Here is a 461373-nt window from a genome sequence, read left to right on the forward strand (position 1 = left end):
TTGTCATTTCTAGCTACCCGCACAATTGCTGCAGTCATGTCCGATTACGCCGCTACGCGGCTAATCGAACTTACACCGGATTGTCGATATCGATAAAGGTCACATCCAGCCCCTGCACGGTCGCCAGCCACTCTCCCAGCGCCTTGATGCCGTAACGCTCGGTGGCATGGTGCCCGGCCGCATAGAAGTGCATGCCCATCTCGCGGGCGGTGTGGATGGTCTGCTCGGAGGCTTCGCCGGAGATGAAGGCATCGATCCCCTGCTCCGCCGCCAGATTGATATAGCTCTGGCCACCGCCAGTGCACCAGGCTACGGAGCGGATAAGCTCGGGGCCTGTGTCACCACAATAAAGGGGTTCACGACCGAGCCGTTCGGCGATGAGCGTTGCAAAATCGCGACCGCTCATCGGCTCTTCCAGCTTGCCCACCATGGCGACGCTCTTGCTGTTCCACGGCTCCAGACCGCGGCGCACCTTGATGCCAAGCAGCTTGGCGAGCTGGGCGTTGTTGCCCACCTCGGGATGCACATCCAGCGGTAGATGATAGGCAAACAGGTTGATGTCGTGAGTGAGCAGGGTCTTGAGGCGACGCTGCTTCATGCCGGTGATCTGGGCCGGCTCGCCGCTCCAGAAGTAACCGTGATGGACCAGAATGGCATCGGCGTCGAGGGCCACGGCCGCGTCGATCAGCGCCTGACTGGCGGTGACACCGGTCACCACCTTGCGAATGCGTGCGCGCCCTTCCACCTGCAACCCATTGGGGCAGTAATCCTTGATGGCGTGGGGTTCAAGTAGATGGTTGAGTACGGTTTCGAGTTTTCGATGAGAGATCATAGGGGTCCCTTATAAAGGCTCGGTCCCCTGCATCAACGATACAGCAGGGGCCAGGCTCAAACGCCAAGGACCCCATGATAATCGAGCAAAGCCGCCAAGACCATGACAGTTCCCTGGCAGGGCATGCCCGCCCAGTACTCAGGCGGGCAGATCGATCCCCGCCTCTCGCATCTGGGCAAGCTTGTAGCGCAGGGTGCGCGGGCTGATGCCGAGCCGGTCGGCCACCGCCTTGCGGCTGCCGTTACAGTCTTGCAAGGTATCGAGGATGATCTGGTGCTCCTGCTGCTTGAGCTCGCTGCCCAGATGCTCGCTCCCGCAGCTGCGATCGCCGCCGGTGAAGCGGATCGCTTCCTCGTCCACCTCTTCCAGGATCAGGTGCTCGCAGCCGATGAGTCCATCCGGGCTCAGGATCAGGGCACGCTGCACCACGTTGTCCAGCTCCCGCACATTGCCGGGCCAGGGGTGAGCCAACAGGCGTTCGCGCGCTTCATCTGCCAGCTGCGGCGTCGGCAACCCTTGCTGACAGGCATGCAGCGCCAGCAGGTGTTCCGCCAGCGGCAATATGTCGCCGGGCCGCTCCCAGAGCGAGGTCCAACGCAAGGGGAAGACGTTGAGACGGTAGTAGAGATCCTCGCGGAACAGGCCGTCCTGTACCGCCTTCTTGAGATCCCGGTTGCTGGTGGCGATGACCCGCACATCGAGGGGGATCATCTTGCGGCTGCCGAGTCGCTCCACCTCTTTCTCCTGCAAGACCCGCAGCAGCTTGGCCTGCAGCCCCAGATCCATCTCGGTGATCTCATCAAGCAACAAGGTGCCGCCCTGGGCCTGTTCGAACTTGCCCGGGCACCCCTGCACGGCGCCGGTAAAGGCCCCCTTCTCGTAACCGAACAGGGTTGCCTCCAGCATGTTTTCCGGGATGGCGGCGCAGTTGATGGCGACGAAGGTCTGTTCGGCGCGGCTGGAGTTGTCATGGATGTAGCGGGCCAGCACCTCTTTCCCCGTTCCGCTCGGGCCTGTCACCATGACAGTGGCTTCGCTGCGCGCTACCCGGGTCGCCAGCTGGAACAGCTCGGCGGTCTTGGGATCCCCGTACACCACGGCGCGCTTCTCCACCTTCTGGGCCGGCACATAACGGCTGACCTGGTTGAGCAGCACCTCGGGCGAAAACGGCTTGGCGAGATAGTCGATGGCGCCTTCGCGCATGGCGCGCACGGCACCGTCTATGTTGGCGTAGGCGGTCATCAAGAGCACCGGCACCTGGGGATATTGCTGGCGAATGTTAGCCAGCAGGGTCAGGCCATCCATGCCCCCCATCTGGATATCAGAGATCACCATGTCAAAGCTCTGGCGCGACAACGCCAGCAGGGCGCGCTCGCCGCTGTCTGCTTCACGGCACTCATAGCCGCCGAGCAACAGGGTATCCACCAGCGCTTCGCGCAGGCCATTGTCATCTTCCACGACCAGAATACGAGCCTGAGTCATGCGACACCTCCAAGCTGCACCGCTTGCTGATGCAGGGGGAACGACAGGGTAAAGCAAGTGCCTTCAGCAGGCACTGAGGCCACACTGACCTCCCCCTGATGGGCACGTACCACGGATTGCACCACAGCGAGACCCAGGCCTGTGCCCTGGGAGCGGGTGGTGAAGAAGGGTTCGAAAATCTGGTTGAGCAGGTGGGCGGGCATCCCTTTGCCATTGTCGAGGATACGCATCTCCACCCGGGTGCCGCTGCGCACCGCGCTCACCAACAGCGAGGTGGCACCCGCCTGCTGGGCGTTGGCGATCAGGTTGTTGATGGCCCCCGCCAGCGCATTGCTGTTAGCGAGCAGGCAGAGATCCGGCTCGGGCGCGTCTATATGCAGCTCACAGCCCTGCTGGTTGCAAAATGCCTCGGCGCCGGCCTGCACCTCGGCCAGTAATCCCTGGACCGAAATGGGTGTCACCACCTGATTGTCACCGTTGCGGGCGAACAGCAGTATGTCGTTGATCTGTTTTTCCAGGTCTTGCAACCTGGCCATCAGCTTTTGTTGGAACTGGCTGCGCGACTCGGGCTTGAGGGTGCGGTTGGCCAGATTGGCCGCATAGAGCATGGCGGCGGAGAGCGGTGTGCGGATCTGGTGTGCCAGCGAGGCGGCCATGTTGCCCAAGGCAGACAGCCGCTTCATGTGGTTGACTCTGTCCTGCAGTTTGCGGGTTTCGGTCAGATCCGTGATGAACACCAACTGGCCGGGTTGATCCGGCAGCGGCTGGGTCGAGAGCTGCACCCGACGCCCATCGCGCAGGGAGATCTCGTGACCGTCATCCTCACGGGGCTGGAAGCAGCGAGCGATGATCTGGCGCCAGGCCTTACCCTCCAGCGGCTCCCCCAGCAGCGCCAAGGCGGCGGGGTTGGCACGGGTGATGCGACCCTCGCCATCGAGCAGCAATACACCGGTCGGCAGTGCCGTGAAGATGGCGTAGAGCTGGCTCACCTCGTGAGACTGGAGTGGGTTGTCTTGCTGCTGGGCTGTCATAAAGCTGACCTCAAACTGGCTATTGGGTCAGGTTATTCAATTTCCATGCCACTAAAATTATGATTAAAAATCAACTCGTTGAACAAAGGCGTCAAGGCTTTGACCCTTATGCTTCCTTGCTCATCCCGTATTTTTTCATCTTCTCCACCAGGGTGGTACGACGCATGCTGAGCAAGTCAGCGGCGCGGGCCACCACCCCATCCTGGGACTCCAGGGCCTGACGGATCAGCTCTACCTCGAGGTCGGCCAGCATCTCCTTGAGATTGACCCCCTCCTCTGGCAGCTGCATGGCACGGGAGTGACTTGCACTGAGATCCAGCGCCAGGGGATCCTGGAACACGGCGGCCAATGCGTCGCGCTCGTCCATCTCGGTCAGCCGCTCATCCCTTGGCTCGCACGGTAGCAGGCGATAGCGGCTCGGCAAATCGGCCACATCGACTATCTGCTGCGGGTAGAGGATCAGCAGTCGCTCCAGCAGGTTGGAGAGCTCGCGCACATTGCCGGGCCAGGGGTACTGCATCAGGGACTCCAGCGCCCGCTGGGTCAGGCGAATCATACCCTGATGCTGCTCGGTATGACGGTTGAGCAGCTCCTGCAGCAACAAGGGAATGTCATCGACCCGATCCCGCAGCGGTGGTGTCTCTATGGGGAAGACATTAAGGCGATAGTAGAGATCTTCCCGAAAGCCCTGGGTGCGGATCATGGCCTCCAGATCCCGGTGGGTGGCCGCAATGATGCGCACGTCCGCCTGAATGGGCTTACCGCCACCCACCCGATCGAACAGCCGCTCCTGCAACACCCGCAATAACTTGACCTGCATCGGCAAGGGCATGTCGCCGATCTCGTCAAGGAAGAGCGTGCCGCCCTGAGCCAGCTCGAAACGGCCCCGGCGGGCGGCGATGGCGCCGGTGAAGGCGCCTTTCTCATGGCCAAACAGCTCGCTTTCCAGCAATTCGGCCGGGATGGCGCCACAGTTGATGGGCACGAAGGGGCCCCCACTGCGGGGAGAAAGTTCGTGAATGGCGCGGGCTACCACCTCCTTGCCGGTCCCGGATTCCCCCAGGATCAACACGTTGGCTTCGGTCTCTGCCACCTGGCTGATGAGACGGCGCACTTCCTGAATGCCTCGCCCCTTGCCCACCAGCAGACGCAGCAGCGCCTGGCCCTTGTCGTGAGTCTGCTGACGGGGATGCAGGGAGACAAACGCCTGACAGAAGTGCAGATGGCGAGTGAGGGATTCGTAGGTGAAGGGGGCCTCGGCGACACCGATGAAATTGCTGTTGGGGAAATCAGCCTCTACCAGGGACAGGAAGGGCACGCGAAGGAAGCTGGCCAGCAGCTCATCCAGCGAACGGCTGGTCAAGGCTCCCGCCAGCACCCCTTGCAGCGGACCGGACGACTCGATGGCAACATCCAGCTCGCTCTCGACTATCTCCTGCCACGGGATCCCCATGAACGAAAGCACTGTGCCCAACTGTTGACGCCGCTGCGCATCGGCATCAACAATCAATACTCCCATCGCCATCATATGAATCCCTCTTATTAACGACGTAACTTATTGTTTTATTGTGCTTCTGTGGTCTAGCCACGCACTTTATGCAGGAAGAACAAAGTGCCAAAATTCCGACGTATTGTCAAAAATTGTCGCATTTAACCTCAGTTAATCGACATCACTGCGCAATAAGATAAATTTTGTCGCCTCTTTTTTGATTGGAGGCACAAACAAGATAAAGAGACGGGACTATCGACTACCCGTTCCCGGCCCCATGACAGGGTCGGGAACGACGACAGGGTCAGTGACGGGCGTTCGTGTGGGGCGTGGCGTAGCGGCACTCGGGGAAGCGACTGCAAGCCATGAACAGGCGTCCGGCATGAGGCCCTTTTTTGGCCTCCCGTTCGACCAGCGGGGCATCGCAGCGAGGGCAATGAGGTGCCTGGTGCGAGTGATCCTCTTCTTCGTCATCCACCTCGGCAAACAGGTTGTCCACCAACTCGCTGTCTGTGGCAGAGACCAGGGCACTCCTGACCGGGGCCGTAACGGTCGACATGCTCGAGAAACTGGAAGACGAGCGTCCACCATGACGGGTCTCTTCCGTGTCGACGCCATCGAGCAACAGGGGGCTGAAGGTCGGCTCGCGGCGCTCGCCCGGCATCAGATCATCGGCCAGCGGTGCGGTCGTCTTGTTCAGCAGCGGCAGGATCAGATCCCGCACCGCTTCTACCTCATAGTGGCTGCTTGCCGGGATCTGCAGCAGCGGCAAACCGGCGCTGTCGCACGCGGCCTTGAGGAAGCTGTCCCTGGCTCTGCGCTTCTGCTGGCGGTGGGAACTGTCATCGAGTTCGATGGCGCAAATAAAGGAGAGATCAGCCGGATGGCAGAGCAGGTACTCCAGATGCTTGGCGCTGATCTTGTTGAACGCCTGCTGCCACTTGCTCTTGCCCATGCCCGCCTCCGGGGTCAGTACATCGGCCACCCGCACCTTGGCAAACACCCGGGCCTTGTCACCGACCGCGAGATCCAGCACGCCGAGGAAGGCGCGCTCGGCCGGACTGAACAGGGTCTCCTGCACATCATAGGGCAACGGCTTGCCTTTCTTGCCTCGGGTCCAGAAGACCACCAGCAGGAGCAGCACCAACAACACCAATCCCGATACGACAAGGGTATTCATGAGCGCACTATCCAGTTCACAAAACAAAAGAGGGGTATCACTCTACCACAGGGGCCCAGTGGCAGGCAGCGCTGAAACATAGCCCCCTCCCGAATCTGCGTTTTTCACCCTGTTTACGCCGGGCAGGGCTTCATATGGCCTGTCACAGCAGGCACAATGCTACAGAAACCCAATTCCAAGGAGAGCAGGATGCAAAAGCAATTGGTCGTGACCGTGATCGGCACAGACAAACCCGGCATAGTCGAAAGTCTGGCGGATGTCATCACTCGGCAGCAGGGGAACTGGCTGGGCAGCGCCATGAGCGAGCTGGCGGGACAGTTTGCCGGTATCCTCCATGTGACCGTGCCCGAGGAGCACTACCGCAGCCTGTGCGAAGCGCTGGCCCTGCTGCCCGGCCTCACCATCAGCTTTGCCGAAGGGACACCCACCGCCGAACCGTCCCATCAGGTGATGATGACGGTGACCGGCAACGACCGCCCCGGTATCGTCCGTGAAATGGCCAGCATATTGCGCCAGCTCAACATCAACGTGTCCGACCTCACCACGGGTTGCGAACCGGCTCCCCACTCCGGCGCCCCGCTCTTCTATGCCCATGCCCTGGTGGCCCTGCCGCCCCAGCTCGAACTCGACGATCTGATCACCGCGCTGGAGTCGCTCTCCGACGATCTGATGGTCGACATAGACCAGGCGTTCGCCGACTGAGCGGATGGTCATCACCCTGTCATATTTTCACGCCATTACTGCCGCGCAGACGCGACCTGACCACGGAGGCATCACATGAGCACCGACAAGCAGTATGAAGAGAAAGAGCTGAGCTGGCTCTCATTCAATGAACGGGTGTTGCAAGAGGCAATGGACAAGACGGTGCCCCTCATAGAGCGGGTCCGTTTCTTGGGGATCTTCTCCTCCAATCAGGATGAGTTCTTCAAGGTACGGGTGTCGGACGTCAAGCGCCGCATCCTGATCAACGAAGTGCACGGCGGCGAGGACGATGCCAAGGTGTTGCTACGCGCCATCCAGCAGAAAGTGATGGCGCTCGGCGAAGCGTTCGACAACACCTACAAGGAGCTGTTGATAGCGCTCGCCCGTCACAACATCTTTCTGGTCAACGAGAGCCAGATCTCCGAGTCTATCCAACAGTGGCTGCGGGTCTTTTTCAGGGAGAAGGTGCTGCGCCACATCATCCCGATCCTGCTCAACAAGGAGGTCAACCCGGTCAAGTTCCTCAAGGACGAGCACACCTATCTGGCCATAGAAATGAAGAAGAATGGCCAGGTGATCCAGTACGCCCTGGTGGAAGTACCGACCGACGATCTGCCCCGCTTCTTCCAGCTGCCGCCGGAAGGCACTCGCCGCAAGAAGCAGATCATCATACTGGACAACGTCATCCGCTTCTGTCTCGACGAGATCTTCAAGGGCTTCTTCGACTACGACGAGATAGCTGCCTATGCGGTCAAACTGACCCGGGATGCCGAATATGATCTCTCCGACCAGCTGGACCTCAGTCTGGTGGACAAGATGAGTGACGGTTTGAAGCAGCGCCTCACCGCCATGCCGGTACGCTTCGTCTACGAGCGGGAGATGCCCGCCGCCATGATAAGCTTCCTCAAGCTCAAACTGCAGATCAGCTCCTACGACGCCATCATGCCGGGCGGGCGCTATCACAACTTCAAGGATTTCATCGGCTTCCCCAACGTAGGCCGAGATTATCTGGAAAACCCCAAGCTACCTGCCCTCGATTGCCGCGATTTTGACGGTTTCGTCAACGCCTTCGATGCGATTACCAAGCAGGATATTCTGCTCTACTACCCGTATCACAAGTTCCACCACTTCACCGAGCTGGTGCGTCAGGCGGCGTTCGATCCGGCAGTGAGCGCCATTCGCATCAATATCTACCGGGTCGCCAAGAAGTCGCGCATCATCCACTCCCTCATCGATGCCGCCAACAACGGCAAGAAGGTGACCGTCGTCGTCGAGCTGCGCGCCCGTTTCGACGAGGCGGCCAACATCGACTGGGCCAACATTCTCACCGATGCCGGAGTCAAGGTGGTGTTCGGGGTGCCGAGCCTCAAGATCCACTCCAAGCTCTGCCTCATCACTCGCCACGAACATGGCGAGGCGGTGCGCTACGCCCATATCGGTACCGGCAACTTCAACGAGAAGACGGCGAAGATCTACACCGACTTCTCCCTGCTGACCCGCCACCCGGACATCACCGCCGAGGTGGAGGGCGTGTTCGAATACATCGAGTACCCCTATCGGCGCTACAAGTTCAACCACCTGCTGGTCTCCCCCATCAACAGCCGCCGTCAGCTCTATCGACTCATCGATAACGAGCTCTCCAACGCCAAGGCGGGCCAACCCAGCGGCATCACCCTCAAGATCAACAATCTGGTGGACAAGGATCTCATCAACCGGCTCTATGCCGCCGGCCAGGCCGGGGTGCCGATCCAGATGATCATCCGTGGTATGTGCGCCCTGCGCCCGGGTGTGCCGGGCCTCAGTGACAACATCAAGGTGATAAGCATCATAGACCGCTTCCTCGAGCACCCCCGGGTCATGGTGTTCCACAACAAGGGCAACCCCCAGCTCTATATCTCCAGCGCCGACTGGATGAGCCGCAACATCGACGGCCGGATCGAGGTGGGAACCCCCATCTATGATGAGCGCCTCAAGCAGCGCATCATGGACATTCTCGAACTACAACTGAGTGATACCTGCAAGGCACGGGTGATCGATGCCGACCAGCAGAATGCGTATGTGAAGCGGGGCAACCGCCGCAAGATCCGCTCTCAGGTGGCGATTTACGACTATCTCAAACGTATCGAGTCAAACAATGGACAATAGTCTCTATGCCGCCGTGGATCTCGGCTCCAACAGTTTTCACATGGTGATCGCCCACCTGAGCGAAGGACGCTTTCGCATCGTCGATCGCATCAAGGAGCGGGTCCGTCTGGCCGAGGGGATGGATGAGCAGAAGCGGATGAGCCCAGAGGCGATGGCCCGCGGCCTTACCTGCCTGTCGCTGTTTGCCGAGCGCCTCACCAATATCAGGCCGGATCAGATCCGCATTGCCGGTACCTATACCCTGCGCCGCGCCAGCAACGCCCGCGAATTCGTGAGCGAGGCAGCCAAGGTGCTCAACCACCCCATCGAAATTATCAGTGGTCAGGAAGAGGCGCGCCTCATCTATCAGGGCGTTGCCCATACCCAGCATATCGAAGGCCAGGTGCTGGTGGTGGATATCGGCGGTGGCAGCACTGAGCTCATCATAGGGGAAGGCTTCGATCACAAGGCCCTCACCAGCCGCAAGATGGGCTGTGTCAGCTTGACCCAGCGCTTCTTTGCCAACGGCAAGCTGAACGAAAAGGCCTTCCACAGCGCCGTGCTGGAGACCCAGCATCAGCTCGCCCCCATCATCAACCAGTATCGCAAGCTGGGCTGGCAGAGTTGCCTTGGCAGCTCCGGCTCGATTCGAGCCGTGCGCGACGTGCTGCAAGGAGAAGGCTGGACCGATGGCGCCATCACGCTGGCGGGGCTGGAGCGGCTAAAGCAGGAGATGCTCGACCACAAGCGGGCCGATCAGTTGAAGCTCGCTGGCCTGACCGAGGAGCGCAAGGGGGTGTTTGCCGCCGCGGTGACCATACTGCTTGGGCTTTTTACCTCCCTGCCCATTGAACGGATGGAGTATTCGGACGGTGCCCTGCGCGAAGGGCTGCTGTATGAATTCGAGGAGCGCTTGCAGCACCACGACATTCGCGAGCGTACCGCGCTGGCCCTCTCCACCCACTATCACATCGACAAGCGCCAGGCCAACCGGGTCGAGCAGAGTGTGTTGGCCCTGTTCGATGCCCTTAGCGGCCCCTGGCAAATGCCGGAGGAGCCCTATCGCGCGATCCTCGGCTGGGCGGCGCGACTGCACGAGATTGGGCTGGTCATCAACTACAGCGGCATCCAGCGCCACTCCGCCTATATATTGCAGAACACGGATTTGCCCGGCTTCACCCAGGACGATCAGGCCCTGCTGGCAGCCCTGGTAAGGTTTCAGCGCAAGGGGCTCAAGCTCTCCGAGCTCCCTCCCCTGCCCAACCATGACACGCAAACTGTGCTGCGTTGCATTCGTATCCTGCGCCTCGCCGTGGCGGCGCACCACAGGCGTCAGGACAATTTGTTGCCAAAATGGAACGTGCAAGCAGCCGAAGATCAGCTGGTGGTCACCCTGCCGATCGATTGGTGCGACGAGAACCGCCTGCTGATGCAGAACCTGGAGAAAGAGCACCGTTATTGCCAGGAGCAAGGCTGGCCGCTGCTGTTTCAGCTGAGCTGACCCGCCTCTTTGGCAGGCAGACAGGCAAAAAGGCAGCCCAGGCTGCCTTTTTGCTATTTGACTCATCCGCGTCAGGTGCGGGTTACTGCAACTCGGGCAGCAACCACTTGGCCATCTCGAAGTAGATGATGAGACCGGTACCATCCACCAGGGTGGCGATGAAGGGGGCGGACACCACTGCAGGGTCGATGCCAAAGCGGCGCAGCACCATGGGGATAATGGATGCAACTGTGGCGCTCCACAGCACGATGGCGATGATGGTAAAGGTCACCACCATGCCAATCTCGGGGCCGACGCCCAGACTCCATGCCCGCACCCAGGCCGCCATGGCAATGGCCCCCGAGATAAGCAGACCGGTGGAGAGCTCCTTTTTCAGCACAGTGCCAAGGTTGCGCAGACTCACCTCACCGACTGCCATGGCGCGCACTATGGTGGTGGTGATCTGGGTGCCACTGTTACCGCCAGTACCGATGAGCAACGGGATAAAGAAGGCCAACGCGATGGCGGCTTCCAGCTGCTCTTCGAACGCCCGCAGCACTGTGCCGGTATAGGCCTCCGCCACAAACAGGATGAGCAGCCAGCCCACCCGTTTACGCCACAGTTGCCAGGGGGTCGCCTGCAGATAGGGAGTATCGAGCGGCGAGGAACCACCCTGCATCTCGGCATCCTCTGTGGATTCAAGCTCCAGGATGTCGGCGGCATCATCCACATGGAAGATACCCACCAGCTTGCCCTGCTCCTCCACCGGCAAGGTCGAGATGTCACGGTCGATCAGCAGGCGTGCCGCCAGCTCCTGATCCGCCCGGGCGTTGATGCGCACCGTATCCCTGTCCATCAGCTCGCTGACCGGCAGCAGAGGATCCGCTATCAACAAGGATTTGAGCGCTATGCTGCCGAGCAGACGATGCTCGGTGTTGACCACGTAGAGGTGCTGGAATAACTGGGCGTTGTCCCAGGCATCGTGGATCAGCTGCTTGGCACTGCCCACCGTATCCTGATCGCCGATGGCCAAAAATTCATGGCGCATATTGGCTCCAACCGATTCGGTCGGCCAGTCGAGCAGTGAGTAGAAGGTGGACTGCACCGGCTCCGGAAAGCGGGAGAGCAGCATGGTGCGATCGCTACTACCGAGCCGACGCAGTATGTCCAGCATGTCGCGCCGGGGCATGGCCCCTTGCAACAGACCGACTATGCTGGCGTGCAACCGCATCAGCAGACGTCCGGCACACTCGGCCGACAACGAGTTGAGTAGCGCCACCCCCTCGACAATGGGCAGGGTATCGAAGATGCAGTTGAGCTCTTCCGGACGCAGGGTCAGCAGTTGATCGGCACGCTGAACCGGATCCAGATTATTCTCCAGCCAGCCCTGCAGGGCGGCCAGATCGAGCAGTTGATGACGATTGAGTAGAGTCTGTGTTTTCTTCATCACAAATGATCTCATGTGATTTCAGGCAGGGCCTGAGCGCGATCGGATATCCGGTCGCTGTCTGAAAGAAAACAGCAATTTGATTGACGAGTAATAGGCAGGAAATGACGCCGTCCGGCGTGTCATCATCCCCACGTACCAGCTTTAGCACTGTATAACGTATCCGGCATGCCGGAAGCCACTTGGGTTTACACCTTAATCCGATGAAAACTGTCCTGAGCTTGGGCGTCTCTCGACGTCGTGAGATCAGTGGCCTTTGTTTATACAGGAGCCTCGCCTAACGAGATGCTGCAAAAAAATCAGCACAACCCTCTGTTGTGCGGGCCGCATGATTATCGAATGCGCAGTGTGAGTCAACCCGACAGTGAGGGTTAAATAGCCCATTGCAACAGCTTGTTACAATTGGAGAAAAAAGAGGATTTAAACGAGGATATATCATGGCTGGGCAAACAAGATCTGGATGCCCCCTGTTCATCGCGTCCCGAAATGCGCTGAACAGGGGGAAAATATCAACGAATATAGTCAAACAGGGTCAGCTTGCTTATTTTGCTGAAGGAGAGCTGGGAGGCACTCAAGGCTGCATCCTCTTTGGACAATGCAGCAATGACCTCATACAAGTCAGCCTCGGAAACCTTGGCCCTGACCTGCTGATTGAGGGTACTCAGACCCTCGTTCGAACCCAGTACCTGCTCCAGGCTGTTCAGCCTGCCGCCAATTTCACCCAGCCCCTTATCGACATTCAGTCGGGCATTTTTCATGTGGGCAGTGGCATCCGCTACCTTCACCTGAAAATCGTCTGCCGACATAGTGGGATCACGCAAAGCCGTAATGAAATCGGACATACCATCCAGAATGTTGTTGTTCTGGGGCGAGTCCAGCACAAAGTTTTGCGCGGCGCCCCCTGCGGGCAGATCCAGGGTCAACTCCAGACCATTGAAGGGGATCTGGTTACCTGCCACATAGTCACCGCTTTGCAGCAGGGCGCCGCCGCTATCCCTTATCTCATAGGTATCAGGAGCCCCCGCCGCTGTGGTCACCGTGTATTGGTTGCTGGCCAGGGCGGGGTCAAAGTTGATGCGATGAAAGTTGTCGAAGTTACCCTGATCGGCCACTCTGACCTGAATATTGGCGCTGCCCGCACTGCCGGTCCTGCGGGTTGGCACCATTTCAAACAGATTGAAGCCGGAATCATTGGCCGCGATTTGCACCGTCGGAGAGACTTGGATATTGCGCTGGCCTGTATCCCCCTGAAAGACGTAATTGCCGCTGGCATCCTTGATGAAGGGCTGGGTCTTGCTCTGGTTGCCACCAAAAATGAATTCGCCCTGGGAGTTCTTGCTGTTCATCAGATCGAACATCTGCTTTTGCAAGCCTTCCAGCTCGCTGGCGATCGCCTTGCGATCATCTGACTCCACCGCCGAGTTGTTGGCCTTCTGGATCAGAGTCTGGGCACTGGTCATGGCGTTATTGAGCGCGGTCAGCACTGTCTCTGCATGGCCCAGGCTGTTCTCAAGCAAGCTGCCATTCACGCCATACTGCTTGAACAGATCTATCTCCTTGGTCAGCGCCATCTTCTGGCTCATGCCGGAGGGATCTTCTCCCGACGTCTTGAATTTATCTCCACTCTGCAGCTGTTCATAAGCCGTGCTCAATCTTTCATTGGCGTTGTTCAGGGAGGAGATATTCCGGTTATAAACCATGTTGGTGGTAATACGCATGAACTTACCTCACTGATGACAACAGGGTGTCGAAGATGGTCTTGGCCGTACTGACCACCTGGGCCGATGCCGCATAAGACTGCTGGAAGCGGATCAGATTGGCCGCCTCTTCCTCGAGGCTCACACCGGAGACGCTCTCGAAAATATTGGTACTCTGGGTCAATTTTGCCTCGTTGGCCTTGAGCAGCGTCTTGGCCTGGCTGGTGCTGATACCCACCCCGGTCACCAGACCGGAATAGGCCTCGTTGAAGGTCATCTTGTCATTGCTGGTGCCGGTATTGGTGCTCTTGCGCACCAGATCCTTGTTCTGCAGCTCAGCCAGCGCCAGGCCATTGGCGTTATCGGCAAAACCATTTTTGTTATAGCTCAGGGTGAAGCTGTCGTTGGCGGCTACCGTGCCGGTAATGCTGAACTCGTAGCCAGGTGTCTGGGTCGGATCGGCATAGACCTTGGGACCTGGCAGCGGGTTCTCGATGGCAGCCATCAAATTCTGGCCCTTGCTGGAAGCTGGCGCGACCCCGAGGAGGTTGTTGTTCCCGTCATAGACCTTGTAGTTACCGCTGTCGTCGACTTTCACCACCTGGGGTGCCGTCGGATCCAGGGTGTTGGTACCAAAACCCGAACCCGTGCTGGTGTTGAAGATGCCGTTGAACTTGATCTCGGCAGAGCCGTTGTTGCTCTTGTTCTTGTCCGCCTTGAGGGGGGATGCCAGCGCCAGATCCTCGGGACGGGTGACAAGCTGCCCCAAGCTGGCGGCGGCCCGCTTGGTCGGCTGCAGCAGGATGCGATCCCCTGCCGCTGGCGTGCCGGACAGATCAATCTCGATACCATGGCCCGGGAGCTGAAACTTGGCCGGGGGCGTGGTACCGGTCGCCAGCGAGGTACGATTGCCATCCTTGTCGAGGGAGAACACCTCATAACCTGTGGCGCTGCTGAACTGTATCTCGTAATCGAAGGTGGTCACTTCACTACCCTTACCAGGCACGAAATTGACCTTGGCAGCACCTGTACCTGTGTTTTTTTCATAAGGCAGGCCATCGCTGACACCAAGGGAGAAGAGATCCCCCCCCAACTCGTTATCCAGATCCATGCCCAGCTGGTTCTGCTGGTTCATGGCATCGGCCATGGCCGCGGCCAACTGACCCAGTTCGCGCTTGGCCGGCTCCAGATCACCACGAGCGGAGAACAAGCCCCCCACGCCGCCACCAATGCTGCTCTCGTTAATGCGGGTCTTGTTGGTCCCCGCGATCAGCTGCAGCTCGGATTCGCGGGGATCAGGATCACCCGGCACGACGCTGAACTGGGCCACCCCGCTATTGAGCACCAGGGAGTGACCCGTGCTCATATTGATCAGCACGCTGCCATTGGCCTGGGGCATGGTGCGGATCTCCATCTTCTCGGAAAGCTGGCGGATGGCTTCATCCCGCTGATCGGACAGCATCAGGTTCTCTTCCGGCGAGCCCTGAGTACGGATGATGGCCTGGTTCAGATCGTTGATGCTGTTGATGAGGCCATTCACCCGCTGGGTCTCGTCACCTATGGTGGTGTTAATGGTGTCGGTCTGCTTGTCCAGCTGGGACGACAGGGTATGAAAGCGGTTAACCATGCCGCTGAGCTCGCTCAGGGTGATCTTGCGGCCGGCAATATCGGCCGGCGCCTCGTTGGCGGTATGAAACGCCTTGAAATAGGAGGTGATGGCCGTCCCGACGCTGTTGCTGGTGTCCCCCAGCAGGGTATCGGTATTGGAGAGCTGCTCGTAGCGGGTCGCCGAGGCAAAATAGGCGGAGGTGTCGCGCCGCACTTCGCCCTGGGCATAGGCATTGATGACCCGCTCGGTCAGCATGTCGCCCGTGCCCAGACCGACGGAACTGGTATAGATCAGGGTTCGTTCACGCACATAGCCCTGGCTATTGACGTTCACTATGTTGTTACTGGTGGTCTGCAGCAGTCGCTGCTGGGCCATCACACCCGAGGTACCAATTCCAAGCAGATCGCTTGCCATGACTTACAGCTCCATTTCTGTGTGGTTGGTAGCGGAGTAGCCGGCAATGGCATCACTGCGCAATACCTGTTTCAGTTTCCTGGCGTACTGGGGATCCGTCGCATATCCGGCCTGTTGCAAGGCCTCGAAGTAACGGTCCGGGCTGTCCACTTTGGTCAGGGCACCCTTGTAACGAGACCCCGAGGTCAGGAAATCGACATAGTCGTTGAAGCTCTCCTCGAACGACTCGTAAGAGCGAAACGATGCCTTCTGGCGCGAGGCCACCCCTTGCTCATATTCCAGGGTGTTGACCACCGCCTTGGGGCCTTCCCAACGCGGATCGGCCTTGATGCCGAACAGATTGTGGGTCACCTGCCCTTCCCCGTTCTTGATCACCCGTTTACCCCAGCCGCTTTCCAGCGCCGCCTGGGCCACCAGCACCGCCGGGCTCAGCCCCAGCTTGTCCGCCGCCTTCTTGGCAAGTGGCATCAGGCGATTAACGAACTCTTCCGGGGTTTCAAACACTTGCGCTGTCCTGTCCAGCGCCTTGGCCCCCTGCGCGGGCCCCATGGGGGGAATCGTGCGACGGGGGCGATGCGGCACAGCCAGCGGCTGAGCATCGGCACGCATCTCTTTGTTAGCAAAATCTTTGCCAACTTTTGAGGCGGAGATGAGATCGTTTGGGCCAGAGGTGGGGGGCTGGTAGGGTTTGTAGACCCGTTCGGTACGCTGTGGCATCTTGAGCACACGTCCATCGTGACGGGTAAAGGTCTCGGGTGAGAGTTGCTTGGCCACCATCTCGGCCAGCCCCATGCCTCCCTTGCTGGTCATGTCGGCGACCCGCTGTTCATCCAGCATGCCCTCGTAGAACTGGGTGTAGCTGCTGTTCATGGGGTTGTCCTGAGTCAAGGCCTGGTTGGCCTGACGCATGCCCTGAAACAGGGTTTGGGTGAAGATGGACTCGAACTGGCGAGAGGCGGCCATGAGCGCCTCGGCCTTGCCCTCTTTGCTCTGGCTCAGCTGGCGCAGGCGGTCCAGGTTCTTGATATCCTGCACCATCCCCATATTCACGCCGCTGTTGGTGTCAAATTCTGCCATTTTGCTTACCTCATTGCCGCCCGTGGCAACCCCTTGCCGCTTGTTACAGTATGACCAGCTGACCTTCGATAGCGCCCGCCTGTTGCAACGCCTCCAGGATCGCCATCAGATCGCCGGGCGCCACCCCGACCTGATTCACTGCTCGCACCAGATCATCCAGGGTCGCGCCGGTATCGAGCTTGAACATGCGTCCCTGCTCCTGCTGCACATTGATGGTGGAGTTGTTGGTCACCACCGTCTGGCCGTCAGAGAGCGGGTTGGGCTGTGACACCTGCTGATTCTCGGCTATGGTCACCGTCAGCCCGCCGTGGCTGATGGCCGCCGGTTTGAGCCGCACCTGGCTGCCAATGACAATGGTGCCGGTACGGGAGTTGACGATGATCTTGGCGGCCTCGCTGGCCGGGTCTACTTCCAGATTTTCGATGGTGGCGAGGTAGGAGACTCGCTGCCCCGGATCCCGCGGTGCATAGACCTTGACCGAGGTCGCATCGAGCGCCTGCGCCGTGTTGGGGCCCACCAGATCGTTGACCACGTCCGCCAGCCGGCGGGCCGTGGTGAAATCGGGGCGATTGAGGTTAAAGGTGATGGTATCCCCCTGACTAAAGGAGTTCGGTACCTCCCGCTCCACAGTCGCGCCGTTGGCGATACGCCCCACCGTCGGCGTATTGATCACCACCTTGGAGCCATCGGCCCCTTCAGCGCCCAGCCCCCCTACCACCAGACTGCCTTGCGCCACCGCATAGACACGCCCGTCCAGCCCCTTCATGAAGCTTTGCAGCAGGGTGCCACCCCGCAGGCTCTTGGCCTCGCCGATGGCCGATACCGTCACGTCTATGGTCTGGCCAGGCTTGGCGAACGGAGGCAACTCTGCATGAATAGCCACAGGCGCCACGTCCTTGATCTTGGGCCTGATGTTGTCCGGCACCTTGATACCGAAGTTGTTGAGCATGGTGCGGAAGGTCTGCTCGGTGAAGGCGCTGTTCCTCTCGCCGGTACCGGGCAAGCCAACGACCAGACCGTAGCCAATCAGCTGGTTGTTACGTACCCCTTCCACCGAGCTGATGTCCTTGATACGGGAGGCGTGGGCCATTCCCAAGGGCATCAGGCAGCAGATCAGGGTCACAAGACGGAGTGACTTCATAACATCTCCTAGAGCGGCCACCAGGGGCCATTGAAAAAGCTGGTAAGCCACCCCTGCTCCTGACTGTTGGCCAGATCGCCGGTACCGCCGTAATGGATGCGGGCATTGGCGACCCGCTGTGACGACACGCTGTTCTCGGCCGTCACATCTTCGGGGCGGATCATGCCGGTGATCCGGATATATTCGTTGCCATTGTTGAGCATGATCCACTTCTCGCCACGCACGAGCAGGTTGCCATTGGGCAACACCTTGGCCACGCTGACCGAGATATTGCCCTGCAGGCTGTTGCTCTGATCCGCCTTGGCCTGCCCCTTGAAAGCGCTGTTCTGGCCCAGAGATGCCGACAGATCATAAGCGCCAGCCGTGACCGGGACACCGCCCAGGATGACAGGCTCCATGTTCAGCTTATTGTCCTTGCCGCTCTGGGTATTGGCCTTCTTGGAGGCCGAGGTCGACTCGGCCAGCTCTATGGTGATGATGTCACCCACCCTGTGCGCCTTGATGTCCGAATAGATGCTGTTGGCCTGATCCGGTTGAAAAATGGCACCGGTCGGCCTGACGGAGACAGACTCCGATTCCCCGTATACAGGGGAAAACTCGGGGTCATCCGGCTTGGCTGTGTTGAGGGTACTGCTGCAGCCACCCAGCGCCACCAGCCCCAGCATCCATATGGTTTTCATCATGCACCTCCTACCGATGTGCGCGAGACCAAACATGAGTTCATGGTGTCCACCACCCACTTACGTACGCTGGATCAGGAAGGACATCATGCCGTCCACCGCCGAGAGAACCTTGGAGTTCATCTCGTAGACCCGCTGGGCCTGGATCAGGTTGACCAGCTCTTCGGTCACGTTGACGTTGGACGTTTCCAGCATGCCCTGCTTGATGACGCCGAGCCCGTCCGCTCCGGCAGTTCCTTGAATGGGAGCACCACTGGACTGGGTCTCGACAAACATGTTTTCACCCATGGGTTGCAGGCCGGAGGCGTTGACGAAGTCAGAGGTGTTGATCTGGCCCACCACCTGGGATGCGCCATCCCCCTTGAGCTTGACGGATACCTGACCATCCTCTCCCACTGTCACACTCTCGCTGTTCTCGGGGATCTGGATTTCGGGTTGCAGCGGGTAGCCATTGCCCGGGGTGACGATAGTCCCTTCATCATTGAGGGTGAACTGACCGTTGCGGGTATAGGCGGCGCTGCCATCGGGCAACTGGATTTCGAAGTAGCCGCGGCCGCTGATCATCAGGTCCAGCGAGTTGTCCGTGGTCTGTACGTTGCCCTGGCTATGGTTTTTCTGGGTGGCAACAACCTTGGCACCGGCACCCAGCATCAAGCCGGAAGGGAGCTCGGTATCCGCCGACGAACGGCCACCCGGTTGGTTGATATTTTGGTAAAGCAGATCCTCGAAGATGGCCCGTGACTTTTTGAAGCCCACGGTGCTGGCGTTCGCCAGGTTGTTCGAGGTGACCGCAATGTTGGTCTGCTGTGCATCCAAGCCTGTCTTGCTGATCCAGAGTGCAGGGTTCATTTAAAACTCCTTGATTAGCTGATACGCAGCAGCTGGGTTTGAGCTTCGTCGTTCTCTTCCGCGGTCTTCATTATTTTGACCTGGGTTTCGAACTGACGTTGCAACCGGATAAGGTTGGTCATCTCATCGACCACGTTGACGTTGCTGCCCTCGAGCGAGCCGGCGATGAGGCCGACATTGGCCGAGGCGGCTTCATTCTGGCCATCCTTGCGACGAAATAAACCATCCTGCCCCTTCTCCACCGCATCGGCGGCAGGCTTTACCAACTTGATACGCTGGAAATCTTCGGGCAAGTTGGCCGCGGCACCTTCGGGACGACCGCTAATGGTGCCATCCCGATTGATCTCGATCTTTTCCATCGGTAACTGCAGCACGATAGGCTGGCCATCATCGTCCACGACATTGAGACCGGTAGAGGTCTGCAGGTTGCCGGTCGCACTCAGCTGCAAGTTGCCCATCCGGGTATAGGCTTCACCCCCATTGGGATCCTGCACCGCGATCCAGCCCTGACCGTCAACGGCCACGTCAAGATCCCGCCCCGTGGTCATCAGCATGCCATGCTGCAGGTTCTGACCCGGCCGCTCCGTCATGGCGAACACCCGGGATGGCAGCCCTTCGCCAAACGCCTGCATGCTGCGCGCCTGCTCGAAGTCAGACTTGAAGCCGATAGTGTTGGCATTGGCCAGGTTGTTGCCACGCACAGCCAGGCTGTGCATGTTCTCCTTGGCCCCGGACATGGCGATGTAAAGCAGGTGATCCATGGGATCCTCCGTCAAACTGATGACTCTGGAGAGATAACTGCAATTTGAGTGCCAACACCGGTTCATGAATACAAGGGGGGAGATAAAACAGGAGGGAAACGCTCGAAAAAAGGGCGCCGAGGCGCCCTTGTCATCATGAAGTCACTTAACGGATCTGCAGTATGGTCTGCTGCAATGAACTGTTCACTTCCAGCGAGCGGGAGTTGGCCTGGAAGTTACGCTGGGCCGTGATGAGGTTCACCAGCTGGGTGGTCAAGTCCACGTTGGATTGCTCCACCGCTGAAGACTTGATACTGCCCAAGGTACCCGAATTAGGCGTGCCGGGCAGCGCATCACCGGAAAGCAGAGACTGGCGCCAGGAGGTATCGCCGACCTGAGTCAGTCCTTGCGAGTTGGCAAACTTTGCCAGCGCAACCATGGCGACTTTTAACGTCGTCGCATTGCTGTAGGTGGCAGAAACAACACCGTCCGGCGTAATCTCCACCTTGGTCAGATGACCAACAGTAGCGCCATCCTGGGTCAGTTTAGTAACATCGAAAGGGGAGTTGAATTGGGTAACGGTACCGAGACGAATTTCCATTGATTGATCGGGATCCGCACCGTTGGTAATAATCCCGGCCCCCGGGGGCCCTCCTAACACTTCGGTTTTGATCGGAGCAACCGGGGTGGTCGTATCCAATTTGCCACCGTTGGTAAACACCATCTTAATGCCAGTGGGAATGGTACCTCCGGGGCTTACCCCACCCGTAATGTTGATAGGCTTGTCACCCTCATATGCGAACATGCTCCAGGTGCCCGGGTTTAGTGGCTGCCCCTGATTAGCCGGGTCCTCATGGCGAACAAAATATTTGGTGATCACATGGGGGGCGCCGAGCGAATCATAGATCGTCACGGATGTTGAGTTTGCAAAGGTTGTTGAGTCCGTGGGTTTAAAATCGGCGGGGTTTGTTGGCTTGGTTTTCGCTTCAATGCTCAAGTTAAAACTTGCTTCCACCAGCGAGGTCATTTTAGGCTGACCCGCCCGATCCGGTATTTGAATTGGCTTGGTGGCGTTGATGCTGACCGCCTTGGGCGTACCATCCGCGTTAATTTCATAGCCTTGCAGATAGTGGCCCTGATTGTTGACCATATAGCTGTTTTCATTGAGCTTGAAGGCCCCAGCCCGAGTATAGGTACGGTCAAGATTGGTCAGGCCGTCAGAGGTGACGAAAAAACCATTGCCCTGGATCGCCAGGTCCAGGGCGTTGTTGGTAAATTGCAACGCCCCCTGATGAAACTGCTGCGCCACCGCCCCCGTTGCCACCCCGTTGCCGACCTGTGTTTTGGCATTGACAAAAATCGAGTTGGCGTACACATCCGCAAACTCGGCACGGGACTCTTTAAAGCCCATGGTATTGACGTTTGCAACGTTGTTGGCGGTAACGTTCAGATCTTTTTGTGCCGCGTTGACACCGCTCAAGGCATTGTTAAATGACATATCCAGCTCCTTAGATCGATGCTGTAGGCTTGGTCGTTGGTGGTGTGGTCTGGTTGGAATTGGTACCGGCAATCTCCAGGATATCCCCCAGAGAAATGGCCCCAAGTCCTTTCAATTTAACCAGGGTGGGAGAGGTGCCATTACCCAGGGTGACGCTTTCTACTCGCCCATAGGTCAAGGCCGAAATGCTCTCTGATATGCCGGCCACAGTGCCGGTTGCTTTAATCTGGTACTTGCCCTCTTTGACGGGCTTACCGTCCTGGTCGGTCCCATCCCAGCTGAAGGACACGTTACCCTTATGTTCTCCCTCAAGGGAGAAGGACTTGATAACCTGCCCTTTTTCATCTTCAACTGTGATTTTCACGTTCGACATTGTCTTGTCGCCGACAGCGACCACCCCGGAAATCTCGCCATCTTTTTCCAGATAGCCGGTATTGGAGGGGATCAGTACATTCTGCCCCACCAGAGCAGAGGCCTGCAGCGCCTGGCTGGAGGTCATCAAGGTATTCAGATTGCCCATCTGGGTCGACAGACTCGATATCCCTTCCGAGGTCGACATCGATGTCATCTGGGACAGCATCTGGGCATTGTCCACCGGCTTGAACGGATCCTGATAAGAGAGCTGCATGGTCAGCAGCTTCAGAAACGACGCCTGATCCAGCTCTTTCTTTGGCGTTGTCGCATTGTTGGTACTAGAGGTTGGGCCGCCTGCATTACTAGAGGGGTTCCAATAAAGATTATTTATGTCAGACATAATAAAGGCCCTCTATTTACCCTTTGCCAAGCTGAAGCGTCTGCTGCAGCATCTTCTTGGCAGAATCGGCAACCTGCACATTGGTCTGATAACTGCGTGAGGCGTTGATCATGTCTGCCATCTCTTCCACCATGTTGACGTTGGGCTTGAAAATAAAGCCATCCTTGTCAGCCATGGGGTGGCCCGGGTTGTACTCCTTGAGCAAGGGCGCCTCGCTCTCGACAATCCCCTTCACCTCGACCCCGACGGATGCCTGCTTGTCTGACATGGCCCGATCCAGCTGAGCGGCAAAAATTGGCCGCCTGGCATGGTAAGTATTTTCCACACTGGAGCTGACGCTGTCGGCGTTGGCCATGTTGCTGGCCACCGTGTTGAGTCGAACAGACTGTGCACTCATGGCCGAGCCTGCAATGTCAAAGACCTTGAACAAACTCATTACTGTTCTCCTTTCAGCGCCTTCAGCAGGCCACTGATCTTGCTATTCATAAACTCAAGGGAGGTCTGGTACTCAAGGCTGTTACGCAAAAACTCGCTGCGCTCCTGCTGCACATCTACCGTGTTGCCATCACCGGTGTCGGGCTGCAGGGGATTGCGGTACTGCGTCAGGCCTGGGGCATCCGACTGCAAGGCGAAGTGCTTCTCACTGGTCGTCGCCAGGCCGAACCCCTGCCGATGCTGGGCCCCTTCCAGTGCCTGTGAGAAGTTGATATCCCTGGCCTTGAAACCCGGGGTATCCGCATTGGCAATGTTGCTGGACAACACCTCTGCACGCTTGGAGCGAACGCTCAGCGCGTATTGATGAATACCAAATGCCTTGTCGAATGAAATTGCCATAGCACACCTCCTGCTTGATAAATTATTAGCAAGAGGCGTGCCAAAGGGGATTTAGGCGGGGATTATTTGACTTTGTAGATGATACCGGGATTGCAGCGGACCATTTCGAACTTGTCGGTCAGACCGGCCAGTGACTCGGAAGCCCCCAGCATCAGATAACCACCGGGATTGAGACTGCCGGCGAACTGGTTGAGGATCTTGGACTTCACTTCCGGTGCAAAATAGATGAGTACGTTGCGGCAGAAGATGATGTCGAACTTGCCGAGCAGGCTGTAGCTCTCCAGCAGATTCAGTGGCCGGAAGGTGGTCAATTTTCTGACACGCTCCACCACCCGCATCTTGTTGTCACCATAAGGTTCGAAGAACAGCTTCTTGCGCTCCGGCGACAGGCCTCGGGCCAGCGCCAGGCTGTCGTACACCCCTTCCTTGCACTGGTTTAGCATAGTGCTGGAAATATCTGTGCCCACGATCTGCACGCCACCGGGCAAGGTACCCGGCTTCTTGACCTGCTGCTCCAATGCCGTCATGGCGATGGAATAGGGCTCCTGACCGGATGAGGACGCGGCCGACCAGATTTTGATCGGACGGCCGCTCTTGCCAAGCTCAGGAAAAATCTTGTCCGTCAGCAACTGAAATGGATAAGTATCCCGAAACCACAGGGTTTCGTTGGTAGTCATGGCATCAACCACTGCCATTTTCAGGTCGCGCTCACGCACACTCATCGCTCGCGTAACCAGATCAGACAAACTCTCAATACCAAACTGAGTCATCAAGGGCGAAAGCCGACTCTTGACCAGATACTGTTTGTTGTCACCCAGCACGATCCCGCTCTGTACTGCCAGAAAGTTGCTGAATTGTTTGTATAAGTCGTCCGAAAGTGTCTTCATGCAGTTTGTTCTTCTTGATTAGAGTGCGCCTTGTACGGCCTTGGCCAATTCATCCGGCTGGAATTTGGCAATGAAATTGTTCGCACCGACTTTCTGCACCATGGCCTGATTGAACACCCCACTGAGGGATGTGTGCAGAATAACATGTAAGTCCTTGAGATTGGGATTGTTGCGGATCTCGGCGGTAAAAGTATAACCGTCCATTTCCGGCATCTCGATGTCCGAGATCACCAGGGCAATTTGATCCTTGATGGGGCCATTCTTGGCCATCTCCAGCAACATGTTGAGCGCCTCGCGCCCATCCTTGGCCAGCACGCACTGTACACCGATAGCCTCGAGGGCCCGCTGGACCTGTTTGCGAGCAACAGAAGAGTCATCTGCCACCAGCACGGGACGACCATGGGTATTGTGCTCGATACTGGCATCCACCAGCTCGGCACTCACCTCGGTCGACACCGGAGATATCTCGTTGAGGATACGTTCAACGTCCAGGATCTCCACCAGCTCGCCATCTACCTCGGTGACCGCCGTCATGTAGTTGATGCGACCAGCCCCTTTTGGGGGGGGCAGAATGGATTCCCAGTTCATGTTGATGATGCGCTCGACCGAGTGCACCAAAAAGCCCTGCACGGAACGGTTGTACTCGGAAATGATGATAAAGCACTTGCTCAGATCCTCGATGGGACGCTTGCCCACCGCCATGCTGAGATCGATCACCGAAATGGTCTGGCCACGGATATGGGCAACCCCGCGAATGCAGGAGTTCAACTTGGGCATGACGGTCAATAAGGGACATTGCAACACTTCACGCACTTTGAATACGTTGATGCCAAATCTTTGACGTCCATTGAGACGAAACAACAACAACTCCAACCTGTTTTGTCCCACCAGCTGGGTACGTTGGTTGACCGAGTCCAGAATACTGGCCATAAACACTCCCTAAAAACGCTTGGCACTAATCATGCATGCGTGTTGGCTTACGTCAGACTATCAATGTCACTACAAACGAATTCTGAAGCAAGCATAGTTAAATGTGGTGATACGCGTGAACAACTTATCGGCCTGCGAGCGAAAATGATTAGTAGACTTTTCCTCATCTTACTGCTGTTTTGCGGCATATCTCACACCACGGCTTCCGAGGTGACCAGCTATCTGCAAGAAATGGCGCAAGAGTTTGTGCTAGGCCAGCTCGATATTCCGCTCGACGCCCAGGCGCAGGTGCTAGCAGCCTCCATCGATGACCGTCTGCCTCTGAGCCGCTGCGAAGAGCATCTGACCATCAGTTTTCCCGCCAGGATGGAGGTGCGTCGCAACACCACTGTCTACCTCAAATGCGAGGAGGATAAACCTTGGGATCTCTATCTGCCGGTTCGGGTCAGCATACAAAAGCCCTATGTGACCGTCTCAGCGCCGGTGGCCAAGGGCGACATCCTCAGCGAAAGCATGCTGACACTAGCCTATCAGGATCAGACGCTGATCCGGGGTGACTATCTCAGCGATCCGACCCCCCTGATAGGCGTGCGTAGCAAGCGGGAGCTCAAACCGGGTCAGCCCATACGGCTCACCCAGGTCTGCGTGGTGTGCAAAGGCGATCAAGTCACACTCAGTGCAGAAAATAGCAGCATGCAAATCAAAACCATGGCCCGAGCCTTGCAAGATGGTAGCTTCGGAGACATGATCAAACTCGTCAATATTCGTTCAGGAAAAACGGTGCAGGGAAAAGTCAGCGCAGTCGGTACCGTGGTGGTCACTTTCTGAATGTTTTAGGCCACTTTTTTCTAAAGTTCTGACGACCGTCACCGATAAACAGGTAAGCGAACAGCAAAGCAGACGAAGGTAAATAACATGGCTATCAACAATATCAATAACCTAGCGAACAATCGGTTGCAAAACACCGGTAGCAGCCTGGGTGCCAATACCAAACCAGCGACCTCATCCCCCGACAACCGTGCGGCTACCGTCAGGACCGACTCCGTCTCCTTGACCAATGAGGCGCAGCAATTGCAACAGGTGCAGAAAAACCTCAACTCAGCCTCTACTACCGGCAATGAAAGCCGGGTCGAGAGCTTGAAGAAAGCCGTGGCCAATGGTGAATATCAGGTCAACAGTGAAGCTGTGGCCAAGAAGATGTTCAGCTTTGAATCCAATCTGGACAAGCTGCTGGGATGATGGATTTACCTTCGCTGCTGCATACCCAAGACGAATACCTCTCCCAGATGCAAGGTTTGCTGGGGGAGGAATTTAACCTGCTCAAACAGCACCAGGCACTGGCGCTGCCTGAGCTGGCAGAGCGCAAGCAGAAACTGCTTGCCGATATTGAAGTGCTGGATCAGACCCTGGCCCAGCTGCCCGATCTGCAACAACAGCTGAACGCTTTTCCCGAGAAGATGCATCTCCTGCGTGAAAAACTCGATGCCTGCCAGGAACAAAATGACCTCAATGGCCGCCTGCTCGAACTCAGCATCGTATCCAACCGACGCCTGGCAAGCTTCCTGAGCAAGTTGCGTGATCGCAACTCCCTGACCTATGACGCCAAGGGCAATACCCGCTCAGGTACTCGCTCATTCGGCATAAAGGCCTGACTTCTCTCTTCTCACTTTCAGTTTCCCCTTACAGCCGTCCCTAATCTGCACCCTCGCCACACACCTTACAAGTTCAGACGCAGCAAGGCCTCGCTATCCGCACAGGCATGGATGCCCAATACACCGTCTTCATAGCGGCCATAGGTTGCCGCCAGCTCTGCACGTGGAAAACAGATGGATCCCGGATTCATCAGCACCAGCTCCCCTTCTCGCTGCAACACGGGCATATGGGTATGACCGCTGATAAACAAGCTGCCTGCCGGCAGCGGCACCGCCTCCGGGCGATAGAGATGACCATGGCTGACAAACCAGCGTCGGCCATCCACCAGCAACTGGTTGTAGGGGGCCATCATGGGGAAATCCAGCAGCATCTGATCCACTTCCGAGTCGCAATTACCACGCACCGCCATGATTTGCGGCGCCAGCTGATTAAGCCGCTCGGCCACAGCCGCGGGGGCATAACCCGGCGGTACCGGATTGCGCGGGCCGTGGTTGAGCACGTCGCCGAGCAACAGATAGTGATCAGGCTGCCAGGTGGAAAGCTGGTCAAGCACCAGCTCCAGGGCACTCAGGCTGCCGTGCAGGTCCGACATAATGGCAATCTTCATCGCTCGTTCCTCACGGCTGACTGAAATAGAGATCCTTGGTGGCGATCGCCCCCTTGAGATTCTGAACGGGCAAGCCACGCAGGGTGGGATCCACCAACCGCATCTGGTTGTAGTGATAGATGGGAATGGCGGGCATCTCATCCATCAGCAACTGTTCGGCCTGTTGGTAGAGCCCGACCCTGACGTTACCATTCAGGGTATCCGAGGCCTGCTGCAACAAGCCGTCAAAGGCCGGATTGCAGTAGCCACTCTCGTTCTGGGGATCTTGGCAACGGAAGCTGTTGAGCATGGATGAAGGCTCCACGTAATCCCCGAACAGGAAGGAGCGAGCCAGCATGAAGTCCCCGCTGTCTTTGGCCACCTGATAGGCGTTCCACTCCATGTTATTGAGCACGACTTCCACCCCCAGCGGCTTCCACATAGCGGCCACCGCCAACGCCAGCTTCTTGTGATTTTCCGAGGTGTTGTAAGTCAGCGTCAGCTTGAGGGGATGAGCGCTGTTGTAACCCGCCTGCGCAAGCAGCGCGGTCGCCTCTGCAAGCCGGGTTGGCTGATCCTGCAAGGCCAGCGGTGAGCTCAGCGCCTCATAGCCCGGCATGGTGGGCAGCAGTGACCAGGCAGCTTGTTCACCCTGACCGCTGACCTTCTCGGTCAGCACATGTCGGTCTATGGTCATCGCCAGCGCCTGGCGCACCCGCACATCCTGCAACTCGGGGCGACGCAGGTTGAAGGTATAAAGATAGGTGCCGAGCAGCGGCAGGCTCCAGATCCGCTCGGGGGTCGCTTCCTTGGTCTTCTGGTAATACTCCTGTGCCACCTTGTTGGTGAGCTGGATCTCGCCCGCCTCATAGTGCAGCCGCTCGGCGTGTTGGGAGGCAAGCGGCAGATAGGTGACCCGCTGGATCCGGGTATGGGCATCATCCCAATACTGGGCGTTGCGCTCTGCCTCGATGCGCTCGTTGGGCACCCAGTTCACCAGCTTGTAGGCGCCGTTGCTGACCAGCTTGCCCGGCTGGGTCCACTGCTTGCCAAACTGGTTGATAGCCTTCTCGTTAACCGGTACGAAGGGACGCTGACTGACCAGCTGCAAGAAGTAGGGCACCGGCCGCTCCAGAGTCACTTTCAGGATCTGCTCGCTCTCGGCCTCCACCCCCAGGGTATTGAGATCCAGCGCCCCTGCGTAGATGGACTGGGCATTGTTGATACCGGTCGCCAGCAACAGCCCGGCGGAAGGTGAGCCCTGCGCCGGATCCAGCAGTCGCCGCCAGGCATAGACAAAGTCCTGCGCGCCGAGCGGCTCACCGTTGGACCACGTGAGCTGCGGGCGCAGGAAGAAGCGCCAGACCAGCCCATCGTCACTGCTCTCCCAGCGCTGGGCCTGAGCCGGCACTATCTTGCCCTGACCATCTTCGCTCACCAGCCCCTCGAACAAGTCCACCAGCACGACCTCACCCGGAAAACCGGATCGGATCTGGGCCGGGTCGAGGGATTCCGGCTCGGCGCCATTGCCCTTGACCAGGGTCTGGCGGTCCGACAACACGGGCTCTTGGGACACAGTGGTGGCCTGCAATGAAGGGGCCATCAACAGGCCCAGCAGCAAGGGAGAGAGCCAGCGGCGGGCGGGCCGGGAAGCGGGGCACAAAACCATGACATACACCTCGTTCAATTCACTTTATTTCAAGAAGGGGGAAGGCCGGCAGCGCGCCTGAATACGAATGCATGATGCTGCGCTTGTTATCCCCAAAGACGCCCCGTATTGTATCGGGCTTGCTCAAGAGATGGAGTCTTGCGGGCGATTTTTTTCCGTAGTTTTTATGAGGTGCGAGTGGCTGTCGCCGGTAACGGCCTGATGCGTCTTTCATCTGGCTACATTTTCAGGAGTTGTTATGGGGTATGAGTGGCTGGCGCTGGCAGCGGCCAGTTTGTGGGCAGTGGCGGCCCTGATCTCCGTCAAACCGGCCCGTCACCTGGGGGCTTTTGCCTACAGCCGCTGGCGCATGTTTCTGGTCAGCCTGATGCTGGGCTCCGTCAGCCTCGCCACCGGCGGCTGGCAATCTCTCACCGAGAGCGCCCTGCCCCTGCTGGCATTGTCGGGCCTTATCGGCATCTTCGTCGGCGATACCGCCCTGTTTGCCTGCATGAACCGGTTGGGCCCCAGGCGCAGCGGCTTGCTGTTCTCCTGCCATGCTCTCTTCTCCGCCCTGCTCGGCCTCTGGTTGTTTGGCGAGCAGCTCGGTGGCTGGCGACTGGTGGGGGCCTTGCTGGTGTTTGCCGGCGTCATGCTCGCCATTTTGTTCGGCCGGCGTGGCGGCAATGAACACAACGAGTGGGAACAGGTGCGCGGGCATCTCGCCATAGGCATAGGTCTGGGTCTGACGGCCGCCTTCTGTCAGAGTCTGGGCGCCATCATCGCCAAGCCAGTGATGATGAGTGGCAGCGTGGATGCAGTGAGCGCTTCCGGCATCCGCATGGGCAGCGCCCTGTTGGCCCACTGCACCTTGCGGGCGCTGCGGGTACCGCTGTCACTGCCGCACAACCCCATTAACCGTCAGGTACTGGGGATGATTGGTATCAACGGCTTCCTGGCGATGGCCATGGGGATGACGCTCATCCTGGTCGCCTTGCGTCAGGGAGACGTCGGCATGGTGGCGATCCTCTCCTCCACTACGCCTGTCATTCTGCTGCCCCTGCTGTGGTGGCACTCGGGCCAGCGCCCCTCCCTCACGGCCTGGGCGGGCGCCCTGCTGGCCACACTGGGTACGACCATGGTGCTGGGGGCGGGCTAACGCGGCTTAACGTCAGCGCCGGGGTTAACACCCCAAGCCGCATGTACTTCGCTATTCGCACCCTCGACCAGAGGTGAGCTGCAGCGTCGATTAGCCCCGTCGCAGCATCACCGGACTTTCGTTGCCGAGTCGGGTGACTAGAACTGGGCGATTTCCTCGGCCGTCAGCTCGCGGTACTCGCCCGGTGCCAGCGCGTCATCCAACGTCAGTGCGCCGATCCGCTCCCGATGCAACTCCACTACCTTGTTGCCGATGGAGGCAAACATCCGCTTCACCTGATGATACTTGCCTTCATGGATGGTGAGGCGTGCCTCGCACTCCCCCAGAATGTCCAGCTGGGCGGGACGGGTCTTCTCGGATTCGTTGCGCAGGAAGACACCATCGGCAAACAGGGAGATGGCATCCTGATGCACCGGGTCGGCCAGCCAGACATGGTAGGTCTTGGCACACTCATGGCGCGGCGAGGTGATGCGGTGGGACCATTTGCCATCGTCGGTGACCAGCACCAGACCCGTGGTGTCAAGATCGAGTCGGCCAACCACGTGCAACTTGCCCATGGCGGGCTCGTCCATCAGGAAGAAGACGGTTGGATGATCCGGATCCTCGTTGGAGCAGACGTACCCTTCCGGTTTGTGCAGCATGAAGTAGCGATTGCGCTGATCCAGCGTCAGCATGACGCCGTCGAATTCGACCTGGCTCTGCTCGTTGATGTGGAAAGCGGGTTGTTTGACCACTATGCCGTCCACCGTGACCTCTCCCTGCCGGATCAGCTTGCCCGCCAGGGACCGGGTCAAATCGGAACAATCGCAAAGAAATTTATCGAGCCGCATGCACAACCTCAGAGTCCATCAATAAAGGGGCGTCATTATATAGGCCGAGGGCAACAACTCCAGCACTAAGCGGTAGTGATGCAGACCATGTCGTCATGACGAAGCCCGGCGCGGGTGTTAGACTGCCTGCAGAGGGCCTAATGTTACGCATAATAATAAAGTCAGGAAGCCGAATGAAGTCGCACACTCCTCATCCAGTCATTCCCGTCAACCAGCTGCAAGCCGGCATGTACGTGATCGCCATCATCAGCCAGACAGGTGGCATGGAGATCGCCCAGATGGGGCTGGTGACCACCCGTCAGCAGATCGATGACCTGGTCCGGCGCGGTGTGCTAACGGTGCGCGTGGATCTCGCCCGCAGCAAGCTGGCTGGCATAGAGCAGATAATCTCCCCCGACCCGGCTACCTTGTCAGCGTCATCCCAACGCACGGCAGGCAGTGCCAACGGCGAGGGCCGCGAACTCAAGATCCGCCGTCTCTACCAGGAAGCCCGCGAACTGCAAGGCAAGTTCATCCGCCAGCTCAAGGCGGGTGAACCCATCGACATCACCCCGCTGGCCGCAGTGGCCGAAGATATGGTGGACACCATGTTCACCCACGGCGATGCCATGCTCTGTCTGGCCCGCATTCGTGCCAAGGATGCCTACCTGATGGAGCACTCCATGAACGTGGCCATTCTGCTCGCCAACTTCGGCCGCTATCTGGGGTTGGAACGCAGTGTGCTCAAAGAGCTGACCCTGGGGGGCCTGCTGCACGATGTGGGCAAAATCATGACCCCGGATGAAGTGCTCAACAAACCGGGCAAGCTGACCGATGAAGAGTTCACCATCATGCGCCAGCATGTAGTACACAGTTACGACATCCTCAGCCAAACCCCCGGCATCACGGCCACCATGCTGGAAGTCGCCGCCAATCACCACGAGCGGCTCGATGGCACGGGTTATCCCAGCCACCTCAAGGGAGATCAACTCTCTCTTCATACCCGCATGAGCGGCATCGTCGATGTCTACGACGCCGTGACGGCAGATCGGGTCTACAAACAGGGGATGCAGCCGACCCAGGCATTCCGGATCCTGCTCAAGGGGGCCGACCATCATTTCGATCGGGGGCTGGTGACCAAGTTCATCAAGTGCATGGGGGTTTATCCGGTGGGGACGCTGGTACAGCTCTCCAACCAGCGGTTGGCTATCGTGATGCAGCGCAACGAGCAGCAGCCGCTCAAGCCGGTGGTCAAGGTGATCTATCACGCCACCCAACGCCACTATCTCGATGTACAGTGGCTGGATCTGGCGAAATCCGGAGTACAGGAGAGCATAGAAAGCACGGTCGATCCCAAGGAGTTTGGCATCAGCCTCGCCCACTTCGTCTAGTTGGTCCCCTCCTCCCGGGACCGCTCGACGCAATGCAGGATAAGAAACTCCTCATCCAGCGGTGACAGGTCAAAGCGGATACAGGCCTCTTCGATGGCCCGGATGTCGTGTTGACGGTGCTCGCTGAGCCAGCGCACAGCGCGACGCAGATCTTCACCATGGGGCAGTAGGGGATGGTCGCTCATGAGGCACCTCCGGTAAGCCATCGACATCAGCCCGTCAAACCGGGCTGTCCTCTATAGCTTAGTCCGCCAGCCGCACCACCTCTATGTTCCCTCAATCAGACCTCTCACCTCAGGCAAAAGCCCGCTGCCAATCTTGGTCAAACTTCGCCAATGCCGCATCCACCGCAGGTACAGTCAGCAACTGTTCGGCCACATCGAGCGGCAGGGTGATGGATTGGCAACCGGCCAGCAGGCAGTCAAGCGCCTGACGGGGAGTACGGAATGACGCCGCCAGCACCTTGCTGTTCGGTGCGTGCAGCTCAAGCAGCTGTTGCAGCTCCTGCACGGTGGCGATGCCATCGCCGCCCTGAGCGTCCAGCCGGTTAACGTAGGGAGCGACATATTCCGCCCCCGCCACCGCCGCCAGCCAGCCTTGCAGCGGGGTATAGACCGCGGTACCCAGGGTCGGCACGCCGCTGGCGGTCAGGCTCTTGATGGCCGCCAATCCCTCTGCACATACCGGGATCTTGATCACCAGATCCGGGTCCAGCTCACGCAGGGCGAACGCCTCGCGCACCATCTCGGTTTCGGTTTTGGCCATCACCTGGGCAAACAACCGAGCCTTGGGCCCCAGCACGTCGCGCAGAGCGGGCAGCAGCTCTCTCAGCGGCAATCCCCCGGCGGCGGTAATGGAAGGGTTGGTGGTGACACCGGCCAACGGCAGGATCCGTGACCAGCGACGCACTGCCGCCACATCGGCGGTATCGAGATACAGCTCCATCTCTAACTCCTTAACGGGATGTTCAATATGTCGCCATTCTAGCGACAAAACATCTGCGAATTGCTTGATCAAAATCAAATCAACTTTCGAATGAAAGCAAATAGAATGAAAAACAAAAGGAGGCGGTATGATTTTCGACCTGCAACGATATTCAACTCACGATGGCCCCGGCATTCGCACCCTGGTGTTTCTCAAGGGGTGTTCGCTGGCCTGCCTGTGGTGTCAGAACCCGGAAAGCCGCTCTCCCCAGCCGGACATCTTGCTCGACCGGCGTCAATGCATCGAGGGATGCCAGCTCTGCAGCCAGGCCTGTCCGGCAATCTTGCATGACAGCGAAGGCATTCAGCTCACCCGCTCTGCCCTCAGTGCACAGGATAGGGAACGGCTGCGTGGCCTCTGCCCCAGCGAAGCGCTGCAGGTGTGTGGCCGGGATGAAACGCTGGACATCCTGATGGACACCATACTGCGGGATCGCCCCTTCTTCGAGCGCAGCGGCGGTGGTGTCACCCTCTCCGGTGGCGAGCCGTTTATGCAGCCCGACTTTGCCGCCGCCCTGCTGGCCCGTTGCAAGGCAGAAGGGCTGCACACGGCGGTCGAGAGCTGCCTGCATGTGCCCTGGCACCAGATTGAGCCAAGCCTCCCCTCACTGGATCTGGTGCTGGCGGATCTCAAACACGTGGATAAAGCGCGTTTCTTCAACTGGACCCGCGGCAAGGTGGAGCTGCCCATCGCAAACCTCAAACGCCTCGCCGAGCACGGCGTGCCGATGCAGATCCGGGTGCCGCTCATTCCCGGCTTCAATGCCGACCGCGCATCGATCACCGCCATCACCGACACCGCCGCCAGTCTCGGCACTGTGCAGGAGATCCACTTCCTCCCCTACCACACCCTGGGGATGGGCAAATATGCCCTGCTGGATCTGCCCTATCAGGCGCCGGAGACACCACTCGACGACCCCGATTTACTCAGCTTTGCCCACGCATACGCCCAACGTCAGGGGCTGACCCCTGTGACCAGAGGATAAGATCATGACCCAGCTCGACCTCAATACCCTCAGCCCGCGGATCCGCGCCCACAAAGAGAGCCTGATCCACATCGTTCAGCCACCGGTCTGCACCGAGCGTGCCCGCCACTACACGCAGGCCTATCAGGCTCATCTCGCCCGGCCGCTGCCGGTGCGCCGCGCCCTGGCGCTGGCCCATCACCTCAAGGAGCGCACCATCTGGATCAAGCACGACGAGCTTATCGTCGGCAATCAGGCCAGTCAGGTACGGGCAGCGCCGCTCTTTCCCGAGTACACGGTGAGCTGGATTGAGAAGGAAATAGACGAGCTGGCAGACAGACCTGGCGCCGGTTTTGCGGTCAGCGAAACCGACAAGGAGATCATCCACGCCCTCACCCCCTTCTGGCGTGGCCAGACAGTGCAGGATCGCTGCTTCGGCCTCTTTACCGACGAGCAGAAAGCACTGCTGGAGAGCGGTATCATCAAGGCCGAGGGCAACATGACCTCGGGGGATGCCCACCTTGCGGTCAACTATGAGGAGCTGCTCACGCTGGGTCTCGATGGCTTCAAGGCCAAGGTGGCCGAGCGGCGCAGTCGGCTGGATCTGGCGGATTGGGCCGATCTGCAACGTGAGCAGTTCCTGCACGCCGTCGCCATCACCCTGGATGCGGTCAGCGATCACATCGCGCGCTACGCCACTCTTGCCCACGAGATGGCCAGCGACATGGCTGCGCAAGAACCGCGCCCCGAGCGCCGAAGCGAGCTTGAGACCATAGCGCTCAACTGCGCCCACATCGCCCACCAGCCCCCCGAAACTTTCTGGCAGGCGCTGCAACTCTGCTACTTTATCCAGCTCATCCTGCAGATCGAATCCAACGGCCACTCGGTGTCGTTTGGCCGGATGGATCAATACCTCTACCCCTGGTATCGCCGCGAGGTGGAGCTGTCAGAATCCCTGTCACGCCCCCGCGCCATCGAGATGCTGCAAGGGTGCTGGCTGAAACTGCTGGAGGTGAACAAGATCCGCTCCGGCACCCACTCCAAGGCCTCTGCCGGCAGCCCCCTCTATCAAAACGTCACCATTGGCGGCCAGAACTGGCGCGATGGCGCGGCCCATGACGCGGTCAACGGCCTCTCCTACGCGATTCTGGAGTCCTGCGGCCAATTGCGCTCGACCCAGCCCAACCTCTCGGTGCGCTACCACGCCGGGATGAGCGAGGATTTCCTCGACGCCTGCATTCAGGTGATCCGCTGCGGCTTTGGCATGCCCGCCTTCAACAACGACGAGGTGGTGATCCCCGAGTTCATCAAGCTCGGGGTGAGCGTGGAGGATGCCCACCACTACGCCGCCATCGGCTGCATCGAGACCGCCGTGCCCGGCAAGTGGGGCTACCGCTGCACCGGCATGAGCTTTATCAACTTCGCCCGCATCCTGCTGGCCTCCCTCGATGGTGGCCGCGATGCCACCACAGGCCAGGTATTCCTGCCCCAAACCCAATCGCTGCGAGACGGGAGCTTTGGCAACTTTGACGAGGTGATGGCACGTTGGGATGAGCAGGTGCGCTACTTCACCCGCAAATCCATCGAGATCGACTGCGTGGTCGACAGCGTGCTGGAGGCGCAGGCCCACGACATCCTCTGCAGCACCTTGGTGGATGACTGCATCGAGCGCGGCAAGACCATCAAGGAGGGGGGCGCCGTCTATGACTGGGTATCCGGTCTGCAGGTGGGGATTGCCAACCTCGGCAACAGTCTGGCGGCCCTGAAGAAACTGGTGTTCGAACAGGGTGTGGTGGGGCAGCAAGAGCTGGCTGCCGCGCTGGAGCAAGACTTTGCCGGGCTGGCGGGGGAGCAGTTGCGCCAGCGCCTCACCAATGCCGCCCCCAAATATGGCAACGATCTGGACGAGGTAGATCTGCTGCTGGTGCAGGCTTACCAGAGCTACATCGACGAGCTCAAGGGGCTGCACAACACCCGCTTCGGGCGCGGCCCCATCGGCGGCACCTACTACGCCGGCACCTCCTCCATCTCCGCCAACGTGCCGTTCGGTGCGGCCACCCTGGCCACCCCGGATGGTCGCCACGCCCGCACCCCGCTGGCGGAAGGGGCCAGCCCCTCGTCAGGCTCCGATCGTCTCGGCCCGACGGCAGTGTTCAACTCCATCGGCAAGCTGCCCACGGCGGCTATCCTCGGCGGGGTGCTGCTCAATCAGAAGCTGAGCCCGGCGAGCCTTGAGAACGAGCGGGACAAAACCAAGCTGATGAGCCTGCTGCGCACCTTCTTCGAGGTGCACAAGGGGTGGCACGTGCAGTACAACATCGTCTCGCGCGAAACCCTGCTGGCTGCCAAGGCCAATCCGGATCAGTACCGGGATCTGGTGGTGCGGGTGGCGGGCTATTCGGCCTTCTTCACCGCCTTATCCCCGGATGCACAAGATGATATCATCGCCCGCACCGAGCACAGTCTCTGACGGGGCGCACCCCATGGCGCCTGTGACGTCATATGATTGGCAAGCCACCCTCGGGTGGCTTGCCGCTATCCACCACCTTGCATGCGAGCGCACCATGAATCCACGCCACCAACTGATCCTCACGCTGGTCCATCAGGCTCGCAAGATGAGCGTGAGTGAGCTCTCCCAACACACAGGCGTGTCAGAGGTGACTGTGCGCAACGACCTCACCGCACTGGAGAAACAGGGACTGCTCAGACGGGTACACGGCTCGGCCATGGCACTGGAGACCGATGACCCGGATGCCCGGATGAACATCAACTACCTGCTCAAGGAGCGCCTCGCCGAGCGGGCCGCCCAGCTGGTGGACGATGGCGAGACGGTCTTTATCGAAGGGGGCAGCGCCAACGCCATGCTGGCCCGCCATCTGGCCCTGCACAAACGGGTCACCATCATCACTATCAGTAGCTATATCGCCCATCTGCTCAAGGACACCCCGGCTCAGGTGGTGCTGCTCGGCGGGCTGTTCCAGCATCAGAGCGAAAGCGTGGTGGGGCCGCTGACGCGCCTGTGTATCGAGCAGGTGCACTTCTCCAAGGCCTTTATCGGGGTCGACGGTTTTCACCCCGAGGTGGGCTTTACCGGCCGCGACATGATGCGGGCAGACGTGGTCAATAGCGTGCTGGCCAAGGGGATGACCAATGTGGTGATCACCGACAGCAGCAAATTTGGCGCCATCCACCCGAGCCAGCTCGGCGCGCCGGGCCAGATCACCGTGCTGGTCACCGACGATGCCCTGCCCGCCCCCATGCGTGCGGCCATCGCGGCCAAGGGGATCACCCTGCACTGCGTTGCGGCCTGATCTGCCCTGACCTTGCCACCAGGATCCGCCACCGGCCCCTCTACCAGTAACTCCCAAACGGGTCTTTCACCTTGACACTCACCACATGCCCAAGGGTATGCTCCCCCCCTTGCCGATAACTGCGGACCGCCAGTCGCCGCCCCTCTGATGACAAGGATTTCAACCATGCAAACCAAGGACAAGTGTCTGGCCGCCCTGGTCATCCTCTGCTGGGGGCTCAACTTCGTCGCCATCAAGTGGGGGCTGGATGGCATTCCCCCCCTGCTGCTGGGTGCGCTGCGCTTTATCGGCGTGGTCTTTCCCGCCATCTTGCTGGTGCCCAAACCCACCATACCCTGGCGCTGGCTGCTGGCCTATGGCGGTGCCATCAGTCTGGGCCAGTTCGCGTTTCTCTTCAGTGCCATGAAGTTCGGTATGCCCGCGGGCATGGCCTCGCTGGTGCTGCAATCCCAGGTGGTGTTCACCCTGCTGTTTGCCATGATCTGGCTGGGGGAGCGCTGGCAGCCTCACCACTGGGTAGCACTGCCTTTGGCGGGGTTCGGCCTCTATCTCATCGCCACAAACGGCGAGGGCAACCTCACCCTGCTCGGCTTCGTCTTGACACTGTGCGCCGCTGCCTGCTGGGGTCTTGGCAACGTCATCAATCGCCAGATCGGTCTGCGTTATCACACCTCCCTACCCAGCCTCATCGCCTGGGCTGGTCTGGTGCCGATATTGCCATTTTTCGCCCTCTCCTGGCTGTTCGAGGGGCCGGAGCGCATTGCCAGCAGCTTGCTCAATTTCAGCTGGCAAGGATTACTGTGCGTGCTCTATCTCTCTTATGTTGCTACCTGGCTTGGCTACGGCCTGTGGGGACGGCTACTGATGCGCTATCCGGTAGCGCAGGTAGCACCGCTCTCCCTGCTGATCCCCTGTGTCGGCCTGGTGGCGGCCGCTATCCTGCTTGATGAACACCCGACCGCCTTGCAGTGGCTGGGCGCTGGCCTGGTACTGCTCGGCTTTGTGGTCCATCTGCTGGGTGGCCGACTGCGCTGGTTCAAACCACAGAGCGCAACTTGATAACCACCCGCTTATTTACGTCATCCCATTGACCTGACAGGATTAAATTTTCATGATGAGCCAGTCCCCCATCGGGACTGGCGTCACCAAAGCGTGACCTGCAGGAAGCAGACCATCAGGAGAGAGCAAGGATATGCCATCGACCATCACCGCCGGGGGGCGTTGCCTCCCCCACTTCATACGCGCCACCGCCATCACCCTGACGCTGTGCTGGAGCCCGTTTGGCTGGAGTGCCACACTGCCCGCTGACTTGAAATGGGAGAGCAACAACACGGATCCGGTCTATGCCGATCCGGCCGCCAAGCGCGGCGGCACGTTTCGCACCTTTATGACCAGCTTTCCCCTGACCCTGCGCAAATTTGGCCCCGACTCCAACGGCGGGTTTGCCGGCTACGTGCGGGAGACCAACCTGCCACTGCTGAGCACCCATCCGGTGACCGGCAACCCCATGCCCATGCTGGCAAGCGAATGGGCCTTCGGTGCCGACAACAAGACCCTCTATTTTCGCATCAATCCCAAGGCACGCTGGTCAGACGGCCAGCCAGTCACCGCCGATGACTGGCTCTTTACCCTCAAGATGATGCGTAGCAAAGCGATCAACGACCCCTGGTACAACAACTACTACAGCACCCAGATAACCGACATCACCAAGTTTGACGATCACACCCTGGCCATCACCAGCGGTACCGAAAAGAGCCGCCAGGACCTGCTGGAGTCGCTGCCCATCAGCCCGGAGCCGAGCCACGCCATCAAGCTCACCGACAACTGGGTCAAGGAGTACAACTGGAAGGTGCTGCCGGTCACCGGCCCCTATCAGATCGACCAGCTGAAAAAAGGCAAGTCGGTCACCTTCAAGCGAATTGAAAACTGGTGGGGGGATGACGAGCGCTATTTCCAGCATCGCTTCAATCCGGAGCGGATCGAGATCAAGGTGCTCAGGGATCAGAACATCGCCTGGCAACACTTCCTGCGCGGCGATCTCGACACCTTCCCGCTGAACATGCCCAACTGGTGGCACGACAAGACCAAAACAGCGGCGTTCGAGAAGGGTTATATCGAGCGGGCCTGGTTCTACAACCAGACCCCGCAATCGCCAATGGGGCTCTATCTCAACACCGCCGATCCACTGCTGAGCAATCTCGATGTGCGACTCGGCATCCAGCATGCCCTCAATATCGACAAGATGCTCACCACCCTGCTGCGGGGGGATTACCAGCGCCTCAACAGCTATGGATCGGGTCAGGGGGCGTTTACCAACAGCGAGCTTAAGGCCCGTCCGTTCGACCCCAAACTGGCACGGGAATACTTTGCCAAAGCCGGTTTCAACAAGGTGGGGCCGCAGGGGATTTTGCAAAATGACAAAGGGCAATCACTGACCCTCTCCATCACCTACACCACCGCAGAACATGCCCAGCGGCTCACCTTGCTGCGAGAAGAGGCGAAGAAGGCAGGGCTTAATCTGGAGCTCAATCTGATGGATGCCTCGGCCGGTTTCAAATCGATGCTGGAGAAGAAACACCAGAGCGCCTGGATGGCCTGGAGCGGCGGCCGCTACCCCGCCTATTGGGAGTTCTTCCACAAGATCAACGCCAACAAGCCGCAAACCAACAACATCATGAACATCGATGACGACGCCATCACGGCGCTGGTGGAGCAGTACGACAAGGAGTTCGATTTTGCCAAAAAGGCGGCCCTTTCACGGCAGATCCAGCAGCGGCTCTATGAGCTCGCCAGCTTCGTGCCAGCCTATCAGGTGCCCTACACCCGGGAAGGAGCCTGGCGCTGGATCAAACTGCCCAAGGTGCCGGCGCCCCCCAAGAGCGAGCAGCTCTACTGGCCACTCGACGGCGGAAATAGCGGCTACAGCTATGGTGGCCTGTTCTGGATTGACGAGCAGGCGAAAGCGGAAACCAGGGCAGCCATCAAGAGCGGCAAGACCTTCCCCGCCGTCACCCTGACCGACACCCGCTACCAGCAGCACTAAGGCTGCTCACCCAGTCATGGGGCTCGCCCCCAAAAAGACGCAGCCCATAGAGCCGAAAACAAAAGACCCCGCACGTTGGCGGGGTCTTTTTATTGCAACCAGGGTTGCAAGGGAAGCTCAGGAGCGATTAAGCGCGCTTGGCCTGCTTCTCGGCAATGGCGTCGGCCACGTCGGCCGGCTCCAGCACTATACCTTCCTGATCCGGAGTCGGGAACACGGCAACACACAGCTCGTCTTGCTCCATACCGTCGACCCAGCGCTCCAGCCACACCTTGAGGGTAATGGACTGCGGCTTGCACTCGGCCCACTCACCCTCGGCCCACGCCTGGGCGTACTCGGGGTGCGGCCATACCGGAATGCAATCTTCATCGTCGGTGGTCAGCATCATGACACCGTGCTCGTCGGTCAGGACGAACAGCTCTTCGTGCTCGACCAGCTTGCTGATGAAGTGCTCGTAGCGGTAGTCAGCGTTCAGTTGCAGCGCAGCATTGCGCTCGGTTTCGCTCAATTCATAGCTCATTGGCCAAGTCTCTCTTTCAATAAAGGGCGCCATGTTCACATCTTGCTGACAGCTTGTCCAGTATGAGAGATCGGTCACCTATTTTTCGGCGATGTCAGCCCAGTTCAGGCGTTACCAGGGTGATCTCCACCGTCTCGCAGCAACGCTGGCGCAACCAGTAGGCAGACTCCACCTCGACGAAGCAGAGTTGATCCCGCCCTGCCTGCACGCCCTGCATGATCTGCTCGAACCGCAATTGCTGTTGCTGCTCCCAGGCGCTGGCCAGTCTGCTGCCATGGGCCTCGTCCACCACCTCGCGGCGCAGCTCGAACAGATTATCGGTGATCGGGCTGTTTATCTTGGCCGGGCTATGCCAGTACATCAGCAGGTTGTCCATCATCTCGGTGTCATAGTTGGCAAGGGCATCCAGCTCGGGGGTCGCCCCGACATCGCTGGCAGCAAAGTCACACCAGCCCGCAGTCAGCGGCGCCAGGGTTTGCGCAGCCGCCCCCTTGCCATGCCGACGCAAGGAGGCCACATCCGATCCCTTGATTGCAGGCAGCCAGACATCGCCCTGATGCTGGTCAAGCAGCGGCAGCAACAGAGAGGTGGGATAGACAGGGAAACGGGGGCCGAGAGAGTGAAGCAGTGATACTAGCGTGATCTTAACCATGAGGGACGCCTTGAACTGGAAGGCCGATCAACTGTGTTCGGCCAGAAAGACAAAGGAGGCCCTTATCCTATCATGTTTGACTGCTAGCGAGCGGACTCACATTTTCACGGCTCAAATCGGAGGGCAATGCCCAAAAAAACAGCGTTCAGGCAGGGGGGCGCCAGAGAAAGCCCAATAGTTTGAACCAGCGCCCACTAAAGTGGATCCGGGAATGCTAGTTTGCATACATCTTTAGCGTAAGGAGTGCATTCATGATTGGGATCGACCAGATTTCTAACGACTTTATAAACGACTTGAAAATACTGGCATGCTTTGATCCGGCCAACATGAGCCTGGGGATCAAGTTGCGCAGTGACATGTCTGACGAGCTGTGCCAGGCGGCTGTACGCCTGCATCAGCAAGGTCTCATCAGCGCAGAAGATGGCGGCTACCTGACTCCTTTTGGCATGACCATGGTTGAGCATCTGCAGCATCTGATCGTCGCACTCAAACCGCTTTGATCGCCTGCGGGGCCCAGAGTGAAAAGTTGAGCAACTCCCAGCGTGAGCCCTGCCGCAACAGACAGGCAAACAACAAAGGACCTTCGGGTCCTTTTATTTTGCCATCGACCATCCATTCACCTTCCCGTTTCGGCAAAGGCTGAGCCTTGATCTCATCGGGTATGCTCATGCTTCCCAGGCGAACTTGTACAAATTGCTGACACACGGCTTTCGCTTCGGTGGCAAACGCATTCTGTGCCTCAGTGTCGACGGACATGAGCAGGCTGGCGGCCAGTAGAAGCGATGGGATCATGGTGAGAGAGGGCGGTGAAAGTGAGGTCGATACAAGCCTAAAAAACCCCTATAAACAAAAAGCCGTGGAACCAGAGGCACCACGGCTTTCTTAAATTCTGTAAGAATTACAGAGCAGTTACGTTCTCAGCCTGCGGGCCTTTCTGACCTTGGGTCACAGAGAACTGTACGCGCTGACCTTCAGCCAGGGTACGGAAACCGTTACCGCTGATAGCGCTGAAGTGAACGAAAACGTCCGGGCCGTTTTCTTGCTGGATGAAGCCAAAACCTTTGGTTTCGTTGAAAAACTTAACGGTACCGGTGATCATGTTAGACATATCTATAACCTGTATTCAAATAATTACTTATGCTTTTCAGCGGATAAAGCTCAAAAACGGGATTAACTTATGAACAACAGGAAAAGATGTAAAACATCATATTCATTGACATAACTTTCGCCCTTTCAAGCTGATTTAGATTATACGTGGCTTTGGGGATTACGCAAACAAATTTGTGCCCTGCCGACGGCAGGGCACAAGGGTTTATAGCGCGGGAGCTTCCAGTGCCTGAACCAGGATCTTGAGGAAGCGTGCAGCCTCACCGCCAGTGCAAGCTCTGTGGTCAAACGTCATCGACAATGGCAGTGCCCTGACCGGACGAGCCTCACCGTGGATGAACACCACCTTCTCGAACAACTTGCCGGCGCCAATGATGGCGACCTGAGGTGGCGTCACTATGGGGCTGGCATAGCGACCGGCGATAGCACCGAAGTTGGTGAGGGTGATGGTCGCTCCCTGCAGCATCTCCCGCGGCACGGCACGCGCTTTCACATCGGCGATCATGCGATCCAGCCCCTGCCGGATGTCCGCCCCCTCCCGCTCTGCCACGTTCTCCATCACTGGCACATAGAGCCCATGCCGGGAGTCCACCGCGATGGCGACGTTGACCTCGCTGAACAGCCGCCTTGAGAGGGTATCGCCGTCAAACCAGGCGTTCATGGAGGGCTCAGCACGACAGGCAACGCCAATGGCCTTGATGAGGCGTACCGTCACATCCTCATCCGGCCGCCAGTGACGCAGATCTACCTCGTCGGTAATGCTGACCGGCACCACTGTCTGATGGGAGAGTTCCATCGCCTTGGCCATGGCCCGGCGCGAGCCCTTGAGAAATTCGTTGCCGCTGCTCTGCAGCGCTTCGAAGGCGCTCTGCACGTCCTGCTCTGTCACCATACCGGCGCTGCCACTGCCCTTGATCCGGTCGATATCCAGTCCCAACTTTTGCGCCAGCAGGCGCACGGCAGGCATGGCTTGTACCAGGCTGCCACCTGGGGCTATGGCACCCACCACGAAGTGGTCCTCAATATGCTGTTGATGAGCACTGACCTTGCCAACCACAGTGCCGTCATCCTCGCCACCTTCGAACTCCACCAGCGGCGCACCGATGTGGAGTATGTCGCCCTCCTGCCCGCACAACCTGGCGATCACCCCCGCCACCGGCGAGGGCACATCCACCAGTGCCTTGGCGGTTTCTACCGACAACAGCACCTGATCGACACTCACTGTATCGCCGGCACTCACCTTCCATTCGACTATCTCGGCCTCGGCCAAGCCTTCGCCCAGATCCGGTAATTTGAAAAATTTCATAGCCACTTCTCCATCAGCTGATGAGCCGCGTCCGCGATATCCTGCTCGGTGATGAGGTAATACTCTTCGTTGCGGTAGTAGGGCACGGCGGCATCCACCCCGGTAAGGCGCCTTGGCGGTGCCTTGAGAGAGGTCAACGCCTCCTCGGTGACCCGCGCCACTATCTCTGCGCCCACGCCGAAGCTGCCGCACGCCTCATGCACCACCAGCAGACGCCCCGTCTTGCGCACCGAGGCCAGAATGCTCTCCATGTCGAGGGGTTTGATGGTGGCGAGATCCAGCACTTCACACTGGATATCCTGTTCCGCCAGCAGGCTCGCTGCTCGCATCACCTCCTGGATGCAGGCTCCCCACGCAACCATGGTGATATCCCGTCCCGGCCGCAGGGTGAAGCAGACGTCCAGCGGCAGGCCGACACCGTCATCCACCACATCCGACTTCATGGAGCGATAGATACGATCAGGCTCGAAGAACATCACGGGATCCGGGTCGCGAATGGCCGACAGCAGCAAGCCATAGGCCCGCCTCGGACTGGAGGGGATCACGACCCGCAGCCCCGGAATATGGGCAAACAGGGCTTCGACGCTCTCGCTGTGATGCTCCGGCGAGTGGATACCGGCGCCATAAGGAGAGCGGTAAACGATGGGACAGGAGAGGCGGCCACGGGTGCGGTTACGCATCCGCGCCGCCTGGCAGATGATCTGCTCCATGCCGGGAAAGATGAAGCCCTGAAACTGGAACTCGGCCACCGGCTTGAGCCCCTGGGTCGCCATGCCGACGGCCACCCCGGCGATCAGCCCCTCGGCGAGCGGCGTATCGATCACCCGCTTGAAACCAAACTTGTCGCGCAGGCCGACGGTGGCGCGAAACACCCCGCCGTTGACCCCCACGTCCTCACCGAGCACCACCACATCGGGGTCATGCTCCATCTCGTGATGCAGCGCCAGATTGATCGCCTCGAGCAGTGTCATTTCACTCATGCTGCCTCCCCATTCCCATTGCGTGCCATGTCGCCACACCACGCCGGCTTGATGGCATCCTGCAGTCCCATCTCATCGATCATGAGTGTTCCCCCCCAGCGTGGCGCTGCATGCCCTTGGCAATGATGCGCTGGCGCTGCCCGCGATAATCCTTGGGTAACTCGGCAAATTGATAGTCGAGCAGGGTTTCCGGCGCCTGCGGGGCCGTACCTTCATAGGCAGCCACGGCGCGATCAACCTCCCGGCTCGCCTCGGCCAGCAGCGCCTGCTCCTGATGCTCATCCCACCAGCCCTGCTCGGCCATGAACTGGCGCAGCCGCTTGACCGGCTCCTTGGCCCAGGCGGCCTCGACTTCGGCGGCATCGCGATAGCGGGTCGCATCGTCGGCCGTGGTGTGATCCCCCAGCCGATAGCTGATTGCCTCTATGAGGGTCGGGCCCTTGCCGGCGCGCGCACGCTCCACGGCAATGCGGGTGGCATCATAGACGGCCACCACATCATTGCCGTCAACCTGAATGCTGCGCACCCCGGCCCCCATCCCTTTCTGGGCCAGGGTGGGGGCGCTCGACTGCAACTTGCGCGGCACAGAAATGGCCCACTGGTTGTTGTTGATGATCATCACCATGGGCAGATGCCAAACTCCAGCGCAGTTGAGTCCCTCCAGGAAGTCACCCTTGGAGGTGCCGCCGTCACCTATGGTGACCACGGCAACGCGAGGCTGGTTGCGCAACTTGAAGGCCGCCGCTATGCCGGCAGCATGGGTGATCTGGGTAGCGATGGGCACGCAGATGGGTAGGTCCTCCGACAGCTCGCCATCGGCCTTGTAAAAGACACAACCCCGTTCGTCCCCGCCCCAATATTGCAGGTTTTTCTCCATGGGCACGCCCCGCACGTAGAGGGTGGGCATGTCCCGGTAGTAAGGCACGTAGACATCCTGCTCCTGCATGGCGAGACCGACGCCTATCCCGACCGCTTCGGCTCCCAAATGGGAGGGAAACGTGCCGAGTTTGCCGGTTCGCTGCAGCGCTATCGCTTTCTTGTCATAGCTGCGCACCATCACCATGTTGCGGTAGAAGGTGTGCAGTATCGCCTTGTCCAGCCAGGTCGGCAGTGTCGCGACCGGGCGCCCTTCCTCATCGAGGTAACGAAGGAAAGGGATGTCGACATGGGTCATAACTGGCTCCTTGCCGTTGTTAACGTCACCACCATGAGGTGACCCTGAGAATGTAAATAATATGTTAATCAAAGAGCAACATAATTTAACCAGGTAAGACCAGTAGAAACTTCTTTAATTTCAGAAAGACACTGAACTTTTCGGCTGAGCAGAGACGAGAAAGGGAGCCGCTTTGGGCTCCCTTTTCGGGCTGGTACGGGATCAATCCCACAGAATGGATGCCGCCGGCCCCACGGTACGCAGGTGGCGGGCGCAGGAAAGGATCAGTTCACTCCCACAAGCGGGTCGGTACCACCAGCAGCACGGTGCGCTGACCTATGGCCACATTGGCGTTGGGGAAGACCACTGCCTCCCGCGTCTTTTCTACCGTGTAGCGCAGCGCCCCATCCTCAGCCAGCACAAATCCCTGGGGAAACTCGGTGAAATTGTCCACATCGCTGGCAAACAGGAAACGAAACTGGGCCGATTGCTTGTTGATCACCCGGTCGATGGCAAAAAGGGTGAAGTCATCCGCGCGCCAAGGCTCGAGCACCACCTCATCCTGAGTCACCAGCTCCTGCAAGGCCTGACGGGTCTCGATGAAGCGGGTCATGTCGTTCTCGCCAAACGGGCGCACCTTGCCCAGCTCCACCGTGAAGGCATGGGCACCATGCTGGTGCGAGCTGTAATAGCTGAAGGTGGTGGTGGGGCCGCTGGAGAGCAGTATGGTGCGCACCCCGCAAGCACCGAGGAACTGCACCTGCTCCCTGCTGTGCGGCCGCTCATGAGGGAAGGGGTAGACAGCAAACTTCTCGTGGCGTGAACCCCGAATGGCGGTGTGCAGATCGTAGTGATAACGGGGCCGGGCCGGATCGGCAAAGAAGCGGCTCACATACTGCTCGAGGCGCATGGCGCGAATGCGCTCCTGATTGCACAGCCCCTCCCCCTTGCTGTGGGCACCGGAAAAGAGCCGGTTCATGTTCTCCTCCACCTCCCGCAGTCCCAGGTTCATGGCGGCCGGGTTGCCAAACAGGAACAGCACACGATGACGGGCGCTGAGCTCACCGCTGAGCAGCCGGGTCAGCAACTGGTTGCAGATCTCGATGGGGGCGGTTTCGTTGCCGTGAATGCCGCAAGAGAGCACTATGTCCTTGCGCCCCCCCGGCTGCCCATCACCCCCTTTCGCAGGCTCCAGACAGAGCACTCCTGTATCCCACACGCTCACCCGGGTGCCACCAGGCAGGTCAAATGTGAAGGGCTCAAGCTGCCACTCATGGCGACGAGTCAGGGCCAAAAAGTCATGCTGGGGAATCATCCATCTCACCCTTTTGTCAAGAACGCTATGGGCGGATTATACGCAAGGCGTGAGGGCTTAAAATCAGTTTTTAAACAAATTCAAACAGTAAGGATACAAATATGGCGACAGATAACGACAAGTCGGCAAGGCATGGGGTAAACGAGGGAACGGCAAAAGAGGAGATCAAGCGACAGGGACGAGAAAATATCAGGCAGGTAGCCATTCACACACCGGCGTCAGGCCGGTAGACAGAGGAAGATCAGGATCAGCAGAAAAACGAGGCATCCATGCCCGGCTGATCAACCACGCCAAAACGGCTTGGTGGTCTCTTGATAGCGATCGGAATCGTTCAGGCCTATATCCTTGAGCAGGTACTCGGGCAACTCGGAGAGCTGGCGACGGCTGCGGCTGCGTTCCAGCCAGGTCAGCACTGTCATTTTGACGCGGGCAACCAGATTCGATTGGCTGGAATGCTGGTAACCTACCTCGGTATAAGCCATGTTGGCCATGATGTGGCTCCTCTTGATGATGTCTGCGCGGGGTGCGAATTTGTTGCGCAAAGCTTAGTCAGGAGGAACGGGCGACTCAATTGACGAATTTTGATACAACACATTAGTAAAGCTAATAGTGAATATCGTCAGCCTAAAAAACATAAGATATTGATTTTAAAATATTAAATAACCATTTTATTCCACCTGAAAGCGCAACAGCATATTCTCCTGTATGGCATGTCTCTAACTATGCAGTTTCTTGTCTTGCCTATGCAGTCACGGGCTCCCGAGGCGAGGAAGGCAACCTGGGGTTTACATCCAGTCGTTAATCAAGAGATCTTTTATTGATCCTTATTTAACAAGTAGATACAAAAAAACACTCTCAAACGGCTATCGCTTTTCGCCCTCGCCAAGCACACCGCTAAGGAGACGCTTGGCGCACTTCCGGCATGCTGGTATGGTTATTTATACAGTAGTTCAGCCAACCCCCTGCCAACTCTCTTTAGAGGATGTGACAGGGGCGACCACAGGACATGCCGATGGACACATTTACGCCGACTGCCGCCCTGCGTCAACAGATGGACGCACTCGAAGAGGCGCTGGCCCACCTGGCCCGACAACTGGAGCAGCTCCCCTTGCTGGAGGCCCACGTCTATCCCCTTCCTGCCGTACCCCAAGGGCAGGAGCACGAGCCCATCGAGCAGATAGACGTGGGCTATCTGGGCGGAGAGGAAGCGCTGGCGGCCACCCTGGTGGCCTACCGGGATCACAGCGCTCGCCCCGGCTGCTCCACCAAGGCTACCCACCGCCTGCCGGGCTGGCTGCGCTTCTCTGCCGCCAGTGCCAGCCAGCTGCGCCCACTGCTCGAGGAGATCAACGCCCGCAAACTCGCTTTCAAGACATTGGTGCAACAGGCCGGCGGGCGCGATGAGAAGTTCGAGCTGGTACACAGGGCCCTGCCCGGGGTGATCACCCTGCAGGTCTACCGCAAGCTGACCCTGCTGGAGGGAGAGCTGCATTCTCTCGGCTTTACCTGGGCCGACAAGCAGAGCATCAATCGCCTCAGCCGGGAGCAGGTGCTGGAGATGCTGGAGCGCAGCCGCCGCTACATACCGGCGCTCTCCAACAACGAGGAGTGGAGCAAGATGGTGGATCAGGAGGTCTATGACCTTCGCCGCCTGCCTGCCGATGCCGAGCTCAGGATCCGGCGACCGGTCAAGACCCACCCCATGATCAACCTGCTCTGGCAGGACCGGGAACCCCGCAAGCAGCAGCTCAAGGCGAGCCTGCCCCTGCTGCTCTGCTCGGACACCCAGCCCGGCGTCACCCACCTTGGCCACTACCCGCCCAAGCTGCGGCAAGCGCGGCGGGATCGCAAGATTGGCGGTGAGCCCATCATAGAGCGGCTGCATCTCTACCTCTATCAGGGGTAGCCGTGGGTCAGCAGACTCCCCTTGCCCAGCCTCTCCAGATGGCGCAGCAAGATGCCAATTCATCGCCGCCGCTGGCCTGGCCTCTTTGACGGGCACGCCTGCACAGGCACAGCCATAAACGAAGGGGGGATCGCCTGCTGGCGATCCCCCCTTCTATGTGCACAACATCAGCCTGATCAGCCCATCAGCAAAGCGCGCAGACTCTCCACATCCAGCCCGCGCACTTCGGACTGGCCGCTCAGCAGGCCATCGGCCAGCGCCCGCTTCTCGTCGTGCAGGGCGACGATCTTCTCCTCCACCGTCTGCTCGCACACCAGCCGATAGACAGTGACCGGCTGGGTCTGCCCCATGCGGTGGGCCCGATCGCTCGCCTGATCTTCCACCGCCGGGTTCCACCAGGGATCCAGGTGCAGCACGGTATCGGCCTGGGTCAGGTTGAGGCCGGTGCCCCCCGCCTTGAGGCTGATGAGGAACAGCGGCACCGGCTCGTGCCGGAAGCGCAGGATGGACTCCTGGCGGGACTTGGCTGAGCAGCCGCCATCCAGATAGCAGTAATCCCATTTCTTCTGTTCAATGCGCCCGCGCAGCAGGCTCAGCAGATCGACGAACTGGCTGAACACCAACACCCGATGACCATTGCCGATCGCTTCGTCCAGCAAGGCCATCGCCTCGTCCAGCTTGCTGCTGGTCTGGGACCACTCGGGCATCACCAGTTCGGGGGAGCAGCAGAGCCGGCGCAGCCGGGTCAGGCCGCTCAGCACGTGCATAAGAGCGCGGCCATCGGCACTTTGCACCTGCTGCACCACCTCGCGCCGGGTTGCCTCATACAGCTGGCGTTCCTCGGGAGAGAGGCTGATGTGATGAATGATCTCTGTCTTGTCCGGCAACTCGGTCAGCACCTGCTGCTTGAGACGGCGCAGGATGAAGGGGCTGATCACCGCCCGCAGCAGCGCCATGTGCTGGGGATCCTTCACCGCCTTGCCGAAGCGGCGCTTGAACTCGCCCAGGCTGCCGAGCAGACCCGGGTTGATAAAGGTAAACAGGCTCCACAGCTCCCCAAGGTGGTTCTCGATGGGCGTGCCGGAGAGAGCAAGGCGAAAATCCCCTTCGAGCTGGAACAGCAGCTTGGCGCGCTGGGTGCCGGCATTCTTGATCTGCTGCGCCTCATCCAGCACCATGCTCGACCAGCGGCGGGACTTGAGCGCCTCCGCCAGGCTGCCGAGCATGCCGTAGTTGATCAGGATAATCTGGCCGGCCTTGGCATCGCGGATCACCCCTTCTCGCTCGGAGGGGTTTTCGAACACCACCACCTCGAGTTCGGGGGCGAAGCGCACCACCTCTTCCTGCCAGTTGGTGACCACTGACTTTGGCACCACCACCAGCGCCGGCCCCAGGTGCTGACGCATGCGCAGCACGATGAGCGCCTGCAGGGTCTTGCCCAGACCCATATCATCGGCCAGACAGGCGCCAAAGCCATGATGCGCCAGGGTCGCCAGCCAGCGAACCCCATCCTTCTGATAATCCCGCAGCGGGGTCAACAGTTCGGCCGGACACTCCACCTCCTGCAACCACTCCTGTTGCAGGGAGTGCCAGGCGTCATCCCCCTCAGTGGTGATGACGGAGAGCAAGCGGGTGAGCGGATAGGCCAGCTTGTTGTTGATGCGTTGCTCTTCATCCAGCATGGCGCCCAGCATGGTGAGCCGCTCCACCAGCTTGTCGCTCAGCATCAGGCTGGTCTTCTCGTCGAGCTGGACGGTGCGCTGACCCGGCGTCATCTGGCGCAGGATGAGACGCAGGTCGAGGATCTGGTGCTCATCAAGGGCCAGCGCCCCCTCCACCTGGAACCAGTCCTGGCGCCGCTCGATGCGCAGGCTCAGGGCCGCTTCATCCAGACTCTTGAGGCGGGCGCTGTCCTGATGCCAGTGAATGACCACACCGGCATCCACCAGCTCGGGCAAGGCATTGACCAGTGCCAGCGCCTGCTCCCCCTGAAGTAGCCACTCACTGCCGGGCAGCCCTATGGGCAACGAATGGCGCAGCTGCTGGGCCTGCCCCTTCTCGGCGGCAAGGTCCCGCTGCCAGTAGTGATAATCCTTGATCCCCTGCCGTACTATGGCCTCCCCCTTGCCAAGGGGCAGTGGCGGCAACTCGCCCTGGCGGGTCACCAGCCTGACCGCCAGCTGGCCATCCTGCCAATCCAGCTGAACCGAGGGAACACCGGGCCAGGGAGCCAGTTCGGCATTGCCTGTCAGGCCAGCCACCTGGCTGTGCCAGGGCAGATCCGGGATGGCATCCAGGGTACGTTGCAGCTCACCTACGCCCTCTTTCGACAAGGGAGGAATGGATTCCAGCGCGGGCAGCCGATCGAGCAGCGCCTGGGGGGTGAGGATAAGCTGCCACAAGTCCTGCGCCAGCGGCAGTATATGGGCCCCGCGCGCGGCGGCGGCCGGGCTCAGCACGGCGCCCATGCCCTGCTCAAGGGTGACAATCTGCAGCAGAGGGGCACTGATGGCCAATTGCAGCTTTTGTCCCTTGGCATTGAACAGACGCGGATGATTGGCCAGCGGCACCCAGGCATCTCGCGGCAAGTGGCCCATGACCCTGGGCAGTGTGCGCACCAGCGCCCAGTCCTCTTCGTCAAGCAGGGCGGCATACTGGGTGGAGAGCAGCGCAGGATCGACCCGACGGCCGGCGGTCCACTCCCCCTTGGTGCTCTGCTTCTGGATCTTGCACTCCAGCTCGGGCCCTTCGGCATGCAGCAGCCAGACCAGCCGCTCCTGCGCCTTGCGCACGCCGCTGGAGCGTCCCAACCCCTGCAACCAGTTGAGCCAACTGGCAGAGGCGGGTGTCTTGTCCTCCCCGTCCTGTTCGTTTGTCTCTTCCTCCCCGTTGGCGGCACGCAGCTGTTGCAGCGGTGCACGCTGCGCCCCCAGCCCCAGCAAGAGCCGCAGCAGATCCTGACAGAAGGCCATCAGCCTGTGATGGGGATCGGCCTCCAGCACGTGGGAGAGATCCCACTTGTGCAGGATGGCAACCTGGGGGCTCTGCTCACCGTGCCGGGCAAGGGCGCAGAGATCGAGCCAGAGGTACCCCCAGTGCAACTCCTCCAGCGGCAGTTGCAGGGTATCGAACAGACCGACCGCCTGGCCGTGGCGATCGCCGGCCCACTGGCCCAGCAGATCCGCCAGCAGCGGAAACTGGTTACCCAGGCTGCGCTGCCATTTTTTGCGCTGCTCGCTAGCAATCACGGGGTCGGCTTGTTGCAACCAGCCGAGCCAGAGCAGGCCGCCGAACATCAGTGGCCACTGGCCCTGATCGCCTTGCGCCTGCCACTGCCCCAGAGCACCGAGCAGCCGCTCGGCAAGGGGTTGTTCTGCCCCCTGCTCCGCCAACTGCTGCAAGGCGGGCCAGTGAGTGGTTACCTCACCGGCAAGGTCGCCACAGAGCCATTGCCACTCGGATGCAAACCCTTCACTCACGCGGGTCAGCTCGGGGGCACAGGCGCAGGCGACCGATGTCAGCGGCCACTGCTCGCCCGGTTCAGCATCGAGCAAGGTTTGCAGGGAGAAGTGCATCAGCATCAGTTGCTGCCATTGCGGGCTGGAGCCCGGCAGCAGGCGATGGGCCTCGGGCACGTCGAGCAGACTCAGCAGATCGGCCGCGAGGTAGTAGGTCGGCACCTGACCCGCCTCCCCAAGGCAGAGCTCGCGCACCAGCGCCTGGGCCATCTCCTGACCGGTCACCGAGGGCACCCGTGCCCAGTTCGGCATGGGGCAGGCTCCCGAGCGCACCGCCAGGATCAGCGCCAGGGTTCCCTCTGCCGTCAGACTCCACTGCTGCTCCCCGCGCAGCCGCACCAGCCCCTGCAACTGCAACTGGCTCAGCTTGTCGGTCAAAACCCGCCCGATCGGCTGCTGTGCTTGCAGTTGTTCTTGCAAATAGCGGGTACTGGCGGTGCGCTGCAACTGCAGCTCACTGAGCAGGGCATAACAATCGGAAGAGAGGGTGAACGCAGACATCAAGACTCACGGGCAGGTGCAAAAGCGGAATTTTAACGGGAAAGCGGCGGCGGCTCGACCCTTAACCGTGAAATAACTCAAAAAAAGCCGACTGGCTCATAGAACGCAGCGCTCAGGGCTGAGCGCCAAGGGATGGCAAGAGGCGGAAACCTCGGCGAAATGGCAATAAAAAAGGCGCCTCAGCGCCTCTTTAGGGGGAAACGTGCCGACGTATCAGCCTTCCAGCTGCGCCAGACGGGCTTCCAGCGCCTGTAACTGGGCCTTGAGGGTTTCGACCTCCGCCTCCAGCGCGCTCAATCTGTCCACCGCCGGGGAGGCATAGCTGCTGGCAGGGGATGCCTCGGCCAGCGCCTGCAGATCCACCTCGCCACTGAACAGGTGGGCATAGCGAGATTCACGCTTGCCCGGTTCGCGGGGCAACTTGACCACATAGGGCCCCTGCTCAATCAGGGCAGCCAGCGCCGCATCCACCTGAGTGACATCATCGAAGCTGCACAGGCGGTTGGTGCGAGAGCGCAACTCACCGGGTGTCTGCGGGCCGCGCAGCAGCAGCTCACAGACGATACCGAGCTCCTGCGCGCTGAATTTGAGGGTGCCGAACTCGGTATTGCAGAAACGATGCTGGTAACGGGGCACCCGGGCATTGAAACCGGCGGTGTTGACCACCAGACGCTTGCGGATCAGCTCATCCACCACGGCGCGGATCTCCAGCTCACAGAGCTCCAGGACCGGCTCGCGGTTGCTCTTCTGGTTGCAGGCATTGACCAGGGCATTGAGGGAGAGGGGGTATTGATCCGGCGTGCAGATCTCTTTCTCGATCAGAGCACCGATCACTCGGGCTTCCAATGGGCCTAGCACTAACTCCATTTCATACTCCCTTTCTAAAACAAGATGTTGAGGCCACTATCTTAGCCATGACGCCCGGGCCGTCCAGCATAGGCAACCATTTTTGCGAAGCGGTGAGGCGGTTGATGAAACATCACCCAACCTGGCCGCCCCGCGTTGCACCGCCCCCCAACATCAGGAGGAGGGCTTGCGCTCCAGCGCCGTGGCCACGGATGTAGCGGCCGAGCCGGTTAGCAAGGGATCACCCGGATAGAGCATCAGGGCCTGCGCGCGCAGTGCCTGCGCCTCCTCTTGGCGCCCCAGCGCGCCGAGCGCGATCACCATGTTCGCGTAAATATTAGCTCTGGGCGTGTGACGTACAAAGGCCTGGCCCCAGTCAAGATAGGCTTCAAGCTCCCCCTTGTTATCGGCCTGCAAGCCCACCATGAGTCGCACCGAGTTCACGTCAAACTCCACCCGGGTCAACCAGGCCATGGGATTGACGATGTCGAGCAACAGGGTCGGCTCCTTGTAGCCACCACGCTCATACTTGGTCACCACCCAGGCAGTATGAATGGCGGTGAGCATGAAGGGCACGACCAGCAGAGGAATGGTGATGGCCACGAAACGCAGCAACAGCCAGGGGCGATAGACATACTCGCGCCAGCTGGCACGGCCCGAGGCTTGCAGCCCCTCCTCCACCTCCGCATCCAGCACATGGATCAGCAGCAGCAGGGCCCACCACAGGGCAATGGCATGATAGAGCGGATACTCGGTCTGGGTGTGCAGCAGTATGGGGATCACCAGCGCCAGCAGCGCCGCCCCCTTGACCCAACCGGCCCGACTCAGCCGCCATAGCAGGGCGCCCACCATCAGCACCATGCCAATCATGGGGGCCAGCCCCCCTTCCACCGCCCAGTAGAGAAACTCGTTGTGGGGGTGATCGAGGTTGTATTCAATCTGCACCATGGCCGGGTTCAGCGCCTTGTCGGCCATGTAGTGATGCAGGAAGGTGGTCTCAAAGCTGCCGTAGCCCCAGCCAGCCAAGGGGGATTGCGCAATCAACCTGGCGGCATAGGGCCAGTAGACGGAGCGCATGCCACCGGATTGATACACCTCAAGCCCGCGCTTGACGCCACTGATGCCGTATTGTGACACCAGCCCCAGCACAATGCCGAGCGCAACCAGGCCAAGCATACGGGCCAGTTGATGCTGATGACGCAACTGCGGTGCGAGCAGGATCAGGGCCAGTAGGCCACCCAGTTGCCCCACCCGGGATTGCAACACCACCAACAACAGGCTGGCCGCCAGGATCACCCCATAGCGCAACACGCGTAGCCAGAGATTGGCGTTACCGCGTAGCTCCAACCAGATGGCAAGAGCAAGTCCGGTCGCCATAAAGGTCGCCATCACATTGGGCTGCTGAAAAATACCGTAAGGGCGATTGGCAAGGGTGTCATAACCGAGCCAGTTGCCGGGGGTCAGCAGGTAGTACTGCACCAAGCCCAGCAGCGCCTCGATGGCCACAGCCCCCAACAACAGATAGAGCAGCTTGTCACGGGCCTGACGAGCCAGCTGCCATTGATAAAGACAAAACAGAAACAGCAGACCGGCAAACAGCCCCAGCAGCCGGGGAATGGCGTAGTCCTTGAGCTCGAAGCCGGGATAGGCCATCGGCAGCAACAGCAAGCCTCCACCGAGCCATAACCAGGCCTGCAATGGCGAGAACACCAGCCGCTGTTGCAGCGTCACCTGCCACAACCCAAGGCCAATGACGAGGCTGGCGAAGATCCAGCCCCAGGCATTGAATGGCAAATAGAGCCCGGCCCCACCAGGGTTGTGCATGAAGAAATGCATGGCCAGCAACCAGTACAGAGCGCTGACGGCAGCAAAGAGACCCGTATTGGTCATCTTCCTTGATCCCCTTTATGTTGTTGAGCAATGTTCATACGTCGGTGGCGCTGATGCAAACATCAAAAAGGGGGGCCATAGCCCCCCGTTTCTTATTTCATTTTGTCATCATACCTGTTCTGGCCGGCGAAAAGCATGACGCATCAATACAATACCGACACCTAATATGGCGCCAAGTAGTGTGGCTAGCGCTACGACCAAGGGACGCTTGGGCTTGTCACGACTCAATGGTTCATTTGGAGAGGACAGATAGGAAAAAGACTGGAACGGCAGATCCTGAAGCTTGATAGCCTGAAGGCTACCCAATTGTAGACGTAGGCCACTCAGCGTCGGGTTCAAGAATTCGGGGTTTTTGATCTCCTTAAGCACTTTGAGTTTCTCGGCCAAGGCACGAGCTCCGAGATCAATGGCGAGACTACCCTGATCCTGCAGATTCTGTATTGGTGCCTCCAGCCCTGCAGCACGACTTATTCGCAGACTGTATTCGGTACGCAGGATATCGTCCTGCAACATTTTGAGGGTATCAACCTTGACACTATCGAACTGGGTCTGCAAAGTCTTGATACGGTTTTGCCAGATAGTGTTGAGCTCATTGCCCTTAGCCGATGACTCCTGCTGCTGAATAAAAGTTATATATTGCTCCAAGAGTAACTTGGCATCCTCTGCCGTTTCGGCAGCAAAAGAAAGGGTGATGTCCTCACGCAACTTATCTGAGGCCTTGGCATTGATCCCCTCAACCATCGCCTTGAGCAACATCCGTTTTCCTTTCGAGTCGGTGATCCCGCTCTTAGTGGCCTTGGCATCCAGATAACCCCTTTCAACCAAAAATTGGCGTTTGTTATTGAAGCTATTGAAGTTGTCGACGAAGTCAACATAGAGCGCCTTTTTGTCAAAGGAAGTGAAAGCCGTTGCAGGCACCTGAGCATTCATCAACTGGTTAATATGGAGCTCAAGTGACCCCACCTCTTTGAGGGTGGGCAACTTAATCTCAGCCTGACTGACCCAAACCTGAGGAGCTAGCAGGGCATAAGCAATGCCTGCCCCGGCAAATATTCCTGATACTAATAGGATGAGGACTTTCTGGCGCCATAGTACCAACACCAGCTCGCGTAGATCTATCTCATCTGACACGGGGGCTTGTACCCACTGATTAGGAATGACTGGCGTTTTTTCGTTCATCTTCTCTCTCTTGATTATCAGTATTAACATACGGTATATAAGGGGGGCCACTAAGGCAAGCCGACCAACTAAGGCACCAAGTATTCTTAAACAAATACCACCAAAATAAAATAGTCAGATAATAGCTAATCTATTGGCTTGTATGGGGCTATTCCAACGGAAGCATCCTTCATTACCCAGCTGATAATAATATATATTTATAAAAAGCATCAGCACTATTTCTGGGAGAATAAAAAACGTGGAAAAACTCCCGATAGTTCTACAACAGCTCACTCGATTGCGTATCCAGAATATCGTCCACCCAATGACTATACAATGTTTATGTATCCATCACCGCTAAACAGACATACCACTTAATGCAATGGTTGATGACCCTCTGAATTAAGAAAATCAATGTCCTCGACTACACTCAGGCTCGGTTCATGCGACAAAGTATTTTTTGCCTGCCACACGAGATCGCAGATCCCGTTGGTAGGATTAAAACCGGTCGGCATACTTAACAGCAGGCTACGGATCTGTTCATGATCAAAGCGGAAACACGCGCTATCCAGCTCAGCCAAAAACACCCGTAATTGTGACCATGGCAACATCAACTCAGAGGCTTTCATGATCCGGGGATGCGCAGTGCCCTCAACCTGCTCGCCAATTAGCAGCTCTTCAAACAGCTTCTCACCGGGGCGCAAGCCGGTGATCTTCACCTCAATATCGCCAGCGGGGTGCTTGTCGCTCTTCAGCTTTAGGCCACTCAAGCGGATCATCCGGTGCGCCAAGTCAATGATCTTGACCGGCTCGCCCATGTCCAACACAAACACATCCCCACCCTGCCCCATGGCACCCGCCTGGATCACCAACTGCGACGCCTCAGGAATGGTCATGAAATAACGAATGATGTCGGGGTGAGTCAAGGTTAAGGGGCCACCATTTCGGATCTGCTTGCGAAATAGCGGTACCACAGAACCAGAAGAGCCCAACACATTACCAAAGCGCACCATGCAAAAACGGGTTTGCTGCTGCGCAGCTGCCAACGATTGCAACACCAGTTCAGCCAATCGTTTAGTGGTGCCCATAGTGTTAGTGGGGCGAACTGCTTTATCAGTTGAAATCAACACAAAGGTTTCAACTTGAGCTCTGATGGCTGCCTGCGCGCAATAAAGGGTGCCAAAAACATTATTGCGCACCCCCTCAACTACGTTGTATTCAACCAAAGGTACATGCTTATAGGCGGCAGCATGATAAACCGTCTGGATCTGGAAAGTGCTCATCACCGCTTGCAAACGATGCTGCCGCTGCACCGACCCCAGCAATGGCACTATCTCAACCTGCAACCCTTCTTGCTGGCCGATTTCTTGCAGGTCTTTATCTATGGCATACAAGCCATATTCAGACAGCTCAAACAACACCAGTTGCGAGGGCTTGCAACGGATGATCTGGCGACACAATTCAGAACCGATAGAACCGCCCGCCCCCGTCACCATCACCCGCTTGCCAGAGATATTGGCATTGATCAGCTCAGGGATTGGGGAAACCGCATCACGCCCTAACAGATCTTCAATACTGACCTCTTTAAGCTCATCGATATGAGCGTGTCCTTCCACCAAATCCGCCATACCAGGGATAGAGAGCACTTCACAAGGGCACTGTTCCAGTCGATTGATCACCGCTTGCCTGACGCTGCGCGATGCACTCGGCATGGCCAACAGGATCTTTTTAATATCAAAACGCTCGATCAACGACTCGATAGCGTCGGTACTGTAAACGTTAACTCCTTGGATTACGGCTTTCACCAAAGCGGGATCATCATCGACAAAAGCCACCGGCAGATACTCCTGCCCTTGATTCAACGCCAACTGCAACTGCCGCCCGGAAGATCCGGCCCCGTAGATCAGCACCGCAACCCGTTGTTGACCACTGCGCTGTACCAGCGCCCGGAAAAAAAGCCGCACACCACCGACCAGCAACACTGAAAAAGCAAAATAGATGAGCGATACAGTTCTAGGAAGTGGCACTTCCATAAAAAACGCCAGCATTACCAAAGACATGGTGGAAAGGAGTACGCCGAGTGACACAGTCCACAACACCTTGAAACCGACATAGCGTAATACCGCGCGATACAGCCCCAATCGCATAAAGATTACGATGGTGATCGGCAGCAACAATGCAAGCATTTGCCAGTGCAGCACACTCTGCAATGGAATATTGGCATCCAGCCGCACCCAATAGCCGCCCCAGAATGCCAAGGTTAGCAATAGCAGATCAGCACAAACGCTAATCCCCCGTTTATAAACACGGGGGATAGCCAAGAAAGAGGTCAACATAATGGCACCATCTCGTTAATAACGGTGAGGAAGATAAGGTGAAGCAACTCGGCGCAATACTATTTCGATCCAACCGCATCGCCAGTGCCACTGCCGGTTGCCGTCATGATGATATAACGAAAGTAGTTAGTTAAGGTGAGGGTATCGATCATCTGCCGATCTATTTTGGCAAGCAAAGCCGGGGTCGACATATCGATATTTTGTACCTGTGCCAACCCTGTAATCCCAGGTAACACCTCATAAACCCCCAAGGCATCACGCTCTTTTATCAGTTCTGCCTGATTAAAAAGATTAGGCCGCGGCCCCACAAGACTCATTTCCCCCTTAAGCACATTAATCAGCTGTGGCAGCTCATCTATTTTTGTCTTGCGTAAAAAAGCACCTAACTTAGTGATTGAGGCACTATTCGCCAAGTGACTTGCAACAGATTTTGTCTCTACTGACATCGTTCTTAACTTTATCAGTTTAAAGGATTTTTTGTTTTTCCCCATTCTCTCTTGTATAAAAACAGGTGAACCGGTATCAAACATTCCAATAATTATAAAAATTAAGATTACAGGCCATAAAATTAAAACACCCAATAATGAAGCAAAAATATCAAGCAGTCTAATCACTCTATCTAATCCTTATTAAAATATGACAATGCTTGTGTCATTGTTAATGGTGCTTGCCAATTTAAAATATCTTTACAATTAGAGTTATCAACCTCTAGATTCCCTAAAAGCTGTTCAACCATCGTTGATTTACCAATAATCTTTGCACAGGCAGAAATAAAACTAGCAGGTATTGGAAGTTGGAATATTGGCTTATTAAGTCCTCTAGCTATAGCATTTGTAAAATCTTTAGTTGATACGGCATACCCATCTGATGCTAGAAAAATATTACCCGCAGCATCAGGATGTTTAGCACATACAACCAACAGGTCAGCCAAGTTTTGAACAGATATGAAGTCTCGCTTATTATCAATTAGCCCAAAAGGCAATAGTGGAAATAACTTCACTAAGCGTACCAACAATGAAAAATTACCCGGTGCATTTATACCATAAACTAATGTAGGTCGTATGATAACAATCTCGAGTTTTTTTTCACACTCTATAGCTTTTAACCCTATTTCTGCATCTAATTTTGACTTGGCATAACTATTGTGTGGAGCTGGTTTATCATTTGGTAAAAACCGTTCCTGATTAGTGCTTAATCCATTAACTCCAATTGAACTAACAAACACAAACCGCTTAACATTAGCTTTCACAGCTTCTTGAGCAAGATGCAATGTTAGATTCGTGTTAAAGACACTATAGTCAATGCAAGATATTGACTTACTGTGTGCTATACCAGCCAAATGGATTATTACATCTACTCCCGCAAGATCTTTGGCTGAAACATCGAATAAATTAGAGAAAACCTTACAGTTAAACGCTGAATCTTCACTGCGTGAAATAGACAATAACTCAAAATTCTCCGCAGCATGTTTAAGAAACTCTTTACCAATAAAACCACTTCCCCCTGTAATAGCAACCTTCATTTCACCTCACCTGTTTCCAAAAACTTGGAGTTTCCTCTAATTGCCAAAATCAAAAACAAAATAATACAAAAGACTTTATCGGAATATTTTCTTCTCAATTTAAAGCTAATCAATACAAGTTTAAATAAACCAACCCGTCCCTGATATAGATATGAAATAGGAAGGCAGTGTTTTTGACCAATAAATTCAGCTTGCTGAACTACATAATTTAGTCCCCTACCATCGCACATAATATTAATACGTTTCAAAAAAGAAAGAATGCCTGAGTTTGCACCAACTTCGTTAGTGGAATGCTGCCTGTAGCGCATTAACGGTCTAGGATCTATGACCCATTTGTAACCACTAAACCTAGCCAAAGAATAACAAAACCAGTCATGAAGCCATAGCTTATGAATATAATCGTAATTTCGTATTACGCTATCTTGTATTTTTTTATATAAAGTTTTTGTAAAAACAAAAGTACATCCTGGACCAGGGGATTCAAATAAATAATCATATTCAACCTGAGGAGAAGACTTATTTATCAGCCTCTCACTTCCATTCTCCCAAAATGCAGTAACGTTAGATGAATACCCATCAGAACGGCTATTTGATAATAAAATTATTGCCTCTCTTATTTTTGTTGATTCCCATATATCATCTTGATCAGCAAAAGCTATATAGTCATAATCATCAACACTAACTGACTTGATTAAATGGAAAAAATTTCTACCTGCAGAACCGAATTTATGCCCATACTCTAGGAGAATAATATTCTCATTAGCAGTAGCAAATTCAGTCAGCATAGATAGACTATTATCTGAACTTTTATCTAGTGAAACATATATTGTCACGTCAACATCAAGCTGGCAGAGAATAGAGTCTATTTGCTCTTTGAGATATTTTTCACCATTATATGATGCAAGTAACACACAGATTTTTTTCATTTTTTATGACGATTCCCAAAATCCATATCATCCAATAATAATAAATATCCGAGTTATAAAATCACGAAATTTATCAGACTTATAGGGATATCTATTACAAGCAGCATGAATACGTTGAATAACACTTCTTTTATTAAAAGCGCTAAAGAACGTCATTCTCTTACGCCCACTAGAATTTATTTTGTCTATTTCAGATTGTGATAGTTCGTTATAAAAGAAATTAAGTTGATTTATTGCCCGATGAAAGTTTACCCACGATTTTTTAATTTTTTTATAAAATCCACCAAAACCATTATCGAGAGTAGCGCCAACAGCATTATTATCATGCTGCCGATACTTAACAAGCGGCTCATTAATTACTAGTACATTACTATGAATAGCAGCGAACATTAAAGCCCACCAATCATGCATCACGATATTTTTATCATCAAGAGGATTTATTCTATCTACACATTTTCTGTTTAATAACATTGCACATCCTGGTGCAACATTTTGAAAGAAAAGATTTGATATCTCCCCCCCCCAATCAAATGAAATTTTTTCATTTTCAAAAAAATTACGGCCTAATGGGTTCAAATCTTTGTCAACAAGTGTTAGGTTTGAATAGATAACCCCCGGATGATGGATATCAAGCAGCTTTGATTTTTCATAAAATTTTAATAATTTGTCCTTGCACCAAACATCGTCTTGATCAGAAAACATGACAAATTGAGCCGTTGAAATACTTAAGCCATGAGAAAAGTTTCCCACAGGTCCTTTATTAAAGGTATTTGTCACCACTTCAATTTTCGAATCATTCAATTCATGGACAATTTTAGTTGTATCATCAACGGAACAATCATCACTAACGATAACCCTATTAATAAGATCGCTGTAGCCATCACTATTTCGAATTGAGTCAAGTTGTTCTTTTATAAAAGAAGCACCATTATAGCTAGCCAATACAATATCTATACAATTTTTATACATCAACAGTCCATCCCCCAAACCTTATTTAGGTTTATTCTCATTAGATAAAACCTTAAAACTAGAGCTAAACTTTAAAAAAACCATAGCAAGATAGATAAAAACAAATATAATAATAGAAGAATAGGCCATTGACAACAACAATAATATATCTGTATATATATATGTTATATTTAAAAAAATCCCGATAAATATAAGCACACCAAATAACCCGAATATTTTTATCAAGATATAGATGTTATTTCTAATATAGAAAAATATAACCCCAAATATTAATGCCAGCACATATTTTACGTACGGTGACACAAGCGAGAGTACAATAGGCAATTGACCATTAGGACCAAAACTAACTAAATCCTCACCTGTAACTGCAGACACTAATTGCGAGCCAAGTGGGTATTCTTGTTCGATTATTCTAAACATAGCGAGTAGTGGAGATAACAAATAAATAAGCAAGTTTATAGATTCTATTTTTCTCTCTAAGTCATATTGATACCAGAAAAAAAATGCGTCTCCAAACGCTATCATTCGGATCATAAGTAATTTTAGTATTTGATCAAGTCCAGCTTGGTTTGACACAATGAAAAGGACCACACCAACAAATAAAAATGCACCAACCATAATTATACGTGATAATAGTCTAATGCGTTTTGCATTCCTGTTATTTATATCTAGATTACCTACAAGAGCAAATACAAATACTACTGGCAATAAGGAAGCCTTTGAACCAACGGATAGCATCACTATAATTGAAAAGCATGTAATTATAACTAAGGTTAGCTTTCTGAAAACATTGTTTTTTAAATACGTCAAACAATACACAGAAAAAAATATACAAAATAGTGGTGTGACAAAATGAATATATCTTACAACACCAAAGCCACCTTCATAGTATTCTGATTTAGCTCTGTCTGGATTTTCGGAGAGTATTGGGATACCTCTCGTTAACCATAAAATTAGCGTGGAGAGGAACAATATAATGAATATTGTATAGAACACTTGAAAGTCAAATCTCATAGTGTTTTTCAGTATTACATTATGTAATTTACGTGAATTAAATTTATTAAAAAACAACGCAGGCAAGAGAAAACAAAGATTAAATACAGTCAAATCAATGAAATATGAATAGTTATTATTTATTTTACTAACCATTAGAACTGTAGCCCAAGAAAAGCCATTAAAAAAAATAAACAATAGTAAAGGATCGAAAATACTATATATGTGTTTCTTGACTAAGATAAACTGCACTAAAAAAAATAAAAATGCAAAAAACAAATAAAATGAGATGTGATTTTCTATAATTAATAGCGCAAACTCAACAAGTAGCCCCACTATATATCCCCTAGAATAGTGATTATCTATCGTAGAACATTGCCATCATTAGCACATCACTCTGCTAGATACGCGCCATGCTCATAGATATATCTTAATATTAGTGGTATTTAAAGATTCGTTTATCGAGACTGTTGAATATTTCTAGATAAACACTTAGCGGACCATGCAATAGAATGAACGATTATAAATTTCAAAAAAATATATATTAATCTCTCACCAATAATATATGAAATAAATATTAATTCAGTCTTTTATAGCAAGAAAAACAATTGCTTATTGTCAAAAAAATATTTCTATATACAAGACTGATAAATTGCTCTGGATATCTCCAAGAATTCATCCACTTTTCTCTTCCGCTCATGACCTTAAAAAAAACTATTCTTCTCTTTTCAAGAAAAGTGAGCTCCGGACGAGCTAAAATTTTTTCGTACAATTTAGAGAAATCCTGCTTAAGGATTGAATTCCCCCCCCCTTTAGCACTAATACCTAACGTTCCATATTTAATAACTTTTCTTTGGTAGAGACTTATATTTATACCCTGCGATAATGCTTTAATATAAAAGGGATAATCTTCCAAAAGACGATAGGATTTATCAAAGGGACCAACAATATTAAATACCTCTCGATGATAATATGTTGATGCACCAGAAATAATATTTTCGTTAATTAATAAGTATTTAAGTAGCTTATTGGGATGATAAAAAAGATTAATTTTATTGTTGTCAGGGCATGGCTTTAGCATTTTATTATTTAATACAGGCACTCTAAGTCCGGATATAATATATGAGCCGGTTTTTGTAAATTCTTTAATAATATCACCCACAACATACTCATCATAAAACTCATCATCCGCAGATAACGGTATTATTATCTCGCCATTTGACAAATCTATAGCATTATTAAAGGATTGGACCGTACCTAGATTATTCTCATTAATTATCAAACGGTAATTAACACCACTATTATCCAGAAGTGATGTCACCCATTCAACATCAAAATCGTCCGTACCATCGTCAACGACTAAATACTCAACTTGGTACTTATCCTCTATTAACTGACTAGCTACAGATTTTATTGCTTTACTCAAAATCCGCCAGTTTTTATACGTAAGTGTGATGATTGATATTTTATTAAAGTACATTACTTAGCAAACCTTTTAACGGCAAAAAAAACCACAATAAAATAGATAATATAATTTATCGTATAGGCAATATTTGCCCCCACAACCCCATTTTGTTGAACTAAAGCATAAGTTAGTGCAACAAAACTCATAGTGAACACTATTTCAGTGCTCATAAACCATTTCGTAGCACCACGTGAGAGCATGGGATAAGCATACAGCCAAGCCAAGATTTTAATTACATCACCAGTTAATTGAATAGCAAACAGGTCACGAGCGCTGCGAAATGCTTCAGTGAACAGCAGTGAAATCGCTACATCACGCAGTAAATAAACACCTAACGCCATTATGGCGACAACTGGAATTATTACACGCGCGGTTCTATGGATTTCACTGATAATAGCATCGACACCGGTTAATGAGGCCAGACGCGGCAAATAATAAGTGCCAAGCGCCATGGTGATCACCCCTAAATAGACTTCAGATATTTTATACACTGCTTGCCATTGACCTGTAGCATCCCAGCCTACTTGGTCAATTAAAATATTACGTACCAAGATTAACGATACTGGTACGGTTAGCGCACTGGTTATAGCCATAAGCATATATTTGCCAATATCTTTGCGTGCTTGAGGCCCCACCGCCCCCCACCAGTAGCGCAGCTTAAACCAGGGCTGGCGCAAGTTGGCAATAAACATCACCACTCCAATCAAGGCGGCTTGCACCGCGGCGGCTAATAATGCGCCCTCGATCTTGTGCAACGCAATCATCACCAGCATCACACCGCCAGAAATCAGCGCAGAGAGCATGCCAAGGCTGACATAACGGCGATATAATTGCTGTCCGTTAATCACCGAATTGCACAAGGTGCCAATTGCAGCAAAAGGTAACACGCATACGGTCGCCATCACTACCCAAGCAAGGTTTACATCTTTAAATAAACCGCTTGCAATCGGCTTGGCTAGTAATAACCCAACCGGAATAACAATGGCTGAAATAATCAATACCCATTGCAGCGCAGCTCGCCACCAAGATGCGCAAGCATCAAACCCTTGCTCCTTATATTCGGCGGTAAAGCGCACTACACCGCTACCAGCAGGCGCATTAATAATGCCATTTAAACTGCCGACCATGCTTTGCACCTGGCCGAGCATTGCCATACCGGTGGGGCCGGTATAAATGGCCACCACCTTGGCAATCACAAAACCCATCGCCATGCGTAGCAAGGTTAATAACCCCGTCATGGCGGTGACTTTGAGTAAACGCTTCATCCAACAAACTCATTGATAGCAGCTATCACTTGCTTAACCGCGACATCACTCATAGTTGAGTCAAGCGGAATAGAGAGCACTTGCTGGTGAATTTGTTCGGTTAGCGGAAACTGCATATCGGCATATCGTTGATATGCCTGCTGCTTGTGCGGCGGAATCGGATAATGAATTAAGGTTTGAATTTCTTTTTCAGCTAAGTGCTGTTGCAGTGCTTCGCGCTGTTCACACCGCACAACAAACAGGTGCCAAACATGTTGCTTGTAATGTTGGATGGCGAATGTAGCAGCATCGAGTGGTAATACGATGCGCGGGTTGCTGATCCCCTCACAATACATAGCGGCAATCTGTTGGCGGCGGGCAGTTTCGGCCTCTAAATGGCGTAACTTGACTCGCAGCATGGCGGCTTGTATTTCATCGAGACGGCTATTTACACCTTGATAGAGGTTCTCATATTTTTTATGGGAGCCATAGTTGCGCAGGGCTTTGAGGGTGTGTGCCAGTTCATCGTTATTGGTGGTGATGGCACCGGCATCGCCAAGGGCACCGAGGTTTTTCCCCGGATAAAAGCTAAAGCCTGCCGCATCGCCCCAATTACCAGCTCGTTGGCCATTAATCTCGGCACCATGTGCCTGAGCACAATCTTCCAGCACCAATAAATTATGCTGTTTGGCTATGGCCATAATTTCTGGCATCGGCGACAACTGGCCATATAAATGAACCGGCAAAATGGCTTTAGTCTTCGGGGTAATGGCGGCGGAAACCGTGGCTGGATTCAGATTATAGCTGAGTGGATTTGGCTCAACCAACACCGGAACCAAATCATTTTCGGTGATGGCTAACACGGAGGCAATATAGGTATTAGCTTGGACAATCACCTCGTCACCGGTCTGCAGTTTGCCCAGTTCTTTCCAAGCACGTAAGGTCAGGATTAACGCATCCAGTCCATTAGCCACACCGATGGCGTGCTTGGTACCACAATAAGCGGCAAATTCGATTTCAAATTGGGTTAGCTCATTGCCCATGATATACCAGCCTGAATCAATGATTCGGGCACAAGCATCTTTCAGTTCTTGTTGGTATTGATTGTTGATGGCTTTTAAATCGAGGAAGTTGATCATTTTATTACTCTGGAATATAAATTTCGGCGGTGCCAGTAATAACTTTTGACTTACCAACCTTACAGTAGGTATCAAAAAAAACACGTCTTCTTTCAAGGTCTACTGATGTGACCTCAATAGTCGCTGTTACTGTGTCACCAATATATACTGGTTTGCGAAACTTTAAATTTTGGCCGACATATACACAGCCTCGCCCAGGAAGTTGGGTACCAAATAAAGCCGAGAAAAAGCTTGAACTTAACATGCCATGTGCAATACGTCGCTCGAACCTTGACTCTTTGGCATATACCTCATCCATGTGCACAGGATTTTTGTCACCAGATATGCCAGCAAAATCTTTTATATCTGCATCAGTGATGGTTTGCGAGTATGACGCTGTCATTCCAGCTTCAATTTCTTCTATTTTATACATTTTCTGAAAACTCTTTTATCCATTCTTGAACTATGTGTTCTGGGTAACCTCGAGTGAAGTGTTTCCTCCACGGGTAAGCAGGCCTGCGTGTTCCATCTTTTAGTTTTAATTTTGATGTACAACCAATGGCTTTAGCTGGTGAACCAGCATAAATAGTATTTTTTTCTGTTTTCCCAGATAAACAGGAATGTGCACCAATTAGGCAGCCTTCAGAAATATGAGCTCCTGGCAAAATAACTGACATAGTTGCAATTACAGCAAAGTTATCGACTACAACACCCTGCATTACATTACTTGGTGGAGTTGGATCATTTGTGAGAACAACATATGGAAAGATCCATACAAAATCACCAATTTTAGAATGTTGACCTATATGAACATTACTATGGGTTCGAACATAATCACCAATCTCACAATGCCCTTGTATATCGGACAATGTACCAATTTGAAAATTTTTTCCCGCTTTTGTTTTTTCACGCACGGTGACCCGGTGGCCTGTAACAAGTGATGAATCGAATTTGGAACCCTCATAAAAAATACTGTGTGAGCGAATGTGTGCATTTTCACCAAGAATCAAAATATTGCCTTCCGATAATGAATTAGCAACTCCAATCTCACAAAAAGATTCAATAACCGAACCATCACCTATATCAACATTATCATAGATTACTGTATAAGCACCAATAGTTACATTTTTACCGATTTTAGCCTTGCCTGATATTATTGCTGTAGGGTGTATGTTCATCTAGCCTCCTTCAAAAAACAATCATAATCCCTAATGTAATCCGATTCATCATAGAGTTGATCAGCTAACACCATCAGAACACAATCTTCGGAAAAGTCGTACATTTCACGCCACATAAAGGATTCAATTAACAAACCTTGGGCTGGGTTATCAAGTAAAACTTCGACCCTCTCACTCCCATCATCCAAGACAAAACGGCATGAACCACGTACGACTATAGCGACTTGTTTGAGCGTCTTATGGGCGTGGTAACCACGCCGAACCCCATCTTTAGTATTGAAAAGGTAGTACACTCTCTTAACAGGAAAAGGTATATTTTCCCCTTCCTCTAATGCAATTAATGAACCTCGTTCATCACCATGCGTTTGTAATGGGATAATTTTTATTTCCATTTTTAAGTCGCCAAGCTATATTCTAAAAATGTTTTTGCAACTTGATCTTTCTCTGATAAAAAGGCGCCATCAATAGGCCAGCTAATATTAATATCAGGGTCATTCCAGCAGATAGAACCTTCACTCTCACGATGATAATAATCTGTCGTTTTATATAAAAAGTCAGCGCTATCGCTCAGTGTTACGAAACCATGTGCAAATCCTTCCGGGATCCACAACTGTCGCTTGCTTTCTCCGGACAGGCGTACTCCAACCCATTGTCCAAAGGTCGGTGAGCTTTTTCGGATATCTACCGCCACATCAAACACTTCACCAGCTACACAACGCACCAACTTGCCCTGGGCATGAGGCGGCAACTGATAGTGCAAGCCGCGCAATACCCCTTTTGAAGATTTCGAGTGATTATCCTGCACAAAGTTAACCGGATATCCTACCGCCTCTTCAAACAACTTGTGATTGAAACTCTCAAAGAAAAAACCACGCTCATCACCAAATACTTTTGGCTCAAAAATAAGCACGTCAGGGATTGCTGTCTTGATTACATTCATCTGTCTATCCACATGTAATTCAATATTTATGTGGGGAGCATATTCCCTCCCCACATATCAAATCAGGCTTTGGCCACCATTTTTAACAAATATTGGCCATACGCATTCTTTGCCAACGGTGCAGCAAGTTCACGGACCTGGTCGGCATTGATAAACTTTTGGCGATAGGCGATCTCTTCCGGGCAAGCAACTTTCAACCCCTGACGGGTCTCGATGGTCTGAATAAAGTTGCTCGCTTCAATCAGGCTTTCATGGGTACCGGTATCCAACCAAGCATAGCCACGGCCCATCATCGCCACCGACAGATTGCCTTGTTCCAGGTAGATACGGTTCACATCGGTGATTTCCAGCTCACCACGCGGCGATGGCTTCAGGCTCTTGGCGATCTCCACCACACTGTTGTCGTAGAAATAGAGGCCGGTGACCGCATAGTTGCTCTTGGGCTCCAACGGCTTCTCTTCCAGAGATATCGCGGTTCCCTCTTTATCAAATTCCACGACCCCATAGCGCTCGGGGTCGTGCACGTGGTAGGCAAAGACAGTGGCGCCACTCTCTTTGGCCGCAGCCGCCTCCAGTTGCTTCTGCAAGTCGTGGCCGTAGAAGATGTTGTCCCCCAGCACCAGCGCACAGGGGTCTGACCCGATGAACTCTTCACCCAGAATAAAGGCTTGTGCCAACCCGTCCGGGCTTGGCTGGACCTTGTATTGCAGGTTCAGCCCCCACTGGCTCCCATCCCCAAGCAATTGCTCAAAGCGAGGAGTATCTTGCGGGGTGCTGATGATCAAAATATCGCGAATACCGGCCAGCATCAGGGTGCTGAGCGGATAGTAGATCATCGGCTTGTCATAGATGGGCAACAGCTGCTTGCTCACTGCCATGGTGACTGGATAGAGCCGGGTGCCTGAACCACCGGCCAGAATAATGCCTTTACGTTTAGTCATGATGCTTGTTTCTTATTTTTAAATTGCAAAAGAAAAGGGTGGTTTGCGGCCACACCTTTCTGTTTTATCCCTGCCAGCCAGGGATGCATTCAATACATCCCTGGCCAGTAATTTACTTGCCGAGGATCTCGGTCAACATCCGCTCCACACCGACCGTCCAGTCCGGCAGCACCAGATCGAAGGTGCGCTGGAATTTGCCGGTATCAAGGCGGGAGTTATGGGGACGTTTGGCCGGGGTCGGGAAGGCGCTGGTCGGCACCGCATTGAGTTGCGTGACCGCCAGTTCAACGCCTGCCTCTCTGGCTTTGGCAAACACCAGCTGGGCGTAGTCAAACCAGGTGGTGGTACCGGAGGCTATCAGATGGTACAGCCCGGCGACCTCGGGTTTGCTCTGCGCCACGCGGATCGCATGGGCGGTGCAATCGGCCAGCAACTCGGCACCGGTCGGGGCGCCGAACTGGTCATTGATGATTGACATCTCGCTACGCTCTTTGCCAAAACGCAGCATGGTCTTGGCAAAGTTGGCGCCACGGGCGGCGTAGACCCAGCTGGTGCGCAAAATCAGGTGACGTGAGCAGAGGGCGGCGACTTGTTCCCCTACCAGCTTGGTTTCACCGTAGACGTTGAGCGGGGCGGTCGCATCGGTTTCCACCCAGGGGCGCTCACCGCTGCCATCGAACACATAGTCGGTAGAGTAATGCACCAACCAGGCACCCAATGCTTCAGCTTCTTTGGCAATCGCCGTCACACTGGTCGCATTGAGCAGCTCGGCAAACTCCCGTTCGCTCTCTGCCTTGTCGACCGCCGTATGGGCAGAAGCATTGACAATCACATCCGGCTTGACCAGCCGCACTGTCTCGGCAACGCCAGCCGGGTTGCTGAAATCGCCACAATAGTCGGCAGAGTCAAAATCGACGGCGGTGATGCGGCCCAGCGGGGCCAGTGCACGTTGCAGCTCCCAGCCTACCTGACCGTTTTTGCCAAACAGCAGAATATGCATCAGGCACGCTCCCCATAATTCTTCTCAATCCAGGACTGGTAGGTGCCGCTCTTGACGTTGTTCACCCACTGCTGGTTATCCAGATACCACTGCACGGTTTTGCGAATACCCGACTCGAAAGTCTCCTCTGGCTGCCAATCCAGCTCTGCGCTCATCTTGCTCGCATCGATGGCATAGCGGCGATCGTGGCCGGGGCGATCCGCCACATAGGTGATTTGATCGCGGTAAGAGCCCGCTTTTGGCACCATCTCGTCAAGCAGATCACACACGGTATGTACCACGTCCAAATTCTGCTTCTCGTTGTGACCGCCAATGTTGTAAGTCTCGCCGACCAAGCCAGTAGTCACCACCTTGTAGAGCGCGCGCGCGTGATCTTCCACATAGAGCCAGTCACGGATCTGGTCGCCCTTGCCATAGACCGGCAGCGGCTTGCCATCCAGCGCATTGAGTATCACCAGCGGGATCAGCTTCTCGGGGAAGTGATACGGGCCGTAGTTGTTGGAGCAGTTGGTGACGATAGTAGGCAGGCCGTAGGTACGGCGCCAGGCGCGCACCAGATGATCGCTGGAGGCCTTGGAGGCAGAATAGGGGCTGCTGGGTGCGTAGGGGGTGGTTTCGGTAAAGAGCGGCAATGGCTTATTCCACAAGGGATGACCGGCAGCTACTTCATCCGGATGGGGCAGATCGCCATACACCTCGTCGGTGGAGATATGGTGGAAGCGGAAGGCAGCCTTGCGCACCTCGTCCAACCCGTTCCAGTAGGCACGAGCAGCCTCCAGCAGCATGTAGGTACCGACGATATTGGTCTCGATGAAGTCGGCGGGGCCGGTGATGGAGCGATCAACATGGCTCTCCGCCGCCAGGTGCATGACTGCATCCGGTTGATGCAGGGCAAACACTCGATCCACCTCGGCGCGGTTGCAGATATCCACCTGCTCAAAGGCATAACGTTCACTGTTTGCGACACTGGCCAAGGATTCCAGGTTGCCCGCATAGGTGAGTTTATCGAGGTTGATAACTGAGTCGTTGGTATCCCGGATGATATGACGAACAACCGCCGAACCGATAAAGCCAGCGCCACCAGTGACAAGGATTTTCATAGGTATACTCTTGAAAATTAATAGAAAAATTTAATTCTTTTCGGCTAACGAAAAACGAATGGAGGAAAAATTGAGTGTGTCTGACAGGCTGATATCTCACGCTAATCAGGAAGTTTCGATAAGCTACCGCCCCTGAGTTACAGCTCCCAGTATGCTGCTTTTAACCAGAATGTGTGTGCTGTTGGCCATCATGTCCTCCAGCTTGTGAGGTCGCGGTCACTGTTCTTGCCGACTACGTTGCTAAATAACTGTTCGATAAGACAGTGATGCTCGAACCTATCTTATTGAGCTATCCCAATTCAACAACAGCGGTGGATTCTAACGCCTTTAGCAACCTGTTGCACCGTCAGATTTGCCCATGTTGCGGGGAAAACGTCGGCCCAGCTCACCTTCTTTCCCTTCCCGCTCTTTGCTTATATAAGGCGAGAGCAATTTGCGGCCAACCTTTCACTTGTTAGATTGCCATTTCTTTGATTTTAAATGCAAAAATAAACTTTTTACTCACCAAGTCTGGTGACAAGCCCCAAGATGAACAGCTCCATAAGGAGTCGAAGGTTGAGGGCAGTGCAACGGCTATCTTGACGTACCGCCATCCGTTCAGGTATGACGCAATGTCGTTGAAAGCAGGGGCTAGGGCCTGTACTCGATAGAACACGACGCATTATGTCATTGTGGTGCCATATGTATATGATCTTGCACAAAAAAAAAGCGAACCTTATGGTTCGCCCTGCTGCGTTAGGATAACCCAAAATAGGAAGTGATCGCTACTGCTGGTGCTCGCTTGTCTTGCCGGTGTTGGGCATTTACCGCCCACCTGCAATGGCCTTGTAGAGTGCCGCCTGATTGGTCAGCTGGACCAAACGGGTGCGGATCAGGCTCTGCTTGGCATTGAACAACAAGCGCTGGGCGTCGAGCCGGGTCATGTAGCTGTTCACGCCTTGCTCATCGCGGAACTACGCCAGCTAGAAGTCGGTCTGGAGAGCTTGCGAAGATACCGACTGCGGGTTACGCCATCTACTGGCACTTCAAGAACAAGGAGGCGCTGTGCCAACCGCACTCCCATCAGCTCAACGCCTGAATCGCCGAACAGGAGCCGGCTTCCCTCGACAAGCTGCACAGCTTTCTCAAGGTGGTGCTGGTACAAATCAGTGCCAATCCTGCCCACCAGCAATAGCCTTGGACCCGGAGCTGGCCAGCGCTCCTTGCTCCCCCACACCATCACTGACCCGCTCTCCTGCCAGGCAGTGCTGGTTTGCAGCACGACTCTTTGGTAGCCCGCCGCCAAATTTGCTAGAGTAGCGCCCCCGAAAGAAGGTGCCTGCCATGTCCATATTGCCACTGCCCCATCATGATGCCCCCCCCAGTCTGCCATCTGTGGCGGATCCAGACACCCTGTCAGCCCGTCAGCGCTTTCTGATGTTGTTGGCAAGCGGGGCTCATCTGCTGGAAGCGGGCTGCGGCGCGGGTGAGGATCTGCTCTTTTTCCGGCAACAAGGTCTCATGGTCACCGCCTTGGATGCCAGTCTGGCCCAGGCCAGGCTGGCATCGCGCCGCGGTGGCCAGCCGGTGCGGGTCTGTCGCCTCGAGCAGATGCACAGCGCCTTGCCTTTTGACGGCATCTGGGCCTGCGGCTCGCTGCCCTGCCTGGCCGAGAGAGAGCTTGCCCCCGCCCTGATGCATCTCGCCGGCCTGCTCAAACCCCAGGCGCCGCTCTACTGCTCCTTCCCTTATGACGAGGGCGAGCACCGCTGCGCCGTGGCTCCCTCACAGGATGAATACCCGCTGCAGACCCGCCTCGATGAGACCCGCCTGCAACAACTGATCGCCCCCCTGCCATTTGGCCTGCATCAGATCTGGTGCAGCGAGGATACCGAGCACGGCCGCTGGTTACATGCCCTGCTGATCCGCCTCCCCGATCTCGCCCCCACCAGGAATCAATATCGCCGCCGTCGCTTCAAGGGGCCCATCCCCCGTGATCCATCATCCAGATAACAATATTTAACTCTAAGTTAACCAGCTGATGGCAGACAAGATACGGCGTTTGTGTTAAAAAGCGGCATTAAAATCAAAATCAAATAACAAATCAGACACTAACACCTGGATTTACTTATGAAACTTGTCCTCAAACTGGTTGCCGGCATCCTGGCCGGTCTCTTGCTAGGTCTCTACGCCCCTGAATGGGTCGCACGCGTGCTGTTTACGGCCAAGATAGTCATAGGTCAGCTGATCACCTTCACCATTCCGCTCATCATCCTGTTTTTCATCATGAGCGGCATCGCCAGCCTGCCAAAAAACTCCGGTAAGCTACTGGGTAAAACCGTGGCACTCTCCTACTGCTCCACGATTCTGGCGGGGCTGTTTGCCTTTACCGTGGCGAGCCACTTGATCCCGCAACTGACCAGCGCTGCCGAGCCCACCTCGGCCGAGGCGATCAAACTCGCCTCCTACATCAATTTGGAGATCCCGCCGCTGTTTAGCGTGATGTCTGCCCTGGCCGCCGCCTTTATCTTTGGCATCGGCGTCAGCGCTACCCAGGCCACCGATATGCGCCGCGTCGCCGATCAGGGCCGTGACATCATCGACCGCCTGCTGGCCAAGGTGATCATCCCGCTGCTGCCGTTCTACATCGCCGGTGTCTTTGTCGAGATGACAGTGGAAGGAACCGTCTTCGCCACCCTGAAGACCTTTGGCGTGGTGTTGGTGATGGCCATCGTCATGCACTGGCTCTGGCTCTCGGTGCTGTTCGTTGGCACGGGTCTGGCGCTGGGTCGCTCACCCGCCATGCTCATCAAGAACATGCTCCCCGCCTACTTCACCGCCCTGGGCACCATGTCCAGCGCCGCTACCATTCCGGTTGCCCTGCAAGCCAGCAAGAACAACGGCGTGAGCGATGGCATCGCCAACTTCACCGTGCCCCTGTGCGCCACCATCCACCTGTGTGGCTCCACCATCACGCTGGTGACCTGTGCCACCGCCGTCATGTTCCTCTCCGAGCACCTGGCCATTCCGGGCGTAGACACCATGCTGCCCTTCATCATGATGCTGGGCGTCATCATGATAGCCGCGCCGGGTGCACCGGGTGGCGGCGTCATGTCGGCGCTGGGCCTGCTCACCTCCATGCTCGGCTTCGGTGAAGCCTCCATCGCCCTGATGATCGCCCTCTATTTGGCGCAGGACAGCTTCGGCACCGCCTGCAACGTCACCGGTGATGGCGTCATTGCCCTGTGGGCCAACCGTTTCGCCCAGAACGGGGAAACCATGCCCAGCACCGAGCAGGACGCAGCCTGATACGGCAAGCAAACACATAAAAAACGGGAGCCATCGGCTCCCGTTTTTTATGGCTGATATGTGAGGTCAACCGCGCCGACGGATCACCCCCTCCTGCGCCGTGCTCGCCACCAGCATCCCCTCGCGGGTGAAGAACTGGCCGCGCACCAGACCGCGACCGGCACTGGCGCTCGGGCTGTCCACCACGTAGAGCAGCCAGTCATCCAGCCGGAAATCCCGGTGGAACCACATGGAGTGATCGATGGTGGCTACCTGCATGTCCGGCTCCCAGTACGAGACGCCATGGGGCTGCAGGGCGGTAAACAGGAAGTGGAAATCGGAGGCATAGGCCAGCAAATACTTGTGGACCCGTTGATCGTCCGGCATCTGGCCATTGGCCCTGAACCAGACGTGGCGCAGCGGCTCGTGTACATCCGGCCGGATCGGATCGACCAGGGTCACAGGGCGAATTTCGATGGGCTTCTCGCACATGATCTTGTCACGCAGGATCGGCGGGATCTGCTGCTCGTAGGGACGCACCAGCTCCAACTCGCTCTTGAGCTGCTCGGGCGGGGTGATCCCCGCCGGCATGCTGATCTGATGCTCGAACCCCTCGGCCTCGACCTGGAAGGAGGCGTTGAGATAGAAGATCGGCTTGCCGCCCTGAATGGCCTTGACCCGGCGGGTAGAGACGGTCTGGCCGTCACGGATATTCTCCACGTCATAGATGATGGGACGATTGGCATCACCGGGGCGCAGGAAGTAAGAGTGGAAACTGTGCACCTGACGATCGGCGGCCACCGTCTGCTTGGCGGCTGACAAGGCCTGCCCCATTACCTGTCCGCCAAACACGGCCCGCAGACCGAGATCCTGACTCTGGCCCCGAAACAGGCCCTCCTCGATTTTCTCGAGCGCCAGCAGTGCCAGCAGCTCATCAAGTACCTTGCTCATTATTATCTCCTGTATCTGTGCCACAAAGGCTAACAAGCCCGCAGTGGCAGAGCAACCTTGCCCCTCCCCCGCAGCGGATCTGCCGGGCAATTTCATTCAGCAAAGGAGCCATTGGAATACTCAGCAGCAAACTGCAGCAACAAAAAGCCCGCCAAAGAGGCGGGCCTTTTCTTGGGCGAACCCATGAGAGCCATCACAACGCTTACTTGCTGCCGGTACCCGAGTTGCGGGTGGAGGAAGTCGGCTTGCGGCGGGCCGTGGTGCTGCGTGCACGCGGCTCCATGCCCTGCATATCCTTGTGACGTTTGACGGCGCGGCGGATCTGGGCGGCCTGCTTGTGACGGGTGCTCTTGCCATCTTGCTGCAGATCGACCTTGGATTCGGTCTCCGGCGGCATGTTCACCAGACCACGCAGGTAGTTCACATCCGGCAGTTTCAGCTCCTGCCAGCCACCACGGGGGATACCACGATCCAGGGTGACGTCGCCGTAGCGCACCCGCATCAGACGACTCACCTGCACTTCCTGGGATTCCCACAGGCGGCGCACTTCACGGTTGCGGCCCTCGGTCAGGGTGACGTTGAACCACTGGTTCAGGCCCTCACCGCCGGCCGGTTTGATCTTGTTGAACTTGGCCATGCCATCTTCCAGTTGCACACCTTTGCGCAGGCGCTGCAGCATGGCTTCGGTGATCTCGCCAAACACACGCACCGCGTATTCGCGCTCCACTTCGTGGCTCGGGTGCATCAGGCGGTTAGCCAGCTCACCGTCTGTGGTGAACAGCAACAAGCCGGAGGTGTTGACGTCGAGACGGCCTACCGCGATCCAGCGGGCGCTTTCCAGCTTGGGCAGACGATCGAACACGGTGGGACGACCTTCCGGATCGTGACGGGTACACATCTCCCCTTCGGGCTTGTGATACGCCAGCACGCGGCAGATCATCTCTTCCTCGGCACGGGTCTTGACCGTATGGCCATCGACACGGATCACGGCGTTCACTTCGACGCGATCTCCCAGTGTGGCGACCTTGCCATCCACACTGACCCGACCTGCGGTGATCAGGGCCTCCATCTCACGACGGGAGCCGTGACCCGCGCGGGCCAACACTTTTTGCAGTTTTTCACTCATCGGGGTTACCTGATTGTTGATCGCTGCCCGCCAGCATAACGGGCAACGGTTATTACTGTGTCGCACCCCGTACGGGCAATCCGACACGCTTCAATACTCAAAAGAGCTGGTCAGCTGGCACATGCCAGCACAGTGGACCAGCTCTCGCGGCCCTCCCCCGGCATGCCGGGCAAGGGGATGGCGATGCAGGATCCCGTATAGGTCATCCAACACGCCCTCCTGTTCAAGAGGCCCGGTCAGCTGGCACAGGCCAGCGACCCGGACTAGGTCTCGCTCCCCTCGACCGGCAGCGCGGGCAAGGGGGATTGCAGTTCAGGATCCAGCTCAGGGAGCTGCTCCAGGCTCTGCAGATTAAAATAATCCAGAAATTCCCGGGTGGTGGCGAGCAGCTCGGGGCGACCCACCACCTCCTTGTGTCCGACGCTGCGCACCCAGCCACGCTCTTTCAGGGTATTGACTATCTGGCTCGACACCGCCACCCCGCGGATCGCTTCTATCTCGGCCCGGGTGATGGGCTGCCGATACGCAATCAGGGTCAGCGTCTCCATCACGGCGCGGGAATAACGGGGCGCCCGCTCGCTCCAGAGCCTGGAGAGCTCCTCGGCATACTCCTGGCGCGCCTGAAAGCGCCAGCCGGAGGCGACCTCTTTGAGCTCCACCCCCCGCTCGCTGTAATCTTGTCGCAGTTCCGCCAGCAAGAGTTGCACATAGCGGCCGGTGACGGGGTAATCCGCCAGCACACCGCTTTTCAGCTCGCTCACGGTTAACGGGCGCCCGGCCACGAAGATCGCGGCCTCGATCAGTGTCTTGAGTCGTTCAGCGGGCAGCGCCACGGTTGCCCTCCCCGCGCATGGCATCAGGCTGGCGTGCCAACGGGAGATGCACACACACCCCGGCAGACTGGCAGCAAGCTCGGGATAAAGAAAACAACTCAGTGTGCATGTTCACGCTCCCCGCTTTCATCTTGACTCGCCAGGGCAAAATGGATCGGCCCCAGCGGCTCGGCCTGCAGGATCCAGATCAGGGACTCCTTGCACAGCTCCAGCAGGGCCAGAAACGTCACCAGCACCCCCATGCGCCCCTCTTCGGCTCTGAGCACCTGTTCCAGCCGCAACGTCTGGCCCAGCGAGAGCATGGCGAGGATCTCCGCCATGCGCACCCGGGTCGGGATCTGCTCGCGACGGATCTGATGATGTTCGAAATGAGTCGCGCGTTTTACCACACTTTGCATGTAAAGGGCGAGCTCAACCAGCGAAACATCCGGGGTCAATGGCTTGAGAGAGCCAAAATCCGGCGGCAGGGCGGCGGCGATATAAATCTCCCGCTCCACCCGTGGCAAGGCATTGAGGCGCTCGCCGCCCACTTTGAAGCGCTCATATTCCTGCAGTCGACGAATAAGCGTGACGCGGGGATCTTCTCCCTCCTCTTCGTCTGCCAGCTCGGGGGCCTTGGGCAGCAAAAGGCGGGATTTGATCTCCGCCAGCCAGGCCGCCATCAGCAGGTATTCCGCTGCCAGCTCCAGATTGAGCCCCTGCATCAGCTCCACGTACTCCATGTACTGGGCGGTGATCTGCAAGATCGGCAGGTTCAGGATATCCAGCTGCTGGCGCCGGATGAGGTACAGCAGCAGATCGAGGGGGCCCTCGAAGGTATCGAGGAAGACTTCCAGCGCATCGGGCGGGATGAACAAGTCCTGGGGCAACTCATTGTAGGGCTGCCCCAGCACGCGCGCGATGGGGGATGGGATGGCCTGGGGGGGGACTCCCTCCCCCGTTGCGCCCAAAATAGGCGGAGCCATCACAGGCGCTGGGTCGGCAGACTCACTCAAACGGGGTCGGGTCTCCGGCGCCACGACGACGCAGCACCGGCTCGTCATCGGAGAAATCCACGACCGTGGTGGGCTGCTCGCCCAGATAGCCACCGTTGACCACCAGATCCAGCTGCTTGCCCAGTTTGTCGAAGATCTCTTCCGGGTCAAACTCCGTCATCTCTGAACCCGGCAGGATCAGGGAGGTAGAGAGCAGCGGCTCACCGAGCGCTTCCAGCAGGGCCAGCGCTATGTTGTTGGCTGGCACCCGGATACCGATGGTCTTCTTCTTCTCGTTCATCAGGCGGCGCGGCACATCCTTGGTCGCCTTGAAGATGAAGGTGTAAGGCCCGGGCGTGTTGCCCTTGACCAGGCGGAACGCCGTGTTGTCCACCTTGGCGTAGGTGGAAATCTCGGAAAGATCCCGGCACACCAGGGTGAAGTCGTGGGTGGGATCAATGCGACGGATGCGGCAGATGCGCTCCAGCGCCCCCTTGTCACCCATCTGGCAACCGAGCGCATAGCCGGAATCGGTCGGATAGACGATGACGCCACCGTTCTGGATGATCTGTACCGCCTGGCCGATCAGACGGGCCTGGGGGTTTTCCGGATGTACGTAAAAATGCTGACTCATATGCTCTTCTCGCGATAGGGGCACGCGCGGTGCCCGCTTCATGGTCACGGGTTCCAGACCCATGACGCTACCTTAACCTGTTTGACGCCGGTTTACCCTCCCATACAGCGGGGGTCCACCGGCCGACCCTCTGCTAGCGACTGGCCAGCAGGGCGGTATGCTGCTCGGTGGTAAGGCCGAAGTGGCCCGGATAGGCCAGCCAGACCGGCATGCCCTCCTTGGGCAGCCAGAGGTGGCGGCCCAGCTCGGTCCAGTTGGAGGGAAAGTGAAAATCAGACCCCACCGAAATATAGAGGTCGTGATCCTTGGCCCACTGGCCCAGGTTGGCTCGCTCCTGCGGGCTCTGCTGGGGCAGTGACACCTCCATGGCATCGCCACCGGCCGCCTTGAAGGCCACCAGTAACCGCTTGATCCACTTGGCGGTGAGATCGTAACGGCTGGGATGGGCCAGCACCGCCAGCCCACCGGCGGCGTGAATGGCAATGATGGCCTCGCTCATCTCGGGCCACTCGGCCGGGGCATAACCCTTGTTGCCACGGCTCAGGTACTTTTTGAATACCTTCTGCATGTTGTCGGCCACCCCGCGTGCCACCAGCACCCGGGCAAAATGGGCGCGGGTCACGGCAGCATCACCGGCCAATGCCTTGGCCTCTTCATAGGTGCCGGGGATAAGGCACTTCTCCAGACGGCGCCCAATTTCCAGTGCGCGCGCCTCGCGGCGAGCCCGTTGGCCCGCCAAAAATGCCACCAGCTGCGGATTTTTTTCATCCACCCCCAGCGCCACGATATGAATTTCGTGGTGCTCCCAGCCAGTGGAGATCTCGACCCCGCTCACCAGTCGCAGCGGCAGCTGCTCGGCCTCGATGGTGCGACGCACCTCATCAAGTCCGTCAAGGGTATCGTGGTCAGTAACCGCTAACACCTCGACCTGTTTTTTGGCAGCGCGGCGCACCAGTTCGGCCGGGCTCAGCACACCGTCGGAGGCAGTGGTATGACAGTGAAGATCGAATCTCATCAGGTTATTCCGCTCTCATGATCAGGTCACCATCGGTGAAAGAAGGCTAAAAAGCGACTTGACTTGGCCGCGGCTTTATCGTTTTCTGTAGGCACTTCATTGCAAACCTCTTTTTACAGGACTTTATCATGCAAACGACTTCCATCCTGACCATCTGGTGGTGGCACACTCCCTGACATGCGGGCGTGTGGTCGTTGCTGTACCTGTAATCTGACAGCAAATTAAGAACCCAAAGAAAAAGCCCGCTGACCCCAGCGGGCTTTTTTATTATCCGGCAAATGGACCTGTGATGAAACCAAGAATTCAGACAAGCGCAATGACCTGGCGATGGCGACCCTACTGAAACCGCCCAAACCAACTTAAATTCCAAGGCATTTTTTCAAGGTATGCAACGTCATGAACATCGGTAAAACACATCACACGCAAGGGAACGCACTATGACCGTCAATACGACTCGCTTGCCCCTGGGTGAATTCGATACCCTCAAGCTCAACGCCCCCTATGTGGCCGACCCGCTGGCGCTCTACACCCGGCTCTGTGAGGGCCGCCCCAACAACCTGCTGCTGGAATCGGTCGAGATCGACTCCAAAGCGGGCAAACAGAGCCTGCTGCTGGTGGATGCTTGCCTGCGCATCGAGTGCCGTGGTCGCACCGTGCGGGTGCGCACCCTGAACGACAATGGTGCCCAGTTGCAGAGCCTGCTGACCGAGCGCCTGCCCGCAGTCATCAGCCAGATTCTGGTGGATGGCGAGTTGCAGCTCGACTTCCCGGCATCCGATCGGGAGCAGGATGAAGACAGCCGCCTCAAGGGGAGCAGCGTGCTGGACGTGCTGCGCACCCTGCAACAGGAGCTGCAGTGCCAACTGGGTAAAGAAGCACTGTTCATGGCGGGCAGCTTCGCCTATGACCTGATCGCCTCCTTTGAGGATCTGCCAGAGGTGCCGGAGGGGAGCAACAGCTGCCCCGATTACTGCTTCTATGTGGCCGAAACCCTGATCACCATCGACCATATCGAGCGCTCTACCCAACTGCTCGCCTGCATCTTCGGCGGCGACAGCGACGAGAGCCAGGTGGATGACAGATATACCCGCCTGAGCGAACGGCTCACCGACTTCAAACAGCTTTGCCAGCAACCCCTCTGCGCCGAGCTGGCCACGGCGGCCCTCACCGGCGGTATGAGCGTGGACAAGAGCGACAAGCAGTTCTGCGCCGAGGTGGAGAAGCTCAAGGGCTTTATCCGCCGGGGTGACATCTTTCAGGTGGTGCCGTCCCGCTGCTTCTCCCTGCCCTGCCCGAACCCGCTGGCCGCCTATCGCCGCCTCAAGCAGACCAACCCCAGCCCCTACATGTTCTACCTGCAGGATGAAAACTTCACCCTGTTTGGCGCTTCACCGGAGAGCGCGGTGAAATTCTGCGCCGCCAGCCGCGACGTCGAGATGTACCCCATCGCCGGTACCCGTCGCCGGGGGTTGAACCCGGATGGCAGCATCAACCGGGATCTGGATGGCCGCATCGAGCTGGAGCTGCGTCAGGATGAAAAAGAGGTCGCCGAACACCTGATGCTGGTGGATCTGGGCCGCAACGACATCGCCCGTATCTCGGCGCCCGGTACCCGCTACGTCAAGGAGCTGCTCAAGGTGGATCGCTACAGCCACGTGATGCATCTGGTCTCCAAGGTGGTCGGCACCTTGCGCGCCGACCTTGACGCCCTGCACGCCTATCAGGCCTGCATGAACATGGGCACCCTCACCGGCGCCCCCAAGATCCGCGCCAGCGAGCTTATTCGCATGGTGGAAGGCAAGCGCCGTGGCAGCTACGGCGGCGCCGTCGGCTACATCAACGGCGCGGGGGAGATGGATACCTGCATCGTCATTCGCTCGGCGTTTGTCAAAGATGGCGTGGCCCATGTGCAAGCCGGTGCCGGTGTGGTCTATGACTCCAAACCCCAGGCCGAAGCGGATGAAACCCGCGCCAAGGCGGCCGCCGTGCTGGCCGCCATCGCCGCCAGCCATGGCACCTCACTGCAAGCCCTGAGCGCCCAGCAGGAGCAACATAAGGACGTGAGCCATGACTAACATTTTCCTGCTCGATAACTTCGACTCCTTTACCTACAACCTCGTCGACCAGTTCCGCTCCCTCGGTTATCCGGTGCGGATCTACCGCAACAGCCTGCCAGCGAGCCGCATCATGAGCGAAATCGCCGCCTGCGAAGGGGATGCGGTGCTGGTGCTCTCGCCGGGGCCGGGCGCCCCCCATGAAGCGGGTTGCCTGATTGATCTTATCAAGCTGGCCCGTGGTCAGGTGCCCATCCTCGGTATCTGCCTCGGCCATCAGGCCCTGTGCGAAGCCTACGGCGGCACCGTCGGCGCGGCGGGTGAAATCGTCCACGGCAAGCGCTCCCTGATTGAGCACAACGGCCACGGCGCCTTCGCCGGTCTGCCGAGCCCGCTGCCGGTGGCCCGCTACCACTCGCTGGTCGCCACCTATGTACCGGAGGAGCTGACGGTGATTGCCCACTATCAGGGCATGCCTATGGCCATCGAGCAGCAGGATGAACGGGTGCTGGGCTTCCAGTTCCACCCGGAATCCATCATGACCTCGGAAGGGGCCCGCCTGCTGACTCAGGCGCTCGCCCATATCACCCGTCCAGTTAGCAGTGTGCGGTAAGGAAGACCCTATGCATCATCATCTCAACACCCTCTACCAGGGTCAGTCTCTGAGCCGTGAAAGTACCCGCGACGCCTTCGGGCAAGTGGTGCGTGGCGAAGTGGATCCCATAGTGCTCGCAAGTCTGCTGACCGCCCTCAAGATCAAGGGGGAGACCCCGGAGGAGATCACCGGTGCCGCCGAGGCCCTGCTGGCGGAGGCGCGCGACTTCCCGCATCCGGACTACGAGTTCTGCGACATCGTCGGCACCGGTGGCGATGGCCTCAACACCATCAACGTCTCCACCACCTCGGCACTGGTCGCCGCCGCCTGCGGCCTGAAAGTGGCCAAGCACGGCAACCGCTCGGTATCGAGCAAGTCCGGCTCCAGCGATCTGCTCGACAAGATGGGCATCAAGCTCGACATGAGCCCGGCGCAGGCGCGCCATTGTCTTGACGAGCTCGGCATCTGCTTCCTGTTCGCCCCCCAGTACCACGCTGGCGTGCGCCACGCCATGCCGGTGCGTCAGGCCCTCAAGACCCGCACCCTGTTCAATGTGCTGGGGCCGCTCATCAATCCGGCCCGCCCCACCTATCAGCTGATGGGGGTCTATGCCCCCGAGCTGGTGCGCCCCATCGCCGAAACCCTGCTGGCGCTGGGTCTGAAAACCGGTATGGTGGTGCACGGCGCCGGGCTCGACGAGATTGCCATCCACGGCCCGACCCAGGTGGCCCAGATCCGTGACGGCGAGATCCGCGAATTCATGATCACCCCGGCTGATTTTGGCCTCGAGACCTATCCTGTCAGTGCCATTCAGGGGGGGGAACCCGAAGAGAACCGCGCCATCACCGCCGCCATTCTGGCAGGGAAAGGCACCCCGGCCCACAACGCCGCCATCGCCGCCAACGTGGCCCCGCTGCTGCTGATGGCGGGCAAGGCGGCGGATCTCAAGAGCGCGGCGGCACAGGTGCTGGCGGTGCTGGCCAGCGGCAAGGCAGCAGAGCTGGCCACCCAACTGGCAACCCTGAGTCATCAGGAGGCATGATGTCCACCACATCGCACAGCAGTCATTCAGAACGCCCTCTGGGCAAGAGCCAGCTTCGCAAGGATAACGAGATGTCAGACCTTATTGCCCCCCATGCCTTTCTGAATATGGCCTCCATCAACCAGACCATTCTCGGCAAAATTGTGGCGGCCAAACAGGCGTGGGTCGCCGCCCGCAAGCTGGCCCAGCCGCTGGAGAGCTTCCAGAGCGCGCTGACCCCAAGCGATCGGGATTTCGTCGGCGCCCTCAAGGCAGGCTCTACCTGCTTTATTCTGGAGTGCAAGAAGGCCTCCCCCTCCAAGGGGCTGATCCGCAATGATTTCAGCCCGGAGGCCATCGCCGACATCTATGGCAAATACGCCACCGCCATCTCGGTGCTGACTGACGAGAAGTTCTTTCAGGGGGATTTAGCCTTTTTGCCGCGCGTGCGCGCCCGCGTTAAGCAGCCGGTGCTGTGCAAGGATTTCATGATTGACCCCTATCAGGTCTATCTGGCTCGCCACTATCAGGCGGACGCCATCCTCTTGATGCTCTCTGTGCTCACCGACGAGGGCTATCGCGCCCTGTTCGCGGTGGCCAAAGCGCTCGGCCTCGGGGTGCTGACCGAGGTGAGCAACGAAGAGGAGCTGACCCGTGCCATTGCGCTCGGCGCCCCCGTGATTGGCATCAATAACCGGGATCTGCGCGATTTGAGCGTGGATCTCAACCGCACCAAACTGCTGGCCAACATCTTGTCACAAAAAGCTCCGAGCGATCGGGTGGTGATCAGCGAATCCGGGATCAATCACCGTGCCCAGGTGGCCGACCTTCGCCAGCACGCCAAGGGCTTTCTGGTGGGATCCTCTCTGATGGCAGAACCGGATCTGGAGGCCGCGGTACGCAAGCTGGTACTGGGCCAGAACAAGGTGTGCGGCCTGACCCGCGCTGACGATGCCGCCGCCGCCCATCAGGCAGGTGCGGTGTTTGGCGGCCTCATCTTTGTGGCCAAAAGCCCGCGCTATGTGGATATTCCCACCGCCCGCGCCGTGATGGCGGGTGCGCCGCTCTGTTACGTCGGGGTATTTCGCAACGCCATGCCCGCCACCATAGTCCAGACGGTGGAAGCTCTGGGACTGGCAGCCGTGCAGCTGCACGGGGATGAAGACGCCGCCTATATCGACAACCTGCGCCCGCTGCTGCCGGCGGGCTGCCAGATCTGGAAAGCCGTTGGAATCACAAGCGGCGAGCCGCTGCCCGCCCTCGACTATCCGGCGGATCGCCTGCTGCTGGATACAAAAGTGGGCAGCCAGAGCGGCGGCACAGGTCAGGCGTTCGACTGGAGCCTGCTGGCCACTCTCGACAAGAGCAAACTGATGCTGGCGGGCGGGCTAAATCCCGACAATGCCCTGCAGGCGGCAGAGGTCGGCTGCCTCGGCCTTGATTTCAACTCCGGGGTAGAGAGTGCCCCGGGCCAGAAAGATGGCCACAAACTCGCCGCCGCCTTCGCCGCCCTGCGCGCGCTCTAAGGCGGCCACTGGATCTCTGTATCGTTTTTGATGTTCCGTTTTTGACTCAAGGTATAAGGAATAAACCATGACCCTGCTCAACCCGTTTTTTGGTGAATTTGGCGGCATGTATGTGCCCCAAATCCTCATCCCCGCCCTGCTTCAGCTGGAAAAAGCCTTCGTCGATGCCAAGGAGGATCCGGCCTTTATCGCCGAATTTCAGGAGCTGCTGACCGAGTATGCTGGTCGCCCGACCCCGCTCACCCTGACCCGCAATTTGACCAAGGGCACCAGGACCCGCCTCTATCTGAAGCGTGAAGACTTGCTGCACGGCGGCGCCCACAAGACCAACCAGGTACTGGGTCAGGCGCTGCTGGCCAAGCGGATGGGCAAAACCGAGATCATCGCCGAGACCGGCGCCGGTCAACACGGCGTCGCCACCGCACTGGCCTGTGCCCTGCTCGGCCTCAAGTGCCGGGTCTATATGGGTGCCAAGGATTGCGAGCGCCAGAAGCCCAACGTATTTCGCATGAAGTTGATGGGGGCCACCGTGATCCCGGTGCACTCCGGCTCCTCCACCCTGAAAGATGCCTGCAACGAGGCGCTGCGTGACTGGGCTGCCAACTACGACTCCGCCCACTACCTGCTGGGCACCGCCGCCGGTCCGCACCCCTTCCCCACTATCGTGCGGGAGTTCCAGAAGATGATCGGCGAAGAGGCCAAGGCCCAGTGCTTCAAGAAAGAGGAGCGCCTGCCCGATGCGGTGATCGCCTGTGTCGGCGGCGGCTCTAACGCCATCGGCATGTTTGCCGACTTTATCGACAACAAAGAGGTGCGTCTGATCGGGGTCGAGCCGGGTGGCCACGGCATCGAGAGTGGCGAGCACGGTGCGCCGCTGGGTCACGGCAGCAAGGGGGTCTTCTTTGGCATGCACTCCTACCTGATGCAGGACAAGCAGGGCCAGATCCAGGAGTCCTACTCCGTCTCGGCAGGGCTCGACTTCCCCTCCGTCGGCCCGCAGCACGCCCATCTGGCCTCCATCGGCCGCGCCGAGTATGTCTCCATCACAGACCGGGAGGCGCTGGACGCCTTCCAGGAGCTGGCCAAATCCGAGGGGATCATCCCGGCGCTGGAGTCCTCCCACGCGCTGGCCCACGCCCTCAAGATGGCCCGCAGTGAACCGGAAAAAGAGCAGGTGCTCATCGTCAACCTCTCCGGCCGTGGCGACAAAGATATCTTCACCGTCGCTGACATTTTCGAGAAAGAAGGAACCTTGTCATGAACCGTTACGCACAACTCTTCTCCCGCCTGGATGCGGTCAATCAGGGCGCCTTTGTGCCGTTCGTGATGCTGGGTGACCCCACCCCCGAACTCTCCCTGGCCATCGTCGATGCGCTGGTCGCAGGGGGCGCCGATGCCCTCGAACTCGGCATTCCCTTCTCCGATCCGGTAGCGGACGGCCCCACCATTCAGGGCGCCGCCCTTCGCGCCTTCGAGAGCCACACCACCCCGGACGACTGCTTCGAGCTGCTTGGCCGCATCCGCGCCAAGTACCCGCAGCTGCCCATTGGCCTGCTGGTTTACGCCAACCTGGTCTATGTGCGCCAGATCGACGGTTTTTATGAGAAGTGCCAGCAGGCGGGCGTGGATTCGGTGCTGGTCGCCGACGTGCCGGTGCAGATGTGCGCCCCCTACAAGGCGGCCGCCGACAAGTTCGGCATCGACAGCATCTTTATCGCCCCGCCCAATGGCGACGCCGAAACCCTGAAACAGGTGGCGGAGCTCGGCAGTGGTTACACCTATCTGGTGAGCCGCGCTGGCGTGACCGGTGCCGAGACCAAGGCCGGCATGCCGGTAGATGGCCTGATCAATACCCTGCGCGAGTTCAAGGCGCCCCCCGCCCTGCTCGGCTTTGGCATCAGCGAACCAGCTCAGGTACGTGAAGCCATTGCCGCTGGCGCCGCCGGTGCCATCTCCGGCTCCGCCGTGGTGAAGATCATCGAGACCCACCATCAGAATCCGGAACACATGCTGACCCGCCTGAAAGAGTTTGTGGAAGGGATGAAGGCGGCGACCAATCGATAAGGGGCGGCATTGGTCAAATGCCATTGGCCGTGAGGGGCCGCGTGTCCACATCACGCATAGCGGCAATCACTGCATCGTTGCATCGCCACATCAAAGGGAGCCTGACCGGCTCCCTTTCTTTTTATCGCATCTCCCCGCTTGCAGCGCTGGGCATGTTGGCCCTCTCCCTCTGGGAGAGGGCTGGGGTGAGGGGATGGTGCATTTCCAGCCAAGTATGCGGCTCACTCAGCGCACGTCTAAATGACTAATTTATTGATCCAACATAGATTCCCGCCAAAACACGCTTCTCAACGCGCCCCCCTCCCCCTTAAGATAGCCAAACGACAATCAACCTCTCGGAAACACGCCATGATTGCGATTGTTGCTATCTCGCAGGTTAAAAGCAGCGAACTGGGGGCTGTAACTCAGGGGCGGTAGCGTGGTTTTTTGTAGGTTGACGCAGCGTGTAGCAAAGCCCAACAGGCGAGCATTATTGCGCCAACCAGTTAGGGATAAAACATGGATGTGGCAGATCCGTAAAACAGATTTAAAGATATATTTCACGGTAAACGTTGGGCTTCACTTCCTTCAGCACCAATCTATGATCTTTAGCCCAACATACGAGATAACAAACTGTTCAAGAGTGATTCGCAACGCTTGGCATTTTTGCTATGCGTTGCGTTTTGTGTTTAAAGTGGTGTGCATGAGCTTCGATACTGCGTTGCTCACCCCTTAACAGGGCGTTATACACAAGGAAGATCATGAAGTATTTCCATAGAGTCATGTTTTATTCACTCTTAGTTTTATCATTAGTTTGGACTTGCTTTGCCCTAAAGACCAACCCGTTTTTGCTTTTATATGATTGTGAGTTTATTGAGTTAGTTAAATTTACATATATACTAGGCGGGATAACTATATTTTGGCCGATGTTCTATGTCGAAATAATAGACTACCTAATTTCTGCCTCTGGACGGAATGGCAAGCTGTATAAAACTTATGCTAGCAGCATACAAAAAGACATTGTTGTAAGTTTTATTGCTGCATTAACACTTGGAAGTATCTACTGGTTAGACCTCGTTAAATACAATTTCTCTGGAATTGATCTTGGGTACGTAGGATTTCCATTTCTAATTTATTCAATTTATACACTATTTCAAATCATGAGAATTAAAGTGGCAGGAAAGCCTGTTAGAAAATCACCAATAATTGTCATGCTTGTTGTTGTAGCTATATTTACCATTTTGGCTTATTCAACTTTGGTCAAGAACTCTTCGGGGGAATATGAGGCATATCAAGCTATATGGTTTCAGTTAACAATCTTGTTTGCATCTTTCTTTATCTTTACTAGCGTAAGCTTTCAAAAGCATTCATTAGAAAAAGGTAAGGTTGAACTATCCAAATTCAAAAAGTACTTTTTTAGTCAGGTGATAAGGTCGAAAAATCGACTATATGAGAGTCTTGGAGAGCCTTTAAACACGATGAATAAAAATACACTTCAGGCAAAAGCAAAATACTCTTCATCGCTTAGAAAGAAAGGTAAAAAGTGAGTACGTGTATAACAAATCAATTAACTACGCCCCCTGCGGGATCGGACGCAGCAAAGCTGCGCCAGTTATTGAGGCGTTATGTTTTGGCTAAAGCTATAGGTTTTAAATGAAATATTGTATGAATTTTGTTGAAAAAGAGAAGATAAAACTAGATAAAGGTCAGTTTGAACTCAACCGACGAAGATTGAATTGGAGGCTGATAACAAAGCCAAAAACATTAGAATTCTGTCGCTCTTTTGCCGTAAGAGCAAATACTCAAGAGTACCCATATCGTTTATTTTGCTTCGAGGGTTCGAAAGACAAAAATGCTGAAACAATTCAGTTTGGAATTGGCATTAACTTTACGGGTATAGAAAAGAAAGAAGGTCAGCATCTTGAGGACGGTAGCATTCGAGAGAAGAAAACAAACATTCTTGAAAAGGGTAGTGCGTTAGTTTTTTCTCAGGGACCTGCTGGGGAAATCATGGTTCTGCTTTACCCATATAAATCAGAAGTACATGAAAGGAGTGAGGATTACATTATATTGCATCGTGGTCTATTACCTGAGGAATTGACCGATAGCTTAATTTTAAAATCATTAAGAAAGTCTCTTTATTATGCAAGAATTAGTAGCCTCAATGGTATTGCTTATGGTTATACGTTTACTGACAGGTTTTCATTACTAAAAATGCAATATTTTGACGTGAGGTCACAAGCAAAGCGTAGGGAAGCATTGTTTAATCTAACAAGTGAATGGTGGAAAGTAATTATTGCTGCTCTATTAGCGCTGGCGGCAGCACTTCTGGCTCAAAACTTAGCCAAGTAAAGCATAACAAAGCATTTGAGGCGGATTCGCAACGCTCGGCATTTTTAGTTTGCGTTGAATTTAGTGGTTACCGCACAATACTTTAAACATCGTTGGGGAATTAGGACACCCGTTGGGGAATTAGGACACCCACCTTTCTGAGCACAACCCTATATAGCCAACACCCAAAAAGGTGGGTGTCCCAGTGTTGCCGTTTAGCCCAACATACGCGATGAACCCTGAAATGCCAATCCTATATCATTTACCAAGGGGGCCGATCAGGCTCCCTTTTCTATACCCCCTTCTAGTCTTCGTGAGCCTACTCTCGTCAGGGTGTAAGAAATATGTGATATGTTACTACGCAATGTTTGAATTATGCCAATGAGGTGTACATGCCTGTATATAGCCACTTTGATGAACATGAGTTTTTTGGTGAGTTTTTCCCTGATAAAGATAACTTCTCCCATAGATTTCCTGCAAAAGTAACTTATTCACCAAGTGAAGGGCTAAACCTAGAGTACTTAATATCAGATAACGGCATTAAAATGCACCATGAATTTCTTCACGGGGTATTAAACACAGGTGAAGTTTGCACATTAATAGGCCCTTTCAATTTTGTTTATTCAACTAATAGAAGTGGGCCTGTAATATACACAAAATCTGGACGGAAGCCATTTAAACTATTTATTATTGGCGATTGCACATATCCAAACTCTAGATATAAAAAATGTTCTTTTACAATTTCTGGCATGCAAGAATTTTTCTATTCTCAAGGGTTCATGTCTGACTTGAAATATTCTGAAAAACCGATTAAAAGTATAAATTTAGGTTGGGCATCACTTGATATTGTGACCGCAGCATCCTTTAGTCTTATTGATAGAAAAATTATAAACCTAATACACTCCCATAACAGCGATGCATTAAAAGAGCTATCCAATGCTTTCAAACTTGTAAAGGAAAAATATCAAGATGCATACTTTAGCCTTCGAGAGGAGATGAGTTTTTCATTTTACTTAGATAGTAAATACGAAAAAACCATCAATGAAATATCTATGTTCTCATATGATATGTCATCTCTCTTTTCAATACTAAATAACAGGCCTGCGTTCCCTGAAACCATAACAATTTTATACGATAATGACACTTTCAATGTAATGAGCATTCAAGTATTGACAAGCATGCGCCTTGAGCAAAGAACTATTAACATGGCAAAGGAAACAAGTGAACATAGACACATGCCGATAAATGATAAAAATGTGTCATTAGACAAAATAATTCCAATCTGGCTATCTAATACTGATCGATTCAATGTCATAGCTACACTTTATCAATATGAAACCGGATTCATGACTCTCAGTTCTGTTTATGGCCTTATCATTCTGCTTTGCACGCACCTTGAAGATATTAATGCATACATCTGTGATGGTAAGATAGATAAAAAAATGAAATACTCACTTCCAATTAAACACTATGGATCAAACAACCTGATTAGATGTATTTCTGAAACATTCAACTCTTCGATAGAAAATATTGGCGCTAACATTTCTGATTTAAGAAACGAGCTTGCTCACTCAGATAGAGAAAAAATACTGATGGATAAGTTAGATATAAATCATTACATCGTAATATGTGAAGCGCTGAAACTAATTGTTGTAACTCATGTTTTTCACCTTATTGGCATTGACTTGAAAACAGCACATAGATATCAAGATGAGTTTCTGTTATGTATTGAAAGGTGAACTATGACTAAGTTGCCATGGGATAATGCAATTTAGGGCACCCGCCTTTCTGAGCAAGGCGTAGTATAGCCAACATTCGAAAAGATGGGTGTCCCAGCTCTGCTGCATCTCAGCCCCATAAGTAAACGTTGGAATACTTGAGAAGTTGCATGACAGAAATCAGCCGAAAAACAAAACAACTGGCCACCCTCTGCTTTTCCCTATTTCTGTTAAGACTCGGATTTCGCGCCTTTGGCTATGACCTGCTTTATCACAATCCAAATGACCCCTCTGGCATATCAGATTTGATTGAAGGGGTGTTAGCCATCATTTATCTGGCCAGTCTGGGTCTTTGCATACTGCATGCCCTGTGGATCTTACTCCGGCACTGGGATCAAGGTGCCTTGGGAGCCTCAGCCCTACTCGCTCTCTGTGCCATACAGTGGCACAGTTATGACTATCTTCATCACTTGGCCGCCAGTCTCAGCATCCCCTAGGGCCCCTGTACCACACCCGCCACCCCATCAATCCCAGCATCACTACAACCCCCGGCAGCCAGACCCAGTAGAGCTCGGAGAGGATCACCGCCTCCCCTCGGGCGGTGAGATAGGCTTCCAGCTTGAAGGGGGCGACCCGGATCACCTGCCAGGGGGCGAAGAAGCGCTCGTCACGCCACGGCCAGAGCCAGCCAACCCCCTTGCCCCCGGTGGTGAGGGAATCGAGCAGGCTGTGGGAGAGCAGAGAGACCAGCAAAAACGACCAGACAGTGGCGGCGCTGGCCCGAAATTGGCGGTGAAACAACATGGCCAGCGTGGGCAGGGCAAAGGCGAATAGCAATGAGTGGGTAAAGCCGCGGTGGCCAAAGACATGGCCGTAGGCGACCCCCAGTTTGAAGGCCAGCACGTCGGCATCGGGCAGCATGGCGATGGCAACCCCTGCCAGTAGCAGACGCGGCGGAATGATCCGGCTGCCAAGCCCGAGTCCAAGGCAGAGCGGTACGGCGGCGTGGGTGACTATGGTCGGCATATCGAAAAGCTCCAACTGAAAACTGGTGCTTACCCTACCCCCGCTCGGTGAAGTGAACGTGAAGAATAAAAATGATGATACTCACCTTTCCCCTTAAGCGGGCGTTATGCGATTAGAGGAACAATCAATGAGAGCACCATTTCAAGTATTAGTATTTCCGTATCAAATCCTCAATGAACAACCTTGTTACTTAATCGGACAACGAAGTGACAATGGGGCTTGGCAAGCTATTTCAGGCGGTGGTGAAGATAACGAATCCATTCTTGAGGCGGCAAAACGGGAGCTTAAAGAAGAAACCTGTTTAATTGGCTGTGATTGGCAGCAGCTTGACTCAATGTGTATGCTTCCCAAGGTGTACTATGCTGGTCATGAAAATTGGACTAATCATCAGTTTGTAGTACCTGAATATTCTTTCTCAGTTCGGGTGTCTGCTGAGCCACAACTATCAAATGAGCATACAACATTTCGTTGGTGTAGCTTCCAAGAGGCTAGTGAATGTTTGAAATATGACTCAAACAAAATAGCCTTATGGGAGCTTAATCAAAGGCTTCAGAGTACGCTTTGAAAAAACGCGTAACAGACACCTCAAGAGGGACTGTCAACGCGTGGCGTTTCCAATCCCATTGAACTGAAGTGGTTACGGTTGTTATATTTGAGTTTAGTGGTATTGCGTTGCCAGCTCCTTGAGCAGGCGTTATGCGACTTGTTCGAGCTACAATAAAGGATCGAAATATTATGTATAAAGTGGGCATTGTTCTGTTTGATGATTTTACAGATGTAGATTTCTTTCTTATGTATGACTTGCTTGGTCGAACCACTGATAGCTGGGATGTGAAAATATTAGGCACTAAGGCAGAGCATAACTCGCAACTCGGAATTTCAGTGAAGACCGAAGGCCATATCTCTGAGGTTAATAAGCAAGATGTTGTTTTGATCACGAGTGGTTACCGAGGGATCCCAGCTGCACTGAAAGACAAAAACTTCATGTCCGCTTTACAGCTTGACCCTAAAAAGCAACTCATCGGCTCTATATGCGCAGGGTCTTTTATTTTACACGAACTTGGTTTGCTGAACGGGAAGAAGTTAACGACAAATCCACACGCTAAGGCTGCTCTAGAAAGCATGGGAGGGGACGTTCAGGATCTACCTCTCGTTATCGAAGGTAATATAGCTACTGCCGGTGGCTGTCTTTCATTAATGTACCTAGTTGGTTGGTTAGCAGAAAGGTTGTTTGACTCAAATAAACGAAAAAGCATACAAAATCAGTTAATTCCAGCGGGACAGTTAGAGCTATTTGAAGAGATTATTTCTACAACCATTGAATCTGCGGAATTAGCCAATTTTCATAACAACCGCCTCAAGAGGGACTCTCAACGCATGGCGTTGTCAGTCCCATTGAGCCGCGGTGGTTAAGGTTGTTGTCTTTGAGTTTAGTGGTAATGCGTTGTCAGCCCCTTAGGCGGGCGTTAGCTGTCACGTGGAAATATCAGTGACAGCATAACAATTAGCTGTTTACAAACATATGGTTAGCTTTGGTTACGCCTCTATCGTAAGTACAGAATGTGTCTGTAGCGGCTTCAGTTTTGCTATGAATTTTAATGTTGGTAATCACCTCTACAGCGCCAGCATCATAACAAGCTTGTTGTGCATCTTTCACAATTTCAAGTAATTGGTTTAGCTCACCTTTCAAGGTGGTTTCCATTGCGCTCACTTGGAATGGAACACCAGAGGCCTTAACAACTTCAATTGCTTTATCAACGACCTCAAAGTTATTCCCTTCTTTAACTCTTGGGATAATTTGGAAAGCTAGCATTACTTCATCTAATAGTGGTTTCTGAGCTGACATCACCAATTTCTCATTGATTTTTGTTAGTATCGAATGGCGTATAGTAACATCAACTCAAAGGGAAGGTGTAAACAAGTCATATGGCACAAAAGCGCTACTTTATAACCCATTGATATTGAGGCTTAGAGGTGAACGAAAATTAGGACACCCCTCTTTCTATGCAAGACGCTGCATAGCCAACACACTAAGGTGTGAGTGTCCCTGTCCTGTTTTTTAAATCGGTCGAAGTGGTCAGACAGGCTCCCTTCTCTCTTGCCCCACCCGCAAAGGGCTGAGGCTCATTATCCTTTGCGCGGCTTGCCCCCACTGCCGACGGCTCGCTGTAGGGAAAAACGTTACGAACACGCTGGGCGACCGGCTATCAAACAGGGTGCCACGCCGCAGCTTGAGCAACCACCAGATCAGGGCAATCGCCACAATTAATGATAACCATGCTATTCGCTCTACTCCTTTAAGCGTTTGATATTCAACAGTATAAGCGGCCGCCAAGCCGATTTTTTGGCCAAGCTCACAACGCCGCACGCCCATTGTTCTCATTTGTGGCCACGCTATGCAAAAACAGGCATCTATCTTGCTTCCTTTAAGGACGACTACCCATTCGACCTTTTTTTGACGGGATCCCGCCATGGCAGCACACCAGTTCACCCCCAGGTTTTATGAATTATTTCAATGCATTGGAGATCGATGTGAAGATAACTGCTGCCACGACTGGGCTATCACGATCGACAAAAAAACCTACCAGCGCTACGTCACCCACCCCGATCAACTGATCCAGAGTACGGCCAAGACCAGGATCAAGAGGACCAGAAAGGCCGAGAATAACTGGGCGGTGATAACCCTCGATGAAACGGGAAAATGCCCGTTTCTGACTGAGGGGCTATGCCAAATCCACACTCGGGCCGGGCCGCAAGCGTTGAGCCATACCTGTCAGAACTACCCCAGAGTGATCAGCCGTTTTGCCAACAACCAGCGCTTGAGCCTGACTCTCTCCTGCCCGGAGGCGTGCCGTCAGGTGCTGCTAAACCCCGATGCCCTGTTGATAGGGGTCTCGCCACTTGCCGGATACCATCCGCTACAACCGCTCTCCCCGGCGACCTTGCAACTGCATCAGTATTCGCTCGATATTCTGCTGACCGAAGGGCTCAGTGTAGAGGAGAAGCTGTGGCTGATCGGCTTGTTGATCCATCGCGATAGCAGCGCCCTCTCCAACGAGGCTTTCCTCGGCCAGATTAGCCAGCTGATTGAGGATCGGCAGCTGACTGCAGTGTTTTCACAACTGCCGTTTATCAGTCAGGTTCAGTGGAAAGCGCTGCGCAATCTCACCTATCTGCAAGTCTTGAATGCCCAGACCGGGTCGCAACGTGGGCAGCCCACCATGCAGCGCTGTCTGGAGCAGATCCAGCAGTTGCTAGCCGGGGAGTTCAATACCGATCGCCTTGGTAAATTACACGAAACCTGGCACCGCGAGGTGGCCCCCTTTCTGGCGGCGCGTCCCCATATCTTGCAGAACTATCTGGTCTATTACGTCTACCACCACCACTTTCCCCATCAGCCGCCCAAGAGCCCGCAGCAGTGCTACCGGCTGCTGATCGCCGACTACTTTCTGCTACGCAGTTACCTTTGCCTGCTGGCCATGGAGGGCAAGCTGACCGAGCAGGATGTGGTGAACCTGTTCTACAGCTACCACAGCCTGCGCCAGCATAATCGGGATTTTGAGGATGCCATTGACAAGGTGCTGACCGAGCACGGCGAGAACATGGACCTCACCCTCTACGCCCTGCTACAAACCGCCGTTGCCCCCTGAATGGGCATGGATAGATCAATTGAATAAATGACATTGGAAATGACATTGGGACACCCACCCTTCTGAGCAAGACGCTGTATAGTCAGCACACAAAAAGGTGGGTGTCCCAGTTTTGGTATCAAACCAGATGCCTTTGGAGAAAAGATGAAGTTTTACCGTGCTGAGCAATATCAAGCGTCTTGTGAAGATCTGTTTCTTAGATACGAGCGCGAAGTAAAAAACTTGCTCCCGAACGCAAGAGTTGAGCACGTAGGTGCCTCTTCCATTCCGCTGGCAATATCGAAAGGCAACCTTGATATTTTTATCGGCGTGGAAAGTGACGAACTCGAAGCTGCCGTCCAGATCCTGACGACATTGGGCTTTAAAGAAAAAGTCGATACCTTGAGAACATCGGAACTGTGTATGTTGGAGTCAAGGTCCAGTGATGACGTTGCTTTTCAGCTGGTGGCCAATGGTTCTGAATTTGAATTTTTTCTGATTTTTCGTGATAAATTGCGCGCCGACCCTTCACTGGTTCAGCAATACAATGAACTCAAAATGTCTTGTGAAGGCCTGTCGCAAGATGACTATCGTCGAAAAAAATCTGATTTTATAAATCACGTTTTAACGGGAGCATAATCAGCCCACAAGCAGGTGAATGTCTCCGTTTGGTTTTTTTAAAATAAACACAAGGTGCCGCTCTACAAGCGGCATCAGCCTATCCCTCACCCCCTTTGTGGTGAACAAAGTGGGCCTCTCTACACTTTGTTTCGTGATAACCATGGCAGACGCTCAGTGGCAAACCGGCCCGAAAGAGCTGGATCCCGCCGCACTGGGGCTGACGATACGCGAGAGACGCAAGGCCGCCAAGATGACCCAAGAGATGACGGCATCACTGGGTGGCATCGCCAAGAAGACCTTGTTCAAGATGGAAGGGAGGGAATATCTACCTCTCGTGTACTGGGTCGTGGGCAAGGCAGTGGCCATTGTATGACCTGTCCGATTATCTGTTATGCCATTGATTATTGATTTTAAAAAATTCAGTAGTACCCAGGAGGAGCCAAAGTCGGATAGCTTGTCTATCCGACTTTTCTATTTGTCTGTGGCCGATAGAACAGCAGTTAATAAAAATCTCTTATCGGGACTGCAGACTAGCGATGTTTTTACACCGGATAACGTAATATTGCGTTGAGATCGGCACCGGATGGTAGATCTTCGCTCCGTACTGCCAATACCCTTGCTCCGGTAGCAATCGCCCGTTTGGCAATCTCATCGACAATACTGTAACTGACTTCATCACCGCTGCCGCTGAAGGAGATCAAACCTTCGTTATCAATGGTCCCATTGATACTGCTGTCGATATTAATCAGCAGTAGATCGATGGCACCAAAGGTGGCCGCACGAGCCGCATCGGACAAGTCCTGAGTCACCCGCCGTTCACCTGAGCGGGCTTCAAAGCGTGATTTCAGAGCATTTAACTGCGCCTGATAATAGTTTTCCAACAGTGGCCGAACCTGGGTAACCAGCTCAGATGCCCCCAAATGCTCGGCATTACAGAAAAGTGTTTCATCGGTAAGATTCGGTAACGAGTTGGTTGCACGATAAATAGAAGCTAACGGCTCAGCCGTGACCAAAATAAGCGGATAATCATGACTCGCAAATATTGCTCGCAAGGCTTGGTCTATTTTACGGGTGTATTGCGCCAAACGTACCTTATAGTGAACCGCACCATGATGATGATCGTTTAATGCAGCCTCCCCCATGGCATCATGTTTGCGAGACGGCATATTCTGCACCGCAACTTCCACCGGCGGTACATCGGCAAAAAATTCGATCAGGCGCGCCTGATTCTCAGACAACGCCAGCACATAAGCTGAATGTGGGAATGTCAGTGCCCGCAGTAAAGGTTTGAGGTAAAAACGCTCGCTGACTTTAAGCTGGTTGGGCAATTTGTTTGCCAAACGGTAAGTCGTAATACTGTCCGGCGTAGCTAAAATGGCCAGGCTGCGGGCATGCAGATCCCAAAAATCCTCATCTTCCAGCACCGAATAAAGTTCTTCCTCCAACAGGGCCAAGCGGCGTTTATCCAAACCTTGTTCCGCAACCTGCTGCAATGCCTCTTTAATGAAGTTGCCCAATTGAATTTGGCTGGCGTCTAATTTTTGGTGCAACGGCGACGTTTCAAGGTAGATGGAAATACAGGCATCAGAGCGGACATCAGATAAACGGGAGAACTCTTCACGGCTTGGGATATCAACATATAACATGGACCACCTCGCGAATTTACAGTTTAGTTGGGTTGTGTGATGTTATTCAGTTCGTCCCCACTGGAATAGCGATAATCTTATCGACCAGCACTATGCCACATAGGCTGACTGGGCCTTTAGTATAGTCGGCTCATGCACAGGACCTTAAGAAAGTGCATTATTTAAAATGCGTTTCAACGTATTGTTTTGTATCGATTTTTTCTGCTTGGTCAACCAGGCGTTTTTAGCCAAACAAACTGAAGCCCACGCCAGCCGTTCACTGATCTCACCCATAGTACGATGCATCACAGCTGCTAATATCGGGAACCACCCCGTCTGCAATGGCTGTCCGGCCTGTCACGCAACCCTTGAGCCGGCTGTGCCATGCCGACTCCTTAAACAGCAGCACCGATACAGACTCATGAAAAGTGAGGACACCCACCGTTCTGAGCAAGCTGCTGCATCGCCAGCACACAAAAGTAGGTGTCTCAGTTTTGATAGGCATTGCCTACCGCCCCACTATTTATCTGCCTTAGGTTAGAGAGATGAGCGACAACAAACCCGCACTGCCCGACCGTCTGGCGGCCAACCTGCGCAGCCCGTACCATGTGGCTGCCTGCTTCGAGCACGAGATCGACATTCGCCTCAACGGCAAGGAGCGCAACAATGTCGAGGAGTACTGCATCAGCGAAGGCTGGGTGAAAATCCCCTCCCCCAAGGCCAAGGATCGCTATGGCAACCCCATGCTGATCACCGTCGAGGCCTTCTACGCCTAAGCTGCCTATGGCAACGATGCCCCGAGCAGGGGCGCGACCTTGCTATCCCAGAACACCGGCCTAGTGCCGGTGTTCTGCTTTTCAGGTGCCAGCGCCTGTTCAGGGGTGCGGCTTGCCCGCCTGCCAGCGTTGCAGTCCGGCACCGGCCAGCACCAGCAGGGTGCCGAGCAGATCGCTCCCCTCCAGCCGTCCGGCCAAGGCATCGAGCAACACGCCTCCCGCCAACTGGCCCGCGACGATGAGCAAGGCGCAGACCAGGGCCCCAACCCGGCCTATGGCCCAGCTGCTGATGGCAACGAACAGCGCCCCCAGCACGCCGCCGAGCAGCAGCCAGGGATCGAGCCCGGCCAGATTCCCCCAGGGTGCCCCCTTGAGGATGAGCAGGGCGCCGAGTAGCACGAAGCCGAGCAGGTGGTTGGCGAGGGAGGCCGTCATGGCGCCCCGGGCGCTGGCGAGGCGGCCATTGAGGGTACGCGACAGACTAACCGCCACGCCGTTGAGCAGTCCCAGCAGGATCAAGAGGGTCATGGTTCTCTCCTAACGCAGCACGATCAGCAGGGCGCCGATCATCACCAGCAGGGCGGCGAGCACGTCCTTCCCTGATGGGTGGCGGCGAACCAGCCCGAACCAGCCTCTGGCGTCGCACAGGGCGCCAAACAGCAACTGGCCCAGCAACAGCAGGGCGAGGGTGCCCGCCATGCCCAGCGGCGAGTTGAGACACAGGGCCGCCAGCACCACAGTGAGCGCCCCCGGCAGGCCGCCAAGCCACGCCCAGGGCGGAGCAGACTGCGGCCCCTGGGGCCGTGGGGCCAGCCACCACAAGAGCGCGGCCACCAGGCTGCCGACCCCGTGGGCGAGCCAGCTCGCGAGCCAGGGATCGGTGGCGCGGGCCAAGGCACCGTTCTGGGCGATCATCAGCGCCAGCAGCAGGCCAGCGGCGAAGGCGGCCAGGGCGCCGATTGTCTGGAGGCGTCCTGGGCGGCGGTCAATAAGAGGGGGGATCATGGGGTCACTCCTTGGTTGAACAGAGGAGCAGGGTAAATTGTTTTCGATATGGGGATAATCTACCATTTAGGAACAACATTGTTTCCATATTGAGAACAACCTGAACCAGGATGCCTTCGCCCTGCTCCCCGCCTTCGTCGCTGTGGTGGAGGCAGGCACTTTCTCCGGCGCCGCCCGCCAGCTCGGCCTCAGCAAGTCGGTACTGAGCAAGAAGGTGAGCCAGCTTGAGCAGCAGCTCGGTTGCCAGCTCATCTACCGCACCACCCGCTCCCTCACCCTGACAGAGGCAGGGGAGCGCTACTTCGAGACGGTACACCATGCGGTGCGTCTGGCCCGCGACGGGGAAGATGCCATCGGCGCCCTGCAGTCGGCGCCGCGCGGCCTGCTGCGAGTGACGGTGCCCATGGTCTATGGCCGGCGCCACATAGCCCCCCTTATCCCCGAATTTCTCGCCCTCTATCCCGAGCTGCAGTTGCAGCTGGAGATGAGCGATGCCCAGCTGGATCTGGTGGCCGAGGGGTTCGACGTGGCGGTGCGCATAGGCGAGCTGGAAGATTCGAGCCTGGTCGCCCGCCGCCTAGCCCCCTGTCACAGCACCCTGTGCGCCGCCCCCACCTACCTGGCGCGGGCCGGCACGCCCCGTACCCCGGCCGATCTCGAGGCCCACAACTGCCTCTGCTACTCCCTGTTTCGCGGCGGCACCCAGTGGCGCCTACAAGGCCCGGAGGGAGAGGTTGCCATCACCCCGCGGGGCAACTTCGAGGTCAACAACAGCGACGCCATCCACACCGCGCTGCTGGCAGGGCTCGGCATTGGCAACATGCCGGACTTTATCGTGGAGCGGGATCTCGCCACCGGCCGGCTGGTGCCCCTGCTGCCAGACCATGCCCTGCCCGAGCACGGCATCTGGTGTCTCTACCCCCGCCGTCGCCACCTGCCCGCCAAGGTGGAGGCCTGGCTGGCGTTTCTTCACGAACGCCTGGCTCTGCGCTAGGGGGGCACGGGGATAACCGAAGCGGTTCACGTTTTTTTCATCTGGAAAGGAGTAGAGTAGGCCATTACCAAGCGCCTGTTTTAATTGAAAAAGGCTCCAGAGGGGCATGCCATGGCATCGCACCTCTCACCCTAGGTGGAACCCCATGATGAAGAAAACTGCGATTGCCCTGACCCTGGCCAGCCTGTTGGCCCTGCCAGTGTTTGTCTCCACTCATGCCTGGGCTGCTCCGGTGCGCTCCCTGCAAAAGGAGCAAAACTACGACCAGTACATCAGCAAGCGCCAGGTGGTGGATCAGCTGCTGGCGGATGCCTGGCAGATCTTCAAGTCACCGGCTCGCATCTCCACCGCGGGCTTCACCGCCAAGATGCCGAGCAACATGGAGCAGGTCACCGCACTGCTGCTGCAGGCCTATCAGCTCGAACCCTACCGCACCGACCTGCTCATCTCGGCAGCCAACGCCCAGATCTACAACGGCAACGTGGACAAGGCCATCCGCCTGTTCGAGCAGGCGCTCAACACGGCGCCGGACGACATAGATCTGCTCACTTACCTGGCCACCTGGCAGACCTTCAAGCAAAACCCCAGTGCCGCCCAGGCATACCAGAGCAAACTGGCGACACTCAACCCCGGCCGCGCCGCCGATCTGCAGCGCATCCTGGAGACGGTGGCCCGCGTCAACGCCACCCCACTCAAGGAGCAGGGGGAGAGTTCACCCAAGCCGGGCAACCGGGCCATCGTCACCCTGGGCTATGCCCTCAACCCCGATGGCAGCATGCACGATATCCTGCTGGGCCGGCTGGAGACCACCCGCACCCTGGCCCAGGCCAACCCGACTGCGCTCATCATACTGACCGGCGGCGTGCCCCAAAACCGCCAGACCGAGGGCAAGCTGATGGCGAACTGGCTGGTGAAGAAGGGCATAGATCGCTCGCGCATCATAGAGGAGAACTACGCCACCAGTACGGTGGAGAACGCCCTCTACAGCAGCTACGCCCTCGCCCGCCACCAGATCCAGCACGCCACGCTGGTGAGCTCGGCCAGCCATGTCCGCCGGGGTCAGACCCTGCTGGAGATCGCCAGCTGGCAGAGCGGCCCAGCCGGGATCCAGATAGACAGCGTCAGCTACCCGGACAAGCCGCTCTCGGCCCTGGCCAAGGTGAGCGACAGCGAGCTGCTCGGCATCTACCGCGATGCACTGCGCACCTACGGCCTGTGGAGCTATCGCTCGGCCCCGCTGATCGAGCGCTGATCCACATTGCGCCAGATTGGCGGGCAGTTTGTTGATGGCAACGCATCAGGCGGCTATCAGCCGCTCCAGATCGCTGCGTGTGAGGTGCTTGGTATCCACCTTCACATAGAGTGAATGCTCGGCAGGCGCCAGCAGCACATCGCTCACCCCGTCACAGGCGCGGATCCGCTGCTCCAGCGCAGGGCTCGCCGCCACCCCTGCCGGCAGCACAATGCGCAGGCTGCTCACATAAGGGGGCTCCTGCATGGTGAGGCTGACCCCCAGCCAGGCCAGCGCCAGCAGGGCGCAACTGCCAAACACCAGCACGCCGCCGCCCAGGCTGTAGAGCAAGCCCCCCAGGCTGCCGCCGATGGCGACCCCGATGAACTGGCTGGTGGAGTAGACCCCCATGGCGGTGCCCTTGTAACCCGGTGGCGACTCCTTGCTGATGAGCGACGGCAGCAGCGCCTCCATCACGTTGAAGCCGATGAAGAAGAGCTGCAACCCGGCGAGCAGGCCCCACAACTGCAGCCCGGCCTGCCACAGCACCACTTCGGCGATGAGCATCACCAACACGCAAATCTGGAATACCCGCTTCATCTGGCGGCGCTTTTCGGCGTAGATGATGAAGGGCACCACGCTGACAAAGGCGACCAGCATGGTAACCAGATAGGCCTGCCACTGGCTGTCACGGGGCAGACCAGCTTGTTCGAGCAGCGACGGTAGCGCCACGAAGCTCGACATCAGCAGAGTGTGTACGCAGAGGATACCGAGGTTGAGTTTGAGCAGGCGCGGGTTGGTGAGCACGGTGCGCATCCCGCCCCTGACCATGCTGGACTCGCGATTGAGCAGGTGACCGGTCGGGGTCGGCACCAGCCAGAGGGTGATGGCGATGCCCCCCAGCGCCAGTAGGGCGATGAGCCAGAACAGGCCGGAGAGCCCCAGCGCATGGGTGATGAGGGGGCCCGTCACCATGGCGATGGCGAAGGTGATGCCAAAGCTCACCCCGATGAAAGCCATCGCCTTGGTGCGGTTCTGCTCGCGGGTGAGATCCGAGAGCAGGGCCATCACGGCGGCGGAGATGGCACCGCTGCCCTGCAGGGCGCGGCCGAGAATGACACCCCAGATGGAGTGGGTCAGCGCTGCGACCACGCTGCCGAGCGCAAACATCAGCAGACCGCCGACGATCAAGGGCTTTCTACCGATGCGATCGGAGAGCAAGCCGAACGGGATCTGGAACAGCGCCTGGGTCAGGCCATAGATACCGATGGCCAGGCCGATCAGGGCTTCGGAGGCGCCCGCCAGGGACATGCCGTAGGTGGTCAACACCGGCAGTACCATAAACATGCCGAGCATGCGCAAGGAGAAGACGGAGCCGAGCGCCCAGGTCGCGCGGCGCTCGCCCCTCGTCATGGTGAAATCATTCATGAAGGCCTCGATAGGTCAAAGAGAAAAGAGATGCAAGGGGTGGATGACGCAAGGCGCGCCACACCCGAACAACGGGAAACGTGCCCCGCAGGGCGGGCCCCATAATAACAGAGCCGGGAAGGTTCCCGGCTCTGGATTTCATGTATTCAGAGGCGCAGCTCTGACTATCGGCACAGTCTGCTCACCCATACCGGCATCGCATCCGGCTGGCAATCCACCGACATCATCACGTTCAGGCAGGTAATGGTGACGACGAGGGAGAACATCTCCGCCTCAGGGTCAGGGCAGCATGCTCACCAGTACCGGCGCTGCGTCCGGCTGGAAGTCCACCGACATCATCACGCTCAGGCAGGTAATGGTGACGATGGAGAACATGAACAGCTTGCGGGCCCAGAGGGAGTCATCGACCGCCTGCTTGTAACCCGACAACGCCATGCCCAGCCACCAGACGCTGACCGCCGTCGCCACGATCAGATACTTGTAACCGGCGTAACCGCCTAAAAACAGCATCAACGTCGGCACCATAAAGGCCAGTATGTAGAGGGTAATGTGGTGTTTGGCCACGACAATCCCCTTCACCACCGGCAGCACGGGTATATTGGCCGCCTGATAATCCTTGAAGCGGAAGATGGCAATCGCATAGGAGTGCGGCATCTGCCACAGGCTGAAGATCGCCAGCAGGATCAAGGCGCCCGAGTCGAACTGAGCGCTCACGGCGCAGTAGCCGATGACGGGTGGCGCGGCGCCGGAGAGGCTGCCGACCAGGGTGCCATAGACGGAGTGACGCTTCATGTAGAGGCTATAGACCCCCACATAAACCAGGAAGCCCAGCACGGCCAACAAGGCAGCCAACGGATTGGCCGCAAAGTAGAGCAGTGCAATGCCCGCAACGCCGAGCGCGCTCGCATACCAGAGCGAGACGCCGGGGGCGATGAGTCCCTTCACCAGGGCGCGGTTCTTGGTGCGCTCCATGATGCAGTCGATGTCCCGGTCGATGTAGTTGTTGAACACACAACCGGAGGCCACCACCAGGGAGACACCCGCCATGGTCAGGATGAACAGGGGCACATCCAGGCTCCCCTTGGAGGCCAGCAGGAATCCGCCGATCACCGAGATGAGGTTACCGAAAATGATGCCCGGCTTGGTCACTTGCAGGTATTGCTTCATCATCACATCAAGCCGCTCAGTGAACCATCATGTTGACGTTGAGGTTGTACATGATCCACAGGGAACCCACCACAACGATGGCGATGATGAGCACGGTAAACACCAGTGCCACCAGGTTCCAGCGCTCCTCTGAGGAGGTGTTCATGTGCAGGAAGTAGATCAGATGCACAAAGATCTGCACCACCGCCATGGCCACCACAGTGCCCAGCACCATGGCATGGGAAGCGGAGCCGTCCATCACCATCCAGAAGGGGATCGCGGTCAGGATAACCGACAGCACGAAACCGATGAGATAGCTCTTGGCGCTGCCGTGGCTGGCGCCGTGATTATCAACTGCATGAGTACTCATTTACATCGCTCCCATCAGATAGACCACGGTGAAAACGCAGATCCACACCACGTCCAGAAAGTGCCAGAACAGGCTCAGGCACATCAGACGGGTACGGTTGCGCTCGGTCAGCCCCTTCTGGTTCACCAGCACCATCATGACGATGATCCAGACAAGGCCGCTGGTCACGTGGATCCCGTGGGTACCGACCAGGGTGAAGAAGGCGGAGAGGAAACCACTGCGCTGCGGGCCGAAGCCTTGGGCGATCAGGTGGTGGAACTCGTAGATCTCCATGGCGATGAAGCCGGCGCCGAGCAGGAAGGTGACCAGCAACCAGCCATTGACGGCGGAGACCTGGTTCTTGTTCATGGCCAGCATGCCAAAACCGAAGGTGATGCTGCTAAACAGCAGCAGCATGGTTTCACCAAACACGAACGGCAGCTCGAAGATATCCTTGCCGCTGGGGCCACCAGCTGTGCCGTTGACCAGGACTGCATACGTTGCGAACAGGGTCGCAAACAGGATGCAGTCACTCATCAGGTAGATCCAGAAACCGAACACCTTGGTGGCACCGGCATCATGGTGCCCATGATCGTCATGGGCGCCGTGAGTGTGATGTAGAACGTCAGTCGCCATGGAATTAAGCCACCTTGTTGAAATTTTCAAAATGCTGACACTCGATCCGCTCGATCTCGTCAACCTGCACGTAGTAATCCACGTCGTCATTGAAGCTGTGGATGATCCAGGTGGCTATCATGCCGACGAAGCCGGCGATGGCCATCCACCAGATGTGCCACACCATGGCGAAACCGAACACCACACTGAAGGCAGCGATAATGACACCGGCCCCCGAGTTTTTCGGCATGTGGATCGGGTCATAGCGCTTGGGTTGCTGATAGGCAGACCCATCCTGCTTGGCTTCCCAGAAGGCATCCAGGCCGGTGATCTTCGGCTCGATGGCGAAGTTGTAGAAGGGCGGCGGTGAAGAGGTCGACCACTCCAGGGTACGGCCACCCCAGGGATCGCCAGTCAGATCGCGGTTCTTCTCGCGGTCACGAATACTGACCACCACCTGGATCGCCTGACACAGAACACCGATGGCAATCAGGCCGGCACCGCAGGCAGCCACGACCAGCCAGCCGTGGAACTCGGGATCTATGTTCTGACTGACCCGACGGGTCATGCCCATGAAGCCCAGCACGTAGAGCGGCAGGAAGGCCACGAAGAAGCCGGTGATCCAGCACCAGAAGGCACGCTTGCCCCAGACCTCATCCAGCTTGAAGCCGAACGCCTTCGGGAACCAGTAGGTGATACCGGCAAAGCAGCCGAACACCACGCCGCCGATAATGACGTTGTGGAAGTGGGCGATCAGGAACAGACTGTTGTGCAGCACGAAGTTGGCAGCCGGCACCGAGAGCAGTACCCCGGTCATGCCACCCACGGTGAAGGTGATGATGAAGCCGACGGTCCACAGCATGGGTGAGGTGAACTCGATGCGGCCGCGATACATGGTGAACAGCCAGTTGAAGATCTTCACCCCGGTCGGGATGGAGATGATCATGGTGGTGATGCCGAAGAAGGCATTCACGTTGGCGCCCGATCCCATGGTGAAGAAGTGGTGCAGCCAGACCACGAAGGAGAGCACGGTAATGGCCACGGTCGCCCACACCAGGGAGGTGTAACCGAACAGCTTCTTCTTGCAGAAGGTCGCCACCACTTCGGAGAAGATCCCGAACACCGGCAGCACCAGGATATACACCTCGGGGTGACCCCAGGCCCAGATGAGGTTGATGTACATCATCATGTTGCCACCCATGTCATTGGTAAAGAAATGGGTACCCAGGTAACGGTCTGCGGTGAGCAGGGCTATGGTGACGGTCAGGATCGGGAAGGAGGCGATGATCAGTATGTTGGCGCACAGCGCGGTCCAGGTGAACACCGGCAACCGCATCATGGTCATGCCGGGGGCACGCATCCTGATGATGGTGGCAAAGAAGTTGACGCCGGTCAGCAGGGTGCCTAACCCCGAGATCTGCAAACTCCAGATCCAGTAATCGACCCCGACCCCGGGACTGAACTCCTTGCCCGACAAGGGCGGATAGGCCAGCCAACCGGTCTGGGCAAATTCACCGACCCCGAGGGAGACGTTGATCAGCACCACGGCGGCAGCGGTAAACCAGAAGCTCAGGTTGTTGAGGAAGGGAAAAGCCACGTCACGGGCACCGATCTGCAGCGGCACCACTATGTTCATCAGGCCGATCACCAGTGGCATGGCCACGAAGAAGATCATGATGACGCCGTGGGCGGTGAAGATCTGGTCGTAGTGGTGTGGCGGCAATATGCCTTCGCCACCGGCCGAGGCCATCACCTGCTGGGTACGCATCATGACCGCATCGGCAAAGCCGCGCAGCAGCATGATCATCCCCAGGATGAGATACATGATACCGAGACGCTTGTGATCCACAGAGGTGAACCACTCTTTCCACAGATACTGCCACTTGCCGAAATAGGTGATCAGCCCGGCGATGGCCAGCCCGCCCAATAAGATAGCGACTATCGTGACCATGATAATGGGTTCATGGTACGGGACAGCGTCGAGCGTTAATTTTCCAAACATCAATTATTCCTCGGATCCTGCTTTCACACTCTTGTCATCCATCGGCATGGCCATATGCCCGGCATGATCCATGGGGGCATCATGGGTCATCTTGTCATGGTCCATTGCGTGATGATCCATGGCGTCGCCATGCTGCATGGCCCCCTCGTGCGCCATACCCTGGTGCTCAGCCGGTGTCATGTCACCCATGAACTTGTTGATCACATTGACGAACAGGGCCGGGTCGGCACTGGCGAAATACGCCACCGGATTGTTCTGGCTCTGCTTGGCCAGGGCCTCGAACTCGGCCATGGTGGTGAGCATATTGGGTGACTGTTTTACCTTGGCGACCCAGGCATCGAAGTCGGCCTGATCCCGCGTCGCGATGGCCTGGAACTTCATGCCCGAGAAACCGGCGCCGCTGTAACTGCCGGAGATCCCCTTGTACTGGCCCGCCTCGTTGGCGATGAGATGCAACTTGGTCTGCATGCCAGCCATGGCGTAAATCTGACCGCCCAGCTGGGGAATGAAGAAAGAGTTCATCACTGTGTCTGAGGTTACCCGGAAATTGACCGGGGTATTGACTGGGAAGGCCAGTTCATTGACGGAGGCGATCCCCAATTCCGGATAGACGAACAACCACTTCCAGTCGAGGGAAATAACATCGACCTGAATCGGCTTGACGTCTGATTCCAGCGGTTTATAAGGATCCAGCGAGTGGGACGTTTTCCAGGTAATAACCGCCAGAATGGCGACAATAATGACGGGTACGGTCCAGACGACCGCTTCAATCTTGTTGGAGTGAGACCAATCCGGGGTATATTTGGCGTTGGTATTGGATGCTCTGTATTTACGAGAGAATGCCACTGCCATAATAATCACAGGGATCACCACAATTAACATCAGCCCGATGGCCGTTAATATCAGTGATTTCTGTTCCAGACCAATCTGCCCTTTGGGGCTCATTAGAGCCATGTCGCAACCACTGAGCAAGCCAGTGGTCGCGAGCAACAGCAAGGCGCCCAAGCCCCTTTTTACATCAGGTCTCATGCCGTGTCCTCATCTTCGCAAGGCGTAAAGTTGTAATAAAAACGCAGCATTCTATTGCATCGGGGGGGGATGTGAACAACATGAAAAATTAATCCCGAATTTGTGTTCGGTTTGGAATTGACCTGTGAAGCATGTTAATAACTTGACGGCAAGGTATTTATCAAAGAGGATAAATAACCAATTCATCATCTGCTGACTTCATTTCACCCAAATATTGTTGATTGAATAGACAGAGCGCGACTTGCCCTTGTATTTGACAGGGTTAAAATGCCCCCTTCATTGCTATTTGTATAAAATATCAGCGCTATTTTCAGCGCCACCAGCGAACAGACCGACTATCAAGCAGAACTCAATCAGGGCCATAATTAATCAAATTAAACTCTAATTAATTCCATGGATTTGATGGGGCCATCGTCCGCAAAGAAGCATATTGCATGCATTGCCAGGGGCCGAATCCATCACCAGACTCATCATTTTGCTTAATAAGTTATCATCAAAGCCATGGACTCCATCTGGATATCGCGTTAGGTTGCGCCCCTTCGTTACCAAGCCAGTCACGAATTCAACCTTATCCCACTTCCCATTTGACTCTTAATACAACAGGGATTGCCATGAGTATCACACGCAGAGACTTTCTCAACGGCGTAGCCATAGCGATTGCAGCCGGTGTCGCCCCCATCAATCTGCTGCAAGCGGCGCAAGGCGGCAACACGCTGGCCGACAAGACGCTTGCCTATCCGCCCGCCCTCACCGGCCTGCGCGGCAACCACCCGGGCTCTTTCGAACCGGCCCACAACATCGCCCGTGACGGCAAGCAGTATGACTTCGCCAATGTTCCCCTTGAGGGGGAGGTGGATCTGGTGATCGTCGGCGCCGGGATCAGCGGCCTGGCCGCCGCCTGCTTCTATCAGCAGTTGCTCGGGGCGGATAAAAAGATCCTGCTGCTCGACAACCACGACGACTTTGGCGGTCACGCCAAGCGCAACGAGTTCACCACCCCCGATGGCCTGCGGCTGGGTTATGGTGGCAGCGAATCCCTGCAATCGCCGCGATCCGTCTACAGCCCGGTGGCGCTGGGGCTGCTCAAGGCGCTGGAGGTCAACATCGACGAGCTGGCCAAAGGGTTCCAGCAGACCTTCTATCCGGATCTGGGGCTCAGCCGCGGTGTCTATTTCGACGAGCAGCACTTTGGCGTCAACAAGATAGTGAACGGGGATCCGGGCCACAACGTGGCGGACGACATCCCCCGCGATCGCCTGAATGGCCGTCCGCTGGCAGAGTTTATCGGTGACTTCCCCCTCGATGATGCCGACAAGGCCGCCCTGCTGGCGCTGCACGAATCGAAGATCGATTACCTGAGCGGCATGACCCGCGAAGAGAAAGACCTCTGGGTGACACGCAACAGCTACACCAGTTTCCTGCGCGATAAAGTGGGCCTCAGCGAGCGGGCGATCACCTACTTCCAGCAGCGCACCAACGACTTCCAGGCGGTCGGCATCGACGCCACCGCCTGCGCCGATGCGCGCCTCTGCGCCTTGCCGGGCTTCGACGGGCTGGATCTCACTCCTCTCGATGCCGAGGAGCAGGCAGAGCTGGACGATCCTTACATCTTCCACTTCCCGGACGGCAACGCCGGTCTCACCCGCCTGATGGTGCGCAAGCTGATCCCGCAGGTGGCGCCGGGTCACACCATGCAGGATGTGGTGCTGGCCAAGTTTGACTACAGCAAACTCGACCTGCCTGAGCACAAGGTGCAGCTGCGCCTTGGCAGCACGGCGCTGCAGGCCAAAAACGTGCGCCTCGCCGACGGCAAGCTGGCGGTGGATGTCACCTATATCAAAGAGGGGAAACTGCATCGGGTGCGGACCAAGCAGTCCGTCATGGCCGGCTACAACATGATGATCCCCTACATGGTGCCCGAGATGCCGGAGCCCCAGAAAGAGGCGCTGCGCCAGAATGCCAAGGCGCCACTGGTCTACACCAAGGTGGTGATCAAGAACTGGCACGCCTTCGTCAAGCTGGGGGTACACGAGGTCTACTCCCCCGCCGCCCCCTACAGCCGGGTCAAACTCGACTATCCGGTCAGCATGGGTGGCTACGAGCATCCCAAGAGCCCGGATCAGCCCATGTGCCTGCACATGGTCTATGTGCCGACCCTGCCGGGCAGCGGTCTCTCGGCCCGCGAACAGTCCCGCAAGGGGCGCGCCATGATCCTCGGTATGCCGTTCGAGCAGCATGAACAGATGATCCGCGAACAGCTACAGGGGATGCTGGGCAGCGCCGGTTTCAACCATGAGCAGGATATCCTCGCCATCACGGTCAACCGCTGGTCTCACGGCTACTCCTATGTCACCAACACCCTGTTTGATGACGAAGCACAGTGCGAAAAATGGATTGAGCTGGGTCGCCAGCCGATCGGCAACATCACCATCGCCAACTCCGATGCAGGCTGGAGCCCCTACGCCCACGCCGCCATCGACGAAGCGTGGCGCGCCGTCAACGAGCTGGTGGCCATCAGCAAGGGAGGTGCCCAATGAGCCGCGCCCTGTCACTGACGGCCAGCGCCCTGCTGCTGGCCCTGCCCGCCCTTGCCGCTCACGCAGCGCCTGCTATGTCGGCGGGTGAATACGTGGCCAAGCTCGGGGATTGCGCCGCCTGTCACACCAGCGAGACCAGCAAGCCGCTGGCGGGCGGCAAAGGGTTCCCGACCCCCATCGGCACCGTATTTGCCACCAATATCACCCCCGACAAGCGCCACGGTATCGGCAACTACAGCCTGTCGGAGTTCATCAAGGTGATGCGCGAAGGGGTGGCCCGCGACGGGCATCGGCTCTACCCGGCCATGCCCTACACCGCCTACGCCAAGATGAGCGATAAAGACCTCGAAGATCTCTATCACCATCTGATGAAGGAGGTGCAGCCGCTGGCCATCGCCAACAAGGAGAGCGACATCCCCTGGCCCCTTAACATGCGCTGGCCGCTGATGGGCTGGAACTGGATCTATCACTATGACAGCCGCTTCACCCCGGTGGCGGGCAAGAGCGAGCAGTGGAATCGCGGCGCCTATCTGGTGCAGGGGGCCGGTCACTGCGGCAGTTGCCACACCCCGCGCGGGCTCGGCATGCAGGAGAAAGCGCTGACCGAGGCAGATCCCCTCTATCTGAGCGGCGCCACCCTGGATGGCTGGTATGCCCCCGACATTCGCGGCAGCCGCTACGACAAGCAGGCGCTGATCGATCTGCTGAAAACCGGTCGCAGTCAGCATCAGGCGGTCGCAGGTCCCATGGCAGAAGTGATCACTCACAGCAGCCAGTACTTCAGCGACGCCGATCTGGCCAGCATCGCCACCTACCTCACCGACCTGAAAGATGAGCCGTTGGCGGAGCAAGGGGCCCGTGCCTATGCCAGTGCCAGCGGCAAGGCGGACTACGCCATGTATTGCTCCACTTGCCATGGCGTCAACGGTCAGGGCAATGACCACGTCATTCCGTCGTTGGTGGGCAACCAGACTGTGCTGGCCGACGATCCCGCCAGCCTGCTCAATGTGCTGCTGTACGGCGCCGAAACGCCCATTACGCAGGGTCATATCGGCTACCATATGCCGGGTTATGGCTGGGCTCTCAACGACGAACAGGTGGCCGAGCTGGTCAACACCCTGCGCGCCTCCTGGGGCAATGAAGGGGTGGCCATCAAGCCGGCCACCGTCAAGGCCCAGCGCGCGCTGCACGAATAAGCCAGCGCCGTGTCACCACTGCCATAAAAAAACGGGCCTCCACTGGAGGCCCGTTTGCTGTGTGCGAGCGGGGCATCAACCCTTGCGTGGTTTTGACCCCGGCAGCGGCGCCGCTGGCTGGCGGTAATCAGCATAGGGGAAGACATTGCGAAAACGCTGGGCCACCGGCTCGGGGATGGAGCGGGAGAAGATCAGCTTGACGCCGTCGCCATCACGCTGACCCAGAATGCGACCCCGCACCGTCTCATGGCGCAGTATCTGTTTGGCATGCTCAATGAATGCGGGAGACACCTTGCCCCGCTTGACCACCACCTTGCCAGGCTGCAACCGGATCTCGAACAGGGCGCCCCGTCCCAGCTTCATCAACCACCAGATCAGGGCAACCGCGACCAACAACGATAACCAGGCCATCTATTTTCCTCCTAACGACTCGATATCCCCGCGCGGGTCAGGCCATCTTGTGCCCCCCAGACCGCGCCATGGTTGCCAGTATAAGCCGCCATTGACCCCGATTATTTGGCGGGGATCACAGCCGCCGCGTTATGTGAGCGCCATCCAAGCGCTGCTCAGCAATCTTTGCCCCAGGCCACCAGCGTCTCGCGATAGAGCGCCAGCAGCGCCTCATCACGCACCGCTACCCCGACCTGCTGGGCACGATAGTCGGCCCAGCCGTCGTGGGGGTGGGACCTGCCATCGAATTTTTGCAGGGTATGACCGATGGCGGGCCCCTCGTTGATGACCCGCACCGGCCCTTCCCGCAGGGTAAACAGGGTCGGATCTATCACGTAGGCGATGGCGGAGGGATCGTGCACGTGGCAGCCATCCAGACCGATGCGCTCCGAATAGAAGCGCAGGTAGAAACGGCTCACCTCCCACAGGAAACGACCCGGCTCGCCCGCGTCATCGCGCAGCGCATCCAGATAGGCGCTGCTGAAGAAGCTCTGCTGGGTCACGTCCAGCCCGATGATCACCACAGGCCAATCGGCGGTAAACACCCGGTCGGCAGCATCGGGATCATCGTGAACATTGGCCTCGGCATAGGGGGTCACGTTGCCACGATGGCCGTTGACGCCAAAGGCGCCCCCCATCACCACCACCTGCTTTACCAGAGTGGTGATCTCAGGCGCCTCCTGCAGTGCCAGCGCCAGATTGGTGAGCGGCCCTATGGTGACCAGGGTGATCTCGCCAGGCGCGGCCGTCACCGCCTCCACGATATATTGCCAGGCAGGTCTGGGATCCGCCGTGATGGTCACCTCCCCGGCCTCCACGTCTCCCAGCCCGCCCGGGCCATGCACGACCGTGGTCGGCCCCACCGGCTCGCGGCGCAGCGGGGCCACGGCCCCCCGGACCACGTCTGCCTTCATGCCGTATTTCTGCTTGAGCCAGAGCGCATTACGGGTGCCGTTGTCTATGGTGGCATTGCCAAACACAGTGGTGATGGCGAGCAGATCGATGGCGGGGTGCGCCTCGGCAAACAGTATTGCCATGGCGTCGTCGATACCGGGATCCGTATCCAGAATGATTTTGTGGGCCATGGGGCCTCCAGACAGCAAGAGAGTTGCCAGTGTAGCGGCCTCCCGCCCGTTTTACAGCACAGGGATCACAGCCTGAGGGTTTCGCCCGAACCGGCCCCGTCGAGTGGCTGCATATTGAGCAAGGCGGTGGGCAGACAGGCCAATGCGGCTAAATAATGGCCAACCGGACGAAAGCGAATAGCCGCCGCCTTGTGAGCCTGCCCGGGGGATGGTATCACTTGGCCTCATTGCCCACTTATCTCACCCCACTGCCGAGGCGCCATCGTGATCACCCTGATTAAAGAGTCTGACCAGCTGAAAATGCCCTGGAAGAACAAGCAGGGCACCACAGCCCAGATCCTCATCGCCCCCAGCAGCGCGACCCTGGACAAGCTCGACTTTGACTACCGGTTGAGCTCGGCCCCCATCAAGGGCGCCGGTCCCTTCTCCAAATTTCCCGGCTATCAGCGCATCCTGCTGCCCATCAACGGCGCCGGCTTCGTGCTCAACGGTCACCCCTATGCCACCTTCGAGGCGGCCCACTTCAGCGGGGATGACGAGACCCACTGCGAGCTGCTGAAAAAAGAGGTGACGGATCTGGGGCTCATCTATGATCCCTCGCGCATCAGTGCCAACGTGCGGGTGCTGAATCTGCCCTTCCCGCTCACCCTCACCCTGGAGGCGGACAAGACCTACCTCTGCCACCTGCTGAGCGGTCAGCTCACGGTGCAGGATCGGGCCGTGGCGATCAACGAGACCCTGGTGGTCAGCGGCGAAGAGAGCATCAGGCTGGAGTGCCAGAAGAAGACGGCCATCGCCTTCTTTACCCTGCAAGCGCGATAAGAAAGAGACCCGTGCAGACCCTGTTGTCGTGCTCAACGTTTGGGGGCGCGGCCCCCGCTGTCGAGACAGGCCTGCATGGTATCGTAGGGAACATAATGCTTGGTGCGGCTGTAGTAGGTGCCACCCTGGGGGTGGCAGATGCCGTTGCGGCTCTTCTTGACCGGGGGCTCTGCCGCCAGCGCCAGGGCGCACACCAGCATCAGGCAACCGCTGACCACCCATTTGACTGCGCTCATCACTCACATCCATTCAGTGTCTGGGCAAGCAGGGCCCGATTGCAGCCTATTTTACCCCTATCAAGGCGCGGCCACTCCTCGCCAGATCACAAAATGAACCATTTATTCAATCGCTTGGCTCGTCTTCACCGCGCGTTCGATACAAGGTTTGTGCATCATAAAAAAAGCCGGCAACCCGGCTTTTTGCTTCATGACCACCCAGACACGCGGTTTAACCGATCTTGAAGCTGCCCTTCATCATGGCGAAGTGGCCGGGGAAGGAACAGAAGAAGGTGAGGTCTTTACCGGCCAGGCCATCGGTTTTGAAGGTAACGCTGGTGCTCTCGCCGCCGCCAATCATCTTGGTGTGGGCCAGCACCCGCGGATCATCTTTTGGCAGGTAGCTGTTGTCAGCACCGGCGCTCATGCCGGCGGTCGCGACAGCCTGATAATCGGCGGTGTTCGCCAGTGCCCAGTTGTGACCCATGGCGGTCACCGGCATCTTGCCGGTATGGTTGAGGGTCACGGTCACCTCTTTGCAGGTCGCCGGTACGCTCATCTCTTTGAGGTTGTACTGCATGGCATCATTGCCTTCGATGACCAACGCGCACTCATCGGCCAGCGCCGGGGCAGCCAGGGTACTCAGAAACAGCAGGGTAATCGCCTTTTTCATCATCCTCTCCTTTGATTGGCAATAGATGGCAACACGATTGCCTGCAGGCTCGCGCCAGCGACTGGCAAAGATGCTGTCAAAATCGACCTTATTCTACTCAAATGTTGTCAATCGGCTATGGTTTTAGCGCAAAGCTGCGGGTCAGGTCACCAGATTGACCTTATTCATCACAGACGCTTACCCCGAACGGATACGTACAACCTCTCTCCCGGCCCACCCCTGTTTAATTTTCTCCCGCTATTTTGCACACCGACCACTCGCCAGCCACCAACCGCTTCGCTAAGCTGGCGGCCCATGGCACAAGGCCCTGTTCAAGATAGAGATATTGCTTATGTCGTTTCCCCCGGTATTGGCCCTGCGCGGCCTCTTGCTGACCCTGGTGCTGGTGCTGACCGCCTGCCAACCTGCGCCGACCCACACCCGCATTCAGGGCAAGACAATGGGTACCTATTATGTGGTGACGGTGAGCGATCCCTTCCCGGGGGGAGAACCCGCGCTGCAACAGGAAGTCGATACCCTGCTGGCGCGGATGAACAGGGAGATCTCCACCTACGACCCGAATTCCCTCATCTCCCGCTTCAATCAGAGCACGGGCAAGCAACCCACTGTCATTCCAGCGGCCATGGCCAGGATAGTGCAACAAGGCATAGATGCCGGCCACCTCACCCAGGGCAAGCTGGACGTCACCGTGGGCCCGCTGGTCAACCTGTGGGGATTCGGCCCCGACAAACGCCCGATCAAGCGGCCAGATGCTAGGCAAATTGACGCAGCCCGCCTGAAGGTAGGCATAAACAAACTGAGCCTGACGCAAGAGGGGGATCACTTCCTGCTCGGCAAGACCATCCCGGCACTCTACCTCGATCTCTCCACCCTGGGTGAGGGCGCGGCCTCGGACGAAATCGCTACCCTGCTCGAGAGCAAGGGGGTACACAACTACCTGATCGAAGTGGCGGGCGCCGTGCGCAGCAAGGGCAACAACGGCAAGGGCAACCCCTGGCGGGTGGCCATTGTCGAGCCTTCCGATCAACCGGGTGCCTTCTCTGATGTGGTGAGCCCGAACGGCATGGCGCTCAGCACCGCTGGCAGCTATCGCAACTATTACGAGCTTGATGGCCAGCGCTACTCCCACATCATAGATCCCGCCACGGGCGCGCCTGTGACCCACAAGCTGGTCTCCGCCAGCGTGATCACTCCGACCGCACTGGAGGCCGACGCCCTCGACACGGCGCTCATGGTGATGGGACCCGAGCAGGCGATGGCGTTTGCCAGGGCACACCAGTTGGCGGTCTACCTCATCATCAAGACGGAGCAGGGCTTTCGGGCCGAATACAGTCCGCAATTTGCCCCCTATCTGGTGCAGAAGAGGCCATGAATGGCGGGGCTTCGCCGAAAAACGGCGGGGCCACTCCATGTTCAATTGCCTGTCTGCGCGCTTTGGTGGCACACTTCTGTTATCCGCCCGTAGCGCCCTGACCCTGACCGATGCAGACACCGGAATCCGAACCAGAAAAAAAAGCCCCGCCCAAGCCCAAGCGCATCCTGCTGGTCAACGAACAGCGATCCTTTCAGGTGATGATGAAGGCGATGCTGATCAACATCGGCATCAATCGCATCACCTATGTCAACTCGGCCGAGGAGGCCAGGCGTCGCTGTCAGAAAGAGACCTTTGACATCTACCTGCTCGATTATGAACTGGGGGGCGGCGAGAACGGGCGCCAACTGCTGGAGAGCCTGCGGGATCAGACGCTCATCCCCCCCCAGAGCGTGGTTATCATGGTGAGCGGCGACAGCTCCCGCGCCATGGTGTTGAGCGCGCTGGAGGCCGAACCCGATGAATACCTGATGAAGCCCTTCTCTCAGGAGCAGTTCTCGTTTCGCCTCAAACGCGCCCTCGCCCGTCGCCTGGCACTGGAGAGCGTGTTCCGCGCCCTCGCCCAGGACGATCTGTCCACCCTGCTGGCCGCCTGCGCCGAGCGGGCCGATGCCGTGCCACGCTTTGCCAACTTTTGCCGCTGCCTGCAGGCCGATACCCAGCTCAAACTGGGGCAGGCCAAGGAGGCCCGCAGCCTGATGCGCCAGCTGCTGGCCGGCCAGGAGAACAGCTGGGCCCGGCTGACACTGGGCAAGGCGTGCCATACCCTGGGGCTCAACGAAGAGGCCGTGAGCCACCTGCAGGCGACCCTCAGAAACACCCCGCTGATGGTGGAGGCACACCTCTGGCTGGCGGAGTCCCAGCTGGCGCTCGGCAATGCCGAGCAGGCCCAGCAGGAGCTCAAACGCGCGGTGGACATATCCCCCCAGTCGGTGCAGCTCTCCCGCCGGCTGGCGGAGGTATGTCTGCTGCGCCACGACTATGCCCAGGCCAAGGACGTGCTGCTGTCGCTCATCGACATGTCGCGCAACTCCATCCATCGCACCCCTCACTATCTGGGGGCTTATATCCAGGCGCTGACCCTGTATGCCCTCAACAGCAACGACATCTACCACATCGCCAATTTGCAAAAGCAGGTGAACTCGGCGCTGTCGCGCATTCGCGATTCGCTGATGATGTCGGAGTTCAACTACCCGGTGTTCGAGCAGATCTGCCAGGCCAGGGTGCAGATCGCGCTGGGCGAGCTGCTCAAGGGCAAGAAGATGCTCTATCGCGCCAACCAGAACTGGCTCGATCAGCCGGACACCATGCCCCCCAGCCTGCTGGGCGAAACCATACTCGCGCTCTACCAGCTCGGCGAATTCGAATATGCCGAGAGCCTGCAGGCGCTGCTGGCGGAGGATGAAGACAGGCTGCTCACTACCTGCATCCAGGCCACCCGCGATGACAAGACGGTGCTGGAGCGGCGCCAGCGTTACCAGCAGCTCAACGAACTGGGCATCAAAGCCTACCAGAGCGGCGAGCTGGAGCAGGCCCTCGGCCACTTTCGCGAGGCGCTGCGCCGGGCGCCCGCCAATACCGGTGCCGCCCTCAACAAGATCCAGGTGCTGCTGCAACTGATGCAGAAGAACCGCAAGAGCCCGGAGTTTGGCGCCGAGTGCAAGGAGACGCTGGAGGTACTGGACGGCATCCCTTTGAACCCGGCGCAACAGGATCGTTTTCGCAAGCTGCGTCAGGAGTTTACCCAGCTCAGCTGACCCACAGGCTGTCCCGCTCGCCTATGCTGATACAGACTCGGCGAGGGGAAGAAGCAGACGATGGCCATGTGTCGATATCTGGTGGCGGACGGGCGCCACTGCAGTGAGGAGGCTGGGGAGCACGAACTGTGCCGCTGGCACGATCCCCACGCCAATCATCAGGATCCCCATACCGCTCGCGAGCTGGAGCGCTACATCCAGCAAGGCGGCCTGTGCCACGGCCTGCAACTGGCCCGCGCCAACCTTGCCGGCCTCAATCTGGTCAAAAAAGGGGCCGCGCAGGGCTTCTTGCTGGAGCAGTGCAACTTTTATCGGGCCAACCTGCAGGGGGCTCACCTCTACGGTATCCGTATCAAGGGCGGCAGCCTGATGAAAGCGGATCTCAGCGACGCCAACCTGCACTGCGCCGAGCTCGACGACGTCAACCTGCTCGGCATTCGCTGGCACAACACCCGACTCGACAACCTCAGCACCGGCAAACGGCTGATGCAGGAGCGACGCGGACGCAAAGAGCGGGATCCGGTACAGGCCCGCATCTGGCTGAAAGAGGCCGAGGAGACCTACCGGGATCTGCGCAAGGCCTCGGAGGCGCAGGGCATCTTCACCATATCCGGCCGCTACATCCAGCAGGAGCTGACCATGCGCCGGCTGCAACTGCCACGCTGGTCGACCCAGCGCTTCACCTCCTGGATTGTCGATCTCTTCTGCGGCTACGGCGAAGCGCCCATGCGAGTGGTACTCTTCTCTTTGCTGCTCATCTTCATCTGTAGCATCTTCTACTTCTTCTTCGGTCTGAGCTTCAACGGCAACCACCTCATCTACCAGCCCGGCGCACCCCTGGAGCAGAACGCAATCTTCCTGCTCGAATGCCTCTACTACAGCGTGGTGACCTTCACCACCCTGGGTTACGGGGACTTCACCCCCATAGGCCTGTCGCGGATCTTCGCCGCCTTCGAGGCCTTCACCGGCAGCTTCACGCTGGCGCTGTTCGTGGTGGTGTTCGTCAAGAAGATGACCCGCTAAAAACCTGTCCACTATCTTACTGCGAGGCCGTGAGCAGGTTGCCGATAGTCAGATACCCGGCTCGGGAGCTGCGCCGGGCACCGCCCCCGGAACTTGCATCCACCGCCGATTCCTAGTCCAATAGCGACTTATAAAAATGACATGAGCATCCCTGACATGAAGATCATCTCTTTCAATATCAATGGCCTGCGCGCCCGCCTTCATCAGCTGCAAGCCATCATCGACAAACACCAGCCAGATGTGATCGGCCTGCAGGAGATCAAAGTGCACGACGAGGCCTTCCCGCTGGCGGATGTGGAGGCCATGGGTTATCACGTGGAGTTCCACGGCCAGAAAGCCCACTACGGGGTGGCCATCATGAGCAAGCAGAAACCCGTCGAGGTGCAAAAAGGCTTCCCCACGGATCCGGAGGATGCCCAGCGCCGCATGATCATGGCCACCTTCGAGCGTGAAGATGGCTCCCTCATCAAGGTAATGAACGGCTACTTCCCGCAGGGTGAAAGCCAGGATCACGAGACCAAGTTCCCGGCCAAGCAGAAGTTCTACGAGGACTTGCAGCACTATCTGGAGACCCACCACACCCCGGACGACCCGCTGGTGCTGATCGGGGATGTGAACATCTCCCCCACCGATCTCGACATCGGCATTGGCGAGGCGAACCGCAAGCGCTGGCTGCGGGATGGCAAGTGCTCCTTCCTGCCCATAGAGCGGGAATGGATGGAACGGCTGAAAGGGTTCGGTCTGACCGACACCTTCCGCGCCGCCAACCCCACAGAGTGCGAGCGTTTCTCCTGGTTTGACTACCGTTCCAAGGGCTTTGACGAGAATCGCGGCCTGCGCATCGACCTCATCATGGCCTCCGACGCCCTCAAGGACACGGTCACCGAGACCGGCATCGACTACGAGCTGCGCGGTATCGAAAAACCCTCGGACCACGCCCCCATCTGGGCCTGCTTTGCCTGATAAATGCAGACAGTGGGGACGTTTGACGTCCCCGCTTACCCGCCCTTTTCCTGTTTAGCATGCCTGACAGGCTACCCGCTCATACCCAAAAAGCGCCCCCCGCCGCGCGCAACGCTTATAGTCAATGTATCCACCGCCGGGACACCAATTGTCGCTGGCTCGCCTTTCTGCCGCCATGAGCACTAATAACTTGCATCCCCGAGCAGCTTGGGTTCAATATTCGCGATCTATCATTAAAAATTGTCATTAATCCAATGAGTTAAATTTGTAACCATGCTGTTGATGATGTCAGTTCAGAAGAAAGGTGTGCACGGCGATCGCTGTCCATCCAACAGGAGTGTGATGATGAAAGTGCAAAACGTCAGGGAAGAGATGTTCAAGCGTTGTGGTCTTGCTCTGGCACTGGTCAGCCTGTTGACCGCCTGCGGTGACGAGCGGACCGCCGGTGCCCAAGCGCTGCCACCCCTGCCTGTGGTGGTGGCCGAGGTCAAGCCGACCGATGTGCCCCTGACCACCGAGATGGTGGGTGAAACCGCCGGTTTTCGCGAGATCGAAGTACGCTCCCGGGTGAACGGCATACTGCTCAAGCGTACCTATGTGGAAGGCCAGCCGGTCACCGCCGGCCAGGAGCTGTTTCTCATCGACCCCGAGCCCTACAAGGTGGTACTGGAGCAGTCCAGAGGCATACTTGCCCAGGAGCAGGCTCGTCTCAACAAGGCCCGTGCCGACCGCGATCGCATCATCCCCCTGTTCAAACGCCAGGTGGTGAGCCGCAAAGACTATGACGACACCATCGCCAACTATGAAGCCGCCATCGCCAGTCATCAGGCCGCTCAGGCCAAGGTGAAGGAGGCAGCGCTCAACCTCAGCTACACCCAGGTCACTGCGCCCATTGATGGCATGGCGAGCAAAAGCGCCCAGTCCGAGGGTAGCCTTATCTCCACCAGCGGCGACAGCAGCTTGCTGACAACCATCACCCAGTACAATCCGCTCTACGTCAACTTTTCATACTCTGAGCAGGATCACCTCAATTTTGAAAACTCGGTGCGTAACGGGTTGATTGAGGCCAAAGACACCACCAACTGGCGTACCCATATCCGTCTCTCTGACGGCTCCGTCTATCCCGAGACGGGCAAGCTCAACTTCTCTGATAATCGGATCGATCCCCAGACCGGCACTATCCGTGCCCGTGCCATTTTCGACAATAAACAGGGCGCACTGCTGCCAGGTCAATTTGCCAGAATCACCATCGACTTGGGTATTCGTAAAAATGCCATCGTGGTGCCAGCCAGAGCGATTGTGCAATCTCAGGCAGACCGCATGGTGATGGTGGTGGATGGCGATAACAAGGTAGTGCCACGCCAGGTCAGACTCGGTCCGGCCATTGCAGAAGGAGTGCTGATCGACAGCGGCCTTAATGCAGGTGAACGTTACATCGTAGAGGGACTGATGAAAGCCAAACCCGGCAGCATAGTCAAACCTGTCTCAGCCCAAGAGATGAAGGCTATCAGCGACAAGATGGCTAACAAGCCAGCGGCCAGGTAAGGAGCGCCTAATGTTTTCCAAGTTCTTCATAGAGCGCCCCATCTTTTCCTGTGTGATATCGATCATTATCGTACTGGCAGGATTGGCCGCCATGCGCGCACTGCCGGTAGAGCAGTATCCGCAAATCACGCCCCCCGTGGTATCGGTCACCGCCTTTTACCCGGGAGCAACCCCTGAAGCTATCTCTCAAACCGTTGCCGCCCCCCTCGAGCAGCAGATCAACGGGGTTGAGCAGATGGTCTATATGCAATCTGGCTCAGCCTCCAATGGCCAGATGAACCTCAACGTCTTTTTCGAGATCGGCACCGATCCGGATCAGGCCACCATCAACGTCAACAACCGGGTCTCGGCCGCCATGGCCCAACTGCCGGAAGAGGTGAAAAAGCAGGGGGTAACGGTCAAGAAAAAATCGACCGCCATCTTGCAGGTCATCACGCTGGTGTCACCCAACCAGTCATTTGATACGACCTACCTGTCTAACTATGCCCTGCTCAACATCATCGACGAGCTCAAGCGGGTACCTGGCGTTGGCGATACCATGCTCTTTGGTGGCACTGACTATGCCATGCGTATTTGGCTGCGCCCGGATCGTCTTGCCCAGTTGCAACTCACCCCGAGCGATGTGATTGGTGCCATTCGTGAGCAGAACAGCGAGTTCTCGGCAGGCAAAATCGGTGCCCAGCCCACCACGACCCCCACCGACTTCACCTATACGGTGCAGACCAAAGGGCGCCTTGAGGATGTGAAAGAGTTCGAGAACATCATCATCCGATCGATGCCAAATGGCGCAAAAATAAGGGTCAAGGATATTGCCCGCGTCGAGCTCGGTGGCAAGGATTACGACATTGTCGCTCGCGCCAACGGCAAGCCTGCCATCGGTATCGCCACCTATCTGCAACCGGGGGCCAACTCGGTTGCCGTGGCGGATGCCGTGCACGCCACCATGGCGCAACTGCAAACCCGTTTTCCGCAGGATATCGAATATCAGATCCCCTATGACACCACAGAGTTCGTAACACTCTCCATTAAGGAGGTGGTACGCACCCTGTTTGAAGCCATGGTGCTGGTGTTTGTGGTGGTCTATCTGTTCCTGCAAAACTTCCGCGCCACCCTGATCCCCTGTATCGCGGTGCCGGTATCCTTGATCGGTACCTTTGCCGGCATGTTGTTGCTGGGTTTCTCCATCAACCTGCTGACCCTGTTTGGTATGGTGCTAACCATAGGCATAGTGGTGGATGACGCCATCGTCGTGCTGGAGAACGTGGAACGCAGCATGCGAGAGCGAAAACTCTCGGCGCCGCAAGCCGCCATCCTCGCCATGCAGGAGGTATTCAGCCCCATTGTCGCCACCACGCTGGTCTTGTGCGCCGTGTTCGTCCCCGTGGCCTTTATGGGCGGCATGACAGGGGTGATGTACAAACAATTTGCCATCACTATCGCCATCTCTGTGGTCATATCCAGCATCGTTGCCCTGACCTTGTCACCGGCCTTGTGTGCCGTATTGCTCAAGGATGGACATCGGGAACCCGCTCGTTTCTTCGTCTGGTTCAATCACCGATTTGACCAGCTCACCAGAGGATATGTGCGTGGCGTGGCCTTCCTGAATCGCCGGGTGGCGCTGGCCTTCAGCATCATAGTGACCATGCTGATCGCCAGTTATCTGCTGTTGATGAAGGTACCGGGAGAACTGGTACCGGATGAGGATCAAGGCTACCTCATCTCTGCCATCATGCTGCCGGACGCCGCCTCCCTGACCCGTACCCAGGCGCTGGCTGACACCTTCGACCAAATCGCCATGGCCAACCCGAATGTGAAGGATGTCGTTACCTTCTCCGGTTTCGATATTCTCTCCAGTGCGGTGATCAGCAACAGCGGCCTGAGCTTCATCACCCTCAAGGACTGGAGCGAGCGTAAAGGCGCAGGGCAGGACTCCTTCTCCCTGGCGAACACCTTTCAAGGCATGAGCTTGATGGGGCTGGCGGATGGCTTTGTGGCTTCATTCAATCCACCGCCCATCCAGGGGATGTCCACCACAGGGGGACTGGAAGGGTATCTGCAAAACCGCAGCGGCAGCGATGCCAAAACCTTCTCGACAGAGGTTGAACATTTCTTGGCCGCAGCCAGAGAACGGCCTGAATTTGCCAGTGTCACCTCGACCTATCGCGCCAATGTCCCTCAGGTCTATCTGGATCTTGATCGGGAAAAAGCCAAGGCATTGGGGCTGCCCATCAATGCGGTGTTCGACACCATGCAGGCCACCTTCGGTCAGGTCTATGTCAACGACTTCAACCAGTTCGGTCGTACCTATCGGGTCCAGCTTCAGTCAGAAGCGGATTATCGCGCCACAAAGGGGGATATTAGCAACATCCATGTTCGCTCTGACAAGGGGGAGATGATCCCGCTCAGCAGCCTGGTGACAGTACGTGATGCCAGTGGCCCCGCGTTTGTTGAACGTTTCAATGTGTTCCCGGCAGCCAAGATCATGGCGCAGCCCGCCCCAGGTTACAGCTCGGGTCAGGCTATCGCGGCACTGGAAGAGGTGGCCAACAACACCCTCGGCAACGATGCCAGACTGGAGTGGACCGGCTCCGCCTATCAGGAGAAAGCGTCTGCAGGCAGTGCCGGCATGGCGTTTGGCTTCGGCATCGTGATGATCTTCCTCATTCTGGCCGCCCAGTATGAGCGCTGGAGCCTGCCGTTTGCGGTGATCACGGCCGTGCCGTTCGCCCTGTTCGGCGCCTTGTTCGCCACCTGGGCAGTCGGGCTGACCAACAACGTCTACTTCCAGATCGGGCTGGTGACGCTGGTGGGGCTGGCGGCCAAGAACGCCATCCTGATCGTCGAGTTCGCGGTGATGAAGCATGAGGAAGGCATGAGCATTGCCGAGTCGGCACTGGAGGCGGCGCGCCTGCGTTTTCGCCCGATTATCATGACCTCCCTCGCCTTTATCCTCGGCTGTATTCCTCTCGTCACCTCGAGTGGCGCAGGTGCAGCCAGCCGCCACGCCCTCGGCTGGCCGGTGATCGGCGGTATGATGGCGGCAACCTTCATCGCCATCTTCTTTATCCCGCTCTTCTTCCGCCTCATCATGGAGCGATCGAAGCGCCCCCGCGACCCTGCCCCCCAGAAGAAACAGTGAAACTAACCAGCCCCCGCCGATGCGGGGGCTTTTCTAGGCATACACGGCTCATCTGTCGCCCCTCTTTGCACCTCCATCTGCGCCCCCCTCCTCAGGCACACCGCAGGCGGGATCACAACCGCGCCGACTGGCTTGCTCTCACCTTGACCTTACTATGAAGGTAAGGTTTACAGTGACCCCATTCATTATCAGGACATGTCCATGCTGTCATCAAGATTGCCCACTGAGCGCATTGCCCGGCTGTTGCTGGCGCTCATGCTTGTTTGCAATCTCACCCTCTGCATCAGCTGGCACGGGATCGATGTCATCTCCTCCGCCATGGCGGCCGACAGCGACAACGCAACCATGAGCGCAACCGCGATGCAGGGGCTCGCCTGCCACACAATGGCATCCGATGATGGAGAGCAGGGCAATGCCATGAGCCAGGGGGAGTGCCAGATGCACGGCGGCCTCACCTCGCCAACAGGGACCGGCCTGCCACTGCTGGCCGTGCTACTGACCCTGCTCGCTCTCCCCCTGTTGCTGCTGCCCCATCTGGGGGGCGCCAGCCATCTGTTCGATCACTGGCTGCGGGATCCCTTTCTGCGATCTCGCGGTACTCACCCTCCCTCCTGGCCACGCCGACATCTGATGCTGTCGGTGCTGCACCATTAGAAAGCGCTTCTCTCGCGTGCTCGCGGCAAGGCTCATCTTGCCGCCTGCGCCCCCCTTGCCTGACCCTTTCACGACTGGCCCTGCCAGTCACAACAGGGAGCCGTGCGTCCGCTGACTCGTCAGCAACGCCCCGTTTACCGCCCCTGCCCGTGTGCGCTGCCGTGATAACAGCATGAGGCACATGTCACCACGGCAGCCCGGCGGCCTGACAGAAGAGAAGACATATGATGTCATCTGCCCGTATTCCCGGACACAGTGCCCAGCACTGCGCCGAATCAAGTGCCATCCGCCTCCCGCAGACAGGCGGTGTGCGATGAGCCAAAAACTGCTTCTCTCTGCCCTGCTGCTCGCCCTCGGGGCCGGTGGCGGCTACTGGGTAGCCAAACAGACAACCGACGGTGCCACCGCCAAAAAGCAGACGCCGATCTATTGGGTCAACCCCATGGATCCCCGCGACAAGCGTGATGCCCCCGCCAAGGACAACATGGGGATGGACTTTATCCCCGTCTATGAGGAAAAACAGGGTGGATCGCCAGGCACCGTCACCATCAGCCCCCAGATCCAGCAGAACCTGGGGGTGCGGCTGGCCAAGGTGGAGAGGCTGCCCATCCACCAGCAGATCGAGACGGTGGGTTACGTCGGCTATGACGAAGACAGGCTGGAGGCGATCAACACCCGCATGGCAGGCTGGATCCGCACCCTCGCCATCAAGAGCGAAGGGCAGAATGTTGCCAAAGGAACCCTACTCTACGAGATCTACGCCCCGGAGCTGGTCAACGCCCAGCATGAGTACCTGATGGCGCTCAATACCAGCAACCCGCTGCTGCTGCGCGCCGCCGAGGGCAAGCTCAGGTCCCTGCAGGTACCAGCGGATCAGATTGCCGCCCTCAAGCGCAGCCGTCAGGTGCGCGACACCATTGCCATCTATGCCCCCAGCAGCGGCTATGTCTCGGAGCTCAACGTGCGCGAGGGGCAGTATGTGGAGCCCGCCGCGGCGCTGTTCAACATCAGTACCCTGCAGCAGGTGTGGGTCAGTGCCGAGGTGTTCGAACGGCAGGCGGCCCAGCTGAAGGTGGGGGATCCGGTCACCATGACCCTGGATTACGCCCCCGGCCGCCGCTGGGAGGGCCGGGTGGATTACCTCTATCCGACCCTGGATGCTGCCACCCGCACCCTCAAGGTGCGGCTGCGCTTTGACAACCCGGATGAGTTCTTGAAACCCAATATGTTCGCCAAGGTGGCCATCCGCACTGGCAACGGCGCACCACAGTTGGTGGTGCCGAGCGAAGCGGTGATCCGCACCGGCAGTCAGGACAGGCTGGTGCTGGCGCTGGGGGATGGCAACTTCAAGTCGGTGGCCGTCACCCTCGGCCCCCAGTTTGGCGACAGGGTGGCCATCAAGGCGGGGGTGGAAGCGGGCGACAGCATAGTCCGCTCGGCCCAGTTCCTGCTCGATTCGGAATCGGCCATCGACTCGGACTTCCAGCGCATGACGGCGGTGCGCCCGGCGCAGGTGTGGACGCAAGGGACTGTACAGAGCATCGACCTGGCCAACCGCACCCTGATGGTGGCCCACCAGCCCATTCCCGAGTGGCAGTGGCCCGCCATGGAGATGGAGTTCACCGTGGCGGATGGAGTGGACATTGCTCGGCTCGCCCAAGGGCAAACCCTCCATCTGCAGGTGATGCAGGAGGAGGATGAGTACCTCATCACCACCATCCATCAGGAGAAGGCCCCGGCCAGCGGCCACGCTCCGGTGCAGGCAAAGGATGAGATGGAAGGCATGGACCCTGGCCAGCATGATATGGGAGCCAAGCCATGATCCCCTCGATCTCTTGCCGCTTTACTAGCAACCATCTCCTGCCGTTCACTCCACGCCAAGAGGGAGGAGCCAGAGCATGATCCCTTCCATCATTCGCTGGTCGGTGGGCAACCGCTTTCTGGTGCTGCTGTTGACCGTCATGCTCACCGCCTGGGGGCTCTGGTCGGTCAAGCAGACCCCGGTGGATGCCCTGCCGGATCTCTCCGACGTGCAGGTGATCATCAAGACCGCCTACCCGGGACAGGCCCCCCAGGTGGTGGAGGATCAGGTCACCTATCCGCTCACCACCGCCATGCTGGCGGTGCCGGGGGCGACCACGGTGCGCGGCTACTCCTTCTTCGGTGACTCCTTCGTCTATGTGCTGTTTGACGACAGCACCGATCTTTACTGGGCCCGCGCCCGGGTACTGGAGTATTTAAGCCAGGTGGCCCCCAATCTGCCCGCCTCCGCCCGCCCCCAGCTCGGCCCCGATGCCACCGGGGTAGGCTGGGTCTATCAATACGCATTGGTGGACAGAACCGGCAAGCATGACTTGAGCGAGCTCACCTCGCTGCAAAACTGGTTCCTTAAGTACGAGCTGCAAACCGTCAATGGCGTCTCCGAGGTCGCCACCGTCGGCGGCATGGTGCGCCAGTATCAGGTGCGGGTCGACCCGGACAAGCTGCGCGCCTACGGCATCCCGATATCCCTTATCGAGACGGCCATCAAGCAGGGCAATCAGGAGACAGGCGCCTCCGTCATCGAGATGGCGGAAGCGGAGTACATGGTGCGCTCAAATGGCTATTTGAAGAGCGTGGAAGACCTCAAGCAGATCCCGCTCGGCACCACTGTGCGCGGCGCCCCGCTGCTGCTGGGTGATGTGGCGGATGTGGTCACCGGCCCCCAGATGCGGCGTGGTATTGCCGAACTCAACGGCGAGGGGGAAGTGGTGGGTGGCATCATTGTGATGCGCTATGGCGAGAATGCCCAGCGCACCATCGACGGGGTCAAGGCGCGGCTGGCGGAGCTGAAAAGCAGCCTGCCACAGGGGGTCGAAGTCGTCACCGTCTACGACAGATCCGATCTTATCCAGCGTGCCATCGACAACCTCTCCGGCAAGCTGCTGGAGGAGTTCGCCGTGGTGGTGCTGGTCTGTCTGGCCTTCCTGTTCCACCTGCGCTCGTCACTGGTGGTAGTCATCACCTTGCCCATCGCCATTCTGGTGGCCTTTATCGTCATGCACCTGCAGGGGATCAACGCCAACATCATGTCGCTCGGCGGCATTGCCATCGCCATCGGCGCCATGGTCGATGGCGCCATCGTGATGATCGAGAACGTCCACAAACACATGGAGCGAGAGGCACTCACCGACAAGAACCGCTGGCGCATCATCACAGAGGCGAGCATAGAGGTGGGGCCCGCCATCTTCTTCTCCCTGCTGATCATCACCATGAGCTTTTTGCCAGTGTTTGCGCTGGAGGCGCAGGAGGGGCGGATGTTCCATCCACTCGCCTACACCAAGACCTACGCCATGGCGGCGGCGGCCGGGCTATCCATCACGCTGGTGCCGGTACTCATGGGCTACTTTATCCGCGGCAAGGTGCTGGCCGAACAAGCCAACCCTCTCAACCGGATGCTGACCCGCAGCTATATTCCGCTGCTCAAGGCCGTGCTGGCACGCCCGAAAACCACGCTCATGCTGGCGGCGGTGGTGACGGTAGCGGGCTTCTGGCCGCTCAAGCATCTGGGCTCAGAGTTTATTCCGCCGCTCGATGAGGGGGACATCATGTACATGCCCACCACCGCGGCCAATATCTCGGTGGGCAAGGCGCGGGAGATCTTGCAGCAGACCGACAAGCTCATTCGCACCGTGCCCGAGGTGCAGAACGTGTTCGGCAAGGCGGGGCGCGCCGAGACCGCCACCGATCCCGCCGATCTGGTGATGATGGAGACCAGCATCCAGCTCAAGCCCCGGGATCAGTGGCGCCCCGGCATGACACCAGAGAAACTCAAAGAGGAGCTCGACGCCCTCATCCGCTTCCCCGGCCTCACCAATGCCTGGCTGCCCCCCATCAAGACCCGCATCGACATGCTGGCGACCGGTATCAAGACCCCGGTCGGCATCAAGATTGCGGGGCCAGATCTCAATGTCATTGAGCAGCTAGGCCAGCAGCTTGAGCAGATCGTCGGCAAGGTGGATGGCACTGCGTCCGTCTACGCCGAACGGGTGGCCGGTGGCCGCTACGTCAAGGTGGATATCGACCGGCTGAAGGCGGCGCGCTACGGCCTCAACATCGCCGACGTGCAGGCGGTGCTCGCCACCGCAGTGGGCGGCATGGAGGTGGGGCAAACCATCGAAGGGCGCGAGCGCTACCCCATCAACCTGCGCTACCCCCAGAGCTATCGCGACTCGGTGGCCAGTCTCGAGCTGTTGCCGGTGGTGACTCCGAGCGGCGCGCGCATCGCGCTGGCGGACGTGGCCCGGGTCTACATCAGCGACGAAGCCCCCATGCTGCGCAGTGAAAATGCGCGGCTCAACGGCTGGGTCTACGTCGATATTCGCGGCCGCGACATCGGCTCTTTCGTCGATGAAGCCAAGGCCGAGGTGAGCAAGCAGCTGGTGCTGCCGGCGGGTTATGCCCTCACCTGGTCGGGTCAGTACGAATACATGGAGCGAGCCAAGGCGCGCCTCGCCTACGTGGTGCCGCTCACGGTCGCCATTATCGTGCTGCTGCTCTATCTGGCGTTTCGCCGCGTTCAAGAGGTGCTGCTCATTCTCACCACCTTGCCGCTGGCGGTAGTGGGCGGGATCTGGACCCTCTGGCTGCTCGACTTCAACCTCTCAGTAGCGGTCGGGGTGGGCTTTATCGCTCTGGCTGGCGTCGCGGTGGAGACAGGCGTCTTGATGCTGGTCTACCTCAACCACGCCTGGGATGAGCTGGTGGCCAGCGGCAAACCAGACAAGGCGGGTCTGCACCAGGCGGTGATCCAGGGCGCCGCCCTGCGCCTGCGCCCCAAGATGATGACGGTGGTGACCATCATCGCGGGCCTGTTGCCCATCATGTGGAGCCAGGGCACCGGCTCAGAGGTAATGCAGCGCATCGCCGCGCCGATAATCGGCGGCATGGTGAGCGCGCTGGTGCTGACCCTCTTGGTGCTGCCGGCCGCCTACTACCTGTGGCGCAGCCGCAGCCTTGGCAAGACCGAGAACCAGCAAGCCGAATAACCCGATTTCACACCCTTTTTTAATCAACGAAGAATTTGAATAAACAACTGAAGGAAAACATCATGAACTACAAGACGCTGACCCTGACATTGCTGCTTGGGCTTGCCTCTCTCCAGGCCCAGGCCAAGATGACCATGAACCACGAGGGGCACGATATGTCCCAGATGGAGGGGATGGACATGCAGGCGACGCAAGAGCGGGTGATGACCAAGGGGGTTATCACCCGCCTCGATCAAGCCAGCGGCAAGGTGGGGCTCAAACACGAGGCGATAGAGAAACTCAAGATGCCCCCCATGACCATGGTGTTCCTGCTGGCGGATCCCGCTCTGACCAAGGGGTTCAAGGTGGGGGATGCGGTGAGCTTTCGCGTCGAGAACCCGGCTGGCAAGCTGACGGTCACCCAGTTGCAGAAACGGTAACACTAGCAACAGTAAAACGGCGGGATCTTTGCGCCGTGTTACTGTCCTCTTTCCGGCACCCGGATCCCGCTTATCCCTCACCGCAGGCGGATTACCCGTTCGGGTAAGCCTTGGCTATGTTGGCCTGCGCCACCCCCATCAGCTGGGCCGTGATGTCCTGCAAGACATAGAGATCCCGCCGCCGGGTCCAGGGTTGAGCGGATTGCTCGTCATACCAGACGGGCAGTTCGATCCCCTCCGGAGCATGGCTCGCCACCTTGCGGGCCCGACAGGTCATGATGCAGCGTTTGACGTGATCGCGATGACCGATAACAGCCGCCGTGCCGAGGGTGGCGGGATCACCACCGGCATAATCCCTGACGATGGCCTCGACCACCCCGTCAGTGCTCAGATAGACCAACTTGCCGTCGGCATCCCAGTAAGGCTCAATGGAGATGACGTCCCTGGCCGGAATATCCGGATAGCGGGCCGAGTCGAGGTAACGGGCTATCTCCCACTGCACATACATAGGCATGGCTTTTTGTCGGTAGAGGGCTGCGCAACAGGCGGCCAGGGCCTCGTTCATGGGGCCGGGCTTGGCCAGCTCATCCGGGTTGCCGGAGTCGTTGGGGCGATTGCCAAAAGCAAAGGCGATCAGGGTGCTGGTGTCTGCTATCGCAATCGAGGGCGGCGTCATGTTGAAATTGGCCTCCTCGATGAAGGGACGCAGCTGGCGGGCCGTGTTCTCATCCTTCAGCTCGGCCGTCAACCTGTCAGTCAGGGTGGTACTAAAGTCAGCCGTGATCCCTTCGCTGTCGTTGCTGCTGTTGCACCCTGCGAGGGTGGTGGCCAGGGGGGCACTCAACAGCCCCAGGGTAACTCTGCGTCTGCACTTGTCCATAACGGCTCCTTTTAATGGTATTCACGGCTAAATATCAGCTCGTTGGAATCCATACCGTACTGAAAAAATGCGTCAAAACAAGTCAGAATGAGATGTAGGTGGGCATAACCTGTGCTGCTTCACGTTTTACGCACAAATCGCAAGTAATTCCTTACGATTCAATTGGTTGCAGTAATGTAAAAACACGCAACATGACACAGGCAGACCGCCAGTCAGGGGCAGCCGCGAATGTGCGCGATGAAGGCATCCATCTGCTCACGACCGCAGGCCGGGTTCATGAAGACCGCTGTGTCCCCTGCGATATAGGTGTACTTGCCGCACGCGTCGTCGTCAAAGTGGGCGATGGCCTCCACCCGGTTGGTGGAAATCCCACCTTGCCGCGCCAGGTAAAGAGGCTGCGGTGATAACCGCTGTTGCGTGGCAGCCGCGCCTTGTGGGCCGTGGCCGGGCTACACACCAGCGCGAAGGCGACTGCGGAAGTAGTGGGCATTGTGCCGGCAGTGGGCTGCACGGTGCGCTCCCCCCGGGTAGTTGAGCACCGCATAGGCATCGAACAGAGCCGTGGCGTCGGCCGGCAACAAGGCGCCGTTGAGCGCCTCTTTTGATGTGCTGCCCGGACAGGAAAAAACCTCAGCGCAACGCGGCCAGCAACCAGCGGGATAGCTCGTCCAGCTCGGCTTGTTGGGCCGGAAAATCGGCCTGCAATTGCGACAGCAGCGCCGCTATGGCCTCGCGGCGATAGGCAAGGCCAACCAGCCGTTCGGCCAGCGCATCCAGCGGCGCCGGATCCAGACTGTCGCTGAAGATCTGCGCCCGGCCTATGACCCCCTTGTCCACATCGAAATGGAGCTCAGCCCCGCCCCAGTCGAAACGCTCGTCCAGCTGATGACTGAACGCAGGCGCATGACCAAAATTCCACTCCCAGCTGCGCTGGCGGGCGAAGGTCTCGGCAAATCCGGGCAGGTCCGGCATCCGCTCGGGGGAGATGTGTTCAGGCAGAACGCGCTCGCCGTAATGGGTAAAAAAGGCCTCACAGAGGGCATGACTCAGCTGGTTGTGATCGATACCGGGTAGCAGCTCGCACAAGTTGGCCACCCGGCTGCGCACCGAGCTGATACCCTTGGCCGCCAACTTCTTGGGATCTGGATTGAGGTAATTGGCGAGCCGACCCAGATCGGCATCCAGCAGCAGGGTGCCATGATGAAAGCCGCGATCTTGCGTCTCCCGATAGGCCGAGCCCGACACCTTGCGATCCCCGTCCGGGGTCGCCACCAGCAGATCGTTGCGCCCGGAGGCAAAGGCACTCACCCCAAGCCGCTGCAAGGCGGACAACACGATGGCGGTGGAGATACTCTTGTCATAGCCGGGCTTGCCCGCCATGAAGGTGAAGCAGCTGTTGCCAAGGTCGTGAAACACGGCACCGCCCCCACTGCTGCGCCGCGCCAGGGTCACGCCGTCCTCCTCCATCCGGCGGGTATTGCACTCCTTCCAAGGATTTTGGGCGCGGCCAATCACCACCGTATTGGCGTTGCGCCACAGGAAGAGCACCCGCTGGTTCGGGTCCATCTGGCGAAAGATGCACTCCTCCACCGCCAGGTTGAACAAGGGATCATGAGAGTCAGACAACAAAAGACGCAATCGGGACATGATAGAGCCTCAGCGAGAAGGTAAAGCCCTTATCATAACACCGCAGGCGACCAGGTTTGGGTCCTTGCCAGCTTGCGTCCATGGTTACCGAGTAACAACCGAATGGGATCAATCCGGATACATTCCCACAGCATCAGAAAAGTTTCTTTTGATACGGCGACACAGCTTGACGCATTGCGCCGAAAAAAAAGCAGTCACTCACTATTACTGAGGTAAATAGCAGATAAATACGACTAAAATGCGACCATTTTAATAGGCCATATGGCTCCTTAGTTATTCGCATAATTGACAAAAATACCGAGCATGAAAGCTAAACGTGATAAACGACACAGACATCACTTTTTTTGTCACGGATCCCTGATTCCAGCGCCCTTTCGCCCCCTTGCGGGCAACAAGGAATTATTTGACGCTAGGATCGACCCCGTCTCCCGAGAAGAATGTATATGACAGGCGTAAATTCCTCCCTTCATCGTTTGCTCTGGTATCTGCCAATGCTGGGTTCGGCGATCTTCTACAGCGTCACCTCTCTGCCCCTGAGGGCGGCAGAGCAGGTCGTTGTGCAACTGCCATGGCAACATCAGTTCCAGTTCGCCGGTTATTACGCCGCCCAGTTCAAGGGCTTTTATCGTGATGCTGGTCTGAATGTCGCACTGCGCGCCGCCACGCCGCAGACCAATGTGGTCAACGAGGTGGTGTCGGGCCATGCCCAGTTCGGGATCAGCGGCAGCGACTTGCTGCTCGCCCGTGCCGCAGGTCGTCCGGTCGTGGTACTGGCGGCCATGCTGCAACACTCGCCGCTGGTCCTGATCTCCCTGGAACGGCCCGACATATTGCAACCCTCGGCGCTCGCGGGAAAACGCCTGATGCTGGAGCCTGGCTCCAAGGAGCTGCTGGTCTATCTCAGCCGCCATGCCCAACCACACAGCTGGACCAAACTGCCTTATGAACAGGGGCTGCAGGCCTTGCTGACCGGAAAGGTGGATGCCATCAGCGCCTACAGCACCACAGAGCCCTTTCAGCTAGCCCAGATGGGGCTCTCCTACCGGGTGTTCTCCCCCCGCGATATCGACGTTGACTTCTACGGCGACAATCTGTTTACCTCGGAGCATGAGCTGACGAGCAGGCCGGAGCGGGTCTATGCGTTCCAGCAGGCCAGCCTCAAGGGATGGCGTTACGCCATGGAAAACCCGGAGGAGATGATCAACTGGATCATGGAGAACTATCCCAGCGGTTACGGCCGTGAGCAGCTGGAGTTCGAAGCCCGTGAAACCAGGGAGCTGATGCAGCCAGATCTTATCGCGCCCGGCTACATGCAACCCGAGCGATGGCAGCAGATCGCCAGGACCTATCTGGAGGCGGGCTTGCTCAGCTCCCTGCCCGATCTGGAGCGCTTCCTCTACAACCCGGACCGGGAGCGCATGCGCCAGCTGCGGCTGCTGTTCGACAAGAGCGTGGCCGTCGCCATGCTGATCACCTTCACCCTGCTGACTCTGCTCGGCATCTTCTGCCATCTCTATCTGCGTCTGCGTCAGGAGGCCCGGGATCGGCTGAGGCTCACCCGTGAACTGGCCCAGAGCGAAGAGCACTACCGGTTCGTGGCGGAGAACAGCGCAGACGTTATCTGGACCATGGATACCGCCACTCTGCGCCTTCGCTATGTCAGCCCGGCCATCCAGCCCCTGAGCGGCTATGAGGCGCTCGACATCCTCGGCCTGCCCCTCAAGCTGCTGATCCCGGAAACCTCCAGAAAACAGCTGCGCGATGAGCTCAGTGACTCCCTCGCCGCCTGGCAACGGGGCGACCACAAGCAGACCCGCTGCGTGATCCGCACCCAAGTGAGGCACAAGGAGGGACATCTGGTGGCAACCGAGACCATCACCACCTTGCACGGCAACGAGCAAGGCCAGCCCGATGCCATCCTGGGGGTCACCCGCGACATCACGGAACGCGCCGCCAGCGAGGAGATGATGCATCGCCTCGCCTTCTATGATCCGCTCACCAACCTGCCCAACCGTCGCCTGTTGCAACTGCGGCTGACAGAGGCCATGGCCGATGAGGGGAGAGAGCTGGCGCTGATGTTCATCGATCTGGATCACTTCAAACCGATCAATGACACCTTTGGTCATGAGACCGGGGATGTGCTGCTCAACATGGTGGCCGAACGCATGCGCCACTGCGTGCGGGAACAAGATCTGGTGGCCCGTCTCGGGGGAGATGAGTTCGTGATCCTGCTGCCCGATACCCGTGACGAGGCGCTGGCGGTGGCGGATCATCTGCACCAGAGCCTGCGTCATCCGTTCCGGATGGATGAAGAGCAGGAGTTGCGGATCTCCAGCAGCATAGGAGTGGCGCTCTACCCGGAACATGGCACGGATCCGAAGACCCTGATGCACCATGCCGATCAGGCCATGTATCAGGCCAAGGGACGGGGCCGTGGCCGGGTCTGCCTGTTTACCGCCGGGCTGGATCCCGAACTGGGTTCACTGCTGTGGCAAAACAGCCACGAGTGTGGCCATCCCCGCATCGATGCCGAGCATCGCCAGCTCTTCGTGCTGACCAACCGGCTACTGGAGCGCATGAAAGACAACTGCGAGCACCCGGCACTCTATCTGGAAAGCCTGGAAGGGTTGTTTGAGATGGCGCGCCACCACTTCGCCTTCGAGGAGCAGGTGCTGGCCGAGCTGGACTATGCCGAGCTGGCCAGCCACCAGCAGGACCACCAGCGGCTGCTGCACAGAGCAAGCCAGCTGATGACCGCCGCCAGGGCCGGCGAGCTTGGCAACGACGAATTGCTCAACTTCATCATTCAGGAGCTGGTTGTCGGCCACATGAGCCAGGCCGACCGACGCTACTTCCCACTGATGAAAGGACGCTGACTCAGCGCGCCCGCCACCTGAAGGTGTGACAGGAGGGGCTACCCGGGTGGCCCTCTCGCGATTGCGCCTTCCTGACCCCTGCACGGGTGCCGGGACGGCGGGATCATGGCGCCAAGGGATCAGGTGCTGCGGGCTTGCCGCCGCGTCATCCATACCCTGTCCACCAGCAGGATCCCGCTCACCATGGCCGCCACAAACAACAATATCATGGGCTGCCCGCTGGAAATGAGACTCAAGGCTGGCCCTGGGCAGATGCCCGCCAAGCCCCATCCGATGCCGAACAGGGCCGAGCCACCGATGAGGCGACTGTCCACCTGCCGAGCCAGGCTGAACGAATATGGCTCACCAAGCAGGCTCTGGCGGCTCGGTTTGACCAGCAGAAAGTAGCCAGGCATGAACACCAGCAGGGCGCCCCCCATCACGAAGGCCAGGCTGGGATCCCAGGTGCCCGCCACGTCGAGAAAGCCGATGACCCGCACCGGATCCACCATGCCGGAGATGGCAAGGCCGAGCCCGAACAGCAGACCGGCCAACAGACTGATAAAGAGTTTCATCTCATCGCCTCGTTACAACAGATGCAGGGTGACAAACACGGTGAGGGCACCGGTTGCCATGAAAGTGAGGGTGGCAAGGATGGATCGCACCGAGAGCCGCCCCATGCCACAGATGCCATGACCACTGGTGCAACCATTGCCAAGACGGGTACCGACCCCAACCAGCAGCCCCGCCAGCAACACCAGCGGCCAGGCCGGCAGGGTATCGAGGCTCGGCAGCCGGGCCCAGTTCAGGCGAAACGCCAGCCAGGCACCCGCCCCCAATCCCAGCAGAAACAGCCAGCACCAGGCGTGCCTGTGTTCCATGGCTGCCGCCAACATGCCGCTGATCCCGGCCACCTTGCCGTTGAACAGCATCAGCATCAGGGCGGAGAGCCCCACCAGCATGCCCCCGGCCAGGGCAAGCAACCATTGGGTTTCAAACATCAGGACACCTCGTCGTCTTGGGAGTGGCAAAAATGGGTGCGCAACAGGGCCAGCACATTCACCGCCCCGCTGGCATACCGAGTCATCTCATCGAGATGTGTGCATCGGCATAAATTAGCAGTTGCTTATATTAAGCTTTATTCTATAAATAAAACCTAAATTAGCAATATCTAATTTTATGAGGGCGTGAACCGTCGGCATGGCCGTGGATCATGGCTGGCTCCTGGGGGGTTAAGACCTTGGCCGGGCAGGTATGGAGGTAGCCAAGCGACTCAGATTATTGACAAACTTGTATCTAAATATTGCTGAACGTGGATAAGGCTTTACCTCATTGCTCTGGATGAGTACCATTTGGCCGTTCATCAACAGCGGAGACCATCAGTGGGCAATTCATCAAGTGACAGTTGTAGACCGACCCAATCAGTCGGCACCCTGGTCGCGAGATAGCCGCAGGTCTTCCTCTGCCGCGCTCTCGCAACCCTGCGAGAAGCGGAAATCCACTCCCCTCTTCTCTTTTTACACTTGACGTCAGGTGACCCAAGCCCAGGCCTGGACACCTTGCCTGCATAGTTTCTGCTTCCCACAAGGAGGCTGCTATGCGTTTTATTTCAACCAAATCTGGATCCACTCAGACTCGTCCCCTGCTGAGCAAGTTCGGCCGTGGTTTGTGGCCACTCTGGCTGCGCCCCAAACCGGATCAGCACCACTACAGGTTGCAGATCCGTTGTCAGGATCGCGCCGACATGGAGCGAGTGCTCGACATGGTGACTCATACCCTGCAACCGGCCGGGCTGCGTCCCATGCAGTCCCTGAGGCCAGGGCGCAGCGGGGGTCGGGAGCTGGTGCTCAATCTGTACTGCACACCGCCCCAGCGCCGTTACCTGGTGCAGTTCGTGCACCAGGTCGGGGTCGCCCATCCGGTGCGCTGGGAGCTGCATCCCCGTCACGACGCCGAGCCCCTGCTCAACTAACCGGGATGGGGTATATCGGGGCCAGCCATGCTGGCCCCTTTACATCTGACCCGGCTATCTGCACACCATTCTAAGCGCAGGCCTGTTTGACCGTGGCCCGTTGTCATTTCCCATGATGGCCTTCACCGCGCGCACCTCTGCAATTCATCAGGCATGCCCATTGGGCCTCGCCGAAGGCCATCTCAAACCAGAAGGAGTACGCCATGAGAATGTGGCAGCAACTTGACATAATTTCCCTGCTCGACACCCTGGCCAGCCTCCTGCTGGCCTTTGTGCTGGGCTGTCTGGTCGGGCTGGAGCGTCAGTACCGCCAACGTACCGCGGGCCTTCGCACCAACGTGCTGGTCGCCGTGGGGGCGGCCCTGTTCGTCAGTCTGGCCCAGCGCATCTATGACCTGCACGGCGGCAACTACAACGTGGTCCATGTGGTGGCCTATATCGTCTCCGGCATCGGCTTTCTCGGCGCCGGTGTCATCATGCGTGAGTCGGGCAATATCCGCGGCATCAACACAGCAGCCACCCTGTGGGGCGTGGCGGCTGTGGGGGCAGCCAGCGGGGCCGGGCTTGCGATGGAGGCAGTGCTCGGCGCCCTCTTCGTGCTGGCCGCCAACACCCTGCTGCGCCCCCTGGTCAACCAGATCAACCGCCGTCCGGTGGACAATACCGATACCGAGGTGACTTACAGGGTCACGGCCCTCGCCCAGCGCGGGTATCAGAAGGAGGTGCTGCACTGGCTCGAAGAGATGATGGAACAGGCCAACTACCCCTTGAGCGAGCTGGACATAGAGCCGTTCGGTGAACAGGATCTGGAGATCTCCGCTGTGCTGCTGGCCACCTCCATCGACGGCAACGAGCTGGATGCCCTGATGGTGAAACTGGCCATTCATCCCCATATCAAGCAGGTGTTCTGGCGCGCCAGCACCACGGATTGAAAAATGAGGCGCACCGTAAAGAGGCGCAAAAAAAGCCGGCACAGAGGCCGGCTTTGCTGGGATGCGCTGAGATCAGCGGGTCAGATCGTCGAAGAAGCGTTTCACCCCTTCGAAGAAGCCTTCCGATTTCGGCTTGTGGGTCTTGGCAGCGGCACCGCTGAACGACTCGTCCAGCTGGCGCAGCAGCTCTTTTTGGGACTCGGTCAGCTTGACCGGGGTCTCGACCACCACCTTGCACATCAGATCTCCCACCTGGCCGGAGCGCACGGACTTGACGCCCTTGCCCCGCATGCGGAACATCTTGCCGGTCTGGGTCTCGGGAGTGACCTTCAGCTTGACACGGCCATCCAGGGTCGGCACTTCAATCTCGCCGCCGAGCGCGGCGGCGGTGAAGCTGATCGGCACCTCGCAGTAAAGGTTGTTGCCGTCACGCACGAAGATCTCGTGTTCCTTGACGTGTACCTGAACGTAGAGATCTCCGGCCGGTGCGCCAGCTTCCCCCGCCTCCCCTTCGCCGGAGAGACGGATGCGATCACCGGTATCGACGCCCGCCGGAATTTTCACTGACAGTGTCTTGGTCTTCTGGTAACGACCATCGCCATGGCACTTACGGCACGGATCCTTGATGATCTTGCCGCGACCGTGACAGTGCGGACAGGCTTGCTGCACCGCAAAGAAGCCCTGACGCATCTGCACCTGACCGGCTCCGTGGCAAGTCGGGCACGTCTGGGCATGGCTGCCGGTGTGAGCACCCGAGCCGTTGCAGACCTCGCAGTGGACCAGAGTCGGTACCTTGATCTCCTTGGAGACACCGCGCACAGCTTCTTCCAGGGTCAGCTCCATGGTGTAGCGCAGGTCGGAACCCCGGGCAGGACCACGACGACCACCGCCGTTGCGGCCACCAAAGATGTCGCCAAAAATGTCGCCGAACGCATCACCGAAATCGGCTCCACCGCCAAAGCCACCGTGGCCACCGCCACCCTGGCTCTGATCCACGCCAGCATGACCGTACTGGTCATAACGGGCCCGCAGATTTTCGTCGGTCAGGACCTCATAGGCTTCCTTGACCTCTTTAAACTTCTCTTCGGATACGGCATCACCCTGGTTGCGATCCGGGTGAAACTTCATCGCCAGACGCTTGTACGCCTTCTTGATCTCGCGCTCATCGGCATCTTTCGATACCCCGAGCACTTCATAGAAATCGCGCTTTGACATACTGATCCTGTTGCTACGTAAACAGTTATGCAGACGGGCGTTGGTCACCCAACGCCCGTAAATTCATCGTTCAAGCCGATGGGTAGAGCGAGCTCTACCCATCTGGGTGTGGCTTATTTCTTCTCGTCTTTCACTTCTTCGAACTCGGCGTCGACCACGTCGTCGTCAGCCTTGGCAGAAGAAGAGGACTGGCCGGCATCGGCGCCAGCACCCTGAGCCTGGGCTTGCTGCTGGGCAATTTCCATCAGCTTCTGGGAGGCTTCCATCAGCGCCTGTTGCTTGGCTTCGATGACAGCCTTGTCGTCACCCTTGATGACGGCTTCCAGCTCGCTCAATGCAGTCTCGATCTTGGTCTTGTCGTCGGCAGGCAGGGCGTCACCGGCTTCGGTTACCTGCTTGCGGACCGAGTGGACCAGACCGTCAGCCTGGTTGCGGGTCTGCACCAGCTCTTCAAACTTCTTGTCTTCAGCCGCGTTGGCTTCCGCCTCGCGTACCATGCGTTCGATCTCTTCATCAGACAGACCGGAGGAAGCCTGGATGGTGATCTTCTGCTCCTTGTTGGTCTCCTTGTCTTTGGCAGAGACGTGCAGGATGCCGTTGGCATCGATATCGAAGGTCACTTCGATCTGCGGCAGGCCACGCTGAGCCGGACGGATACCTTCCAGGTTGAACTGGCCCAGGGACTTGTTGTCGCTGGCGCGCTTGCGCTCACCCTGCAGCACGTGAATGGTCACGGCAGACTGGTTGTCTTCGGCAGTGGAGAACACCTGGGACTTCTTGGTCGGGATAGTGGTGTTCTTCTCGATCAGCGCCGTCATCACGCTGCCCATGGTTTCAATACCCAGAGAGAGCGGGGTCACGTCCAGCAGCAGTACGTCGGTCTTCTCACCGGATAGTACGGCACCCTGGATGGCAGCACCCATGGCCACGGCTTCGTCCGGGTTGACGTCTTTACGCGGCTCTTTGCCAAAGAACTCGGCAACGGTCTTTTGCACCATCGGCATGCGGGTCTGACCGCCTACCAGGATGACGTCGTCGATCTCGCCAACGGCCAGACCTGAGTCTTTCAGGGCGGTACGAACCGGCTCGAGCGAGTCTTTCACCATGTCTTCCACCAGGGATTCCAGCTTGGCGCGGGTCACCTTGATGTTCATGTGCTTCGGACCTGTGGCATCTGCAGTGATATACGGCAGGTTCACGTCGGTCTGCTGGGCAGAAGAGAGCTCAATCTTGGCTTTCTCGGCGGCATCTTTCAGACGCTGCAGAGCCAGCTGGTCGTTGCGCAGGTCGATGCCCTGCTCACGCTTGAACTCGTCGACCAGATAGTTGATGACACGGTTGTCGAAGTCTTCACCACCCAGGTGGGTGTTACCGTTGGTCGCCAGGACTTCGAAGGTGGTCTCGCCTTCGACTTCGTCGATCTCGATGATGGAGATATCGAAAGTACCGCCACCCAAGTCATATACGGCAACCTTGCGCTCGCCCTTGACCTTGTTCACGCCGTAAGCAAAAGCAGCAGCAGTCGGTTCGTTGATGATGCGTTTTACATCCAGACCCGCGATGCGACCGGCATCTTTGGTCGCCTGACGCTGGGCATCGTTGAAGTAGGCTGGCACTGTGATAACGGCTTCGGTCACAGGCTCGCCCAGGTAATCCTCGGCGGTCTTCTTCATCTTCTTCAGCACTTCGGCAGAGATCTGCGGCGGTGCCATTTTCTTGCCCTTCACTTCAACCCAGGCATCGCCATTGTCAGCCTTGGCGATGGCGTACGGCATGATCTTCAGGTCACGCTGTACTTCTTCATCTTCGAAACGGCGACCGATCAGACGCTTGATGGCGAACAGGGTGTTCTTCGGGTTGGTGATGGCCTGACGCTTGGCCGGCTGACCAACCAGGATCTCGCCATCATCGGCATAGGCAATGATGGACGGAGTAGTACGATCGCCTTCTGCGTTCTCGATCACGCGAGCAGTGTCGCCATCCAGAATAGCGACGCAGGAGTTGGTAGTACCCAGGTCAATACCGATGATTTTACCCATTTGACGAATCTCCAAATACTTTGAATAAACTGGCGAGGTACTCGCCTTAATACGTTAACGGCTAGGTGGGGGCAGCCAGTGTGGCTTTCAAGCTCCCGGCATCAAATTTTTTGTGCCGCCGCGACCTTGCAACCTATATGGGGTCTCAAGTTGACGCTTCAAGCCCCGCCCTCAAAAAACCGCGCATTCTTGCCCTGTTTACGGGCAAATGCTTGCCAAATGGCGCCATTTAATACGCATAATGGCGCCGCGACGAATAAAAAGCCCGCCGAGCGGCGGGCTCAGCACTACAATGGTACTCAGGCCGGTGCCTTGGAGACCATCACCATGGCCGGACGGATCACCCGACCGTTGAGGTCGTAGCCCTTCTGCATCACAGCGATGACGGTGTTCGGTGCCACATCGGCACTCGGCACCATGCTCATCGCCTGATGGGCGTTGGGATCGAACGGCTGATTGAGCGGATCCAGCGGATTCAGACCAAACTTGCCCACCGAGCTCTGCATGGACTTGAGGGTCAGCTCGACCCCTTCGATCATGGGCTTGAGGGCATCGTTCTCTTTGTCGGCCAACTCGATGGCGCGCTCCAGGTTGTCCAGCACCGGCAGCAGTTCGCCAGCGAATTTCTCCAGCGCGAACTTGTGAGCCTTCTCCACGTCCTGAGCGGCACGGCGACGCAGGTTTTCCATCTCGGCGACGGCGCGAATGGCGCGCTCACGCTCTTCGAGGGAGGCCTGCTGGGCAGCTTCCAGCTGCGCTTCCAGTTCGGCAATGCGGGCCTGCTCGGCTGTCACTTCACTGTCTACATCGGTCGGCTCGACTGGCTGGACTTCCACTTGCTCCATCGCTTCAACTTTTTGTTCTTCGTGGTTCATGACATCTCCAATTTCAGGGTTGCTTGTTAGGGTCTGTTGACATCCGGGTGCGCGACAAGTCGGTAACAGACCCTGTAATGGCGCTATTATGGGGACGCAGCCTCGGCTTTCAAGGGGAAAAGGGCGCTATCGTCGCCAATGAGCCGAGCTAACGGGTAAATTGCCACTTTTCATGGCGCTATGCCCACCAGGAGACGCTGGCAGCAGACAAATCCCCCACAAAGCGCGGTATACTCCCCCAATACTCATCCCAGACCCGACAGCATATGGATTCTCCGTTCAACACCATTGCCCTGATTGGCAAACCCCACCACGAAGGGGCTAACCAGACCCTGACCGGCTTGCATCAATATCTCACTACCCGAGGTTTTCGGGTGCTGGTAGAGAGCCGGGTGGCCCATACCCTCGGCATCATGGATGAGAACGTGATGGATCTGGTCCAGCTCGGTGAGCTGGCGGATCTGGCCATCGTCGTCGGCGGGGACGGCAACATGCTGGGAGCAGCCCGGGTGCTGTCACGGTTTGATGTGGCGGTGATCGGCGTGAACCGGGGCAATCTCGGCTTTTTAACCGACCTGTCGCCGCAGGATTACCTGCTGCCACTGGAGCAGGTGCTCTCCGGCCACTACAAGAGTGAACACCGCTTCCTGCTGGAAGCCGCCGTCTATCGCCATGGGGAGCGTAAATCGCGCAATCTGGCGGTGAACGAAGCCGTGCTGCACCCGGGCAAGATCGCTCACATGATCGAGTTTGAGGTCTACATCGATGGCAGTTTTATGTACAGTCAGCGATCGGACGGCATCATAGTGGCCACCCCGACCGGCTCCACCGCCTACTCGCTGTCAGCAGGCGGTCCGATCCTTACCCCCAAACTCAACGCCATCACGCTGGTGCCTATGTTTCCGCACACCCTCAGCAGCCGCCCCATCGTGCTGGATGCGGACAGCGAGGTGCGGCTGCTGGTCTCGCCAGACAATCAGGATGACGCCATACAGGTGAGCTGCGACGGTCAGGTAACCCTGGCGGTGCATCCGGGGGACGAGATCCTCATCAAGAAGAGCAGCCACAAGCTGCACCTGGTACACCCGCTCGATTACAGCTACTTTCACGTGCTGCGCAATAAGCTCGGTTGGGGCAGCAAGCTGTTCTAAAAGACAAGAACAGTGCCGGACTGGCTGAGCGCCACCTCGCTGCGCAGCCAGTCGCTAAAGGCACGAAAGCGCGGCCGCTCACGGTTCTCCCGCGGCGAGATCAGCTCGTAATTGCGCCCGGCCGCCACCGCCGGGCCTCCCACCGCCACCAGCGCTCCCTGCTCCAGCAAGTTACGCACCAGCACCTCCCGCCCCATCGCAACCCCCATGCCCCCTTGCGCCGCTTGCAGGGCCATCTGATAGTGATTGAAGCCATAGTGACGCTGTTCATGGGGCAATGTCATGCCAGCGCCATCGCACCAGAGGCGCCACTCAGAGAAGAGCTGCTGGACATCGGTCGATTCCGAGGCATGGATAAAACAGGCCTCCGCCAGCCGGGCCGGCTCCTGTAGCAATCCCAGCCGCTCGGCATAGGCCGGGGAGCAGACGGGCAGCAGACGCTCCTCCATCAACAGCTCCCGGTGCAGATCACTGCAGCGAGTCGCGCCGTAGTAGATGGCAAGATCCACCCGCTCTTCGTTGAAATCCACCGCCCCTGCCCGTACCCGCATCATCACGTTCAACCCGGGCCAGCGTTGCTGGAAGCGGGGCAGTCTTGGCATCAACCAGTTGAGCCCCAGCGTCGGTGCAACCCCCACATGGAGCGTGCCTCGCAGATCCTGAGCCCGGATATCTTCAATCTCCTCGTTGATCTGGCGCAGGGAGTGGCTCAGGGTTGCCAGCAGTCGCCCCCCCTCTTCCGTCAATGCCAGCTTGCGAGTCAGGCGAATAAACAGACGAAAACCCAGCAGCCCTTCCAGATGGCGAATACGGTGGCTGATGGCCCCCTGGGTAAGGTTCATCTCCTCGGCGGCGCGAGTAAAGCTGAGGTGACGGGCCGTGCTCTCGAAGGTATGCAGCAGGGCCAGGGTATTTTGTTGTACCAGCATGGATAACCTCGTTATGACGCTCGTTGCGGTGCGGGTCATCAGTATGCCATTTCCCCTCATGCATTAAAGCGGCTAATCCATGCCCCCTCTTATTTCGTTTGTCTGCCCGCAACGGCCCCCCTTTAATAGGGTCAATCCCTATCCCTGTTCATGAGGTGGACAATGAAAAACGGACTCAAGATTGTGGTCATCGGCGCAGGCTCCAGTTACACCCCGGAGCTCATTGAGGGGCTGATCCAGCGTCAGCACGAGTTGCCACTGCGTGAGCTCTGGCTGGTCGACATCGACGATGGCCGCGAGAAGATGGAGATCATCGCCGCTCTCACCCGTCGCATGCTGGCCAAAGCCGGGCTGGCGGTACAGGTTGAAACCCGGCTGGAACGGGAAGAGGCACTGTGCGACGCCGACTACGTCTGCTCCCAGTTCCGCGCCGGTTGTCTGGAAGCCCGCATCAGCGATGAGCGGATCTCATTGAAATATGGTCTGATCGGTCAGGAGACCAACGGACTGGGCGGCTTTGCCAACGCTTGCCGGACCATCCCCATCGCCCTGCAGATCGCCGCCGACATGGAGCGTCTCTGCCCCGATGCCTGGCTGCTCAACTTCACCAATCCGTCGGGCATGGTGACCGAAGCCGTGTTGCGCCACAGCAAGATCAAGGCGGTGGGGCTGTGCAACGTGCCGGTGATCATGCAAAAAGGGGTCGCCACCCTGCTGGAAACCCGCGATGAGCAGGCGTTCATCATGCAGGTAGCCGGACTCAACCACTTTATCTTCGTGCGCCAGATCCAGCATCAGGGCGAGGATAAGCTTGGCGAGGTGATTGCCCGGCTCGCGCAAGGGCATGATCCACTGGTGCCGCGCAATATTCCCCCCTTTGCCTGGCCCAAGGATCTGCTGCCCAATCTGGGCATGATCCCCTGTGCTTATCTGCGCTACTACTACATGAGCGACGATATCCTCAAACAGGAGCTCGGTGAGGCCAGTGGCGAAGGAACCCGGGGCGAGGTGGTCAAGGCCATCGAACAGCAACTGTTCGATCTCTATCGCAACCCGGATCTCGCCGAGAAACCCAAGGCGCTGGAAGGACGCGGCGGCCAGTACTATTCGGAAGCGGCATGCGAGCTGATGAGCGCCATCCACAACGACAAGCGCATCATCATGCACGTCAACACCCGCAACAACGGCGCCATCAACGGTCTGCCGGACGAGTGCGCCGTGGAGGTCAGCGCCCTCATCACCAAGTCGGGTCCACTCCCGCTCAACGTAGCCCCCTTCCCGCAAGACACCCTGCGGCTGCTGCAGTTGATGAAGGAGTTCGAGCAGCTCACCATCGAGGCCGCCATCACCGGCAACCGCCATACCGCCTGGCGTGCCCTGGTGCTCAACCCGCTCATCACCAGCGGCAGTCGGCTGGAACAGGCGCTGGACGAGGTGATTGCCGCCCATCCGGATCTGATGTCGGCCTTTCACTGACATGCTCCTTGTTGCAATCCCGCAGGCCACCGCTCTGGTGGCCTCTATTCGTTAAAAATGGCGGCACCCTCTTTACTGTATATAAGACCAGTATATACTGGATGCATACACAGTAATGTTGGCCCATACAGGATGAGACCATGCTGACCCAGCTGACCGTCAACAACTTCGCCATCGTCAAGTTTCTCGAACTCGATCTGCAAACCGGCATGACCTGCATCACGGGTGAGACGGGCGCCGGTAAATCCATCGCCATAGACGCGCTCGGCCTCTGCCTCGGCGAGCGGGCCGAAGCCAGCATGGTGCGCCCCGATAGCGACAAGACAGAGGTCAGTGCCCGTTTCCTGCTGGACGGCAACCCCGCCGCCCGCGCCTGGCTTGCTGCCAACGAGCTGGACAACGAAGGCGAATGCATAGTGCGGCGGGTACTCTCTGCCGAAGGGCGCTCCCGCAGCTACATCAACGGCGTGCCTGTCCCCCTGACCCAACTCAAGAACCTGGGCCAACTGCTGGTCAACGTCCACGGCCAGCACGCCCACCAGCTTCTGCTCAAACCCGACTACCAACTCAATTTGCTGGATGGCTATGCCGGCCATCACCTGCTGCTGGACGAAGTGCGCCAGCACTATCAGTTATGGCGCCAGCTGCAAAATGAACTCAACCGCCTCAAGGCTGAACAGCAACAGCGGGAGGCTCGCCGTCAGCTCATCGAATATCAGGTACAGGAGCTGGACGAATTTGCCCTGCAACCGGGAGAGTTCGAGGCGATCGAAGAGGAACACCAGCGGCTCGCCAACGGCACAGAGCTGATGCAGGAGTGCGGTGCCTGTCTCGATCTGCTCTATGACAACGAAGAGACCACCATCGCCGGCTTGTTGCAGGTCGCCGTCGACAAGGCCGAGAGCCTGGTGGGCATGGACAGCCGGCTCACCCCTGTGCTGCAGATGCTGAACGAGGCGATGATAGGCGTGCAGGAGAGCCACAGCGAGCTGCGCAGTTACCTCGATCGGCTGGAGCTGGATCCCGAGCGCTTCAACGAGCTCGAATCCCGCCTCTCCAAAGCCATCAATCTGGCCCGCAAGCACCATGTCAAACCGGCCGAGCTGGCCCTGCACCATCAGGATCTTGCCAGTGATCTCGCCCGCCTCAACTCCGACGAAGAGCGCCTAGAAGGCATGGAAGATGAACTGGCCGAGGCCCGCCTCGCCTTCGTCCAGGCCGCCGAAGCCCTGAGCCAGAGCCGTCAACGTTACGCCCAGGAGCTAGGCACCAAGGTGACCGCCAGCATGCACGAGCTGGCGATGCCCGATGGCCGCTTCGCCATCGAGGTGCGACCGGATGCCCAGAGCAGCCTCTCGCCCCTTGGCATAGATAGAGTGGAATTTATGGTCACCACCAACCCGGGGCAACCTATCCAGCCGCTGGGCAAGGTGGCCTCTGGTGGTGAGTTGTCGCGGATCAGCCTCGCCATCGTGGTGATCAGCGCCCGCAAGGTCTCCACCCCGACCCTGATTTTCGATGAGGTGGATGTGGGGATCAGCGGCCCCACTGCCGCTGTGGTGGGTCGTCTGCTGCGCCAGCTCGGTGAATCCACTCAGGTGATGGTGGTGACTCACCTGCCGCAGGTGGCAGGCAAGGGTCACCAGCATATGGTGGTGAGCAAGCACACTGACGGCAAGACCACGGAGACCCAGATGCAAGCGCTGGATCAGGGATCCCGCCTCAAGGAGCTGGCTCGCCTACTGGGCGGCGACCATATCACGGACAATACCCTGGCCAACGCCCGCGAGCTGCTGGCCTCCTGAGCAACCATGTCCGGGCAAGCAACAAAAGGGAGGGTCAGACCCACAGGGTTGGGTGCTTCTTCTTTTTATTTATTGCTCCCCCTCATTGCTCATGCTCTTTTTCTCACCCAGCCCCCCCTGGCCAGCCAACATCAGAGGAGCCTCTCTGACCCGGTTCGGGCACTGGCGCCAGCGGTGAACAAAGCAACACCTGAGCCACAGCGCAGTTCCTGGGTCTGGGCTGCAACATGGTGCTAGCCTAGCCTGCTCCACACAGCAGGAGCGATCGCACCAGCCTGGTTGCCACAAGCAGCACACGCGCATAGAGTGACACCCGACTGGGGGGCAAGCTCGCACTCCTGTTCGCCATCTTCACCACGTCTCCTGCCCGACTTGCGTCATCGCGATCTCGGCCGAGTCTCCAACATCAGGAATGTCTGTATGCTCCATGTGTTTGGCCACAAGAACCCCGATAGCGACAGCATCTGCACTGCTCTGGTCACCGCTGACTGGCTCAATCGTCAGGGCCGGCAGGCCCAGGCCTATGCCCTGGGTGAACCCATTGCCGAAACCCGCTTCATTCTTGAAACCGCCGGGGTCGATGCCCCTCCCCTGTTGCAAGGCAGCGTGGCCAACAAATCTGTGTTTCTGGTGGATTTCAGCGAGCTGGAGCAGGGACCTGAGGGGCTGGCTGAGGCCGATGTGCAGGGGCTGATCGATCACCACAGAATCGGCACACTCATCACCCGGGGCCCGCTCGATGCCTGGATCCGGGCCGTTGGGTGCAGCGCCACCGTCCTGCTTGAGCTGATGGGCTATGACACCCTCTCCCGCCCCCAGGCTCGGCTGCTGCTGGGGGCCATCATCAGCGATACCTTCAACCTCACCTCGCCGACCACCACGGCCCGTGACCGAGCCGCCGTCAATGCGCTGTTGCCCCTGGCCGATCTGGCGCTGGAACCCTTCGCCCAGACCCTGCTGGAGCGGCGTACCCAGATTGGCGACGCCCCTATGACAGAACTGCTCATCGCCGATGAGAAGGCGTACCAGATCGCCGGCTACAAGCTCTATGTCAGCCAGATCTGCGTGATGGACCCGGCGCCGATCCACACCCGCCAGACCGAGCTGGCGCAGGCCATGCAAGACCGGCTGGAGCAAGATGAGCTGGATGCCTATGTGCTGATGCTGACCGATCTGGCCAAGGGCGGCAGCCTGCTCTACTTCGCCAGCAACGGCATACTGCCCGAGCAGCCAACCCATCTGGCTGGTGCCGTCAGCCGCAAGAAAGAGGCGCTGCCCTGGCTGACCCAGTATCTCTCCTCAGACCCCGTTTGAGTGCAGCGGAGAGGGAGCCGGCCCAGAGCTGGCTCTCTGCCCTCCTCTCTTCGTCACCCCATCTTCCGACCGCCTCCCGCACGCCCCAAACCGCTCCCGCCCGCAACTTCATCGATGCCAAACCACAGGATCCCGGGTGCTGACGCCCATCCACAACGCCAACATGCTTCCCGGTCATGATGTTCACTGCCACCAGACCAGTAAACCGTGAAAAAGCGGGTTTCCCTTCATTTTCCATTCAACCCGGTCTGTTATGATGATGTGAACGAACATGGCTTGACGATGCATCACCGACAAAACGTGACGCCAGACGCGCAAAAACCGGTTCGTTTTATGCGACACATAGCGGGAACACAGTGGTAGGAGACAGACAGTTTGTCCCCGGTGCCCCGCGCCATGCCAAGGAGAACTGCTTATGACCTCAACCCATATTGTGCTGTTACTGGAAGGCAAGGATTACGAGCAGGATACCCTGGCCAAAGCAAGCCGCCTGGTACAGGGAATGGGCGGTGATTTGACCCTGCTGCACCTGACCCACAGCAGCAAGATGCGCCGCAATAGCCTCTCACTGTCCGAGGAAGAACGCAGTGCCCAAGGCACGTTGGATGCCAAGGCCATCATCAGCGAGCTCATCACCACCCTGCAGCACCCGGTGGATTACCAGTGTCTGGTGGTCGATGACGTGGTGCCTGATCTGAAGCGCTGGCTGGATGCACACCCGACGGATCTGTTGCTGGTGGGCAGCCGCCACCACTGGATGGAAGGGTCACTGGCCCGCCTGCTCATCTACAAGCTGCCGATCGATATCCAGATCTGCCACGAACCCTACGCCGAACAGCTCAAGACCATAGGTTAATCTGCCCGGCGCCCACCCCACGGGTGGGCGCCGCTTGCCAACATGCCATCGCCTCGCTTTATTTCCTCTCGCCCCATTCCCTCGCACCTCGCAACTCTGTCCATCCAAACCGCCGCCCGGTCATTGCCATGACGGCAGGCAAGGCCGGTAATGACAAAGCTATCTACATGTTTCCTTACATATTCATCGCTGTTTTTTAAGCCTCGTTTGCTGCAGGATATTGCCCTTGCACGCCTTCGCACGTTTCTTTCAGGTGATAAATGAACATAACCCCCAAGCAGCGAAAATTTGCCCTGCTCATCCTGCTCCCGCTGGCCGCCATCACTTGGCTGGCCTGGCCGAGCAAGGCCCCCGAGCCCGTGCTGAGCGCGTCAGTGACCCGCCAGGATGTGGAGCAGACTGTGCTGGCCAGCGGCGTCCTGCAGGCCATAGAGCAGGTGGATGTGGGTGCCCAGGTCTCGGGTCAGGTGACCTATCTGGCGGTCGAGGCCGGACAAAACGTCAAGCAAGGGGACCTGCTGGCCGAAATAGACCCGCTGATCGCCCAGAACAACCTCAAGACCGCCGAGGCGGATCTTGCCAGCCGCCGTGCCCAGCTCAAGATCAAGCAGGCACAGCTCAAGCAAAACGAGCTGGCCTGGCGTCGTCAGCAGCAGATGTTCAAGCAGGAAGCCAGCTCCCGCGCCGATCTGGAGAGCGCCGAAGCCCAGCTGGCGGTCACCCGAGCAGAGCTGCAGAGCGCCCAGGCCGAGGTCGAGAATGCGCTGATCAAGGTGGATCGCACCAAGACGGAGCTGGGCTATAACCGCATCCTTGCCCCGATGGATGGCACAGTCGTCAGCATAGTGACCCGCCAGGGCCAGACCCTGGCAGCCAGCCAGACGGTGCCGACCCTGCTAAAGCTCGCCAACCTGGAGACCATGACAGTCAAGGCGCAAATCTCGGAAGCGGATGTCACCCGGGTCAAGGCCGGCATGCCGGTCTATTTCACCCTGATGGGGGATGTGGACACCCGCTATCACGGCACCCTGCGCACGGTGGAGCTGGCCCCCACCAACATCAACGAGCCGGCCGCCAGCACCACAGCCACCAGCAATGCCGCCGTCTACTACTACGCCCTGTTTGACGTGCCCAATCCGGATCACACCCTGCGGGTCGCCATGACCACGCAAGTCACCATAGTGCTCGGCGAGCGCAAGCAGGTGCTGACCATTCCACAGACGGCGCTTGGCAAGAAGCTGGGGGAGAACGAGTACGAGGTGACCCTGCTCAAGGATGACGCTCAGAAAGAGACACGCCGCATCAAGACCGGCATGAAGGATGACATCAAGGTCGAGGTGGTCAGCGGCCTGAGCGAGCAGGAGCAGGTCACCCTGGGCCAGGGCAAGCCGGTCAGCGGCGGCGACGTGGAGATCCTATTGTGAGCGAGACGCTGATCCAGCTTAAGGGTATAGAGCGGCGCTATCAGAGCGGGGAACACGAGGTCACCGTCCTGCATCCACTGGATCTGACCATTGAAGCAGGGGAGATGATCGCCATCGTCGGCGCCTCCGGCTCCGGCAAATCCACGCTGATGAACCTGCTCGGCTGCCTCGATCGTCCAAGCGCTGGCCAGTATCTGTTTCGGGGACAGGACACCGCCACCCTGGATGCCCTCTCCCTGGCCCGGTTGCGCTGCCACCACTTTGGCTTCATCTTTCAGCGCTACCACCTGCTGCCACACCTCAATGCCGCCGCCAATGTGGAGATCCCGGCCGTCTATGCCGGCGCCTCCCGTCCCGAACGGCAAGCACGCTCCCACGCCCTGCTGGCACGGCTGGGTTTGAGCGATCGCAGCCATCACACTCCGGGCCAGCTCTCCGGTGGCCAGCAGCAGAGGGTCAGCATCGCCCGGGCGCTGGCCAATGGCGGCGAGGTGATCCTGGCGGACGAACCCACAGGGGCCCTCGACAGCCAGAGCGGCAAGGAGGTGATGGCCATCCTCAAGGAGCTGCACGCTCAGGGCCACACCATCATACTGGTGACCCACGACATGGCGGTGGCCAGCCACGCGGATCGCATCATCACGCTGCGCGACGGCCGGGTGCTGGAAGACAGCGGTAAGCCGGCCACGGCCTCGGCCCCCCTCCCGCCCACCACACCCGCCGCCAGGGTCACTGGCAACGGCTGGGATCGCTATCGCGAGGCGGGGCGCATGGCCCTGCACGCCATGCTGGCTCACCGCATGCGCACCTTCCTCACCATGCTCGGCATCATCATCGGCATAGCTGCCGTGGTGAGCGTGGTCGCGCTCGGTCAGGGCGCTCGCGCCAAGGTGATCGAGCAGATCAACGCCATGGGCACCAACACCATCGAAATATTCCCCGGCAAGGATTGGGGAGATGAGAAGGCTGCCAGCATCCAGACCCTCAACAAGCGGGATCTCGATGCCCTGCTCGGCCAGCCCTATCTGGAAGGGGCCAGTCCCCAGATCACCTCGCCCGGCCAGCTGCGTTATCGCAACAAGACCAGCAGCGGCAGCATAGTGGGGGTCGGCAGCGACTTCTTCCGGGTCAAGGGGATGAAACTCACCAGCGGCCGCCTGTTTGACGAGCGCGACATCCAGAATCGGGCTGCGATGGCCGTGGTAGATAGCAAGACCATAAAAAGCCTGCTCGGCGAGAAAGACCCCGTCGGCCAAGTGGTGCTAGTCGGCACCCTGCCGGTACGCATCATAGGCGTGGTGGAAGAGGAGACGGGATTTGGCCGCAGCGGCCAATCGGTCAATATCTGGCTGCCCTATAGCGCCGTGATGAGTCGCCTCATCTCCCAGAACCACTTCAGCCAGCTCACTATCCGGGTCAAGGACGGGGTACAACCGGCGCTGGCCGAACAGGCCGTCATCGCGCTGCTGACCCAGCGCCACGGGGTGAAGGACTTCTTCACCTTCAGCAGCGACAACATCATCAAGTCAGTGGAGAAGACCACGGCCACCATGACGCTGCTGGTCTCCGCCATCGCGGTGATCTCCCTCATCGTCGGCGGGGTCGGAGTGATGAACATCATGCTGGTCTCGGTGGTGGAGCGTACCCGCGAGATAGGGATCCGCATCGCGGTCGGCGCCCGCCAGTCCGACATCTTGCAGCAGTTCCTGATCGAGGCCGTGATGGTGAGCCTGCTCGGCGGCATGCTCGGGGTCGGCGTCTCCCTGCTCATCGGTCTGCTCTTCTCCCTGTTCGTGGAGAGCATACAGATGCAGTTCTCGCTCTTTTCTATCCTGATGGCGTTTGGCTGCTCCTCGCTCATCGGGATCCTGTTTGGTTACCTGCCCGCCCGTAATGCCGCCCGGCTCGATCCGGTCGAGGCGCTGGCGAGGGAATGACGATGCACAACTTATCCAGACTGGGGCTCTGCCTCGCCCTTGCCGCAGGCGTGAGCGCCTGCAGCCAGCAGAGCACCTATCACAGGCAAGATCTGGCGCTGGCCCCTAGCTGGCAGCAGCCGGACGACGGTCTCACCCCGCAGCAAGCCGGCCTCTGGTGGCAAGGGTTCCATGATCCGGCGCTGGATCAACTGGTGGAGGCCGTGCTGGCCGCCAACCCGGACATGCAGGTCACCGGACTGAGGCTCAGAAGCGCACTGCTGGGTTCGGATCTCGCCGATACCAACCTGACCCCCTCGGTCAACGCCAGCCTGGACGCCAACGGCAACAAGGATCTGAAAACCGGCAAGGCTACCAGCACTATGGGTCCCTCTCTGAACCTCAGTTACGAAGTGGATTTGTGGGGCAGGCTCGCCTCGGTGCGGGATCAGGCGAGCTGGGAAGCCCAGGCCTCAGCTCAGGATCTGGCGGCCACCCGTCTGATGCTGATCGGCAAGGCGCTGGAGCAGTACTGGCAACTGGCCTATCTCGGCTCGGCCATCAGCCTGGGCGAGCGGCAACTCGCCAACTATGCCCGCGCCGAGCAGCTGACCCAGGTCAAATACCAGGCCGGCGCCGTCACCCGGCTCGATCTGGTGCAGGCCAGCCAGCAGAAGGCGGGCAAGCAGGCAGAACTCAGCGCGTTCTTGGTGCAGCAGGAACAGGCCCGCAACGGGCTGCGCCTCTTGCTCGGGCGCAGCAGTGGCCCGCTAGAATTTGCCCCGACTGCGCTGACGACGGCGCCCGCACCGTCGCTGGCGGTCGGCATACCGGCAGACGTGCTGGCGCGGCGCCCCGACGTGCGCGCCGCCGAGCTGCGGCTGCGCAAGACATTGGCGAAAGAGGACGAGATCCGCACCAGTTTCTACCCCACCCTCAGCCTCACTGGCGGGGCCAGCACCACCTCAGACACCCTGACCCAGGTGCTGCAAAACCCGGTAGGCACCCTGGGCGCCACGCTGGCGCTGCCCTTCCTCGAATACAACAAGACCCGGATCTCCATCGCGAGCTCAGAGCTTGACTACCAGATCGCCGAGGCCGAGTTTCGCAAGCAGCTCTACACCGCCCTGGTGGAGGTGGAAGATGGCCTGGCCGCCCGCCATCATGGCGAGCAGCGTCTTAACTATCTGGCCGAGCAGCGGGTGTTTGCCAAGGAGGCGGAGCGGCTGGCCAAGGCGCGTTTCCAGGCAGGAGCCACCGGGGTGCGGGACTGGCTGGATGAGCAGAACCGGCTGTGGGATGCCGAGCTGGCCCTGCTCGGTCAGCAGCAGGAGCAGCTCAACACCATGGCCAGGATCTACAAGGCGCTGGGGGGAAGCGATCGCAGCTAATCCAACGCCTCGTTACGCCGCCACTCATGTCATGAGAGGCGGCGTTTTTCTTCCCTGTTTATGCCCCTTTCCTGACGGACTGTCACACAAACCAATTGATAATAGTTTTCATTTAATGAAAAATGAGCGCCATTATCAGTCAGGAGTATCCATATGTCCCAGCCCGCCCCGGTCAATCGCCCTCGTCTGCTCACAGTCAAACACGTCCGGGATGTGAGCCCGCATCTGCGCCGAGTCTGCCTGACCAGCCCGGAACTCGCTGACTACCCCTTCACCTGCGGCGGTGCCCACATCAAGATCATGCTGCCCCAGCCGGGCCAGGCCCATGCCGTGCTGCCCACGCCCACCCCGCAAGGGCCGCGCTGGGAAGACCCGAGCCAGCGCCCCATCATCCGCACCTTCACCATACGGGCCTTTCGCCGCGAGGAGCTGGAGCTGGACATCGACTTCGCATTGCACGGCGAGGCCGGCCCCGCCAGCCGCTTTGCCCTTGAAGCCCAACCCGGCGATCTGCTGGCCATCTCGGGCCCGGGCGGCCCGGCGCCCATGCTGCAACCCGCCCGGCACTACTACATGGCGGGGGATCTGACCTCCCTGCCTGCCATCAGCGCCATGGCGGAGGTGATGCCCGCCGACGCTCAGGGTCATATCGCCCTGCTGGTGCCCTATCAGGAAGATGTGCAGGATCTGCCGCTGCCGACTGGCGTCAGCCTGCGCTGGTTTATCGGCCCCCCCGAACAGACAGAGCCGCTGGTGGCGTATTTCACCGCCCTGCCGATGCAAGAGCAGGTGAGCTACTTCTGGTTTGGCGGCGAAGAGGGGCTGGTGGTGCCCTTGCGACGTCACGTCAGGCGTACCCTGGAGGTCGATCGCACGCGCGTCTACGCCGTGCCCTACTGGCGTCAAGGCAAGGATGAAGAGGCCTATCACCATGACCGTCACGACGTGATGGACAGCTGATCCCCCCGCATTTTCCCTCCTATTATCAAGCTCATGGCCTGCCGGTCATGGGCTTGATGGCTATCTGCATGCCTCCGGTTTTCCCCCTCTCCCCCCATTCTGGTGATCCGCTCGGTTGTGCTTGCATTTGATGCAGACAACAAGATAATGATAATCACTCTCAACAAAAAAGCAGTGATGATGCCCCATTGCAGCTCCCTCGCCATGACCTCAGGGGTCAGGTGTGGTGCGCACGTCATTCACTCCCGTTAGCACAGCAAGGTAATCCAGATGGCAGTTTTGAACTCGGTAATGCGCGCCTTCGCAGTAGAGGCTCTCCCCACTCCTGCCGATCTGTTGGCACTTCATCCCTGTCCCGCCCCAACCACAGCGCAGATCGCGCACCATCGCCAGCAGGTTCGCCAGATCCTGACGGGAGAGGATGATCGCCTGCTGGTGGTGATAGGTCCCTGCTCCATTCATGATCCGCTCGCCGCCCTCGATTACGCCCAGCGGCTGGCGCGGCTTGCCGACGCCTATCAAGACAGGTTGCAGATAGTGATGCGCACCTACTTCGAGAAGCCCCGCACCACGGTCGGCTGGAAGGGGCTGGTATTCGATCCCCATCTGGATGGCAGCAACGATATAGGCCATGGCCTGCGGCTGGCACGCCAGCTGCTGCTCGACATCAACCGGCTGGGGCTGGCCACCGCTACCGAGTTTCTCGATACCACCAGCTTCCTCTATCTGGCCGACCTCATCAGCTGGGGGGCGATAGGCGCCCGTACCACTGAGTCCCAGGTGCACCGGCAGCTGGCCTCGGCCCTGCCCTGCCCCGTCGGCTTCAAGAACGGCACGGACGGCAATATCCGGGTCGCTATCGATGCCATCCAGGCCAGTGAAGCCTCCCACCTGTTCACCGCACCGGGCAGTCAGGGCGGCATTGTGGTGATCAAGAGCGAGGGCAATCCGGCCGGCCACATCATATTGCGTGGCGGCACCCGCCCCAATTACCACCAGAGCGACGTAGAGGATGCCGCCGAGCGGCTGATGCGGCAGGGACTCAGCCACCGCCTGATGGTGGATTGCAGCCACGGCAACAGCCAGAAGCTGCACAAAAACCAGATCCGGGTAGCGGGGGAACTCTGCCGTCAACTGGGAGAAGGCAGCGACGCCATAGCTGCCGTCATGGTCGAGAGCTTCCTGCAAGGGGGCAGCCAGAAGCCCGCGCCATTGAACGAGCTCGCCTACGGCCAGTCGGTAACCGACGCCTGCCTGTGCTGGAACGATACCCAGACCCTGCTCGCCATGCTAGCCGATGCCGTCGAGGCCCGCCGTCAGCACAGCGCCAACAATGCACAGCCTAGCAAGGCGATCTGGAATGCCCTGCTGGCCAGTTGAACCCGGGAAGGCTCCCCCTGCGGGAGCCTGACTGCCCCTCTCTTTCCCCCCCTGTCATACCGCCCTCCTCGCCACGCCAGCACGACCCGGGTGACCCATTCAGGTTGAAAATCATGGATATACGGATCCGCAGGGATAGAGCAAATATCCCCTGCCATGGTCAACAACCTGTATCCCGACCTCCGCTTAATGCTGCGTCAGGTAAAACTGAAAAGCAGGTCGTTTAATGGCGCCAACAACGCCAATGAGTAAAAAAGAAGCAAAGCTTGTTTGCGGACAGCTTAATGCCCCCTAATTTTCTGAGGAATGGCAGAGAGGAATATGTACCAGGCTATATGAGTCCGGCAGATTGTCTCTCGCAAGTGGTCGACAAGCGGTCTGCAATAAAATCGAGCGCAACCTGACCACCCAGATGCGGACGGATCGCAATTAATCGACCAATAAAGAAGACAAATGTACGGACTGAGATGATGCATCACACGACGACAAACGGGGCGGAACAAAATGAGTCGGGAATTGACAGGAGAGAGTGTCGGTGAGCACAAATAATAATGCCGCCTCGCGGGCGGCATCATTCAGGACAGATCCAATGGATCAGATCAGGAAATCATTCAGATCCTTGCCCAGCGCAACTTGCTCTGCAATGGCTTTCGGCATACGGCCCTGACCAGTCCAGGTCTTATCCTGGCCATCTTCCTGGTACTTGTACTTGGCAGGACGCGGAGCACGCTTGCTCTTGGTCGCGCCAGCAGCGGCAGCCGGTGCTGCAGCGCTGTTGATCAGCTCGCGCGGGTCGATACCGGCTTGCTGCAGCATTTCAGTAAACTCGCTCAGCTTGCGCTGACGCTCTTCCTGCTCGGCACGCTCCTGTTCAACGGACTCGGCACGCTCGTTATATACCAGCTCAAACTTTTCTTTCGCTTCTTGCAGCTGTTCAAACGGCAATTCACGGATGGCAGCACGCAGGCTGCGAATGTTCAGCAGAACTTTCAGAAACTCGTTCATTACTTCCTCACAGAATTATTTTTTGTTTGTCACAAGGATAACACAGTTTGAGAATAGCATGCCTGTCTGATAACAACATAATGATTTTATAGTTGCTGTCACTTTCTTCACAAAAACTATTGGCTGAATATGTGAGCAACTGTATTCACCCATCGGTCATTGCGCAAGGCCAGCTGATCACGCTCGACACCACTCCCCCATACCGGTCAGGTAAATAGGCATGGACCGCCCCGGTATATTTCTCATCTCACGCGTGTCAGCTATTTTGACAATTGGCCATGGCTGTTAAAACCCAGACCACCTACATGAGACTCAAGGTAAACGATTGACACTATATATTATCGTCAGGGGCCCATGGCCCTTGACGTTTGTCATCCTTCTTTTTACTTGACGCTAATGAGTACTATTCGAGGCACAGTCGGCGCCAGGGGCCCGTGATATCGCAGTGCCCAGTCTCCTCCGTGTTCTGCCAGCCAAGGCGATGATAGAAGGCCAGGGCAGCAGTATTATGGGTCGCCACCTTGAGCGAGGCCGGTTTCTGGAACGCCGCCAATCCCTGGGCAAGCAGGGCTCGTCCCACCCCCTGACCGTGCCAGTCGGCAGACACATAGAGATGATGCACGAAGCTCTCATCCCCCCAGATGGAGACAAACCCGCAGGGAGTACCACCCTGTTCGGCCACCCATATCTGCTCACCCCGGGTCTGCTCGTCGAAATCCTCCAGCCGAAAGTGGGAAGGATCGACCCAGTGAAAGGTCTGACGCCGCCCCTTCAGAAACAACTGCGCCAAGTAGGGGGTGTCTGTCTCTCGCATGACTCTGATCATCAAACCTTCCTCGTCACTATGATCACTTGGCACCACTGTCGATGGATCGCCACATCATGTCAAATTGCCAGGCCAGCATGACAGCTGCTGGATGGCACGGGTGTGACACACAGCTGTTCATTTTATCGCCCGCAAGGCTATACTGCCCGAGTCCCATGTATGGATGACTTGAGGCTCGCTGATTTATGGATAACAAGCAGATAGAAGGTAACATCTTTGTTCCGGCCCATATCGACGATGTTTGGCGCGCCTGGACAACCGAAAGCGGCCTGCGCAGCTTCCTGGCGCCGGAATGTTTGATGGTGCCCGAACCGAATGGTCCGTTCGAGATCTATTTCAGACCCGATGCACCACTGGGTGAGCGTGGCAGCGAAGGCTGTCGGGTGATGGCCGTCATGCCCCACAACCTGCTCAGCTTCAGCTGGAATTTTCCGCCCTCCCTGCCCCACATTCGCCAGCAAAAGACCCAGGTCAGCCTGCGGTTCGTGCCGGAGGGTCAAGGCACCCGGCTCTACTTCCTGCAAACCGGCTGGGCGAACGATCCTGACTGGGATCAGGGCCATGCCTTTTTTCGGGAAGAGTGGCTGGAGACCAGCCTGCCCCGCCTGCAGTACCGCTTCACCCACGGCCCCATCGATTGGAATAACCCGCCAGACAAACAGCAACTGAAATCCCTTGCCCAATAAGGCCCGAGTAAAACACCGCCCACAGGCGGTGTTGTTCAATGCGCGGTTACTGACAATGCAGCATGGGCGTCTCATCCAATAGCCAGGAAATCCAGCGCCGTTTTGAATTGAGCACGAATCCTTCGTCTGCTTCGATGCCTTTTACTATGTAGCCATCTGCGCCGCGACGCTCTGCCAGCGCAGCAAACTGCCATTCGTTGCTATTAATACGTTCCCCCTTGATTAGGGCATCGCTTAACCGTTTATTCATCACGATAATGGAAAGCCCCCCCACAGCCTCTATCCCCAGCCCGGTATTTGCCACACGACCCACGACCACCGGCACCTTGATCGTACAGTGACGCCCTTCGCTATCAACACGGGTATAGCTCCCCTCACCAACCCGGCCCTGCAGCCACAACAATTTCCCCTGAGTCAGACGTTCTACCGACAATATCCCCTGTGCTCCCTCGGGAAAATGGTGGATATTGGCGGCCTCGGCGAAGACGACCGGGCATATCAGCATGAACAACAAAAGGAGATGTTTCATGATGCCTTCCTCATGGGGGGAATGCCTGAACAACCTTGCCGGGCAAGCAAATAGATCAACACAAAGGGGCCCACACCAGGGACAAAAAAGATCCATCCCCACCATCCAGAGCAATCAATATCGTGCAGCCGGCGGACAATGATAGCGACCATGGGGAGGGTACTCACCACGCTATAACCTACATCCAAGCCGCTCATACCATTGATGCCCACATCCAATGCGATGCACATCAGGGTAACCAGCAGATGTACCAGCATAAACATCCAAAACTCCTTTCTGGAGGAGTGACCGGAAAAATCAAGGCAGCGGCGCCACGCAAGTAAATAACAATGAAACATTCGGGATATCTCCAACCTTATTGGGTCACCCATCTTGGTGGCTAACGCAGCGAGAGACGTCCTGAAACCGGTTTGAGGACGAGCTAAAACCTGTCTTTGTCCGTGACCTTCTTCTTTACATGGCTGTAAATCGTTATGCTGGCGTGACGTTATATTTTCACCACCATGACTGGGATCCGGATCGGTTATGCTCGCAATTCCCGTACCCTTTGTTGTCTCTTTGCTGCTGCTCTTGCTGGCGGTGACCCTGTATGTGCGATTGGCCAGCCAAGCAAAATCGGCTTGCCTGTTTTTGGCACTCTGTGCGGCTACCACCGGGCTGGTTGGGCTGCGCTGGACAGTCGATATGGCACTTTTCAGCATGGCCCAGCCATTACTTGCCTCACTGATCCCGGTGGCCGCCTGGCTCATTTTTACCCATGCAAGCCCCCACCGGCTCGCTTATCTCCATGCTGCGGGACCGATATTCGTGGCGGTCACTCTCTTCACTCACCCCTTTCTCGCCTTGCCACTGGATGAGATAATTACAGCCACTTATCTATTCTATGGTATCGCACTGGTTCGCTACTCCGCCAAAGAGCCGCTCCTTATCCATGTCTCATTCAGCCATTGGGAAAGCGTGAAAAGGGCAGAGCAGGTGGCCGGCTGGATGCTGTTATTTTCTGCCCTCATTGATGCGGCTATCTCCCTCGATTTTGCGGTTAATCAGGGAAAATATTCCCTTTATATTTTGACGCTCGCTCACCTGGTGCTGCTGCCCGTGCTGGCCATTGCCGTCATCATAGTGAGCATCAATACCCCCACAGTCGAAGATATTGCCCAGCCGGAAATATCGGAGCTTCCCAGGGCGCCAAGTTCGGAATCATTATTGACACAGGATCGCGCCGACGAGATCGTAGCAAGGCTGGATAAATTGATGCGAGAAAAAGCCAGCTATCTTGATCCTGATCTGACCCTGGCAGCACTGTCACGCAAGCTGGGTATTCCCGCCAAGCAAATCTCGATGGCGGTCAATCAGGTACACCAGAAGAGCATTTCCAGAGTGGTCAATGAATATCGCATCGAGCATGCGAAACAGGCACTGCTCAACACAGATGAGACCATTACCCACATATTGATGAATGCAGGCTTTCAGACTAAATCCAACTTTAATCGCGAGTTTTCTCGCATCGCTGGCGTGACACCCAGTACCTTCAGAAAACAAAGCGCAGCACCACTCAGATGATACACAGTTGAGCATGATCGCAAGCATGAAACAGCAGCCAAAAGCCAGCATGCCTGCGACTTGGCGGTGACAGAAGATGGCGGCCTCATGGTCCATGAATATGCTGCATCACTCCTGCATCCAGCATGGAAGAGGGGGTGTTGCACTCGTTATGGCCACCTTGAATGCCATGACTGCATTCTCTACAATGACGCACTTTTTATCCATGTCAGGTCATATTGATGAGCGATACCAACACCAAGCCGGCACTGCCGGATCGCCTTGCAGGCAACCCCCGCAGTCCGCACCATGTCGCAGCCTGTTTCGAACACCAGATTGGTATTCGACTCAATGGCAAAGAGCGCACCAACGTCGAAGAATATTGCATCAGCGAAGGCTGGGTAAAAATCCCCTCCCCCAAGGCGCTGGATCGTCGCGGTCAGCCCATTCTGATCACCCTGAAAGGCACCGTTGAGGCCTTTTATCTCTAAGCACTGACCAGGATGTCAGGCACCTGTCGCCAACAGGGTTAAAAAACCAAGGCCACCGTTCGGTGGCCTTGTCGTTTTTGGCGTCTGCCCATACCACTAACTTGCGGCACAATAGGTGGCGCTTACACCCCCAAGCGGTCGCGCAAGGTGTACCAGGCGGCGCCAGCGGCGGTGAAAGGAATGCGGAACAAGCGGCCGCCGGGGAAGGGGTAGTGCGGCAGCTTGGCGAAGGCATCGAAGCGCTCCGCCTGGCCGCTCAGCACCTCGGAGATCAACTTGCCCGCCAGATGGGTACAAGTCACGCCGTGGCCGCTGTAACCCTGCATGTAGTAGATGTTGGGGCCAATGCGGCCAAACTGCGGCAGGCGCGACAGGGTCAACAGGAAGTTGCCGGTCCAGGTGTACTCCACCTTGACGTCCGCCAGCTGCGGGAAGGTTTTGAGCATCTTGGGGATGATCAGCCGCTCGATATCCGCCGGATCCCGCGCGCCATAGACAACACCGCCGCCGTAGATCAGCCGGTGATCGCCAGAGGTGCGGTAGTAGTCGAGCAGGTAGTTGCAATCTTCCAGGCAGTAGTTTTGTGGCAAGAGGGAGCGGGCCCGCTCCTCCCCCAGCACCTCGGTGGCGATCACCTGAGTGCCGCAGGGCATGCTCTTGCTGGCCAGCTCGGGCACCAGATTACCGAGATAGGCATTGCCGGCTACCACCACGAAGCGCGCCTTCACCGCCCCCTTGGCGGTCTTGACCAGAGCGGGCTGGCCCGGGGTAATGCTGGTGACGGCGGATTGCTCGAAGATCCTGCCCCCCAGCATACGGATGGCTTCCGCCTCCCCCAGCGCCAGGTTGAGGGGGTGGATATGGCCGCCGCTCTTGTCGAGCAGGCCGCCGACGTAGCGATCGCTTGCTACCACCTCGCGGATCCAGTCCCTGTCTAGCAGCTCCAGTTTATCGTTGCCCCACTTCTGCCAACGGGCCTGCTGGGCCCTGAGATCATGCAGCTGACGCTCAGTCTCGGCGGCAAAGACCCCTCCCTCCTGCAGGTCGCACTGAATGTTGTAGCGCTTGATGCGCTCGCGGATGATCTGGCCCCCTTCAAACAACATGGAGCCGAGCAGCCTGGCCTGATCCGGCGGGCAGTTCGCTTCTATGGTGTCGATGTCGCGGCTGTAGGAGTTGACTATCTGGCCACCGTTGCGACCGCTGGCACCAAAGCCCACCCGGGCCGCCTCCAGCACCACCACCGAATAGCCCTTTTCCACCAGATGCAGCGCGCTGGAGAGGCCGGTGTAACCCGCGCCTATGACGCAGACATCACACTCAAGCTGCTCGGTCAGTGTCGGATAGGGGGCGTGTGGATTGGCACTGGCTGCGTAGTAACTGTTTACATGCTCGGTCATGATCCTGTTTCCTTACCGGTTCTTTTCCCAAACGAGACATAGTCTCAACGCTAAAAGTTGGCCGGGGTATGGGCGCTGACGATGCGGCAGACCTGCCCCGACGGATTGCTGAAACTGTGGGGCTCGCCCGTGTCGATCACGTAGCTATCCCCGGCACTGAGCTGATAGGCCAGGCCTGCCACCGTCAGGGTCACAGCGCCTTCCAGCACGGTTCCGACCTCCTCCCCCAGATGCTTGACCTGACCACCGGTATCGGTGCCGGGGGCATAGGTCTCCAGCATAAAGCCGAGCTGGCGACGGTTGTTACCGTTGTGCACCAGCTTCATGGACACCCCCTGACTGCCCAGCTCGATCAGCTGCTCGGCCTTGATCACCACGCTCGGCGTGCGTCCCTCCTCCTCGGCGAAGAAGCGTGACAGCGGCAGCTCATAGACGTTAAGCAGCTTTTGAAGCGAGGCCACCGACGGGCTCACCTTGTCTTGCTCTATCATGCAGATGGCGCCATGAGTCAGCCCGCTCAACTCGGCGACGCGCCGTTGGGAGAGCCCGAGATGACGGCGGGTGGCGGCGAGGCGCTCCCCCATACTCTTGCCCATCAGCGGGTTATCCCTCATGGTCTGCCACCTTGCCTCTCCTTAGTGGTTGCTGCATTGCCCACCTCCTTGTGTGCCTGCGAACATATATGGCGGCCGATCTGTTTGATGGCGCATCCGGTTAAAATAACGGGTCAATCGGTCTGATCTGTTCGTTATCCTGCACAGCACGAACCGTTCATTATTTTGCACACCCGACACCACAAAAACCGGTAAAATCGCCCTGACGGCTCCATTTTTAGCATGTGCAGCCCCATTTACTCAAATATATTTAACACTTGAAAAACACTTCAGCTCAATTTATGGTCATTACGTGCTTATTATTCTATACGGTGGCAACACGGGATGACGTGACCACCCTGACCCACACTCGAGGCCTCTCATGTCAGCATCACAACCTGCTCTCTCCTTGATCAAATCCCTTGCCTATATAGATGGCCGCTGGTGCGAGGCCCATGGCAGGCACAGCTTCGAGGTGTACAACCCGGCCACCGGCCAGGTCATCACCCAGGTGCCCGACATGGACGAGACGGACACCCGCCGCGCCATCGAGGCCGCCCACACAGCCCAGCCGGCCTGGGCGGCGCTCACCGCCAAGGAGCGCAGCAACCGGCTCCATGCCTGGTTCGATCTCATCATGGCCAACCAGGATGAGCTGGCCCGCATAATGACCTGCGAGCAGGGCAAGCCGCTGGCCGAGGCCAAGGGGGAAGTGGCCTATGGCGCCAGCTTTATCCAGTGGTTTGCGGAAGAGGGCAAGCGCGCCTACGGCCGCACCATTCCGGGTTTTTCCAACGACAGGCGTCTGGCCACCATCAAACAGCCGGTGGGCGTGGTCGCCGCCATCACCCCCTGGAACTTCCCCATCGCCATGATCACCCGCAAGGCGGGCCCGGCACTGGCCGCCGGTTGCACCATCGTCATCAAGCCTGCCGCCGAGACACCGCTGTGTGCACTGGCACTGGCGGTACTGGCGGAGCAAGCGGGCATACCAGCCGGGGTCATCAACATCGTCACCTCCCATCAGGCGGCCGCCGTGGGCAACGAGCTGTGCAACAACAAGCGGGTGCGCAAACTCTCCTTCACCGGCTCCACCCGCATCGGCAAGCTGTTGATGCGCCAGTGCGCCGACACCATGAAGAAACTGTCGCTGGAGCTGGGTGGCAACGCCCCCTTCATCGTATTTGATGATGCGGATCTCGACGCCGCCATCGCCGGGGCGCTGGCCTCCAAATACCGCAACGCGGGCCAGACTTGCGTCTGCGCCAACCGCATCCTGGTGCAAGCCGGTGTCTACGAGGCCTTCGCCGAGAAGCTCACCGCCGCCGTGCACGCCTTCAAGGTGGGGGATGGCATGAGCGAGGGCACCCAGATTGGCCCGCTGATCAACGCCGCCGCCGCCAGCAAGGTGGCCGAGCTGGTCAAGCAAGCCACCGCCGCCGGGGCCGAGGTACTGGTGGGGGGGGAAGCCCATTCCGCCGGACCGCTCTTCTACCAGCCCACCATTTTGGGCAAGGTCGACAAGAGCAACCCCATTTTGCAGGAGGAGATCTTCGGCCCGGTCGCCCCGCTGGTGCGTTTTGAAACAGAAGCTGAGGCCATCGCCATCGCCAACGATACCCCCTACGGGTTGGCCGCCTACTTCTATGGCCGCGACATCGCCCGGGTATGGCGCGTGGCCGAGCAGCTGGAATACGGCATGGTGGGCATCAACGAGGGGATCATCTCCACCGAGCTGGCCCCCTTTGGCGGCATCAAGGAGTCCGGTCTTGGCCGCGAAGGGGCGGCCGAGGGGCTGGAAGAGTACCTCGAAACCAAATACCTCTGCTTTGGCGGCATTCGCTAAGGCAGCAGAGGGCCAAAGCATCCCATTCACCGATGCCTTGGCCGCAAAATCCATCGTTTTGATAGATAGATGCAGGAGTTCGCCCGAGGCGGCAAGGGGCTAAATGTGGCCCACTGTGCCCCGCAAGAGGGCTGCTGCAGAGCAAACCACACGCCGCCGATCTGGGCCAATGGGCCAATGGGCCAGTCGGCGGCGATGGGCGCCAAGTCGCCCGCCACACATTCAGTCAGGGAATATCGGGGGCTGCGGCCACTCAGGGAGGAAAGATGAGTCAGTCAGAATCAAACAAGGCGTGGCAAGCGCGCCGCGAAGCGGCCGTGGTCAACGGCGTCGGCACCCTGCTACCGGTGTTTATCGACCGGGCGAAAAATGCCGAGCTGTGGGATGTGGAGGGCAACCGCTACATCGACTTTGCCTCCGGCATCGCCGTGCTCAACACCGGCCACAACCATCCGAAAGTGGTGGCGGCGGTGCGTGAACAGCTCGAAAAATTCAGCCACACCTGCTTCCAGGTCACCCCCTACCCCGGCTATATCGAGCTTGCCGAGAAGCTCAACGCCCTGGTGCCCGGGCCGACCCCCAAACGCACCCTGTTTCTCTCTACCGGCGCCGAGGCGGTGGAAAACGCCATCAAGATAGCCCGCGCCCACACGGGTCGCAGCGGCACCATCGCCTTCAAGGGGGGCTTTCACGGTCGTACCATGATGGGCATGGCACTCACCGGCAAGGTGGTGCCCTACAAGACCGGCTTCGGCCCCTTCCCGGGGGAGGTCTATCACCTGCCCTTCCCGAGCGACTACCTGAGGGTGAGCGAGGCCGATGCCCTGGCCGCGCTGGATCTCTGCTTCAGCTCGGATATAGAGCCGGCCCGGGTCGCGGCCATCATTCTCGAACCCGTGCAGGGTGAGGGGGGCTTCTATGCCGCCTCCCCAAGCTTCATGCAAAGCCTGCGCACGCTGTGCGATCAGCACGGCATAGTGCTGATCTGCGACGAGATCCAGAGTGGCTTCTGCCGCACCGGCAAGACCTTTGCCACCGAATACAGCGGCATAGAACCGGACATCATGACGCTCGCCAAGAGCCTGGCCGGCGGCTTCCCGCTCTCGGCCGTGGTGGGCAAGGCGGCTATCATGAATGCCGCCAAGCCGGGGGGGCTGGGGGGCACCTATGCGGGTTCGCCCATTGCCTGTGCCGCCGCCCTGGCGGTGCTGGAGGTGATCGACGAGGAGCAACTCAACCAGCAAGCCCTGACCCAGGGTGAGCAGATCAAGGCCCGCCTGCACCAGCTGGCGGAACGCTTCGACTGCATCGGTGACATCCGCGGCCCCGGTGCCATGGTCGCCATGGAGCTGGTCAAGGGACGAAATGCCAGCCAGCCCGACCCGGATCTCACCAAACGGCTGGTGGCCGAGGCGGGCAAACGGGGGCTGGTACTGCTCTCCTGCGGCGTACGGGCCAACGTCATCCGCTTCCTGGCGCCCCTCACCGCGTCTTCGGCCTTGATCGAGGAAGGGCTGAGCCTGCTGGAACAGGCTCTCACCGCCGCCAGCCAAGGCTAGATCGGCACCGTTTTGCCAAACGGTGCGAAAAATAACGTCAGATAACCGCAGGTCGCCCATCGCGGACGGCCTGCTCATACGGTATCATCGCCGCCCCAAAAATGATGACAGGAGCGCTTGGCTCCCTCCAAGGCCGAGGCCCCCCTGTCACGGATCCTGCGCCTGCCCGCTGCGCGGGAAACCTGCACCGAATTCAAGGAGATAGGCCAATGGCTCCACGCCCGGCTCGATTGAAGCAAACCCTCACCCTGTGGCAAGTGGTGGTCATGGGATTGGCCTACATGACCCCCATGGTGGTGTTCGATACCTTCGGTATCGTCACCGACATCACCCACGGTCATGTCACCACCGCCTACCTGCTGGCCCTGGTCGGCGTGCTCTTTACCGCCACCAGCTACAGCCAGATGGTGCGCCACTACCCCTCGGCGGGCTCGGCCTACACCTATGCCCAGAAGGAGTTCTCCCCCGTGGTGGGCTTCATGGTGGGCTGGTCGTCCCTGCTGGACTATGTCTTCCTGCCGATGATCAACATGCTGCTGGCCAAGATCTACCTGAGCGCGCTGTTTCCCGGCGTCGAGCCCTGGATCTTCATCTGCGCCATGACGGCCCTGATGACCCTCATCAATCTGCGCGGCATCGATCTGGTGGCCAACCTCAATGGCATCATCATCCTGATCCAGATCGCCATCATAGTGGTGTTCCTGACCCTGATTGGCTACGGCATAGCCCAGGGCGAAGGGGTCGGTGCCGTCAGCCTGCAACCCATCTACAGCGCCAACGCCGAGGTGCTGCCGCTGCTGACCGGCGCCACCATCCTCTGTTTCTCCTTCCTGGGTTTTGACAGTCTGAGCGCCCTGTGCGAAGAGACGCCGGAGGCGGGCAAGGTGATCCCCAAGGCCATCTTCCTGACCGCGCTGCTGGGGGGCCTCATCTTCGTGGTAGTGGCCTATGCCCTGCAGCTCTACTTCCCGGATGCTTCCCGCTTCAAGGAGCCGGATGCCGTGCTGCCAGAGCTCGCCCTCTATGTGGGCGGCAAGCTGTTCCAGAGCGTGGTGCTGGTGTGCGCCTGCGTGGCCGTGCTGGCGTCGGGGCTCTCTTCCCACGCCGGGGTATCCCGCATCCTCTACGTGATGGGGCGGGACAAGGTGCTGCCCCAACGCACTTTCGGCTACATCCACCCCAAGTGGCAGACCCCGGTGTTCAACATATTGCTGGTGGGCATACTGGCACTGTCGGCCATCAGCTTTGATCTGGAAATCGCCCTGGCCCTGATCAACTTCGGCGCCCTGGTGGCCTTTACCGTGGTCAATCTGTCGGTGATCGCCTGCTATTACGTGCGTCAGGGGCGCAACAAAACCCTTAAGGATCACCTGCAATATCTGGTGCTGCCCCTGTGCGGGGCAGGGACTGTCGCGGTTCTCTGGTTCAATCTGGAACAAACCTCCCTTATCCTCGGCCTTATCTGGGCTGCCATAGGGGGAATTTATCTGTTTTTGCGCACCACCTTCTGGCGCGTATCCTTGCCGACCTATTGAGCTGCACACCTTGCCACGGCTGGGCTGGCGTCCATCTTCCCCACACCGGACTGGGCGTCATTTATTGATATAAACCAGGTCATTGATAATTCTCTTGCCTGGAATGGCCTTAGTGGCTTGTCTTCCCCCCTCATCTGGGGCAAAATCCCGCCGCTTTCATAACCGATGTGATCCCACATCGGTTATTTTCATTTTGAAAAAAAATCAATACCACTCGAGGCCGGAACCATTCCGGAAATGATATCAAGGTTCAGATGAACCTAATGCCGCAATGAGGAAAAAACATGGGGCTCTTGTTTGCTTTGTCTCCGGTCGCCACCGGAACCTGCTTTGGTCGCCGCGCGACCAACGTCTGTGGTTTGCATACCGATGTTGTGAGTACGCGAGAACCCGGTCCCATGGCCTCACGCCATTCCACTTCCTGCCACCCGTGCAAGGAGGAAGCCTGAATGAGCCAGCAGCAACCCGTTCGTCTGAAGAAAACCCTCAGCATGTGGCAGGTGGTGGTGATGGGCCTGGCCTATCTGACCCCCATGGCCGTGTTCGACACCTTCGCCATCGTCGGTGACATCACCGATGGCCGGGTCGCCACCGCCTATCTGCTGGCACTGGGCGGCATCCTGCTGACCGCGTTCAGCTACGGCCATCTGGTGCGCAAGTTCCCCTCTGCGGGCTCTGCCTATACCTATGCCCAGAAGGTGTTCAACCCCTACGTCGGTTTCATGGTGGGCTGGTCTTCCCTGCTCGACTACATGTTCATGCCGATGATCAACATCCTCTTGGCCAAGATTTACCTCACAGCCATGTTCCCGGGGGTTGATCCCTGGATCTTCATCTTCGGTCTGGTGACTGTGATGACCTTCCTCAACCTGCGTGGCATCAACCTGGTGGCCAACTTCAATGGCTTGATCGTGGTGATCCAGCTGGCCATCATCATCCTCTTCATCGGTCTGATGGGCTGGGGCATCTATCACGGCGAAGGCGCGGCAACCCTGATGAGCAGCCGGCCGTTCCACTTCGAATCCGCCAGCATGGTGCCGCTGTTTACCGGCGCCACCATCCTCTGCTTCTCCTTCCTCGGCTTTGACGGTCTGAGCTCACTCAGTGAAGAGACCCCGAACGCCGGCAAGGTGATCCCGCGCGCCATCGTGCTGACCGCCCTCATCGGCGGCGTTATCTTCGTGGTGGTCTCCTACTGCCTGCAGCTCTACTTCCCGGATCTGACCCGATTCAAGGATCCCGATGCCGTGCTGCCCGAGATCGCCCTCTACGTCGGCGGCGCCTTCTTCCAGAGCGTGGTGCTGGTGTGCACCACGGTTGCGGTGCTGGCCTCCGGCATGGCGGCGCACGCCGGTGTCTCCCGCATCCTCTACGTGATGGGGCGTGATCGCATGATCCCGGAGCGGGTATTTGGCTACATACACCAGAAATACCGCACTCCGGCCATCAACGTCTTGCTGGTGGGTTGCCTTGCTCTCTCCGCCGTGTCATTCGATCTGGATACCGCCCTGGCGCTGGTGAACTTCGGTGCCCTGGTGGCCTTCACCTTCGTCAACCTGTCGGTCATAGGCCAGTTCTGGGTACGCGAGAAGCGCAACAAGTGCATCAAGGATCACCTGGTCTACCTGTTGCTGCCGCTGCTCGGCGCCGCCACTATCGGTGCGCTCTGGATCAACCTGGAGCAGAGTTCCCTTGAGTTGGGCCTGATCTGGGCCGGTCTGGGTGCCACCTACCTGTTCCTGCGCCTCGCCGTGTTCCGCATTCCCTTCCGTCAGTACGAAGAGACCGCCGACTCCCAATAAGGGGCCGCGCCACACAGCAAAAAAATAAGAAGGGGAGCCATGGCTCCCCTTCTTGTTTTGCACCCAGCCAGCGCTGGCCTGCCATGCCCGCAGCGGGCGGACAGGCGCAAGACCCTGATCCCATGGACCGCCAAACCGGCCAAACTTGGCCCCGACTCCGACACCGGTCGTCCATCATGGGCATAGCTGCGCCCCTCTTCCCCCGCGAACGGCTCCCTGCCGCCACATCATCAAACCATCACAAAAGTGTCACTTTGTCATATTTCTGTCATGGAGGCTTGGTGTAATGCGCCCGTCCATTTCACGCAGACTGTCCCAAGAGGCTTCATGCACAGCACACCATCTTTAGCACAACAGCAGACCCGTCGTACTGGCCCACTGTTCAACTGGCTCGCTGTGATCACGCTGATCTACCTCATTCTGGTTGCCGTTGGCGCCGTATCCCACGGCTTCAAGAGCTTCTCCGGCGGCGCCGAGGGCGCGGCCCAGATCTTCGCCTTCGCCAGCAACCCCTTCGTTGCCCTGCTGCTTGGCATACTGGCTACGGCGCTGGTGCAATCCTCCAGCACTGTCACCTCGGTGATCGTCGGTCTGGTGGCGGGTGGCCTGCCTATCAGCATGGCCATCCCCATGGTGATGGGGGCCAACCTTGGCACCACCATCACCAACACCATCGTTTCCATCGGCCATATCCGGGATAAGGCCGAGTTTCGCCGCGCCTTCGCCGCCGCCACCGTCCACGACTTCTTCAACCTGCTGGCGGTGTTCATCTTCTTGCCACTGGAGCTGATGTTCGGCCTGCTGCAACAAAGTGCCGAAGCCCTGGCCACCCTGCTGGTGGGCTCCGCCGACATGTCGATGAAAGGGATGGATTTCATGAAGCCCCTCATCTCCCCCGCCCTCACCTTCATCGACGGCCTGGTCGCCTTCCTGCCGGGCAAGGGCGCCGCCATCGCCACCATCATCATCGGCATACTGCTGATCCTCGGCTGCGTCACCTACCTCGGTAAGGTACTGCAACGAGTGCTGGTGGGGCGTGCCAAGGATCTGCTGCACAAAGCGCTGGGCCGTGGCCCGCTGACCGGCATCGCCTCCGGCACCCTGGTCACCGTCATGGTGCAGTCCTCCTCCACCACCACCAGCCTGATCATACCGCTGGTGGGGAGCGGCATGTTCAGCATCCGCCAGCTCTACCCCTTCACCCTGGGCGCCAACATAGGCACCACCATCACGGCACTGCTGGCGGCCACCGCCATCAGCGGCGCCGGCGCCAAGCTGGCGCTGACCATCGCCCTGGTGCACGTGCTGTTCAACCTGTTAGCCGTGGTGCTCATCTATGGCGTGCCCTTCCTGCGGGAGTTGCCCATCCGGGCCGCCGAGGGGCTGGCCCGAGTGGGCAGCGAGAACAAGCTGCTGGCGCTGGGTTATGTGGCAGGCCTTTTCTTCGCCCTGCCCGCCCTGATGATGGTGGCGGTGAAGTAATCCACCCTCATGAGACGAGGGGGCCAGATCCTGGTCCCCTCGTCGTCTGTCTGCCCCGTCACATCCTCCTTATGTCCCGACTCGCCCTCCCTCCCCGACTGGGATAAGATGCCACCTTCATTGCATTTAAGGAAAACCTGATGAAATTCATTCTGATCGCGCTGCTGGTTGCCGGTGTCGTCTACTACTTCTACTCGAGCAGCAATAGCAAAAAACAAGCCGTGGAAAATGTGCGCAAGGGCGCCGAGTTCCTCGTCAGCAACAAAGACAAACCCCTGGTGACCACCACGGCCTCCGGCCTGCAGTACGAGGTGCTGACCCCGGGCACTGGCACGGTTCACCCCACCGCCACCAGCAAGGTGAAGGTGCACTACGAGGGCAAGCTGCTGGACGGCACTGTCTTCGACAGCTCGGTCGCCCGTGGCGAGCCCATCGAGTTTGGCCTCAATCAGGTGATAAAGGGCTGGACAGAAGGGGTGCAGTTGATGGTGGAAGGGGAGAAGACCCGCTTCTACATCCCCGCCAATCTGGCCTATGGCGATCGGGCCGCCGGCAAGATACCGCCGGGATCAGTCCTCATCTTCGACGTTGAGCTGCTGGGCATTCAATAAGCAGGCCTATTGCCGCCCCCCCATAAGTACCCGCGCGGATTTCGACGTGGCGCGGCCGGGTATTCAGCAAGCCTGATGATGAAATAATCAGACAAGGCCAGCGCCATGCGCTGGCCTTGTCATTTATGGAATCCATCCCCCGGTTTTCGCCATAACTATCAACCCATAGTGAACAGTGCTTATACATGACACTGGATTGTTAACCGCCAATCCGGGGCAGATAATGAGTCCATCGTCAGTGGCGCTGCCCTGACCCGGGTTTTGGTGCGCCGCGCGTACCGACACAGCGTATATGGAGTCTTGTCATGTCTATCGCCCCTGTATGGTTTATCTCTCACGGTGCCCCGGATCTGGTTCTGCGCGACCAGCCGGCAACCCGCTTCCTGAAAAATCTCTCTCTTGGCGACATCAAGGGGCTGGTGGTGATCTCGGCCCACTGGTTCAGCCGCGCCGAACTACAGATCAACGCCGAGCCCAGCCCGGCGCTCATGTATGACTTCTACGGGTTTCCGGAGCCGCTCTACCAGATCCGCTGGCCAGCGCAGAGCCCTCAGTGGCTGCAGGAGGCAGTGAGCGATCAGCTGATGCTGGCGGGCTTGCCGGCAACGCCGGTACGGCGTGAGCTGGATCACGGCGTCTGGTCGCCGCTCTCCCTGATGGATCCGGCCAGCCGCGTCCCCCTGGTGCAGATCGCCATCCCGGCCAGTTTCAGCCCGAGCCAGCTGTGGCAACTGGGTGAGGCACTGCATAGCCTGCGCGAGCAGGGGATAGGCATACTGGCCTCCGGCGCCATCACCCACAACCTGCGGGCACTCGGGCCGGACAACTCGCCCGTACCCGGCTGGGCAAGCGCCTTCGTCAACTGGCTGGAGCAGACCATGAGCGAGGGTGACAGAGCTGCGTTGGAAGAGTACAGAGCCCGCGCGCCGGGGGCGGTGGAATCCCATCCTCACGACGATCACCTGCGCCCGCTGTTTGTGGCGCTCGGCGCCGCCGGCCAGGACAAGCCCCTCAAGCTGCACGACAGCTGGGATGGCGGCAGCCTCTACATGGGCTCCTACCGGTTTGGTTGAGGCTGTCGGCTAAACAAAGTGCCGAATCCAAGCCAGACAGCGTGGGAGCTCAACCCGTGATGACTGTGGCAGCAAGGGCAGGGTAACCCCCCGCAAGCGTGTGTAATAGCCGTTTGTTTTCAGCAGGTGCGCACACGCCATGCAACTCAAACCGCTTCTCAAGGGCTGGTTGGTCAGCGCCACCCATCCGGTATGGGCCACCGGCGGCGATGATCCCGCCGAAGAGATGGCAACATACCTGGCTAGCGCCCCAATTTGATCTTTTTTCACCCGATAGACCCGCCACTCTGGCGGGTTTTTCTCTTCATGGATCAGCAAGATGGCCCCCACTGTGCCTTGCACATGAGCGCGCCAGGCCTCCGCCGTCAGCTGCCAATCCCCCCAAGTTGGTTATTTTGTGATAGGATAGGGTCCGTTTTTTGACATCTGCGACCCGTTCGCACCGTTATCCGGCGAGATCGCTACCCAATCCGGTGATAACAACGAACAGAGGTGCGCAGACAAACCGTGACCTGGTTGAGTCAGGTCTGGCAGCGGTCGAGAAGCTGTTTTGCCAGACGAGCAACACCCAAGGGCACCTTAGATAAGGAGATCGGGCAATGAAACAATATCAAAGCTGGCTGGGACAATATCTGATGAGTCGCCGCGATGGAGATCACGCCATGGCATCCGAGCTCGCCAACTCCATCTGCAAGTTCTGGCAGACCCAGGGTGACGAAGCCGAAAGCAGCAAATGGCAGCAGCGCTATCAGCAACACGTAGAGCAGGCGCAATGAATCCCTTGGCTCTTCACCCATAAAAAACCGGCGCTCATGGCGCCGGTTTTGCATTTCAGTCTTACCGCTTACATCTGATCGACCATGTCCTGGGCAAACTGGGAGCAGGAGCGCAGGGTGGCACCTTCCATCAGACGCTCGAAGTCATAGGTGACCGTCTTGTTGGCGATGGCGGCTTCCATTCCCTTGATGATGAGATCGGCCGCTTCGACCCAGCCCATGTGGCGCAGCATCATCTCGGCAGAGAGGATCAGCGAACCCGGGTTGACCTTGTCCTGACCGGCGTATTTCGGTGCAGTGCCGTGGGTTGCCTCGAACAGGGCCACGCCGTCACCGATGTTGGCACCCGGCGCGATGCCGATACCGCCAACCTGGGCAGCCAGGGCGTCGGAGATATAGTCACCGTTGAGGTTCATACAGGCGATGACGTCGTACTCGGCCGGACGCAGCAGTATCTGTTGCAGGAAGGCGTCGGCGATGACGTCCTTGACCACGATAGTCTTGCCGGTTTTCGGGTTCTTGAAGGAGCACCAGGGGCCGCCGTCGATGAGCTGGGCATCGTACTCTTTCTGGGCCAGGGCATAGCCCCAATCCTTGAAGGCACCTTCGGTGAACTTCATGATGTTGCCCTTGTGCACCAGGGTCACGGAGTCGCGATCATTGTCGATGGCATACTCGATGGCGGCACGCACCAGACGCTCGGTACCGGCCTTGGACATGGGCTTGATGCCAATGCCGCAAGACTCGGGGAAGCGAATCTTCTTCACGCCCATCTCGTTTTGCAGGAAAGCGATCACCTTCTTGGCTTCATCGCTATCCGCCTTCCACTCGATACCGGCGTAGATGTCTTCGGCGTTCTCGCGGAAGATCACCATGTCGGTTAAGTCAGGGCGCTTGACCGGGCTCGGGGTCCCTTCGTAGTAACGAACCGGGCGCAGGCAGATGTAGAGATCCAGCTCCTGACGCAGGGCCACGTTGAGGGAGCGAATACCGCCGCCGACCGGGGTGGTCAGCGGGCCCTTGATGGCCACGCAGTATTCACGAATGAAATCGAGGGTTTCGGCCGGCAGCCAGGCACCTTCGCCATAGATATGAGTCGATTTTTCGCCGGTATAGATCTCCATCCAGGCGATCTTGCGCTCGCCCTTGTAGGCTTTCTCGACCGCGGCATTGACCACATTCAACATGGCCGGGGTGACGTCCACACCGATGCCATCCCCTTCGATAAACGGAATGATCGGATGGTTGGGAACCTGCAGCTTGCCGTTGGCATCGACTGTGATTTTCTGACCCTGGGTCGGGATTACTACTTTGCTTTCCATCGGCATCTCCTAACTTCCGTTTGTTATCAACTTGTTTGTTGCGCGCGGCCATCTTAGCCCATTCATTTTCATAATAAAATGGCGAGTACGTATGTCAGACCATAGTCGCGCACTGGATCACAATGCGCCCAGCCAGCTCGCCCCTGCCAACGTTCGGCGCCATTCCCCCCTGCTGTACTCGGGCCCAGACTGCGGTATGACTCATACCACCAGGCTATCCCCCTGCCCCTGCGGCTGGCGCAGGGAGTGGCACCTGATGGGCTCGTTCAGGCCTTTCCCTTGCACGCCCGGCAAAAGCAGTTCACATCGCCATAACCGCCACGGTTCGCCACCTCTGCGAGGCGGAAGCGGTACTGTTTCAGCATGAATGTGGCCCGTTAGATCCGGATCCGGCTGAGGTAGTCCGCCAATCGCATAGGACACTGCCCGCGAAACAGATGGGAGAGATGGCTGGCCAAGACGTTAAAGCGGTGGGGGCTGGGGCGGTGAAAATTTTCCCGGATATAGAGGCAGATGCCGTGAAACAGGTAATCATCGGTGGGGGAGCGGCCGGGATCTTCGGTCAGCACGCTTATCTCCTTGCAGCCCGGCCCCTTGTCCCAAATCTGGTTGAGGTATTCGCCGCTGAACACCCGTTCTAGGCGGGGAAAGTTGACCTGATAGCTGAAACCGGCCCTCCCCCCTGATCCTGATCAAAGGAGAGAGGCAAGCGGTTGCGGCGGTAAAGGCAGCCCATGTTATAGTCCGGTCCACAGCAGCAATGCCACCCTTTTCTTCACCCGACTTTCTTCAAACTAAATGAGGCGTCCCTTATGAGCAGTCGCGACCTGCCTTCTTTTTTGTTAATGCAAAATCCGATTCAAGACTACGACTGGGGCAGCCATGACGCCCTCACCGCCCTGTTTGGCATCCCTAATCCAACGGGCAAACCCCAGGCCGAGTTGTGGATGGGCGCCCATCCCAACGGCTGCTCAGAGGTGACGCTGGCGGGCAGGGTGCAGAAGCTCTCTGTGGTGATCGACGCAGCTCCGGCCGCCGCGCTGGGCGAGGCCACCCGGGCCCGTTTCGGCAGCCTGCCGTTCCTGTTCAAGGTGCTGTGCGCCGAGAAGGCCCTCTCCATCCAGGTACACCCGAGCAAGGCCCAGGCCGAAGCCGGTTTTGCCAGGGAGGAGGCCGCCGGCATCGACCCCAAGGCGAGCAATCGCAACTATAAAGACCCCAACCACAAACCGGAGTTGGTGTTTGCCCTCACCCCCTATCAGGCGATGAACGGCTTTCGTGCCATTCCAGCCATCCTGGCGCTGTTCGAGCGGATCAAGCTGGCGTCCATCGCCGATCTGGTCGCGGCCCTTGCCACCAACCAGAACGAAAGTGGTTTGCAGCACTTCTTCCACCAGTTGCTGATCCTGACTGGGGCACGCAAGGAAGCCGCGCTGGCGGCCCTGCTGGCCTATGCCACCGACCATCAGGATGAAGAGACCTTTGCGCTCATTACCAGTCTGGCCGCCCAATATCCGGGGGATGTGGGGCTCTTCTCGCCGCTCTTGCTCAATGTCGTGACCCTCAAGCCGGGTCAGGCGATGTTCCTCGATGCCTGCACCCCTCACGCCTATGTGCGCGGCACGGGTCTTGAGATCATGGCCAACTCCGACAACGTGCTGCGCGCCGGTCTCACCCCAAAATATATCGACGTGGCAGAGCTGCTGGATTGCACCCGCTGCCAGCCCAAGCCAGATAACCAGATCCTGCTGGCCCCCCGCTGTGAGGGCATGACCGGCAACACTGTGCAGCACTTCGATGTGCCCGTACCGGACTTCACCTTCAGCGTCTATCCGGCAGGCGAGCATGCGCTCACCACCGCCAGCGCCGAGATCCTGTTTGCTATCGATGGCACAGTCACACTCAAGCAGGGCGGCGAGACGCTGCGCCTCGAGAAGGGCCAGTCCGCCTTTGTCCCCGCCGCTACCGGCCACTACCAGCTGCTGGCAGAAGGCCGGGTCGCCCGCGCCGGCAACCGCTGCCAAGACGTACCCCCTGCGCAGGTTTCAATAACGGCCTAAACGAACAAGGACCATCACTGATGGTCCTTGTTGTTCCCTGCAAGCATCTTTGTTTGTCAGGCTGCGCTTCATAACACGTGCAAGGGTGCAATCTCCCGGCCAATAAAAACCCCCAGTCTCCTCTGAGGCTATGGGGGTGTTTATTGTCTGCTTGACCGATGGCCATCACTAGGTGGCCGTCGACGAGCTAGTGTTTTTCAGCTTCCGGCTGGGGCGCTTCTGAACGATCCCGTTCCCGTTGCAGTTCATCAACCCTGGCTTGCCATTTGTCGTGGGCCTGTTTCTGGCCTTGTGACTCAAACTCCTGGCGCATGGTGTCGATCTCTTGGTCAAGTTTTTCCATCAGGATGTCTCCTTACATCATAGGGTTACACACTGGCTGACGGCACTGTTGGCCAACCTGCTCCTTTGATTGGACACCGATCCCACCTAGATTGTCCAACTAAATAAACGATTGATTATGCATAAACCAATCTAGCAAACAGCATTCAGATCCCTATGAAACCCCACAAAATCATTCTGACCCGATGTCATTAAATTCAACATTTCCCTCTATTATCAGTTCATTGAGGTGATGTCGTCCGACTATCTCGCAGACAACCTCAAGATCTGCCGGTTATGCACATTTTTTCCACGCGGCTCGGCCAGGCCATCGGCAGGGAATCGACCAGGGCGCTGAAGAGGAGATGCCCTCCAAACTGTTCTTCATGATCGCCTCCCCGGCAGACGGCGCCAAAAGGCTACCTTGACGGGGATAGCACACTCAGCCCGCAGCAAGATAAGATAGGAGCCATATTGTACCTGCCAACCCCAGGGCCCTGCGGCCCATCACGGACGGAGTCTTGACGCTCATGGAATTGACGGACGTACTACTCACCCTGGCGGGCCTGGTGACCGTCGCCATCATCCTCAAGAACAACTCGGTCGCTCAGCCCGACTGGGACAAGCTGCCCACCCTGCCTAAGTACCTCAGCTTGCATCCCGAATGCGCCACCGAGGATGACGAGCACGCCAGCTGCTACGCCTGCGGTTCCCGCAAGGTACTGTTCAGCCCGCTTACCTGCGTCGGTGATTACCGACGGCGTCACACCTGCCTTGCCTGCGGCAAGGTGCTGTTTAGCAGCCGTGCCATCCTCGGACAGGCTAACTCTCCCGATACCCAAAAGCTGACCTCGCAATAAACAAGCCGCCCGGAGCGGCTTGTTTTATCTGGCATGCAACTCCCCCAGCGCGCCGATCAGGGCATCGAGCCCCTGATCGACCTTTGAGCGCGGGCAGCCGACGTTGAGGCGGATATAGCCTTTGCCTTCGGGGCCGTAGGTGTCACCGCGCATGATGGCGACCCGGTATTTTTCCACCAGCAAGATTTGCAGGGCATCCATCCGCTCGCTGGAGTCGATGCCAAGCCCGCGCAGATCAATCCAGGCGAGATAGGTCCCTTCGGGCACCCGATAGTCGATGGCGGGGAACGCGGCGTTGAGCCGCGCCGCCACATTGGCGAGGTTGCCGTGCAGATAGGCTTTCAGCGCATCGAGCCACTCGCCGCCGTCCCGATAGGCGCTGATATGGGCCAGCACCCCGAGAATGGGCGGCGATGAGAGGCCATGGGCCGCCTTGAGCCGCTGCAGATAGGCGGCCCGCGCCTGTGCGTTGGCAATAAAGGCATAGGCGCCGCCAAGGGCCGGAATATTGAAGGATTTGGAGCCCGAGCTCACCAGCGCCCAGTTATCATCCGGCGCCACCTCGCTCCACGGCAGGTAGCGGGCAAAGCTCACATCCATATGGATGTCGTCCGAGATCACCTTGACCCCGTGGCGCTGGCAGATAGCAGCCATCCGGCTCAGCTCATCGCGCGTCCAGACCCGGCCGGTGGGGTTGTGGGGGCTGCACAGCAGCAGGATGCGGCAGTCGGTGCGGGCGGCTTGCTGCTCAAAGCACGCCCAGTCAATCTGGTAACTCCCCTGCTCTTTTTTGAGCGGGCAGGGCAGCAGCACCCTGTCATTGGCCGCCAGCATATTGCCGAAGGCGTCGTAGGCGGGGGTATGCACCAGCACCCCTTCGCCCGGCGCCGACCAGAAGCTCACCAGCTGGGCAATCACATAGATGACCGAGGGGCCATAGACCAGCGTATCCGGGTCGAGCGTTGCCCCGTAGCGGTTGGCAAACCAGTCGCTCACCGCCCCCTTGACGTCACTGTGATTCCAGCGGCTGTAGCCAAATACCCCGTGTTCGAGACGGGTGGCCAGGGTCTGGCGAATACAGGGGGCGGTCTCGAAATCCATGTCGGAGATGGTAAAGGGGAGCAAGTCGGCGTGGCCAAAGCGGTCGGCCACATAGTCCCACTGGGTGCAATAGGTGCCGTGGCGGTCGACCACACGGTCAAAATCATAAGTATCGCGCATGAATTTTCCCCATTCATAAACAGGAGACATATTATGAGAGGCAAAGAGGGGGCTTGCGCCCCCTATTCGGGTTTTATTGACCAGATCAGTCCCTCATCAGGCTCTGCAACTGGTTTTTCACCAGATGCACCTGAGGGCCGATCACCACCTGCAGGTTGTGCTCGTCAAGCTTGATCACCCCGATGGCGCCGTTCGCTTTCAACAGCTTGTCATCGACCCGGCTCATATCCTGCACCGACATCCGCAGGCGGGTGATGCAGTTATCGAGCGCGAGGATGTTATCGGCCCCGCCCAGCGCATTGAGGATGATTTCACCGTTGTAGCCGCTGTTACCAGCCTTCTTGCCAGCTGGCTGGGCAGTCTCGCTGGTTTCGATTTCGCGGCCGGGAGTCTTGAGGTTAAAGCGCACGATGGCGAAGCGAAACACGCTGTAGTAGATGGCAAACCAAATGGCCGCCGCGACCGGCACCAGATACCACTTGGTGGCAGTGCCTTGCAGCACGCCGAACACCAGAAAATCGATGAGGTTGCCGTCGGTGTTGCCGATGGTGACGCCGAGCAGCCCCATGGTCATAAAACCGAGACCGGTCAGGATGGCGTGAATGACGTAGAGCACGGGCGCCACGAACAGGAACAGGAACTCCAGCGGCTCTGTGATGCCGCCGATGACGCAGGCCACCACACCGGAGACCAGCAGCGCCTTGATCTTGCCGCGATTTTCCTGGCGGGCGCAGTGATACATAGCGAGCGCCGCACCCGGCAGGCCGCCGAGGAAGGCAGGCATCTTGCCCTGAGAGAGGAAGGAGGTGGCAGAGACCGAGAAACCGCTGGTGTCAGCGCAGGCAAGCTCGGAGTAGAAGATATTGAGCGCGCCGCTCACCTCGTTGCCGCACACCAGTTGGGTGCCGCCCGCTTCGGTAAAACGAATGAGCGCCACCAGAATGTGGTGCAGACCGAGCGGCAGCAGCAGACGCTCGCCAGTACCAAACAGGAAGGGGCCGAAGGGACCAGCGTGGGAGATCAGCGCACCGATACCATTGATGCCAGCGGCAAACCAGGGCCAGGCGAACGGCACCACCAGACCGACCACGCCCAGTACCAGCACAGTGATGATGGGCACGAAGCGGGCACCGCCGAAGAAGGCGAGCGCATCGGGCATCCGGTAGGTGTAGAACCGGGCGTGCAGTTTGGCGACGATCACCCCGACGATGATGGCTCCCAGAATACCGGTGTCGATGGAGCTGATACCGAGGATCGATTTCACCCCGTAGGCCTTCTCCGCCGCCGCGTCACCGATGACGTTGGCCACGGTCAGGTAGAAATTGATGGAGAGGTTGAGCGCCGCATAGCCGACGAAACCGGCAAAGGCCGCGACCCCCTTCTCTTCCCGCGCCAACCCGAGCGGAATGGCCACCGCGAACATCACCGGCAGGTAGATAAAGGCCACCAGCCCCACCTTGGTCATCCAGAGGAACAGTAGTTGCAGCACTGTGTTGTCGAGGAAGGGCATGCTCTGCTTGACCGCATCGCTGGTGAGCGAGCTGCCGACACCGAGCAAAATGCCCGAGAAGGCCAGCAGGGCGACCGGCAGCATAAAGGTCTTGCCGAGGCTCTGCAGGAACTCCCAGATGGTGGATTTGGCTTGAGGCTTGGCCATGAAACGGCTCCTTGTGAATAAACAGCAATGTCTGTGGCAGCCCTACCCCAGCTCGAAGCAATGTCGAAGCAATGTCGAAGCAGAGGCGCGGGTCAGCATCAGGTTTTGCTGGATGATAAAACGTTTTATCAAACTACAAGTGCCGACAAGATCACAGAATGCGGGGGCTGGCTGGCAGGGAGATCCAAATTTGTGAGCCGGATCGGCCCAACGGTGATGTAACGTTTCACTTGAGCATCTGAGCAGGTATGCTGGGGCCTCGCACTCAACCAGCCATCGCACCCCGTTCGCCCTATGCCATCCAAACCGCTCGTCTCGAAAAACGTCAAGATCACCGATGTCGCCCAGTTGGCGGGAGTCTCGGTCACTACCGTCTCCATGGTGCTCAATGGCAAGGGGCGCATCTCCCCGGCCACCGCCGAGCGGGTGCAGCAGGCGATCAAGCAACTCGACTACGTGCCCAACAGCGCCGCCGCCAACCTGCGCAGCCAGCAATCCAATCTGGTGGGGCTGATCCTGCGTGACATCACCGACCCCTTCTATACCGAAGTGACCGCCGGGGTGAGCGAGGTGCTGGAGCAACAGGGCTACCTGCTGTTTCTGACCCAGTGCGGCCACAGCCCGGAGCGATTGCAGCAGAGCATCCAGTCCCTGTCACGGCAGGGGGTGGCGGGCATCATCTTCAATCCGGTTCGCGGCGCAGCGGCCAAAACCCTGGAAACCTTGCTCGATTCAGAGCTACCGGTGGTGTGCGCCGCCCGCTCCTACTATCGGGATGACGTGGACTTTATCGGCCCCGACAACACCCACGCCGCCCAGCAGGCCACCACCTACCTTATCGAACAGGGCCACCGCCATATCGCCTACGTCGGCGGACGGGCCGACTCCCTCACCCGTGCCGAGCGAATCGGAGGCTACTGCGCCAGCCTGCTGCAATATGGCCTGCCCTTCAAACCGGAGTGGGTACTGGAGTGCGAGCGCACTCAACGCAGCGCCGCCGACACCATCGCCCAGCTGCTGCACCAGCATCCCAAGGTGACCGCCGTGCTCTGCCACTATCCCGAGGTGGCGCTCGGCGGCATTTACGGCGTTGAGGCGAGCGGACGCACCGTGGGCAAGGACAACTACATCGGCCAGCAGGTGGCGCTGCTCGGCTTTGACGATGTGGCGGAGGCCGAACTCACCACCCCCGCCCTCACCTTCGTCAGCTCACCGGCGCGGGAGATTGGCCGTCAGGCGGCAAGGCGGCTGCTGGCCCGGATGCAGCAACCCGAGCTTGCCCCCAACCGCCATATCATCACCCCCAACCTGCAGAAGCGGGAGTCGGCCTGAGGTCACGAAGTCTCCCGCTCATCTCCTTGAGGCCCTTACAGGCCCCTTGTCGTTAAAGGGAGCCAGAGAAGGTTATTGGGCTGCGTGTGTCTGTTGCTGGCTAAGGGTCATGCCGATGCTCATGCGATCGCCGCGACCGAGCAGGCGCAGGCCCGGATGACCGGCCATGTGGTGGGCATTGGCGGCGTGACTCTGGGGCTCCAGACAGACGAAGCCACTCGCGTCATCGGGCTGATAGAGCATCAGGAAGGCGCACTCGCTTGAAATCAGCAGGCGCTGCTGGCGGGCAGGATGATCGATCTCGGCCTGACCACGCCAGCCGCCATAACAGTGATTGAGCCACCCTAGCGGCGGCTGCCACTGGCGAAAATCGAGGTGGGGCGCCAGTCTGCTCGCCCAGTCGGTCGGCAGATGATCCGGCCCCTCCTGCCAGACGCCGCTCGCCAGAAAGCGTATTCGGGTCTGCTCGTCGCGCCAGAAGAAAGGGTGGAATCCCGCGCCGTAGAGGCAGGGCGCTTCCCCCAGATGGGTCAGGCTGATCCGCGCCACCAGGCTTGCTCCCTGCAGCCGATAGTCGATCTCCGCCAGATAGTGAAAAGGGCCATGCTGGCTGGTGAGCTGCAAGGTCACCGAGCTGTCGGTCAATGCCACCCGCTGCCAGGGCTGCAACCAGCCATCCCCATGCAAAAAGAAGTCGGGATCGAGCTCGCTCGCGGGCAACGAACACGCATCTCCCCACAGTTCGAACCGGTTGCCCGCTACCCGATTGGCCAGCGGCAACATGGGAAACAGCGCGCTCTGTCCGGGATGCCAGGGCTGCGCCGGATCAGTGTCGCGCAGCAGCGGGCGCCCTTGATCATCGTCCAGCCCCAGCAGACAGGCCCCTTGTGCAGAGACCCGCATCCGAAGATGCGGGTTGCTTAATGTGTATACCGTCATGCCGAGGTGCTTGCCTTGGCTTGGGTCAGTTCGACCTTGCCCTGAGCCAGCTGGGCTTCCAGCGCTTCCAGCGTGACCCCCTTGGTCTCGGGCACCTTGCGATAGATAAAGATGAGACCGGCGAAACAGATGAGGCCATAGAGCAGGAAGCTGCCTGCGGCGCCGAGCCCGGCGTTGAGCAGCGGGAAGGTGTAGGTCAGGATGAAACAGGCAATCCAGAGCGCCAGCGTACCGGCTGACATCGCCAGCCCGCGCACCCGGTTGGGGAAGATCTCGGAGAGGAGCACCCAGGTGACCGGCGCCAGGGTCAAGGCATAGATGGCGATCGCCGCCAGCACCAGCAGCAACACCGGCAGCCCCAGCATACCGCTGGCATAGGCAGCCGCCATCATGCCATAGATGATGGTGAGACCGGCCGAGCCAATCAGCATCAGCTTGCGACGGCCGATCTTGTCCACCATGGGCAACGCAATCAGGGTAAACAGCAGATTGATAAGACCGGTGGCGACGATGGATTTGAGGGTGCTGTTGATGTCAAACCCGGCGGAGGCAAAGATCTCCTGCGCATAGTTGAAGATGACGTTGATGCCGCACCACTGCTGGAAGACCGCCAGCACGATCCCGATGATGAGGATTGGCCGCACCGAGGGTTTGCCCAGCTCTGACAGCGACACCTTGTGGGTCTCGCCCACCAGGGTCTGACGGATATCGGCCAGGGTCTGTTTGGCATAATCATCACCGCCAATCTTGCCGAGCATGCGGGAGGCTTTCTCATACTGACCATCTTTGGCCAACCAGCGCGGTGACTCAGGTACGAAGAACATCAATACCAGAAACGCCAGCGCCGGCACCAGTTCGGCACCGAACATCCAGCGCCAGCCGGACTGGCCATTCCAGGTGGCCAGAATATCGGCCTGGGTCGCGTTGCTGGCCACGGGATCGGCGATCATCAGGTTCACCAGCTGGGCTGCCAGCACCCCGATGACGATGGTGAGCTGGTTGATGGCCACGAACTTGCCCCGCTTTTCGGCCGGGCTTATCTCGGCGATGTACATGGGTGAAAGTGCAGAGGCCAGACCAATGCCGATACCGCCGATGATGCGATAGATCACGAACAGATCGAAGTTACTGGCCGTAGCGGTACCCCAGGCCGAGATGGTGAAGAGGATGGCGGCCAGGATCAGCGGCTTCTTGCGACCGAAGCGGTCGGCAGACCAGCCGGAGATGGCAGCCCCCAGCACGCAGCCCACCAGCGCCGAGCTCATGGCCCAGCCGGACTGGGCCGGATCCGTAATGGCGAAGTAGGCCTCATAGAAGGGCTTGGCCCCGCCAATCACCACCCAGTCATAGCCAAACAGCAGGCCACCGCAGGCGGCCACCAGGCAGATCATCCAGATGTAGCTCATATTGAGCCCATTCGTATCCAATTGATTTTTCGTGCGTTCCATGACTCATCCTTATCATCTTGTCGATTGTAGGGTGCAGTGGCGCCCCTTACCGTGGCGGGGCGCCGATTTTTGTTATGAGAGTTATGAGTGGAGTGACAGCTCGCGGCAGATCAGGGCAAAGAGGTGCCCCTTGTCATGGGCCGGGTTGAGGGTGAGCAGCTCTCGCAAGGTCTGTTCACAGCCATCCCGCTGATCCAGCCCCAACAGGCCGAGCGCCCTGACCAACAGACAGTGCTGGCGATGTTTGTGCTGCGGGTCATCGTCGAGCACGATGAGGTCCGGTAGCGACACGGCGAAGAAATCCGCCTCGACCGACTCGCCCATCGCCTGCTCGGCCCAGGCGACCATCCCCTCGAACAGACGCTGCGCCTCCGCAACCCGGCCAAGACGCGCCAGCGCCATGCCCTGATAGAAGAGGTAATCAACCGGCTGATCGTTGTAGTAACGGCTGGCCCCCAGCGACCCCTGACCAAGGCAGGCCAGTTGCAGGCACTGGGCCGCCAGACTCTGGTTGTCACAGGCGAGGTGACAGAGCGCCAGCAGGTAGTGGATATCGTTGTCGGTTTGCCCCACCAGACGCCCCTCCCCCAGATTGAGGGGGTAGCACAGAGCCTGTTGCAGCAGCGGTATGGCCTGCTCATGGCGTCCCTGGGCCATCAGCACCAGCGCCTGGCGCTGCTGGTTGATGAGGTACTGACCGGTCACCTTGCCCTCGCCCCCCTCCCAGGGGTGGAATTCGCGCAGCCGCAAGATCTCTGCCGCCGCCTCCAGCTGGCCGGTGATGTGATAGAGGCCGAGCAGTTCGGCGGTCAGATCGTCGCGCTTGAGGACCACCTCACGGTGTGCCTCCAGCAGCGCCAACCGCTCGTTGGGTGCCACGGTGCAGCGCTTGTGCAGCTGATCCAGTTCGAACAAGAGGCGGGCATCATCCGGCTTGAGGGCAAAGGCCCGGCTCAGACACTGCTCAGCCGCCAGCGGATCGCCGCTCTTGTTGAAGTGATAGATGCCAAGGTTGCGCCAGGCCGGGGCAAATTCGGGCGCCTGCTCGCACACCTGCTGCCACAGGGCGATGGCTTGCGGGTAGCTGCGCTTGCTGTAGTGGAAGCAGCCCAGCAGATAGCTGGCAAACCAGCTGTGGGGCAGTTGCGCCAGCATGGCCACCTCGCCCAGGGTATTGGGGAAGCGCACCTTGCGGCCAAATGCCTGCTCGGCCCGCGCCAGCAGGGCATCCTGCGCCTCACCTTCAGGCAACTGAGCGGCCTGGAACAACAGCGGCAGGGTCTCTTCCACTGGCAGCAGCGAGAGCAGTTGCTGCGCCAACTCGGGGCGACCCAGCGCCAGCAGATTGCTCGCCAGGAAACAGAGGTTTACCCCGCGCCCGTTGCACAGGGTGCGCAGCGCCTCGAGATCGGTCGGCTGCTCGCTTGCCAGCCAGCGCAGGAAGGCCAGCTGATAGTGGAGCGGATAACGGACGCGCTGCTCGTCGATATAGGCGAGGGCCGCCGCCCGCTGACCGGACTCCAGCAGCGCCAACCCTTTGAGGGCGATGGCGCCATAGTGGGTACCGTTGACCGCGAGGCTCTTCTCGACAAAGGGCAGCGCCTGCAGGGGGTCACGGCGTACCATGGCAATGCGGGCCAGCCCGAGGAAGCCGCTGTCGCGGCAGTTACCGCTCCAGGTCGCCTTGTAAAAGTCATCGAAGGCAGCATCGAACTGACCCAGACGCTCCTCAATGTGGCCGCGCAGCAAGCTGGCCTTGCCACACTGGGGGTTCTTGTTGAGGCGATGGGCACGGGTCAGCGCCTGATTGACGTAGGCCAGCGCCGGCTCATAGTTGGCGCGGTTGTACTCCAGCGTCGCCAGCGCCAGGTTGCAGCGGTAGTCGCCACCATCGAGTTCAAGCGCCCGCAGGTAGTAATCAAAAGGCGAGCGGCTTGCGTGCAGATACTGCTCAAGATGCTGACCGATGAAATAGAGCTCATCGATTGAGTCGAGATTGACGGCCGGCTCCGGTGCCGTGGCCGGATCCGGCAGGGCTTCGCCCGCAGGCAGGTGTTCGAGATAACTCAGGATCGGCTGGCCCTGCTCATCCAGCAGGCGTACCTGCAAACGTCCCTCGCTGGTGATGGCGAACGGCTCAAGCCAGGCCTGACCCGGTTGCAGATCCAGCGTCTGGGTGAACAGCACGCCACTCTCGTCACTCACTTCGAAACGGGCGTGGCTCAGCGGCGCGATCGCGTAGGCACCACAGAGCAGGCCGTCGTCGCTGCGCTCCAGCTTGATGGCGGCGCGGGTATTGGCATTTTGCAGGGTGCCCAGGGTGTTGTAGGGCAGGAAGTTCTGCACAAACACCTTCTCCTCCCCCGCATCCAGCCAGGTAAAGTCGGGCTGGTTGTCGGTATAGACCCCGGTCATCAGCTCGATGTAGGGGCCGTTGTGGTCGGTCAGGTTGCGATCCCAGGCCAGACCGAAGTCGCAGTTGCCCCAGCTCCACTGTTTCTTGCCCGGCGAAACATGGTGATCTGCCACGTGCAACAGGCCGCCCTGCTCGTCATGGCAGTAGGCGCCGACGAAGTCGTAATCGGACTTGTCCGCCATGTAGGAGGTGGGCACAGGAATGTTGCGGTAGCGGGAGATATCGACGCCAGCGGAGTAATCCACCTTGTAGTAGGTGCCACGGGCGATGGGGAAGGCACTGACGTCGCGCTTGCCGTGGTCATAGACGGCGGTCACATCGGGCGGGAAGACGCTCTGATGGGCATCGCCCCCTTTCACCGCCGGGTTGGACCACCAGAGGAAGTGGCGCGGCGTGTCGTTGCCATTGAACACCTTGCCGGTGATCTCGATGAGCGCCTTGTCCGGATAGAGGGTGAACCCAGCCATCACCTGCAGACCGCGCATCGGCTCCACCTCGCCCAGCCAGACGGTCTTGGCGCCGCCTTCCTGCTCCGCGATGGTGAAATCCACCGACATAAAGGTGGTGGGCCTGTGGTGCTGCGGCCAGTTGAACTCGATGCCACCGGAGATCCAGGGCCCTACCAGTCCCACCAGCGCCGGCTTTATCACCTCGTTGTAATAGACAAAATCCCGCTGCATCACCTTGTCGTAGGCACGATGGATGCGGCCCCCCAGCTCCGGCAGCAGCATCACCTTGATAAAGTCGTTCTCCAGCCAGACCGCCTGATAGGACTTCATCTGCTTCTGACCGGTGAGGGTGTCGATCACGCCGTAGGGATAGACGGCCCCCGAGGAGCCCTGATAGACCCGCTTCTCGAGAAACATGGGGTTGGGATCTTCGGCACCCACCTCGTAGGTCGGCAGTGAGATGGTCTCTACCCAGACTTTTACATCAGCTTTCATCAATCTCGCCTCATTCAACATTTATTAGTAAACGTTTCGATGAGGCCAGTTTAGAATGGTGACTGCAGCGATTTTCGCTTAAAGATCACGCAATACAGTAAGCGGAGTTTAGTGAACTGATGATCATCGGCTTGAACAACCAGAAGGTACGCCACCACAACAAGCAGGTGTTGCTGGCACTGCTCTATCAACTCAAGGAGGCGAGCAAGTCCACCCTGGCCCGCCACTGCGAGCTCTCCATCCCGGCGGTCAGCAAGATCCTCGACGAGCTGGTGGCCGACGGCGCCATCAGCCACAGCGAACAAAACCTCTCCTTGCGTGGCATCAATGGGGGCAGCTACCGCATCGCCAGCGGCAAGGGGGCCATTCTCTGTTTCAACATCAGCCCCACCAGCCTGGAAAGCATATTGGTGGATAACCTGATCACCCCGCTGGGTGAGTTCTGCGGCCAGAAGATAGCGCCGCAGACCCCCGATGAGCTGCTGCGCCTGATTGAAGCGCACTACTACCAGCACAAGCGCCGCCACAAGGGGTTGGCGATCCGGCTGGCATTGGCGGTGCACGGTCAGGTCAACCCGGCGACCGGGGTCTCCCAAACCATGCCGCAGGCCCCCTGGCACGCGCCGGTCGAGCTCAAGTACCTGCTGGAGGAGCGCCTCGGCTGCGAGGTGATGGTGGATAACGACTGCATCATGCTGGCGCTGGCCCAGAAGTGGCAGGGCCAGGAAAGCGGCGGGGATTTTTGCGTCATCAACGTCGATTACGGCATAGGGTCGGCCTTTATCATCAACGGCCAGATCTACCGGGGCACCCTGTTTGGCAGCGGCCAGATAGGCCACACCATCATCAATCCGGACGGCAGCGCCTGTGCCTGCGGCCGCTACGGCTGCCTGGAGACGGTCGCCTCCCTGTTTGCCATCAAAAAACGGGCCCGGGTGTTTCTCAAGCAGCAAGCCAGTGCCGACAACCCGGCGTTGGTGGACGGGGAGCTCGACACGGCCCAGCTGCTCGCGCTCTACCATCAGGGGGATACCATGATCCGCGCCCTGGTGGACGAAGGGGCCCGCGCCATTGGCCTGAGCCTCTACAACTTCCTCAATATCCTCAACATCAACCGCATCTGGCTCTATGGCCGCAGCTGCGGCTTTGGTGAGACCTGGCTGCAAACGATCGTCAGTCAGACCGGCGCCAATCCGTTCGATTGCAGTGATGCGGTCAATGCAACCCAACTGCGCGTCGGCACGCTCAGCCGTGCCCAGCAGGTGATGGGCATCGGCTATCTCTACGTGGAGCGGGCGCTGGAACGGCGCAGCGATACCAGTGTCCCTGGCTGACAAACAGAGATAGGACGCAGTCCCCTGACTGGCCCAGGTCGCAGGTCAGGGTGATCCCGCTCCCGATTGCAAAACTCCCCATGGGGCTATGAGAGCCAAGTGGAAAGGAATATGATGGGCGCTCCATCAGCAGGAGAGTGCCCATCATGACAACCCAACACGAGCCGCAGCAACAAAGGGAACAGCAAGCGCAGAGCGAAATCCATCGCTGTGACAAATGCAGAGAGCGTACCCGCCATATCGTGGTGCAAGTGGCGCGCGACCACAGTCAGGACCTGATGCCCAAAGAACCGCGTAAAGCCTTCTGGCAAGCCTTTCGCGCCAGCACCCTCACCAACTGGGCATTTGGCGGGACCCTCGCCTATCAGACCACCCATGTAAAACACCTGATCTGCGAGCGCTGCGGCGAGACGTTTCTTGAGTATTGAATGACACGCCCCTCGGGGTCGGCTACGCCCATTGCCAAGAGAACAGGATGAGATGAAGGTGACCTTTATCGAGATCGCTCCCGACCGATTGCCGCTGACACTGCTGCTGGAAGCAGATCCGTCCGAGCAGCGCATCGCCGCCTACCTGCCCGGCGCTCTGGGCTTTGCCGCCAGCGAGGGCGATGAGATTGTGGGAGCCTGCGTGGCCAACCTTATCGGGGAGCAGATTGTCGAGATCTTCAATATCGCCGTAGCTCCCGGACACCAGCAGAGAGGCATAGGTTCTGGCCTGCTGCGCTTTGTGCTGGAGAGCCTTGCCGAGAAGGGCGTGCGCCGCGTCGAACTCGGAACCGGCAGCGTTGGCCATCAGCTCACCTATTACCCGCGCCACGGCTTTCGCGTCGATGCCGTGCTCAAAGACCATTTCCTTATCCACTACCCTGAGCCTCTGATTGAACACGGCATCCAGCACAAGGACATGCTGAGACTCTCCCTTGCACTGGAACCCAGCCTCCCGGTCCGCCACGGCCAGTAACCTGCTGGCACAAGTGCCGCCCAAGCTGAAGCCAATACACCTTTCTTATCAAGTCATTTATTGATCTGCCGCCAGTGCTTAAACGTTTCCTGTTTTACATCGCCCACATCTTGATTATCACGCCTCACTTGGCAACCTAATTTCGTTCGGAGGGATCGCTACCGACATCGCAACCAAGCCACCAAACCGCCCCCCCTCAGTACAGTCCGGATATACGGCTGTAATCGATGACCTGTGTAAAGCCACCACAGAATATTTCGCTTGGCAAACAGGGGGGCATCGATGAATAAAAAAACTTTTCACTGGTTTATCGCCCCCACCCCTCAAAAAGTCCATCATTTCGTTTCGGTGTAGCAGCATATATCGCAAATACTTGATTTTAGGCACAAGAACTGAGTGGAGATATTTATATTCAACAACGCCGATCCACTGATATAGTTATTGAGCAAATGATCAGAAACGAAAGTATTGATCTCCCATTTTAATTCCGCCTCTTCCGGCGAGGCGTGAACTGTTGAGGATGTCAACATTCTTTATAAAACAAGGCATTAGGCTTTAATGAGGTGATGATTTATGATAAGGAAAATCCCTGTTGTGTGCATGGCCGCCATGATGTTTATGCCAGATGTGCACGCAGAACCACAGCCATTTTACATCGGCGTGAAATCGGGCTGGGTTCATGCCCACAATGCCTGTGAACCACATAGGCTGACTTGTAACAACAACGAGCTGGGCGCGGGTATTTATGCTGGATACGTGCTAAATAACTGATCCTAATAGTGCTACACCTTCACTGTTCCATAGCCATTCCCAGGGAAAGGAGACACGGTATCCATGAAGTGTTTCACTCGAGCCAGCAAGCTGGTCATCCCTCTGCACTGATGATTGCGCGTGATGGTTTCATGTAACTTGTGCCACAGCCGTTCTATGTGATTAACCCAAGGACTGTAAACTGGCTGGAATACCAGGCAGAACTTGGGGTTCTTCTTCAACCATCGCTCGGTCTGTTTGCTTTTGTGAATGATGTAGTTATCGAGGAGCAGCGTGATGGTTTTGGCTCGTCGGTAGTGGTGACGCAGTTTTTCCAGCATGGCGATAAACAGGGATGAGTTTTTCTTTATCCCGCTGACGTAAAGCACTCTTCCGTTGCCTGCATGAAGAACGCCTGCCAGGTAATGCTTGGCATTCTGCCCCGGTGTGACAACACGCTTTTGCTGCGCTCTGAACATCCAGTCGGCCCCTAATTTGGGATTGAGGTCTATATCGACTTCATCCTCATAAAACACCGGATTATCGGCATCACAACGGGCCAACGCGGCGTCGATATTCGCCATTTTCTCCTGATAGGCCGGGTCTTTTATCCGCAAGGTCGGCACGGGCCTGCGCCAGACAATACCCATACGAGGTAACCATCGACGAAGTGTGGAGGCGGCCACATTGAGCCCTGTTAACCGATTGATTTTGATAGCCAATAGTTCGGTACACCAACGGCTGCGCTGATAACCAAAATCTTGCGGAGAAAACTGCATGAGCAGCACCAGTAAGGTGACCATCTTGGCGATAGGTAAAACTGGGGCACGGCCAGCCGGTAAGGCTTCTAGTGCATCTATGCCTTCATCTCGATACCACCGAAGCCAACGACCGATGGTCGAGCGCGCAGCGCCGGTAAGGTGATGAACATCGGTGACCGTACGTCCTTCATGTAACAGCAAGATGGCCATCAAGCGACGAGCATGTCCTTTATCACGCGTGGCATGGATGATTTTGTGAATACGGCGCCGCTGTGGTCGTGGCAGGGGTGGTAGGATAGGCATCAACTCAGTCCTTTGGGTGTGGCTTGTTTTGTTTGGCGACTAATCAGATCGCACAAACTGGACTGAGTTCCCTTCCTCCTGTGATCTACTATTCGGAACAGCTATTTAGACCCCCGCCTCTCAGTTGAGGCTGGCTATGATTATTTCGGGAAAATAGAGGCGACCTACCCATCGCTGGGCGCACCAAAACGTAGTGCGCCATATGAAGGCAAGATCCAAGGGTTATCTGCGTCCCTAAAATATAACCATGCGCTGACCAATAACTTAAGCGTGTTTGCTAAAGGTGGCGCAATGGCTTGGCGTACGGACGTGACGGGGCAAGAGGTATATTTCCAGCATCGGACCCATGACACCGGCTTGTCGCCACTGCTCGGCACGGGTTTCGAATACGCTTTTTCAGAAAAATGGAAAGGGCAACTTGAATACCAATGGATTAATAATGTTGGTGGTGGTGATACCGGTGGTAGTGATTTAAGCACACTCTATGCAGGCTTAAGTTTTCACTGGTGAATATAAATAAAGCATCCGAAGACTAATCAACTATTAAGAGTTCATTATTATGACATCAATGATGCGTTTTTTAATGAGTGCAGGTGTGCTGATACTCACTGCTTGTGGGGGGGAAGGTAGCGGGTTACCTTCTCAACCAGCAACCTGTGACCAGCTTGTTTCTATTCAGGTTGCCCCACAGAATCCATTACTCAAAGGGGTGAGTAGTGATCAACTGCCAGTTGGCGTGAGCGAGCAGTATGAGGCAACGCTGACTTACTGTGACGGTTCCACGAAAGTGACAACAGACGGCGTCAAATGGTCTGTTTCTAATGCGAATGCAACGATTTCGGCAACCGGGGTGGTTTCTACCATCGCGGTGGGTAGCGTACAAATTATTGCTTCGTTAGATAATCTGGTTGGCGAGCGAACACTGGATATTTCTGGTATTACATTGACCGCACTGACGGTCACGCCGCCGAGTGCGACTATCCCGAAAGGCTTGACCCAGAGCTATCGCGCTCAAGAAACGTATAGCGACGGTACCACCCTGGATGTCACTGAGCTGGTTACCTGGAGCAGCAGTGCGCCTGCTGTCGCCAGCATCAGCGCCGCAGGGGTGGCCACTGGCCTGACCGTGGGCAGTACCACGGTAACAGCCCTGTGGAATGGACAAAGTGCCACCGCCAGCTTGACGGTCACAGCGGTTGTGCTGACCGGGCTCACCATCACGCCGCCGGGTGCGACTATCCCGAAAGGCTTGACCCAGAGTTACAGCGCTAAGGGGACGTTTAACGACGGTCGCACCCTGGATGTCACTGACCTGGTTGCGTGGAGCAGCAGTGCTCCGACAATTGCCAGTATCAGCGCCGCAGGGGTGGCCACTGGCCTGACCGAGGGCAGTACCAAGGTAACAGCCCTGTTGAATGGACAAAGTGCCACTGCCAGCTTGACTGTCACTGCGGCTGTGGTGACCGGGCTCACCATCACGCCGCCGAGTGCGACTATCCCGCACGGCTTGACCCAGAGTTACAGCGCTCAGGGGACGTTTAGCGACGGTAGCACCCTGGATGTCACTGACCAGGTTGATTGGAGCAGCAGTGCGCCTGCTGTCGCCAGCATCAGCGCCATAGGCGTTGCCACTGGCGTGACCGAGGGCATTACCACGGTAACTGCCCAGTTGAATGGACAAAGTGACACTGCCAGCTTGACTGTCACAGCGGCTGTGCTGACCGGGCTGACCATCACGCCGCCGAGTGCAACAATCTCGAGAAGCTCGACCCAGAGTTATCGCGCTCAAGGGGCTTATGATGACGGTAGCATTCTGGATGTCACTGGCCTGGTTGCCTGGAACAGCAGTGCGCCGACGATTGCCACCGTTAGCGCCGCAGGGGTTGCATCAGGCATCACGGCAGGCAATACCACAGTCACCGCTCTTCTCGATGGCATCAGTGCGTTCGGCAGTTTGACAGTGACAAACCTGGGGACAGTGGTGACGTGGGGGGACGCCAGCTTTGGCGGTGACAGCAGTGCCGTGGCACCGCTCACCAATGTGCAGACCATTTTCCCAAATGAAGTTGCTTTTGCTGCCCTCAAGCAGGATGGAACAGTCGTGACCTGGGGGAATGCCAACTCTGGCGGTGACAGCAGTGCCGTGCAGGACCAGCTCACCAATGTGCAGACCATTTTCTCAACTTACAGTGCTTTTGCTGCCCTCAAGCAGGATGGGACAGTCGTGACGTGGGGGCATGCCAACCAGGGCGGTAACAGCAGTGCCGTGGCACCGCTCACCAATGTGCAGACCCTTTTCTCAACTGGCTTTGCTTTTGCTGCCCTCAAGCAGGATGGGACAGTGGTGACGTGGGGGGATGCCAACCGAGGCAGTGACAGCAGTGCCGTGGCCCCGCTCACCAATGTACAGACCCTTTTCTCAACTAACACTGCTTTTGCTGCCCTCAAGCAGGATGGGACAGTGGTGACCTGGGGGACTGCCAACAATGGCGGTGACAGCAGTACCGTGGCCCCGCTCACCAATGTGCAGACCATTGTCCCAAATAGCAGTGCTTTTGCTGCCCTCAAGCAGGATGGGACTGTGGTGGCGTGGGGAAGTGCTGGTGCTGGCGGTGACAGCAGTGCCGTGCAGGCCCAGCTCACCAATGTGCAGACCCTTTTCTCAACTAACTCTGCTTTTGCTGCCCGCAAGCAGGATGGGACAGTCGTGACGTGGGGGAGTGCCAACAATGGCGGTAACAGCAGTGCCGTAGCCCCGCTCACCAATGTGCAGACCATTTTCTCAACTGACTTTGCTTTTGCGGCCCTCAGGCAGGATGGGACTGTGGTGACGTGGGGGGATGCCAACCTTGGCGGTGACAGCAGTGCCGTGGCTCCGCTCAACAATGTGAAGACCATTTTCTCAAGTGGCCGTGCTTTTGCGGCCCTCAAGCAGGATGGGACAGTGGTGACGTGGGGGGATGCCAACTTTGGCGGTGACAGCAGTGCCGTGCAGGCCCAGCTCACCAATGTGCAGACCATTTTCTCAACTTTACGTGCTTTTGCTGCCCGCAAGCAGGATGGGACAGTCGTGACGTGGGGGAATGCCAGCTCTGGCGGTGACAGCAGTACCGTGGCCCCGCTCACCAATGTGCAGACCATATATAGCAATCCGTACTCATTCGCGGCGATAGTTAGTCCATAATAGTTACATTAAGAATTAAAGTATCAAACCAGGTTGGATGAGGCGGGGTAATTCCCGCCTCATCTATTTTTATATCATATTTAAACCTTATTCTACCGCGCTGTGACTATTGAGGACGCCCCTCATGCGCTCGTTTGCCAAGTTCTCATTCGACCAACCCATTTCGACCGTACCACCATCATGAGCTTTCGCCATCTCGTGCATCGCCATCAAGCCAAATGACGACTCAGTAGGGTGCAATAAGCGCATAGGTTCGAATAGCGAAGCGTATTCAGACATTCGCGTAATCACCTCTACCTTGCAGCCCCACACTTTCTGTTACCAAACAGCGGTGCAATTCACTTCGTTCAACACCAACCTGCGATTGTTAGCCCAAGATACGAGATAAGCCATATATAGCGAGACGACAACCGAAATGGCGGCCCATTGCCCGTTAAGTGCTTCTTGAACGCACAAACCGGGCTGAGCCCCCTTTCTCTTGAGTTCTACTATCCCTCACCATCATTTAGCGTAACAAGATGATGCTGCATTTCTCTTAGAAATAGATTGGTTAATTGTTGAACTGTTTCATCTATATCTCCCCGCTGGCGATAAACTGCAATGGTAATATTTGGGAGTGTAGGGAGGTGAGTCAATATCTGGCTATGCTTTGGGGGTGTTTGAGAAAGTAAAGCGACAACGCCCAGCCCTGCCTCTGTAGCAGCTTGTAACGCTGCAAGGCTACTGCTCTCAAATACTATATGCCAAGGAATATTTACTCTATTTAAAGCCTCTAATATACGATTACGCCATGAGCAAGGTTGGCTAAACATAACTAAAGGTAACGACTCACCTTGATGTTCAAACCCATGTTCTGCAAACCAATAAAGAGGAAAACTAAATTCCTGAATTGGTGCTGGTGCATTGGTAATTGGCATGCTGACCAAAACATCTAACTCACCACGTTCAAACGCTGCAAAGAGTGACTGTTTGTTAGCAACCTCAACACGCAGGCTTAATCCAGGATGCACACAAGCAAAGTCAGCGAGTACGCGGGTAAAGTGATGACTCACAAGGTCTTCAACCAAACCAATACTGCAATGCTGCTTGCCTTGTGATGCGGGTTTTAGACTCAATTGGTCTGTTAGACTTAAAATGCGTTCTGCATAAGGTAATAACGCCTCCCCCTCTGTACTTAAACGGATGCCCCTGTTGGAACGAAGCAGCAATGCATGGCCTAACTGTTGCTCTAAACGCTGAATTTGTTGGCTAAGCGCTGGCTGTGTTTTCCCTTGCAATATTGCGGCTCGGTTAATGCTGCCACATTGTACAACACTCACGAAAGAGCGCAGCAGTGCGGTATCAACGTCATTGGCCATAAAAAAACCTTATAACTGCCATTAATTTTTGCAGTCTACCTATGAACTATGGCATCCGCTAGACTGAGCATGCTTTTTCTTTTTAGCTGGAGTTCACTATGTATGTTTTAGCTGTCATTCTTGCTATCGCAGGTTCGGTCGTATACCATCTTTCGATTAAATTTGTGCCTAGTGGCGTCAATCCATTTCTATCGTTGTCCGTGAGTTACGGAATCGCCCTTTTATTATGTTTACCTGGCATTTATTTCTATGAGGGCAGTCGCAACTTTCAAGTATTAAACTGGAGTGTTGCTGGCGTGGCGCTGGGCATGTTAGGGATTGAAATTGGATTCTTATTGCTATATCGAGCCGGTGGCCATTTAGGGGTATCGTCACTCCTGACTAATGCGGCAAGTACACTCTTGCTTTTACCGATTGGACTGTTGTTTTTTCGAGAAGCCTTTTCAGTCACCCGATTGCTGGGTATGGGTATCGCCCTCTGCGGTCTATGGTTGATGATGCCACGTAAATAATAACGATCGTTGATTCGACTAGCAAAGCGGATTCGAACATTCGCGAGATATTAACAAGGACGTTATGTTCAAACTTGAAACCACACACCTTATCCTGCGCGATATGCAGCCAGCTGATGAAGCGGATTTTGTCGCCATCTCGCAAGAGAGCAAGTATCAGCGGTTTTACAGCGAGTCAGATTGCGACCCGGATAAATATCGGCAGCTCACCCGACTGTTTATCGAGCAGGCGAGTGAACACCCTCGCACCGCCTATCAATTGGCCATCGAGAACAAAGCGACCGGGGGATTCATTGGCACGGTTTGCCTGCGTCTTGAAGCGGATAGTCAGGCATCAATGGGCTGTGGTATGGCCCGGGCGTATCAGGGGCATGGACTCATACATGAAGCCACATACGCCTTGATGGATTTTGGTTTTCGTGAATTAGACATACACCGGATCTATGCAGAAACCATCAGCCACAATCGGGCTGCGATACGGCTGTGCAACACGTTGGGCATGAGGCAAGAGGGGCATTTTCGCGAACACCGTTTCTTCAAAGATCAGTGGTGGGATACCGTGGTATTGGCCGTCCTAAAGAGCGAGTGGCAACAGAGATCGTCACCAGCCTATTAGGCACTTAAAGCGAACTCAGAGATGAAACGAATTCTGATTATTGGCAACTCGGGATCGGGCAAGAGCTGGTTGGCGGCTCGATTGGCTGAGCGGTTAACTATCCGCGAGGTCAATCTGGACACCATTGTCTGGCAGTCAGGTGGCTTTAACCAAAAACGGCCCCAGCATGAGATTGACCTTGCCATTGAGGCTCTTGCTCAAGAGCCCTCATGGGTGGTCGAAGGGGTATTTGGTGCCCTGACCGAGCAACTGATTGATGCCGCCGATACCCTGCTATTTCTGGATCTCGACTGGTCTGTATGCCGTGATTCGCTGCTATCGCGCGGTTCACAAAGCGCCAGGCAACGCGATGCAATGGCAGCCGAAGAGAACTTTCAACAACTGCTGGTGTGGGCATCAGAATATGGGCAGCGAGCCAGCAAAAGCTCCCGCCAATTCCATCGCGAGCTGTTTGATCGATTCCCAAACGACAGGCACCATTTCACGACTCGCGAAGCGGTAAATAGCTATCTCACTCAACTGACCGTTAACAGCTAACAGGAGACTTGATGGACCAATACAAACAGACTCCAAAAACCTGACCATATGTTTTTTTAGAAAATTTATATCCTGTCTGGCAATTACCGCGCCCATCGGCCTGATCCCGGAATTTATCCGGCAGGCCTTTCATATGGATTTGCTCTCGTGGCAGACGGGCCGCCTCACTCTGATCGTGATCAGCGTCGCGGCTGCAATGGCGGGAATTGACTGGCTCGTGCATCGCTATCGAGCCAGATGACTGCTCAGTCGGGTGCAATAAGTCGGTAGGTTCGAATAGCGCAGCGTATTCGGACGTTCGCGTCATCACCTCTACCTTTTCTGCATCCCATCTCTTGCCTCCACACTTTCTGCCCCAAAAGCGGTGCAATTGACTTCGTTCATTGCACCCTGCACATCTTCCCCCTTTGCGCTCGCCCTAGCAATGCAACCCCTCCCTGCTGCTCTTCATGATTGCCTCCCCGGTCATCACCCCGGCCGGTGGTGCCAACCACCATATCGAGGGGCTGGCCATTATCCCCGCCAACGTGCTGGGCATCACCCACAGCGTGGCCCACTGTGGTCCCATCGTGGCTCTGCCGACTGGCCTGCTTTTCCCAGCTCGCCCCATCGTCTCTTGCGCGCCGGATCGCCGCCGTCACCAGGCTGCCGCGGGCAGCCCCCTTGTGATCCCCTTCACGCTTCATGGCCGGAACCCGTCAAACTAGGAAATTTTCCTAATGCCCCTAGGGATGGCTCTCACGCCATTTGCGCCGCACCTCATTAAAGTCACGCTACCTGATGTAGTGACCCAACCCTCGCAGTGGCGCAGGGAGTGGGCATGGGTTCAATCGACAGGAGAGCGAGGCGCACAGTCCAACCTCTTGCTGTTGTCCTTTCCGTGGCGTGACCTCTAACACCAACCAAAAAGTGAGGGGCGCGGCGGAAATACCGTCTATCTCGCAGAGGATGAACGAAGATGTTGAAACTTCTCCAACAGGTCCGGGTACCGACCCTGGACCTGCCGGTCGCAGCCCGGCGCAAGCTCTGGTTCAAGCCGTTTATGCAATCCTATCTGGTTGTATTTATCGGCTATCTGACCATGTATCTGATCCGCAAGAACTTCAACATTGCGCAGAACGACATGATCCAGGAGTACGGTCTCTCCATGACCGAGCTTGGCATGATTGGCCTTGGCTTCTCCATCACCTACGGGGTGGGCAAGACAGTCGTCTCCTACTATGCCGATGGCAAGAACACCAAGCAGTTCCTGCCGCTGATGCTGATCCTCTCCGCCCTTTGCATGCTGGGTTTCAGTGCCAGCATGGGCGGCACGGGTTTTAGCCTCTACTTCATGATCTTCTTCTATGCCCTGAGCGGCTTCTTCCAGAGCTGTGGTGGCTCCTGCAGCTACTCCACCATTACCAAGTGGACACCTCGCAACAAGCGCGGCACTTACCTCGGTATGTGGAACCTCTCCCACAACGTGGGCGGAGCCGGTGCGGCCGGTGTGGCGCTGTTCGGTGCCAACTACCTGTTCGATGGCAACGTGCTCGGCATGTTCATCTTCCCGTCCATGATCGCGCTGGTGGTCGGCTTTATCGGCCTGCGTTTTGGCAGCGACTCACCGGAAGCCTATGGCCTGGGCAAGGTAGAAGAGCTGTTTGACGAAGTGGCCAGCGAAGAAGATATCGCCACCGAAGAGCAGAAGCTGACCAAGGGTCAAATCTTCGTCAAGTACGTGCTGATGAACAAGGTGATCTGGCTGCTCTGCTTTGCCAACATCTTCCTCTACGTGGTGCGCATCGGTATCGACCAGTGGTCCACCGTGTACGCTCACCAGGAGCTGGGCTTCTCCAAGGAGATCGCCATTCAGGGCTTCACCTTCTTCGAAGTGGGCGCGCTGGTCGGCACCCTGATGTGGGGCTACCTCTCGGATCTGGCCAACGGCCGTCGTGGTCTGGTCGCGTGTGTGGCACTGGCGCTGATTATCGCGACCCTGGGTCTTTACCAGCACGCCACCACCCAGTTCATGTTCCTGGGTTCCCTGTTCTTGCTGGGCTTCCTGGTGTTTGGTCCGCAACTGCTGATCGGCGTGGCCGCCGTGGGCTTCGTGCCCAAGCAGGGCATCAGCGTGGCCGATGGCGTCAAGGGCACCTTTGCCTACCTCATCGGTGACAGTTTCGCCAAACTGGGTCTGGGCATGATCGCCGATGGCACCCCCATCTTCGGTCTGACCGGTTGGGCCGGCACCTTCGCGGCGCTGGATATCGCAGCCGCCGCCTGTCTGGTGCTGATGGCCTGCGTGGCCGTGGCCGAAGAGCGCAAGATCCGCCGTATCAAGCGCGAATTGAAAGCCGCCACCTTGGCTACCCAATCCGCCTGAACCAACGCGAACTGCGCGCTGCCGAGCGGGCAACCCAGTCAGCCTGAACCCGCGTTCACTAGATGCAGCCAGGCGGCCAAGCCCGCCTGACGCAAACAGCCACTGCGCGCAACCGGCCCCGCCTTCTGGTGGGGCCGGTTTTTGATTGCTGCCCCACCGTCAGCAGATACATCCTGACTGCTGTCATCCCCTGTGCACACAGGCGCGGCCGGGTTCGCCAGGTATCGCAGCAATCCGTGCGGCGCGGGGCCAGCGTCGTACTCACAGCACTGCCAGTCGGCCCCTGAATGCTCAACCGCGAGCTCACCTTCTTCTGCTGGCCGGGAGTGACCAATCCGGCCCGACCTTGCCATGCCCCACCCACTCAGCCCCCTGTGATACACTGCGCCATCCCCTGTTTTTGGTATGCATGCGATGAAACCTGCCCGCCCCCGTCTCTCCCTCCAAGGCCGCCCGACCACCGCAGGCCGCCCCGCACAGGATGACACCCACCGGCCCGCGCTTGCCCGCTCACGCGCCGGCACCCGGCACGCACAGGACGCGAAACAGGCCGGACAGAAACCGCAGGTGAACCCCGCCGATCGCCAGTTGCTGCTGCTGAACAAGCCTTACATGGTGCTCTGCCAGTTCACCGACGAGGCGGGCCGGGAGACCCTCAAGGATTACATCAAGGAGCCCGGCATCTATGCGGCAGGGCGCCTCGACAGAGACAGCGAAGGGCTCTTGCTGCTCACCAACGATGGCAAGCTGCAAGCGCGCCTTACCCAGCCGGGGGAGAAAACCCCCAAGACCTACTGGGTACAGGTGGAAGGGATACCGAGCGAGGAGGCGCTGGCCGCCCTGCACGCAGGGGTTGAGCTCAACGACGGTATGACCCTGCCCGCCGAGGCAACACTCATGGATGAGCCCGCGATCTGGCCGCGTAACCCGCCCATTCGTGAGCGCAAGGAGATCCCCACCCGCTGGCTCGAAATCAAAATCATCGAGGGGCGCAACCGGCAGGTGCGGCGGATGACCGCCCATATCGGCCACCCCACCTTGCGCCTGATTCGCTACGCCATCGGCGACTGGACCTTGGGTAACTGGCAAGAAGACGGGCTGGCCCCCGGGCAGAGCCGCAGCCTGCCCGCCCCCGAGCTGGCGCCTTCCCGGCGCCAGCGCCCCCCCTCATCACCCCGACCGGATGGCGACGTAGCCAAACCGGCAAGGGAGGCACCGAGACGGGCAAGCCAACCGAGACGGGACGAGCGTCCCCGCAGCACTCACTCAACTGAGCGCTCAACCCCAAGCCCGACCGGCGGCAAACCCCGCAGCAGCGGGCGCGGTAGCAATCGCAACACAATGCGCCGACCGGCCCGCACGGGTAATCCCAACAGCAGCGACAAGGAGTCATGATGATCAATCACTCGGCAGAGCAACCGACCACCAGCCATGCCCCCATGGAGGCCCGCCTGACGGTTGCCGCCCTGGTGCACTGGCAGGGCCGCTTTCTGGTGGTGGAAGAGGAGATAAAAGGTCAGCGCCGCTTCAATCAGCCCGCCGGCCATGTGGAGCCTGGCGAAAACCTGATTGACGCGGCCTGCCGCGAGCTGAAAGAGGAGACGGGTCTGACCGCCACGCCGACCGCGTGGCTCGGCACCTATCTGTTCAAACCGGCTGACAGCGAGGCCACCTTTGTACGCACCGCCCTGGTGTTCGACCTTGAAAAGGCGCCTGGGCAGCACCAGCCAGAGGATCCTGATGGCGATGTACTGGCCTGCCACTGGCTCACGCTGGAGGAGATCGCCGAGTGTAAACCGGCCCTGCGCAGCCCCCTGGTGTGGCAGTGCATTCAGGACTATCTGGGGGGCACCCGCCTCCCCCTCTCAGCACTCAAGGCCTTTATTTGAGGTCATTTATCGCTCTTTTGTGGTCTCGATGGCCCGCAGTAGAAAAACGATTTCCTGCCACCGCATTCCCGATGGGAGCCAGGGCATGGATATGTGACCGGGGGCGCGAAATTCTGGTAGAATACGCCCCGTTTAAACGAACTGGTAACTTCGACTAATGACAGACAATAGCCAAATCAAGGTGATCGTCGGCATGTCCGGCGGCGTGGATTCTTCCGTCTCGGCCTACCTGCTCCAGCAGCAGGGTTATCAGGTCGAAGGCTTGTTCATGAAGAACTGGGAAGAAGACGACACGGACGAGTACTGCTCTGCCTCCCAGGATTTGGCTGATGCCAAGGCCGTCTGCGACAAGCTGGGTATGAAGCTGCATACCATCAATTTCGCCGCCGAGTACTGGGACAATGTGTTCGAGCACTTCCTCGAAGAGTACAAGGCAGGGCGCACGCCGAACCCGGATATCCTGTGCAACAAGGAGATCAAGTTCAAGGCGTTCCTCGAATTTGCCGCCGAAGAGCTGGGTGCTACCTACATCGCCACCGGCCACTATGTGCGCCGTGACGACAGCACCGGCCGCCCGCGCCTGCTGCGCGGTCTCGATACCAACAAGGATCAGAGCTACTTCCTCTACACCCTGAGCGAAAGCCAAGTGGGTCAAAGCCTGTTCCCGGTCGGTGATTTGGAGAAGCCGGAGGTGCGCCGCATCGCCGAGCAGCTGGATCTCATCACCGCCAAGAAGAAAGACTCCACCGGTATCTGCTTCATCGGTGAGCGCAAATTCAAAGACTTTCTGGCCAAGTTCCTGCCCGCCCAGCCCGGCCCCATCGAAACCGTGGACGGCAAGGTGATCGGCGAGCACCAGGGCTTGATGTATCACACTCTGGGCCAGCGCAAGGGGCTCGGCATCGGTGGTCGCAAAGACGCCACTGAAGAGGCCTGGTATGTGGTCGACAAAGAGGTCGAGCGCAACGTACTGGTGGTGGCACAGGGCGAGCATCCCCGCCTCTACTCCGACGGCCTGGTTGCCAGCCAGCTGCACTGGGTCGATCGCACCCCGATCCGCGCGCCGCGCCGCTGCACCGTCAAGACCCGCTACCGCCAGCAGGATATTCCCTGCCTCATTCAGCCCATCGATGACGAAACCATCCGGGTCATCTTCGACGAGAAGCAGGCAGCGGTGACCCCGGGCCAGTCCGCCGTCTTCTATGACGGGGAAGTGTGCCTGGGCGGCGGCATCATTGAACAGCGCTTCAGCCATCCGGTTTGAATCCTTAACAGAAGGCAGCTGACGTGAGCGACACATTCCAAGGCCGGATCATGGCCTGCGGCGGGTATCTGCCAGTGAATGAACAGAACAGGGCCGTGAAGATATGAGCGACACATTCCAAGGCCGGATCATGGCCTGCTGCGGATATCTGCCAGTGAATGAACAGAACAGGGCCGTGAAGATATGAGCGACACATTCCAAGGCCGGATCATGGCCTGCTGCGGATATCTGCCAGTGAATGAACAGAACAGGGCCGTGAAGATATGAGCGACAAATTCCAAGACAGAACCATGGCCTTTGCCGGCATCTGCCAGGCAGCCTATCTGGTACAAAAAGTGGCCCGCGATGGCAGCTGTGATGAGGCCTCGCTGCGCGAGAGCATGCAAAGCGTGTTGGTGACCGATCCCAAGCAGCCGCTGGAAGTGTTCGGCAACCACCTGGCCATTCGTGATGGCTATCGCGCGCTGGTCGAACAGCTGGGCTCTGACGGCAGCCAAAAGAACGCCGAGCTGACCCGCTACGTGGTCAGCCTGATCGCGCTGGAGCGCAAGCTGGCCAAGCGCCAGGACATACTCAACATGCTGGGGGAGCGGATCGGTCAGATCGGCCGCCAGCAACAACATTTCGATCTGCTCGACGAGCAGATCCTGGCCAACATGGCGAGCATCTACAGCGATCTCATCAGCCCCATAGGGCCGCGCATCCAGGTGGCGGGCACCCCACTGTTCCTGCAACAGCCGCTGGTGCAGTACAAGGTGCGCGCCCTGCTGCTGGCAGGCATCCGTGCCTGCGTGCTGTGGCGCCAGCTTGGCGGCAGCCGCACCCAGATCATCTTCGCACGCAAGAAGATGGTGGAACTGGCCAAACGTTTTTAACCCCCACACCAATCATCAGGAGTTCACCCCATGGAGCTGTCCGCGCTGACTGCTGTTTCCCCGATTGACGGTCGTTATGGCGACAAGGCCGATGCCCTGCGCCCTATCTTCTCCGAATTCGGCCTGCTGCGTTTTCGCGTCGAAGTCGAGGTGCGCTGGTTGCAAAAACTGGCCAGCCACGCCGGGATCCCGGAAGTCCCTGCCCTGAGCGCGGCCGCCAACGCCCTGCTCGACGGCATCGTCAGCGACTTCAACGAGAGTGACGCCGCCCGCATCAAACAGATTGAGCGCACCACCAACCATGATGTGAAAGCGGTGGAGTACTTCCTCAAAGAGAAAGTCGAAGTGAACCCGGAGCTAGCCGCCGTCAGCGAGTTCATCCACTTCGCCTGCACCTCGGAAGACATCAACAACAACTCCCACGGTCTGATGCTGAAAACCGCTCGCGAAGAGGTCATCAAGCCTTATTGCGAGAAGCTGATCAGCGAGCTCAAGCGTCTGGCTGTTGAGTACCGTGACATGCCGCTGCTGTCGCGCACCCATGGCCAGCCCGCCACCCCGAGCACCATGGGCAAGGAGATGGCCAACGTCGCCTACCGTCTGGAGCGCCAGTTCAAGCAGATCATGGCGGTGGAGATCCTCGGCAAGATCAACGGGGCTGTCGGCAACTACAACGCCCACATCAGCGCCTATCCGGAAGTGGACTGGCACCAGTTCTCCGAGGAGTTTGTGACTTCCTTGGGCCTTTCCTGGAACCCCTACACCACCCAGATCGAACCGCACGACTACATCGCCGAGCTGTTCGACGCCATGGCCCGCTTCAACACCATCCTGATCGATTTTGATCGCGATGTGTGGGGTTACATCTCGCTGGGCCACTTCAAGCAGCGCACCATCGCGGGCGAGATCGGCTCCTCCACCATGCCGCACAAGGTCAACCCCATCGACTTCGAAAACTCCGAAGGCAATCTGGGTCTGGCCAACGCCGTGTTCCAGCATCTGGCAAGCAAGCTGCCCATCTCCCGCTGGCAGCGTGATCTGACCGACAGCACAGTGCTGCGCAACCTGGGTGTGGCGGTCGGTTACTCCCTGATTGCCTATCAGGCGACCCTCAAGGGCATCTCCAAGCTGGAAGCCAACGACGCCGCCATGGCCGCCGATCTGGACGCCAACTGGGAAGTGCTGGCCGAGCCGATCCAGACCGTAATGCGCCGCTACGGTATCGAGAAGCCCTACGAAAAGCTCAAAGAGCTGACCCGTGGTCGCCGCGTCGATGCCGAAGGGATGCGTACCTTTATCGACACCCTCGAACTGCCGGAAGCAGTGAAGGTGGAGCTGAAGAAGCTAACCCCGGCCAACTACATCGGTGACGCCCAGCGTCTGGTTGATCTGCTGAAATAAGCCAACCGATACTGACGAAGGGGCCCTGTGCACGATACGCCACAGGGCCCCTGTTATTTTCCCTGCCACAGCAGGATCCCGAGTGGCTTTTCCCAAGCCCGACTTGGGCAAAACCTCTTTGCGAGACACGAGAAACAGCATGTACCAACTCAATCTGGATATCGCTCACTTCCTTGAGCACTACTGGCAGAAGTGCCCACTCCTTATCAAGGGCGGCTTCACCGACTTTCAGGACCCCATCAGCCCGGACGAGCTGGCGGGTCTGGCCATGGAAGAGGTGGTGGAGTCCCGTCTGGTGACCCGCTTCGACAACAAGTGGGAAGCGGCCCACGGCCCCTTCGAATCCTACGACCACCTGGGGGAAGAGAACTGGACAGTGCTGGTGCAGGCTTGCAACCACTGGGCCCCCGAGGTACACGAGCTGGCACTGCCGTTCCAGTTCATCCCGGGCTGGCGTTTTGACGATGTGATGGTGAGCTTCTCCACCCCTCACGCGGGGGTCGGCCCCCACATCGACAACTACGACGTGTTCATCACCCAGGGTCTGGGCAAGCGCCACTGGCGGGTTGGTGATGCCAAGCCGCTCAACGAATTTGCTGCCCACGCCGCCCTGCTGCACTGCGAGCCGTTCGAGGCGATCATCGATGTCATCATGGAGCCGGGCGATATCCTCTACATTCCACCCGGATTCCCCCACGAGGGCTACGCCATCGAGCCCTCCATGAACTTCTCGGTCGGCTTCCGTGCGCCGGATGCCAAGGCGCTTATCTCCTCCTTTGCCGATCACCTGATCGACAATGAGGTGCGTACCGAGCGTTACGGCGACGCCGACCTCAAGCCCCGTGCCCGTCACGGCGAGATCCAGCCCCACGAGCTGCACCGTCTGCGCGAGCTGATGCAGCAGGCCCTCGATGACGAGACCCTGTTCAAGGAGTGGTTCGGCACCATGATCTCCGAGGCCAAGCACGATCTGGACGTCAATCCGGTCGAGCCGGACTACAGCGCCGAGGAAGTCGCCGACCTGCTGACTCAGGGCGAGCCCGCCATCAAGGTGCCGGGCCTGCGTAGCGTCTGGTTCAGCGGTGAGAGCCAGCAGTGCTATATCGACGGCGAAGCCTGGACCCTGCCAAGCGACGATGCGGCCGCCATTTCGCTGCTGTGTGACAAGGACATCATCACTCAGGCAGACATGGTAGAACTCGCCGATCAGGCCGGTTTCCTGCAACTGCTGACCCGTCTGATCAACCGCGGTTACTGGTTCTTCAGCTGAACAGCAACGACAAAGGCGCCTGATGGCGCCTTTTTTATTGCAGGAAGTTGATTTCCCTACCCTTATTTGCAGCATGGACCCGTGTCATAGTGACGACTCATGGCCCAGCGAGGAATAAGGGCGTTACATCGGTTACCTCGGAATAAATACATTCTTGTAGAAGGATAGAAACCCATTATCCGGCACCTGAAACTCAACCCCATTGTGCAATGACAGTGAGGCACCACCAGTGTTATTCATAATTGCGCCATAGCGCGCATAACCACTTTTTCCATCGTGATACATAAAGTCCATCCGTGAAACCAGTTCGCCGACTTTGTTGAACAAGCGGCCGACAATCGGCGACTCTGAGGACATGGGGGAATTGATAGTCCGCAGTAATGTCATACTGGTATAATCCCCATTGTTATCCCGGGTCAGCAGATAATGGTAGCGAGTCTTAGGAGCATCCACACCACTTAACCGATAGATCAAATTCACGTTAGTACCGAGTGCCAGCGCAGTAAGGCTCGAGGTGATCGGTGCATTGGGCTGACCGACAAAATTAGATATTATCCTGCGTACGTCACCATCCCTCACCTGATAGATATGTCGGGTAGTAAAGATAAGGAACATGGTCTCCTCAAGGTCATTGATGGCAACCACATCCATCGGATAATCACCAGGCTCTAAATTTAATTTATTCACCAGGTCATTGCTACTTGTCGGGGCATTTTCCAGATTAGACGTCAAGTAGGCGTGTGGCTGAAAGTAGCCGGCCCTGGCTATGAAGATTGCAGCAGTCTTCCTACTATACCTTGTATTACTCTCAACGGCATGATCGCAGGTTGTCAACTCATATTCCGGCTGCCAGCCACTGATTGGTGTTGTGGCTCCCGTGTCGAAGAAAGTCGATATATTTCCGTAGCCCGGCTTCTTAATATCGGCAAAGTTATAAATCCTGCTATTTCTTGGGGAGGTTACCAAGGCCCCGGCCTGATGATAAATAGGCTTATTGTGGTCAAGAATGTTTTTGACATTAGTCCAATCGGTATTCATGGTCTTGGCATCCAAGGCACAGACCATGTTGCCATTCCGGCCAAGGACCCGGCAGAGGTATGAGCCAAGATCTTCATACTCAAGCCCCCGTGGTCTAATATATTCTTGGGTATATCTCGCGATCGGGTCGATTGAAATAGGGGCTTTTTTGAGTGACTCGTAGATCCACTGGGCAATAGCTACCACTATGCCTATCACTGCAATAATAATGCCCAAGGGTCCGGCAATGGCAAACCCCATCACAACACCAATGGATATGCCCAACGCCATAGTGGCGACGAACATGTTGATTGCAGCAAATATAATATCCCCAACATCCCCGCCCATGGCAGCCTGATACATGCTATACGCTGCCAAGGCTGCCCCCAGCACCGCCAACCCAACAAAACATATATTGATAACCCGGGCGATATCTTGAGTGGCGAGAAACATCTTGGTGGCTATCTGCCGCTCTACCACATTTTTGAGATGCGTACCTTTGGCTGAAAGGTTGCTCAAGAATTGACTGAATTTCCCCATATTAATGGCTATACTGTCTATGATGCTTCCACCATTGCCATAAATAAACATGGTTACTTTATCAAGGAACTTACCGAGCTGGATCAGATTCAGCCCCGTATCAATAAAGGCCACCCCCAGCCCCATCAAAGAAATAGGGTTGCTCAGCTCCTCCCGATCGGTCGCCGTCAACCAGGTAAAGTTGCCAACCCCCAGCAGCAAGGCGAACACGGATAGGAATGACTCTGTGGCGTTAGCGGGAACCACACCAGAAAAGGCGGTGGGAGCCACGCTGACCGTCGCCCTTGCCAGATCAGGATATTTTCTAAGAATACGCTGCCGGGCCTCCCCATCCTGCAAGGTGAACATTTTCAAATTCATATCTGGACCAGTATAATTAAGATCCTGCCAGAATTTATCCGGGCTATGTTGGTTGAAGAAAGTGTTCCAGAAGTTGCGCTGATTACCGCTTTGAGTTTTCAGAAAGGTCACGACATCATCGAAATTGCTCCTGTTGGCCAGGACTGTGTATTTCTCGCTTTGGTGGCCCCAGCTCGTGTTCATGGCAAGCCCGGTGTAAACAGACCCCGCCAGGGTGCGTTCAAACTCTTGCAGAACATTCTCGTTGATGCGACTACCGGATGAAATATTGAGCGCTCTGACTTTATTGATGGTGTTATAAACCTTCCTCATTGCCATTTCAAACGATGAACCTGGCCTCAAAGACTCCTGAACTTTAAAAGAACTGATAAGTTCATCTAACACCTGATTATTGGAGTAGCGCTCGATAAGTTGACGAGCCCAGTTTTCGCCCCCTGCTTTGTAGGCGGTTAACTTTCTACTTTGACAATAATGGGTGGCGACAGAATATAACTGATCGATGATATTTTTAAAGTCTGTACCTTTTTTCTCTGCTTGCTGAATATTCGCATTGACCTTCACCATATCCCAAGAGTTATACAGTTTCCGGTTAGCCACAGTGACATCTTTTTGCTTGCTATATGAGTGTTGCAACAAACCACTCACATATTCAACCATATAATCATTAAAGTAGCTGCCATTGCGTTGATAAATGGATTTTACCGTGTCAAAGCTATCACTCATTGTCAGCACATTATTATTAGGCTTCATGCCTGGGCCTAACGCTTCGCTTAATGAGCCGTTCTTATTCTGGAATTCGAACTTCATTAACTCTTGAAACATCACCTGGGCAAGATATTGAGCTTCATCGGTATATTGTTCAAAACTGATCTAATTCGGGTAAAAGGCAGTCTGGTTAGAGATGTCCACGTAAAAATCGATCGCATCCAGCTCAGTGAGTGTGCCACTATTCAGGGCAGCAAAGGCGGCCTTCACCGGAGTAGGGAAAACACTACTTGCCGCCAAGCCGAGCAATGACATGGAAGAGAAGGTGAGAAAATCCCGCCGCCCCTGTGAAACTTCTTGATGGATGATCTCTGATAATTTTTTCATATTGTATACCCTAGTATAAATACTCTATGTGGATGTAAATATCCTTTCATAAACAAGGGAATAGCAAACAGAACCATATCATCATGGCTGAGTGAATTATCCTTGTTTACAAGGACAACATTAAGTGGAGGTTATTTGCATCTATGCGATATAGATGTAAACAGCATCCACTTTACTGGCATTTACTAGATAAAAATGAACAAAAATAACCAAGACTCACAGTGAATCGATTATGCATCCTTATTTATTGAATCATCTTCACGAACTTACACGTGCATTCTCGTATGAGTCAAACATCAATAGCTGCATCTGGTTAAAAAATGTTACCTGTTAGACAAAAACAGATTTTGTTGCGGAAAAAGTTGTAACGAGATATTGCAAAGGAAAATCCTCTTGAAAAGAGGCAACAATACAGCGGACCGGTACCGGGTAACGTTGCGTTATTCAGTGACAAATCGGCATACTATTCATGCCCCAAGACCACCCGATCACGGGCACGCCGTCAGCAGGCCGGTTGCAAGGTCGCAGGAGACTGACTCTGATGACAATCGAGGGGGCTTCGGCGGGAAGATTGCATACCTTGCAACCTGTCTTGATAACAAAACGGCAGCCTTGAGGCTGCCGATTTGTGGCTCATTGTTCGTCGGGGATCTCGTCAAACAGGGGGTGGTAGAGTACCTCACCGGCCATGCCGGCCAGCCCCCCTTCCTGCAGCTCCATCGCCAGAAAACAGTCGGCGGGCACCTCGTAGATGCAGTGCAGGCCGAACTCGCTGGCGGGACGAAAACCGAAGCGGCCGTAATAGGTCGGGTCACCGAGCACCACCACCGCTTTCCAGTCCATTTCCAGCGCCGTGTCCAGCCCCTCACGTACCAGATCCGAGCCTATGCCCTGCCCCTGCCAGTCCGGATGCACGGCCACCGGCGCCAGACCGAGCCAGGGCCCTTCCAGGCCGTTAATGGTGATCGGGCTCAGCATCAGGTGCCCCATGAACTCGTACTCTTCCTCTTCGACCATGGTCACCACGGCGGCGCCACACTCGCGCAGGCGGTTGACCAGTTCGGCCTCATCGGAACGGCCAAAAGCGGCGCTCACCAGTTCATAGACCGGCAACATGTCGCCGGGGCGCTCGGTTCTCAGCATACAGCGTTACTCCTCGTACAGCAGAGCGGGCATTATTCCACAAAGTGCCGGTCAGCCTGAGCACCTTTGTCCAGAAATGGGAGGGTGGACTCAGGAAAGCGCGCCGCAAGTTGCAGCAGCAACCCCAGCAAGGCCGCCGGCGTCAGGGTGGTAATGGCCTCACCGTAGGCCGCAAACAGCGCAGCATCCTCTTGTTCAAGCCGTGCCAGCGCAAACTCGGGCCCCTGATGCCAATGTCCGGCCAGCTCATCGATCAGGGCCGGCAGCTCCACCAGCAGCCAAAGCTGGCGATAGCGCCCCGCGACCGCGTCCCCAGCACTGGCCCCGGTCGCGGGCAGGCCGGTGCGACGCGCCATCTTGCCAATCCAGCCGAGCCGCTGTTGCCGCTGCGCGCGGGTGAGCAGAACGGGCCCATGGCGCCGCAGGCTGGCCAGTTGCAGCAAACAGGCAAGTCCCTGCTCGTCCCTGTCTTTTAGCAGCACACCGCCCAGCAGATGAAGCCGCTCGGGTTCGGCCTGATCCAGCTCACTGAGTGGATAGCAGATGATATCGAGCCTGGCGCCATCATCAGCGGCGACGCCCGGCAAGTCGGGGGCATGGCCCTGCTCATCCAGATACAGGGTGAGTTGCGATGGGTGGCCATGGCCCAAACCGACCTGTGCATCGACGCCATGCAAGATAGCCACGGCCACCCGCTCGTCCGCCAGCCAGTGCGCCAGTTGCCGGGTCACTGGCTCGGGCAGGCTGATGGCCCTGTCCAGTCGCCAATAGCTCACCTCGCACGGCTGCCGGGCGGTTTGGCCGCGCAGCCCGCGATAGTGCATGCCGAGCTTGGCCATCACCCGGCCGGAGGCGAGGTTGCCCGGCATGTGGCACGCGGTCAGCGCCGGCAACTGCAAGGTGTCGAATGCAAAAGATTTGACCCGTTGCGCGGCCCGGGTAGCCAACCCCCGGTTCTGCCAGGGGACGCCGACCCACCAGGCCAGATCGCCGTTCCAGTGCAGCGAGATCACCCCGACCAGCGGAGCCACTTCATCCTCCTGCGGCAGCGTCAGGGCCCAGCTCCAGCCCAGCCCCAGCGCCGCCTTGCGCCAGCTGCCGACAAGCCAGTCACGGGCGCACTCCGGCGGGTAGGGGTGAGGAATATTGAGGGTATAGCGGGAGAGCGCCTCGTCGCTGCAATAGCGCACCACCTGGGCCTCGTCGTCGGCCAGCAACGGCCGCAGCACCAGCGCAGAAGAGAATGAGGCCAAAGCTGGCTCACGTAGCAGAGGCACACTCACACGGCGGGCAAGCAGGCGGTTGAGCACGGCGCCCATGTCGTCGTCCGCCGTCAGCGCCAGATCCGCCCCGAGTGGGCCCAGGGTGAGCAGACCGCTCTCCTTGGCCAGCGTCAGCAGGGAGGCCGAAGCACTGATGAGGATCTGACGGCTGGGGTCCGCCTGGACATCTGCGATCAGATCGCCGTCGAGCCAGACAGCCAGCAGCGAAGTGGCCAAGAGGAGCCCATCGGGCTGGCAGGCGGACCAGAGATCCTTCTCCTCTGCCAGGTGGGACTCTGCCTCCTTGCTGAGCAGCAGCTGCCAGCGATGGCCCTGCCGCTGCCAGGCTTGCAGCACGGGGGCCCAATGGGGTTGCCACAGCGCCCGCTCGATCAGCAACTCCATCAGCGGCCCTGACAGGCCGCCGGCAGGCTCAGGTGGCGAGGATGAGCCTCGATGCGGGCGATCCAGGCCTGGATGGCGGGCCAACCCTGCAGGGAGAAGATCCCCTCCTCCGCCACATGGGTGTAGGCATAGAGGGCGATATCGGCGATGGTCGGTGCGTCGCCGCACAAGTAAGGGCGCTGTTTCAGCTGCTGCTCCATCACCGCCAGCGCCCGCTCACCTCCGGCCTTGAGGCCGTCGAGCCGCGCCTCCTGGGATTCAGGGCGGCCCAGATAGTGGACGATGAAACGCGCCACCGCTATGTAGGGTTCGTGGCTGTATTGCTCGAAGAACAGCCACTTTAGCACCTCGGCCTGCTGGCGCGGCTCTGCCGGCCAGAGCGCCGAGCCCTGCGCCAGATAGAAGAGGATGGCGTTGGATTCGGCCAGCGCATCCCCTTCATCGATGGCCAGCACGGGGATCTTGCCGTTGGGATTCATGGCCAGAAAGGCCGGGGTTTGGTTGTCGCCGGCTTGGATATCTACCGGGACCCAGTCGAGGGGCAACTCCAGCCAGCGGGCCAGCAGCCACCCCTTGTAACAGTTGCCGGATCTCAAATCGCCATATAGACGCATACAGACTCCTTGTCAGCTCAGGATTGCAGAGGATAAACGGAAGATCAGGGTGCCAGCCGCTCTATGTGCCAGCCTTCCCCTTCCCGGTTGTAGTAGAAGCGGTCGTGCAGTCGGTGTTCGCCACCCTGCCAGAATTCGACCGTGTCGATCCGCACCCGATAGCCACCCCAGAAACTCGGCAAGGGCACTTCCCCCTTGGCAAACTTCTGCTTGAGCTCGAGAAATTTGGCCTCCAGCACGCCGCGCGCCGAGATGCGGGTCGACTGCTTGGAAACCCAGGCGGCTATCTGGCTATCCTTGGGACGGCTGTGGAAGTACTTCATCACCTCGAAGGTGCTCATCTTCTCCACCCGACCCGTCACGTGCACCTGACGGTCCAGAGTGTGCCATGGAAAGAGCAGGCTGATGCGGGGGTTGCCCTCCAGCTGGTGCGCCTTGCGGCTGCCCATGTTGGTGTAGAACACCATCCCCTCTGCATCGTAGTGCTTGAGCAGCACGGTACGCTGCCAGGGTTGCCCCTCGGCATCCACGGTCGCCACCACCATGGCGGTGGGATCGGTCAACTTGGCCTCGCAGGCCTGAGCCAGCCACTTCTCGAACAGCGCCAGGGGGTCGGCTGGCAGATCGGCCCGGTGCAATCCGCCCCGGGTGTATTCACGGCGCAGATCAGCTACATCCATCATCTTGATTTTCCTTAAAATAAATAATGGTTCCACGACCATCAAGAGAATGATTGCAGGCATTGTGCGCTCGATAAAGTGACCTTGTAAACCATACAAAAAAAGCGAAGAGGCTAGAGCCTCTTCGCTTAAATAATGAATATCCCAAAGATGAGAACCCTCACCCTTTGGTCATCAGGTTTAGTGGCTCACGGCCTCACGACGACGCAGCAGTGCCGCGATACCAAGACCAAACAGCGCGAATAGACCGGTCGAACCGCCACCGCCACCACCGCCATTGCTTTCAGGCTGGGGCTGGGGCTCGGGAGCCGCTTTGGTCGCCAGCTTTGGCGTAATGGCATAGAAGATATTGTCGCTACACGCCAGCTTGAGACGAACGGAGGTGCCCGCAGGCCCCGGTATGGTCACGTCATGGGCGCCGTTATTGCTCACACCGCTAACCAGCGGCTGCCAGCTCTTGCCTTCATCGTTGCTATAACTGATGTCGACCCGCTGACAATTGACCGGATGACGATCAGTACCCGCCACTTCCCAGTTAATTGTGGTCGGGCTGCCAACCAGAATACGCTGGTCAGAGGGCGGTAATATTTTGAAGGTACGTGAGCCAGTATCCACAACCTCGACCGAGGTCTCGCCATAGGCAGCGCCCCCCTTGCCATCACGGGCCACCAGACGGAAATTAAGGGTGCGAGCCACATTGACCCACACATCCCCTTTCTCCGCGTCCCCTTTCAACTGAGTCGCGAGCGAGGGAAAGTGGCGAACCGAGGATGCTGTCGGTGCTGCATAGCGATACAGGGGACCGGTTGCAAGGAGACCGGAACTCAATTGATGGCCACTCGTAGTCGCGTCCCCCAGATCGACCTGCTCCCAGGTATAGGTGAGGGTATCGCCGTCAACATCATGACCCTCGCCACTCAGGCTAAATGCCACTCCTTTTGGAATTACATGCACTGGCGGCACTTCGATAATTTCCGGCGCCTGATTATCTCCATTTTCTCTCGGAATAAGCATGCCACAACGAGGTTCCATATACGGTGCAGTAAAAGGTGCTAAACTCGGATTGTTAGCAATCTTTTTCGCGTCAACACTCGCCTCCTCTTCACGTTTGGCAATATGCGCTAACATTTGCTTAATCGACTCGCTATGAAAATAGGCTTCGCTATGGGGCTGCAAGTCTTGGCTCGCTATCAAACCGGCATAACCCATAATGGAGCTACCACTACCCGGCTCAAAAGCTTTTTTATTATATCTTTGCCCTACGCCTGCATTATAGGTATGATTGGCACCAAATTGATGGCCTATTTCATGAGCGACAAAATCAATAAAGAAGGCGTCACTTTCTGGTATTTTATTTCCTGTTCGCCCTATCGATCTGAATGAAATAACCGGCTTTGACGGAATATCAGTGTCTTGTGCAACCATGCTGCATAAGGACCCCAAGGTGGCGGCGCCCGATTTATCTGCGGTTGTCAGTACATGACCGATATCGAAATAACCCAGCTCCTTATTCTTAACTTTTTCCCCCTGCACATAGCCGTTTTTCTTACTGTCACTCTCCTCATACCAAGGGCTGACACCGGCTACATAGTTTGTATTTACACCGTTATAGAAGGGACTATCATTTTTCGTATAGATGATAGTATCACTTCCCTCTGCCAATACAAAACGAGCACCAAGATCACGCTCATATACATCATTAAGTCGGTTTACCAACGTTGTCAGTGAAGCCAGCGCTTGAGCCTTCCCCTTGAAATACTCGGTATATTCCCCAGTAGTTGAAAATGCAATTCGATACTCCTTGAGCGTAGACGCAGCATAGCCTATCTCATTGCGAGCGGCCTCCGTGTCATTCGTCAACTTTTTTTTGATATCAGACTGTTCAACGACTTCATTAATCCCATCACTGGAAGGTGCATTTTTTTTGTAATAAACAGCGTAAGAACCATTGCGTTGAATATCGACAAACACCTGCTCTCCGGCATGCATAAACATGCCGTTAAAACCACGCAGTGAAATATCAAAGCGACCGGTATTACTGGCATTGCCCACTTCACGTCCTTTATAGGTCATGATATCTGGATATTTTTCTGCCAGCACTGGTGGTAATACTGAATAGGCTTCCAATTCATATTGCACCATATTGCCATCAGGCAACGGCAGCGTAATAACGGTTTGGCCTGCACGCAGATTTTCTAAAAAATCTGGATCTACCTCAAATGTATTATATACGCGAGCCCTTACCGTATCATCGGCCGGCTTGCTGCGTTTTTCGACCATATGCCATGGGGATGCCAGCGCGATATTGGCTGACATTGCGATGACAACTGAGATTGCTTTTATTGTGAACTTCATCATTTTAATCACCTGACTGAACAGCTGACGATGATAACGTGACGCACGTCACATTTCAACTTTTCAGACAAGAAATCAAATAAAATTAAACCATTTAAAAACAAAAAGTTACAAATAAAGGCCTCATAAGAGACTCATTTTAAAAGCATTTTCACCCCAGCTGAAAAGGGGGTAATAACTCAAAACTTATGATTAGCTTCCTTTATAAAATCTTCAAAATCAGTTAGATATTGCGCGTAACAACCCTCATCAATACCTGCTCGCCCCGCCAATATTTACAAAAAATAGAAGGAGGTTTACACCTCCCTCTTGATAACCAGGCATTACTGATCGTTTACAGAGTGAGGAGGGCAATGCTTCAACATCTGCTGGTTATATTCGCTGGCGTAGGCCCTCAGCTTGGCATGTATCTCTTGCTGACCGGGCCTTATCACATCACCCAGTCCATCCAGATAACGTACACCACAGCGCGCCTTGGCCTCCGCCTGCTGTTCTGCAGGAATACCGGGCGCTACTTCACCGCGCCCGGCCCGCACAATCAGCCGGTAATCCGGCTTGGCAAGGCTGGCGCTGACAGCCTGCTCCAGGGGGTCGGCATTCGCCTGACATCCGCCGAGCAGTGTGAGCAGCAACAAGCCGGCGACTCTCATGCCCGCCTCCGTTGCCAGCCGAGTAGTGCCAGTGCCAGGGTCCAGAAACCGAGCGAACCGCCCCCACCCCCGCCCGAGTTGCCGCCACTTTGTACCACAGGCAACTTGTACGGGCTGATGGCGAAGAAGATGTTGTCGCTGCAGGCCACTTTCAGCCTGACGCTGCTGGTGAGGTTGGCCGGCAGGGTGACGGTGGCAGAGCCACTGTTGAGCTTGCTGCTGGCCAGAGTCGCCCAGTTAGCCCCCTCATCCTGAGTCACGAACAGGTCCACCTTGCTGCAGTTGATCGGGGCCGCGCTGGTGCCCGCCACATCCCAGCTGACCGACTGGCTGGCGCCCGGTGTCACCGCCACGCCAAGGGGACTGGTCAGACGGAAGGCGCTGCCGGTGTTGACCACCTGCACCTTCATGTCATCGCTGGCAACGCCGCCCTTGCCATCACGTACCGTGAGCCGGAAGTTGAGACTCCGGTTGGTGGTGGGCCAGGCCTCTCCCTTGGCTAACGAGCCGGAGAGCAGGGATGGCAGGCTCGGCAGGATCCGCTCCGGTGAGCCGGTCGGCGACACGAAGCGGAATAGCGGACCGGAACCCTCGTCGATCATACCGAGGGCGCTAATGGATGGGTTGCCCAGATCGATCTGCTCCCAGGTGTAAGTCAGGGGATCCTTATCCAGATCCGCCCCGGCGCCCTTGAGCACAAACGGCGTGTTGGCCGGAATGATATGGCTGGCCCCGGCAGCCGCCTGGGGTGCGTTGTTGCTAAGGCTCAGCGTGGTGCCGCAAGCTGGCACAGTGGCCATGTGCGCCCGGATCTGCTCGATGGACTTGCTGTGGAAATAGGGATCGCTGTGCAGCTGTATGTTCTCGTCACCACAAATACCGGCATAGGCCATGATGGAGCTGCCGCTGCCCGGCTCGAACGCCAGTCCGGCGACCCGGTTGCCACCGCCGCAATTTTTGGTGGTGCCGTTGAAAGTATGATCGGCACCAAACTGGTGGCCGATTTCGTGGGCCACATAGTCGATAAAGAAAGCATCCCCCACCGGGGTGGATGAACCCGTCATGCCTGCCGACTTGGTGGCCGTACAGAGCGCGCCCAATTCGGCCAGGCCACCACCGCCTGTGTTGAGCACATGGCCTATGTCGAAGGGACCCAGGTTGCCCTTGGTAAGAGCCTCTCCTTGCACCAAGACGTTTTTGCTGACGTCATCAGCCTCATAGGGGCTGCTGACACCGTCGATGTAATTCGGGTTATCACCGTTGTAAAAGGGGTCAGTAACAGGATCGGTAAAAATAATGGCGTCATTACCGCTGGCCAGCTGGAACTCGGCCCCCACATCGCGCTGATATACCTCGTTCACCCGGTTGAGCAGGGTGGCTATGGCCCCCATGGTCAGCACCTTGGAGCCCCCGTGGAACTGGGTATACTCCCCGGCCGCCGAGATGGCGATGACATAGCGCTTGCGCTCGTTGCCATCCACTTGCACCTTGCGGGCCAAGGTTTTGGCGTCGGCACCGATCACCCTGTCTGCTTCCTCTTCCAGCCGGCTGTAGGCATCCTGCTGGTAATAGACGGCATAGCCTTCGGCATTGCGCAGCGGGTCGACGAACACCATCTTGCCCTGGTGGGTGAACATGGCATGGAAACCTTGCGGGCCCAGGTCAAAGCGACCCGTCTCCACCGGCGCCGCCGGGTTATGGCCCTTAAAGGTCAGGATGTCGGGATACCTGGCGGCGAGATCGGCGGGCAGCAGGTCATAGGCCTGCAGGGTGAAGGTCACCTCGCCTCCGTCCGGCAGTGGCAGGGTCAGCTGACGCGCCCCTGCCTGCAGTCCGGCAAAGTAATCGAGGGGCACCTTGGCCACCCGGAACTGGTTGGCCCGCACTTCATAACCGTCCGCCGCCGTGGCGCGCGCCGCCACCGTGTTCCACTCCTTGGCCACGAGGCCACCCGAACTCATCAGGCTGGCCACGACCAGCGCCAAGGGCGAATATTTCATCAACTGCATCTTTTTAGTCCTTTTAAATGCACTCACCTGAACTGCAATCGGCATCATTTTCCTGCTGGTCCGATTAGTCCAGCACCATCGTCTGTATATTCCCCGAATGGGGAGTGTTGCACCAACCCTGTCTAGCCCCTATCATTGCGCGGATTTATCAGTTTTAGAGCTGCGTCACCATGACGACGGTTCGTCTTTATTTGACCAAGGTTAATCTCATGCTTAAATCCCCACTGTTGCCCCGTTTCGGGGACCTGATCGTTGCCATCGTTGACGATGTGCTAGGCCAGGGTCTCACCCTGGACCGCGCCTATGCCCGTCACTTTTCAGGCATCGAACTCAAACCGCAAGAACAGGCAAGGATTGCTCTGGTCACTGGCGATCTGCTGCGTCGCCTCAGCCTCTATTGCGCCCTGACCGGTATTCAGGTACGTCAGGCCGAGAAAAATGTCTGGCCGCTGCTGCACAGCTGGCACGCTTTTCACAAGATTGCTCAACCCAACCACCCAACGCTGGATCGCTTCAACGAAGAGGCATTCCGTCGCCGCCTGACCGAAGCGAAGAAGAACCCTGTGCTGATGGACGGTTGCCCCAGCTGGCTGGAGAAGCTGGGCAGCGAGCAACTCGGCGAGGCTTGGCCTGCCGAGCGCGCGGCCCTGGCCTGGATGCCCAAGCGTTACCTGCGAGTCAACACCCTCAAGGGGTCGCGGGAAGAGTTACAAGCCGTGCTGACCAAGGAACACATCTCGACCATTCCGGTGGAAGGGGTCGCCACCGCGCTGCAGGTCACCACTGATGCAGCGCTGTTCCGCACCAAGGCATTTGCCGATGGCTGGTTCGAGCAGCAGGATGCGGGCTCCCAACTGGTGGCTGCCGCGCTGGAAGTGACGCCGGGCATGCGAGTCATAGACGCCTGCGCCGGTGCCGGCGGCAAGACGCTGCACATTGCAGCCATGATGAACGGCAAGGGCCGTTTGCTGGCGATGGATGTGGAAGAGTGGAAGCTGGAAAACCTCAAGCAACGCGCCCGCCGCGCCGGTGCCCACAACGTGGAAACCCGCGTCATCGAGAGCAGCAAGACGGTCAAGCGCCTGAAAGGCACCGCAGATCGCGTGCTGCTGGACGTACCCTGCTCGGGCCTGGGCGTGCTCAAGCGCAACCCGGATGCCAAATGGCGTGACACTGCAGAGCGGCTGCCGGTGCTGGTGGCCCTGCAGGAGGAGATACTGCAGCGCTACAGCCAGATGGTGAAGGTCGGCGGTCTGCTGGTCTATGCAACCTGCTCCATCCTGCCCCAGGAGAACCGCCAGCAGGTGGACAAGTTCCTGGCTGCCAACGACAACTACCGTCTGCGGGACGACCACACCGTCAGCCCGTCCGCGACCGGTTTTGATGGCTTTTACATGGCACGGATCGAACGTATCAGCTGATCCCGTCAGCCGTGATAAGAAAGGGGAGCCATTGGCTCCCCTTTTTACATGATGCAGATGCGACCTTATTCGGCAGCAGCGTCATCCGGCTTGTGCTTGGCGGCAGTTTCCTTGATCAGGGCCTGCAGCTCACCAGCCTGGAACATCTCGATAAGGATATCGCAGCCGCCGACCAGCTCACCCTCTACCCACAGCTGCGGGAAGGTGGGCCAGTTGGCAAACTTCGGCAACTCGGCGCGGATGTCCGGGTTTTGCAGTATGTCGACGTAAGCAAACGGCTCGCCACAGGACATCAGAGCCTGGGAGGCCTGGGCAGAGAAACCGCAGCTGGGTAGCTTGGGGGACCCCTTCATGTAAAGGATGATGGGATTGTCAGCCAACTGCTGTTTGATCTTTTCAATAGTTTCCATAGGTGCCTCACTAGAGCGATTTCGGCGGCCATTCTACTGCAATCCAGGCAGACCACAAACTGACAAACCGTCCCGGATGCAAGAAGTGATGAATCAATACGCAGCAGCTTGATCCAAGTCATGGCGAGAATCAAGAGTTGTTAGCCCATCTTTGATGCTGGTACAATCGATGGGCTTTGGGCCAACTGGCCCCATCATTTCAAGAACAATTCTTTTCAAAATAGAAAAGAGTACGCAATGTCTTGCAACCGTCGCCTTCGCACGGCCAGCCAATGGAGAGTAGAAAATGGCATTCGAACTTCCCGCTCTGCCCTATGCAATCAATGCTCTGGAACCGCACATCTCCCAGGAAACTCTGGAATACCACCACGGCAAGCACCACAACACCTATGTGGTCAACCTGAACAACCTGGTGCCGGGTACCGAGTTTGAAGGCAAGTCTCTGGAAGAGATCATCAAGACTTCCACTGGCGGCATCTTCAACAACGCCGCCCAGATCTGGAACCACACCTTCTACTGGCACTGCCTCTCCCCGAACGGCGGCAACGAGCCGACCGGCGCCCTGGCTGATGCCATCAATAAGGCGTTCGGCTCCTTTGCCGAGTTCAAAGATGCGTTCACCAAGTCTGCCATCGGCAACTTCGGCTCCAGCTGGACCTGGTTGGTAAAGAAAGCCGACGGCTCTCTGGCCATCGTCAACACCTCCAACGCCGGTTGCCCGCTGACCGAAGCCGGCACCACGCCGCTGCTGACCGTTGACTTGTGGGAACACGCCTACTACATCGATTTCCGCAACCTGCGTCCTAAGTACATGGAAACCTTCTGGACCCTGGTTAACTGGGAATTCGTGGCCAAGAACCTGGCTGCCTGATAGCCGCTTCTTGCCAAAACGCCCCGCACTGCGGGGCGTTTTTTTATGGTGCATACAACCACACCCAGCTGCCAAATAATGACGAGAAAGGCGCCCGCAGGCGCCTTTGTTGTTAAACCGGATGCTCGTTCATCACTGGTCAATTTCATCCAGATAGTCGTCCAGATTGACATCGTCAGCCTTCTGCGCAGGCGTCTGCTTGAACTCGGTTTGACGACCGGTCACTTTGTTCTGGTTGTGTTGCAAAAAGAAATCCTTGGTCAGAGCATAAGGATCAAGCGCGTTGTCAATGATCCGCTCCTGATCGATCAACTTGGAGCGGGTGCCCAATCCATCTAGCATCCAGTGCGTGATGCGCAGCGGCAATGTCAGCAGCGCATAGGGGAAGTAGATGGTATCGATGGTGTCCCCGACCAGCTTGCGGGTGGTACTGGGGCCATAGACAGGCACCATCAGATAGGCGCCATCCCCGATGTCGGCACTGCCCAGCACGGTATTGAACTCCAGCTTGTCACGCTCAAGCCCGGCATACTTGGCCACGTCGAATATCCCCAGTACGCCCACGGTTGTGTTGATGGTAAAGCGTCCCAGATTGGTCCCGGCCCCTTTCAAATCACCTGTGATCAGATGGTTAACCATGCTGCTCGGCTCGTTGAAGTTCTCCACCAGATTCTCGATGCCATCCTTCATGCCCTGCGGAACGTAGTTGGCATAGCCGTGCACCACGGGGCGGGCCACGTAAGGCTCCAGCACATCATAGTTGACCACCCACATGGCCCGGTTTGCGCCCTGGAAAGGGTCACGAGCATCGCTGGCCGTGCTGGTCGCCGCTGGCCGGCTCTGGGCCCTCTTGAGGTCAAGGCTTGCAGGACCCGGCTGGGGCGGACCACCTGCACAGCCACCCAGCAACAACGCCACCATCAATGCCCCTAAACGCACATACATATGGAAGTCCTAGCTTTTTATTGTGATTAATCTGGATTATAGGCAGTCCGGCCCCATCGAGGGGCCGGGCCAAGGGAGTATTAGAGGGCGTGATCGATGCGGATGTCAATCGGCGCTGACGGAATTGCGTCCGTCGGGATCGGAGCCGATACCCCTTCAAACGCCCCTTCCTTGTTCATGACGTTACCACCGCGGGAGAGGCGGGCCTTGAACTGCAACTGCGGGTAGGTAGCAAGCTTGCTGCCCTCCATCATGGCATCACCATCCCCCAGTGACAGAGTCAACGGGAACTGGGGACCCGCTATGCGCTTGACCGCGATGGGCATGGGTGGCCCGTTGGGGATCACCGCAAACACGAACAGATGGGCATCCTCCGGCGGCTGGATGCCGGGGGCCAGCGTGACGTGCAACGGGAACTCACCGGCCTGCACCTGAACAGACGCCTGGGTTTGTGCCTGCTCGCTCTGGATCGCCGGCACGCTTGGCGCCGCCATGCCACGCTGCTTCAGCTGCTGCTCGGCATAGTCGATGGAGCGCTCCACCATGGTGTAGCGAGTCGAGCCCTTCTCCATCAGCGGCAACATCTCGCGCCAGCGCAGCAGCGCCGTCTTGAAGTCCTCTTTTTGCAGCGCCATGAAGGCATAGACGGAGCGAGCCTCTATGTTGGCCGGATCCAGCGCAATGGCGCTACGCAGCAGCTCATCGGCCTGAGCCTCACCTCCGGTCATCATCAGTGCCTGGGCATAGGGCACGGCCACCATGGCCTTTTGTGGCGCCAGCGCATAGGCCCGCTCCAGCGCCTCACGGGCCATCTCGGGATCATTACCATCCAGCGACAGGCGGCCCAGCAGCAGCCAGCCGCGATAATCGTTCGGCTCGTCCTTCAGACGGGTGCGCAAGGCCAGCATGAAGTCCATCAGATCCTGCTCGGTCACCTGGGCATCCTGCTCCACCAGGATACGGTTGCTCAGCTCACCCAACCGGCTGTTGGCGTCCTGCCAGCGCTGGACTTCCCGCCATGAGCCGAGCTGGTAATAGAGTCCCAGACTCACCACCACCAGCACCAGCACACCCGGGATCCAGATCAGACTCTTGCCACCCCGAGCGGTCTGCTCCACGTCGGGAATGTCGTCCAGCAGGCTGCGTTGCAGCTCGATCAAGGAATCCGGCTCTTCCGCCAATATGCCCTGTTCACGCTCTTCGCCTATCTCCAGCAGACGCTGGCGATAGAGCTGCTTGTTGAGGGCCGAGCGGCTGATGCTCTGCTTGCCCTCGCCGCGCCACAACGGCACTACCAGCGCCAGACTCACCAGCACCAGCAGGGCCGCGATCACTATCCAAAATGCGGTCATTGTTTCTCTTCCTCTTTGAGCAGGGCCGTCAAACGACGCTGCTCTTCCGCGCTCAGGGCGCTATCCGCCGGCCTGGCCGCCGCGGGGCGACGACGGCTGCGCACCACCACAGTGACGACACCTATGACGATGACCAGCAACGGGCCCAGCCAGAGGATCAGGGTCGACGCCATCAGCGGCGGGTTATACAGAATGAAGTTGCCGTAGCGGGCGACCATGTAGTCCACCACTTCCTGCTTCTCCTTGCCCTCGCGCACCATTTGATAGGTCTTGTCGCGCAGATCCTTGGCAAGCCCCGCATTGGAATCGGCGATATCCTGGTTCTGGCACTTCGGGCAACGCAGCTCCTTGGTCAGCTCGCGAAAGGTCTGCTCCTGGGCATCGTTGTCGAAGGTGTAAACATCGATGGCGGCCAGCGCCTGACCGGCGCCGCCCAATCCGGCCAGCAACAGCAAGGATGCAATCAATACTCTCATCAGGCTCTCCCTCACTTCATGGCATCAAAGATGGGTTTGAGGGTCGATGCCCAGACGTCGGGGTTGACATCCCCTACGTGGCGATAGCGGATGATGCCCTGGCTGTCGATGAAGAAGGTCTCGGGCGCGCCATAGACTCCCAGATCCAGCCCCAGCATGCCATCCGGGTCATAGAGGTTGATCTGGTAGGGGTTGCCGAGCTCCGCCAGCCAGTTGATGGCCTTGGCGCGTTCATCCTTGTAGTTCATGCCGACGATGTAGATCCCCTGCCCCGCCAGCTGCTTGAGGTAGGTGTGCTCCCCATAGCAGGTCGGGCACCAGGTGGCCCAGACGTTGAGCAGCATGGGCTGCCCCTTGAGGATGCTGCGGTCATGCTGCTTGTTCAGGTCATAGATATCCTGCAGGGTGAACACCGGCACCGCCTTGCCCACCATCACGGATTCGAGCTTGGTGGGATCGGAGTAGAGCCCCTTGAACAGAAACACTGACCCCAGCAAAAAGACGATAAAGGGGATCAAAAACAACCAGATTTTCTTGCTCATGCCTTGGCCTCCTCGTCACGACGGCCAAAACGGTAGCGCTTGTCCAGCATCGCCAGCACGCCGCCAATGGCCATGAAGACACCGCCGAACCAGATCCAGCGCACGAAGGGTTTGTAGTAGATCCGCACCGCCCAGGCACCGTTGTCAAGCTGCTCGCCGAGCGCCGCATAGAGATCCCGGGTGAAACCTGCGTCGATGGCCGCTTCCGTCATCGGCATGCGACTCACCTTGTACATGCGCTTCTCCGGCTTGAGCAGGGCGACCAGCCTGCCACCCTTGTGCACTTCCAGCACGCCCTTGAAACCGTCGTAATTGGGACCGTTCTTCTCGGTAATCCCGGTGAACACGAACTCGTAATCGGCAAATTGCACCCGATCGCCGGCTTGCATGCGCAGGTCTTTCTCGATGCTGTAGTTCTGGGTACAGGCGATGCCGATGATACTCACCGCCAAGCCTACGTGGCCGAAAATCATCGCCCAGTGGCTGTTGCCCAGCTTGCGCACACCGACCGCAAAGCTGTGCTTGTGGGTGGCGCGCACCCAGGTCTCCTGAATGCTGGTGATGATGATCCAGGCGCCGAGGCCTATGCCAAGGGCGGCCCAGGGTTTGAACTCCTCGGCCAACAACAGCGGCAGCAGGAAGGCGGCGGCCAGACTCAATACCAGCGCCAGGATCACCTTGCCCTTGAGCTCACCCAGATCCTGACGGCGCCAGCGAAACAGCGGACCAAGCCCCAGCAGCAGGGCAAATGGAATGATCAGCCAGCTGTAGATGTGGTTGAAGAAGGGCGTCCCGATGGAGATACTGCCAAGCCCCAGCTCCTTGTGCACCAGCGGTAACAGGGTGCCGAGCAGCACGGTCAGCAGACCCGCCACCAGCATGATGTTGTTGCACAGCAGCAGGGTCTCGCGGCTCCACAGCTCGTGCTTGCCGTGGCTCTTCACCTGCGAGCCCTTGAAAGCAAACAGCAGGAGCGAGCTACCTATCACCGCCAGCAGGAAGCCCAGAATGAACAGGCCGCGGGTCGGGTCGGAGGCAAACGCATGCACCGAGACCAGCACGCCCGAACGCACCAGGAAGGTACCGAGCAGGCTCAGGGAGAAGGCAGAGAGTGCCAGCAGCACTGTCCAGGCCTTGAAGGTGGCCCGCTTCTCGCTCACCGCCAGTGAGTGCAGCAGGGCAGTACCCGCCAGCCAGGGCATGAAGGAGGCGTTTTCCACTGGATCCCAGAACCACCAGCCACCCCAGCCAAGCTCGTAATAGGCCCACCAGGAGCCAAGCACTATCCCTAAAGTCAGGAAGACCCAGGCGGCCATGGTCCAGGGACGGGACCAGCGCGCCCAGGTGGCGTCGAGGCGCCCCGTCATCAGGGAAGCGATGGCAAAGGCAAAGGCCACCGAGAAGCCCACATAGCCCATGTAGAGCATGGGCGGGTGGAAGATGAGGCCGGGATCCTGCAATAGCGGGTTGAGATCCCGTCCATCCACCGGGAAGTAGGGCAGAGTGCGAGTGAAAGGATCGGAAGTAAACAGCACGAAGGCGGTAAAACCGACCGAGATCAGCCCCAACACGCCGAGTACCCGAGCCACCGCATCCAGCGGCAGGCTGCGACTGAACAACGCCACCGCCGCCGTCCAGCCACCCAGGGTCAGCACCCAGAGCAACAGTGAGCCCTCATGGGCACCCCAGACGGCGGAGATCCGATAAGCCAGCGGCAACAGGGTGTTGGAATTGGTAGCCACATACTGCACGGTGAAGTCATTGTCGATAAAGGCCCAGGTCAGGCACAGGAAGGACAGCAACAACAGCAGGAACTGGGCATAGGCCAGCGGACGAGCCGTCGACATCATGCCAAGCCGCCCCCACTGGGCACCGAGCAAGGGATAGACGCCCAGCAGCAGGGCGGTGGCAAAGGCCAGGATCAGTGAGAACTGTCCTAATTCCGGGATCATGGCAGGGTTCCTTTCAATTGAGCCGTGACACAAACCGGTACACAGGCGAGAAACGGTAAAAACGGCGGGTGGGCCAGCGGATTCATTGCTTGGCTCCCTTCAACTGCGCCTCGGTATATTCCGGCTTGAAATGCATGCCATTGGTGGCATTGGCCACTTCCGGCGGCATGTAGTTCTCATCGTGCTTGGCCAGCACCTCGAACGCCTCCACGGTAGTGGCGTTCTTGAGGGTACCCTGGGCCACTATGCCCTGCCCTTCGCGGAACAGGTCGGGCAGTATGCCGTCAAACTCGACGGTGACCAGATGGCCGCCATTGTCCACCAGCTTGAAGGCTACCTTGAGGCTCTGTTGATCCCGCAGCACAGACCCCGGCACCACCAGACCACCGATGCGAAGGCGCTGCCCCTCTTCCGGCTTGACCTTGTCCGGCCCCTTGCCCTCCACCAGTTCACTCGGGGTGTAGAAGAGATCGATATTCTGGCTGAGGGCATAAAGCACCAGGCCTATCACGGCAGCGAGGCCAAGACTTATCGCCAGTATGATGCTGAGGCGTTTCTTGCGTCTCGGGTTCATAGGGTGTTCTCCATCTGCTGGGCCGCCTTGCGGCGGGTCTCGCGGGCCTGCTTGCTGCGCAATTCGCCGAGCAGACTGCGGGTCTTCAACCGGGTGGAAATGACGATGCCGACCAGGCAAAGCAGGGTCAGACCGAAGGAGAGCCAGACATAGAAGGCGTAACCGCCCATCGCCATGAAGTCACTGAAAGAGGCAAAGTGCATGCTTACTTCTCCTGCTTGGCAAGATCGATGACCCAGGGGCGATGCCACTCCCGCATCAAGAGCTCATTTCGAAAACGCATCAGGGAGAGCGCCCCGAGGAAGGTGGCAAAGGCCAGTATCATGATGAGCAGCGGCCACAGCATCTCGGGGGAGATGGAGGGTTTGTCGAACTTGGTGATGCTGGCGCCCTGGTGCAGGGTATTCCACCACTCCACCGAGTAGTGAATGATGGGCAGGTTGATCACTCCCACCAGTGCCAGAATGCCGGCGGCACGGCCAGCAACCACCTTGTCGCTGAAGGCGTTGTAGAGGGCAATCACGCCCAGATAGAGGAACAGCAGGATCAGCTCCGAGGTGAGACGGGCATCCCACACCCACCAGGTGCCCCACATGGGCTTGCCCCAGGCGGCGCCGGTAAACAGCGCGATGAAGGTGAACACGGCACCGACCGGCGCAACGGCGGCCACCGTCATGTCGGCCATTCGCAATTGCCAGACCAGCCCGATGAAGGCAGCCACCGCCATGGTGGAATAAGCCCCCATGGAGAGGATGGCGGCCGGCACATGGATGTAGATGATCCGGAAGGAGTCACCCTGCTGATAATCAGCGGGTGCAAAAGCCAGGCCCCAGAGGGTGCCTATGATGAACGCCAGCAGGCTTGTCACGGCAAACCAGGGCAGCAAGGTCCCTGCCAGCTGATAAGCGCGTTCGGGTTTAGCGTAAGGGTGCAACCATTTCCACATAGCTCACAAAACCTTTCTGTTATTAATATAGTGGCGAGGCCTACCATACCCACTGCCGGAAAACATCACATCCCCCGAAAGAAATAAGCAGCAATCCTCTTGATCTATCTCAAGTCTGTTTTTTATAGCAGCCCATCCCGAGACGCCTTACCACAGCGTTCATCAGTTCACGCTGACCCGCAGCGCCGCCGAGACCGCCAAGGGGGTCAGGGTCAGCGCACCGGCCAGCATGGCTCCCAAGATCGCGAGCTGGCCCGAATAGGGCAGCCCCATGCCCGCCGCATCGATGGCGGACGTGGCAAAAATCAGTACCGGAATATAGAGCGGCAGGATCAGCAAGCTCAGCAAGACACCGCCCTTGCGCAACCCCACCGTCAGGGCAACGCCGACTGCCCCGAGCAGGCTCAGCACGGGTGTCCCCAGCGCCAGGGTGGCGACCACCGCCAGATAAGTGTTCATGTCCAGCGACAGCAGGATGGCGAGCAGCGGTGAGATCAGCAGCAATGGCAGACCGGTCAACAGCCAGTGAGCGATCACTTTTGCCAGCGCCAACAGCCCGAGCGGATGAGGCATCAGCATCATCTGCTCCAGCGCCCCGTCGCTGAAGTCATCGCGAAACAGCCGCTCCAGCGAGAGCATGGCCGCCAGCAAGGCCGCCACCCAGATGATGCCAGGGGCGATACGGGCCAGCAGCTTGGGCTCGGGGCCTATACCAAGGGGAAACAAGGTGATGACGATGAGGAAGAACCAGAGCGGGTTGAGTATGTCGGAGCGCTGGCGCAGGGCCATCAACAACTCGCGATGAATAAGGTGGATTACGGCGCGCAACATCAAACTACTCCTGCAGCGAGGGCGTGAGAGAGAGGGTCTTCAACCGCCCTTCCATCAAGGTCATGTCCTGATGGGTGGTGAGGATCACCATGCCCCCCCGCTCTGCGTGGGCCAGGAACAGCCGCTCCAGCACCTTGACACCCTGTTTGTCGATGGCGGTAAAGGGCTCATCCAGGATCCAGAGTGCCGGCTTTTCACTGAGCCAGAGCCGGGCAAGGGCGACCCTGCGCTGCTGACCGGCGGAGAGCTGCCCGGTGGGATAGTCCTCAAATCCGGCCAGGCCGACCTGGGCAAGCACCTGCCACAAATCTACCGTCGATTGAGCCGGATGATGCAACTTTTGATAGAACGCGAGATTTTCGAGCGGCGTCAGCGCCGCCTTGACGCCAGGCTGATGGCCCAGATAGAGCAGGTTGGCATGATATTCATCACGACAGCTGCGGATATTCTCGCCATTCCAGCACACCTCACCGGCAAACGGCTGCGACAGACCGGTCAGCAGCCGGAGCAGGCTGGTCTTCCCCACCCCGTTGGGGCCTTCAATTTGCACCAGATCGCCGGGAGCCACCGCAAAGGAGAGATGTTCAAACAGAGTGCGATCTTCACGCACGCAGCTCAGATTGTTAATTTGAAGCAGCATGAGGATGTAATCAGTGAAAAGAAGCGGCCTGCATATTAACACAGTATTGGGGAGCGTCTTTTCAAAGATGCCAACTATCAGCCGGATTTGTGGGGAAGATCCCGCCTTTGGGATGCATCAAATGGGCGGGAAAAATCAGGAAGGCGGGCGCCTTCCTGAGGTGCTATGAACGGCCTTTTCGCAATGAAATCAATAGTTCTGCCTCAGCTTGCGGCAATTCACATTCATTCATGACCTCGTCGAGGTCGGCGCCCAGCTCCACCATCTTGGCGGCACGGCTGTAAAGGCGGCGCTCCGGATCCTGCAGGGTCAGCTCCTGCTGGCGATCATTGACCAGCTGCATTGCCCCTTCAACGGACTGCAAACGCTGACCCATGCCGATGGCCCCCGTGTGCAGCTCCATCATCTGCTTACGCAGGCTCTCAAGCTGGCCTTGTAGCGTCTCCACCCTGGCGTCGGACCCTCGCTGGCCACGTCGGCTACTGATCACCCCGTACAGGGCCAGCACCAGGGCCAACAAGGATACCCCCAAGGCGGCTATCTCAATCATCGACACATCATTTTCCTATCAGAGGGAACCAATATCTTCCCACTCTTCATCGGAGAGCAGCTTGTTCAGATCGACCAGGATCAGCAGCTGGCCATCGCGGTTGCTGACCCCCTGAATGAACTTGGCACTCTCTTCGGTACCCACCGCAGGGGCGGCATCGATCTCGGAGGAACGCAGATAGACCACCTCGGCCACGCTGTCGACCATGATGCCGATCACCTGCTTCTCCGCCTCGATAATGACGATGCGCGAGTTCTCGCTCACATCGCCGGAAGGCAGGCCGAAACGGGAGCGGGTGTCGATGACGGTCACCACATTGCCGCGCAGGTTGATGATACCCAGCACATACTCGGGCGCACCCGGCACAGGGGCGATTTCGGTGTAGCGCAACACCTCCTGCACCTGCATCACGTTGATGCCGTAGGTTTCATTTTCCAGCTGGAAGGTGACCCATTGCAGCACTTCATCTTCGGCCAGATTCTGTGCAATATTGCGCTTTTCTGTCATGTTTTTATTCCTTTTATGAAAACGTCTACTGGTAAAACTAGCAATAAAAGAGCATAAGTGCAGAAGTTATCAGCGACCTTCTATGTTGACCCCGCGCTCCAGCAGCAGGAGCAATTCCCTGACGTGCAGCAGGGCACACATCTTCTCCTTGACCATGCCCGCCAACCAAGGGCGCTTGCCCTCCTGGTGACGCCATTTGACCTGATCACGATGCAATAACTCTGTGCCCTTCAGATGATGACAGGCGAGTCCCCAGGGAGATTCACCCAGCATAATCAGATACTTGTAATCCGGTATTTCCAGATGCTGCCCCGGCATCACCCACTGTGCTGTGTCCACCACGTTCATCTTCTGATCGCGCAAGGTCATGATGCCACGATACCAATCCGGCTGACCGAACAGTGATGAGACCTCTCCCATCTGATGGATACCGCCAAGCTCGGTCAGGGGCACCGCAAAGGTAACCCCGGCGACGTCGAAAAAGAGCGCCTGAAACTCCTTACCGGTATCGATATTCTCCCAAGTCGATGGGGCGGCCTCTGCCTGAGGGGCCAGTTCCACCGCAGTCTCTGTCATCACCAGCGTCGACGGCTCTGCCATCGCAGGGGCAGGCATCTCCTCCAGCCATACTGGTTCAACGAGCAGCAAGGTATCTTCGACCTCGATCTGCAGCGGCTCGCTGCTCACCTCTTCATGGCTCAGCGCGTCCATTTCAAACTGCACCTGCCCCACTTGGGCAAGCAGCTCGCTCAGTTGCTCGAGTCGCTCATCGGCCTCCAGATAGGGTTGTACCACCACCTCGGACTGTGCCTGAGGCTGGCGTTGCAGCCGGATCGCGGGCGCAGGTTCCGGCTCCTCTGGCAGATCAGGCAACAGCGCCTCATCCAGCAACAGGGAGTGGAAGTAATCATCCATGGCCCTCACTTGGGTTGTGTCTCTCATGATGCCACCTCATGAGCACGTTGACGCTCCTGGGCATCAAGATAGTTGAGCAAGGTCTCATAGGCATATGTGCCGCGACTGCTCGGCGAATAAATAGAAGGGGGAATGTGGAGCAAGCTGGCATCCCGAAATTTGGTGTCTATGGGGATGACGGCGTTCCATACCGCATCGCCATGTTGATCCTTGATGGACTTCAGTGTCATCAGAGAGGCGCGGGTACGCTTGTCAAACATGGTGGGGATCACGGTGAAGCGGAACTTCTCCCGCTTGGATCGCTGCATGATTTCGAAGGTCTTCATCATCCGCTCCAACCCCTTTAGGGCCAGGAACTCAGTCTGAACCGGCACCAGGATCCGATCGCAGGCTGCCAGGGCGTTGACCATCATGACCCCCAGCACAGGCGGACAGTCGATGAGCACATAGTCATACTGATCCTGAATCCGCAGCAGGGCACGCTTGATCACTAACCCCATGCCTTCCCGGTTGCCCATCACCCGATCCAGAGTGGCAAGGGTAATGGAGGCAGGCAGCAGGTGGATGTTGTCAAACTTGGTTCGCAGCGTCAGTTTATTGACCAGCTCGGCCGTCGGTTTGACGGCCTGAAACAGCTCATAGAGGGTACCGTCCAGCCGATCCGAGTCAAAATCGAGATAAGAGGTCAGGGAAGCATGGGGATCGGTGTCAATCAATAGCACCCGCTGGCCACGCTGGGCCAGGATACCGGCTAACGCGACTACTGTGGTGGTTTTACCGACCCCACCTTTTTGGTTGGCAACCGTCCAAACAATCACTGTATCAATCCTGCCTTGTTGTTATACGTATGCCACCACTTGGCAGAGTGATCACCTTGACCTCGCCTGCCTCTACCGCCTGTTGCACTGCTGGAACCGGCGCCACCATCACAGGCTTGGCGGGAGCTGCGGGTGGCGTCCATGCGAACTTGGAAATAGCGACCACCACCTTGCGATTCTGTAAGCGTCCCTGTTCGCTGTCATTCTCGGCAAAGGGAGAAAACTCCCCGTATGCCTCGTAGGCAAGCCGCTGTGGTGCTATGCCCTTGGCGATGAGAGCGGTGAGCACTGCTTCGGCCCTTGCCGCAGACAACGTCCAGTTGGAGCGAAAAATTTCATTATTTATCTGCTGGTTATCTGTATAGCCTCTCACTCTCACATAGTTATCGACCGGTTTCAGAATACCTGAAAGCGTATTGAGCACAGGGTAGGCATTGGTGCTCATAAAAGCACTGCCGCTGCCAAACAAGAGACCCGAGCTCAACTCGACCGTCAGCCAGTTGTCGTCCAGCGTAAGCTTGACCACCCCGGCCTCGATCAGAGCGCTCATGCTCTCTTTCAGTTGCGAATCTATCTTCGCAAGAGCCATACCATCTTGTTTGATGGGCACACCGGAAATGGGAGCAAGGGAGGGGGAAGGTGGCATAGCACTCTCCAGCACTGAGGGTGCGGCCGATATCTCGTTGTTCAACAGCGACTGCCCCTGCCCTTCCAGCAGGCCATCACTGCGTGGCTGCATGACGTTGAACGCCTGGGTCATGCCGTCGATGACGGCGCGATATTTATCTTTGTTGACCAGGGCCACCGAATAGAGCACCACAAACAGCGCAAAGATCAGCGTCATATAGTCGGCGTAGGAAACCAGCCAGCGATCGAGATGTTCTCGACCTTGCAGATGCAAACGATAGCGCTTGCGCATGGCTACTCTCCTTTCAGATAAGCCTTCAACCGCCGTTCAACCTGCGGGCCATTCTCACCGTGGGCAATCGCCATCAATCCTTCCAGGGTCATCTCCTGGAACAGGGCGTAATGATAATGAAAGGCGCGCAGGCGGTTCGCAATCGGCAGATAAAAGAGGTTGGCAAAGCCGACCCCGTAAATGGTGGCAACAAAGGCAACGGCAATGCCGGCACCGAGGGCTGCCGGATCCTCCAGATTGAACATGGCCTGGATCAGACCCATGACCGCACCTATGATACCAATGGTCGGACTATATCCCCCCATGGCCTCAAATACCCGGGCCGAGTGCTCGTTACGCTCCTGCTCGATGTCGATATCCGCTTCCAGCAACATGCGAATATCCTCAATCGACACTCCATCCACTATCATGGTGAGCCCCTGGCGGGTGAACTCGTCACTTTCCTGATCAGCCTGATTTTCCAGCGCCAGCAGGCCCTGCTGGCGGGCGAACACCGCCCATCCCTGCAACCGTTCAGCCTGATTGAGCAGACCCCAACCCGGGGGGAACAACATCCAGCGCAGCTGCCTGATCGCCTCGAGCAGATATTTGCGTGGTGTCTGCAAAATGACGGCACCCCAGGTACCACCAACAACGATGACAAATGCCGGTCCGTCGAGCAGGGTGAGCAGGGTTCCACCATGCCATAGCTGAGCAACGGCAATGGCTCCCAAAGCCAGGATCAGGCCAAACATGCTCATCTTTAGCGACCCAGCTCCACCAGGATACGTTGTGCTACCCGATCCAGCGGCAGTGACTCAGTGGCGATACCCGCCTTGGCGACGGCTTGTGGCATACCGTATACGACGCACGAGGCTTCATCCTGGGCCCAGATGGTGGATCCTTGCTCCTTGAGCAGACGCGCCCCATCCCTGCCATCCGCCCCCATGCCGGTCAATACGATGGCGAGCACCTTGTCGGCATAGGTCTTGGCTGCCGATGCGAAGGTGATGTCCACGCAAGGCTTGTAGTTAACCTTGTCATTGCCATCGACGATCCGGATGCGAGCACCGACTCCGCGCCCTTCCAGCAACATCTGTTTGCCACCCGGCGCCAGATAGGCGTGACCAGGTTTGAGTACATCACCATCCTCCGCCTCCTTGACCCCTATCTGACACAAACCGTTGAGGCGAGCGGCAAATGCAGCGGTAAAGGTTGCCGGCATGTGCTGGATCAGCAGAATCGGATGAGGAAAATCACCCGGTAATTTGGTCAGCACATTTTGCAGCGCCACCGGACCACCAGTAGAGGTACCAATAGCCACCAGCTGGTAAGTTTTCCCGCTGCGTTTAAACGCGGCAACCGGTACGATTCGCGGTGGCTCGACCTGACGATCGCCGGGACGTGGCAACGAACCGACCAGTGGGCTGCGAGCCGCAGGTTCAGGCGCCTTTGGCCGGGCGCTGGCACCCATCAGGAAACGCTTGCGCGATATTTCCTTGACCCGCTGTTGCAACAAGCGAACTGCTTCGTCCTTGTCACGGGCGATATCTTCGAACTTCTTGGGCAGGAAATCGAGGGCTCCCGCATCCAGGGCATCGAGGGTGGCCTTGGCCCCTTCATGGGTCAGGGAGGAGAACATCAGGATCGGAGTGGGGCACTTGGCCATGATCTCGCGCACGGCGCTGATGCCATCCATCACGGGCATCTCTATGTCCATGGTGATCACATCAGGCCGTAGAGCCAGTGCTTTGTCTACCGCTTCCCGTCCATTCTGGGCCGTATCGATCACCGTCAGCATAGGATCCTGATTGATGATCTCACTGACCCGGCGGCGGAAGAAGCTCGAGTCGTCGACAACTAATACCTTAACTGCCATTGTTATTTTTCTAACTCCTTGGGCCTGAGCTATCAATGTCTACGCGCATATGCTTTGAGCAGACTCGGCACATCCAGAATGAGTGCAATACCACCATCGCTGGTGATGGTAGCCCCGGCCATGCCCGGGGTTCCTTGCAGCAGGTTGTCCAGTGGCTTGATCACCACCTCTTCCTGGCCAATCAGATTATCCACGACAAAGCCTATCTGCTGAGTGCCAATCTGCACTATGACCACATGGCCCGTATCCTGCCGTGATTTCTTGTTTGTCCCTTTTACCAGCCACTTGTGCAGGTAGAAGAGAGGGATGGCCTTGTCGCGCACTATGATGGTGAGCTGACCGTCGACCATATTGGCCTTCTTAAGGTCCAGATGGAAAATCTCGTTCACACACCCCAGCGGCAAGGCAAATGTCTGCTCACCCACTTCCACCATCAGCGTAGGCAAGATAGCCAAGGTCAAGGGCACCTTGATCTCGAGGCGAGTGCCCTTACCCCAGGCAGAGTCAATATGCACAGAGCCGTTGAGGCTCACTATGCTGGTCTTCACCACATCCATGCCGACACCACGGCCGGAAATATCGGAAATCTCAGACTTGGTCGAGAAACCGGGAGCAAAAATCAGGTTATAGGCATCGCTGTCGCTCATGCGGGCCGCAGTGTCTGCATCCAGAACGCCACGATTGATAGCGATGGACTTGAGCTTTTCCGGATCCATGCCTGCGCCATCGTCTTCGATGCAAAGCAGAATGTGATCACCCTGCTGGGAGGCGCTCAGGGTAATGGTGCCCTGCCGTGGCTTGCCCGCTTTTTCCCGTACATCCGGCATCTCAACCCCGTGGTCACATGAGTTACGCACCAGGTGAACAAGCGGATCGGCAAGGGCTTCGACCAGGTTTTTGTCCAGATCGGTTTCTTCCCCGACCATCACCAGCTCAATATCTTTCTTGAGGGTACGGGCCAAATCGCGCACAACCCGGGGGAAACGACCGAATACTTTCTTGATAGGCTGCATGCGCGTCTTCATCACGGCGCCTTGCAGGTCTGCCGTTACCACATCCAGGTTGGCAACCGCTTTTGACATGTCCTCATCGTTGCTGGCGATCCCAAGGCTCACCAGACGATTTCGTACCAGCACCAGTTCACCCACCATGTTCATGATGACGTCTAGCGTTTTGGTATCCACCCGCACAGTGGTATCGCTTTGCACCGCATTCTCTGCTGGTGCAGCGGCTTGCTTGACGGGGGCTGGTGCCGGTTTAGCGGCAGCAACCGGTGCTGCTGCTGGTTTGGGGGCTGGTGTTGACTTGGCGACGGCGGCTGGCACCAGCGCTGCGACCGTTGGTGCAACAGGGGGCGTGATGCTGGTTTTTGGCCCTTGGCCACGACCATGTAATTCATCGAGCAGGCGTTCGAATTCATCATCATCGATCAGCTCGTCAACCTCTTTTTGCACCGACTTCAACGGGTTGATCTCAGGCGCGCCGCTATGCTGACCCTGACCATGCAGCTGGTCGAGCAAGGCTTCGAACTCATCATCTGTGATATCGCCCGTACCAGTCAGCGCGGGGCTCGCAACCGGCGTCGGGGCTCCGCCGACGCCGTGGAGTTCATCGAGCAAGCGCTCGAACTCATCGGCTGAGATTTCATCAATGGAGCCGCCACCATTGACGGCCACGGGTTCGGCAACCGCTTCAGGCTCAGGAGCCGCGCTCACCTCGTCAGCAGATGCCGCAGTTTCTACAGGCACACTATTGCCTGCCGAGGCAGTCAACAACTGCTCCTGCCCTTCAGGTTTGCAGAGCTCATGCAGGTCATGCAAAATTTCAGCGGAAGCAGGGCTCGGCGGTTCTCGATTTTGCACCTGGGCAAACATCACATTGATGGCATCCAGCGCCTGCAAAATGACATCCATCAATTCCGCCGTGACGGTTCGCTTGCCATTGCGCAAGATATCGAACACGTTTTCGGCACCGTGACACACGTCTACCAACTCACCCAGAGAGAGAAAACCGGCGCCGCCTTTGACGGTATGGAAGCCGCGAAATATGGCATTCAACAGATTCTTGTCATCGGGTCGCTTTTCCAAGTCGACCAGTTGTTCGGACAACTGTTCCAATATTTCGGATGCTTCGACCAAAAAGTCTTGCAGTATGTCTTCATCAACTTCGAAGGCCATGCGTCACTCCATTAAAATCCCAGGCTAGACAGCAGATCGTCCACATCATCCTGACCATTGACCACATCGGAACGAGTCTCCGGGTTCATGATGGGGCCTTCAGCTTCAATCCGGCTTACAGGAAGGCTGCGAGATGAATGCTCAACAGATGCCTCACCAAACATAGTCAGCATTTCTATTAATTTAGTTTCAACTTCCTGCACCAACTTGATGACCTTGCGGATCATCTGGCCGGTCAAATCCTGAAAATCTTGCGCCATCAGGATCTCTGTCAGCAGTTGCCGTAATTTATCGGCATCAGATTCAGAAGCCTTAATGAAATCATCCAGTTGGTGACATAAAGACTTAAATTGCCCGACATTCATGTCCCTGTTCATCAGGGCATTCCAGTTGGGCATAACCAACTGAATATTGTCGTTGAGCCGGTCGGCAATCGGCAAACTGGCTTCCACCGCATCCATGGTGCGGTTGGCTGCCTTGTCTGTCATGTCGATGACGTAGCTTAGACGTTCTCGGGCATCGGGAATTTCATGGGTTGCCAGGTCGGGGATCCGGGAATCCAGCCGGAAATCTTGTAAGGAGCTGTGCAGTTGTCGGGTCAGTTGACCCACTTTGTCAAACAGAGCTGCCGCATTGGGAGCACATGCATCTGCGATGATAGTATCGGCCTGTTCAAATTCGCCTTGCTCCAGATGGGCAACAAGCATCCTTGCCTGATCGAGCGAAATCATTGCACTCGTTTTGGCCTTCATCCATGCTGCTCCTTAGCCGATTCGTTCAAAGATTTTGTCGAGTTTCTCTTTGAGCGTTGCAGCGGTGAAAGGCTTGACTATGTAGCCATTGACGCCCGCCTGAGCGGCTTCAATGATCTGTTCGCGCTTGGCTTCAGCGGTCACCATCAGTACCGGCAGATGCTTGAGCTTGTCATCGACACGAATAGCCTTGAGCAAGTCAATGCCTTGCATACCGGGCATGTTCCAGTCGGTGACGACAAACTGAAAATCACCATTTTTCAACATTGGCAAGGCCGTGTTGCCATCATCTGCTTCGTGGGTATTGTTAAATCCCAGGTCACGCAGCAAGTTCTTGATAATCCGGCGCATCGTTGAAAAATCGTCAACAATGAGGATTTTCATGTTCTTGTCCAAAATTCCCTCCTAAATAGCCGCTATAGCGGCTCACTTACATGATGCAGATCGCAGGTTTTATTATGCGGATTATGCCTTAGAGTTTTGTTTCAGTGTAGCCAGTACAAACACTTATACATGCCAATCTCTTAAACGAGCGCGTAATCTGTGCATCGCCTGACTATGTATCTGGCTCACACGAGACTCGCTAACGTTCAATACCTCGCCTATTTCACGCAAGTTCAGTTCTTCATCGTAGTAAAGGGAGAGGACCAGTGCTTCCCGTTCCGGCAGACGGCCTATGTGTTCGGCCAACGCGCCCTGAAAACGCTCGGCCGCCAGCTCGTCAAACCCATTGTTGCCTGCTGCGTCATCGGGATGACCTATCACATCTTCGCTGACCCCCAGATCCTCGATACCGATGATCTTGCCGCAGGAGACATCCTGCAGCATGGTGTGATACTCGCCGAGACTGACCCCCATCTGGGCAGCAACCTCGGTATCACGGGCATCACGACCGTGCGCTTGTTCAACATTTTCGATGGCTTCAGCGATGGCGCGGCTATTGCGGTGCACCGAACGTGGCACCCAGTCCCCCCGCCGGATCTCGTCGAGCATGGAGCCACGGATGCGGATCCCTGCGTAGGTTTCAAAACTGGCGCCCTTGCTGCCGTCAAAGTTACGGGAGGCTTCGAGCAGCCCAATCATACCTGCCTGGATCAGGTCATCCAGCAAGACACTGCTTGGCAGGCGAGCCAACAAATGCTGGGCAATCCGTTTCACCAGCGGAGCATGACGCTCGACCAGCACATAGGAATCCTGATGACGCAAGTACGCTTGGGCTTTATTCACGGGAACCTTCCTGTGCTATGACCGGCCTTTGCAGCAAATTTTCCAGGAAAAATTCGAGATGACCACCGGGTTGGTTAGGAATGGGCCAGCTTGCCGCCTTGTTGGCGAGGGCGCGAAACGCCAGCGCCGCAGGTGACTTGGGGAAGGCTTCGACAATCAGCTTCTGCTTGCGCACGGCGGCGCGCAGGTTGGTGTCGTAAGGTACACACGCTACCAGCTCCAGCGAGGTATCCAGAAAGCGATCTGTGACCCGGGTCAGCTTGGCGTAGAGCTCCTGCCCTTCGCGCAGGCTGCGCACCATGTTGGCCACCACCTTGAAGCGAAACACGCCATGATCCTTGGAGAGGATCTTGATCAGCGCGTAGGCATCCGTGATGGAGGTCGGCTCATCGCACACCACTATCATGATGTCCTGGGCGGCGCGGGTGAAGCTCAGCACCATGTCGGAGATCCCCGCCGCTGTATCCACCAGCAGTATGTCAACTTGGGTCTTCATCTCACTGAAGGCGCGGATGAGTTCGGCATGCTGCACCGCAGAGAGCTCGACCATAGACTGGGTGCCTGATGTGGCCGGCACTATCATCATGCCGTAGGGACCCTCGACTATGATGTCGTCTATGGTGCACTCACCGGCCAGCACATGGGAGAGATTGCGATGTACCCGCAACCCCAGCATGACGTCAACGTTAGCAAGGCCAAGGTCGGCGTCCAGTACCATCACCCGTTTGCCTTGTGCGGCCATGGCGCCTGCCACGTTCAGAGTCACGTTGGTCTTGCCCACGCCACCCTTGCCACCGGAAACGGCGATCACTTTTACTCGATTGTTTTGACGCATTTTGCGCAGACCACTCGCCTGATCCATATACATGTTACTCATAAAACTCCGAATCTTCGGCCTCGCCAAAGCCTGCACCCCAGAAATAGGGTTCTTCTGTTTCCCGCTCCAGCGAGCCCATGGCAGCTCCGACGAGCTGCGCCGCATTGGCAACTTGAATATCTTCCGGAACCCTTTGTCCATCAGTGATATAGCTGATGGGCAGTGCATTCTGGATACATACGTTAATCACTTCGCCCAGATTCAGACTCTCATCCAACTTGGTAAGTATGCAGCCGCTTAATGGGATACGCCGGAAGTGGTCCACCGCCTCCTGCATCACCCGACGCTGGGAAGTCGCGGACATCACCAGGTAGCTGCGGATGCGTACCTTGGCATTCTTTACCAGTGTATCGAGCTGCTCGGTCAGACGGATATCACGCTGACCCACCCCGGCGGTATCGATCAATACCAACCGGCGATGGCGGAACTGATAGAGCGCATTGGCCAGCTCCTCGGCATCCCGTACCTGACGTACCGGACACCCCATGATGCGACCATAAGTCTGCAATTGCTCGTGGGCCCCGATCCGGTAGTTATCCGTGGTGATAAGCGCCACCTGCTCGGCGCCATACTTCATGGCAAACCGCGCCGCCAGTTTGGCAATGGTGGTGGTCTTGCCCACCCCGGTCGGTCCGAGCAGGGCAACCGCCCCACCCTGACGTAAAATATCGTCTTCGCTGATCTTGAGCTGGGCTGTCAACACCTCGGCCAGCTGCGCCATGGCCTGATGGATGGACATATCCTCAGGGATAAGGCCCGCCAGCTGATCGGCAAAGGCATCGTCAAAGCCTATTTTCTTGAGCTCCTTGATGAGCAGGGCCCGCATAGGTTCACGGCGTTCCACTTCCTGCCACATCAGTCCGGAGATCTGGTGCTCAAGCAGCTTGCGAATGCTGGCCATCTCCTTGCGCATCCCTTCCATCTCCTGCTCTCGCGGCGCAGGTTGGGGAGCACGACCTGGGGTCGCCACTCTGGCTTTGGGCTTGGCAGGCTCGGGAGCCGCCCCCCACTGACCCTGTTCGGCCAGCGTGCGGGGAGCTGAACCCGCGGCGGCAACGGGTGCAGCCCCCTTGAGACCGGCCGGATTGGCCGGGTTCAACTTCTGTTGACGCGCCAACAGGGCAGCCAGGGTATCGGCATAGTGTTCGTTCTGCTCCTGGGCCTGGCTGGGCACAGGACGGGTCATCTGCCGTCCGGCAGACGAGATATTGACGCTCTCATCGTTCAACTGACGGCGAACCGGCGCTTCTGTGGGCCCCAGGACCTGGGATTGATAATCGACAGCGGCGACTATCTCTACCCCACCAGTGACCTTCTTGTTGGACATGATGACGGCGTCGGGCCCGAGAGTCTCCTTGACCTCGGCCAGAGCCGTTCGCATGTCCTTGGCAAAAAACCGCTTAATCTTCACCCGTCATCTCCGCTAACTAGTTCTGTCCTACCGCACTGACGATGCGGATTTGCTTGTCATCAGGCACTTCCTGATAAGACAGAACGCGCAATCCAGGAATGGCATTCTTGACAAATTTCGCCAGGGTATTGCGCAGTATCCCTGATGTCAGAAGCACGGCCGGTTGGCCTTCCAGTTCTTGTCGTTGAGTGGCTTCCACCAGCGAGCGTTGCATCCGCTCTGCCAGGCCCGGCTCTATGCCAGCGCCATCACCACCCCCTGCCTGCAGGGATTGATGCAATATACGTTCCAATTCTGGTGCCAAGGTGATCACCGGCAGCTCGGGGTCCGGACCGGCAATCTCTTGCACGATCAGGCGACGCAGGGCGATACGGCAGGCGGCCGTCAGCACTTCGGGATCCTGACTGCGCGGGGCGTATTCCACCAGGGTCTGCAGGATAGTGCGCATATCACGGATTGGCACGCCTTCATTGAGCAAGTTCTGCAATACCTTCACCAGGTTACCCATGCTGATGACTTCAGGAACCAGTCCTTCCACCAGCTTGTTCTGATGCTTCCCTATCATATCGAGCAGCTGTTGCACTTCGTCATGACCCAGCAGCAGGGCGGCATGGTTGGAGAGGATCTGGCTCAGGTGAGTGGCGACCACGGTGGCAGTATCCACCACTGTATAACCGAGAGTCTGGGCCTGGGAGACTTGCTCCTTGGCGACCCACACAGCCTCCAGCCCGAAGGCGGGATCATGGGTGGCGATGCCCTGGATCTGGCCGAACACCTGACCCGGATTGATGGCCATCTCCTTATCATGGTAAACATTGGCCTCGCCGGTACTGACCCCCATCAAGGTGATGCGATATTGGTTGGGCGCGAGATCCAGATTGTCGCGAATGTGCACGGCAGGCACCAGAAAGCCGAGCTCCTGGGAGAGTTTCTTGCGCACCCCTTTGATCCGGTTGAGCAGTTCCCCGCCCTGATTGCGATCCACCAGCGGGATAAGCTGATAGCCCACCTCCAGCCCTATGATGTCCACCGGCAGCACGTCGTCCCAGCTCAACTCTTTCTGCTCATGGGGTTGATCGGCCGTGGCGGGCATCAGTTGGCCCTTGGCAGCCTTGGCGGCGGCCCGCTTCTCGCGGCGCAGCAGCCACCAGGCACCGGCAGCCGAGAGGGCCCCCAAGCTCAGGAAGGCAAAGTGCGGCATGCCGGGTACCAGCCCCATCATCAGCAGGATGCCAGCCGAGATGATCAGCGCCTTGGGATTGTCAAACAGCTGACCCAACACCGCTGTGCCCATATCCTGATCCGTGTTCTGCCGAGTCACTATAATGGCTGCCGCGATGGAGAGCAGCAGGGAGGGGATCTGCGCGACCAGACCGTCACCGATAGCCAGCAGGGTATAGATTTCGGCCGATTCACTGAAGGTGAGCTGGTGCTGCATCATGCCGATAATGAAGCCCCCGATGATGTTGATAAAGAGGATCATGATGGCCGCGATGGCATCCCCTTTGACAAACTTGGAAGCACCGTCCATGGAGCCGTAGAAGTCAGCTTCCTGAGTCACGTCCTGGCGACGCTTCTTCGCCTCTTCCTGGTTGATGAGGCCGGCGTTCAAATCGGCATCTATGGCCATCTGTTTGCCTGGCATGGCATCCAGGGTAAAGCGGGCGCTCACCTCGGCAATCCGCCCGGCCCCCTTGGTAATCACCACGAAGTTGATGATCATCAGGATCGTAAAGACGATGATGCCGACGGCATAGTTGCCGCCGATCACCACGTTGCCAAATGCCTCGATCACATGACCGGCCGCCGCACTCCCGTTGTGGCCTTCCAGCAAGACCACCCGGGTTGACGCCACGTTGAGCGCCAGACGCAGCAAGGTGGCAAGCAGCAAGACGGTTGGAAAGGCGGCAAATTCGAGGGGGCGTCGGGTATAAACGGCGACCAGCAGCACCACAATAGAAAGCGCAATATTGAAGGAAAAGAGTACATCCAGCATCAGCGGCGGTATGGGCAGAACAACCATACCCAGAGACGCCAGCACCAACAGCGGTGTCCCCATCCCCTTGGTCAGCAATCCCCTGTGCTCTTTCAATCGGCCCAATGAAGCCTGGAATTTCATCGTTTTTCTCAATCTCAAACCGCTGGTACAAGATTAAAGCAAACATCAAGCCAACAATTCAATACATTGATTTTAAATGATTTTATTTTGACTGTGTCAGAAGTTTGTCATTTGCGGAATTCAGGCGGAATGGGCAGCTCGTTGGCGAGCGGATTGGGGCGCCGGCCACGACCACGGCGGAACTTCTTGAGCTGATACACATAGGCCAGCACCTGAGCCACCGCGGCAAACAACCCTTCCGGTATCTCGTGACCTATCTCGGTGGAGTGAAAGATGGCACGGGTGAGCCCGGGAGAGGGCATGGTGGGGATCTCGTATTCCCTTGCTATCTCCCTGATCTTCATCGCGATTTCGTCAGTACCCTTGGCCACTACCTTGGGGGCGGCGCCCGGCTTGTCGGTGTCATATTTGAGTGCCACCGAGTAGTGGGTCGGGTTGGTGATGACCACATCCGCCTTGGGCACATCTCCCATCATGCGGCGCATCGCCATCTCCATCTGCAAGCGGCGGATCCGCCCCTTCACCTCGGGCTTGCCCTCGCTGTCCTTGAACTCGTCCTTGATCTCCTGCTTGGTCATCTTGAGCTGGCGCATGTGATTCCACTGCTGGAACGGCACGTCTATGGCCACGATGGGGATGAGGGCGCAACAGAGGATGATCAGCATCCACAGCAGCAGATCCAGCGCATCTATGATGCCGCCCGGATACCCCTCCAGGGAGAGGTTGAGCAGGTGGTTGAACTGGCTCGACAGCATCCACCAGGCAAACAGGGTGATGAACACCACCTTGGCGATGGACTTGATAAGCTCAACCAGAGACTGCACCCCGAACATCCGCTTGAGGCCGTTGAGCGGGCTCAGCTTGCTCCACTTGGGCAGCATGGCTTCGGAGGAGAAATTCATGCCCCCCATCAGGGTGTTGCCGACGAAAGCCGCGATGGCCACCAGCATGAACAGCAGGCCGAGCGGATACATCAGCTCCCTCAACAGGGTGGGAAGCATGACCCCCATGGCGTTGGGATCGAAGGCCTGATCCCGATCGAGGGTGAAACCTATGGTGAGGATCTTGACCATGGCGCCGGCCAGACTCTCCTTGATCATCAAGAGACCAAAGACAGCCGCCAACAGCACGCTGGCGGTACCCAACTCCTTGGAGCGTGCAATCTGCCCTTTTTCCCGGGCCTGTTGCAGTCGTTTGCCCGTGGGTTGTTCGGTACGTTCCTGATCGGTATCAGCCATGCTGCTGACCTCCGACACGCTGGCGCTTGCTCAGTTGTGCTCGCCCCCGGAGGGAATCGAGTTGTTCTCTACCCAGCTGTACGCAATCAGCCACTCTGGCCACCGAAGCACTGGACGTTGATGAGCTCGCAACTGGTCTCCTGCACCCGCTCCCACATGGAGTCAAAATGGCCGAGGAAGCCGCCGATGGTGAGCCACAGGATAAGCAGTCCGGACATCATGCTGACCGCAAAACCTATGCTGAAGATGTTGAGCTGTGGCGCTGCCCGTGTCATGACGCCGAACGCAAAGTTGATGAGCAGCAGTGCGATGATGGCCGACAGCGCCATCACCAGCGAGGCCTGGTACATAACCCCCAGGAATCCGGCCAGACTGCGGATGGCGGGCAGGGTGAGCCCGACATCTGAGACCGGCAAGGTATCAAAGCTCAGCACCACCATGCGCAGCATGATGAGGTGACCATCCACCGCCAGAAACACCAGGGTCGCCAGCATCAGGTAGAACTGGCCCACCACGGGGGCCGACTGGCCATTCATGGGATCCACCAGGGTGGCAAAGCCCAAACTGGTCTGCATGGCGATGATCTGACCGGCCATGACGAAGCTCTCCATCAGAAACTGGGTCATAAGGCCAAGCGCAATGCCGATGAGCAACTGCTGGGTCAGCACCAAAAAACTGCCGACGGAGAACAGCTCTATCTTGGGCATCGGGGGCAGCAGGGGGGCGATCATGAAGGTAAGCGCCAGCGCCAACCCGATACGGATACGGGCCGGTGTTAGGCGACTGCCAAACACCGCCATCACCATCAACAGACCGCTCACCCGTGCCAACGGCCAGAGAATGGAAGACAACCACTCCATGATGAGAGCAGTCGTGTAGGTCATCTCACTACCCCGGGAATGGCGTGGCAGGTCGCCATCAGCGAGCCGCCAGAAGAGGTCCCAGGCGCTTGCCGGGCATGGATCATCCCACCACCTCGGGAATTTGGCTCACCATCAGCAGAAAGAAGTCCATCAGACTCTGCAAGCCCCAGTGTGCGCCCGCCCCCAGGGCAAACAGGGTAACGATGAGACGGGGAAGGAAGCTCAGGGTCTGTTCGTTGATGGACGTCGCGGCCTGAAAGATGGCCACCAACAGGCCGACAAACAGGCTGGGCAGGATCACGGCGCACACCATGATGGTCACCAGCCAGAGCGCCTCGCGAAAGACATCAATAAAGGTTTCCGGACTCATGCTGCCTGCTCCTTGCGTTTGCCCGAGTTAACCACCGGCACCCAGCCCGACGCTGTTGGCCAGGGAGCCCGGGAGCAGGTTCCAGCCATCCACCATGACGAACAGCATCAATTTGAATGGCAGGGAGACCAGCACCTGATTGAAAGAGAGCATCATCCCGCCCCCAGCCCGAAGCTGTTGGCCAGGGAGCCCAGGATCAGGTTCCAGCCATCCACCATGACAAACAGCATCAATTTGAATGGCAGGGAGACCAGCATAGGAGAGAGCATCATCATCCCCATGGCCATCAGGATACTGGCCACCACCAGATCGATCACCAGGAAGGGCAAAAACAGCATGAAGCCTATCTGGAAGGCTGTCTTCAGCTCGCTGGTGACGAACGCCGGGATCAGCACCCGCAGCGGCACATCGGCAGGCTTATCTACCTGCACGTTGGCTATCTCCATGAAAGTGTTGAGATCCTTGATCCGGGTCTGAGCCAGCATGAATTGATGGATGGGCAGTTCGGCCTTCTCCAGCGCCTCCTTGGCCTGGATCGTCTCGGCCAGATAGGGCTGCAGCGCCTCGTTGTTGATGCGATCCAGCACGGGCGACATGATGAAGAACGACATGAAGAGGGCGATACCGATCAACACCTGGTTGGAGGGACTCTGCTGCAGACCGATTGCCTGGCGCAGTATGCCCAACACTACGATGATGCGGGTAAACGAGGTCATCATGATGACCATGGCCGGCAAGAAGGAGAGCGCCGTCATCAGCGCCAGCACTTGCAGGGTCAGGCTGTATTCCTGACTGCCATCCGCCATGGTCTTGATGGTCACAGCCGACATGCCACCCTGGGCCAGCGCCAGCGGCGAAAAGAGAACCAAGGGTACCAACAGGCCGACCAGCAGTCCAAGCTGTGACCATAAGCGGTTAGTTTTTTTCATGCTTGCCCATCAATTTGCCAAGCTGCTGGGAAAACGCCTGGGGCTGGCTCTCGTCCAGCGGCGCCTCCAGGCGATAGAGGAAGTTGACCTGCTGCGGCGTCACCCCGATCAGCAGCTGCTGTTCGCCCACCTTGACCACCAGCAGCTTCTCCTTGTAGCCCACCGGCAAGCTGGCGATGACCCGCATATGGCCGCCCCCCATGGCGGTGGCTATCTTGCTCTTCTTGAGCAGAAAGCCCAGCACCAGAATGAGGCCTATGACCATCAGACTGGAGAGCAGCCAAGAGGTGAGGCTGGGGGGATTGACCCCCGCACCGGGATTGGCCAGTGCAGGGAGGGACAACAGCAGTAACGGAAACGCGCGGATCATTTGAGTGTTGTGATCCTTTCGGCCTGATTGATGATGACACCGGTCAGCGCAATGGTTCTGGTCATTTGAGTTTCTTGATCCTTTCAATCTGACTGATAACGTCCGTCAGACGGATACCGAACTTGTCGTTCACCACCACCACCTCACCGTGGGCGATCAGGGTACCGTTGACCAGCACGTCCAGCGGCTCGCCAGCCACCCGATCCAGTTCCACTACTGAGCCCTGGTTCAGCTGCAACAGGTTGCGGATGCTGATCTGGCTGCGGCCCACCTCCATGGCAATGGTGACCGGAATGTCGAGTATGGTGTCGAGCTTGCGCCGCTCCTCGGCACTGATAGGGGCGTCATCGGTCAACTCCTCGAGGGGAGCAGGCTTGGCTTCGGCAACCACCTGCTCTTCCAGTGCGGCTGCCCAGGCGTCCGCCATCAGATCCTCTTCATCAGTTCCGCTCATCTTGCTTCCTTATGCTGCTTCATGACCGTCTGTCGTGACAGGCAGTCCCTGTTTATCGCTGTTGATCTTCGATGCTGCGCTCGAGCTCTTCCAGCTCGGCCTCACCATCGATGCGTATGCCGCCCCGGGTCACCAGATGCATCTCTGTCTTGACCCCTTCCGGGCGTTTGAGTTTGTCGGTAATCTTGAGCGCCACATTCTCCTTGGTCCGCCCCATCTTGGCGTGAAAGGTGGGCAAATCTTCCACATAGACCAGCAGGCTCTCCGGCATTTCCACCGGGATGATGTCGCCGGGTCGCAGCTCCATCAGCTCGCGCAGGGTCAGATCCGTTTCCAGCAGCTTGGCTCTGAGCTCGACCTTGACGTCCATGATTTCGTCACGCAGCGCCTTGCTCCAGCGCACATCTGTGTCACCCTTGTCGCTCTGCACACCGGCATCCAGCAGCTCGCGGATAGGCTCCAGCATGGCGTAGGGCATGGCCACGTGGAAATCTCCGCCACCGCCATCGAGCTCGATGTGGAACGAACTCACCACTATCACCTCGGTGGGGCTGACGATGTTGGCCATGGCCGGGTTCACCTCGGAGTCGAGGTATTCGAAGCCGACGTCCATCACGGGCGCCCAGGCATCCTTGTAATCCTCGAACACCAGCTTGAGCAGCATCTGGATGATGCGCCGCTCGGTGGGGGTGAATTCGCGCCCTTCGATCTTGGCGTGATAACGGCCATCGCCGCCGAAGAAGTTCTCCACCAGGATAAACACCAGGCGGGCTTCCATAGTGATGAGGGCCGTGCCCTTGAGCGGACGGAAGCGCACCATGTTCAGGCTGGTCGGCACAAACAGGGTGTGCACGTATTCGCCAAACTTGAGCATCTGCACACCGTTGATGGAGACCTCGGCGGTGCGGCGCATCATGTTGAACAGGCTGATCCGCATATGGCGGGCAAAACGCTCGTTCACCAACTCCAGGGTCGGCATGCGACCACGGACGATGCGGTCCTGAGAGGAGAAGTCAAACTGGGCGACGCCGGGATCTCCCGCCGCGCCTATCTCTTCCTCTTCGACATCATCGACACCGTGCAAGAGGGCATCAATTTCGTCCTGACTTAACAGATCGCTCACGCATCACCCTTATTGCATTACAAAGCCGGTAAACAGCACTTGTTCGATAACGGGGGAAGAAACCAGGTCATTGAGCACCCGACGGCTCTCTTCCAGTGAATCTTTACGCAGCTTCTCCTTGCCTTCAAAGGTCGTCAGCTGCTCGCTGGTCGCTGCGCTGAAGACCCGCAGCAGGGTGCCTTCGATCAGGGGGATATTCTGCTTGGCCAGGGTCTCATCGGCGGCGCCACGCACCATCAACTGGATCTTGATCTGCACCAGTCTATCCCGCTGGCCACCCGAGACGTTGAACACAAAGGGGCGCGGCATGCCTACGTAGAGCGAGGGCTGGGGCGCCGTCTCCTTGGGCTGGGCATCCTTCCCTTCCGCCGAAGCTTCCGCCGCCTTGTCGCCACCGGACAGCATCAGCCAGGCACCGGCACCACCGCCACCCAGCACAATCACGGCCAGGGCGACTACCATGATCAGCTTCTTTTTCTTGCCTGCCGCCGGGTCTTTCAGCGTCAGTTCGTTATCATCTGCCATCCCTTGTCCACCCTAGTCTCAAACTTGTTCGATATCATAAACTTACTCAGGCTGGCATCAAGCATAGAAATCAATTCCGCTGTCGTTTGTCGATTCCATCAGCAAACGACGGCCTGCAGCCGTGACCTCAGCCTCAGTTTGGCCTGTTTCGGCAAAAGAACCGCTCTCTTTTTGACCTTGCTGGCCCTGTCCGGCAAATGCCGACTGGCCCTGTGACTGTTGCTGCGACTGCTGTTGCACTATGGTCTGGCCGAGCTGGATGCCCTGCCCGGCCAGCATATCACGCAGCCGTGGCATGGCCTGCTCCAGCATTTCGCGGGTCTGACCATGTTGTACCACGAAGTGCACGTTGGCTTGGCTGTCGGCGCCAATCTGGATCTGGATCTTCATCTTGCCAAGGCCAAGGGGGTCGAGCTGGATCTCCGCCTGTTGCAACTTGTCCGCCAGCATCAGATTCACCTTCTGGTGCAGCTGGGCTGGCGCCTCCGGATTGGCCAGCTTGAGGTGTGGCAGATTCTGGGGATCGCGCCGCGCCGCTATGTCGACCGTGGGCTTGCTGTCGTTGTTGGGCGCCTGGGGTTGGCTGTTCTGCTGCACCTGCTGACTTTGGTTACTGTCATGGGGGCTGGACTCGGTCCCGGGGGTACTGCCTTTGCCAAACTCGGCTACCTTCTGCTTCACGTCTACCTTGACCTCGGTCCTGACCTTGGGAGACTCGCGGTCTTCACTGGCCTCCATCTGCTTGATCCCGGCCGACAAGGCACTCAGTGAGGCCTGTGGCCCCTGGGATTCACTGCTGGCCAGCACCTGTTGCTGTGCCGTCAACTCGGGGTCGGCTGGCGGCTGGGCAGCCGGCGCTGTGGCGCTGCTGGTAGCGGCGGCCAGCGGACTCTCTGACTTGGCGGCGGTGGCCACCTTGGCCTGCTCGCCCCCCTCGGCAGCGCCTCGGGCCTGAGCGCTGTCCGCCGAGCCGGTCGTCTCTGTGTCGGCCCGTTCCTGACCCGTTTCCAACACGACGGTCGCCTGGGTGGGCACGGCCTGTTGGGGATGTGCCTTCTCGCCCCCCTCCTTGCTGCTCATGGGAGGAATGACGGGTTTGGCGCTGGCATCGGCCTCGGCAGACTTGCTCACCTCACCTTTGGCGGCCATGGCGGCAGCATCGCTCTCCATGGCCTGCGCCTCACCCTCTGCTGCCGGCACCTCGACCCCTTCCCCCTTGAGCAGGCTTGCTGCCTGTTGTGCCAGCAAGGCGGCGCCGGTGGCTGCTTTCCTGTCATCCAGGGTAAGTGGCTTGTCACCCGCGCCAACGAGAACGTCGGCAGCTTCGGCGCCCTCCCCCTCTTGCGGCAACATATTGCCGTCCGTGTCCACGGCTGGCGCGGTCACAACCAGGCTAAGGGACGTCGGGGAGACAAGGCTGGTGTCCTGCTTGAGGGCATCTTGCAGGCGCTGTAAGAAATCATTGGGAGAGGCACTGCTCTCGGCCTCCTCCGTTTTTTTCTTGTTATCGTCGATGGCCGCCGTGCCTTCGGCATCATTCGCCAAAGATTTGGCATCGGCGTGCTTGTCACTGGCGCGTTTGTCACCGGCTACCTGGTCAGTAACGACCTGACCACCGGCCTTCGGCTCCATCGCAGCCGTCTGAGAGCCCTTGGTCACCGGCGCTCCCGCTGTCCGAGCCTTGGCCATCACATCGGAGAAACCGCTTTTCGGCTCCCCCTGTGGCGTCCGTTCGCCGCTATCGGAGGCAGGGGGGAGCGGAGCACTCTTGTCGGCAGGCGCAGCCGCCTGAACGGGAGGGGGTGGGGTTAGCAGTGTCTGCATCATGATGAAAATCCCTGACGACAATCGGGTTCTGGCGCTGTCCTCACGAACGCGATGGCAGTGAGGCGCACACTGGATGGGCAGAATAAAGCAAGTTACAGGCCAGAATGATGGAAGCGGCGCAGCATGGTGTACTCATCCAACATCTTCTGCTCCTGACGCTGGGCCTTCTGCTGCTCACGCCCGGCCTGCTTGGCCAGCAGCAACTCCAACGCCTTGCGCCTCTGCTGGGCGGCCAGCCACTCTTCCCGCCGCAACGCCAGTGCCTGGCGCACCTGCAGCACACCTTCGTACTGTTGGGTGGCCGCTTGCTCAAGCTTGTTGATAAAGGCGTGGTACTGGGCATTCTGCTGGGCAGCTATGCCCTGCAGACCGCGATCTGTCCACTGCTGATGGTAGATTTGGCGATACTGGTTGAGCGCCTCCTGCTGCTCCATGAAGATTTTCAGATCCTGCTGGGCCTTCGCCAACGCCAGCGCCGCCTGCTGTTCGGCCTCCACCAGCCGCTCGGACAACATCACCAAGCCTTTACTCATGACAACCTTCCCTCTTCATCCTATCGTCAACGCATCAGGGGCATGGCCACCAGCTGCAGGGATTGCAGGCCCTCATCGTAGTGAATGACCTCGCGCATCCCCTGCTGCAAGAACTGATCCAGATAGGGTTTTTGAATGATGGCGCGATCGATGCGGGGATCCGATCCCTGGCTGTAAGCGCCTATGGTGATGAGATCCCGGTTCTGCTGATAGAGGGAGTAGAACTGCTTGAGGGTACGCGCCAAGTCCATATGTTCCGGCGAGGTCACCATGGGCATGACCCGGCTGATGGATTTTTCGATGTCAATGGCCGGGTAGTGGCCCGCATCGGCCAGCTCGCGCGACAGCACGATATGACCATCCAAGATGGCCCGCGCCGCATCGGCGATAGGGTCTTGCAGGTCATCCCCCTCGGTCAGCACGGTGAAAAAAGCGGTGATGGAACCCTGGCCGTCACTGCCGTTACCCGCCCGCTCCACCAGCGCCGGTAATTTGGCAAATACCGAGGGCGGATACCCCTTGGTCGCTGGCGGCTCGCCCACTGCCAACGCGATTTCACGCTGGGCCTGGGCGTAACGGGTGAGGGAGTCCATCAAGAGCAGCACGTTAAGCCCCTGATCGCGAAAATACTCGGCAATGGCGAGCGCAGTTTCGCACCCCTTAAGGCGCATCAGGGGCGAGGCGTCGGCCGGGGCCGCCACCACCACGGAGCGGGCACGCCCCTCCTCCCCCAGAATATCTTCAATAAACTCTTTGACTTCCCGGCCCCGCTCACCAATAAGACCCACCACCACCACGTCCGCCACCGAGCCACGGGTCATCATCCCGAGCAGCACCGACTTGCCGACGCCTGAACCGGCGAACAGTCCCATCCGCTGGCCCTGACCCACCGTCAGCACGGCGTTGATGGCGCGCACCCCTACGTCCATCGGCTGATGGATAGGGCGACGGGAGAGCGGATTGATGCGGTGCTGGGCAAACTGCACCGTCTGGGAGGAGAGAATGGGGCCGAGGCCATCGAGTGGCTGGCCGATACCGTCGATGACCCGGCCAAGCAGGTTCATACCAACCGGGATGCCGTGCTCTTCGGTGATGGGCACCACCCTGGCACCGGGGATCACCCCCTTGAGCTGCTCGCTCGGCATCAGGAACAGACGATCGCCGGAGAAGCCCACCACTTCGGCCTCCAGCATCCCATCCTGGGTATCGATGCGACAGAGGGCACCGATGGCGGCGCGGCAACCGATGGCTTCCAGCGTGAGGCCCACCACCCGGGTCAACTTGCCAGCGACAGGTGGCTTGGGCGCGATATCGCGCACCCGATACCCTTGCAACCGAGTGAGTAACGAGCCGCTCATCTGGCCTCCTGAAATGCGATATTGAGATGGGTCATGCTGGCGGCGGGTGATTACACCTGTCCGCCGCCGGTTATGCGTGGTTGTCCCGCAAAAAGTTGCGCAGCAGCTGATCGATGCGTCCCGACAGCGTCAGATCAATGCTGGAGAGTTCGGTCGCCAGCTGCAAGTCGCCAGGAGAGAGGGTGGGATCACTTTGCAGCCGCCAGTGACGCTTGGCGCACTCTTCCACTCCAAACGCCTGCTCGACCCGGGTTATGTCATCAGGATGCAGCATCAGAGTAACCCCCTGCTCGGCGGCAGGCAGCAAAGCCAACCCCTGTTTGAGGGCCTCTAGCAGTATGCGGGGAGACGTCTCTGCCTCGTGCCGGATGAGGGTGCGGGTCAGCTGCAGCATCAGGGCGATGAGCTGCTGTTCCACAGCCTGATCCAGCTCGCTGAGAGGGGTAGCGAGACGATCGACCAGTGACTGCCAGTGAGCCAGTTGCTGATCCACCAACTCGCGGCCCATGGCCAGTCCCTCCTCCTTGCCCTGCTCCAGCCCGGCGGCATGGCCCTGTTGCAAGCCTTCCAGCTTGCCCTCTTCCAGCCCCTTGGCAAAGCCGGCGGCCTGGCCTTCGGCCATGCCCTCGTCCCAAGCGGCCTGACGGATCGCTTCCAGCTCTTCTGCCGTGATACTGGGGGCCGGCTCCTCTGCTGGCTCCTCAACCGGCGCCTCTGCCTCCTGCCGATACCAGTCCGGCGTCAACCCGAGGGCATTGGTCTCGACCTCGGACTCGACCTCCATCTCGGGCCAGCCCCAGGCCTCGACCCGAGCATCCTCCCCATCGGGACGTACATAGCCACGCAGCTTGTTGTTCATGCTTTAGAGGCGCTCCTCGCCAGCACCGGATGTGGCACGGCGAAACTGTAGAGTTGATAGTCCATGGTTTAGAGGAACTCCTCGCCGCCACCGGCACTCAGCATGATCTCGCCAGCATCCGCCAGACGGCGGGCGATGGAGAGGATCTCTTTCTGGGCCGCTTCCACTTCGGAGACCCGGATCGGCCCCATGGCCTCCAGATCGTCTGCCAGCATTTCGGCCGCCCGTTTGGACATGTTCTTGAAGATCTTCTCGCGCATCTGATCGTCGGAACCCTTGAGGGCGCGCTGCAGCAGATCCCCCGGCACTTCCCGCAGCATGGTCTGAATGCCGCGGTCGTCCACATCGATGAGGTTTTCGAACACAAACATCAAGTCCTGGATCTGCTGGCTCATCTCTTCGTCCGAGTCGCGGATGGAGTCCATCAGCTGGCCTTCGATATTGGTATCCAGGTAGTTCATGATGTTGGCCGCCGCCTTCAGGCCGCCCATCTTGGCTGCCTGGGCGCCAGCCGCGCCGGCGAACTGTTTCTCCATGATGTCGTTCAACTCTTGCAACGCTGCCGGTTGTACCTCTTCGAGGTTGGCGATCCGCATCACCAAATCCAGACGCACCTGCTCCGGGAACTGACTCAGGATCTCGGCAGACTGCTCCGGCTCCAGATAGGAGAGCACTATGGTCTGGATCTGCGGGTGTTCGTTCTGGATGATGCTGGCTACTTGGCGGGCATCCATCCACTTGAGGGAATCAAGACCACGGGCACCGGAACCCAGGATGATCTGATCCACCAGGTTGCTGGCTTTGTCTTCGCCAAGGGCTGCCACCAGCGCCTTGCGCACGAAGTCTTCACTGCCGATACCTATGTTGGTGTACTTCTGGATATCGTCGATGAATTGACGGTGCACCGCCGCCACCCGATCGTGACTGAAGTCAGACATTGAGGCCATCGACATACCGAGCCGTTGCACCTGCTTGGGCTCGAGATGACGGAAAATCTGGGCGGCATCCTCTTCGTTGAGGCTCAGCATCAGCACAGCCGCCATCTCCATCCCGCTCATCTGATCCAGGATTTGGCGCTGGCTGTCGGTAATGTCATTGCCAGTGACTTGGGTCTTATTATCTTCAGGCATCTTTGTTCGTTACCCATTCTTTAATGACCTGTGCGGCCAAATCAGGTTCGTTCGCCACCAGCGCACGTACCGCCTTGAGCAAGTCCTCGTCACGGTGCAGATCCGGCAGTTTCAGATGGCCGTCACGTACCCCGAACACCGGCTCTGACTCGGCCTGAGCGGCCAGCAGACTGAGCTCGTCATCCCCACCCAGCACTATGCTGTTGTCCAGGTCCAGATCCCCTTCCGGACGTGCATCCGGGTAGAGCAGGCGTTTGAGCATGGGGCGCACGACTGTCACGATCAACACTATGATGACCAGCACGGAGGCGGCGATGCGCACCGCGCGCCAGAACCAGGGCTGCTCGTAGATGGGTGCGGCGGCCACGCTCTCAAACTCTGGCCGGTTGAACGGGATGGCGACCACTTCCAGCGTATCACCTCGGGTCACATCAAAGCCAAGCCCGCCGCTCAGCAAACGGCGCAGGGTATCGAGCTCTGCCTGGCTGCGCGCCTCGCGGGTCACCTTGCCATCGGCGGCGGTAGCGGGTTTGTAATCCACCGCGACCGAGACCGTCATGCGGCGAATGCCCCCCATCTGGCGCCGGATATGGCTCACTGTGGTATCCAGTTCAAAGTTGCGGGTCGCCTCCTTGCGGGAGCGGCCGGAAGCCGCGGCGCTGGCACCATCAGCTGCGGCGGTCTGCTCGGGAATGTTGGAGGCGGCAGGCGGCTGGTTGGAGAGAGCACCTGGTATGCCACCGCCGCCATTGGCGCTGTTCTCTTCCAGGGTCATCTCGGAGCGCACGGCCGGCAGGTCCGGGTTGAAGGTCCTGCGGGTCTGTTCCTGCTGGGAGAAATCGAGGGAGAGGTCGACCTCCGCCGTATAATTGTCGGCGCCAAGCACGGGGATCAGAATGGCGTCAATTTTTTGTTTGTACTCCACCTCCTGCCTCTGCTGCATCGCAAACTCCTTGCGAGTCTGGGCAGAGATGGGATCCTGGGAACCCGAGTTGAGCAAGCGGCCGTTCTGATCGGTCACGGTGACACGAGTCGGCTCGAGGCCATGCACGGCAGAGGCGACCATGTCGACGATGGAGTCCACTTCCCCCTGGCCGAGGGCGTTGCCCTTGAGGCTCAGCACCACAGTTGCACTGGGCCTGCGCTCGTTGCGAGCGAACACGTTGTCCTTGGGAATTGCCAACAGCACCTGGGCCTTGGCCACGTTCTGGAACTGCTCGATGGCGCTCGCCAGCTGACGCTCGCGGCTCAGTTTGAGGCGCTCCGTCTCCATGCGCTGGCTGACGCCAAAGCTGGAGTCCTTGAGCAGAATGGACTCGCCATCGTTGCTGGCATCGGTATTGCTGGCAAGGCCGGCACGAGTCAGGCGCAGGCGGATATCCGCATATCTTTCGGCTCTGACCAGCACGCTCTTGCCATCCACCTCATAGGGGATCCGCTGCTGATCGAGGAAATCGAGGGTCTTGACCAACTCCTGGGTGGTAAAGGTGCCGAGGGGACGCATGTCCGGCTCCTTGCCCCACAGCAGGATAAACACCGCAATGGCCAGACAGATGGCAAGTCCCAGGATCAGGGTGATTTGCCGCAGCACATCGGTGTTGGACAGGAAGCCGAGTGCGGAACTCTTCTGCTCATTCTCATCGAGGGCGGCAGTGCCCTCATCGTTCATCAGCAGGTCGCCGTTTTGGTCATTAGCCACGATTTATGTCCTTATTGCTGACATCTTCATGATGTTCAGTAATCACTTATACCGGCATGTTCATGATGGTCTTGTAGGCATCGACCATCTTGTTGCGCACCTGTACCGTTGCTTCGAAAGCAATAGAGGATTTTTGGCCGGCGATCATCACATCGGACAGATCGACTGACTTGTCGCCCATATCGAAACGGGTACGCAGATCATTGGCCGCGCCTTGCAGCTCGTTGACGTTGCCGAGCGCCTGCTGCAGCAACTGACCAAAGTCAGAAGTGACCTCACGGCCGGGCTGTGCCAGTGGCGTGGCACCCGCTTCGATCTTGAGCGCCTGCATCTCTTGCATCAGGCTGCTTGCACTAATTTCCATATCTCATCCCCAGACAAATCATTGACGCTGGCATCCAGTAAGCAATTAGAGTGCCAATACACTTAGAGTGTGGTGAGAATGAGTGGCCAGACCAGGATAGGCGGGTTCGACAAGTGCCAGTGGCTCTGATTAAATCCGGCGCAGGTGCCTAATGCAAGTCAGTTAAGATAGTTTGAGTCCCAACCCGCGAGGTATAAGGGCTAAAGAGTGAGGGAGGCATGATGCCTCCCTCTTTTTTTATTGGGTACCAGTCAGGGCAAAGGTGTCAGCCCTATTGAGGCGTTCACCCTGGCACCGCTCCCGTTAATTAAGAATATTTAGTCACATAAAATGATTAAATAACTGGCATTGCCGCCATGCGGGCCTTGATAGACAGATGATGGCAACGCCATTACCTGCTGTGATCAGCCGATAACGACACCGTTACCGGCTCTTTTCCGTCAGATCCTCATCTATCCAGTATTTGGATCCCGAGATGTTGGCATCGAGCAGCAAGCCCTTCTCGCCGATCTGGTAGATGGCCATGCCGCCGTTGTATTTGGCGGTCAGCTCGGCGCTCTCTTTGCCTGCCACCACGCCCACTTCCGAGGTGGCTTCCCAGCCCTGGGTCACAAAGGCATCGAATCTGGCCTTATCTTCAAACAGGATCACCTGCTGATAGAACTTGCCCCCGATCCCGGCCGCAAGCCCCGCGCCAAACATCTTCATATAGGTGTATTCGCCACTGTTACGATTGACCGCGACGCCAGCCCCCTGGTTGGTATGGAGCATCAGGGAGAATTTGCGCGAATCGAACACCGCATAGCCATAGGCCTTGTCAAACAACAACTTGGCGGAAGGCTGCTCGTTGAACAGTCGCACCAGCGCAGTATCGGCCATAGTATTGAGCGCCACCCTTGCCTCTTGCGCCGTCTTGGGATTCAACATCTCGTCAAGCTTCTTGTCAGCGACCTTCAGCCACTCCTTGCCGGTCGCTATGCTCTTGTCGGTCCAGACTCCGGCAGTATTGAACGCCTCCTCCCCCCAGGCCGAGATGGAGGCCCAGCTCTTCTTGGAGAAGTCACTGACATCCTGCCACACCTCCTTGCCTGTTTCGCTCACCGCGGTACCAAGATCGGAGGCGGCAGCCTTCAGCTTCGCCCAATCGGCCAGACCGGGGGTCGACGCCAGTGCCAGCGTCGTTGCAATCACCAGGAATCGAATTTTCATGCTGTTATCTACCCTCTGTGATGAGTCGATAGTCACAGTAGCAGATTTGGATGACGCCGGATAAGGCGGTGCTCACGGCGCGGTCAACGAGTGACGCGGCCCTGGCTGCTGCAGCTGTGCACGAGGGCGCCAGGCGCCCTCGTGGTCATTATCATGTCTGCGCTACACCTGAGCGCGGGTACTACTTGAGGCGCTTGCCACTTTCATCCACCACCTGCTCGCCATCCTCCTTGGCGAAGGCCCCTTGTTGCCGGGAGGGCAGAATATCGAGCACCAGTTCCGACGGACGGCACAATTTGGTGCCAAGGGGCGTCACGACGATGGGACGGTTGATAAGGATCGGATGGGCCAACATGGCATCGATAAGCGATTCATCGCTGAAGCGATCTTCCGCCAGCCCGAGCGCCTCGTAGGGGGGCACGTTCTTGCGCAGCAGCTCGCGCACCGGCATGCCCATGGCGGCGATCAGTGCCACCAACTGCTCGCGGGAGGGGGGCGTCTCCAGATAGTGGATAACCGTGGGCTCCACGCCGCTGTTGCGAATGAGCTCCAGGGTGTTGCGGGAGGTACCACATTCCGGGTTGTGATAGATGGTGATTGCACTCATTTACGTGTCTCTCATTAATCAAGTGAATAGAAAATGGATAGCATCAGTTAGCGGCCATCTGTTAACGGCCATCAGTTAACGGCTCAGCCCCGCTTCGTACCAGGGTTTGCTGGCGTTGACGACGCGCACCACCAGCAGCATGACAGGCACCTCGATCAGCACGCCGACTACGGTGGCGAGCGCGGCGCCAGAGTGAAAGCCGAACAGGCTGATGGCGGCGGCCACCGCCAGCTCGAAGAAGTTGGAGGCACCGATCAGGGCAGAGGGGCCGGCAACCGAGTGCTTCTCCCCCACCTTGCGGTTGAGCCAGTAAGCCAATCCCGAGTTGAACAGCACCTGGATCAGGATCGGTACCGCCAACAGGGCGATAACCAGCGGCTGCTCTATGATGGCGTTGCCCTGAAAGGCGAACAGCAGCACCAGGGTGAGCAAAAGGGCCGCCACCGACCAGGGTTGGATACGGGTCATGACACCATCGAAACTGGCCTGCCCCTTTCGCAGCAACGCCTTGCGCAGCAGCTGGGCAATGATGACCGGAATGACGATATAGAGCACCACAGAGGTGAGCAGGGTATCCCACGGCACTATGATGCTGGAGACCCCGAGCAGCAGCGCCACCAGCGGCGCGAAAGCAAACACCATGATGAGGTCGTTCACCGCCACCTGCGACAGGGTGAAGTAGGGATCGCCGCTGGTGAGGCGACTCCAGACAAACACCATGGCGGTGCAGGGGGCCGCCGCCAGCAGGATCAGCCCCGCCACGTAGCTGTCAAGCTGATCCGCCGGCAGCCAGTCGGCAAACAGCACGCGGATAAAGAGCCAGCCGAGGAAGGCCATGGAGAAGGGCTTGACCAGCCAGTTGATAAAGAGGGTGACGCCAATTCCCTTCATATGGCCCTTCACCTGATGCAGGGCGCCAAAGTCGATCTTGAGCAGCATGGGGATGATCATCACCCAGATAAGCAGCCCCACCGGCAGGTTGACCTTGGCCACCTCCATGGCACCGATCGCCTTGAACAGATCCGGCAACCCCTGCCCGAGGCCAATCCCCACCACAATGCAGAGGGCGACCCAGGCGGTCAGATAACGTTCAAAAAAGCCGATGGCAGGCACTGCCTTGGCATCACATATTGCAGACATCACAGCTCCCGATACGGCGCAATCCCGCATCTCACATTTGTTCAAAACAAGGTTCAAAAAAGGTTAAAAACACGGGTTCATAACAAGTTAACGGCATAGCCAAGCCGCCCCGACAGCGGGCCGGGGCGGCAATTCAGTGGTGCTGGCAGAGGCGGCGCAGGGCATCGGGCCCCACCGGCTCCTCGGCGAGCAGCGGCACCACGGCGTAGCGGCTGGCATGCTGCTGCTCGACCGCCTCGATATGGGGTAACTGACGCTCGGCCCGCAGTTGCAGCAGCGGCGAGCTGACCGCAGCTTGCTGCAAGCTGTGGTTGATAAGCCAGCCCCAGGGCTCGATGCCGGCGCGGCGCAGATCGGCTTGCAGAGTTGCCGCCTCCTGCACTGGCGTGGGCTCGGGCAGGGTAACGATCAGCACCTTGGTCTGCTTGGGGTCCTGCAACTGCATCATGGGCGTGGTGAAGTGCATCCCCTTGCCGCCCATCTGGCGAGCTATCTCCCTGTGGTAGGCGCCGGTGGCGTCGAGCAGCAGCAGGGTGTGGCCGGTGGGGGCGGTATCCATCACCACGAAGCGCTTGCCCGCCTCGCGGATGATGCGCGAGAAGGCCTGAAACACGGCGATCTCCTCGGTGCAGGGGGAGCGCAAGTCCTCCTCCAGCAGTGCCCGCCCCTGCTCGTCCAGCGCGGCCCCCTTGGTGGCCAGCACCTGGGCGCGGTAACGCCCGGTCTCGGCGTGGGGGTCGATGCGGCTCACCTCAAGATGAGGCAAGGCGCCTGCCAGCGTCTCGCTCAGGTGCGCGGCAGGATCCGAGGTGGTGAGGTGCACCGGCAGGCCGCGGCTGGCCAGCTCCACCGCCACGGCGGCCGCCAGCGTGGTCTTGCCCACCCCGCCCTTGCCCATCAGCATGATAAGGCCGTGGCCATCGGCGGCCAGCTCGTCCACCAGCGACCCCAGCGCAGGCTGCTCATGCTGGATACAGGATGGTGCAACAGGGGATAGCTCGGCCATCGCCGCTGGTTGCAGCAGTTGGCGCAGGCTCTCGACCCCCACCAGATTGGTAGCCAGCAACGGGATATGATCCTGCGCCAGCCCCTTGATCCCCTGCGGCATCTGGGCAAGGGCCTGTTGCTCACGCTGCCAGAGGGCCAAGGCGAGCGAGTCACCGGCAATGGCGTCCTCGGGAAAGAGGCCATTGATCACCAACTGCTGGTTTAACAAACCGATGGCGGCCAGCTCCTCGTGAGTGCGGGCCACTTCGCGCAGGGTTGAGTGTTGGGCGCGGGCCACCAAGACCAGTCGGGTCTGTTTCCCGTCTGCCAATGCGGCAACCGCCTCGGCATACTGGCTGCGCTGCTTAGCCAGCCCCGCCAGCGGACCAAGGCAGGAGGCATCCCCCTTGCCCTGCTCGAGAAATTCGCTCCAGGCCCCCGGCAGTTGCAGCAACCGGATGGTGTGGCCGGTGGGGGCGGTATCGAACACGATGTGATCATATTCCGAGCGCAGCCCCTGGTCAGTGAGCAGGGCGGTGAACTCGTCAAAGGCGGCAATTTCAGTGGTGCAAGCGCCGGAGAGCTGCTCTTCTATGCTGTGCACCACGCTCTCGAGCAACTTGCCCCGCACCGGCCCGACGATCCGCTCCCGATAAGCCTTGGCCGCCGCAGGGGGATCTATCTCCAGCGCCGACAAGCCGGGCACAGCGGCGATGGCGGTGACGCGATTGCCAATCTCGGTGGCAAACACCTGCCCCACGTTGGAGGCGGGATCGGTACTCACCAGCAGCACCCGCTTGCCGGCATCACAGAGGGCCACCGCACTGGCGCAGGCCAGCGAGGTCTTGCCCACCCCGCCCTTGCCGGTGAAAAAGAGAAAGGGGGGCGGATCGGTCAGAAACTGAAACATGACGAACTCCTGTCGACAGAGTGGCTAGCCCGGCTGGGCGATCTGGTTTGACTCAGGGGATCAACAGCAACCGCTGCCGGAGCAGCAGCCGCCCTTGACGATCCCCTTGATCGCCGCCTGCGGCACGGGCAGACCCCCATAGCGGGCCAGCTCGCTGCGGCTCGGGTAGCGGCCGGTCAACACCACCTGCCCCTCCACCAGCACCAGCGGCAATCCCTCCTCCCCGGCATGAGTCAGAAAGGCGCTAACGGCCGGGGTCTCGGCAAACTGCATGGGTTGCTGGGCCAGATTGAAGCGCTCGATGGCAACCCCCTGCTCCTTGGCCCAAGCCACGTCGGCGGCAAAGGTGACCAATGCCTGATCGACCTCGGTGCCGCAGACACCGCTGGAGCAGCAGAGAGCGGGATCAAAAACCTGAATGGCTGACATGGCATTACTCCTTGTTGCAGCAGGACTGCGCAGGCAGAACATGGGGGGAACAGGTGGACTCGGCGCGCATCACGCCGCACGCCTCGGGGTGACCGGCGCAGCACTCCTCGGTGAGATAACCGATCAAATCCAGCATCAGGGGAATGTTGGCGCGGTAGCGCAGAAAACGCCCCTCTTGCGCCACCGACAACAGGCCGGCATTGAGCATGGCCTTGAGGTGAAACGAGAGGGTATTGGGGGCGATATTGAGCTCGCTGGCCAGTTCGCCTGCGACCCGCCCATCCAGCCCAGCCTTGACCAGCAGCCGCCACACATCCAGCCGAATGCCGGAGGCGAGCGATTCAAACACCTTGGTGGCCGTCTCTTTGTTCATGCTGTTCACCTTCGCTCTCAGATTCATAATTTCAACTATACAAGAAACATTGAAATGATCAAGTTACAAGCCTGGATCGACGGATGAACTCCCCCTTTCGCCATGCTTCCTGGCATCAGGGGATACGCTGGCGCTGTTTGCGCTTCTCGTTCAGATCCACCGATCATGTACCCGAGTCACATCTTCCCTTAGCTTGCATATGCCAATCAGGAGCCCCCATGCAGCAGCTGGCCGCCGGGGTAATGAACATCTCCCGTCAGACCCTGGCCAACATACTGAAAAAAGCTCGCTACTGTGTGGACTGTCTGAGCCAGAGCAAGGAGGAAAGCCCGCGTCACAGCTGCTACTGATCCCCTGCCCAGGCAGGTGAGGAGTGCCGTGACCGGCGGCTTGCGGATAGGGCGGATAACAGGCTTGAGCGAGGGGGGCGCAATGGCCACATCCTATTGGGTGGCGAGATCCTGATACTGCTGATGGATGACGCGAAACGCCTCCTTGTTGCGAAGCGCCGCCTCGACACAGGCGGGATCGAACTGGCTGCCGGCATGCGCCTCAAGATAGGCAAACGCCGTCTCGAACGGCCAGGGCTGCTTGTAGGGGCGCTCGCTGGTCAGCGCATCGAACACATCGGCCACCGTCACGATGCGCGCCTCCAGCGGGATGGCCTCCCCCGCCAGCCCTTGCGGATAGCCCGTGCCATCAAAGCGCTCGTGATGGCTGGCGATGATATTGGTCAGCATATCGGTGTGGTGAATGCCATCGAGGCCAAACTCGTTGATCATCAGGCTGATCATCTCCCGCCCCTTGCCGGGGTGAGTCTTCATGATCTCGAACTCTTCCGGCGTCAGCTGGCCCGGCTTGAGCAGGATGGCGTCCGGCACCGCAATCTTGCCGATGTCATGCAGCCCGGAGAAGAGATAGATAAACTCCACCTCCTCGTCGCTCAGGCCGCAGGTGGGGGCCAACGTCTTGGCGATCAGCCGGGAGTAGGCAGACATCCGGTGCAGATGGTTGGCGGTCTCCTCATCCCGATAGCGGCTGAACTCCCGCGCCGTAATCAGCGCACCGCCAAGGGTCTGAATGGAGAAAAATTCCACCGCCATGATGGCCGACAGCACCTGGGCATAGGCTGACAGCTCGCTGCGAATGGGCTCGTTGAAGTAACCCGGCTCCATCGCATCGCAAAACAGAAAGCCAAACAGCCTGCTGTTAAACAGCAGCGGCTCGGTATAGCTGGAGGCATACCCCGCTTCCAGCAGTTTGCGGCTGTGCTCCGAGCTCGAGCCCAGCAGAGAGTCAAGGCTGTCGAGTACCCTGGGTTGCTGATGTTCGGCCAGATAGCGCAGAGAGGGCACCTCGCTCAACTTGACCTCGTACTGCATCAGGGGGGATCTCCCCTCGGTGCTGTGGGCAAAGGTCTTGAGCCGATCCGTGTGCTGGTCATAGATAGCGATGGCCACCCGGCTCACCTTGTCAAAACGTTGCCTGAGCGTGGCGTGCACATTCTGCATTCTCTCGCCAAATGAGCTATCCATCCCGTTCTCCCTGCTGGTGAGCCTGCCTAATGGGAGTATAATGAAGCCCACCAACCAGCTCCCATCTTGTTAACTGAAAACTCAACAAAATGTGATCGGGTAGACAGTTCGCTCTGCCCCAAAGAGATACCCCCAAAGTGGCGTCGTGACTGAGGTCACCCCCAGGCAATCTTGCCCCGCCAGAGATATTGTTCGGTTCTGCCGTGCTGGCTGTATAGTTTTTGGTTAACCATTCCGGTAAAATCCGCGCCCTAAAAGAAGAGCCACCTAAGAGTGATTGAGCGATGTCCAACACAAAACAGGCCCCCAAAGTAGGATTCGTCTCCTTGGGTTGCCCCAAAAACCTGGTCGATTCAGAACGCATCCTGACCCAGTTGCGTACCGAAGGGTACGACGTGGTGCCCAGCTATGACGATGCCGAGCTGGTCGTCGTCAACACCTGCGGCTTTATCGACAGCGCGGTGCAAGAGTCGCTGGAAGCGATCGGCGAAGCGCTGGCCGAGAACGGCAAGGTAATCGTCACCGGTTGCCTCGGCGCCAAAGAGAACCAGATCCGCGAGATCCACCCCAAGGTGCTCGAGATCACCGGCCCCCACGCCTACGAAGAGGTGTTGGGTCACGTCCACAAATATGTGGAGAAGCCCACTCACAACCCCTTCACCAGTCTGGTGCCGGCCCACGGCGTCAAGCTGACCCCGCGTCACTACGCCTATCTGAAGATTTCCGAAGGCTGCAACCACCGCTGCACCTTCTGCATCATCCCCTCCATGCGCGGGGATCTGGTGAGCCGCCCCATCGGCGACGTGCTGGCCGAAGCCAAGCGCCTGAAAGAGGCGGGCGTCAAAGAGATACTGGTGATCTCCCAGGATACCTCCGCCTATGGCGTCGATGTGAAGCACCGCACCGGTTTCTACGACGGCATGCCGGTCAAGACCAGCATGGTGGCCCTGTGCGAAGAGCTGGCCAAGCTCGACATCTGGGTACGCCTGCACTACGTCTACCCCTACCCGCACGTGGATGACGTCATCCCGCTGATGCGCGATGGCAAGGTGCTGCCCTACCTCGACATCCCGCTGCAACACGCCAGTCCGCGCATCCTGAAACTGATGAAGCGCCCCGGTACTGTCGAGCGCACCCTGGAGCGGATCCAGAAGTGGCGCGAGATCTGCCCCGAGATCACCCTGCGCTCCACCTTCATCGTCGGCTTCCCCGGCGAGACCGAAGAAGAGTTCCAGATGCTGCTGGACTTCATCGACAAGGCGGAGCTGGACAGGGTCGGCTGCTTCAAATACAGCCCGGTCGAAGGCGCCAAAGCCAACGAGCTGCCGGATCCGGTACCGGAAGAGGTTCAGGAAGAGCGCTTCCAGCGTTTCATGGAGCTGCAACAGCAGGTCTCCATCCGCAAGCTGGCCCGCAAGGTTGGCAAGGAGATGCTGGTGTTGATCGACGAGGTGGACGAAGAGGGTGCCACCGGTCGCTCCGCCGCCGATGCACCGGAGATCGACGGTCTGGTCTACCTCAACGGTGAAACCGGCCTCAAACCCGGCGATCTGGTCAAGGTTCGCATCGATGAGGCGGACGAATACGACCTGTGGGCCAGCCTGGTAGGCTAAGCCTGTTGTCGGTGACGGCGCCTGCCCGGCAGGCGCCGATAAAAAGCCAGTCAGTGACCCTGACTGGCTTTTTTATTGATCGCACAAAATGGTTATGCGCGCTGAAGCGGGGCGCAAACTGCGCGCCTGGCGTCACCAGGACTGCGCACTTTTTCAACGACATATACCCCACCTAACCAATTTTCGTACTCGGGAAATATCGCCATTTCACGGACCTTGAGCTCGGCAGCCTCCACCCATTCACCGGCAAGGCGGCTCACTCCCACTGTTTTCCCATAAAAAAACCTGCTCCGAAGAGCAGGTTTTGCATGTCATTGGATTAGCTTCAGGTCGCTCAGGCGACGCGCGCCCGGCCCTGTATCACATCCCCCCAGGCAGACTGCACCAGGCTGTTGGCCTGGCTGTCGAGGCGATTGATCAGTCCCATGTCGCCCGCTTCGGGCGCGAAGCTGCTCATGGCCTGGATCAGGCTGTCGACCGCATGGTGCGAGAGCGCAGTGTAGGCGCGCTCGCCCTCTGCCTGCTGTTCGCCAAGGCCTATGACCAGCTGGGCCCGGTTGTCAGCGAAGTAGTTGCTGAAGGTGGCGCAGCCCAGTTGCTCGAACTTGCCCTGCTCGCTCGCCCCGTCGGTGTGACGGTTGACCAGCAGTTGCAAGTCGTAGCCGCTGCGCTTGAACCAGAGATCCCGCCAGCTGACGTCGTTAAAGACGATGAAATCCTCCTTGCCGATGTCCTGCACCAGGTTCTCTATCACCTCGCCACTGAACACGAAACTGTCAACGCCGGTGCCGCCACTGAAGCGGTTCTGATAACCGCCCAGCACCAGCAGATCATCGCCGTCGCCACCATCGAGCTGACTGAACTTGGCGACCCGGTCGGCGATCAGTCGATCCCGGCCGTCACCGCCCCGGATGGTGGCGTGATAACCCATCAGCTTGACCTGATTGTTGCCATGCTCCGCCAGCAGGCGGTTGTGGTTGCCAAACACAATGGCAACGTCATCCCCCTCACCCAGCCGGATCTGGTTGTGATGGCCTATGGTCACCACAAAGTCCTGATCCGCACCGGCATCGATCTGGTTGTAGTTACCGGAGGTGACCAGATAGTCCTGGCCTGCACCCCCTTCCACTATCCCCTCTTCCCCGAAGATGAAGACCTGATCGTTGCCCTCGCCCATGAAGGCGCGGTTGACACGGCCAGCCAGCACGGCGACATCGTCACCCTGCCCGCCAAACATCATGTTCTCCCGTCCCATCATGATGCCAGTGTCCTGACCGGCACCGCCGGTGAAGATATTGGAGGTACCGGTGGCATAGAAGACATCGTCCCCGCGCCCACCCCAGAAGTTGTTGTTGTCACCGAGGTAAGCCCCCAGATCCTTGCCGTCTCCCCCCCAGTTGAAGTTGTAGTTGCCAAGGGAGACGTGCATGTCGCCATCCCCCTGCAGGTGACCACTGCTGCGCAAGAAGTCGAAGGTCTGCTCCTCCATGTTGAGCAAGTCCGCCGTCAGGTTCTGCTTGAGGTTGCTGGCCAGCGCCTTGATCTCCGCCTGCTTGTCGCCGTTGAACAGGGTTGCAAACAGGTTCGGCATGTTGAGGGCATTGAAACCGAACGCCTTCTCCTGTGTGGCGGCCGGCTGGGTAGCGGCCTTGGCTTGGCCCTCCCCTTGCTGCACCGTCACCTCACCGGGTTTGGCCTCCTCGGGCGCCGCCGCCTGCAAGCCGTGGGTGCGGGCAAAATCGCCGAGGGCATCTGTGCCGAGATCCAGCCCGGCCTTGAGGCTGTCGAGCCACTTGGCAGGATCGGTCAGGCTCTTGAGCTGATCACCACCAAATTCGGCGATGACCCCCAGCATCTCCTGCAACAGCGCAGGCGCATCGATGGCCGCGCCATCGCGCGCCATCAGCTGGCCCCGGGCGTTGTAATCCACCCCGAAAATATCCGCCAGCGTGGTGTCGGCACCGACCCCGGCCAGTCGGCCCAGCAGCCGGTTTTGCAACTGGCGCGGCAGATCGGTCGGAGTGAAGGTAAAGGTGGTCTTGGCCTGCCCGGTCGACGTGAACTCCTGGGTCAGGATCCCGAACAGGGAGCCCAGGTTGGTGTCCAGAATCGCCTGGATATTGTCACCAAACACAAAGTTCCAGTTGCCCGTGGTGACCTGGATATCGGCCCCCTGCCCGGCAACTGCGAAGTTGAACGCCAGCTTCTCGTTGGCCTGGCGCAGCTTGTCCGCCCGGCTCAGAGGTCCCTGTTCGCCCTGACCACCGCCAGAAATGCGCTTGTTGAACGCCTTGTTGAGGGTTGCTTCCAGATCGCTCTTGAGGCCGCGACTGCTGCGCTCATGGTCGCTATCGAGCGCCGTGAGCGAGCCGTACTTGACGCTGCTGGTCTGATCCAGCCCGGCCATGTCCGCCACGAACTTGTCGGCCCCGGCCAGGGTCCACTGCTCCCACTGGCTGACAACCCAGTCCGGCTGGGAGCCATCACCGGCAATCTGCTGCAGGGCACCGGCGATGCGGGCCGCCCCGCCAAAGGGGTTGACCATGGGCGGCGTGGGGATGGATTTCTCCAGCATCACGATGAGATCGTTGCTGCGCCCCAGGTTGAAGCTGACGTTGCGTTGACCCACGAACAGCTGGGCCCCCTCCAACGCCCGGTAACCGGCAATGTCCAGGCTGTGTTTGCTGTCGCCATCCCCGATGTGCACCATGACGTTGTTGTCGCCGAAGGCCAGCGACTTCATGCCCCCCGTACCCACTTTGACACCCAGGTTGCTGGTACCCCAGTTGATAGCGGTGAACTCGCCATCCCCCACGTTGACCTGAATATTGCCGGAGTAGCTGACGGCATTGTCGGTCCTTTCCGCAGCAGGCTCAGGCTGACGCTGTTTTTCGGGGGCGACGAAGGTTTCGTCGTTGTCGGCGATGGCACCGCGGGCGCGGCGCTCGCCATCACCCCGGCCCACCTTGGCCAGATCGATATCCCCTTCGGCCACGCCGCCGCGCACCAGCTCGGTGTGCGCCACAGGCTCGCCGGCTTCGTTGAGGGTCAGCACCACCTTGTTGCCAGCCACCTTGCGGGCCCAGACATCATCTTCACCACGGGTGTGCTTGCGACCAGCCAGATCGACCGCCACCTCACTGCTGCGGGCCGATACCTGGGCGCTTATCCCCTCATTTTTCAATGCCTTGATGAAGCGACTCGCAAAACCGGTCTGCTGATCGTCGCTCATCAGGGAGCAACCCACCAGACTGACGTAGCTCGGCTTGCTCGCCACCCCCGCCTCTTGCAGGCGATCGCCAAACCGGCGCAGACGCCCGGCCAGCTCATCGGCACTGTAGCCACTGAGTCGGCTGTTGTTCTGCTCGTCACCGTCGCGACCGTGACCCACCACCTGCCAGCGAATATTGCCAGCCAGCTGCGCAGGATCGCCATACACCAGCCGATAGTTGCCATCCGCATCCAACTGCATCACCACGCTGTGGTCGGGGTGCTTGCCCGCCAGACTGGCCGCCGCTTTGGCGGCAACCGGATCATCTTCGGTCTGGATGATGATCTGGCCATCGAAGCGGGTCTCCCCCCCCTGGCGGCCCGGTGTCACCTCAAGCGGCTGCCACTGGGTAACCTGCTGGTTGCGTACCGGCTGATCCGCACCGTCTAGGCCCGCCACCGGCGTCCATTTCCTGGCGACATCGCCGTACTCGACCCGCTGGCGGGTGTCATCCTCCTGCAGGTGCAAGCGGTTGTCTGCATCCACCTTCAGGGCGGGCAGCCCCAGACGGTGGGTAATACCGGGCACAAAGCCTTCGATCCCCTTGTGGGAAGCCAGGTGCGCGCTGCCGTAGATGGCGACGAACTTCTCGCCAGCCGGCAACTTGCCCAACACGTCGACGGCGACGTTGTTGGCCGCCCCGGCGCGATACATGAGGCCGTGCTCAGTCCCGGCAATCGCGGGCCTTGCCGTGCTGCCATCATCCAGCGCCACAATCCGCAGCCCTTTCTCTCGCGCTCGCTCGAACAGGGAGAGATCCAGATGCTTGGTTTTCAGCATGGTTGCCAGCTCGGGGGACATCTCTCCCCCCGCCAGATAGCGGTCGATCAGCGGCTGTGCCAGCTCACCGCGCAAGTGCTCCAGACCGATGACGGTCACCCCCTGCGCCTTGAGGGCATCCATCTGCTCGTTGACGAAGCGCAGACCATTGACGTCGCTGCCATGGGTTTCCCCGATCAACAGGCCGTTACGGTTCTCCAGCAGGCGTGACAGCTGCCCCGCCAGCGTGCTCTCCTGTGCCACCTGATCGTTCAGATCCCGCAGGGCATTCCCGGCATAGCGGGCATCCCAGGCCGCCACGTCTGTCTGCTTGCTGCTGTGATAGATATTCTCAACCTGCTCGAGGCGGCGTGACTCCAGCTCGCCGAGATAGCGGCGGTCGGCAAACTGGTCCAGCATGATCATCTCGGCAGAGAGCTCGGAGCCGGGCGCAGCCTGCTTGGCTGCCTCCTTGATGAAGTAGACAGTCATCTGGGCAGACTGATCCCCCGTCATGTCCTGCAACTCCTGATAGGAGTAGCCCAGGTGCAGCACCTTGCCGGTCTCGTCCAGCACGGCCTTGCTCAGCAGCCCCTTCGACTGGGCGTCTGCCAGCCACCTTTTCAGCTCGTCATACTGCTCGCCGAGCACGACATGAAAGCTGGCATCAAACGGCAGATCCGCAGGCGCCTGCCCCTGGTATCCCCCCTTGACCGCCAGATAGGGATCTTCTGCCGCCCAGCGCAGCAGCATCTGGGTGAGACCCGGATGCTTGCCATTCGCCTCCTCGGCAGCCTTGCCGATGACGAGGGCCGCCAGATCGGGGCGACGCGTTGCCAGTGCCGCGACATCGGCTTGCAATGACGCCAGCTCACCGCGATAGAGACTGCCATTGAGCTGGCTCTGCAACTGGCTCAGCGCCGGGTTTCTGCCGGAGCTCTCGTGCCTGGCCAGATAGCCGTCGATCAGGTTGTTCAACCGCAATGCGGCCTCCACCTGCGCCTGCCCGGTCGCACTGTGCAGCACGGTGAGCTGATCCAGGATCCCCTGATAAGATTCGCCAATCGGCTTGGCAAACACCTGGGCGGCTTTTTTCAGTTCATCCGGGCGAGAGATGGTTGAAAAATCGATGCCACTCTTGCGGTTGAACAGATCGCCGACTATCTGCCCGGCGTACTGGCCCATCAGCCGGTTGCTGGCCAGATGGCCATAGAAGGTCTGCTCACCGCTGACCTGATACCCGGCCACGGCCAGCTTGGCCCGCAGTTTTTCACCCTCGCTGCCAAGCCCTTCGTTATCGGTCAGCAGCATGATGGGCGTGCTCTTGGGCAGGCCGTCGAGGTTTTTCTCAACCGAGAAGCGCCCGTTGACCGCCTTGGCGATCGCCCCGACCAGACCGCCCGGATTGGGCAGCTCATGGGCAGTGATCGCCTTGCTCATGCTGGGCATGGGACGATCGAGCAAGAGACCACCCACCGGCTTGCCCTGCTCGGCGGCATAACGGGCCAGATCGGCGGCGATGGGGCCGCCCATGGAGTAGCCGTGGATCAGGATCTTGTCCGGTGCCACGCCCCGCTCTTCCACCAGATAGCGGAACATGGTGCGGGCATCCTGATAGACCCCCTGTTCGCTGGGGCCGCCATCGCTGGCCCCGTAGCCGCGCAGGTTGACTGCCAGCATGTCGATGCCCTGCTTCTGGTAATGACTGCGAACGGCATCGGCCTGCTCCTCGGCAGAAGAGCCCGAGCCGTGCAGGAACAGCACCACCTCGGGACTGGCGCCAGGCTGGTTTTTCTGCCCCTGACCGTCACGAGAGGCACCCTTGTGCAGATAACCCGACAGACGGCCAGCCTCCCCTTGCAGGGTCACCTGTGCAGCCTCCCCCTTGCTCACCGCATGGTCGAGCAACTGCCGGGTCATCTCATCCACCTGGCGACGCTCATCCCGGGTGCCATACAGGTTGTCGTTAAGGAACCGGGTCAGGGGGTTGAGCGACTGCCTGTCTACCGGTGCCGAGCCGTCGCTCTCCATGGAGACGGGCTTGCCGGATGATACGGGTTCAACCACATCGACCGGGGCAGTGACCTTGCGCGGCGACCCGAGTGCGGCCAGCTCAGCCAGCTGCGCCGAGTGGGCGTGTTGCTGATAAAAATCGAGGGTGCGGCCAAAGGCACGATCGAGGGCATCCTGCACCGCCGCCTTGCCGGCATCCCCCGCCAGCATCACCAGATCCCGGTAGTTGGCGGTGTAACTCTCCAGCACCTGCTTGCGCGCATCCCCGCTCGCCTGCAACGCCTGATAGACCGCCAGACTCTCGTTCACCGAGTGGCCGCCATCGAATACCAGGAAGGTAAGGGTGTTGAGGTAGGCCTGACTCGGGGAGTAGCCCGGCTCTTTCGCCGCCAGGTAGTTGTTCAGGTGCACCATGATGTTGGTGGAACCGGAGGCCCCGGTCACCACGGGCAAGCCTTTGTCCAGCGCGTTGCGCTCGAAGGTGGTCTCCTTGCCCGGCGTCAGTATGCGGCCATCGGCCACGCTGCGCCCGCTCAGGAAGTCGTCGTACTTTTCCCCGGCAGGCTGGTAGTGCAGACCTGTGCCGTAGTCACTGGTGGTGCGACCCGGCAAGTCGACTTGCAGCAAACCGTCCTTGGCAGAGGCGATCTCGGTGCTGGTCGAGCGCGCCTTGGTAATGACGCTGCCATAGAAGCGATCCCCCTCTCTCTTCCAGTCGGCCGTGTCCATGCCGAGCTCGGGATGGGTGGCCATCTTCACAGCCAGGAAGGGCACCTTGATGACATCGAAGCCGTTGTCGACCCGGGTCATCATCTGCTTGAAGGTGGCCAGATTCGGCTCGGCCAGAAAATCGGTCAGGCTGGGCACCCGGCTGAACCAGGGACGGGTGTCCTTCTTGATGGCCTCGGCGAATGCCGCCATCTTCTTGTCGATGCGCTGGCTCTGGGTGGCCTCATCCAGCTGCAGTGTCTGGATCCAGTCGCCAAACTCCTTCACCAGCCTGGCGCCCAGTTGCGCAGAGGTATCGATCGCCGCCTGCGACGGTGAGGTCACCAGCGCATGGGCAATCTCAGAGTCGAAACGACGGCCAAACAGGTTGTCTATGTACTGGCCGGTCGCCTTGCTCTTGTTCGCATCGGCCAGCAAGGCTTGTGCCAGTACCTGCAGCTGCGGCTGATCGCCCAGCGTCTTGCTGGCGGTCTCAAACAAGGTAATGGTGCGAGGACCATTCACCTCGCCAGAGAACCAGATCGCCTTGACCTCGTCGGCCAGCAAGCGGGTTTGCGGCGTGTCGAACTGACCCAGCTGATGGGCAAACGCGATCAGACTGTCATGTTCGGTACGGGGTGCCTGCCGCTCGGCGTTAGAGTTGGTGTCGGTGAGCGGACGAATGCTGAGCTCGGTCACCCGGGCGATGTCGGCGGCACTCAACTCCCCCACAGCGCCGGTGATCCGGCCTATGCCGTCGAACAGCAGCTGATGTTCAAAGCGGGCTGTCTGTTCCGGCGGCAGTGCCAGACCATACACACCGGCAGCCTTGGCCCTGAAGGCGAAGGTGTGGCTCTGCAAGGAGGCGACCTCGAAGCGCAGCGCCGTCACCAGCTCACCGCGCTGGGCAAACTCTTTGGGGTCACGTGCCTGCCACTGGGACAGGCTTTGCTCCAACAGCCCCAGATTCGCCTCCGATGGCTGTTGCTGCACCCGTACCACGGCCTCTCGTACCGCCTTGAGTCGCTCGCTTGGCAAGTCGGTCGAGAGCTTACCCAGCTGGCGACGGGTGGAGTCGATGAAGTCGTTATCTTCGCGCTTGAGCAGCTCGAAGGCAAAACCGGCGGTCTCGGGGACGGCTACGGCCGGGCCTCGCACAGGGCTCCCCAGCCCGGCCAGGGAGACCCCGGACAGGCCCTGCTCGGCGCTGCGGCGCGAAGACGCATGGCTCGCCGCCACAGTAGTGGTGTCCGCCTCGCGCTCACCAACCATGCCGGGCAGGGTAATGGCGGGCGTGCCATGAGCCCGAAGCCCGGCATTGATCTGGAGACGATTGACCGCAGCCAAGGCGCCATCGAGCGCGGATTGCTCCTGTTCACTCACGCCATTGGCGGCATCGATGGCAGATGGCTGGGCGCTGGCCGCAGCATCGGTCGACAAGCCGGTGGCATTCGGCACATCAAGCTCACCGGCCTGCGGCAGCCGGGGTGCCGCAATCGGGCTCTGGCCGTTGTTCACTCCCTGATGGCTCGGCTTGTCGCCGCTTTGTTTCAGGCTTGCCGCATTCTGCCTGGCTTGTGTTGCCTGCTGACTGGCCTGGCTGCTCGCCTGCTCGCCTGCGGCCTGCGCCTTGCTGGCGCTCGACTCGCCCTCTTGCTGCCGCTGCCGGGCATCGGCATCGCGGGTCAGGGCATCGAGACGACGCTGCTCGGCCTGCTCGGTCCGGCTTTGCCCCTGCGCCCGGGCCTCGCCCTGCAACTGCTCGCTGCGCTGCTGGCCAGATTTGGACTGGGCCAGGGCGGCATCGACCTGCTGGCTCTGCTGCTCACGGCGGGATCTGGCATCCGCGATCGCCTCACCTGCCGTGCCACTGGCCTTTTCCAGGTCGCCTTGTAGATCGGTTAGCAAGCGGTCGGCAAAACCATGGCGCCAGTGCTGGCCGGACGGGATGGTGGCCGCTTCGGGCTGCTTGAGCGGTTCAAACTGGCGGGCCAGGGTGTCGAGCTGGGCCGTGATGTCGCGCGCTTCTGCCTCGATGGCGGTACGCTGCGCCTGACCATTCGTTGCCAGCTTGCCCTCGTCGGTGGCGTCCAACTGGGCCTGAGCGCCCGAGATGGCGGCGAGCTGCTGCGCCTTCTCCTGCTCCAGTCGCTGTTTGTCGGCATCGGCACTCGCCCGATCGGCTTGGGCCCGGGCAGCGTTGCCATCTTCCACCAGCTGCGCGCTAACCTGGCCGATCTCGGCCTTGCCAGCCGCCGTGGCGACCACGTTGTCGAGCAGGTAGCCAAAGCCGTTGTTCTCCCCCGTGCCGCTAAACGCCAGGGTATTGCTGCCCGCGCGAGCAGTCAGGGTCAACTGTTTGGTCTGCCAGCTGTCGGCGTCGCCCGTGCTGGCAAACACCCGCTCGCCGTTCCACAGCACCTCGATGCCGTGCTGCAGCGAGATGTTGGCCCGACGGGCAAAATCGAAGTTCAGAGTGACAGTCTCGCCCGCCTTGAGGCCGACAAGATCCTGGGAAATTTGGGTGTTTCGGTCGGTAGAGAGTTCGCTGACGCGAGCGCCGTGCCCCTCGGTAGCCAACCCGTAGGCGGTGGCGGAATGCTCTGCTTCGATCCCCTCACCGGCATGCTGCCAGCCGTGGGCGCCCTGTTCGAAATCGCCGTTGACGATGAGGTTTTCGCCGCCTCTGGCAAGGCCTTGCTCATCGAGCTGCAACCCCTTGTCCATGGCTTGCTCATCCCGCTCGCCAGTCTGGCTCACCTGGCCGGTCAGGCCGCTCGCCAGCGAGGATTTCACCTCGCCAATCACGTCCAGACCAAAGCCGCTCAGGGCCTGTACATCCCCCAAACTGGCCGCTGATGGCGCCTTGAGCGGGCCCTCTTCATCGCCCTGTACCAGATAGTTGATAGCCTGGTTGCCTGCCGCACCGAGCAGGCTCTGCTTGATGTTGTCAAACAGGGTGCCGAGCTTGTTGCTGCTGGTGTTGCTGCTGGCGAGGGCCAGGCTGTAGAAGTCGCCATTGCCTATCTTGATGGCCACGTTGTGGCGGGCATAGGCCGCCGTAACGTCGAGCCCGTCGCCAATCTGGATATTGGCATTGCCCTTACCCTTCATGACAGCGACGTTGAGCCCATCCCCCACCTTGGTGTTGAGGTTGTAATCACCCCAGGCCAGGTTGATGGAGCTGCCATCGCCGACCTTGATGTTGTTGTTGAACTTGCCGTAGGCGGCGGTGACGCTCAGGCCATCCCCCACTGTGGTGGTCTGGTTGAGCTCCCCCTTGGCGAGGGTAACCTGGATGCCGTCGCCCACCCGGGTGACGACGTTGGCCTTGCCGAGCAGCGCCTGGTAGCTCTCGCCATCCCCCACCTGGGTGACTATGTTCGCATCCCCCTTGGCCAGCACGACCTGACGGCCATCCCCCACCTTGGTGATGATGTTGGCGCGACCCCAGGCACCGGTGTAACTTTCACCGTCGCCGACCTGGGTGACCAGGTTGGCTTCCCCTTGCAGCACCGCCAGCTCGCGGCCATCGCCGACCTGGGTCAGCACGTTGGCACGGCCCTTGGCAAAGCTGTAACGGTCGCCGTCACCGACCTGGGTCAGCAGGTTCGCCTCCCCCCAGGCCCCCTGCACCACCAGTCCGTCACCCACCTTGGTGATCAGGTTTGCCCGGCCCTTGGCCAGGCCTATGGTGCTGCCAGCGCCGACATGGGTCATGACATTGCCCACCTCGGAGATGAGCAGGCCCACAGTGGTGCCGTCACCTACCTTGGTCAGCAGATTGCCCTTGCCCCACAACACGGCGGCCGTGGTGCCATTGCCCACGTGGGTCAACACGTTGGCATCGGCCTTGGCGAGGACGCCGAGGAAGTCATCCCCGACCTTGGTGATGATGTTCGCCTTGCCCAGCGCCAGTACCCCGGTCAGACCGCTGCCCACATGGGTCACTATGTTGGCCTTGCCAAACAGGGCCGCCAGGGTAGTGCCATCGCCCACCTTGGTCATCACGTTCAGCTCACCGGCGAACAGCCCCAGGCTGGTGCCGTTGCCGATGTGGCTGTAGACGTTGGCCTTGCCAATCATCAGCGCGGCGGTCAGGCCATCCCCCACCTTGGTCATCAGGTTCGCCTGCCCCAACATGGCAGCAAAGGTCTCGCCCCGGCCGACATGGGTGAAGACATTGGCATTGCCCACCATAGCGGCCAGCGTCATGCCGTTGCCCACCTTGGTCGCCAGGTTGCCCTGGGCCAGCATCAGGGCGACGGTCAGGCCGTCACCGACATGGGTGAAGACGTTGGCCTTGGCCACCATCAGCGCCAGGGCATTGCCATCCCCCACCTTGGTGAAGACGTTGGCCACCCCGCCCATCAGGGCCCAGGCGTCGCCTTTGCCTATCTGGGTAAACAGGTTGCCTGCGCCTATCATGGCGGCAATGGCCGTGCCATCGCCCACCTTGGTGAACAGGTTGCCAGCGGCCCCCATGACCCCCAGGGTTGCGCCATCGCCGACATGGGTCAGCACGTTGCCCGCCCCCAGCATCACGGCAGAGAGATCGCCGTCACCGACCCGGGTCAGCACGTTGGCAGCCCCCAGCAGCAGCGCCTGGGTATCACCCCGGCCAATCTGGGTCAGCACATTCACACCGCCCCCCAGAATGGCCTGCACCTTGCCGTTGCCCTGCTTGGTGAGCACGTTGGCGCCCCCCAGCAACACGGCGCGGGTATCGGCTGCCTCGTCCCCCTGGCTGATGTGGGTCAGCACATTGGCGCCCCCCAACAGTCCGGCGGTCAGCTGGCCGGCACCCAGCTTGGTCAGCACGTTGGCGCCGCCGACCAGCATGGCATCAAGCTGCCCCTCACCGGCCTGGGTCAGCACGTTTGCCCCACCGCCGGCCAGCCAGAGACCATTGCCATCGCCGATCTGGGTGTGGGTGTTGTAGCCGCCCAGCATCACGACCTGGCTGTCGCCACGTCCCTGCTGCACCGAGATGTTGCCATAGGCCAGCAGGCGGGCCAGGTACTCCCCATCCCCGCTGCGTACCAGCACGTTGGCCGCACCGGCGGCATAGACATCCATCTTCCCCTGCGCCCCCTGATGCACCAGTACGTTGGCAAGGCCGGCACCACGGAACACCAGATCGCCACGCTGACCGCGTTTGATCAGCACGTTGGCCGCCCCGGTGCCATTGAAGTGAATGTTGCCCTCGGTCACGTCGGACTCGATGACGTTGCCGGCACCGGCACCGTCGAAGAAGATGTCCCCCTTGCTGTTGCCGCCGTCTTGCTGACGGGGCAGCAACAGCTGGCTGGAGAACTCCCGGGTGGCAGGCAGGCGATCCGATACCGCAGTCACAGTATCGAGTTGATAGTGCACCTCGCTCAGGGAGTAGCTCCCCTTGCCCATGGAGGTAAAGCCGGTACGCTCAGAGATGACCTGATTGGCCAACCCTGCCAGATGGTTTCCCTCCTTGTACCAGGCCTTGGACAGATACTTGAGCGCCCCTGTCTCCTGGTCATTGGCAAGCTCCACCACCACTATCTTGGTGTAGGGGCCAAGCTGCTTGGCAAACACATAGGTGTTGGCCTGCACCCGGGATGTGATCGCGCTCACATCGACCTTGGTGCCATCTTCAAAAATGGCGTAGCCACTCATCTTGGCGCTGGAGAGTGTCACGTCGGCGGCCGCCACGTTCACGCCACCGCCGTAGTTGATCCAGCTGTTTTCGGTCAGATCCGCTTCCACCGCATCCAGCTTGATGCGCTGGCGCCGCTCAAACACCAGATCGCTCAGCCGGTAGGCGCCATCGGTTTGGGTCGAGATGAAGCCGTGGTGATCGTCAATCTGCTGGCTGGCAAGCCCTTCGAGCTGGTTACCCTCCTTGTACCAGGAGGTGGAGAGATAGCGCAGGGCACCGTGCTCGCCCTCGTTGGAGAGCGTGATCCGGTTGACCTTGGTATACATGCCGTCGAAGAAGGCAAACAGGTAGGTATTGGGTTGCAGGCTGGACTTGATGGCCGTGACGGCGTGGGACTGGTTGATCCAGCTGCCGCCCATGGTGGCCGTGGTCAGCACAATCTCGTCAGCGCGGGCGCCGGCAAAAGGAGAGCTGTCGCTGCCCGCCCCCTGGCGGGAGAGGTGGTTGTATCCCCCGGCCCCCTTGAAGTGAATGTTACCCTCGGCGACATCGGACAACAGCCGGTTGTAACCCCCACCGCCGATGAAACGGATGTCGCCACGGGTCTGCAGATAGGCATCATGCTCATGGCGCAGACGGGAGATCTCGTTCCAGCCGCCGGCGCCGTTGAAGGTGACATCTCCCTCGCGTCCCTTGCGAAACACCTTGTTGTAGGCCCCGGCCCCGTTCAGGGATAGGTTGCCGGATTCCACCTGGGAGCTGATGATATTGGCCGCGCCGGCGCCATGGAAGCTGATGTTGCCGCGCGATCCCTGATACTGGCTGTACCAGGTACGATCTATCTGGTTGGCCGCCCCGGCACCGCTGAAGGTCAAATCGCCCCTGTCTGTCTGGTGCCAGAGCTTGTTGTAACCGCCGGCCCCCTCAAAACTCACGTTGCCACTGATCCCCTTGCGGGTCAGGAAGTTGGCAAAGGCCGCCCCCTGATAGCGGATGTCGCCCTCGCGCCCCTGGTGATCAATGTTGGTGCCACCGCTGGCACCGGCAAAATGGATATTGCCCGACTCGGACTTGCTGATGTCCGCATAGCCCGCTGCCCCCTTGACGGTCAGATTGCCGGATTCGTCGACCACCTTGAGGTAGGCGGCGCCGCCGTACACGCTGTCATTCCCCGTGCCGGTATAGACGGTGGCGCCAATAGAGCCGATTTTGATCGTATCGTCACCGCCATAGGCACGGATGACGCCGCCAAAGCCAACGGCATCGATGTCATTATTGCCATCATCTGCCGTGTAATTACCGGTAAAGAAGTACTCAATACTTCTCCATACACTCTGTCCCATGTATTAACTCATTATGATTAAATGGAAAACCACTGCACCCTGCGCACACAATGACCACGTTCGGCATGAACATGACCACGCACGGTACAGACCCGCTGCCCTTTCCATGGCAAAAATATCCGGCGACGCAGATCGCTCACCACGGCACGGGCATGTCCGTAAGGCGCTATCATCTCTGGAATAAAAATATGGTTGCCGGATTGCCAATCCTCACGGATCAGCTCCCGCTCGGCGGCCAGCAAGGTGTCACGAATGGATAAAGAGACAAACGCCCAGTTGCAAAATGCAACCGGGCGTCCTTGTGCGTCTTCATAATAGCTGAACTGGTTCAATTCAAAGGCAGGCAATATTCGCTGCTGCCACTCGGCGACGGAATAACGCCGGTGCAGGGAGGAGTGCTGACTCAGCAGCATAACTCCCCCCAACATATGTTGATTTTGTTGCCAGTTCGGTTCCGTTGATTGCAATACCAAGCTCATTGGATCCCCAACCGGAACATTATTTTTTCTTGCGCGGCGCGGCCTGTGCTGTGGCAGCCGGTGCGGCTTGCGGCTCGTCAGCGGGGGCTGACGGGATCAGGCCTGCGGCGATCAAATTGTCAAACTCGGCGGCCATGCGCGGATCTTCAAGCATATTTTTTATCATTGAAACCATATACATAAAGCCAGCTGCAGGCATATGGACCGTCTGTTTCAGCATCAGCTCGTTGTCGCTTTCAGCCATGACACCTTGCGCCATCTTCAGCGGATCTTGTCCGACGAAATAGAGCGAGAAGATCCCCTTGTTATAGTTGACGCTGGATACTGTCTGTACAAACTGCTCTGTCATATAAATTCCATTATCAATAAACATAACGACAAAAAAAAGAAAAGAATGTCCCCATGTAAAATAACACGAGGTTAACATTTTGCTTTTCACTATATTTACCATATTTGAAATCATTCTCAGGTTCAATTAAACAATGACCTGAAAACAGAATTAAAATGTCAACACAAATATCAACTCAATCATTAAGGTTAATGTCTTGGTATTATGTAATGAGTTATTAGCTGAGTGGGTGTGGCCATTTTTATCATGCAGGCTATCAGTCAAGATAATATTTGACAGTGAAAAAATGACTCGTTAGTATGCGCGACCTGCCTGCAACAGGCCACCTTACCCCATATAAACAGGAGGGGTGTCACAGCGGCATACGGATATATTATGACGGCGAGCGAAGAGTCTGTTTTAGCGTGTCTCAATATTATTATCGGGATACAGGGTTGTCCCTCTAAAGATATAGCACCCACGCCAGACGATACCTTTGACAATATTGTCGATACGCTGCAACAACAGACAGGGGTCCGCATTCGTCAGCGTCATATCCCCCCTCGCAAACTCGATAAACTGACCCTGCCGGTGGTACTGCTGAGCCCCTCTGGCGAGGCGTTTGTGCTGGCCCAGCGCCAGGGTGGACAGGCGCTGATCCTGGATCCGGCAGTCGGCAAGCCGCAAGTCATAGCACAAGACGCCCTGCTGGCACGCTGGGGTGGCCGCCTGCTCGAGGTCGGCAAACGGCAGGGACGCTTCGACATCCGCTGGTTCATCCCCGCCTTCTTGCAGCAAAAACGCCTGCTCGGCGAGATATTGCTGTTCTCGCTGGTGTTGCAGATCCTGGCGCTCATCTCCCCGCTCTTCTTTCAGGTGGTGATGGACAAGGTGCTGGTGCACCAGGCCTGGGCAACCCTGGATGTGCTGGTGTTCGGGCTGCTGATCACGGCCCTGGTGGAGGTCTGCCTGCGCGGATTGCGGGAATATCAGTATGCCCACACCGCCAACCGGATCGATATCCAACTCGGTCTGCGCATGGTGCAACACCTGTTTGCCCTGCCGCTGCTCTATTTCAAGCGTCGCCAGGTGGGCGCCATTGTGACCCGGGTGCAGGAGCTCAACACCATCCGCGAATTCCTGACCGGCACCCTGTTCACCCTGACGGTGGACGTGCTGTTCATGTTTGTCTTCCTGGCCGTCATGGCCAGTCTCTCCGGCATGCTGACCCTGGTGATCCTGCTCTCGGTACCTGCCTATGTGCTGATCGCCTGGTGGATCACGCCGCGCATGCAGCAGGCGGTCGAGCAGCAGTTTGGCCATGCGGCCACCAACACCGCCTTCTTGAACGAGACGGTCGCCGGGGCCGAGACCCTGAAAAGCCTGGCACTGGAACCGCGTTTCGTGCGGCGCTGGGATGAGCAGACCCGCCAGATGGTGGAGGCTGGCTACCGGGTACAGCAACTCAACAATGCCTCCCAGCACGGGGTCATGTGGCTGCAAAAATTGGTGACAGTCGGCGTGCTCTGGCTCGGTGCCAGCGAGGTGATCGGGCTGCAACTCACCATAGGCCAGCTCATCGCCTTCAACATGATGGCCAGCCACGTGGCACAGCCGCTATCGCGTCTGGTCGAGCTGTGGGGTCAGTTCATCCAGACCCGGATCGCGGTAGACAAACTCGGTGACATGCTCAACCTCCCCCCGGAACATCAGCGCGATGGGGATGGCCGCATCCACGCAGGCGCCATAGTGCTGGAGCGGGTGCATTTTCGCTATCAACCGGATACCCCCCTCACCATCGACGATCTCTCCCTCGCCATCGCCCCTGGCGAGACGCTGGGCATTGTCGGCGGCTCGGGTTCGGGCAAGAGCACCCTGGCCCGTCTGCTGCTACGGCTCTATCAGCCGGAGCAGGGGCAAATCCTCATCGATGGCCAGCCCATCCAGCAGATCCCCCTTGCCCACCTGCGCCAGCAGATGGGGGTGGTGTTGCAGGAAAACCACCTGTTCAACAAGTCGGTGCGCGACAACATAGCCCAGTCGGTGCCCCACGCCAGCCTGGACGACATCATACGGGCCGCAACCCTGGCAGGCGCCCATGAGTTTATTTTGCGACTGCCCCTTGGCTACGACACCGTGCTGGCGGAAGGGGGCAGTTCGCTGTCGGGCGGTCAACGCCAACGGCTGGCCATTGCCCGTACCCTGCTGGCAGACCCCAGGATCCTCATCTTCGACGAGGCCACCAGCGCCCTGGATGACGAGTCCCAGGCGCGGATCCAGCACAACATGCGCCACATCGCCAGCGGCCGCACCGTCATCACCATTGCCCACCGCCTCTCCACCGTGCGCCATTGCGACCACATCCTGGTATTGCAGCGCGGCAAGATAGTGGAGCAGGGCGACCACGCCAGCCTGCTGGCACTGGGGCAGCACTACGCCAGGCTGTGGCAGCTACAACAGGACTTGCACGAGGAGACCCCATGAATCTGCGCACCTGGCTGAGCCGCTTGCGCCAACCCGGTCCGGCCCGGCAGCAGGGGGCCCACTACGGCTTCCTGCCCGCCCATCTGGCGCTGGCCGAGACGCCGCCCTCCCCCTTTGCCCGCATCACGGCGCTCACCCTGAGCTCCGGTGTGCTGCTCACCCTGCTCTGGGCCTGCTGGGGCCAGCTCGATATCCAGGCCACCGCCAGCGGGCGTCTGCTGGTCTTTGGCCGCAGCCAGATTATCCAGTCCTACGAACAGGCCAGGGTGCTCACCATTCACGTGGAAGACGGCCAGGCGGTCGCTGCCAACGCGCCGCTGCTGACCCTCAACACCCTGGGGGTGAGCCAGGACCTGAGCCGGTTGCGTGAGCAACAAGCGTTCCAGTATCAGACCCTGATCCGTTATCAGGCGCTCTATGGCAACCAAGCCGTCACCCAGCACCCCGACTACACCAAACTCACCCTGGCGCAGCAGCAAGCGCTGGCGGAGAACCACCAGAGCGAGCTGCACGAGTACCGGAGCACCCTCAACAACCTGCGGGCCGAGCTTGGGGTCAATCAGGCCAATCAGGCCGCCCGACGGGGGGACATGGCCTCCCTCACGACCCTGCTGGCCAACATCCGGCCCCGCCTGCAAGCGCGCCGGACCCTGAGCCAGTCCCAGGCCATCTCACGGGTGGAATATCTGGAGCAGGAGAAAGAGCTGTTGGAAACCCAGCGCCAGCTCGCCCAGCAACAGGCCGAGCTCGAAGTACTGCAATCCCAGCAGCAGAGCTTGCAGGAGCGGCTGGCCGGTTTCAAGGCGCAGAAACAGCGGGAGTGGATCGAGAAACGCCAGCAGGCCCAGCTGCAACTGACCGCCATCGAGCAGGAGCTCGCCAAGCTGAGCGAGCGGGAGCATCTGGAGGTCATTCGCGCCCCGGTGGCGGGCACAGTGCAGCAGCTGGCCATTCACACCCAGGGCGCCGTGGTACAACCGGCCCAGCAGTTGCTGGTCATAGTCCCCAATGAGGGAGTCCAGTACGCCGAGGTGAAGATCCTCAACAAGGACATCGGCTTCGTGCACCAAGGGCAGACAGTCAGCATCAAGGTGGATGCCTTCCCCTATACCCGTTACGGCACCATAGATGGCGAGCTGGTCAGCGTGTCGCGCGATGCCACCACGGATGAGCAGCTGGGGCTGGTCTTTCCCGCCAGGGTCAAGCTGAGCCGGGGCGAGATGCAGATAGACAATCAGCCGGTACGGCTCACCCCGGGCATGTCGGTGGTGGCAGAGGTCAAGACGGATAGGCGCCGGGTGATCGACTACCTGCTAAGCCCGATCCGTGAATACCAGGCCGAGGCACTGCGGGAGCGATGACCATGACGCACGCTTTACCGGCCTGCGAGGCCCCCGTGAACGACCCTGCGCCCATCGCCAATGGCGCCCTGGACGCCCTCGCCCATGCGGCCCATCAGCTGATGATGGCGGCGGATGCCGGGCAACTGGCCCACGCCATGGGTTGCGATCTGACGCCAGAAGACCTGACGGTGCGCGAGGCCGCTGCCCGGCTCGGCCTGCGCAGCGCCCTGTCACAGGGGCCGGGTTGCCCGCTGGCGGCACTGCCACTGCCGGCTCTGCTCAAGCGGGAGGGGCGCTGGTTCACGATCACCGCAATAGCACAGGACGGCTGGCAGCTGTTTGATCCTGCGACTGGCGCCAGCAGCCTGCAACCGCTACCGAGCCCGACGCAGGCGGCGCAGTGGCACTATCTGTTGCTGGCCCAGCAGGATCTCACCCCGGCCGAGGTCAAATTCGGGCTGGGCTGGTTCAGCCCGGCGGTACTGCGCCAGCAGAAGCAGGTACGGGACGTCTTCTGCTTCGCCATCGTGCTGCAGCTCATTGCCCTCGCCAGCCCGCTGCTGTTTGAGAACATCATCGACAAGGTGCTGGTGGGACGCAGCCTCGGCAGCCTGCAAGTGCTGGCCCTGGCCATGCTGGCACTGGCCTGCGCCGAGCCGCTCTACAGCTTTCTGCGCGGCCAGGTGTTCGGCCATCTGGCCAATCAGGTCAACGCCGAGCTGTCCGGCAAGCTCTATCGCCATCTGGTCGGCCTGCCCATCGACTATTTCAAGGCGCGCCAGACCGGCCAGATCATCGCCCGGGTCAAGGAGATGGCCCAGATCCGCCAGTTCCTCACCGGCTCCACCCTGATGCTGGTGCTGGATCTGGTGTTCATCCTGTTGTTTGTCGGCGTCATGTTCCATTACGCCCCCGTCTTGACCGGCTGCGTGCTCGGTTCCTTGCTCGTCTATTTTCTGCTGTGGCTGCTGATTGGCCCTCTGGTGCGCAAGCGGGTAGAGGCCGAGTATCAGGCAGATGCCGATGCCACCAGCTTCCTGACGGAGGCCGTCACCGGCATCGAAACCATCAAGACCACGGCCACGGAGCCACGTTTTTATCAGGAGTGGCAGCGTCTGCTGGCACGTCAGCTGCGGCGCGGTTTTCAGGCCAGAAAGGTGGGGCTTGCCGCGGGTCAGGGCATCGATCTGGTGCAAAAGATCACCGCCGCCCTGCTGCTCTGGCTCGGGGTTGGCGAGGTACTGAACGGTCGGCTGAGCCCGGGTGAGCTGGTGGCCTTCAACATGCTGGCAGGCCACGTCACCCAGCCGGTATTGCGGCTGGCTCAGGTGTGGCAGGACTTTCAACACACCCTGATCGCCCTGCGCCGGGTGGGGGACATACTCGACGAGACGCCCGAACACGGCAATGGCGGTCTTGCCTCTGTCCCCGCCCTTGAGGGGGCCATCGAATTTCGCCATATCCGCTTTCGCTACCAGCCGGATGCCCCCGAGGTGCTGGCCAATCTCTCCCTCTCCATCGAGCCCGGGCAGTTCATCGGCATCACGGGCCCTTCCGGCTGTGGCAAGAGCACCCTCACCCGCCTGCTGCAACGGCTCTACGTGCCCCAGCACGGCCAGGTGCTGGTCGACAACATGGATCTCGCCATCGCCGACCCCGTCTCATTGCGCCGCAACATGAGCGTGGTGCTGCAGGAGAGCATTCTGTTTTGTGGCTCGATCGGCGACAACATCCGCATCTGTCGCCCCGATGCCAGCCAGGCCGAGGTGGAGCAGGCGGCGCAGCTGGCCGGCGCGCTCGGCTTTATTCGCGAGCTGCCCGAGGGCTTTGGGCAGCAGGTGGGCGAGAAGGGCGCCCGCCTCTCTGGCGGACAACGCCAGCGCATCGCCCTGGCCCGCGCCCTGCTGGCCAACCCCAGGATACTTCTGCTCGACGAGGCCACCTCGGCCCTCGACTACGAATCCGAGGCGGCCATCATGGCCAACATGGCGGCCATTCGCCAGGGCCGCACCCTGATCAGCATCGCCCACCGCCTCAACACCCTGCGCAATGCCGATCGCATCCTGGTGATGGACAAGGGGCAGATAGTGGAGTCAGGCAGCCACGAGGCGCTGCTGGCACGACCGGGACTCTATGCCCGGCTGTGGCACCAGCAGACCGGGGAAGAGGCGGAGCACCCAAAGGTCCTCACCCCTTGATGATTAACCAGCGAATAAAAATGCCCTGATTCAGTCCCGATACAGGCACTCCTGATAGGATCCGGATTGACTCTCCCCGGCATAAACCCTCTAATTGACAGCCTGGATCCCCATGATCGCGCACCTTATGAAAATATTGTTGGTCGAAGACGACAAGCTGCTCAATCACCACCTCTCCACCCTGCTGACCGAGGCCCAGAATCAGGTCCACAGCACGGACAGTGCCCAGGTGGCCCTGCATTACGCCGCTGATTACCCCATAGACGTAGCCATCATTGATTTGGGGCTACCGGACATGGACGGCTTGCAACTCATCAGACAGCTGCGCGAGCGGCAGATCCCCTTCCCCATCATCATCCTGACCGCCCGTGGCAACTGGCAGGACAAGGTGGAGGGGCTGGAAGCTGGGGCGGACGACTATCTGGTCAAGCCGTTCCAGAAAGACGAGCTGCTGGCACGGCTCAATGCCCTGGTGCGGCGCAGCGCTGGCTTCATCTCGCCCAAAGTCAAAGCAGGCGACTATGAGCTGGATCTCTCCCGCAAGGAGCTGACCATAGCGGGTGAGCCGGCCGTGCTCACCAGCTTCGAATACCTGATCCTCGAATACCTGATGCGCAACGCTCGCCAGGTGGTCTCCAAGCAGCAACTGCTGGACCAGCTCTACGGCGATGGTGAAGGGGACCCCAACACCATAGAGGTGATGGTGAGCCGACTGCGCAAGAAGCTGGACCCGGAGGGGACCACCCAGCCCATCTCCACCATCCGGCGCCAGGGTTACATCTTCAACCTCTCCTGCAGCTGATGCGCCTTCGCCTGCCACGGCCCATGAGACTGATCCATCGCTCGCTGCATATCAAGCTGATGCTGAGCGCCATGCTGGTCATAGCGCTCATCATGGCCTTCTCCGTCTACATCCTCTATCTGGGCCACACCGAGGAGCAGGCCCAGAAGGCCAGCATCCGCATGCAGGAGAACCTCTCCAAGCTGTTCTCATCCAAGCTGCCGGATCTCCATACCACCAAGGATCTCGGCAAGATCACGCCGGATGCCATCGACCCCAATCTGGATACCCTGATCTGCCGGGCCGATGGCCAGCTGAGCTGGTCCAGCCTGCACATGCCGGAGGTGATCAGCGCCAAGGGCACCATCTGTCAGGATCTGATGAAGTACCTCGGCGGCCTGGATCAGGACTACTTCTTCAAGCGTCACACCATCCAGAATGGCGAGAGCTACTTCATCTACAGCCTGCGTTTTCTGCGCAATCACGGTGAGGGCCCCACCACCTATTACGTGGTGATGGTCGACTCGGCCAAGCGTTACCTGACCCAGACCCGCAGCTACCTCTATCAGTGCATCCGCCAGGCCCTGCTGGCCTACTCGCTGCTCGGCGCCCTGCTGCTGCTCACCAGCTTCTGGAGCCTGACCTCATTGCGCACCATGGCGCGCCAGATCGACGAGATCCGGGCGGGCAAGCGGGAGGCGCTCTCCGACGACTACGAGCGAGAGCTGACGCCGCTGACCGAATCAGTCAACCAGCTGCTGGAGAACGAACGCCAACAGACCCAGCGCTATCAGCACGCACTGAACGATCTGGCCCACAGCCTGAAAACCCGGCTGGCGCTGATCCAGATGACGGCGCAGGAGATCAAGTTGGGGCACGACATCCATGACAACATCAGTGAGCAGATCCTGACCATGGATCAGATCATCCAGTACCAGCTGCGCCGCGCTGTCACCGGCCGCAAGCGCCTCGCCAGCAAGGGCACGGAACCTGTGCCCCTCATCGAGAAGCTGCTGGCCAGCCTCGCCAAGGTCTATCGCCACAAGAAGTTGCAGACCCGCTTCACGTTCGATGACGACGTCTTCTTCGCCGGCGAACAGGGGGACCTGATGGAGCTGATGGGCAACCTGCTCGACAACGCCTTCAAGTTCGCCATCAGCGAAATCCGGGTGACGGTGAGCCGCCGCCACGACCGCTTGCGGATCGCGATTGAGGACGATGGCCCGGGCATAGACCCGAGCAAGTCGCAACAGATCTTCCAGCGCGGCGTGCGCGCCGACAGCTCTCCCGGCCAGGGCATAGGTCTGGCCGTGGTCACCGAGATAGTGCACAGCTATGGCGGTCAGATCATGGTGGATGAATCGCCGCTGGGGGGCGCCCGCTTCACCCTGGATCTACCCTGAGTTTGCCTCAACCCCGACAGGGCCGACACGAATAACGACGCCTGCCCGCAGGCGTTGTGCTTTATCCCGCCCTTTTCCCCAGCCGGCACAGCCCGGCATCCGCAAGATCACATCACGCAGGGGAAGCGATAATCCGGGAGCAGGGAGGAGATCAAAAGATAAAAAAACCGGCCGCAAGGGCCGGTGAAACAGTTCAGGCTTGTCAGGTGACAAACGCACCCAGTGGATGAAGACAAGTCCCAATTCCTTATGGTGCCCTGGCCTCTTGAGTACGTGTGGTTACTCTATCCCATGGTCACTGAATCAAAGCTGTACCATGGGACAATTGGCTGCCGCACCTGTTTCGGCTTACAACTTGATGCCCAGCGATTGGCGCAGGTAGGCACCGGCACCGAGCAGACCCGGCCCCTCGTGGGTGATGAGGAAAACGGGAATATCCTTCAGATAGGACTTGAAACGTCCCTTGTCTTCGAACGCCACCCGAAAGCCCGAACCAATAAAGAACTCCTGGAAACGCGGCACTATGCCACCGGCGATGTAGACACCGCCAAAGGTGCCCAGGTTAAGCGCCAGGTTGCCGGCGAAACGGCCCATCAGCACGCAGAACAAGCTGAGGGTACGCCGGCAATCCAGGCATTCGCCCGCCAGCGCCCGCTCTGTGATGTCTTTGGGTGCAAAGTCTGCTGGCTCGCGGCCATCGGACTTCACCAGACCGCGATAGATGTTGACCAGACCGGGCCCGGAGAGCAGTCGCTCGGCCGAGACATGACCCAGTTCGGCGCGCATCACCTGCAGCACGGCATCCTCTTCTTCGCTGTTGGTGGCAAAATCCACGTGACCCCCCTCGCCCGGCAGGCTCAGCCATTGCTCACCCGCCTGCACCAGGTGGGCAACCCCCAGGCCAGTGCCCGCACCATAGATGGCGATGGGTTTGCCGGCCACGGGCGCAGCGCCGCCCAGCTGAAGGCGATCGGTATCAGCCAGCACGGGCACCGCCATGGAGACGGCGGTGAAGTCGTTGATCACCTGCAAGCGGGTCAGGCCCAGATTTGCCTGCATCTCGCTGATGGAGAATTCCCAGCAGTGGTTGGTCATGGCGACCCAGTCGCCCTTGATGGGACAGGCGATGGCGATACAGGCCTGACTCACCTGCACCTGATGCTCATCCAGATAGAGGCGCATTACGGCCTCGAGACTGGGGTGAGCCAGTCCGGAATAGGTCTTGGCCCGGGAAATGGTACCAGTCGCCAGCTCGCACAGGGCCAGCCGCGCATTGGTGCCGCCTACGTCGCCGACCAGTGCATGGGTATGCTGCATAAAACAACTCCTTCGTTACTTGGGTCGGGGCGGCCCTTACCGTCCCGCAATTATTATTTGGCAACAATTCTACCCGAGCCCCTCCCCCCGCGGCGCAATTGATGGATGCAAGTGTGCGCCCGCTCACAGTGTTGTTGCTTTGCAACATTTGTAAGCGTTTTCACGGGAAGGGTGGAAGTTTGTAACCAAAAAGACGAAATAATTAGACATGAGTCATACTTTGCAGGGCCAAGATTAGTTTCGATAAGAGCTTGTCTTGTATAGTCATCAAGTTGATTGGAAACCTGCTTAGCCGTGAGTTTAGTGCAAAGACACTGAAGCTAAATTACAAAAATGCCTGGTGGTGATGATGAATACCCTTGATAAAATTACTAATAATTTGGAAAGTTTCAGTAAATCAGAGCGTAAAGTTGCCGAGGTCATTCTGGCCTCCCCGCAGACGGCCATTCATTCCAGTATCGCTACCCTCGCCAAGATGGCCGACGTCAGTGAACCGACCGTTAACCGTTTCTGCCGCCGTCTCGATACCAAGGGCTTTCCCGACTTCAAACTGCATCTGGCCCAGAGCCTGGCCAACGGCACCCCTTATGTGAACCGCCACGTGGAGGCAGAAGACGGGCCAGAGACCTATACCGCCAAGATCTTCGAATCCACCATGGCCTGTCTGGATGCCGCCAAGAACAGCCTGGATATCTCCGCCATCAATCGTTGCGTCGATATCCTGACCCAGTCCAAGAAGATCAGCTTCTTTGGGCTGGGCGCCTCCTCCGCCGTCGCCCGCGATGCCCAGAACAAATTCTTCCGCTTCAACATCCCTGTGGTCAGCTTCGAGGACATCGTCATGATGCGCATGAGCTGCATCAACAGCAGCGAAGGGGACGTGGTGGTACTTATCTCCCACACCGGGCGCACCAAGGCGCTGGTGGAAATTGCTGCGCTGGCCCGCGAGAACGACGCCACTGTCATCGGCATGACCGCCAAGGATTCCCCGCTGGCCCGCGAGTGCAATCTGGTGCTCTCCATGGACGTGCCGGAAGACACTGATGTCTACATGCCAATGGCATCGCGTATTGCCCAGCTGGCTCTGGTAGACGTGCTGGCGACCGGTTTTACCCTGCGCCGTGGCATGAAATTTCGCGAAAACCTGAAGAAAGTCAAAGAAGGTTTGCGCGAATCCCGCTTTGATACCCCCCACGCTTCCTGACGGGCGGGGGCCTTGGCCCCCGGCTGTCTATGCCACCTTCCTTGGTGTAGTATTGTAATTTAGTAACAAAAGCCACCCAGATGGCTTGCAAGCGGGTGCAATGGGCCATGCGCTTGACGGGGCAGTATCCCAAGTCATATCAACTTCAAACTGGAGTCTTTCATGCCAAGACGTACAAAGATTGTAACCACACTCGGTCCGGCGACCGATCGCGAGGGGATCCTCGAGGGGATCATCCGTGCCGGCGCCGACATGGTGCGGATGAACTTCTCCCACGGCACTGCTGAAGACCACATACTGCGCGCCAAGCAGGTACGCGACATCGCCGCCAGACTCGGTCGTCACGTCGCCATCATGGGTGACCTGCAAGGCCCCAAAATCCGCGTCTCCACCTTCAAGGATGGCAAGGTCTATCTGGCCATCGGCGACAAGTTCATTCTCGATGCCGCGCTCGGCAAGGGCGAAGGCTGTCAGGAACAGGTCGGCATCGACTACAAGAGCCTGCCCGATGACGTGATAGCCGGCGATATCCTGCTGCTGGACGACGGTCGCGTGCAGCTGAAGGTGGAGTTGGTCGAAGGCACCCGCATTCACACCACTGTGACGGTGGCGGGCCCCCTCTCCAACAACAAGGGCATCAACAAGAAAGGCGGCGGTCTCTCCGCCCCGGCCCTGACCGAGAAAGACAAGGAAGACATCAAGACAGCCGCCCTGATGAACGTGGACTACCTGGCCGTCTCCTTCCCCCGTTGTGGCGATGACCTGCGCTACGCCCGCGAACTGGCTCGTGAAGCCGGTTCCAACGCCAAGATAGTGGCCAAGGTCGAACGCGCCGAGACCGTCGCCACCGATGAAGCAATGGAAGACATTATCCTCGGCTCCGATGCCGTCATGGTGGCCCGTGGCGATCTGGGCGTCGAGATCGGCGATCCCGAGCTGGTCGGCGTACAGAAGAAGCTGATCCGTCACTCCCGCCGTCTGAACCGCGTCGTCATCACAGCGACCCAGATGATGGAGTCCATGATCAACGCCCCGCTGCCGACCCGTGCGGAAGTGATGGACGTGGCCAACGCCGTGCTGGATGGCACAGACGCAGTGATGCTCTCCGCCGAGACCGCCGCCGGCCAGTTCCCCATCGAGACAGTGACCTCCATGGCCAGTGTCTGCGTGGGCGCCGAGAAACACCCGAGCCTGAACGTCTCCAACCACCGCATGAGCTACACCTTCACCTCGGTGGAAGAGGCGGTCGCCATGTCGACCATGTATGCGGCCAACCACCTGGAAGGAGTCAAGGCAATCGTGGCACTGACCGAATCCGGCACCACACCGCTGCTGATGTCCCGCATCAGCTCCGGCCTGCCGATCTTCGCCATGTCACCGCACAACAAGACCCTGGCCTGGACCAACCTCTACCGCGGCGTCACCCCTGTGCTGTTCGACGGCGACGAGACCAAGCCGGTCTACGAAGTGTGCCGCGAGGCGCTGGATGTGCTCAAGGACAAGGGGCTGGTGCAAAGTGGCGACATGGTGTTGCTGACCCACGGTGACAAGATGGAAACCGTCGGCAGTACCAACACCTGCAAGGTGATGATGGTCGAGTAATTAGCCCATCTGACTGCAACCAAAACGGCTCCCGCGGGAGCCGTTTTTCATTGTGCAGCGGCCGCTTCAGCCGCGAAACAGCGCGACCTTGTCAGAGGGGCAGGCTGCCCCACCTGCCCCTCTGACCGCGATGGCGGGATTGCCATTCTGAATGGGCAGTCCCCGGATGCTGAGCTGGCCCGGCAGACAAATCAGCACGATCAAAACCGCCACCAAGACAGGTCGCTCTATCGCCGTTTTGGCGAGATTCATTCACTCTCCCTGAGTTGTTGTTATCGGCCATTCCGCTGGCCTTGCTTCCAGCCTCCAGGCTGGGAGGTGGAAGTCATCGCGGTTGTAAATGCATGGTGAACAAACAAAAAAACCGGCCAAATAGGCCGGTTTCTCATGAGGTTCCGTGACTGCGATAAACTCAGGCGGCATGCACCACTGGGTTCGGTTGAGACAGACCTTCCAGCTCGCCCGGGGCGAAGTTGTCTACCTGAATCGCTTCGTAGCGCAAGGCATCGGCGGCCAGCAGTTTGTCCGCTTCATCCTTGCTCAGGATGGAACCGGCAAGCGCGGCGGCAACCAGCTCGGGCAGTGCCATCTTGCGGGGCAGTTTGCCCTCTTTCTGGGCCTGCACCAGCTTCTTCTCGTAGGGCTGTACCGCCACCATGGCCAGGAAGGCACGATCCATCAGACCGACCGGATCCGCGTCGTCCTTGCCGACATAACAGAGGGCGGTCAGACGGTCGCGGAACTCGCCCGGCTTCATCATGGCCAGACAGATGGCGTGGCAGCGATCGTCTGCCGGCATTTTGTAGCCAACGCCGAGCGGGAAGACGACCCGCTTGAGCACGGCACCCACCACCTTGTTCGGGAAGTTCTGGAAGAAACCTTCGAACGCCTTGCCAATCAGGTAGAGGTTACGTTCCACCGCGTACTGCACGAACGGCAGATCGGAGACCATACGACCCTGATCCTCGTAATGCTTGAGGGTGGCGGAAGCCAGATAGAGGTGGCTCAGCACATCGCCAAGACGGGCGGATATCATCTCCTTGCGCTTGAGCTCCCCACCTAGCATCAGCATGGAGACATCGGCACAGAGCGCCAACCCTTTACTCATGCGAGACAGCTGCTTGTAGTAGCGGGCGGTTTCACCAGCCACAGGTGCACTATTGAACTGACCCAGGGTCAGCCCCTGGAACAGGGCGCCGAAGAAGTTGCCGGTGCCGAAGGCGATGTGCTTCATCAGCAGGGCGTCGAACTTCTCGAGCCCGCGCTCCACGTCGGTGTCGGCGGCCGCTTCCAGCTCGGCAAACACGTAAGGATGGCAGCGGGTCGCCCCTTGCCCGAAGATCATCAGGTTACGGGTCAGGATGTTGGCCCCTTCCACCGTGATGGCGACCGGAATGCCCATGTAGGCGTAGCCGGTGTAGTTTTTCGGGCCCAGCTGGATGGCACGACCGGCATGGATATCCATGGAGTCATCCATGATCTGGCGGGCCATTTCTGTCATGTGGTACTTGGAGATGGCGGTGACAATCGCAGGAGCCTGACCGAGGTCCAAGGAACCTGCCGTCATGCGACGTGCCCCTTCCAGCTGATAGGTGAGGCCGCCGATACGGGCCAGCGCCTCTTGCACCCCTTCAAACTTGCCGATGGACATGCCGAACTGTTTGCGCACGTAGGAGTAAGCGCCCACGGTGCGGCTCGCCATATGACCACAGGCGGTGCCAAGGGCAGGCAGCGAGATGCCGCGACCGGCGGAGAGGCACTCCACCAGCATGCGCCAGCCGCGACCGGCGTAATCCGGGCCACCGATGATCCAGTCGAGCGGAATGAACACATCCTTGCCGAAGGTCGGGCCGTTCAGGAACGCCAGACCCATGGGGTAGTGGCGATCGCCAACCCGCACGCCCGGGTGGCTGGTGGGGATGAGCGCGCAGGTGATGCCGAGCTCTTCCTTGTCACCCAGCAATTTTTCCGGGTCATAGAGTTTGAACGCAAGTCCCAGCACGGTGGCGCGCGGCGCCAGGGTGATGTAGCGCTTGTTCCAGTTGAGGCGAATACCCAGCACCTCTTCACCCTTGTGCATCCCTTTGCAGACGATCCCCTTGTCAGGAATGGCGCCCGCATCCGAGCCCGCTTCCGGCCCAGTCAGGGCGAAGCAGGGCACCTCTTTGCCATTGGCCAGCCCAGGCAGCCAGAAATCTTTCTGGGCCTGGGTGCCGTAGTGCATCAGCAGCTCGCCCGGGCCGAGGGAGTTGGGCACCATGACGGTGACCGCCACGCTCAGGCTCTTGGTGGCGATGCGGGTGACAATGGTGGAGTTGGCAATCGCCGAGAATTCACGGCCGCCGTAGGATTTCGGAATGATCAGGGAGAAGAAGCCTTCCTTCTTCAGGTAGTCCCACACCGGCTCCGGCAGGTCTTTGGTTTCGTTGACGATCTTGAAGTCATCAACCATGGCGAGCAGGGTTTCGACCTGATTATCGATGAAGGCCTGCTCTTCGGCGCTCAGTTCGGCCTTGCCGTAACCGTGCAGTTTTTTCCAGTCGGGGTTACCGCGAAACAACTCGCCATCCCACCAGACGGAGCCGGCTTCCATGGCCTCCCGCTCGGTAGCTGACAAGGGCGGCAATATCTTTTTGAAGATGCCGAACACCGGACGGGTTACCACCTTTTTACGGATGGAGGGTACGCCGAGCACAACGGCAATCGCCAGCACCAGCAGGACAAGCAATGTGATCATACTCAAGTTCCTTCTATTTCACTGTTTCCGTTGATTTATTGTTGGTTGTTACACGGCCAGGGAGAGCCTGGTCGACTCCACGGGCGCCCCGACTCCGGACGCCAGATAAGGAATAACGTTGCGCACCAGCCCTTCCACATCGAGCTGTTGGCCAAAATCGGCCAGGGCGATGTCGCGTAGCGCATCGGCGGAGGCCATGGTGAACACGACCGTGCCCAGGGTAAAGTGCAGGCGCCAGAAGAGATCCGCCGGCGACAGGGCCGGATTGGCCTTGGAGATCGCCTGGGTTATCCGCATCAAGATCGGGCCATAGTGGGCGGTGATAAAGCGGCGTAGGTGACCCTGGCTGTCGATATAGCCGCGCCCCAGCAGCTGCATGAAGATGGCCGGACCGTTGGCCCGCACTGCCGAGAGTTTCATCAGCGGCTCGACAAAGCTCTCAAAGAGTTGCAGCAGTGTCAGCTGCTCCTGCTCCATCAAGGTGTTCAGGCGCGCATCCAGCTCAGGCATGAACAGGCTCAGATAACGGTCGAGCACGGCCTGGATCAGCTCCTTCTTGGAGCCGAAGTGGTAGTTGACCGAGGCCAGGTTGACATCGGCCTCGCTGGTGATCAGACGCAAAGAGGTATCGGCGAACCCCCGTTCGGCAAACAACACCTCGGCGGCATCGAGAATACGGTTTTTGGTATCGATTTTACTCACAGAACACCTCTCTTAAACGAATGTTTAAAAAGTACGTTTCACAACCTTTTATGTCAAGAGAATGTGAACAAGTGTTAGTGGAATGTTTTTGCTAAAAAATGGAGAACAAGGCGGGAACTTATCGGGCAAACAACACTCTATATCTATGCCACTGTAATTAAGTATTAAGTCTCGCCCGACCTGCTCCATGCTAGTTGGGCATTTTTTTGCCCTGCTGGCACTGGTGCCGATACGCGGATAAAAAAACCGTCGCAGGGAGCGACGGCGGGGAAAAAAAGGTTGCACCATCCGGATCCAACCCATCGATGCGAGTTCAGGCTTGCATCGATTCATCCATCATGGCGGCCAAGCGTGTTCAAACTTTGTCAACGCCCACGCAATTTGTGACAAAGTATGACAAGCCACAACGTGGTCTCGACCCGCCGCCTTTGCTATGCTGGCGCCTCACGCCAGAAGGGGAGAGAAGATGAAGTATACGGTCGATACCCACACCCATACCGTCGCCAGCACCCACGCTTACAGCACCATTCACGACTATCTGCCCATCGCCAGGGCGAAGGGGATCAAGCTGTTTGCCACCACGGATCACGGCCCGGACATGGCCGATGCTCCCCACTTCTGGCACTTCGTCAATCTGCATGTGCTGCCGCGGATAGTCGACGGGGTCGGCATACTGCGTGGCATCGAAGCCAACATCAAAAACATTGATGGCGAGATCGACTTCCCCGAACGTTACGAATCACGGCTCGACATGATCATGGCCGGCTTCCACGAACCTGTATTTCCCCCCTGCGATCAGGCAACTCATACCCAGGCCATGATCAACGCCATCAAGAGCGGTCGGGTCGACATGATAAGCCACCCGGGCAACCCCGCCTTCCCCATCGATATCCAGGCCGTGGTCAAAGCCGCCGCGGAATACCGAGTGGCACTGGAACTCAACAACTCCTCCTTCAGTCACTCCCGCCCGGGTAGCGAAGGAAACTGCCGCGCCATCGTAGAATCAGCGCGGGATCTGGGCGCCTATCTCACCTTCGGCTCCGACTCCCACGTGGCTTTCAGCCTGGGGGATTTCGAGCACTGTCATCGGCTAGTGACCGAGGCAAACTTCCCGCAGGACAGGATCCTGGCACGATCCCCACGCGCCCTGCTCGATTTTCTCGAGAGCCGCGGCAGAGCCCATATCCCGGAGTTTGCCGATCTCTGATCCCGACGCTAACTCCATGAGCCTATTCATAAAAAGAAGAGGGACTCATTGACTTGACCCACTTTTTTCGGGAATCTAGAGCCAAGCCGGTATAGCTCAGCTGGTAGAGCAACGCATTCGTAATGCGAAGGTCAGGAGTTCGATTCCCCTTATCGGCACCATATAAAACAAAGGGTTAGCTTCTAAGTGAAGCTAACTATTTGTGCATTTTGGATTGGGGTACCACGTGGGGTACCACATTTAGCAAGTGATAGACTTGTACCACTGTCCATCCAACTCTTTTTTAGCTTCTCGATGGGAGGAGAAAAGGGATAGGTGTTTTTGAGTAAACTTGGTGACCGCCTGAGCGGCTACTAGCCATGGATGGGGCTATCTCTCCGCCACATACTAATTCCAACCTGTTGATTAGGTTGGGATTTTTCGTTTATTTCCTTTTCCTGGTATGCCATTAGGTGTTAGCTGACATATTACCCGGATGGATTACATTGGACATCGATCCAGTCAGGTGTCCACGTATTAATGATGTTTCCCTCTCTTAGAGATTATATCAACCAAGGCAACGTAGCCTTGGCGCTATTCGAGATAGCTCCCGCGACAGCGAAGGTAAGCCACACGATTATCTACTCTCATTCCACCCAGACGTCATCAGCTCAGCGAAATCACGACGTGAAAGAACGTTCGAGCAGTCACGCCAATCCTTATCAGATGGAGCCATGGTTTCGGTGTAGCGTAGGTCAAAGCCATTGGCTTGCTTCTGAGCATTGATGTACTCATCCATTTTTTCACCCATAGTTTCAATGTCTTCGATCCATTCATCACGGATTGTATCTGGTAGAGAACCAAAAAGGTTGTAGCGATCCTGCATCCGTTCGGAAAGCTTTTCGTACACTTTTTCGTCGACGGTTTGTTCGTTGACAAGATTCAGCATATCGACTTTTTCGCGAACCTGTCCAAAGCGCTTGATACGACCGATCCTCTGCTCCAGGCGAGTAGGATTCCAAGGTAGGTCTATATTGATCAGTGTACCCAAGGTCTGAAGATTAAGGCCTTCACAGGCAGCATCTGTGGCGACCATTATTTCCAGCTGATGTTCTGCCACCATCCGTTTTAGCGTTTCGCGCTCAATATTTACGCTTTCACCTTTTTGATACAGGCGGCTGCGACCAGCGCCAGCATAAAGGCCGACCGCTTGGTCGGGGTAGCGTTCTGCAAGTGAATCGGCGACCCACTTCGCTGTGTCGTAATACTGGCTAAAAATAATGACACCATATTTCAGCCATTTTTCATTCTCGAGGTAATGAATGACAGCGTTGAGCTTGGGATCTTCGTCAATACGTTCTAGCCGAGAGATCATTCGTTGCAAAACGGCAATCTCTTCGGGGCTTTCGGCGGTGAGCTCTATAACCTGTTCGTCACTTTCTTCACGAACAGTTCTCCCTTCAAGCAGCATGCGCGCTGTATTCAATCCGGCTGCAATACTTGAGCAAATCCGCTGCTCCATCAGATTTTTCATGAAACCGCTGCCCTTTCCACTCTGCGCCAGGGCTTTGCCAAAGAGTCTGGCCTCCGAATAGGCTTGCCGGAAGTCCTCACTTGTTCTAAGTGCCTTACCCTCGAACAGACTATTAAACAAGTGGACTTCTTTCGCCAAGGCTTTCTCTGGATGAACATCCACACCAATACGCGGCAAAAGACCAGCATCTTCTAGGGCTACTCGCTTGCGCAAAACAATGTGACGGATGAATGGATTTTCCCGTTGAAAAAAACTGGCACTAGCAATGTCTCTATCTAACTCATCCTCAAGATACTCCAAGGAGTCCCTATGTAGGTCAGATAACGAACTATTAATATTCCACCGGTCATTCCGATTAATTAATTCAAGATCCTGACGCACAGAGCTAAATAAGCGGCGTGCAAACGGTTCATTAGTCGAATCTACGACAGGTAAAGGGGAGCGCAGCAGCTCCCAGGCAAAACTCGGTTTGGTGACACGTTGTTCACCAGACAAAATCGGTAGTACCTCTTGAGGTCGGTGCCATTTAGAGAAGTCGTTACCGAGTACGAAATTACCGTCCCCCTGATGCAGGATCCCAACCAAATCCCATAAATCTTCGGCGCGAGTCTGAATAGGGGTCGCGGTGCCTAAAATAACGTGATCGGAGCGCGCAGCAATCTCTCGCATAAACGCAAGCAGCTCATTGTGGGTGCCCGCATCTTTGCCGAAGCCTTGACGGCTTCGAGCTTTATGCGCTTCATCCAATATAGCTACACCAAAGCGTAATCCCAGCAAATATTGCTTTTCCAACGAGTCGCGCATCATCAGGCCAGTGGATACGATCCCAACACGCAGAGGGCACTTGGCAATATGCTCTTGCCCTGCTGGTGAAATAATTCTCCCTTCAGGATCCAGCCAAGCTTTCTTTTGGGTTTGCCACCGAGCACAAGGGATACCCAGTTTATCGATCATTTCCACCTGCCATTGTTCACACAGTGTGGCAGGAGCAAAAATAATGACAGGTTTGCGCTTCTTATTCTCGCGATCGCTGAGCAAGCATAGTGCGAGAGCCGCCGTCGCCATCGACAAGGTTTTACCCAGCCCGACTTCATCGGCAATCAACAAGCGCACAATACCATGGTTGTGGTAATGACGAATGCACTCACTCACAAACCCTTGTTGCCAAGGTTGCAAGGAGAACCCTTGGCGATAAAGTGGTGACTCAATAAGTGCAGCTGGGGCAATATCGTCATCTTCAGCAATATCTTCAAATAGCACCTCACGGCGATAACCTCGGCGTTTTACCTCACGGATAATAGCTTCAGGTAGAGGTCGAGCCGCATTCCACAAGTATTCAAACTCTTGCTCAATCCACAGCACCCCCTCTGGTGACTCGTCTTCCCAGAGAATTTCGTAATGGCGTTGCCAGCCACTACTGGTCTCGTTCATGGAGCCGATGAAGCCGATTTTTCGGCCATCGGCTAGCTCTATCACGCCAGCCTTACCGTGTAGAAAACCACAAACGCTATCAGGGGCGACGCGAATAACTTGGCCATGCTTAGCGAGAAAACTGTCCAACCGGCGATAGCGGTCACGATTGAGCAGACTTTCGGCTTCAATATCCTGCTCATTCCATCGACCAATCATCTTGGATTCGCGTAGCTGGGCTACCTTCAGGTCGTCGGGATGGATATCCACGTTGCAGACGATTTTTACATCGGGAATAGACTCAATCAGTTCGTTGGCGACTTCAAATAACGAGCTGGTAAAGTAACCAGCAATTCGCTTATAGCTGCGAGCACCTTTTAGGTGCTCCAGCAAGAAGCTACTGTCAAGTCTATGTGTACGTGATGAAAATCGACGAATGCTCATTACTGTGGAATCTCCATCCGCGGTGGTTACTCACCTTGTTGCTTAGTTGTTGTATCTACTTTATTGACCTAGCGCGCGCATATTTTTCAACCGAGCACCCAACACATCTGCTGCATCGCGAGTGGCTTGTTCGGGGGCTTTCTTTTCAATAAACGCTAGGATGTCGATCAATATTGGCCGCGCTTCCATAAAGTCTGGTAAGTCTGCCTGCAACTGGTTGACAACGGTTTGTGGCTCTTTCTCATTGAGAATCTGTTGTAACCCAATAACTAAATAGCCAAGCCAGGTTGAACCGATTTCGGTACTGTCCGTGAGATCTCGTGATGCAAACTCGGGGATCTGCTTCAAATGAGCCTTGTTGGCGCCCATGTTGCCCATAACCCGGCTGTAGTCTTCGACTCGGAAGGCCTTAGCAAAGTTCTGGTAGTTGTCGAGTTTGGTGGCACCAGTGGTTTCAATATCCATCATGCGCAAATAGAAACGCTGAATACCGTTTATTTTTTGCCAGGTATCTGAGCTTAAACCTTCTGGCACCAGTAAACTGTTTGCTGCTTCAGCGGCTTGTTGCACAATTTCATCTACGACGGTTACTTCACCCTTGGTGCGGGGACGCAAAGCAAAGCTGGTGACGTCTTCACCGCCAATATGGGTGTAAGAGGTCAGCACTTTTAGTGCGGCTGCATAACCAGCCATTTGCAGATCGGAATCGTTAAAGACAGGTTCGCCCAACTTGTCTTTCACTTCATCGTTTAGATGCATCATGGTTTCGATTTGGCGTTTTACTTCCGCTCGAACAGCTGGCAGCAATCGCTGCTTAAAGCCCGTGTTTTCACCAGCAGGACGCTTGCGCAGCATCAAGATAACCGTGCCTTGCACGTAACCGCCTTTTTTCAGTTCAGACGTTGTTTCTGTGGCAATATACCAAGCTCCGACAACCTGTAATCCTGACGCCCAGAAAATACCGATCATATCGGACCAAATACTGGTATCCTGGTGGGTAAACATTACGCACTGCATGCCATTGTCGGGCATATGGTCGGCCATGGCTTTATAGGCGTTGACCATACCTTTACGGAAGTCATCGCCAGAACCCTTGATGGCTAAGGCGCGGCGGGAATCCCAGTTCCACTGGTTGAATGGAACTGGTGGGTCTTTCCTAAGCCAGGATATAAAAAATTCAGTTATTTCGTGATAATTAACTGCATCTGCATAGGGTGGATCCGTAATCCAATATTCTGCTTCTTGGTTTATGTTTTCAGCACTGCACGAAGCTATACTAATGCTATTACTGGAAAGCTTCCTGTCAAGGAAATTAAGCTCCCATATTGGATAGCAAGAAAACGAGCTTCTCGTTCCATAATTGACAAGAACATTTAATGCCTGATTTGAAAACATATGACTGATAGATTCACGAGCAGCACCTGTTCCGAAGTAACAACCTTTGTTCAGCCAGTCTAACTGTTTTGCGAAACCTATCAGCAAATATGGGTACATTGCACTGGATGACATGGCTTTTTTAGTAAGTGCCAGAGTAAGGATGCTTCTGGCATCAAATAAGTGATGCCAGTGCGTCCAACCACGCTCCCGAGTTAGGCGTGTAGTTTCCGCACCCGGCTCGATTTCCATATCTGCGACATATCCTTTTGTCTGCCATTCATGTAAGTTATATTTTACAAACTGATGAACGATCTTCTCACGAGCTAGATCTTCGCTCGTAACGCTAGAAAAGTATGTCTCTTGCCTGCCAGAATTTATAGTCTCTTTTCTTATCCACTGTATAGCATAAAGTCTTTCTTGGAAAACATCGCCCTCTTGTGCATGGAAATCACTTTTTTCCCAATGACGCAATGCATTCTTTGATTTTCCATCTCGTTCTTTGTAATCTCCACGCAGTGTTTTAATTGGCGTTGAGTATATTTTTCCGTCCAGTTCGTAAACAAGGTTGCCTTTCTGGATTGTTCCATTGCTAGCTTTTTTTAACTCGTCGTTACTGACTCCAGATATAACATCAATATCAAACCTTTTAAATTCATAATTTGGAACCAGGTCGGCTATCACGTTGCGACTTGCCGAGATTACCCAAGTCGGTGACATCGGCACTCGCCAGCCAGTTTGCGGGCAAATTGTTTCAGAACAATACAAATATGCCTTGGCCCGATTTCCTTGTGAATCAACTTCAACTCCAAGTTCATTTAATTCTGACTCGACGAGATGTTTTACTCTCTCTTGCTCGGCAAGTAACTTCTCTTGCTGCTTTGTGTCAACGCCTAATACATTTAGGGCGCCCCAAGAAAGCATTAAAGCCACTGGATTTAGATCAGATGCGATGACATCAAACCCCACTCGAGCAGCCTCGAATGGGATCGATCCACCACCAGAAAAAGAGTCGCCAACTGTAGGAGTTTTGCCGAACCTTAAGATACCAAACTGACTCACTAGCTCTTGGTGACTATCTACACTAACGCCCAATTTTTTGTAATGGCGATTTACATGTTTCCATATATGTGAGTAAAGCCATTTTGGATCTATTTGCTCGCATCTTTTTCCAAGATTTGCTTTCTCTTCATAACCATCAATTGTTTTAAGGTATTGAGTAAGCAAATTTATTTTATCTTGCTCATCGATATCTCTACTCCAGCGAAGCTTAAATCCCATGGCATTGCTGTCGATTGGAAACTGAATCGATGAAACATCGCTAAAATCTGGATCGGTTATTTTTATATTATGAGAAAAGTAATCCCAAGGATTGTCCAGTGAAATACTTGAAGCGATATCGGTTGGTTTAATACTGTTTTGAATGTAAGCTCGCTTTGCTAGGCTTTCGATATCAAACCCCATTAGCATTTCGAATATTTCGAGATCCTTTTCTGCATCGTCTGTTTGAGGTAGTAAGCTACCAAGAACGATTGACCGCACTAGAATTAAAGGCTTTCGCCCTTTCCAATACGAACCGAGACCAGTAAGAGTTTGGCTTTGTACCGCTTTCCTCTCAGCTTGAGCTTCAATAGATATTTTTTGTGCTGGGTATACTGCCTCAATAAGTGCGGGCGTATCCTTAAGCGCGAATGGAGTCAATTCTGCCATTTACTTCTATCTCCAATCAGACCGAGACATAAAATTTTTATTTACACTTATGTTTCGGTCTGTGATTTATTTGGTTTTTATTATGCCGTAGCAATTAGCTCTCAAAATGCTAGCGTCATATGTTAATTTTTCTTTCCGTATCCTAGCTCTTTCAAGCTGTGGCCTTGTAGATCACGCCATGCATCCATACCACTGCGTGGATTTCCTGCAATCACACACGCGGCTGTACTGGGGCTTTGAAAGCGGTACTCGTGGGTAAAAGAATAGACATTCCCTTTTTTCACGAGTATGCCCTCATCTAACAGCTTTTGACGCAGTTCTCGAATTGCTGGACGAACAGATTTGGCGAGAGCGATGTTTGCTGTTGAGCCTTTTTTGACCAAGAACTCGGGGCTACTGATCTCACCTACAGGGTACCCTACAGCCTTAGCTTGCTTGGCCTCGTACAAGAATAAGACCTCTTCCGCAGAAGAGGTGTCTTGTTCAGTTAGATTAGGCTTGGGTGTACTGGCGCTATCGAGCGGTATCGAGTTATGACCATCAGCATATTGGGGAGGTGTATTATCATCGCCGACGAGTATCAACGCGTCATAACCGACGGATGGCGATTCTACTTCATGTGACTTTGATACACGGTCACTGTTGTAGGATACGTTGCTGTCTTGAGTGAACTCAGTTTGCTCGGCTTGAACAATATCACCCAGAGCATGACGCAAAGCGATACGCCAACCCACATCACGATCCTCAATACCACCACTACTTTTCGCAGTCATGCCAAATAACCACCAACGTTCCTCTGGACGAAGCGCTAACCAGTTACGTACTGCAACAGGGATATTATCAATTTCCATCCCTTCTACTGCCCAAGCCAGCACACAAAGCTCTTTACCCAGCAGACGGTCAACAACATTTTCTCCTACTTCCCAGCTGCTTGTATTCAAGCCATAGCTTTTCAAGCGAGCATTAAATGCTCGCTGTACTTCGGCTCGAATTGCGGCCCAGCGTGACCTGTCCAGTAGGACGCGATCAATCACAGAAAATTTTTCGCTTTGTGCCTGTAAGCCAAGGTGCTCGCTGATTTTCACTTCACCGTTATTGCTCTTGGGGATGACAACTTTAAAGTGGTGGGGGTCGCTGGTGGCAGGAACACCAAAGCCCAGCGTCGGATGCTTAGCCGCTGTTGTCGTTCTGCTTATTGGTGTCTTTGCCATATTGATAACCTCTGTGTTGGCGTGCTTAGTCGTCTTGGGTAATGTCGCCTGGCTTCAGCTCAATGCCGACCAACTTGGCGAACTCTTTTGCTTCAAAGCCATTTTCAAAATCGATACCGTCCCTCACCGCAATTGAGACATTGGCATCAGCTTCGTTCAGGACATCGCGCAGGTTGTTTATTGTTGCCTCGATCATCGCGGTAGTGATTTGGCGTTCTCCAAAGCGAATACTAACGGTCTTTTCACCTTCACCTATTTCAATGCGCACACCTTTAAAACGGGTGTTTGCCTGATCTTTGAACCGGTTAATGACAGTGAAGACCTTTTCTGTCGTATCCAGCGGAACCCGCTTGCTACTGTTTAAGCGTGCGGGCTTGGTGTCATCAATTTGAACCGTTTTGTCACCGCTATGTGGGATCTTGAAATCGGCGGTTTGCGTTGCTTCACCGGATTTTGCATAGACCAGCAAACGGGTTGCCTCTGAACCTATTTCGAACGAATTGGTATAGGGTTGACCGTCTTTTGGATTGCTGCCGTCCAGGGTGTAGCACAACTCAGCCTTAGGGGTACTCTGCAGTGTGACTTTGCGCCTATCGGCAAAAGGCTCAACTTGGTGTCTAATCTTTAGTTCGGCTACCCAGCGCGTTGGCTCGCCATTTTCGTATTTACCTGTTGGGTCAACGACCAGGAAGTAGAGTGTACCTTCGGTCGTGGCAAAGTTCTCCAAATCATCCACCTTCGGGTCTGAACTCGACACAGCGGCAGAGGATGAGTAATGGATGACAGGACTTTCACCTGCGTTTCTCGGTGTCAAGCTAAGCAGTGATTCGCTCGTATCTGGTGTTGTGCCTAGAAGCGAGACGTTAACGCTGGTTTTCTCTTTCGGAAATGGCCCCTTCTCAACGTAGCCATCTTCTCCTAATCGCCAACGCCCTTGTTTCAAGGCTTCGTTTTTTAGTGTATCCATACCGCTGACACCAGGCATCCAAGGCCAACCTGCATTGCATTTTGCTCGGTTAACCACATCCTTCCATGGCGTTCGGCGGTTGCTTGCACCTGAGGGCCACAATTCAGATTCGGCCATCGCAAAATACTGGGGGAAGTCGTCCTTCAGGTCAGCTGCCAGCTTATAGTTAGCTCTTGGGTCTGCCATGAGTTTTTCAATCTGGGCTTCAGCGGATTGGTCACCGTCCCCCGTCCTTAATCCCTGATCGATAGTCACTTTGAGCAAGCGCTCAGAACCATCTATCTCCTCGAGACCGGGGAAAAGAATAGTGTTATATGACGCAGACAAGGCTTTTATAAAACGCCCCTCAGCCTCTTCCAACCTGTCTCGTGCTTCCTCGAACAAGGTATCACCAGCTTTCAAGCGTTTATCTATTTGCTCGATTGCGTACAACTCCCGCAGGCGCTCTTCTACTGCATCAGCCATGATGCTGTCCTGCCCGGTCAGTACTAGCAGGTTGTTCTTCTCCTGCTGAAACTCAAAGAAGTTGTTCAGCTCGCTGGGATGCACTTTGCCATCAGGCTTGATCACGATCAGGACTCGTGGACCGCTCAATTTAAGTTCGTCCATGCGCGGAAGGATCTGTACTTCTTGATAGACGTTACGGCGGTTAGGTTGCAGGATACCTTTAAGCCGATTAATCAACGCTTGGTCAATTTTAGGCTGTGGAATTTCCTTTGCGTTTCGCTCGATCTGACGCGACAGGTTTTCGGTTTCTTTGATGTAAAAACGTTGATCTTCCCGATGCAAGTACCAAGCTTGCTCACGTAACTTTTGCAGTGTGTCGAGGAACTCATCAGCCTTACGGTTAGGTGCAGCCAAGAATTCAATCACTTCACTTTCTGACAGACCGATACGCCCACCAACAGCACGCGAGAGAGATGACGCTAAGAGCAGGGTCATTAGTTGACTAGCAGCATCGTTGCTAAGTTCACTGTCGATGTGTTCAGCAATGGCATTCCCCTTGTCAGCGATGTCTCTGGTCACAGCCGGAATCAACTTAGGTGAAATGCGTTCGATCTCATCTTTTACTTGTTCGTCATTGAGATCTAAATGCTGGGTGCCGATGAGGAACACATCATCGGTCTGACGCTGTGCCACACTTTTCAGTAGGCGAGCCGTGAACTGCATCAAACCGCGTGTTTGCCGGAAGCCTTCGTTTTCTTTAAACAAAGCAACCAAGTGCTTGAAAGAGGGGTGGAATGGGTAGGTCTCTCTTATCTGATCGGCGATTTGCTCGATGCTTGATGAGATGATATACCCACCATCTTCTGCCTTTTTGATTTGTTGGGCATACTCCTCCGCAACATCGCCAATGGTCTGTTCATCCGGCAGTTCATCAATCAGGCGTTTTTTTAGGATTTCATAGATCTCATTACCCGATAGTTGAACGGGGGTAATGGTCATCGACTGGCGGCGGGTTTCTTGCTGCAGATTCGAAATGGCCTCTTTGAGCGCTTTGGTTTGACCTTCATAACTCCCCGATAGGTTGGCAATGACAATACAGCAGTTGGGCAGTTCCAACGCAGCACTCATCAAAGAGCTAAGACTGTAGACAACCATGTCCGCAAGAGTGCCAGAACCATAGGCTTGTGTGCAGGCGTTTTGGAGATAAGGGGGGAGTTCGTCAAGCATAATCAGCGTTGGAGTGTCGCCGATTATCTCTTTCCATTTTTGCTGATCAACAGCCTTAGGGCCACCGACCCAGTGTGACTTGATTTTTTCGGGCTCACCGAGTTGGGTCGCAATATCCCCCCAGAGGTAGTTATCAGGGCTGTTACGGCCATTAAATGCGGCAATTCTGGCATTACCAAAGTCCAGTCGTACATTCAGGTCAGCAGGCAGAACTTCGGGGCGCAGATGGGCATGTTTTGCTAGCAGACCTAGCGCAATCATCATGTGGGTTTTACCGCCACCCATCGCTTGCGTGAGTTCAAAAACAGCTTGATCAGACTTACCAGACAGGCGAAGCATACCTTCGCGGAAGAGTTGCTCCATGCCGTGAGTAACAAAATTGCGAGCAAAAAACTCTTGGCCGTCGCCAGCGTCATTAATGAGATCCGCAAGGTTCTCAATCCCTTGACTCATTCGATAATCCTGAATGACAGGATTAAAACGACAGGCCTGCTTAACTGTCTTGATCATGCTTCGTGTTCCCCAAGTTGTTCCATTTTTCCGGGTTGCTCGATGGCAATACCACTTTTTTCACAATGCTCGCGGATCAATACCTCTACCATGTTTGCGATAGAGCGATGCTCAGCCTGCGCTGCGGCTCGCAATGCGTCTTTCAAGCCAGGATCGACTCGGATGGTAAGCGTTGCCGTCTTGGTGGTAGCCATTCCATTCTCCCAGAAATGCCTGCAAATGTACTGCAATATACTGTCTTGAAGATGGTTGGACAACTGAGACAGGCTTCTTTTGGAAATTGACCCCGTACAGCTCAGTTCCATCACTCAATGGAGTACTGAAAATGTACTAGGCATGATTAGCAATACCTCAATGTTATATCGATGATGGTGCCGGGCACGTTGTGACGCTTGCGTAGTCTGGTCAGATGCTCCGGGAGTTCTGTCAAGCTGGCCAGTCGCCCTCGGTAGAGCCGGGAGAGATTGACGTAGTCAGGATGACTCACGGTGATGGTCACCTGATGCCCTGGCTGCCAGCGGCCAAACAGGCGGGCTTTAGCCTCTTTGATGGTGGTGATGCCGGGGGCTGGTAACGTTTGTCGGTTGCGCAGATGCAGTTTGTTGAGTTCGGGGGCATAACGATGCACCTCGAGCCCTGTGATAAGACGGGTCATGTTCGGTGACTCCAATGATGCCAAGGGCCAGCCTGTGAGGGCTGGCCCTTTATGCTGTTTGTGGATGAGCGAGACGGTGGGACCTCAACGAGCGCAGTCAGCTGTATCATTGATAACTGGCTTGCAATTGAGTCGGTCCAGCAGGTGCCGCGAGCCGTACTGGGCTACCAGCCGGTCTATGGCCATCTGGGCACAATCCGTTCTGCTGGGCTTATTTTCAGGTATTGCGTAACGAGCGGTGATCCAGCCACCGAGCAGGGCTATGCGGTAGCCACTCGGGATGTGGGTGAGCGAGGTGCCGATGCCCCTCCCGTGAATAAGAAAGGGCACGGCCTGCCCACCGATGTCGATATTCATACGCTGCCCCTTGAGCTCGAAGGTGGTGAGCTCGCCAGTTTGCGGATGTTTGCCGGGAACTCTTATGGTGATGTGTTTGGCCATGTCACATCTCCGGCTTGGCTTCAAAATGATGAGTCACAACGCCCGCCTCCGGGTCGATACTGATAAATGCTGGGGCTTGCGGGTGGTACTGATAGAGCCGAGCCAATTCAGAGCGAAACACCTCAACGTTTGGCGCAATCACATGACTGGTATCCCCCTCTGCGTAGGTAAAGGTCTCCAGCTTCTCAGTGTTAATCCAGATACCGAAGTACCACGCATCTTCTTCGGTGTCGTACTGCTGCCAGCCTTGGGCCAGCAGCGTTCGGTCGTAGTAGTAACGGTCAGCCTGATGGCTACCCCGGTCGATGCGGCAGCCGGTCACCGTGAGCTCAAGCGGGATACGGCCCGCCTTGTGAGTCTTCTTGACCCGACGCAGCAGCTTGAGTGCCTTGGCTCTGCTGCGTTGATTACCGAGCGGATGCAGCTGTCTGGCCCGCAATGCCAGGTGGGTCATTATCTTCGGCGCAGTGTTGTGGTTGAGCTGACCGATGGCAGTGGTGAGCTGCCGAGCGGTCAGGGTCTTGTAATCACGCAGGTCGTGCATGGGTGGGTTCCTTAAAATGCAAACAGCCCCTCGGTGTGAGGGGCTGTTAGAGGTCTTGTTTGTGCTGGTGGCCGTGGCTCAGGTGTGACTACTCCAATCCGGCTCGTCATTACTACCGTGGTTGACGTAGGCCCCGACAATCACCCGTTGCCACTCACTGACCGGTTGCCCCGCTGCATTACAGGCGCAGCGAAATCGGGCGAAGTTAATCTCACACGGCAGGTGTTCACGCATATCCCGTGGGCTGACAAAGAGCGTTGTCTTGTGCAGTACTGGGTTGGGCGCGACCAGCGGGCCGCCAATACGTCTCCCCTCCACATCGTGGGCATAGGCAAAACTCGGCAACATCAACTGCTGGTTGATGAGCTTGGCAAGCCCCGGATGTGCACACATGGCCTCCGCTACAGCGGCCTGGCTAAAGCTGTCGTTGAACTCAATCATGGGTGTTTCTCCATTTCTGTAGGTGCACGGTAAGCCGCTGCCAGCAGCGCAAACTGCTCGACCAGGTAACTGATGCTGATGCCCAGTTCATCACTGACCCCATCACCCAGACGGTGATGGAGGTGTGCCATGTCATTGGCGATACGTTGGGCTATATGGGCGGTTGAGCTCGGTGGCGAGCTTGTCACCGTCAGGATGATGGATAGATCCATCACATCTCCCCCCAAGGTGCTTGCTCCCACAGTGACTGCCGGGTCAGCACGTCTTGTGCGAGAGCCTGTTGCAACTGCTGTATCACCTTAACCAGCCGTGGTGCCTGCTCTGGGCTCCCGCTCCATTCGCTCGACTGGTACAGGGCGCAGCAGGTGAATTTGTATAGGACTACCAGTTCGGCATCGGTGAGTGGTGCTTGGTGGTAACTGTGGGCAGGTTTAAGCGGTCCCAGCTTGTTCGAGCGGTGCTGGCGTGGTTCCTTCTGGTCCTGCTGACGCCCTAGCTGATAGCGATGCCAGACAGCCCGCCGATTGGCGATCATCATCAACCGTACCAACCGATCAACTCGCCACGTCCAGGTACTGGTGACATCCATTGGTGAGTTCCACCAGAGGGAGCGCAGCAGCTCAAGGGTGTAATGAGGTGGCATCGGGGCATTGCAAAATCGGTGTAACTGCACGGCAAAGGCCAGGTAATCCTGGCGGTCAATCATGAAGGCAGACATAGGGATGGTTCCTTGAAATGAACAGGGCCACCTGCAGTGAGGTGGCCCTGTGGGTGATGTCGTGATATCCGGATCATGGAGCTGGCGCTGATGATCCGGGTTTGGGGATGTTGGCGTTATTCATACGCCTGCTCAGTGTCGGGGTGAGCGGCATCGAACAGGATGGCGTAGAGCGTGGAATCAATGCCGTTGACGGCATCGTGGTGTGGGTAATAGGGCGGCGCGTCTCTGGAGCGCTCAAAGTAGTCACCAAGCAGCTGAGACACTCGCGTATCTCGATGGTGGAGCCCAGCAGCAAAGCCTCTTCAAACTGCTTGGCATATACCCTGTCATCACGAGCCTTGGTGACTGCTTGCTCCAACAACGCCAGCGCCCCCTCATTGCAGGTAACAGCCAAGCCATCGCGCAGCTTGCCCAGCGTTTCCTCAGGGGAATAGGGGTTAGGTAATCGCACTGTGTTTGTCCCTTCTTGGCTTGGCTTGGTTTGGCTTGGCTAATGGCGTAGCTGATGCAGCAGCGCATCAATGGCCTCGACACAGTCGGCCTGGGTGAGTTGGTAACCGTTGGGTAGGTGAGCGACGATAGCGGGCGCTGCCTGCATCTCGACGTTGTCTGCAAGCCAGCAACGCAGCTCAATGAGGATATCGAGGACGGTGAGGTGTGCTTTGCCTGGGGTAAGGTTCATAGCAGGCCTCGCTCGGCCAGCGAGACTACGCCTTCGGCGCCGACTACCAGATGGTCAAGCAACCGCACATCGACCAGTGCCAAGGCCTCTTTGAGGGCCTGAGTGAAGACCCGGTCAGAGTGGCTGGGTTCCGGGTCACCACTGGGGTGATTGTGGACGGCGATGATGGCCCCGCAATTGAGTATCAGGGCCCGCTTGACCACTTCCCGTGGGTAGATGCTGGCGCTGTCGAGGGTGCCTCGAAACAGCTCCTCAAAGGCCAAGACACGATGTTGGGAGTCGAGGAACAGTGCGCCAAACACTTCGTGCTCCCGGTCTTGCAGCAAGGTTTGCAGTCGCTCGGCGGCCTCTGTGGTACTGGTGATGGCGGAGCCTTTAGCCAGGCGCTTGCGGGCAATCTGGTTGGCGATACGCAGCAGGTCTTGCTCTGTCACCGGCTCGGTGACGACATAAGTGCCGGGGCATTCCCCGGCTTTGAGTTTGTGGTAACGCATGGTGGGTCTCCTGAAAAAGAAAAACCCCGACAGCGCGAGGCATACCGGGGCTAAATGCAGAGAGGTTGTTGGTTCACTGTGAGAGTAGTTCAGTTGGCCATCGTGATGGCTCCTGTCGTGGCTGCGGGACCACTCTGTACCGGTATCAGCGGTTCGGGCACCAACACGTCTAGCGGGATGGCCAGTGCCAGACTTAATCGCTCTGCCAGTTCGTAAGCAGGGCCGATAGTGTCGTAGTCAGCTACCCAGGTAGCTAGGGCAAGGCCATTGGTCTCTACCGCCCGCAGGTAGACGCTGTAGCCCTGCACGGTCAGGCCACTGTCGCGCACCACCTGCGTCTCGCCATCTCGATTAATCGCTTCAAGCTCAACGGCGATCGGTTGGTTGGGCATCGTGTGTCTCCTCTGGGGGTAAGGGATCACTCTCCACGCGATAGCCGTGATGAATGCAGGTACGCTGCAGGTCGGCCAGAAAGCTGCCCAGTACACGAGGCTGCTCGGTGAGAGAAACCGGTCCTGCTTGGCAGCGCCAGAAACAGCGACGAGTGGGGTCCACGCAGATCTCATCCCTCGGTTGGCTCATGCTCCGCCAGTCCTCGGCATTGGTGAGGGAGAGCAGTTGCCACTGCCCCCCAGACCAGCGCAGATGCAGCGTGACGGTGCGGGCATGTGGGCTACCCGGAGTCAGGTGCAGCAACCAGCGCTCGCCCTGGCGGGTTGGCTGCAGCTTGGCCTTGGCAGCGACCAGCCCCAGCCACTGACGTGAGTAGTGGGAAAGCGGCAGTTCGTTAGTCATCACACACCTCCTAATCCCCGCTGACCGTGACGGTGAAGTACGCCATCCGGCAGTAGGCAACAAAGTTGGTCTGCCACAGGGTGAATAACTCATGGGCCTCGGCGCGTTGCATCGGGCCCCATCCTTGCAAATAGTGCTCGTCATCCAGGAAGTTGAAATAGAGTTCCTTGCAGAGCTCGGCATCCTGACCCAGTCCCTGGTAACTGAAATCGGTGACGTAATCGAACAGCCAGCCATCAAGACCGCGTATCAGACGAATCTCGACCGGGTGAGCACCTCCTTGTTCTGGGCTATAGGTGTGACAGCGAAAGTTGAAGGTGAGTTGGGTCAGGCGCTCGAGGTTGAGGTCGATATTGGCGACCTCCTGATTGAGTAGCGCCAGTAGCGCGGGTGCAACGGGCAGGCAGATGCCCTTCTGGTGAAAATCAATACTCATGAGACAGCTCCTTGATAAAATGCGAGAGGGAGGCGTTAGCCTCCCCCTCAATATGATGTGATAAGCGGTGTGTTTATTTTTAACGAAACAGGTTGGTTATTTTTCTGAGTGTTAGTTGTATTTTTTGTTGAACTTTTTCTACTCGCTCGACAATCCCGAACCATGCTCGCTCATACCAGGATAAACCCTCATCAGCCCCAATTTGACCAGCCCCCATTTGTGTTTGCGACATATCCGCAGTGGTAGCCTCAACGGCAAACTGGTCTAAATCAATAGCTACGGACTTCCCTACATCAGCGGCATTCATATTATTGGCCTGGGCAGCTTTAATCGCATCGTGCTTGGGTTGAGTGTAACAGTTATAATCTGGAGTGTTTGATCCAGGAAGTGCATCAGCAATCCCTTCAGTCGGGATTTCACGCAATCCCTTTGCGGTGGCAATGTAAAGGACCTGGGCTTGACGTAACGCATCCCAAAACTTATCAAACTCAGCCAGGTGATAGGGCGGTTTCACATACTCGTTCCCGTCAACCATCAGTTTAAAATCAGCCAGGTCCGTACCGTAATCACGACCTTTTACCGCAGCATACATTGAAACTGGCTCAGCATCTTTACAGGTAATAATCAACTGAGTGCCATCAGCTGTTTCAACGCTATAGTTTACTTGTGTCCCTGGTCCCCATGAACTATGCCAACCCCCCATTTCTTGAGCTGTTAGCGATGTACTGCTAAACAGCACGAACATTAATGAAAGTGTTTTTCTATTCATCACTCATTCCCTACTTGTATATCCATGATGGATGTTTATCCTTGTGAAGCCTGAAAAGATATTTCGCGATAATGCTTACTTGCCCAATATACTATTGCGGCAAGCCATTGATGCATTGAATAATTCTCTGTCGGAAGGATGCTCTAGATTGCCATCCAGCTCATCCGCTATGCATGTACAAACCTGGGTTAGCATGCCTGTTGATTGGCATCCTGAAATAAATTCCTGCTCTTTCACGTCAGAGCATCCCTGCAGCATGACTGCCATCAACAACCATTTAAATGTTTCTTTCATCAGCGTGTAAACTCTTAATTCAAGTGTGCGATGAGAGGCGGCCTGGATGGCCGCCAACAATTGATTATCGTTTTTTCTACGATGCCTCTTGCCCACTTAACACCCTCTGCTTTCTTTCCGCTTCAGATAGGTCGTTGATGCAATAGTTAATGTAGAAAACATGAAATATGACGGTGTAGAACGCATTCATTTTTAAGTCTACACGATGCTCATTCAATGCATATGCCATGAGCACCGCCCGAGCTTTAAATGCCCAGACAATATGCAAAACTAGATTGGCAATGGTGAGTGCGCCAGACAGCACATCCAATATCTCATCGCCCGTGCCAGATAGCATATAGCTTAGACCCAGGCAAATACACAACCAAATGATATAGGCACTATCGACTAATTTAATTTTTGTTGTATCACCAATAACACGGTTAGCTTTGTTCAGCCAAAGCACGTTGTATATACTCCCCGTGACAAGCCCTAACAGGGCAAAGTTCAAGGTTTTGATGTTCATTTTATTTTGCATTTCAGTAATAGTTGACATGATGCGTCCTTATTTTATTGCTCAAACGAGAGGGTTTGCTCACCGCCTAATGTGGTCACGGTGATCTCAAGGGGGTTACAGTCCTCCGGCAGCAGAGAGAGCGTCACTTTGCCGCCAAAGCCCATTCGAAATGGCAGCTTGGCTTTCGGATCGATAGTGCAACTACCACGGTTGATCTTGAGGTCGGTGATCACCATCCGGTTACTGCGGCTGGTAATGTCGAGCAGGTATTTGTTCCAGGTTGTTTTGCGGTAGTAGGGGTTGATGCGCTTACGAAGGTGTACATCCCCATCCTTCAGCGGCTCGATGTTGACCAGGTCATCATTAAGTACGGCGGCATTGTGTTCTGCTTCCGACAGACAGATGAACCCTGCAGAGCCAGGTGCCGGTAAGACATCAGCGATCTGGTCAGTTGGGAATGAATACTTACGTCCCCCCTTCCCATTTGGATACACATCAAGTTCTTTTGCCTTTTTTAGCGCATTCCAAAGCGTGTCGAGACCTTTTTGCTCCTTCAAGGCCTGGTGCGCAATGAACACTTTGCCATCGACTGTGAATACAAAGTCGCTGAGGTAAGGAGCGCTGCCGAGATTGCTGTAGCCACCAACATTTGCGGTGATCGCCGCAGGCTTGTTCGGTTGGCACGCGATGCTGAAACTGTCTCCCCTGTTGTAGACAAAATAGGTATATCCCTTGCTCGCATCCCCAGAGCTGCGCCATATGCCTTTGGCAGGTTGCGGCTTCTCTGACTCGGGTTTCTCTTTGGCTCGGCAGAAATAGCCCGATGAACCGACGGCAGGCAACGCAGCAGCGAGTCCCGTGGTGGGCACTGGGACGATGCCTTGCTCTTCCTCGTCTTCAGTAAAAATCGCCAGTTGCTTGGCAGCGCGAAGTGCTTCCCAAAAGGCCGGGAAGTCCTCACCGAGACGACGAATACCATCGTATCGCTTGCCATCAATAATCAACCCGAATGCCTTGTCGCCATAGTGGCCGTACTGGGTATAACCCACCTGCGCAATCAGTTCGGCGGTCGCGTTGGGGTCGCAGGTAAGAGTCAGGCTCACCTCCTCTTTCCCTGAGCTGTCCTCCACCCAGTAGTTGTACCCTGGAAAGGGTTTGCCCTTGCTGACTTGCCACACACCCTCTTGGGTTGGCTCGGCTTGGGCCTGAATGGCTGCCAGCATGGCAAGCAGTAACAGTGACTTTTTCATATTTATTTCCTTGTTATTTGTTCCGTCTCGTTCGACTTAAAACGTCTACACTCGACCCAAATCAACCACAAAAGGCGATCCTCATCTTTTTGAGTCCTTCATGTCAATGGGTCTAGCTATCAACCTTTCAAGTTGATTCGGAGGACGTATGACAAAGATCGATCAAGATGAGTTAGCCCGGCTGGTGGGTAAGGCGATTGCTCACCAACGCCAACAGCGTGGATTGACCCAGGAGGCGGTGGCCGAACGGTTAGAGATAGGGATGGAAGCGGTATCGCGTATGGAGCGCGGGGTTGTGGTTCCCACCATTGTGCGATTGGCTGAACTGGCTCACATATTTGACTGTGAGCTGGTGGATTTGCTGCGTGAAACCAGCCCCCGTCCTCAGGAGCAGGCCATCATCCTCAGCCAGCAGTTGGCAACGCTGAGTAATGATGACCGGCAACTGGTGATGGAGATGATGACGACGCTGATTGGCCGGTTAGTCCGTTAACCAATCCCACAGTTTGTGAACACCGTAAGCCGCGGCAATACCCACCGCTACTGGTGCCCATGCTGGAGCGCTCCCTAGCGCAACCAGGGAGGCCGCCGTGGTCGTCGCTGCGGTACTACTGACATAGGCGCTAGTCAGCCCGGCTCCTGTCGTGGAGGCGAGCTTGCCGACCGAGGTCTTCACCACTTGGGAGGCGATCACCGTTTGGGCGGCACGGGTGACCTGAGGTGAGTGATGGCGGTCTTCAATACACCACTGCACAAAGTGCTCGCAATTGTTGAACAGCAGGTTGTAGCTGCGCTCTCCCAGACGACGTCGGGCACGATTGACCGCCTCTTCCCTGCTGAAGTGACGATAGGGGTGTTGCTGGACCCGGACGTCATGTCCCTGGGAAAACTGGCTGAGCCTGGAGCGGACAATCTGGCAAGCATCGTGTCCCGAGAAGGGGCCTTGGTAGTGGATCACCATATTGTTACCAACGTAGACCCCATGGTGCTCATAACCGATACGCGGAGAGATAAGGTGGTCGCCATAGTTCAATGCGGACATGATGCTCTCTCCTACTGCAGCAAGGTGATGGCTTGTGCCAGGGCACGGGATTTGAGTTGAGCGCCTTGGCCAAACCAGGCTGAATCCAGCCGATGATCCTGGCTGCGGGTGCGGCGATGGTGATCGACATACTCGGTCACCGCATTGACCAACCCCCACGCGGTGTTATGAGAGCTGGCCAGTTCTGCCCCCATCCCAGCCCCTTGGTAGAGCTCATGCAAACGCTGCACAGGTCGAGTGAGCACAATGCTCTCTTCATCCACAGGCTGTGCCAGCAACTCACTGAAAAAACGCAGTGCCTCTCGAGGTGCCACAGGGCGCTGGCTGAGCGCTTTAGCATGCTGGCCAAAATGGTCCCACTGGCTTATCCCCAGCCCCAGAGCCTGTTTCACGGTAGCTGCGTCAAACTGGGTTGAGTGGGGCACCTTGATGGCGCCGGTCTGGTCTCCTACTGCAACCTGCAAAGTGTTGTTGCACACCACCCGCACTGAGGTGAACTGCGCCGTAGTACAGAGGGTGCCATCACAGCTAGTTGCGAGCAGCAGATAGGACTTCACCAGGTCACCACCTTTGAGCATCAAGCCCTGGCCAGTTTTGGCCAAAGCCCAGAGTTTGCGACCACCTTTGAGTGAGCCTGCAGTCTCCAGCTCGAAACCTCCGGCTTCCACCAAATCTTGATAGAAGTGCAGCACCTCATGGGGCTGTACCACGTTGTAGCGCTGTGAGACCACCGATAGCGGTGCCAGGGTATCGGAGCGGTAGAGCACTTTGCTGTCGGGGTAGGTGTGCAGGCCAGACGAGCCCTGATACAGCACATCGCTGTGCTCGATGGTCCAGTCCATCCCGGCGGCTTGCAGCCAGACATCAAGGGACTGTTGTGGGGGTAAAACATTGCCGAGGCCATGCCAAGGGGCTTGGCCGGTGTAGGCCATGGAATCAATCAAATGAGCCATAGAGGTCTCCAATGAAAAAGGGACTGCCGAAGCAGTCCCTGAGGTAGGTTCATGGAGATAACATATGTCTGAGATTTGGTTCATTTATAGTCAGAGTTCAGGTTGCTAAGGGTTCTTGGTTTAGTCAATAAACGCGAGAGCATTGACGATAGAATGCTACGAGATAGGAAAGAGTACTTGGGCATCGCCTGAACTATGAGCTAACTCAACATGTAGGGAATACCGACCAACTATGACTGCAAGTATTGGTCGGTTGTCTCGACGCTGTGCTGCTAATTGACTCCATTCGGATATATCGAGACTAGAAGGACGAGGATGGTCCTCTGGATGTGTGTGCCATTCACCTAGATAGCGGACAGTACCCTGGCTTGCCATCCATCTAGACTGAGCGATGGCTTCGTGACCTGTCGGCATCCGTTCAAACTGATATCGAAACCGTTTATCCAATGTTGTGGGAACTGTTGCCTGCTCGATGAGTAAATGAGTGCCGTGTACCGAGCCAAGCAAAATGCCCCCAGCTTCGCAATCGAATTCACTTACTTGAATATGCTGGCAGAAAGTTCTCAGCGCAGACCCTGAAAAATGTAGCAGCGTTCTGCTATCCTCGGTGGCCCAGGAGTTCATTGGCAGCATATAGGACATTCCCGATCCTGCTGCGGATCACAATCTGGTGTAGCTGGCTGTTGGGTTCGGTCGATCAGTCTCGTACGCAGTGCAGGGGAATTGATGCCATTGACCCAGTCAATTGTCATCTCAGCTCCTAGGCTGGCAGCTTGTACGGACACCGAAGCGGGAAATGGCACGTACAAGCCCTCGCATCCATGTCCCGCCAAGATAGTAGGAAGAGGAGAAAGGGTAGAACGGAGTTCACCTTTTCTATTGCTATGCCAAAGACATCGGAAACATGCTCCTGATTCGTTCGCTCTCAAGAGTGCACGGACGCCTGTTCCCGGTCCTTCGATCCAGACTGAGAGCATGGGTAGGGGAAGCTGATAGTAACCGCACAGCCAATGTCCTAATGCTTCTTCCCCAGTAGCATCTATGAGCAGATCCAGCTTTCCTAGTTGGGCCAACCTCACATCCACAGGGAGAGCTCGAATCTCAGCGCCAGGTGCCAAGCGTTTGAGCTCTTTCGCCATGGCTTCGGCTTTGTTGGATATCAGATCAGAGAATCCTAGGCGATGGCGTCCGATGTTCTGGGGAAGCAGGATATCGAAATCCACCAATGTGAGTTTTCCACCACATGTTCCCGCCCCAGCTTTGACCAGCATGTCCGACAGATACCCACCGATTGTGCCACATCCAACAATGGCTAGGTGCTTACCTGCAAGCGTCTTTGACTTGGGCATGTTCCGCTGAGCAAGATATCTATCATCGATTCTGACTACAGAGATGGGCGTTACCTTTAACCTGTAGCTAGGATCTCTGCGCTCTTTAAGTCTGTCCTTTTTGACTGGTTCTTGGCGATCATAGAAAACGACAAAGCCATAGGTCATCAGCGGTGATTCAATAATGATCAGTACGCCCTTAGCATTCGTTCTCTCCCCTTCTTTTATGCGTTCGTGAATATTGTGCCGGCACCGAGGGTCAAGGGTGCTTTGCCAAGCCAACATATCTGCGACCGTCACAGGCGGCCATTGGTTGGCTAGCGGCCGAGGTTGAGCGGCGGTTTTGACTCGGTAAGTTAGCAAAGTCTTATCGGTTATTTGGAAACCGAGTGAACTCAACTTTATTGTTGTTCGATCTTCGTTATCGGTGATGAACAAAAATGGTTTTCCATTGGCGGCTTCCGCGACAATACAATTTTGTCGTCCCAGCTCGTCGTTTTGCATATCTGAGAAGCAAAGCCAGCCGTTCCAGTAGGCGAAGAATTCTTCAGCGAGATCTTCTATCATCTCACCCTGCAAAATCTGCCCGAATACCTCTGCCGCACGTTGCAGGCACGCCAAAGACTGTCCTAAAGGATCGAAGATATCCAGAACAATAGTTCCCTTGGCGAGATAGCAAAGATCACCGTTTGCGCCAAGATGAGGGAGCGTCTTGGGCAGCTCAGGAGGAATGTCGAGCAGCCGAATGCGAGGCAGGTCGAAGAACTCGGGGTCCATCTGAATCTCACACAGGTATCCTTTGTCCGCGTTGGGTGGGAGCAGTTGTCCCTGCAACTTGAACCAGCCATCATCCGTTTTGCAGACAAAATAGAAACCTTGTTGCTTGAAGGCATCGATCACATCAGTGACAGTAACGACGTTGTTCATCCAGCCTTCGTACGCCCGACGAATTCGCTTGGACCTGCCGTGGCAGGTGCTGCTGCGATGGTGGCGGCGACCGATACAGCCTTGACTCGATCTGGCTCATTCGGAAAGCGAGGACCGAATTCGCCCTGCATCCAAATGCAAGCCTGTGAAGGACTGCTAGCGTTAGTGGCCCCACGAAGCATCTTTTCGAATTCTTCAAATGCTTTTGCAGCCTCTTCGACACCTGCCTTGCCAAGCCGTTCTGTGAGCGATTCTGACTCATCCACGGGGTTATTGACCCCTGCACGTAGTTTACCCGGCAGTTTTGTAACAACATCCAGTAGTGCAAGGTCATCGCGTCGATCTCGTTTCTCAAAGAGGGGCGCCGCAGAGGCCATCAGTAGGATCGAAGCTGGTCCGCCGCTGGACCATCTCCAATCGCGGTATGCCTTTAAGTAGCGAATCACGCGGCGAAACTGCTCTCCCTTGGCCTCAACTTCGCCCAAAAACCACTCCTTTACTGGTCTGGGATCAGAGCGCATCCAGTTGTATTCGCGATGTGCGAGGAGAACCTCGTCAGCAGGTAGGGCTGTCCAAGCATCTCGCTCTGCTTTTTTCACTGCTTCGGTCAGCGAATCATAGCCGTAGCTCTCCATCGATGCTTTGGCTAGCATGACGAATTCCTTGTCTGGTATGGCATACAACGGAATGTCAATGTGAGCATACTTGGAAATGATTATGCGGATACATGTTGGTTTATCGGTAACAAGCTTCCACTGCTTTTCTTTAACCAGTGGCGTTAAGGCTTCTTCCGCAGCGGTAAAGAACACCATTGCCGCTACACTGGGACGCTTCGTCTGCGAAACGAAGCTCAATGGCAAATAACAGCCATCATCAATATCCGCTTGTTGAGGGGGCTTTGCCGGGGAATTTAGCGTCTTGTATGCCCACGATCCTTGCGTGAAGAAGCGCGGCTGTGGCACATCTTCAGAATATCCATGCGCTTTCAGCACTCGTGGGATGCCATTTCGCAGACAGTCCCTGACATCTGTGCGCGCATTGGCGATACTGACACGTTGTTCGGGGGTCAGATCCAGTTCGTCATGCATGCAGGATTCGTCATCAGAAGTAGTAAAGAAAAGCGGACTCAGGTTTAGCATGTGACCTCCGAAGCATTCTTGTTGGGGCCGTGATAGAAGGTGGGGGCACCGGCTTGGTGCGCTCGGAACGGTTTAAAAAGTGGATCGCCAAGTGCACGTTGCGCGGCGTGAATTCCTCGATTTTTGAGCGTGTTAGTTGCACCTATAGAAACCCGATCTAGCGCCTTTACATCCTTACTCTGATCAGGCGTTGCCTTGTCGTCGATCTGGAAGTAGTTGTTCCCTAGCAATTGCCGCAGCATATAGTCTACTGACGATTCCTGAGCCGAGATCACTAAGTCGAAGAGCCCCCCACGCCATTTCCCAAATCCACGGTCAAGACTTGCGGCCCCTCGAACTGTAGCGCCAATACTCATTGTTCCTATGGACAGAACTCTAATCTGGGCATTCTGGTTTGGTGCGAGGAATGTGGTTACTTCATGTAACCCAAATAAACCTGGAGCGTTGCCAACCAGCCCCCCATCCGCAAAAACTCCCCGGTCATTTCGTGCTAATGGAAAGTAGACAGGAGCTGCTGCTGTTGCAAGCGCAACATCGACGAGCTTCATGCGATGATCCAGTTCAAAAGATGGGTGATGAGGCGTCTTAAAGAATTGCCCGCGCCCTGTCGAATAGTTGACTGCCGGCACAAGAACACGATGCTTCAAATCACCCATAGTGAGCTCCTGGAAGCGTTCGATTAATACCTGCCGTAATCCGTCGGAGTCATGTTTTGCTGTCCACCAGAACCCGAGCATTCGCCGCCATAAGTTGCGACAACCAAAGATGCGATTGCCTTGTTCTTCAAAAAGGGCTTTGAGCTCATAAGCGGGAATATCTGCAGCTAGCCCTAATGCCAGCATTCCCCCTGCGGATGTACCGCAGATGAGATCGAAGTGTGAAGCTATAGGGCGACCCAGTACGGCTTCGAGTTCGGCCAGAACAGTGGCTGTATATAGGCCGCGATAACCACCACCTGATAATGCCAGAACGTGATACGTTGGGGGACTTGTCATGGTCTGTTAGCCTTTTGGCGGGAAAGGATCTTTGCCGTGGCTATCCTTGTCACGAATACGACCATCCGGGCGGTGAATGACAAGTTCAGACTGTTGGTTTCGTGCAATATCTCTCGCGGCATCAATGGCTTGCTGCTGAGTGTTGTGTACAGAGGTTGCCTTCTGATTGCCTTCACCTTTAACAGCCCAACCATTTTCGTGAGGAACAACATGCTGATTTTTTCCCGCCATCATAAATCTCCCAGAATTGAACCAATGAGAGCCAGCTATGCTGGTGGGCTAGTCAATAGCTACCCACTACTTCAGTTATGCCGGCTAAAGAATGTATAGCTATCCACTTGAGGACACTGTGACACTATATGGCGTGCCTGTTTATGTGGTCAACTACCATATATTGATTTTTGTTAAAGACATCAATGATGGTGGGCGGAGTTGAAGGTGTATGCGGATAGAGGCGGGGAGTGTACTTTTTCCATTAAACTTGGACCTCATAGCGAACGAACTGCAAAGCAGCATCGACCCCCTCTAAGTTGGCATGCTTTTGGCAAAAAAAACTGAATGCCAGGACTGCTGATTGTCGCTCTGAAGGCAAGAAATGCATTCGTAGCGGATGTTTTGCTGCCCCATATAGTGGGGCATTTATCCCCTCAAATCTTCTACCTAACGTTTCTTGAAACTGATCCAGGGTCAGGTCATAGACTAGGCCATCGATCTCTACCCAGTAGTGCGACTCACGGCCATCCCTAGTATCGCCTTTGACAACAGTCACGGTGTGCTGTGTGGGGAGAAGCTTTACCAGCATTCCAAACACCACAGTGGCCCCCTGACAGCAGTTCAGGGGGAAACTGGTGAAGAAGGGCAGACCAGTTAGGCTCTCGTAGTGCTGCTCAAAGACGCTGCGTGTGGATCTGGCAAGTTGCTCGATGGTCATTCGTGGATCCGGAATAGGGGAGCCAATAAGATACTACTCTCGAGAGCCCCTGAGAACCCTCGGTCTTCCCCCTTTCCTGCTTCTGTGAGGCACCTCCATCTTGCCCACGCTACGGGAACGCTCAAACATCGTAGCCAGTAACCTTTCATCCATTTTGAACAAATAGTTCAGGGCATAATCTAATAGCCTCTGCCGTTTGTTCGAATCATTCCAATGCACCTCTCCAATTCCACACGTACCCCATTCTTCGTACTTCTGCTTATCAGCATTACAGTTGTGATAACTACCTGCCCTCCAAGCTTCACCTAATAAACGGCCTAACCGGATATCGTTCTGCACAATATTGCCATTGAAGAAAAAGGCGATGTGATAATGATATTCCCGGTGCTTGCCGTATTCTAATTTCCATACGTAACCGACCAGTGATTTGTACTCTCGCTTAACCGAACGCAAATACCACTCTCGTTCCTCTTGAGCTTCTTCGATAGTCACTGAGTCTCTAAAGTGGAAATCTACTCGTACAACCAGTAGTTTTGCATGTTTGGCAAATAGTTCATCTACATACGATTTTATACTTGAGCTATTACGCTTCTCAGAACGCCTCAGATTGCGTAGCCGTTTCTGATGATGCGGTGACCTTAGCTCCACGACAAAATCGCTTAGGATTTCATCTACGCCTGTTAAAAGCACATCTCGTGCTCGAGTAGATAAACACTCATCCAATATATTAAAGTCGCGATAGGGGTATAGGTGTTGAAGGAACAATTCGACAGATGGATGACCTGATTTAGCCTCTTGGTATTGATAGTAGTGTTTGGTTACTGCATCCATTGCTTTTTGGAAAGCATGGATGCTGAATGATGGATATCTTAATTCCAGTTTATTAGTGAAGTTCAGGATGTCTGTAGACATAGGTAGTCCCTCAGTGAAGAGTAATGAATATGCTAGTGATTTGGTGTTGAGTTGTTAGGTTATTAATATTGACTAATGAAAATTTAATAACTCAACTAATGGTAATTTATTGATGATTAATGTTTAATTGATTTATTAATTATATAATATACCCCTTAACTAAATAGGTTTCGTTAATAGTATGGAAATACACTTTTTAGTCCATATGTATGTAAATATGCGAATTCATTGTGATTTTAATGGTAAATAATGCACGAGTGTTATCTTAGCTGTCTTACGGAGTCATTAATTACTAAATGAACGGTCATAATAGCCTTAGCCATTTAATCGTATCCTCCATGTGAAAAATATAAAATAGGCGGCGTGGTGTTTTATTAGCTATATTAAGAGAGTAAATTAGCAATTCTCATGTAAAAGCATCTGATAAATTACGTGTGAGATGAACACGTAACGATTTTTTTGATTTATATTTTCCATAGTATGGGACTAAGCCTTTAATGCGCCGACCATCTTTCTCTAGTCTCGATTCGTAACGGATATAGTCTGGATACTTATCCCAAGACAAGGAAATAAATAGGGACTGTTTTTTATGGAAACAATAAATATCTCCAGTGGCAATAAGCATCTCAATCGCATTTTCTAAGTCACCTAAGTTCCGCATACAGTAGGGACCACTTCTTCTTATCTCACTTCTTAAAAACCATTCATTCCGCCAGTTTTGCTTAATCCAGGCCAGTAGCGTGTCAGCATTTTTTTGATCTGACATGTCCTTTACCTCTGGTTTTACAAAGATCTTCAAGGCTTGATGTAAGTATATTTCTGTCAAGCGAATCGCCATATCCATCGTTTTGTAATTAACATGGTGTGCCTGATAGTCTGTGTGAGTGAAAACATGAAGAACGGCTGCTATACGTGAAGCCTGCTCCATAAACTTTGAACCAAGATCTGTGTAATCTCTCAGGTATTCACCACGTTTCATGTGTTCTTCAATTTGATTGTGTTTTTGAAGCCACAACCTCTTGGCTTCATCTGTCATCTTTAAGCAGTGACGTGTTGTGCAATCAGCCCCTTCTCTCAGCAATGCATCGATTCTTGCATTAAAATCACGTAATGCATCTAAGTCCTGAAATGGCTGGTTACCGTCTACAGATTCATCCTCAAATCTATAGCCAATTTCAGATGCAGGTTCACAAAACAAAAAGCGAGCATCGAGTCCGGAGCTTCTGAATGAAGCCCCATTTTTTTCTCTAAATGACTTGTATATGTCAGGTTGAACCTGGATGCTTATGGTTAGGCGAGCGCCATCAATCAGGATCTCTGTGTTGTTGGCCCTGTCAATTCTTATAGTTTGTCCAGACCATAGCGAACAAAAAAGGGAATGGTCTTTTATTAATTCGCTAGATAGTAGGGTTCCTCCCTCATCTGAGGTCAGAGCCAATGAGGAGTTCTTTTCTGATAGCATCATTTTCAGCTTCGCACCTGAAATATCATCTATCAGCACCCTTCTAGTAATTGGTTGAATAGGCTTGCATAATTGATGAAAACGCCAATCTTCGGCAATTTCATTAAAAACTGCTTTATCTTGATGAGTTTTTTCTAAACTTTTTTTCAGCAATTTTTGCTTCACCTCCCACAATTCAAGTTCATTTAAATAATTCGCATGCTCAACGTCTGTCTTTGTCGCCAAAGATCTCTCATAATGACGAAAAGGTTTCATCAGCAAATTGTCCACTGTGCTTTTCCGTTCACCGGATTTGGCAAGAATGAAAACATACAGTGAAACGGGGCGTTGCATACCCACAGGGGGGCTAATGTCTACTAAAGATTGTGCCGCTATACTCATCACAGAAAGCATCTGAGTTAATATCATAAAATCAGGTGCTTTTGTTGCACGACATACGTCATCCAAAGGGGCCTGGATGTTTTCATCCAAGTTCTCTATGGCCTTTCTTATTTCTCGACGAATATTCATTTTCCACCTCCCTTGACTGATATCTTTGAACGATTTTCAATCCATTGGTTGACGTCGCTTTGACGCCAGCCAACAGCTGACAACCCCAGCTTTATTGCTTGCGGAAAATCGCTGTCGTAACGGTTCGACTTGATGTCTAGCTTGTCATAAATGGTTGATCTGGCCAGACCAATCATCTCTGTGAGTTCTGGCAGCCTAATGATGCGATCTGTGGTGTGTGGCATTGCTTGCTCTCCTTCCTATCTCTGATTCAGGAGTCCCCATGATGAAGTGTTCGGAACTAAAATTCCTGGGGTGAAATTACGTGGGCAAAACTCGAGTTATTACACCACACACAGATACCAGGCTGGAGGCCGCCAGCCAGCACCCTCTGACGCTGTGCCCGCCCCATCGGCAATTCATCTATAGACCTCCTCAAATATCATCGTGATGGTGCCGCTGTCGTAGGGCCAGGCCAGTCTCAAGGACTCTCACGTAAAGCTACGTGGCGTAGGGGACTTGTCATCACAATCACTTGAACAACAAAGGGCATTGCGGCAGGGCCAGAGTGCACACGCGCTGGCATCCCCCAATTGACCCCGCACGTGCCAGTCGAGCAGTTGGGGCTCATGCCGGAGTTGATGTTGCTCACAGAGAATTATCTGCGTTGGTAATAACGTGTTGATCACTGGGGCGACGGGTTGCGATAAAAACTACGTTGCCCGCTCCCTGGACGAACGAACAGCCGGCAGCATATGTGCGGGTTCGTAACTACCGGTTGGGCAGGTTACTGGAAGAGCTGAGCGTGGCTCGTGCAGATAGCGGGTATCAACGCTTGTATCCTGACGCTGGCAAAGCAGGTGTTGTGGCTACTAGATTTGAGCACGCGACAAGCGGCGTGTCTGCTGGAAGTGGTAGAGGGTTGGTATCAGCAAGGGAATTCGGCCATAGGCAGCCAATTACCAGTTAGGGGCTGTCGTCTTGAACTGATTGATTTCGGTACAATACCCGCCCCCTTAACGTAAAAATCATCAGTTCATGTCAACACCAGCTTGTCGCCGCCACGATATTTCAGACCGTGCATGGGCCTTAATCGAACCTCATCTATTGGGGCGAAAAGGTCAATGGGGTCGTGTTGCTCGTGATAACCGATTGTTTATCAACTCTGTTTTCTGGGTTTTGCGCACAGGGGCTCCTTGGCGTGACTTGCCCTCTGAATACGGGGACTGGAAAAACACCCATCGCCGCTTTTGTCGTTGGCGCGACAAGGGCATTTAGGCTCGTCTTCAAGAACGTCTGATAAATGAACCTGATTGCGAGTGGCTGATGATTGACGCCAGCCATATCAAGGTTCATCCCCATGCCAGTGGTGCTCGAGGTGGTAATCAGGATATGGGGGTCACTAAGGGGGGCTGAACAGCAAGATCCATTTGGCCGTCGACGGACATGGAATGCCAATAAAATGCATCATTACATCGGGTTCGACCGCAGATTGTACGCAAGCCGCGACCTTGATTGACGGCTTGGAGGCCGCGTATCTCTTGGCGGACAGGGGATATGATACCAATTCATTGATTGATACCGCCCACGTCCAGGGGATGGAGCCCGTCATACCTTCCAAACGGAATCGTAAGGAACAACGAGACCACGACAGGGAGCTTTATCGGGCAAGGCATTTGGTGGAAAACGCCTTCCTTCATCTGAAGCAATGGCGAGGCATTGCCACAAGATACGCCAAAAACACGAGCTCGTTTGTAGCCACAGTGCAGATCCGCTGCGCATACATGTGGGCCTCAATCTTATGACGACACCCCCTAGTGAGAGGTACCTGATGGTAAGCCACCCGATGATAGCGAATAGGCTACTGCATCACAGTCTAAAAGGTGAGTCGATGAGAACGCTGGTACAAACCGATCAGTAACGGTAGAAATGGATATGGTACGAAGAATGATGTAAGAGGGTGATCAACTTGTTCGAAATGTATACGCAACTGAGCGGATAAATGCTCGTCAGATTCCAAAATGACAATCATGTGGCTCGGCTGTCGTTCAATTTAGATGGATAAGTCAAGTGACATTGGGAACTCACTTTATATTTAACGATAAGAATCCAATAGGTAATATAATGACAGCACATAAGTTTGCTACAATTCTATACGCAATAGAAGATACTCTTGGCCTTTGGTCTAATGCCAGAAAAAATGAACAAATCCAAAAGTCTGAATATGATGGGCACCGTCAACACTATCATGAGGTTGGTCTATCAAGGTCTGATATAGATAATAACACCTCAAGAATGAAAGCAATTTTTAATCGCTTGCATATAGGGTCTAATGTACCACAAGCGATGAAAGATAATCATCTTAACATATTGGAGAGTATTTATAATTTCATATCTAGACAATGCTTTTATTTAGCCAGTCGTACAAGTAATTCCACCCAGTTTTATATCGATTGGATATTATCACCTATAATGTGTGTCGATATTGCCATATTTCATGGCGGTGCTAATGAAAATTCCATATACTTTCATCTCGATCGAATTCTTGGAATTGAAGAAATAATTAAGAAAAAAGATGGCGTTGAGGTTTTAGATAAAGCCACTGCTAAAAGATATGTTAAAAAATACATTAATCAGTTATTTCTGGCTATACATAATCAAGCTTCTTCGTATGATACTCCTCAAGCTATAATACCGGGTATTCTTAGTTACTTAGATGAGTTCTCGAAAAGATCGAATCAGACCTGTGTGACTTTACATCAACGCATAAAAATGGACCGTGATTTAAAAAATGATAGTGCAGATTCGAGAGAAATTATAAACACTATAATAGACAAAGTTGAGGCGGCTTACACTGCCATTATAATATTGCAAGATATTGACAATAAAATGAATAATCTGGGCCTTATGTTAAGGCTATATAATAGCTTCTATAGCCCTTATCAAAGGGAAGATGGCAATCTTTTGGGTTTATTTTCATACATGCACAGCGCACTTACCACCAATTACCATGAACTTTTTGAATCTGAATTTAAGACGTGTGTTATTAATAATGTCAGTCCAGAGTTTTTTTTAGATATAAAGAGGCGTAATTATGTTGAGAACATATGTGGATATATTTATAGCTTAATGTTAGAGCATTTTCAGCCTTGTGCTATAACTAACTTAACGATGTCATCGTTGAGCGAAGAAAATCATTTATCAAAGATGGTCTCTCTGCCTCCTGAAATTGAGACACCAATGATTTGTAGTGATGCACAGACTTACGCCAAGTATTTTGATAAAGCAAAGAAATACAATCTTTACGTGTTCAATAAGTCAAACTTTTCTTGTATTTATGACATGACAAGATGTCATGCTAATGACGATAAACTCACAACTAATGATGCAGAGTACTTTGGCCAATATATACCATTGATTGAGGCGCTTGATTATATCAAGCATGGGGATGCAACATCAGCTTTACGTGAAATAAACACTGCTTCTGAAGTGAACTTTCAATTGTTCGGGTTTGTAAAATATGCACTTGCTGTTCTTCATATTGGCCTGATGTACAATCTTAATAAAAAGATTGGCAATAAACATTTAATGCCAAAAATAAATGACATTATAAATCATCAAGGTCTTGTCACCATTCCTAGCGTTTTACCATCCTATGTAATACAGCCTGATAATATGAAGTGTAGAGAGGCCTGGATGCCAGAGGAAGAATATTTGAAAGCCTCAATTATTTTTGGTGCCAATACCTATAATTACATATTATCTCAAGCAATATATTGCTATAATTTCACGGTGGCTCGACATACTGTGACAAAGGGAGTTTTCGCTGACAGTAAAGATGCAAATATCACTAGAGTTAATTTGTTAAAACTCAATTATTCATCACCATTGATTATCCACAACCTCCTTGACAAACTTAATGAGATTTCAGAGAAAATCCTGAATGGACTTGATAAAGTAAGTGTCAATGTGGCACCAGAAGCTTTTGCTATGGATTTATTTACCAAAAATATAATAACTGAAACAGAGCTAACGGAGTCGCTTATTCGTGGAATTAATGATTCCTCCCTTGGTCTCTGCCTCTTAGATCACTTAACCATTATATTGTTATTCTCTGTCCCTGGTGACAATGTCAAAAGCATTGTTGAATTAGGTAAAAATACCAGAGTGGTAGAGTTATTGTTTCTGGCGTATCAACACCATAAAACGCTAGACAAGAAGCCAAAATAACCGTGATGGGCTCCAGGCCAAAAATAATTTAGATGTTCGCAACAGACGATCCTCCGGCCATGCCGGAGGATCGTTTCACGTTGAGGTAAAATAATGAATCTTCTGTGACTTGGGGCTATAATGACAAACCCCATCAGCCTTATCCAAGTCGGTTCTGATTGTTAACCACCAGTGTTCAAAACGTGATATTCATAGATATTTTTTGATACGAATATCAAAAATATCACACAAAGGACTCAAGAAAAACCCTTCATTGGTTTGCATATTTTATTACCGGCTCTGTACGTAACTATTTGCGAACATGAATGTAAAGTCATGGCTAGAGATGAAGCCATACGGATGAATATGATTGCCAAATACCTATGGTTAAATTTATTGACAAGCTGTACATCAGAACTTGGCATATTCTATAAATATATTTGTCCATGCTCGGTGGCATCCATTTAAAAAACGAAGTCATTTGTTTCCTCCATGTGTTTTTATCTATGATGCCCGTGAGGGCATGGGGTAAGTAAGTTCATGTTGGCATTGTGAGAGTAGGACCTGATGGTCATTCGGTGTCACGACTGCTTGTATATATTGGATAGCTTGTATCGCTATCACAATGATACTATCCTAGACTCCTCGTACAGTTTTATATCTCTGCACAATGATCCATGTTGTGAACTATAGAGATGACTGGCTGCATGGTTATTAGTATTTAATTAAAGGATATCTATGAGTGAATTTTTGAAAGTGCTGTTTAACATCCGTAGCCTGCGGGCAGCAATGCGCGAGTTATCACTGGAGCAAGTCAAAGAGGCCCACGAGAAGATTGAAGCGATTTATCTGGAACGTTTGGAGCTGGCGGAGAAAGAACAAGCTGCCCAAGCCGAGCACCAGCAAAAGCTGGCTGAGTTCCAAGCGATGTTGGCTCAGGCTGGTATCGACCCGACTGAGTTGGTTGGCAGTACTCCAGCAGCAGCGACTACGGCCAAAGCTAAACGAGCGCCTCGCCCTCCGAAATACCGCTATGTTGATAATGGGCAAGAGCATACTTGGACCGGTCAGGGCCGTACACCCAAGTTCCTGGCTGAGCAACTAGAGCAAGGTCGTCAGTTGGATGACTTCCTCATCTAAATAGACAAGGCCATACCCCCACGGTGTGGCCTTTCTGTTTACAGGCTCAGTGGCCCAATTAATGACAGCTCTCGTCGCTACGAACTAGGAACACTCAGCAACAATCTGTCGCATGATCGCGGTCAGCTCTAATGACATTATTAAAAACATCCTTTAGCATGCGCTTGATGCTGGCTTAGCTCAGTAGGTAGAGCAACTGACTTGTAATCAGTAGGTCACCAGTTCGATTCCGGTAGCCAGCACCACCATCACCACCGAATGTTTCATAGCCGATCCCGATGCCAGCCATAAAAGACTTAGACGCAGAACGTACCGATTTGGATGCACGATTACGTGAAGCCATTGATAGTTGGGACCCACGTCGCCCCAGACGCTGGCTAGCTAAATATGGCGGTTGGCGAGTTGAAAAGCGCTCCCTCCTCACGCAGCGATATTGTGCGATACGCGATGAAGCCCAAGCCTTGCTGACAAGCAGTTAGCCAGGATGTTTATTGTGATTCTCTGAACAAATCGCTCAATGGGTAGTCCAATGTGCCTACCCATCACCCAGCGTAATGACGAAATTACATGTCTATCAATCCGAAGCCACCTTTACCGCGTTACTTGCAAGTCGCACATTGGCTGCACGATCAGCAGCGAGCCATCAGTGCCCGCGAAGCTGCGGACGTATTTGGCGTCTCGTCTTGGTCCATAGAACGAGATTTTGCCAGGGTGCGAGCGTTGTCCGGGATCGTGGTGTTCGATGAGCAACGAGTACCCAGCAAAGGTGGGCCGCAGTATCTACTGCGGGTGCTGCAGATTTTCCCTTACTGGCTTGACGAACACCAGCAACCTCACCAGCAGCTCGCCAGTTCCTGGGACCTCAACGCCCCCTAACGTGGCGAGACCTGCTCTGCCGCCCTTGGTGTCAATTAGTCGCCCGACATCAACGTAATATCAACGATTGATCCTACTTCTATCGACCACATGCCTATCGACGTGTGCCAAGTTCTTGGGGAAGGCTGCTGGTTCGATATGCAATTCATGCGAGGCCTTATCAACAACTGATGGGATATTGTGCTATCTGATTGATAATTGGTAATATTCAGTACATTTCATCGCTTGTAAGCCGAACGATTGACCATTACTCCACTCTACTTCCTCAATACCACCGACGCACTGACGCTCATCACCCAGTTCGATATCGCAACAGACGAACAAACCATCGTGAGCCTACTTCGCTCACTGTGCCAACAGATGGGGTTTGACCATTTTCGTTTGGGGTTCATTTCACCCAGCTCGATACAGCGTCCTGATGTGCGGATCTTCAATGGCTGTCCTGCCCAGTGGGTGCAGGCCTATGACGCGCAGCGCTTCTTTGCGGTAGACCCAGTGGTTCGCAAGGGGATGACGCAGAGCACGCCCATCCTGTGGGCTAATCTCATCACCGAGTGCTGCGAGCAACAGGATACAGCTGGTGTGGAGGTGATGCTGCAGGCTCATGAAGCGGGATTGCGCGATGGCATCACCTTCCCCTGGCATGGGGCCAATGGTCATGTGGGGTTGCTGTCTTTCATTACCCGAACACCCCGTACTGAACACCAATGGCTGACGGCCACGCCCTTTTTGAGCTGGCTATCGGTGCACATCTTTGAGGCGGTCGTGCGGGTCTGCTTGTCCGATATACCCCCTCGGGATGCGCTGAGTCTGCGGGAGCTGGAAGTGTGCCAGTGGGCGGCAGAAGGGAAGCAGGTGAGCGATATTGCCCAGATATTGGGCATCACCCCTAGAACGGTGACCTTTCACCTGGAGCGTATTGCCGAGAAGCTGGGAGCCAGCAATAAAAGCCAGGCGATATCCTGGGCGCTCAAGCAGGGGCTGGTGCGGCTCAATATCGATGCTGCGTTAGTGGGGAATGTGGATAAGGGTGGTCAATAGTTCTGACTGGCGCAATTTATTGCCCACCTATTAGGCTAAATCACTGTCTTGGCAATATTTGCTGAGATATGTGCGCTGTTTGAGCGAAAACTTGCTCAGGGTTGTGCGGTTGAGGCTATGGGTTGGAGGTAAGTGATTGATAAATAATGGGGAGAAAAGTTGGCATGGTCACTGCTAGGGGTTTGGTCGAGTGCTAGCTCATTTAACCCACCTATTTAGGAGCATACCCATGCCAACTCCATGTTATATCAGCATCGAAGGTAAAACCCAGGGCAACATCACCGCTGGTGCCTTCACCTCCGACTCCGTCGGCAACATCTTCGTACAAGGTCACGAAGATGAGATGCTGGTACAAGAGTTCCAACACGTTGTCACCGTGCCGACTGACCCGCAATCCGGTCAGCCTGCTGGTCAGCGTGTCCACAAGCCGTTCAAGTTCACCGTTGCGCTGAACAAAGCTGTGCCGCTGATGTACAACTCCCTGGCTTCCGGCGAAATGCTGCCGAAAGTGACCCTGAAGTGGTACCGCACCTCAGTGGAAGGCAAGCAGGAGCATTTCTTCTCTACCGTGCTGACCGATGCCACCATCGTTGACATCGACTGCCAGATGCCGCATTGCCAAGACCCGGCGAAATCCGACTTCACCCAGCTTATCCAGGTTTCTCTTGCTTACCGCAAGATTGACTGGGAGCACACCGTTGCCGGTACCTCTGGTGCTGACGACTGGCGCGCCCCTGTCGAGGCATAAGCCTGACGTTCTGATTTCGTTATTTCCTGTATTAGGTTTCGTATCTTGTGGCCGGTGTGCACCGGCCTTTATCCCGTGTTTCTCCGGTCAGTCTTTGGCTGCCGGAGCCTTTTATGTTTTGCCATCCCCCTGCCCAGAGATTGATGTCGTGGTAGTGATAGCGGAGTGATGGCAAAGCACACAAGAGGTTTGAATTATGTGTCCCTCCATTGCACTGCTTGGTGACCTTGGCACCGACCACGATGGCTTTCCACCGACCCCGGTGATAGCCGCCAGCCCTGATGTCTTTCTCGATGGCAAGCCGGTGGCTCGTCAGGGTGACCCGCTGGCGCCGCACGACAAGCCGAATAACCCTCCCCACCCGCGCAGCATTGCCGGTGGTGTGGGCTCGGTATTGGTGAACGGCAAGCCTATCGCTATCACCGGCACTGCGGTGGATTGTGGTGGCGTGGTAATTGGTTCGGGCAGCGGGCAAGCAGGATAAGGAACAAGGTCATGGCACAGAGCACAGGATTACAATTCACCGTCAAGGTTGGCGCACTGGCTGACAACACCTTTGCGGTCGCGAGCTTCAAGCTGGATGAGGGCTTGAACAGCCCGTTTAGCCTCAAACTGGAGGTGGCCAGCCAGCAACCGGACATCGACTTTGGCGCCGTGCTGGACCAGCCCTGCGAGCTGATGGTGTGGTACAGCGGCGAGTTGCAACGCCGGGTATGCGGGGTAGTGAGCGACTTTGCGCAAGGGGACAGCGGCTTTCGCCGCACCCGCTATCAGCTGCAAGTCAAACCTGCCCTGTGGCGATTGGGATTGCGCCAGAACTCCCGTATCTTCCAGGCGCAAAAGCCTGACGAAATCCTCTCTATCTTGCTGCAAGAGCACGGCATCACCGATTACGCCTTTGCCCTGAAAAACGAGCATGCCCAGCGCGAATACTGCGTCCAGTATCGCGAGACCGACCTCGATTTCGTTAACCGCCTCGCTGCCGAAGAGGGGCTGTTCTACTTCCACGAGTTTGAAGCAGGCAAGCACCGTATCGTGTTTGCCGACGATGCTGCGGCATTAACAGCTGGCCCCGAGCTCTTCTTTAACCTCGGCAACCGTTCTCTGGAACAAGGTGCTTATGTCCGTCAGTTCCACTACCGCGAATCGGTGCGCCCCTCGGATGTAGAGCTCAAGGACTACAGCTTCAAGACCCCGGCTTATGGCCTATCTCACAAAAAGCAGGGCGCAGAGCTCGAGCATCAACGCGACACTTACCAGCATTTTGACTATCCGGGCCGCTACAAGCAGGACGGCAGTGGCAAGGCGTTTGCCCAGCACCGGCTGGATGCCCTGCGCAATGACGCGGTCAGCGGCAGTGGCAAGTCCAACAGCGCAGCCCTCTTGCCGGGCCAGACATTTTCACTCACCGAACACCCGAACGGCAGCCTCAACACCGACTGGCAAATCGTCCGTATCCGCCACACCGGTGAACAGCCGCAGGCGCTGGAAGAGGAGGGCGGCAGTGGCCCGACCGTGTACCACAACGAATTTGGCGTGGTCAAAGCGAGCACCACCTGGCGCGCCCGTATTGGCAGCCCCGAGGCACCCCACAAGCCAATGGTCGACGGCCCGCAAATTGCGATAGTGGTAGGCCCCGAGGGCGAAGAGATTTACTGCGACGAGCATGGCCGGGTAAAACTGCAATTCCCGTGGGACCGCTACGGCAGCTCCAACGACCAGAGCTCCTGCTGGGTGCGGGTGAGTCAGGGCTGGGCAGGCGGTCAATATGGCATGATGGCCATCCCGCGCATCGGCCATGAAGTTATCGTCTCATTCCTTGAAGGCGACCCCGACCAGCCCATCGTCACTGGCCGCACCTTCCACGCCACCAACCGACCGCCTTACGAGCTGCCCGCCAACAAGACCCGCACCGTGCTGCGCACCGAGACCCACCAGGGCGAGGGCTTCAACGAACTGCGCTTTGAAGACCAGGCGGGGCAGGAAGAGATTTACATCCACGGTCAGAAAGACCTGAATGTGCTTATCGAAAATGATGCGGCGTGGCATATCAAGCATGACCAGCACACCGACATCGACAATGAGCGCGTCACCCGCATCAAGGCCAACGACCACCTGACGGTGGAAGGCGAGAAGCGCGACCACATCAAGGCTGACTACTCCCTCACGGTAGATGCTTCCATGCACCAGAAGCTGGGGCAAAGCTGGCTGACCCAGGCCGGGCAGGAAGTACACGTCAAGGCCGGTGCCAAGGTGGTGCTGGAGGCGGGATCTGAAATTACCGTCAAGGTCGGCGGCTGCTTTATCAAGGTCGATGGCGGTGGCGTCACTATGGTCGGCCCGACTATCAAGATGAACTCCGGAGGGAGCCCAGGTTCAGGCTCTGGGTGGGCGGGTCAGATGCCCGGCTTGCCGGGTGGTGTGGAAGTGCCTGTGGCGCCACCGGCCATGATAACTGCGCTTGGTATTCAGAAAACCATGGAGTCCATGATGCCGATGGCCAAACCTTGCCCGCTAGCAGACCAAGGGGGTAACTGATGGTATTGCAACAATGGCGCGAAGAAGGGGTTCTATATGCAGTCATTGATGCGGCAGCAGACCCCTCCTTGGTTGCGCATTTCTATGAGCTGGGCGGAAATGATGCCTACCCACTGTTTGCTGGAACAGACTTTTCGGCGCAGGCCGAACACGGTCCTTGGCTGCTACCTACCCCCTCGCAGGCTTTTGTTGAGGCACACCCCACACTCAGCGGCTTTTACTGCCGTAGTCGCGCCTCGAAAGAAGTAATGCAGAGTCACTGGCAGAGCCTGAACAGCGCCATTCATGACGGCGAGGCCGTGTGGTTTCGCTACGCCGATCATCGCATCTTGCTACCAATGCTCACCGCAATGACGCCAGGAGAGCGAGATGCGCTGCTTGGCCCGTGTGAACAGTTAATGATCGAAGGGCAGTGTGTCACACAAAGCCAAGATTTCATCTGGGTACCAGCGAGTGAAACACCTTGGTTCCATATTCGGGAGCATCAACTAGCGGGTCTTTATAACGAGTCCCGCCATGCTGACATACTGCATCGCCATCTCTGGCAACGAATAGAGAAGGTGATGAGAGCCCACACCAACCCCAAACCGGTGATCCTGAACACGTTGCAGCAAGCGAATCGAGATGGGTTGGTTGAGGATGCGCGCGAGGGCGTCATCGCTGGAGCCCTGGCGCTGCAAGCCGATTTTACGCTGGACAGCATACGTGCCCCCTTGATGCTCACCGACGATGAATTCATGCAAGTCGCCAACTGGCTCGGCAAACACCCTGATTTGATAGGAACTCACTGATGGCTGTAAGTGCACATTGTTTACTCTGCGAAAAATATGATCGGTGGATTGAGATCGATGTTCGTGATGAACAGAACCAATCATTTAAGGGCCTCAAGGCCACGCTGAAAGATGAAACCGGCCAGGTGAAAACCGTCACCCTCAAGGATGGCCCCACCTTGGTGAAAGGCTTTGCCGTTGGTGAGGTTACTCTGACCATTGAGAACCAACCTTGGCTTAAAGCGGCTCAAAACCGGGAAAAATTAAAAGAGGGGGAAGCAAGCAAGGTTCCAGCCTACACCGATAAGTTTTTTGGCCATAAGGGTGTGAAACGTAAACACGTCAAGCTGACTACTGGGGACCTGTGCCAAACCGATCCAGAACAGCCGTTGCCGGAAGGTCACAAGCGTGGTCAAGCTCAACCAGCTCGTCTGCTCACTGACGAGTCCTACGTGATCGAGGTGAAAGGTTACCAGCTCAATATTTTGCGGATTGGCGTTTTCTTCGATGGTACCGGCAACAACACGCGCAATGCTCAAGTGGGACTACAAAAGGTGGAGCAATGGTTGCTAGAGACCTGTTCCGATCCAGCCCAGCGGGAGAAGGAATTGCGAGGCTGTCAGATGGGGCAAAGCCCGGTTAAAGGGAGCTCGGCCAATGATGTGACCAATGTAGGCAAGCTGTTTGAACAATATGACATCACAGCAGGCCCTTTGGTGACTCACAGCTATATCAGTGGTATTGGCACTCGCGACCCAATCGCAGGAGACAATGGCCCTGAATATCGTTCGGATGACACCCTGACCCAAGGATTTGACCTCGATTTTGGTGGAGATAATACCTCTATTATCGGAAAAGTAGATGCAGCATGTGAACAGAGCATAGTTCGCTCGATCAATCGGGATTTGGGCGAGATTTTAGTTGATGTAGAGCGTATCCATCGTATCGAGTTTGATGTGTTCGGGTTTAGCAGAGGCGCCGCCGCCGCCCGCCACTTTGTTAATGTGATAGACCAAAAAACCGATCACCATTTGGTACACGCTATGGCCAATAGCCCGAATATTCGCCTCAAGGCAGGTTTTGATTGGGCTAGCCGCGACGATGTACGCTTTACCTTCGTTGGCCTGTTCGATACCGTGGTTTCCTCTTACAACCGCAGTGTCAATGTTCAACTCAAAGCGGATTGTGCAGAGCGGGTGGTACATCTCACCGCGTTGGATGAAGTGCGTAAATACTTCCCGCTATCACGCATTACAGAAGATGCTGCTGGCGCCCGTATTCCTGCTCACTTTACTGAGCTGGCGCTACCGGGGGCTCACTCTGACATAGGTGGCGGTTACTATAGCCGCTGGAGCTTGAGCAATCCCAACAGCGATCCGGCCCTGATCGAGAGTATCGAGCTGGAGCGTTTTATGAGTGTGGAAACTGTTACAACAGCAGATGCCGAGAGCCTTGCCTATCAAAAAGCCAAGGCGTATGCCGAGGAGAAACGTACTTTGGGCTGGGTCACTCGCATCAATCCCAACCTGCCCCGTGGCGCCGTGCCGCCGCTGGGGGCGATCAGCCTGAAGCCATACTCCTTCCGACGTCCCGAGGGGAAAAATGGCACAGGCCCCGGCAAAAAGTCAGTCTATGTGGAGGTGCTGATGAGCCGGGTGGTGGAGGGGGAATACTCCCGTATTCCGCTGCATATGATGGTTGAGGCGGGCCGAGCCGTGGGGGTGCCGTTTAAAGCATGGATGCCGGAAGATAGGGCATTGCAGCTTGAACCTCTCTCTATTAAACGGCCAGAGGCTGACTTGAAGGCGCTGGATACACTTTGGGCCCTATCCGCCATCGAACAGAAGGTTGCCAAGAACTTGGCCCATCAATTATCACCCGATGTTTACCGCGCCTTACGTCGTGACTATCTGCACCACAGTGCCAGCAACCAGGGTATTGCAAATCCGGCCCATACCAATAAATATGAGCCCAGCATCAGCAAGGAGAGACGTGAGATGATAGGGAACAAGGAAGCATAAAGATGAAATATATCGTCGCATTGTTGGGAGTCAGCTTGTCATTGATGGCCTGCGCGGTTCCACAATCTCTGTCTAAATTTGCTTGGGATTATGGTACAGGCAGCAATATAGATCTTACTAAGAACACCAAGACCGAGTTCTATCTTGGAGGGAAACAGGTTTATGCGGACCGTCTAGCTGGAGGGGGGGCTGGAGGTCTGCTTGCCGACCGTATCAAGGGACAGCGTTACTACTGGGCTGGCGGCGGTGGCCTGCCCACCGATGGCGTTCCCGTCCCCGATAAAGCCGTGATTGAAATGGTTTCGTTCCATGATGGCAAGCGCTACAGCATCAAGGTGGACTTGCCTGCCAATCTGGAGCAGCAGATGCGCCAAGTCTACTCAGTCGAGGGACGTTATGACCGCCGTAGTTGGCTCTTTTTTGGTCTAGCGCCCGGCGGCTATTTTGAGGTGTTGCTCAAAGGGGATGGGCTACTTGTTAAGCCAGATATTCTACTTACCCGTGGTATCGCCGAAGAGGTGACCGATGATTGGTATGATCAGAGAGTACCGATAGCGCGCCAATATGGTATGGATGATTTCGACAAGAAATATGGTGAGCTATTCAAGCAATACCCAGTTCCTAGCGGGATGGATTGGGCTCCTATCATGGACGCTTACCGTGCCGCACAGCCTAAGACGGATACCAATCCGGTCAACTGATTTGGATAGCGGTTTAAGAGGTATCAATGAAGCAGTACCAAAACTGGTTGGCCCAGTATCTGATTTTTTCGTCGTGATAACGACCATGCCATGGCCGCAGAATTGGCCGAGAGCATCTGTGCTTTCTGGCAGGCAAGGCTAATGGCCAGGGATGGCGCCGCATCAGCTTTGTGCCCATCAGGTGGTCGCGAAGCATATCAGACGAAATGGAATCATAGAAGGAAGCGGCCATCGGCCGCTTCCTTCTTGGGTCTGATTAAGCCGAAAACTCAGCGTTTACCGAATGTCCCTTGGATTACGTTCCCCATAACATCAGGTGATTTTTCCACTTCATGTTGGGCTATTTGATGTTCCACAATTTCCCCCCATCGAAGAAATAAACTCCTCAGTTTTTCAGGGTTACGTAAAGCACCCGCCTGATAAGTTCGCAGGAGTTTGTCACTGATCTGGTGGTTCAACATGTGCTCAATCTCTAGAGGCCCCGCACCGAGTTCAATACCACAGCAGTTTGCAACACTGCGCCGCAGATCGTGAACACTAAAGGGCTCGAGCTCTGCCAGCTTACGCTTCTGTAGCCGGTCAAGGGCGCGCATAAGTGCATCACCAGTGATGGCGTGACCCAGCTTCGTCGTCGATTCGAACACATATGGACTGGTAGAGGAGGTTATCATTCGCTGCTCAGCAATGATTTCCTGAGCCAAAGGCGACAAGGTCACCACGTGCGGACGCCCATTTTTGGTTTCCGGAATCGTCCAGCGATCACCATCCAAGTGTGCCCACTGCATCGATATCACTTCACCTCGACGAACCGCGCTTAATATGACGATTTTAATTGCATTGGCAACGCTTCCAGAAAGCACAGAAGTCGCAGCAATGCCACGACCACCAGCTGCTAAAGCTCCACCACCGCCAACGCCCTCCCCCAATGCATGCCACAAGGCTCGTAATTCAGAGACTGGTAGCCATCGCTCTCGAGGTGGATTGGGGGTCGCATTGTAAACTTTGGGTTTGAGCGCCAACGTGGGACTCATCTCGATAAGCTGCCGTCGCATAGCCTCTTCCATCACTTGGTTCATTATCCCCATTGCTTTGCGAAGTCCTTCCAGAGAGACCTTCTGTAGCTTCTGATAGTGTTGGTGGAGGACAGCCATGGTGATATCGCAAATACGATATTTACCAAGGGCCTTTTGTAAGTGTGTTTGGTAAATTCGACGATAATCAGAGACAGTTCGAAGGCTAATCTCTGATCGAACACCATCCCGGCGTTTTACGCTGGCTTTGTGGCTAAGCCATTGCTCAAACAGTTCATCAAGCACGAGCATCTGTTCGTTCTTTTGCTTAGCTTCTACAACAACCTGACGGGGATCGATGCCCTGTTTGACTTGCCCCACAGCAATACAATGTCGCTCACGAGCTTGAGCAAGCCCCATCGCGGGGTATAGTCCTAGGACCATGGTTTGTTGCTTGCCCAGTAGTCTAAATCTATACACGAAGCGCTTTTGCTTACCGGCCCGAACTTCGAGTGATAACCCGTTACCATGTTTAGAGCTGATAGCAAATCGGGTTGCGGTCGCACCTTCTTTAAGCTCTGCCGCCGCGACTTGTCGATCTTGAGAAATCATCCTAAAACCTCGTATTGGGGTACCACCTGGGGTACCACATTTGGCATCGTATAGGGTTGTATGTCGTTGGACAAGAGTGAATTCAGCTTGCAATTAAACCATTGAATTTAAACAAAACATTATTTTTTGTTGGATTTATCAAGACAGGATTAAACGTGAGTTCATTGACTTCGTAATGCGAAGGTCAGGAGTTCGATTCCCCTTATCGGCACCAGATACAACAAAGGGTTAGCTTCGCAGTGAAGCTAACCCTTTTTGCTTTTTTGCAATTGGTCCAACACTGGGCCCAACATCACACTATCCATCCCCCTCCTTTGAGATTTTCTACTTGCTTTGCTTCCACAACAAAAAGCCCATTCGTCAGCAGTGGGCTTGAATTATTTGGGCTGTGGGATCCAAGCCAAAGGCTAGAATCGCCCCAAACACCTTTTGGCGATACCCCCAATCAGTTTAAGTGGTGCTTCTTTTTAATAAAGGCGTCGATGACGTTCTCGTGCATGTCAAAAGAGCGAAAAAAACAGATGGTTTTATGGGCCAGTCGCTTGATGCGCGTTCTGAGCGTCAGGTGGCGTTAATGGGATGGCCTACTTCAAGATTAGCCTTTCAACAGATAATTGGGACATAGCCCAAAATAAGTGGGCAGCAAGTGCCCAAGTCCATCTTCGATCGTCATCACAGAATTACCCAAGCAATTATTACTCTTGGGCTAATGATTCACAATCCAGCTTAATTGATGCACAGCGCCTTACGGAGGAAGCTTACTCCAGCCGAAATCTAGGCAAACATGATTTGTTGAATCAGGAGGTTAATAATGAACGCTGGCCAAACTCCGGCCCGGGACTGGAACACTCGTCGCAGCGAAAAAGCTCGACGCGTTGCCTCCCTTCCCGTACAGGGCAAGGTAATTCCCACCGATGGTCTGGTGGATGCGCTGGAAAAATTGATTGCTCCCGGCGATCGCGTGGTCCTTGAAGGTAACAACCAAAAGCAGGCTGATTTTCTCTCCCGCATGCTGGCAGAAGTGAACCCAGCGAAAGTCCACAACCTACATATGATCATGCCAAGCGTGGGCCGTAGCGAACACCTTGATATCTTCGAGAAAGGAATTGCCCGCAAGCTTGATTTCTCTTTCTCTGGCCCACAGAGCCTGCGTATTTCGCAGCTTTTGCAGGATGGCCAGCTCGAGATCGGTGCTATCCACACCTACATAGAACTCTATTCTCGCCTTTATGTTGATCTCTGCCCAAACGTCGCGCTGATTGCCGGTTACAAAGCCGACCGCAAAGGTAACCTCTACACAGGGCCAAGTACCGAAGATACTCCGGCTCTGGTGGAAGCTGCTGCGTTCCGTGATGGCATCGTTATTGCTCAGGTTAACGAAATCGTTGATGACGAGTACGACCTGCCGCGCGTGGATATCCCTGGTTCGTGGATTGATTACGTGGTTGTTGCCGACAGGCCGTTCTTTATTGAACCTCTGTTTACCCGCGACCCACGCCTCATCAAACAGGAACACATCCTGATGGCGATGATGGCGATTAAAGGCATCTACGCCGAACATCAGGTGCAGTCGCTCAACCACGGTATCGGCTTTAACACCGCAGCTATCGAACTGTTGCTACCGACCTACGGCGAACAGCTAGGTCTGAAAGGCAAAATCTGTAAACACTGGACCCTGAACCCGCATCCGACACTGATCCCGGCGATTGAAAGTGGTTGGGTTGAAAGTGTGCACTGCTTTGGCGGTGAACTGGGGATGGAAGAGTATATCCGCGCCCGTCCGGATATCTTCTTCACTGGTTCCGACGGCTCCATGCGCTCGAACCGCGCCTTCTGCCAGCTGGCAGGCCAGTACGCGGTCGATATGTTTATCGGTTCGACCCTGCAAGTTGATGGCCTTGCTAACTCCTCCACGGTGACTCGTGGCCGTCTTTCCGGTTTCGGTGGTGCACCAAATATGGGGCACGATCCGCATGGTCGTCGCCACGCCACACCGGCATGGCTGAACATGATCACTGAACCAGACCCAATGCAGCGTGGTAAAAAACTCGTCGTACAGATGGTCGAAACCTTTCAGGCTGGCGTGAAACCCACGTTCGTTGAGCAACTCGATGCGATTGAAGTGGCGAAATCCTCAGGAATGCCACTGGCGCCGGTGATGATTTACGGCGACGACGTGACCCACGTGCTGACAGAAGAAGGTATTGCCTACCTTTATCGCGCAAAAGACATTGAAGAGCGCCGGGCTATGGTGGCCGCCGTTGCCGGGATCACCGATATCGGCCTTGGCGTGGATGCAAAACGTGTTGCCGACCTGCGCAAGAGCGGCAAAGTGGTTTATCCAGAGGACATGGGGATTCGTCGCACGGAAGCCACCCGCTCTTTGCTGGCAGCAAGTAGCGTTGCCGATTTGGTGGAATGGTCCGGCGGTCTTTATAACCCACCAGCGAAATTCCGGAGCTGGTAATGAAACTCCTGTCACAGACTCATGCAGAGGTGCAGGCCGAGCGGCTGGCAAGGATCGCCCGCGACAGCCTGATCGACGAAGCACGATTAAGCCCGAAGCCAGGTCTGGTGGACAGCCGGGGAAACGGTGCCCATCACGACCTTTCGTTGGCGCTGATGGAGTACTCAGCGTATAGCCTGACGCCTATGTTTCTGCAACTGGCTCAACAAAGCTGGCTACGTCCTGCCGACATTGCCTTGCGTGAAATGATCGGTCGATTAGGACGCGAAGGCGAGCAACAGATGATGGCCGCTACGGCTGGTGTGAATACGCATCGCGGCGCTATCTGGGCGCTTGGTCTTTTGGTTAGCGCCGTGGCGATGAATGGCTCACAGGCCAGTGCGCAGCAGATTGCGGATACCGCCGCCATGCTTGCACGTTTGCCAGACAGCGCCGCACCGAAAATCTTCAGCAAAGGCCTGAAAGCCACACATCAGTATCGGGTGCCGGGCGCACGTGAAGAAGCGCAGCAGGCGTTTCCGCACGTGATGAATCTGGCGCTGCCTCAGCTTCGACACAGCAGGGCGAACGGGGCCAACGAGAGTGAAGCCCGTATCGACGCCTTGATGGCAATCATGACCTCGCTTAGTGACACCTGCGTGCTCTCACGAGCTGGAATGCCTGGTCTGGAAGCGATGCAGAACGGCGCTCGCGCTGTGCTTAACGCCGGAGGTTGTGCCACTGCGGCAGGACGCGACGAGCTTGCCGCTCTTGATGTGCAGATGTTAGCGCTCAACGCCTCGCCCGGCGGGGCTGCGGATTTGCTCGCCGCCACCCTGTTTCTCGACAGGGTCAGCCAGCCTCTGTCTTGTTCATTTTAAAGAGGATGTTATGGAACAAATTACATTGTCATTTCCTGCCAACCGCACCGTCAGCGGCAAGGCCCTGGCAGGTGTCGTTGGCTCCGGAGATATGGAAGTGCTGTTCACCGCAGCCACCGGAGAAACTCTCTGTATTGATATCACCACATCGGTAGATAACAGTACCAGCCGCTGGAATGCGCTATTTGACCGCCTGAACCTGACCAATGGCTTGCCTGCAGGCAAGCTGGTTATCCACGACTTCGGCGCTACCCCGGGCGTTGCCCGCATTCGCATCGAACAGGTTTTTGAAGAGGTGAGCCATGCGTAACGATCGCAGTTTTATTGAATTACGGGCCCGCGACCGAGCTCATGCCCTGCTGGACGAAGGCAGCTATCGCGAACTGCTCGATCCGTTTGAAGGCATCATGTCACCGTGGCTCGCGCCACAAGGCGTGGTCCCACAGTCTGACGATGGCATGGTGGTTGCTCGCGGCACCATCAATGGCCAACCAGCGGTGGTTATCGCCATCGAGGGCACCTTCCAGGGGGGCAGCATGGGAGAAGTGTCGGGCGCAAAAATGGCCGCGGCACTTGAGCTGGCTGCTGAAGACAACCGTAACAGTATTCCAACCCAAGCTGTGCTGAGCCTTGAAACCGGTGGCGTGCGTTTGCAGGAAGCCAATCTCGGTCTTGCTGCAATTGCGGATATTCATGCGGCAATAGTTGATTTACGTCGCTACACCCCGGTCATCGGCATCATAACCGGCACCGTAGGTTGCTTCGGTGGGATGTCCATTGCTGCCGCACTTTGCAGCTATCTAATCGTGACCCGCGAAGCTCGTCTTGGTCTGAACGGTCCGCAAGTTATCGAGCAAGAAGCCGGGATTGAAGAGTACGACTCCCGCGACCGTCCGTTTATCTGGAGCATGACTGGCGGCGAGATCCGGTATGAAAGCGGTCTGGTTGATGCACTGGTCGGCGACGGCGTAAATGCGGTGAAAACCGCGATGAACGAAGCCATCGCCAAAGGCGTTCCGACCCAGCATCGCAGCGATAAATACGCTGATTTCCTGACTTGCCTGACGCACTTCGATACCCGCGCACAGGTTGATACGGCACAGATCAAACAGCTTTTCGCCCGGGAGGTAAAATGATGACTCGAAGCAACAGCCGTGGCGCAATTTGGCTGGAAAAACTGGCGCCGAATGCCTCACGGATAAACAGCCTCTGCCCATCAGTTCAGGTGGCGGATGCAGACCTTAACGGTGAAACCGTGCGTTTCATCTCCGTCGTGCCGGATGCCAACAATCACTATCCGCGTGCCACCCAAGGTGAGGTTGGGTTACTGGAAGGTTGGACACTGGCGAAAGTGGTCAATGAAACCATCGACTCTGACGCCAACAGCAACGTCAAACGTCCGATTGTGGCAGTGATTGACGTCCCAAGCCAAGCCTATGGTCGTCGTGAAGAAGCATTCGGCATTTATCAGGCGCTGGCAGGTGCAGTAGGCGCTTACGCCAAGGCGCGTCTGGCAGGTCATCCGGTGATTGGTCTAATCGTCGGCAAGGCGATGTCTGGGGCGTTTCTGGCACACGGCTACCAAGCCAACCGTCTGATTGCCATCAACGACAAAGGCGTGCTGGTACATGCGATGGGGAAAGAATCCGCCGCTCGTATCACACTGCGAACCGTAGATGCGCTGGAAAAAATGGCAGCCACTATTCCGCCGATGGCTTACGACATCAGCAACTATGCCACTCTCGGTCTGCTTTCGGATCTGCTAACCATCAACAATCCTGATGCGCCGTCAGATGCGGACTTGGCTCTGGTCGAAATAACTGTTCAGAAGGCTATTTCGGATGCGCGTAAAGATCCAAGTCTGAAAAACCGTCTCGGCGCGGAGAATCGCCGTAGCTCTGCCCTCGTTCGCGAACGGATGCGTGTCGCTTGGTAACGAGCAATCCGTAGTTCGTAAAAAATTAGCCGAAAGCGGTCACCGTCGGGCGCAGCTATAGCGCCCACGGTTCAGCCTCTTTTTAAAAACTATCACCATCGCGTCAGTGTATTTTTTATCTTCTACAGGTGATCTATGACTTATGTAATCATTCATGCTCTAGCTCCGATTTTTGTGATCATGCTGCTGGGCTTTTTTGCCGGCAAAGCTGGAATGGTCGACAATAAAAATGTATCGCTGCTCAATATCTTTGTGATGGATTTTGCTCTGCCTGCTGCGCTATTCAGCGCAACGGTTCAAACGCCATGGGCGGGTATCGTCGCGCAGTCGCCACTTATTGTGGTACTGACTGGCGCAATGTGGCTCACCTATGCAGCGATCTATTTCTTGGCGACTAGCGCCTTTAAAAAATCCCCGCAGGATGCTGCTGTGCTAACACTAACCGTTGCGCTACCGAACTATGCGGCACTTGGCCTGCCAATTCTTGGTAGCGTGCTAGGTGAAGGCTCAGCCACTTCGCTGTCTGTGGCAGTATCCATCGCTTGTGGCTCAGTACTGATGACACCATTTTGCTTGCTGATCCTTGAGCGTGAAAAAGCGCGTGCAGCCGGAGAGAACAGCGGTTCTACTTTGTCCATGCTGCCAGTTCTAATGTGGCGCTCCCTGAAAAAACCTATCGTTATGGGTCCACTGCTGGGTGTGATTCTGTCGGCTATCGGTATCAGAATGCCAGAGCTGCTGCTGGTAGCCATCAAACCACTGGGCCTGTCCGCTACAGCTACTGCACTGTTCCTGACCGGTGTGATCCTGTCAGCTCGCAAACTGAAACTGAATGCGATAGTAGGTATTGCCACCATCACCAAACTGTTGATCCAACCGTTTATTGCTTGGGGCATCGTTCTAGCGCTCGGTCTACACGGTTCTGTAGCTATTACCGCAATCCTGATGATTGCCCTGTCTGCTGGCTTCTTCGGTGTGGTGTTCGGTAACCGTTTTGGCGTTCAGTCGCCAGATGCAGAAGCGGTTCTGCTGTTGAGCTCGGTCCTGTGCATCCTGTCGTTACCGTTGTTTATTACCTTAACTGCAGGCAGTTGATATGACATTCACATCGCGCCCTCACGACTTACTGTGGTTGAAAAGCAGCGATGCCCTGCTGAACATTCAGGATGCATGGGTGGCAAGCCAGTGGAACACGGGCTTGCCTGTGGTAGTGCGGCGCGATGTGAATGATGAGAGAGATATTCCGGTTGGCGTGCGCGGCATGACGCGCGAACAACGCGCCGCCGGATGGGTGAAAGCAAAGGTCGTGTCACGCGTGGTGACGCCTGAAATGGTCGCCGATCGCGAGCGTCTGCTGCACTCCCGATTTGTTTCCGAGCAGCCTGTTCAGGCTGCTATTTTACTCACCACCGTTGCCTGGCCCTGGCACTGGGGTATTACCGGTAGCACCGGTTATGCCATTGCTACTGACATTCCGGTTCTACACGCCGACAGCGATCTAGATTTGCTTATTCGTGCACCACAGCCGTTAACGCACGATGAATTGCGTCAATGGCAGGCACAGGTCGAAACGCTGCCGTGCCGCGCCGATACTCAAGTTGAAACGCCATTTGGCGCTTTCGCCCTCAATGAATGGCTGCGTGAAGGACGCGTTCTGCTGAAAACAACCACCGGCCCGCGTCTTACCAACACGCCGTGGCACAGGGAGTCATGATGAAAACTATTTTCACCTTCCCCGGTCAGGGGACCCAGCATGCCGGGATGCTGCAAAGTATCCCTCACCGCGAAGCTATATTCACCGAAGTTCGTGCGGTTCTGGGCGATGAAACAGACCAGCTTGATAGCCCCGATGCACTGCGACACACTCGTGCTGTACAACTTTGTCTGCTGATAGCAGGCGTCGCTTGGGCACGTGAGCTGATAGAACATGAAGTCAAACCCGATATCCTCAGCGGCTTGTCGATTGGCGCTTACCCTGCGGCAGTAATTGCCGGAGCGCTGGATTTTCGCGATTCCCTGCGCCTAGTGGCGCTGCGCGGTGATTTGATGGAGCAGGCTTATCCGCACGGTTACGGCCTAACGGCAATTGTCGGGCTAAGGTTGAATCAGGTCGAAAAATTGATAGCAGGCAGTAATACCTATATCGCTAACCTGAACGCCGAAACGCAAATTGTGATCGCCGGCCGCGACGAAGATATGGCCGCTGTTGCGCAGAAAGCACTGGAGACTGGTGCTAGCAAAGCCACTCGCCTTGCTGTGAGCGTACCGTCTCACTGTACCCTGCTGGATGAACCGGCGGCAAAGTTAGCTGAGGCATTTAAATATGTGACGTTGTCTCGCCCACAGCGCGCTTACCTAAGCGGCTCGACTGGGCGTGTGCTGTGGGACCCCCTGAAAATCGCTGACGATCTGGCGTTTAATATGGCCCGCACTGTGCAATGGCAGGATACGATTGTATCCGCCAATCAGCGAGATGCCCGCCTCGCCATCGAAATGCCACCGGGCAGTGTGCTGACAGGCTTAACGCATCTAGCGGGCTGGCAAGGCGAAGCAATTTGCCGCGAACGCAGCAACATTGGAATGGCTCGACATCTGCTGAAACACCTTACTTGTTGAGGCCTAGGAGGGCGTACATGCGCCCTTCTGCAGCCAGCGCCAGCAGGTCCTGATCGCGCTCACGGTGGTGTGAGTAGACAATCGAAATCAGCTGGCGCATCTGGTACGGCTCCGCTAGCTTCAACAGCTGCACATCGTTCTCGTATACCTTCTTCATCCTTCCAGGGACCAGCGAAAACCCGACACCCGCCTGTACCAGACTTATCATCGAAAAGATGTCGTTCACGCGAGTAACGATTTCCGGCTCAAACCCGGCGACACTAAACGCCTCCTGAAAACCGGCATAGGTCGCAAACCCTTCTGCCAGTGATACAAACTTACGGTCAGCATAATCACGCAGATCGGCATTTTGCGCACTGTTCAGTTTTTCACTGGCAGGTGCTGCCAGGAAAATGTCGTCGTGGAACAGCGGGATCACATCAAATTTCGCACCAGCAAATTCCCCCTCTCTAGTGGAGATCAGGATCGCATCCAGCGCGTCGTCTTCCAGCATATCCAGCAGTATTTGGTTTGACCCCATGGTCAGATCCAGTTCCAGAGAAGGGCGGCGCAGCTTCATGCCCATGATGATTTTCGGCACGGTTTCCAGAGTCAATGAATACAATGTGCCAATGCGCAATCGTCCACGCCCGACCCCAGCCACCTTACGCGTCTCTTCCAGTCCACGACTCATCAAGCTCATGACATCCTGGCTGTACTCTAGCAGTGTCCAAGCAGCAGGCAGCGGCACTAAATTACGCCCTTTATGGATAAACAGTGGGCAGCCGACCCCCTCTTCTAGCGTGTGCAGTGCGCGATGCACGCTGACGTTGCTGAGCTCCAGCGCATCCGCCGTGCGGGCGATATTGCCTTTACTCATAAACATCATAAACACGCTAAGTTTGCGGAAGGTGATGTCCTGATTGATGTCGTCTTTCATCGTCGTCCGGTTTCATATTTCTGAGTTGCAACTTACAAGATGTCTCTAAAGTGCCAAGGGGGTGCTTTTAACATTGATTCGGATTAACCGGTGGATTTAATCCTCTGTTTGAACGGATATGAGTGGACCCCAATATTGATTAGCTTGCAGCGATGGTATCTGTGTCGCATCGCTGCGGCCTTCTTCTTATCCGTAAACTTCTTGTCGAAAGTCAGGTTGGTGTTCAGGGTCTGGCTGGTATCTTCGTACAACTTGCTAGTCAAGTGAGATATTGTAAATTTTCTGTGTAAGTGGCTGTTAGTGACTGCTCTAGCCGCTCGTCGAACAGGATCATACTTTGGCTCATCGCCTGCTTTTTGTCCCGTATCGGCATGGTCCATTTTTTACCTATCTGATGCAACGCCAAATACAGCACCTTCGGACTGACTCGTCGGTCGGAAATGACCGCCGGATCTTGGTTAACTTGCGCAGTGAGGCATTGAGCGACTCTATCGCGTTGGTGGTGTATATCACCTTACGAATTTGCGGTGGATAGTCAAAAAATACGCTCAGTCGTTCCCAGTTATTCACCCAGGAGCGACTGATGCCGGGATGTTCCTCATCCCATTTTGCACCAAAGGCAACCAGCTCCTGCTCAGCCTGCAACAGGATGGCAGCACTGTAAATCAGACGTAAGTCGCCAGCCAATTCCTTACGCTGCTTCCAGCTGACATAACGCAGCGAGTGGCGCACCTGATGTATGATACAGAGCTGTACTTGTGTCTGCTGATAGACAGCTTCAATGGCTTCCGGGAACCCTTCAGCCCATCAACGCAGGAAATCAGGATGTCCTGTACACCTCTGTTTTTCAACTCTGTCATCACCGATAGCCAGAACTTGGCCCCTTCAGTTTGTGCCATCCACAACCCCCAGCGCTCTTTCTCGCCATCCATATTGACGCCCAGCGCCAGATAAACGGTCTTGTGCTGCACCGCCTCAGAGGCACGGCTACGCACGACCAGCGCATCCAGATAAACCATGGACTCTGCCAGGCGGTCACTTCCTCCATGACAGCATTGGTGACCTGCGAGATGAAGGTGGCTGAAACCTCTACACCATAGACTTCGGCAAAGTGAGCCTGGATATCGCGGGTGGACATGCCGCGAGCATAGAGGGAGACAATGCGGTCATCAAAACCCTGCAACTGCCGCCCGCCCTTTTTGGCCCGTTGTGGCTCGAAGGTGCTATTGCGATCACGGGGCACCTCAAGTTCGATGTCACCGTGCACCGAGCGAACGGTCTTGGCACTCTTGCCATTGCGATAGTTGCCGGTGTTCTTGCCTTGGGGTGCATGCTTGGCATAGCCGAGATGGGTGTCCATTTCCGCATCGAGGACGCGCTCGGCGATACGCTTGGTCAAAACCACTTTCGCCGAGAATATCTTCGGGGTTGAAGCAGCCCTCGAGCAACTGGTCGATGAGATTGTCTGGTATTGGCATTCTGTTGTTCCTTTCAACAGGTTGGTCAGGATGCCACTTACACAGATTTTTTACAGGCTGAGGAGGCATGATGCCTCCCTCTTTTTATTGGAGGCCAATCAGGGGAAAGGTTTCAGCCACATTGACGCTGTAGCCATAGCACCGTCCCTGCCATTCAAAATTTCGAATATTAAGTCATAAAAGTGCTTAACTGACTGGCATTATGGCCGCAGTCCGCTCTATACCGACCAGACTATCTGTACCTTCCTGATGCTCAAGGGGATGTGCAGCCTCACTCTGCGCACCACCAAGGACCCACCCGCCCCCCTGCTCGGGTTGATGACTGTGCCATTGCGTGCCCCCGACTATAGTTGGGCACACCCGCTGAAGGTGGCCTATCGGCACTCCTCAAAGGGGACGACACATACAATAAAACCTTTTATTTCAATTTTTTATAAATGAAAAAAGGCAGCCGAGCTGCCTTTTTTGTTTGAAGCCGAGCTTAGTAGAAGATCCGCTCGCCACGCTCGCTCATCTTGAGCCACACCGGCTTGGTGCTGGTCTTGCTCCAGATGCGGTGCAGATAGCTGTAGAAACGGGCGCGATCACTGCGAAACAGCATCACGGGGAAAGCCAGAATACCCACCAGCAGCGCATAGACGCGACGAAGAATTATCTGAGTCAGGGAATAGGGATGAAACATGATAGCACTCCTTACTGGTAAGACCACCGAACAAAGACTACCCCACAACCTGTAGAATTACTACACCCAAAAACCGCGTTTTTTCGCAAAAAAGTTCGCAAAAAGCCACTAAATGAAACTAAGTTACATCAATTAACTTACAAGCAACAAAATCTGGCAAAGCGGTGCCGTTTGACCAGATTTAATGCGTTGGTAGTCAACATGGAGTCTGTGCGATGAAACCTGCAGAAGTGGCAATCATAGGGGTGTTGGGCCTGTTGCTTTGGTCGGAGTGGCAGGATTGGCGACTTAATCAAAACGACAGCATAGAGTTGGCCTACAAGGGGGCTCCAACCATCAGCCTGTGGCAATGCGGCCAGTTGAAACAAAAGATGATGGAGCTGACCGAGCATTCGGCCGAGGTACAGTTTCAGTTCCGGGGACAGGACCTGGTAGAGGTCAATCGCTATCTGGAACGGGAGTGGAAACAACAGGGTTGCGAACCCTTGCTGACACAGCAGGGATATTGAGAAAGCCCGAATAGCGGGAAACAGAAATGCACACATGAATGTGTGGACTGTTGGCTTTGGGATGATGCTTATCAGAAAGGTGATGGAGGCACGTTCCGGAGTCGAACCGGACTAAACGGATTTGCAATCCGCTGCATAACCGCTTTGCTAACGCGCCATGCTGACAAGGCTGATCGCCTTGAAAGTGATACTCATAGTTGGTGCTATGAGAGATTGGAGCGGGAAACGAGACTCGAACTCGCGACCCCGACCTTGGCAAGGTCGTGCTCTACCAACTGAGCTATTCCCGCTTTACTGCCGCGTGCCAGTTACCTGACAACGAGGCGCATTATACGTACCCCCAGCGCAGGCACAACCCTTTTTTCGCACTTTTAGCCCTTGCCTGTGCTGTTTGCTCAGGGTTTAAACGGCTTGGCCAAAAAAACCACATCAGGCTGTGACCCCACAGGCGAATTTAAGATAAAGCCATTGAAATGATTAGTCTTTAGTCAGAGACTTGAGCCGCTTAGTAACTGGATTCTCAATTGAAAATCACACGATGAAATGGATCTTCAAGCCACGTGGGCTCAGGCCGCAGCTAATGCTGGCTTTCTTCATGTTGGGTCTGGTGCCCTTCCTGGTCGTCACCCTCTTCTTCCTCTACAGCCACGGCAAAGATCTCACCACCCAGACCTCCAACCATCTGGTGTCGGTGCGTAACATCAAGAAGAGCCAGCTGGAGGATTACTTCGGCAACCTCAAAGAACAGATCATCAACTTCTCCCAGCAGGATTTTGCCGGCAACAGTATCGGCCGCTTTTATGGCTTCACCGGCGCCTTCGAAAAACTCGGCATCACGCCACAGGAGGCCCGCGCTCGCGCCCAGGCTCGCTATGTTCCCGGCTCCTGGGATCAGTTGCAAAAACCCGACGACCAGGCCGACATAGAGCCCTCCATCAGCGCGCTGATCCTGGCGGACGAGATGTATGGCCGGGTGCACCAGCGCTTTCATCGCGGCTATGCCGACATGGTGCGCAAATCCAACTACAGCGACATCTTTCTGGTTGATCTCAACGGTGACGTGGTCTATTCGGTCACCAAGCGCTCTAACTTTGCCACCAATCTGCTCTCGGGCCCCTATCAGGCAAGCGGCCTTGGCAGCACCTTCGCAAAGATCAAGCGTCGCCTCGATGGCGGCCAGAAGCCGCAGCAGATCTTCGAATTCACCGACTTTGGCCGCAACGAGTTGACCGGCCAGGTGGTCGCCTACATGGCCGCCCCCGTGATGCAATACGACTATGTGCGCGGCGTGGTGATCTTCGAGTTGCTGCCAGACAAGCTCAACCAGATCATGGCGGAACGGGAAGGCCTCGGCGAGACCGGCGAGACCATCCTGGTCGGCCCCGACAAGCGGATGCGTGCCAATGCCTGGCTGGCGCCCCAGTTCAGCGTGGAGAACAGCTTCAGCCCCGATTTCAGACCTCTGCAGACCCCGCTGGTGGTCAAGACCCTCTCCGGTGAGCAGGGCGTCGGGCTGTTTCGCTCTTATCAGGATGACGAGGTGCTGGCCGCCTACACCCAGGTGAAGGTGTTCGACACAGAGTGGGCCTTCATCGCCGAGATCTCCACCAGCGAGGCCTACCGCCCCATCCGTCAGCTGGAGACGCTGGTGATCCTGCTGGGGGCGGGCTCCCTGCTGCTACTGATCCTGTTCTCACGCTGGCTCTCCCACTCCATCACAGCCCCGCTACGCGCTCTCACCGCCGCCGCCGAGCAGGTGGCCGATGGCGCCCTGGATCACCCCATCACTATCCCCCGCACAGACGACGACATAGACCGGCTGGCCCAGGCGTTTCGTCACATGCAACGCTCGGTGAAAGAGAAGATTGAGCTGATTGAACAGCAGACCCAGAAGCTGCAGCAACAGGTCAAGCTGACCCACAAGCAGAACCTCAGCCTGCAACAGGCGGACAAGCTCAAAGATGAACTGCTGGCCAATACCTCCCACGAGCTGCGCACTCCCATTCACGGCATCAAGGGGATGGCCGAGTCCATGCTCGCCAGCCAGCAGGATTTGACCGAAGGACAACAAAAGCAGCTCGGCCTCATCATCAAGAGTGCCGACGGTCTGGCCCGGCTGGTGGACGATCTGCTCGACTACCACCAGATGCGCTACGGCCAGCTGGAGATCCAACCCCAGCCGGTCTCCTCCAAAGGGGTCATCCGGCTGGTGCTGGATCTCTGCCAGCATCTGGTGCAGGCCAAACCCCTTACCCTGGTAGATATCAGCCCGGCCGAACTGCCTCCCGTACTGGCCGACGAGCAGCGGCTCGAACAGGTGCTCTACAACCTGGTGGGCAACGCCATCAAGTACACGCCGCAGGGCAAGGTGGTGCTCAGTGCCATCGTCGAGAACAACTTTCTGCGCATCAAGGTGATCGACACCGGCATCGGCATCGCCAAAGAGCATCTGGAGCATATCTTCGAACCGCTGGTGCAGATCAGCCCCGAGGTAAGCAAGCAGGGGGCCGGCCTCGGCCTCTCCATCACCCGCCAGCTGGTGCACCTGATGGGGGGTGAGCTGTTCGTCGAGAGCGAACCAAGCGTCGGTTCCACCTTTGCCTTTACCCTGCCCCTTGCCAGCGGCAAAGCCGCCAATCTGACCCAGGGCAACCGTCAGATCGAGCATCAGCTGGTGCGCCAGCAACAGCTGATCCTGCCGGACTGGGAGAGTGACGATCTGCCCCCTCCCCCCGAGGGTGCGCCGCTCATTCTGGTGGTGGATGACGAGCCCATCAACCTCCACATCCTGCGCCACCTGCTGCAACCCTGTGGCTACCGCATCCTGCCCAGCAGTGACGGTCACGATGCGCTGGCCAAGCTGGCCGAGGAGCCGGTGGACCTCATTCTGCTCGATGTGATGATGCCGACCCTGTCGGGGTTTGACGTCTGCCGCCGCCTGCGCGAGCAGCACCCCAAGGATATGCTGCCGGTACTGCTGCTCACCGCCCTCAACCAGCCCAAGGATATTGAGGAAGGCTTCGGGGCCGGCGCCAACGACTATCTGGTCAAGCCCTTCTGCAAGGAAGAACTGTTTGCCCGGGTCAAGGCACTGCTGGAAGCCAAAGCGGGCCGCGCCTCGCTGGTGGAAAACCGGCTGCTGAAACAGGAGATCGAGCACCGCCTGACCCTGCAGGAGCAGTTGCATCAGGATCAGCAGCGGCTGCTGGCCCTGCTCGGCGAAGGGGGCGATCCCATGGTCTTCATCGACGATCAGGGCACTGTGCTGTTTGCCTCCCGGGTGCTGGCCCGCTTGCTGGGCCAGGAGCCGGAAACCATGAAGGGTCGGCCGCTGGACGAGTGGCTGGCAAGCCCGCTGGCAACCCAGTGGCCCGATCTGAAGGCTGGCCAGGAGCTGCGCCTGGCGTTTCTGGTGGCCGGGTTGAAGGAGGAGCTCAATGCCCGCGCCCTGCCCATCAATCTGGGGAGCCGGGCCGCCTTCGCCCTCACCCTCAGCACTGAGTCACGTCAAGATGAGAACCGGGTGATGGCGCTGGAGAACGCCCTCAAGAGCTTGTCACGCCAAGCCATCATAGAGGACGGTCAGCTGCTGGGCGAGCTGAGCCGCCTTGGCGGCGAGTTCCGCTCGCTGGCCGATGACCTCATTCGCCAGCAAGATGACGAACCGCTGCGCCGGGCACTGGTAGAGACCATGCAGCTCACCCTGAATGCCTGGCAGCAGAGTACGGGCAAGGGCAAAATCGTGTTGGCGGAGAAGAGCAAGTTGTGGCGGGTCTATATGGACAGATCCAGTCCGCAGACCCGCACCCTCGACAAGTACCTGAGCCTGGATACCCTGCCCAAATCACCGCGCTGGAAGACGGTAGTGGCCACCACCGAGTATGTGCTTGGCCACTGCCCGCTCCATGACAAGCAGCGTCAGCAGTTGCAACACAGCGCCCAGACCCTGCGTCAACTCGCCAACCGCAAAGCGTGATTAATAGTGCCAAATGGGCGCCAGATCACAATTGGCAATCTGGTTTCTTTTGGCGCAAAAAAAAGCCCCGCACAGCCTTAAAACAGAGAGCAGATCTAATTCACAAAATTGTCATATACACCATTCTTGCAGCCACTTCTTACGCGAAAGAAAATAATGCAAGGCAATGATTTAAAACAGATAAAAAGGTGTTTTGACGAGTTTGACGTAACGCCGTTGATTTTTACGAAAACAACGAAATCAATAGTTGTTGTTTTCCTGTTAAATCTGGTTTGCTAAGGGCGTTGGAAAACAGAACGACAAAGGTTAGACACCTGGCCAACACCGAGGGCCGATCTCCTCAGCATGCGACGTCGGTGCTCACACAAAACAAGGCGAATCCATCAGGAATGCCAAAAAATAAGAAAGGAAAAAATATGCTTGCCAAAGTATCCAAAATCTCTACTGCTGTCCTGTTGGGAACCATGATGCTTGCAGGGGCTGCCAGCAACGCCATGGCCGCAGACAACAAAACCGTGCTGACCATGGTCGCACAGCAGGAAACCGCCTGGGTCAAGAACTTCAACCCCTTCCTGCAAGCTGGCCTGTTGCACACTACCCGTCACTTCATCTATGAACCCTTGGTGATATTCAACGATATGCAGGGGGGTAAACCCGTCTATCGTCTGGCCACCCACTTTGCGTTCAGCGATGACCTGAAATCCGTCACCTTCGATCTGCGTGACGGGGTCAAGTGGTCTGACGGTCAGCCCTTTACCGCCGATGACATCCTCTTCTCCTTCAATCTGGTCAAGGCCAACAAGGCGCTGGATGAGCGCTCTATCTGGACCCAGATCAAGAGCATCGAGAAGCTGGCCCCCAACAAGGTCAAGTTCGTGCTGACCGAGGTCAACACCAACGTGGTGAATGACCTGGTACTGGTGCCTATCGTTCCCGAGCACCAGTGGAAATCGGTGAAAGATCCGGTGGCCTTCACCAACGACAAGCCGGTCGGTACCGGTCCTTTCACCGAGGTGGACAACTTCTCAGCCCAGCTCTACACCCAGTGCCGCAACCCGCACTACTGGGATACCGCCAACCTCGCCATCGACTGCCTGCGCATGCCGCAGATGGCCACCAACGATCAGGTGCTGGCCGCCGTGATGAAGGGTGACGTGGATTGGTTCGGCTCCTTCGTGCCTGACATCGAGCGCCTCTACGTCGGCAACGATCCGAAGAACAACAAGTACTGGTTCCCGGCCTCCGGTACCGTGGCATTCAACGTCAACTTCCAGACCAAGCATCCCGGCAACCACGAAGCGTTCAACGACATCAACTTCCGCCGCGCCTTCTCCATGGCGATGGACAGACAGTCCATGGTGGACATCGCCGGCTACGGCTACCCGACCGTCAACGAATATCCATCAGGCCTCGGCAAGGCGTTCGCCTCCTGGGACAACCCGGAAGTCGAGAAGAAATACGGCCAGTTCAACAAGTTTGATCTGGAAGGTGCCAAGGCCCTGCTGAAACAGGCCGGCTACAAGGACTGTGACGGCGACAAGTTCCTCGACACTCCGACCTGCCAGAAAATCACGTTCAAGGTGCTGGTACCGAACGGCTGGACCGACTGGGTCAACACCGCCCAAATCGGGGTCGAAGGCTTGCAGGCCCTCGGTCTGAACGCCAAGACCGCCACCCCGGAAGCGACCGTCTGGACCGAGAACCTCATCACTGGCGACTTTGATGTGGCGCTGCAGGGCTACTTTGCCGGAGCCAACCCGCACAAGTACTTCGAGACCGCGTTCCACTCCCGCAACATGGGCGAGCGTGGCAACCGCTTTGCAGCGCCCCGCTACAAGGATCCCGAGCTCGACAAGCTGATCGACGACTTCACCCAGACCGCCGATGCGGCCAGGCAGAAGGAGATCATGTTCGCCATCCAGGATCGTGTTGGCGCCAACCAGACCATCATTCCGGTCTTCAACAACCCGACCTGGTACGAATACAGTACCAAGCGTTTCCACGGCTGGTTCAGCGCTGATAACCCGGTAGCCAAACCTCAGCTCCACCCGGACACCCCTGAGCGTCTGCTGCACGTGTTGTCTCTCAAGCCCAACAGCTAAACAATCCCGGCCCCCTGCGGGGGGCCATTTTCCCCGCCATCTCTTCCATCCCCCCGGATCGTACGGGGTTGGGGGAGCTTTGCCCGACGCGGGGCAGGCTTGCAGTAAAAGGGTTTACCATGGGATTTATACTGAGACGTTTCTCCTTCTATCTGGTCGCCTTCCTGGTCGCCGCCACCATTAACTTCCTGCTACCCCGAGCCATGCCTGGGGATCCTGTCTCCGTCATGTTTGCCCGCGCTGGCGCCATGATGGAACCCGCCGCCCTGGAGGCCCTCAAGGCCACCTTCGGTTTTGTCGACGGCCCCATCGGCACCCAATTTCTCACCTATGTGAAGAGTGTCTTCACCTGGGATCTCGGCACCTCGGTGCGTTTCTACCCGCAGCAGGTCTCTGACGTGCTGGGCCGCGCCATCGGCTGGACCCTGTTTCTGGTGGGCACCTCCACCATACTGAGCTTCTCCATCGGTTCCATCGTCGGCATCTTCGCCGCCTGGCATCGCGGCGGCCGGATGGACAGCATTCTCTCACCGCTCACGCTAGTGATGCAGGCCATCCCGCCGGTGGTGGTCTCCCTGCTCGCCCTGTTCCTGTTCGGGGTCAGCCTGGAGTGGCTGCCCATCGGCTACGCCTACAGCCCGGAAATTCCGGCTGACTGGGGCTGGGAGCACATCAAGAGCATCCTGACCCACGCCATCATGCCGGTGCTGACGCTGTCCATGGTGCAGGTGGGGGGCTTTCTCATCACCATGCGCAACAACATGATCAACCTGCTGGGGGAGGATTACATCACCATGGCCAAGGCCAAGGGACTCTCCAGCAACCGGGTGATCTTCAACTACGGCGCCCGCAACGCCATACTGCCGAGCGTCACCGCCCTCTCCATGGCGCTCGGGTTCGTCATCGGCGGCTCCCTCATCACAGAGGTGATCTTCAACTATCCCGGCCTGGGTCTGACCCTCTATCAGGGCATACTGGCCCGCGACTACCCGCTCATTCAGGGGCAGCTGCTCATCATGACCATCACCATGCTCAGCTTCAACTTCCTGGCCGACATGCTCTACGTCTTCCTGGATCCCCGTCTGCGTACAGGAGGCAAATAAGATGCATATGCCAACCATGCTCAACATGCTGTTACCGGACAACAAGATGCGTATGCCTACCATCCTCAAGATCTTGTTGGGCAACCGCAAAGCCGCCTGCGGCCTCGCCATCGTGGTTGCCTTCGTGCTGATGGCCATCTTTGCCCCGATCCTGGCCAGCAACGAGCCGACCAAACGGGTGGCTCGCCCCCACCAGCCGCCCAGTGCCGAGTTCGTGATGGGGTCCACCCGCATGGGCCACGATATCTGGGCCCAATTCACCAATGGCGCCCGTATCTCGCTGTTGGTCGGCTTCAGCGCGGGTCTGCTGGTCTGTACCCTGGCGGTCGCCATCGGCATCACCGCCGGTTACTTCGGCGGTCTGGTGGATGAGTGCCTCACCTTCCTGATGAACGTGGTGCTGGTGATCCCCAACCTCCCCTTGCTACTGGTATTGGCGAGCTTTATCGGGGAGGCGTCGCCGACGGTGATTGCCGTGATAATAGGCTTGACCTCCTGGGCCTATGGCGCGCGGGTCATCCGTGCCCAGACCCTGGCGCTACGGGAAAAAGAGTTCGTCATCGCCGCCGAAGTGCTGGGTGAACCGGCCTGGCGCATCATTTTGGTGGAGATACTGCCCAACCTCATCTCCATCATAGGGGTGAGTTTCATCGGCTCCATCATCTACGCCATCGTCACCGAAGCGACCCTGGAGTTCCTCGGGCTCGGCGACCCGACCGTGGTGAGCTGGGGCATCATGCTCTACAACGCCCAGACCTCCAGCGCCATCATGGTGGGGGCCTGGTGGGAGATCCTGGCCCCCTGCTTCGCCATCGCCACCCTGGGTGCGGGCCTGGCCCTGCTCAACTTCGCCATCGACGAGATAGCCAACCCGCAGCTGCGCTCCCACAAAGGGCTCAATCGCTGGAATAAACTGGCCGCTCCGGCCGCAACACCGCTCTGTGCCGCTCAGGAGAAGACAGCATGAACAAACATCCCCTGCTGTCAGTACGCAATCTTTGCGTCGACTACATCACCGAAAATGGCGACGTGCGCGCCGTCAACTCGGTGAGCTTCGATATCAGACAGGGCGAGATCTTCGGTCTCGCCGGTGAGTCGGGCTGCGGCAAGTCCACCGTCGCCTTCTCGGTGGCCCGGCTGCACAAGCCGCCCGCCTACATCAGCGGCGGCGAGATCCTGTTCAAGGGGGAGAACATCCTCCACTACAACGAGGAGCGGCTGCGCTCCTACCGCTGGCAACAGGTGTCGGTGGTGTTCCAATCCGCCATGAACGCCTTGAACCCGGTGCTGCGGATGGAGGAGCAGTTCTGCGACGTGCTGCTGGCCCACAACCCCGGCATGACCCGCGTTGATGCGATCAAGCGCGCCCAGGTGCTGCTGGAGATAGTCGACATACACCCGAGTCGGCTCAAGGATTACCCGCACCAGTTCTCCGGCGGCATGCGCCAGCGGCTGGTGATCGCCATCGCCATGGCGCTCAACCCCGAGCTGCTGATCATGGATGAGCCCACCACGGCGCTCGACGTGGTGGTGCAACGGGAGATTTTGCAGAAGGTCTACGCCCTGAAAGAGCAGTTCAACTTCTCCATTCTGTTCATCACCCACGACCTCTCCCTGATGGTGGAGTTCTGCGATCGCATCGGCATCATGTATGCGGGTGAACTGATAGAGGTCGCCCCCTCCAAAGCTATTTTGACTGCGCCGCTGCACCCCTATACCAAGGGGTTAGGCAACTCCTTCCCGCCCCTGCACGGACCGAAAACCGTGCTGGAGGGGATCCCGGGCACCCCGCTCAACCTGCTGGAGGTGCCGGTCGGCTGCCGCTTTCAGGCCCGTTGCGGCAAGGTGCACGCGCGCTGCCGTCAGGAGTACACAGTCCTCACCGAGATCCGCCCCGGGCAACAGACCGCCTGCCACCTCTATGAAGAGCAGGGGCTGCAACAAGATTCCGTGATCTATCTGGACAAGGCCGCTGGCTGTTAAGGATGTCTGTCATGCAAATCGCCAACACCGATGCACCCATCATCGAAGTCCAGCACCTCTACAAGGACTTCCCCATCAACTCCAATGCCATCAAGAGTGGCAAGATGCGGGCGCTCTCCGACATCACCTTCAATCTGCACCGGGGCCGCGCCCTGGCAGTGGTCGGGGAGTCGGGCTCCGGCAAGAGCACCATCGCCAAAATCATCGCCAAGATGTACAAGCTCAGTGCCGGGCGCATTCTCTATCGCGGCCGGGATCTGGAGGAGTTCAACAAGGGCACTGCCCTGCTGGACTATCGCCAGAGCGTGCAGATGGTGTGGCAAGATCCGTTCGGTTCGCTCAACCCGACCCACACCATCTATCACCACATCGCCCGCCCCCTGCTGCTGCACAGCAAGGTGATCGACAAAAAAGATCTGCCCGACATGGTCTACACCCTGCTGGAGAAAGTCGGCCTCACTCCCGCCAAGGCGACGGCGGCCAAGTACCCCCACCAGCTCTCCGGCGGTCAGCGCCAGCGGGTCAACATCGCCCGCAATCTGGCGGTAGAGGCGCAAGTGGTGCTGGCGGACGAGCCCACCTCCATGCTCGACGTCTCCATTCGCATCGGCATCCTCAACCTGATGGAGCAGATGAAGAACGAGCTCGGCGTCTCCATGCTCTACATCACCCACGACATCGCCACCGCCCGCTATGTGGCGGAAGATCTGGCAGTGATGTACGTGGGTCACATGGTGGAGTGGGGCGAGGTGGACGAGATCCTGCACCACCCGCAGCACCCCTACACCCAGCTGCTCATCTCGGCGGTACCCGACCCCGAGAAGAGCATCCATGCCGAGCTGGAGGGTGGCCGCAAGGGGGAGATCCCGCTCTGGACGCCGGAGTCCTGCGGTTGCCCCTTTGCCGGGCGCTGCCATCAGGCGATGCCCCGCTGCAAGGAGAACCTGCCTGCCATCACCAAGCTTGCCGACAACCACTTCGTGCGCTGCTACCTCTACGAGTGAGGGTGAGCCTTAGACCGGCCGGACAGCACTGTCCGGCCATGGCCTCGATAGGGGGTGACCACAGCCCCGTGATGTGCCTCACCGTCCGTCGGTGAACCACAGGAGTAATACCTTGATGGAACTCTTGATCAATCAGGTGGGCTACGAGTGCGACGGGCACAAGGTCGCCCTCTTGCAAACCTCCCACGCCCATGATCTCGGCGGCTATGTCAGGCTGCAACGCCTCTATGATGGCCAGCTCCTGTTTGAAACCCCGCTGCAAGCAGCTGGCAGCGTCCCCGGCTGGCAGGGCCGCGCTTACTGGCGTGCCGACTTCTCCGCATTCAAGGAGCCCGGTCATTACCGGCTGGAGGCAATAACTGCCCAAGGCATTGTCCGCTCGACCCGCTTTGCCATCGGCCAGGATCTGCTGGCCAGCCGTTGCCTCTCCGACGTCATTCACTACTTCAAGGGGCAGCGCGCCAGCGGCACCTTCGATCGGGCCGACCGCAGCGCCCGCCTGTTTGGCACCGACCAGCACAAAGATGTGCACGGCGGCTGGTTCGATGCCAGTGGCGACATGAGCAAGTACCTGAGCCACCTCTCCTACGCCAACTACCTCAACCCCCAGCAGACCCCCATGGTGGTGTGGGCCCTGCTCAAGTGCCGGGAACTGCTGGCCCCGCGCCGCGATATCGACGGGGTGAACCTCTGCAAGCGACTCAATGACGAAGCGCTGCACGGCGCCGATTTCCTCTGCCGGATGCAGGATGAGTCGGGCTTCTTCTTCATGACCCTGTTCGACAAGTGGAGCAAGGATCCCGCCCAGCGCGAGCTGTGCGCCTATGCCACCCAGCAGGGGATCAAGTCCGCCAACTGGCAGGCGGGTTTTCGCCAAGGGGGTGGCATAGCCATCGCCGCGCTGGCCCGCGCCGCGCGCGAGAGCGTCAGCGGCGACGTCGATGCCAGCCGCTACGCCGAGGCGGCCAGCCGCGGCTACCTGCACCTGCGTGAGTACAACCTCGCCTATCTCGATGACGGGGTCGAGAACATCATCGACGACTACTGCGCCCTGCTGGCGGCGGTGGAGCTGACCCGCACCTTCGGCTCCGAGTGGCTGGCCGAGGCGAGAGCACACGCCAGCAAGCTCTGCGCCCGCCAGCGCATCCATCCGGAGCTGGGTCACTACTGGTCGGCCAACGAGGATGGCTCGCGCCCCTACTATCACGCCGCCGAAGCGGGCCTGCCGGTGCTGGCGCTGCTGGAATATTTAGGCATAGAGCCAGATCAGGGGCGCAAGGCCCGGGTGCAAACGGTGGTGGAGCAGGCGCTGGCCGCCGAGCTGGCGCTGTGCGCCCGGGCGGGCAATCCCTTCTCCCTCGCCCGCCAATATGTGAAAGGGGTGGATGAAGCGCCGCGCGTCAGCTTTTTTATCCCCCACCACAACGAATCCGGTTACTGGTGGCAGGGGGAGAACGCCCGCCTCGCGTCGCTGGCGACCATGGCCTTTGCCGCCGCTCACCACTTCCCCCGCCAGAGCCAGCCGCTGAACACTTACGGCCAGCGCCAGCTCGACTGGATCCTCGGGCAGAACCCCTTCAACGCCTGCATGCTGGCGGGCCACGGCATCAACAACCCCGCCTATACCGCCGGGTATCCCAATGCGCAGGGGGGCATCTGCAACGGCATCACCGCCGGGTTCGATGACGAACATGAGGTGGCCTTTATCCCGCAGGAGTACAAGGATCGGCTGGATCAGAACTGGCGCTGGGGCGAGCAGTGGATCCCCCACGCCGCCTGGTTTGCCCTGGCCATCAGCTGGCAGAGTGCCCTGGGTGATCGAAATGAGCAGGGAGGTCGCCATGATTGAGATGTACAGGAATCGGCTCGATCATAACTGGCACAGGGAAGAACAGCGGATCCTCCATGCAGTCCGGTTTGCCCTGGCCATCAGCTGGCAGAGTGCCCTGGGTGATCGAAATGAGCAGGGAGGTCACCATGATTGAGTACTGGGTCGGGGTCGATGGCGGGGGCACCCACACCCGCGCCCGCATTCGGGATCGGACGGGCAAGCTGCTCGGCGAGGGGCGCGCCGCCGGATCCAATCTGGAGCTGGGCATAGAGGTCGCTCACGCCAATGTGCTGGCTGCCATCGCCAGCGCCCGGATCACTGCCGGGCTCGGCATCGAGAGCGAACAGCTGATGGGGGTCGGGCTGGCACTCGCCTCCGCCGAGCTGGCCGACTGCTACCACGCCATGCTCGCCATGCCGTTCCCTTTTGCGAGCGTGCGGCTCACCTCCGATGCCTTCGGTGCCTGTCTGGGCGCCTTTGGCGGCGAGGATGGGGCCATTCTCATCGCCGGTACCGGCTCGGCCGGGCTCATCTATCGCCACGGCCAGCTTCACACCTGCTCCGGTCGCGGCTTCCCCATCTCGGATCTGGGCAGCGGCGCCTGGCTGGGGCTGCGTGCCATCCAGCAATCCCTGCTCTGCCATGACGGCATCCTGCCCCCCAGCACGCTCGCCATCCGCTTGCTCGATCACTTCAAGCGGGATCAGGCGGAAGTGGTGCGCTGGGCCGCCCGCGCCATTCCGGCAGACTATGGTCACTTTGCCCCCTGGGTGTTCGATGCCGCCAGCGATGGCGACGATCTCGCCAACCAGCTGCTGGACGAAACCTGCACCCAGCTGCATACCCTGCTGGAGGGGATGCAGCAGCTGGGAGCCAGCCAGATTGCCCTGCTCGGCGGCATCGGCATGCGCCTCGCCCCCCGGCTGGCGCACGTTAACCTCGTTCACCCGCAAGCCGATGCACTGGAGGGGGCCATCCTGTTTGCCCAGTCGGAGGCGTTCCCATGTCTGCACTGCTGAGCCTTGTCCAATTCGATCTGCCCGCAGGCGGGGACAGGATCCCCCTCTGCCCGCTTCAGGGGGCGCCCATCTCCGCACTCAGGATCCCTCCCCACGTTGACCAGTACCACAAGGAGATAATCGCCCTGTTTGTTCCCTTAACTCCCTCAGAGGAATTTGCATGTCTGCACCCCTGATCCACACCCAGGTTGAGCGGCACGATGGCGAGGACGTCTGGTTCCGCTTTAGCCTGAGCCAGCTGCCGGCAGCCCACTGGAAGCTCCACTTCTGCCTGGCGCGTCACATAGATCCCGCCTCCCTCGAGGGCGCCATACTGGAACGCCAGAGCGGCAGCTACAAGGTGCTGATCCCGGCGGAAGGGCAACGGGAGCTGCGTTTTTGCTGTCGCAACACCCCCATCAAAAAGATCTCCGACATGCCACGCGGTTTCTTCCTGAGCCTGCCCGAGGCCAGCACAGGCCCCCAGCTGATGCCTGTGGTGCTGGCCGATGAGGATCTTGGCCTGCCGCCAAGCGGGCCCAACGCCCCGGATCTGCCCAAGGTCGAGCCCCTCGCTGGCATAGTGCCCCAGCCGGATCAGCGGGTGCTGCTGGAGGGCAACTTCCGGCTGGCAGAGCGGGCCCATGTCAGCGGGCCCGGGTCGCTTACCACCCTGCTGGACCATTTCAACGAGCTGACCGGGCTCGCGCTGGAACAGGATCATGATGGGGAGATCCGGCTGCTCGAGGAGCCCCTGGCTAGCGAGGCCTATCGCCTCACCATCACGCCGGAAGGGGTGACCATAGCCGCAGCTGGCGAGGCTGGCTGGCGCCACGGTCTGGTGAGCCTGGCACAGTGGTATCTGCAACATGGGGAGAGCCTGCCCTGCATCGAGCTGGTCGATGCCCCCCGCTTTGGCTTTCGCGGCATCTTCCTCGACTGTGCCCGCCACTTTCACACCCTGGCCACCCTCAAGCGCCTGCTCAAGCTGATGAGCCTCTACAAGTTCAACCGCTTCCACTGGCACCTGACCGATGACGAGGGGTGGCGGCTCGAGATCAAGGCCTTCCCGCAGTTGACCGAGCTAGCCGCCTGGCGCGGCCACGATCTGCCTGTGGGGCCCCAGCTCAGCGGCGGCGCCGAACCCTATGGCGGCTACTACACCCAGAGCGAGGTGAAGGAGCTGGTGAGCTATGCCAGTGAGCTCGGCATCACCGTCATTCCCGAGATCGACATTCCGGGCCACTGCCACGCCGCCATCAAGGCGCTGCCGGAGCTGCTAGTGGAAGAGGCTGATCGCTCCCGCTACCGCTCGGTGCAATATTTCGATGACAACGTGCTCAATCCGGCCCTACCCGGCACCTACCGTTTTCTGGAAGCGGTGCTGGACGAGGTGTGCGAGCTATTCCCCGATCCGCAGATCCACATGGGGGGTGACGAAGTGCCGACCGGGGTCTGGACCGGCAGCCCGGCCTGCCAGCAGCTGATGCAACAAGAGGGGTATCAGGATTGCCGTGAGCTGCAGGGCCACCTGCTGCGCCACTGCCAGCAATATCTGGCGGGCAAGGGCAAGCGGATGCTGGGCTGGGAGGAGATATTGCACGGCGACAAGGTGAGCCGGGATGCCACCATCTTTGCCTGGACCAGCTTCCAGGCAGGGCTGGATGCCGCTGCGGCGGGGTATCCCGTGGTGATGGCGCCTGCCCAGCACCTCTATCTGGATCTGGCCTGGAACCAGGATCCCGGCGAACCCGGCCTCTACTGGGCGGGCACCCTCAATCTGGAGCAGGTCTACTCGTGTGACCCTGCCCCAGCCGATTTCCATGCCAGCAATAACATACTCGGGGTGCTGAGCCCCTTGTGGTCGGAACTGGTGACCTCTCGTGACCGCCTCGACTACATGTTGTTCCCGCGCATGCTGGCCACCGCCGAGGTGGCCTGGAGCGACCCCGCCAGCAAGGCGTGGGATCACTTCGCCGCCCGCCTGCCGGGTCAGCTGCAGATCCTCGACCAGCTACAGGTGGGTTACCGAGTGCCACAGAAGTAGCATTACCTTCCTATCTGGCGACCTTTCGGTCGCCTTTTTTACCATCCACCAACAAAAAACCAACTTACCCCTACCATTCATCCACCATTGTTGGCAAAATTCAGCCCCTAATGAAGCCAATCTGGCACACACTGGCAAGCACCTGCAACCACACCCAGATCTGCCACAATAACAACGACAAAACTATCAACAAGAACATCGGAGCGTATTCCTATGGCCCGCAGAGACGCCCATACCCTGGACAGCGAAGTGGAGTTTCCTGCCGACGAACAACTGGTTTCCACCACGGATCTGCGCGGGGTGATCACCTATGCCAACCCCGCCTTCTGCCGCATCGCTGGCTACCCCGTTGAAGAACTGGTCGGCCACAACCACAACCTGGTGCGACACCCCGACATGCCCAAGGCCGCTTTTGCCGATCTGTGGGCTCGCCTCAAGGAGGGCAAGCCCTGGCGCGGCATGGTGAAGAACCGCTGCAAGGATGGCCGTTACTACTGGGTCGACGCCTATGTGACCCCCATCTACGAGGGGGGCATAGTCAGCGGTTACCAGTCGGTACGCTGCAAACCGGAACCCCAGCTCAAGCGAGTCGCTAACCAGACCTATCAGGCTCTGCTCAAGGCGGAGCGCGGCTCGACCAGCAGCCTTCCCTCATTCAGCCACGTACGCCTGCCGGTGCTGGGCCTGCTGTTGCTCGGCTTGCTCGGCTGGGCCTTTGTCAGCAAAGGCGCCATGGCAGCCCTGCTGATGCTGCTGCCCCTGCTGCTCATAGGTGGCGCTTACTGGCGCGAGCTCTTTACGCTGCCGCTCTATCTGCAGCAGCTCGGCCGCGAATACGACAGCCTGACCCGGCTGGTTTACTCGGGCGACGGCCCCGGCGCCATCGCCGACTTTCACATCAAGATGCTGCAGGCCCGCATCCGTACCGTGCTGGGCCGGGTCAACGATGCAACCCACCCCCTGCAGACCCTGGCCACCAACCTGAAACAGGCGTCCCATCAGGCCTGCCTCGACATCAACGAGCAGAATGCCCAGACCCAGCAGATGGCTGCCGCCATGACCCAGATGGCCAGCACGGCCCACGAGATCGCCCACAACATTCAGGACTCCAACGGTCAGGTCAACGAGGCTCGCAGCCGCTGCGAACACACCAACCAACAGCTGAGCCAGACAGAACAACGCATCGAGCAGCTCGCCAAACAGGCGGAGCTGGCGTTCAACTCGGCGGTGGAGCTGGCCAGCGAATCGGAGCGGATCGGCAGCGTGATGGGCGAGATCCAGGGCATAGCCGACCAGACCAACCTGCTGGCCCTCAACGCAGCCATCGAGGCAGCGCGGGCCGGTGAGCAAGGCCGCGGCTTTGCTGTGGTGGCCGACGAGGTGCGCACCCTGTCGACTCGCACCCACAAGGCAACCGAGCAGATCCAGGGCAGCATACATCAGATCCTGCACACCCTGGGACGCTGGAAGGGGATGATGCAGGAGAACCTGCAACAGACCCGGGAGTGCGCCGAGATGACCCGCCAGGGCGCCAGCAGCCTGCTCTCAGTGCTGGAAGAGATAGAGCTGGTCACGGAACACTCCACCCAGATAGCCGCCGCCGCCGAGCAGCAGCAGGCGGTGGTAGAGGAGATCAGCCGCAACATCAACCAGATCTCCCAATACTCCCACGCCAACAGCCAGAAGATGCAGGAGGTCGACAACTCGAGTCAGGAGCTACTGGAGCGAGCCAGACAGCTCAAGGGGCTCAGCCAGACCTTTGGTTGAAGCGGTTGTCACCGCAACAACAGAAGCGCCACAATGGCGCTTCTGTTGTTTCTGATGAGTCATGACCGATGAGAATGGAGCCAGCCCCTGCCCCACTGAGCAAAGTTGCCCGCATCGAGGCGATCCTCGCCCTGATCCCGGCCGGCAAGGTGGTCAGCTATGGTCAGGTGGCAGATCTGGCGGGACTACCCGGTCGGGCCCGGCTGGTAGGCAAGGTGCTGCGGGAAACGGACAAGGTGCTGCCCTGGCATCGCGTGCTAGGTGCAAGCGGCACCATTTCACTGCCAAAAGGGTCGACAGGCTTTGCGCTGCAGACGGGGCGATTGCTGCAAGAGGGGGTGCCCGTGATCGGCGGGCGGGTAAAGATGCGGGAGTGGCAATGGCAGCCCGACCTGGCCGAGCTGCTATTCCTCATTCCCTTTTAAGCCGGGGCGTCACGGCCTCTCATGACCCTCTGCTGAGCCAAAAAGCGGCCATGACTGCTTGCCTCCAGGTACATCACAGCGAGAGAGGAGCCAGGATCTCGTCGCTGCGCACCTGCACAGGTATGGTTTCATACTCCCGTTGCAGCAACACCAGCAGACTCTGCCTGTCCACCTCCAGCACATAGGCAGTCCCTTCCCGGGTCAGACAGGTCATTCCCGGCCGGATCTCGTTAATCTCCATCACAACCTCCATGTACAGCGCTGCCATCCTTGCAGCCGTTTCAGTATACCGTCATCTCCCAACAAAAAGGCCCCAGCAAGGGGGCCTCTTTCATCATAGTGTGAACTACGCGCCATCAGGCCTTCTTCGATTTGGCCAGGCTCTCCTGCCACTTGCCGTTGTCGTAGTGCGCCGTCCAGCCCGTTGCCTTGCCGTTGACCTCTGTCATCACGTACTGCTCCTTGGTCTTGCGACTAAAGCGAACGATGGAGGCATTACCGTCAGGATCTGACGCCGGGGCGTCAGCCAGGTACTGGTGCTTGGGCGAGAGGCGATCTTTGAAGCGCTTGAGCTCTTCCACCAGGGGCGCACGGGTCTCGCGGGATTTCGGGAAGTTGCTGGCGGCGAGGAACAGGCCGGCCGCCCCGTCACGCAGCACAAAGTGTGCATCGGACTGGGTGCACTTGAGCTCGGGCAGCGGCACCGGATCTTCCTTCGGTGGCGCTATATCGCCATTTTTCAGGATCTTGCGGGTGTTCTTGCAGGTCTCACTGGTGCAGCCCATGTACTTGCCGAAGCGGCCGTTCTTGAGCTGCATCTCGGATCCGCAGCGATCGCACTCTATGCTCGGCCCTTCGTAGCCCTTGAGCTTGAACTGGCCCTTCTCGATCTCGTAACCATCGCAATCCGGGTTGCGGCCACAGACGTGCAGCTTGCGGCTGTCGTCGATGATGTAGGCGTCCATGGCGGTGCCGCAGACACCGCAGCGGTGCTTGGCGCGCAGCGCTTCGGTTTCGGCTTCGTCACCGTCGGTGGCGGAGACAAATTCGTCGGCGGAAACCAGATTGATGGTTTTCTTGCAGCGCTCTTTCGGCGGCAGGGCATAGCCGGAACAGCCGAGGAACACGCCGGTGGTGGCAGTACGAATCCCCATCTTGCGACCGCAATCCGGACAGTCGATGTCGGTCAGAACCATCTGGTTGGCACGCATGCCCCCCTCTTCCGCGCCCCGATCCGCTTTTGCCAGCTCCTGGGTAAACTCTTCGTAGAAGGCGTCCAGCACCTTCTTCCACTCCAGGCTGCCTTCGGCGATGCCATCGAGCTTGTCTTCCATCTTGGCGGTGAACTCGTAATTCATCAGCTCGACGAAGTTTTCCACCAGACGGTCGGTGACGATCTCGCCCATCTTCTCGGCGAAGAAACGGCGGCTCTCGACCCGCACATAACCACGATCAACGATGGTGGAGATGATGGAGGCGTAGGTAGACGGACGGCCGATGCCGCGTTTTTCCAACTCGCGTACCAGGGCGGCTTCGGTGAAGCGCGCGGGCGGCTTGGTGAAGTGCTGGCGCGGATCCAGCTTGATCAGTTTGAGCAACTCGCCCACGGTCACCGCCGGCAGCTGGCTGTCTTCGCCCTTGCGACCCATGGGCGGCAGCGCCTTGGTCCAACCGGCGAAGCGCAGAGTACGGCCACGGGCCTTGAGTTCGAACTCGCCCGCCTTGACGGTCAGGGTGGAGGAGTCGTACTGGGCCGGGGTCATCTGGCAGGCCACAAACTGGCGCCAGATGAGATCATACAGACGCATGGCATCCGGCTCCATCCCTTCCAGCAGCTCGGCCGTGACCAGCACGCTGGAGGGACGGATCGCCTCGTGGGCCTCCTGGGCGCCAGCCTTGGAGCCATAGAGATTCGGCTCGCTCGGCAGATAGGTGGCACCATACTGCTCGCCGATATATTCACGCACCGCTTCAACCGCCTCTTTGCTGAGGTTGGTGGAGTCGGTACGCATATAGGTGATGTAACCCGCTTCATAGAGACGCTGGGCCATCATCATGGTCTTCTTCACCCCGAAGCTCAGACGGGTAGAGGCCGCCTGCTGCAGGGTGGAGGTGATGAAGGGCGCGGAGGGCTTGGAACCGGTCGGCTTGTCTTCCCGATTCACTACCTTGTAGTCGACCCCTTCCAGGGCAGCCACGGCGGCAAAGGTCTCGGCCTGGGTGACCGGCTTGAAGTCGGCGCCGTTACGGCTGACCACTTCCATGCGCAGGGAGGCATGTTCACCGGTCAGCAGGTCGGCGTTGAGATCCCAGAACTCCACCGGCACGAACGCCTTGATCTCGCGCTCTTTATCGACGATGAGGCGCACCGCAACAGACTGCACCCGACCGGCGGAGAGGCCGCGAGCCAGTTTCTTCCACAGCAGCGGGGAAACCATGTAGCCCACCACCCGATCGAGGAAACGGCGGGCCTGCTGGGCGTTGACACGGTGGATGTTCAGCTCGGATGGCTGGGCAAACGCCTCCTGAATCGCAGTCTTGGTGATCTCGTTGAACACCACCCGCTTGTAGCGGCTGTCGTCACCACCGATGATCTCGCGCAAGTGCCAGGCGATCGCCTCTCCCTCTCTATCCAAGTCGGTTGCGAGATAGATGGTGTCGGCCTTGGCGGCCAGACTTTGCAATTCACTGACCACTTTCTCTTTGCCGGGCAAAATCTGGTAGTTGGCCTGCCAGCCTGCGGCCGGATTGATCCCCATCCGTGAGAACAGGGCATTGCGATCCTTGGCAGCCTTCTCTGATTCGCTCAGCTTGATGCCGCGAATGACAGGTTTTTTGGGCTCGTTGCTGGCGCTGCCACTGGTGGGCAGATCGCGAACATGACCGACGCTGGATTTCACCACGTAGTCCTTGCCCAAATATTTGTTGATGGTCTTGGCCTTGGCCGGAGACTCCACTATGACCAGTGATTTGCCCATGCTGTAACTATTATCCTCATTGCACCCGACGGGGTTGGTGTGCGGTTTTGTGGGGCTGTATAAGAGATTTGACGCGAAAAAGCAATCTTGTGAGCAAATTAGCTCACCCTCTCGAACCACCTGACCTCTTTATTTATTAATGCGAAGCCGAGCCGCGGGAAGCAACCGCTTTTTTATTTTTATGCTATATCCACCCCCTTTTTATATTTGAAATGACATAACCAACCGCTCTTGTAACATAACAAACCACTTTGGTTATCAGCTTGTTACAAAAGACAAAATCTCATTATAATGGCTGAATCCCGCAGCTTTGTGCGCGGAAGGAACCGCTACCCATATAAAAATCGAAAGGATGTACTCAATGAAGCACTTCGAGGTCAACTTCGACGGACTGGTCGGCCCGACCCACAATTATGCCGGCTTGTCCTATGGCAACGTCGCCTCCCAGAGCAACGCCAAGGAGGCGTCCAATCCGAAGGAAGCGGCCAAGCAGGGGTTACGCAAGATGAAAGCGCTGACCGAGCTTGGCATGACCCAGGGGGTGCTGGCACCGCAGGAGCGGCCGGATCTGGCCACCCTGCGCCGCCTCGGCTTCACCGGCAGCGATGCCAGCGTGCTGGCCCAGGCCGCCAAACAGGCTCCCGCCGTGCTGGCTGCCTGTTATTCAGCCTCCAGCATGTGGACCGCCAACGCCGCCACCGTCTCCCCGAGTGCCGATACCCAGGATGGCCGCATTCACTTCACCCCCGCCAACCTGACCAACAAGTTCCACCGTTCCCTCGAACCCGAGGTGACAGGTCGCATACTGCGCGCCGTGTTCAACAACGATCGTCACTTCTATCACCACCAGCATCTGCCGGAGAACGACCACTTCGGTGACGAGGGCGCCGCCAACCACACCCGCTTGTGTCGTGCCTACGGCGAGTCCGGGGTCGAACTGTTCGTCTATGGCCGCAGTGCCTTCGACGTCTCCCAGCCCGCCCCCAAACGCTACCCGGCCCGCCAGACCCTGGAGGCCAGCCAGGCCATCGCCCGTCTGCACGGTTTGAGTGAAGAGAGCGCCGTCTTCATCCAGCAAAATCCGGATGTGATCGATCAGGGGGTGTTCCACAACGACGTGATCGCGGTGGGCAACCAGAACGTGCTCTTCTTCCACCAGCAGGCCTTTCTCAACACGGCGTCAGCGCTGGCCGAGGTGCGCACCAAGTTCGGCGAGGGCGAATTGCACTTCATCGAGGTGCCGACCAATGAGGTATCGCTGCAGGATGCGGTGAAATCCTATCTGTTCAACACCCAGATCCTCACCCTGCCGTCCGGCGAGATGGCCATCATCGCCCCCACCGAGTGTCGTGACAATCCGGCCGTATCGGCCTACCTCGGCCAACTCCTCGCCCAGGGCACCCCCATCAAACAGGTGCACTACATGGACGTGAAACAGAGCATGCGCAACGGTGGCGGCCCTGCCTGCCTGCGGCTGCGGGTCGCCATGAACGATCTCGAACTGGCGGCGGTCAACCCGGCCTGCCTCATCAACGACAGCCAGTTCACCCGGCTGGATCTGTGGGTGGATCGCCACTACCGCGACAGCCTGGCGCTGGACGATCTGCGCGACCCGGCGCTGGTGCAGGAGTCCCGCACCGCCCTGGACGAACTGACCCAGATCCTCAAACTCGGCTCCGTCTACCCCTTCCAGCGCTGAGTCGCTGGATAGCAAAAGCCGGGCAAATGCCCGGCTTTTTCATGTCAGTGGTGCAAGCGAGGCCTCAGCGCCAGGGGCTCTGCTGCCACAGCCGGCCGAGGCTCGACTCCAGCGCCAGGGCCGCCTGCTGGCCCAGTTTCTGGGTCAGGCTCTTTGGCTTGCGATAGCTGATGCCGACCACCTTGTGATGGCTGGCCTGGGCCAGCAGGTAGTCGTCACTGGTGCAGAGAGTATCCACCAGCCCCAGCCCCTTGGCCTGGCTCGCCAGCCAGTGCTCTCCCGTGGTGACACTGTCTATGTCGAGGTTGGGTCTGTGCTCGGCCACGAACGCCTTGAACCGCTCGTGGATGGCGCCCAGCTCCTCACGAAACTTCTCCCGCCCCAGATCGTCGTTCTCACCGAACATGGTGATGGTGCGCTTGTACTGGCCAGCGGTGTGCATCTCGAATTCAATGTCGTGCTTTTTCAAGAGCTTGTTGAAGTTCGGCAGCTGGGCTATCACCCCGATGGAGCCGACGATGGCAAAGGGCGCCGCCAGGATCTGATCTGCCACGCAGGCCATCATGTAACCGCCGCTCGCCGCCACCTTGTCGATGGCAACGGTGAGTTTGATCCCCTTGTCGCGCAGTCGCTGCAGCTGGGATGCGGCCAAGCCATAGCCATGCACCACACCGCCACCGGATTCAAGGCGCAGCAGCACCTCGTCACCGGACTGGGCGACCCCTATCACGGCACTCACCTCTTCCCGCAGGGAAGCCACCTCTTTGGCGTCCATGCTGCCGTTAAAATCGAGTACAAACAGCCGGCTGCGCTCGTCTTCGGTCCTGGCACGGGCCTTGTGTTCGGTCTTGCGATCCTTCTCCAGCAACTTGCGTCCGGCCTTGCCGGCCAGCGCCGCCTGCAACTGGTAGCGCCCCTGCTCCAGCTCGCTGGAGAGATCGGTCACCACCAGCTCCCCCTTGCGGGATTTCGGCTGACGGCTGCTGATCACCATCAAAATGACGGCCGCGATAGCCAGCAGTAAGGTGAGGGTCTTGGCCAGAAACAGCCCATATTCAGTCAAAAATGCCACTTGATGCTCCGCTCAGTGTTCGAATTTTTCACATTCTAGGGAGTTTGCCGGGCTCGCGCAAAAACTCTGCGACAGTGGCTCAAAAAACACACTCTTTAATCACAACCCCTCTATTTTCTTCACATTTTTGCCGTCTCATACTGGTCAAATGCCGTGCGGGGTCAGTACACTGGCTCTTCTATATACCGCGATACCGCGCGCATCTGCCACGAACGTGTTAACAGGAGTTGTCATGCTCGATTATCAGGCCCCCCGGGATCTGCTCAAGCACAAGGTCATTCTGGTCACAGGTGCCGGTGACGGCATAGGCCGCGAAGCCGCTATCACCTATGCCGCCCACGGCGCCACCGTGATCCTGCTCGGCCGCACCAGCGCCAAACTTGAGGCTGTTTATGACCAGATTGAGGCCGCCGGTTATCCGCTGCCCGCCATAGTGCCGGTGGACTTGAAAGGCGCTACCGCCGCCCACTACCGTGGCATGGCCGAGACCTTCGAGCAGCAGTTTGGCCGCCTCGACGGTGTATTGTTCAACGCCGGCCTGCTTGGCACCCTCTCCCCCTTCGAACACATCCAGGAGAAGGAGTGGGACGAGGTGATGCAAGTCAACGTCAAATCCGAGTTCCTGCTGACCCAGGCGCTGCTGCCGCTGATCCGCCAGACCGCCCAGACGCACGGTGAGGCCTCCATCGTGTACACCTCCTCCAGCGTGGGCCGCAAGGGCCGCGCCTACTGGGGCACCTACGCCATCTCCAAGTTCGCCATCGAAGGCATGATGGAAGTGCTGGCCGACGAGCTGGAAAACACGGCGGTGCGGGTCAACACCCTCAACCCGGGCGGTACCCGCACCAAGATGCGTGCCAGCGCCTTCCCGGCAGAGGATCCCCAGCAGCTCAAGACGCCGGCCGATCTCATGCCGCTCTATCTCTATCTGATGGGGGCCGACAGCCGTGGCAAAACCGGCCAGACCTTTGTGGCCCAGCCCAAATAAATCAACAAAATAACCGGAACCCTGCGCCACATGGGGTTAAATTCAATAGGGTGCCGCCGGCACCCTATTGAAGGCCCTTACCACATACGATCCCTGATCAGGTTGAAATATGTTTCGTCCCAAGAGCACGTTTGAGCAATGGCGGATCTTTCAGGCCGTGGTGGACCATGGCGGTTATGCCCAGGCCGCTGAAGCACTGAACAAGAGCCAATCCTCTCTCAATCATGCGGTGGCCAAGCTGCAGCAGAGTCTGGGGGTGCCTCTGCTGGCAGTGAGGGGGCGCAAGGCAGTATTAACCCCCGCGGGGGAGATATTCCTCAAGCGGGCGCGTCAGCTCAGCCAGCAGGTGGAAGAGCTGGAGAACCTGGCCAACAACCTGGAGCGGCAGTGGGAGCCGCAGGTCAACCTCTATGTTTCCGTGCTGCAACCACGGGAGCGACTCTATCGGGCGCTGGCCCATTTCTATCCCCGCAGCCGGGGCTGCCGCGTCAATCTGCACGAACGCATTCACTGCCACTTCAACGCCCTGCAAGTGGGGGATCTCATGCTCTCCGAGCACCTTCCCCAGGATCGTACCGGCCTGCCGCTGGACGAGGTGTGCCTGCTGCCGCTCTGCTCGGCCAAGCATCCCCTCGCCGCCCTGGTAGGACCCGTCTCGACTGACGAGCTTGCCAGTCACAACCAGATCAGCCTGCATCCCCCCATTCACCGCTCGGTGGACTGGAATGATGCGGATGACACCGGCTGGAAAGCGACCCACTATCACGAAGTGATAGCCATGCTAAAACTCGGCCTCGGCTATGCCTGGCTGCCCCGCCATCTGGTGCAGCAGGAGCTGGTCAGCGGCGTCTTGGTGCCACTGGATCTGGCCAGTGGCAACGAGCGCCATCTCTATACCTATCTGCTGACCCCGTCAGCGGATTCGCTGGGTCCGGCCACCGAGCTGCTGCTACGTTGCCTGCGCAACGAATATCAGACCGGTAACAACAAATAAGCCCAAGCCGTCAGGCGGCCAGCGCCACCCATCGCCAATTGGTCACAGACCCGCCTCACACATTGGGCACCCGCCAGCAGGCGCCCAGTGCCGCCAGCGCCAGCGCCGTGGCCACCATGAAGACCCCGTGAAAACTCCAGATCTCGGCCACAGTCCCCGCAATGGCCCCCGCCATGATGGAGCCGGTACGTATGCTATTGGCAAACAGGGTGGTCGCCACCCCGGCGCGCCCCGGCATCAGATCCTGGAAGTAGGACATGCCGATCCCGGCGACTATGCCGATGAAGATGGCGTTGAGCAGTTGCAACGCGATGAGCGCAGACTGACTCGACAGGGTGACCAGCCCCGCATAGAAACCCACCCCGGCCAGCACCGCCACCAGCATCATGGGACGCTTGCCGAAGCGCTGGGTGTAGTAGCCGGCCAGCAGCATGAAGGGGATCTCGAGGGCCGCCGCCGTGCCCATCAGCACACCGGCCAGCTTCTCCTCCAGCCCCAGCTCGCGGGTGATGTAAAGCGGCATGTTGATGAGGTACATGCTGTTGCAGGTCCACATCAGGGTGGAGGCAATGAACAGCGCCCGCACAGAAGGGTCTCGCCAGCTGCTGACCCGCTCCACCTCGCTGTTTGGCGTGGGCAGCGGCAGGGAGGGCAGCCAGCGCCACACCACGAAGGCACAGATCAGGTAGGCCAGGGCGGAGGCGAGATACATCACCTCGAAGCCATAGCCGATGGCCAGCGCAAAGGCGATGGGGGGGCCGATGACCCAGGCCAGGGAAAACTGGGCCCGCAACACAGAGCTGAACATGTCTGCCCGCTTGTTGCGGCTGTCGGCATATTCCCGTGCCAGGGCAAACAGCTGGGGACTGGCGGTGGCCGCCAGACTCGCCAGCAAGACCCCCAGGCTCACCAGCAGCCAGTAGTTGCGATTCCAGGCGAACAACAGGGAGAGCACCACCCCCGCGAAGCAGCAGCGCAGGATCAGCCGCTTGCGATCCCCCTTGCTGTCGGAGCGGTGGCCGAGCCACTGGCTGATGAGGATCCCGACCACGGCGTTGACCGTGTAAAACAGTCCGACCAGCAAGGGGCGAACCTGCACCTCTTCGGCCAGAAACAGGCTCAAGGTTGGCACCTGGAGCGCGACTGCCACACCAGTTATAAAGGTCACGGCCAAAAAAGAGAGGGAAACGGGATCCGATCTCCTCAGCGCGGCGGTCAACAAGCTCATAGGATTACCACTGATTGGGGGCAAGAAAACGGGCCAAAATTCGGCAAGTACATGAAATAGCGTTGCTTATTTTATGTCATGAACAAGAGTCACCTCAAGGCTTGCGACCCCGCGCCCGACCCCGTACATTGAAAGCCCACTGCCCAGCATAAGGATTCCACATGTTTGATTTTGACCGGGAAATAGATCGTCGCGACACCATGAGTCTGAAATGGGACAAGTACAAAGGACAGGACGTGCTGCCCATGTGGGTAGCCGACACCGACTTTGTCTCGCCGCCTGCCGTCGTCGAGGCCCTCACCCAGCGGGTCGCCCACGGCATCTTCGGTTACTCGCGCCCCTCTGCCCGGCTGATCGAACTGATCATAGCGCGTCTGGCCAGCCGCTACGGCTGGACCATCCAGCCGGAGTGGCTCATCTTCCTGCCCGGTGTGGTACCCGGCCTCAACCTGGCGTGCAAGGCATGGAGCCAGCACGGTCGCGGTATCATCACCCCCAAACCGGTCTACTACCCCTTTCTGCAGGCACCCGGGTTCAACGATCGCCCCCTGCTCACCGTCCCCATGGTGGAAGAGGCCGGTCGCTGGGTGCTGGATCTGGAGGAGCTGGAGCGTCAGGCCCCGGCGGCGGATCTGCTGCTGCTGTGCAACCCGCACAACCCGGGCGGTACCGTGTTTACCCGCGAAGAGCTCAAGGCCATCGATGCCATCGCCGAACGACACAATCTGGTCGTCTGCTCGGACGAGATCCATTGCGATCTGCTGCTCGACAAGCAGGCCCGTCACATTCCCTACGGCGCCATCAGCCCGGCAGCCGCCGAGCGCTCGGCCGTGATGATGGCACCGAGCAAGACCTTCAATATCGCGGGCCTGTGCTGTGCCTTCGCCGTGGTGCCCAACGCCCGCCTGCGCCTCAAGCTGCAACAGGCGATGCGCGGCATCAGCGCCGACGTCAATCTGCTGGGCTTCGTGGCGGCCGAGGCAGCCTATGAGGGAGGCGAACCCTGGCTCTGCGAACAACTCGACTACCTGGCCGCCAACCTCATGCTTATCGAACAGGCTGTCGCCCGCTGGCCCGGCGTCAAGCTGGCTCGCCATCAGGCCACCTACCTTGCCTGGATTGACGTCAGTGCGCTCGGGCTCGAGGATCCCATCACCTTCTTCGAACAGGCGGGGGTTGGGCTCTCCCCGGGCGCCCAGTTCGGCGATGGCCAGTTCGTACGGTTCAACTTCGGCTGCACCCGGGCAAGGCTGACCGAGGCGCTGGCCCGGATGGAGAAAGCGATCCAGACTCGCATCTGATAGCAATAGGGTATATTTTTGCGGCTGAATCTCAGCTGCACCGACCGCCGCCATAAGCGATGAGGGCGGGTCTGAATGGCACATGCCATGCAAACCCGGCTCTGTGCTGAACAGCGGCAGGCCGTGATGTCAGACGGGATGGGCTTGACCCATCCTTTTTATCAGCCATTAATCCGGTTAATTATGTTGCCAAGCGCCCTGCACCACCTGTCGACCCTGTCTCGTTTCGCCCTGCCCTTGCTGGCAGCCGCCCTGGTGTTGCCCCTGCACGCCACTACACCATCCTATCTCACCATAGGCACAGGGGCGCTCAACGGCGTCTACTATCCCGCAGGAGGGGCCATCTGCCGCCTGCTGAACGCAGATAGCGCCAACCACGGACTGCACTGCGCCGTGCAGAGCACCTCGGGCTCCCTCACCAACCTGAAGGAGCTGAACCAAGGGAAAATCCAGCTGGTGCTGGTGCAATCGGATGTGGTGCATCATGCCGCCAAGGGCACAGGCCCCTTCGTGGGCCAGCCACCCAACGACCGGCTTCGCAGCCTGTTTCGACTCCATCAGGAGTCGCTGACCCTGATCGCCAGTGCCAACAGCAACATCAGCACTCTGACCGACATCGAAGGCAAACGGGTCGATCTGGGCAATCCGGGTTCGGGAGAGCGCGTGACCAGCCAGGCCCTGCTCGATGCCATGGGCTGGCAGGAGAGCAGCTTCGCCCCCGTCATTCCCTCCTCCATCAACAACCGGCTGGAAGGACTCTGCGATGGTACCCTGGACGCCGCCTTCATGGTGGCGGGCCATCCCAATCAGCGCATAGGGGATCTGACCGGTCGCTGTCAGGCACGCATCATCCCCATCGAGGGGGAGCAGATCGATCGTCTGCTCAAGACGCTCCCCTATTATCAGCGCAGCCACATCAGCGCCAATCTCTACCCGGGACAGCCCAGCGACGTCAACACCTTCGCCGTCACCGCCGAACTGATTGCACTGGACAGCCTGCCAGACACAGAGGTGCGCACTGTGCGCGACGTGCTGACCGCACGGCTCAAGCAGTTCACCCGTCTGCATCCGGCGCTGACCCCCCTCACTCTGGACTCCATGCAGGCAAAGGCTGAGGTACCGCACCACCCGGGCATGGAGGATACCGTCCTGCCGCCGCCATCACTCATCCCCGAATCCCTGACCCCTGAGGAGTCAGCAGGCTCGGCGGCGACGGCAACCCAGGCAGCCCAGTCGGCGACGCAGACCACCGGGGATGGCGCAGCAGCACAAACCACAACCTCAGAGGCATTGGCAACCCAGCCCACTGCGGTAGAGTCCGTCTCGACCGCCCAGGCCACTCAGGCTGTGACTGTGGACGCCCCCTCGGATGCAGTGGCCACGCAAACCGTGACGACGGATCCACCCTCGGCCGCAGTGGCCACGCAACCCGCCTCGTCCGCACTTGGCTCGGCGCCAGCCGATACGCAAGGGGGGGCGCCCAGTGCCACCAATGGCAGCGACGGCGTGCACCAGCCCCTGCCTGCCACCCCTTCGGCAAGCGTGCCCGTCCAGTAATCTCACGCACCACTTACGAAAGAGGCCACCTGTCAGGGTGGCCTCTTCTTTTGCATTGCTCCTGCGGCCTTGCTCTGTGGCGACTCATACACGACACGGGTCGCCACACAGCTGCCGAGCGGTATCTCCCCTTCCGGCCCAGTCCAACCGGGTCAGGTGCCCGCCATGAACGGTCTGCCTATCCTGCCGGATCTTGTCAGCCTGCGGCCTTGGGCGCCGCTTGATGGCGGGCGTCGGGCTGCAATATCTCCTCCTCCACCCAGTGCAGCAGCTGTTTGATAGCCCGCGACAACACCTGATTCTGACGCACCACATAGCCCAAGCTGGTGCCGGGAAAATCGGTCAGACGGGCCACGGGGGCAGTGAGCTTGAGGCGCGGGTGGAGCGAGAAGTCCGGCACTATGGCCACCCCGAAACCCGCCTCGGCCCAGTCGAGCTGGGCATCCACGCTGCCGACCTCCATGATGCGGCAGGTAGGCAAACCGAGCAGGGGCAAAGAAGGGTCTATCAGCGCCCGGGTGCGGGTATCGTGGCCGAGCAGGATCAGGGTCGGCTCATCAAGGGGGTCGCTCTCTCCCGCCTTCGCCCGCGCCTGCCAGCGGGCCAGCCCGTGTCCCAGCGCACACCAGGTCACCTGCTGCAACTCGGTATAGAACAGCGGTTCGCTGCGCTTTTGCGCCATCACGAAGCCAAGATCCGCCTTGCCGGCCCTGACCAGCTCGGCCGCCTGATCCGAGGTGGTATTGAACAGGGTGAGATCGATGCCGGGAAAGGCCTGCTTGAAGCGCTGGAACGGCTGGATCAGCAGCAGACGGGAGATGATGTCGCTGGCGGCGATGGCGAGCGTGCCCTGGCTCAGCTGGTTGAGGGCATTGAGATCGGACTGGCACAGCAGCAGCTCGTTGATGGCCCGCTCGGCGCTTTGCAGCAGTCGCTCACCGGCCTGGGTCAGCCGAAACGGGCTGCGTTCAATCAGCTTGACCCGGGTGGCCTGCTCCAGGTTCTTGAGATGCAGGCTGACGTTGGGCTGGGTCATGTGCAATTCGGTGGCGGTCTGGCCAAAGTGCTGCAGGCGGGCCAGGGTAACGAAGGTGTGCAGCCAGTGAATATCCAGCATGGGGATCCTCTTGTTTTTCCACATCTGCGCCCATGACGCGGGCCAGCGCGGCAATACGGGGCGTCTTGCCGGTAAATTCGCCACAATTATATGGTTTTCTTATTGGAATTATAAAGATAATTAATTTTTCTAATCCGCCGCAGCCTCCTAGGATGGACGCCTAACGTCTTAGGAGAAAGAGTCATGTCGTCTATCGTAGTCGTAGGTGCTAACTGGGGTGATGAAGGCAAAGGCCGCATCGTCGATTATCTGGCAGGTCAATCCGCCGCCAGCATCCGTTTTCAGGGCGGCAACAACGCCGGCCACACCGTCGTCAACGACTTGGGCACCTTCAAGCTGCACCAGTTGCCGAGCGGCGTATTCAACCCGGAGTGCCTGGTTGTCCTCGGCCCTGGCATGGTCATCAGCCCCGAGCCGCTGACCCGCGAGCTGGCTGAAGTGAACGCCGCCGGCGTGACCCCGAAACTGGCCATCTCTGATCGCGCCACCTTCTGTCTGCCGATCCATGCGCTGGAAGATACCCTGGAAGAAGTCCGTCTGGGTGATGGCGCCTATGGCTCCACCCGTCAGGGCATAGCCCCGGCTTACGGTGATCGGGTCATGAAAAAAGCGATCCTGGTCGGCTGGCTGAAGCAGCCAGAGGTGCTGGTTGAGCGCATCCAGTTCTTCCTCGACTGGAAACTGCCGCAGCTCAAAGCCCTCTACCCGAGCTTCGAGTTCAGCCAGACCGCCCAGGAAATGGCCGATTGGCTGCTGGAAGTCTCCGCCCCCTGGATCGACGCCGTCTGCAACGTCAGCGAGCCGCTCAAGGCCATCCAGGCCCAGAACGGCACCCTGCTGTTCGAAGCCCAGCTGGGCGCCGGCCGTGACCTCATCTACGGTGAGTACCCCTGGGTGACCTCTTCCCACGTTTCCGGCGCCTACGCCGGTATCGGTGGCGGCCTGCCGGCTCTGCGCCCCGAGCGCGTGATTGCCGTGGCCAAGGCGTTCAGTACCTCTGTCGGTACCGGCACCCTGATCACCGCCATGGAGAATCAGGAAGAGTTCCGCAAGTTCGCCAACGAGTTCGGTGCCACCACCGGCCGTCCCCGTGACATCGGCTACTTCGACGCCGTTGCCACCAAGCAGGGTCTGGAGATCCAGGCCGCCAACGAGATCGCCCTGACCAAGCTGGACTGCCTCTCCGGCATGCCGGACCTGAAGATCTGCGTGGCCTACGAAGGCGCCAACACCGAGAACCCCATCTGGCCGCAGACCGCCGGTCTGAAGCCGGTGTACGAGTCCATGGAAGCCTGGAGCGAAGACATCTCTCACATCCGCAAGTTCGAAGACTTGCCCAAGGCTGCCCAGCACTATGTGCTGCGCATCGAAGCCCTGCTGGGTGTGCCGGTTCCCATGGTCTCCGTCGGCCCGGGCCGCGAGCAGATGATACTGCGCTAAGCTCCCTGCGCAGCTGCCAGCAAGATGTCAAAACCGGCCTCACAGAGGCCGGTTTTTTTATGGCCACCTCACCATAAGCTGACCGCCGAGGGACGGGCGGGAACGGGCCCCATCCGCGAGAACGACACCCGGCGACAGGCGCCATACAGGGGCTTCATCTGGAGAGCTCCCACCTCTGTATGCTCTATCGCAACCTTCTGAAACAGGAAGGCGGCTCCCCACTAGCGCAGGGAATAACGCAACAAAAAGGCCTCCGCAAGGGAGGCCTTTCTTATGGCAGTGCCGGGCTGAGATGGCAGTCACGGCTTACTTGACGGTCACCCGGGCAAACTTGCGCTTGCCAACCTGATAGACGGCGGTACCGGCACCTACCAGTGCCTTGCCATCTTCCAGCTTTTCGCCGTCAACCTTGACCGCGCCCTGCTTGATCATCCGCAGTGCTTCGGAGGTGGTGGCCACCAGATCGGCATCCTTGAGCAGGTTGGCGATGGCCAGCCCTTCGCCTTCCAGCGCCAGTTCGACCTCCGGCATCTCGTCCGGCATGGCGTTCTTGGAGAAGCGCTGGGTGAAATCTTCGTGGGCCGCTTCGGCTGCCGCTTCGTCGTGATAGCGGGAGATGATCTCTTTGGCCAGCCAGATCTTCACGTCACGAGGATTCAGGGTGTTCGCGGCGATACCGGCCTTGAACTCTTCAATCTCGGCCAAGGGGCGAGAGGAGAGCAGCTCGTAGTAGTTCCACATCAGGGTGTCGGTGATGGACATGATCTTGCCGAACATCTCGCCCGGGGCATCGTGCACGCCTATGTAGTTGGCGGCAGACTTGGACATCTTCTTGACGCCATCCAGACCCACCAGCAGCGGCATCATCAGCACGCACTGTGCGGCCATGCCGGCATCTTTTTGCAGCTCGCGGCCCATCAGCAGGTTGAACTTCTGATCGGTACCGCCCAGCTCGACGTCCGCCTTCAGCGCGACCGAGTCATAGCCTTGCAGCAGCGGATAGAGGAATTCGTGAATCGCGATGGATTGGCCGCCGGTGTAGCGCTTTTTGAAGTCGTCGCGTTCCATCATGCGAGCCACGGTCTGCTTGGCCGCCAGCTTGATCATGCCGGTCGCGCCCAGCTCGCCCAGCCAGCTGGAGTTGTACTCGATACGGGTCTTGGCAGGATCGAGGATCTTGAACGCCTGCTCGGCATAAGTGAGGGCGTTGTGCTTGATCGCCTCTTCGGAGAGCGGCGGACGGGTGCTGTTCTTGCCGGAGGGGTCACCCACCATGGCAGTGAAATCACCGATCAACAGGATGATCTCATGGCCCAGATCCTGGAAGGTCTTCAGTTTGTTGAGGATCACGGTATGACCCAGGTGAATGTCGGGAGCCGTCGGATCCATCCCCAGCTTGATGCGCAGCGGGCGCCCTTCCTTCAACTTGGCGACAAGTTCTTCTTCAACCAGAATTTCTTCCGCTCCGCGCTTGATCTCGGCTAGCGCCACCTCGAGCTGGGACATTTTTTGACTCTCCAATCACGATTCCACAGGGCCAAACATATTACTGGAATGGCGAGCTAATTGGAAAGGCTGTAAAATCCATCCATTCTGCCCGACTTCATCTGCTTCTCATGGTTATTTGGCACGCCTTCAACGCACTTCCCCACTGGCACCGCAAGATGGTGCTGATCCTGAGCATCATGGTGATGATGCTGGCTGCCTGGCCAAGCGAACAGGCGGTCGCAACCCGGGTCGATGACAACGGCAACGATTTTGCCGCCGAGCCGCAAGCCGACGAGGGCGAGCTGCTGGCCCAGACCGAGCTGCCCGTCACCCCGCCCAAGCCCAGCTATGTCACCAAACAGGTGAAGGTGCACCGGGGCGACAACATGGGAGTCATCTTCCAGCGCCTTGGCCTCAGCACCACGGATCTGCACCTCATCGATCAGCTCGATGGCACGGATCCCCTGCGCCGGCTCAAACCCGGTCAGGAGCTCACCTTCAAGCTCACCAAACATGGCATGCTGCACAGCCTCTATTACCCCCACAGCCTGGAGCAGGCGCTGAAAGTGAACCGCAAGGCGGATCGCTTCATCGCCAAACCGGTCAAGCTGGAACTCGATACCCGCGAGCAGGTGGCCAAAGGCGAGATCCGCTCCAGCTTCTGGGGTGCTGCCGCCGAGGCGGGCATGACAGAAGTTCAGATCATGAACCTGGCAGCCATCTTCGGCTGGGACATCGACTTCGCTCAGGACCTGCAACCCGGGGACAGCTTTCGGGTGGTCTATCAGGAGAAGTATCAGGATGACGAGCGGGTCGCCTCCGGCGATATCCTGGCCGCCGAATTCGTCAACCAGGGCACCGCTTACCGCGCCGTGCTCAATGAAGATGGCAACTACTACACGCCGGAAGGCAAGGCGATGCGCAAAAGCTTCCTGCGCGCCCCGGTCAACTTCAAATACATCAGCTCCAACTTCAACCCGCGCCGCCTCCACCCGGTCACCGGCAAGATCCGCCCCCACAACGGCATCGACTATGTGGCTCCTGTAGGCACCCCCATCATGGCGGCGGGCTCCGGCCAAGTGGTGGCCGCCGGCCACAACCAGTTCAACGGCAACTACGTCTTCATCAAGCACGCGGGCAACTTCGTGACCAAATACCTGCACCTATCCAAACGCACCGTCGATAAAGGGCAGCGAGTGAAACAGGGACAGACCATTGGCACCCTGGGGGGCACAGGCCGGGTGACAGGCCCGCACCTGCACTATGAGTTCGTGGTGGGCGGCATTCACAAGAACCCGCGCACCCTCACCCTGCCACAGGCTGAAACCCTGACCGGACGGGAGCTGGCCAATTTCAGGAAGCTGGCGATGCCGCAACTGGCCAAACTCGACCAACTTGACAAGCCTGAGCTGCAGCTGGCTCAGAACAAACGGGACAATCGCGGTGGCTAAGTGGCCGCCAAGGAGTGGGGAATGAAAGAGCGCTATATCGGACTGATGTCAGGCACCAGCATGGATGGGATCGACGCCGTGCTGGTGATGATCGACGGCGATGAACTGCGGGTCGAAGCGGCACTCTGCCACCCCTGGCCCACGGCCCGTGAGCTGCACGCCCTCAGCACTCCGGGCGACAACGAAATAGACAGGATGGGCGTGGCCGACAATCTGGTGGCCCGCGAGTTTGCTGCCGCCACCCACGCGCTGCTCGCCAAGGCGGGGCTGACCCCTGAAGATATTCGCGCCATCGGCAGCCATGGCCAGACCATCCGCCACCGCCCTCAGCTCGGCTTTACCCTGCAGATCGGCAATGCCGCCCTGTTGGCCGCGCTGACCGGCATTGATGTGGTGGCCGATTTTCGCACCATGGACATGGCCCTCGGCGGTCAGGGGGCGCCGCTGGTGCCCGCTTTCCATCAGGCACTGTTTGCCAAACCCGGCGCCCTGCGGGTGGTGCTGAACCTCGGCGGCATCGCCAATATCTCGGTGCTGCCGGGCAATCCCGGTGGGGTGTATGGCTTTGATACCGGCCCTGCCAACACCCTGCTCGATGGCTGGTATCGCCGTCATCAGCCAGACGGCGGCAACTACGACGCCGGTGGTAAATGGGCCGCCAGCGGCCAGCTTATTCCTGACCTGCTTGGAAAGCTGCTGGCTCACCCCTACTTCGCCGCCGCCTCCCCCAAGAGCACCGGGCGGGAGATGTTCACCCTCGATTGGCTCGATGGCGAGCTGGCAGGCACTGCATACGCCCCCGTGGATGTTCAGCGCACCCTGCAGGCACTCACCTGCCACAGCATCGCCCGTCAGCTGCCCGCCCAGCCCGAGGCAGTCGGTACCAGCCAACCCAAAGCCGAGCTGTTTGTCTGCGGCGGCGGCGCCCATAACACCCCGCTGCTGGCGGAACTCGCCAGCCTGCTGCCCTGCTGGCACATCGCCAGTACCTTTGATCTGGGGATAGACCCCGACTGGGCGGAGGGGGCGGCATTTGCCTGGCTGGCACAGCGCTTTATCCATCGCAAGCCGGGCAACCTGCCCGCGGTCACCGGCGCCAGTCGCCCGGCCGTGCTGGGTGCCCTCTACCTCGCCGGATAACTGACACCGGGTGCCCCCATCCCGAGCGCTGATCCAGACCCGGTCCCTTGTGCGCCTGCCGACCACTGACCCGCGTCACGCTGGCGGGCAAGCCAGCATCTTGCTCCACCATCACAACCGCTCACAGGACGACTGCCCCCTTATGGCATATTTATCTCGCTATTTTGGGCGGCCAACATCATCAAAATAAGCACACAAGCGGCGATTCAAGTGCAATAACCAAATATCGCCTATGCAATGTATTGAATTATATTCCAGCCACATCTTTATTAGTCTTTGCATGACCTTGGGTTAGCATATTTTTAGCGAACTGGATAGATCCCCAAAACGATTGAAATTACATATCCATGCAAAATAAAAACGGTTATCCGCAAGATGACGCATATTTTTAACGCATCATTCACAGCGCTGCCCCATCCCCACAGAGGGATAAACCCAGTCCACACGGGCTCGCCCGCGATGCCAACCCTGTTTGAACCACCTCGGAATGGTATTCACCCTGAATTGAATAGCAAAAAAGCTATATTTTCGAGCGTTGACCTATCTCATAGAAACGAAATCCCGGTTTGCATCCCCTGATAGCCACTCATAGAATCGCCATGTCTGACATATCTACCCTGTCTCGCCCTCTCTTATCCCATTCAGCTATTGAGTGGATCACAAATAATAACCGGGGATGCCGCCGCTGGTACAGTAGCCATGGCGCACAACAAGATGGGGTAAACCTGTATCTGAATTAACAAAAAATATTAAAAAGAGGCATATCTATGAGTGGCATCATCAAGTCGGCAAGAAATACCACCAATGCTCCGCAGGCGCTGGGGCCCTACACCCAGACGGTGGCATTCTCTCATTACAACAATATTTCCGCCCAGTTACCGGTCGCTCCCAAGACGGGCAAAATGGTAAGTGACGATGTCAAGGTACAGGCCAGACAGTGCCTGAATAACCTCAAGGCCATCATAGAGAGCATTGGCCACGTGATGAACGATATGGTCAAAACCACCATCTTCCTGAAAGAGATGGCGGATCTGGAGGCGGTCAACGCCGTCTATCGCGAATTCTTCCCGGGTTATCTGCCGACCCGCACCACCCTCGCCGTCGCCGCCTTGCCGCTGGGTGCGCTGGTGCAGATCGATGCCATCATCTCCAACGGCGAAGGCACCTTCCCGCAAGATCCTTGCCCGCTGGTCAAACTGGCCCGCAACAGCGACAAAGCACCGCACAATCCACTCTCAACCCATACCGTCGCCTTCTCCCACTACAACAATATCGGCGCACAACTGCCGGTCGATGCCGCCTCGGGCCAGCTGGTCGCCGGTGGCATCAAGGAGCAGGCGGGTCAGTGCCTGCGCAATATCAAGGCGGTGCTGGAGAGCATAGACGTGCCGTTTGACGATATCGTCAAAGTGAATATCTACCTGACCAGCCTCGCCGATCTGGAGGCCGTCAACCAGGTCTACACCACCTTCTTCCCCGACTCCGCCATTGCCCGCGCCGTTGCCTATCTGCCCGCCCGCTCGGTGGTCAGTGCAGCCGCCCTGCCAATGGGGGCGCGGGTGCAGATGGATGCGGTCATCTCCCACGGTGACGGCACTCCGCCGCAACGGGTGGAAGACCGTCACAAGCTAGTGATCTCTGCCCGCAATACCGACAAGGCACCGCAGAGCCCGCTCCATTGCCAGACCGTCGCCTTCTCCCACTACAACCATCTGTCTGCACAACTGCCGATTGACCCCGCCACCGGCAAGATCCTGGCTGGCTGCATCAAAGAGCAGACCGCCCAGTGCCTGAGCAATATCAAGGCCATCGTCGAGAGCATCGGCCATGTGATGGACGATATCGTCAAAGTGAATATACAGCTCGGCAACATCGCGGATCTGGATGCGGTCAACGCCGTCTACACCCAATACTTCCCGGGCTACCTGCCCGCCCGCACTGTATTTGGGGTGGGCGAACTGCCCGCCGGAGCGCTGGTGCAAATGGATGCCGTGCTCTCCAATGCGGAAAGTACCCCGCCGCAGGTGTAAGGTTTACTGTGTATGATAAAAAGACACCGGCTTAGGCCGGTGTCTTTTTATCTAATTTTCAGGGGCATGCTTTTAATATCATCATATTAATGAATACACAATCCAACCTGGCAATGCATCCATTTAGTTTTGCGAACATCCAATGACGCTGCGCCAATCGAACCTACGAGCCATCAGTGTTCGCTAAAGGTAGTGCTTAAGTTCCACTTCCCGTGTCTTGAACATCTGATAATCAACGACTGTGCGTCCCTTGGCTGCGGTGAACCACTGTACACCGACTTCATCTGAATATCTAAACTCCAATCTAAATTCATATTTACTACTGACAAACAAAGCAATACATGCACCGATCAAAAATGCAACCACAGGGAGAACTGACGTTATTACCTGACCATGTTCATCCGTCGGGACAATGATAAACAATACGCTTGAGGCAATGAAACCGATGATGAACATATTGAGCAGTTTATCTTTCCACGAGAGCGTCCTGACTTGCACATCAGATATTTTATCAAAGTCATAACTGTCTTTGTTGACCCGCAGTTTTTTTGCTGATGGATCGATAGAAATAGAACAAGACATAGGAAAACTCCATCTTGATTACACATCAAATGACATTTTTATAATTAAAGATCATTCACCCGGGAACGGATCCTGCTCCCTCCGAATATCCTTGTGAGCTGATGCCATCACCCAGAGACGATGCGGCAAGAATGTGATTGCTGGCTTGGTTTATACCATGACGACCCGCTGAAACAGCGGGCCGTCAATCGAGAGCTGGGGGCGGCAGCAGCAAGGAGGGTATCATATGGCGCTACAAATAACAGCAAATGAAAAAGAAAAAGCGAGGTCGATAAACACATCACTCTGGCAGCATCAAAGGCCATAAAAAACGCCCCCCATCTTGCGATGGAGGGCGTTTTATCGTTCCGGCTATTGGGCCACGCTGACCCAAGGTTCAGGAACTACAAGGGCTATTACAGGGACTCTGCGGTCGCAACCACGTTTTCCACGGTAAAGCCAAATTCCTTGAACAGCAGCTCGGCCGGTGCGGACTCACCGAAGGTGGTCATACCGATGATCTTGCCGCCGAAACCGACGTACTTGTACCAGTAGTCAGCAATGCCCGCTTCGATGGCCACGCGCTTGGTGACAGAAGACGGCAGCACGGACTCTTTGTATTCGGCAGACTGGGCATCGAACACGTCGGTCGCCGGCAGGGAGACCACGCGCACGGCACGGCCCTTGGCAGTCAGCTGCTCATAGGCGGCAACGGCCAGCTCCACTTCAGAACCGGTGGCGATCAGGATGAGTTCCGGCTTGCCAGCGCAATCCTTCAGCACATAACCACCCTTGGCGGTATCGGCCAACTGCTGGGCGCTGCGGTCCATCTGGGCCAGGTTCTGACGAGAGAAGATCAGCGCAGTCGGGCCGTCGGTACGCTCGATGGCGTGCTTCCAGGCGATGGCGGATTCAACCTGGTCACACGGGCGCCAGGTGCTCATGTTCGGGGTCAGACGCAGGGACGCGATCTGCTCAACCGGTTGGTGAGTCGGGCCATCTTCACCCAGACCGATAGAGTCGTGGGTGTAAACGAAGATGGCACGCTGCTTCATCAGCGCGGCCATGCGCAGGGCGTTACGGGCGTACTCCATGAACATCAGGAAGGTGGCGCCGTAGGGGATGAAACCACCGTGCAGGGCGATACCGTTCATGATGGCGGACATGCCGAACTCGCGTACACCGTAGTGGATGTAGTTGCCGGAGGCATCGTCGTTGGTCAGGGACTTGGAGCCGGACCACATGGTCAGGTTGGACGGAGCCAGGTCAGCAGAACCGCCCATGAACTCCGGCAGCAGCTTACCGAACGCTTCCAGAGAGTTCTGGGACGCTTTACGGGTCGCGATCTTGGCCGGGTTGGCTTGCAGAGTTTCGATGATCTTGGCGGATTCAGCAGCCCAGTTGGCCGGCAGTTCGCCAGCGGTACGGCGCTTGAACTCGGCAGCCAGCGTCGGGTGAGCGGCTTCATAGGCAGCGAACTTGGCAGCCCAGTCGGCTTCCAGTGCAGCACCCTTCTCCTGAGCGTTCCACTCGGCAGCGATATCGGCCGGGATAACGAACGGAGCGTGGTCCCACTTCAGGAATGCGCGAGCAGCGGCGATCTCGTCGTTGCCCAGCGGTGAGCCGTGGCAGTCGTGAGAACCGGATTTGTTCGGGGAGCCGTAACCGATGATGGTGCGGCAGCAGATCAGAGTCGGCTTGCCGGTCTCGGCCTTGGCGGCTTCGATGGCGGCATTGATGGCTTCCGGGCTGTGACCGTCAACAGCCGGGATAACGTGCCAGCCGTAGGCTTCAAAACGCTTGACGGTGTCGTCGGTGAACCAGCCTTCTACGTGACCGTCGATGGAGATACCGTTGTCATCCCAGAACGCGATCAGTTTGCCCAGTTGCAGGGTACCTGCCAGGGAACACGCTTCGTGGGAGATACCTTCCATCAGGCAGCCGTCGCCCATAAAGGCATAGGTGTAGTGGTCAACGATGTCGTGGCCCGGCTGGTTGAACTGCTCAGCCATGGCTTTTTCGGCGATCGCCATACCAACGGCGTTGGTGATGCCCTGACCCAGCGGGCCAGTGGTGGTTTCAACGCCCGGTGCATAGCCGTACTCCGGGTGACCCGGGGTGCGAGAGTGCAGTTGGCGGAAGTTTTTCAGATCGTCGATGGAGAGGTCATAACCGGAGAGGTGCAGCAGGGAGTACAGCAGCATGGAGCCGTGGCCGTTGGAGAGAATGAAACGGTCGCGGTCGGCCCACTTGGGGTTGTTCGGGTTATGTCTGAGGTGGCTACGCCACAGCACTTCGGCGATATCCGCCATTCCCATGGGGGCGCCCGGGTGACCGGAGTTGGCTTTTTGAACGGCATCCATACTCAATGCACGAATGGCATTGGCAAGCTCTTTACGAGAAGGCATCTGAATCTCCTGCGATTGCTTCATTTGATGGCCAAGATTAAGGCGCGTTATTGTCCCAGCAGGGCGCGCGGCGTGCAAATATTATCTGGATGAATAAAGTGGCTTTGGGAGGACAATCGCTTTTCTTGCCCTCTGTTGGCCAAAGCAACCAGAGAAAAACGTTTGATTTCCATCCCTTTCGGGATAGGAGAGCACCGCTTGTGACCCATTGGACACTGCGCGACAAAATAGTGCTGGCAATCGGGGGGGGCGCTAATTAAAATAGACGTCCAGATGTAGATACCTCTACACCATCCCATTCATCCGGTTATTGCCGTGGCGATAACCCCAGACAAGCTGAGACTCTTATCATGGCAAAGCTGTTTACTTCCGAGTCGGTCTCCGAAGGCCATCCCGACAAGATTGCGGACCAGATCTCCGATGCGGTACTGGACGCCATCCTCAAGCAAGATACCAAGGCCCGTGTCGCCTGCGAGACCCTGGTCAAGACCGGTATGGTCATGGTGGCCGGCGAAGTAACCACCTCTGCCTGGGTTGATATCGAAGAGATCGTGCGTGATACCGTACGTGAAATCGGCTACACCCACTCCGACATGGGCTTCGACGCTGACTCCTGCGCCGTGCTGAACGCTATCGGCAAGCAGTCCCCGGATATCAACCAGGGTGTTGACCGCAGCGATCCGCTGGAGCAGGGCGCTGGCGACCAGGGCCTGATGTTCGGCTACGCCACCAACGAAACCGACGTGCTGATGCCGGCCCCCATCACCTACTCTCACCTGCTGGTGAAGCGTCAGGCTGAAGTGCGCAAGAACGGCACCCTGCCGTGGCTGCGTCCGGATGCCAAGAGCCAGCTGACCTTCGCCTACGACGACGCAGGCAAGATCATCGGTGTGGATGCCGTGGTGCTCTCTACCCAGCACGCCGAATCCATCAGCCACAAGGATCTGGTTGAAGCGGTACGCGAAGAGATCATCAAGCCGGTGCTGCCGGCCGAGTGGGTCAACAAGGACACCAAATACTTCATCAACCCGACCGGCCGTTTCGTTATCGGCGGCCCGATGGGTGATTGCGGTCTGACCGGTCGCAAGATCATCGTCGACACCTACGGCGGCATGGCCCGTCACGGTGGTGGCGCCTTCTCCGGTAAGGATCCGTCAAAGGTTGACCGCTCCGCTGCTTACGCCGCCCGCTACGTTGCCAAAAACATCGTTGCCGCCGGTCTGGCCGATCGCTGTGAAATCCAGATCTCCTACGCCATCGGTGTGGCCGAGCCGACCTCCATCAGCGTGGAAACTTTCGGTACCGCCAAAGTCGCCGAAGATCTGCTGGTCAAGCTGGTACGCGAGCACTTCGAACTGCGCCCGTACGGCCTGATCCAGATGCTGGATCTGAAGCGCCCGATCTACCAGGCTACCGCTGCCTACGGTCACTTCGGTCGCAACGAGTTCCCGTGGGAGCAGACCGACAAGGCCGAACTGCTGCGTTCCGCCGCTGGCCTGTAAGGCTCGCTGTGGTGATAAAAGGGGAGCCTGGCTCCCCTTTTGCTTATCTGCTACCTGACGAGATGTTGATGTCTGCCACCCCTGCCCAGCTTGTCTCCCTGCTGCAACAACGCGTAGAAGCCTGTTTTGTGCAGGCCGAAGCGCACCTTGGCCGCACCTTCCCCCGCCCGCGGATCTACTGCAATATGCGGGGCCGGGCGGCGGGTTCGGCGCGGCTGCAAACCTGGGAGCTGCGCTTCAATCCAGCCCTCTATCAGGCCAACCAGCAGGCGTTTCTGGATGAGGTAGTGCCCCACGAGGTAGCCCATCTGCTGGTTTACGCACTGTGGGGTGACGGCCGTGGCAAAAACCGGGTGTTGCCTCACGGCAGGCAGTGGCAGTCGGTGATGCGGGAGGTGTTCGGCCTTGAGCCCAGAACTACCCACAGCTTCGATCTGGCGGTCTTAGCGCAGCGCACCATTCCCTATCGCTGCCTCTGCCAGCAGCATCAACTGTCGATACGCCGCCACAACAAGGTGGTACGCGGCGAGGCCCGCTATCACTGCCGTCGCTGCAAGCAGCCGCTGGAGCGGGAACGGCCGGAGCCCGAACAGTAAGCCAGCCTGTGTCGCGCCCCTGTGGTAGGGTGCCCGCCATCGTTCGTCTATCATCCCGTTTGCAAGGAATCCCATGCGTTTCATCTCTTCCCTCGCCCTGACCCTGCTGGCCGGTTTGCCGCTGCTCAGCGCGCCCCTGCACGCCCAGACCTTTCGCGAAGCCAAGCAGGATCTGGTGAAGCTCTATCGTAGCCAACCCAATGCCACCACCTTCTACTGCGGCTGTGACATCAACTATCAGGGCAAGAAGATGAGCCCGGATCTCGCCAGCTGCGGTTATGAACCGCGCAAACAACCCAAGCGCGCCGCCCGCATCGAGTGGGAGCACGTTGTCCCCGCCTGGGAGTTCGGCCACCAGCTGCTGTGCTGGCAGGATGGCGGTCGCAAGAACTGCGAAAAAGCGAGCCCCGAGTTCAACAAGATGGAGGGGGACATGCACAACCTCTTCCCCGCCATCGGCGAGGTGAACGGCGATCGCGCCAACTACCGCTTCTCCGACTGGAACGGCAAGCCGGATCAGTACGGCCAGTGCCAGATGCTGGTGGATTTCAAGGAGCGCCGGGTGCAGCCGCCCAAGGGGCCGGTACGGGGCCAGATTGCCCGCGCCTACCTCTACATGAGCCAGCAGTATGGGCTGCGTCTCGCGGCGCAACAGCGTAAACTGTTCGACGCTTGGGACAGACAGTACCCGGCCGATGGCTGGGAGTGCGAACGCAATCGCCGCATCGGCAAGTTGCAGGGCAATACCAATCCCTTCATTGAAAAGCAGTGCCAATAACCCCATTTGACGAAGGAGGGGGAGCGCCCCCTCCCATCATGAGGCGCTTCAATAGCCGAGTGGACCTTGAACAGGGCCTCACGCCAAGATATTGAAGCGTTTCCAAGCAAGAGACTGACAATCAGCCATGCGCATTCCACGTATCTATGAAGCGGCCACCCTGCAGGTTGGCCAGACCCTCGCCCTGTCAGAAGATGGCGCCAACCATATCGGCCGGGTACTGCGCATGCAGCCGGGACAGCAGTTGGAGCTGTTTAATGGCGACGGCAATCAATATGCCGCCACCATAGCCCTGGTCGGCAAGAAGTCGGTGGAGGTGACCATCGACCACTGCGACGCCCAATCGGTGGAATCCCCCTTCGCCATCCATCTGGGCCAGGTGATCAGCCGGGGCGACAAGATGGACTTCACCATCCAGAAATCGGTCGAGCTGGGCGTCACCTGCATCACGCCGCTCTTCTCCGAGCGCTGCGGCGTCAAGCTGCCGGCGGACAGGCTGGAGAAGAAGCGTGAGCAGTGGCAGAAAGTGGTGATCAGCGCCTGCGAGCAGTGCGGTCGCAACCTGGTGCCCGAAGTTCGCATGCCGATGGAGCTGGAAGCCTGGCTGGCAGAAGAGACTCAAGAGCTCAAACTCAACCTGCACCCGCGCGCCGAGTACAGCATCAGCACACTGCCAGCGCCGACGCACGGGGTGCGCCTGCTGATTGGCCCGGAAGGGGGCTTGTCGAGCGACGAGATCGCCCGTACCGTGCAGGAAGGTTTCAAGGAGATGCTGCTGGGACCGCGGGTGCTACGCACCGAAACGGCCGCTCTGACCGCCATCACGGCGCTGCAGTGCCGCTTTGGCGATCTGGCTTAATACCATAGGGCAGTGTCGATAAGCTGCATGGCGGCATCGAATGATGGCAGCCTCAAACGGCCGATTACGCTGCGCTAATCGACCCTACAACCCAATCGAGCCATTAAGAAGGATATTCGGATGACCATTAAACTCGGCATAGTGATGGACCCGATTTCGGCCATCAACATCAAGAAAGATTCCAGCTTCGCCATGCTCGAAGAGGCGCAAAAGCGCGGCTATGAGCTCTTCTATCTGGAGATGAAGGATCTCTACATGGAAGCCGGTCGCGCCTTTGGTACCATGCGCCCGCTCACCGTCAAATATGACTATGCCGACTGGTACACGCTGGGCGAGGTGGTCGATCAGCCCCTCTCCAACCTCGATGTGATCCTGATGCGCAAGGATCCGCCGTTTGACACCGAATTTATCTACGCCACCTACATGCTGGAGCGGGCAGAGGATGAGGGCTGCCTCATCGTCAACAAGCCACAGAGCCTGCGCGATGCCAACGAGAAGCTCTACACTGCCTGGTTTGCCGAGCACACTCCGACCACGCTGGTGACCCGCCGAGCCGACAAGCTGCGCGCCTTCCACGCCCAGCATAAGGATGTGATCCTGAAACCGCTGGACGGCATGGGTGGCGCCTCCATCTTCCGCATGAAGGAAGATGACGCCAACGTCGGCGTTATCATCGAGACGCTGACAGAACATGGCAGCCAGTACTGCATGGCCCAGACCTATCTGCCCGCCATCAAGGATGGCGACAAGCGGGTGCTGGTGGTGGACGGCGAACCGGTTCCCTACTGCCTGGCCCGCATTCCGGCGCAGGGGGAGACCCGTGGCAACCTGGCAGCCGGTGGCCGTGGTGAGGCTCGTCCCTTGAGCGAAGCCGACTGGGCCATCGCCCGCGCGGTGGGCCCGACCCTGAAAGAGAAGGGCCTCATCTTCGTCGGGCTCGACATCATCGGCGATCGGTTGACCGAGATTAACGTCACCAGCCCGACCTGCATCCGCGAGATCGAGGCCGCCTTTGACGTCTCCATCACCGGCATGCTGATGGATGCCATCGAGCGTCGGCTGGCGAACGCCTGAATAACCCGAAGCTAAACGGCAATAACAACAGAGGCGGCCCCGAGGCCGCCTCTGTTGTTTCCCGCCAGCGTACGGGCACGCTACCTCAGCTGCAGAACGGTTCCACCGTCACCTTGCTCTGCTCCTGTGCCATGCCGTTGATCTGGGTGATACGATCACGAAAATGACAGCTCACCTCGCTGAGGGAGTGAGCCCGCCCAGCTCGTCCTTGCGCAGCACAGGTGCCAGCAGGGGCCCCAGGATCAGCGTCTGTCTGATCGAAACAGCCTCCATGACGTTCTCTCCATCCTGACAATGTCGATGGAAAGGAGCGCAAGCGATAAAAAGCAGTTTTGCCCGATACAGTGAGCTGCCATAATTGCCCCAAATACCTTTGCAATATTTGGCCCATATGCAAACACTGCAAAATCATTTCCTGCTCGCCATGCCAAGCCTCTCCGATCCCTATTTCGAGCGTTCGCTGGTCTACCTGTGCGAACACAACGAAGAGGGTGCAATGGGGCTGGTGGTCAACATCCCGGTGGACATGTCACTGGACGCCATGCTGACCCAGCTCAAGCTCGCCCCCCCGGCCAGCCCGGATCTCAAACAGCCCGTGCTACAAGGAGGACCGGTACACGCCGATCGCGGTTTCGTGCTGCATAGCTTCCGCCCGGGGTTCAACTCCACCCTGCAGGTGGGGGATGAGCTCATGGTCACCACTTCCAAGGACATACTGGAAACCCTGGGCACAGAGCAGGCCCCGGATCACTGGCTGGTGGCGCTCGGCTACGCCGGCTGGAGTGCAGGTCAACTGGAACAGGAGCTGGTGGACGGCGCCTGGCTGGTGATCCCGCCCAATCCGGATCTCGTCTTCAAGACCCCGATCCATCAGCGCTGGCAGCAAGCCGCTGCCAGCATAGGGGTTAATCCCATTCATCTATCCAGCGACATCGGTCACAGCTGATGCCGTTTGCCACGTATTTTACGAGGCGCTTTGAGGAAAACATTCAATGTCATCACGCAGTATCATGGGCTTTGACTACGGCACCAAGAGCATAGGGGTCGCCATCGGCCAGGAGCTCACCGGCACAGCCCAGCCCCTGCGCGCCATCAAGGCCAACGACGGAGTTCCCAACTGGGACGACGTCGAGAAGCTGCTCAAGGAGTGGCAACCGGATCTGCTGGTGGTCGGCCTGCCACTGAACATGGATGGCACTGAGCAGGAGATCACGGTACGGGCCCGCAAATTCGGCAACCGTCTGCACGGCCGTTTTGGCAAACAGGTGGAGTTCAAGGACGAGCGGCTCACCACCACGGATGCCCGCGCCCGCCTGTTTGAACGGGGTGGCTACAAGGCGCTCGACAAAGGCAGCGTGGATGGGGTCTCCGCCCAGCTCATTCTGGAAGCCTGGATGGAAGAGCAGTACGGCTAGCCACCCGCGACAAGGTTAGCAACACTCTCCTTGCCGCGACCAGCCGCTATGATAGCCGGTGACTACAATGACAAAATACGCCGGGGTGACCCGGCGTATTGACAAACGTTCATTATTTACCCCAGAGGAAGTCATCCCGTCAGGCAGACATGATCATCACAACGCCAGCTGGCTCAGGATGGCGTGAGCCGCCTTGACCCTGGCCTCGATGGGATAGTTGCGATTGGCCAGCATGACGATGCCTATCCCCCTGGCGGGTACGAACGCCACATAGGCCCCAAAGCCGCCGGTCGAGCCCGTCTTGTTATAGAGCCGCTGCTCGCCCATCGCTTTGGGCACCGCAAAGCGCGTGACCGGATTGGCCTTGAGGCTCACCGCCGGTGAGTTGCCCGCCAGCAATGTCTGCTCGGTCACCGGATAGGCGTAGCTCTCCCAGCCCAGCCCCTGAGTCATGTCCCCCACCGAATGGAAGCCAGTGTGGGTCAGCGCGATCGCGCTTGTTACCACGGCATCTCCCTGATACCCCATGTTCGCCTCGACAAACTTCAGCAGATCCGCAGAACCGGTCTTGATCCCATAAGCCTCGGCCGCCAGCACGCCCGGATTGACCCTGATGGGCTTCTCTTCCTTCGAGTAACCGTAGGCATAATTCGCCATGGCCGACTCCGGCACATGGATATAGGTGTGATGCAAGCCCAGCTTGGGCAACAAGGTCTGGCTCATCAGTTGCTCAAATGGCTGGCCCAGGCTATTCGCGGCCAGGTGACCAAACAGGCCTATGCTGGGATTGGAGTACTGGCGATGGGTACCCGCCGGGTAGGCTGGCGTCCACTGGCGATAGTAGGCATGCATCTTGTCGGTGGAATCTACCTCGTCGGGAAACTGCAACGGCAGGCCGCCCGCACTGTAAGTGGCGAGTTCGGCCATGGTGATGCCGTCGAAGGCGGAGCCTTTCAGCCAGGGCGCATGCTGGCTCACTTTGTCCTCCAGCTGAACCCCCCCCTTGACCGCAGCATAGGCGCCAAGGGTCGCGGTCAGTGTCTTGCTGACCGAACCAATCTCGAACAGGGTCTGCTCGCTGACGCGAGTACCGCTCTCCCGATCCGCTACCCCGTAGTTGAAGTAATGCGCCTTGCCTTCTTTGAGCACGGCGACCGCCATGCCCGGAACCCTGTGCTCCTTGAGCAAAGGCCGGATGGCGCCATCCACCACGGCCGCCAGGGGCTCGGCTTCTTTTGCATGGGATAAGGGGGAGAGCAGCAGGGCACTCAGTACCAGCAGCGACCGGGTTGTAGCTTTTTCCATTTGATGAGTCTCATGATGAATGTAGGTAACGCCAACCCCATGGCTGGCACAGTCAATCCGTGCGCAAGCCTAGATGAGCTCCATGTGCCCACTGTGAGCCAGAGTGAAGTCTGTGTGAAGTTGCCCCAAAAATGACCTTGCTCAATGGCTTGCCCATTCGATACTCCTCCACCGCTGACGTATAAGCTGTAGGGGCGAAAGGAGACAAGAGAGGCGCGAGTGAAGGGACAAGAGCACATAGCACGACTGCTGGCGGCCGACCTGCTGGGGTTGCAGATCTTTGACTCCCACCAGCAGCAATTTCGCTTTCACTCCGGCCCCGTCTTTACCCAGGTACTGCTGGCGGACGAGATCAATCGCGCCAGCCCCCCCTATCCCCGAGACAACGGCAGCGGATCTGGCAGCAACTGCAGCGATGGTTGCGCCAAACCTGCCGCGCATGGGATGGACAGCGATAGCGCCGACCGCCAATCAAGATCCCGCGCAAGCAAAAGGGGAGCCAGTGGCTCCCCTTGTTCATCAGACAACAGCTAACACCTGGCTCAGGCCTGCTTGTTGCTCTGGGGGGGGTTGTCCCAGATCCCCTCTTCCAGCTGGCTGCGGATCTCGGGGTACTTGTTAGCATCGAAGGTGGGCAATTTGCCCAGCTTGAGCTGGTCGTTGTAGTCCTTGGCCAGCTTGATGGCCACGCCGGAGAGCAGCACTATGGCCACCAGATTGACGATAGCCATCAACCCCATGGAGACATCCGCCATGGCCCACACGGTCGGCAACTCACCCACTGAACCAAACATCACCATGCCCAGCACGAATATCCGGAACAGCACCAGACCGCCCTTGTGGTTGTGCTCCAGGAACACCAGGTTAGTCTCGGCGTAGGAGTAGTTCGCCACTATGGAGGTAAAGGCGAAGAAGAAGATGGCCGTCGCGATGAAGATGCTGCCACCACCACCTATCTGGGAAGAGAGTGCCCGCTGGGTCAGCTCGACTCCCGTGATGCCGGAGCCAGGTTCAAACTGGCCGGACATCAGTATGATGGCCGCGGTACAGGTACAGATGACGATGGTGTCGAGGAACACCCCCAGCATCTGCACATAGCCTTGCGAGGCCGGGTGCGGCGGATAGGGGGTCGCGGTCGCGGCGGCGTTGGGGGCTGAACCCATACCGGCTTCGTTTGAGAAGAGACCGCGCTTGATGCCGTTGATCATCGCTTGGGAGATGGCATAACCCATGGCTCCGGAACCCGCCTGCTCGATGCCGAAGGCAGACTTGATGATCAGCGTAAACACCCCTGGCAGTTCGGTGATGTTCGTCGCCACCACGAACAGCGCCATCAGGATGTAGGCCAGCGCCATGAAGGGCACCACCAGCTCGGCGAAACGGGCGATACCACGAATGCCGCCGAAGATGATAAGGCCGGAGAGCACCACCAGCGTCAGGCCGGTCGCCCAATCAGGAATACCAAACGCCACATTCATCGCCAGGCTGATGGAGTTGGCCTGCACCGCATTGAACACCAGGCCGAATGCCAGCAGCAGACAGAGGGAGAATACCACCCCCATCCAGCGCATGCCGAGGCCGCGCTCCATGTAGTAGGCGGGGCCACCACGGTAGTTGCCGTCCTCGTCTTTCACCTTGTAGAGCTGGGCCAGGGTGCTCTCCACGAAGGAGGTCGCCATGCCGATGAAGGCAATCAGCCACATCCAGAAGATGGCACCCGGGCCACCGAGGTAAATGGCCACGGCCACACCGGCCAGATTGCCGGTACCGACGCGGGCGGCAAGGCTGGTACAGAGGGCTTGAAAGGAGGAGATACCGGCTTTGTCCGATTTGCGGCTATTGCGCAACACGGAGAACATGTGGCCGAAATGGCGGACCTGGATAAAACCCAGGCGAAAGGTAAAGAAGATGCCGACCCCGATGAGCAGGTAGATAAGCACGGCTCCCCACATCAGGTCGTTTAGCATTGCGATCAAAGTGTCCATATTTCTCTCGTTGTTATCACGTCCATGGCCAGTCTGCGCTGGCCCCTTGCTGTCGGTGTCTGAATTAGCGGTTCACTAAAGGGGCGGAATCTAGCATAGCGAGGGAGTTCAGAATAGTGATCGCGATCACTGAGAAACCAAAAACGAGCTGTCCGCCACAATAACGCTTCATTTAACACGCAAATTTTCAACAAAACTTGGAATCCAATCAATCAGCTGACAAATTAGCCCCAAAAGAGCACCTCCTGACAGTTATCTACATCGAGGTAGATGTGTTCACAGGGAAACAAACCACGATCGCAAGCGTTTACCTGAAATGGATTTCAAAATGGCCCCGTTTTGCCAAACGTTTTACACGTAATAAAATTTCAAGTAGCTAACCACACAATTTATGTGACCGAGGACACAAAACCGATAATCAACCAAAAAAGTTGTTTTTATCGGGAGATAAATCCATTTGCAGAAAATGGATAAAAGTCGTTTTTTATCAATCACTTTTACCCCCTTCTTCTCCGCATTGCCGGCGACTGGATGATAAGCATACAAGCCCCCCTATTGCAGGATGCGCCACATCCGTATTAATTAGGCAGGCAATGGCGATGGGCCTCCCCCATCGTGCTTTTCTGAGCCTGAGCCGCCGGGATTTTGTAATTTTATTTCAGAACTGTCGTCTCACGCCCGCAACCCAGGGATCCCTCCCTCATTAAGAGATGATATTTGCTATGGCCGATAAATTAACCCAGCTGAAAGCCCTGACCACAGTTGTTGCCGATACCGGTGATATCGAAGCCATCAAGCGCTACCAGCCCATCGATGCCACCACCAATCCCTCCCTGGTGTTGAAGGCATCCGAGATCCCCGAATACGCGGCACTGATCGAAGACGCCATCAACTGGGCCAAATCCCAGAGCCAGGACAAGGCACAGCAAATCATCGACGCGGGCGACAAGCTGGCAGTCAACATAGGGCTGGAAGTGCTGAAGATAGTTCCGGGCCGCATCTCCACCGAAGTGGACGCCCGTCTCTCCTTTGATACCGACGCCAGCATCGCCAAGGCCCGCAAACTGATCCGCCTCTACAACGAAGCCGGCATCAGCAACGATCGCATCCTGATCAAGCTGGCCTCTACCTGGGAAGGGATCCGTGCCGCCGAGGTGCTGGAGAAAGAGGGTATCCAGTGCAACCTGACCCTGCTGTTCTCCTTCGCTCAGGCCCGTGCCTGTGCCGAAGCCGGCGCCTTCCTGATCTCCCCGTTCGTGGGTCGCATCCTCGACTGGTACAAGGCCAAGCACAACCGTGACTACACCCCGAGCGAAGATCCGGGCGTGGTCTCCGTCACCGCCATTTACGACTACTACAAGCAGCACGACTACCAGACTGTGGTCATGGGTGCCAGCTTCCGCAACACCGGCGAGATCCTGGAACTGGCTGGCTGTGACCGCCTGACCATAGGCCCGGCCCTGCTGGAAGAGCTGAGCAAGACCGAAGGCGCCGTGGTGCGCAAGCTGAACTACACAGGCGAGCGTCTGCCGAAGCCAACTCCGATGACCGAAGCCGAATTCCGCTGGGAACTGAACCAGGACGCCATGGCCGTCGAGAAGCTGGGCGAAGGGATCCGCATGTTCGCCGTCGATCAGGGCAAGCTGGAAACCATGCTGGCCAGCCGCCTCTAATCCGGGCAGCAAGAGCAGACAAAAACCGGGCTCCCGCGAGGGAGTCCGGTTTTTTTATGGCTCTGTCCCAATTACGTGTTGAAAGGCTAATCTTGAAGTAGGCCATCACCTTGAGGTCTACCATCATGGATACCCCAGCCTTTCAACACCTGTTGTCCCTTTTTCCCCAGTTAACCCTGCGCCAGCGCCGTGTTGCTCAGCAGGAGCTCACTGCACCCCACACCATTACCTCGCTCAATACTCAGTTACCGGCATGCAGTGGCTGCCCACATTGTCAGGCTGATGTCACCCAGCTGGCACCCTGGGGATGGAGTCGGGGACTGCGCCGCTACCGTTGCAAACTGTGTCTGCGCACCAGCACCGTTTTGACTAAAACTCCTCTGGCACGGTTGCGCAAAGCCCAGTGCTGGGAAGACTACGCGCAAGCCCTCATCGAGGGACTGACTGTCCGCCAAGCCACGCGGCGCTGTGGGGTCAGCAAAAACACCGCGTTCCTCTGGCGTCACCGCTTCTTGCGCGCGATGGCAACCCATCAGGCCACCCGGGAAGAGGGCATCGTTGAGGTTGATGAGACCTTCTTCCTTGAATCGTTCAAGGGGCAGCGGGGACTGCCGCGTCCGGCACGTCATCGCGGTGTTGAAGCCGTTGGTGTCACCGGATGCGGTGCTGTGTAGCGATGGAGCAGGTGTGTATGCCTGTTTCAGCAAAGAACAGGGTGTAACCCATCAGGTGGTGCGCAATCGTCAAGGCGAACGGGTGGTCGGTGCGTATCACATCCAGCACGTAAACGGGTATCACCATCGGTTGAAAGAGTGGATGGAGCGGTTCCATGGCGTGGCAACGCACTACCTGAAGAACTACCTGGGTTGGCGCAGGATGCTGGAGCGTTATGGAAAAGGCGTAAATATCAAAGCATGTTTGCATGAGGCGCTGGGGCGCCCCATGCAACACGTAATTGGGACAGAGCCTTTTTTATGGTCGCCAGATCCCCTGTCATGAGTTCGCCACGAAAACGTTTTAATTTTAATGGCGTTATGTTATACGGGTGATGAGAACGAGAATAACCAAGGAGGGAGCCATGGATATGTTCAACTTCGATTATGACGATGTGGTTGAGCTCGGTTCACGTAGCCGCGGAACAACGGGAAAGAAACGTAAATGGCGTGAGATTGAGGCGTTGAAAGACAAGCATCGCCTGCAGAAGGAGCTGCAATCCATCGACATCGCCTACGAAGGTCTCTCGGAAGAGATCGAACTGTAAAAACAGCGCCCCGGTTACCCGGGGCGCTGTTTTTAGTGGCTTGTGACGGTCAGAAGGAGAGTGGCAACGACAGGCGTTTGGCCAGCGCCTGGAAGTGCTGACTGATCTCGGCGCCAAACAGGGGATCCCCTATGGCCCGGTTATGCCAGATCTGCTCCAGGTGACGCCAATCATCCTCGGTCAGCGAATCACGCAGATGGGGGAAGATGACTCCCTCTTCATAGTTTATGTGCGCCTCTTGCAGCGCCACAAACTGCTCCAGCCTTGCCGTGAACTGATCCAGCGGGATGACGGCATCCATCAGTATCATCTCCACCATCTCCTTGAGCTCGGCACCGGCCTCCAGCAATCTGGCGTGCTCTTCCTGCAACCGGTTGGCAACCTCGCCTTCCACCACCCGGTATTTCAGGTAATAGTCGTAGATCATCTCCTCTTTCGGGTGGTGGTACTTGTCCGAGACCTCCCGTAAATAATCCACCACATCCCGAAGCAGGAAGTAGCTGACCGGCTGTTCATTGCGAATGACGGCGAGCTTGTGTTTGAGCAGCGCCAGCAACCTGGAGATGTTGAGATGATCCTTGTGCAGACTGGCTAGCATGGGCACTCCTTGCGCTGAAATGAGACGATCCTGCCTCCAGTATACGGTCATTTATCACGCTAACTTTGCACTCAATCAAGTCATCTGCAGACAAAGTGCCAAGTGACGCACAATGCTAGCCCCCTGCTCCTGCCATCCTGGTTCGATACCCGGCGACAGTCATGGCCCCTCTGTGTCCTCTATTCGCAGACCGAATGCCAGTTGATGGGGCTCATCCCCTGCTCGGTCAGCAGACGGTTGGTTTCGGAGAAATGGCCGCAACCGATGAAGCCGCGATGGGCGGAGAGCGGGCTGGGATGAGGGGCACTCAGCACGTGATGGCACTGCCGGTCGATGAAACGGCCTTTCTTCTGGGCATGCGCTCCCCACAGCAGGAAGACAACCCCCTGACAGCTGGCATTGATCTGCTCTATGACCCTGTCGGTGAAGGTTTCCCAGCCCAGATGGGCATGAGAGTGGGCCATGCCCGCCTGCACCGTCAGCACCGTATTGAGCAACAGCACGCCCTGCCGGGCCCAGGACTCCAGAAAACCGTGATTGGGTGTGACAAAACCTGGCAGATCCCGCTGCATCTCCTTGTAGATGTTGACCAGCGAGGGAGGCGTGCGCACGCCGGGCAGCACGGAGAAACAGAGGCCATGGGCCTGGTTCGGGCCGTGATAAGGATCCTGACCCAGGATCACTACCTTGACCCGATCCAGCTCGGTCAGCTTGAAGGCGTTGAACACCTCGGTCGCAGGCGGGTAGATCAGCTTGCCCGCTTCCCGCTCACTCCTGACGGTCGCCAGGGTCGCCTTGAAATAGTCCTGCTCTTTTTCAGAGCCAATCACATCTGTCCAGCTCGGCACCCCAGCCCCCTCCATCAATGCGGCAGGATCAGACCCCTGCGGTCCTTTCCCTTTCTCCTCTTTCTCCGAATCCAGTACATCTGTCCAAGTCTGCACCCCAGTATCCTCAATTAATGCGGCAAGGGGCTCAGGATAGGGGGGCAGACCGCAAGACGCAACCGCAGCGCCATCAGCTGAGCCCCATACCGCGGGTCGTGACGGACATGATGCCTCCTCATCGAGAGCGGCAGAAAATGCGGGACGCCGAACCGGCTCTCTATTCACCACGCGTGCCCGGGCGGGGACCGCGCCTTCCTCTGAGCCCCTCCTGGCGGAGTCGCTGCCTTTATGGAAGAGACGAGCACCGGGGTTGCCGGACGACGGACATCTGGCACAGAGCCACGACACTCTGCCGGTGAAACGGGCTGGGCCAGCACTGTCACAGGCTGAAATAGCCATAAGATGTAGTTAAATTACTAGATTTAATTAATAAAAGATGCATAATTTGGATATCTTATATAATCGTAAAAATGACCTATTTTTGATTAATCTCAATAATTTAAACCCAACACACAGGTGCAAGTTGCGCATTTTTTGATTTGGATCAATTTTCGTATTATTACCATCGTGATATATATGACCCAACAAAGTAAAGGTGTAAGGCAAGGGCCCTTTAAATCATCCCGGTGGTTTAAATACATCAGGGTAATCTCCTTACAGTTGAATCCGCTTTCCTATGAGGAGTCATACCATGATCAAGGGCATCCAAATCACCCAGTCCACCAACACCGCGCTGCTGAACTCTTTCTGGCTGCTGGACGAAGAGAAGCAACAGGCTCGTTGCATCTGCGCCAAAGGCGACACCTTCGCCGCCGATCAGGAAGTCAGTGTCTCTGACCTGGGTCAGTTCGAATACCGTGAACTGCCGGTTCAAGCCGAACCTGCCGTGGAAGGTGGTCAGCACCTGAACGTCAACGTGCTGCGCCGCGAAACCCTGGAAGACGCCATCGCCAATCCGGAGAAGTACCCGCAGCTGACCATACGTGTTTCTGGCTATGCCGTGCGCTTCAACGCACTGACCCCGGAGCAGCAGCGTGACGTGGTCACCCGTACCTTTACCCAGAGCCTGTGATTCGCTCCCGGTATCGACTAATGAAAAAACCTCCCGATGGGAGGTTTTTTCATACCTGCTCTCTGGCCAATCAGGCTGAGGTATCGAGGGGCTCAAAGCCCTTGATCAGATCGTCAATGGCTTTCATCTGCTTGAGGAAACCTTCCAGCTTCTCCAGTGGCAGGGCACTCGGGCCATCACAACGGGCCACTTTCGGATCCGGGTGTGACTCGATGAACAGACCGGCCAGGCCGACCGCCATGCCAGCACGGGCCAACTCGGTCACCTGATCCCGACGACCCCCCGAGGCAGCCCCCAGCGGATCGCGGCACTGTAACGAGTGGGTCACATCGAAGATCACCGGATAGCCGCCTGTGCTCTTCTTCATCACCCCCAGGCCCAGCATGTCCACCACCAGGTTGTCATAACCGAAGTTGGCGCCGCGCTCACAGAGAATAAGCTGGTCGTTGCCGCACTCCTCAAACTTGTCGGTGATGTTCTTCATCTGACTTGGGCTCAGGAACTGCGGTTTCTTGATGTTGATGACGTTGCCGGTGCGGGCCATGGCCTCCACCAGATCGGTCTGGCGCGCCAGGAAGGCGGGCAGCTGGATGACGTCAACCACTTCGGCCACCGGCTTGGCCTGATGAACCTCATGCAGATCCGAGATGACCGGCATACCGAAGGTTGCCTTGAGCTCCTGGAAGATCTTCATCCCCTCTTCCAGACCCGGGCCGCGGTAGGAGTGGATGGAGGAGCGATTGGCCTTGTCCCAGCTCGCCTTGAACACGAACGGGATACCCAACTTGCTGGTCACTTCCACGTACTTCTCGCACACCGCCATCGCCATGTCGCGGGATTCCAGCACGTTCATGCCACCGAACAGCACGAACGGTTTGTCGTTGGCTACATCGATGTCATTGATCTTGATATTCTTCTGTTCCATCTCCGGCATCCTTAAGTGAAAGGGCTTGAATCCAAATTAGTCCGTTGCACCTTGGGTACACCGACCTTGATACTCTTCTGTTGCAGCTCCCGGGCATCCTTGAGTGAAGGGGCCCGGGGCTTGAATCCCAGTGAGTCCGTTGCGCCTTGGGCACACCGGCCTTGATACTCTTCTGTTGCAGCTCCCGGGCATCCTTAATGGAGCGGCTTGGGGCTAAGATCCAGCGCGGCCAGTTGTACCTTGAGCACATCGGCCACCGGATCGTCCGGACATTGTTCAATAAAGTATTCAAAATCGTCGGCGGCGAAGCGTGGACAGTCGAGCTGCTCGTAGATGAAGCCCCGATCCCGCGTTTCCAGCGGATCGCCAGGCTTCATGCGCAGCAGCAGTTCGCTGCAGCGCAGCGCTTCTGTCATGCGATCTTCCCGCAGCAGGGCACCCTTGCTGACGTTGAGCAGCCGCTCGATGATCTCCCACTGGCCCGAGGGCTGCAGGTGTTCGGCGGTCAGGGTAGCCAGATTGCCGAGGGCGCCGCGCAGCAGCAGTTCGATGCGGTGCAGGCTCAGCTCGTCGCCGGTGAAGGGGTCTACATAGACCTCGCCTTCGCTGCCAGCGAAGCTCACCAGGAAGTGACCGGGGAAGCAGATCCCCTCCACATCCAGCCCGAGCTTGCGGCCCAGCTGTATGATGAGGATGCCGAGGCTGACCGGAATGCCCTGCTTGCGGGCGAGCACCTGAGCCAGATCGCAATTGGCAGCGGAGAAGTAATCCTGCCAGTCACCGTGAAAACCCATGCTCTGGTAGAAGCCCTGCAGCAGCTGACGGCGCACCTCGTCGCAATTGCCCTCAGCGATCGTCTCGTCCAGCCAGGCATCGAGGCGGGCCAGCTCGGCCTCGCCACGACCGCTGATACCATGGATCTCGTCGCTCACCGACAGCGCCAGCTCGGCAATATCGTGGGCTTCGAAATCGGTCCATTCGTCTACGCGTATCATCGTCATCACCCTTAACCGAACAGACTGGCCTGCTTGTATACGGCCAGTTTGGCGATAAAGAAGAGCCAACCGATGGCGCCGAGGAAGGCAAACCAGCGGATACCGTTATTGCGGGCCAGTCGCAGCGCCATCATGGCCAAAAATGCCACCACCAGGATGGCCGTCAGCTTCTCGCTGAGCCAGGGGGTGCCGTTGTTGAGCGGATTGAGATCCAGCACCATGCACAGCAGCACGCCGGAGAGCACCACCAGCCCATTCAACCAGCCGCTCAGTTGCAGGACCCGGCTGCTATAGGCACCACCCGTCCCCTTCTGAACCCAGTAAAAACGCAGCATAAACATCAGCACGGCCGAGGCGATCAGCACCAGATGCAGATGTTTGAGAACAACATACATAACATATCCTTGAACAGGGGCAGGCCGCGGGCCCGCCCGTCATCATCACCGAGCCAGGCGCCCCAGGGTCACCCGCTCGTTATCACCGTAATCGCGCACGGTTTCCACCTGGCTGTAGCCGCACTGCAGCAGGAGTTGACGCACTGCCTCACCCTGTTGCCAGCCATGCTCCAGCAAGAGCCAGCCGCCCGGGCAAAGATGGGCCGGCGCACCGGCCACTATCAGGCGGATATCTGCCAGCCCCTGCTCGTCCGCCACCAGAGCAGAGCGGGGTTCGAAACGCACATCCCCCTCAGCCAGATGGGGATCGGCACCGTCGATGTAGGGCGGGTTGGAGACTATCATCTCGAAGCGCGGCGCGCCCGAGAGTGGCTCAAACCAGCTGCCGCCCCGCACCTCGATGGGTAACCCCAGCGCGGCGCTGTTGGCGCGTGCCAAGGCGGCCGCCTCCGGCATGCGATCCACCGCCCATACATCGGCATCCGGCCGCTCTGACTTGAGCGCCAATGCAATGGCACCTGTGCCTGTACCCAGATCCAGCAAGGCACAAGGCGCCTGATGCGGCAAAGCGGGCCTTGGAGGCAACCGCGCCAGCGCCTGTTCCACCAGCACCTCGGTGTCGGGGCGCGGGATCAGGGTGGCCGGGCTCACCTTGAGCGGCAGTGACCAGAACTCCCGCTCCCCCACCAGGTGAGCAATGGGCTCGCCATTGAGACGACGGCTCAGCCAACCCTGCAGGGTCGCCTGCTGGGCGGCATCGAGGGTGCGCTCCGGCCAGGTCATCAGATAGCTGCGTCGGCAACCAAGCAGATGGCAGAGCAGCACATCGGCGTCGGCGCGGGGAGAGTCGCCCCCGGCCAGAGTTGCCATTATGTGGGCGCGGGCCTGCTGGATCTGCATCAGCGGCGCGCCAGCGCCGTGACGGCGATATCTGCACACACGGGCTGCATCAGCTGTTCTCGGCCAGGGAGGCGAGCTGATCGGCCTGATACTCCTGGATCATGGGGCTGATGATGCAGTCCAGATCCCCCTCCATGATCTCGCCGAGGCGATAGAGGGTGAGATTGATGCGGTGTTCAGAGAGGCGACCCTGCGGGTAGTTGTAGGTGCGGATACGCTCGGAGCGATCGCCGGAACCCACCAGGTTGCGACGGGTGCTCTGCTCGGCGGCGCGGTGGCGCTCATCCTCGGCCGCCTGCAGGCGGGCGGAGAGCACAGACATCGCCTTGGCGCGGTTCTTGTGCTGGGAGCGCTCATCCTGGCACTCCACCACCAGACCCGTCGGCAGGTGGGTGATGCGGATGGCGGAATCCGTCTTGTTGACGTGCTGGCCACCCGCCCCGGAGGCGCGGAAGGTATCTATCTTCAGGTCGTTCGCATTGATCTCGATCTGCTCGGCTTCCGGCACTTCCGGCAGCACGGCGACGGTACAGGCGGAGGTGTGTACCCGGCCCTGGGATTCGGTCTCGGGCACCCGCTGCACCCTGTGGCCGCCGGATTCAAACTTGAGACGGCCATAGACGTGCTCGCCGTCTACCTTGGCGATCACCTCCTTGTAGCCACCGTGCTCGCCGTCGTTGCAGCTGACGATGGAGATGCGCCAGCCCTGACGCTCGGCGTAGCGCGAATACATGCGAAACAGGTCTCCGGCAAAGATGGCCGCCTCGTCACCGCCGGCACCGGCCCGGATTTCGAGGTAGCAGTTGTTGTCATCCTTGGGATCCCGGGGCAGCAGCATCACCTGCAGCGCCTGCTCCTGCTCCTCCAGCGTGCTCTTGGCCAGCGGCAACTCCTCCTGCGCCATCTCGCGCAGGTCGGCATCATCCTCTTCCAGCATCAGCTTGGTGGCCTCCAGGTTCTCTTCGGCCTGGCGAAAGTGCTGGAAGGCGTGAACGATATCTTCCAGCTGGGCATATTCCCGGGTCAGGGCGCGGTAGCGATCCTGATCCGAGGCCACCCCTGGCTCGCCGAGCATGGCCTGTACTTCTTCGTGGCGCTCGATGAGGCCTTCCAGCTTTCTGATCAGTGACGGATTCATAAATCTTGTTTTCTCGATGGAGGAAGGGGCCGCCAGTCGGCCACCCCGAACAATTACTCTGGTGACAATCCCAGCACCTGACGCAGGCGGGAGAGCTGATGGTGATCCCCCTGGGCCGCCGCCTGGCGCAAGGCCTGGGTCGGTGCGTGGATCAACTTGTTGGTGAGGCGATGCGCCATGGCCTTGAGGGCCTGTTCGGCATTCTCACCCTGTTGCAGGGCCAGCAAGGCGCGCTGCAACTCCTCATCAGCCACCTGCTGGGCCTGATGACGATAATCGCGGATGAGATCCACCGAATGCTGACTGCGATACCAGCCCATGAACTCATCGCGCTCTTCCTGCACGATGAGCTCCGCCTCGGCGGCGGCCCGTTTGCGGGTTTCCAGGTTCTGCTCGATGATGCCCTGCAGGTCATCAACCGTGTAGAGGTAGGCATCGGAGAGCTCGTCCACCTCGGCCTCGATATCCCGTGGCACGGCGATATCCACCAGGAACATGGGTTTGAAGCGACGGGCCTTGAGGGCGCGTTCCACCATGCCCTTGCCGATGATGGGCAGCGGGCTGGCAGTCGAGCTGATGACGATGTCCGCCTCGTGCAGATAATCCGGGATCTCTTCCAGGGTCATCACCCTGGCACCGAACTCTTCGGCCAGCAGCTGGGCACGCTGCAGGGTGCGGTTCGCCACCATCATCTGGGTGACGTTTTGCTCGCGCAGATGACGGGCGACCAGTTCTATGGTTTCGCCAGCACCGACCAGCAGCACCTTGGTTTGGGAGAGATCAGAGAAGATGCGCCGACCCAGGCTGACGGCGGCAAAGGCCACCGACACGGCGCTGGCGCCTATCTCGGTGTCCGTGCGCACGCGCTTGGCCACGGAGAAGGATTTCTGAAACAGGCGTTCCAGCGACCCCTTCACCGCCTCGGACTGCTGGGCATGGGCATAGGATTGCTTGATCTGCCCCAGGATCTGCGGCTCGCCCAGCACCAGCGAATCCAGGCCGCAGGCTACCCGCATCAGGTGACGCACGGCCTCTTCGTCCCAGTGCAGGTAGATGGCTGACACCACGTCGGCAGCGTCCAGACCATGGAAACGTTGCAGCCAGTGCAGTACCTGCTCCCCCTGCCCCTGCGCCAGGCTGCAGTAAAGCTCGGTGCGGTTGCAGGTCGAGACGATCACCGCCTCGCTTACGCCGGGTTGGGTGACCAGCTCACGCAAGGCGCGATCGATGCAGTCCGGGCCGAACGCGACCCGCTCCCGCAAGGCGACACTGGCGGTGTTGTGGTTAATTCCGAGGGCAAGCAAACTCATGAGTGGGTGGTGATCGTATCTGTGCGCTGGGAGTAAAGGTCGTCAATTGTACGAGAAAGGGTAAGGCTTTAAAAGCAATACGGCCGCCCCGTATACTGTGGCAAATCCCCATATCTGGAGCATGACCTTGTTATTGCGTATTTTCACCTTCGCCTGCCTGCTGTCGCTGGCCGGTTGTGCCACCATCCAACCCCAGCGGGATCAGGTCAACTGGCAGCAAGAGCGGGCCCGTCTCGAGCAGCTCACCCACTGGCAACTGTCGGGCAAGATGGCCATCATCACGGCCCAGCAGAAAGGCAGCGCCCGGGTCAACTGGCGGCAGGATGGGGACGACTATCGCCTCAACCTGAGCAGCATAGTTGGCACCCACATACTGGAGCTCTCCCGCAGCAAGGGCGAGATCACCCTGATAGACAACGAGGGCAAGCGGCACCAGAGCCAGGATGCCGAGGCACTCGTCTATCAACTCACCGGCTGGAACATACCGGTGCAGGGGCTGCCGGAGTGGATCAAGGGACTGCCGGGCAAGGCCGAGTTCGAACTCAATCCCGACAGCAGCCTGGCCAGCGTGCGTGACGGCCAGTGGCAGATCGTCTACAGCGACTACCGGGATCAGGACGGCTACCGCCTGCCGCACCTGCTGACCATGGAGGGCCAGGGCAGCCGCCTCAAATTGCAGATCAACCAATGGACGCTCGTTCACTGATGGCTGCAACCGACAAGGAGGCGAACATGACAGCCACTCGCTGGCCAGCACCGGCCAAACTCAACCTCTTCCTGCACGTCAATGGCCGTCGTCCGGACGGTTATCACGAGCTGCAGACCCTGTTCATCTTTCTCAGTCACGGCGACTGGCTCGAATTCGAGCCACTGCCAGACACAGTGCAGCTCACCTTGAGCCCGGCCATTCCCGGCGTGCCCGATGAGCAGAACCTCATCATACGCGCCGCCCGCCTGCTGCAGGCGCGGTTGCCGAGCCCGCAGGGGGCCCATATCCGGCTGGAGAAGGTATTGCCCATGGGCGGCGGCATAGGCGGCGGCTCCTCGGACGCGGCCACGACCCTGGTTGCGCTCAATCACCTCTGGCAGGCCGGCTTGAGTGAAGATGAGCTGGCCGAGCTCGGGGTCCAGCTGGGTGCCGACGTGCCCGTGTTTGTTCGTGGCCGCGCCGCCTTTGCAGAAGGGGTGGGCGAGCGACTGCAACCGGTCGAATTGCCAAGCGTCTGGTATCTGGTGCTCAAGCCCGATTGCCACGTGGCCACTGCCGCCGTTTTTCAGGATCCGGACCTGCCCAGAGCGACGCCGAAAATGGCATTTCACAACCTGCTGGAAGGGGCGTGGAAAAACGATTGCGAATTGCTGGTGAAAAAGCGCCACCCCGAGGTTGCCAATGCGCTCGGCTGGTTGCTAGAATACGCGCCGTCAAGAATGACGGGCACAGGAGCCTGCGTCTTTGCTCAATTTGAAGACGAAGAGGCTGCTCGGGAAGTGTTGGCAAAAGTGCCGAAGGGATGGGATGGGTTTGTCGCCAAGGGCGAGAACATATCACCACTGTTCGTGACTTTGCAACAAATCAGTGATTGGGGTATCGCCAAGCGGTAAGGCAGCGGGTTTTGATCTCGCCATTCCTAGGTTCGAATCCTAGTACCCCAGCCATTATCCTGGTGATTGACACGGGTGTCTCGGTAAGCAGGCCGCAGATGATCTTGACAGAGCGCAATCTCGTCAAGCCAGTCTGCAACCATTATCGTCCCCCTTGTCACTCGCAAAGAGGTCATCGATCTCCTGGATGACGGCTTCCCGCAAACGCGGCAGCCATCCGGTTTGAAACATGCAACGAGATGCACCTAGCCTGAAAGCGGCCTATATTGGCCTGACCCGTCAACTTGATAAATCGTTTGCCCCAAAACGATACGGGTCTGAATCAGACTCCCCCACATACTGGATGCAACCCCGAGGTTTCAAACCGTGCCTGACATGAAGCTGTTTGCTGGTAACGCAACGCCGGAACTAGCCCAGAAGATCGCAGATCGCCTGTTTATCAAACTCGGCAATGCTGCCGTAGGTCGCTTTAGCGACGGCGAGATCAGCGTACAGATCAATGAGAATGTACGCGGTGGCGATATCTTCATCATTCAATCCACCTGTGCCCCGACCAACGACAATTTGATGGAATTGATCGTCATGGTGGATGCTCTGCGTCGTGCTTCAGCTGGCCGTATTACTGCCGTTATCCCCTACTTTGGTTATGCCCGTCAGGACCGCCGCGTCCGCTCCGCCCGTGTGCCCATCACCGCCAAGGTTGTCGCTGACTTCCTCTCCAGCGTGGGTGTGGACCGTGTGCTGACCGTTGACCTGCATGCCGAGCAGATCCAGGGCTTCTTCGACGTCCCGGTCGACAACGTGTTCGGCAGCCCTGTGCTGCTGGAAGACATGAAGTCCAAGAACCTCGAATCCCCTGTCGTTGTATCGCCGGACATCGGCGGCGTGGTGCGTGCCCGTGCCATCGCCAAGCTGCTGGACGATACCGACATCGCCATCATCGACAAGCGTCGTCCCCGCCCGAACGTCTCCCAGGTCATGCACCTGATCGGTGACGTGGCTGGCCGCGACTGCATCATAGTCGACGACATGATCGACACCGGCGGCACCCTGTGCAAGGCCGCAGAAGCCCTGAAAGAGCGCGGCGCCAAGCGTGTATTCGCCTACGCCACTCACCCGGTCTTCTCCGGTTCCGCCGTGGAGAACATCAAAAACTCGGTCATCGACGAGCTGATCATCACCGACTCCATCCCGCTCACCGCAGAGATGAAGGCGGTCGACAAGGTCAAACAGCTGACCCTGTCAACCGTATTGGCGGAAGCCATTCGTCGTATCAGCAACGAAGAGTCCATCTCTGCCATGTTTGAGCATTGATAGACACCGTTGTGACAAAAACCGCCAGCTGGCGGTTTTTGTCTTTCTAGTCCTGTCACACCCGGTATTGCCCTGCCCCACCGCAGGTTAAGGATTGATCCATGAATCACTTGCGCCCGCTGCTGCTTCTTGCCTTCTGCAGCTTCCTGTTCGCCTGTCAGCCCGGCAAAGAAAATCAGCCCTTCGTGCTGACCCTGGCACACATGAACGATACCCACTCCCAGTTTGACCCGGTCAACGCCGAGCTGAAGGGGCCCATCTTTGGCAAGCAGGAGGAACGCGACACTCTCTACACCCGCTTCGGCGGCTATCCGCGCCTGCTCACCATGGCAAAATCCTTTCAGGCCGAGGCGCTTGCCAAAAACCAGCCACTGTTGCTGTTGCACGGTGGCGATGCCTGGCAGGGCAGCGGCTACTTCAAGCTCAACGAGGGAATGGCCAATGCCGAGCTACTGAACCAGTTCGGCCTCGATGCCATGGCCCTGGGCAATCACGAATTCGATCTCGACAACCAGAAGCTCGCCCGCTTTATCAAGAGGGTCAACTTCCCGGTACTGGCGGCCAACCTCGACACCAAGGCCGACCCTGATCTGCACAACGCCACCAACCTCAAACCCTTCGTGGTCTATGCCTTCAAAGGCAACCGAAAGAGCCCGGTCACCGATCTCAACAACCTGCCCCAGGGCCAGCATCTGGTGGCCGTGATGGGACTGGTGCTGGAGGACATGGCCAATATCTCCCCCAACGTCGGCAAGCTGCGCTTTGGCAAGGAGGTCGCTTCGGCTCAGGCCACCGTTGACATGCTGCAAGCCAAGGGGATCCACCAGATCGTCGCCCTGACCCATATCGGCAACGAGCGGGATCTGGCGCTGGCGGCCGAGGTGAATGGCATAGATGCCATCGTCGGCGGCCACTCCCACAGCCTGCTCGGTGACTTCAGCAACATCGGCTGGGGCAAGACCGGCGAATACGCCCAGCTGGTCACCAATCCGGACGGCGTCGGCCTGACCTGCGTAGTACAAGCGGGCTCCTACGCCCAGGCCATCGGCCTGGCCCGGATCAGCTTCGACGGCCAGGGCCGGGTCATCGCCTGCAAGGGCCAGAACCAGCTGCTGGCCAGCCGTGACTTCTTCGCCGATCCGGCCCGCAAACAGGTGCTGGATAAGACGCGTGGCAAACAGGCTAGCAAGTTCATTGATGCCCGGCCCAACCTGGTGACAGTGGATGAAGACCCGCGCCTGCGCGGCATCATCGACAGCCACTACAAGCCGGCGCTGGAGCAGGCCTTCGGACCCGTCATCGCCACCCTGCCGGCGCCGCTGCAAAATGCCCGTCGCCCCGGCGACAACGGTAGCGACAGCCACGGATCCGACGTCGCCCCCCTGGTGGCCGAAGGCCAATACTACTGGGCCAACACCCCGGCGGTGCAAGCCCTGACCGGCGGACCGGTTCACTTCGCCCTGCTGGCGGTGGGGGGCGTGCGCGCCGATCTGCCCGCTGGCGAGTTGCGCGAGGGGGACGCGGCGCTCACCCTGCTGCCATTCAAAAATCAGCTATCCGTGCTGACCCTGACCGGCGCCGAGGTACGCGCCCTGCTGACAGAGACCATCACGGCCACCTTGCCTGCCAGTGCCCACGCCGGCAAGTTCCCCTACGGCGGTCATCTGCGCTACACCTTCACCGAAACGGTGCCGGGCAAGCGCGGCGAGCTGACCCAACTGCAATGGCAGACGGCTGCAGGGCAATGGCAGGATCTGGTCGACAACCAACGCTATCGGGTGGTGATGAATGCCTACAGTGCCGATGGCAACGACGGCTGGCAGGCACTCGCCCGCGCCCAGAGCCAGCAGGCCGAGCGACTGGATCTCGCCTGGGTGGATGGCAAACTGACCGGCTTCCCCATCGAGAAGGTGGAGCAAAGCGGCGATCAGCTAAGCGCCCGTTATGCACCGGGTCAGCAGCTCGACTGCAAGGCCAGCAGCGTTAACTGCGGCACGGACGCGGCCTCCTTCGTGCAATACGTGCGAGAGCAGCGGCCGACCCTGACCGCCCTGACGGAAGAGACGGTCACGCTGCTGCGGGCCGAGTAAGGCGCCACCCCAGCGAACATTGACCAACACGGGCCCCGACAAGGGGTCCGTTTTGCTGCCATTGGCAACCCCATCAGCGGTTATTCCCTCACGGTTGCCGAGCTTTGGTTGAGTGATCGCCAGTCGGCGGCTAGAATATTGCGTCCCATTGCCTTGGGCAGTCTGCCCATTGCAAGTAGCGAGTGAAGACATCAAGCGTGACAAGCCAAATCAAACTGATCGTGGGACTGGGCAATCCCGGCCCCGAATACGCCAAGACCCGCCACAATGCGGGCGCCTGGTATGTGGAGCAGCTGGCAGGCTGGCACAATGTCAGCCTGCGCGAAGAGCCCAAGTTCTTCGGCCACACAGCCCGCATTCAGGTGGAAGGTCAGGATGTGCGTCTGCTCATCCCGAACACCTACATGAATCTCTCCGGCAAGGCAGTGGCGGCGCTGGCCCGTTTCTACCAGATAGAACCGGAAGCCATGCTGGTGGCCCACGATGAACTGGACCTGCCCCCCGGCATCGCCAAGTTCAAGCAAGGTGGTGGCCACGGTGGTCACAATGGCCTGAAAGACATCATTGCCAAGATGGGCAATAACAATAACTTCTTCCGGCTGCGCCTTGGCATCGGCCATCCCGGTGCCAAGGAGCTGGTGGCCGGATTCGTCCTGACCAAGGCCCCAAGCAGTGAACAGAGCCTGATCGAGGCCGCATTGGATGAGTCCCTGCGCGCCACCGATATCCTGTTCAAGCAAGACATGACCAAGGCCATGAATCGCTTGCACAGCTTCAAGGCCGAAAAAGTATAGGGATGTTCGATCATGCGCCGGCTTCACTCGGGGGCGCGTTCAACGACGCGCCCAAGCCAGACATGATCAGGGCCATGAGCGGTTTCATACCGTCTCGAGGCCAAAAAAATATGACACGGGACGCCTGCGCCCCTCACAGCATCTATCAAGTAAGGTAACAATCCATGGGTTTTAAATGCGGTATCGTGGGCCTGCCCAATGTAGGTAAATCCACCCTGTTCAATGCGCTGACCAAGGCTGGCATCGAAGCCGCCAACTTCCCGTTCTGCACCATTGAGCCGAACACGGGTGTGGTTCCCATGCCGGATCCGCGTCTCGACCAGCTGGCGGCCATCATCAATCCCCAGCGTGTCGTGCCGACCACCATGGAATTCGTGGACATCGCCGGTCTGGTTGCCGGTGCCTCCAAGGGCGAAGGTCTGGGCAACCAGTTCCTGGCCAACATCCGTGAAACCGAAGCCATCGGCCACGTGGTGCGCTGCTTCGAGGACGAGAACATCATTCACGTTGCCGGCAAGGTCTCTCCGGCCGACGACATCGAGGTGATCAACACCGAACTGGCCCTGTCGGATCTGGACGCCTGCGAACGCGCCATTCACCGCCAGTCCAAGCGCGCCAAGGGCGGCGACAAGGATGCCAAGCTGGAAGTGGAAACCCTGGAGAAGATCCGGGTCTCCCTGGAAAACGGCCAGATGATCCGTGGCATGAAGCTGGACAAGGATGAGCTGGCCGCCGTGAGCCACCTCAACTTCCTGACCCTCAAGCCCACCATGTACATCGCCAACGTGGCGGAAGACGGTTTCGAGAACAACCCCTTCCTCGACAAGGTGCGTGAAATCGCCGCCGCCGAGAACGCGGTTGTGGTGGTGGTCTGCTGCGCCATCGAATCTGACATCGCCGAGCTGGATGACGACGATCGCGCCGAGTTCATGGCAGACCTTGGCATCGAAGAGCCGGGCCTGAACCGGGTGATCCGCTCAGGTTACGAGCTGCTCAAGCTGCAGACCTATTTCACTGCCGGCGTGAAGGAAGTGCGTGCCTGGACCATTCCGGTCGGTGCCACAGCGCCGCAAGCGGCGGGCAAGATCCACACCGACTTTGAAAAAGGCTTTATTCGCGCCCAAACCATCGCTTTCGAAGACTTTATCACCTACAAGGGTGAGCAAGGTGCCAAGGAAGCAGGCAAGATGCGCGCCGAAGGGAAAGAGTACATCGTCAAAGATGGCGATATCATGAACTTCCTGTTCAACGTCTAATCCCAAGAGAGGCCAGCATTGCTGGCCTCTCTTTTATCTGGCAGAACACCCTATCTTCCGGCAAATGTCGTAAAAAAAACCAGATTGTTGGGCTTTTGCACGACAGCGACCAATAACTCGCCAAACGCACCCAAATTCGGTTTTTCTGGCAAAAAAAGGGTTGACGCCCCAGAGCCAGATACGCATAATTCGGCCCGCACAGTGATGAGGCAACGACTCACTGGAAGCACGGTTGGCTATGTAGCTCAGTTGGTTAGAGCATCGCACTCATAATGCGAGGGTCACAGGTTCGAATCCCGTCATAGCCACCATAAATTGTTCAGTTGGGGTATCGCCAAGCGGTAAGGCAGCGGGTTTTGATCTCGCCATCCCTAGGTTCGAATCCTAGTACCCCAGCCATTTTTAAAAGTTCTTTGCCAGTCTCGAGACTGTTGAGGAGCGCTGTTGGGGTATCGCCAAGCGGTAAGGCAGCGGGTTTTGATCTCGCCATCCCTAGGTTCGAATCCTAGTACCCCAGCCATTATTGCCTTTCATCGACCTCGTCGGTGATAGCGGTGGTAAACGTAAGAGGTTTCGATCTCGTCAAGTTTCCTGGTACCACCGCAATGTTTAAAGGTTCTTTGCCAGTCTCATGACTGTCGAGGAGCACTGTTGGGGTATCGCCAAGCGGTAAGGCAGCGGGTTTTGATCTCGCCATCCCTAGGTTCGAATCCTAGTACCCCAGCCATTTTTGACTTGTCAGCGATGATATTGATGACAAGACGGCTATGTAGCTCAGTTGGTTAGAGCATCGCACTCATAATGCGAGGGTCACAGGTTCGAATCCCGTCATAGCCACCATAAATTGTTCAGTTGGGGTATCGCCAAGCGGTAAGGCAGCGGGTTTTGATCTCGCCATCCCTAGGTTCGAATCCTAGTACCCCAGCCATTTTTACCCGTCATCGACCTGTCGATGATTTGCTGTGGTAAGCGTGAGAGATTTCGATCTCGTCAACGTGGCTAGGTCCAAACCCTAGTACCCGGCCATTTTTGACTTGTCAGCGATGACATTGGTGACAAGACGGCTATGTAGCTCAGTTGGTTAGAGCATCGCACTCATAATGCGAGGGTCACAGGTTCGAATCCCGTCATAGCCACCATTAATATTGCGGAAGTGGCGAAATTGGTAGACGCACCAGATTTAGGTTCTGGCGCCGTAAGGTGTGAGAGTTCGAGTCTCTCCTTCCGCACCATTAATAGCAGTACCAAACAAACCAGCTCAGGCTGGTTTTTTTGTGCCCGTTTTTCGCCGTATCCCCTCTTGCCACCCTTTCTCTGCCTCACTCCCCCCTCGCTCTGCTGCCATCCGGGCCGATGCGGAGCGACAAAAAAGCGGCCCTCAAGCCGCTTGTCTCTCTTTCCCCTGATCAAACCGGTCAGAACGGGAAGAACCAGGGGATAGCGATGACGCTCACCACCATCACCAGCAGGGTGAAGGGCACGCCAATGCGCACGAAATCCACAAACTTGTAGTTGCCAGGCCCAAGCACCAGGGTATTGACCGGCGACGAGACCGGCGTCATGAAGGCCGCCGAGGCCGCGATGGCGATGGTCATGGCAAAGGGATAGGGGGAGATCCCCATCTGCTGGGCCGTTCCCAGCGCAATCGGTGCCATCAATACCGCCGTCGCAGTATTGGAGATGAAGAGCCCGATCAGAGCGCACAGGGCGAACAGGCTGGCCAACATAGCACGAGGGCCCATCTCACCGACGGCCGCGATCAGACCGCCGACAATCATGTCCACCCCCCCCGTCTTCTGCAGCGCCAGCGCAAAGGGCAGCATGCCGACGATCAGGATCAGGGTGGGCCAGTGGATGGACTTGTAGGCGCTCTCCATGTCGATGCAGCGGAACTTGCCCATCAGCAGACAGGCCACCAGTGCCGCGATGACGTTGGGCACGGGATCAGTCACCATCAGCACCACCATGATTCCGAGACAGATCAGGGCGTGGATGGCCTGGCTGCGAGCCGGCGCCATCTCGTCTACCTCGGCGGGCAGGCCGAGCAGCAGGAAGTCTCGGCTGTGGGTCTGCAACAAGCGGATCAGGCTCCAGTTGCCCACCACCAGCAGAGAGTCGCCCATCTGCAAGGGATCATCCACCAGCTTGCCGGTCAGCGCCTCGCCATCACGGCGGATCCCCACCACGCTCAGACCGTAGTGAGAACGAAAGGCCACCTCGCGAATGCTTTTGCCCAGCATGCGGGATCCCGGAATGAGCGACACCTCGGCCATGCCCACCTCCCGCGCCTGATCGGAGAAGTACTCCCCGCGCAGGATCATGGGCTCGAGCCGCGCCTCGCGGCAGAACTCGCGAATGTCTACCTCGGGGTCGGACATGTCGATCAGCAGCACATCCTTGGCCTGGAACTCGGTGACGCCGGAGACGGTCACCATCACCCGCCGGAACTTGCGCCAGCGCTCCACCCCGATGACGTTGGCGCCATAACTGGCCCGCAACTGCAGCTCATCCAGGGTCTGGCCTATCAGGGGGGAGTCGGGCCGGATCGCCAACCGGCGGGCACGCCCGGCCAGCCGGTAATCGCGGATGAGATCGCGCATGGTGCTGCGCCCTGCCTGTTTGCCTTTGCCCTCCTCCCCTTCACGGACCAGGGAGCCCCGCATCAGCAGCATGTAGACTATGCCCATCACCAGGATGATCAGCCCCATGGGGGTGAAGCCGAAGAAGCTGAAACCCTGAATACCGTGGCGCATCAGCTCACTGTTGACCACCATGTTGGGCGGGGTCGCCACCAGCGTCATCATGCCACTGATGAGGCCGGCAAAGCCGAGCGGCATCATCAAACGGCCGGCCGGGATCCCCATGCGGTTCGCCACGCTCAGCACCACCGGGATGAAGATGGCCACCACCCCTGTGCTGCTCATCACGGCCCCCAGCAGGGAGACAGCCACCATCAGCAGTACCAGCATGCGGATCTCGCTGCTGCCCGCCACCTTCACCAGCATATCCCCCACCTGGTAGGCGATGCCGGTACGGACCAGCCCCTCCCCCACCACGAACAGGGCAGCGATCAGAATGACGTTGGGATCGCTGAATCCCGCCAGCGCCTCCGGCAGGGTCAGGGTGCCGCTCAACACAAACAATATGATGATCAACAAGGCGACTACGTCCATGCGTACCTTGTTGGTAATAAACAGATAGATGGCGCCCACCAGCATGCAGAGGACCCAGATCAGTTCGGAATTCACACTTGCTCCTTTCGTTCATGTCCGCCATGACACAAGGGGTGAAATGGCGGACTCCATCAGACCACAATTTGTTCTGCCCCGGTTTCTTACATATCCATAAAGGGCAAGGGCCATCATCGCATATCGGGCCCCCTGCGGTCGGCAAAAATGGCGAGCCTTTGCCGCCACCCTGTATCCATTTTTTGATGTGGCTCAGGCTGACCCGGACAAAAGTCCTGCGATCGCCGCCGCGCAGCCACTAGAATAGGCCCGTCCCGATCCCCCCCTTTCTTCCAAATTTTCAAAGGAAACGAAAATGAGCATATTCGAGTGGTTCAGCATCAATCACACCCTGGTGACCATACCGCTGGGCGGCGGTTACGCCATGTCGTGGATTGAAGCCATCGGCACTTTATTCGGCCTGGCCTGCATCTGGTTCGCCAGTCAGGAGAAGACCATCAACTACCTGTTTGGTCTGATCAACGTCAGCCTGTTTGCCATCATCTTCTTCCAGATCCAGCTCTACGGCCTGCTGATGCTGCAGCTGTTCTTCTTCTGCGCCAACGTTTATGGCTGGTACGCCTGGACCCGCCCCGCCAACGAGCAGGGGGATACCCTGCAGATCCGCTGGCTCAGCAAATCCAAGCTGATGATGACCGCCTTGGTGAGCGTGCTGGCCATCGCCCTGCTGACCCGCTATATCGATCCGGTCTTCGCTACCCTGGCGCGCACCTCGGTCGCCCTGCTCAACCTGTTTGGCGCCAATCTCGCCACCCCTGAGCCCTCCCCGGATGCCTTCCCGTTCTGGGATGCCACCATGACGGTGCTTTCGGTAGTGGCCCAGATCCTGATGACCCGCAAATACGTGGAGAACTGGATCCTCTGGGTCGTCATCAACATCATCAGCATCGGTGTCTATGCCGCCCAGGGCGTCTACGCCATGTCGCTGGAGTACCTGATCCTGCTGTTTATCGCCGCCAACGGCACCCGCCTCTGGATGCTGGCCGCCAAACGCCCGCAGCAGGAAGTGATCGCATGAGCCTGCTGCCCCATCTGCAATGCCACCCGGAGCAGATTGCCGAGCGGGTGGTGCTGTGCGGCGACCCGGCCCGGGTCGACCGCATCGCCAGCCAACTCGAGCAGTGTGAGGTGCTGGGACAAAACCGGGAATTTCGCCTGATCAACGGATCCTATCAGGGGCTGCCCATCACGGTCTGCAGTACCGGCATCGGTGGCGCATCGGCCATCATAGCGCTGGAGGAGCTGGTGCAAGCCGGTGCCAACTCGCTTATCCGGGTCGGCTCCGCCGGTGCCCTGCAGCACGACATCGGGCTCGGGGATCTCATCGTGGTGGAAGGGGCGGTGCGCAGTGACGGGGCCTCACTGGCCTATCTGCCCGCCGAATACCCCGCCTGCGCCGATATCTGGCTGCAAGCTGCCCTGCTCAACCATGTGGCCACCGGCAGCCAGCCCTACTGGCACGGGCTGGTGCGCTCCCACGACAGCTTCTATCGGGATGACGAGCAGGAAGTATGCCGCTACTGGCATGCCCGTGGCGTGCTCGGTGCCGATATGGAGACCGCCTCCCTGCTGACCGTGGGTCGCCTGCGCAAGGTGCGGGTCGCTGCCGTGCTCTGCAACGTGGTGCTGTTCGAGCAGGATGTGCAGCAAGGGGTGGCGGACTACGCCAGCGCCGAGCAGGCGATGATGGCCGGTGAGCAGCAAGCCATCGCAGCCGCCCTCCACGCCCTGGCGCAATAAGCCGCAAACCGTTAACTGCGGCACATCCGCTACCGTGCGGGCTGGTATCCAGCCCGCTCTCTTGCTAGCCTCATGGCCCTCGTCATCCGGTGCGACAGGCAAGTCATGCAGCAACAACCCTACCCCCTCGGCCGTTTTCACGCCGAACTTGAGCAGCTTGAACCCCGCTTTGCCGCGGCGCTGGAGGCGTGCACCCTGTTTCTGCGCCGCTACCTGCCCGGCGAATACATCATGCGGCAGGGGGAGCAGAGCGAATGCCTCTATCTGGTGGAGACTGGGCGGGTCTCCCTCAACAGTGCCGTGCACTCGGGGCGCCTGTTTCAGCTCGGGGAGATAGCGTGCCAGCGCCAAATCTTCGGCGAGATGGAGTTTTTCAGCGCTACCCCGGTGCAGTGGAGCGTGATGGCCGAGACCGAGCTGGATGCCAGCGTCATCTGCGCTCACAAGCTGGCCCAGCGGCTGCTGGCTGAACCCGAGCTGACCCTGTTCTTCGCCTCAGCCCTCGCCAGCGACTACCTCGATACCCTGGACATCACCACCAGCCGCCTGCTCCACCCCATCGCCTACAACATCGCCTATGAACTGTGGCGCGAGCGCCAGCGCACCCCCATGCTGGGCTCGCGCAAGCGGGCCCACGAGGCGGCGCGCTTTGGCACCACGGAGCGCGTCTACCGCCGCGCCCTCAAGGAGTTGGTCGACCAGGGGATAGTGTGCGATGGCGCCGACGGTCCCACCATCGCCGATCTCGCCAGGCTGCGCACCTATCTCGACCTTTAATCCCGTTGCACCCTTTCAGGAGTCACCATGCCTGCCCATCCCTATCCCGAGTTCACCTTCTTCAGCCGCTTCGTGGCCGACATTCAGGCGGGCCGCAAGACCATCACCATCCGCGACGAGAGCGAGGCCAACTGGCAGCCCGGCCAGCGTCTTTCGCTTTTCACCAACCCGGAACACCAGCCCTTTGGCACCATCGAAGTGCTCTCGGTCAATGCGGTCGCCTTTGATGAACTCAGCGACGAGCACGCCCGTCAGGAGAACATGACCCTCCCCGAGCTGAAAGATGTTATCTGCGATATCTACCCCGCCCTGCCGCCGCTCTATGTGATTGAATTCAAACTGATTGCCTGAGCCGGATTTGGCCTTTGCCGATCAATATGCTAATAGTGTCCCTTTTGAATCAGGGAGGTGATCCGAGTGTTTGACATAGCGAGCCTGAAAGAGGGCATGATGCACGGGGTCGAGCTGTTCCAGCTGCTGCTGGAGATCATCTCCATCGCCTGCGTGGTCATTGGCCTTGGCAAGACCCTCTGGCTGGCGGCACGGATCCGGGATCACGCCCCCGGTTTCCCCCGCATCCGCCTCTGTTTTGGCAGCTGGCTCATTCTGGCGCTGGAGTTCCAGCTCGCCGCCGACATACTTGCCACCACGGTAGCGCCGAGCAAGGAGGAGCTTATTCGCCTTGCCATCATCGCGGTGATCCGCACCTTCCTGAACTACTTCCTCGGCAAGGAGCTGGAGGCACAAGCGGAACGCCAGCAGGAGAAGGCAGAGCGTCAGCAGGCGCCAGGGGCCGAGCAAGCCAAGGCAACCCGATAACGCCGTATGCCAAAGGGCATATGCAGAGATCGCCATCCCGGCCATCCCCGTGGCACGGGATGGCCAAGTTGTGACCCTTCCCTCACTTTTGACAATCAGCCAATAATGGAACCCTTTTCAACGATGGTCTGAACCTGTTGATGCCTTGCTCATCTGCGTAAGATAGCAACACCGCTCCCCCAACCGGCCACGCTGATGAACCCGCACATTCTCCATACTCCCGCCATCGACCTCGATAGCTGTGTCATCTACCAGATCTACCCCATGAGCTTCCAGGACAGCAATGGCGACGGCATGGGCGACATCAATGGCATCCGCCAGCGCCTGGGTTATCTGACGCAGCTTGGGGTCGACCTGCTCTGGCTCACCCCCATCTATCGCTCCCCCAAGCGGGACAACGGTTACGATGTGGCCGACTACCACACCATAGACCCCGCCTTTGGCACCCTGGCCGAGATGGAGCTGCTGATAGCAGAGGCGGCCGACCGTGGCATCGGCATCATGATGGATATCGTTGCCAACCACACCTCCATCGAGCATGAGTGGTTTGTGCGCGCGCTGGCGGGCGATCCCCGTTATCAGGCTTATTACGTGTTTCGGGATAAGGCCTTTGTCGATGCCCACCCCATCACCTCCATCTTCGGCGGCAACGGCTGGCAGTATGTGCCCCAGCTTGATCGCTACTACCTGCACAACTTCGATGCGAGTCAGGCCGATCTGGACTGGGACAACCCGGCAGTGCGGGCCGAGATGGCCGAAGTCATCAACTTCTGGCTGGCCAAGGGGATCAAAGGGTTCCGTTTCGATGTGATCGACATGGTGAGCAAGGAGTGGTCGCGTCTTGCCATGAGCAACGGCCCCCGCCTGCACGACTATATTCGCGAACTCAACCAAGCCAGCTTTGGCGGCAAGGGGATCATCACTGTGGGGGAAACCTGGGGCGCCGATCTCGCCCATATGCAGCACTATTCGAACCCGAATGGCAGCGAATTCAGCATGGTGTTCAACTTCGAACATCTGGGGCTGGGCCGCGACAAATGGTCGTCACACTTTGACCCCCTCGCCTTCAAACGAGCCATGGCCCGCCACCAGACCGGGCTGCACGGTCAGGGTTGGAACAGCCTGTTTCTGGGTAACCACGACCTGCCACGCGCCGTCTCCCGCTTTGGTGATGACAGGCCCGAGTGGCGCGAAGTCAGCGCCAAGCTGTGGGCTATGGTGATCCATCTGATGCAAGGCACCCCCTTCATCTATCAAGGGGAAGAGCTGGGCATGACCAACCGCCACTGGCAAGCCGATGAGCTGCGCGATGTGGAAGCGATCAATTATCGCGCCAGCCAGTCGGCGCTGGATCCCGCCGAGCTGAGCCGGCGACTCGATGCCATTGGCCGCGACAATGCCCGAACCCCGATGCAGTGGGATGCAGGCCTGCATGCAGGATTTAGCCCGGCAGCCCCCTGGATTGTGCTCAACGACAACCACGTCGCGATCAACGCCGCCGAACAGCTGGACCGCCCCGATTCACCGTTTCACTGCTATCGCCAGCTGATCGCCCTGCGCAAGGCTCACCCCGTCATTCGCCACGGCGACGTCGCGCTGCTGGATGAAGAAGACCCTGATCGCATCAGCTACCGCCGCCGCTGGCAAGACCCGATAACCGGGGCACGGCACACCCTGCTGCTGCTCGCCAATCTCACCGCTGGCCCCTTGTCGATGCCCCACTTTGACCAAGTGGAAAAAGGCGCCACCTTGCTGATAAGCAACTACCCGGGGGAACCCGCCGCCACCTTCGCCCCCTATCAAGCCACCGGCTGGTTGATGACAACATAACAGACCACGCCCAGGGGCGACCTCATGGCCTCCGTGCTTGCACGGCGATTCACCTGACACATCCCCTGCCAATCACGACAGAAAACATGGCACGCCATTGCCTGATATTTCCCCCTGCATGGCGTGCCTGCGATTTGCTCTTTAGTCACTTAAAAACTTCGTATTTTCAGGCGAAAATAAACCGAAACAACAAAGACATTAAAAATATTCCTATCAACAAAAATTCACCTCAAGATATTGTTTTTAATCGTAATAACTAAAAATAAAACAAGACTGCCTTGTTATTTACAGGGGATATTTCGAGCTATTAAGTCAGGCTTAAAAATCAATTCAAATTTACGGGCTTGTGGTTCCTTGCCCCGGCCTTATGGTTTCCATCCCAAGCGAAGAGACCTTCTCTCTACAGCAAGGTGCAGTTCAGGCTCGCGGGATATTCATTCCGCCATAACAACAGGAAACCATCATGCGCAAAACCGGCGTGGCCCTCGCCATCTCGACCCTCTTCTGGCTCAATTCAGCCATCTCTGTTCCCCTTATCTTCCCGGACGACCCACAGCTCACTTCTGAACGGGAAATCCCCGCCCTTACCCGCAGCTTCCAGCTGGCGCAAGATGATCTGGGCAACCGGATCCACCAGCTCCACCTGCCCATCCAGACCGAGCCTGAACTGGTGGCTGAGCTGGAACAAATCGGCAAAGAGCAGGGATTTTCGGTCAGCATCCATGACAACATGTACACCTGGACCGAAGACAACATGTGGCTGTCACGGGATGGCGCCCTCATCTTCCGCCCCCGGGCGCCGCTGGACAACAAGGATAGCTACCACGCCTTCATCACCGCCCTGACGGCGCAGAGCCCAGGGGCCGAGCAGGAGGGCCACCACAGTCTGGGCAGCCAGGACTCCCAGGGGCTCAACGAGAGCATGCTCTCCCAGGCCAACGCCTTTGCCGAGGCGCAGGGGCACGAACTCATCCCCACCTTCTCCATTATCGATGGCGGCAACATGCTGACCGGTCAGCGCGCCGACGGCACCCCCTATGCCCTGATCGGCCGAGACGCCCTGCTGCAGACCACCCTGCACCACAGCCGGCTGGATAGGGAGCGCATCGCCACGCTGCTGGAGAGCATGGAGCGCGACGGTAGCTTCCACCTGCAACTGGATGAGCAAGAGTGGCTGGGCCGCCCCCATACAGTGCAGAACGGCCACGATCCCGAGATTGACCTCATACTGCTGGAGGCGGCCAACCTGCTGCCGCAGGGGCTGGATGAGCAGCAGCGCCACGCCTTTGCCAGAACCGCGCGAGCCAAGGCCGAGCTGGCGCAGTACCAAGTGGACTGGGACAGCCGGCAGGCCGCACAGGGGCGGATGTTTCTGAGCCCGCAGCAAGGGGAGCGAATTGCCGAGCGCTATCGCGCGCTCCATGGCAAGGCGCTGCCGGCCTCCTTCGATCTGCTGGCCCGGCTGAAGCGGGACTACGCCAGCCTGGTGGTCACCGCCGATCTCCACTCTGGCTTTGCTGATGACCAGATAGAGAACGAGCTGCAAACGCTTCAGGCCGATGCTGCCACCCTGACCCGGCTCGGAGGCATGCTGCAGGCCGGCGGTTACCAGCGCCAGGGGCTGACTGGTACTGAGCTGGATGAGCAGACCCGCCGTTTCCTCGCCATGATGGCCATCAGCCAGCGCCTGATGGCGCAGGAGCTCAAGGTGGCCGAGCGTGATCTGGTGATCCTGGCCCAACCCGGCTTTCACCTCGACATGGCCATGCGCCCGCTGGCCGATGGCCGCATCCTGTTCAACGACCCGGCGGCCAGCGAGGCGCTGATCCAGCAGGTGCTGACCAGCGACGGCAGCCTCAGCGACAGCGAACGCCAGGGTCTCACCGAGACCCTCACCAGCCTGAAACAACAGGCCGAGCGCTGGCACAAGATCCATGCCCTCATCCGGCAGCAGCTGACCGACGCCGGTCTGACCCCCATCGCCACCCCGGGCGCCTTCAGCGTGAACAAGCGGGCGGTGAACTGGATGAACGGCATCATGGGCACGGCGCAGCACCCCTTCTACATCACCAACGCCGCCAGCATAGCCCCCCTGAATCAGGCCTTCGGCGCCTGGTTGAAACGCGAGGTGCCCGAGCTGACCACCTACTTCGTGGGTCAGACAGCAAGCAGCACGTGGGCGGGATTTAACCAGGCGGAAGCCCTGCTCAGGGGCAGCGGTGGCCTGGATTGCATCACCTTGCACCATGAGTAGCGAGAACGTGAGCCGGACGTTCAACTGACCGTCATTGGGCTCGAAAGCGGGCTCTGTGTACTTTGCGACCAGCATGTTTGCTGGACCGCTTTTCCATGTTGGACATCCTGTTCAAAGGCGCTGTCAGGAGGCGGTGCTCCGTGCACTAACACGATGAAGTGTTGCCCGGTGCCATCCCTCTTCTGAATAGTCATCCGCTGCGTGCATGCCCGCTCACAGGGAGGCGGCCCTGCATCTGCTGAAACAGGAGACTCAGGCCGGCGAGATGCTTCATCGCCGGTGAGCAGATCGGCGTCACAGGCAAAAACGTGGCGGGTTAAAGCACCTTGCTGGGCACCCGCCCGGATCGCTTGGGCAGAATGAAGGTGATGCTCGAGGCGATCCCCCTGTGGTATCGGCCCAGGCCCCCCGACTTCGTCCAGTGCGTCACGGCCGCCATGCTGGCGCGCCGACAGCCTGCCGCCGACCAGTGAAACCGGATAACAAAGAGGGCTCCCCGCGGGGAGCCCTCTTGCTATTGCTGCTGGGGGTGACTCAGGTGTGGATGCTGGTCAGCTCATGCCGTTTCAACGCCAGCAGTGTGATGAGAAAGGCGGCGGTGGCGATCAGCGCCATGCCGATATAGGTGGCACTGAACCCCGGGGCCAACTCGGCCGGGCTCAGGCTAGCCAGATTGTGGCTGGTGCCGGCCGGCAGGGCGGCATGAAACAGCACGGCACAGATGGCAACCCCGACTGCGCCCCCCAGCTCACGGCCGAAGTTGAACAGGGACATGCCGATACCGCGATCTTCCCGTGGCAGGGCATTTTGCACCACCACCGAGAGCGCCGGCAGCACCAGACCAAGACCAAGACCGGCAAACCCGAGGGCCAGCTTGACCCAGACATCGAAATGGATCTGCCACAACGCCAGCGCCGCCAGGGCAAAGCCCATCACCACGAAGCGCTTGTAATAACCGGTGCGGCCGATCAGCTTGCCGCCGACGAAGGCCCCTGCCGTGATGCAGACCATGAAGATCACCATGTAAAAACCGCTCTCGCTGGCTCCCATCCCCTTCTGCAACTGCAACTGCATCTGCAGCGGCAGATAGACCAGCACGGCGAACATCAGCAGTTGCGAGGCCAGCGCCAGCAGCACGCTCACCAGATAACCGGGCAGCCGAGCCAGATGGGCGGGCAGTATGGGATCCTGGGCTCGCCGCTCCACCAGGATGAGCAGCAGCAGGGCAATCGCCAGTCCCGCCGCCAGCCAGATGGCGGGGAGCGCCGTCTCGGGCGAGAGCAGCAACAAGCCCAGCGTGGTGACGGTAATGAGCAGTGCAGCTCCCTTCCAGTCGAAGCGACTGTGGCGACGCACATTGAGGTGGCCCAGATTGCGGTTCACCAGCCAGAGCGCCAGCGCCCCGAGCGGCAGGTTGATCCAGAAGATCCAGCGCCAGCTCAGTTGCTCGGTAAAGTAGCCACCGAGCAGGGGCCCGGCGATGCTGGAGACCGCATAGACGGCCGAGATGTAGCCCTGATACTTGCCCACTTCCCGTGGCGGTATGCTGTCGGCGATGACGGTGAAGGCGAGTGCAATAAGTCCGCCGCCGCCCAGTCCTTGCAGCACCCGGGCCGCCAGCAGGGTCGGCAGATCCTGAGAGAGGGCGCAGGCCACAGAGCCCGCCATAAACAGGCCTATGCCGATGTTGAGCATGCGTACCCGGCCGAACAGATCGCTCAGTTTGCCGTAAATGGGCAGGGCGGCGGTGGCCGCCAGCAGGTAGGCGGTGGCCACCCAGGTGAGGGCGGCGCCAGCGTTCAACTCGGCCCCTATGATGGGCAGTGGGGTGGTGACTATGCTCTTTTCCAGTGAACCCAGGGCAATCACCAGGGCCACGCTTGAGAAGATGGTTTTTGGAGACATATGCGGGCTCGCTAATTTGAAATGCCAGGATCTGCGGCACAAAGCTCATCATTGTCTCATAAATCACCAGCCGATGGCCAAAACCACTGCCATGGCGCCGCCAGCGCGCAACCATGACGGAGGTCGCGGCATACGCCCGCTGGATCTGGTAGTGTGGGTGTTTGGTTCAAGAGGAAGCAGACCCATGTCCGAGCAGTTCCGGTTTGATCAATACGACGCCCTGATTTTCGATATGGACGGCACCCTGGTGGACTCCATGCCCCTGCATCTGGATGCCTGGGAGGTAACCAGCTCAGAGTTCGGTCTGCCGTTTGATCGGGCACAGCTCAATGAATACGGCGGCATCCCTACCCGCAAAACAGTAAGCATGCTGGCTGCGCAGCACGGGCTGGATATCGATGTGGATGCCTTCACCCACCGCAAGACAGCCCTCTATTTGGAAAATATCGACAAGGCCCTCGTCTTCCCTCCCATGTGGGAGCTGGTCAAGCGCTGGCACGGCAAGGTGCCGATGGGCATAGGCACGGGGTCATCGCGGGAGCATGCCCGGCGCATTTTGAAAAATACCGGCCTGGATACCTATATCTCAGTGCTGGTCAGTGCCGACGACATCCACAACCACAAACCCCACCCGGACACCTTCCTGAAGGTTGCCGAGTTGCTCGGCGCCAATCCCGCCAACTGCCTGGTGTTTGAAGATACCCAAATCGGCATTCAGGCAGGCAAAGCCGGCGGCATGGCCACCTTGCTGGCCACCGAAGGCGCACTGCAACGGGTGTGAGAAAGGGTTAGCTAAGCGCCCGCCACTGCCGCCAGAGTCCGCCAAGGAAGACCAACAGGAAGAGGCCCAGAGCCATCTGCCAATGGAAAGTGAAATAGAGGTCCGCTGGCAGGGATGCCAGATAGATAAACAGGGCACTGAACAGGCCGCCACAGAGCGGTCTTTTCAAGAAAGACCAGCGCAGCAGTGTGACAATACCGCCCCCCTTGCCAGACCGGGCCATCAGTGCATCCCCCGCAGGCTGAAATTGCCAGCGACGCTATACCACGGATTGTGCGCCCTGTGCTTCTCTTCACGCACCCCATGCTCTTGCAACAGTGTCAGCACCTCGGCCGGGATATCGGCAAAAGAGGGGGCAGCGACAGCCATCACCCCTTGTTCGACCCGTTGGTGACGCTCATCGTCATCCCCGGCTACCCAGGTTGCGAGAGAGGTAAATGACTGACCTTGCTTGAAAAAGTGATAACGAGACATAGTGGGCTCCGAAGCGTTGGGGCCACAATATACACCGAAGATTGCGAACAAAATAGACCCGTATGGCAATCAAATTAAGTCTTGGTTTACCGTCACCTCATACTCCCACCTTGTCACCGCCAAGGGCTGCAATGACCCGTTTAAGCGAGAGCGAAGGACCCGGGAGCACAGAGCCAAGGCCGGGTAAAAGGTAACCGTTCACCGGCAGGAGCTTGACGCACACAGCTCGGCAAGAACGAAGCAATCCGCTTTCTAGGGAAGGTGCGCACAAGTCATATTGCACAAAAGCGCCACCTCCTAACCAATTGATTTTAAATGGATAAAATGTTAATTTTTGTTCATGAGGTACTTATTCGCACCTTCCCTGACTTCAGCGATTATCCATACTTTATTAAAAGTGATGGCATTGACTGCATTTCAATTCATGGAAATGTAACCAATGTGGCAGTAACCATTACCAGACTTAGTCTCTTTACTGGTGTAAATGGTCACGTTTTTCTCAGCCATTTTTGCTGCCAATAGTACACTGACATATGTTTGATAATTGGAGTCTGAGTTATTCAAGTAGGCCCATGTGTTGCCATTCCCACACAGTTTTGGCCCATTAACCAAGGTAACTCTGAGGTCATAGTTATTACCTGATGTTACATCAATACTTCCAATTTTCCCACTGACATGACCATCCCAAGCCTGACTTGAAAAGCTCAACAAACCGACAATAAAAAACCAATTTTTCATACATACCTCAACCATACACAATGAATATTTTAAATTATACCAAACTGTCTTAAACCTTATCAAAAATACTAAAAAAAGTTATTTTAAGGGGATTTAACACCACCACCTTTAATCACTATATAGTCACCATTGAAATCTATCCGCTGACAAAAAATGACTAATGCACCAATAAAAACACTTGTAAAAAGTTATTTTTAGTTAACCTAATAAACCTCGACTCTAGTTATCGCCCCCCCATTTATCAAAATTGCGTGTTTCTCAGAATCTGATGCCTTAAACCAGGCAACCCGCTATGCATATGTAAAAAAGTGGAAATTCCAATATTTCACTAAAATAGCCCGCCATTTCCCACTGACCCCAGCCGCGAGCCACTTCAACTATCAACCTTATCACCGAGTGATCGCAGTTGCTTGCCACGCATAGACATAGCCGAAACTGGCGGCTTAGATTGTCAACCCACCACTGGTAGCCATTTCCCTCGCTCTGACCAAAGCGAGTACCCTCTCCGCCCAGAAAGGTCAGTTGCACATAGCGGCTGACCAGGTGATAACAAAGCGCATCCTGCACACATATCGGACAAAAACCAGCCAAAGTCATCACCCCCCCCTTAAGGCAAGGGTGAGTTACGTCTCTATCAAAAGGGTGGGTGTCCCAATATCTTTTTTTTAAAAGTGATGGTATTGGCTGCATTTAAATTCATGGAAATGTAGCCAATGTGGCAGTAACCATTCCATTACCAAACTTAGTCTCTTTATTGGTGTAAAGAGTCACCTGTAGAAGCTACGTAAGTACAGCACTCTACTATTCGGAATAGTATAATCACTAAAGGCTGAAGTGATTAATATTTACCAAGCCGGATATAAGATAATTCACAACTTCCGCTCCCCTCGATAATTCTTAACTGCACCTTGCTATTTGCCATATATGCAGCCAATAATGAGGAGTACATTTCCTTAGCATTAGATGACTTAGTGTTCAACGTAAAAAACACTCCGGAAGATGCGGTACAATTCGCCTTAGTCTCATCCAATGGAGTGCCGACAAAAATATTTCCAGACGCATTAACATACAAGGTCTCAATCGTCGAAAAACACCCCCAAGTAGTACACTCATCAGCCATCACAACACCATGAATCATGAACAGTGTAGAAAATATTGCAGACCTTATTTTCATTTAAACACCTTTATTTAAAAAACTTTAATGATATTAAAAATATGAATGTAAAGAGCCATGGTAAGTCATCTCTTTCTTCAACATTCAGACAACTGACACCGGTGGACTGGTGGACTGGTGGACTGGTGGACTGGTGGACTGGTGGAGATAGAAAAATTTTCCGTAGACTTGTTCAAGGAAGCCGACAAGGAATATCTGGACTATTATTTGCTCCACGCTGGGGGGTGTACCAGCGTTGCATCAAGCCACTAAAATAGCCCGCTATTTCCCACAGACCCCAGCCGCGAGACACTTCAAATATCAACCTTGCTCGCCGAGTGATAGCAGTTGCTCATCACACATAGGCACAGCCGCAACTAGCGGCTTAGGTTGTCAACCCACCACGGGTAATTTCTCTCGCTCTAGCCAAAGCGAATCCTCTCTGCCCAGAAAGGTCAGTTGCACATAGCGGCTGACCAAGTGATAACAAAGCGCATCCTGCACACATATCAGACAAAAACCAGCCAAAGTCATCACCCCCCCCTTAAGGCAAGGGTGAGTTACGTCTCTATCAAAAGGGTGGGTGTCCCAATATATTTTCAATTAAGGAAAAAACTCCCCTAATATGCATTGTCATGATAAAAAGTTAAAGCACAGGATCGGCAACTGGCAACAGTACACCAGGCCCTAATGCACTACGGTTTGCTAACCCTCCTGATGGATGGGAAAACTATTAAAATTTGGTATTGCCACAACCCCGATATAGCCGCCGATGGCAGGGTTTACACTGCTCGACATAATCTTATTTTATTAAATCCAGCCGTGTTAAAATTGGAGTTTTAAAAACAGGATCACAACCATTAACCCATCCACCTATAATAGTCTCAGCGTGAAATGCTGATAGTATGGCAGAATACATTTCATTAAATAATGGATGGGTCTTTAATAAAGATACTGTGGTATTATTAGTACAACCTTCACTACTACTCACATTACCTTTAGTAATCACCAATATACTTTTTCCAAAATCATGGACCACAACACGTTTAATCGTAGTTGGAGTAAACTAAGTATTAGCTCTAGTACCCTGAGAAAAAACCAAAGACATAAATAACAAGATATAAAACTTCATTTTACTAACTCTCTCGAAATATATGAATAATGTAACAATCATCACCCCCCTAAAAAACAGCAGTATAAATTATAATGAGGAAATGCACTTTTGTAGTCACTGGCACTTTAATATCATTAAGAACCATATTAATCAAGAATGATTATAAAATTTATATTTTCACCATCCCCCCATCTTGTACAAGTGTTAAGACCAGAAATTCTCACTGTTCTTCCCGCCATTTTTGCCGCCAGCAACTGACTGAACTGTGATTTACCCGTGGTTGAATTTTCATCTTTTATCAACCAGTACTTACGAGTAGCACAAGCAGGTGAATTTGACTTCTCTGTGCCACCCGATAGCTCAACTAAATGCAGGCCATCATTTGCTCGCGCATAAAGGGTTGCTACTTTTCCTGTTTGCTCTCCTGCAAGCACACCAACACTGATAAAACAGAGCAAAGCGATACTATTAACTCTCACTTAATTTCTCCCTGACTAAATAACATGATTGATAACATAAAAATTTTTAGCCCAAAAAATTGGGCCAAAAACGTATAGATAATCACAATTAAAATATCTCCTATGACCCATAGGAGGCCCCAAAAACTATGCCTGCAGTATGACTGCTAAACGGCCATATCCTGTTGTTCCTGTCTGTGGACACAACCACATTTATAAAAATTCGTTCAACTTTAGCCAGGTGAACACATGGTGGGCATCCCAGCAAGTCAGCTCAGACTTAATCATTAAATACCTAAAATACTAGCGTCTCACTAGAGTTAGCCACTCAATAAAACAGTCCGCTATTTCCCACTAACCCCAGCCGCGAGCCACTTCAAATATCAACCTTGCTCGCCGAGTGATAGCAGTTGCTCATCACGCATAGGCACAGCCGCAACTGGCGGCTTAGGTTGTCAACCCACCACTGGTAATTTCTCTCGCTCTGACCAAAGCGAGCACCCTCTCCGCACAGAAAGGTTAGCAGCACAAAGCGGCTGACCAAGTAATAACAAAGAGCATCCTGCACACGTATCTGATACAAACAAGAATCATCATCCTCGCTGTGAGTTACGCCTCCGTCTAAGGTGAGTTTATCAGAATCTAGTTAGGCCTAAAGCTAAAGACAGTAATACAGGAAACAGCCTGTATTCGTATGAACATTTAATTATGGCAACTCATCAGGAAGCGGTTTTCTAACTTTTTTTGAAAACTCCTTCTTTATCGCCCCATATTTATAATAATTTAATTTTGCGTCATTTAAGCTAATGCCATTTGCTCCACCTTTGTATATTGGATCATTATTCTGGACATAATCATCCTCCCAATAACAAACGGGACAAATTTCAAACCCTCCACAAGGCTCCTCATCGAATGTTAAATAGCCGCAGCATGGACAAGGAAAACTCATTATTTTTCTCCTTACTACTGTTTATTCCAATAGTTAATTCCATCTTGTGGACGGAACATTGTTTTAGGTGTACCGTTAGCGTCTTTTACACCAAAGGTATTCGACTTCTTATCATACATCATAGTGTCCCCATTAGGCCGAGTCTTCGTTAATTTATTTTTCGGTGAACCGTTTAAAAAATCTTGAGCACCTTCAACATACTGTTTAGCATTTTGGTACTCGGGGAATTCACCCTTGTGTTTTTTATAATGCCCAAAAGCATTTTCAACGGACGATGTTTTCTTTGTTGAAGTCCAAAGAGGCCCCGTCTTCGCAACCCCCGCCGCCTCCTCTGCCTTGGTGGCAACTTTAGCAGCACTCGCCGTCGTTTCGGTAGCTTTAGCACCTATTAAACCAAGATGAGCCATCTTGGCTCCTGCGGCCATTTGATCCAGCCCAAGGGTGAGGGAGGCTCCCGCCGATGCCATTGCCAATGCAGTGCCTGTTACGTCCCTTTCAATGGCATAGAGGCCGGCATCAAGCAGATCAGGCCCCGCCCCCAGTACAGGCACTGCACCCAAACCGGCTAAGATAGCGTGGGCAGTTGTGGACCAGAATCCACGCTGCACTACCTCTTTCGGCTTGTTTGCTCCATCCTTGGGTTCCGCCTTCCAAGTGCCGTCTTGCTGCCGTGCTGCGTAGCTTGGGCTATTCCCCCCACAGATACTCTCAGGGGAGTTTTTCCCCGAGTAGTCTCGACCCGAGTTATCGTTCCTGATATCCGCCGCACAGGTTCCAATATCCCAGAAGCCGCTCGGGTCGACCGCGTTCAACGGGTTGTTACGCACATAGGCATAACGGTTGAAGCTCTGGCCATCGCTTGGTTCCGGCACATAGGGATCGGCCTGCAGGAAGCGACCCAGCGCGGGATCGTAGAGACGACCATTCATATGAATGATGCCGAGACCTTCGATCATCTCGTGCCCTGTATAGCCACGCCGAGTTGGCGTCAGCAGGGCAGCGAAACGGCTGGCAAGCAACAGGCGCCGCTGTTCACCGAACCCCGAATAGGCAAAGGCTTGAGCTACATCGCCTTTTTGATCACTTACCAGAATAACCGACCCTTGGTGATCCAGATGCTGGTAGAGACGATCCTCCGTCTGGTTGCTGCGACGCACCAGGATCAGGTTGCCCACATAATATCTGTGCTCGGTCAGTCCCCCCTTATCGCCGGTACGCACCTGCTTCTCATAGACCTTGTCAAGATAGAAGGTGTCTAGAGTCGTTCGCTTGCCATCAGCGACCCGCACATCCTGGCGCCAATAACGTGCATCATCAGAGCCATAGGCGAAGTGTGTGCTCTCCTGTCCCTTGCTGATACTGGTCGGTCGATCGTCCCCTTCATAAGTCAGAGTACGATCACCATCGTTGATGACATTACCGTTTGTGTCATAGCCAAGACGCTTGCTACCAACCTGAACCAGGCGATAGGGATGGGCAGGATCATAACTGTAGCCGCCTAGTTTTAGACTGTTAAGCAAATTGCCCAAAGGATCATAGGTATAGCGCTCACTTTGTTGCCACTTGCCCTGATGGCTTTGCGCCACTCTGGTCAGACGGTTCAGATCATCATATTCGAAACGTTCTTCAATCCGGGTGCGACTCAAGGGACTGAATGAGATCTGATGGCTGCGCTCAACCAGATTGAAGCCCATATCATACTCGTAGCGCTGTGCTAAAAGATCACGCCCCCCCAAGGTGCTGCTTGACTCACTCAACAAATCGGTACCGGCAACATAGGCATTATTGATCACCACCTGGTTTCCCAGGGTTTCCTGCACAACCTTGCCTGTGGCATCCATGCGATCTGTGCGCTGAATCAACTGCTGAGTTGTTTCATCAACCAGTTCACTCGGGTACCCCGCCGGGTTATAGCGCTGCCTTACCGTCAGTGGACGATTATCCGCACTGGGGTAGCGTGTTTGACTGAGTCGGCCATAACCATCGTAGGTGTAACCCATGGCCAGGGTCTGCCCCTTGAAGACAGCTTCTTCAGCAACCTTGCGCCCCTTGTCGTCGTAACGATAACTGCGAGTGTAGCGGCTGCTGACCAGACTCTGGTCGCAGGTACCACCAGTGAAACGGGTTTGGCGTACCAGCTGACCAATCCCGTAAGTAGCTGCATCATAGTTGAAGCAATCGAGCGCATCAGGATGCTGTCGGGAGATCAAGCGACCCAATGCATCGTATTGGAAACGGGTCTGTTTACCTTTGCCATCTTGCTGGCTAATCAACTCTCCGAATGCGTTGTAGCTGTAACGCCAAATCCCCTTACTGGTATCCTTGAGGGCGGTTCGCCGCCCCCAAGCATCGAACTCTTGCACAGTACCCGCATTGACAACTCCATTTGGTATCGCCCTAAGGAGTTGCCCCTTTGCATCGTAAGTAAACTGGGTTCGTCCTCCCAAGGCATCTGTAGTGGCAACCAGCCATCCGTTAGGATCATACTCCTCGAGCAGAGTCTGACCTTTGGAATTGGTAATGGTCTGTTTAAGACCATCATATTCCCAGCTCGTCATTACTGTGCCCAGTGACGTTTCATCCTCCCGCTTGGTCATCCGGCTCAAGGCGTCATAGCGATAACGAATAGCGTATGCACTACCGCCAAATTCGGGTTTAGTCTGGATAGTCAGATTCCCTTGCCAGTCATAGATATTTGTTGCAATAACAGGCAAACCATCAAATCCATCAATTCTGGTTTCAACCAATAAATTATCTTGGTTGAAATAACCGATTTTAGTTGGGACACCAGACATTTCTGTAATCACGGAGAAACTAGCCGAGGGAGGGCAATCACCACAAAGGGTATACGTCATGCGTCGCTCAGACTGGCCAGGCTTTCGCTCCCCGATGAGACGGCCATCTAAATCAAAACGTTGCTCACTGGCGATCCCATTGGGATCAATTTCGGTGATACGTACAACTTGCCCTTGGACTGCATCTGGTTCGCCTCCGTTATATCGATAGCTCTGTATTTGGCCTAAAGCATTGGTCATATTTACCAATAAGCGGCCATTTTTACTAAAACGCCAGCGTGTAGTTCGAGTGCTGGCAGCGTCAGATTGGGTAAGCCGGATCAGATGTCCATAACGATCATACTCATACTCGTGGCGCAAACCAGTAGAAGATGTTGGCATTGTTACACCAACATAAGCAACTTGCTTTGATTGTGTGGGACTACCTTGAGTGTCGAATGTCAAATAATCTATTCGCTCATTTAGCCAACTGGGATTGCCACTAGTTTTATACGATATTTGTTCACTTGAACGAGTACCATACCTAGGCTCATTATATGTGAAAGTACGATATATCGATCTTGTTCCCGTAGTTTCTTGCTGTTTTAATAAATTCCCAGCATTGTCATATTGCATAGTCTTGGTTGTTAACGATAGCAACTCACCATTTGAAAGATCGAACCGAGATTCTTCACTTCCTGCCAATACAACTATTGGCTCATAACCATTATTACCAAGACTATAAACATGCGTTCTCCATTTATTATCCAAACGAGAGATCAACTTACCATCAATACTGTAATCTGAACGTTTGAGAAGACCCGTCATAGGTGGCAGCTGATGATACTCAAAGACCCGACGGCTTTTATCAAGAATGCCTTCAACGGTGACTCTCTCAAATCCCAACCAGCCAATACCTTGTTGATGAGCAAGAGGACCACCATATTTCAAGCGGTATTGAACCAGAGTTCCATCTTTACCTGTTTCACTGTAATTTTTACCACATAAGTTCCCCCCATCGGAATGATATAGGGGAAAGCGTTTGGATACCGACCATTCGGTAGTCTACTAACATTAGGAAATAGATCAGCGTATTGACCCGAGGTCACATAATCAAGCACTTGTGTATCTGTGAGAGGGGTATAATCGATACTAATTTTTTTTCCCAATCCTTCTGTAATACTACCAAGACGATTTAGTTGACTATAAGGTGCAGTGATGCGATAAATAATAATCCTCTTTCCCTCATCACCTCCAATAAGTTCCACCTGCCCATCACCATCAAGATCGGCTGCACGCAAGTCTTCGGTAGCAGAGAAGCTGCCCCACTTGTGTAGGGAAACGGTATTACTACCAGATACATTTCTGCTGATAAATACGGTCCACCGCCGTTTACCAGTCTGCAGCAGTACATCTTTAACTCCATCGTGATTGAGGTCAATAACAAGATAAGAGAGTGCATCAACAGATACAGTATTACTCACATCCTTTATGTCTATCCCTGTGTTGTCGAAAATACTCAACGTTTTTATGTAATTACTAGTCTTGCGATTCGCTCCATCAAACTTCTTTGTCAACTGCGCTTTACTACCCTTGAAAACCTCTGGATAACCATCACCATTTAGGTCAATAAAGCTTCTCCACTCATTGTCAAATGAATAAATAGAATTCGTCACTAATTTATCCCTACGAACCAAAGGAGGGAAACTTGAATGAAGCTGCTCAGTGCCAGAATGATGGATGACATGATCGTTTTTACCACCACCAATCACGACATCATAACTTAAAGTTCTATATAGCCAATCCATAACACCATCGCCGTCAAGATCAGCAAAGGGTAATGCGTGGCCACGTCCATTAATATGATGATTATCAAAAGAATCAATTTTTAAAGGTACACCACTAACAATTAATTCATCTCTACCATCACCATCTGTATCGAAAACGTAGATATTATTAGCATTGCTATACTTACCAGACCAAATTTTCCCAAATTCCGAGAAGGTATTGATGCCGCCATTGTTACTGGCAGTAATAAGATCATCCACACCATCTCCATTAACATCAGAGAAATTTGATATATAGGTACTGGGTATATCAAACTGACCACGATTCTCTTTGTTAATTGATGGGAACGTTACAAATTTATCAATCTCTCCATAAGCTGCAATAGCCTTATTTGACTTGCTTTCATAATCATAGTACCTAAAATCACCGCCACTTTTATATATAATTTGAGCCCTCCCCCCCCCTTTTATGTCTGCGATAGAGAAACTTTCATAATTTAATTCCAGCGTATCTTCCCTAGAAATTGAGAGAGGCTCATCATCTCGCTTCCAATTAAAGAGCGTTGCTGGGTAACAATCGCCATTACGGAAGCATTTCTGGACAAAACGAAGATAACTCTGTGGGCTCAGTGACTCCTGTGTCTCATAACCTAAATGATAAATAGCTTGGGTTATTCCATTGACGGAAATACTCACTCCCTTGAGCAATTTATCATAAGTAAATCGGGTTCCGGCAAGATAGCCTGAATTAATTCGACTATTCTTAATATAGTCTAGACTTACTTTGTAAATATGTTCAGCACCACTCTTTCCGCCATATGAAATTTCTGAAAGGTACTGGTTACCACGTTGAATATCTGTCTGGTAATCGTAACTAATCAGGTTCTGATATGCATCCTGCTTACTATCAACAGCCCAAGATATGGTGACCAAACTCTGTCCACGCAGCCTAATTTCTTTAGCACTTCCCCGGCCGTAATAAGTGGTAACCCTTCCCTTATCGATTGAGGTAAAGTAATCAGGTGCATCGTCACGCCAACCCATAGCCCTTACTAAAAAACCTGGAGTATTCTCCTGATAGTACTCTTTACTTTTCCCCCAATACTCTTTATCAGTAACAACTTGGCCACGTAGGGTTCCTACCAATCGTAGCGGCTTCCCACCCCAGCACAGGCGATCACGTTGGTCAAGGCGGACTAGCCCTTGCCCACCCTCACCATTCTCATAAATATTCTTGCTACACCGGGACACTCGGTTTTCATACTCAAGAGAACCTCCCCATCCCAAGATTCCGTAGGCCCCATTACTATTATATTTAAGATTAAGGCTGGGAGTTAAGCTGTTAACACCAAGGGGGATGTCGAGTTTTATTTTATAGCTTGCCTCACCTGCCTGTCCCACATTGAACTCACCGATTAATTTCCCGGCAATCAAATCTGTAGAGGGAGTACCTTGAAAGCTTATTGTAGGACGAGTCAGTGGCATCCCCTCCATAACAGAGGTCTGCAGTGTTGTTAAGCTGAAATTGCCCAGATAGTCTTTAATTACCAACCTATTACCAATGAAGGAGAGAGACATATCTTTCCCTCCTGAAGGTGGAATGGTCGATATATTATCGACACCAGCCACCCCAGCCTTAAAGAAGGCTTCAGTCACTGAAGTCAAAAACCAAAGACCATCCTTAAACTCCAGCATGAAAAAGCGTTTCTTACTGCCATCCATAATAGGAGTCACTATATCCCCATGCAGTAAGATCAGTGAGCCAGCAGTTTCCACGTAATATTTCAGACCTGGCACAACTTCGTAGAGCCTGTCTTGCAAGGGGGTGGGGGATGATGCCTTGACACCAGGAGTTAAACGGAGAACGCCTGTGTAGACGTAAGCATCCTTGAGTGTCGTCAAACTAGGTTGGTTGAACAAACCCGATACCTGGAACTCGTTACCCTCGAAGGAAAAGTTGAGCGTGTCACCATTAAGCGAACTGGTAGCCTTAACACCCGGGGCCCAGGCCATCCCAATCCGGTAGCTTGGCTCGTTAAGCTGGGTGAGGCGCCATTGCCCGTTTTGCCGCACGATGGAGAAATATTTACGCTTCGAGTTATCAATGATCGGAGTCATCACCTCGCCATGCAGCAGGATCAACTTTCCGGGTGTAGAGAAATAGTAAGCCTCACGCGGCTGCGCCTCTAGGAGCTCAAACTCCAGATCGTTTGCAATAGCCTGCATTCCCCAGAGCAATGTAGAGAACCATAGCAAGAACTTTTTCACATGAGATACCTGAATAAAACCAATTTGGATTCTTACCGGCTATTGAGCGACGGATAAGAGCTATACGCCCTATCGAGATGGACCCATTGCTGGATCACTATTTTATTGACAAATAAAACAACTGCTATGGGCGGGGAAGGCTACCGCACGACTTGTGCAAACAGCCATATTAAGAAGGGATATTTTTGTGGCGATGTTATCTAATATAATGATAAGGCTCCATCACCCATCTGGGTGGACGGCAAATAATAACAAGATCAACAGTTTGAGTTCAAAAATAAAACACCACCAGTATGGTTTGACTGTTATTATTTACCTTGTGCACTGCCATTATGATGATGGCCCATTAGATTTATCAGGCTGTTTATTAACCACCGCCGCAAACAGGCACATAACAAATAAAAAAACGCCCCTTTCGGGGCGTTTTGGCCAACTGTCGCCCTTACATGGCGTTGGTGGATTCGAAGATCTTGTCGGCGGAAGCTTCCACAAAGCCCGGGTAGAGCACACCATCGGCCTGCGGGTAACGCAGGGCAAACTCGTAGAAGCAGCTCGGAATGGTGCGCACGCCATCGGTGAAGGCCACATCCGCCTTGTCGGCCATGGTGGAGGATTGCTCCAGCATCACCTGCGGGTCCCCTTTCACCTCGCCACCCACGCCGTTGAGCACGAAGCCGGCCGCCTTGAGGGCGGCGTTGACCTGCAAGATGGTATCGAACTGCTTGAGGCGATTGATGTTGACCGTGAAGTGGTTGGCACGATAGCCCCAGGCCGCCATCCAGGCCGCGTACTCACTCTCCGCCAGCAGGGTCTGGTAATCGGCCCAGGAGACCTGCCAGGGGGCACCGGCATAGAGGAAGGCCGGGGTATCGGTCAGGTGCGCAGGCACCTGATCCGCCAGCTTGTGGATGATGGCCTGCGCCGCTGGGGAGAGTTCTTCCACCTTCAGCTCGCTGATGAACACCTTGGGGGCATCCGGATCTTTATGCTCAAAGTGCTTGGCATAGAGCTTCTTGGCCTTGAACACATATTCGCCCTTCTGCTCGTAACCGAGCGCCAGGAAGTGGGCGGCCAGCTTCTCCAGCCCCAGCTTGGGCAGGTTGTAGGTGCGAAACGCCACGTGATCATTGACGATGGGCTCGCCACCACCCAGCAGGGTGTGGACCTTGAGGGCACTCGGGGTGACGTGAATGTAGTTATCCCACAAGTGACCGAACAGGGTGTCGATATCCTTTTGCATCTCTCTTTCCTTTGATTGCGGGTACAGACAAGGGCACCTGTTCAGTGCCCCTTTTATTGTTTGTGATCTGCGCTCAACGCAGAGGAGGACAGTGTCAGCCTCTTCCTTGTTAAAAGGTCAAACCCGGTGACAGCTGATCCGGCATGGCAGCCTTGCTGTCCTCGACGGAGGCGACCGGATAGGCGCAGTAATCGGCAGCGTAGTAGGCGCTCGCCCTGTGGTTGCCGGAGGCACCGATACCGCCGAACGGCGCGGCGCTGGAAGCACCCGTGATGGGCTTGTTCCAGTTGACGATACCGGCGCGGATCCGCTTGAAGAAGTGGTGCCAGTCCGCCTCGCGGTCACCGAGCAGGCCCGCCGAAAGACCGAAGCTGGTGGCGTTGCCTTGATCGATGGCGGCATCAAAATCGTCGTAACGAATGAGCTGCAGCAGCGGGCCAAAATACTCTTCGTCCGGCAGTGCGCTCACAGCAGTGACATCGATGATGCCAGGCGAAACAAAGCCTGTGCCCGCTTCCAGGTGCTTGAGGGTCAGCAGACTCTCGCCACCCAGTCGTTGCAGGTTGGCTTGCGCCTCAACCATGCCCAGCGCCGCTCTTTCGCTGATCATGGCCCCCATGAAGGGCTGCTCGACGGCATCATAGAGGCCAACCTTGATCTGGCCGACCACCTCGACCAATCGCTTGACCAGGGCATCACCCCGGGAACCGCGCTCGACAAACAGACGGCGGGAGCAGGTGCAGCGCTGGCCGGAAGTGATGAAGGCGGACTGGACAATGGCATGGACGGCGCCATCGATATCACTCACATCCTTGACGATCAGCGGGTTGTTGCCACCCATCTCCAGCGCCAGGATCTTGCCAGGCTGACCGGCAAACTGCTGATGGAGGAAATGGCCGGTGCGGGACGAGCCAGTGAAGAAGAGGCCGTCGATATCCGGATTACCTGCCAGCGCCTTGCCGGTCTCCACCTCGCCCTGCACCAGGTTGAGGACGCCCTTGGGCAGTCCCGCCTCCTGCCAGATCTTCAGCATGGCTTCGGCCACCATGGGGGTCAGTTCGGAAGGCTTGAACACCACGGCATTACCGGCGATCAGCGCAGGCACTATGTGACCGTTCGGCAGATGGCCCGGGAAGTTGTAGGGGCCGAACACGGCGACCACGCCATGAGGCTTGTGGCGCACGAATGCCTTGGCACCCGGCATGGGGTTTTCGACCGTGCCGGTGCGCTCGTCATGGGCACGGATGGAGATGGCGATCTTGCCCTGCATGGCGGCCACTTCGGTGCGGGTTTCCCACAGCGGCTTGCCGGTTTCGCGGGCGATGGTGAGCGCCAGCGCCTCCTTGTGCTCGCCGAGCAGATCGGCGTAACGACGCACGATGGCAAGACGCGCCTCCAGGCTCATATCGGACCAATGGTAGAAGGCAGCGCGGGCAGCCTTGACGGCGGCATCCACCTGGGCGGCACTGGCAGCCCCCCCTTGCCAGATAACCTCGTTCTTCGCCGGATCCCTTGACTCGAATGGCTTGCCTTCACCGGCAAGCCATTGACCGTCTATCAGTTGTACTAACTGGCTCATCCATTCACTCCCTGTGGTTCGCAAGCAACGTTGGCTGCCTGTTTCATATGCGGTTTTACTGCCAATACGGCTCAATCGAGATCGACGGCGCGTACCATGTCACCATCCTGCACCTTGAGTGCCGTCGCCATCTTGGGCGGAATGATGGCTTCATGCTTGTCGAGATCGACCCGGATATTGCCGTAGCAGGCACGGTAGTGCTCGTAGCGGGTATTGCAGACCAGATGGATCTTGCCACCTATGGGTTCGCCGATCAGCACCCGCAGCTTCTGGCTGCGGCGCACGCTGCGGATATTCTTCACGTCACACTCGACGGTGGGGCCTGCATCGAAGATATCGACATAGCCCCGGTTCACGAAGCCTTCATCCTGCAGCATCTTGATGGCCGGGCGGGTCTTGTCGTGGGTCTGGCCGATGACGGCGCGCGCCTCGTTGCTCAGCAGGTTGACGTAGATGGGGTACTTGGGCATCAACTCGGCGATGAAGCGCTTCTTGCCAATGCCGGTGAGATAGTCGACGGTGGGAAAATCCATCGAGAAGAAATGCTTTTGCAGCCACTCGTAGAAGGGGCTGTGACCATTGCCATCGGAGACGCCACGCATCTCGGCAAAGACGGTATCGTCGAACAACTCGGGATGCTCGGCCATGAACAGGAAGCGGTGCTTGGAGAGCAGGCGGCCGTTGAGCCCCTCGCGGGCGCATTCACGCAGAAACAGGGTGCAGAGTTCGGAATTGCCGGTGTAGTCATTGGACAGCGTGAGCGTCTCGACCACGTTGTAGATGCCAAGCTTGGGGGAAGAGTGCACCACCTTGCCGATGTGATAGTTGTAAAACGGCTGGGACAGGCCCACGGCCGCATCGATGGCACAGGTACCGACCATTTCGCCGGTCTCCAGATCCTCAGCGACGAAGAAGTAGAGGCAATCACCCTTACCTGCCGGTTTGTCCGAGAAGGTCTGGGTCGAGGCATCTATCTTGCGCTGCAGCAGTTCATCGTTGACAGGCAACGAAGTCATGCCGGTGCCGGATTCAATGGCACAGGTCTTGAGACCGGCAAAATCTTTTTGCTCGATGGGACGGATAACCAACATAAATGACAACTCCCTTTCATTGACGACAGGTGGGGTCCCGGCTCCTGCCGGGAGGGCTCCCCACCTCAATTTGGATTAGGCGTTAACCACCTGGGCAACCGCTTTCTCGAACCGGGCCAGCCCTTCCTTGATGTCCGCTTCCGGGATAACCAGCGAGGGGGCGAAACGCACCACGTTGGTACCCGCGACCAGTGCCATCAACCCCTGATCGATAGAGGCCAGCAGGAAGTCACGGGAACGGCCCTTGTAGTCATCGTTCAGCACGGCGCCGAGCAACAGACCCTTGCCACGCACTTCGCTAAAGCAGTGGTACTTGGCATTGATGGCATCGAGCCCGGCACGGAACAGCTGTTCGCGCTGCTTGATGCCGCTGAGCACTTCCGGGGTGTTGACCACATCGATCACCGCCTCGGCCACCGCACAGGCCAGCGGGTTGCCGCCGTAGGTGGAACCGTGAGTACCCACTTTCAAATGAGCCGCGATCTCGTTGGTGGTCAGCATGGCGCCGATGGGGAAGCCGCCGCCGAGCGCCTTGGCGCTGGTGAGGATGTCAGGCGTGACACCCAGACCCATATAGGCGTAGAGATCACCGGTACGGCCGACCCCGGACTGCACTTCGTCATAGACCAGCAGGGCATTGTGTTTGTCGCACAGCTCACGCACGCCCTTGGCGAACGCGTCGGTCGGACGAATGATGCCCCCCTCCCCTTGCAGCGGCTCCATCACCACAGCGCAGGTATTGTCGGAGATGACAGCAGCCAGCTCCGCCAGATCGTTGTAAGTCACATGGGTGATATCCGCCGGCTTGGGACCGAAACCATCTGAGTAAGCAGCCTGGCCACCGACACTGACGGTAAAGAAGGTACGACCGTGGAAACCCTGATGGAAAGCAATGATCTGGGTCTTGTGCTCACCGAATTTCTCGATGGCATAACGACGGGCCAACTTGAGGGCCGCCTCGTTGGCTTCGGCGCCCGAGTTGCAGAAATAGACCTTGTCGGCAAAGGTGGCGGCAACCAGCTTCTTGGCCAGGCGCAGGGCCGGCTCGTTGGTCATCACGTTGGAGAGGTGCCACAGCTTCTCGCCCTGGGTTTTCAGCGCTTCGACCAGCTTGGGATGGCAATGGCCGAGACCATTGACGGCTATCCCGCCGGCAAAATCGACATACTCACGGCCTTCCTGATCCCAGACACGTGACCCTTCACCACGCACCGGGATGATCTTGGCGGGCGCATAGTTGGGAACCATCACTTCATCAAACACTTCACGTGTCACTGCCAACAACTCTGACATATTGCTCTCCTTCGATCTGGCGACAGAATAATCCACCGCCCAAAAGTTAAATCCATGTAAACACATCGGCATTGTCACAGAAAAAAAGCTAAAAGTCTGCAACAACACGAGTTACAGGGAACAATGTTCGATTGCCTGTGAGATTTTAGGCAACCGCATTGCATAACGGCTCAGGGGGTATTGGCAAGAGATAATTTGGACAGGGAGGGGGGTGAATAAAGTGTCAGGGAAAATATTTTTGGCTTCATGTCGATTCTGGGAAGCCGATCACAACGATTCAGGAAGTTGCTAAAAAATTGGCCAGCAATTGGTGGCCCTGCTCGCTCAGGATGCTCTCCGGATGGAACTGAACCCCCTCTATATTCAACTGCTTATGGCGCAAGCCCATGATCTCGTCAAAAGAGCCATCGGCGTGCTCGCTCCAGGCGGTGATCTCGAAACAGTCGGGCAGAGTGCCCTGATCCACGATTAACGAATGATAACGGGTGACCCGCAGCGGATCGTTCAGACCGCGAAATACACCCTGCCCCTGATGGCGGATGAGCGACGTCTTGCCATGCATCACCTGACGGGCACGCACCACTCGGGCCCCGAAGACCTGCGCCAGGGATTGATGGCCGAGACAGACACCCAAGATAGGGAGCTGACCGGCAAAGCGGCTGATAGCCGCAAGGGAAATGCCCGCCTCATTGGGCGTGCAGGGGCCGGGGGAGATCACCAGATAACGGGGGGAGAGCTGCGCGATAGAATCCAGCGTCAACTCATCATTGCGCTTCACCACCACCTCTTGCCCCAGAGCGCCAAAATACTGCACCAGGTTCCAGGTAAAGGAGTCGTAGTTATCGATCAGCAACAGCATGGGGTAACCAGAGACAGAGAATTAACGATCCAGATAACGACCCTGTTCCATTTCGCGCTCGCGCTGGCATTCGGCCAGATAGATGGCGGCGGCGATGGCAGGGGTCTTGTGGTATTTGTCGATGGCGTTGGAGACCATCAGCTGCAGAGTATTGAGGTTCTTGGCCTTGCGAAATTTACGCAGCCAGTGACCTTTGTCACCCAGCTCTTCAATCATGATATTGGATTCGACAGACATGCTTACTCTTGGGGCAAAAGCCCGCGTTGGAAATTGGAAGATGAATTAACAAATAGCAGGTCGGGTAAAAACAAAGAAAGCTAGGCAAATACCCAGCTCTCTTCTACTACACCTTCCCAGTATGTCAGGCTCGAGGAACAAAGCCGATGACATCATATACCCTGGTCAGGGTTTTTTCAGCCCTTTCCCGTGCCTTTTGTGCACCTGCCGCCAAAATTGTTTGCAGATGAGCTTCATCCTGACGCAGCTCGCGAAAGCGCGCCTGAATAGGTTCCAGCAAGGCAACGACAGCCTCGGCAGTCTCGGTCTTGAGGTGACCGTACATCTTGCCTTCAAAGTGCTGCTCCAACTCGGGGATGGAGCGACCGGTTACCCCAGACATCAGGGTCAGCAGGTTGGAGACCCCCGGCTTGTTCTGGGGATCGAACCGCACCACCGCCGGCTCGTCGGAGTCGGTCACGGCACGCTTTATCTTCTTGACGATCTGCTTGGGATCTTCCAGCAGACCGATGAAGTTGGCCTCGTTGTCATCGGACTTGGACATCTTCTTGGTCGGATCCTGCAGGCTCATCACCCGTGCCCCGTCGGTAGGGATGAAGGGCTCTGGCAGAGTGAACGCCTCGCCGTGCAGATTGTTGAACCGGGTGCAGATGTCGCGAGTCAGCTCCAGATGCTGCTTCTGATCGTTGCCGACCGGTACCTGATTGGCCTGATAGAGCAGGATATCGGCAGCCATCAGCACCGGATAACCAAACAGACCGACGTTGACGTTGTTCTCGAAACGGGCGGACTTGTCCTTGAACTGGGTCATGCGGGACAGCTCGCCCATCTGGGTGTAGCAATTCAGGATCCAGCCAAGTTCGGCGTGCTGTGGTACGTGAGACTGGATGAAGACAGTGCTCTTCTTGGGATCGATCCCCACCGCCAGATAGAGGGCGGCGGCATCGAGACACGCCTTGCGCAGGGCGGCTGGCTCCTGGCGGGTGGTGATGGCATGCAGGTCGACGATGCAGTAAAGGCAATCGAAGTCATCCTGCATATTGACCCACTGACGCAGGGCCCCCAGGTAGTTGCCGATGGTCAGCTGACCCGAGGGTTGGGCCCCGCTCAGTACGATAGGTTTAGTCATGAGAGTGTTAATCCTTGTTATTCGGCCAGCTCGGCAGCCTTATTCGGCCAAGAGTGCATCGAGTTGGGCAAACTGCTCGCATACCCAGTCCGGGCGGGAATCTGCAATGGGGCGGCCATAGTTATAGCCATAGGTCAATCCCACCACCTTGATGCCGGCGGCCTGCGCGGCCAGCACGTCATTCTCGGAGTCACCCACCATCAGGGTCCGCGACGGGCTGACGCCCAGCTCGTGGCAGGCATGCAGCAGCGGATCCGGGCTGGGTTTTTTAACGGGAACACAGTTGCCACCCAGCCAGAGCGCGAAACAGTCGCTGATGCCGAGGGCATCCAGGATGGGCTGCACGAAGTGACTCGGCTTGTTGGTCACGACGGCCTGCAGGTAACCGAGCTTCTGCAGGCGGCGCAGGCTCTGCTCAACCCCGTCATACATGGCCAGCCCTTCCAGCAGACAGGCCTGATAATGCCTATCGAACAGGGGGCGCGCCGTGGCAAACAGCACTGGGGCCTCACGGTAATCCAGCGCGCGCTGGATCAGCTTGTCGGCCCCGTTGCCGACCCAGGTACGCACCACGGCCTCGTCGGCCTCGGCCAGTCCCAGTTCGGTGAGGGTACGGTTAACCGCCAGCGCCAGCTGAGGGGCGCTGTCTATCAGGGTGCCGTCCAGATCGAATAGCACCAGATCAAAATCACGCTCAGCGTTCGACATGGGCAAGCTCCGCGCGCATCCGGTCGATCACCGCCTTGTAGTCCGGCTGGCTGAAGATGGCAGAGCCGGCTACAAACATGTCGGCACCGGCTTGTGCGATCTCGCGAATGTTGTCGACCTTGACGCCGCCATCGATCTCGAGGCGAATGTCACGGCCACTCTCGTCGATCAGGCGACGCACTTGGCGCAGCTTGTCGAGGGTGCCGGGAATGAAGCTCTGCCCCCCGAAGCCCGGGTTGACCGACATCAGCAGGATCACATCCAGCTTGTCCATCACGTACTCAAGGCAGGTGAGCGGCGTCGCCGGGTT

403 protein-coding genes, 13 tRNA genes, 11 pseudogenes and 1 riboswitch (1 of these 428 running past the window's edge) are annotated in these 461373 nt (G+C 57.3%); of the genes and pseudogenes, 184 read left to right on the forward strand and 243 right to left on the reverse strand.

All coding sequences use genetic code 11. The features are described 5' to 3' along the window. Positions 1 to 70 precede the first annotated feature (70 nt). The 5 genes from WJM78_RS13340 to WJM78_RS13360 form a co-directional block, all read right to left on the reverse strand. Positions 71 to 832 (reverse strand): Nif3-like dinuclear metal center hexameric protein, encoded by a 762-nt coding sequence (locus WJM78_RS13340; RefSeq protein WP_422388417.1) that lies wholly within the window; start codon positions 830 to 832, stop codon positions 71 to 73. 138 nt (positions 833 to 970) lie between these two features. After that, on the reverse strand, positions 971 to 2314 hold the full coding sequence (locus WJM78_RS13345; RefSeq protein ID WP_042036462.1) for a sigma-54-dependent transcriptional regulator: 1344 nt from the start codon (positions 2312 to 2314) through the stop codon (positions 971 to 973). Beyond that, positions 2311 to 3345 carry a sensor histidine kinase gene (locus tag WJM78_RS13350; RefSeq protein ID WP_339009811.1) on the reverse strand — a complete coding sequence of 345 codons (1035 nt, stop codon included), beginning with the start codon at positions 3343 to 3345 and terminating at the stop codon, positions 2311 to 2313. Before WJM78_RS13350 ends, WJM78_RS13345 begins: the two co-directional genes overlap by 4 nt. 106 nt (positions 3346 to 3451) lie before the next feature. After that, positions 3452 to 4873, reverse strand: a complete 1422-nt coding sequence (locus WJM78_RS13355; RefSeq protein WP_339009812.1) for a sigma-54 dependent transcriptional regulator — start codon at positions 4871 to 4873, stop codon at positions 3452 to 3454. Positions 4874 to 5138: 265 nt separating this feature from the next. Further along, positions 5139 to 6014 carry a DUF2726 domain-containing protein gene (locus tag WJM78_RS13360; RefSeq protein WP_339009813.1) on the reverse strand — a complete coding sequence of 292 codons (876 nt, stop codon included), beginning with the start codon at positions 6012 to 6014 and terminating at the stop codon, positions 5139 to 5141. 189 nt (positions 6015 to 6203) lie between these two features. On the opposite strand from WJM78_RS13360, the gene WJM78_RS13365 reads away from it, so the two are divergent. From WJM78_RS13365 to ppx, 3 genes are all read left to right on the forward strand, one after another. Then, positions 6204 to 6716, forward strand: a complete 513-nt coding sequence (locus WJM78_RS13365) for a glycine cleavage system protein R (RefSeq protein ID WP_042036456.1) — start codon at positions 6204 to 6206, stop codon at positions 6714 to 6716. A gap of 75 nt (positions 6717 to 6791) precedes the next feature. After that, a complete protein-coding gene (ppk1, locus tag WJM78_RS13370) occupies positions 6792 to 8861 on the forward strand; it encodes a polyphosphate kinase 1 (protein WP_042036455.1) in 2070 nt (689 codons plus the stop codon). After that, the gene (gene ppx, locus WJM78_RS13375) at positions 8851 to 10341 is read left to right on the forward strand and encodes an exopolyphosphatase (RefSeq protein ID WP_339009816.1); all 1491 of its coding nucleotides are present in this window, start codon (positions 8851 to 8853) and stop codon (positions 10339 to 10341) included. The genes ppk1 and ppx overlap by 11 nt, the downstream gene beginning before the upstream one ends. Before the next feature lie 82 nt (positions 10342 to 10423). Here the strand turns inward: ppx and mgtE are convergent, their stop codons facing one another. The 14 genes from mgtE to WJM78_RS13445 form a co-directional block, all read right to left on the reverse strand. Then, positions 10424 to 11767, reverse strand: coding sequence for a magnesium transporter (gene mgtE / locus WJM78_RS13380; RefSeq protein ID WP_275929950.1), 1344 nt, complete (start codon positions 11765 to 11767; stop codon positions 10424 to 10426). 122 nt (positions 11768 to 11889) lie between these two features. Continuing rightward, a riboswitch (M-box (ykoK) riboswitch) is annotated at positions 11890 to 12059 on the reverse strand. Positions 12060 to 12276: 217 nt separating this feature from the next. Then, positions 12277 to 13485, reverse strand: a complete 1209-nt coding sequence (flgL, locus tag WJM78_RS13385) for a flagellar hook-associated protein FlgL (RefSeq protein ID WP_287147854.1) — start codon at positions 13483 to 13485, stop codon at positions 12277 to 12279. A gap of 4 nt (positions 13486 to 13489) precedes the next feature. Next, positions 13490 to 15487: a FlgK family flagellar hook-associated protein gene (locus tag WJM78_RS13390; protein ID WP_339009819.1), complete on the reverse strand. Its 1998-nt coding sequence runs from the start codon at positions 15485 to 15487 to the stop codon at positions 13490 to 13492. A 3-nt stretch (positions 15488 to 15490) separates the two neighbouring features. Then, entirely contained in the window at positions 15491 to 16564 is a 1074-nt protein-coding gene (gene flgJ / locus WJM78_RS13395) for a flagellar assembly peptidoglycan hydrolase FlgJ (protein WP_287146764.1), read from the reverse strand. A gap of 43 nt (positions 16565 to 16607) precedes the next feature. Further along, positions 16608 to 17705, reverse strand: a complete 1098-nt coding sequence (locus tag WJM78_RS13400) for a flagellar basal body P-ring protein FlgI (RefSeq protein ID WP_042036444.1) — start codon at positions 17703 to 17705, stop codon at positions 16608 to 16610. 8 nt (positions 17706 to 17713) lie between these two features. After that, on the reverse strand, positions 17714 to 18385 hold the full coding sequence (gene flgH, locus WJM78_RS13405) for a flagellar basal body L-ring protein FlgH (protein ID WP_108536316.1): 672 nt from the start codon (positions 18383 to 18385) through the stop codon (positions 17714 to 17716). A gap of 60 nt (positions 18386 to 18445) precedes the next feature. Next, complete coding sequence (flgG, locus tag WJM78_RS13410; protein ID WP_042036440.1) at positions 18446 to 19234, reverse strand: flagellar basal-body rod protein FlgG; 789 nt, start codon at positions 19232 to 19234, stop codon at positions 18446 to 18448. 14 nt (positions 19235 to 19248) lie between these two features. Further along, entirely contained in the window at positions 19249 to 19995 is a 747-nt protein-coding gene (gene flgF / locus WJM78_RS13415; RefSeq protein ID WP_108537809.1) for a flagellar basal-body rod protein FlgF, read from the reverse strand. 145 nt (positions 19996 to 20140) lie between these two features. Further along, on the reverse strand, positions 20141 to 21472 hold the full coding sequence (gene flgE, locus WJM78_RS13420; RefSeq protein WP_275929955.1) for a flagellar hook protein FlgE: 1332 nt from the start codon (positions 21470 to 21472) through the stop codon (positions 20141 to 20143). 10 nt (positions 21473 to 21482) lie between these two features. After that, positions 21483 to 22226, reverse strand: coding sequence for a flagellar hook assembly protein FlgD (locus WJM78_RS13425; protein WP_339009826.1), 744 nt, complete (start codon positions 22224 to 22226; stop codon positions 21483 to 21485). 16 nt (positions 22227 to 22242) lie between these two features. Beyond that, positions 22243 to 22662, reverse strand: coding sequence for a flagellar basal body rod protein FlgC (gene flgC, locus WJM78_RS13430; protein WP_339009828.1), 420 nt, complete (start codon positions 22660 to 22662; stop codon positions 22243 to 22245). Then, complete coding sequence (gene flgB / locus WJM78_RS13435) at positions 22662 to 23060, reverse strand: flagellar basal body rod protein FlgB (protein WP_108537813.1); 399 nt, start codon at positions 23058 to 23060, stop codon at positions 22662 to 22664. Before flgB ends, flgC begins: the two co-directional genes overlap by 1 nt. A gap of 62 nt (positions 23061 to 23122) precedes the next feature. Then, positions 23123 to 23947 carry a CheR family methyltransferase gene (locus WJM78_RS13440; protein WP_042036433.1) on the reverse strand — a complete coding sequence of 275 codons (825 nt, stop codon included), beginning with the start codon at positions 23945 to 23947 and terminating at the stop codon, positions 23123 to 23125. 18 nt (positions 23948 to 23965) lie between these two features. Further along, entirely contained in the window at positions 23966 to 24877 is a 912-nt protein-coding gene (locus tag WJM78_RS13445) for a chemotaxis protein CheV (protein WP_339009832.1), read from the reverse strand. A gap of 222 nt (positions 24878 to 25099) precedes the next feature. Between WJM78_RS13445 and flgA the strand changes: the two genes are divergently transcribed. The 3 genes from flgA to WJM78_RS13460 all read left to right on the forward strand — a co-directional run bounded on the left by flgA (position 25100) and on the right by WJM78_RS13460 (position 26529). After that, positions 25100 to 25705 (forward strand): flagellar basal body P-ring formation chaperone FlgA, encoded by a 606-nt coding sequence (gene flgA / locus WJM78_RS13450; protein ID WP_275929972.1) that lies wholly within the window; start codon positions 25100 to 25102, stop codon positions 25703 to 25705. Between the two features lie 87 nt (positions 25706 to 25792). Next, positions 25793 to 26116, forward strand: coding sequence for a flagellar biosynthesis anti-sigma factor FlgM (flgM, locus tag WJM78_RS13455; protein WP_339009834.1), 324 nt, complete (start codon positions 25793 to 25795; stop codon positions 26114 to 26116). Next, complete coding sequence (locus WJM78_RS13460; protein ID WP_042036429.1) at positions 26113 to 26529, forward strand: flagella synthesis protein FlgN; 417 nt, start codon at positions 26113 to 26115, stop codon at positions 26527 to 26529. Before flgM ends, WJM78_RS13460 begins: the two co-directional genes overlap by 4 nt. A 65-nt stretch (positions 26530 to 26594) precedes the next feature. Here WJM78_RS13460 and yfcE read toward each other — a convergent pair whose 3' ends face one another. Both yfcE and WJM78_RS13470 read right to left on the reverse strand, forming a co-directional pair. After that, the gene (yfcE, locus tag WJM78_RS13465) at positions 26595 to 27137 is read right to left on the reverse strand and encodes a phosphodiesterase (protein WP_339009838.1); all 543 of its coding nucleotides are present in this window, start codon (positions 27135 to 27137) and stop codon (positions 26595 to 26597) included. A 10-nt stretch (positions 27138 to 27147) separates the two neighbouring features. Further along, entirely contained in the window at positions 27148 to 28785 is a 1638-nt protein-coding gene (locus WJM78_RS13470) for a peptide ABC transporter substrate-binding protein (protein ID WP_339009840.1), read from the reverse strand. Between the two features lie 238 nt (positions 28786 to 29023). Between WJM78_RS13470 and WJM78_RS13475 the strand changes: the two genes are divergently transcribed. Then, the gene (locus tag WJM78_RS13475; RefSeq protein ID WP_108536429.1) at positions 29024 to 29923 is read left to right on the forward strand and encodes a DMT family transporter; all 900 of its coding nucleotides are present in this window, start codon (positions 29024 to 29026) and stop codon (positions 29921 to 29923) included. A 137-nt stretch (positions 29924 to 30060) separates the two neighbouring features. Here WJM78_RS13475 and rsuA read toward each other — a convergent pair whose 3' ends face one another. Continuing rightward, positions 30061 to 30753 (reverse strand): 16S rRNA pseudouridine(516) synthase RsuA, encoded by a 693-nt coding sequence (gene rsuA, locus WJM78_RS13480; RefSeq protein ID WP_339009842.1) that lies wholly within the window; start codon positions 30751 to 30753, stop codon positions 30061 to 30063. 173 nt (positions 30754 to 30926) lie between these two features. Here rsuA and WJM78_RS13485 point away from each other — a divergent pair, with 173 nt between their 5' ends. Beyond that, positions 30927 to 32123, forward strand: a complete 1197-nt coding sequence (locus WJM78_RS13485) for an HD-GYP domain-containing protein (protein ID WP_339009843.1) — start codon at positions 30927 to 30929, stop codon at positions 32121 to 32123. Here WJM78_RS13485 and WJM78_RS13490 read toward each other — a convergent pair. Continuing rightward, complete coding sequence (locus WJM78_RS13490; RefSeq protein ID WP_339009845.1) at positions 32120 to 32308, reverse strand: hypothetical protein; 189 nt, start codon at positions 32306 to 32308, stop codon at positions 32120 to 32122. The genes WJM78_RS13485 and WJM78_RS13490 overlap by 4 nt on opposite strands. Positions 32309 to 32417: 109 nt before the next feature. Beyond that, positions 32418 to 33068, reverse strand: a complete 651-nt coding sequence (gene fsa / locus WJM78_RS13495) for a fructose-6-phosphate aldolase (protein WP_339009847.1) — start codon at positions 33066 to 33068, stop codon at positions 32418 to 32420. Positions 33069 to 33195: 127 nt separating this feature from the next. Here fsa and WJM78_RS13500 point away from each other — a divergent pair, with 127 nt between their 5' ends. From WJM78_RS13500 to WJM78_RS13520, 5 genes are all read left to right on the forward strand, one after another. Further along, complete coding sequence (locus WJM78_RS13500) at positions 33196 to 34092, forward strand: glycyl-radical enzyme activating protein (RefSeq protein WP_339009848.1); 897 nt, start codon at positions 33196 to 33198, stop codon at positions 34090 to 34092. A 4-nt stretch (positions 34093 to 34096) separates the two neighbouring features. After that, positions 34097 to 36541 (forward strand): formate C-acetyltransferase/glycerol dehydratase family glycyl radical enzyme, encoded by a 2445-nt coding sequence (locus tag WJM78_RS13505; RefSeq protein WP_339009849.1) that lies wholly within the window; start codon positions 34097 to 34099, stop codon positions 36539 to 36541. 94 nt (positions 36542 to 36635) lie between these two features. Further along, positions 36636 to 37382, forward strand: a complete 747-nt coding sequence (locus WJM78_RS13510; RefSeq protein ID WP_339009850.1) for a DNA-binding transcriptional regulator YciT — start codon at positions 36636 to 36638, stop codon at positions 37380 to 37382. Positions 37383 to 37547: 165 nt separating this feature from the next. Next, the gene (locus WJM78_RS13515) at positions 37548 to 38441 is read left to right on the forward strand and encodes an EamA family transporter (RefSeq protein ID WP_339009851.1); all 894 of its coding nucleotides are present in this window, start codon (positions 37548 to 37550) and stop codon (positions 38439 to 38441) included. A gap of 133 nt (positions 38442 to 38574) precedes the next feature. Beyond that, positions 38575 to 40425 (forward strand): extracellular solute-binding protein, encoded by a 1851-nt coding sequence (locus tag WJM78_RS13520; protein ID WP_339009853.1) that lies wholly within the window; start codon positions 38575 to 38577, stop codon positions 40423 to 40425. 127 nt (positions 40426 to 40552) lie between these two features. Here the strand turns inward: WJM78_RS13520 and WJM78_RS13525 are convergent, their stop codons facing one another. Continuing rightward, a complete protein-coding gene (locus WJM78_RS13525; protein ID WP_042036410.1) occupies positions 40553 to 40945 on the reverse strand; it encodes a DUF2750 domain-containing protein in 393 nt (130 codons plus the stop codon). Between the two features lie 94 nt (positions 40946 to 41039). Beyond that, a complete protein-coding gene (locus WJM78_RS13530; RefSeq protein ID WP_275929968.1) occupies positions 41040 to 41597 on the reverse strand; it encodes a hypothetical protein in 558 nt (185 codons plus the stop codon). A 251-nt stretch (positions 41598 to 41848) separates the two neighbouring features. On the opposite strand from WJM78_RS13530, the gene WJM78_RS13535 reads away from it, so the two are divergent. Then, the gene (locus tag WJM78_RS13535; protein WP_042036408.1) at positions 41849 to 42097 is read left to right on the forward strand and encodes a TIGR02647 family protein; all 249 of its coding nucleotides are present in this window, start codon (positions 41849 to 41851) and stop codon (positions 42095 to 42097) included. Here WJM78_RS13535 and WJM78_RS13540 read toward each other — a convergent pair. From WJM78_RS13540 to WJM78_RS13570, 7 genes are all read right to left on the reverse strand, one after another. Continuing rightward, positions 42084 to 42389, reverse strand: coding sequence for a hypothetical protein (locus tag WJM78_RS13540; protein WP_042036407.1), 306 nt, complete (start codon positions 42387 to 42389; stop codon positions 42084 to 42086). The genes WJM78_RS13535 and WJM78_RS13540 overlap by 14 nt on opposite strands. Positions 42390 to 42495: 106 nt before the next feature. Beyond that, complete coding sequence (locus WJM78_RS13545; RefSeq protein WP_005331438.1) at positions 42496 to 42705, reverse strand: cold-shock protein; 210 nt, start codon at positions 42703 to 42705, stop codon at positions 42496 to 42498. Between the two features lie 204 nt (positions 42706 to 42909). Then, on the reverse strand, positions 42910 to 44010 hold the full coding sequence (locus WJM78_RS13550; protein WP_275929969.1) for a dihydrolipoamide acetyltransferase family protein: 1101 nt from the start codon (positions 44008 to 44010) through the stop codon (positions 42910 to 42912). Beyond that, positions 44007 to 44990 (reverse strand): alpha-ketoacid dehydrogenase subunit beta, encoded by a 984-nt coding sequence (locus tag WJM78_RS13555; RefSeq protein ID WP_042036401.1) that lies wholly within the window; start codon positions 44988 to 44990, stop codon positions 44007 to 44009. Before WJM78_RS13555 ends, WJM78_RS13550 begins: the two co-directional genes overlap by 4 nt. Before the next feature lie 79 nt (positions 44991 to 45069). Then, positions 45070 to 46164 carry a pyruvate dehydrogenase (acetyl-transferring) E1 component subunit alpha gene (gene pdhA / locus WJM78_RS13560; RefSeq protein WP_212514226.1) on the reverse strand — a complete coding sequence of 365 codons (1095 nt, stop codon included), beginning with the start codon at positions 46162 to 46164 and terminating at the stop codon, positions 45070 to 45072. Positions 46165 to 46432: 268 nt separating this feature from the next. Continuing rightward, positions 46433 to 47458 (reverse strand): succinylglutamate desuccinylase, encoded by a 1026-nt coding sequence (gene astE / locus WJM78_RS13565; RefSeq protein ID WP_287147398.1) that lies wholly within the window; start codon positions 47456 to 47458, stop codon positions 46433 to 46435. 281 nt (positions 47459 to 47739) lie between these two features. After that, on the reverse strand, positions 47740 to 47949 hold the full coding sequence (locus WJM78_RS13570) for a DUF1127 domain-containing protein (RefSeq protein ID WP_339009864.1): 210 nt from the start codon (positions 47947 to 47949) through the stop codon (positions 47740 to 47742). Positions 47950 to 48470: 521 nt separating this feature from the next. Here WJM78_RS13570 and WJM78_RS13575 point away from each other — a divergent pair. Then, positions 48471 to 49364 carry a DNA replication terminus site-binding protein gene (locus tag WJM78_RS13575; RefSeq protein WP_042036395.1) on the forward strand — a complete coding sequence of 298 codons (894 nt, stop codon included), beginning with the start codon at positions 48471 to 48473 and terminating at the stop codon, positions 49362 to 49364. Between the two features lie 176 nt (positions 49365 to 49540). Here WJM78_RS13575 and WJM78_RS13580 read toward each other — a convergent pair whose 3' ends face one another. The 21 genes and pseudogenes from WJM78_RS13580 to WJM78_RS13680 form a co-directional block, all read right to left on the reverse strand. Further along, positions 49541 to 53383, reverse strand: coding sequence for a DEAD/DEAH box helicase (locus tag WJM78_RS13580; protein WP_339009866.1), 3843 nt, complete (start codon positions 53381 to 53383; stop codon positions 49541 to 49543). A gap of 213 nt (positions 53384 to 53596) precedes the next feature. Next, on the reverse strand, positions 53597 to 54250 hold the full coding sequence (locus tag WJM78_RS13585; protein WP_339009867.1) for a YceH family protein: 654 nt from the start codon (positions 54248 to 54250) through the stop codon (positions 53597 to 53599). Positions 54251 to 54403: 153 nt separating this feature from the next. Then, positions 54404 to 56119 carry a PglL family O-oligosaccharyltransferase gene (locus WJM78_RS13590; RefSeq protein ID WP_339009869.1) on the reverse strand — a complete coding sequence of 572 codons (1716 nt, stop codon included), beginning with the start codon at positions 56117 to 56119 and terminating at the stop codon, positions 54404 to 54406. Positions 56120 to 56227: 108 nt separating this feature from the next. Beyond that, complete coding sequence (locus WJM78_RS13595; RefSeq protein ID WP_339009871.1) at positions 56228 to 57298, reverse strand: LPS O-antigen chain length determinant protein WzzB; 1071 nt, start codon at positions 57296 to 57298, stop codon at positions 56228 to 56230. 353 nt (positions 57299 to 57651) lie between these two features. Continuing rightward, the gene (locus WJM78_RS13600; protein ID WP_339009872.1) at positions 57652 to 59613 is read right to left on the reverse strand and encodes a nucleoside-diphosphate sugar epimerase/dehydratase; all 1962 of its coding nucleotides are present in this window, start codon (positions 59611 to 59613) and stop codon (positions 57652 to 57654) included. Positions 59614 to 59672: 59 nt separating this feature from the next. Further along, entirely contained in the window at positions 59673 to 60227 is a 555-nt protein-coding gene (locus tag WJM78_RS13605; protein WP_339009873.1) for a sugar transferase, read from the reverse strand. Between the two features lie 5 nt (positions 60228 to 60232). After that, positions 60233 to 61135 carry an NAD-dependent epimerase/dehydratase family protein gene (locus tag WJM78_RS13610; protein WP_339009874.1) on the reverse strand — a complete coding sequence of 301 codons (903 nt, stop codon included), beginning with the start codon at positions 61133 to 61135 and terminating at the stop codon, positions 60233 to 60235. Further along, positions 61132 to 62061 (reverse strand): glycosyltransferase, encoded by a 930-nt coding sequence (locus WJM78_RS13615; protein WP_339009876.1) that lies wholly within the window; start codon positions 62059 to 62061, stop codon positions 61132 to 61134. The genes WJM78_RS13610 and WJM78_RS13615 overlap by 4 nt, the downstream gene beginning before the upstream one ends. A gap of 27 nt (positions 62062 to 62088) precedes the next feature. Next, complete coding sequence (locus WJM78_RS13620; RefSeq protein WP_339009878.1) at positions 62089 to 63030, reverse strand: glycosyltransferase family 2 protein; 942 nt, start codon at positions 63028 to 63030, stop codon at positions 62089 to 62091. Between the two features lie 21 nt (positions 63031 to 63051). Next, positions 63052 to 64359, reverse strand: coding sequence for an O-antigen polymerase (locus WJM78_RS13625; protein WP_339009880.1), 1308 nt, complete (start codon positions 64357 to 64359; stop codon positions 63052 to 63054). 241 nt (positions 64360 to 64600) lie between these two features. Continuing rightward, on the reverse strand, positions 64601 to 65503 hold the full coding sequence (locus tag WJM78_RS13630) for a glycosyltransferase (RefSeq protein ID WP_339009881.1): 903 nt from the start codon (positions 65501 to 65503) through the stop codon (positions 64601 to 64603). Further along, positions 65503 to 66753 carry an O-antigen translocase gene (locus tag WJM78_RS13635; RefSeq protein WP_339009883.1) on the reverse strand — a complete coding sequence of 417 codons (1251 nt, stop codon included), beginning with the start codon at positions 66751 to 66753 and terminating at the stop codon, positions 65503 to 65505. The genes WJM78_RS13630 and WJM78_RS13635 overlap by 1 nt, the downstream gene beginning before the upstream one ends. Then, positions 66750 to 67871 (reverse strand): DegT/DnrJ/EryC1/StrS family aminotransferase, encoded by a 1122-nt coding sequence (locus tag WJM78_RS13640; protein ID WP_339009886.1) that lies wholly within the window; start codon positions 67869 to 67871, stop codon positions 66750 to 66752. Before WJM78_RS13640 ends, WJM78_RS13635 begins: the two co-directional genes overlap by 4 nt. 4 nt (positions 67872 to 67875) lie before the next feature. Then, complete coding sequence (locus WJM78_RS13645; RefSeq protein WP_080560548.1) at positions 67876 to 68283, reverse strand: MaoC family dehydratase; 408 nt, start codon at positions 68281 to 68283, stop codon at positions 67876 to 67878. Beyond that, entirely contained in the window at positions 68276 to 69028 is a 753-nt protein-coding gene (locus tag WJM78_RS13650) for an N-acetyltransferase (RefSeq protein WP_339009888.1), read from the reverse strand. Before WJM78_RS13650 ends, WJM78_RS13645 begins: the two co-directional genes overlap by 8 nt. Beyond that, the gene (locus WJM78_RS13655) at positions 69025 to 69420 is read right to left on the reverse strand and encodes an FdtA/QdtA family cupin domain-containing protein (RefSeq protein WP_339009890.1); all 396 of its coding nucleotides are present in this window, start codon (positions 69418 to 69420) and stop codon (positions 69025 to 69027) included. The genes WJM78_RS13650 and WJM78_RS13655 overlap by 4 nt, the downstream gene beginning before the upstream one ends. A gap of 2 nt (positions 69421 to 69422) precedes the next feature. Then, complete coding sequence (rfbC, locus tag WJM78_RS13660) at positions 69423 to 69968, reverse strand: dTDP-4-dehydrorhamnose 3,5-epimerase (protein WP_339009891.1); 546 nt, start codon at positions 69966 to 69968, stop codon at positions 69423 to 69425. A 62-nt stretch (positions 69969 to 70030) separates the two neighbouring features. Continuing rightward, positions 70031 to 70909: a glucose-1-phosphate thymidylyltransferase RfbA gene (gene rfbA, locus WJM78_RS13665; RefSeq protein WP_339009892.1), complete on the reverse strand. Its 879-nt coding sequence runs from the start codon at positions 70907 to 70909 to the stop codon at positions 70031 to 70033. A gap of 112 nt (positions 70910 to 71021) precedes the next feature. Continuing rightward, positions 71022 to 71909 (reverse strand): dTDP-4-dehydrorhamnose reductase, encoded by an 888-nt coding sequence (rfbD, locus tag WJM78_RS13670; protein WP_339009894.1) that lies wholly within the window; start codon positions 71907 to 71909, stop codon positions 71022 to 71024. Further along, a complete protein-coding gene (gene rfbB / locus WJM78_RS13675) occupies positions 71909 to 73009 on the reverse strand; it encodes a dTDP-glucose 4,6-dehydratase (protein ID WP_339009896.1) in 1101 nt (366 codons plus the stop codon). The genes rfbD and rfbB overlap by 1 nt, the downstream gene beginning before the upstream one ends. Before the next feature lie 803 nt (positions 73010 to 73812). Next, a pseudogene (locus WJM78_RS13680) lies at positions 73813 to 73959 on the reverse strand (multidrug transporter); the annotation flags it as partial. A 469-nt stretch (positions 73960 to 74428) separates the two neighbouring features. On the opposite strand from WJM78_RS13680, the gene WJM78_RS13685 reads away from it, so the two are divergent. Both WJM78_RS13685 and WJM78_RS13690 read left to right on the forward strand, forming a co-directional pair. Continuing rightward, positions 74429 to 75001, forward strand: a complete 573-nt coding sequence (locus tag WJM78_RS13685) for a class I SAM-dependent methyltransferase (protein WP_422388452.1) — start codon at positions 74429 to 74431, stop codon at positions 74999 to 75001. Positions 75002 to 75118: 117 nt separating this feature from the next. Next, positions 75119 to 76297, forward strand: coding sequence for a dicarboxylate/amino acid:cation symporter (locus tag WJM78_RS13690; RefSeq protein WP_339009898.1), 1179 nt, complete (start codon positions 75119 to 75121; stop codon positions 76295 to 76297). Between the two features lie 66 nt (positions 76298 to 76363). Here the strand turns inward: WJM78_RS13690 and tesB are convergent, their stop codons facing one another. The 6 genes from tesB to rnm form a co-directional block, all read right to left on the reverse strand. Further along, positions 76364 to 77227: an acyl-CoA thioesterase II gene (gene tesB / locus WJM78_RS13695; RefSeq protein WP_339009899.1), complete on the reverse strand. Its 864-nt coding sequence runs from the start codon at positions 77225 to 77227 to the stop codon at positions 76364 to 76366. A gap of 202 nt (positions 77228 to 77429) precedes the next feature. Further along, positions 77430 to 78353, reverse strand: coding sequence for a 23S rRNA pseudouridine(2605) synthase RluB (gene rluB / locus WJM78_RS13700; protein ID WP_042036354.1), 924 nt, complete (start codon positions 78351 to 78353; stop codon positions 77430 to 77432). 263 nt (positions 78354 to 78616) lie between these two features. Then, the gene (scpB, locus tag WJM78_RS13705) at positions 78617 to 79186 is read right to left on the reverse strand and encodes an SMC-Scp complex subunit ScpB (RefSeq protein WP_108536380.1); all 570 of its coding nucleotides are present in this window, start codon (positions 79184 to 79186) and stop codon (positions 78617 to 78619) included. 98 nt (positions 79187 to 79284) lie between these two features. Further along, on the reverse strand, positions 79285 to 80151 hold the full coding sequence (locus WJM78_RS13710; protein WP_339009901.1) for a ScpA family protein: 867 nt from the start codon (positions 80149 to 80151) through the stop codon (positions 79285 to 79287). 22 nt (positions 80152 to 80173) lie between these two features. Beyond that, entirely contained in the window at positions 80174 to 80794 is a 621-nt protein-coding gene (locus WJM78_RS13715) for an L-threonylcarbamoyladenylate synthase (RefSeq protein ID WP_042036617.1), read from the reverse strand. Between the two features lie 133 nt (positions 80795 to 80927). Then, on the reverse strand, positions 80928 to 81809 hold the full coding sequence (gene rnm / locus WJM78_RS13720; protein WP_339009903.1) for an RNase RNM: 882 nt from the start codon (positions 81807 to 81809) through the stop codon (positions 80928 to 80930). Between the two features lie 437 nt (positions 81810 to 82246). On the opposite strand from rnm, the gene WJM78_RS13725 reads away from it, so the two are divergent. From WJM78_RS13725 to WJM78_RS13770, 10 genes are all read left to right on the forward strand, one after another. After that, a complete protein-coding gene (locus WJM78_RS13725; RefSeq protein ID WP_339009904.1) occupies positions 82247 to 83884 on the forward strand; it encodes an anthranilate synthase component 1 in 1638 nt (545 codons plus the stop codon). Then, the gene (locus WJM78_RS13730) at positions 83877 to 84476 is read left to right on the forward strand and encodes an aminodeoxychorismate/anthranilate synthase component II (protein ID WP_005347355.1); all 600 of its coding nucleotides are present in this window, start codon (positions 83877 to 83879) and stop codon (positions 84474 to 84476) included. The genes WJM78_RS13725 and WJM78_RS13730 overlap by 8 nt, the downstream gene beginning before the upstream one ends. A gap of 10 nt (positions 84477 to 84486) precedes the next feature. After that, complete coding sequence (trpD, locus tag WJM78_RS13735; RefSeq protein WP_212514286.1) at positions 84487 to 85500, forward strand: anthranilate phosphoribosyltransferase; 1014 nt, start codon at positions 84487 to 84489, stop codon at positions 85498 to 85500. Further along, positions 85497 to 87005: a bifunctional indole-3-glycerol-phosphate synthase TrpC/phosphoribosylanthranilate isomerase TrpF gene (gene trpCF / locus WJM78_RS13740; RefSeq protein WP_339009906.1), complete on the forward strand. Its 1509-nt coding sequence runs from the start codon at positions 85497 to 85499 to the stop codon at positions 87003 to 87005. Before trpD ends, trpCF begins: the two co-directional genes overlap by 4 nt. Positions 87006 to 87072: 67 nt before the next feature. Next, positions 87073 to 88266 carry a tryptophan synthase subunit beta gene (trpB, locus tag WJM78_RS13745; RefSeq protein ID WP_339009907.1) on the forward strand — a complete coding sequence of 398 codons (1194 nt, stop codon included), beginning with the start codon at positions 87073 to 87075 and terminating at the stop codon, positions 88264 to 88266. Beyond that, the gene (gene trpA, locus WJM78_RS13750; RefSeq protein WP_068977079.1) at positions 88263 to 89069 is read left to right on the forward strand and encodes a tryptophan synthase subunit alpha; all 807 of its coding nucleotides are present in this window, start codon (positions 88263 to 88265) and stop codon (positions 89067 to 89069) included. Before trpB ends, trpA begins: the two co-directional genes overlap by 4 nt. A gap of 740 nt (positions 89070 to 89809) precedes the next feature. After that, the gene (locus WJM78_RS13755; RefSeq protein WP_339009908.1) at positions 89810 to 90595 is read left to right on the forward strand and encodes a hypothetical protein; all 786 of its coding nucleotides are present in this window, start codon (positions 89810 to 89812) and stop codon (positions 90593 to 90595) included. 118 nt (positions 90596 to 90713) lie between these two features. After that, positions 90714 to 91400, forward strand: a complete 687-nt coding sequence (locus tag WJM78_RS13760; protein WP_339009910.1) for a hypothetical protein — start codon at positions 90714 to 90716, stop codon at positions 91398 to 91400. Positions 91401 to 91771: 371 nt separating this feature from the next. Then, on the forward strand, positions 91772 to 93118 hold the full coding sequence (locus WJM78_RS13765; RefSeq protein WP_339009911.1) for a HEPN domain-containing protein: 1347 nt from the start codon (positions 91772 to 91774) through the stop codon (positions 93116 to 93118). 149 nt (positions 93119 to 93267) lie between these two features. Beyond that, the gene (locus tag WJM78_RS13770) at positions 93268 to 93594 is read left to right on the forward strand and encodes a hypothetical protein (RefSeq protein ID WP_339009913.1); all 327 of its coding nucleotides are present in this window, start codon (positions 93268 to 93270) and stop codon (positions 93592 to 93594) included. Here the strand turns inward: WJM78_RS13770 and WJM78_RS13775 are convergent. Continuing rightward, positions 93581 to 94123, reverse strand: a complete 543-nt coding sequence (locus tag WJM78_RS13775; protein ID WP_339009914.1) for a metal-dependent hydrolase — start codon at positions 94121 to 94123, stop codon at positions 93581 to 93583. The two genes, WJM78_RS13770 and WJM78_RS13775, sit on opposite strands and share 14 nt — an antisense overlap. Positions 94124 to 94250: 127 nt before the next feature. On the opposite strand from WJM78_RS13775, the gene WJM78_RS13780 reads away from it, so the two are divergent. Beyond that, positions 94251 to 94688: an NUDIX pyrophosphatase gene (locus WJM78_RS13780; protein ID WP_339009915.1), complete on the forward strand. Its 438-nt coding sequence runs from the start codon at positions 94251 to 94253 to the stop codon at positions 94686 to 94688. Positions 94689 to 94858: 170 nt separating this feature from the next. Beyond that, complete coding sequence (locus WJM78_RS13785) at positions 94859 to 95536, forward strand: DJ-1/PfpI family protein (RefSeq protein ID WP_339009917.1); 678 nt, start codon at positions 94859 to 94861, stop codon at positions 95534 to 95536. A gap of 91 nt (positions 95537 to 95627) precedes the next feature. On the opposite strand, the gene WJM78_RS13790 is transcribed toward WJM78_RS13785, so the two are convergent. Continuing rightward, positions 95628 to 95969, reverse strand: coding sequence for a thiamine-binding protein (locus WJM78_RS13790; RefSeq protein ID WP_339009919.1), 342 nt, complete (start codon positions 95967 to 95969; stop codon positions 95628 to 95630). A 354-nt stretch (positions 95970 to 96323) separates the two neighbouring features. Beyond that, positions 96324 to 96407: pseudogene (locus tag WJM78_RS13795) on the reverse strand (DUF3634 domain-containing protein); the annotation flags it as partial. Between the two features lie 187 nt (positions 96408 to 96594). On the opposite strand from WJM78_RS13795, the gene fliB reads away from it, so the two are divergent. The 3 genes from fliB (at position 96595) to WJM78_RS13810 (ending at position 98746) form a co-directional block, all read left to right on the forward strand. Then, positions 96595 to 97773, forward strand: coding sequence for a flagellin lysine-N-methylase (fliB, locus tag WJM78_RS13800; RefSeq protein ID WP_339009920.1), 1179 nt, complete (start codon positions 96595 to 96597; stop codon positions 97771 to 97773). Positions 97774 to 97917: 144 nt separating this feature from the next. Further along, the gene (locus WJM78_RS13805; protein ID WP_339009922.1) at positions 97918 to 98391 is read left to right on the forward strand and encodes a GrpB family protein; all 474 of its coding nucleotides are present in this window, start codon (positions 97918 to 97920) and stop codon (positions 98389 to 98391) included. 142 nt (positions 98392 to 98533) lie between these two features. After that, positions 98534 to 98746 carry a helix-turn-helix transcriptional regulator gene (locus tag WJM78_RS13810; RefSeq protein WP_339009923.1) on the forward strand — a complete coding sequence of 71 codons (213 nt, stop codon included), beginning with the start codon at positions 98534 to 98536 and terminating at the stop codon, positions 98744 to 98746. A 169-nt stretch (positions 98747 to 98915) separates the two neighbouring features. Here the strand turns inward: WJM78_RS13810 and WJM78_RS13815 are convergent, their stop codons facing one another. Both WJM78_RS13815 and WJM78_RS13820 read right to left on the reverse strand, forming a co-directional pair. Continuing rightward, complete coding sequence (locus tag WJM78_RS13815; RefSeq protein WP_339009925.1) at positions 98916 to 100019, reverse strand: hypothetical protein; 1104 nt, start codon at positions 100017 to 100019, stop codon at positions 98916 to 98918. A gap of 144 nt (positions 100020 to 100163) precedes the next feature. Then, positions 100164 to 100404 (reverse strand): annotated as a pseudogene (locus WJM78_RS13820) (IS4 family transposase); the annotation flags it as partial. A 139-nt stretch (positions 100405 to 100543) separates the two neighbouring features. Between WJM78_RS13820 and WJM78_RS13825 the strand changes: the two are divergent. After that, complete coding sequence (locus WJM78_RS13825) at positions 100544 to 100774, forward strand: DUF3297 family protein (protein ID WP_339009926.1); 231 nt, start codon at positions 100544 to 100546, stop codon at positions 100772 to 100774. Between the two features lie 99 nt (positions 100775 to 100873). Here the strand turns inward: WJM78_RS13825 and WJM78_RS13830 are convergent, their stop codons facing one another. Together WJM78_RS13830 and WJM78_RS13835 are read right to left on the reverse strand one after the other, a co-directional pair. Further along, positions 100874 to 101302, reverse strand: coding sequence for a DMT family transporter (locus WJM78_RS13830; RefSeq protein ID WP_139461017.1), 429 nt, complete (start codon positions 101300 to 101302; stop codon positions 100874 to 100876). Positions 101303 to 101311: 9 nt separating this feature from the next. Then, a complete protein-coding gene (locus WJM78_RS13835) occupies positions 101312 to 101779 on the reverse strand; it encodes a DMT family transporter (RefSeq protein ID WP_339009927.1) in 468 nt (155 codons plus the stop codon). 121 nt (positions 101780 to 101900) lie between these two features. Between WJM78_RS13835 and WJM78_RS13840 the strand changes: the two genes are divergently transcribed. Together WJM78_RS13840 and WJM78_RS13845 are read left to right on the forward strand one after the other, a co-directional pair. Further along, positions 101901 to 102773, forward strand: coding sequence for a LysR family transcriptional regulator (locus tag WJM78_RS13840; protein ID WP_339015866.1), 873 nt, complete (start codon positions 101901 to 101903; stop codon positions 102771 to 102773). 148 nt (positions 102774 to 102921) lie between these two features. Then, positions 102922 to 104025 carry an ElyC/SanA/YdcF family protein gene (locus WJM78_RS13845; RefSeq protein WP_287147247.1) on the forward strand — a complete coding sequence of 368 codons (1104 nt, stop codon included), beginning with the start codon at positions 102922 to 102924 and terminating at the stop codon, positions 104023 to 104025. Positions 104026 to 104070: 45 nt separating this feature from the next. Here WJM78_RS13845 and WJM78_RS13850 read toward each other — a convergent pair whose 3' ends face one another. The 6 genes from WJM78_RS13850 to cyoA form a co-directional block, all read right to left on the reverse strand. Then, the gene (locus WJM78_RS13850) at positions 104071 to 105432 is read right to left on the reverse strand and encodes an MFS transporter (protein ID WP_339009928.1); all 1362 of its coding nucleotides are present in this window, start codon (positions 105430 to 105432) and stop codon (positions 104071 to 104073) included. A gap of 279 nt (positions 105433 to 105711) precedes the next feature. Beyond that, positions 105712 to 106605, reverse strand: coding sequence for a heme o synthase (cyoE, locus tag WJM78_RS13855; protein ID WP_339009929.1), 894 nt, complete (start codon positions 106603 to 106605; stop codon positions 105712 to 105714). 10 nt (positions 106606 to 106615) lie between these two features. Then, a complete protein-coding gene (locus tag WJM78_RS13860; RefSeq protein WP_042038450.1) occupies positions 106616 to 106948 on the reverse strand; it encodes a cytochrome o ubiquinol oxidase subunit IV in 333 nt (110 codons plus the stop codon). After that, positions 106949 to 107563, reverse strand: a complete 615-nt coding sequence (locus WJM78_RS13865) for a cytochrome o ubiquinol oxidase subunit III (protein WP_339009930.1) — start codon at positions 107561 to 107563, stop codon at positions 106949 to 106951. Between the two features lie 4 nt (positions 107564 to 107567). Then, positions 107568 to 109544: a cytochrome o ubiquinol oxidase subunit I gene (cyoB, locus tag WJM78_RS13870; RefSeq protein ID WP_042038453.1), complete on the reverse strand. Its 1977-nt coding sequence runs from the start codon at positions 109542 to 109544 to the stop codon at positions 107568 to 107570. Between the two features lie 3 nt (positions 109545 to 109547). Next, positions 109548 to 110573, reverse strand: a complete 1026-nt coding sequence (cyoA, locus tag WJM78_RS13875) for a cytochrome o ubiquinol oxidase subunit II (RefSeq protein WP_212514297.1) — start codon at positions 110571 to 110573, stop codon at positions 109548 to 109550. A gap of 611 nt (positions 110574 to 111184) precedes the next feature. Here cyoA and WJM78_RS13880 point away from each other — a divergent pair. Together WJM78_RS13880 and WJM78_RS13885 are read left to right on the forward strand one after the other, a co-directional pair. Beyond that, the gene (locus WJM78_RS13880; protein WP_339009931.1) at positions 111185 to 113110 is read left to right on the forward strand and encodes an FAD/NAD(P)-binding protein; all 1926 of its coding nucleotides are present in this window, start codon (positions 111185 to 111187) and stop codon (positions 113108 to 113110) included. Further along, on the forward strand, positions 113107 to 114306 hold the full coding sequence (locus WJM78_RS13885; RefSeq protein WP_339009932.1) for a cytochrome c: 1200 nt from the start codon (positions 113107 to 113109) through the stop codon (positions 114304 to 114306). Before WJM78_RS13880 ends, WJM78_RS13885 begins: the two co-directional genes overlap by 4 nt. Before the next feature lie 75 nt (positions 114307 to 114381). Here the strand turns inward: WJM78_RS13885 and WJM78_RS13890 are convergent, their stop codons facing one another. The 3 genes from WJM78_RS13890 to WJM78_RS13900 form a co-directional block, all read right to left on the reverse strand. Then, the gene (locus tag WJM78_RS13890) at positions 114382 to 114717 is read right to left on the reverse strand and encodes a DUF3634 family protein (RefSeq protein WP_287147379.1); all 336 of its coding nucleotides are present in this window, start codon (positions 114715 to 114717) and stop codon (positions 114382 to 114384) included. 155 nt (positions 114718 to 114872) lie between these two features. Next, entirely contained in the window at positions 114873 to 115841 is a 969-nt protein-coding gene (locus tag WJM78_RS13895) for a nucleoside hydrolase (RefSeq protein ID WP_339009933.1), read from the reverse strand. 65 nt (positions 115842 to 115906) lie between these two features. Beyond that, complete coding sequence (locus WJM78_RS13900; protein ID WP_339009934.1) at positions 115907 to 116059, reverse strand: hypothetical protein; 153 nt, start codon at positions 116057 to 116059, stop codon at positions 115907 to 115909. 46 nt (positions 116060 to 116105) lie between these two features. Between WJM78_RS13900 and WJM78_RS13905 the strand changes: the two genes are divergently transcribed. Then, the gene (locus WJM78_RS13905) at positions 116106 to 116663 is read left to right on the forward strand and encodes a HutD family protein (protein ID WP_339009935.1); all 558 of its coding nucleotides are present in this window, start codon (positions 116106 to 116108) and stop codon (positions 116661 to 116663) included. 32 nt (positions 116664 to 116695) lie between these two features. On the opposite strand, the gene WJM78_RS13910 is transcribed toward WJM78_RS13905, so the two are convergent. Together WJM78_RS13910 and azu are read right to left on the reverse strand one after the other, a co-directional pair. Further along, positions 116696 to 116899 (reverse strand): hypothetical protein, encoded by a 204-nt coding sequence (locus tag WJM78_RS13910; RefSeq protein ID WP_108535849.1) that lies wholly within the window; start codon positions 116897 to 116899, stop codon positions 116696 to 116698. A 211-nt stretch (positions 116900 to 117110) separates the two neighbouring features. After that, positions 117111 to 117551: an azurin gene (gene azu, locus WJM78_RS13915; RefSeq protein ID WP_042038461.1), complete on the reverse strand. Its 441-nt coding sequence runs from the start codon at positions 117549 to 117551 to the stop codon at positions 117111 to 117113. 331 nt (positions 117552 to 117882) lie between these two features. Here azu and WJM78_RS13920 point away from each other — a divergent pair, with 331 nt between their 5' ends. From WJM78_RS13920 to WJM78_RS13965, 10 genes are all read left to right on the forward strand, one after another. Then, positions 117883 to 118923: an FAD:protein FMN transferase gene (locus WJM78_RS13920; protein ID WP_287147380.1), complete on the forward strand. Its 1041-nt coding sequence runs from the start codon at positions 117883 to 117885 to the stop codon at positions 118921 to 118923. Positions 118924 to 119033: 110 nt separating this feature from the next. After that, positions 119034 to 120680 carry a response regulator gene (locus tag WJM78_RS13925; RefSeq protein WP_339009937.1) on the forward strand — a complete coding sequence of 549 codons (1647 nt, stop codon included), beginning with the start codon at positions 119034 to 119036 and terminating at the stop codon, positions 120678 to 120680. Positions 120681 to 120740: 60 nt separating this feature from the next. After that, on the forward strand, positions 120741 to 121703 hold the full coding sequence (locus WJM78_RS13930) for an ion channel (RefSeq protein WP_339009938.1): 963 nt from the start codon (positions 120741 to 120743) through the stop codon (positions 121701 to 121703). 156 nt (positions 121704 to 121859) lie between these two features. Further along, the gene (gene xthA / locus WJM78_RS13935; protein ID WP_339009939.1) at positions 121860 to 122666 is read left to right on the forward strand and encodes an exodeoxyribonuclease III; all 807 of its coding nucleotides are present in this window, start codon (positions 121860 to 121862) and stop codon (positions 122664 to 122666) included. Positions 122667 to 123011: 345 nt separating this feature from the next. Continuing rightward, positions 123012 to 124211 carry an efflux RND transporter periplasmic adaptor subunit gene (locus WJM78_RS13940; RefSeq protein ID WP_339015869.1) on the forward strand — a complete coding sequence of 400 codons (1200 nt, stop codon included), beginning with the start codon at positions 123012 to 123014 and terminating at the stop codon, positions 124209 to 124211. 10 nt (positions 124212 to 124221) lie between these two features. After that, positions 124222 to 127350: an efflux RND transporter permease subunit gene (locus WJM78_RS13945; RefSeq protein ID WP_275930234.1), complete on the forward strand. Its 3129-nt coding sequence runs from the start codon at positions 124222 to 124224 to the stop codon at positions 127348 to 127350. Positions 127351 to 127551: 201 nt separating this feature from the next. Then, the gene (locus tag WJM78_RS13950) at positions 127552 to 128004 is read left to right on the forward strand and encodes a hypothetical protein (RefSeq protein WP_339009944.1); all 453 of its coding nucleotides are present in this window, start codon (positions 127552 to 127554) and stop codon (positions 128002 to 128004) included. 313 nt (positions 128005 to 128317) lie between these two features. Beyond that, positions 128318 to 129826 (forward strand): efflux RND transporter periplasmic adaptor subunit, encoded by a 1509-nt coding sequence (locus tag WJM78_RS13955; RefSeq protein ID WP_339009946.1) that lies wholly within the window; start codon positions 128318 to 128320, stop codon positions 129824 to 129826. A 76-nt stretch (positions 129827 to 129902) separates the two neighbouring features. After that, on the forward strand, positions 129903 to 133031 hold the full coding sequence (locus WJM78_RS13960) for an efflux RND transporter permease subunit (RefSeq protein ID WP_339009948.1): 3129 nt from the start codon (positions 129903 to 129905) through the stop codon (positions 133029 to 133031). 62 nt (positions 133032 to 133093) lie between these two features. After that, positions 133094 to 133450: a copper-binding protein gene (locus WJM78_RS13965; protein WP_339009951.1), complete on the forward strand. Its 357-nt coding sequence runs from the start codon at positions 133094 to 133096 to the stop codon at positions 133448 to 133450. Between the two features lie 91 nt (positions 133451 to 133541). Here WJM78_RS13965 and WJM78_RS13970 read toward each other — a convergent pair whose 3' ends face one another. The 3 genes and pseudogenes from WJM78_RS13970 to WJM78_RS13980 all read right to left on the reverse strand — a co-directional run bounded on the left by WJM78_RS13970 (position 133542) and on the right by WJM78_RS13980 (position 135977). Beyond that, positions 133542 to 134330, reverse strand: a complete 789-nt coding sequence (locus WJM78_RS13970) for a hypothetical protein (RefSeq protein ID WP_339009954.1) — start codon at positions 134328 to 134330, stop codon at positions 133542 to 133544. A gap of 212 nt (positions 134331 to 134542) precedes the next feature. Next, a pseudogene (locus WJM78_RS13975) lies at positions 134543 to 134896 on the reverse strand (aspartate aminotransferase family protein); the annotation flags it as partial. Between the two features lie 64 nt (positions 134897 to 134960). Continuing rightward, positions 134961 to 135977, reverse strand: coding sequence for a lipoate--protein ligase A (locus tag WJM78_RS13980; RefSeq protein ID WP_339009957.1), 1017 nt, complete (start codon positions 135975 to 135977; stop codon positions 134961 to 134963). A 443-nt stretch (positions 135978 to 136420) separates the two neighbouring features. Here WJM78_RS13980 and WJM78_RS13985 point away from each other — a divergent pair, with 443 nt between their 5' ends. Continuing rightward, a complete protein-coding gene (locus tag WJM78_RS13985) occupies positions 136421 to 138853 on the forward strand; it encodes a diguanylate cyclase domain-containing protein (protein ID WP_339009960.1) in 2433 nt (810 codons plus the stop codon). Between the two features lie 119 nt (positions 138854 to 138972). On the opposite strand, the gene WJM78_RS13990 is transcribed toward WJM78_RS13985, so the two are convergent. Both WJM78_RS13990 and WJM78_RS13995 read right to left on the reverse strand, forming a co-directional pair. Continuing rightward, a complete protein-coding gene (locus WJM78_RS13990) occupies positions 138973 to 139407 on the reverse strand; it encodes a YeeE/YedE family protein (RefSeq protein ID WP_339009963.1) in 435 nt (144 codons plus the stop codon). Positions 139408 to 139419: 12 nt separating this feature from the next. Next, positions 139420 to 139833 carry a YeeE/YedE family protein gene (locus WJM78_RS13995; RefSeq protein ID WP_042033824.1) on the reverse strand — a complete coding sequence of 138 codons (414 nt, stop codon included), beginning with the start codon at positions 139831 to 139833 and terminating at the stop codon, positions 139420 to 139422. A 596-nt stretch (positions 139834 to 140429) separates the two neighbouring features. Here WJM78_RS13995 and WJM78_RS14000 point away from each other — a divergent pair. Together WJM78_RS14000 and WJM78_RS14005 are read left to right on the forward strand one after the other, a co-directional pair. After that, positions 140430 to 140804: a hypothetical protein gene (locus WJM78_RS14000; protein ID WP_339009965.1), complete on the forward strand. Its 375-nt coding sequence runs from the start codon at positions 140430 to 140432 to the stop codon at positions 140802 to 140804. 203 nt (positions 140805 to 141007) lie between these two features. Then, on the forward strand, positions 141008 to 141736 hold the full coding sequence (locus WJM78_RS14005; protein WP_339009967.1) for an MgtC/SapB family protein: 729 nt from the start codon (positions 141008 to 141010) through the stop codon (positions 141734 to 141736). A 72-nt stretch (positions 141737 to 141808) separates the two neighbouring features. Here the strand turns inward: WJM78_RS14005 and dnaJ are convergent, their stop codons facing one another. The 3 genes from dnaJ to grpE all read right to left on the reverse strand — a co-directional run bounded on the left by dnaJ (position 141809) and on the right by grpE (position 145865). Then, positions 141809 to 142951, reverse strand: coding sequence for a molecular chaperone DnaJ (gene dnaJ / locus WJM78_RS14010; protein WP_042033827.1), 1143 nt, complete (start codon positions 142949 to 142951; stop codon positions 141809 to 141811). Positions 142952 to 143064: 113 nt separating this feature from the next. Further along, a complete protein-coding gene (gene dnaK, locus WJM78_RS14015; RefSeq protein ID WP_042033828.1) occupies positions 143065 to 144990 on the reverse strand; it encodes a molecular chaperone DnaK in 1926 nt (641 codons plus the stop codon). A 299-nt stretch (positions 144991 to 145289) separates the two neighbouring features. Continuing rightward, positions 145290 to 145865, reverse strand: a complete 576-nt coding sequence (gene grpE / locus WJM78_RS14020; protein WP_042033829.1) for a nucleotide exchange factor GrpE — start codon at positions 145863 to 145865, stop codon at positions 145290 to 145292. Positions 145866 to 146131: 266 nt separating this feature from the next. Here grpE and nadK point away from each other — a divergent pair, with 266 nt between their 5' ends. After that, positions 146132 to 147016: an NAD(+) kinase gene (gene nadK / locus WJM78_RS14025; RefSeq protein WP_042033830.1), complete on the forward strand. Its 885-nt coding sequence runs from the start codon at positions 146132 to 146134 to the stop codon at positions 147014 to 147016. Here the strand turns inward: nadK and WJM78_RS14030 are convergent. Beyond that, entirely contained in the window at positions 147013 to 147945 is a 933-nt protein-coding gene (locus WJM78_RS14030) for a LysR substrate-binding domain-containing protein (protein WP_212514315.1), read from the reverse strand. The genes nadK and WJM78_RS14030 overlap by 4 nt on opposite strands. A gap of 162 nt (positions 147946 to 148107) precedes the next feature. Between WJM78_RS14030 and WJM78_RS14035 the strand changes: the two genes are divergently transcribed. The 9 genes from WJM78_RS14035 to WJM78_RS14075 all read left to right on the forward strand — a co-directional run bounded on the left by WJM78_RS14035 (position 148108) and on the right by WJM78_RS14075 (position 160467). Next, complete coding sequence (locus tag WJM78_RS14035) at positions 148108 to 149421, forward strand: 6-phospho-beta-glucosidase (RefSeq protein ID WP_339009971.1); 1314 nt, start codon at positions 148108 to 148110, stop codon at positions 149419 to 149421. A gap of 140 nt (positions 149422 to 149561) precedes the next feature. Then, positions 149562 to 151226 carry a DNA repair protein RecN gene (recN, locus tag WJM78_RS14040; RefSeq protein ID WP_339009973.1) on the forward strand — a complete coding sequence of 555 codons (1665 nt, stop codon included), beginning with the start codon at positions 149562 to 149564 and terminating at the stop codon, positions 151224 to 151226. A 420-nt stretch (positions 151227 to 151646) separates the two neighbouring features. After that, positions 151647 to 152540 (forward strand): DHH family phosphoesterase, encoded by an 894-nt coding sequence (locus WJM78_RS14045; protein WP_339009975.1) that lies wholly within the window; start codon positions 151647 to 151649, stop codon positions 152538 to 152540. A gap of 415 nt (positions 152541 to 152955) precedes the next feature. Then, a complete protein-coding gene (locus tag WJM78_RS14050) occupies positions 152956 to 153396 on the forward strand; it encodes a universal stress protein (protein WP_042035688.1) in 441 nt (146 codons plus the stop codon). A 260-nt stretch (positions 153397 to 153656) separates the two neighbouring features. Next, a complete protein-coding gene (locus tag WJM78_RS14055) occupies positions 153657 to 154820 on the forward strand; it encodes an efflux RND transporter periplasmic adaptor subunit (protein ID WP_339009977.1) in 1164 nt (387 codons plus the stop codon). Continuing rightward, positions 154817 to 156757, forward strand: a complete 1941-nt coding sequence (locus tag WJM78_RS14060) for a MacB family efflux pump subunit (protein ID WP_339009979.1) — start codon at positions 154817 to 154819, stop codon at positions 156755 to 156757. Before WJM78_RS14055 ends, WJM78_RS14060 begins: the two co-directional genes overlap by 4 nt. Beyond that, a complete protein-coding gene (locus WJM78_RS14065) occupies positions 156754 to 158127 on the forward strand; it encodes an efflux transporter outer membrane subunit (protein ID WP_339009981.1) in 1374 nt (457 codons plus the stop codon). Before WJM78_RS14060 ends, WJM78_RS14065 begins: the two co-directional genes overlap by 4 nt. A 153-nt stretch (positions 158128 to 158280) precedes the next feature. Continuing rightward, a complete protein-coding gene (locus tag WJM78_RS14070) occupies positions 158281 to 159087 on the forward strand; it encodes a siderophore-interacting protein (RefSeq protein ID WP_287146047.1) in 807 nt (268 codons plus the stop codon). A gap of 270 nt (positions 159088 to 159357) precedes the next feature. Then, entirely contained in the window at positions 159358 to 160467 is a 1110-nt protein-coding gene (locus WJM78_RS14075; protein WP_339009982.1) for a 3-deoxy-7-phosphoheptulonate synthase, read from the forward strand. Positions 160468 to 161061: 594 nt separating this feature from the next. Here the strand turns inward: WJM78_RS14075 and WJM78_RS14080 are convergent. Continuing rightward, positions 161062 to 161472 (reverse strand): H-NS family nucleoid-associated regulatory protein, encoded by a 411-nt coding sequence (locus WJM78_RS14080; protein ID WP_042034014.1) that lies wholly within the window; start codon positions 161470 to 161472, stop codon positions 161062 to 161064. 403 nt (positions 161473 to 161875) lie between these two features. After that, positions 161876 to 162298 carry a GNAT family N-acetyltransferase gene (locus tag WJM78_RS14085; protein WP_042034015.1) on the reverse strand — a complete coding sequence of 141 codons (423 nt, stop codon included), beginning with the start codon at positions 162296 to 162298 and terminating at the stop codon, positions 161876 to 161878. Positions 162299 to 162483: 185 nt separating this feature from the next. Between WJM78_RS14085 and WJM78_RS14090 the strand changes: the two genes are divergently transcribed. Continuing rightward, complete coding sequence (locus WJM78_RS14090) at positions 162484 to 162984, forward strand: SRPBCC family protein (RefSeq protein ID WP_042034016.1); 501 nt, start codon at positions 162484 to 162486, stop codon at positions 162982 to 162984. A gap of 46 nt (positions 162985 to 163030) precedes the next feature. Here the strand turns inward: WJM78_RS14090 and WJM78_RS14095 are convergent, their stop codons facing one another. Next, positions 163031 to 163513: a hypothetical protein gene (locus tag WJM78_RS14095; protein ID WP_212514323.1), complete on the reverse strand. Its 483-nt coding sequence runs from the start codon at positions 163511 to 163513 to the stop codon at positions 163031 to 163033. Further along, positions 163510 to 163884 carry a DUF805 domain-containing protein gene (locus tag WJM78_RS14100; RefSeq protein WP_339009987.1) on the reverse strand — a complete coding sequence of 125 codons (375 nt, stop codon included), beginning with the start codon at positions 163882 to 163884 and terminating at the stop codon, positions 163510 to 163512. Before WJM78_RS14100 ends, WJM78_RS14095 begins: the two co-directional genes overlap by 4 nt. 154 nt (positions 163885 to 164038) lie before the next feature. Between WJM78_RS14100 and WJM78_RS14105 the strand changes: the two genes are divergently transcribed. Both WJM78_RS14105 and WJM78_RS14110 read left to right on the forward strand, forming a co-directional pair. After that, entirely contained in the window at positions 164039 to 165076 is a 1038-nt protein-coding gene (locus WJM78_RS14105; RefSeq protein ID WP_339009989.1) for an AraC family transcriptional regulator, read from the forward strand. A 221-nt stretch (positions 165077 to 165297) separates the two neighbouring features. Beyond that, positions 165298 to 165546, forward strand: a complete 249-nt coding sequence (locus WJM78_RS14110; RefSeq protein ID WP_042034019.1) for a DUF3297 family protein — start codon at positions 165298 to 165300, stop codon at positions 165544 to 165546. Between the two features lie 122 nt (positions 165547 to 165668). On the opposite strand, the gene WJM78_RS14115 is transcribed toward WJM78_RS14110, so the two are convergent. Together WJM78_RS14115 and puuR are read right to left on the reverse strand one after the other, a co-directional pair. Beyond that, positions 165669 to 166946 (reverse strand): FAD-binding oxidoreductase, encoded by a 1278-nt coding sequence (locus WJM78_RS14115; protein ID WP_339009990.1) that lies wholly within the window; start codon positions 166944 to 166946, stop codon positions 165669 to 165671. A 50-nt stretch (positions 166947 to 166996) separates the two neighbouring features. Then, positions 166997 to 167560, reverse strand: coding sequence for an HTH-type transcriptional regulator PuuR (puuR, locus tag WJM78_RS14120; RefSeq protein ID WP_339009991.1), 564 nt, complete (start codon positions 167558 to 167560; stop codon positions 166997 to 166999). 361 nt (positions 167561 to 167921) lie between these two features. Here puuR and WJM78_RS14125 point away from each other — a divergent pair, with 361 nt between their 5' ends. The 8 genes from WJM78_RS14125 to WJM78_RS14160 all read left to right on the forward strand — a co-directional run bounded on the left by WJM78_RS14125 (position 167922) and on the right by WJM78_RS14160 (position 178223). Then, a complete protein-coding gene (locus WJM78_RS14125) occupies positions 167922 to 169385 on the forward strand; it encodes an NAD-dependent succinate-semialdehyde dehydrogenase (protein ID WP_339009993.1) in 1464 nt (487 codons plus the stop codon). Positions 169386 to 169651: 266 nt separating this feature from the next. After that, on the forward strand, positions 169652 to 170944 hold the full coding sequence (gene gabT / locus WJM78_RS14130) for a 4-aminobutyrate--2-oxoglutarate transaminase (RefSeq protein WP_339009994.1): 1293 nt from the start codon (positions 169652 to 169654) through the stop codon (positions 170942 to 170944). A 209-nt stretch (positions 170945 to 171153) separates the two neighbouring features. Continuing rightward, positions 171154 to 172479 (forward strand): APC family permease, encoded by a 1326-nt coding sequence (locus tag WJM78_RS14135; protein ID WP_212514329.1) that lies wholly within the window; start codon positions 171154 to 171156, stop codon positions 172477 to 172479. A 449-nt stretch (positions 172480 to 172928) separates the two neighbouring features. After that, a complete protein-coding gene (locus tag WJM78_RS14140) occupies positions 172929 to 174281 on the forward strand; it encodes an APC family permease (protein WP_042034027.1) in 1353 nt (450 codons plus the stop codon). Positions 174282 to 174608: 327 nt separating this feature from the next. Continuing rightward, positions 174609 to 175763: a Na/Pi symporter gene (locus WJM78_RS14145; RefSeq protein WP_212514330.1), complete on the forward strand. Its 1155-nt coding sequence runs from the start codon at positions 174609 to 174611 to the stop codon at positions 175761 to 175763. A 140-nt stretch (positions 175764 to 175903) separates the two neighbouring features. After that, complete coding sequence (locus WJM78_RS14150; protein WP_108537667.1) at positions 175904 to 176374, forward strand: FKBP-type peptidyl-prolyl cis-trans isomerase; 471 nt, start codon at positions 175904 to 175906, stop codon at positions 176372 to 176374. A 305-nt stretch (positions 176375 to 176679) separates the two neighbouring features. After that, the gene (locus WJM78_RS14155; protein WP_339009995.1) at positions 176680 to 177447 is read left to right on the forward strand and encodes a class III extradiol ring-cleavage dioxygenase; all 768 of its coding nucleotides are present in this window, start codon (positions 176680 to 176682) and stop codon (positions 177445 to 177447) included. 599 nt (positions 177448 to 178046) lie between these two features. Beyond that, positions 178047 to 178223 carry a hypothetical protein gene (locus tag WJM78_RS14160; RefSeq protein ID WP_108537100.1) on the forward strand — a complete coding sequence of 59 codons (177 nt, stop codon included), beginning with the start codon at positions 178047 to 178049 and terminating at the stop codon, positions 178221 to 178223. 68 nt (positions 178224 to 178291) lie between these two features. Here WJM78_RS14160 and icd read toward each other — a convergent pair whose 3' ends face one another. Continuing rightward, positions 178292 to 179545 (reverse strand): NADP-dependent isocitrate dehydrogenase, encoded by a 1254-nt coding sequence (gene icd / locus WJM78_RS14165; RefSeq protein WP_005312750.1) that lies wholly within the window; start codon positions 179543 to 179545, stop codon positions 178292 to 178294. 201 nt (positions 179546 to 179746) lie between these two features. Beyond that, a pseudogene (locus WJM78_RS14170) lies at positions 179747 to 180216 on the reverse strand (AraC family transcriptional regulator); the annotation flags it as partial. A gap of 141 nt (positions 180217 to 180357) precedes the next feature. On the opposite strand from WJM78_RS14170, the gene manA reads away from it, so the two are divergent. Continuing rightward, positions 180358 to 181605, forward strand: coding sequence for a mannose-6-phosphate isomerase, class I (manA, locus tag WJM78_RS14175; RefSeq protein ID WP_339009998.1), 1248 nt, complete (start codon positions 180358 to 180360; stop codon positions 181603 to 181605). Between the two features lie 187 nt (positions 181606 to 181792). Here the strand turns inward: manA and WJM78_RS14180 are convergent, their stop codons facing one another. Further along, the gene (locus WJM78_RS14180) at positions 181793 to 181948 is read right to left on the reverse strand and encodes a hypothetical protein (RefSeq protein ID WP_108535925.1); all 156 of its coding nucleotides are present in this window, start codon (positions 181946 to 181948) and stop codon (positions 181793 to 181795) included. Positions 181949 to 182456: 508 nt separating this feature from the next. On the opposite strand from WJM78_RS14180, the gene WJM78_RS14185 reads away from it, so the two are divergent. Continuing rightward, a complete protein-coding gene (locus WJM78_RS14185; protein ID WP_339010001.1) occupies positions 182457 to 182786 on the forward strand; it encodes a hypothetical protein in 330 nt (109 codons plus the stop codon). 24 nt (positions 182787 to 182810) lie between these two features. Here WJM78_RS14185 and WJM78_RS14190 read toward each other — a convergent pair whose 3' ends face one another. Then, a complete protein-coding gene (locus WJM78_RS14190) occupies positions 182811 to 184007 on the reverse strand; it encodes a MalY/PatB family protein (RefSeq protein WP_339010002.1) in 1197 nt (398 codons plus the stop codon). A gap of 85 nt (positions 184008 to 184092) precedes the next feature. After that, positions 184093 to 185664, reverse strand: a complete 1572-nt coding sequence (gene malX / locus WJM78_RS14195; protein WP_339010004.1) for a maltose/glucose-specific PTS transporter subunit IIBC — start codon at positions 185662 to 185664, stop codon at positions 184093 to 184095. A gap of 294 nt (positions 185665 to 185958) precedes the next feature. On the opposite strand from malX, the gene WJM78_RS14200 reads away from it, so the two are divergent. Continuing rightward, on the forward strand, positions 185959 to 186996 hold the full coding sequence (locus WJM78_RS14200; RefSeq protein WP_139719062.1) for a Mal regulon transcriptional regulator MalI: 1038 nt from the start codon (positions 185959 to 185961) through the stop codon (positions 186994 to 186996). 72 nt (positions 186997 to 187068) lie between these two features. Here WJM78_RS14200 and WJM78_RS14205 read toward each other — a convergent pair whose 3' ends face one another. From WJM78_RS14205 to WJM78_RS14215, 3 genes are all read right to left on the reverse strand, one after another. Then, positions 187069 to 187935 carry an aldose 1-epimerase gene (locus WJM78_RS14205; RefSeq protein WP_339010008.1) on the reverse strand — a complete coding sequence of 289 codons (867 nt, stop codon included), beginning with the start codon at positions 187933 to 187935 and terminating at the stop codon, positions 187069 to 187071. Continuing rightward, positions 187932 to 189383: a sugar porter family MFS transporter gene (locus WJM78_RS14210; protein ID WP_108537611.1), complete on the reverse strand. Its 1452-nt coding sequence runs from the start codon at positions 189381 to 189383 to the stop codon at positions 187932 to 187934. Before WJM78_RS14210 ends, WJM78_RS14205 begins: the two co-directional genes overlap by 4 nt. A gap of 81 nt (positions 189384 to 189464) precedes the next feature. Then, the gene (locus WJM78_RS14215; protein WP_339010011.1) at positions 189465 to 192743 is read right to left on the reverse strand and encodes a DUF5107 domain-containing protein; all 3279 of its coding nucleotides are present in this window, start codon (positions 192741 to 192743) and stop codon (positions 189465 to 189467) included. 119 nt (positions 192744 to 192862) lie between these two features. On the opposite strand from WJM78_RS14215, the gene WJM78_RS14220 reads away from it, so the two are divergent. From WJM78_RS14220 to WJM78_RS22835, 4 genes are all read left to right on the forward strand, one after another. Then, entirely contained in the window at positions 192863 to 194077 is a 1215-nt protein-coding gene (locus tag WJM78_RS14220; RefSeq protein ID WP_042034042.1) for an ROK family transcriptional regulator, read from the forward strand. Positions 194078 to 194223: 146 nt separating this feature from the next. After that, complete coding sequence (locus WJM78_RS14225) at positions 194224 to 194505, forward strand: hypothetical protein (protein WP_339010015.1); 282 nt, start codon at positions 194224 to 194226, stop codon at positions 194503 to 194505. Positions 194506 to 194563: 58 nt separating this feature from the next. Next, positions 194564 to 195040 carry a GNAT family N-acetyltransferase gene (locus tag WJM78_RS14230; protein WP_339015871.1) on the forward strand — a complete coding sequence of 159 codons (477 nt, stop codon included), beginning with the start codon at positions 194564 to 194566 and terminating at the stop codon, positions 195038 to 195040. A 618-nt stretch (positions 195041 to 195658) separates the two neighbouring features. Continuing rightward, positions 195659 to 195811 (forward strand): hypothetical protein, encoded by a 153-nt coding sequence (locus WJM78_RS22835; protein WP_422388453.1) that lies wholly within the window; start codon positions 195659 to 195661, stop codon positions 195809 to 195811. Positions 195812 to 195822: 11 nt separating this feature from the next. On the opposite strand, the gene WJM78_RS14235 is transcribed toward WJM78_RS22835, so the two are convergent. Continuing rightward, positions 195823 to 196854: an IS630 family transposase gene (locus WJM78_RS14235; RefSeq protein WP_339009389.1), complete on the reverse strand. Its 1032-nt coding sequence runs from the start codon at positions 196852 to 196854 to the stop codon at positions 195823 to 195825. 90 nt (positions 196855 to 196944) lie between these two features. Between WJM78_RS14235 and WJM78_RS14240 the strand changes: the two genes are divergently transcribed. Both WJM78_RS14240 and WJM78_RS14245 read left to right on the forward strand, forming a co-directional pair. Then, the gene (locus WJM78_RS14240) at positions 196945 to 197364 is read left to right on the forward strand and encodes an outer membrane beta-barrel protein (protein ID WP_339015873.1); all 420 of its coding nucleotides are present in this window, start codon (positions 196945 to 196947) and stop codon (positions 197362 to 197364) included. Between the two features lie 433 nt (positions 197365 to 197797). Continuing rightward, a complete protein-coding gene (locus WJM78_RS14245; protein ID WP_339010018.1) occupies positions 197798 to 200038 on the forward strand; it encodes an Ig-like domain-containing protein in 2241 nt (746 codons plus the stop codon). Positions 200039 to 200526: 488 nt separating this feature from the next. Here the strand turns inward: WJM78_RS14245 and WJM78_RS14250 are convergent, their stop codons facing one another. Further along, positions 200527 to 201396 carry a LysR substrate-binding domain-containing protein gene (locus WJM78_RS14250; RefSeq protein WP_339010020.1) on the reverse strand — a complete coding sequence of 290 codons (870 nt, stop codon included), beginning with the start codon at positions 201394 to 201396 and terminating at the stop codon, positions 200527 to 200529. Between the two features lie 98 nt (positions 201397 to 201494). On the opposite strand from WJM78_RS14250, the gene WJM78_RS14255 reads away from it, so the two are divergent. The 11 genes from WJM78_RS14255 (at position 201495) to WJM78_RS14305 (ending at position 212125) form a co-directional block, all read left to right on the forward strand. Beyond that, positions 201495 to 201908 carry an EamA family transporter gene (locus tag WJM78_RS14255; RefSeq protein ID WP_108537906.1) on the forward strand — a complete coding sequence of 138 codons (414 nt, stop codon included), beginning with the start codon at positions 201495 to 201497 and terminating at the stop codon, positions 201906 to 201908. A gap of 64 nt (positions 201909 to 201972) precedes the next feature. Then, positions 201973 to 202524: a GNAT family protein gene (locus WJM78_RS14260; RefSeq protein WP_339010023.1), complete on the forward strand. Its 552-nt coding sequence runs from the start codon at positions 201973 to 201975 to the stop codon at positions 202522 to 202524. Between the two features lie 21 nt (positions 202525 to 202545). Continuing rightward, entirely contained in the window at positions 202546 to 203061 is a 516-nt protein-coding gene (locus WJM78_RS14265; RefSeq protein ID WP_339010025.1) for an AAA family ATPase, read from the forward strand. Between the two features lie 449 nt (positions 203062 to 203510). Then, positions 203511 to 203768 (forward strand): hypothetical protein, encoded by a 258-nt coding sequence (locus WJM78_RS14270; RefSeq protein ID WP_339010027.1) that lies wholly within the window; start codon positions 203511 to 203513, stop codon positions 203766 to 203768. A 251-nt stretch (positions 203769 to 204019) separates the two neighbouring features. After that, positions 204020 to 205426 carry a hexose-6-phosphate:phosphate antiporter gene (gene uhpT / locus WJM78_RS14275; RefSeq protein WP_042034049.1) on the forward strand — a complete coding sequence of 469 codons (1407 nt, stop codon included), beginning with the start codon at positions 204020 to 204022 and terminating at the stop codon, positions 205424 to 205426. A gap of 414 nt (positions 205427 to 205840) precedes the next feature. Then, entirely contained in the window at positions 205841 to 206821 is a 981-nt protein-coding gene (locus WJM78_RS14280) for a pseudouridine synthase (protein WP_422388418.1), read from the forward strand. After that, the gene (locus tag WJM78_RS14285; protein WP_339015875.1) at positions 206821 to 207315 is read left to right on the forward strand and encodes an NUDIX hydrolase; all 495 of its coding nucleotides are present in this window, start codon (positions 206821 to 206823) and stop codon (positions 207313 to 207315) included. The genes WJM78_RS14280 and WJM78_RS14285 overlap by 1 nt, the downstream gene beginning before the upstream one ends. Positions 207316 to 207472: 157 nt before the next feature. Beyond that, entirely contained in the window at positions 207473 to 208579 is a 1107-nt protein-coding gene (mnmA, locus tag WJM78_RS14290) for a tRNA 2-thiouridine(34) synthase MnmA (protein ID WP_108537976.1), read from the forward strand. A 263-nt stretch (positions 208580 to 208842) separates the two neighbouring features. Further along, positions 208843 to 209454: a high frequency lysogenization protein HflD gene (hflD, locus tag WJM78_RS14295; protein ID WP_042034053.1), complete on the forward strand. Its 612-nt coding sequence runs from the start codon at positions 208843 to 208845 to the stop codon at positions 209452 to 209454. A 30-nt stretch (positions 209455 to 209484) separates the two neighbouring features. Next, on the forward strand, positions 209485 to 210855 hold the full coding sequence (purB, locus tag WJM78_RS14300; RefSeq protein ID WP_339010037.1) for an adenylosuccinate lyase: 1371 nt from the start codon (positions 209485 to 209487) through the stop codon (positions 210853 to 210855). Between the two features lie 139 nt (positions 210856 to 210994). Beyond that, a complete protein-coding gene (locus tag WJM78_RS14305) occupies positions 210995 to 212125 on the forward strand; it encodes a cupin domain-containing protein (protein WP_339010038.1) in 1131 nt (376 codons plus the stop codon). A gap of 132 nt (positions 212126 to 212257) precedes the next feature. On the opposite strand, the gene WJM78_RS14310 is transcribed toward WJM78_RS14305, so the two are convergent. From WJM78_RS14310 to WJM78_RS14350, 9 genes are all read right to left on the reverse strand, one after another. Next, positions 212258 to 214849: a hypothetical protein gene (locus WJM78_RS14310; RefSeq protein WP_339010039.1), complete on the reverse strand. Its 2592-nt coding sequence runs from the start codon at positions 214847 to 214849 to the stop codon at positions 212258 to 212260. Between the two features lie 63 nt (positions 214850 to 214912). Beyond that, a complete protein-coding gene (locus tag WJM78_RS14315) occupies positions 214913 to 215134 on the reverse strand; it encodes a hypothetical protein (RefSeq protein WP_339010041.1) in 222 nt (73 codons plus the stop codon). Between the two features lie 633 nt (positions 215135 to 215767). After that, positions 215768 to 216277 (reverse strand): GNAT family N-acetyltransferase, encoded by a 510-nt coding sequence (locus WJM78_RS14320; RefSeq protein ID WP_042034061.1) that lies wholly within the window; start codon positions 216275 to 216277, stop codon positions 215768 to 215770. Between the two features lie 32 nt (positions 216278 to 216309). After that, entirely contained in the window at positions 216310 to 217944 is a 1635-nt protein-coding gene (locus WJM78_RS14325) for a GNAT family N-acetyltransferase (protein WP_339010044.1), read from the reverse strand. Beyond that, complete coding sequence (locus WJM78_RS14330; protein WP_108537041.1) at positions 217944 to 218558, reverse strand: glutathione S-transferase family protein; 615 nt, start codon at positions 218556 to 218558, stop codon at positions 217944 to 217946. Before WJM78_RS14330 ends, WJM78_RS14325 begins: the two co-directional genes overlap by 1 nt. A 44-nt stretch (positions 218559 to 218602) precedes the next feature. Beyond that, on the reverse strand, positions 218603 to 219241 hold the full coding sequence (pdxH, locus tag WJM78_RS14335; RefSeq protein ID WP_042034064.1) for a pyridoxamine 5'-phosphate oxidase: 639 nt from the start codon (positions 219239 to 219241) through the stop codon (positions 218603 to 218605). A 177-nt stretch (positions 219242 to 219418) separates the two neighbouring features. Beyond that, entirely contained in the window at positions 219419 to 221596 is a 2178-nt protein-coding gene (locus WJM78_RS14340; RefSeq protein ID WP_339010046.1) for a reprolysin-like metallopeptidase, read from the reverse strand. Between the two features lie 320 nt (positions 221597 to 221916). After that, the gene (locus tag WJM78_RS14345; protein ID WP_339010047.1) at positions 221917 to 222243 is read right to left on the reverse strand and encodes a hypothetical protein; all 327 of its coding nucleotides are present in this window, start codon (positions 222241 to 222243) and stop codon (positions 221917 to 221919) included. Continuing rightward, positions 222240 to 224252: a reprolysin-like metallopeptidase gene (locus tag WJM78_RS14350; RefSeq protein ID WP_339010048.1), complete on the reverse strand. Its 2013-nt coding sequence runs from the start codon at positions 224250 to 224252 to the stop codon at positions 222240 to 222242. Before WJM78_RS14350 ends, WJM78_RS14345 begins: the two co-directional genes overlap by 4 nt. A 209-nt stretch (positions 224253 to 224461) precedes the next feature. Between WJM78_RS14350 and WJM78_RS14355 the strand changes: the two genes are divergently transcribed. Beyond that, on the forward strand, positions 224462 to 225673 hold the full coding sequence (locus tag WJM78_RS14355) for an RsmB/NOP family class I SAM-dependent RNA methyltransferase (RefSeq protein ID WP_042034069.1): 1212 nt from the start codon (positions 224462 to 224464) through the stop codon (positions 225671 to 225673). Positions 225674 to 225738: 65 nt separating this feature from the next. On the opposite strand, the gene WJM78_RS14360 is transcribed toward WJM78_RS14355, so the two are convergent. Further along, positions 225739 to 226083, reverse strand: a complete 345-nt coding sequence (locus WJM78_RS14360; protein WP_042034070.1) for a Grx4 family monothiol glutaredoxin — start codon at positions 226081 to 226083, stop codon at positions 225739 to 225741. Positions 226084 to 226369: 286 nt separating this feature from the next. Here WJM78_RS14360 and sodB point away from each other — a divergent pair, with 286 nt between their 5' ends. Further along, a complete protein-coding gene (gene sodB / locus WJM78_RS14365; protein WP_005319233.1) occupies positions 226370 to 226954 on the forward strand; it encodes a superoxide dismutase [Fe] in 585 nt (194 codons plus the stop codon). 132 nt (positions 226955 to 227086) lie between these two features. Here sodB and WJM78_RS14370 read toward each other — a convergent pair whose 3' ends face one another. From WJM78_RS14370 to WJM78_RS14595, 46 genes are all read right to left on the reverse strand, one after another. After that, positions 227087 to 227899 (reverse strand): MlaA family lipoprotein, encoded by an 813-nt coding sequence (locus WJM78_RS14370; RefSeq protein ID WP_042034073.1) that lies wholly within the window; start codon positions 227897 to 227899, stop codon positions 227087 to 227089. An 80-nt stretch (positions 227900 to 227979) separates the two neighbouring features. Continuing rightward, positions 227980 to 229251: a c-type cytochrome biogenesis protein CcmI gene (gene ccmI, locus WJM78_RS14375; protein WP_275929625.1), complete on the reverse strand. Its 1272-nt coding sequence runs from the start codon at positions 229249 to 229251 to the stop codon at positions 227980 to 227982. Next, complete coding sequence (locus WJM78_RS14380) at positions 229248 to 229727, reverse strand: cytochrome c-type biogenesis protein (RefSeq protein WP_108537478.1); 480 nt, start codon at positions 229725 to 229727, stop codon at positions 229248 to 229250. The genes ccmI and WJM78_RS14380 overlap by 4 nt, the downstream gene beginning before the upstream one ends. Positions 229728 to 229738: 11 nt before the next feature. Beyond that, complete coding sequence (locus WJM78_RS14385) at positions 229739 to 230269, reverse strand: DsbE family thiol:disulfide interchange protein (protein ID WP_275929627.1); 531 nt, start codon at positions 230267 to 230269, stop codon at positions 229739 to 229741. Further along, the gene (locus WJM78_RS14390; protein WP_275929628.1) at positions 230266 to 232221 is read right to left on the reverse strand and encodes a heme lyase CcmF/NrfE family subunit; all 1956 of its coding nucleotides are present in this window, start codon (positions 232219 to 232221) and stop codon (positions 230266 to 230268) included. The genes WJM78_RS14385 and WJM78_RS14390 overlap by 4 nt, the downstream gene beginning before the upstream one ends. 82 nt (positions 232222 to 232303) lie before the next feature. Then, positions 232304 to 232795 carry a cytochrome c maturation protein CcmE gene (gene ccmE / locus WJM78_RS14395; RefSeq protein WP_042034078.1) on the reverse strand — a complete coding sequence of 164 codons (492 nt, stop codon included), beginning with the start codon at positions 232793 to 232795 and terminating at the stop codon, positions 232304 to 232306. Then, positions 232792 to 232998 (reverse strand): heme exporter protein CcmD, encoded by a 207-nt coding sequence (ccmD, locus tag WJM78_RS14400; RefSeq protein ID WP_108537475.1) that lies wholly within the window; start codon positions 232996 to 232998, stop codon positions 232792 to 232794. The genes ccmE and ccmD overlap by 4 nt, the downstream gene beginning before the upstream one ends. 2 nt (positions 232999 to 233000) lie before the next feature. Beyond that, positions 233001 to 233741, reverse strand: a complete 741-nt coding sequence (locus tag WJM78_RS14405; protein WP_275929629.1) for a heme ABC transporter permease — start codon at positions 233739 to 233741, stop codon at positions 233001 to 233003. A gap of 162 nt (positions 233742 to 233903) precedes the next feature. Further along, a complete protein-coding gene (gene ccmB / locus WJM78_RS14410) occupies positions 233904 to 234572 on the reverse strand; it encodes a heme exporter protein CcmB (RefSeq protein ID WP_042034081.1) in 669 nt (222 codons plus the stop codon). Positions 234573 to 234576: 4 nt separating this feature from the next. After that, complete coding sequence (gene ccmA / locus WJM78_RS14415) at positions 234577 to 235212, reverse strand: cytochrome c biogenesis heme-transporting ATPase CcmA (protein ID WP_108537474.1); 636 nt, start codon at positions 235210 to 235212, stop codon at positions 234577 to 234579. 163 nt (positions 235213 to 235375) lie between these two features. Further along, positions 235376 to 235762 (reverse strand): DUF2802 domain-containing protein, encoded by a 387-nt coding sequence (locus tag WJM78_RS14420; RefSeq protein WP_108537473.1) that lies wholly within the window; start codon positions 235760 to 235762, stop codon positions 235376 to 235378. A gap of 18 nt (positions 235763 to 235780) precedes the next feature. Beyond that, positions 235781 to 236269 (reverse strand): chemotaxis protein CheW, encoded by a 489-nt coding sequence (locus WJM78_RS14425; protein ID WP_005298836.1) that lies wholly within the window; start codon positions 236267 to 236269, stop codon positions 235781 to 235783. A gap of 69 nt (positions 236270 to 236338) precedes the next feature. Then, complete coding sequence (locus WJM78_RS14430) at positions 236339 to 237211, reverse strand: chemotaxis protein CheW (protein WP_339010064.1); 873 nt, start codon at positions 237209 to 237211, stop codon at positions 236339 to 236341. Further along, positions 237208 to 238002 (reverse strand): ParA family protein, encoded by a 795-nt coding sequence (locus WJM78_RS14435; RefSeq protein WP_212514098.1) that lies wholly within the window; start codon positions 238000 to 238002, stop codon positions 237208 to 237210. The genes WJM78_RS14430 and WJM78_RS14435 overlap by 4 nt, the downstream gene beginning before the upstream one ends. A gap of 4 nt (positions 238003 to 238006) precedes the next feature. Then, positions 238007 to 238921, reverse strand: a complete 915-nt coding sequence (locus WJM78_RS14440) for a flagellar motor protein MotB (RefSeq protein ID WP_339010067.1) — start codon at positions 238919 to 238921, stop codon at positions 238007 to 238009. Positions 238922 to 238923: 2 nt separating this feature from the next. Continuing rightward, on the reverse strand, positions 238924 to 239661 hold the full coding sequence (locus WJM78_RS14445) for a flagellar motor protein (RefSeq protein ID WP_339010068.1): 738 nt from the start codon (positions 239659 to 239661) through the stop codon (positions 238924 to 238926). 2 nt (positions 239662 to 239663) lie between these two features. Then, positions 239664 to 240779, reverse strand: coding sequence for a protein-glutamate methylesterase/protein-glutamine glutaminase (locus tag WJM78_RS14450; protein ID WP_275929632.1), 1116 nt, complete (start codon positions 240777 to 240779; stop codon positions 239664 to 239666). Between the two features lie 32 nt (positions 240780 to 240811). Next, entirely contained in the window at positions 240812 to 242956 is a 2145-nt protein-coding gene (locus tag WJM78_RS14455; protein WP_339010073.1) for a chemotaxis protein CheA, read from the reverse strand. Between the two features lie 11 nt (positions 242957 to 242967). After that, the gene (locus WJM78_RS14460) at positions 242968 to 243708 is read right to left on the reverse strand and encodes a protein phosphatase CheZ (protein WP_042034092.1); all 741 of its coding nucleotides are present in this window, start codon (positions 243706 to 243708) and stop codon (positions 242968 to 242970) included. Between the two features lie 12 nt (positions 243709 to 243720). Beyond that, positions 243721 to 244104: a chemotaxis response regulator CheY gene (gene cheY, locus WJM78_RS14465; RefSeq protein WP_010634617.1), complete on the reverse strand. Its 384-nt coding sequence runs from the start codon at positions 244102 to 244104 to the stop codon at positions 243721 to 243723. Positions 244105 to 244215: 111 nt separating this feature from the next. Then, on the reverse strand, positions 244216 to 244935 hold the full coding sequence (locus tag WJM78_RS14470; RefSeq protein ID WP_339010076.1) for an RNA polymerase sigma factor FliA: 720 nt from the start codon (positions 244933 to 244935) through the stop codon (positions 244216 to 244218). Continuing rightward, positions 244928 to 245803 carry a MinD/ParA family protein gene (locus WJM78_RS14475; RefSeq protein ID WP_181364830.1) on the reverse strand — a complete coding sequence of 292 codons (876 nt, stop codon included), beginning with the start codon at positions 245801 to 245803 and terminating at the stop codon, positions 244928 to 244930. The genes WJM78_RS14470 and WJM78_RS14475 overlap by 8 nt, the downstream gene beginning before the upstream one ends. Position 245804: 1 nt before the next feature. Beyond that, positions 245805 to 247223, reverse strand: coding sequence for a flagellar biosynthesis protein FlhF (gene flhF, locus WJM78_RS14480; protein ID WP_339010078.1), 1419 nt, complete (start codon positions 247221 to 247223; stop codon positions 245805 to 245807). Between the two features lie 16 nt (positions 247224 to 247239). Beyond that, on the reverse strand, positions 247240 to 249342 hold the full coding sequence (flhA, locus tag WJM78_RS14485; RefSeq protein WP_339010080.1) for a flagellar biosynthesis protein FlhA: 2103 nt from the start codon (positions 249340 to 249342) through the stop codon (positions 247240 to 247242). A gap of 107 nt (positions 249343 to 249449) precedes the next feature. Continuing rightward, positions 249450 to 250580: a flagellar biosynthesis protein FlhB gene (gene flhB / locus WJM78_RS14490; RefSeq protein ID WP_339010083.1), complete on the reverse strand. Its 1131-nt coding sequence runs from the start codon at positions 250578 to 250580 to the stop codon at positions 249450 to 249452. A gap of 86 nt (positions 250581 to 250666) precedes the next feature. Beyond that, entirely contained in the window at positions 250667 to 251464 is a 798-nt protein-coding gene (gene fliR / locus WJM78_RS14495; RefSeq protein WP_339010086.1) for a flagellar biosynthetic protein FliR, read from the reverse strand. A 79-nt stretch (positions 251465 to 251543) separates the two neighbouring features. Beyond that, positions 251544 to 251813, reverse strand: a complete 270-nt coding sequence (gene fliQ / locus WJM78_RS14500) for a flagellar biosynthesis protein FliQ (protein ID WP_042034100.1) — start codon at positions 251811 to 251813, stop codon at positions 251544 to 251546. A 27-nt stretch (positions 251814 to 251840) separates the two neighbouring features. Beyond that, the gene (locus tag WJM78_RS14505; RefSeq protein ID WP_422388419.1) at positions 251841 to 251969 is read right to left on the reverse strand and encodes a hypothetical protein; all 129 of its coding nucleotides are present in this window, start codon (positions 251967 to 251969) and stop codon (positions 251841 to 251843) included. Next, positions 251966 to 252742 carry a flagellar type III secretion system pore protein FliP gene (gene fliP / locus WJM78_RS14510; RefSeq protein WP_212514108.1) on the reverse strand — a complete coding sequence of 259 codons (777 nt, stop codon included), beginning with the start codon at positions 252740 to 252742 and terminating at the stop codon, positions 251966 to 251968. The genes WJM78_RS14505 and fliP overlap by 4 nt, the downstream gene beginning before the upstream one ends. Next, entirely contained in the window at positions 252729 to 253112 is a 384-nt protein-coding gene (gene fliO / locus WJM78_RS14515; protein ID WP_275929642.1) for a flagellar biosynthetic protein FliO, read from the reverse strand. Before fliO ends, fliP begins: the two co-directional genes overlap by 14 nt. A gap of 61 nt (positions 253113 to 253173) precedes the next feature. Further along, complete coding sequence (gene fliN / locus WJM78_RS14520; RefSeq protein ID WP_042034103.1) at positions 253174 to 253566, reverse strand: flagellar motor switch protein FliN; 393 nt, start codon at positions 253564 to 253566, stop codon at positions 253174 to 253176. 52 nt (positions 253567 to 253618) lie between these two features. Continuing rightward, entirely contained in the window at positions 253619 to 254689 is a 1071-nt protein-coding gene (gene fliM, locus WJM78_RS14525; RefSeq protein ID WP_042034104.1) for a flagellar motor switch protein FliM, read from the reverse strand. A 9-nt stretch (positions 254690 to 254698) separates the two neighbouring features. Continuing rightward, the gene (gene fliL, locus WJM78_RS14530) at positions 254699 to 255214 is read right to left on the reverse strand and encodes a flagellar basal body-associated protein FliL (protein WP_108537461.1); all 516 of its coding nucleotides are present in this window, start codon (positions 255212 to 255214) and stop codon (positions 254699 to 254701) included. Between the two features lie 57 nt (positions 255215 to 255271). Continuing rightward, positions 255272 to 257041 (reverse strand): flagellar hook-length control protein FliK, encoded by a 1770-nt coding sequence (locus WJM78_RS14535; RefSeq protein ID WP_339010092.1) that lies wholly within the window; start codon positions 257039 to 257041, stop codon positions 255272 to 255274. Between the two features lie 92 nt (positions 257042 to 257133). Then, positions 257134 to 257574, reverse strand: coding sequence for a flagellar export protein FliJ (fliJ, locus tag WJM78_RS14540; protein WP_108536182.1), 441 nt, complete (start codon positions 257572 to 257574; stop codon positions 257134 to 257136). Positions 257575 to 257600: 26 nt separating this feature from the next. Then, positions 257601 to 258932 (reverse strand): flagellar protein export ATPase FliI, encoded by a 1332-nt coding sequence (gene fliI / locus WJM78_RS14545; protein WP_042034108.1) that lies wholly within the window; start codon positions 258930 to 258932, stop codon positions 257601 to 257603. Positions 258933 to 259002: 70 nt separating this feature from the next. Then, the gene (gene fliH / locus WJM78_RS14550) at positions 259003 to 259791 is read right to left on the reverse strand and encodes a flagellar assembly protein FliH (protein ID WP_339010096.1); all 789 of its coding nucleotides are present in this window, start codon (positions 259789 to 259791) and stop codon (positions 259003 to 259005) included. Between the two features lie 68 nt (positions 259792 to 259859). Beyond that, the gene (gene fliG, locus WJM78_RS14555) at positions 259860 to 260921 is read right to left on the reverse strand and encodes a flagellar motor switch protein FliG (protein ID WP_042034110.1); all 1062 of its coding nucleotides are present in this window, start codon (positions 260919 to 260921) and stop codon (positions 259860 to 259862) included. Beyond that, entirely contained in the window at positions 260914 to 262620 is a 1707-nt protein-coding gene (gene fliF, locus WJM78_RS14560) for a flagellar basal-body MS-ring/collar protein FliF (RefSeq protein WP_042034111.1), read from the reverse strand. Before fliF ends, fliG begins: the two co-directional genes overlap by 8 nt. Positions 262621 to 262666: 46 nt before the next feature. After that, complete coding sequence (gene fliE / locus WJM78_RS14565; protein ID WP_042034112.1) at positions 262667 to 262984, reverse strand: flagellar hook-basal body complex protein FliE; 318 nt, start codon at positions 262982 to 262984, stop codon at positions 262667 to 262669. Between the two features lie 423 nt (positions 262985 to 263407). Next, positions 263408 to 264193, reverse strand: coding sequence for a beta cell expansion factor BefA (gene befA / locus WJM78_RS14570; RefSeq protein ID WP_108536513.1), 786 nt, complete (start codon positions 264191 to 264193; stop codon positions 263408 to 263410). A 181-nt stretch (positions 264194 to 264374) separates the two neighbouring features. Continuing rightward, the gene (gene arsC, locus WJM78_RS14575; RefSeq protein WP_212514115.1) at positions 264375 to 264800 is read right to left on the reverse strand and encodes a glutaredoxin-dependent arsenate reductase; all 426 of its coding nucleotides are present in this window, start codon (positions 264798 to 264800) and stop codon (positions 264375 to 264377) included. Positions 264801 to 264875: 75 nt separating this feature from the next. Then, a complete protein-coding gene (gene arsB, locus WJM78_RS14580) occupies positions 264876 to 265940 on the reverse strand; it encodes an ACR3 family arsenite efflux transporter (protein ID WP_339010100.1) in 1065 nt (354 codons plus the stop codon). Positions 265941 to 266073: 133 nt separating this feature from the next. Continuing rightward, positions 266074 to 267837, reverse strand: coding sequence for an arsenical pump-driving ATPase (arsA, locus tag WJM78_RS14585; protein WP_339010101.1), 1764 nt, complete (start codon positions 267835 to 267837; stop codon positions 266074 to 266076). Between the two features lie 60 nt (positions 267838 to 267897). Next, on the reverse strand, positions 267898 to 268266 hold the full coding sequence (gene arsD, locus WJM78_RS14590) for an arsenite efflux transporter metallochaperone ArsD (protein ID WP_339010102.1): 369 nt from the start codon (positions 268264 to 268266) through the stop codon (positions 267898 to 267900). Between the two features lie 4 nt (positions 268267 to 268270). Next, positions 268271 to 268639 (reverse strand): ArsR/SmtB family transcription factor, encoded by a 369-nt coding sequence (locus tag WJM78_RS14595; RefSeq protein WP_339010105.1) that lies wholly within the window; start codon positions 268637 to 268639, stop codon positions 268271 to 268273. Between the two features lie 218 nt (positions 268640 to 268857). Here WJM78_RS14595 and WJM78_RS14600 point away from each other — a divergent pair, with 218 nt between their 5' ends. Continuing rightward, positions 268858 to 268989: a hypothetical protein gene (locus tag WJM78_RS14600; protein ID WP_339015993.1), complete on the forward strand. Its 132-nt coding sequence runs from the start codon at positions 268858 to 268860 to the stop codon at positions 268987 to 268989. Positions 268990 to 269082: 93 nt separating this feature from the next. On the opposite strand, the gene WJM78_RS14605 is transcribed toward WJM78_RS14600, so the two are convergent. Continuing rightward, complete coding sequence (locus tag WJM78_RS14605) at positions 269083 to 270174, reverse strand: HD domain-containing phosphohydrolase (protein WP_042038617.1); 1092 nt, start codon at positions 270172 to 270174, stop codon at positions 269083 to 269085. A gap of 284 nt (positions 270175 to 270458) precedes the next feature. On the opposite strand from WJM78_RS14605, the gene rimO reads away from it, so the two are divergent. Further along, complete coding sequence (rimO, locus tag WJM78_RS14610; protein WP_042038615.1) at positions 270459 to 271787, forward strand: 30S ribosomal protein S12 methylthiotransferase RimO; 1329 nt, start codon at positions 270459 to 270461, stop codon at positions 271785 to 271787. A gap of 334 nt (positions 271788 to 272121) precedes the next feature. Here the strand turns inward: rimO and rtxA are convergent, their stop codons facing one another. The 3 genes from rtxA to WJM78_RS14625 are packed head-to-tail and all read right to left on the reverse strand — an operon-like array spanning position 272122 to position 286347. Beyond that, positions 272122 to 285519, reverse strand: coding sequence for an MARTX multifunctional-autoprocessing repeats-in-toxin holotoxin RtxA (gene rtxA, locus WJM78_RS14615; protein WP_339010108.1), 13398 nt, complete (start codon positions 285517 to 285519; stop codon positions 272122 to 272124). A gap of 17 nt (positions 285520 to 285536) precedes the next feature. After that, positions 285537 to 285998 carry an RTX toxin-activating lysine-acyltransferase RtxC gene (gene rtxC, locus WJM78_RS14620; RefSeq protein ID WP_181364707.1) on the reverse strand — a complete coding sequence of 154 codons (462 nt, stop codon included), beginning with the start codon at positions 285996 to 285998 and terminating at the stop codon, positions 285537 to 285539. A gap of 19 nt (positions 285999 to 286017) precedes the next feature. Beyond that, entirely contained in the window at positions 286018 to 286347 is a 330-nt protein-coding gene (locus WJM78_RS14625; RefSeq protein ID WP_042038626.1) for a hypothetical protein, read from the reverse strand. A gap of 375 nt (positions 286348 to 286722) precedes the next feature. On the opposite strand from WJM78_RS14625, the gene WJM78_RS14630 reads away from it, so the two are divergent. The 5 genes from WJM78_RS14630 (at position 286723) to WJM78_RS14650 (ending at position 294535) form a co-directional block, all read left to right on the forward strand. After that, positions 286723 to 288810 carry a type I secretion system permease/ATPase gene (locus WJM78_RS14630; protein ID WP_339010111.1) on the forward strand — a complete coding sequence of 696 codons (2088 nt, stop codon included), beginning with the start codon at positions 286723 to 286725 and terminating at the stop codon, positions 288808 to 288810. Next, positions 288807 to 290171, forward strand: a complete 1365-nt coding sequence (locus tag WJM78_RS14635; protein WP_339010112.1) for an HlyD family type I secretion periplasmic adaptor subunit — start codon at positions 288807 to 288809, stop codon at positions 290169 to 290171. The genes WJM78_RS14630 and WJM78_RS14635 overlap by 4 nt, the downstream gene beginning before the upstream one ends. Before the next feature lie 2 nt (positions 290172 to 290173). Continuing rightward, on the forward strand, positions 290174 to 292351 hold the full coding sequence (locus WJM78_RS14640; RefSeq protein WP_339010114.1) for a type I secretion system permease/ATPase: 2178 nt from the start codon (positions 290174 to 290176) through the stop codon (positions 292349 to 292351). 127 nt (positions 292352 to 292478) lie between these two features. Next, complete coding sequence (locus tag WJM78_RS14645) at positions 292479 to 293153, forward strand: response regulator (RefSeq protein WP_042038607.1); 675 nt, start codon at positions 292479 to 292481, stop codon at positions 293151 to 293153. Continuing rightward, entirely contained in the window at positions 293153 to 294535 is a 1383-nt protein-coding gene (locus tag WJM78_RS14650; RefSeq protein ID WP_339010118.1) for an ATP-binding protein, read from the forward strand. The genes WJM78_RS14645 and WJM78_RS14650 overlap by 1 nt, the downstream gene beginning before the upstream one ends. Positions 294536 to 294883: 348 nt before the next feature. Here WJM78_RS14650 and glk read toward each other — a convergent pair whose 3' ends face one another. Beyond that, the gene (gene glk, locus WJM78_RS14655) at positions 294884 to 295852 is read right to left on the reverse strand and encodes a glucokinase (protein WP_339010119.1); all 969 of its coding nucleotides are present in this window, start codon (positions 295850 to 295852) and stop codon (positions 294884 to 294886) included. 346 nt (positions 295853 to 296198) lie between these two features. Between glk and WJM78_RS14660 the strand changes: the two genes are divergently transcribed. Then, positions 296199 to 297056: a MurR/RpiR family transcriptional regulator gene (locus tag WJM78_RS14660; RefSeq protein WP_042038604.1), complete on the forward strand. Its 858-nt coding sequence runs from the start codon at positions 296199 to 296201 to the stop codon at positions 297054 to 297056. 162 nt (positions 297057 to 297218) lie between these two features. Next, the gene (gene pyk, locus WJM78_RS14665) at positions 297219 to 298658 is read left to right on the forward strand and encodes a pyruvate kinase (protein WP_042038603.1); all 1440 of its coding nucleotides are present in this window, start codon (positions 297219 to 297221) and stop codon (positions 298656 to 298658) included. A gap of 66 nt (positions 298659 to 298724) precedes the next feature. Here the strand turns inward: pyk and WJM78_RS14670 are convergent, their stop codons facing one another. The 3 genes from WJM78_RS14670 to WJM78_RS14680 all read right to left on the reverse strand — a co-directional run bounded on the left by WJM78_RS14670 (position 298725) and on the right by WJM78_RS14680 (position 302097). Then, positions 298725 to 298910 (reverse strand): hypothetical protein, encoded by a 186-nt coding sequence (locus WJM78_RS14670; RefSeq protein WP_042038602.1) that lies wholly within the window; start codon positions 298908 to 298910, stop codon positions 298725 to 298727. A gap of 160 nt (positions 298911 to 299070) precedes the next feature. After that, a complete protein-coding gene (locus WJM78_RS14675; RefSeq protein ID WP_339010121.1) occupies positions 299071 to 301395 on the reverse strand; it encodes an acyl-CoA dehydrogenase in 2325 nt (774 codons plus the stop codon). A 48-nt stretch (positions 301396 to 301443) separates the two neighbouring features. Further along, positions 301444 to 302097 carry a TetR/AcrR family transcriptional regulator gene (locus tag WJM78_RS14680; RefSeq protein WP_042038599.1) on the reverse strand — a complete coding sequence of 218 codons (654 nt, stop codon included), beginning with the start codon at positions 302095 to 302097 and terminating at the stop codon, positions 301444 to 301446. A gap of 466 nt (positions 302098 to 302563) precedes the next feature. Between WJM78_RS14680 and WJM78_RS14685 the strand changes: the two genes are divergently transcribed. Both WJM78_RS14685 and WJM78_RS14690 read left to right on the forward strand, forming a co-directional pair. Beyond that, positions 302564 to 303304 (forward strand): phosphatase, encoded by a 741-nt coding sequence (locus tag WJM78_RS14685; protein ID WP_339010123.1) that lies wholly within the window; start codon positions 302564 to 302566, stop codon positions 303302 to 303304. Positions 303305 to 303389: 85 nt separating this feature from the next. Continuing rightward, a tRNA-Thr gene (locus WJM78_RS14690) sits at positions 303390 to 303465 on the forward strand. A gap of 455 nt (positions 303466 to 303920) precedes the next feature. Here WJM78_RS14690 and WJM78_RS14695 read toward each other — a convergent pair. From WJM78_RS14695 to WJM78_RS14795, 21 genes are all read right to left on the reverse strand, one after another. Next, positions 303921 to 306671, reverse strand: a complete 2751-nt coding sequence (locus WJM78_RS14695; protein ID WP_339010124.1) for a phospholipase D-like domain-containing anti-phage protein — start codon at positions 306669 to 306671, stop codon at positions 303921 to 303923. Positions 306672 to 306731: 60 nt separating this feature from the next. Continuing rightward, positions 306732 to 309755, reverse strand: coding sequence for an anti-phage-associated DUF1156 domain-containing protein (locus WJM78_RS14700; RefSeq protein ID WP_339010125.1), 3024 nt, complete (start codon positions 309753 to 309755; stop codon positions 306732 to 306734). A 122-nt stretch (positions 309756 to 309877) separates the two neighbouring features. After that, entirely contained in the window at positions 309878 to 310966 is a 1089-nt protein-coding gene (locus tag WJM78_RS14705; protein WP_339010128.1) for an anti-phage-associated DUF3780 domain-containing protein, read from the reverse strand. Between the two features lie 25 nt (positions 310967 to 310991). Next, entirely contained in the window at positions 310992 to 314117 is a 3126-nt protein-coding gene (locus WJM78_RS14710) for an anti-phage-associated DUF499 domain-containing protein (RefSeq protein ID WP_339010129.1), read from the reverse strand. Continuing rightward, positions 314114 to 314311 carry a ribbon-helix-helix protein, CopG family gene (locus WJM78_RS14715; RefSeq protein WP_339010131.1) on the reverse strand — a complete coding sequence of 66 codons (198 nt, stop codon included), beginning with the start codon at positions 314309 to 314311 and terminating at the stop codon, positions 314114 to 314116. The genes WJM78_RS14710 and WJM78_RS14715 overlap by 4 nt, the downstream gene beginning before the upstream one ends. A 146-nt stretch (positions 314312 to 314457) precedes the next feature. Next, on the reverse strand, positions 314458 to 314772 hold the full coding sequence (locus tag WJM78_RS14720; RefSeq protein WP_339010133.1) for a hypothetical protein: 315 nt from the start codon (positions 314770 to 314772) through the stop codon (positions 314458 to 314460). Between the two features lie 84 nt (positions 314773 to 314856). Beyond that, positions 314857 to 315213, reverse strand: a complete 357-nt coding sequence (locus tag WJM78_RS14725; protein WP_339010135.1) for a hypothetical protein — start codon at positions 315211 to 315213, stop codon at positions 314857 to 314859. Position 315214: 1 nt separating this feature from the next. Then, positions 315215 to 315757, reverse strand: a complete 543-nt coding sequence (locus WJM78_RS14730) for a hypothetical protein (protein ID WP_339010136.1) — start codon at positions 315755 to 315757, stop codon at positions 315215 to 315217. Between the two features lie 78 nt (positions 315758 to 315835). Beyond that, positions 315836 to 316198, reverse strand: a complete 363-nt coding sequence (locus WJM78_RS14735) for a hypothetical protein (protein ID WP_339010138.1) — start codon at positions 316196 to 316198, stop codon at positions 315836 to 315838. Beyond that, positions 316195 to 316410, reverse strand: a complete 216-nt coding sequence (locus tag WJM78_RS14740) for a hypothetical protein (RefSeq protein ID WP_339010140.1) — start codon at positions 316408 to 316410, stop codon at positions 316195 to 316197. Before WJM78_RS14740 ends, WJM78_RS14735 begins: the two co-directional genes overlap by 4 nt. Next, positions 316410 to 316916 (reverse strand): hypothetical protein, encoded by a 507-nt coding sequence (locus tag WJM78_RS14745; protein WP_339010141.1) that lies wholly within the window; start codon positions 316914 to 316916, stop codon positions 316410 to 316412. The genes WJM78_RS14740 and WJM78_RS14745 overlap by 1 nt, the downstream gene beginning before the upstream one ends. Before the next feature lie 116 nt (positions 316917 to 317032). Next, positions 317033 to 317182 carry a hypothetical protein gene (locus WJM78_RS14750; RefSeq protein ID WP_339010143.1) on the reverse strand — a complete coding sequence of 50 codons (150 nt, stop codon included), beginning with the start codon at positions 317180 to 317182 and terminating at the stop codon, positions 317033 to 317035. A 227-nt stretch (positions 317183 to 317409) separates the two neighbouring features. Beyond that, positions 317410 to 317601 carry a hypothetical protein gene (locus WJM78_RS14755; RefSeq protein WP_339010144.1) on the reverse strand — a complete coding sequence of 64 codons (192 nt, stop codon included), beginning with the start codon at positions 317599 to 317601 and terminating at the stop codon, positions 317410 to 317412. After that, positions 317598 to 318095 (reverse strand): RadC family protein, encoded by a 498-nt coding sequence (gene radC, locus WJM78_RS14760; protein WP_216995153.1) that lies wholly within the window; start codon positions 318093 to 318095, stop codon positions 317598 to 317600. Before radC ends, WJM78_RS14755 begins: the two co-directional genes overlap by 4 nt. A gap of 89 nt (positions 318096 to 318184) precedes the next feature. Then, positions 318185 to 318487, reverse strand: a complete 303-nt coding sequence (locus tag WJM78_RS14765) for a hypothetical protein (RefSeq protein WP_236758670.1) — start codon at positions 318485 to 318487, stop codon at positions 318185 to 318187. Then, the gene (locus WJM78_RS14770; RefSeq protein ID WP_339010145.1) at positions 318462 to 318890 is read right to left on the reverse strand and encodes a hypothetical protein; all 429 of its coding nucleotides are present in this window, start codon (positions 318888 to 318890) and stop codon (positions 318462 to 318464) included. Before WJM78_RS14770 ends, WJM78_RS14765 begins: the two co-directional genes overlap by 26 nt. 10 nt (positions 318891 to 318900) lie before the next feature. Then, a complete protein-coding gene (locus tag WJM78_RS14775; protein ID WP_339010146.1) occupies positions 318901 to 319326 on the reverse strand; it encodes a DUF2787 family protein in 426 nt (141 codons plus the stop codon). 79 nt (positions 319327 to 319405) lie between these two features. Further along, positions 319406 to 320095 carry a hypothetical protein gene (locus WJM78_RS14780; RefSeq protein WP_339010147.1) on the reverse strand — a complete coding sequence of 230 codons (690 nt, stop codon included), beginning with the start codon at positions 320093 to 320095 and terminating at the stop codon, positions 319406 to 319408. Between the two features lie 75 nt (positions 320096 to 320170). Next, entirely contained in the window at positions 320171 to 320449 is a 279-nt protein-coding gene (locus WJM78_RS14785; protein ID WP_339010148.1) for a hypothetical protein, read from the reverse strand. 16 nt (positions 320450 to 320465) lie between these two features. Further along, positions 320466 to 320924, reverse strand: a complete 459-nt coding sequence (locus WJM78_RS14790; RefSeq protein WP_339010149.1) for a hypothetical protein — start codon at positions 320922 to 320924, stop codon at positions 320466 to 320468. Between the two features lie 14 nt (positions 320925 to 320938). Further along, positions 320939 to 322135 (reverse strand): hypothetical protein, encoded by a 1197-nt coding sequence (locus tag WJM78_RS14795; protein ID WP_339010152.1) that lies wholly within the window; start codon positions 322133 to 322135, stop codon positions 320939 to 320941. Positions 322136 to 322283: 148 nt separating this feature from the next. Between WJM78_RS14795 and WJM78_RS14800 the strand changes: the two genes are divergently transcribed. Beyond that, complete coding sequence (locus WJM78_RS14800) at positions 322284 to 322628, forward strand: helix-turn-helix domain-containing protein (RefSeq protein ID WP_107682634.1); 345 nt, start codon at positions 322284 to 322286, stop codon at positions 322626 to 322628. Here WJM78_RS14800 and WJM78_RS14805 read toward each other — a convergent pair. The 11 genes from WJM78_RS14805 to WJM78_RS14855 all read right to left on the reverse strand — a co-directional run bounded on the left by WJM78_RS14805 (position 322617) and on the right by WJM78_RS14855 (position 332558). Beyond that, positions 322617 to 323177, reverse strand: coding sequence for a lecithin retinol acyltransferase family protein (locus WJM78_RS14805; RefSeq protein WP_339010154.1), 561 nt, complete (start codon positions 323175 to 323177; stop codon positions 322617 to 322619). The genes WJM78_RS14800 and WJM78_RS14805 overlap by 12 nt on opposite strands. Positions 323178 to 323188: 11 nt before the next feature. Continuing rightward, the gene (locus WJM78_RS14810) at positions 323189 to 324130 is read right to left on the reverse strand and encodes a DUF932 domain-containing protein (protein WP_339010155.1); all 942 of its coding nucleotides are present in this window, start codon (positions 324128 to 324130) and stop codon (positions 323189 to 323191) included. 156 nt (positions 324131 to 324286) lie between these two features. Next, positions 324287 to 324772 (reverse strand): Mov34/MPN/PAD-1 family protein, encoded by a 486-nt coding sequence (locus tag WJM78_RS14815; RefSeq protein ID WP_339010156.1) that lies wholly within the window; start codon positions 324770 to 324772, stop codon positions 324287 to 324289. Further along, positions 324751 to 326385: a ThiF family adenylyltransferase gene (locus WJM78_RS14820; protein ID WP_339010157.1), complete on the reverse strand. Its 1635-nt coding sequence runs from the start codon at positions 326383 to 326385 to the stop codon at positions 324751 to 324753. The genes WJM78_RS14815 and WJM78_RS14820 overlap by 22 nt, the downstream gene beginning before the upstream one ends. After that, positions 326382 to 327524: a CBASS cGAMP synthase gene (locus tag WJM78_RS14825; protein WP_339010158.1), complete on the reverse strand. Its 1143-nt coding sequence runs from the start codon at positions 327522 to 327524 to the stop codon at positions 326382 to 326384. The genes WJM78_RS14820 and WJM78_RS14825 overlap by 4 nt, the downstream gene beginning before the upstream one ends. Continuing rightward, a complete protein-coding gene (locus tag WJM78_RS14830) occupies positions 327518 to 328519 on the reverse strand; it encodes a CBASS cGAMP-activated phospholipase (RefSeq protein WP_339010160.1) in 1002 nt (333 codons plus the stop codon). Before WJM78_RS14830 ends, WJM78_RS14825 begins: the two co-directional genes overlap by 7 nt. Before the next feature lie 6 nt (positions 328520 to 328525). Continuing rightward, the gene (locus WJM78_RS14835) at positions 328526 to 328750 is read right to left on the reverse strand and encodes a DUF2188 domain-containing protein (RefSeq protein WP_106842215.1); all 225 of its coding nucleotides are present in this window, start codon (positions 328748 to 328750) and stop codon (positions 328526 to 328528) included. A 244-nt stretch (positions 328751 to 328994) separates the two neighbouring features. Next, entirely contained in the window at positions 328995 to 329450 is a 456-nt protein-coding gene (locus WJM78_RS14840; protein WP_339010162.1) for a hypothetical protein, read from the reverse strand. A 33-nt stretch (positions 329451 to 329483) separates the two neighbouring features. After that, positions 329484 to 330362 (reverse strand): YagK/YfjJ domain-containing protein, encoded by an 879-nt coding sequence (locus WJM78_RS14845; protein WP_339010163.1) that lies wholly within the window; start codon positions 330360 to 330362, stop codon positions 329484 to 329486. Positions 330363 to 330768: 406 nt separating this feature from the next. Next, a complete protein-coding gene (locus tag WJM78_RS14850) occupies positions 330769 to 332334 on the reverse strand; it encodes a YfjI family protein (RefSeq protein WP_339010165.1) in 1566 nt (521 codons plus the stop codon). Continuing rightward, positions 332331 to 332558 (reverse strand): AlpA family transcriptional regulator, encoded by a 228-nt coding sequence (locus WJM78_RS14855; RefSeq protein WP_339010166.1) that lies wholly within the window; start codon positions 332556 to 332558, stop codon positions 332331 to 332333. Before WJM78_RS14855 ends, WJM78_RS14850 begins: the two co-directional genes overlap by 4 nt. 793 nt (positions 332559 to 333351) lie before the next feature. On the opposite strand from WJM78_RS14855, the pseudogene WJM78_RS14860 reads away from it, so the two are divergent. The 12 genes and pseudogenes from WJM78_RS14860 to WJM78_RS14915 all read left to right on the forward strand — a co-directional run bounded on the left by WJM78_RS14860 (position 333352) and on the right by WJM78_RS14915 (position 346357). Further along, positions 333352 to 334118, forward strand: a pseudogene (locus WJM78_RS14860) (IS5 family transposase). A gap of 319 nt (positions 334119 to 334437) precedes the next feature. After that, positions 334438 to 336543, forward strand: coding sequence for a hypothetical protein (locus WJM78_RS14865; protein ID WP_339010167.1), 2106 nt, complete (start codon positions 334438 to 334440; stop codon positions 336541 to 336543). Between the two features lie 717 nt (positions 336544 to 337260). Beyond that, positions 337261 to 337662: an H-NS family nucleoid-associated regulatory protein gene (locus WJM78_RS14870; protein WP_339010168.1), complete on the forward strand. Its 402-nt coding sequence runs from the start codon at positions 337261 to 337263 to the stop codon at positions 337660 to 337662. A gap of 169 nt (positions 337663 to 337831) precedes the next feature. Continuing rightward, positions 337832 to 337907: transfer RNA gene (locus WJM78_RS14875), tRNA-Thr, on the forward strand. Positions 337908 to 338229: 322 nt separating this feature from the next. Next, a complete protein-coding gene (locus WJM78_RS14880) occupies positions 338230 to 338538 on the forward strand; it encodes a hypothetical protein (protein WP_275931467.1) in 309 nt (102 codons plus the stop codon). Positions 338539 to 338778: 240 nt separating this feature from the next. Next, entirely contained in the window at positions 338779 to 339579 is an 801-nt protein-coding gene (locus WJM78_RS14885) for a LuxR family transcriptional regulator (protein ID WP_339010170.1), read from the forward strand. A 229-nt stretch (positions 339580 to 339808) separates the two neighbouring features. Further along, positions 339809 to 340327, forward strand: coding sequence for a type VI secretion system effector Hcp1 (gene hcp1, locus WJM78_RS14890; protein ID WP_339010171.1), 519 nt, complete (start codon positions 339809 to 339811; stop codon positions 340325 to 340327). 196 nt (positions 340328 to 340523) lie between these two features. Next, positions 340524 to 340811 carry a type VI secretion system PAAR protein gene (locus tag WJM78_RS14895; RefSeq protein WP_042038057.1) on the forward strand — a complete coding sequence of 96 codons (288 nt, stop codon included), beginning with the start codon at positions 340524 to 340526 and terminating at the stop codon, positions 340809 to 340811. Between the two features lie 11 nt (positions 340812 to 340822). Continuing rightward, positions 340823 to 342865: a type VI secretion system tip protein VgrG gene (locus WJM78_RS14900; protein WP_339010173.1), complete on the forward strand. Its 2043-nt coding sequence runs from the start codon at positions 340823 to 340825 to the stop codon at positions 342863 to 342865. Then, entirely contained in the window at positions 342865 to 343656 is a 792-nt protein-coding gene (locus WJM78_RS14905; RefSeq protein WP_042037453.1) for a DUF4123 domain-containing protein, read from the forward strand. Before WJM78_RS14900 ends, WJM78_RS14905 begins: the two co-directional genes overlap by 1 nt. After that, entirely contained in the window at positions 343656 to 345656 is a 2001-nt protein-coding gene (locus tag WJM78_RS14910; RefSeq protein WP_339010174.1) for a DUF2235 domain-containing protein, read from the forward strand. Before WJM78_RS14905 ends, WJM78_RS14910 begins: the two co-directional genes overlap by 1 nt. A gap of 2 nt (positions 345657 to 345658) precedes the next feature. Next, positions 345659 to 346357, forward strand: coding sequence for a DUF2931 family protein (locus WJM78_RS14915; RefSeq protein ID WP_042037455.1), 699 nt, complete (start codon positions 345659 to 345661; stop codon positions 346355 to 346357). Positions 346358 to 346626: 269 nt separating this feature from the next. On the opposite strand, the gene WJM78_RS14920 is transcribed toward WJM78_RS14915, so the two are convergent. Both WJM78_RS14920 and WJM78_RS14925 read right to left on the reverse strand, forming a co-directional pair. Next, positions 346627 to 347979: a tyrosine-type recombinase/integrase gene (locus WJM78_RS14920; RefSeq protein ID WP_042037456.1), complete on the reverse strand. Its 1353-nt coding sequence runs from the start codon at positions 347977 to 347979 to the stop codon at positions 346627 to 346629. Positions 347980 to 348424: 445 nt separating this feature from the next. Then, positions 348425 to 348547 (reverse strand): annotated as a pseudogene (locus tag WJM78_RS14925) (IS1 family transposase); the annotation flags it as partial. 243 nt (positions 348548 to 348790) lie between these two features. Here WJM78_RS14925 and mdcA point away from each other — a divergent pair. From mdcA to mdcH, 8 genes are all read left to right on the forward strand, one after another. Continuing rightward, a complete protein-coding gene (mdcA, locus tag WJM78_RS14930; RefSeq protein ID WP_339010176.1) occupies positions 348791 to 350446 on the forward strand; it encodes a malonate decarboxylase subunit alpha in 1656 nt (551 codons plus the stop codon). Beyond that, positions 350446 to 351306 (forward strand): triphosphoribosyl-dephospho-CoA synthase, encoded by an 861-nt coding sequence (locus tag WJM78_RS14935; protein ID WP_339010178.1) that lies wholly within the window; start codon positions 350446 to 350448, stop codon positions 351304 to 351306. Before mdcA ends, WJM78_RS14935 begins: the two co-directional genes overlap by 1 nt. Before the next feature lie 10 nt (positions 351307 to 351316). After that, complete coding sequence (gene mdcC, locus WJM78_RS14940) at positions 351317 to 351616, forward strand: malonate decarboxylase acyl carrier protein (RefSeq protein WP_042037459.1); 300 nt, start codon at positions 351317 to 351319, stop codon at positions 351614 to 351616. Further along, the gene (locus WJM78_RS14945) at positions 351609 to 352442 is read left to right on the forward strand and encodes a biotin-independent malonate decarboxylase subunit beta (protein WP_339010179.1); all 834 of its coding nucleotides are present in this window, start codon (positions 351609 to 351611) and stop codon (positions 352440 to 352442) included. The genes mdcC and WJM78_RS14945 overlap by 8 nt, the downstream gene beginning before the upstream one ends. Continuing rightward, complete coding sequence (gene mdcE, locus WJM78_RS14950) at positions 352439 to 353242, forward strand: biotin-independent malonate decarboxylase subunit gamma (protein ID WP_339010181.1); 804 nt, start codon at positions 352439 to 352441, stop codon at positions 353240 to 353242. The genes WJM78_RS14945 and mdcE overlap by 4 nt, the downstream gene beginning before the upstream one ends. A 135-nt stretch (positions 353243 to 353377) precedes the next feature. After that, positions 353378 to 354337, forward strand: a complete 960-nt coding sequence (locus WJM78_RS14955) for an AEC family transporter (RefSeq protein ID WP_339010184.1) — start codon at positions 353378 to 353380, stop codon at positions 354335 to 354337. Position 354338: 1 nt separating this feature from the next. Beyond that, the gene (locus tag WJM78_RS14960) at positions 354339 to 354956 is read left to right on the forward strand and encodes a malonate decarboxylase holo-ACP synthase (RefSeq protein WP_339010187.1); all 618 of its coding nucleotides are present in this window, start codon (positions 354339 to 354341) and stop codon (positions 354954 to 354956) included. Next, positions 354953 to 355858, forward strand: a complete 906-nt coding sequence (gene mdcH, locus WJM78_RS14965) for a malonate decarboxylase subunit epsilon (RefSeq protein WP_339010189.1) — start codon at positions 354953 to 354955, stop codon at positions 355856 to 355858. The genes WJM78_RS14960 and mdcH overlap by 4 nt, the downstream gene beginning before the upstream one ends. Here the strand turns inward: mdcH and WJM78_RS14970 are convergent. Together WJM78_RS14970 and WJM78_RS14975 are read right to left on the reverse strand one after the other, a co-directional pair. Further along, positions 355848 to 356777 (reverse strand): LysR family transcriptional regulator, encoded by a 930-nt coding sequence (locus WJM78_RS14970; RefSeq protein WP_339010190.1) that lies wholly within the window; start codon positions 356775 to 356777, stop codon positions 355848 to 355850. The two genes, mdcH and WJM78_RS14970, sit on opposite strands and share 11 nt — an antisense overlap. A gap of 387 nt (positions 356778 to 357164) precedes the next feature. Continuing rightward, positions 357165 to 358137: pseudogene (locus tag WJM78_RS14975) on the reverse strand (IS256 family transposase). 322 nt (positions 358138 to 358459) lie between these two features. Between WJM78_RS14975 and WJM78_RS14980 the strand changes: the two are divergent. Continuing rightward, positions 358460 to 358651, forward strand: a pseudogene (locus WJM78_RS14980) (IS5/IS1182 family transposase); the annotation flags it as partial. Between the two features lie 85 nt (positions 358652 to 358736). Here the strand turns inward: WJM78_RS14980 and WJM78_RS14985 are convergent. Beyond that, positions 358737 to 358937, reverse strand: a complete 201-nt coding sequence (locus WJM78_RS14985) for a YbfA family protein (protein ID WP_042037465.1) — start codon at positions 358935 to 358937, stop codon at positions 358737 to 358739. Between the two features lie 215 nt (positions 358938 to 359152). On the opposite strand from WJM78_RS14985, the gene WJM78_RS14990 reads away from it, so the two are divergent. Then, complete coding sequence (locus tag WJM78_RS14990; protein ID WP_339010192.1) at positions 359153 to 359446, forward strand: hypothetical protein; 294 nt, start codon at positions 359153 to 359155, stop codon at positions 359444 to 359446. 83 nt (positions 359447 to 359529) lie between these two features. Here the strand turns inward: WJM78_RS14990 and WJM78_RS14995 are convergent. Together WJM78_RS14995 and WJM78_RS15000 are read right to left on the reverse strand one after the other, a co-directional pair. Continuing rightward, positions 359530 to 359603, reverse strand: a tRNA-Cys gene (locus WJM78_RS14995). 57 nt (positions 359604 to 359660) lie between these two features. Beyond that, a tRNA-Gly gene (locus WJM78_RS15000) sits at positions 359661 to 359736 on the reverse strand. 248 nt (positions 359737 to 359984) lie between these two features. On the opposite strand from WJM78_RS15000, the gene WJM78_RS15005 reads away from it, so the two are divergent. The 12 genes from WJM78_RS15005 to WJM78_RS15060 all read left to right on the forward strand — a co-directional run bounded on the left by WJM78_RS15005 (position 359985) and on the right by WJM78_RS15060 (position 376682). Continuing rightward, positions 359985 to 363422, forward strand: coding sequence for an ATP-binding protein (locus WJM78_RS15005; RefSeq protein WP_339010194.1), 3438 nt, complete (start codon positions 359985 to 359987; stop codon positions 363420 to 363422). A gap of 416 nt (positions 363423 to 363838) precedes the next feature. Then, a complete protein-coding gene (locus WJM78_RS15010) occupies positions 363839 to 365524 on the forward strand; it encodes an ABC transporter substrate-binding protein (RefSeq protein ID WP_287146286.1) in 1686 nt (561 codons plus the stop codon). Positions 365525 to 365643: 119 nt separating this feature from the next. Continuing rightward, complete coding sequence (locus tag WJM78_RS15015) at positions 365644 to 366627, forward strand: ABC transporter permease (RefSeq protein WP_212512917.1); 984 nt, start codon at positions 365644 to 365646, stop codon at positions 366625 to 366627. Between the two features lie 46 nt (positions 366628 to 366673). After that, positions 366674 to 367594, forward strand: a complete 921-nt coding sequence (locus WJM78_RS15020) for an ABC transporter permease (protein WP_339015879.1) — start codon at positions 366674 to 366676, stop codon at positions 367592 to 367594. Beyond that, entirely contained in the window at positions 367591 to 368610 is a 1020-nt protein-coding gene (locus WJM78_RS15025; RefSeq protein WP_108536843.1) for an ABC transporter ATP-binding protein, read from the forward strand. Before WJM78_RS15020 ends, WJM78_RS15025 begins: the two co-directional genes overlap by 4 nt. Positions 368611 to 368621: 11 nt before the next feature. After that, positions 368622 to 369614 carry an ABC transporter ATP-binding protein gene (locus WJM78_RS15030; RefSeq protein WP_339010199.1) on the forward strand — a complete coding sequence of 331 codons (993 nt, stop codon included), beginning with the start codon at positions 368622 to 368624 and terminating at the stop codon, positions 369612 to 369614. Positions 369615 to 369729: 115 nt separating this feature from the next. Beyond that, positions 369730 to 371463, forward strand: a complete 1734-nt coding sequence (locus tag WJM78_RS15035) for a glycoside hydrolase family 9 protein (protein ID WP_339010200.1) — start codon at positions 369730 to 369732, stop codon at positions 371461 to 371463. After that, on the forward strand, positions 371456 to 371599 hold the full coding sequence (locus WJM78_RS15040; protein ID WP_212512921.1) for a hypothetical protein: 144 nt from the start codon (positions 371456 to 371458) through the stop codon (positions 371597 to 371599). The genes WJM78_RS15035 and WJM78_RS15040 overlap by 8 nt, the downstream gene beginning before the upstream one ends. Next, positions 371592 to 372464 carry a BadF/BadG/BcrA/BcrD ATPase family protein gene (locus WJM78_RS15045; RefSeq protein ID WP_339010201.1) on the forward strand — a complete coding sequence of 291 codons (873 nt, stop codon included), beginning with the start codon at positions 371592 to 371594 and terminating at the stop codon, positions 372462 to 372464. Before WJM78_RS15040 ends, WJM78_RS15045 begins: the two co-directional genes overlap by 8 nt. A 160-nt stretch (positions 372465 to 372624) precedes the next feature. Then, entirely contained in the window at positions 372625 to 374490 is a 1866-nt protein-coding gene (locus tag WJM78_RS15050) for a beta-N-acetylhexosaminidase (RefSeq protein ID WP_339010202.1), read from the forward strand. Positions 374491 to 374703: 213 nt separating this feature from the next. Beyond that, positions 374704 to 376257 carry a PAS domain-containing methyl-accepting chemotaxis protein gene (locus WJM78_RS15055; RefSeq protein WP_339010204.1) on the forward strand — a complete coding sequence of 518 codons (1554 nt, stop codon included), beginning with the start codon at positions 374704 to 374706 and terminating at the stop codon, positions 376255 to 376257. Positions 376258 to 376325: 68 nt separating this feature from the next. Next, positions 376326 to 376682 carry an MGMT family protein gene (locus tag WJM78_RS15060; protein WP_339010206.1) on the forward strand — a complete coding sequence of 119 codons (357 nt, stop codon included), beginning with the start codon at positions 376326 to 376328 and terminating at the stop codon, positions 376680 to 376682. 73 nt (positions 376683 to 376755) lie between these two features. On the opposite strand, the gene WJM78_RS15065 is transcribed toward WJM78_RS15060, so the two are convergent. Both WJM78_RS15065 and topA read right to left on the reverse strand, forming a co-directional pair. Beyond that, complete coding sequence (locus WJM78_RS15065; protein WP_167335284.1) at positions 376756 to 376923, reverse strand: hypothetical protein; 168 nt, start codon at positions 376921 to 376923, stop codon at positions 376756 to 376758. A 115-nt stretch (positions 376924 to 377038) separates the two neighbouring features. Beyond that, positions 377039 to 379660, reverse strand: coding sequence for a type I DNA topoisomerase (gene topA, locus WJM78_RS15070; RefSeq protein ID WP_108536466.1), 2622 nt, complete (start codon positions 379658 to 379660; stop codon positions 377039 to 377041). Positions 379661 to 380021: 361 nt separating this feature from the next. Between topA and astB the strand changes: the two genes are divergently transcribed. Then, positions 380022 to 381359 carry an N-succinylarginine dihydrolase gene (gene astB, locus WJM78_RS15075; RefSeq protein ID WP_339010207.1) on the forward strand — a complete coding sequence of 446 codons (1338 nt, stop codon included), beginning with the start codon at positions 380022 to 380024 and terminating at the stop codon, positions 381357 to 381359. Positions 381360 to 381423: 64 nt separating this feature from the next. Here the strand turns inward: astB and sohB are convergent, their stop codons facing one another. After that, complete coding sequence (gene sohB, locus WJM78_RS15080) at positions 381424 to 382431, reverse strand: protease SohB (protein WP_339010209.1); 1008 nt, start codon at positions 382429 to 382431, stop codon at positions 381424 to 381426. A gap of 232 nt (positions 382432 to 382663) precedes the next feature. Here sohB and WJM78_RS15085 point away from each other — a divergent pair, with 232 nt between their 5' ends. Together WJM78_RS15085 and WJM78_RS15090 are read left to right on the forward strand one after the other, a co-directional pair. Then, positions 382664 to 383419 carry a YciK family oxidoreductase gene (locus tag WJM78_RS15085; protein ID WP_339010211.1) on the forward strand — a complete coding sequence of 252 codons (756 nt, stop codon included), beginning with the start codon at positions 382664 to 382666 and terminating at the stop codon, positions 383417 to 383419. A 109-nt stretch (positions 383420 to 383528) separates the two neighbouring features. Continuing rightward, positions 383529 to 384413 (forward strand): LysR family transcriptional regulator, encoded by an 885-nt coding sequence (locus tag WJM78_RS15090; protein WP_339010212.1) that lies wholly within the window; start codon positions 383529 to 383531, stop codon positions 384411 to 384413. Between the two features lie 55 nt (positions 384414 to 384468). On the opposite strand, the gene WJM78_RS15095 is transcribed toward WJM78_RS15090, so the two are convergent. Next, on the reverse strand, positions 384469 to 385641 hold the full coding sequence (locus WJM78_RS15095) for an MFS transporter (protein WP_108536469.1): 1173 nt from the start codon (positions 385639 to 385641) through the stop codon (positions 384469 to 384471). Between the two features lie 161 nt (positions 385642 to 385802). Between WJM78_RS15095 and WJM78_RS15100 the strand changes: the two genes are divergently transcribed. Next, positions 385803 to 386942 carry a MalY/PatB family protein gene (locus WJM78_RS15100; RefSeq protein WP_275931165.1) on the forward strand — a complete coding sequence of 380 codons (1140 nt, stop codon included), beginning with the start codon at positions 385803 to 385805 and terminating at the stop codon, positions 386940 to 386942. A 183-nt stretch (positions 386943 to 387125) separates the two neighbouring features. Further along, positions 387126 to 388499, forward strand: coding sequence for a TAXI family TRAP transporter solute-binding subunit (locus WJM78_RS15105; RefSeq protein WP_339015881.1), 1374 nt, complete (start codon positions 387126 to 387128; stop codon positions 388497 to 388499). Positions 388500 to 388695: 196 nt separating this feature from the next. On the opposite strand, the gene WJM78_RS15110 is transcribed toward WJM78_RS15105, so the two are convergent. Next, positions 388696 to 389616, reverse strand: coding sequence for a LysR family transcriptional regulator (locus WJM78_RS15110; protein ID WP_042037490.1), 921 nt, complete (start codon positions 389614 to 389616; stop codon positions 388696 to 388698). A gap of 183 nt (positions 389617 to 389799) precedes the next feature. Here WJM78_RS15110 and WJM78_RS15115 point away from each other — a divergent pair, with 183 nt between their 5' ends. After that, positions 389800 to 391056: an adenylosuccinate synthetase gene (locus WJM78_RS15115; RefSeq protein WP_042037492.1), complete on the forward strand. Its 1257-nt coding sequence runs from the start codon at positions 389800 to 389802 to the stop codon at positions 391054 to 391056. A gap of 306 nt (positions 391057 to 391362) precedes the next feature. Here the strand turns inward: WJM78_RS15115 and tyrS are convergent, their stop codons facing one another. Further along, entirely contained in the window at positions 391363 to 392562 is a 1200-nt protein-coding gene (tyrS, locus tag WJM78_RS15120) for a tyrosine--tRNA ligase (protein ID WP_339010214.1), read from the reverse strand. 110 nt (positions 392563 to 392672) lie between these two features. Between tyrS and WJM78_RS15125 the strand changes: the two genes are divergently transcribed. The 3 genes from WJM78_RS15125 (at position 392673) to WJM78_RS15135 (ending at position 397165) form a co-directional block, all read left to right on the forward strand. Then, entirely contained in the window at positions 392673 to 393995 is a 1323-nt protein-coding gene (locus WJM78_RS15125; RefSeq protein WP_339010217.1) for a peptidoglycan DD-metalloendopeptidase family protein, read from the forward strand. Between the two features lie 21 nt (positions 393996 to 394016). After that, positions 394017 to 395135 carry an anhydro-N-acetylmuramic acid kinase gene (locus WJM78_RS15130; RefSeq protein ID WP_339010219.1) on the forward strand — a complete coding sequence of 373 codons (1119 nt, stop codon included), beginning with the start codon at positions 394017 to 394019 and terminating at the stop codon, positions 395133 to 395135. Positions 395136 to 395902: 767 nt separating this feature from the next. Beyond that, a complete protein-coding gene (locus WJM78_RS15135; RefSeq protein ID WP_339010222.1) occupies positions 395903 to 397165 on the forward strand; it encodes a RidA family protein in 1263 nt (420 codons plus the stop codon). Between the two features lie 183 nt (positions 397166 to 397348). On the opposite strand, the gene WJM78_RS15140 is transcribed toward WJM78_RS15135, so the two are convergent. After that, a complete protein-coding gene (locus WJM78_RS15140; RefSeq protein ID WP_084204666.1) occupies positions 397349 to 397747 on the reverse strand; it encodes a hypothetical protein in 399 nt (132 codons plus the stop codon). A 395-nt stretch (positions 397748 to 398142) separates the two neighbouring features. Continuing rightward, a complete protein-coding gene (tkt, locus tag WJM78_RS15145) occupies positions 398143 to 400134 on the reverse strand; it encodes a transketolase (RefSeq protein ID WP_339010225.1) in 1992 nt (663 codons plus the stop codon). A 350-nt stretch (positions 400135 to 400484) separates the two neighbouring features. On the opposite strand from tkt, the gene metK reads away from it, so the two are divergent. From metK to ruvX, 7 genes are all read left to right on the forward strand, one after another. After that, entirely contained in the window at positions 400485 to 401636 is a 1152-nt protein-coding gene (metK, locus tag WJM78_RS15150; RefSeq protein ID WP_033116068.1) for a methionine adenosyltransferase, read from the forward strand. A gap of 68 nt (positions 401637 to 401704) precedes the next feature. Next, a complete protein-coding gene (locus WJM78_RS15155; protein ID WP_339010227.1) occupies positions 401705 to 402232 on the forward strand; it encodes a SprT family zinc-dependent metalloprotease in 528 nt (175 codons plus the stop codon). Between the two features lie 73 nt (positions 402233 to 402305). Beyond that, positions 402306 to 403010, forward strand: coding sequence for an endonuclease (locus WJM78_RS15160; RefSeq protein WP_339010228.1), 705 nt, complete (start codon positions 402306 to 402308; stop codon positions 403008 to 403010). Positions 403011 to 403137: 127 nt separating this feature from the next. Beyond that, positions 403138 to 403869: a 16S rRNA (uracil(1498)-N(3))-methyltransferase gene (gene rsmE, locus WJM78_RS15165; protein WP_339010230.1), complete on the forward strand. Its 732-nt coding sequence runs from the start codon at positions 403138 to 403140 to the stop codon at positions 403867 to 403869. A 120-nt stretch (positions 403870 to 403989) separates the two neighbouring features. Continuing rightward, on the forward strand, positions 403990 to 404943 hold the full coding sequence (gene gshB / locus WJM78_RS15170) for a glutathione synthase (protein WP_275930082.1): 954 nt from the start codon (positions 403990 to 403992) through the stop codon (positions 404941 to 404943). A 391-nt stretch (positions 404944 to 405334) separates the two neighbouring features. After that, complete coding sequence (locus tag WJM78_RS15175) at positions 405335 to 405889, forward strand: YqgE/AlgH family protein (protein ID WP_042037546.1); 555 nt, start codon at positions 405335 to 405337, stop codon at positions 405887 to 405889. A 46-nt stretch (positions 405890 to 405935) separates the two neighbouring features. Further along, positions 405936 to 406358 (forward strand): Holliday junction resolvase RuvX, encoded by a 423-nt coding sequence (gene ruvX, locus WJM78_RS15180; RefSeq protein WP_042037503.1) that lies wholly within the window; start codon positions 405936 to 405938, stop codon positions 406356 to 406358. Between the two features lie 156 nt (positions 406359 to 406514). Here ruvX and ampC read toward each other — a convergent pair whose 3' ends face one another. Continuing rightward, positions 406515 to 407663: an FOX/MOX family class C beta-lactamase gene (gene ampC, locus WJM78_RS15185; RefSeq protein ID WP_339010236.1), complete on the reverse strand. Its 1149-nt coding sequence runs from the start codon at positions 407661 to 407663 to the stop codon at positions 406515 to 406517. A 240-nt stretch (positions 407664 to 407903) separates the two neighbouring features. On the opposite strand from ampC, the pseudogene WJM78_RS15190 reads away from it, so the two are divergent. Then, positions 407904 to 408032 (forward strand): annotated as a pseudogene (locus WJM78_RS15190) (AAA family ATPase); the annotation flags it as partial. A gap of 173 nt (positions 408033 to 408205) precedes the next feature. Here the strand turns inward: WJM78_RS15190 and WJM78_RS15195 are convergent. Then, positions 408206 to 409648, reverse strand: a complete 1443-nt coding sequence (locus WJM78_RS15195) for an alanine/glycine:cation symporter family protein (RefSeq protein WP_212512938.1) — start codon at positions 409646 to 409648, stop codon at positions 408206 to 408208. 722 nt (positions 409649 to 410370) lie between these two features. Here WJM78_RS15195 and tal point away from each other — a divergent pair. The 3 genes and pseudogenes from tal to WJM78_RS15210 all read left to right on the forward strand — a co-directional run bounded on the left by tal (position 410371) and on the right by WJM78_RS15210 (position 412582). Beyond that, on the forward strand, positions 410371 to 411321 hold the full coding sequence (gene tal, locus WJM78_RS15200) for a transaldolase (RefSeq protein ID WP_212512939.1): 951 nt from the start codon (positions 410371 to 410373) through the stop codon (positions 411319 to 411321). Positions 411322 to 411446: 125 nt separating this feature from the next. Further along, positions 411447 to 412320, forward strand: a pseudogene (locus WJM78_RS15205) (IS1595 family transposase). A 79-nt stretch (positions 412321 to 412399) separates the two neighbouring features. After that, positions 412400 to 412582 carry a DUF3545 family protein gene (locus WJM78_RS15210; protein WP_042037507.1) on the forward strand — a complete coding sequence of 61 codons (183 nt, stop codon included), beginning with the start codon at positions 412400 to 412402 and terminating at the stop codon, positions 412580 to 412582. A gap of 49 nt (positions 412583 to 412631) precedes the next feature. On the opposite strand, the gene WJM78_RS15215 is transcribed toward WJM78_RS15210, so the two are convergent. After that, a complete protein-coding gene (locus WJM78_RS15215) occupies positions 412632 to 413180 on the reverse strand; it encodes a hemerythrin domain-containing protein (protein ID WP_212512940.1) in 549 nt (182 codons plus the stop codon). 179 nt (positions 413181 to 413359) lie between these two features. Further along, positions 413360 to 414028 carry a uracil-DNA glycosylase gene (ung, locus tag WJM78_RS15220; RefSeq protein ID WP_212513087.1) on the reverse strand — a complete coding sequence of 223 codons (669 nt, stop codon included), beginning with the start codon at positions 414026 to 414028 and terminating at the stop codon, positions 413360 to 413362. A gap of 730 nt (positions 414029 to 414758) precedes the next feature. Here ung and grcA point away from each other — a divergent pair. Beyond that, positions 414759 to 415139 carry an autonomous glycyl radical cofactor GrcA gene (grcA, locus tag WJM78_RS15225; protein ID WP_108536237.1) on the forward strand — a complete coding sequence of 127 codons (381 nt, stop codon included), beginning with the start codon at positions 414759 to 414761 and terminating at the stop codon, positions 415137 to 415139. Between the two features lie 70 nt (positions 415140 to 415209). Here grcA and kdsA read toward each other — a convergent pair whose 3' ends face one another. From kdsA to hemA, 6 genes are all read right to left on the reverse strand, one after another. Further along, complete coding sequence (gene kdsA / locus WJM78_RS15230; RefSeq protein ID WP_042037513.1) at positions 415210 to 416064, reverse strand: 3-deoxy-8-phosphooctulonate synthase; 855 nt, start codon at positions 416062 to 416064, stop codon at positions 415210 to 415212. A 194-nt stretch (positions 416065 to 416258) separates the two neighbouring features. Then, positions 416259 to 417059, reverse strand: coding sequence for a SirB1 family protein (locus WJM78_RS15235; RefSeq protein ID WP_042037514.1), 801 nt, complete (start codon positions 417057 to 417059; stop codon positions 416259 to 416261). A gap of 11 nt (positions 417060 to 417070) precedes the next feature. Beyond that, positions 417071 to 417454, reverse strand: coding sequence for a SirB2 family protein (locus WJM78_RS15240; RefSeq protein ID WP_042037515.1), 384 nt, complete (start codon positions 417452 to 417454; stop codon positions 417071 to 417073). A gap of 45 nt (positions 417455 to 417499) precedes the next feature. Beyond that, the gene (prmC, locus tag WJM78_RS15245; RefSeq protein ID WP_287147064.1) at positions 417500 to 418354 is read right to left on the reverse strand and encodes a peptide chain release factor N(5)-glutamine methyltransferase; all 855 of its coding nucleotides are present in this window, start codon (positions 418352 to 418354) and stop codon (positions 417500 to 417502) included. Positions 418355 to 418403: 49 nt separating this feature from the next. Further along, positions 418404 to 419492 carry a peptide chain release factor 1 gene (prfA, locus tag WJM78_RS15250; protein WP_042037517.1) on the reverse strand — a complete coding sequence of 363 codons (1089 nt, stop codon included), beginning with the start codon at positions 419490 to 419492 and terminating at the stop codon, positions 418404 to 418406. A 53-nt stretch (positions 419493 to 419545) separates the two neighbouring features. Beyond that, positions 419546 to 420802 carry a glutamyl-tRNA reductase gene (gene hemA, locus WJM78_RS15255; protein ID WP_339010247.1) on the reverse strand — a complete coding sequence of 419 codons (1257 nt, stop codon included), beginning with the start codon at positions 420800 to 420802 and terminating at the stop codon, positions 419546 to 419548. A gap of 121 nt (positions 420803 to 420923) precedes the next feature. On the opposite strand from hemA, the gene lolB reads away from it, so the two are divergent. The 15 genes from lolB (at position 420924) to WJM78_RS15330 (ending at position 429090) form a co-directional block, all read left to right on the forward strand. Beyond that, positions 420924 to 421508, forward strand: coding sequence for a lipoprotein insertase outer membrane protein LolB (lolB, locus tag WJM78_RS15260; RefSeq protein WP_339010249.1), 585 nt, complete (start codon positions 420924 to 420926; stop codon positions 421506 to 421508). 26 nt (positions 421509 to 421534) lie between these two features. Beyond that, entirely contained in the window at positions 421535 to 422404 is an 870-nt protein-coding gene (ispE, locus tag WJM78_RS15265) for a 4-(cytidine 5'-diphospho)-2-C-methyl-D-erythritol kinase (protein ID WP_339010251.1), read from the forward strand. Then, positions 422384 to 422458 (forward strand) — tRNA-Gln (locus tag WJM78_RS15270). The genes ispE and WJM78_RS15270 overlap by 21 nt, the downstream gene beginning before the upstream one ends. 312 nt (positions 422459 to 422770) lie before the next feature. Continuing rightward, positions 422771 to 423718, forward strand: coding sequence for a ribose-phosphate pyrophosphokinase (locus WJM78_RS15275; RefSeq protein ID WP_005317019.1), 948 nt, complete (start codon positions 422771 to 422773; stop codon positions 423716 to 423718). Between the two features lie 101 nt (positions 423719 to 423819). Beyond that, on the forward strand, positions 423820 to 425808 hold the full coding sequence (locus tag WJM78_RS15280; RefSeq protein ID WP_339010253.1) for a bifunctional metallophosphatase/5'-nucleotidase: 1989 nt from the start codon (positions 423820 to 423822) through the stop codon (positions 425806 to 425808). 197 nt (positions 425809 to 426005) lie between these two features. Next, positions 426006 to 426602: an aminoacyl-tRNA hydrolase gene (gene pth, locus WJM78_RS15285; RefSeq protein ID WP_042037523.1), complete on the forward strand. Its 597-nt coding sequence runs from the start codon at positions 426006 to 426008 to the stop codon at positions 426600 to 426602. Between the two features lie 164 nt (positions 426603 to 426766). Beyond that, on the forward strand, positions 426767 to 427858 hold the full coding sequence (gene ychF, locus WJM78_RS15290) for a redox-regulated ATPase YchF (RefSeq protein ID WP_339010256.1): 1092 nt from the start codon (positions 426767 to 426769) through the stop codon (positions 427856 to 427858). A gap of 234 nt (positions 427859 to 428092) precedes the next feature. Then, positions 428093 to 428169, forward strand: a tRNA-Met gene (locus WJM78_RS15295). Positions 428170 to 428182: 13 nt separating this feature from the next. Next, positions 428183 to 428257 (forward strand) — tRNA-Gln (locus WJM78_RS15300). Positions 428258 to 428303: 46 nt separating this feature from the next. Continuing rightward, positions 428304 to 428378 (forward strand) — tRNA-Gln (locus tag WJM78_RS15305). Between the two features lie 132 nt (positions 428379 to 428510). Continuing rightward, positions 428511 to 428585, forward strand: a tRNA-Gln gene (locus tag WJM78_RS15310). Positions 428586 to 428621: 36 nt separating this feature from the next. After that, positions 428622 to 428698 (forward strand) — tRNA-Met (locus tag WJM78_RS15315). Positions 428699 to 428711: 13 nt separating this feature from the next. Beyond that, positions 428712 to 428786: transfer RNA gene (locus WJM78_RS15320), tRNA-Gln, on the forward strand. 134 nt (positions 428787 to 428920) lie between these two features. Then, positions 428921 to 428997, forward strand: a tRNA-Met gene (locus tag WJM78_RS15325). A gap of 8 nt (positions 428998 to 429005) precedes the next feature. Then, positions 429006 to 429090, forward strand: a tRNA-Leu gene (locus WJM78_RS15330). A gap of 183 nt (positions 429091 to 429273) precedes the next feature. Here the strand turns inward: WJM78_RS15330 and WJM78_RS15335 are convergent. Continuing rightward, positions 429274 to 431106 (reverse strand): SLC13 family permease, encoded by a 1833-nt coding sequence (locus tag WJM78_RS15335; RefSeq protein ID WP_275930091.1) that lies wholly within the window; start codon positions 431104 to 431106, stop codon positions 429274 to 429276. Between the two features lie 295 nt (positions 431107 to 431401). Between WJM78_RS15335 and pnuC the strand changes: the two genes are divergently transcribed. From pnuC to WJM78_RS15370, 7 genes are all read left to right on the forward strand, one after another. After that, complete coding sequence (gene pnuC, locus WJM78_RS15340; RefSeq protein WP_042037527.1) at positions 431402 to 432124, forward strand: nicotinamide riboside transporter PnuC; 723 nt, start codon at positions 431402 to 431404, stop codon at positions 432122 to 432124. Beyond that, positions 432121 to 432846: a nucleoside phosphorylase gene (locus WJM78_RS15345; RefSeq protein WP_339010260.1), complete on the forward strand. Its 726-nt coding sequence runs from the start codon at positions 432121 to 432123 to the stop codon at positions 432844 to 432846. Before pnuC ends, WJM78_RS15345 begins: the two co-directional genes overlap by 4 nt. A gap of 105 nt (positions 432847 to 432951) precedes the next feature. Further along, positions 432952 to 433623: a Crp/Fnr family transcriptional regulator gene (locus WJM78_RS15350; RefSeq protein ID WP_042037530.1), complete on the forward strand. Its 672-nt coding sequence runs from the start codon at positions 432952 to 432954 to the stop codon at positions 433621 to 433623. A gap of 27 nt (positions 433624 to 433650) precedes the next feature. Further along, the gene (gene yqfB / locus WJM78_RS15355; RefSeq protein WP_339010263.1) at positions 433651 to 433974 is read left to right on the forward strand and encodes a N(4)-acetylcytidine aminohydrolase; all 324 of its coding nucleotides are present in this window, start codon (positions 433651 to 433653) and stop codon (positions 433972 to 433974) included. 66 nt (positions 433975 to 434040) lie between these two features. Further along, positions 434041 to 434442, forward strand: coding sequence for a DUF1622 domain-containing protein (locus WJM78_RS15360; protein WP_181364683.1), 402 nt, complete (start codon positions 434041 to 434043; stop codon positions 434440 to 434442). A gap of 195 nt (positions 434443 to 434637) precedes the next feature. After that, on the forward strand, positions 434638 to 436272 hold the full coding sequence (locus WJM78_RS15365; RefSeq protein ID WP_339010266.1) for an alpha-glucosidase: 1635 nt from the start codon (positions 434638 to 434640) through the stop codon (positions 436270 to 436272). Positions 436273 to 436735: 463 nt separating this feature from the next. Continuing rightward, positions 436736 to 438526, forward strand: coding sequence for a hypothetical protein (locus WJM78_RS15370; RefSeq protein WP_339010268.1), 1791 nt, complete (start codon positions 436736 to 436738; stop codon positions 438524 to 438526). A 534-nt stretch (positions 438527 to 439060) separates the two neighbouring features. On the opposite strand, the gene WJM78_RS15375 is transcribed toward WJM78_RS15370, so the two are convergent. Then, the gene (locus WJM78_RS15375) at positions 439061 to 440431 is read right to left on the reverse strand and encodes an MFS transporter (protein WP_339010270.1); all 1371 of its coding nucleotides are present in this window, start codon (positions 440429 to 440431) and stop codon (positions 439061 to 439063) included. Positions 440432 to 440615: 184 nt separating this feature from the next. Between WJM78_RS15375 and WJM78_RS15380 the strand changes: the two genes are divergently transcribed. Next, positions 440616 to 441212, forward strand: a complete 597-nt coding sequence (locus tag WJM78_RS15380) for a beta-phosphoglucomutase family hydrolase (RefSeq protein ID WP_339015885.1) — start codon at positions 440616 to 440618, stop codon at positions 441210 to 441212. A 7-nt stretch (positions 441213 to 441219) separates the two neighbouring features. Here WJM78_RS15380 and WJM78_RS15385 read toward each other — a convergent pair whose 3' ends face one another. The 17 genes from WJM78_RS15385 to rpe all read right to left on the reverse strand — a co-directional run. After that, positions 441220 to 441435 carry a hypothetical protein gene (locus WJM78_RS15385; protein ID WP_212512969.1) on the reverse strand — a complete coding sequence of 72 codons (216 nt, stop codon included), beginning with the start codon at positions 441433 to 441435 and terminating at the stop codon, positions 441220 to 441222. After that, on the reverse strand, positions 441435 to 441686 hold the full coding sequence (locus WJM78_RS15390; RefSeq protein WP_339010273.1) for a hypothetical protein: 252 nt from the start codon (positions 441684 to 441686) through the stop codon (positions 441435 to 441437). The genes WJM78_RS15385 and WJM78_RS15390 overlap by 1 nt, the downstream gene beginning before the upstream one ends. Before the next feature lie 417 nt (positions 441687 to 442103). Continuing rightward, complete coding sequence (locus WJM78_RS15395; protein ID WP_339010275.1) at positions 442104 to 442424, reverse strand: hypothetical protein; 321 nt, start codon at positions 442422 to 442424, stop codon at positions 442104 to 442106. Positions 442425 to 443262: 838 nt separating this feature from the next. Continuing rightward, entirely contained in the window at positions 443263 to 443598 is a 336-nt protein-coding gene (locus WJM78_RS15400; RefSeq protein ID WP_339010278.1) for a hypothetical protein, read from the reverse strand. A 1239-nt stretch (positions 443599 to 444837) separates the two neighbouring features. Then, the gene (locus WJM78_RS15405; RefSeq protein WP_339010281.1) at positions 444838 to 445170 is read right to left on the reverse strand and encodes a hypothetical protein; all 333 of its coding nucleotides are present in this window, start codon (positions 445168 to 445170) and stop codon (positions 444838 to 444840) included. 685 nt (positions 445171 to 445855) lie between these two features. Continuing rightward, complete coding sequence (locus WJM78_RS15410; protein WP_096118608.1) at positions 445856 to 446098, reverse strand: CPCC family cysteine-rich protein; 243 nt, start codon at positions 446096 to 446098, stop codon at positions 445856 to 445858. Between the two features lie 14 nt (positions 446099 to 446112). Further along, positions 446113 to 449823 (reverse strand): RHS repeat-associated core domain-containing protein, encoded by a 3711-nt coding sequence (locus WJM78_RS15415; RefSeq protein WP_339010285.1) that lies wholly within the window; start codon positions 449821 to 449823, stop codon positions 446113 to 446115. After that, positions 449820 to 452927 (reverse strand): SpvB/TcaC N-terminal domain-containing protein, encoded by a 3108-nt coding sequence (locus tag WJM78_RS15420; protein ID WP_339010288.1) that lies wholly within the window; start codon positions 452925 to 452927, stop codon positions 449820 to 449822. Before WJM78_RS15420 ends, WJM78_RS15415 begins: the two co-directional genes overlap by 4 nt. A 442-nt stretch (positions 452928 to 453369) precedes the next feature. Next, complete coding sequence (locus WJM78_RS15425) at positions 453370 to 454167, reverse strand: DUF1338 domain-containing protein (RefSeq protein WP_212512970.1); 798 nt, start codon at positions 454165 to 454167, stop codon at positions 453370 to 453372. Positions 454168 to 454276: 109 nt separating this feature from the next. Continuing rightward, a complete protein-coding gene (astD, locus tag WJM78_RS15430) occupies positions 454277 to 455746 on the reverse strand; it encodes a succinylglutamate-semialdehyde dehydrogenase (RefSeq protein ID WP_339010293.1) in 1470 nt (489 codons plus the stop codon). A 71-nt stretch (positions 455747 to 455817) separates the two neighbouring features. Continuing rightward, the gene (gene astA, locus WJM78_RS15435) at positions 455818 to 456837 is read right to left on the reverse strand and encodes an arginine N-succinyltransferase (RefSeq protein WP_042039209.1); all 1020 of its coding nucleotides are present in this window, start codon (positions 456835 to 456837) and stop codon (positions 455818 to 455820) included. A gap of 75 nt (positions 456838 to 456912) precedes the next feature. Next, positions 456913 to 458130, reverse strand: a complete 1218-nt coding sequence (locus WJM78_RS15440; protein ID WP_212512972.1) for an aspartate aminotransferase family protein — start codon at positions 458128 to 458130, stop codon at positions 456913 to 456915. A 277-nt stretch (positions 458131 to 458407) separates the two neighbouring features. Further along, positions 458408 to 458989 (reverse strand): aminodeoxychorismate synthase component II, encoded by a 582-nt coding sequence (locus WJM78_RS15445; RefSeq protein ID WP_108536663.1) that lies wholly within the window; start codon positions 458987 to 458989, stop codon positions 458408 to 458410. A gap of 21 nt (positions 458990 to 459010) precedes the next feature. Then, positions 459011 to 459226 carry a hypothetical protein gene (locus tag WJM78_RS15450; protein ID WP_042039214.1) on the reverse strand — a complete coding sequence of 72 codons (216 nt, stop codon included), beginning with the start codon at positions 459224 to 459226 and terminating at the stop codon, positions 459011 to 459013. A gap of 124 nt (positions 459227 to 459350) precedes the next feature. Continuing rightward, positions 459351 to 460355 carry a tryptophan--tRNA ligase gene (gene trpS, locus WJM78_RS15455; RefSeq protein ID WP_042039215.1) on the reverse strand — a complete coding sequence of 335 codons (1005 nt, stop codon included), beginning with the start codon at positions 460353 to 460355 and terminating at the stop codon, positions 459351 to 459353. Between the two features lie 39 nt (positions 460356 to 460394). Next, on the reverse strand, positions 460395 to 461063 hold the full coding sequence (locus WJM78_RS15460) for a phosphoglycolate phosphatase (RefSeq protein WP_275930108.1): 669 nt from the start codon (positions 461061 to 461063) through the stop codon (positions 460395 to 460397). Next, positions 461050 to 461373, reverse strand: partial view of a ribulose-phosphate 3-epimerase gene (gene rpe / locus WJM78_RS15465; RefSeq protein ID WP_108536660.1) — the 3' portion only. Its footprint extends 351 nt past the window's final position; the window shows 324 of its 675 coding nt (coding positions 352-675); its start codon lies beyond the right edge, outside the window; the stop codon is at positions 461050 to 461052. Before rpe ends, WJM78_RS15460 begins: the two co-directional genes overlap by 14 nt.

This window comes from Aeromonas popoffii, assembly GCF_037818705.1.
In the GTDB taxonomy this organism is placed as follows: Bacteria; Pseudomonadota; Gammaproteobacteria; order Enterobacterales; family Aeromonadaceae; genus Aeromonas; species Aeromonas popoffii.

Coding starts and splice junctions, on each gene's coding strand:
- WJM78_RS13340 (WP_422388417.1), bottom strand. CDS start 832: ATGATCTCTCATCGAAAACTCGAAACCGTACTCAACCATCTACTTGAA.
- WJM78_RS13345 (WP_042036462.1), bottom strand. CDS start 2,314: ATGACTCAGGCTCGTATTCTGGTCGTGGAAGATGACAATGGCCTGCGC.
- WJM78_RS13350 (WP_339009811.1), bottom strand. CDS start 3,345: ATGACAGCCCAGCAGCAAGACAACCCACTCCAGTCTCACGAGGTGAGC.
- WJM78_RS13355 (WP_339009812.1), bottom strand. CDS start 4,873: ATGATGGCGATGGGAGTATTGATTGTTGATGCCGATGCGCAGCGGCGT.
- WJM78_RS13360 (WP_339009813.1), bottom strand. CDS start 6,014: ATGAATACCCTTGTCGTATCGGGATTGGTGTTGTTGGTGCTGCTCCTG.
- WJM78_RS13365 (WP_042036456.1), top strand. CDS start 6,204: ATGCAAAAGCAATTGGTCGTGACCGTGATCGGCACAGACAAACCCGGC.
- ppk1 (WP_042036455.1), top strand. CDS start 6,792: ATGAGCACCGACAAGCAGTATGAAGAGAAAGAGCTGAGCTGGCTCTCA.
- ppx (WP_339009816.1), top strand. CDS start 8,851: ATGGACAATAGTCTCTATGCCGCCGTGGATCTCGGCTCCAACAGTTTT.
- mgtE (WP_275929950.1), bottom strand. CDS start 11,767: ATGAAGAAAACACAGACTCTACTCAATCGTCATCAACTGCTCGATCTG.
- flgL (WP_287147854.1), bottom strand. CDS start 13,485: ATGCGTATTACCACCAACATGGTTTATAACCGGAATATCTCCTCCCTG.
- WJM78_RS13390 (WP_339009819.1), bottom strand. CDS start 15,487: ATGGCAAGCGATCTGCTTGGAATTGGTACCTCGGGTGTGATGGCCCAG.
- flgJ (WP_287146764.1), bottom strand. CDS start 16,564: ATGGCAGAATTTGACACCAACAGCGGCGTGAATATGGGGATGGTGCAG.
- WJM78_RS13400 (WP_042036444.1), bottom strand. CDS start 17,705: ATGAAGTCACTCCGTCTTGTGACCCTGATCTGCTGCCTGATGCCCTTG.
- flgH (WP_108536316.1), bottom strand. CDS start 18,385: ATGAAAACCATATGGATGCTGGGGCTGGTGGCGCTGGGTGGCTGCAGC.
- flgG (WP_042036440.1), bottom strand. CDS start 19,234: ATGAACCCTGCACTCTGGATCAGCAAGACAGGCTTGGATGCACAGCAG.
- flgF (WP_108537809.1), bottom strand. CDS start 19,995: ATGGATCACCTGCTTTACATCGCCATGTCCGGGGCCAAGGAGAACATG.
- flgE (WP_275929955.1), bottom strand. CDS start 21,472: ATGTCATTTAACAATGCCTTGAGCGGTGTCAACGCGGCACAAAAAGAT.
- WJM78_RS13425 (WP_339009826.1), bottom strand. CDS start 22,226: ATGTCTGACATAAATAATCTTTATTGGAACCCCTCTAGTAATGCAGGC.
- flgC (WP_339009828.1), bottom strand. CDS start 22,662: ATGAGTTTGTTCAAGGTCTTTGACATTGCAGGCTCGGCCATGAGTGCA.
- flgB (WP_108537813.1), bottom strand. CDS start 23,060: ATGGCAATTTCATTCGACAAGGCATTTGGTATTCATCAATACGCGCTG.
- WJM78_RS13440 (WP_042036433.1), bottom strand. CDS start 23,947: ATGAAGACACTTTCGGACGACTTATACAAACAATTCAGCAACTTTCTG.
- WJM78_RS13445 (WP_339009832.1), bottom strand. CDS start 24,877: ATGGCCAGTATTCTGGACTCGGTCAACCAACGTACCCAGCTGGTGGGA.
- flgM (WP_339009834.1), top strand. CDS start 25,793: ATGGCTATCAACAATATCAATAACCTAGCGAACAATCGGTTGCAAAAC.
- WJM78_RS13460 (WP_042036429.1), top strand. CDS start 26,113: ATGATGGATTTACCTTCGCTGCTGCATACCCAAGACGAATACCTCTCC.
- yfcE (WP_339009838.1), bottom strand. CDS start 27,137: ATGAAGATTGCCATTATGTCGGACCTGCACGGCAGCCTGAGTGCCCTG.
- WJM78_RS13470 (WP_339009840.1), bottom strand. CDS start 28,785: ATGGTTTTGTGCCCCGCTTCCCGGCCCGCCCGCCGCTGGCTCTCTCCC.
- WJM78_RS13475 (WP_108536429.1), top strand. CDS start 29,024: ATGGGGTATGAGTGGCTGGCGCTGGCAGCGGCCAGTTTGTGGGCAGTG.
- rsuA (WP_339009842.1), bottom strand. CDS start 30,753: ATGCGGCTCGATAAATTTCTTTGCGATTGTTCCGATTTGACCCGGTCC.
- WJM78_RS13485 (WP_339009843.1), top strand. CDS start 30,927: ATGAAGTCGCACACTCCTCATCCAGTCATTCCCGTCAACCAGCTGCAA.
- WJM78_RS13490 (WP_339009845.1), bottom strand. CDS start 32,308: ATGAGCGACCATCCCCTACTGCCCCATGGTGAAGATCTGCGTCGCGCT.
- fsa (WP_339009847.1), bottom strand. CDS start 33,068: ATGGAGCTGTATCTCGATACCGCCGATGTGGCGGCAGTGCGTCGCTGG.
- WJM78_RS13500 (WP_339009848.1), top strand. CDS start 33,196: ATGATTTTCGACCTGCAACGATATTCAACTCACGATGGCCCCGGCATT.
- WJM78_RS13505 (WP_339009849.1), top strand. CDS start 34,097: ATGACCCAGCTCGACCTCAATACCCTCAGCCCGCGGATCCGCGCCCAC.
- WJM78_RS13510 (WP_339009850.1), top strand. CDS start 36,636: ATGAATCCACGCCACCAACTGATCCTCACGCTGGTCCATCAGGCTCGC.
- WJM78_RS13515 (WP_339009851.1), top strand. CDS start 37,548: ATGCAAACCAAGGACAAGTGTCTGGCCGCCCTGGTCATCCTCTGCTGG.
- WJM78_RS13520 (WP_339009853.1), top strand. CDS start 38,575: ATGCCATCGACCATCACCGCCGGGGGGCGTTGCCTCCCCCACTTCATA.
- WJM78_RS13525 (WP_042036410.1), bottom strand. CDS start 40,945: ATGAGCTATGAATTGAGCGAAACCGAGCGCAATGCTGCGCTGCAACTG.
- WJM78_RS13530 (WP_275929968.1), bottom strand. CDS start 41,597: ATGGTTAAGATCACGCTAGTATCACTGCTTCACTCTCTCGGCCCCCGT.
- WJM78_RS13535 (WP_042036408.1), top strand. CDS start 41,849: ATGATTGGGATCGACCAGATTTCTAACGACTTTATAAACGACTTGAAA.
- WJM78_RS13540 (WP_042036407.1), bottom strand. CDS start 42,389: ATGATCCCATCGCTTCTACTGGCCGCCAGCCTGCTCATGTCCGTCGAC.
- WJM78_RS13545 (WP_005331438.1), bottom strand. CDS start 42,705: ATGTCTAACATGATCACCGGTACCGTTAAGTTTTTCAACGAAACCAAA.
- WJM78_RS13550 (WP_275929969.1), bottom strand. CDS start 44,010: ATGAAATTTTTCAAATTACCGGATCTGGGCGAAGGCTTGGCCGAGGCC.
- WJM78_RS13555 (WP_042036401.1), bottom strand. CDS start 44,990: ATGAGTGAAATGACACTGCTCGAGGCGATCAATCTGGCGCTGCATCAC.
- pdhA (WP_212514226.1), bottom strand. CDS start 46,164: ATGACCCATGTCGACATCCCTTTCCTTCGTTACCTCGATGAGGAAGGG.
- astE (WP_287147398.1), bottom strand. CDS start 47,458: ATGATTCCCCAGCATGACTTTTTGGCCCTGACTCGTCGCCATGAGTGG.
- WJM78_RS13570 (WP_339009864.1), bottom strand. CDS start 47,949: ATGGCCAACATGGCTTATACCGAGGTAGGTTACCAGCATTCCAGCCAA.
- WJM78_RS13575 (WP_042036395.1), top strand. CDS start 48,471: ATGGACACATTTACGCCGACTGCCGCCCTGCGTCAACAGATGGACGCA.
- WJM78_RS13580 (WP_339009866.1), bottom strand. CDS start 53,383: ATGTCTGCGTTCACCCTCTCTTCCGATTGTTATGCCCTGCTCAGTGAG.
- WJM78_RS13585 (WP_339009867.1), bottom strand. CDS start 54,250: ATGGAGTTAGTGCTAGGCCCATTGGAAGCCCGAGTGATCGGTGCTCTG.
- WJM78_RS13590 (WP_339009869.1), bottom strand. CDS start 56,119: ATGACCAATACGGGTCTCTTTGCTGCCGTCAGCGCTCTGTACTGGTTG.
- WJM78_RS13595 (WP_339009871.1), bottom strand. CDS start 57,298: ATGAACGAAAAAACGCCAGTCATTCCTAATCAGTGGGTACAAGCCCCC.
- WJM78_RS13600 (WP_339009872.1), bottom strand. CDS start 59,613: ATGTTGACCTCTTTCTTGGCTATCCCCCGTGTTTATAAACGGGGGATT.
- WJM78_RS13610 (WP_339009874.1), bottom strand. CDS start 61,135: ATGAAGGTTGCTATTACAGGGGGAAGTGGTTTTATTGGTAAAGAGTTT.
- WJM78_RS13615 (WP_339009876.1), bottom strand. CDS start 62,061: ATGAAAAAAATCTGTGTGTTACTTGCATCATATAATGGTGAAAAATAT.
- WJM78_RS13620 (WP_339009878.1), bottom strand. CDS start 63,030: ATGTATAAAAATTGTATAGATATTGTATTGGCTAGCTATAATGGTGCT.
- WJM78_RS13630 (WP_339009881.1), bottom strand. CDS start 65,503: ATGTACTTTAATAAAATATCAATCATCACACTTACGTATAAAAACTGG.
- WJM78_RS13635 (WP_339009883.1), bottom strand. CDS start 66,753: ATGAAGCGTTTACTCAAAGTCACCGCCATGACGGGGTTATTAACCTTG.
- WJM78_RS13640 (WP_339009886.1), bottom strand. CDS start 67,871: ATGATCAACTTCCTCGATTTAAAAGCCATCAACAATCAATACCAACAA.
- WJM78_RS13645 (WP_080560548.1), bottom strand. CDS start 68,283: ATGTATAAAATAGAAGAAATTGAAGCTGGAATGACAGCGTCATACTCG.
- WJM78_RS13650 (WP_339009888.1), bottom strand. CDS start 69,028: ATGAACATACACCCTACAGCAATAATATCAGGCAAGGCTAAAATCGGT.
- WJM78_RS13655 (WP_339009890.1), bottom strand. CDS start 69,420: ATGGAAATAAAAATTATCCCATTACAAACGCATGGTGATGAACGAGGT.
- rfbC (WP_339009891.1), bottom strand. CDS start 69,968: ATGAATGTAATCAAGACAGCAATCCCTGACGTGCTTATTTTTGAGCCA.
- rfbA (WP_339009892.1), bottom strand. CDS start 70,909: ATGACTAAACGTAAAGGCATTATTCTGGCCGGTGGTTCAGGCACCCGG.
- rfbD (WP_339009894.1), bottom strand. CDS start 71,909: ATGCATATTCTGCTGTTTGGCAAAAACGGTCAGGTAGGCTGGGAGCTG.
- rfbB (WP_339009896.1), bottom strand. CDS start 73,009: ATGAAAATCCTTGTCACTGGTGGCGCTGGCTTTATCGGTTCGGCGGTT.
- WJM78_RS13690 (WP_339009898.1), top strand. CDS start 75,119: ATGAAACTTGTCCTCAAACTGGTTGCCGGCATCCTGGCCGGTCTCTTG.
- tesB (WP_339009899.1), bottom strand. CDS start 77,227: ATGAGCAAGGTACTTGATGAGCTGCTGGCACTGCTGGCGCTCGAGAAA.
- rluB (WP_042036354.1), bottom strand. CDS start 78,353: ATGAGTGAAAAACTGCAAAAAGTGTTGGCCCGCGCGGGTCACGGCTCC.
- WJM78_RS13710 (WP_339009901.1), bottom strand. CDS start 80,151: ATGGCTCCGCCTATTTTGGGCGCAACGGGGGAGGGAGTCCCCCCCCAG.
- WJM78_RS13715 (WP_042036617.1), bottom strand. CDS start 80,794: ATGAGTCAGCATTTTTACGTACATCCGGAAAACCCCCAGGCCCGTCTG.
- rnm (WP_339009903.1), bottom strand. CDS start 81,809: ATGAGATTCGATCTTCACTGTCATACCACTGCCTCCGACGGTGTGCTG.
- WJM78_RS13725 (WP_339009904.1), top strand. CDS start 82,247: ATGACCGTCAATACGACTCGCTTGCCCCTGGGTGAATTCGATACCCTC.
- WJM78_RS13730 (WP_005347355.1), top strand. CDS start 83,877: ATGACTAACATTTTCCTGCTCGATAACTTCGACTCCTTTACCTACAAC.
- trpD (WP_212514286.1), top strand. CDS start 84,487: ATGCATCATCATCTCAACACCCTCTACCAGGGTCAGTCTCTGAGCCGT.
- trpCF (WP_339009906.1), top strand. CDS start 85,497: ATGATGTCCACCACATCGCACAGCAGTCATTCAGAACGCCCTCTGGGC.
- trpB (WP_339009907.1), top strand. CDS start 87,073: ATGACCCTGCTCAACCCGTTTTTTGGTGAATTTGGCGGCATGTATGTG.
- trpA (WP_068977079.1), top strand. CDS start 88,263: ATGAACCGTTACGCACAACTCTTCTCCCGCCTGGATGCGGTCAATCAG.
- WJM78_RS13755 (WP_339009908.1), top strand. CDS start 89,810: ATGAAGTATTTCCATAGAGTCATGTTTTATTCACTCTTAGTTTTATCA.
- WJM78_RS13760 (WP_339009910.1), top strand. CDS start 90,714: ATGAATTTTGTTGAAAAAGAGAAGATAAAACTAGATAAAGGTCAGTTT.
- WJM78_RS13765 (WP_339009911.1), top strand. CDS start 91,772: ATGCCTGTATATAGCCACTTTGATGAACATGAGTTTTTTGGTGAGTTT.
- WJM78_RS13770 (WP_339009913.1), top strand. CDS start 93,268: ATGACAGAAATCAGCCGAAAAACAAAACAACTGGCCACCCTCTGCTTT.
- WJM78_RS13775 (WP_339009914.1), bottom strand. CDS start 94,123: ATGCCGACCATAGTCACCCACGCCGCCGTACCGCTCTGCCTTGGACTC.
- WJM78_RS13780 (WP_339009915.1), top strand. CDS start 94,251: ATGAGAGCACCATTTCAAGTATTAGTATTTCCGTATCAAATCCTCAAT.
- WJM78_RS13785 (WP_339009917.1), top strand. CDS start 94,859: ATGTATAAAGTGGGCATTGTTCTGTTTGATGATTTTACAGATGTAGAT.
- WJM78_RS13790 (WP_339009919.1), bottom strand. CDS start 95,969: ATGTCAGCTCAGAAACCACTATTAGATGAAGTAATGCTAGCTTTCCAA.
- fliB (WP_339009920.1), top strand. CDS start 96,595: ATGGCAGCACACCAGTTCACCCCCAGGTTTTATGAATTATTTCAATGC.
- WJM78_RS13805 (WP_339009922.1), top strand. CDS start 97,918: ATGAAGTTTTACCGTGCTGAGCAATATCAAGCGTCTTGTGAAGATCTG.
- WJM78_RS13810 (WP_339009923.1), top strand. CDS start 98,534: ATGGCAGACGCTCAGTGGCAAACCGGCCCGAAAGAGCTGGATCCCGCC.
- WJM78_RS13815 (WP_339009925.1), bottom strand. CDS start 100,019: ATGTTATATGTTGATATCCCAAGCCGTGAAGAGTTCTCCCGTTTATCT.
- WJM78_RS13825 (WP_339009926.1), top strand. CDS start 100,544: ATGAGCGACAACAAACCCGCACTGCCCGACCGTCTGGCGGCCAACCTG.
- WJM78_RS13830 (WP_139461017.1), bottom strand. CDS start 101,302: ATGACCCTCTTGATCCTGCTGGGACTGCTCAACGGCGTGGCGGTTAGT.
- WJM78_RS13835 (WP_339009927.1), bottom strand. CDS start 101,779: ATGATCCCCCCTCTTATTGACCGCCGCCCAGGACGCCTCCAGACAATC.
- WJM78_RS13845 (WP_287147247.1), top strand. CDS start 102,922: ATGAAGAAAACTGCGATTGCCCTGACCCTGGCCAGCCTGTTGGCCCTG.
- WJM78_RS13850 (WP_339009928.1), bottom strand. CDS start 105,432: ATGAATGATTTCACCATGACGAGGGGCGAGCGCCGCGCGACCTGGGCG.
- WJM78_RS13860 (WP_042038450.1), bottom strand. CDS start 106,948: ATGAGTACTCATGCAGTTGATAATCACGGCGCCAGCCACGGCAGCGCC.
- WJM78_RS13865 (WP_339009930.1), bottom strand. CDS start 107,563: ATGGCGACTGACGTTCTACATCACACTCACGGCGCCCATGACGATCAT.
- cyoB (WP_042038453.1), bottom strand. CDS start 109,544: ATGTTTGGAAAATTAACGCTCGACGCTGTCCCGTACCATGAACCCATT.
- cyoA (WP_212514297.1), bottom strand. CDS start 110,573: ATGAGACCTGATGTAAAAAGGGGCTTGGGCGCCTTGCTGTTGCTCGCG.
- WJM78_RS13880 (WP_339009931.1), top strand. CDS start 111,185: ATGAGTATCACACGCAGAGACTTTCTCAACGGCGTAGCCATAGCGATT.
- WJM78_RS13885 (WP_339009932.1), top strand. CDS start 113,107: ATGAGCCGCGCCCTGTCACTGACGGCCAGCGCCCTGCTGCTGGCCCTG.
- WJM78_RS13890 (WP_287147379.1), bottom strand. CDS start 114,717: ATGGCCTGGTTATCGTTGTTGGTCGCGGTTGCCCTGATCTGGTGGTTG.
- WJM78_RS13895 (WP_339009933.1), bottom strand. CDS start 115,841: ATGGCCCACAAAATCATTCTGGATACGGATCCCGGTATCGACGACGCC.
- WJM78_RS13910 (WP_108535849.1), bottom strand. CDS start 116,899: ATGAGCGCAGTCAAATGGGTGGTCAGCGGTTGCCTGATGCTGGTGTGC.
- azu (WP_042038461.1), bottom strand. CDS start 117,551: ATGAAAAAGGCGATTACCCTGCTGTTTCTGAGTACCCTGGCTGCCCCG.
- WJM78_RS13920 (WP_287147380.1), top strand. CDS start 117,883: ATGTCGTTTCCCCCGGTATTGGCCCTGCGCGGCCTCTTGCTGACCCTG.
- WJM78_RS13925 (WP_339009937.1), top strand. CDS start 119,034: ATGCAGACACCGGAATCCGAACCAGAAAAAAAAGCCCCGCCCAAGCCC.
- WJM78_RS13930 (WP_339009938.1), top strand. CDS start 120,741: ATGGCCATGTGTCGATATCTGGTGGCGGACGGGCGCCACTGCAGTGAG.
- xthA (WP_339009939.1), top strand. CDS start 121,860: ATGAAGATCATCTCTTTCAATATCAATGGCCTGCGCGCCCGCCTTCAT.
- WJM78_RS13940 (WP_339015869.1), top strand. CDS start 123,012: ATGAAAGTGCAAAACGTCAGGGAAGAGATGTTCAAGCGTTGTGGTCTT.
- WJM78_RS13945 (WP_275930234.1), top strand. CDS start 124,222: ATGTTTTCCAAGTTCTTCATAGAGCGCCCCATCTTTTCCTGTGTGATA.
- WJM78_RS13950 (WP_339009944.1), top strand. CDS start 127,552: ATGCTGTCATCAAGATTGCCCACTGAGCGCATTGCCCGGCTGTTGCTG.
- WJM78_RS13955 (WP_339009946.1), top strand. CDS start 128,318: ATGAGCCAAAAACTGCTTCTCTCTGCCCTGCTGCTCGCCCTCGGGGCC.
- WJM78_RS13960 (WP_339009948.1), top strand. CDS start 129,903: ATGATCCCTTCCATCATTCGCTGGTCGGTGGGCAACCGCTTTCTGGTG.
- WJM78_RS13965 (WP_339009951.1), top strand. CDS start 133,094: ATGAACTACAAGACGCTGACCCTGACATTGCTGCTTGGGCTTGCCTCT.
- WJM78_RS13970 (WP_339009954.1), bottom strand. CDS start 134,330: ATGGACAAGTGCAGACGCAGAGTTACCCTGGGGCTGTTGAGTGCCCCC.
- WJM78_RS13980 (WP_339009957.1), bottom strand. CDS start 135,977: ATGTCCCGATTGCGTCTTTTGTTGTCTGACTCTCATGATCCCTTGTTC.
- WJM78_RS13985 (WP_339009960.1), top strand. CDS start 136,421: ATGACAGGCGTAAATTCCTCCCTTCATCGTTTGCTCTGGTATCTGCCA.
- WJM78_RS13990 (WP_339009963.1), bottom strand. CDS start 139,407: ATGAAACTCTTTATCAGTCTGTTGGCCGGTCTGCTGTTCGGGCTCGGC.
- WJM78_RS13995 (WP_042033824.1), bottom strand. CDS start 139,833: ATGTTTGAAACCCAATGGTTGCTTGCCCTGGCCGGGGGCATGCTGGTG.
- WJM78_RS14000 (WP_339009965.1), top strand. CDS start 140,430: ATGCGTTTTATTTCAACCAAATCTGGATCCACTCAGACTCGTCCCCTG.
- WJM78_RS14005 (WP_339009967.1), top strand. CDS start 141,008: ATGAGAATGTGGCAGCAACTTGACATAATTTCCCTGCTCGACACCCTG.
- dnaJ (WP_042033827.1), bottom strand. CDS start 142,951: ATGTCAAAGCGCGATTTCTATGAAGTGCTCGGGGTATCGAAAGATGCC.
- dnaK (WP_042033828.1), bottom strand. CDS start 144,990: ATGGGTAAAATCATCGGTATTGACCTGGGTACTACCAACTCCTGCGTC.
- grpE (WP_042033829.1), bottom strand. CDS start 145,865: ATGAACCACGAAGAACAAAAAGTTGAAGCGATGGAGCAAGTGGAAGTC.
- nadK (WP_042033830.1), top strand. CDS start 146,132: ATGGATTCTCCGTTCAACACCATTGCCCTGATTGGCAAACCCCACCAC.
- WJM78_RS14030 (WP_212514315.1), bottom strand. CDS start 147,945: ATGCTGGTACAACAAAATACCCTGGCCCTGCTGCATACCTTCGAGAGC.
- WJM78_RS14035 (WP_339009971.1), top strand. CDS start 148,108: ATGAAAAACGGACTCAAGATTGTGGTCATCGGCGCAGGCTCCAGTTAC.
- recN (WP_339009973.1), top strand. CDS start 149,562: ATGCTGACCCAGCTGACCGTCAACAACTTCGCCATCGTCAAGTTTCTC.
- WJM78_RS14045 (WP_339009975.1), top strand. CDS start 151,647: ATGCTCCATGTGTTTGGCCACAAGAACCCCGATAGCGACAGCATCTGC.
- WJM78_RS14050 (WP_042035688.1), top strand. CDS start 152,956: ATGACCTCAACCCATATTGTGCTGTTACTGGAAGGCAAGGATTACGAG.
- WJM78_RS14055 (WP_339009977.1), top strand. CDS start 153,657: ATGAACATAACCCCCAAGCAGCGAAAATTTGCCCTGCTCATCCTGCTC.
- WJM78_RS14065 (WP_339009981.1), top strand. CDS start 156,754: ATGACGATGCACAACTTATCCAGACTGGGGCTCTGCCTCGCCCTTGCC.
- WJM78_RS14070 (WP_287146047.1), top strand. CDS start 158,281: ATGTCCCAGCCCGCCCCGGTCAATCGCCCTCGTCTGCTCACAGTCAAA.
- WJM78_RS14075 (WP_339009982.1), top strand. CDS start 159,358: ATGGCAGTTTTGAACTCGGTAATGCGCGCCTTCGCAGTAGAGGCTCTC.
- WJM78_RS14080 (WP_042034014.1), bottom strand. CDS start 161,472: ATGAACGAGTTTCTGAAAGTTCTGCTGAACATTCGCAGCCTGCGTGCT.
- WJM78_RS14085 (WP_042034015.1), bottom strand. CDS start 162,298: ATGATCAGAGTCATGCGAGAGACAGACACCCCCTACTTGGCGCAGTTG.
- WJM78_RS14090 (WP_042034016.1), top strand. CDS start 162,484: ATGGATAACAAGCAGATAGAAGGTAACATCTTTGTTCCGGCCCATATC.
- WJM78_RS14095 (WP_212514323.1), bottom strand. CDS start 163,513: ATGAAACATCTCCTTTTGTTGTTCATGCTGATATGCCCGGTCGTCTTC.
- WJM78_RS14100 (WP_339009987.1), bottom strand. CDS start 163,884: ATGGGTGACCCAATAAGGTTGGAGATATCCCGAATGTTTCATTGTTAT.
- WJM78_RS14105 (WP_339009989.1), top strand. CDS start 164,039: ATGCTCGCAATTCCCGTACCCTTTGTTGTCTCTTTGCTGCTGCTCTTG.
- WJM78_RS14110 (WP_042034019.1), top strand. CDS start 165,298: ATGAGCGATACCAACACCAAGCCGGCACTGCCGGATCGCCTTGCAGGC.
- WJM78_RS14115 (WP_339009990.1), bottom strand. CDS start 166,946: ATGACCGAGCATGTAAACAGTTACTACGCAGCCAGTGCCAATCCACAC.
- puuR (WP_339009991.1), bottom strand. CDS start 167,560: ATGAGGGATAACCCGCTGATGGGCAAGAGTATGGGGGAGCGCCTCGCC.
- WJM78_RS14125 (WP_339009993.1), top strand. CDS start 167,922: ATGTCAGCATCACAACCTGCTCTCTCCTTGATCAAATCCCTTGCCTAT.
- gabT (WP_339009994.1), top strand. CDS start 169,652: ATGAGTCAGTCAGAATCAAACAAGGCGTGGCAAGCGCGCCGCGAAGCG.
- WJM78_RS14135 (WP_212514329.1), top strand. CDS start 171,154: ATGGCTCCACGCCCGGCTCGATTGAAGCAAACCCTCACCCTGTGGCAA.
- WJM78_RS14140 (WP_042034027.1), top strand. CDS start 172,929: ATGAGCCAGCAGCAACCCGTTCGTCTGAAGAAAACCCTCAGCATGTGG.
- WJM78_RS14145 (WP_212514330.1), top strand. CDS start 174,609: ATGCACAGCACACCATCTTTAGCACAACAGCAGACCCGTCGTACTGGC.
- WJM78_RS14150 (WP_108537667.1), top strand. CDS start 175,904: ATGAAATTCATTCTGATCGCGCTGCTGGTTGCCGGTGTCGTCTACTAC.
- WJM78_RS14155 (WP_339009995.1), top strand. CDS start 176,680: ATGTCTATCGCCCCTGTATGGTTTATCTCTCACGGTGCCCCGGATCTG.
- WJM78_RS14160 (WP_108537100.1), top strand. CDS start 178,047: ATGAAACAATATCAAAGCTGGCTGGGACAATATCTGATGAGTCGCCGC.
- icd (WP_005312750.1), bottom strand. CDS start 179,545: ATGGAAAGCAAAGTAGTAATCCCGACCCAGGGTCAGAAAATCACAGTC.
- manA (WP_339009998.1), top strand. CDS start 180,358: ATGAGCAGTCGCGACCTGCCTTCTTTTTTGTTAATGCAAAATCCGATT.
- WJM78_RS14180 (WP_108535925.1), bottom strand. CDS start 181,948: ATGGAAAAACTTGACCAAGAGATCGACACCATGCGCCAGGAGTTTGAG.
- WJM78_RS14185 (WP_339010001.1), top strand. CDS start 182,457: ATGGAATTGACGGACGTACTACTCACCCTGGCGGGCCTGGTGACCGTC.
- WJM78_RS14190 (WP_339010002.1), bottom strand. CDS start 184,007: ATGCGCGATACTTATGATTTTGACCGTGTGGTCGACCGCCACGGCACC.
- malX (WP_339010004.1), bottom strand. CDS start 185,664: ATGGCCAAGCCTCAAGCCAAATCCACCATCTGGGAGTTCCTGCAGAGC.
- WJM78_RS14200 (WP_139719062.1), top strand. CDS start 185,959: ATGCCATCCAAACCGCTCGTCTCGAAAAACGTCAAGATCACCGATGTC.
- WJM78_RS14205 (WP_339010008.1), bottom strand. CDS start 187,935: ATGACGGTATACACATTAAGCAACCCGCATCTTCGGATGCGGGTCTCT.
- WJM78_RS14210 (WP_108537611.1), bottom strand. CDS start 189,383: ATGGAACGCACGAAAAATCAATTGGATACGAATGGGCTCAATATGAGC.
- WJM78_RS14215 (WP_339010011.1), bottom strand. CDS start 192,743: ATGAAAGCTGATGTAAAAGTCTGGGTAGAGACCATCTCACTGCCGACC.
- WJM78_RS14220 (WP_042034042.1), top strand. CDS start 192,863: ATGATCATCGGCTTGAACAACCAGAAGGTACGCCACCACAACAAGCAG.
- WJM78_RS14225 (WP_339010015.1), top strand. CDS start 194,224: ATGACAACCCAACACGAGCCGCAGCAACAAAGGGAACAGCAAGCGCAG.
- WJM78_RS22835 (WP_422388453.1), top strand. CDS start 195,659: ATGCCAGATGTGCACGCAGAACCACAGCCATTTTACATCGGCGTGAAA.
- WJM78_RS14235 (WP_339009389.1), bottom strand. CDS start 196,854: ATGCCTATCCTACCACCCCTGCCACGACCACAGCGGCGCCGTATTCAC.
- WJM78_RS14250 (WP_339010020.1), bottom strand. CDS start 201,396: ATGGCCAATGACGTTGATACCGCACTGCTGCGCTCTTTCGTGAGTGTT.
- WJM78_RS14255 (WP_108537906.1), top strand. CDS start 201,495: ATGTATGTTTTAGCTGTCATTCTTGCTATCGCAGGTTCGGTCGTATAC.
- WJM78_RS14260 (WP_339010023.1), top strand. CDS start 201,973: ATGTTCAAACTTGAAACCACACACCTTATCCTGCGCGATATGCAGCCA.
- WJM78_RS14265 (WP_339010025.1), top strand. CDS start 202,546: ATGAAACGAATTCTGATTATTGGCAACTCGGGATCGGGCAAGAGCTGG.
- WJM78_RS14270 (WP_339010027.1), top strand. CDS start 203,511: ATGATTGCCTCCCCGGTCATCACCCCGGCCGGTGGTGCCAACCACCAT.
- uhpT (WP_042034049.1), top strand. CDS start 204,020: ATGTTGAAACTTCTCCAACAGGTCCGGGTACCGACCCTGGACCTGCCG.
- WJM78_RS14280 (WP_422388418.1), top strand. CDS start 205,841: ATGAAACCTGCCCGCCCCCGTCTCTCCCTCCAAGGCCGCCCGACCACC.
- WJM78_RS14285 (WP_339015875.1), top strand. CDS start 206,821: ATGATCAATCACTCGGCAGAGCAACCGACCACCAGCCATGCCCCCATG.
- mnmA (WP_108537976.1), top strand. CDS start 207,473: ATGACAGACAATAGCCAAATCAAGGTGATCGTCGGCATGTCCGGCGGC.
- hflD (WP_042034053.1), top strand. CDS start 208,843: ATGAGCGACAAATTCCAAGACAGAACCATGGCCTTTGCCGGCATCTGC.
- purB (WP_339010037.1), top strand. CDS start 209,485: ATGGAGCTGTCCGCGCTGACTGCTGTTTCCCCGATTGACGGTCGTTAT.
- WJM78_RS14305 (WP_339010038.1), top strand. CDS start 210,995: ATGTACCAACTCAATCTGGATATCGCTCACTTCCTTGAGCACTACTGG.
- WJM78_RS14310 (WP_339010039.1), bottom strand. CDS start 214,849: ATGAAGTTCGAATTCCAGAATAAGAACGGCTCATTAAGCGAAGCGTTA.
- WJM78_RS14315 (WP_339010041.1), bottom strand. CDS start 215,134: ATGAAAAAATTATCAGAGATCATCCATCAAGAAGTTTCACAGGGGCGG.
- WJM78_RS14320 (WP_042034061.1), bottom strand. CDS start 216,277: ATGCTGAGAACCGAGCGCCCCGGCGACATGTTGCCGGTCTATGAACTG.
- WJM78_RS14325 (WP_339010044.1), bottom strand. CDS start 217,944: ATGGAGTTGCTGATCGAGCGGGCGCTGTGGCAACCCCATTGGGCCCCC.
- WJM78_RS14330 (WP_108537041.1), bottom strand. CDS start 218,558: ATGCGTCTATATGGCGATTTGAGATCCGGCAACTGTTACAAGGGGTGG.
- pdxH (WP_042034064.1), bottom strand. CDS start 219,241: ATGATGGATGTAGCTGATCTGCGCCGTGAATACACCCGGGGCGGATTG.
- WJM78_RS14340 (WP_339010046.1), bottom strand. CDS start 221,596: ATGATGAAGTTCACAATAAAAGCAATCTCAGTTGTCATCGCAATGTCA.
- WJM78_RS14345 (WP_339010047.1), bottom strand. CDS start 222,243: ATGAGAGTCGCCGGCTTGTTGCTGCTCACACTGCTCGGCGGATGTCAG.
- WJM78_RS14350 (WP_339010048.1), bottom strand. CDS start 224,252: ATGCAGTTGATGAAATATTCGCCCTTGGCGCTGGTCGTGGCCAGCCTG.
- WJM78_RS14355 (WP_042034069.1), top strand. CDS start 224,462: ATGCTTAAATCCCCACTGTTGCCCCGTTTCGGGGACCTGATCGTTGCC.
- WJM78_RS14360 (WP_042034070.1), bottom strand. CDS start 226,083: ATGGAAACTATTGAAAAGATCAAACAGCAGTTGGCTGACAATCCCATC.
- sodB (WP_005319233.1), top strand. CDS start 226,370: ATGGCATTCGAACTTCCCGCTCTGCCCTATGCAATCAATGCTCTGGAA.
- WJM78_RS14370 (WP_042034073.1), bottom strand. CDS start 227,899: ATGTATGTGCGTTTAGGGGCATTGATGGTGGCGTTGTTGCTGGGTGGC.
- ccmI (WP_275929625.1), bottom strand. CDS start 229,251: ATGACCGCATTTTGGATAGTGATCGCGGCCCTGCTGGTGCTGGTGAGT.
- WJM78_RS14380 (WP_108537478.1), bottom strand. CDS start 229,727: ATGAGAGTATTGATTGCATCCTTGCTGTTGCTGGCCGGATTGGGCGGC.
- WJM78_RS14385 (WP_275929627.1), bottom strand. CDS start 230,269: ATGAGCAAGAAAATCTGGTTGTTTTTGATCCCCTTTATCGTCTTTTTG.
- WJM78_RS14390 (WP_275929628.1), bottom strand. CDS start 232,221: ATGATCCCGGAATTAGGACAGTTCTCACTGATCCTGGCCTTTGCCACC.
- ccmE (WP_042034078.1), bottom strand. CDS start 232,795: ATGAACCCGAGACGCAAGAAACGCCTCAGCATCATACTGGCGATAAGT.
- ccmD (WP_108537475.1), bottom strand. CDS start 232,998: ATGCACTTTGCCTCTTTCAGTGACTTCATGGCGATGGGCGGTTACGCC.
- WJM78_RS14405 (WP_275929629.1), bottom strand. CDS start 233,741: ATGTGGAAATGGTTGCACCCTTACGCTAAACCCGAACGCGCTTATCAG.
- ccmB (WP_042034081.1), bottom strand. CDS start 234,572: ATGTTGCGCGCCGTAATCCACCTTATTCATCGCGAGTTGTTGATGGCC.
- ccmA (WP_108537474.1), bottom strand. CDS start 235,212: ATGCTGCTTCAAATTAACAATCTGAGCTGCGTGCGTGAAGATCGCACT.
- WJM78_RS14420 (WP_108537473.1), bottom strand. CDS start 235,762: ATGATTGAGATAGCCGCCTTGGGGGTATCCTTGTTGGCCCTGGTGCTG.
- WJM78_RS14425 (WP_005298836.1), bottom strand. CDS start 236,269: ATGACAGAAAAGCGCAATATTGCACAGAATCTGGCCGAAGATGAAGTG.
- WJM78_RS14430 (WP_339010064.1), bottom strand. CDS start 237,211: ATGAGAGACACAACCCAAGTGAGGGCCATGGATGATTACTTCCACTCC.
- WJM78_RS14440 (WP_339010067.1), bottom strand. CDS start 238,921: ATGCGCAAGCGCTATCGTTTGCATCTGCAAGGTCGAGAACATCTCGAT.
- WJM78_RS14445 (WP_339010068.1), bottom strand. CDS start 239,661: ATGAGCATGTTTGGCCTGATCCTGGCTTTGGGAGCCATTGCCGTTGCT.
- WJM78_RS14450 (WP_275929632.1), bottom strand. CDS start 240,779: ATGGCAGTTAAGGTATTAGTTGTCGACGACTCGAGCTTCTTCCGCCGC.
- WJM78_RS14455 (WP_339010073.1), bottom strand. CDS start 242,956: ATGGCCTTCGAAGTTGATGAAGACATACTGCAAGACTTTTTGGTCGAA.
- WJM78_RS14460 (WP_042034092.1), bottom strand. CDS start 243,708: ATGAAGGCCAAAACGAGTGCAATGATTTCGCTCGATCAGGCAAGGATG.
- WJM78_RS14475 (WP_181364830.1), bottom strand. CDS start 245,803: ATGTATATGGATCAGGCGAGTGGTCTGCGCAAAATGCGTCAAAACAAT.
- flhA (WP_339010080.1), bottom strand. CDS start 249,342: ATGAAATTCCAGGCTTCATTGGGCCGATTGAAAGAGCACAGGGGATTG.
- flhB (WP_339010083.1), bottom strand. CDS start 250,580: ATGGCTGATACCGATCAGGAACGTACCGAACAACCCACGGGCAAACGA.
- fliR (WP_339010086.1), bottom strand. CDS start 251,464: ATGACCTACACGACTGCTCTCATCATGGAGTGGTTGTCTTCCATTCTC.
- fliQ (WP_042034100.1), bottom strand. CDS start 251,813: ATGAGTCCGGAAACCTTTATTGATGTCTTTCGCGAGGCGCTCTGGCTG.
- WJM78_RS14505 (WP_422388419.1), bottom strand. CDS start 251,969: ATGATGCTCTCTTTCAATCAGGTGCTGGTCTCCCTGCCATTCAAATTG.
- fliP (WP_212514108.1), bottom strand. CDS start 252,742: ATGAAAAAAACTAACCGCTTATGGTCACAGCTTGGACTGCTGGTCGGC.
- fliO (WP_275929642.1), bottom strand. CDS start 253,112: ATGATCCGCGCGTTTCCGTTACTGCTGTTGTCCCTCCCTGCACTGGCC.
- fliN (WP_042034103.1), bottom strand. CDS start 253,566: ATGAGCGGAACTGATGAAGAGGATCTGATGGCGGACGCCTGGGCAGCC.
- fliL (WP_108537461.1), bottom strand. CDS start 255,214: ATGGCAGATGATAACGAACTGACGCTGAAAGACCCGGCGGCAGGCAAG.
- WJM78_RS14535 (WP_339010092.1), bottom strand. CDS start 257,041: ATGATGCAGACACTGCTAACCCCACCCCCTCCCGTTCAGGCGGCTGCG.
- fliJ (WP_108536182.1), bottom strand. CDS start 257,574: ATGAGTAAAGGCTTGGTGATGTTGTCCGAGCGGCTGGTGGAGGCCGAA.
- fliI (WP_042034108.1), bottom strand. CDS start 258,932: ATGAGCGGCTCGTTACTCACTCGGTTGCAAGGGTATCGGGTGCGCGAT.
- fliH (WP_339010096.1), bottom strand. CDS start 259,791: ATGAACAACAAGCTGCGTGGCTATGTACGTCCCGATGGGGAGGATGCT.
- fliG (WP_042034110.1), bottom strand. CDS start 260,921: ATGCCTGAAGATAATAAGACCCAAGTCACTGGCAATGACATTACCGAC.
- fliE (WP_042034112.1), bottom strand. CDS start 262,984: ATGGAAATTAGTGCAAGCAGCCTGATGCAAGAGATGCAGGCGCTCAAG.
- befA (WP_108536513.1), bottom strand. CDS start 264,193: ATGAAAATTCGATTCCTGGTGATTGCAACGACGCTGGCACTGGCGTCG.
- arsC (WP_212514115.1), bottom strand. CDS start 264,800: ATGAGTGCAATCACCATCTATCACAACCCGGAATGTGGTACCTCCCGC.
- arsB (WP_339010100.1), bottom strand. CDS start 265,940: ATGTCTGCAATATGTGATGCCAAGGCAGTGCCTGCCATCGGCTTTTTT.
- arsA (WP_339010101.1), bottom strand. CDS start 267,837: ATGTTTCAGTTTCTGACCGATCCGCCCCCCTTTCTCTTTTTCACCGGC.
- arsD (WP_339010102.1), bottom strand. CDS start 268,266: ATGTCAGCCATTCAGGTTTTTGATCCCGCTCTCTGCTGCTCCAGCGGT.
- WJM78_RS14595 (WP_339010105.1), bottom strand. CDS start 268,639: ATGAACAAAGAGACGGCCACCAAGGTGTTTGAATCGCTCGCCTCCGGC.
- WJM78_RS14600 (WP_339015993.1), top strand. CDS start 268,858: ATGCAGCAGCTGGCCGCCGGGGTAATGAACATCTCCCGTCAGACCCTG.
- WJM78_RS14605 (WP_042038617.1), bottom strand. CDS start 270,174: ATGGATAGCTCATTTGGCGAGAGAATGCAGAATGTGCACGCCACGCTC.
- rimO (WP_042038615.1), top strand. CDS start 270,459: ATGTCCAACACAAAACAGGCCCCCAAAGTAGGATTCGTCTCCTTGGGT.
- rtxA (WP_339010108.1), bottom strand. CDS start 285,519: ATGGGACAGAGTGTATGGAGAAGTATTGAGTACTTCTTTACCGGTAAT.
- rtxC (WP_181364707.1), bottom strand. CDS start 285,998: ATGAGCTTGGTATTGCAATCAACGGAACCGAACTGGCAACAAAATCAA.
- WJM78_RS14625 (WP_042038626.1), bottom strand. CDS start 286,347: ATGACAGAGCAGTTTGTACAGACAGTATCCAGCGTCAACTATAACAAG.
- WJM78_RS14630 (WP_339010111.1), top strand. CDS start 286,723: ATGACGGCGAGCGAAGAGTCTGTTTTAGCGTGTCTCAATATTATTATC.
- WJM78_RS14635 (WP_339010112.1), top strand. CDS start 288,807: ATGAATCTGCGCACCTGGCTGAGCCGCTTGCGCCAACCCGGTCCGGCC.
- WJM78_RS14640 (WP_339010114.1), top strand. CDS start 290,174: ATGACGCACGCTTTACCGGCCTGCGAGGCCCCCGTGAACGACCCTGCG.
- WJM78_RS14645 (WP_042038607.1), top strand. CDS start 292,479: ATGAAAATATTGTTGGTCGAAGACGACAAGCTGCTCAATCACCACCTC.
- WJM78_RS14650 (WP_339010118.1), top strand. CDS start 293,153: ATGCGCCTTCGCCTGCCACGGCCCATGAGACTGATCCATCGCTCGCTG.
- glk (WP_339010119.1), bottom strand. CDS start 295,852: ATGCAGCATACCCATGCACTGGTCGGCGACGTAGGCGGCACCAATGCG.
- WJM78_RS14660 (WP_042038604.1), top strand. CDS start 296,199: ATGATGAATACCCTTGATAAAATTACTAATAATTTGGAAAGTTTCAGT.
- pyk (WP_042038603.1), top strand. CDS start 297,219: ATGCCAAGACGTACAAAGATTGTAACCACACTCGGTCCGGCGACCGAT.
- WJM78_RS14670 (WP_042038602.1), bottom strand. CDS start 298,910: ATGAATCTCGCCAAAACGGCGATAGAGCGACCTGTCTTGGTGGCGGTT.
- WJM78_RS14675 (WP_339010121.1), bottom strand. CDS start 301,395: ATGATCACATTGCTTGTCCTGCTGGTGCTGGCGATTGCCGTTGTGCTC.
- WJM78_RS14685 (WP_339010123.1), top strand. CDS start 302,564: ATGAAGTATACGGTCGATACCCACACCCATACCGTCGCCAGCACCCAC.
- WJM78_RS14695 (WP_339010124.1), bottom strand. CDS start 306,671: ATGAGCATTCGTCGATTTTCATCACGTACACATAGACTTGACAGTAGC.
- WJM78_RS14700 (WP_339010125.1), bottom strand. CDS start 309,755: ATGGCAGAATTGACTCCATTCGCGCTTAAGGATACGCCCGCACTTATT.
- WJM78_RS14705 (WP_339010128.1), bottom strand. CDS start 310,966: ATGGCAAAGACACCAATAAGCAGAACGACAACAGCGGCTAAGCATCCG.
- WJM78_RS14710 (WP_339010129.1), bottom strand. CDS start 314,117: ATGATCAAGACAGTTAAGCAGGCCTGTCGTTTTAATCCTGTCATTCAG.
- WJM78_RS14715 (WP_339010131.1), bottom strand. CDS start 314,311: ATGGCTACCACCAAGACGGCAACGCTTACCATCCGAGTCGATCCTGGC.
- WJM78_RS14720 (WP_339010133.1), bottom strand. CDS start 314,772: ATGACCCGTCTTATCACAGGGCTCGAGGTGCATCGTTATGCCCCCGAA.
- WJM78_RS14725 (WP_339010135.1), bottom strand. CDS start 315,213: ATGGCCAAACACATCACCATAAGAGTTCCCGGCAAACATCCGCAAACT.
- WJM78_RS14730 (WP_339010136.1), bottom strand. CDS start 315,757: ATGCACGACCTGCGTGATTACAAGACCCTGACCGCTCGGCAGCTCACC.
- WJM78_RS14735 (WP_339010138.1), bottom strand. CDS start 316,198: ATGATTGAGTTCAACGACAGCTTTAGCCAGGCCGCTGTAGCGGAGGCC.
- WJM78_RS14740 (WP_339010140.1), bottom strand. CDS start 316,410: ATGGATCTATCCATCATCCTGACGGTGACAAGCTCGCCACCGAGCTCA.
- WJM78_RS14745 (WP_339010141.1), bottom strand. CDS start 316,916: ATGTCTGCCTTCATGATTGACCGCCAGGATTACCTGGCCTTTGCCGTG.
- WJM78_RS14755 (WP_339010144.1), bottom strand. CDS start 317,601: ATGAACCTTACCCCAGGCAAAGCACACCTCACCGTCCTCGATATCCTC.
- radC (WP_216995153.1), bottom strand. CDS start 318,095: ATGCGTTACCACAAACTCAAAGCCGGGGAATGCCCCGGCACTTATGTC.
- WJM78_RS14765 (WP_236758670.1), bottom strand. CDS start 318,487: ATGCCCAACCAACCGATCGCCGTTGAGCTTGAAGCGATTAATCGAGAT.
- WJM78_RS14770 (WP_339010145.1), bottom strand. CDS start 318,890: ATGACTAACGAACTGCCGCTTTCCCACTACTCACGTCAGTGGCTGGGG.
- WJM78_RS14775 (WP_339010146.1), bottom strand. CDS start 319,326: ATGAGTATTGATTTTCACCAGAAGGGCATCTGCCTGCCCGTTGCACCC.
- WJM78_RS14780 (WP_339010147.1), bottom strand. CDS start 320,095: ATGAATAGAAAAACACTTTCATTAATGTTCGTGCTGTTTAGCAGTACA.
- WJM78_RS14790 (WP_339010149.1), bottom strand. CDS start 320,924: ATGTCAACTATTACTGAAATGCAAAATAAAATGAACATCAAAACCTTG.
- WJM78_RS14795 (WP_339010152.1), bottom strand. CDS start 322,135: ATGAAAAAGTCACTGTTACTGCTTGCCATGCTGGCAGCCATTCAGGCC.
- WJM78_RS14800 (WP_107682634.1), top strand. CDS start 322,284: ATGACAAAGATCGATCAAGATGAGTTAGCCCGGCTGGTGGGTAAGGCG.
- WJM78_RS14805 (WP_339010154.1), bottom strand. CDS start 323,177: ATGTCCGCATTGAACTATGGCGACCACCTTATCTCTCCGCGTATCGGT.
- WJM78_RS14810 (WP_339010155.1), bottom strand. CDS start 324,130: ATGGCTCATTTGATTGATTCCATGGCCTACACCGGCCAAGCCCCTTGG.
- WJM78_RS14815 (WP_339010156.1), bottom strand. CDS start 324,772: ATGTCCTATATGCTGCCAATGAACTCCTGGGCCACCGAGGATAGCAGA.
- WJM78_RS14820 (WP_339010157.1), bottom strand. CDS start 326,385: ATGAACAACGTCGTTACTGTCACTGATGTGATCGATGCCTTCAAGCAA.
- WJM78_RS14825 (WP_339010158.1), bottom strand. CDS start 327,524: ATGCTAAACCTGAGTCCGCTTTTCTTTACTACTTCTGATGACGAATCC.
- WJM78_RS14830 (WP_339010160.1), bottom strand. CDS start 328,519: ATGACAAGTCCCCCAACGTATCACGTTCTGGCATTATCAGGTGGTGGT.
- WJM78_RS14835 (WP_106842215.1), bottom strand. CDS start 328,750: ATGGCGGGAAAAAATCAGCATGTTGTTCCTCACGAAAATGGTTGGGCT.
- WJM78_RS14840 (WP_339010162.1), bottom strand. CDS start 329,450: ATGACCATCGAGCAACTTGCCAGATCCACACGCAGCGTCTTTGAGCAG.
- WJM78_RS14845 (WP_339010163.1), bottom strand. CDS start 330,362: ATGTCTACAGACATCCTGAACTTCACTAATAAACTGGAATTAAGATAT.
- WJM78_RS14850 (WP_339010165.1), bottom strand. CDS start 332,334: ATGAATATTCGTCGAGAAATAAGAAAGGCCATAGAGAACTTGGATGAA.
- WJM78_RS14855 (WP_339010166.1), bottom strand. CDS start 332,558: ATGCCACACACCACAGATCGCATCATTAGGCTGCCAGAACTCACAGAG.
- WJM78_RS14865 (WP_339010167.1), top strand. CDS start 334,438: ATGACAGCACATAAGTTTGCTACAATTCTATACGCAATAGAAGATACT.
- WJM78_RS14870 (WP_339010168.1), top strand. CDS start 337,261: ATGAGTGAATTTTTGAAAGTGCTGTTTAACATCCGTAGCCTGCGGGCA.
- WJM78_RS14880 (WP_275931467.1), top strand. CDS start 338,230: ATGTCTATCAATCCGAAGCCACCTTTACCGCGTTACTTGCAAGTCGCA.
- hcp1 (WP_339010171.1), top strand. CDS start 339,809: ATGCCAACTCCATGTTATATCAGCATCGAAGGTAAAACCCAGGGCAAC.
- WJM78_RS14895 (WP_042038057.1), top strand. CDS start 340,524: ATGTGTCCCTCCATTGCACTGCTTGGTGACCTTGGCACCGACCACGAT.
- WJM78_RS14900 (WP_339010173.1), top strand. CDS start 340,823: ATGGCACAGAGCACAGGATTACAATTCACCGTCAAGGTTGGCGCACTG.
- WJM78_RS14905 (WP_042037453.1), top strand. CDS start 342,865: ATGGTATTGCAACAATGGCGCGAAGAAGGGGTTCTATATGCAGTCATT.
- WJM78_RS14910 (WP_339010174.1), top strand. CDS start 343,656: ATGGCTGTAAGTGCACATTGTTTACTCTGCGAAAAATATGATCGGTGG.
- WJM78_RS14915 (WP_042037455.1), top strand. CDS start 345,659: ATGAAATATATCGTCGCATTGTTGGGAGTCAGCTTGTCATTGATGGCC.
- WJM78_RS14920 (WP_042037456.1), bottom strand. CDS start 347,979: ATGATTTCTCAAGATCGACAAGTCGCGGCGGCAGAGCTTAAAGAAGGT.
- mdcA (WP_339010176.1), top strand. CDS start 348,791: ATGAACGCTGGCCAAACTCCGGCCCGGGACTGGAACACTCGTCGCAGC.
- WJM78_RS14935 (WP_339010178.1), top strand. CDS start 350,446: ATGAAACTCCTGTCACAGACTCATGCAGAGGTGCAGGCCGAGCGGCTG.
- mdcC (WP_042037459.1), top strand. CDS start 351,317: ATGGAACAAATTACATTGTCATTTCCTGCCAACCGCACCGTCAGCGGC.
- WJM78_RS14945 (WP_339010179.1), top strand. CDS start 351,609: ATGCGTAACGATCGCAGTTTTATTGAATTACGGGCCCGCGACCGAGCT.
- mdcE (WP_339010181.1), top strand. CDS start 352,439: ATGATGACTCGAAGCAACAGCCGTGGCGCAATTTGGCTGGAAAAACTG.
- WJM78_RS14955 (WP_339010184.1), top strand. CDS start 353,378: ATGACTTATGTAATCATTCATGCTCTAGCTCCGATTTTTGTGATCATG.
- WJM78_RS14960 (WP_339010187.1), top strand. CDS start 354,339: ATGACATTCACATCGCGCCCTCACGACTTACTGTGGTTGAAAAGCAGC.
- mdcH (WP_339010189.1), top strand. CDS start 354,953: ATGATGAAAACTATTTTCACCTTCCCCGGTCAGGGGACCCAGCATGCC.
- WJM78_RS14970 (WP_339010190.1), bottom strand. CDS start 356,777: ATGAAAGACGACATCAATCAGGACATCACCTTCCGCAAACTTAGCGTG.
- WJM78_RS14985 (WP_042037465.1), bottom strand. CDS start 358,937: ATGTTTCATCCCTATTCCCTGACTCAGATAATTCTTCGTCGCGTCTAT.
- WJM78_RS14990 (WP_339010192.1), top strand. CDS start 359,153: ATGAAACCTGCAGAAGTGGCAATCATAGGGGTGTTGGGCCTGTTGCTT.
- WJM78_RS15005 (WP_339010194.1), top strand. CDS start 359,985: ATGAAATGGATCTTCAAGCCACGTGGGCTCAGGCCGCAGCTAATGCTG.
- WJM78_RS15010 (WP_287146286.1), top strand. CDS start 363,839: ATGCTTGCCAAAGTATCCAAAATCTCTACTGCTGTCCTGTTGGGAACC.
- WJM78_RS15015 (WP_212512917.1), top strand. CDS start 365,644: ATGGGATTTATACTGAGACGTTTCTCCTTCTATCTGGTCGCCTTCCTG.
- WJM78_RS15020 (WP_339015879.1), top strand. CDS start 366,674: ATGCGTATGCCTACCATCCTCAAGATCTTGTTGGGCAACCGCAAAGCC.
- WJM78_RS15025 (WP_108536843.1), top strand. CDS start 367,591: ATGAACAAACATCCCCTGCTGTCAGTACGCAATCTTTGCGTCGACTAC.
- WJM78_RS15030 (WP_339010199.1), top strand. CDS start 368,622: ATGCAAATCGCCAACACCGATGCACCCATCATCGAAGTCCAGCACCTC.
- WJM78_RS15035 (WP_339010200.1), top strand. CDS start 369,730: ATGGAACTCTTGATCAATCAGGTGGGCTACGAGTGCGACGGGCACAAG.
- WJM78_RS15040 (WP_212512921.1), top strand. CDS start 371,456: ATGATTGAGATGTACAGGAATCGGCTCGATCATAACTGGCACAGGGAA.
- WJM78_RS15045 (WP_339010201.1), top strand. CDS start 371,592: ATGATTGAGTACTGGGTCGGGGTCGATGGCGGGGGCACCCACACCCGC.
- WJM78_RS15050 (WP_339010202.1), top strand. CDS start 372,625: ATGTCTGCACCCCTGATCCACACCCAGGTTGAGCGGCACGATGGCGAG.
- WJM78_RS15055 (WP_339010204.1), top strand. CDS start 374,704: ATGGCCCGCAGAGACGCCCATACCCTGGACAGCGAAGTGGAGTTTCCT.
- WJM78_RS15060 (WP_339010206.1), top strand. CDS start 376,326: ATGAGAATGGAGCCAGCCCCTGCCCCACTGAGCAAAGTTGCCCGCATC.
- WJM78_RS15065 (WP_167335284.1), bottom strand. CDS start 376,923: ATGGAGATTAACGAGATCCGGCCGGGAATGACCTGTCTGACCCGGGAA.
- topA (WP_108536466.1), bottom strand. CDS start 379,660: ATGGGCAAATCACTGGTCATAGTGGAGTCTCCGGCCAAGGCCAAGACC.
- astB (WP_339010207.1), top strand. CDS start 380,022: ATGAAGCACTTCGAGGTCAACTTCGACGGACTGGTCGGCCCGACCCAC.
- WJM78_RS15085 (WP_339010211.1), top strand. CDS start 382,664: ATGCTCGATTATCAGGCCCCCCGGGATCTGCTCAAGCACAAGGTCATT.
- WJM78_RS15090 (WP_339010212.1), top strand. CDS start 383,529: ATGTTTCGTCCCAAGAGCACGTTTGAGCAATGGCGGATCTTTCAGGCC.
- WJM78_RS15095 (WP_108536469.1), bottom strand. CDS start 385,641: ATGAGCTTGTTGACCGCCGCGCTGAGGAGATCGGATCCCGTTTCCCTC.
- WJM78_RS15100 (WP_275931165.1), top strand. CDS start 385,803: ATGTTTGATTTTGACCGGGAAATAGATCGTCGCGACACCATGAGTCTG.
- WJM78_RS15105 (WP_339015881.1), top strand. CDS start 387,126: ATGTTGCCAAGCGCCCTGCACCACCTGTCGACCCTGTCTCGTTTCGCC.
- WJM78_RS15110 (WP_042037490.1), bottom strand. CDS start 389,616: ATGCTGGATATTCACTGGCTGCACACCTTCGTTACCCTGGCCCGCCTG.
- WJM78_RS15115 (WP_042037492.1), top strand. CDS start 389,800: ATGTCGTCTATCGTAGTCGTAGGTGCTAACTGGGGTGATGAAGGCAAA.
- tyrS (WP_339010214.1), bottom strand. CDS start 392,562: ATGTCCCAGCTCGAGGTGGCGCTAGCCGAGATCAAGCGCGGAGCGGAA.
- WJM78_RS15125 (WP_339010217.1), top strand. CDS start 392,673: ATGGTTATTTGGCACGCCTTCAACGCACTTCCCCACTGGCACCGCAAG.
- WJM78_RS15130 (WP_339010219.1), top strand. CDS start 394,017: ATGAAAGAGCGCTATATCGGACTGATGTCAGGCACCAGCATGGATGGG.
- WJM78_RS15135 (WP_339010222.1), top strand. CDS start 395,903: ATGAGTGGCATCATCAAGTCGGCAAGAAATACCACCAATGCTCCGCAG.
- WJM78_RS15140 (WP_084204666.1), bottom strand. CDS start 397,747: ATGTCTTGTTCTATTTCTATCGATCCATCAGCAAAAAAACTGCGGGTC.
- tkt (WP_339010225.1), bottom strand. CDS start 400,134: ATGCCTTCTCGTAAAGAGCTTGCCAATGCCATTCGTGCATTGAGTATG.
- metK (WP_033116068.1), top strand. CDS start 400,485: ATGGCAAAGCTGTTTACTTCCGAGTCGGTCTCCGAAGGCCATCCCGAC.
- WJM78_RS15155 (WP_339010227.1), top strand. CDS start 401,705: ATGTCTGCCACCCCTGCCCAGCTTGTCTCCCTGCTGCAACAACGCGTA.
- WJM78_RS15160 (WP_339010228.1), top strand. CDS start 402,306: ATGCGTTTCATCTCTTCCCTCGCCCTGACCCTGCTGGCCGGTTTGCCG.
- rsmE (WP_339010230.1), top strand. CDS start 403,138: ATGCGCATTCCACGTATCTATGAAGCGGCCACCCTGCAGGTTGGCCAG.
- gshB (WP_275930082.1), top strand. CDS start 403,990: ATGACCATTAAACTCGGCATAGTGATGGACCCGATTTCGGCCATCAAC.
- WJM78_RS15175 (WP_042037546.1), top strand. CDS start 405,335: ATGCAAACACTGCAAAATCATTTCCTGCTCGCCATGCCAAGCCTCTCC.
- ruvX (WP_042037503.1), top strand. CDS start 405,936: ATGTCATCACGCAGTATCATGGGCTTTGACTACGGCACCAAGAGCATA.
- ampC (WP_339010236.1), bottom strand. CDS start 407,663: ATGGAAAAAGCTACAACCCGGTCGCTGCTGGTACTGAGTGCCCTGCTG.
- WJM78_RS15195 (WP_212512938.1), bottom strand. CDS start 409,648: ATGGACACTTTGATCGCAATGCTAAACGACCTGATGTGGGGAGCCGTG.
- tal (WP_212512939.1), top strand. CDS start 410,371: ATGGCCGATAAATTAACCCAGCTGAAAGCCCTGACCACAGTTGTTGCC.
- WJM78_RS15210 (WP_042037507.1), top strand. CDS start 412,400: ATGGATATGTTCAACTTCGATTATGACGATGTGGTTGAGCTCGGTTCA.
- WJM78_RS15215 (WP_212512940.1), bottom strand. CDS start 413,180: ATGCTAGCCAGTCTGCACAAGGATCATCTCAACATCTCCAGGTTGCTG.
- grcA (WP_108536237.1), top strand. CDS start 414,759: ATGATCAAGGGCATCCAAATCACCCAGTCCACCAACACCGCGCTGCTG.
- kdsA (WP_042037513.1), bottom strand. CDS start 416,064: ATGGAACAGAAGAATATCAAGATCAATGACATCGATGTAGCCAACGAC.
- WJM78_RS15235 (WP_042037514.1), bottom strand. CDS start 417,059: ATGATACGCGTAGACGAATGGACCGATTTCGAAGCCCACGATATTGCC.
- WJM78_RS15240 (WP_042037515.1), bottom strand. CDS start 417,454: ATGTATGTTGTTCTCAAACATCTGCATCTGGTGCTGATCGCCTCGGCC.
- prmC (WP_287147064.1), bottom strand. CDS start 418,354: ATGCAGATCCAGCAGGCCCGCGCCCACATAATGGCAACTCTGGCCGGG.
- prfA (WP_042037517.1), bottom strand. CDS start 419,492: ATGAATCCGTCACTGATCAGAAAGCTGGAAGGCCTCATCGAGCGCCAC.
- hemA (WP_339010247.1), bottom strand. CDS start 420,802: ATGAGTTTGCTTGCCCTCGGAATTAACCACAACACCGCCAGTGTCGCC.
- lolB (WP_339010249.1), top strand. CDS start 420,924: ATGACCTTGTTATTGCGTATTTTCACCTTCGCCTGCCTGCTGTCGCTG.
- ispE (WP_339010251.1), top strand. CDS start 421,535: ATGACAGCCACTCGCTGGCCAGCACCGGCCAAACTCAACCTCTTCCTG.
- WJM78_RS15280 (WP_339010253.1), top strand. CDS start 423,820: ATGAATCACTTGCGCCCGCTGCTGCTTCTTGCCTTCTGCAGCTTCCTG.
- ychF (WP_339010256.1), top strand. CDS start 426,767: ATGGGTTTTAAATGCGGTATCGTGGGCCTGCCCAATGTAGGTAAATCC.
- pnuC (WP_042037527.1), top strand. CDS start 431,402: ATGAGCATATTCGAGTGGTTCAGCATCAATCACACCCTGGTGACCATA.
- WJM78_RS15345 (WP_339010260.1), top strand. CDS start 432,121: ATGAGCCTGCTGCCCCATCTGCAATGCCACCCGGAGCAGATTGCCGAG.
- WJM78_RS15350 (WP_042037530.1), top strand. CDS start 432,952: ATGCAGCAACAACCCTACCCCCTCGGCCGTTTTCACGCCGAACTTGAG.
- yqfB (WP_339010263.1), top strand. CDS start 433,651: ATGCCTGCCCATCCCTATCCCGAGTTCACCTTCTTCAGCCGCTTCGTG.
- WJM78_RS15365 (WP_339010266.1), top strand. CDS start 434,638: ATGAACCCGCACATTCTCCATACTCCCGCCATCGACCTCGATAGCTGT.
- WJM78_RS15370 (WP_339010268.1), top strand. CDS start 436,736: ATGCGCAAAACCGGCGTGGCCCTCGCCATCTCGACCCTCTTCTGGCTC.
- WJM78_RS15375 (WP_339010270.1), bottom strand. CDS start 440,431: ATGTCTCCAAAAACCATCTTCTCAAGCGTGGCCCTGGTGATTGCCCTG.
- WJM78_RS15380 (WP_339015885.1), top strand. CDS start 440,616: ATGTCCGAGCAGTTCCGGTTTGATCAATACGACGCCCTGATTTTCGAT.
- WJM78_RS15385 (WP_212512969.1), bottom strand. CDS start 441,435: ATGGCCCGGTCTGGCAAGGGGGGCGGTATTGTCACACTGCTGCGCTGG.
- WJM78_RS15390 (WP_339010273.1), bottom strand. CDS start 441,686: ATGTCTCGTTATCACTTTTTCAAGCAAGGTCAGTCATTTACCTCTCTC.
- WJM78_RS15395 (WP_339010275.1), bottom strand. CDS start 442,424: ATGAAAAATTGGTTTTTTATTGTCGGTTTGTTGAGCTTTTCAAGTCAG.
- WJM78_RS15400 (WP_339010278.1), bottom strand. CDS start 443,598: ATGAAAATAAGGTCTGCAATATTTTCTACACTGTTCATGATTCATGGT.
- WJM78_RS15410 (WP_096118608.1), bottom strand. CDS start 446,098: ATGAGTTTTCCTTGTCCATGCTGCGGCTATTTAACATTCGATGAGGAG.
- WJM78_RS15425 (WP_212512970.1), bottom strand. CDS start 454,167: ATGCAAAAGGATATCGACACCCTGTTCGGTCACTTGTGGGATAACTAC.
- astD (WP_339010293.1), bottom strand. CDS start 455,746: ATGAGCCAGTTAGTACAACTGATAGACGGTCAATGGCTTGCCGGTGAA.
- astA (WP_042039209.1), bottom strand. CDS start 456,837: ATGTTGGTTATCCGTCCCATCGAGCAAAAAGATTTTGCCGGTCTCAAG.
- WJM78_RS15440 (WP_212512972.1), bottom strand. CDS start 458,130: ATGTCAGAGTTGTTGGCAGTGACACGTGAAGTGTTTGATGAAGTGATG.
- WJM78_RS15445 (WP_108536663.1), bottom strand. CDS start 458,989: ATGCTGTTGCTGATCGATAACTACGACTCCTTTACCTGGAACCTGGTG.
- WJM78_RS15450 (WP_042039214.1), bottom strand. CDS start 459,226: ATGTCTGTCGAATCCAATATCATGATTGAAGAGCTGGGTGACAAAGGT.
- trpS (WP_042039215.1), bottom strand. CDS start 460,355: ATGACTAAACCTATCGTACTGAGCGGGGCCCAACCCTCGGGTCAGCTG.
- WJM78_RS15460 (WP_275930108.1), bottom strand. CDS start 461,063: ATGTCGAACGCTGAGCGTGATTTTGATCTGGTGCTATTCGATCTGGAC.